This window comes from Flavobacterium ginsengiterrae (assembly GCF_039539785.1).
GTDB lineage: Bacteria > Bacteroidota > Bacteroidia > Flavobacteriales > Flavobacteriaceae > Flavobacterium > Flavobacterium ginsengiterrae.
Genome location: NZ_BAABDU010000004.1, coordinates 749004 through 1210376, shown reverse-complemented (window position 1 = coordinate 1210376; position 461373 = coordinate 749004). Strand labels below are relative to the sequence as shown.

379 protein-coding genes, 2 tRNA genes and 2 pseudogenes (2 of these 383 running past the window's edge) are annotated in these 461373 nt (G+C 33.7%); 190 read left to right on the top strand and 193 right to left on the bottom strand.

The features are described from left to right. From ABD859_RS15690 to ABD859_RS15655, 8 genes are all read left to right on the top strand, one after another. On the top strand, positions 1-707 hold the 3' end of the coding sequence (locus ABD859_RS15690; protein ID WP_345145530.1) for a xylulokinase. The gene continues 775 nt to the left of window position 1, outside the view; only the last 707 of its 1482 coding nucleotides appear in the window; its start codon lies beyond the left edge, outside the window; its stop codon occupies positions 705-707. A gap of 9 nt (positions 708-716) precedes the next feature. Next, positions 717-2042, top strand: a complete 1326-nt coding sequence (xylA, locus tag ABD859_RS15685) for a xylose isomerase (RefSeq protein ID WP_345145529.1) — start codon at positions 717-719, stop codon at positions 2040-2042. Positions 2043-2475: 433 nt separating this feature from the next. Further along, positions 2476-3132, top strand: coding sequence for a fructose-6-phosphate aldolase (fsa, locus tag ABD859_RS15680; RefSeq protein ID WP_345145528.1), 657 nt, complete (start codon positions 2476-2478; stop codon positions 3130-3132). Positions 3133-3684: 552 nt separating this feature from the next. Continuing rightward, positions 3685-6852 (top strand): SusC/RagA family TonB-linked outer membrane protein, encoded by a 3168-nt coding sequence (locus ABD859_RS15675; protein ID WP_345145527.1) that lies wholly within the window; start codon positions 3685-3687, stop codon positions 6850-6852. A gap of 12 nt (positions 6853-6864) precedes the next feature. Then, positions 6865-8496: a RagB/SusD family nutrient uptake outer membrane protein gene (locus ABD859_RS15670; RefSeq protein WP_345145526.1), complete on the top strand. Its 1632-nt coding sequence runs from the start codon at positions 6865-6867 to the stop codon at positions 8494-8496. A 37-nt stretch (positions 8497-8533) separates the two neighbouring features. Beyond that, the gene (locus ABD859_RS15665) at positions 8534-9907 is read left to right on the top strand and encodes a glycan-binding surface protein (RefSeq protein ID WP_345145525.1); all 1374 of its coding nucleotides are present in this window, start codon (positions 8534-8536) and stop codon (positions 9905-9907) included. Positions 9908-9919: 12 nt separating this feature from the next. Continuing rightward, positions 9920-12127 (top strand): endo-1,4-beta-xylanase, encoded by a 2208-nt coding sequence (locus ABD859_RS15660; RefSeq protein WP_345145524.1) that lies wholly within the window; start codon positions 9920-9922, stop codon positions 12125-12127. Positions 12128-12214: 87 nt separating this feature from the next. Continuing rightward, positions 12215-13840: a GH35 family beta-galactosidase gene (locus ABD859_RS15655; protein WP_345145523.1), complete on the top strand. Its 1626-nt coding sequence runs from the start codon at positions 12215-12217 to the stop codon at positions 13838-13840. 55 nt (positions 13841-13895) lie between these two features. Here the strand turns inward: ABD859_RS15655 and ABD859_RS15650 are convergent, their stop codons facing one another. Continuing rightward, positions 13896-14771: a LysR substrate-binding domain-containing protein gene (locus ABD859_RS15650; protein ID WP_345145522.1), complete on the bottom strand. Its 876-nt coding sequence runs from the start codon at positions 14769-14771 to the stop codon at positions 13896-13898. A gap of 102 nt (positions 14772-14873) precedes the next feature. Between ABD859_RS15650 and ABD859_RS15645 the strand changes: the two genes are divergently transcribed. Next, positions 14874-15617 (top strand): MBL fold metallo-hydrolase, encoded by a 744-nt coding sequence (locus ABD859_RS15645; RefSeq protein WP_345145521.1) that lies wholly within the window; start codon positions 14874-14876, stop codon positions 15615-15617. Positions 15618-15626: 9 nt separating this feature from the next. Next, on the top strand, positions 15627-15977 hold the full coding sequence (locus tag ABD859_RS15640; RefSeq protein WP_345145520.1) for a gamma-glutamylcyclotransferase family protein: 351 nt from the start codon (positions 15627-15629) through the stop codon (positions 15975-15977). A 9-nt stretch (positions 15978-15986) separates the two neighbouring features. Here ABD859_RS15640 and ABD859_RS15635 read toward each other — a convergent pair whose 3' ends face one another. After that, complete coding sequence (locus tag ABD859_RS15635; RefSeq protein ID WP_345145519.1) at positions 15987-16598, bottom strand: RNA polymerase sigma factor; 612 nt, start codon at positions 16596-16598, stop codon at positions 15987-15989. A gap of 279 nt (positions 16599-16877) precedes the next feature. On the opposite strand from ABD859_RS15635, the gene ABD859_RS15630 reads away from it, so the two are divergent. The 9 genes from ABD859_RS15630 (at position 16878) to ABD859_RS15590 (ending at position 34313) form a co-directional block, all read left to right on the top strand. After that, positions 16878-18026 carry a FecR family protein gene (locus ABD859_RS15630; protein WP_345145518.1) on the top strand — a complete coding sequence of 383 codons (1149 nt, stop codon included), beginning with the start codon at positions 16878-16880 and terminating at the stop codon, positions 18024-18026. Positions 18027-18183: 157 nt separating this feature from the next. Continuing rightward, complete coding sequence (locus ABD859_RS15625; protein ID WP_345145517.1) at positions 18184-21777, top strand: SusC/RagA family TonB-linked outer membrane protein; 3594 nt, start codon at positions 18184-18186, stop codon at positions 21775-21777. 17 nt (positions 21778-21794) lie between these two features. Then, positions 21795-23198 carry a RagB/SusD family nutrient uptake outer membrane protein gene (locus ABD859_RS15620; RefSeq protein ID WP_345145516.1) on the top strand — a complete coding sequence of 468 codons (1404 nt, stop codon included), beginning with the start codon at positions 21795-21797 and terminating at the stop codon, positions 23196-23198. Positions 23199-23266: 68 nt separating this feature from the next. Beyond that, entirely contained in the window at positions 23267-24457 is a 1191-nt protein-coding gene (locus ABD859_RS15615) for a redoxin domain-containing protein (protein WP_345145515.1), read from the top strand. 104 nt (positions 24458-24561) lie between these two features. Next, the gene (locus ABD859_RS15610; protein ID WP_345145514.1) at positions 24562-25713 is read left to right on the top strand and encodes a redoxin domain-containing protein; all 1152 of its coding nucleotides are present in this window, start codon (positions 24562-24564) and stop codon (positions 25711-25713) included. Between the two features lie 208 nt (positions 25714-25921). Further along, complete coding sequence (locus tag ABD859_RS15605; protein ID WP_345145513.1) at positions 25922-28693, top strand: M16 family metallopeptidase; 2772 nt, start codon at positions 25922-25924, stop codon at positions 28691-28693. 255 nt (positions 28694-28948) lie between these two features. Further along, positions 28949-30955, top strand: a complete 2007-nt coding sequence (locus ABD859_RS15600; RefSeq protein ID WP_345145512.1) for a protein-disulfide reductase DsbD family protein — start codon at positions 28949-28951, stop codon at positions 30953-30955. Between the two features lie 12 nt (positions 30956-30967). Further along, on the top strand, positions 30968-32467 hold the full coding sequence (locus ABD859_RS15595; RefSeq protein ID WP_345145511.1) for an aminotransferase class V-fold PLP-dependent enzyme: 1500 nt from the start codon (positions 30968-30970) through the stop codon (positions 32465-32467). Positions 32468-32705: 238 nt separating this feature from the next. Further along, positions 32706-34313 carry an arylsulfatase gene (locus ABD859_RS15590; protein WP_345145510.1) on the top strand — a complete coding sequence of 536 codons (1608 nt, stop codon included), beginning with the start codon at positions 32706-32708 and terminating at the stop codon, positions 34311-34313. Between the two features lie 228 nt (positions 34314-34541). Here ABD859_RS15590 and ABD859_RS15585 read toward each other — a convergent pair whose 3' ends face one another. Then, positions 34542-35465 (bottom strand): bifunctional helix-turn-helix transcriptional regulator/GNAT family N-acetyltransferase, encoded by a 924-nt coding sequence (locus ABD859_RS15585; RefSeq protein ID WP_345145509.1) that lies wholly within the window; start codon positions 35463-35465, stop codon positions 34542-34544. Positions 35466-35704: 239 nt separating this feature from the next. On the opposite strand from ABD859_RS15585, the gene ABD859_RS15580 reads away from it, so the two are divergent. Beyond that, entirely contained in the window at positions 35705-37408 is a 1704-nt protein-coding gene (locus ABD859_RS15580) for a hypothetical protein (protein WP_345145508.1), read from the top strand. An 18-nt stretch (positions 37409-37426) separates the two neighbouring features. Next, positions 37427-38041 (top strand): DapH/DapD/GlmU-related protein, encoded by a 615-nt coding sequence (locus ABD859_RS15575; RefSeq protein ID WP_345145507.1) that lies wholly within the window; start codon positions 37427-37429, stop codon positions 38039-38041. An 85-nt stretch (positions 38042-38126) separates the two neighbouring features. Here the strand turns inward: ABD859_RS15575 and ABD859_RS15570 are convergent, their stop codons facing one another. The 3 genes from ABD859_RS15570 to ABD859_RS15560 form a co-directional block, all read right to left on the bottom strand. Next, complete coding sequence (locus tag ABD859_RS15570; RefSeq protein WP_345145506.1) at positions 38127-39731, bottom strand: class I SAM-dependent methyltransferase; 1605 nt, start codon at positions 39729-39731, stop codon at positions 38127-38129. A 214-nt stretch (positions 39732-39945) separates the two neighbouring features. Beyond that, a complete protein-coding gene (locus ABD859_RS15565; protein ID WP_345145505.1) occupies positions 39946-40665 on the bottom strand; it encodes a type 1 glutamine amidotransferase in 720 nt (239 codons plus the stop codon). Between the two features lie 272 nt (positions 40666-40937). After that, entirely contained in the window at positions 40938-44885 is a 3948-nt protein-coding gene (locus tag ABD859_RS15560; RefSeq protein WP_345145504.1) for a hybrid sensor histidine kinase/response regulator transcription factor, read from the bottom strand. Between the two features lie 390 nt (positions 44886-45275). Here ABD859_RS15560 and ABD859_RS15555 point away from each other — a divergent pair, with 390 nt between their 5' ends. From ABD859_RS15555 to ABD859_RS15520, 8 genes are all read left to right on the top strand, one after another. Beyond that, the gene (locus ABD859_RS15555) at positions 45276-48293 is read left to right on the top strand and encodes a SusC/RagA family TonB-linked outer membrane protein (RefSeq protein WP_345145503.1); all 3018 of its coding nucleotides are present in this window, start codon (positions 45276-45278) and stop codon (positions 48291-48293) included. Positions 48294-48310: 17 nt separating this feature from the next. Then, the gene (locus ABD859_RS15550; protein WP_345145502.1) at positions 48311-49834 is read left to right on the top strand and encodes a RagB/SusD family nutrient uptake outer membrane protein; all 1524 of its coding nucleotides are present in this window, start codon (positions 48311-48313) and stop codon (positions 49832-49834) included. Between the two features lie 86 nt (positions 49835-49920). Then, a complete protein-coding gene (locus ABD859_RS15545) occupies positions 49921-51096 on the top strand; it encodes a glycoside hydrolase 5 family protein (protein ID WP_345145501.1) in 1176 nt (391 codons plus the stop codon). 194 nt (positions 51097-51290) lie between these two features. Next, complete coding sequence (locus tag ABD859_RS15540) at positions 51291-52340, top strand: glycoside hydrolase family 43 protein (RefSeq protein WP_345145500.1); 1050 nt, start codon at positions 51291-51293, stop codon at positions 52338-52340. Between the two features lie 383 nt (positions 52341-52723). After that, positions 52724-54538, top strand: a complete 1815-nt coding sequence (locus ABD859_RS15535; RefSeq protein WP_345145499.1) for a glycoside hydrolase family 2 protein — start codon at positions 52724-52726, stop codon at positions 54536-54538. An 82-nt stretch (positions 54539-54620) separates the two neighbouring features. Further along, positions 54621-55643, top strand: a complete 1023-nt coding sequence (locus tag ABD859_RS15530) for a glycoside hydrolase family 43 protein (RefSeq protein WP_345145498.1) — start codon at positions 54621-54623, stop codon at positions 55641-55643. A gap of 57 nt (positions 55644-55700) precedes the next feature. Beyond that, the gene (locus ABD859_RS15525) at positions 55701-56879 is read left to right on the top strand and encodes an aldose epimerase family protein (RefSeq protein WP_345145497.1); all 1179 of its coding nucleotides are present in this window, start codon (positions 55701-55703) and stop codon (positions 56877-56879) included. A gap of 113 nt (positions 56880-56992) precedes the next feature. Beyond that, positions 56993-57970: a glycoside hydrolase family 43 protein gene (locus ABD859_RS15520; RefSeq protein ID WP_345145496.1), complete on the top strand. Its 978-nt coding sequence runs from the start codon at positions 56993-56995 to the stop codon at positions 57968-57970. Positions 57971-58536: 566 nt separating this feature from the next. On the opposite strand, the gene hmpA is transcribed toward ABD859_RS15520, so the two are convergent. Next, positions 58537-59748, bottom strand: a complete 1212-nt coding sequence (gene hmpA / locus ABD859_RS15515; protein ID WP_345145495.1) for an NO-inducible flavohemoprotein — start codon at positions 59746-59748, stop codon at positions 58537-58539. A gap of 407 nt (positions 59749-60155) precedes the next feature. Between hmpA and ABD859_RS15510 the strand changes: the two genes are divergently transcribed. Together ABD859_RS15510 and nagB are read left to right on the top strand one after the other, a co-directional pair. Continuing rightward, positions 60156-62255 (top strand): alpha-L-fucosidase, encoded by a 2100-nt coding sequence (locus ABD859_RS15510; RefSeq protein ID WP_345145494.1) that lies wholly within the window; start codon positions 60156-60158, stop codon positions 62253-62255. Between the two features lie 140 nt (positions 62256-62395). Then, positions 62396-64309: a glucosamine-6-phosphate deaminase gene (nagB, locus tag ABD859_RS15505; protein WP_345145493.1), complete on the top strand. Its 1914-nt coding sequence runs from the start codon at positions 62396-62398 to the stop codon at positions 64307-64309. A 299-nt stretch (positions 64310-64608) separates the two neighbouring features. Here nagB and ABD859_RS15500 read toward each other — a convergent pair whose 3' ends face one another. Together ABD859_RS15500 and ABD859_RS15495 are read right to left on the bottom strand one after the other, a co-directional pair. After that, complete coding sequence (locus ABD859_RS15500; protein ID WP_345145492.1) at positions 64609-65322, bottom strand: LytR/AlgR family response regulator transcription factor; 714 nt, start codon at positions 65320-65322, stop codon at positions 64609-64611. Positions 65323-65391: 69 nt separating this feature from the next. Next, complete coding sequence (locus tag ABD859_RS15495; protein WP_345145491.1) at positions 65392-66450, bottom strand: sensor histidine kinase; 1059 nt, start codon at positions 66448-66450, stop codon at positions 65392-65394. A gap of 121 nt (positions 66451-66571) precedes the next feature. Here ABD859_RS15495 and ABD859_RS15490 point away from each other — a divergent pair, with 121 nt between their 5' ends. The 16 genes from ABD859_RS15490 (at position 66572) to ABD859_RS15415 (ending at position 94759) form a co-directional block, all read left to right on the top strand. Beyond that, positions 66572-68815: a GH92 family glycosyl hydrolase gene (locus ABD859_RS15490; RefSeq protein WP_345145490.1), complete on the top strand. Its 2244-nt coding sequence runs from the start codon at positions 66572-66574 to the stop codon at positions 68813-68815. A gap of 72 nt (positions 68816-68887) precedes the next feature. Then, positions 68888-70765, top strand: coding sequence for a sodium:solute symporter family protein (locus tag ABD859_RS15485; protein WP_345145489.1), 1878 nt, complete (start codon positions 68888-68890; stop codon positions 70763-70765). A 156-nt stretch (positions 70766-70921) separates the two neighbouring features. Further along, entirely contained in the window at positions 70922-71887 is a 966-nt protein-coding gene (locus ABD859_RS15480; RefSeq protein ID WP_345145488.1) for a glycoside hydrolase family 130 protein, read from the top strand. 9 nt (positions 71888-71896) lie between these two features. Next, positions 71897-72967 carry a carbohydrate-binding family 9-like protein gene (locus ABD859_RS15475; protein WP_345145487.1) on the top strand — a complete coding sequence of 357 codons (1071 nt, stop codon included), beginning with the start codon at positions 71897-71899 and terminating at the stop codon, positions 72965-72967. A gap of 5 nt (positions 72968-72972) precedes the next feature. Next, positions 72973-74052: a putative glycoside hydrolase gene (locus ABD859_RS15470; RefSeq protein WP_345145486.1), complete on the top strand. Its 1080-nt coding sequence runs from the start codon at positions 72973-72975 to the stop codon at positions 74050-74052. Positions 74053-74086: 34 nt separating this feature from the next. After that, positions 74087-75109 carry an isoaspartyl peptidase/L-asparaginase family protein gene (locus ABD859_RS15465; protein WP_345145485.1) on the top strand — a complete coding sequence of 341 codons (1023 nt, stop codon included), beginning with the start codon at positions 74087-74089 and terminating at the stop codon, positions 75107-75109. 85 nt (positions 75110-75194) lie between these two features. Next, the gene (lacZ, locus tag ABD859_RS15460) at positions 75195-78341 is read left to right on the top strand and encodes a beta-galactosidase, LacZ type (protein WP_345145484.1); all 3147 of its coding nucleotides are present in this window, start codon (positions 75195-75197) and stop codon (positions 78339-78341) included. Positions 78342-78347: 6 nt separating this feature from the next. After that, positions 78348-80663 carry a glycoside hydrolase family 20 protein gene (locus tag ABD859_RS15455; protein WP_345145483.1) on the top strand — a complete coding sequence of 772 codons (2316 nt, stop codon included), beginning with the start codon at positions 78348-78350 and terminating at the stop codon, positions 80661-80663. Positions 80664-80906: 243 nt separating this feature from the next. Next, positions 80907-82391 carry an alpha-L-fucosidase gene (locus tag ABD859_RS15450; RefSeq protein ID WP_345145482.1) on the top strand — a complete coding sequence of 495 codons (1485 nt, stop codon included), beginning with the start codon at positions 80907-80909 and terminating at the stop codon, positions 82389-82391. 9 nt (positions 82392-82400) lie between these two features. Beyond that, the gene (locus ABD859_RS15445; RefSeq protein ID WP_345145481.1) at positions 82401-84644 is read left to right on the top strand and encodes a GH92 family glycosyl hydrolase; all 2244 of its coding nucleotides are present in this window, start codon (positions 82401-82403) and stop codon (positions 84642-84644) included. Positions 84645-84656: 12 nt separating this feature from the next. After that, a complete protein-coding gene (locus ABD859_RS15440; RefSeq protein ID WP_345145480.1) occupies positions 84657-87317 on the top strand; it encodes a glycoside hydrolase family 3 N-terminal domain-containing protein in 2661 nt (886 codons plus the stop codon). 263 nt (positions 87318-87580) lie between these two features. After that, positions 87581-90673 (top strand): SusC/RagA family TonB-linked outer membrane protein, encoded by a 3093-nt coding sequence (locus ABD859_RS15435; protein WP_345145479.1) that lies wholly within the window; start codon positions 87581-87583, stop codon positions 90671-90673. A 17-nt stretch (positions 90674-90690) separates the two neighbouring features. Then, complete coding sequence (locus tag ABD859_RS15430) at positions 90691-92295, top strand: SusD/RagB family nutrient-binding outer membrane lipoprotein (protein ID WP_345145478.1); 1605 nt, start codon at positions 90691-90693, stop codon at positions 92293-92295. Positions 92296-92386: 91 nt separating this feature from the next. Next, on the top strand, positions 92387-93436 hold the full coding sequence (locus ABD859_RS15425; protein ID WP_345145477.1) for a sialidase family protein: 1050 nt from the start codon (positions 92387-92389) through the stop codon (positions 93434-93436). A gap of 15 nt (positions 93437-93451) precedes the next feature. Further along, the gene (locus tag ABD859_RS15420; RefSeq protein WP_345145476.1) at positions 93452-93784 is read left to right on the top strand and encodes an L-rhamnose mutarotase; all 333 of its coding nucleotides are present in this window, start codon (positions 93452-93454) and stop codon (positions 93782-93784) included. A 3-nt stretch (positions 93785-93787) separates the two neighbouring features. Then, positions 93788-94759, top strand: coding sequence for a M28 family metallopeptidase (locus tag ABD859_RS15415; protein WP_345145475.1), 972 nt, complete (start codon positions 93788-93790; stop codon positions 94757-94759). 66 nt (positions 94760-94825) lie between these two features. On the opposite strand, the gene ABD859_RS15410 is transcribed toward ABD859_RS15415, so the two are convergent. The 22 genes from ABD859_RS15410 to ABD859_RS15305 all read right to left on the bottom strand — a co-directional run bounded on the left by ABD859_RS15410 (position 94826) and on the right by ABD859_RS15305 (position 113524). Beyond that, positions 94826-97171 carry a mechanosensitive ion channel family protein gene (locus ABD859_RS15410; RefSeq protein ID WP_345145474.1) on the bottom strand — a complete coding sequence of 782 codons (2346 nt, stop codon included), beginning with the start codon at positions 97169-97171 and terminating at the stop codon, positions 94826-94828. A gap of 78 nt (positions 97172-97249) precedes the next feature. Then, positions 97250-97720: a phage holin family protein gene (locus ABD859_RS15405; RefSeq protein WP_345145473.1), complete on the bottom strand. Its 471-nt coding sequence runs from the start codon at positions 97718-97720 to the stop codon at positions 97250-97252. Positions 97721-98358: 638 nt separating this feature from the next. After that, complete coding sequence (locus ABD859_RS15400; protein ID WP_345145472.1) at positions 98359-99546, bottom strand: hypothetical protein; 1188 nt, start codon at positions 99544-99546, stop codon at positions 98359-98361. A gap of 39 nt (positions 99547-99585) precedes the next feature. Then, positions 99586-100245: a hypothetical protein gene (locus ABD859_RS15395; RefSeq protein WP_345145471.1), complete on the bottom strand. Its 660-nt coding sequence runs from the start codon at positions 100243-100245 to the stop codon at positions 99586-99588. Between the two features lie 15 nt (positions 100246-100260). Further along, entirely contained in the window at positions 100261-101340 is a 1080-nt protein-coding gene (locus ABD859_RS15390; protein ID WP_345145470.1) for a hypothetical protein, read from the bottom strand. A 142-nt stretch (positions 101341-101482) separates the two neighbouring features. Further along, positions 101483-101785 (bottom strand): hypothetical protein, encoded by a 303-nt coding sequence (locus ABD859_RS15385; RefSeq protein WP_345145469.1) that lies wholly within the window; start codon positions 101783-101785, stop codon positions 101483-101485. Continuing rightward, positions 101772-102059 (bottom strand): hypothetical protein, encoded by a 288-nt coding sequence (locus ABD859_RS15380; protein WP_345145468.1) that lies wholly within the window; start codon positions 102057-102059, stop codon positions 101772-101774. Before ABD859_RS15380 ends, ABD859_RS15385 begins: the two co-directional genes overlap by 14 nt. A gap of 180 nt (positions 102060-102239) precedes the next feature. After that, the gene (locus tag ABD859_RS15375) at positions 102240-102572 is read right to left on the bottom strand and encodes a hypothetical protein (RefSeq protein ID WP_345145467.1); all 333 of its coding nucleotides are present in this window, start codon (positions 102570-102572) and stop codon (positions 102240-102242) included. Continuing rightward, on the bottom strand, positions 102572-103042 hold the full coding sequence (locus tag ABD859_RS15370; protein WP_345145466.1) for a hypothetical protein: 471 nt from the start codon (positions 103040-103042) through the stop codon (positions 102572-102574). Before ABD859_RS15370 ends, ABD859_RS15375 begins: the two co-directional genes overlap by 1 nt. Positions 103043-103046: 4 nt before the next feature. Beyond that, complete coding sequence (locus ABD859_RS15365) at positions 103047-103529, bottom strand: M15 family metallopeptidase (RefSeq protein WP_345145465.1); 483 nt, start codon at positions 103527-103529, stop codon at positions 103047-103049. Between the two features lie 369 nt (positions 103530-103898). Next, positions 103899-104513: a hypothetical protein gene (locus ABD859_RS15360; protein WP_345145464.1), complete on the bottom strand. Its 615-nt coding sequence runs from the start codon at positions 104511-104513 to the stop codon at positions 103899-103901. Between the two features lie 143 nt (positions 104514-104656). Further along, positions 104657-105274, bottom strand: a complete 618-nt coding sequence (locus tag ABD859_RS15355; RefSeq protein WP_345145463.1) for a hypothetical protein — start codon at positions 105272-105274, stop codon at positions 104657-104659. 38 nt (positions 105275-105312) lie between these two features. Beyond that, the gene (locus ABD859_RS15350; RefSeq protein WP_345145462.1) at positions 105313-105927 is read right to left on the bottom strand and encodes a hypothetical protein; all 615 of its coding nucleotides are present in this window, start codon (positions 105925-105927) and stop codon (positions 105313-105315) included. A 52-nt stretch (positions 105928-105979) separates the two neighbouring features. Beyond that, the gene (locus tag ABD859_RS15345) at positions 105980-106597 is read right to left on the bottom strand and encodes a hypothetical protein (protein ID WP_345145461.1); all 618 of its coding nucleotides are present in this window, start codon (positions 106595-106597) and stop codon (positions 105980-105982) included. Between the two features lie 616 nt (positions 106598-107213). After that, entirely contained in the window at positions 107214-107759 is a 546-nt protein-coding gene (locus ABD859_RS15340) for a hypothetical protein (RefSeq protein ID WP_345145460.1), read from the bottom strand. 611 nt (positions 107760-108370) lie between these two features. Further along, the gene (locus ABD859_RS15335; RefSeq protein ID WP_345145459.1) at positions 108371-108898 is read right to left on the bottom strand and encodes a hypothetical protein; all 528 of its coding nucleotides are present in this window, start codon (positions 108896-108898) and stop codon (positions 108371-108373) included. After that, positions 108895-109917: a hypothetical protein gene (locus ABD859_RS15330; RefSeq protein WP_345145458.1), complete on the bottom strand. Its 1023-nt coding sequence runs from the start codon at positions 109915-109917 to the stop codon at positions 108895-108897. The genes ABD859_RS15335 and ABD859_RS15330 overlap by 4 nt, the downstream gene beginning before the upstream one ends. Before the next feature lie 36 nt (positions 109918-109953). Then, complete coding sequence (locus ABD859_RS15325; RefSeq protein ID WP_345145457.1) at positions 109954-110298, bottom strand: hypothetical protein; 345 nt, start codon at positions 110296-110298, stop codon at positions 109954-109956. A gap of 245 nt (positions 110299-110543) precedes the next feature. Continuing rightward, positions 110544-110969 (bottom strand): hypothetical protein, encoded by a 426-nt coding sequence (locus ABD859_RS15320; protein ID WP_008461938.1) that lies wholly within the window; start codon positions 110967-110969, stop codon positions 110544-110546. Positions 110970-111073: 104 nt separating this feature from the next. Then, positions 111074-112402 (bottom strand): DUF2586 domain-containing protein, encoded by a 1329-nt coding sequence (locus ABD859_RS15315; protein WP_345145456.1) that lies wholly within the window; start codon positions 112400-112402, stop codon positions 111074-111076. Between the two features lie 304 nt (positions 112403-112706). Further along, the gene (locus tag ABD859_RS15310; protein ID WP_035690512.1) at positions 112707-112886 is read right to left on the bottom strand and encodes a hypothetical protein; all 180 of its coding nucleotides are present in this window, start codon (positions 112884-112886) and stop codon (positions 112707-112709) included. A 62-nt stretch (positions 112887-112948) separates the two neighbouring features. Then, the gene (locus ABD859_RS15305) at positions 112949-113524 is read right to left on the bottom strand and encodes a hypothetical protein (protein ID WP_345145455.1); all 576 of its coding nucleotides are present in this window, start codon (positions 113522-113524) and stop codon (positions 112949-112951) included. Between the two features lie 283 nt (positions 113525-113807). Here ABD859_RS15305 and ABD859_RS15300 point away from each other — a divergent pair, with 283 nt between their 5' ends. Continuing rightward, positions 113808-114608: an XRE family transcriptional regulator gene (locus ABD859_RS15300; protein ID WP_345145454.1), complete on the top strand. Its 801-nt coding sequence runs from the start codon at positions 113808-113810 to the stop codon at positions 114606-114608. 99 nt (positions 114609-114707) lie between these two features. On the opposite strand, the gene ABD859_RS15295 is transcribed toward ABD859_RS15300, so the two are convergent. The 16 genes from ABD859_RS15295 to ABD859_RS15220 form a co-directional block, all read right to left on the bottom strand. Continuing rightward, positions 114708-115490, bottom strand: coding sequence for a hypothetical protein (locus ABD859_RS15295; RefSeq protein WP_345145453.1), 783 nt, complete (start codon positions 115488-115490; stop codon positions 114708-114710). 146 nt (positions 115491-115636) lie between these two features. Continuing rightward, positions 115637-116281: a hypothetical protein gene (locus tag ABD859_RS15290; RefSeq protein WP_345145452.1), complete on the bottom strand. Its 645-nt coding sequence runs from the start codon at positions 116279-116281 to the stop codon at positions 115637-115639. A gap of 45 nt (positions 116282-116326) precedes the next feature. Next, a complete protein-coding gene (locus ABD859_RS15285) occupies positions 116327-117028 on the bottom strand; it encodes a hypothetical protein (RefSeq protein WP_345145451.1) in 702 nt (233 codons plus the stop codon). Positions 117029-117039: 11 nt separating this feature from the next. Then, positions 117040-117993 carry a hypothetical protein gene (locus ABD859_RS15280; protein WP_345145450.1) on the bottom strand — a complete coding sequence of 318 codons (954 nt, stop codon included), beginning with the start codon at positions 117991-117993 and terminating at the stop codon, positions 117040-117042. A gap of 9 nt (positions 117994-118002) precedes the next feature. After that, positions 118003-118632, bottom strand: coding sequence for a DUF4280 domain-containing protein (locus ABD859_RS15275; protein ID WP_345145449.1), 630 nt, complete (start codon positions 118630-118632; stop codon positions 118003-118005). A gap of 2 nt (positions 118633-118634) precedes the next feature. Continuing rightward, complete coding sequence (locus ABD859_RS15270; RefSeq protein WP_345145448.1) at positions 118635-119633, bottom strand: hypothetical protein; 999 nt, start codon at positions 119631-119633, stop codon at positions 118635-118637. Positions 119634-119643: 10 nt separating this feature from the next. Continuing rightward, positions 119644-120945, bottom strand: a complete 1302-nt coding sequence (locus tag ABD859_RS15265) for a hypothetical protein (RefSeq protein ID WP_345145447.1) — start codon at positions 120943-120945, stop codon at positions 119644-119646. Then, the gene (locus ABD859_RS15260; RefSeq protein WP_345145446.1) at positions 120938-121495 is read right to left on the bottom strand and encodes a DUF6046 domain-containing protein; all 558 of its coding nucleotides are present in this window, start codon (positions 121493-121495) and stop codon (positions 120938-120940) included. Before ABD859_RS15260 ends, ABD859_RS15265 begins: the two co-directional genes overlap by 8 nt. Before the next feature lie 15 nt (positions 121496-121510). Then, a complete protein-coding gene (locus ABD859_RS15255) occupies positions 121511-121981 on the bottom strand; it encodes a hypothetical protein (RefSeq protein WP_345145445.1) in 471 nt (156 codons plus the stop codon). Positions 121982-122005: 24 nt separating this feature from the next. Next, a complete protein-coding gene (locus tag ABD859_RS15250; protein ID WP_345145444.1) occupies positions 122006-122200 on the bottom strand; it encodes a hypothetical protein in 195 nt (64 codons plus the stop codon). A gap of 408 nt (positions 122201-122608) precedes the next feature. After that, on the bottom strand, positions 122609-122800 hold the full coding sequence (locus tag ABD859_RS15245; RefSeq protein ID WP_345145443.1) for a hypothetical protein: 192 nt from the start codon (positions 122798-122800) through the stop codon (positions 122609-122611). 48 nt (positions 122801-122848) lie between these two features. Further along, complete coding sequence (locus tag ABD859_RS15240) at positions 122849-124810, bottom strand: hypothetical protein (RefSeq protein ID WP_345145442.1); 1962 nt, start codon at positions 124808-124810, stop codon at positions 122849-122851. Between the two features lie 82 nt (positions 124811-124892). Further along, entirely contained in the window at positions 124893-125339 is a 447-nt protein-coding gene (locus tag ABD859_RS15235; RefSeq protein WP_345145441.1) for a hypothetical protein, read from the bottom strand. Positions 125340-125709: 370 nt separating this feature from the next. Further along, positions 125710-126081, bottom strand: coding sequence for a hypothetical protein (locus ABD859_RS15230; protein WP_345145440.1), 372 nt, complete (start codon positions 126079-126081; stop codon positions 125710-125712). Between the two features lie 3 nt (positions 126082-126084). Next, positions 126085-126510, bottom strand: coding sequence for a hypothetical protein (locus ABD859_RS15225; protein WP_345145439.1), 426 nt, complete (start codon positions 126508-126510; stop codon positions 126085-126087). Positions 126511-126513: 3 nt separating this feature from the next. Beyond that, positions 126514-128580, bottom strand: coding sequence for a hypothetical protein (locus tag ABD859_RS15220; RefSeq protein ID WP_345145438.1), 2067 nt, complete (start codon positions 128578-128580; stop codon positions 126514-126516). 246 nt (positions 128581-128826) lie between these two features. On the opposite strand from ABD859_RS15220, the gene ABD859_RS15215 reads away from it, so the two are divergent. Next, positions 128827-129009 carry a hypothetical protein gene (locus tag ABD859_RS15215; RefSeq protein ID WP_345145437.1) on the top strand — a complete coding sequence of 61 codons (183 nt, stop codon included), beginning with the start codon at positions 128827-128829 and terminating at the stop codon, positions 129007-129009. A 155-nt stretch (positions 129010-129164) separates the two neighbouring features. Here the strand turns inward: ABD859_RS15215 and ABD859_RS15210 are convergent, their stop codons facing one another. After that, a complete protein-coding gene (locus ABD859_RS15210; protein WP_345145436.1) occupies positions 129165-129470 on the bottom strand; it encodes a hypothetical protein in 306 nt (101 codons plus the stop codon). A 1-nt stretch (position 129471) separates the two neighbouring features. Here ABD859_RS15210 and ABD859_RS15205 point away from each other — a divergent pair, with 1 nt between their 5' ends. The 3 genes from ABD859_RS15205 to ABD859_RS15195 all read left to right on the top strand — a co-directional run bounded on the left by ABD859_RS15205 (position 129472) and on the right by ABD859_RS15195 (position 135212). Then, positions 129472-132897, top strand: a complete 3426-nt coding sequence (locus ABD859_RS15205; RefSeq protein WP_345145435.1) for a glycoside hydrolase family 24 protein — start codon at positions 129472-129474, stop codon at positions 132895-132897. Positions 132898-132922: 25 nt separating this feature from the next. After that, a complete protein-coding gene (locus tag ABD859_RS15200) occupies positions 132923-133543 on the top strand; it encodes a hypothetical protein (RefSeq protein WP_345145434.1) in 621 nt (206 codons plus the stop codon). A 739-nt stretch (positions 133544-134282) separates the two neighbouring features. Then, positions 134283-135212: a hypothetical protein gene (locus tag ABD859_RS15195; protein WP_345145433.1), complete on the top strand. Its 930-nt coding sequence runs from the start codon at positions 134283-134285 to the stop codon at positions 135210-135212. 90 nt (positions 135213-135302) lie between these two features. Here the strand turns inward: ABD859_RS15195 and ABD859_RS15190 are convergent, their stop codons facing one another. Continuing rightward, on the bottom strand, positions 135303-135437 hold the full coding sequence (locus ABD859_RS15190; RefSeq protein WP_425554258.1) for an IS3 family transposase: 135 nt from the start codon (positions 135435-135437) through the stop codon (positions 135303-135305). A 212-nt stretch (positions 135438-135649) separates the two neighbouring features. On the opposite strand from ABD859_RS15190, the gene ABD859_RS15185 reads away from it, so the two are divergent. The 9 genes from ABD859_RS15185 (at position 135650) to ABD859_RS15145 (ending at position 153875) form a co-directional block, all read left to right on the top strand. Then, the gene (locus ABD859_RS15185; protein WP_345145432.1) at positions 135650-136216 is read left to right on the top strand and encodes a DUF4738 domain-containing protein; all 567 of its coding nucleotides are present in this window, start codon (positions 135650-135652) and stop codon (positions 136214-136216) included. A gap of 236 nt (positions 136217-136452) precedes the next feature. Further along, positions 136453-140580, top strand: a complete 4128-nt coding sequence (locus tag ABD859_RS15180) for a two-component regulator propeller domain-containing protein (RefSeq protein ID WP_345145431.1) — start codon at positions 136453-136455, stop codon at positions 140578-140580. Between the two features lie 432 nt (positions 140581-141012). Next, entirely contained in the window at positions 141013-144039 is a 3027-nt protein-coding gene (locus ABD859_RS15175; RefSeq protein WP_345145430.1) for a SusC/RagA family TonB-linked outer membrane protein, read from the top strand. Positions 144040-144084: 45 nt separating this feature from the next. Further along, positions 144085-145677, top strand: coding sequence for a RagB/SusD family nutrient uptake outer membrane protein (locus tag ABD859_RS15170; protein ID WP_345145429.1), 1593 nt, complete (start codon positions 144085-144087; stop codon positions 145675-145677). Between the two features lie 190 nt (positions 145678-145867). After that, positions 145868-146962, top strand: coding sequence for an endo-1,4-beta-xylanase (locus ABD859_RS15165; RefSeq protein WP_345145428.1), 1095 nt, complete (start codon positions 145868-145870; stop codon positions 146960-146962). A gap of 176 nt (positions 146963-147138) precedes the next feature. Then, entirely contained in the window at positions 147139-149385 is a 2247-nt protein-coding gene (locus tag ABD859_RS15160; RefSeq protein ID WP_345145427.1) for a glycoside hydrolase family 3 N-terminal domain-containing protein, read from the top strand. Between the two features lie 77 nt (positions 149386-149462). Then, positions 149463-150362, top strand: coding sequence for a PKD domain-containing protein (locus ABD859_RS15155; protein WP_345145426.1), 900 nt, complete (start codon positions 149463-149465; stop codon positions 150360-150362). Between the two features lie 112 nt (positions 150363-150474). Further along, positions 150475-151887, top strand: a complete 1413-nt coding sequence (locus tag ABD859_RS15150; RefSeq protein WP_345145425.1) for a hypothetical protein — start codon at positions 150475-150477, stop codon at positions 151885-151887. A 185-nt stretch (positions 151888-152072) separates the two neighbouring features. After that, positions 152073-153875 carry a glycoside hydrolase family 2 protein gene (locus tag ABD859_RS15145; RefSeq protein WP_345145424.1) on the top strand — a complete coding sequence of 601 codons (1803 nt, stop codon included), beginning with the start codon at positions 152073-152075 and terminating at the stop codon, positions 153873-153875. 84 nt (positions 153876-153959) lie between these two features. On the opposite strand, the gene ABD859_RS15140 is transcribed toward ABD859_RS15145, so the two are convergent. After that, positions 153960-154172 (bottom strand): helix-turn-helix domain-containing protein, encoded by a 213-nt coding sequence (locus ABD859_RS15140; protein ID WP_345145423.1) that lies wholly within the window; start codon positions 154170-154172, stop codon positions 153960-153962. A gap of 97 nt (positions 154173-154269) precedes the next feature. Here ABD859_RS15140 and ABD859_RS15135 point away from each other — a divergent pair, with 97 nt between their 5' ends. Next, positions 154270-154575, top strand: a complete 306-nt coding sequence (locus ABD859_RS15135) for a hypothetical protein (protein ID WP_345145422.1) — start codon at positions 154270-154272, stop codon at positions 154573-154575. A 718-nt stretch (positions 154576-155293) separates the two neighbouring features. Further along, on the top strand, positions 155294-155467 hold the full coding sequence (locus tag ABD859_RS15130; RefSeq protein WP_345145421.1) for a hypothetical protein: 174 nt from the start codon (positions 155294-155296) through the stop codon (positions 155465-155467). A 149-nt stretch (positions 155468-155616) separates the two neighbouring features. On the opposite strand, the gene ABD859_RS15125 is transcribed toward ABD859_RS15130, so the two are convergent. Both ABD859_RS15125 and ABD859_RS15120 read right to left on the bottom strand, forming a co-directional pair. Continuing rightward, positions 155617-156453 carry a putative phage abortive infection protein gene (locus ABD859_RS15125; RefSeq protein ID WP_345145420.1) on the bottom strand — a complete coding sequence of 279 codons (837 nt, stop codon included), beginning with the start codon at positions 156451-156453 and terminating at the stop codon, positions 155617-155619. After that, positions 156437-156739: a hypothetical protein gene (locus ABD859_RS15120; RefSeq protein ID WP_345145419.1), complete on the bottom strand. Its 303-nt coding sequence runs from the start codon at positions 156737-156739 to the stop codon at positions 156437-156439. Before ABD859_RS15120 ends, ABD859_RS15125 begins: the two co-directional genes overlap by 17 nt. 544 nt (positions 156740-157283) lie before the next feature. Here ABD859_RS15120 and ABD859_RS15115 point away from each other — a divergent pair. Both ABD859_RS15115 and ABD859_RS15110 read left to right on the top strand, forming a co-directional pair. Next, the gene (locus tag ABD859_RS15115) at positions 157284-159920 is read left to right on the top strand and encodes a PD-(D/E)XK nuclease domain-containing protein (protein WP_345145418.1); all 2637 of its coding nucleotides are present in this window, start codon (positions 157284-157286) and stop codon (positions 159918-159920) included. After that, positions 159917-160957 carry a nucleoid-associated protein gene (locus ABD859_RS15110; protein ID WP_345145417.1) on the top strand — a complete coding sequence of 347 codons (1041 nt, stop codon included), beginning with the start codon at positions 159917-159919 and terminating at the stop codon, positions 160955-160957. The genes ABD859_RS15115 and ABD859_RS15110 overlap by 4 nt, the downstream gene beginning before the upstream one ends. 485 nt (positions 160958-161442) lie before the next feature. On the opposite strand, the gene ABD859_RS15105 is transcribed toward ABD859_RS15110, so the two are convergent. Then, positions 161443-162243 (bottom strand): AraC family transcriptional regulator, encoded by an 801-nt coding sequence (locus tag ABD859_RS15105; RefSeq protein WP_345145416.1) that lies wholly within the window; start codon positions 162241-162243, stop codon positions 161443-161445. A gap of 67 nt (positions 162244-162310) precedes the next feature. On the opposite strand from ABD859_RS15105, the gene ABD859_RS15100 reads away from it, so the two are divergent. Then, positions 162311-163453 (top strand): Atu1372/SO_1960 family protein, encoded by a 1143-nt coding sequence (locus ABD859_RS15100; protein ID WP_345145415.1) that lies wholly within the window; start codon positions 162311-162313, stop codon positions 163451-163453. 566 nt (positions 163454-164019) lie between these two features. Here ABD859_RS15100 and ABD859_RS15095 read toward each other — a convergent pair. Then, on the bottom strand, positions 164020-168861 hold the full coding sequence (locus ABD859_RS15095; RefSeq protein WP_345145555.1) for a RecQ family ATP-dependent DNA helicase: 4842 nt from the start codon (positions 168859-168861) through the stop codon (positions 164020-164022). Between the two features lie 1172 nt (positions 168862-170033). On the opposite strand from ABD859_RS15095, the gene ABD859_RS15090 reads away from it, so the two are divergent. From ABD859_RS15090 to ABD859_RS15030, 13 genes are all read left to right on the top strand, one after another. After that, on the top strand, positions 170034-170282 hold the full coding sequence (locus ABD859_RS15090) for a hypothetical protein (RefSeq protein ID WP_345145414.1): 249 nt from the start codon (positions 170034-170036) through the stop codon (positions 170280-170282). A gap of 365 nt (positions 170283-170647) precedes the next feature. Continuing rightward, the gene (locus ABD859_RS15085; RefSeq protein ID WP_345145413.1) at positions 170648-171790 is read left to right on the top strand and encodes a hypothetical protein; all 1143 of its coding nucleotides are present in this window, start codon (positions 170648-170650) and stop codon (positions 171788-171790) included. Next, on the top strand, positions 171787-172803 hold the full coding sequence (locus tag ABD859_RS15080; RefSeq protein ID WP_345145412.1) for a hypothetical protein: 1017 nt from the start codon (positions 171787-171789) through the stop codon (positions 172801-172803). Before ABD859_RS15085 ends, ABD859_RS15080 begins: the two co-directional genes overlap by 4 nt. After that, a complete protein-coding gene (locus ABD859_RS15075; RefSeq protein WP_345145411.1) occupies positions 172800-173753 on the top strand; it encodes a hypothetical protein in 954 nt (317 codons plus the stop codon). Before ABD859_RS15080 ends, ABD859_RS15075 begins: the two co-directional genes overlap by 4 nt. A gap of 6 nt (positions 173754-173759) precedes the next feature. Beyond that, positions 173760-174650 (top strand): hypothetical protein, encoded by an 891-nt coding sequence (locus ABD859_RS15070; RefSeq protein ID WP_345145410.1) that lies wholly within the window; start codon positions 173760-173762, stop codon positions 174648-174650. 133 nt (positions 174651-174783) lie between these two features. Continuing rightward, the gene (locus tag ABD859_RS15065) at positions 174784-175179 is read left to right on the top strand and encodes a hypothetical protein (protein ID WP_345145409.1); all 396 of its coding nucleotides are present in this window, start codon (positions 174784-174786) and stop codon (positions 175177-175179) included. 123 nt (positions 175180-175302) lie between these two features. Continuing rightward, positions 175303-175434, top strand: coding sequence for a hypothetical protein (locus ABD859_RS15060; protein ID WP_345145408.1), 132 nt, complete (start codon positions 175303-175305; stop codon positions 175432-175434). A gap of 18 nt (positions 175435-175452) precedes the next feature. Then, positions 175453-175995 carry a protein kinase family protein gene (locus ABD859_RS15055; protein WP_345145407.1) on the top strand — a complete coding sequence of 181 codons (543 nt, stop codon included), beginning with the start codon at positions 175453-175455 and terminating at the stop codon, positions 175993-175995. Between the two features lie 963 nt (positions 175996-176958). Further along, positions 176959-180189 (top strand): RHS repeat domain-containing protein, encoded by a 3231-nt coding sequence (locus ABD859_RS15050; protein WP_345145406.1) that lies wholly within the window; start codon positions 176959-176961, stop codon positions 180187-180189. 84 nt (positions 180190-180273) lie between these two features. Next, the gene (locus ABD859_RS15045; protein ID WP_345145405.1) at positions 180274-185124 is read left to right on the top strand and encodes a DUF6443 domain-containing protein; all 4851 of its coding nucleotides are present in this window, start codon (positions 180274-180276) and stop codon (positions 185122-185124) included. Continuing rightward, a complete protein-coding gene (locus tag ABD859_RS15040; RefSeq protein ID WP_345145404.1) occupies positions 185121-185765 on the top strand; it encodes a hypothetical protein in 645 nt (214 codons plus the stop codon). The genes ABD859_RS15045 and ABD859_RS15040 overlap by 4 nt, the downstream gene beginning before the upstream one ends. 403 nt (positions 185766-186168) lie before the next feature. Beyond that, the gene (locus ABD859_RS15035) at positions 186169-186657 is read left to right on the top strand and encodes a hypothetical protein (protein ID WP_345145403.1); all 489 of its coding nucleotides are present in this window, start codon (positions 186169-186171) and stop codon (positions 186655-186657) included. An 825-nt stretch (positions 186658-187482) separates the two neighbouring features. After that, entirely contained in the window at positions 187483-187962 is a 480-nt protein-coding gene (locus tag ABD859_RS15030; RefSeq protein ID WP_345145402.1) for a hypothetical protein, read from the top strand. Between the two features lie 175 nt (positions 187963-188137). Here ABD859_RS15030 and ABD859_RS15025 read toward each other — a convergent pair whose 3' ends face one another. Both ABD859_RS15025 and ABD859_RS15020 read right to left on the bottom strand, forming a co-directional pair. Then, entirely contained in the window at positions 188138-188545 is a 408-nt protein-coding gene (locus ABD859_RS15025) for a hypothetical protein (protein ID WP_345145401.1), read from the bottom strand. A gap of 8 nt (positions 188546-188553) precedes the next feature. Then, on the bottom strand, positions 188554-188796 hold the full coding sequence (locus ABD859_RS15020; RefSeq protein ID WP_345145400.1) for a hypothetical protein: 243 nt from the start codon (positions 188794-188796) through the stop codon (positions 188554-188556). Positions 188797-189190: 394 nt separating this feature from the next. On the opposite strand from ABD859_RS15020, the gene ABD859_RS15015 reads away from it, so the two are divergent. From ABD859_RS15015 to ABD859_RS14995, 5 genes are all read left to right on the top strand, one after another. Then, positions 189191-189637, top strand: coding sequence for a hypothetical protein (locus tag ABD859_RS15015; protein ID WP_345145399.1), 447 nt, complete (start codon positions 189191-189193; stop codon positions 189635-189637). Positions 189638-189663: 26 nt separating this feature from the next. Further along, positions 189664-189807 (top strand): hypothetical protein, encoded by a 144-nt coding sequence (locus ABD859_RS15010; RefSeq protein ID WP_345145398.1) that lies wholly within the window; start codon positions 189664-189666, stop codon positions 189805-189807. Between the two features lie 1258 nt (positions 189808-191065). Then, positions 191066-191482 carry a hypothetical protein gene (locus ABD859_RS15005; RefSeq protein ID WP_281234873.1) on the top strand — a complete coding sequence of 139 codons (417 nt, stop codon included), beginning with the start codon at positions 191066-191068 and terminating at the stop codon, positions 191480-191482. A 42-nt stretch (positions 191483-191524) separates the two neighbouring features. Next, positions 191525-191806, top strand: a complete 282-nt coding sequence (locus tag ABD859_RS15000) for a helix-turn-helix domain-containing protein (protein ID WP_281234872.1) — start codon at positions 191525-191527, stop codon at positions 191804-191806. Between the two features lie 78 nt (positions 191807-191884). Then, positions 191885-192652: a metallophosphoesterase gene (locus ABD859_RS14995; protein ID WP_281234871.1), complete on the top strand. Its 768-nt coding sequence runs from the start codon at positions 191885-191887 to the stop codon at positions 192650-192652. 62 nt (positions 192653-192714) lie between these two features. On the opposite strand, the gene ABD859_RS14990 is transcribed toward ABD859_RS14995, so the two are convergent. From ABD859_RS14990 to ABD859_RS14970, 5 genes are all read right to left on the bottom strand, one after another. Beyond that, positions 192715-193791 carry a nucleotidyl transferase AbiEii/AbiGii toxin family protein gene (locus ABD859_RS14990; RefSeq protein WP_281234870.1) on the bottom strand — a complete coding sequence of 359 codons (1077 nt, stop codon included), beginning with the start codon at positions 193789-193791 and terminating at the stop codon, positions 192715-192717. Continuing rightward, entirely contained in the window at positions 193740-194357 is a 618-nt protein-coding gene (locus ABD859_RS14985) for a DUF6088 family protein (protein WP_281234869.1), read from the bottom strand. The genes ABD859_RS14990 and ABD859_RS14985 overlap by 52 nt, the downstream gene beginning before the upstream one ends. Before the next feature lie 1507 nt (positions 194358-195864). Then, positions 195865-197712, bottom strand: a complete 1848-nt coding sequence (locus ABD859_RS14980; RefSeq protein WP_281234868.1) for a DUF262 domain-containing protein — start codon at positions 197710-197712, stop codon at positions 195865-195867. Continuing rightward, positions 197712-199007 (bottom strand): DUF262 domain-containing protein, encoded by a 1296-nt coding sequence (locus ABD859_RS14975; protein ID WP_281234867.1) that lies wholly within the window; start codon positions 199005-199007, stop codon positions 197712-197714. Before ABD859_RS14975 ends, ABD859_RS14980 begins: the two co-directional genes overlap by 1 nt. 94 nt (positions 199008-199101) lie before the next feature. Then, positions 199102-199186 (bottom strand) — tRNA-Ser (locus ABD859_RS14970). Between the two features lie 1014 nt (positions 199187-200200). Here ABD859_RS14970 and ABD859_RS14965 point away from each other — a divergent pair. The 4 genes from ABD859_RS14965 to ABD859_RS14950 all read left to right on the top strand — a co-directional run bounded on the left by ABD859_RS14965 (position 200201) and on the right by ABD859_RS14950 (position 203732). Then, on the top strand, positions 200201-201313 hold the full coding sequence (locus ABD859_RS14965) for an IS3 family transposase (RefSeq protein ID WP_281234866.1): 1113 nt from the start codon (positions 200201-200203) through the stop codon (positions 201311-201313). Positions 201314-201331: 18 nt separating this feature from the next. Further along, positions 201332-202447 carry an IS3 family transposase gene (locus ABD859_RS14960; protein WP_281234865.1) on the top strand — a complete coding sequence of 372 codons (1116 nt, stop codon included), beginning with the start codon at positions 201332-201334 and terminating at the stop codon, positions 202445-202447. An 80-nt stretch (positions 202448-202527) separates the two neighbouring features. Beyond that, positions 202528-202761: a hypothetical protein gene (locus tag ABD859_RS14955; RefSeq protein ID WP_345145397.1), complete on the top strand. Its 234-nt coding sequence runs from the start codon at positions 202528-202530 to the stop codon at positions 202759-202761. An 800-nt stretch (positions 202762-203561) separates the two neighbouring features. Further along, on the top strand, positions 203562-203732 hold the full coding sequence (locus ABD859_RS14950; protein ID WP_281234863.1) for a hypothetical protein: 171 nt from the start codon (positions 203562-203564) through the stop codon (positions 203730-203732). Between the two features lie 57 nt (positions 203733-203789). Here ABD859_RS14950 and ABD859_RS14945 read toward each other — a convergent pair whose 3' ends face one another. The 5 genes and pseudogenes from ABD859_RS14945 to ABD859_RS14925 all read right to left on the bottom strand — a co-directional run. Further along, entirely contained in the window at positions 203790-204245 is a 456-nt protein-coding gene (locus ABD859_RS14945; RefSeq protein ID WP_281234862.1) for a hypothetical protein, read from the bottom strand. A 227-nt stretch (positions 204246-204472) separates the two neighbouring features. After that, the gene (locus ABD859_RS14940) at positions 204473-204649 is read right to left on the bottom strand and encodes a hypothetical protein (protein WP_281234861.1); all 177 of its coding nucleotides are present in this window, start codon (positions 204647-204649) and stop codon (positions 204473-204475) included. A gap of 33 nt (positions 204650-204682) precedes the next feature. Next, positions 204683-205588, bottom strand: coding sequence for a hypothetical protein (locus ABD859_RS14935; RefSeq protein WP_281234860.1), 906 nt, complete (start codon positions 205586-205588; stop codon positions 204683-204685). A gap of 118 nt (positions 205589-205706) precedes the next feature. Continuing rightward, complete coding sequence (locus ABD859_RS14930; protein WP_281234859.1) at positions 205707-208049, bottom strand: hypothetical protein; 2343 nt, start codon at positions 208047-208049, stop codon at positions 205707-205709. Between the two features lie 432 nt (positions 208050-208481). After that, a pseudogene (locus ABD859_RS14925) lies at positions 208482-208661 on the bottom strand (hypothetical protein); the annotation flags it as partial. A 370-nt stretch (positions 208662-209031) separates the two neighbouring features. Here ABD859_RS14925 and ABD859_RS14920 point away from each other — a divergent pair. Both ABD859_RS14920 and ABD859_RS14915 read left to right on the top strand, forming a co-directional pair. After that, positions 209032-209931: a caspase family protein gene (locus ABD859_RS14920; RefSeq protein WP_281234858.1), complete on the top strand. Its 900-nt coding sequence runs from the start codon at positions 209032-209034 to the stop codon at positions 209929-209931. 2 nt (positions 209932-209933) lie between these two features. Further along, positions 209934-211319, top strand: a complete 1386-nt coding sequence (locus ABD859_RS14915) for a hypothetical protein (protein WP_345145396.1) — start codon at positions 209934-209936, stop codon at positions 211317-211319. Positions 211320-211421: 102 nt separating this feature from the next. Here the strand turns inward: ABD859_RS14915 and ABD859_RS14910 are convergent, their stop codons facing one another. From ABD859_RS14910 to ABD859_RS14890, 5 genes are read right to left on the bottom strand one after another with little or no spacing between them, the layout of a single operon-like run. Beyond that, positions 211422-211808, bottom strand: a complete 387-nt coding sequence (locus tag ABD859_RS14910) for a PcfJ domain-containing protein (protein ID WP_486320590.1) — start codon at positions 211806-211808, stop codon at positions 211422-211424. A gap of 39 nt (positions 211809-211847) precedes the next feature. Next, a complete protein-coding gene (locus tag ABD859_RS14905; protein WP_281234856.1) occupies positions 211848-212696 on the bottom strand; it encodes a hypothetical protein in 849 nt (282 codons plus the stop codon). Between the two features lie 8 nt (positions 212697-212704). Then, a complete protein-coding gene (locus ABD859_RS14900; RefSeq protein ID WP_281234855.1) occupies positions 212705-213112 on the bottom strand; it encodes a PcfK-like family protein in 408 nt (135 codons plus the stop codon). A gap of 26 nt (positions 213113-213138) precedes the next feature. After that, positions 213139-213498, bottom strand: coding sequence for a DUF7222 domain-containing protein (locus ABD859_RS14895; protein WP_281234854.1), 360 nt, complete (start codon positions 213496-213498; stop codon positions 213139-213141). Positions 213499-213542: 44 nt separating this feature from the next. Next, positions 213543-213929, bottom strand: coding sequence for a single-stranded DNA-binding protein (locus ABD859_RS14890; RefSeq protein ID WP_281234853.1), 387 nt, complete (start codon positions 213927-213929; stop codon positions 213543-213545). 438 nt (positions 213930-214367) lie between these two features. Between ABD859_RS14890 and ABD859_RS14885 the strand changes: the two genes are divergently transcribed. From ABD859_RS14885 to ABD859_RS14870, 4 genes are all read left to right on the top strand, one after another. Beyond that, positions 214368-215480 carry an AbiJ-related protein gene (locus tag ABD859_RS14885; RefSeq protein WP_281234852.1) on the top strand — a complete coding sequence of 371 codons (1113 nt, stop codon included), beginning with the start codon at positions 214368-214370 and terminating at the stop codon, positions 215478-215480. Between the two features lie 26 nt (positions 215481-215506). Beyond that, the gene (locus ABD859_RS14880; RefSeq protein ID WP_281234851.1) at positions 215507-216292 is read left to right on the top strand and encodes an AAA family ATPase; all 786 of its coding nucleotides are present in this window, start codon (positions 215507-215509) and stop codon (positions 216290-216292) included. Then, positions 216279-217115 carry an HNH endonuclease gene (locus ABD859_RS14875; protein ID WP_281234850.1) on the top strand — a complete coding sequence of 279 codons (837 nt, stop codon included), beginning with the start codon at positions 216279-216281 and terminating at the stop codon, positions 217113-217115. Before ABD859_RS14880 ends, ABD859_RS14875 begins: the two co-directional genes overlap by 14 nt. A 768-nt stretch (positions 217116-217883) precedes the next feature. Then, the gene (locus ABD859_RS14870; protein ID WP_281234849.1) at positions 217884-218561 is read left to right on the top strand and encodes an SLATT domain-containing protein; all 678 of its coding nucleotides are present in this window, start codon (positions 217884-217886) and stop codon (positions 218559-218561) included. 300 nt (positions 218562-218861) lie between these two features. On the opposite strand, the gene ABD859_RS14865 is transcribed toward ABD859_RS14870, so the two are convergent. Further along, positions 218862-222260, bottom strand: a complete 3399-nt coding sequence (locus ABD859_RS14865) for a tetratricopeptide repeat protein (protein ID WP_345145395.1) — start codon at positions 222258-222260, stop codon at positions 218862-218864. Next, positions 222250-222738 (bottom strand): hypothetical protein, encoded by a 489-nt coding sequence (locus ABD859_RS14860; RefSeq protein WP_345145394.1) that lies wholly within the window; start codon positions 222736-222738, stop codon positions 222250-222252. The genes ABD859_RS14865 and ABD859_RS14860 overlap by 11 nt, the downstream gene beginning before the upstream one ends. A gap of 76 nt (positions 222739-222814) precedes the next feature. Between ABD859_RS14860 and ABD859_RS14855 the strand changes: the two genes are divergently transcribed. After that, positions 222815-225079: an nSTAND3 domain-containing NTPase gene (locus ABD859_RS14855; RefSeq protein ID WP_345145393.1), complete on the top strand. Its 2265-nt coding sequence runs from the start codon at positions 222815-222817 to the stop codon at positions 225077-225079. A gap of 92 nt (positions 225080-225171) precedes the next feature. Here the strand turns inward: ABD859_RS14855 and ABD859_RS14850 are convergent. Then, positions 225172-225534, bottom strand: a pseudogene (locus tag ABD859_RS14850) (JAB domain-containing protein); the annotation flags it as partial. 448 nt (positions 225535-225982) lie between these two features. Here ABD859_RS14850 and ABD859_RS14845 point away from each other — a divergent pair. The 5 genes from ABD859_RS14845 to ABD859_RS14825 are packed head-to-tail and all read left to right on the top strand — an operon-like array spanning position 225983 to position 232779. After that, positions 225983-227299 (top strand): metallophosphoesterase, encoded by a 1317-nt coding sequence (locus ABD859_RS14845; RefSeq protein WP_345145392.1) that lies wholly within the window; start codon positions 225983-225985, stop codon positions 227297-227299. Between the two features lie 2 nt (positions 227300-227301). Further along, positions 227302-228327 carry a GTPase-associated system all-helical protein GASH gene (locus tag ABD859_RS14840; RefSeq protein WP_345145391.1) on the top strand — a complete coding sequence of 342 codons (1026 nt, stop codon included), beginning with the start codon at positions 227302-227304 and terminating at the stop codon, positions 228325-228327. Continuing rightward, positions 228327-229325: a TRAFAC clade GTPase domain-containing protein gene (locus ABD859_RS14835; RefSeq protein WP_345145390.1), complete on the top strand. Its 999-nt coding sequence runs from the start codon at positions 228327-228329 to the stop codon at positions 229323-229325. Before ABD859_RS14840 ends, ABD859_RS14835 begins: the two co-directional genes overlap by 1 nt. Positions 229326-229330: 5 nt before the next feature. Then, positions 229331-230173, top strand: a complete 843-nt coding sequence (locus ABD859_RS14830) for a TRAFAC clade GTPase domain-containing protein (protein ID WP_345145389.1) — start codon at positions 229331-229333, stop codon at positions 230171-230173. A 5-nt stretch (positions 230174-230178) separates the two neighbouring features. After that, positions 230179-232779, top strand: a complete 2601-nt coding sequence (locus ABD859_RS14825; RefSeq protein WP_345145388.1) for a GAP1-N1 domain-containing protein — start codon at positions 230179-230181, stop codon at positions 232777-232779. 7 nt (positions 232780-232786) lie between these two features. Here the strand turns inward: ABD859_RS14825 and ABD859_RS14820 are convergent, their stop codons facing one another. The 5 genes from ABD859_RS14820 to ABD859_RS14800 form a co-directional block, all read right to left on the bottom strand. Further along, positions 232787-233044, bottom strand: coding sequence for a hypothetical protein (locus ABD859_RS14820; RefSeq protein ID WP_345145387.1), 258 nt, complete (start codon positions 233042-233044; stop codon positions 232787-232789). Between the two features lie 13 nt (positions 233045-233057). Next, positions 233058-233252 (bottom strand): hypothetical protein, encoded by a 195-nt coding sequence (locus ABD859_RS14815; protein ID WP_345145386.1) that lies wholly within the window; start codon positions 233250-233252, stop codon positions 233058-233060. 584 nt (positions 233253-233836) lie between these two features. After that, positions 233837-235825 (bottom strand): conjugal transfer protein MobC, encoded by a 1989-nt coding sequence (gene mobC / locus ABD859_RS14810; protein ID WP_345145385.1) that lies wholly within the window; start codon positions 235823-235825, stop codon positions 233837-233839. A 16-nt stretch (positions 235826-235841) separates the two neighbouring features. Further along, positions 235842-237044, bottom strand: a complete 1203-nt coding sequence (locus ABD859_RS14805) for a relaxase/mobilization nuclease domain-containing protein (RefSeq protein ID WP_345145384.1) — start codon at positions 237042-237044, stop codon at positions 235842-235844. Positions 237045-237091: 47 nt separating this feature from the next. Next, entirely contained in the window at positions 237092-237484 is a 393-nt protein-coding gene (locus tag ABD859_RS14800; protein WP_345145383.1) for a plasmid mobilization protein, read from the bottom strand. Between the two features lie 291 nt (positions 237485-237775). Between ABD859_RS14800 and ABD859_RS14795 the strand changes: the two genes are divergently transcribed. From ABD859_RS14795 to ABD859_RS14785, 3 genes are all read left to right on the top strand, one after another. Next, positions 237776-238066 (top strand): hypothetical protein, encoded by a 291-nt coding sequence (locus ABD859_RS14795; RefSeq protein WP_179005301.1) that lies wholly within the window; start codon positions 237776-237778, stop codon positions 238064-238066. 186 nt (positions 238067-238252) lie between these two features. Then, positions 238253-239761, top strand: coding sequence for a MauE/DoxX family redox-associated membrane protein (locus ABD859_RS14790; protein WP_345145382.1), 1509 nt, complete (start codon positions 238253-238255; stop codon positions 239759-239761). Between the two features lie 64 nt (positions 239762-239825). Continuing rightward, a complete protein-coding gene (locus ABD859_RS14785; RefSeq protein ID WP_179005305.1) occupies positions 239826-240107 on the top strand; it encodes a hypothetical protein in 282 nt (93 codons plus the stop codon). A gap of 59 nt (positions 240108-240166) precedes the next feature. On the opposite strand, the gene ABD859_RS14780 is transcribed toward ABD859_RS14785, so the two are convergent. The 3 genes from ABD859_RS14780 to ABD859_RS14770 all read right to left on the bottom strand — a co-directional run bounded on the left by ABD859_RS14780 (position 240167) and on the right by ABD859_RS14770 (position 247192). Further along, the gene (locus tag ABD859_RS14780) at positions 240167-242764 is read right to left on the bottom strand and encodes a S9 family peptidase (RefSeq protein WP_345145381.1); all 2598 of its coding nucleotides are present in this window, start codon (positions 242762-242764) and stop codon (positions 240167-240169) included. Positions 242765-242831: 67 nt separating this feature from the next. Further along, positions 242832-244241, bottom strand: coding sequence for a RagB/SusD family nutrient uptake outer membrane protein (locus ABD859_RS14775; RefSeq protein WP_345145380.1), 1410 nt, complete (start codon positions 244239-244241; stop codon positions 242832-242834). Between the two features lie 11 nt (positions 244242-244252). Then, positions 244253-247192: a SusC/RagA family TonB-linked outer membrane protein gene (locus ABD859_RS14770; protein WP_345145554.1), complete on the bottom strand. Its 2940-nt coding sequence runs from the start codon at positions 247190-247192 to the stop codon at positions 244253-244255. Positions 247193-247782: 590 nt separating this feature from the next. Here ABD859_RS14770 and ABD859_RS14765 point away from each other — a divergent pair. Continuing rightward, positions 247783-248058 (top strand): helix-turn-helix domain-containing protein, encoded by a 276-nt coding sequence (locus ABD859_RS14765; RefSeq protein WP_179005312.1) that lies wholly within the window; start codon positions 247783-247785, stop codon positions 248056-248058. 77 nt (positions 248059-248135) lie between these two features. Here the strand turns inward: ABD859_RS14765 and ABD859_RS14760 are convergent, their stop codons facing one another. Together ABD859_RS14760 and ABD859_RS14755 are read right to left on the bottom strand one after the other, a co-directional pair. Further along, positions 248136-248312, bottom strand: coding sequence for a histone H1 (locus tag ABD859_RS14760; RefSeq protein ID WP_056253890.1), 177 nt, complete (start codon positions 248310-248312; stop codon positions 248136-248138). 69 nt (positions 248313-248381) lie between these two features. Beyond that, positions 248382-250079, bottom strand: a complete 1698-nt coding sequence (locus ABD859_RS14755; RefSeq protein ID WP_345145379.1) for an AraC family transcriptional regulator — start codon at positions 250077-250079, stop codon at positions 248382-248384. Between the two features lie 335 nt (positions 250080-250414). Here ABD859_RS14755 and ABD859_RS14750 point away from each other — a divergent pair, with 335 nt between their 5' ends. The 21 genes from ABD859_RS14750 (at position 250415) to ABD859_RS14650 (ending at position 267720) form a co-directional block, all read left to right on the top strand. Beyond that, positions 250415-251104, top strand: coding sequence for a hypothetical protein (locus tag ABD859_RS14750; protein WP_345145378.1), 690 nt, complete (start codon positions 250415-250417; stop codon positions 251102-251104). 293 nt (positions 251105-251397) lie between these two features. Beyond that, positions 251398-252285 (top strand): helix-turn-helix domain-containing protein, encoded by an 888-nt coding sequence (locus ABD859_RS14745; RefSeq protein ID WP_345145377.1) that lies wholly within the window; start codon positions 251398-251400, stop codon positions 252283-252285. Between the two features lie 33 nt (positions 252286-252318). Beyond that, the gene (locus ABD859_RS14740; protein WP_345145376.1) at positions 252319-253521 is read left to right on the top strand and encodes a hypothetical protein; all 1203 of its coding nucleotides are present in this window, start codon (positions 252319-252321) and stop codon (positions 253519-253521) included. A gap of 16 nt (positions 253522-253537) precedes the next feature. Beyond that, a complete protein-coding gene (locus ABD859_RS14735; protein ID WP_345145375.1) occupies positions 253538-254104 on the top strand; it encodes a hypothetical protein in 567 nt (188 codons plus the stop codon). Positions 254105-254345: 241 nt separating this feature from the next. After that, positions 254346-254831 (top strand): hypothetical protein, encoded by a 486-nt coding sequence (locus ABD859_RS14730; RefSeq protein WP_345145374.1) that lies wholly within the window; start codon positions 254346-254348, stop codon positions 254829-254831. Between the two features lie 203 nt (positions 254832-255034). Next, complete coding sequence (locus ABD859_RS14725; RefSeq protein ID WP_425554257.1) at positions 255035-255298, top strand: DUF4134 domain-containing protein; 264 nt, start codon at positions 255035-255037, stop codon at positions 255296-255298. A gap of 11 nt (positions 255299-255309) precedes the next feature. Beyond that, entirely contained in the window at positions 255310-255618 is a 309-nt protein-coding gene (locus ABD859_RS14720; RefSeq protein ID WP_345145372.1) for a DUF4133 domain-containing protein, read from the top strand. Positions 255619-255652: 34 nt separating this feature from the next. Continuing rightward, a complete protein-coding gene (locus tag ABD859_RS14715; protein WP_345145371.1) occupies positions 255653-256303 on the top strand; it encodes a DNA cytosine methyltransferase in 651 nt (216 codons plus the stop codon). Continuing rightward, positions 256284-258752, top strand: coding sequence for a TraG family conjugative transposon ATPase (locus tag ABD859_RS14710; RefSeq protein ID WP_345145370.1), 2469 nt, complete (start codon positions 256284-256286; stop codon positions 258750-258752). Before ABD859_RS14715 ends, ABD859_RS14710 begins: the two co-directional genes overlap by 20 nt. Positions 258753-258791: 39 nt before the next feature. Continuing rightward, positions 258792-259448, top strand: a complete 657-nt coding sequence (locus ABD859_RS14705; RefSeq protein ID WP_486320593.1) for a conjugal transfer protein TraI — start codon at positions 258792-258794, stop codon at positions 259446-259448. Between the two features lie 15 nt (positions 259449-259463). Continuing rightward, complete coding sequence (locus ABD859_RS14700) at positions 259464-260081, top strand: hypothetical protein (protein WP_345145368.1); 618 nt, start codon at positions 259464-259466, stop codon at positions 260079-260081. A gap of 11 nt (positions 260082-260092) precedes the next feature. Further along, entirely contained in the window at positions 260093-260728 is a 636-nt protein-coding gene (locus tag ABD859_RS14695) for a TerB family tellurite resistance protein (protein WP_345145367.1), read from the top strand. A 45-nt stretch (positions 260729-260773) separates the two neighbouring features. Beyond that, complete coding sequence (traJ, locus tag ABD859_RS14690) at positions 260774-261940, top strand: conjugative transposon protein TraJ (RefSeq protein ID WP_425554256.1); 1167 nt, start codon at positions 260774-260776, stop codon at positions 261938-261940. Positions 261941-261952: 12 nt separating this feature from the next. After that, positions 261953-262576: a conjugative transposon protein TraK gene (gene traK / locus ABD859_RS14685; protein ID WP_345145365.1), complete on the top strand. Its 624-nt coding sequence runs from the start codon at positions 261953-261955 to the stop codon at positions 262574-262576. An 80-nt stretch (positions 262577-262656) separates the two neighbouring features. Next, the gene (locus ABD859_RS14680) at positions 262657-263025 is read left to right on the top strand and encodes a hypothetical protein (protein ID WP_345145364.1); all 369 of its coding nucleotides are present in this window, start codon (positions 262657-262659) and stop codon (positions 263023-263025) included. 4 nt (positions 263026-263029) lie between these two features. Beyond that, on the top strand, positions 263030-264316 hold the full coding sequence (gene traM / locus ABD859_RS14675) for a conjugative transposon protein TraM (RefSeq protein WP_345145363.1): 1287 nt from the start codon (positions 263030-263032) through the stop codon (positions 264314-264316). Positions 264317-264333: 17 nt separating this feature from the next. Continuing rightward, complete coding sequence (gene traN, locus ABD859_RS14670; RefSeq protein ID WP_345145362.1) at positions 264334-265164, top strand: conjugative transposon protein TraN; 831 nt, start codon at positions 264334-264336, stop codon at positions 265162-265164. A 27-nt stretch (positions 265165-265191) separates the two neighbouring features. Further along, the gene (locus ABD859_RS14665) at positions 265192-265995 is read left to right on the top strand and encodes a hypothetical protein (protein WP_345145361.1); all 804 of its coding nucleotides are present in this window, start codon (positions 265192-265194) and stop codon (positions 265993-265995) included. A 27-nt stretch (positions 265996-266022) separates the two neighbouring features. Then, on the top strand, positions 266023-267051 hold the full coding sequence (locus ABD859_RS14660) for a hypothetical protein (protein WP_345145360.1): 1029 nt from the start codon (positions 266023-266025) through the stop codon (positions 267049-267051). 22 nt (positions 267052-267073) lie between these two features. After that, on the top strand, positions 267074-267361 hold the full coding sequence (locus ABD859_RS14655; RefSeq protein ID WP_345145359.1) for a hypothetical protein: 288 nt from the start codon (positions 267074-267076) through the stop codon (positions 267359-267361). A gap of 83 nt (positions 267362-267444) precedes the next feature. Then, on the top strand, positions 267445-267720 hold the full coding sequence (locus tag ABD859_RS14650; RefSeq protein ID WP_345145358.1) for a helix-turn-helix domain-containing protein: 276 nt from the start codon (positions 267445-267447) through the stop codon (positions 267718-267720). A gap of 348 nt (positions 267721-268068) precedes the next feature. Here the strand turns inward: ABD859_RS14650 and ABD859_RS14645 are convergent, their stop codons facing one another. The 23 genes from ABD859_RS14645 to ABD859_RS14535 all read right to left on the bottom strand — a co-directional run bounded on the left by ABD859_RS14645 (position 268069) and on the right by ABD859_RS14535 (position 292101). Continuing rightward, positions 268069-269376: a site-specific integrase gene (locus tag ABD859_RS14645; protein ID WP_345145357.1), complete on the bottom strand. Its 1308-nt coding sequence runs from the start codon at positions 269374-269376 to the stop codon at positions 268069-268071. A gap of 415 nt (positions 269377-269791) precedes the next feature. Continuing rightward, complete coding sequence (locus ABD859_RS14640; RefSeq protein ID WP_345145356.1) at positions 269792-271102, bottom strand: site-specific integrase; 1311 nt, start codon at positions 271100-271102, stop codon at positions 269792-269794. A gap of 281 nt (positions 271103-271383) precedes the next feature. After that, positions 271384-271468, bottom strand: a tRNA-Ser gene (locus ABD859_RS14635). A gap of 140 nt (positions 271469-271608) precedes the next feature. Then, positions 271609-272007, bottom strand: coding sequence for an acyl-CoA thioesterase (locus ABD859_RS14630; protein WP_057119338.1), 399 nt, complete (start codon positions 272005-272007; stop codon positions 271609-271611). 1 nt (position 272008) lies between these two features. Next, positions 272009-273142: a 3,4-dihydroxy-2-butanone-4-phosphate synthase gene (ribB, locus tag ABD859_RS14625; RefSeq protein WP_345145355.1), complete on the bottom strand. Its 1134-nt coding sequence runs from the start codon at positions 273140-273142 to the stop codon at positions 272009-272011. 2 nt (positions 273143-273144) lie between these two features. Continuing rightward, on the bottom strand, positions 273145-274605 hold the full coding sequence (locus ABD859_RS14620; RefSeq protein WP_345145354.1) for an LptF/LptG family permease: 1461 nt from the start codon (positions 274603-274605) through the stop codon (positions 273145-273147). An 8-nt stretch (positions 274606-274613) separates the two neighbouring features. Then, the gene (gene lolA1 / locus ABD859_RS14615) at positions 274614-275240 is read right to left on the bottom strand and encodes an outer membrane lipoprotein periplasmic chaperone LolA1 (protein ID WP_486320592.1); all 627 of its coding nucleotides are present in this window, start codon (positions 275238-275240) and stop codon (positions 274614-274616) included. 73 nt (positions 275241-275313) lie between these two features. Next, positions 275314-277761 carry a DNA translocase FtsK gene (locus ABD859_RS14610; protein WP_345145352.1) on the bottom strand — a complete coding sequence of 816 codons (2448 nt, stop codon included), beginning with the start codon at positions 277759-277761 and terminating at the stop codon, positions 275314-275316. A 14-nt stretch (positions 277762-277775) separates the two neighbouring features. Next, positions 277776-278150 carry a diacylglycerol kinase family protein gene (locus ABD859_RS14605; protein WP_345145351.1) on the bottom strand — a complete coding sequence of 125 codons (375 nt, stop codon included), beginning with the start codon at positions 278148-278150 and terminating at the stop codon, positions 277776-277778. 13 nt (positions 278151-278163) lie between these two features. Then, positions 278164-278661 (bottom strand): thiol peroxidase, encoded by a 498-nt coding sequence (gene tpx, locus ABD859_RS14600; protein ID WP_345145350.1) that lies wholly within the window; start codon positions 278659-278661, stop codon positions 278164-278166. A gap of 323 nt (positions 278662-278984) precedes the next feature. Then, entirely contained in the window at positions 278985-279242 is a 258-nt protein-coding gene (locus tag ABD859_RS14595) for a DUF6952 family protein (RefSeq protein ID WP_008462029.1), read from the bottom strand. A gap of 50 nt (positions 279243-279292) precedes the next feature. Next, on the bottom strand, positions 279293-279601 hold the full coding sequence (locus tag ABD859_RS14590) for a thioredoxin family protein (protein ID WP_007805605.1): 309 nt from the start codon (positions 279599-279601) through the stop codon (positions 279293-279295). 236 nt (positions 279602-279837) lie between these two features. After that, on the bottom strand, positions 279838-280476 hold the full coding sequence (locus tag ABD859_RS14585; protein WP_053471125.1) for a peroxiredoxin: 639 nt from the start codon (positions 280474-280476) through the stop codon (positions 279838-279840). 125 nt (positions 280477-280601) lie between these two features. Beyond that, positions 280602-282215, bottom strand: coding sequence for a glycoside hydrolase family 3 protein (locus tag ABD859_RS14580; RefSeq protein ID WP_345145349.1), 1614 nt, complete (start codon positions 282213-282215; stop codon positions 280602-280604). A 2-nt stretch (positions 282216-282217) separates the two neighbouring features. Continuing rightward, entirely contained in the window at positions 282218-282667 is a 450-nt protein-coding gene (locus ABD859_RS14575) for a GNAT family N-acetyltransferase (protein WP_345145348.1), read from the bottom strand. Between the two features lie 182 nt (positions 282668-282849). Beyond that, positions 282850-283191 (bottom strand): tetratricopeptide repeat protein, encoded by a 342-nt coding sequence (locus ABD859_RS14570; protein WP_345145347.1) that lies wholly within the window; start codon positions 283189-283191, stop codon positions 282850-282852. Between the two features lie 23 nt (positions 283192-283214). Beyond that, positions 283215-284489, bottom strand: coding sequence for an MFS transporter (locus ABD859_RS14565; RefSeq protein WP_345145346.1), 1275 nt, complete (start codon positions 284487-284489; stop codon positions 283215-283217). After that, positions 284476-286047: a glycoside hydrolase family 10-like protein gene (locus ABD859_RS14560; RefSeq protein WP_345145345.1), complete on the bottom strand. Its 1572-nt coding sequence runs from the start codon at positions 286045-286047 to the stop codon at positions 284476-284478. Before ABD859_RS14560 ends, ABD859_RS14565 begins: the two co-directional genes overlap by 14 nt. A 137-nt stretch (positions 286048-286184) precedes the next feature. Further along, positions 286185-287393 carry an anhydro-N-acetylmuramic acid kinase gene (locus tag ABD859_RS14555; protein WP_345145344.1) on the bottom strand — a complete coding sequence of 403 codons (1209 nt, stop codon included), beginning with the start codon at positions 287391-287393 and terminating at the stop codon, positions 286185-286187. A gap of 581 nt (positions 287394-287974) precedes the next feature. Further along, a complete protein-coding gene (locus ABD859_RS14550; RefSeq protein WP_345145343.1) occupies positions 287975-288652 on the bottom strand; it encodes a hypothetical protein in 678 nt (225 codons plus the stop codon). 3 nt (positions 288653-288655) lie between these two features. Next, positions 288656-290467 (bottom strand): glucosaminidase domain-containing protein, encoded by a 1812-nt coding sequence (locus tag ABD859_RS14545; protein ID WP_345145342.1) that lies wholly within the window; start codon positions 290465-290467, stop codon positions 288656-288658. 145 nt (positions 290468-290612) lie between these two features. Then, positions 290613-290846, bottom strand: a complete 234-nt coding sequence (locus tag ABD859_RS14540) for a hypothetical protein (RefSeq protein ID WP_345145341.1) — start codon at positions 290844-290846, stop codon at positions 290613-290615. A 442-nt stretch (positions 290847-291288) separates the two neighbouring features. Continuing rightward, positions 291289-292101 carry a mechanosensitive ion channel family protein gene (locus ABD859_RS14535; protein WP_345145340.1) on the bottom strand — a complete coding sequence of 271 codons (813 nt, stop codon included), beginning with the start codon at positions 292099-292101 and terminating at the stop codon, positions 291289-291291. Between the two features lie 199 nt (positions 292102-292300). Between ABD859_RS14535 and ABD859_RS14530 the strand changes: the two genes are divergently transcribed. Next, the gene (locus ABD859_RS14530; RefSeq protein ID WP_345145339.1) at positions 292301-295207 is read left to right on the top strand and encodes an FAD-binding and (Fe-S)-binding domain-containing protein; all 2907 of its coding nucleotides are present in this window, start codon (positions 292301-292303) and stop codon (positions 295205-295207) included. A 122-nt stretch (positions 295208-295329) separates the two neighbouring features. On the opposite strand, the gene ABD859_RS14525 is transcribed toward ABD859_RS14530, so the two are convergent. Continuing rightward, positions 295330-296490, bottom strand: coding sequence for a Gfo/Idh/MocA family protein (locus ABD859_RS14525; protein ID WP_345145338.1), 1161 nt, complete (start codon positions 296488-296490; stop codon positions 295330-295332). A 330-nt stretch (positions 296491-296820) separates the two neighbouring features. Here ABD859_RS14525 and ABD859_RS14520 point away from each other — a divergent pair, with 330 nt between their 5' ends. Next, positions 296821-298755 carry an amino acid permease gene (locus ABD859_RS14520; RefSeq protein WP_345145337.1) on the top strand — a complete coding sequence of 645 codons (1935 nt, stop codon included), beginning with the start codon at positions 296821-296823 and terminating at the stop codon, positions 298753-298755. A gap of 203 nt (positions 298756-298958) precedes the next feature. On the opposite strand, the gene ABD859_RS14515 is transcribed toward ABD859_RS14520, so the two are convergent. Further along, positions 298959-300161, bottom strand: coding sequence for an aminotransferase class I/II-fold pyridoxal phosphate-dependent enzyme (locus tag ABD859_RS14515; RefSeq protein ID WP_345145336.1), 1203 nt, complete (start codon positions 300159-300161; stop codon positions 298959-298961). A 192-nt stretch (positions 300162-300353) separates the two neighbouring features. On the opposite strand from ABD859_RS14515, the gene ABD859_RS14510 reads away from it, so the two are divergent. From ABD859_RS14510 to lpdA, 4 genes are all read left to right on the top strand, one after another. Next, a complete protein-coding gene (locus ABD859_RS14510) occupies positions 300354-300812 on the top strand; it encodes an Lrp/AsnC family transcriptional regulator (RefSeq protein ID WP_053471104.1) in 459 nt (152 codons plus the stop codon). 146 nt (positions 300813-300958) lie between these two features. Beyond that, positions 300959-301204: a hypothetical protein gene (locus ABD859_RS14505; protein ID WP_345145335.1), complete on the top strand. Its 246-nt coding sequence runs from the start codon at positions 300959-300961 to the stop codon at positions 301202-301204. Beyond that, positions 301194-301484 carry a type II toxin-antitoxin system RelE/ParE family toxin gene (locus tag ABD859_RS14500; protein WP_345145334.1) on the top strand — a complete coding sequence of 97 codons (291 nt, stop codon included), beginning with the start codon at positions 301194-301196 and terminating at the stop codon, positions 301482-301484. The genes ABD859_RS14505 and ABD859_RS14500 overlap by 11 nt, the downstream gene beginning before the upstream one ends. A 195-nt stretch (positions 301485-301679) precedes the next feature. Continuing rightward, positions 301680-303083, top strand: a complete 1404-nt coding sequence (lpdA, locus tag ABD859_RS14495; RefSeq protein WP_345145333.1) for a dihydrolipoyl dehydrogenase — start codon at positions 301680-301682, stop codon at positions 303081-303083. Between the two features lie 59 nt (positions 303084-303142). On the opposite strand, the gene ABD859_RS14490 is transcribed toward lpdA, so the two are convergent. Continuing rightward, complete coding sequence (locus ABD859_RS14490; RefSeq protein ID WP_345145332.1) at positions 303143-303796, bottom strand: hypothetical protein; 654 nt, start codon at positions 303794-303796, stop codon at positions 303143-303145. 179 nt (positions 303797-303975) lie between these two features. Between ABD859_RS14490 and ABD859_RS14485 the strand changes: the two genes are divergently transcribed. Continuing rightward, a complete protein-coding gene (locus ABD859_RS14485) occupies positions 303976-304518 on the top strand; it encodes a lipocalin family protein (protein WP_345145331.1) in 543 nt (180 codons plus the stop codon). A gap of 53 nt (positions 304519-304571) precedes the next feature. Here the strand turns inward: ABD859_RS14485 and ABD859_RS14480 are convergent, their stop codons facing one another. Next, positions 304572-304946 carry a DoxX family membrane protein gene (locus ABD859_RS14480; RefSeq protein ID WP_345145330.1) on the bottom strand — a complete coding sequence of 125 codons (375 nt, stop codon included), beginning with the start codon at positions 304944-304946 and terminating at the stop codon, positions 304572-304574. A gap of 319 nt (positions 304947-305265) precedes the next feature. Here ABD859_RS14480 and ABD859_RS14475 point away from each other — a divergent pair, with 319 nt between their 5' ends. The 3 genes from ABD859_RS14475 to ABD859_RS14465 all read left to right on the top strand — a co-directional run bounded on the left by ABD859_RS14475 (position 305266) and on the right by ABD859_RS14465 (position 310129). After that, positions 305266-306552, top strand: a complete 1287-nt coding sequence (locus ABD859_RS14475) for an anthranilate synthase component I family protein (RefSeq protein ID WP_345145329.1) — start codon at positions 305266-305268, stop codon at positions 306550-306552. 185 nt (positions 306553-306737) lie between these two features. Beyond that, on the top strand, positions 306738-308048 hold the full coding sequence (tilS, locus tag ABD859_RS14470; RefSeq protein ID WP_345145328.1) for a tRNA lysidine(34) synthetase TilS: 1311 nt from the start codon (positions 306738-306740) through the stop codon (positions 308046-308048). Next, positions 308048-310129 (top strand): protein-disulfide reductase DsbD family protein, encoded by a 2082-nt coding sequence (locus ABD859_RS14465; protein WP_345145327.1) that lies wholly within the window; start codon positions 308048-308050, stop codon positions 310127-310129. The genes tilS and ABD859_RS14465 overlap by 1 nt, the downstream gene beginning before the upstream one ends. A gap of 170 nt (positions 310130-310299) precedes the next feature. On the opposite strand, the gene ABD859_RS14460 is transcribed toward ABD859_RS14465, so the two are convergent. Continuing rightward, the gene (locus tag ABD859_RS14460) at positions 310300-311616 is read right to left on the bottom strand and encodes an ammonium transporter (RefSeq protein WP_345145326.1); all 1317 of its coding nucleotides are present in this window, start codon (positions 311614-311616) and stop codon (positions 310300-310302) included. A gap of 316 nt (positions 311617-311932) precedes the next feature. On the opposite strand from ABD859_RS14460, the gene ABD859_RS14455 reads away from it, so the two are divergent. Next, positions 311933-312901, top strand: coding sequence for a Gfo/Idh/MocA family protein (locus ABD859_RS14455; protein WP_345145325.1), 969 nt, complete (start codon positions 311933-311935; stop codon positions 312899-312901). 1 nt (position 312902) lies between these two features. Here the strand turns inward: ABD859_RS14455 and ABD859_RS14450 are convergent, their stop codons facing one another. Together ABD859_RS14450 and ABD859_RS14445 are read right to left on the bottom strand one after the other, a co-directional pair. Continuing rightward, entirely contained in the window at positions 312903-313322 is a 420-nt protein-coding gene (locus tag ABD859_RS14450) for a hypothetical protein (RefSeq protein ID WP_345145324.1), read from the bottom strand. 9 nt (positions 313323-313331) lie between these two features. Beyond that, positions 313332-314030, bottom strand: a complete 699-nt coding sequence (locus ABD859_RS14445; protein WP_345145323.1) for a DUF1963 domain-containing protein — start codon at positions 314028-314030, stop codon at positions 313332-313334. A 138-nt stretch (positions 314031-314168) separates the two neighbouring features. Here ABD859_RS14445 and ABD859_RS14440 point away from each other — a divergent pair, with 138 nt between their 5' ends. Beyond that, positions 314169-315704, top strand: a complete 1536-nt coding sequence (locus ABD859_RS14440; RefSeq protein ID WP_345145322.1) for a YifB family Mg chelatase-like AAA ATPase — start codon at positions 314169-314171, stop codon at positions 315702-315704. A 162-nt stretch (positions 315705-315866) separates the two neighbouring features. Here ABD859_RS14440 and ABD859_RS14435 read toward each other — a convergent pair whose 3' ends face one another. The 19 genes from ABD859_RS14435 to gltB form a co-directional block, all read right to left on the bottom strand. Next, a complete protein-coding gene (locus ABD859_RS14435) occupies positions 315867-317456 on the bottom strand; it encodes an ABC-F family ATP-binding cassette domain-containing protein (protein ID WP_345145321.1) in 1590 nt (529 codons plus the stop codon). Between the two features lie 152 nt (positions 317457-317608). After that, positions 317609-317977, bottom strand: coding sequence for a nuclear transport factor 2 family protein (locus ABD859_RS14430; RefSeq protein ID WP_345145320.1), 369 nt, complete (start codon positions 317975-317977; stop codon positions 317609-317611). 81 nt (positions 317978-318058) lie between these two features. Further along, positions 318059-318928: an alpha/beta hydrolase gene (locus ABD859_RS14425; protein WP_345145319.1), complete on the bottom strand. Its 870-nt coding sequence runs from the start codon at positions 318926-318928 to the stop codon at positions 318059-318061. A gap of 83 nt (positions 318929-319011) precedes the next feature. After that, complete coding sequence (locus ABD859_RS14420; RefSeq protein WP_345145318.1) at positions 319012-319515, bottom strand: SRPBCC family protein; 504 nt, start codon at positions 319513-319515, stop codon at positions 319012-319014. Positions 319516-319566: 51 nt separating this feature from the next. Continuing rightward, positions 319567-320067 (bottom strand): SRPBCC family protein, encoded by a 501-nt coding sequence (locus ABD859_RS14415; RefSeq protein ID WP_345145317.1) that lies wholly within the window; start codon positions 320065-320067, stop codon positions 319567-319569. After that, positions 320057-320383 carry an ArsR/SmtB family transcription factor gene (locus ABD859_RS14410; protein ID WP_345145316.1) on the bottom strand — a complete coding sequence of 109 codons (327 nt, stop codon included), beginning with the start codon at positions 320381-320383 and terminating at the stop codon, positions 320057-320059. Before ABD859_RS14410 ends, ABD859_RS14415 begins: the two co-directional genes overlap by 11 nt. A 143-nt stretch (positions 320384-320526) precedes the next feature. Continuing rightward, the gene (locus tag ABD859_RS14405; RefSeq protein ID WP_345145315.1) at positions 320527-321711 is read right to left on the bottom strand and encodes a hypothetical protein; all 1185 of its coding nucleotides are present in this window, start codon (positions 321709-321711) and stop codon (positions 320527-320529) included. Between the two features lie 493 nt (positions 321712-322204). Continuing rightward, positions 322205-322915, bottom strand: a complete 711-nt coding sequence (locus ABD859_RS14400) for a M949_RS01915 family surface polysaccharide biosynthesis protein (protein ID WP_345145314.1) — start codon at positions 322913-322915, stop codon at positions 322205-322207. Positions 322916-322988: 73 nt separating this feature from the next. Further along, positions 322989-323696, bottom strand: coding sequence for a PA3715 family protein (locus ABD859_RS14395; RefSeq protein WP_345145313.1), 708 nt, complete (start codon positions 323694-323696; stop codon positions 322989-322991). Between the two features lie 53 nt (positions 323697-323749). Beyond that, positions 323750-324214, bottom strand: a complete 465-nt coding sequence (locus tag ABD859_RS14390; RefSeq protein WP_345145312.1) for a DinB family protein — start codon at positions 324212-324214, stop codon at positions 323750-323752. A gap of 32 nt (positions 324215-324246) precedes the next feature. After that, positions 324247-324798, bottom strand: a complete 552-nt coding sequence (locus ABD859_RS14385) for a hypothetical protein (protein WP_345145311.1) — start codon at positions 324796-324798, stop codon at positions 324247-324249. Positions 324799-324966: 168 nt separating this feature from the next. Then, the gene (locus tag ABD859_RS14380; RefSeq protein ID WP_345145310.1) at positions 324967-325329 is read right to left on the bottom strand and encodes a hypothetical protein; all 363 of its coding nucleotides are present in this window, start codon (positions 325327-325329) and stop codon (positions 324967-324969) included. Positions 325330-325388: 59 nt separating this feature from the next. Next, positions 325389-325841: a hypothetical protein gene (locus tag ABD859_RS14375; RefSeq protein WP_345145309.1), complete on the bottom strand. Its 453-nt coding sequence runs from the start codon at positions 325839-325841 to the stop codon at positions 325389-325391. A gap of 300 nt (positions 325842-326141) precedes the next feature. Continuing rightward, positions 326142-326591, bottom strand: a complete 450-nt coding sequence (locus tag ABD859_RS14370) for a hypothetical protein (protein ID WP_345145308.1) — start codon at positions 326589-326591, stop codon at positions 326142-326144. A gap of 65 nt (positions 326592-326656) precedes the next feature. Beyond that, positions 326657-327052 (bottom strand): helix-turn-helix domain-containing protein, encoded by a 396-nt coding sequence (locus ABD859_RS14365; protein WP_345145307.1) that lies wholly within the window; start codon positions 327050-327052, stop codon positions 326657-326659. Positions 327053-327456: 404 nt separating this feature from the next. Next, entirely contained in the window at positions 327457-327771 is a 315-nt protein-coding gene (locus ABD859_RS14360) for a GIY-YIG nuclease family protein (RefSeq protein ID WP_345145306.1), read from the bottom strand. A 254-nt stretch (positions 327772-328025) separates the two neighbouring features. Further along, positions 328026-329249, bottom strand: a complete 1224-nt coding sequence (gene lysA, locus ABD859_RS14355; protein WP_125721574.1) for a diaminopimelate decarboxylase — start codon at positions 329247-329249, stop codon at positions 328026-328028. 415 nt (positions 329250-329664) lie between these two features. Further along, the gene (locus ABD859_RS14350; RefSeq protein WP_345145305.1) at positions 329665-331119 is read right to left on the bottom strand and encodes a glutamate synthase subunit beta; all 1455 of its coding nucleotides are present in this window, start codon (positions 331117-331119) and stop codon (positions 329665-329667) included. A 157-nt stretch (positions 331120-331276) separates the two neighbouring features. Further along, positions 331277-335794, bottom strand: a complete 4518-nt coding sequence (gene gltB / locus ABD859_RS14345) for a glutamate synthase large subunit (protein ID WP_345145304.1) — start codon at positions 335792-335794, stop codon at positions 331277-331279. A 415-nt stretch (positions 335795-336209) separates the two neighbouring features. On the opposite strand from gltB, the gene sucC reads away from it, so the two are divergent. Further along, positions 336210-337403, top strand: coding sequence for an ADP-forming succinate--CoA ligase subunit beta (gene sucC, locus ABD859_RS14340; RefSeq protein WP_345145303.1), 1194 nt, complete (start codon positions 336210-336212; stop codon positions 337401-337403). Positions 337404-337593: 190 nt separating this feature from the next. Here sucC and ABD859_RS14335 read toward each other — a convergent pair whose 3' ends face one another. Further along, entirely contained in the window at positions 337594-338391 is a 798-nt protein-coding gene (locus ABD859_RS14335; protein WP_345145302.1) for a DUF5694 domain-containing protein, read from the bottom strand. A gap of 221 nt (positions 338392-338612) precedes the next feature. Between ABD859_RS14335 and ABD859_RS14330 the strand changes: the two genes are divergently transcribed. Both ABD859_RS14330 and ABD859_RS14325 read left to right on the top strand, forming a co-directional pair. Next, the gene (locus ABD859_RS14330) at positions 338613-339653 is read left to right on the top strand and encodes a sensor histidine kinase (protein WP_345145301.1); all 1041 of its coding nucleotides are present in this window, start codon (positions 338613-338615) and stop codon (positions 339651-339653) included. Positions 339654-339656: 3 nt separating this feature from the next. Then, a complete protein-coding gene (locus ABD859_RS14325) occupies positions 339657-340364 on the top strand; it encodes a LytR/AlgR family response regulator transcription factor (RefSeq protein ID WP_345145300.1) in 708 nt (235 codons plus the stop codon). 156 nt (positions 340365-340520) lie between these two features. Here ABD859_RS14325 and ABD859_RS14320 read toward each other — a convergent pair whose 3' ends face one another. The 17 genes from ABD859_RS14320 to rplS all read right to left on the bottom strand — a co-directional run bounded on the left by ABD859_RS14320 (position 340521) and on the right by rplS (position 360265). Beyond that, on the bottom strand, positions 340521-340988 hold the full coding sequence (locus tag ABD859_RS14320; RefSeq protein ID WP_345145299.1) for a DUF1456 family protein: 468 nt from the start codon (positions 340986-340988) through the stop codon (positions 340521-340523). Positions 340989-341067: 79 nt separating this feature from the next. Then, positions 341068-342102: an aminotransferase class I/II-fold pyridoxal phosphate-dependent enzyme gene (locus ABD859_RS14315; RefSeq protein ID WP_345145298.1), complete on the bottom strand. Its 1035-nt coding sequence runs from the start codon at positions 342100-342102 to the stop codon at positions 341068-341070. A 1-nt stretch (position 342103) separates the two neighbouring features. After that, positions 342104-343114, bottom strand: a complete 1011-nt coding sequence (locus tag ABD859_RS14310; protein ID WP_345145297.1) for a dipeptide epimerase — start codon at positions 343112-343114, stop codon at positions 342104-342106. A gap of 40 nt (positions 343115-343154) precedes the next feature. Then, entirely contained in the window at positions 343155-344384 is a 1230-nt protein-coding gene (locus ABD859_RS14305; RefSeq protein ID WP_345145296.1) for a hypothetical protein, read from the bottom strand. A gap of 112 nt (positions 344385-344496) precedes the next feature. Beyond that, positions 344497-346488 (bottom strand): excinuclease ABC subunit UvrB, encoded by a 1992-nt coding sequence (gene uvrB, locus ABD859_RS14300; protein WP_345145295.1) that lies wholly within the window; start codon positions 346486-346488, stop codon positions 344497-344499. Positions 346489-346534: 46 nt separating this feature from the next. Next, entirely contained in the window at positions 346535-347476 is a 942-nt protein-coding gene (locus ABD859_RS14295) for an alpha/beta fold hydrolase (protein ID WP_345145294.1), read from the bottom strand. A gap of 92 nt (positions 347477-347568) precedes the next feature. Then, positions 347569-347799 (bottom strand): uroporphyrinogen decarboxylase, encoded by a 231-nt coding sequence (locus ABD859_RS14290; RefSeq protein ID WP_345145293.1) that lies wholly within the window; start codon positions 347797-347799, stop codon positions 347569-347571. Positions 347800-347903: 104 nt separating this feature from the next. After that, positions 347904-348992 (bottom strand): 23S rRNA (adenine(1618)-N(6))-methyltransferase RlmF, encoded by a 1089-nt coding sequence (gene rlmF, locus ABD859_RS14285; RefSeq protein ID WP_345145292.1) that lies wholly within the window; start codon positions 348990-348992, stop codon positions 347904-347906. A gap of 89 nt (positions 348993-349081) precedes the next feature. Further along, complete coding sequence (locus tag ABD859_RS14280) at positions 349082-349744, bottom strand: thiamine diphosphokinase (RefSeq protein ID WP_345145291.1); 663 nt, start codon at positions 349742-349744, stop codon at positions 349082-349084. A gap of 64 nt (positions 349745-349808) precedes the next feature. Further along, the gene (locus tag ABD859_RS14275; RefSeq protein WP_345145290.1) at positions 349809-350267 is read right to left on the bottom strand and encodes a RidA family protein; all 459 of its coding nucleotides are present in this window, start codon (positions 350265-350267) and stop codon (positions 349809-349811) included. 124 nt (positions 350268-350391) lie between these two features. Further along, positions 350392-352938: a T9SS type A sorting domain-containing protein gene (locus ABD859_RS14270; protein WP_345145289.1), complete on the bottom strand. Its 2547-nt coding sequence runs from the start codon at positions 352936-352938 to the stop codon at positions 350392-350394. 111 nt (positions 352939-353049) lie between these two features. Then, positions 353050-353490 carry a DinB family protein gene (locus ABD859_RS14265; RefSeq protein ID WP_345145288.1) on the bottom strand — a complete coding sequence of 147 codons (441 nt, stop codon included), beginning with the start codon at positions 353488-353490 and terminating at the stop codon, positions 353050-353052. 45 nt (positions 353491-353535) lie between these two features. After that, positions 353536-354018, bottom strand: a complete 483-nt coding sequence (locus tag ABD859_RS14260) for a GyrI-like domain-containing protein (RefSeq protein ID WP_345145287.1) — start codon at positions 354016-354018, stop codon at positions 353536-353538. 8 nt (positions 354019-354026) lie between these two features. Further along, complete coding sequence (locus tag ABD859_RS14255) at positions 354027-354848, bottom strand: DUF4249 domain-containing protein (protein WP_345145286.1); 822 nt, start codon at positions 354846-354848, stop codon at positions 354027-354029. Positions 354849-354881: 33 nt separating this feature from the next. Next, positions 354882-357263, bottom strand: a complete 2382-nt coding sequence (locus ABD859_RS14250; protein WP_345145285.1) for a TonB-dependent receptor — start codon at positions 357261-357263, stop codon at positions 354882-354884. A gap of 145 nt (positions 357264-357408) precedes the next feature. Next, positions 357409-359631 carry an NADP-dependent isocitrate dehydrogenase gene (locus tag ABD859_RS14245; RefSeq protein WP_345145284.1) on the bottom strand — a complete coding sequence of 741 codons (2223 nt, stop codon included), beginning with the start codon at positions 359629-359631 and terminating at the stop codon, positions 357409-357411. 283 nt (positions 359632-359914) lie between these two features. Continuing rightward, on the bottom strand, positions 359915-360265 hold the full coding sequence (gene rplS, locus ABD859_RS14240) for a 50S ribosomal protein L19 (RefSeq protein ID WP_345145283.1): 351 nt from the start codon (positions 360263-360265) through the stop codon (positions 359915-359917). Positions 360266-360567: 302 nt separating this feature from the next. Here rplS and ABD859_RS14235 point away from each other — a divergent pair, with 302 nt between their 5' ends. Beyond that, positions 360568-361305, top strand: coding sequence for a hypothetical protein (locus ABD859_RS14235; protein ID WP_345145282.1), 738 nt, complete (start codon positions 360568-360570; stop codon positions 361303-361305). Between the two features lie 71 nt (positions 361306-361376). Here the strand turns inward: ABD859_RS14235 and trmD are convergent, their stop codons facing one another. After that, entirely contained in the window at positions 361377-362057 is a 681-nt protein-coding gene (trmD, locus tag ABD859_RS14230; protein ID WP_345145281.1) for a tRNA (guanosine(37)-N1)-methyltransferase TrmD, read from the bottom strand. Between the two features lie 276 nt (positions 362058-362333). Here trmD and ABD859_RS14225 point away from each other — a divergent pair, with 276 nt between their 5' ends. From ABD859_RS14225 to ABD859_RS14210, 4 genes are all read left to right on the top strand, one after another. Beyond that, on the top strand, positions 362334-362699 hold the full coding sequence (locus tag ABD859_RS14225; protein WP_345145280.1) for a hypothetical protein: 366 nt from the start codon (positions 362334-362336) through the stop codon (positions 362697-362699). 100 nt (positions 362700-362799) lie between these two features. Next, positions 362800-363342, top strand: coding sequence for an NADPH-dependent FMN reductase (locus tag ABD859_RS14220; protein WP_345145279.1), 543 nt, complete (start codon positions 362800-362802; stop codon positions 363340-363342). A gap of 24 nt (positions 363343-363366) precedes the next feature. After that, on the top strand, positions 363367-364239 hold the full coding sequence (locus ABD859_RS14215; RefSeq protein ID WP_345145278.1) for a sugar phosphate isomerase/epimerase family protein: 873 nt from the start codon (positions 363367-363369) through the stop codon (positions 364237-364239). 50 nt (positions 364240-364289) lie between these two features. Further along, positions 364290-364634 (top strand): cupin domain-containing protein, encoded by a 345-nt coding sequence (locus tag ABD859_RS14210; protein WP_345145277.1) that lies wholly within the window; start codon positions 364290-364292, stop codon positions 364632-364634. Between the two features lie 49 nt (positions 364635-364683). On the opposite strand, the gene ABD859_RS14205 is transcribed toward ABD859_RS14210, so the two are convergent. After that, entirely contained in the window at positions 364684-365418 is a 735-nt protein-coding gene (locus ABD859_RS14205; protein WP_345145276.1) for an SDR family oxidoreductase, read from the bottom strand. A gap of 112 nt (positions 365419-365530) precedes the next feature. Between ABD859_RS14205 and ABD859_RS14200 the strand changes: the two genes are divergently transcribed. From ABD859_RS14200 to ABD859_RS14185, 4 genes are all read left to right on the top strand, one after another. Beyond that, entirely contained in the window at positions 365531-365860 is a 330-nt protein-coding gene (locus ABD859_RS14200) for a winged helix-turn-helix transcriptional regulator (protein WP_345145275.1), read from the top strand. 100 nt (positions 365861-365960) lie between these two features. Beyond that, positions 365961-367127: an MFS transporter gene (locus tag ABD859_RS14195; RefSeq protein WP_345145274.1), complete on the top strand. Its 1167-nt coding sequence runs from the start codon at positions 365961-365963 to the stop codon at positions 367125-367127. A 43-nt stretch (positions 367128-367170) separates the two neighbouring features. Further along, entirely contained in the window at positions 367171-368103 is a 933-nt protein-coding gene (locus tag ABD859_RS14190; RefSeq protein WP_345145273.1) for a peptidylprolyl isomerase, read from the top strand. A 101-nt stretch (positions 368104-368204) separates the two neighbouring features. Next, positions 368205-368513: a cytochrome c gene (locus ABD859_RS14185; protein ID WP_345145272.1), complete on the top strand. Its 309-nt coding sequence runs from the start codon at positions 368205-368207 to the stop codon at positions 368511-368513. A gap of 104 nt (positions 368514-368617) precedes the next feature. Here the strand turns inward: ABD859_RS14185 and ABD859_RS14180 are convergent, their stop codons facing one another. The 3 genes from ABD859_RS14180 to ABD859_RS14170 form a co-directional block, all read right to left on the bottom strand. Beyond that, positions 368618-369013, bottom strand: a complete 396-nt coding sequence (locus tag ABD859_RS14180; protein WP_345145271.1) for a GreA/GreB family elongation factor — start codon at positions 369011-369013, stop codon at positions 368618-368620. A 390-nt stretch (positions 369014-369403) separates the two neighbouring features. Beyond that, positions 369404-369958 carry a thioredoxin family protein gene (locus ABD859_RS14175; RefSeq protein ID WP_345145270.1) on the bottom strand — a complete coding sequence of 185 codons (555 nt, stop codon included), beginning with the start codon at positions 369956-369958 and terminating at the stop codon, positions 369404-369406. Between the two features lie 138 nt (positions 369959-370096). Further along, entirely contained in the window at positions 370097-370990 is an 894-nt protein-coding gene (locus ABD859_RS14170) for an alpha/beta fold hydrolase (RefSeq protein WP_345145269.1), read from the bottom strand. 127 nt (positions 370991-371117) lie between these two features. Here ABD859_RS14170 and ABD859_RS14165 point away from each other — a divergent pair, with 127 nt between their 5' ends. After that, the gene (locus ABD859_RS14165; protein ID WP_345145268.1) at positions 371118-371453 is read left to right on the top strand and encodes a tRNA-binding protein; all 336 of its coding nucleotides are present in this window, start codon (positions 371118-371120) and stop codon (positions 371451-371453) included. Positions 371454-371519: 66 nt separating this feature from the next. Here the strand turns inward: ABD859_RS14165 and ABD859_RS14160 are convergent, their stop codons facing one another. The 4 genes from ABD859_RS14160 to ABD859_RS14145 all read right to left on the bottom strand — a co-directional run bounded on the left by ABD859_RS14160 (position 371520) and on the right by ABD859_RS14145 (position 375265). Then, entirely contained in the window at positions 371520-372065 is a 546-nt protein-coding gene (locus ABD859_RS14160; RefSeq protein WP_345145267.1) for an RBBP9/YdeN family alpha/beta hydrolase, read from the bottom strand. A 17-nt stretch (positions 372066-372082) separates the two neighbouring features. After that, positions 372083-372913 (bottom strand): alpha/beta hydrolase, encoded by an 831-nt coding sequence (locus ABD859_RS14155; RefSeq protein WP_345145266.1) that lies wholly within the window; start codon positions 372911-372913, stop codon positions 372083-372085. Positions 372914-373049: 136 nt separating this feature from the next. Beyond that, the gene (locus ABD859_RS14150; RefSeq protein ID WP_044047683.1) at positions 373050-373418 is read right to left on the bottom strand and encodes a PUR family DNA/RNA-binding protein; all 369 of its coding nucleotides are present in this window, start codon (positions 373416-373418) and stop codon (positions 373050-373052) included. 68 nt (positions 373419-373486) lie between these two features. After that, positions 373487-375265 carry an ABC transporter ATP-binding protein gene (locus tag ABD859_RS14145; RefSeq protein WP_345145265.1) on the bottom strand — a complete coding sequence of 593 codons (1779 nt, stop codon included), beginning with the start codon at positions 375263-375265 and terminating at the stop codon, positions 373487-373489. A 205-nt stretch (positions 375266-375470) separates the two neighbouring features. On the opposite strand from ABD859_RS14145, the gene ABD859_RS14140 reads away from it, so the two are divergent. The 3 genes from ABD859_RS14140 (at position 375471) to yajC (ending at position 378081) form a co-directional block, all read left to right on the top strand. Next, complete coding sequence (locus ABD859_RS14140; protein ID WP_345145264.1) at positions 375471-376577, top strand: Glu/Leu/Phe/Val family dehydrogenase; 1107 nt, start codon at positions 375471-375473, stop codon at positions 376575-376577. A gap of 240 nt (positions 376578-376817) precedes the next feature. Further along, the gene (nusB, locus tag ABD859_RS14135; RefSeq protein WP_345145263.1) at positions 376818-377729 is read left to right on the top strand and encodes a transcription antitermination factor NusB; all 912 of its coding nucleotides are present in this window, start codon (positions 376818-376820) and stop codon (positions 377727-377729) included. Positions 377730-377805: 76 nt separating this feature from the next. Beyond that, positions 377806-378081, top strand: a complete 276-nt coding sequence (gene yajC / locus ABD859_RS14130; protein ID WP_012024270.1) for a preprotein translocase subunit YajC — start codon at positions 377806-377808, stop codon at positions 378079-378081. A gap of 405 nt (positions 378082-378486) precedes the next feature. Here yajC and ABD859_RS14125 read toward each other — a convergent pair whose 3' ends face one another. From ABD859_RS14125 to ABD859_RS14100, 6 genes are all read right to left on the bottom strand, one after another. Beyond that, on the bottom strand, positions 378487-379071 hold the full coding sequence (locus tag ABD859_RS14125) for a YdeI/OmpD-associated family protein (protein ID WP_345145262.1): 585 nt from the start codon (positions 379069-379071) through the stop codon (positions 378487-378489). Between the two features lies 1 nt (position 379072). Beyond that, complete coding sequence (pepT, locus tag ABD859_RS14120; protein ID WP_345145261.1) at positions 379073-380350, bottom strand: peptidase T; 1278 nt, start codon at positions 380348-380350, stop codon at positions 379073-379075. Positions 380351-380459: 109 nt separating this feature from the next. Further along, positions 380460-381356 carry a hypothetical protein gene (locus tag ABD859_RS14115; protein ID WP_345145260.1) on the bottom strand — a complete coding sequence of 299 codons (897 nt, stop codon included), beginning with the start codon at positions 381354-381356 and terminating at the stop codon, positions 380460-380462. A gap of 188 nt (positions 381357-381544) precedes the next feature. Continuing rightward, a complete protein-coding gene (locus ABD859_RS14110; RefSeq protein WP_345145259.1) occupies positions 381545-382684 on the bottom strand; it encodes a formylglycine-generating enzyme family protein in 1140 nt (379 codons plus the stop codon). A gap of 95 nt (positions 382685-382779) precedes the next feature. Beyond that, the gene (locus tag ABD859_RS14105; RefSeq protein WP_345145258.1) at positions 382780-383724 is read right to left on the bottom strand and encodes a DUF6515 family protein; all 945 of its coding nucleotides are present in this window, start codon (positions 383722-383724) and stop codon (positions 382780-382782) included. A gap of 85 nt (positions 383725-383809) precedes the next feature. Continuing rightward, a complete protein-coding gene (locus ABD859_RS14100) occupies positions 383810-385030 on the bottom strand; it encodes an OprO/OprP family phosphate-selective porin (protein WP_345145257.1) in 1221 nt (406 codons plus the stop codon). A 313-nt stretch (positions 385031-385343) separates the two neighbouring features. Between ABD859_RS14100 and ABD859_RS14095 the strand changes: the two genes are divergently transcribed. Continuing rightward, complete coding sequence (locus tag ABD859_RS14095; protein ID WP_345145256.1) at positions 385344-386378, top strand: quinone-dependent dihydroorotate dehydrogenase; 1035 nt, start codon at positions 385344-385346, stop codon at positions 386376-386378. On the opposite strand, the gene ABD859_RS14090 is transcribed toward ABD859_RS14095, so the two are convergent. Both ABD859_RS14090 and ABD859_RS14085 read right to left on the bottom strand, forming a co-directional pair. Further along, entirely contained in the window at positions 386364-387080 is a 717-nt protein-coding gene (locus ABD859_RS14090; protein WP_345145255.1) for a DUF3307 domain-containing protein, read from the bottom strand. The two genes, ABD859_RS14095 and ABD859_RS14090, sit on opposite strands and share 15 nt — an antisense overlap. Continuing rightward, on the bottom strand, positions 387077-387691 hold the full coding sequence (locus tag ABD859_RS14085; RefSeq protein ID WP_345145254.1) for a SatD family protein: 615 nt from the start codon (positions 387689-387691) through the stop codon (positions 387077-387079). The genes ABD859_RS14090 and ABD859_RS14085 overlap by 4 nt, the downstream gene beginning before the upstream one ends. A gap of 181 nt (positions 387692-387872) precedes the next feature. On the opposite strand from ABD859_RS14085, the gene ABD859_RS14080 reads away from it, so the two are divergent. The 4 genes from ABD859_RS14080 (at position 387873) to guaB (ending at position 392431) form a co-directional block, all read left to right on the top strand. Further along, positions 387873-388739 (top strand): hydroxymethylglutaryl-CoA lyase, encoded by an 867-nt coding sequence (locus tag ABD859_RS14080; protein ID WP_345145253.1) that lies wholly within the window; start codon positions 387873-387875, stop codon positions 388737-388739. 73 nt (positions 388740-388812) lie between these two features. Beyond that, complete coding sequence (locus tag ABD859_RS14075) at positions 388813-389358, top strand: hypothetical protein (RefSeq protein WP_345145252.1); 546 nt, start codon at positions 388813-388815, stop codon at positions 389356-389358. Continuing rightward, positions 389355-390752, top strand: a complete 1398-nt coding sequence (locus tag ABD859_RS14070) for a DUF5723 family protein (protein ID WP_345145251.1) — start codon at positions 389355-389357, stop codon at positions 390750-390752. Before ABD859_RS14075 ends, ABD859_RS14070 begins: the two co-directional genes overlap by 4 nt. A gap of 206 nt (positions 390753-390958) precedes the next feature. Next, positions 390959-392431, top strand: a complete 1473-nt coding sequence (gene guaB, locus ABD859_RS14065; protein WP_345145250.1) for an IMP dehydrogenase — start codon at positions 390959-390961, stop codon at positions 392429-392431. A 68-nt stretch (positions 392432-392499) separates the two neighbouring features. On the opposite strand, the gene ABD859_RS14060 is transcribed toward guaB, so the two are convergent. The 15 genes from ABD859_RS14060 to ABD859_RS13990 all read right to left on the bottom strand — a co-directional run bounded on the left by ABD859_RS14060 (position 392500) and on the right by ABD859_RS13990 (position 409114). Next, a complete protein-coding gene (locus ABD859_RS14060; protein ID WP_345145249.1) occupies positions 392500-393396 on the bottom strand; it encodes a L,D-transpeptidase in 897 nt (298 codons plus the stop codon). A gap of 100 nt (positions 393397-393496) precedes the next feature. Continuing rightward, the gene (locus ABD859_RS14055) at positions 393497-394990 is read right to left on the bottom strand and encodes a S41 family peptidase (protein WP_345145248.1); all 1494 of its coding nucleotides are present in this window, start codon (positions 394988-394990) and stop codon (positions 393497-393499) included. 90 nt (positions 394991-395080) lie between these two features. Beyond that, entirely contained in the window at positions 395081-395878 is a 798-nt protein-coding gene (locus ABD859_RS14050; RefSeq protein ID WP_345145247.1) for a hypothetical protein, read from the bottom strand. A 56-nt stretch (positions 395879-395934) separates the two neighbouring features. Then, positions 395935-396519: an NUDIX domain-containing protein gene (locus ABD859_RS14045; protein ID WP_345145246.1), complete on the bottom strand. Its 585-nt coding sequence runs from the start codon at positions 396517-396519 to the stop codon at positions 395935-395937. Positions 396520-396572: 53 nt separating this feature from the next. Next, positions 396573-397844: an adenylosuccinate synthase gene (locus ABD859_RS14040; RefSeq protein WP_345145245.1), complete on the bottom strand. Its 1272-nt coding sequence runs from the start codon at positions 397842-397844 to the stop codon at positions 396573-396575. Positions 397845-397942: 98 nt separating this feature from the next. Next, a complete protein-coding gene (locus ABD859_RS14035; protein WP_073416844.1) occupies positions 397943-398401 on the bottom strand; it encodes a Fur family transcriptional regulator in 459 nt (152 codons plus the stop codon). Between the two features lie 88 nt (positions 398402-398489). After that, the gene (locus ABD859_RS14030; RefSeq protein WP_345145244.1) at positions 398490-400712 is read right to left on the bottom strand and encodes a RelA/SpoT family protein; all 2223 of its coding nucleotides are present in this window, start codon (positions 400710-400712) and stop codon (positions 398490-398492) included. A 207-nt stretch (positions 400713-400919) separates the two neighbouring features. After that, positions 400920-401708 (bottom strand): TrmH family RNA methyltransferase, encoded by a 789-nt coding sequence (locus tag ABD859_RS14025; protein ID WP_345145243.1) that lies wholly within the window; start codon positions 401706-401708, stop codon positions 400920-400922. Positions 401709-401891: 183 nt separating this feature from the next. Continuing rightward, entirely contained in the window at positions 401892-402977 is a 1086-nt protein-coding gene (locus ABD859_RS14020; protein WP_345145242.1) for a phosphoglyceromutase, read from the bottom strand. A 113-nt stretch (positions 402978-403090) separates the two neighbouring features. After that, positions 403091-404422 (bottom strand): DUF58 domain-containing protein, encoded by a 1332-nt coding sequence (locus tag ABD859_RS14015; protein WP_345145241.1) that lies wholly within the window; start codon positions 404420-404422, stop codon positions 403091-403093. Between the two features lie 26 nt (positions 404423-404448). Then, on the bottom strand, positions 404449-405054 hold the full coding sequence (locus tag ABD859_RS14010) for a hypothetical protein (RefSeq protein WP_345145240.1): 606 nt from the start codon (positions 405052-405054) through the stop codon (positions 404449-404451). 50 nt (positions 405055-405104) lie between these two features. Then, a complete protein-coding gene (locus ABD859_RS14005) occupies positions 405105-406118 on the bottom strand; it encodes an AAA family ATPase (protein WP_345145239.1) in 1014 nt (337 codons plus the stop codon). A 31-nt stretch (positions 406119-406149) separates the two neighbouring features. Further along, positions 406150-407355, bottom strand: a complete 1206-nt coding sequence (locus tag ABD859_RS14000) for a DUF4350 domain-containing protein (protein ID WP_345145238.1) — start codon at positions 407353-407355, stop codon at positions 406150-406152. After that, a complete protein-coding gene (locus ABD859_RS13995; protein WP_345145237.1) occupies positions 407352-408122 on the bottom strand; it encodes a DUF4129 domain-containing protein in 771 nt (256 codons plus the stop codon). The genes ABD859_RS14000 and ABD859_RS13995 overlap by 4 nt, the downstream gene beginning before the upstream one ends. Positions 408123-408133: 11 nt before the next feature. Continuing rightward, complete coding sequence (locus ABD859_RS13990; protein WP_345145236.1) at positions 408134-409114, bottom strand: stage II sporulation protein M; 981 nt, start codon at positions 409112-409114, stop codon at positions 408134-408136. Positions 409115-409134: 20 nt separating this feature from the next. Here ABD859_RS13990 and ABD859_RS13985 point away from each other — a divergent pair, with 20 nt between their 5' ends. From ABD859_RS13985 to ABD859_RS13935, 11 genes are all read left to right on the top strand, one after another. Next, on the top strand, positions 409135-409878 hold the full coding sequence (locus ABD859_RS13985) for an RDD family protein (protein WP_345145235.1): 744 nt from the start codon (positions 409135-409137) through the stop codon (positions 409876-409878). 126 nt (positions 409879-410004) lie between these two features. After that, complete coding sequence (locus tag ABD859_RS13980; protein WP_345145234.1) at positions 410005-410853, top strand: hypothetical protein; 849 nt, start codon at positions 410005-410007, stop codon at positions 410851-410853. Positions 410854-410940: 87 nt separating this feature from the next. After that, positions 410941-411543: a trimeric intracellular cation channel family protein gene (locus ABD859_RS13975; protein ID WP_345145233.1), complete on the top strand. Its 603-nt coding sequence runs from the start codon at positions 410941-410943 to the stop codon at positions 411541-411543. A gap of 111 nt (positions 411544-411654) precedes the next feature. Beyond that, the gene (locus ABD859_RS13970) at positions 411655-412629 is read left to right on the top strand and encodes a GNAT family N-acetyltransferase (protein ID WP_345145232.1); all 975 of its coding nucleotides are present in this window, start codon (positions 411655-411657) and stop codon (positions 412627-412629) included. Positions 412630-412641: 12 nt separating this feature from the next. Continuing rightward, positions 412642-413742: a DegT/DnrJ/EryC1/StrS family aminotransferase gene (locus ABD859_RS13965; protein ID WP_345145231.1), complete on the top strand. Its 1101-nt coding sequence runs from the start codon at positions 412642-412644 to the stop codon at positions 413740-413742. A 17-nt stretch (positions 413743-413759) separates the two neighbouring features. Continuing rightward, the gene (locus tag ABD859_RS13960; protein WP_345145230.1) at positions 413760-415076 is read left to right on the top strand and encodes a CDP-glycerol glycerophosphotransferase family protein; all 1317 of its coding nucleotides are present in this window, start codon (positions 413760-413762) and stop codon (positions 415074-415076) included. A 24-nt stretch (positions 415077-415100) separates the two neighbouring features. Then, entirely contained in the window at positions 415101-416456 is a 1356-nt protein-coding gene (locus tag ABD859_RS13955; protein ID WP_345145229.1) for a bifunctional cytidylyltransferase/SDR family oxidoreductase, read from the top strand. 10 nt (positions 416457-416466) lie between these two features. Further along, a complete protein-coding gene (locus ABD859_RS13950; RefSeq protein ID WP_345145228.1) occupies positions 416467-417915 on the top strand; it encodes a lipopolysaccharide biosynthesis protein in 1449 nt (482 codons plus the stop codon). Positions 417916-418228: 313 nt separating this feature from the next. Further along, positions 418229-419287, top strand: a complete 1059-nt coding sequence (locus ABD859_RS13945; RefSeq protein WP_345145227.1) for a hypothetical protein — start codon at positions 418229-418231, stop codon at positions 419285-419287. Positions 419288-419307: 20 nt separating this feature from the next. Next, a complete protein-coding gene (locus ABD859_RS13940; RefSeq protein WP_345145226.1) occupies positions 419308-421065 on the top strand; it encodes a T9SS type A sorting domain-containing protein in 1758 nt (585 codons plus the stop codon). A 10-nt stretch (positions 421066-421075) separates the two neighbouring features. Then, on the top strand, positions 421076-421372 hold the full coding sequence (locus ABD859_RS13935; protein WP_345145225.1) for a hypothetical protein: 297 nt from the start codon (positions 421076-421078) through the stop codon (positions 421370-421372). A 60-nt stretch (positions 421373-421432) separates the two neighbouring features. Here ABD859_RS13935 and ABD859_RS13930 read toward each other — a convergent pair whose 3' ends face one another. Then, positions 421433-422566: a glycosyltransferase family protein gene (locus ABD859_RS13930; protein ID WP_345145224.1), complete on the bottom strand. Its 1134-nt coding sequence runs from the start codon at positions 422564-422566 to the stop codon at positions 421433-421435. Positions 422567-422674: 108 nt separating this feature from the next. Here ABD859_RS13930 and ABD859_RS13925 point away from each other — a divergent pair, with 108 nt between their 5' ends. After that, the gene (locus ABD859_RS13925; protein ID WP_345145223.1) at positions 422675-423490 is read left to right on the top strand and encodes a glycosyltransferase family 2 protein; all 816 of its coding nucleotides are present in this window, start codon (positions 422675-422677) and stop codon (positions 423488-423490) included. Continuing rightward, positions 423490-423909 carry a sugar 3,4-ketoisomerase gene (locus tag ABD859_RS13920; protein ID WP_345145222.1) on the top strand — a complete coding sequence of 140 codons (420 nt, stop codon included), beginning with the start codon at positions 423490-423492 and terminating at the stop codon, positions 423907-423909. Before ABD859_RS13925 ends, ABD859_RS13920 begins: the two co-directional genes overlap by 1 nt. On the opposite strand, the gene ABD859_RS13915 is transcribed toward ABD859_RS13920, so the two are convergent. From ABD859_RS13915 to ABD859_RS13905, 3 genes are read right to left on the bottom strand one after another with little or no spacing between them, the layout of a single operon-like run. Next, on the bottom strand, positions 423896-424831 hold the full coding sequence (locus ABD859_RS13915) for a glycosyltransferase family 2 protein (protein WP_345145221.1): 936 nt from the start codon (positions 424829-424831) through the stop codon (positions 423896-423898). The two genes, ABD859_RS13920 and ABD859_RS13915, sit on opposite strands and share 14 nt — an antisense overlap. 6 nt (positions 424832-424837) lie before the next feature. Beyond that, the gene (locus tag ABD859_RS13910; protein WP_345145220.1) at positions 424838-425722 is read right to left on the bottom strand and encodes a glycosyltransferase; all 885 of its coding nucleotides are present in this window, start codon (positions 425720-425722) and stop codon (positions 424838-424840) included. After that, positions 425722-426405 (bottom strand): cell division ATP-binding protein FtsE, encoded by a 684-nt coding sequence (locus ABD859_RS13905; protein ID WP_345145219.1) that lies wholly within the window; start codon positions 426403-426405, stop codon positions 425722-425724. The genes ABD859_RS13910 and ABD859_RS13905 overlap by 1 nt, the downstream gene beginning before the upstream one ends. 238 nt (positions 426406-426643) lie before the next feature. Here ABD859_RS13905 and ABD859_RS13900 point away from each other — a divergent pair, with 238 nt between their 5' ends. The 5 genes from ABD859_RS13900 (at position 426644) to ABD859_RS13880 (ending at position 433665) form a co-directional block, all read left to right on the top strand. After that, positions 426644-429661, top strand: coding sequence for a tetratricopeptide repeat protein (locus tag ABD859_RS13900; RefSeq protein ID WP_345145218.1), 3018 nt, complete (start codon positions 426644-426646; stop codon positions 429659-429661). 76 nt (positions 429662-429737) lie between these two features. Further along, the gene (locus ABD859_RS13895) at positions 429738-430601 is read left to right on the top strand and encodes a PhzF family phenazine biosynthesis protein (protein ID WP_345145217.1); all 864 of its coding nucleotides are present in this window, start codon (positions 429738-429740) and stop codon (positions 430599-430601) included. Positions 430602-430749: 148 nt separating this feature from the next. Beyond that, entirely contained in the window at positions 430750-432504 is a 1755-nt protein-coding gene (locus tag ABD859_RS13890) for a TonB-dependent receptor (protein ID WP_345145216.1), read from the top strand. A 121-nt stretch (positions 432505-432625) separates the two neighbouring features. Next, positions 432626-433162, top strand: coding sequence for a GNAT family N-acetyltransferase (locus ABD859_RS13885; protein WP_345145215.1), 537 nt, complete (start codon positions 432626-432628; stop codon positions 433160-433162). A gap of 53 nt (positions 433163-433215) precedes the next feature. Then, complete coding sequence (locus ABD859_RS13880) at positions 433216-433665, top strand: hypothetical protein (RefSeq protein ID WP_345145214.1); 450 nt, start codon at positions 433216-433218, stop codon at positions 433663-433665. A gap of 47 nt (positions 433666-433712) precedes the next feature. Here the strand turns inward: ABD859_RS13880 and ABD859_RS13875 are convergent, their stop codons facing one another. The 3 genes from ABD859_RS13875 to ABD859_RS13865 are packed head-to-tail and all read right to left on the bottom strand — an operon-like array spanning position 433713 to position 435048. Beyond that, complete coding sequence (locus tag ABD859_RS13875) at positions 433713-434171, bottom strand: MarR family winged helix-turn-helix transcriptional regulator (protein ID WP_345145213.1); 459 nt, start codon at positions 434169-434171, stop codon at positions 433713-433715. A 30-nt stretch (positions 434172-434201) separates the two neighbouring features. Further along, complete coding sequence (locus tag ABD859_RS13870; RefSeq protein WP_345145212.1) at positions 434202-434627, bottom strand: EVE domain-containing protein; 426 nt, start codon at positions 434625-434627, stop codon at positions 434202-434204. Next, complete coding sequence (locus tag ABD859_RS13865; protein WP_345145211.1) at positions 434620-435048, bottom strand: SRPBCC family protein; 429 nt, start codon at positions 435046-435048, stop codon at positions 434620-434622. The genes ABD859_RS13870 and ABD859_RS13865 overlap by 8 nt, the downstream gene beginning before the upstream one ends. A 446-nt stretch (positions 435049-435494) precedes the next feature. Here ABD859_RS13865 and asnB (ABD859_RS13860) point away from each other — a divergent pair, with 446 nt between their 5' ends. The 14 genes from asnB (ABD859_RS13860) (at position 435495) to ABD859_RS13795 (ending at position 458874) form a co-directional block, all read left to right on the top strand. Then, positions 435495-437171 carry an asparagine synthase B gene (gene asnB, locus ABD859_RS13860; RefSeq protein WP_345145210.1) on the top strand — a complete coding sequence of 559 codons (1677 nt, stop codon included), beginning with the start codon at positions 435495-435497 and terminating at the stop codon, positions 437169-437171. A gap of 311 nt (positions 437172-437482) precedes the next feature. Continuing rightward, on the top strand, positions 437483-439096 hold the full coding sequence (gene asnB, locus ABD859_RS13855; RefSeq protein WP_345145209.1) for an asparagine synthase B: 1614 nt from the start codon (positions 437483-437485) through the stop codon (positions 439094-439096). Positions 439097-439311: 215 nt separating this feature from the next. Then, entirely contained in the window at positions 439312-442062 is a 2751-nt protein-coding gene (locus ABD859_RS13850) for a M16 family metallopeptidase (RefSeq protein WP_345145208.1), read from the top strand. A gap of 351 nt (positions 442063-442413) precedes the next feature. Further along, on the top strand, positions 442414-444354 hold the full coding sequence (gene gyrB, locus ABD859_RS13845; protein ID WP_345145207.1) for a DNA topoisomerase (ATP-hydrolyzing) subunit B: 1941 nt from the start codon (positions 442414-442416) through the stop codon (positions 444352-444354). Between the two features lie 109 nt (positions 444355-444463). Then, positions 444464-445399: a malate dehydrogenase gene (gene mdh, locus ABD859_RS13840; protein ID WP_345145206.1), complete on the top strand. Its 936-nt coding sequence runs from the start codon at positions 444464-444466 to the stop codon at positions 445397-445399. A 228-nt stretch (positions 445400-445627) separates the two neighbouring features. Next, entirely contained in the window at positions 445628-448603 is a 2976-nt protein-coding gene (secDF, locus tag ABD859_RS13835) for a protein translocase subunit SecDF (RefSeq protein WP_345145205.1), read from the top strand. Between the two features lie 85 nt (positions 448604-448688). Continuing rightward, a complete protein-coding gene (locus ABD859_RS13830; RefSeq protein WP_345145204.1) occupies positions 448689-449300 on the top strand; it encodes an acyloxyacyl hydrolase in 612 nt (203 codons plus the stop codon). A 187-nt stretch (positions 449301-449487) separates the two neighbouring features. Further along, a complete protein-coding gene (locus ABD859_RS13825; RefSeq protein WP_345145203.1) occupies positions 449488-450486 on the top strand; it encodes a TssN family type VI secretion system protein in 999 nt (332 codons plus the stop codon). Between the two features lie 5 nt (positions 450487-450491). Continuing rightward, positions 450492-451376, top strand: coding sequence for a hypothetical protein (locus tag ABD859_RS13820; protein ID WP_345145202.1), 885 nt, complete (start codon positions 450492-450494; stop codon positions 451374-451376). A 17-nt stretch (positions 451377-451393) separates the two neighbouring features. Further along, complete coding sequence (locus ABD859_RS13815; protein WP_345145201.1) at positions 451394-451879, top strand: DUF4280 domain-containing protein; 486 nt, start codon at positions 451394-451396, stop codon at positions 451877-451879. Positions 451880-451884: 5 nt separating this feature from the next. Beyond that, a complete protein-coding gene (locus ABD859_RS13810; protein WP_345145200.1) occupies positions 451885-454335 on the top strand; it encodes a hypothetical protein in 2451 nt (816 codons plus the stop codon). Continuing rightward, positions 454332-455582, top strand: coding sequence for a hypothetical protein (locus tag ABD859_RS13805; protein WP_345145199.1), 1251 nt, complete (start codon positions 454332-454334; stop codon positions 455580-455582). Before ABD859_RS13810 ends, ABD859_RS13805 begins: the two co-directional genes overlap by 4 nt. Before the next feature lie 630 nt (positions 455583-456212). Continuing rightward, a complete protein-coding gene (locus ABD859_RS13800) occupies positions 456213-457697 on the top strand; it encodes a peptidoglycan DD-metalloendopeptidase family protein (RefSeq protein ID WP_345145198.1) in 1485 nt (494 codons plus the stop codon). Next, positions 457684-458874 carry a hypothetical protein gene (locus tag ABD859_RS13795; RefSeq protein WP_345145197.1) on the top strand — a complete coding sequence of 397 codons (1191 nt, stop codon included), beginning with the start codon at positions 457684-457686 and terminating at the stop codon, positions 458872-458874. Before ABD859_RS13800 ends, ABD859_RS13795 begins: the two co-directional genes overlap by 14 nt. Positions 458875-459051: 177 nt before the next feature. Here ABD859_RS13795 and lgt read toward each other — a convergent pair whose 3' ends face one another. The 3 genes from lgt to cysS form a co-directional block, all read right to left on the bottom strand. Further along, positions 459052-459984 (bottom strand): prolipoprotein diacylglyceryl transferase, encoded by a 933-nt coding sequence (gene lgt / locus ABD859_RS13790; protein WP_345145196.1) that lies wholly within the window; start codon positions 459982-459984, stop codon positions 459052-459054. Positions 459985-460052: 68 nt separating this feature from the next. Beyond that, entirely contained in the window at positions 460053-460292 is a 240-nt protein-coding gene (yidD, locus tag ABD859_RS13785; RefSeq protein WP_345145195.1) for a membrane protein insertion efficiency factor YidD, read from the bottom strand. Between the two features lie 20 nt (positions 460293-460312). Further along, positions 460313-461373, bottom strand: the 3' portion of a protein-coding gene (gene cysS / locus ABD859_RS13780) for a cysteine--tRNA ligase (protein WP_345145194.1). Its footprint extends 418 nt past the window's final position; only the last 1061 of its 1479 coding nucleotides appear in the window; the start codon falls outside the window, past its right edge — the gene reads right to left on this strand; it ends in the stop codon at positions 460313-460315.

The window sequence follows — 461373 nt, the reverse complement described above, 5'->3', positions numbered from 1 at the left end:
CTGCTACAGGCGGAACTTCTGGAGTATTTTATGCAGTAAGCGATGCGACTTCGGGAAAAAGTACAAGAGTGAACAATTTCGTGCATGTAAACTACGAATTAGAAACGCCGAGAGTGGGTAAGTTATTGAATATTAACGGAGCGGGAATCCAATACAGATGGCTTCGTAATAATATGGGCAATGAATCTTACGAAGCAATGAACGAAAAAGCTTCTGAAATCGAAATTGGTTCTGAAGGTGTTGTGGTTATTCCGTTTGGGAATGGTGCTGAACGTATGTTCAACAACAAAAACATCGGAACACATTTCTTGAATTTAAACCTAAACATTCACAATAGTGCCCATTTATTCAGAGCTTCTTTAGAAGGAATTGCATTTTCGTTTGTGTACGGAATGGAATGTTTAAAAGACGATAATGCGGTAATAAATGTCATTAGAGCAGGAAATGATAACCTTTTCCGTTCTGAGATTTTCTCCAATACCGTTGCGACTTTAATCGGTCACGAAATCGAGATTTACAATACAACTGGAGCGGTTGGTGCAGCAAGAGCAGTTGGTTTAAAAGATGGTGATTATGATAAATTCAGTTCGGGAATTACGACTAACGATCACGTTATGACATTTTTACCATTAAAAAACAAAGAGCCTTACGAACAGGCATACCAGAAATGGAAACAAGGATTAGAATTAGTATTAACAAATAAATAAAAGAATAAAATGATAACTCTAGGAGATAAAGAATACTACAAAGGTATTGGTCAAATTAAATTTGAAGGAAAAGAGTCTGACAATCCGTTAGCGTTTAAATATTACAATCCAGACCAAATTGTAGCTGGAAAAACAATGCGTGAGCACTTTAAATTTGCAATCGCTTACTGGCACACTTTCTGCGGACAAGGAAGCGATCCATTCGGACCAGGAACTCAAAACTTTGCTTGGGATGCATCATCAGATCCGTATCAAGCTGCAAAAGATAAGGCAGATGCTGCTTTTGAATTCATCAGCAAAATGGGATTCGATTATTTCTGTTTCCACGATTACGATTTGATTGCTGAAGGAGCAACTTTCGCAGAATCAGAAAAACGTTTGGCTTTCATTACAGATTACTTAAAACAAAAGAAAGCAGAATCTGGAATTAAATTACTTTGGGGAACTTCAAACTGTTTCTCAAACCCAAGATTTATGAACGGAGCCGCTACAAATCCTGATTTTAATGTTGTTGCAAGAGCTGGAGGACAAGTAAAATTAGCTCTAGATGCAACAATCGCTTTAGGTGGAGAAAACTACGTATTCTGGGGAGGGAGAGAAGGATATATGTCTCTTTTGAATACAGATATGGGAAGAGAATTAGACCATATGGCGCAGTTCTTAGCAATGTCTAGAGATTATGCAAGAGCACAAGGTTTTAAAGGAACGTTCTTTATCGAACCAAAACCAATGGAACCATCTAAACACCAATACGATTTTGACTCTGCAACTGCAATTGGCTTCTTAAAAGAGTACGGTTTAGACAAAGATTTCAAAATTAATATTGAGGTAAACCACGCTACTTTGGCACAGCACACTTTCCAACACGAATTAGAAGTTGCTGCAAAAGCAGGAATGTTAGGAAGTATCGATGCAAACAGAGGAGATTACCAAAATGGCTGGGATACAGATCAGTTCCCAAATAACATTCAGGAAACTACAGAAGCAATGTTAGTTTTCTTAAAAGCTGGTGGATTACAAGGCGGAGGGGTTAACTTCGATGCTAAAATCAGAAGAAATTCTACAGACTTAGAAGATGTTTTCTTAGCACACATTGGCGGAGCAGATACTTTTGCAAGAGCTTTATTGACTGCTGATAAAATTATTTCTTCTTCTCCATACGAGAAATTAAGAACAGAAAGATACAGCTCATTCGATTCTGGAAAAGGAAAAGATTTCGAAAACGGAAAATTAAGTTTGAAAGATCTTTATTCTATCGCTCACGAAAACGGAGAATTAAATCTTCAAAGCGGTAAACAAGAATTGTTTGAAAACATCATCAACCAATATATTTAATTGGTTAGAAACCTAACAGGTTTTTAAAACCCGTTAGGTTTTCTTCAAAATATTTAGTGAGAAAGAATATCTAAAAAAACATTTCAATTTTAATGTGATAGTCTTAGAACGTTAAAAATGATTTTTAGATAAAAATTGAAAAATGTGTATTAAGATTATGACTTGTTTTTGAAGTTTTAATTTGACGAAAATAGATTGAAGGTTTAGTTACTGTTTTTGAATAATTCGAAAAGAAAAAAACGAGTCAATTTGATAAAAATTAGTAGTGAGTTAAATTTTTATTGAAGGTTTTTTGAAGAGCAGAATCAAATCGAAATGCACATTTTTTCCTCGCTAGAACTTGATAGGAACTTTGTCAAAGTTTTAAACTTTGACAAAGTTTTTTTTACGCACGATTTGTTTCAATTATTAACTAAAATAAAACCAAAAAACCATGAAATTTTTTATTGATACAGCCAATTTACAAGACATTGCAGAAGCGCAATCAGTGGGTGTTTTAGATGGTGTAACTACCAATCCGTCATTAATGGCAAAAGAAGGAATTACCGGAAAAGAAAATATTTTAAAACACTATCTAGATATCTGCAACATCGTAGACGGCGATGTTTCGGCTGAGGTTATTTCTACTGATTTCGACGGAATGGTGAGAGAAGGCGAGGAACTTGCAGCTTTACATCCGCAGATTGTGGTAAAATTACCAATGATTGGTGACGGTGTAAAAGCCTGTAAATATTTTTCTTCTAAAGGAATTAAAACCAATGTTACATTAGTGTTTTCGGCGGGTCAGGCTTTATTAGCGGCAAAGGCTGGAGCAACTTATGTTTCACCATTTTTAGGAAGATTAGATGATGTTTCGACAGACGGAATGCATTTAATTCAGGAAATCAGAGAAATCTACGATAACTACAATTATCAAACACAAATACTTTCGGCTTCCGTTAGACATACTATGCATATTGTAAATTGTGCAAAAGTAGGATCTGATGTTATGACAGGGCCACTTTCGGCAATAAAAGGGTTGTTGAAACATCCTTTAACAGATATTGGTTTAAAGCAATTTGTTGAAGATGCTAAAAAGATGAATTTATAGTTTTTCGACTCCATTATTTTTAAAATTTGAACTCCCTCCAGAAGCCTCTGAAGGGAGTTTTTTATAAAATAAAAACAACCGATTGTTCCTAAAAATGTTTTTTGTAAGAATTATATTGTTTTAAAATCTTCCTGTTGGCTTTATGTAAAACCACTTGTTTTTCATAGTATAGCAAAAGATGTCTTTTGCGGCTTTTTACTTCTTTTTATTATAGCGCTTCTATAGTCTCTCAAAATTTAATTTTTTATATTTTTTTTAAGATTTGAGGCAAAATGATTTATTTTCTACAACGTTTTCGTTGCTACAAAGTGTTATTTTGAATAATATTCAGTTTTTTGTAATTTGGAATAAAAAATATGTTTTTTTATTCTGAATTTTTTTTGAATTTGCTAAAAAAAACAAACACAACCGATTGCGTATTATTGTTTTTTACATATATTTGTTTTGACTATATGCATTTCTAATTTCATTTTAATCAAGGAGATAAGCATAAAGTACAACTCAAAATAAAACTAACTAAACCATACTATTAACTAACTAAATTAATTATTTATGACTAACCTTTTAATTACTAAAAGCAGATCAAAATACTTTAAGAACTTAGGATATTTATTCCTAATGCTGGTATTTTCTGCTGCAGTAAATGCACAAACCACTGTGTCAGGAATTGTTTCTGATAGTAACGGACCAATACCAGGAGTAAATATTTTTGTAAAAGGAACCAAAATAAGTTCGGTTTCAAATTTTGACGGTGCTTACACGATTGGCCCGGTTCCGGCAAATGCCGTTTTATCTTTCAGTTTTATTGGTTATCAGACAAAAGAAGTAGCTGTGACTAATAAAACCACTTTAGACGTTGTTCTTGAAGAAGATGTAAGCAGTTTAAAAGAAGTTGTTGTTGTGGGTTACGGAACTATGAAAAGATCTGATTTAACAGGTTCTATTTCATCTGTAACCAGTCAGGCGGTTGCGCAGTCTGTAACGACATCTATCGAACAGGTTTTGCAAGGACGTACAGCCGGTGTAAACGTGCAGGCTAATAACGGAGCACCGGGTTCAAGTTCTTCAATTCGTATTCGTGGTATTAGTTCGCTTACAGGATCAAACGAGCCTATATTTGTAATCGACGGTGTTATTATAGACAATACTACGAGTTCTGTAAACAGTAATCCGCTTTCGATGATTAATCCGGCAGATATTGTTTCGATGGATGTTTTAAAAGATGCATCGGCAACTGCAATTTACGGTTCAAGAGCAGCAAACGGAGTCATTATCGTAACAACAAAGAGAGGTAAAAAAGGAGATCTTACCTTAAACTTTGATAGTTATGTAGGATGGCAGGAAATCCCGAAACATTTAGATTTATTAAATCTTAGAGAATACGGAACGTTAAAAAATACCCGTGCCGATCTTGGAATAGTACAACGCGACAATACCTTTATTCGTCCGGATTTATTAGGTGAAGGAACAGACTGGCAGAAGGAACTTTTTACAACAGCCTTAATGCAGAGTTACAACTTATCGGCTTCGGGAGGGTCAGAAAGCACCACGTATTCATTAGGGATTGGTTATCTGGATCAGGAAGGTATTGCTATAGGTTCTTCATTTGATCGTTTTAATTTAAGAGGAGTTGTAGACTCTCAGGTAAAAAGCTTTTTAAAACTAGGCGTAAATTTTGCTTTGAGCCAGACGGATCAGACCACAACTGTTACCGATGACTCTTTAATTTTAACGGCTTTAAAACAGACTCCAAACGTTGCGGTTCGCAATGCAGACGGAACTTTTGATGGTCCGGATACGACAGAATTTGTTCAGAACAATCCAATAGGATTAGCTTCTATAAAAGATAATCACAACAAAAATTACGGAATCAGGGCAAATACTTATGCCGAAATAGGTTTTACAAAAGATCTTAAATTCAAAACACAATACTCTCTTGATTATGGTTTTGTAAACAATTATACTTTTAATCCGGCATATACTTTTGGTGCATTGGTAAACGATGTACGCGAAGGCACAAGAACAAAATCAAACAGCGCATTCTGGAGCTGGAATAATTTACTGACCTATAATAAAACTTTTGGTTCTCATACCATTAATGCGATGTTAGGACAGGAAATGCAGGAATCAAGCTGGGAAAATCTTTACGGATACCGTTCTGGTTATATCACAAACGGAGCAACAGATTTAAATGCCGGAGATGCCACAACAGCAAGAAACTCAAATGCGAGCAGTATAAGTTCTATCAGCTCTTATTTTGGAAGATTATTTTATTCTTTCAATGATAAATACTTATTAACTGCAACTTTAAGAAGAGACGGATCTTCAAAATTTAATGAAGATAATCGCTGGGGATGGTTTCCTTCTGCTGCATTGGCCTGGAAAATTTCAAATGAAAATTTCTTAAAAGAAAATAAAACCATCAACAATTTAAAATTGCGTTTAGGATGGGGAGCTGTTGGTAACCAAAGTGCGCCAAACTACGCTTATACGTCAATTTACTCAGCTTCGGCAACCAATTGGGGAACGGGGCAATTGGCGAGCAATACGGCAAATCCTGATATTAAATGGGAAACCACATATTCAAGCAACGTAGGTTTAGATTTAGGTCTTTTTAATAACAGAATCGAATTAACAGCCGATGTTTATTACAAAAAAACAAACGATTTATTGTTAGAATTACCGCTTCCGGCTTATGTAGGAACAACAGGTCAGGGCTCTACAAGACCACCTACAGTAAACATTGGATCTCTTGAAAACAAAGGATTTGAGTTTAGTTTAAACACAATCAACATGGAAAGAAGAGATTTCAGCTGGAAATCAAGCATTGTTTTCTCGATGAACAGAAGTAAAGTTTTAGGACTTAATACAGAATCTGGAGTTTTAAACAAAAACATTCAGCAGGGATCTGATATAACAACCGTTACCAGAACAGCGGTAGGACAGCCAATAGGACAGTTTTATGGCTATAAAGTAATTGGCCGATTTGAAAAAGCAACGGATTTCTATTATAAAAACAGCGAAGGAGTTGTAACACCAACAGCTTTGCCAGAAGGAATGGCAATTGGAGAAAACGGTGTATGGATTGGCGATTATATTTTTGAAGATATAAATAAAGACGGTGTAATCAACGAAAAAGACCGTGATTATATTGGTAATCCGGCACCGGATTTCACCTTTGGTATTGGTAACACATTCTCGTTTCAGGGATTTGATATTAATATTTTATTGACAGGTTCTTACGGAAATGATATTGTTAATTACCAAAGACGCTGGTTAGAAAATCCGCGCGAAAATACCAATTTATTAAAAAGCGCTTTAGGTTATGCACAATTAGAGCTTATTGATCCAAACGGACCAAATGATTATCGTAATGTGCAAATTGTAGGAGGAGATCCTTATATGCCTAGAATTGGAGCTTCATCTGCATCATCAGCTTCAAACTACCGTTTCAGCAACCGATTTGTAGAAGATGGTTCTTATGTACGGGTTAAGAATATTTCAATTGGCTATAATCTTCCAAAGAAATTATATTCTAAATATGGAATCTCAAACATTAAGATATATTCTAACGCGCAGAATGTTTTAACATTTACCAAGTACAAAGGTTACGATCCGGAAGTAGGATCAATTAATCAGGATGCTCTTTTAAGCGGTATCGACAATGGCCGTTATCCTTCGCCAATTATTACAACGCTTGGATTAAACGTTAATTTCTAAAACTTGCAGACTATGAAAACAAAAAAAATATTTTACACGGTTCTTATGATCGCATTGCCATTTGTTTGGACTAGCTGTAGTGATCTTTTAGACGTTGAACCAGAAGATCAAATCACAAAAGAAAATTTCTATCAGTCCGAATCTGATTTTCAGTCGGCAACAGGACCGCTTTACAACAGAGTCTGGTTTGATTTTAATGATAAATTCTATTACGGTTTAGGCGACGGACGTTCAGATAACCTTTATGCACCTTATTCTGATTATGTTTATCCTTTTACAGATTTGTCTGAAACAGGATTAACAGGACCATTAGTTTCGGCTTGGGGATCATTGTATAATGTTGTACAACAGTCAAATAATGTTATTATTGGTATTTCCGGAAGCAAAGTAAACGAAACCACTAAAAACAAATACATAGCCGAAGCCCGTTTTATGCGTGGCACCGCTTATTGGTATCTGGCTTCATTATGGGGCGATGTCATTATTTCTACAGATCCAAGCGAATTGGTTAAAAATCCAATTGTAAACAAAAGCCCGCTGAAAGACGTTTACGAATTTGCTATCCGCGATTTAGAATTCGCAGCAAAATACCTTCCGGAAACAGCAGGACAAGCCGGACGTTTAACAAAATACAGTGCTTTTGGAATGTTATCCCGCGTTTACCTTTCATTTTCGGGAGTAAGCGATAACGCGAACAGCGGTACAAGAAACCAGCAGTATTTAGATTTGGCAAAAAAAGCGGCAGAAAAAGTAATCAATTCAGGGCCATACACTTTAATGACCAATTATGCTGATTTGTTTATGGTAGATAACAATAACAATTCAGAATCAATGTTTGCCTTGCAATGGGTTCCAAATGGAGATTACGGAGTAAACAACACGCATCAGGCTTATTTCGCATTAGGATCTGATATTACAGGCGATGATGCAGCGTGGGGATATTGGACAAGAGCTTCTTATGATGTTTTAAAAGAATACGAATCTAAAGATGTACGTCGTAAAGCAACCTGGATGGGCGATGACGATTTCTATGCAGAAATCAATAAATCAAACGGAGGTTATACAGTAGATCACAGTAAAGAATTCTTAAATGTGAAAAAAGGAGTTGTAGGTTCTACAAAAGACAACTCAAAAATTACCCGTATGAATTCGGCTTTAAATACCTACATGCTTCGTTTAGGAGAAGTATATTTAAATTATGCCGAAGCCGTTTTAGGAAACAACGCTTCTACTGCCGATGCTGCTGCTTTGGCAGGCGTAAACAAACTTCGCACACGCGCAGGACTTGACCCAAAAACAACTTTAACCTATGCTGATATTATTCACGAAAGACGAGTAGAACTAGCTATGGAAGGACAATACTGGTACGATTTAGTACGAAGAGCATATTACAAACAACAGGAAGTAATAAACTACATAACATCTCAGGACAGAGGCACAATACAGCCTATTTTGTATGATACAGCAACTAATACCGTTTCTATAGATCCGGCAAGAAGCAGCAGTCCGCGTTCAATTGGTGTTATCGACGCTACAATTTTTCTTCTTCCATATCCGGAATCAGAATTGGTACAAAATCCATTATTAAGAGAAAATCCGGTTCCGTATCAGTTTACAGAAGATAAAATAACAGACTTGTTCTAATATTTTGAAAAACAATAAATCTAAAAAGAAAGATTATATGAAATCTATTTTAAATAAAAAGTATTGGGCACCCATCGCACTGCTGGGAATAATGTTCTTTAGTGTGTTATTTACTTCTTGCGACAATAACGATTCTCAAGGCGGGAACATAACCATAACAAAAGTATTTCTGGAAGATGTAAATTCTACTGTTCCGGACAGAGAAGTCAGTTTTGCCCGTTTAGGACAAACAATACGTATTGAAGGTTCAGGATTTACAGGCTTAAAAAGAGTATACATTAACGGATATTCAACGTATTTCAACATAGTTTTTGTGTCAGATAATTCGATGCTGATCAACGTTTCTGCCGATACGCCAATTTTAGAAGCCGATCCTGCGGTAAGAAACACCATTAGATTTGCAAATGACAATAGCGAAACCACTTTTAAATTTGAAATTCGTTCAGGAAAACCGGCAATCACAAATGTTTCTAATACAATGCCAAATGCAGGCGAAACCATTACCGTTACAGGAACAGGTTTAACAGAAGTAAGCAAAGTAGTTTTTCCGGGAAATATTGAAGTAACAACCGGAATTACTTCAGATGAAGACGGTGAATTCTTTACAGTAGCCGTACCAAACGGCATTTCAGACAATGGAGGTTCATTATTTGTGCAGACTTCAAACGGAGGCGTTTATTCTCCGGCTTATTTTAACTGCAAAAGAGGAATCATTTTAGATTTTGACGGCAGAGGTACTCAGGGATCCTGGAGCACAGATACAACTCCGGGGATGATTGCTCCGGCAGATCTTGAATCGGCACCAATTGGCGTAAATAATATTTCGCATGGCAAATATGTACCGCATCGTCCGTCACGATTAGCTTCAATAGCGGCAGCAACAGGCAGAGCAACAGAAACATGGACAGCAGGAACAGGAACAGATAACTGGAGAACACAGTTAACTCCTTTTATTCCAGCAAATACACCGCTGGATAAAGTAGCATTTCAATTTGATATTTATGTGCCGGATGCATGGAAAGACTCAGGTTATTTAAAAATATGCACCATCAATAACTTTAATGCCGGAACATGGTCAGGCGGCGTTTACAATTACATTCCGTGGCTGGTAGACGGTAAATCAGTTGCATTTCAAACTACAGGCTGGACAACCATAACCATTCCGTTAAACAAATTTTATCAATGGTCTAAAGAGTCCTTTACATTCGAAGCTGTTTTAGCGTATCGCGAAGCGGCAACCTATCAAAATTTTGGTATTTGGTTCGAAAATGCCGATGTAAAAATGAAAGATGTTCTGGGAACAGAAAGCGAAGTTGAATTTCCATCAAAAGCAACATCTGTAAAAGTTTACACAGACAATTGGAGAATAGTATCCTTAGATACGCCGGTTTACAATGATTTTGCTAACTAAAAAAACATCAAAATGAAATATAAATATATATTACCTGTAATTGCTTCATCATTAATGATCTTGTCATCGTGCGATGATAATTTGATGGAGTGGCAGAAAGATCCGGAACATGGAGAAGTAACCGGAGCCGAACTTCCGCTGGCTTTAGTAGAAAAAATAAGCCGTTACGAAGCGCTTAAAACCTACACTGATTTTGTTTTAGGAAACGGAATTGGAGCCGATTTATACATGAGCGACGAAGCTTATCGTAAAATCGTCAACGAAAACTTTGATGAGGTTACGCCGGGTTACGCCATGAAACACGGTGCCATGGTAAATTCTAAAGGAGAAATTAATTTTGCAACCATTGATGCCTTTATCGCCGAAACCAAAAAAGCAGGCTTAAAAGTTTTTGGACACACTTTGGTTTGGCATTCCAACCAAAATGCGAGTTATTTAAATGGAATTATCGCGCCAACCGTAATTCCAGGTTCAAGCGGTACCAATATTTTAGATGTTGCCGGCTTAAAAAGTGGTACGTTTACAAATTGGTCAAGAGGTAATCCCGGAAAAGGAATTACGATTCTTGCCAATCAAGGTTTAGCACCAAATACACAAGCTATTCAATTGGCATCGAGTGCAACATCTTCTTTGGCATACAATTTACAAATAACATCTCCAACGACGACAATAGTTACAGGTCACAATTATGAAATTTCTTTTTATATCAAATCAGATGTAGCAGGAAAAGGACGTCTTTCTTTTGACGCAGATGCATCACTAAAGTCTAAATATCCTTTTAAAGATTGGATGAATACAGGCTCAGAAACAGAAGCTTTTGCAACGACATCATCGTGGAAACAAGTTAAAATTAAATTAGCTCCAAGTGAGTTTCAAACAACAGCGACAGGTTTTAAATTTAATATCGATTTAGGATATTTACCAAATGTTACCTACTTAATAGATGTCAATACACTTGCAGTTGTAGATCTTGATGCTGCAACAGGACCGGTAAATTTAATTTCTAATGGAACATTTAATTCAGGAATAACAGGATGGTCCAAAGCCAATGGAGCTAATGATGCTTTAAGCGATGCACCTGCTGCAAACGCCTATGAAGGAAGTGGCGCAATGAAAGTAGTAAACGCAGTAAGTACTCCAACAGAGCAATGGAGAACTCAAATTCAGACTACTTTTACTTCTCCACTAACTGCAGGAAAAAATTACACAATTTCTTATATGATTCGTTCTGAAGCTACCGGTTCTGTAAGATGTTCATCGACACCATCATCATTAGCAAGTTATCAGGGAGATCAGACAACTACGACCACTTGGAAACAAATTGAATGGAAGATTACCGCAAAAGGCGGAGAGACTGGTTTTGGTTTTGATTTAGGAGGAGCTGCAGGAACTTACTACATTGATAATGTTTTAGTAACAGACGGATCTTCATCTGGAAGCGGGCCGACAGCACCAATCACAATCGAAAAAACAGATGCTGAGAAAGCCAAAATTATCGGTGATGCAATGGCAGATTGGATTTCTAAAATGATGACACATTATAAAACAAGTGTTTTTGCTTGGGATGTTGTAAATGAACCAATGAAAGAAGACGGAACATTAAGAGCCGGAAACGAAGGAGAAACAGCAACAGATCATTTCTCCTGGGTAAAATATCTGGGGAAAGATTATGCAGTAACAGCGTTTAAATTAGCACGTCAGTACGGAAATGAATCAGACAAACTTTTCATAAACGATTACAACTTAGAATCTAGATTAGACAAATGCGAAGGTTTAATTAAGTATGTAGAATATATCGAAAGCCAGGGAGGAAAAGTAGACGGAATTGGAACACAAATGCATATTGGTTTAACGACAGATAAAGATAAAATTGTTCAAATGTTTCAAAAACTGGCCGCTTCAGGAAAACTAATAAAGATTTCTGAGCTCGATATACGATTAGGAACAAATGCTCCAACAGTGGCGCAGCAGGCTTCGCAGGCAGAAATGTATCAGTTTGTAATAGATTCATACAAAAAATACATTCCAACGGCACAACAGTACGGCGTAACCATTTGGGGCGTTTCAGATAATTCAAAAGAACATGAATTCTGGCTTCCGGACGAATCACCAAATCTTTGGGATGCAAATTACGTTCGTAAACATGCCTATAAAGGAACAGCTGATGGTCTTGCAGGAAAAGATGTAAGCAAAGACTTTTCAGGAGAATTGGTTAAGTAAGTTTTTATTGTAATTTAATCCATAATATGAACCTGAAAATGGTTTGTATTATGGATTATTTATTTTTTAATTTTTAAAAGAATTAGAATGTTTAAATCTTCAAAAAATACGATTGTAATGCTGCTTTTAATTGTAATGCAGTTTGGATATTCTCAGCAAAAAATCCCGCATCTTCAAAAAAAAGGAAACAAAACCCAGCTTATTGTTAACGATACACCCTTTCTTATAAGAGGAGGCGAACTAGGAAATTCTTCAGCAACCAGTATGGAAAGCATGGAACTTATTTGGCAGAAATTGACAGATATGAACCTCAACACTGTTTTAACGCCCGTTTATTGGGAATTAATAGAAGCAGAACAGGGAAAATTTGATTTCTCATTAGTTGATGATTTAATTGTAAGAGCCAGAAAAGAAAATCTAAAACTCATTTTCCTTTGGTTCGGATCATGGAAAAACAGCATGTCGAGCCACGCGCCAGCTTGGGTAAAACTCAACCAGAAAAAATATCCCAGAGTTAAAGATGATAAAAACAAAAGTCATGAAATCCTGACACCTTTCAGCGAAGAAAATCTGCAGGCTGATTTAAAAGCCTTTCAAAAATTGATGACTCATATTAAAGATTTCGATCAAAAAGAACAAACCGTAATTATGGTTCAGGTTGAAAATGAAATCGGAATGCTGCCAACTGCCCGTGATTATCATCCTTTAGCGAATACTGCCTTTCAAAAATCAGTTCCAGATGAATTGATGCAATATTTGCAAAAGAATAAACAAAAACTAGTTCCGGAATTTTTGGAAATCTGGAAGAAAAACGGATTTAAAACCAAAGGAAACTGGGAAGAAATTTTTGGAAAAGGTCTGCATACAGACGAAATTTTCATGGCTTGGTATTTTTCAAAATTCACCAATATTATTGCTAAAGCGGGAAAAGACACTTATCCAATTCCGATGTTTGTAAACGCCGCTTTAAACGCGCCCGAAAAGAAACCCGGACAATATCCAAGCGCCGGACCATTACCGCATATTATGGACATTTGGAAAGCAGCCGGAAATGCAATTGACTTTTTAGCGCCGGATTTTTACAATCCGTCATTCAAACAATGGAATGATTTATTTACACGTCAGGGCGATCCGCTTTTTATTCCGGAACATCGTTTTGATGAAACTGCTCCGTTTAAAGGTTTATACGCGATTGGACATTATGAAGCCATTGGTTTTTCGCCGTTTTCGATAGAATCTGTTTCCGATGCTAAAAAAGAACCGCTTGGAAAAATTTATGATTTAGTACAGCAATTAACGCCAACAATTGAAAAATACAAAGGGCAGGGAAAAATAGACGGCGTTTTATTAGACAAAGAAAATAATACGCACATTATAAAAATGGGCGATTACGAATTCACTTTTAAACACGATTACACGCTAAATTGGTCTGACGGAGCAAAAGCAGAAACCTGGCCCATGTCGAGTGCCATTATTATTGAAATTGCTAAAGATGAATTTTACATTTCAGGCTCAGGAATTGTAGTTACTTTTAAATCTTTAAAAGAAAACCGAAACGCAGGAATTTTAAAAACAGATCAGGGAAAATTCGAAAACGAAGTCTGGAAAACAATCAGACATTTTAATGGAGATCAAACCCATCAAGGCAGACATTTGCGAATTTCTGTTGGCGATTTCGAAATCCAGAAAATAAAGTTATATAGTTATGAATAGTTTTTTGTCGCGAATTAAAATTAGTGCCAATTTGTAAAATTCGTGGTGAAAAACATCATTTCAAATTCTCGACTAGTATTTTTAAAAAAGCCGTAACCGCTTTTTTCTCATAAACTTCTTTCAAAGAAATAAGCATGGCAGTTCGCGTCATGTTTTCGCCTTTTATAGGAATGGCGTGTAAATCGTTTTCATTTTCGATAGTCGTTTTCGTTAAGATTGTATGCCATTTTCCCGTTTTAATCAATTCGAGCAAAGTGGGAATATCGTTTATTTCAATAGTAACTTTTGGATTCAGATTATTTTTTTTAAAAGCCCTGCTGATAAATTGCGTGGTGCTGAAACCGCCCGCAGGCATCGCAAGCGGTAATGTGCTGATTTCTTCCAGAGAAATTGTCTTTTTATTTTTTAGAGAAGTTTCAGATGAGGTTACCAAAGCCATTGGCGAAGTAAATAATTCCAAATATTTAAAATGCGCTTCCGAAGCAATTTCTTCAAAAGTCAAAATAACATCAAGCTGAAAATGATTAAGTTTTTGCATTAATTCCTGTGAAGTTCCAAACACAATTTCGAATTGAATTTTCGGAAATTCAGAGCTGAATAAAATCAAAGCCTTTGTGACCACATGGCGTAAAGCATACGTAACACCAATGGCTACTTTTCCCGTTTCCAGATTATTTAAATCCTTTAATAATTCACGTCCGTCCAAAGCTTTGTTTACAGATTGCTGTGCATAAACGGCAAATAAATCTCCGGCTTCAGTCAGCGTTATACGTTTGCCAATTCTGTTAAACAGAGGCACTTGTAATTCATCTTCCAATTGTTTAATTTGCTGTGATAAAGTGCTTTGGCTGATATGTAATGCCGAAGCCGCTTCGGTAAAATTCAGTAATTCTTTTGCCTTTAGAAAATATTTAAGCTGACGAAGTTCCATTTCTAAATCGGTTTTATCGATTGATTATATCGAAAAATAAGGTTTTACAAATATAGAAATTCTTAAGAACTTTGCTGTATTGCAAAACAAGAGCACGACAAAATGAAAATTATAGCTTTACAAGAAGGAAATTATATTGCTAATTCTCAAAAAGAATTTCAGCTTTTAACAGATGATACAACCGAATCTGGTTTAAAAATGGCCATTCAGCCCTTCGTGATAATTACAGATCACGATGTTCTTTTATTAGATTTTGGGTTAGGATTTGTCAATAATGGCGTTCCTTTCATTCATGAAGTTTTAAGAAAAAATAATATAGAACCGGAACAAATCACAAAAGTTTTGGTTTCACATCTTCATAAAGATCACATCGAAGGAATTGGTTATTTTGAAAACGGAAAACTTGTTCAAAATTTTCCAAAGGCTAAAATTTATATTCAAAAACGAGAAATAGATTTTGCTTTAGAACAAATCGATAATCCGTCGTATGTTCCCGAAATATTAAATGAACTTGAAAATTTACCAAATGTAGAATTAATGAATTCTGACAGCGGTAATATTACCAGTGAAATTTCTTTTGAAGTTTCGGCAGGACACACAGCTTTTCATCAGGTATTTTGGATTAAGGATCAGGACGAAATTGTATTTTACGGAGCAGATGATCTTCCGCAGAAAAGATATTTAAAAATTCCTGTTGCCTACAAAACAGATTTTGACGGAAAACGTGCCATGGAATCCCGAAAAAAATGGGAGCATCTGGCTAAAGAAGAGAATTGGAAAGTACTTTTATACCACGATATGAAAACGCCGGTTTTAGAATTTTTAGAGCTGGCAGCAGAAATATAATACAATAAGATGAGAGATTTAGAATCAATTCCTGCCCTGATTATTTACGGATCTTTGGCACCCGGAGAATCCAACCATGCGGTTATGGACCCAATTAAAGGCGAATGGAAAAAAGCTTTTATAAAAGGCAGACTTGAAGAAGGAGGCTGGGGCTCGTCTTTAGGATATCATGGTTTTATTCCTGTGAATACTGCAGAAGCCAAAACCATAAACTGTTATGTTCTTTTTTCAGCAGATTTAACTTTACATTGGGACTATCTCGATGAATTTGAAGGCGATGGTTATATTCGTATTCAAACCGAATATCAGTTAGAAAACGGCGAAAAAGGAAAAGGTTACATTTATGCTTTAAAACAATAAAAGGAAAATTCAGATTAAATTACTTAGTCTGAATTTTTTTTTAGCCGAAAACAATAAAAACAACACACTCTTAATTTTTTCTTCCAGAGAAGTACGCAGAATCGAGAATGCTTTTGTAATTTGAGCTTCAACCGTTTTTATAGAAACATCAAGGTGTTCTGCAATTTCAATATTAGTTAAACCCTCTTTTTTACTCAAAATAAAAACCTCTTTACATTTTGGAGGTAAATTTTGAATTTCCTTATTTACTGCATTCAAAACTCTTTGAAAAGCCTCAGAATCATCTTCCTGAACAATTCCGTTTAAGGCATCATAATACGATTTTTCCAGAGAAAACAGCGATTGATTTTTTCGGTACAAATCAATAAACTCATTATAAGTCAGTTTATAAAGAAAACTTTTTAAAGAATGATCTGTTTTTAATCGCGTGCGCTGTTCCCAAACTTTAATAAAAACATTTTGAACGATATCTTCGGCGCTGTAAACATTTTTAACCAGACTGTTAGCGTAAACGCATAGTTTATGATGATACGTATCGATTAAATAAGTATATGCTATTTCATCTCCGCTTTTTAGAGATTCAATTAGGACAGTATTATCGTTGTAATCATCGGTTTTCATAGAAACAAATATATAAATTAAAAATTTTGGCGCTTAAAATACGGTCTGTATTTGATAAAAATCACTCCTTTTTTCAGTTTCTATTCGAAAATTATTACAAATAAAAAAGACAGAAAATGCAAAGATAAAAACATTTACTCTTTTATTTCTATCAAATTAGTAGAATTTATTGAAAGAAAAAACTTGTGAAAAATAAAAAAATCAGCAAAATGAAAAAAACTTTATCAAATTGTTAGGGTTTTTATTTTTTGCTTCGTAATAATATTAAAAACAACTAAAATGACCGTGAAAAAATCAGAACGATTAATCGTCAAATTTATCACAAATCAGGCAAGTCAGGAAGAAATTGAAACGCTGACCCAATGGTTAAAAGAAGACGAAAATCAAATTGTGTTTAAGGATTTTGTTAAAACCAATTACGCAATAGATACTGTTTTGAACAATTTTGATTCTGCCGAAGTTAGAAAACAGCTTTCAGAAAGAATTAAAAAAGAAAACAGCGTTTTTTATAAAAGAAGATTTTCATCGTATTATAAATATGCAGCCATTTTGATTGTGGCTTTAGGAGGATTTTATTTTTATAAAAATACTTTGGCAGTACAATCAAAACAAAATGTTGTCATTCCGCGCGAAGATGAAATTGTATTGCAATTGGGGAGCGAATCACAAAATCTTGATCTTGACGATGACAAAAACATTGTTGACGAAAACGGAAATGTAATTGGAAAACAGGAAAAAAACAGACTGGTTTACAACAAAACATATTCAAGCGGAAAATTGGTTTTCAATACGATCAAAATTCCGTATGGTAAAAAGTTTGAAATAGAATTATCAGACGGAACCATTGTGCATTTAAACTCAGGAACGTCATTACGATATCCGGTTCAGTTTATAAAAAACAAAAACCGACAAGTGTTCTTGCTTGGAGAAGCTTTTTTTGAGGTTAAAAAAGACCAGGCACATCCATTTAACGTAAATACTCAAGATATAAATGTTGAGGTATTGGGAACCAAATTTAATGTCGATACATATTCTGAAAGCACTACAGCAAATGTAGTTTTGGTAGAAGGAAAAGTTTCGCTGTATAAAGATAATTCGGCAAAAGAAAATCCCGTGTATTTAAAACCCGGAATGAAAGGTTCTACTATAATGGGGCAATCTGAAATAAAAACAGAAGAAGTCAACACAGATTATTATACAGCATGGTTAAAAGGCAGTCTGGTGTTTAAAAATGCCTCGTTTGATGAGATTATCAAAAAGCTGGAACGTCATTATAATGTGACTTTCATAAACCGAAATAAAATGCTTGGAAAAGAAATCTTTAACGCCCGTTTTGATAACGAACCTATTGAAGTGGTTTTAAAATATTTCAGCGACAGTTATGCCATCGATTATAATATTGACCGTGACCGAATTACGATTAAATAAATATAAAAACTAAAATAAACAAAGCTGCCTATGTAACAAAAATCCAGAAAAAGGATCGGCATTGAATAAAAAAAACCGGAAAATGCGCCAACACTTCCCGGTAGAATAAATGCGATCAGTTAATTAACCAACCAACATTAAAAAACATTTTAAAAGTATGAAAAAACTATTGAACAGAATTAGGTTCGACAAACCTTTTTTGAAATTCGATTTGAAGATGAAATTGACCACATTATTCTTAATAACCACTCTCACGGTTATGCAGGCGGGTGTAACCTACTCGCAAAAAGCAAAAATGTCTTTCAGTGCCAATAACATGACGGTTGCAAAAGCAATAGAAAAACTGGAATACACGACCAGCTACAGATTTGTTTACAATGTGAGATCTGTAGATTTAAACAGAACCATTGATGTTAATGTAAACAATGCTTCTATCGAAACCATTTTGAATACGATTTTTAAAGATACCAGTACAGATTACAAAGTGTCTGGAAATCATATTGTTTTAATGGCAAAGAAAATCGAAGCAGAAAAAACTGAAGCTAAAAAAGAAGTTGCAGATTTTATTGTAAAAGGACGTGTTACAGATGAAAAAGGAATGCCTTTAGTTGGAGCAGCAGTTTCTGATAATGGTTCCGGACGAGGCGTAAATACAGATTTTAATGGCGAATATCAGATTATTGCGGTAAGCAGCGAAACGACTCTGGCTTTTGCTTATTTAGGATTTGTAAGACAGGAAATAAAAGTAGAAGGCAGAAGCGTTATAAATGTTGTTTTAAAAGAAGATGTATTAGAACTTGAAGGTGTGGTTTTAAAAACTGGATATCAGGATATTAGTGCAGAAAAAGCAACAGGTTCTTTTTCCAGCTTAAAGGCAAAAGATTTTCAGGAACAGCGTTTAAGCGGTTTAGATAAAATTTTAGAAGGACGTATTGTTGGATATCAAGACGGAAAAATTCGTGGTACAACATCTATGAATACTAATGCGATGGCTCCGTTATATGTTATTGACGGTTTTCCTGTTGAAAATACTAGATTAACACCTTATGCAACTATAGAAGAAAATCTTCCTAACTTAAACTTAGAAGACATCGAAACGATTACAGTTTTAAAAGATGCGGCAGCTTCTTCTATTTATGGTGCTCGTGCGGCAAATGGAGTTATAGTAATTACAACAAAAAAAGCAAAACAAGGTAAAACAAACATTTCGTTTTCAAGTAATTTAACCATTACACCTTACCGAAATTATACAGGCAATCTTACTAGTTCTGCTGATATTATTGGTTTAGAAAGAGGATGGGCAGATGGAAATCCTAATTTAAAAACTGCTAACGCCAATACATACGCACAATCTTTATTGAATAATGCAGCATTTACCAGTTTGGGAATGCAGACTATTTTAAACGGTTACGCAGGAAATATTTCTCAGGCAGAAATGAATAATCGTTTAAACCAGCTTGGCTCTCAGGGATATAAATACTATGATGATGTGGCAAAATACGCAAAACGCGATCAGTATTTTATGCAGCACAATCTTAGTTTAGGTAAAGCGAGTCAAAACAATACTTTTAATGCTTCGATTACGTACAAAGACAATCAGTTGGAAGATATGTATTCTGAAAATCAGTCGGTTGGTATTAATTTGAAAAATTCGACTCAGATTAACGACTGGCTTTCTTTAGATTTGGGAACTTATTTAAACTACGGAATAGGAGATACTCAGTATTATAAGCCTATTAATCCGGCAGCTGTTTCTGATAATCCTGGATTTAAATGGCAGCCATACAATCAATTAGTAAATAACGACGGAACTAATTTTGTTTCAACTGCTGCTTCTCGCTACAATAATTTTACGCTTAATTCTATGCAGACTTATGGTCTTTACAACATGGATATTACGCCGATGGACGAGTTAGGAAGAAATTTAACTGAAAACAAAAATTTCTTAAACAGAACATTTGCCAAGTTTAATGTAAAATTCAGCAGCGCTTTTACTTACAATGCAATGTTCCAATACGAGTTTGCCTCAGATCGTGCAAGTCAATTGTTTGCAAAAGAATCATTTTATGTTAGAAATAAAGTAAATGGTTTGGTAACACTTGCTAATAACAAAGCAGTTTACAATTTACCTTATGGAGATATCATAAAAGAAACCAACCAATTTTCTAACGCTTATAATTTCCGTCAGCAATTAAATTTCAATCAGACTTTTGCAGAAAAGCATGATTTTTCTGCTATCGCAGGTATGGAAATCCGTCATTCCAAACAAGAATATAACGATAACACACGCTATGGTTACGATTCACAAGCCTTAACTTTTACAGCAATAAATCAAGCCGATTTATTAAAAGTATACGGCGCTGTTTTTGGCGGTTATATGTCACAAAATGATTTTGGATTACAAAAAGAATTACAGAACCGTTATGTTTCTGTTTATTCTACAGGAGGTTATACGTATGATAAAAGATATTCTCTTTCTGGAAGTATTCGTTGGGATCGTTCAAACCTTTGGGGAACAGATAGCAAATACCAAAACAAACCAATCTGGTCTGTAGGTGCGGGCTGGAATATTAACAATGAATCATTTTTTGATGTTGCTTGGGTTGATGCTCTTAAACTGCGAGGTTCTTATGGTATTGCAGGAAACATTGCTAAAGATTCTGCTCCTTATTTAACCGCTTTTTATTATGCCAATGCCAATGTTGGAGGAACTTATGGAAGTGTAGGTAAGCGACCAAATCCTGAGTTGTCTTGGGAAAAAACAACAACAACCAATATTGGTTTAGACTTTTCATTCTTTAAAAGCAGATTAAGCGGAACTCTGGATTTATACAACAAAAAAGGTCAGGATTTGTTAGCAAGCAGCCAGGGAATTCCAACAGAAGGGTTTGGATATTCTACGTACTATCTTAATAATGGAGAAATGACCAACAAAGGTATCGAAGCCACTTTAAGAGGCACAATCGTAAAAATGCCTTCTTTCTCTTGGGATGCCGCTGTTTTGTATGCCTACAATAAAAATACAGTAGATTATGTAAATGTAAAAGCTCCTGTTTATTATTTACAATTAGATTACCCGCAGGCTTATCCTAGAATTGGAACCAGTTTTAACGCTATTTATGGCTATCAATGGGCTGGTTTAAGTAATACAGGAATGCCTCAGGTTTATGATGCTTCAGGAACTGCAGTTAAATATAATCCAGGACAGTTAGACGCAATTAAAGATTACGGTTCAACAGTTCCTACACACAGTGGTTCTTTCCACACATCTGCTAATTATAAAAACTTCTCGCTTTCGGCTCTTTTTATTTACGAGTTAGGACATAAAGTAAAAAACACATTTTTGCCAATGTTGAATAACAGTTACAATGGTGCGCTTGGAGGTTATGTAACAGATATTTCGGTGGTAAACAATCGTATTGCAGATCGTTGGATGCAGCCAGGAGATGAAGCTTTTACCAATGTTCCTAGAGCGGTTTACGAATATGAAGCTGATTTTAATTCAGAATCCCGCACTATTTATTCTTATGCAGATATTAATATTTTGGACGCTTCAAATGTAAGATTGAGCAACATTTCGTTAGCGTATCAAATGCCAAAAGATATTATTAAAAGAGTAAAACTAGACGGAGTACGATTCAATTTGAATGCAGAAAACGTATACACTTTTGCCAAAAGCAGAGATGCCAAATACATGCTAGGCGGCTTTATATCTCCAAGTTTTGTCATGGGAGTAAATGTTAATTTCTAATTTTTAAAGACTAGACGATGAAAAATATATATAAAAAAGTAGCGTGCGTATTGGCTTTAGGATTGACTTTAGCATCTTGCGAAGACTATTTGAACGATGTGCCAAAAGGAGCAAAATCACCGGAAACATTAGCAGATTATGAAGCTTTTTTGCGCGATGAATACAACACAAGATTAGATATTCTGGGAGCAAATCATGTACTAAACGATCAATTTGTAACAGCCGCTTCATTAACAAGCAATAGATTGTATAATGCAAATTATATGTGGGATGAAAATGCAGATCGTATCGCATTGAAAGTATCAGACGAATCGTACTATTATACGGCTTACAGCGGAATTTCAGCTTTTAATTTAATTATTGAAAATGCGCTTTCGACAACCAAAGCGACTGAGCAAGAACAAAGAGTGGTTTGGGCACAAGCAAAAATAATGCGTGCCATGAACTTCTTTTATGTAACTAATTTTTATGCAGATACTTATGCAGCTTCTACAGCAGCAACAAAATTATCAGTTCCGTTAATTACAAGTGCCAATATCAATGCGCCAAGCAAACAAGTAACCATTCAGGAAATGTATGATTTTATTCTGAATGATATTAAAGAAGCATTGCCTTATTTGCCTAAAGTCTCTCAAACCGCTTTGCATCCAAATTTAGGAGCTGGTTATGCTTTTTATTCAAGAGTCTATCTACAAATGAGTAACTACACAGAAGCTTTAAAATATGCAGATTTAGCATTAGCAGAAAATAATAAATTGTTTGACTGGGTAGCTTTTTACGAAGCAAATAAGGCAATTATTGATGTGCCCAATTCATATACTACTGCTGTATCGCCAATGGGTTATAACAATGTCGAAAATTATATGTTTAGACACGGATCAAGTCGTTCATTAGGAAGAGAACCAAGTATTCCAGTAGAAAGAGCGGCGCGTTTTGAAACGGGAGATTTACGTTTAAAATCACGTTGGAAAATAAGAACCGTAGGCGCTGACACTTATTACTATTCAATATTATCAGGAATGTACAATTTTGGAGGCCTTACAACTGTTGAGGTTTATTTAATAAAAGCGGAGTGTTTGGCACGTGATAATAAAATCAGCGAAGCATTGGCAATTTTAAATGCAATTCGTAAAACACGCATTCTTCCAGCATCTTATCAGGATATTGCAACAACAGACAAAACAACAGCTTTGAATGCTATTTTCAAAACAAAAAATAATGAATTTGTACAGGCTCTTATTCCTTATGCAGATGCAAGACGTTTAAATGCAGAAGGCGTTTATAAAGTTAGTTTTAACAAAGTTGTAAATGGAACTACTTACACATTAAAATCAGATTCTCATTTATGGACATCGCCTTTCCCACAAGGAGCAACTCAAAATCCAGGAAATGGAACACTTACTCAAAACGTAGCTAAATAATCAAAAAAACGAAAGCTTCCTGATTAGGAAAACTTCTGAAAAGGAAGCTTTATAAAAAAATAACACCCATGAAAAATCTAAAAAACAACATTTATGCTCTTTGCGTGTGCTTACTGCTTACAGGTTACGCAGACGCTCAGGCAAAAAAAACGCCCGCAGCGGGATATACTGTAGAAGCACAAATTACAGGACTTGAAGACGGAACAATCGTAAAATTAATTCCGGGAGCCACACACTCAAGTGAAACAGCAGTTGCTGAAACCAAAGTAAAAGACGGAAAATTTTCATTTACAGGAAAATTAAATGAACCAAGATATTTCTACTTAGCTTTTGGAGACAACAAAGGTTTTATTCCGGTTATGGTTGAAAATTCAAAAATAAAAGTAACCGCATCAGCAGAAAATCCAAAACAAGAAGGCGGCAGAATCAGTTTTAAAAACCAAACCATTACAGGTTCAAAAGCAAACGATTATTTTGTAAAACAAACTGCTTTTAAAGATGAATTAAACAAAGATTACGAAGCGTATCATGTTGGAATCGAAGAATTAAGCAACGTTGTAGGTAAAGCCAGAAAAGAAAATAACAAAAAACTTATGGACTCTGTTTCTAATCTTCCTCAATGGAAAAAATTTGAAGCAGATGAAAAAGCATTCTTTACCAAAGTAGAAAAACTGACAACAGACGTTATTACAAGACATAAAACAAACTGGTGGGGACCATTTTTTATGATGACTCAGTTTTCATACCTAACGCCAGACCAAAAACCTTTGTATGAACAATTCTCCGATGCAGCTAAAAAAAGCTATTACGGACAATTGGTTGACAAAGAAATAAATCCAAAATCTCTTGTAGGAACAAGCGTTGCCAATTTTCAATTAAACGATAAAGACGGAAATGCTAAAAGCGTAAAAGACATCGTTTCTGGTAAAAAATACATTCTAATTGATTTTTGGGCTTCATGGTGCGCGCCATGCCGTAAAGAAATTCCAAACCTGAAAAATGCTTATGCAGCTTATGCAGAAAAAGGATTTGAAGTTTTGAGTATTTCGATTGATAAAGACCAAAAAGCATGGTTAAAAGCTTTAGGACAGGAAAACATGCAATGGCCAAATTTATATGATGATGATAAAGTAAGCAAAGCATTCAATGTAAAAACAATTCCGGCCACTTATTTAGTAGACAGTAAAGGCGTTATCGTTTCAGATAATTTACGCGGAGAAGCTCTTGAAGCAAAATTGAAAGAACTTTTAAAATCTTAAATTTTAGTCTCAGTTTTCAGTCTGGTAAACTTAGATCACACACACATAGCATAAAACTATTTTTCTATGTGTTTAAAAAAACATCGCAATAAAAAAATAACAATATGAAAAGTACAATCTTAAAAACAGGTTTCGCTGCATTGGTAATTGCAGCTTCTATAACGTCCTGTTCTAAAAAAGCAGACAGCTACACGATTAACGGAACTATCGACGGTGTAAAAGACGGATTAGTATATTTAGAAACTTTTGGCGACAGTACAAAAGTGGTAGATTCTGCAAAAGTTGTAGACGGTAAATTTACCTTAACAGGATCAGTAACAGAGCCATTACTGCATACAATCAAACTAAAAGGAGTAGAATACGGAAGATCATTTTTATTAGAAAATGGAACAATTGCATTTAAAGCCTTAAAAGATTCTATTTTTAAAGGAAAAATTGAAGGCGCAAAACAAGATTCTATTTATCAGTCATTCTACAAAAACGAATTTGCTAAAATTCAGAAAATTGCATTTCCATTATATCAATTATCTGATTCATTGTACAAAGTTGATGCCGCAGATAAAAACATTCCAAAAGGAAAACTTTCAGAAGAACACCGCGTTTTTATGGATAAAAAATGGGCAGATCTTCAAACCATTGCCGACAAAACAACATCAGAATATATCGAAAAAAATAAATCAAGTATTGGTGCTGCTCTGGTTTTAGACGACAGATTAATTAAATATCCAAATCCGGCTTTAGCAAAAAAAATGTACGATGTTTTATCGCCGGAAGTAAAAGAATCTTTCTACGGAAAAAAAGTAAAAGCTTCTGTTGAGCTTTTCGAAAAAACTGCCGTTGGAGCTGTTGCACCAGAGTTTTCGCAGACTGATGTAAGCGGAAAAGTCGTAAAATTATCAGATTACAAAGGAAAATATGTTTTAGTAGATTTCTGGGCAAGCTGGTGCGGACCATGCCGTAAAGAAAATCCAAATGTAGTTTTGGCTTACAAAACGTATCACGACAAAGGATTTGAAGTTTTAGGCGTTTCGCTTGACGACAAAAAAGAAGCGTGGACAAAAGCAATCGAAAAAGACGGCTTAACCTGGACTCATGTTTCTGATCTAAAAGGATGGAAAAACGAAGCGGCTAAAATCTACGGCGTTTCTGTAGTGCCAACCAATTACTTAATTGGTCCTGACGGAAAAATTGCAGCTTCAAACTTAAGAGAAGAAGAACTTCAGAAAAAACTAAAAGAAATTTTCAGCAAATCTTAAAATATATTGTTCAGTTTTAGCGTACTCAAAAAGCTTTGTCAAAGTTTCAAACTTTGACAAAGTTTACGATTACGACTGACCGCAAAAAAAAAAAACCGCGTAAATCCGCGTTTTCGCGATAGCGAATCCGTTTTATCCGCGTTAAAAATTATACACAGCTATTGGGTAAAATTTTGTAAACGTTAGAAAAAAAATCAATCAAACAAAAATGAAAAAAACTATCTTTCTGGGCTATTGCTCACTAGCATTCTGCACGCTTATTTCAGCGCAGAGTAAATCAGTTAACTTCAAGAAAATAAAAGAATTAGGCGGAATAGAAGAATATTTATACCAACCAAACGGCATGAATGTTTTGCTTTTGCAGGACAATGCTTCTCCGGTGGCAACCGTGCAGATTGTATATCGTGTAGGTTCTAAACATGAAGTTTTAGGAAACACCGGATCAACACACCTTTTAGAGCATTTAATGTTTAAAGGAACACCAAGTTTCAACAAGAAAAACGGAAACACGATTACTGATGTTCTGCAAAATACAGGAGCGCAGTTAAATGCTACAACATGGTACGACAGAACCAATTATTTTGAAACACTGCCAAGTGATAAAATCGAACTTGCAATTCAAATTGAAGCCGACAGAATGCGTAATTCTTTATTATTAAAAGAAGATAAAGAAGCAGAAATGACCGTTGTACGCAACGAATTTGAACGCGGCGAAAACAATCCAAACAGTTTATTAGACAAAGAAATCTGGGCTTCGGCTTATATTGCGCATCCATATCATCATTCAACAATTGGATGGAAATCAGATATAGAAAATGCACCAATCGAAGTACTGAAGAATTTCTACAATACCTATTATTGGCCAGATAATGCGACTTTAACCATTATTGGCGATTTTAAAAAAGACAATGTTTTTGAACTAATCGAAAAATACTTCGGTAAAATTACAAAAGCGCCAAACGCAATGCCACAGCCGTATACGCAGGAACCTCAGCAATACGGTGCGCGCAAAATTGTAGTAAGAAAACCGGGCGAATTAGGTGTTGTAAACAAAGCCTATAAAATTCCGGGTGCTTTACACGAAGATCTTCCGGCCTTAAATATTTTAGGAGAAATTATAGGCGCGGGACCATCGGCGATTTTAAATAAAACCTTTGTAGATACACGTTTAGGAATTTACGCTTATGCAAATGCGACTAATTTTAAAGAAGTTGGGCTTTTTACCATTGGCGTAGGTTTCCCAACCACATCAAAACACGAAGATATTGATGCTAAAATCAGCGAAGTCGTAGCAAAAATCCAAAAAGAAGGTGTAACCCAAGATGAGGTAAACCGAGTTGTGGCAAAAATCAGCGCGCAGACTATTTTGGCAAGAGACGGTTCCGGCGTTATTGCATCAGAATTAAACGAAGCTATTGCATCTGGCGACTGGACAGATTATATTACTGGTGTCGACCGATTGAAAAAAGTAACTCCGGCTGATGTTTTGCGTGTGGCTCAAAAATATTTAGTCGAAGACCAAAGCACAACAGGTTATTTTATTCCAAAACAGACAGGATCTCAAAATCAGGATTCGGCGAAAGCAAGTAATTATATGCCGGAAAATGGCCCGTTTTATTACAGACATTCAGAAGACGGACATGTACACGAAGAACCAGCTTCGGTTCTTTCTTCGGAACAAAAAAATACTGCAGCAATTGCTTTTGATGATACTCAAATCGAAAAAACAGCTTCGGCTTATAAACGAGAAAAAGCAGCAGGAATCGACGTAATTTCGGTAAAAACTTCAGCAAAAGATTTCGTAACCGTTGCGGCCAGTATTTCATTAGGAAACTATGCAAACGAAGGAAAAAATAATATCATTCCGTCACTAACTGCTTCAATGTTATCAAAAGGAACTACGTTGAATGACAAATTCAAATTTTCAGAAAAACTACAGAAATTAGGTGTAAACTTAAACGTAAATGCTTCTACTTTTAAAATCAATATTGGCTTTAAATGTTTGAAAAAAGACTTAGATCAGGTAATTGCTTTATTAGCAGAAGAACTAAGAAATCCATTATTTGATGCCAAAGAATTCGAAAACCTAAAACAGCAGTTTATTGGCAATACACAACAGGATTTAAACGATCCGGGCGAGAGAGGAAGCATTGCATTATCGCAGGCGATTTATCCAAAAGCAAATCCAAACTACAGTTTAAGCGTTGAAGATAATATTACTAATATTAAAAATGCATCTCTAGATGAAGTAAAAGCATTCCACAAAAAATATTTTGGACCTGCTTCAATGCACCTTGTAATTGTGGGAGATACAGAAGGTGCTAATTTACCCGCTTCGCTAAAAAAATCATTCAAAAACTGGAATGGTGGGGTTGTAGAAAACATGAAATTTGAAGAAGCCGTAAAAGCCAATTCAAAAACAGAAATAGTTACAATTCCAGAAAAACCAAGCGCTGAGTTGTTTATAGGACAATATACAGGTTTAAAAAGAACCGATGCCGATTATATTCCGTTTTACATAGGAAACTACACATTAGGCGCAGGATTTGCCGGACGTTTAATGCAGACAGTCCGCGACAACGACGGATTAACCTATAATATTTCATCTGGATTAGGCGGAAATATTGCAACCGGCGGATATTGGTTTGTAAACGCATCTTTTAATCCGGCATTATTTCAAAAAGGACTTGACGCCACAAAAGTTCAGGTAGATAAATGGGTAAAAGACGGAATTACAGCAACAGAACTTGAAAATAAGAAAACCAATTTAATTGGAAGTTTTAAAGTAGGAATGTCAACCACAAACGGAATGGCGAGAACTATTTTAAGCTTTGTAGAAAGAGGTTTAGAGCCAAATTATATCGAGCAGTATCCAAAAGATATCGAAAAAGCCACTTTACAGCAGGTAAACGACGCGATTAAGAAATACATTCAGCTGGATAAAATGATCATTATTAAAGCTGGTTCGCTCGATAAGTAGTTTTCAGTGATCAGTAGTCAGTTTTTAGTGATCAGATTAGATTGGGCAGTTCAACTTTGTTAAAGTTTCAAACTTTGACAAAGTAACCACGACTGAACACTAAAAACTGAACACTCAATACTAAAAATAAATTTTAATAGTAGTCTTTCATCATTTTTAATTAGAATCTGAATTAGTAAGCCATTTTCTTTGAAAGACCCAAAAGAGCTGTTTTTGCCGACAGCTCTTTTTTTCAAACAATCAAATCAAAAAACAATGAAAAACACCATAATTGCATTTCTGTTATTGATTTCCGCATCTATGTCCGCACAAATGTACAATCCTGTAAAATGGTCGGCATCTGTAGAAAAAATATCAGATAAAGAATATATCTTAAAAGCACAGGCCGTAATACAATCCGGCTGGCATTTATACGGACAATATATCGAAGAAGGCGGTCCTTCGCCAACAGCATTCCGATTTAAAACCGACAAGAAAAACTTCGAATTAATTGGAAAAACAACTGAAGGAAAAGGGCACGAAACTGTCGATAAAATCTTCGACATGAAAATTAAATATTTTGAAGATAAAGCCGTTTTTACCCAAAAAATCAAATTTACTTCAGATAATATTTCGAATGTTTCAGCAGATGTCGATTTTATGGTCTGCGACGACAGTAACTGTTTACCGCCTTCTACTGAAGAACTGACCTTTAAAATTTCAAGTGAAAAGAAATTGGCAGCTGCCGAAGAAACTCCAATCGTAAAAAAAGATTCTTCAATTGCAGAACAAAAATCAGTTGTTGAAACCAAAGAAACAACACCAAAAACAGAAGCAGCGTCAAACAAGAAAACCGAATCAAGAGGTTTGTTAAGCATTTTTATAATTGCCTTTTTATCAGGTTTTGCGGCTTTGCTTACGCCATGCGTTTTCCCAATGATTCCTATGACTGTAAGTTATTTTACAAAACAAAGTAAAACCAAAGTGGCAGGAATTAGAAACGCCATGATTTACGGAATTTCAATCGTAATTATTTACGTTTTATTAGGCTCGATTGTAACCGCCGTTTTTGGTGCCGATTCGTTAAACGCACTTTCAACAAACGTTTGGTTTAATTTAATATTCTTTATTTTACTTGTCGTTTTTGCGTGTTCATTTTTGGGTGCTTTCGAAATTGTTCTTCCAAGTTCTTTAGCCAATAAAGTAGATTCTCAGGCCGATAGAGGCGGACTTATTGGAATTTTCTTTATGGCTTTGGCTTTAGCTATTGTCTCTTTTTCATGCACAGGACCAATCGTAGGAACACTTTTGGTTGAAGCAGCTTCAAAAGGCGGCATCGCGCCAATTGTGGGAATGCTGGGATTTTCGATTGCAATCGCACTTCCATTTTCATTATTTGCTGCTTTTCCGGGCTGGTTAAACGCACTTCCAAAATCTGGCGGATGGCTGAATACCGTAAAAGTAGTTTTAGGATTTCTGGAACTGGCTTTGGCTTTCAAATTTTTATCAAATGCTGATTTAGTATTACAGTTACATTGGTTAGAAAGAGAAATCTTTTTAGCCATTTGGATTGCCGTTTTCGGAATGCTGGCTTTTTATTTATTCGGAAAAATTACACTGCCGCACGATTCGCCGTTAAACCATATTTCGGTAGGAAGATTAAGTTTAGGACTGCTTGTTTTAACTTTTACCATTTATTTAATTCCCGGACTTTGGGGCGCTCCATTAAAATTAATCAGCGGATTCCCGCCGCCAATGCATTACAGCGAATCTCCTGACGGATTGGGCGGTTCTAAAATCTCTGGTGAAAGTTCTAAATCAAATCTGCCGGAAGGCGCAGAACACGGTCCGCAGAACATTATCACTTTCCATGATTACAACAAAGGAATGGAATATGCTAAAAAAGCAGGAAAACCGGTTTTATTGGATTTTACAGGATACGCCTGTGTAAACTGCAGAAAAATGGAAGAATTGGTTTGGTCAGATTCTAAAGTTTTAGGCGTTTTAAATAATGATGTCGTTTTAATTTCGTTGTATGTAGACGATAAAAAAGAACTGCCGGAAAGCGAGCAGTATGTTTCTGAAACGACTGGAAAAAAAATCAAAACCATTGGAAACAAATGGAGCGATTTACAGATTAAAACTTACAAAGCAAATGCACAGCCGTTTTATGTAATTGTAGATCACAAAAATGCAAGTTTAGCGGAACCATCAGCTTATAATCCAAATATCGAAGAATATTATAACTGGCTGCAAAGCGGTATTAAAAACTTTAAAAAGTAAAATGTTTTTTAAATGATAAATGAAATGGAAGTTACTTTAAAAACAAGCGCGTTAGAAAACTATTTTTCAGAATTTAGAGAAAATACAATTGGCGTAAATCACAGTTTCGAATCGATTTACGGAACTCAAAACCTGTTATACGCCGACTGGATTGCCAGCGGAAGATTGTATTTTCCTATTGAAGATATTATGCTTCGAAAAATTGGTCCTATGATTGCCAATACACATTCTTTTTCAAGCCAGACAGGAAAAGCGTCAACCTATGCTTATCAATACGCGAGAAAGCTTATTAAAGATCATGTAAACGCTTCTGAAACAGATTGTCTCGTGGCAACTGGAAGCGGCATGACAGCTGCTTTAAACAAACTGCAGCGCATTATGGGACTGCGTTCTGAAGATAATATTTACAACATAAAATTGAATTTAGACGACGAAAGACCTGTGGTTTTTATCACACATATGGAACATCATTCCAATCAGGTTCCGTGGTACGAAACTATTGCCGATGTTGTGGTTTTACCCTGCGGAAAAAATAATCTGGTTGACCCGAAAATACTTTCAGAAGAATTAAAAAAATACTCGAATAGAAGGTTAAAAATAGGCTCTTTTACGGCTTGTTCTAACGTAACCGGAATTATTACGCCTTATCATGAACTAGCGAAAATAATGCACCAAAACGGCGGTTATTGTTTTGTTGATTTTGCCGCTTCGGCACCGTATGTTAAAATCGATATGCATCCTAAAAATCCGGAAGAACAACTAGATGCAATTTTCTTTTCACCTCATAAATTTTTGGGCGGACCCGGAACCTGCGGTATTTTGGTTTTTAATGAAAAGCTGTATAAATCTAATTTTCCCGATAATCCGGGCGGAGGAAATGTAAAATGCACCAATCCGTGGGGCGGTTATCATTACAGCGATGCCATTGAAGTAAAAGAAGACGGCGGAACTCCGGGATTTCTGCAGGTTATGAGAACCGCTTTATGTTTACAGCTCAAAGACAAAATGGGCACAGAAAACATGAAAAACCGCGAAACAGAATTATTAAATCTGTGTTTTTCTGAATTGCAAAAAATTGAAGGTTTAACCATTTTAGGCGATTTGGAAACCGAAAGAATTGGCTGTGTTTCTTTTACTGTAGAAAATATTCACTACAATCTTTTGGTTCGATTATTAAATGACCGTTTTGGTATTCAGGTTCGCGGCGGCTGGTCGTGTGCCAGTACATATGCGCATTTTCTGCTTGATATTAATGAAGAAAAATCAAATAAAATCACAAACGGAATTCTTCAGAAAAACCTAACCGAAAAACCGGGCTGGGTAAGGGTTTCACTTCATCCAACCATGACAAATAACGAACTTTTAAGTATTTGTAATGCTGTTAAAGAAATTGTTCTAAATATTGAACAATGGCAGAAGGCGTATCAATACAATCCAATTTCAAATGAGTTTGATAATCTTTTAATAAAAGAAACGATTGAAGAAGATGTAAAAGAATGGTTTACATTGTAATAAGGAAAAGTTTTATTTTCAAAAGCCTTTAAATAGAAATATTTAAAGGCTTTTCTATTTAAACAGCAGGTGTTTATTCATTTATCTTGAATTAAAAAGGTTTCATTTTACATTTTGAAACGTAAATGTTTAAAAATGAGGTGTTTTAATTTTTAAGTTTGACCTAATTCTGTAAAATCTACTTAATCAATTACAGAATCAAAACTCGTACAAACAATAAAAATTTAAACCTAAGATTATGAACAAAAAAAACTTTTTAGCAATAGTATTTAGTTTGTTGTTTTTATCATTTTCATTTTTAAATGCACAAACTAAGAAAAAGCCCAATATCATTATGTTAATTTCTGATGATACCGGCTGGGGAGATTTAGGGGTTTATGGAGGTGGTGTAGGAAGAGGAATGCCGACTCCAAATCTGGATAAAATGGCCAAAGAAGGAATGCAGTTTTGGGATTTCTACGGACAGCCCAGTTGTACACCAGGAAGAGCTGCAATGCTTACAGGGCGTATTCCAAACCGAAGCGGTATGACTACAGTAGCTTTTCAAGGACAAGGCGGCGGATTACCAAAAGAAGAATGGACATTGGCTTCGGTACTTAAGAAAGGCAATTACAAAACCTATTTTTCCGGAAAATGGCACTTAGGAGAAGCCGATTATGCTATGCCGATTGCTCATGGTTTTGATAAAATGCAAAATGTGGTTTTGTATCACTTAAATGCTTACACGTATTGTTTTCCATCATGGAATCCTGAGATGCCGGCAGAAATGCTGACTTTTCTTCAAAAAGCAACTATTGGAGTTCTTGAAGGTGAAGCAGGAGGAAAAGCACGTGAAATAAGCAAAGTTACAGAAGAAAATATTGCTGAGCTGGATATGATGATGGTAGAAAACAACCTTAAACAGCTTGATGAATATGGTAAAAGCAAAGATCCGTTTTTTATGTGTATTAACTTTGCAAAAAATCACCAGCCTAATCTGCCGTCCAAACAGTTTGTAAACAGATCTCCGGGAAAGAGCAAATACTCTGATGCTGTAGTCGAAATGGACTATAATGTAGGTCGTATTATGGATAAAATTCGTTCTTTGGGAATCAGCGATAACACTATTGTGATTTATACCGTTGATAATGGAGCCTGGCAGGATGTTCATCCAGATTCTGGCTATACACCTTTTAGAGGTACCAAAGGAACAGACAGAGAAGGAGGAAGCCGTGTACCTGCAATTGCCTGGTGGCCGGGACAAATTGAAGCTGGCAGCGAAAGCCATGATATTGTAGGCGGACTTGATCTTATGGCAACATTTGCCAGTCTTGCTGGTGTTGAACTTCCTAAAAAAGACCGAGCTGGTGTAGATATGGTTTTTGACAGCTATGACATGTCGAATGTATTATTTAAAAAAGATAAACCACTTCGTGACAGATGGTTTTATTTTACAGAAGCAGAACTATCACCAGGAGCTGTGCGTATAGGAAAATTTAAAGCTGTATTTAATACCCGCGGAGATAATGGTGCTATTGCAGGAAGTGATGCGCCGGGTCAGCAATTGGGTTGGAGAGGAGACGAAACTTATGTAGCAACAGTTCCCGCTATTTATAATTTGTGGCAGGATCCGCAGGAACGTTATGATCTTTTCATGAACAGCTGGACAGAAAAAACATGGACGGCAATTATCTTTAATCAAGCTATTGCAGATTTAATGAAAACCTATGCTAAAATACCTCCAAGAGCACCTCAGAGTGAAACTTTTACTGGAGAAATGCAAATTCAACAATACAGAACAATTGAGCAGGTGAAAAAAATGATGAGTGAAAAAAAATCAACACTTCCTCCTTTAAGCGTAGATTAGAAATAGAATAATGAATTCTCAAGGTTTTTATTTGAAGCTCAAACCATTTGGGAGTAATAGTAATAAGCTTTAGAAAAAAGATGAAACAAGTTAAAGCCATTAGTATTTTCTAATGGCTTTTTTTGTAATTGTTTATAATGATAAATCTGCAATGTTGTAAAATCCAAATTTGAATTGTTTTTAGAAATTAGTGCGTATGAGTTCCAATAATCACGAATCAAAATCTCATTAATAGCTGATTTTAAGATCATAACGTTCCTCATTAAACGTTTTTCCCCATTCCTGAACTTCTTCAGATTGAGTAAGTTCAAATCCGGCCATTTTATACATTTGAAGTGCCTTTTCCTGTAAATTTGTGGTAAGCAGAAACACATTTTTAAATTTCTTTTCTCTGCAAAAATGAACAGCATCGGTTAATAATCTTTTACCAATTCCAAGACCCCTAAAAGCAGGATCCAGAAGAAACCATCGCAGCTGCGCTTCTTCATTTGACTGATGCACAATCGCCACACAGCCTACAATTTTATTATTGTATTCCGCCATCCAGATACGGTCATTTTCGGGAGAATATTTTTCTAAGAAATCATAAAAAGTCTTGATAACATACTTTTCAAAATCAGTCGAAAAATTATATTCTTTTCCATAAATCGTTCCATGCAGATGAATGATATAGCCCACATCTCCCGGCGTAATTTCATGTCGGTAGGTTATATCTTTTCGGGCTATTTTATTTTCCGTCAGCAGGTTTCTTACAGTATGCATCGAACTAACCAAAATCTCTTTTTCAGAAGAATTTAGTTTTTCAATCTTACCTTCAATTTTATTTTCAGATTTGGTATTTAAAACAGAAAGAAGCTCATTTCCTGTATCACTCAGTTTAATATCAAAAGCACGTTTATCTTCTGCCGAAGCAACTTTTACAATTAAATTTTCCTTTAAAAAACGTTTTAAAATCCGGCTTAAATATCCTTTGTCAAGATTTAAAATTTCGGTGATTTTCTGTGCCGTTATCAGTTTGCCTTCGCTTATTTCATAAAGAATTCGTATTTCGGTTAAAGAATATTCACTGTCTAAATAATGCTGGCTTAAAATATCTAAATGTGCTGTGTAGAATCTGTTAAAACTCCTGATTTTTGAAGTTGTGGTATTCATAATTATTTAAAATTGTATTGCAGATACAAATATATAAAATTAGTTGCTTTTGTCAACTAATTTAAAAATTTATTCTAAAACTTTTGCAAAACGAATAGGGAAGATGAAAATTCCTATATTTAGAAAAAAATCTAAAAGTTATCTGAAAAACTAAATTATTGAAACCAGCTAAACCTAACCTTTCTATTTTGAACCGAAAAATTACTCAATCACTATTTATTTTAATAAATCTTGTCTTTATGAATATCTCATTTGGACAAAAAACAACAAATTTTAAAACGTACACCCAAACTGATTTCGAAAAAAATAAAGTATTTAATGAAGTATACAGTTTTTGGGATAAGGATCGAAAGAATTGGTTTTCTCCATCAAAAGATACTTTAAAAACATCCTATTTTGTAGATGCCAGAAAATATAAAGGAATTGTTAATTACGGCGTAACTTTTCGAAGTAAAACCTTTAAAAATTTTCACTTTGTTGAACATCTTTCTATGTGCTTTTTAAAAGTAGAGATTACAAAGTGCACCTATAATTTAAAAGACAGTATCGCTGATATTGAGGGTTTTGTAACCGGAAATGACGATTGGGGAGTAAATGTGATGATAAAGAGAAAAAAAGAAAAAAGTTATATAGACATCTTTTTAGGTCAAAAAACAGATACAGCAAAAGTTTGTTATCTGGGCAAAATTTTTAATAAAGATTCTGTAGATGTAAGATTTAAAAACAAAGAAGCGACTGAATTTACTGTTTTGGATACTTTTCCGGCGTTTTATTTTAAAAAGTATGCGTATTCTAAAATTTTAAAAGGAGAAAAACAGCCCTTTAAAATAAGCGGAAAAGTTTCTAAAAACACGTTACTTACCTTTGGTTCAAGTTATTCGGAAATATTCGACATAGGAACCATGATTTATGATTCTGAAAAGAATAAAGGAAATAAAATAATACGCAGAGAAAATTACGACTGCATTCCTTTAATTACAGCTAATAAACTAATTACAGACATTAAAAAAGAAGTCGCAGAAAAAAATGAAATAACATATTATACTTACACTAAAAATGCTGAAAATTATATTCTGAGCAGGCAGTTTGCCAAAGCAAAAGAAGAATACAATGTTTTAGCTCAAAATTACCCTGTTCTTTTTGCAAGAGATATTCATAATGCTGTTCGCTGTGCTGTTTTGTCAAGAGATGTAAAAGCCGCTTTTTTGTGGGGCGAAAAACTGGCTTATAAAGGCATCGATCTTCCGTATTTTAATGCTAAGATTTTTAATGGACTGAGAAAAAATCCGGATTGGAAAAACTTCAGTATTAAATATGATTCAATTGCTAAAGAAGCAAAAGCAAAATGGAATCTTCCCTTAAAAAAAGAATTAGATAATCTGCTCAATGAAGACCAGGCCGATTATGGTCTGGAAAACCGAAAAAGTGCCAAAGTATTATACGAAACAACAGAAAGAGTAACAGGAAAACTAATTGATCTGCTAAAAAAAGAAGGTTTTCCTTCTGAAGAAAAAATAGGCTGTCTTGTAGTAAAAGATACAGCTATAATATCGTTTCCTGATTTTAATGTTTTAATTCTGCATGCGATACAAAAAACACCAGAAAATTTGAAAGCTTTAAACGAACTTTTGGATAAAAGCGGTGATAATTTGGAATACGATCAAAAAAGGAACTTTAATAATACAATTGGTTATGGATCCTGTTTTCGCATTTATAAAGGCAATTTATACAGTTCAAAATCATGTTCACAAAATAACAGCGTAGAGATTAGAAAAATAAGTTTCAAATTCAATAATCCTAATGGTTTTATTATGGATTATGGTAATTTTGTAGTTGAAGCGAATGACTCTAAAGATCCAAAAGCAGTAGAAAAGGACTATAGAGATAATTATAATTTCGTCATGAAACTTACAGACGATTGGGAGTTTTATGATAAATACTAAAAAAGCACAACTTACATCATGATAAAAACGATCGAATTTATAGAGAACTTTGACTGTTATTTTCCGGATAATATTTCGAATACAGAACCGTGGAATATTGTTAATGATCTCGATACGATACTATTAAATAAAATAAAACAGCTTTCATCTGATTATAAAATTGAAGGAAACACTGCCATTCATAAAACGGCTGTTATTGAACAAGGCGTAATCTTAAAAGGAACAATTATTATTTCAGAAAACGTTTATATTGGCGCGCATGCGTATTTAAGAGGTCCAATTTTGTTGGGAAAATCAGTAAAAATTGGTCCAGGATCTGAAATTAAACAAGCTTTTATTTCTGATAATACAACAGTGGCACATTTTAATTATATTGGAAACAGCCTCATTGGTCAGAATATTAATTTTGAAGCAGGTTCAATATGTGCGAATCATTATAACGAGCGAAAAATTAAAAACATTTCTGTTGTTTATAAAGACAATATCATCAATACACATTCAGATAAATTTGGGTCATTATTGGGAGATAATTCCAGAGTAGGCGCCAATGCTGTTTTATCTCCGGGTACAATTTTGGAAAAAAACACCATTGTAAAACGTTTACAATTAATTGAGCAATTGCCTGAAAAATAAGATAGAGCGAACAGTCCAAATAATATTCCATACAAAGTGTATTCGTAGAGACGCACAGCTGTGCGTCTGCGTAAAGTATACAAACTTATTTTCCCTTCAATAAATTAATACTTACTGTTGCAGTATCAGCATCTGGAAAACGTTTAAAAACAGCTTTATCCGGAAATAATCCTGCTTCTGCAGCAATGGTATTAAAAACATCAATTTCTACAATATACTGGTCAGAAAATCCGTGAGTAGCATCATAAGCTGTAGCGGGAGTTTTACCTAAATTTTGATCCGTAAGTTTTGGATTTATGGTATGAAGCTCAATTAAAAGCAAGCCGAATTTACGCACATAAGGCGACCATTTTTGTAAATGTTCCAAAAGATTGTCTTCAACAAGATTGTTGCTGATTCTTTTTCCTTTGTAAGCAAATGCACCTGTCGAACTGCTGACTCTGCTTGCATTTATGTATTTAGGTTCCTGCCAGATTCTGTTATGATCCAGAAAAGTCCTTACATTTAAAAGGTCTTTTAAATCGATATTATAGTTTTCTTTTAGATCATTTGCCAATAAATCCGGACGTCCAATATCACCCCAGATTACTTTTGCCCAAATATCGGCTTTTATAAGATTGGCTCTTGTAACTTTTAAAGCCGTTTGGTTATAATCAGCGCCAACGAGAAATAACGGATATTCATCGAGCATTTTGCCGCGTAAAGTCTGCCTGTCGATAACTTCAAAAATATGCTGCAGGAAAGCACCGTTTCCGCATCCCATATCCAGAATTCCTTTGGGCTGTTCTTCAATAGGAAGATTAAAAAGTTTAATAAGAATTTCATCGACGACTTTAAAATACGTATCGTGAGCGCCTCCGCTTCCCCAAACGTTCATTTCGCGGTCAACATGAATTTCATTTTCACCTTCGGCGGTTTGCAGTACATTCGGATTGCCAAAAATCAGTTCTTCAATTTTGGCAAATGTGGGCAGATAAGAAACTGTAACGCCGTAAGCGCTGGCTCTTTTAGCAAAAAACAAACCCGATTCTGTAAATTGATAATTGCCGTTTTTTTCGAGAAACCAGCCCAGATGTACAAAAAAGTCTAATATTTTTTTGAAATTTTCCGGTGATTTATGAAATTCTTCGGGTCTGAAAGAAGTTTCCATAAAGTATTTATGAAACATGCCGTTCATCGCCAGACGCACAATTGTCGGACCGATTAAATAACCTTCAATATGTTTTAAAATCTGCTGCTGAATACTGTTTGTTAAAGGATCGGCAGAAGGTTCAATTCCGTATCTCGTTTTATATTTTTCAAAAATGACATTCAGTTTTTCAAAAGGCACATCTTCAAACAATCTCGGATGATATTGAATGGACAATTGAAGCAGTGCCGTAACATCTTCATAAAAATGAAACAGAGAAAAAGCTGTTTTAGTTTTTTCGTTTACAGAAATCGTAATTTCCTGTGTTTTGTTATCGACTTCATAATCCAGAAAACCCTGAGAAGCCAAAACTCTTAAACCGACATTGAGATAGCCTTCATTGGCATTAAAAACTGTAGTAAGTTCAGATAAATTGGTTTTTCCCTTATTTAAAATAAAATCTAAAACAGATTTGTTTTTAAATGCAATTGCGACCGGAGCAGTAACTAAACCGTCCAAATGCCTGAAAATAGAACTTAAAAGCTGTGATTTATCGGTCATAGTACAAAAATGAAGGTTAGTTTAAAAATAATGAATTTTTTCTTACTTAACACATGTCATTTTTGGCAGATTTCGTTTTAGGGTTTGGTTTTAAAAAATTGAGCAGAAGACGCACAGCAGTGCTTTTATACGATATATTTTGTGTTGAAATCGATTTTTAATTAGCACATTTTTTACCGTAGAGACGCACTGCTGTGCGTCTACACAACTTTTTTTACAATGCTTTATATGCAGAAACAAGCTTATCCAGAAACTCAAAAAGTTTCGTATTCATTTCGCTGAAATCATAAGAAAGAATCGTTTCAGGGTTTTGGACAAACTTGTATTTTTTGCTTTTTGAAACCAAATCATCTTCACTTTCAATTAGAAGCGAAACGACTTCTGTTGTTAATTCCATGTGACATTGAAAACCGTATACAAGATTAGAATACGAAACAATCTGAGCTGGACAGCCTTCGCTAAAAGCTAAAACTTTACTTTCCGGAGTCAGTCCCGGCATATCGTTGTGCCAGTGTCCCACATTTAAAAGAGAACCAAAATGATTTATTTTTTCATCTTTTTTGCCTTCTTCCGTTAATGTAATTGGAAAAACACCAATTTCTTTTTCTGGACTGTGATTAAATTTTGCGCCAAGTGCCTGGCCAATTAACTGCGAACCCAAACATACACCTACAACTGCTTTTTTTGCAGAAATACATTTTTGAATTAAAGCCATTTCGGCATCAGCATTAAAATGAGGGCATTCTTCGAGTGTTGTATCCGGGCTCTGCGGTCCGCCCATAACAATCAGCAGATCTATAAAATCTGCCGAATCCGGAAGCGGATCGTTTTGGTAAACTTTAGAAAATGATATTGTATAATTTCTGTCTTTGGCCCAGTTTAGATATGCTCCCGGAGCTTCAAATGTTTCGTGCTGTATGAAATGTATGTTCATCGTCTAAAGTTTACTGCAAATTTAATTTAATTAGAGATTTTTGAATAGTCCACTTTTTTATTTTGTAGATATACCAGCAAACATTTTTGCCCATTTTTGTTTTGTAGAGACGCACTGCAGTGCGTCTTATGCGCAAAGCATATTCGTTATCGACATTCGTTGTGTAGACGCACTGCAGTGCGCCTCTACAGATATTCTTTGTGTTTTTTTTACCATTTTACAACAAACATCCACGTGACTGAAAACTGAAAACTGCGACTGTAAACCGAATATTACCTGTTCATCGCAATGTATTCAGAAGGCGTCATTGTAAAATGTTTCTGAAAATTACGTCCAAAACTCGTCTGCGATTTGTAACCCACCATTTCTGCGATTTCATACATTTTGTAATTTTCATTGAGAAGCAGTTCGGCGGCACGTTTTAGACGTACAATATTTATGAGTTCATTCGGACTTAAATTCGAAATATCTTTAATTTTTCGGTACAAAGTCGAACGGCTCATGTTCATAATTTCGGCGAGCGATTCTACGCTTAAATCCGGATCGGTTATATTTTTCAGGATTTCTTCGTCTAATTTTTTCAGGAATTTTTCGTCGGTTTTATTATGGGCAATGCTTTTAATATGCGAAAGCGGCGAACTCGCATAATAATTCATAATCTGTTTTCGGTTCTCGATCAAATTATTCGCCTGAACTTTTAAATAATCCATTGAAAAAGGTTTTGCGATATAGGCATCGGCACCTACTTCAAGACCGTCGATCTGCGATTTCAGCGAGTTTTTGGCTGTAAGCAGAATCACCGGAATATGACTCGTTTCGAGATTCGTTTTGATTTCTTTACACAACGTGATTCCGTCCATAACCGGCATCGAAACATCGCTTATTACAAGCTGGATATTTTCGTTATGAATAATTTTTAAAGCATTTTCGCCGTTATCTGCCTTAAAAATGGTGTAATGTGAAGAAAGTTCGGTGGTAATAAAATGCAGTAAATCTTCATTGTCTTCTACAACCAAAACCTGCGTTTTTTCATCTTTATTTTCAATAGAAGCAATCGTTTCGGTTTCGATTTCTTCTTTTTCAGGTTCGTTGTAAAACATAAATTCTTCTTCCTGACGAAGCGGTACAATAAGTTCGAAAATATTCATTTTTACATCCGGCACTAATTGCAGGTTTCCATTATGCAATTGTGCCAGCGAATACGCCAGCGAAAGCCCGATTCCGGTTCCCGAAGTCGTATCATTATTATCAACCCTGAAAAACGGTTCGAATATCTTATCTTTTAAATGAAATGGGATAAGATTTCCGTCATTTTTCACAGTTAAGGTCAGTTTTTTTTCATCTCTAAAAAGCGTTATCGAAACCTTATCTTTTGAGTATTTAATAGCGTTATTCATTAAATTGCTCAGAATTTTTTTGAACGCTTCTTTATCTACAAAAGCAAAAATGTCTTTTTCGCCCAGTTCGAGTTCAAACTCAATGCCGCGTTCTTCAATTAACTGGCTGAAACGCAAATGTAAATTGCGGACCATTGACGAAATATTGGCTTCCACGAAAGTAAGTTTCAAACCGCCGATTTCTGATTTACGGAAATCCAGTAATTCATTTACGAGTTTTAATAATCGCGAAGTATTTTTCTTCATGATCGAAAGATTCTGCGGTACCTCAGCCGACTGATATTCCATTGCCAGAAGTTTTTCCAAAGGACCTTTTATAAGTGTAAGCGGCGTTCTGATTTCGTGTGCGACATTGGTAAAAAAGTCAATTTTTGCCTGATAGATTTCTTTTTCTTTTTCGTCGTTAAGGTGTTTTATTTTTCGGTTATTTTTAATTTCCGTCAGATTATTAGAATAGCGGATTATATAATACAACGAACCGCAGATAAGCAGAAAATAGAAAAAATACGCATAATTGCTCGCCCAAAACGGAGGCAGGATTCTGATTTTTAATTCGACTTCTTTGCTCCAAACGCCAAAACTGTTCAGCGATTTTACTTTAAAAACATAATCGCCCGGTGCGAGTTCAGTAAAAAATACTTTGTTATTTCTTTCCAGATAAACCCAGTCGTTGTTTACATTTTCGAGTTTATACCAATATTCCGTCAGTTCCGGCGCGGTGTAATTTAAAGAAGCAAATTCTAAATTAAACGAAGCCTGATTATTATCGAGTTCAAGTTCATCAATATGCGAAATTGAATTTTGAAGCGGCGAGTCATTTTCGTTTACATCAATATCTTTATTATTAATCTGAAGATTGGTAATAAAAATAGAAGGCGTGTATTTGTTTTTCGTGAAATTTTTTGGATTGAAGCTGATCATTCCGTTTAGATTTCCAAAATACATATCGCCGTTTGCATCCTTAAATGCCGATGCATAATTAAACTGATCGCTTAATAAACCATTTGCCGTTGTATAGATTTTTACACCTTTATGATCTGGACTAAACTGCACGAGACCTTTTGAAGTTGTAAGCCATAAATTCTTGCTGTTATCTTCTAAAATAGAATATACAACATTGCTTGGAAGTCCGTTTTTGGTTGTGAATTTTTTAAAAGTTCGTGTTTTTTTATCGAATAAATTCAGTCCGTTTTCAGTCGCAAACCAAAGATTTTTCGAACTGTCTTCAAAAATATAATTGATCGAATTGTTGCTTATTCCTTTTGCGTTTTTATAATCATAAATAAAAACTTCTCTTTTATCTGATTTCGGATTGTAATAAAACAAACCGTCGCGGTAACTTCCTGCCCAGAGATTTCCGTCGCTGTCTTCTTTATAAGTCGTGTAATGTGTTGTTTCTGGAAAAGTTTTCAAAATGTCAAAAACATCTTTCTGCTCGTTGTAGCGGTACAATCCCATTGTGGTAATAACAATTAATTCATCTTTTTTGGTTTCATAAAAAGAAAAAATAAAATTGCTGTGCAGTCCCGTTGACGGATTATTGGCGCTGTAATGCTTAATTACATTTCCGGAATTTCGGTCTAAAACATCCAGACCATGCTCAAAAGTTCCAATCCAGATTTTATCTTTTCTGGGCATTAAAGCATGAATATTATAATAAGAAACACTGTTTTTACTTCCGTTTGGTAAATACGAAGTAAAAGTCTGCGTTTTTGGATTAAAACGGTTTAAGCCCGAATCTTCGGTTCCAATCCAGAGATCGCCGTGATCGTCTTTATGAATTTCTCGCACGGCGCTGCCGCTGATGGAGTTTTGACCCTTTTGCGGAAAATATTTTTTAAACTGCGTATATTGTTTTTGATGATAGTTTATACCGCCAAAATAAGTTCCAATCCAGACTCCGTTTTCTTTGTCAATCGTAATGCAATACGCGGCATTATCTGAAACGGCATACGGATCGTTGTAATTTTTTCTAAGATTAACGCTTGTTTTGGTTATGAGATTATAAACATAAATTCCGGATTCGCTTGCAATCCAGAGTTCGCAGTTGTCTTTCTTTTTAAACTGGCGCACATAAACCGGATTTTTGCCCGAAAAATTGAGACTTACAGTTGTTTTGTTTTTTATGTTGTACATTAAAACTCCGTCGTCCTGAGTTCCAATTACAATATTATTTTTATCCAAAGCATAAATGGTCGTAATTCTAAAATTAGATGAACCGGCCGGAGGCGTAACCGGAATATTTTCAAACGAAAGACTTTCTTCAGAATAGCGGAATACTTTATTTAAAGAAGAAGCCCAGATTTCGCCATTGGCATCGCGTGAAATCGAAGTGGCAATAAAGTATTTATTTGGGTTAAAAGTTTTGGTTTCTTTTTTAATGGTCGAATACTTATATAGAATGTTTCCCGAAACAAACCATATATTGCCGTATTTATCGTGATTAATATCGTTTATACGATCGTTAATAGCTTCATTTAAAACCGTAAACTGATCGGTTTTTTTATTGTATTGATATAAACCTTTATCTGTTCCTACCCAAATTGTTCCTTTATATTCATGCAGCGACTGTATATAATTGCTCCCCAGCGAGTGAATAGGATCGAGATTGCTTCTGTAGGTTTTAAAACGATATCCGTCGAAACGGTTTAAACCATCTTTTGTTCCAAACCACATAAAACCATCTTCGTCCTGTAAAGAGGTCAAAACGGTGTTGTTAGAAAGTCCCTCTTCAACCTGAAAATGTTTAAAATAATATTCCTGCGCGTGAATAATATTTATTGAAAAAATCGAAAAAAATACAAAAAGAAAGAATTTACGCATAGTTGTGTTTTTTATGATAAAACGAAGGCTTCTTCAAATCGTGTCAAAATTCTACAAAATGTTGCAAGCCTTTATTTATTTGACCTTTTTTATACAATTTGAATCATTTGAGATAGAAATTGACACAAATGAAGCATTTTATTTTGAATTAAAATCACCTATTTTGAGTTTTCAAATAAATGATATTGATAATTTTTAAGCCAAAAAAATATACAATCAATAAAAGTGAGTTTGAAAAAATACACCATTAATAATTTTGAATTAAAATGAACACATTATTATTAGGGAGCAATATAAATTCTTTATTTGCCCGCATCAGAGACGACTAGAATTCGCAAAAAAACAAATGTAACACCAACCAAAAAAGAAAACTATCTAAATGACAAATCAATGAAAACAAAGTTCACTCAAATGTTAAAGCAGAGATACTACCTCTTGTTTTTCTTTAGTTTATTATTACAACAATCGTATGCACAACAGCAAATAACCATAACGGGAAAAGTTGCTTCTGCCACAGGAGAATCGATTCCGTTTGCTAACGTTGTGATTAAAGGAACAAAAAACGGCGCAGTTACAGATTTTGACGGAACGTACAAAATCGCTGCAGCTTCAAACCAAACACTTGTTTTTAGTTCGCAGGGCTATAAAACAACAGAAATCGCTATTAACAGCAAAACTTCTATAAATGTAACTTTAGAAGAAGATGCCATGAAACTCGACGAAATTGTAGTCGTAGGTTATGGTTCTCAACAGAAAAAAGACCTTACGGGGGCAGTTTCTTTAGTAAAACCAGAAGAAATCCAGAAACGTCAGGTTACTACAATTGCCGACGGATTACAAGGTTTAGTTACCGGAGTTAAAGTTCGCGGAGGCGGGCGTCCGGGACAAGAAGCCAATGTGGAAATCCGTGGTTTAAAGAACCTTCAAAATACAAATCCATTATATGTAATCGATGGTTTGGTAACTTCTGCAAATCGTGATTTTAACCCAAATGATATCGAAAGCATTCAGGTTTTAAAAGATGCATCGGCAGCAGCTATTTACGGTTCGAGAGCAGCAAATGGTGTCATTATTATTACGACTAAAAAAGGAAAAAAAGGACCGCTTAAAGTTGAACTTTCTGCAAAAAGCAGTTTTATGGTTATGCCTCGTTACGACTTAATGGGAACCGAAGAATTTGCAAAATATAACAACATGGCGTATGATAATGCCGGACTTCCAAGACAAAACCTGAATATGGCGGTCGATACAGACTGGCAGGATGCAGTTTTTAAAACAGGAATGATGCAGGATTACAATGCAAGTTTTTCTGGTGGAAGTGATAATTCGTCTTTCTTTATGTCAGGAAATTATTTTGGAAATGAAGGAACGGTTGTGGGAACTGATTTTGACAGAATTTCATTCCGTGTAAATTCAAGCGGTACAAAAGGAATTTTCAGTATTGGAGAAAACATCGCAATCAGTAATTCTAAAACAGATGAAATGTCTGGAAACCCAATTATTGATGTGTATAGAATGACGCCTACAATTCCGCTTTACGATCCGTCTAACCCAGGCGGTTATGGTTACGGAAAACAAGGTGTTGCAGATACTTTTGGAACAAATCCTCTGGCACTTGCTGATTTTTCTAACACAACAAATGAAAATTTCAGAATTAGAGGAAACATCTGGTCAGAATTAAAATTCGTTCCGTGGTTAAAATACCGTTTCAATTTTGGATACGAGACTAGTTTTGATTCGTATAAATACATGAGAAAAAAAGGAAGCTGGACATTAAATCAACCGATAGATCCTTCTCAGACAGATCAAAATAAAGGAAGATCACAAACCATGTTGTTTGAAAATACGCTGACTTTCAAAAAAGAATTTGGTAAACATGACATTTCTATTTTAGTAGGGCAGACCTATCAGGAAGATACTTACGACCAGATTTACGGAACAAAAAGAAATCTTCCTATGAATTCAGGAACAGGTCAGTATTATGAAGTTTTAAATCAGGGAGATTCGCCGGTAGTAGGCGGTTTTATAAACGAAGCGGCTTTAACTTCATATTTAGGAAGATTAGAATACAATTATGATAATCGCTATTTATTTAATGCGGTAATCAGACGCGACGGATCATCAAAATTCAGCGATGGCAATAAATGGGGTAATTTCCCTTCGCTTTCTGCAGGATGGAGAATCAGCAACGAATCATTCTTTAAATCAGAATTTATTAAAGATTTAAAATTAAGAGCAAGTTACGGAGAGTTAGGTTCTGGAAATATTAGAGAATATGAATCCAGAAGTTTCGTAAACAATTTTGGTCAGATTGTATTAGGTAAAGATCAAAATTTATATCCGTCAGCAACTCAGGTAAAATTATCAAACTCGCAATTACGCTGGGAAAAATTAAAACAAACCAACGTTGGATTAGACTTAGGAGTTTTAAATAATGATCTGCGTTTAACGGCTGATTATTTCATTGCCCGTACCGAAGATGTATTATTTGGTTTCCCAATTTTATTAACGACTGGTAACGACGGCGGAAATCCAATCTCAAACGCTGCGACTGTAGAAAATAAAGGTTTTGAATTAGAATTGGCTTACAGCAAAAAAATCAACGAATTTTCATTTAATGCTTCTGTAAACTTCACAAAAGTAAACAACAAACTGGTTTCTTTAGGTAACGGCCAAAACGAAAACATTATTGGAAACACCATGACACGAAGCGGAAAACCAGTGGGAATGTGGTATGTACTGCAGACAGATGGATTATTCCAGTCTCAGGACGAAATTAATAACTACAAAAATGCAAATGGAAAAGTAATTATGCCAAATGCTGTTCCGGGAGATATTCGTTTTAAAGATGTTAACGGTGACGGACAAATTACAAACGAAGACAAATCAGTTGTGGGAAGTCCGTGGCCGGAATTTGAAATGGGATTAAACGCCGGAGCAGAATACAAAGGTTTTGATTTTTCTATGAACTGGATTGCTTCTCACGGAGCGACTGTTTATAACGGATTTAGAAGTGTTGTAGATCGTTTTGACGATAACAGTAACTACAGAAAAGGTATTCAGCCCTGGACACCGGAAAACCCAAATACTGATTTTCCTAGAGTTACAAAAGGTTCAACTTTAAACTCAAGAGGAGACAGCGACCGTTTCTTAGAAAGCGGTGATTTTATCAGACTGAAATACATTGGTTTTGGATATAATCTGCCGGATAGTGTTCTTAAAAACTCGGGTATTTCAAGAGCAAGATTAACCTTGTCAGCACAAAATATTATCACGATTACTAAATACAAAGGTTTAGATCCTGAGTTTAGCAATACAGGCGATAATAGAATTTTTGAACGAGGTGTAGATAACGGTTCTTTCCCAAATCTTAAGACATATTCTTTTGGTGTAGAGTTTAGCTTTTAATTAAAAAAAACAGCGTAATGAAAAAAATAATAATAATAACAGCAGCTTTTTTAGGTCTTGTTTTTACAGCTTGTGAAAACGAATTAGATCTAAACAGTCCAAATGATATAACAGTAGATCAATATTGGAAAACAGAAAGTGATGCACAAGCCGGTGTAAACTCAATTTATGCCATGTTTTATAAAGATGGATTGTGGGCAAGATGGATTTATTTCCGTTTAGACCTTACATCTGACGAAGGTTACAGCGTAAGTCCGTGGACGGAATTAGCAGACTGGACGAGATTTAATTACATCAATTATAATTTTTGGGAAGGAAATGCCGTAACATGGAGAGATACTTACAAAGCCATTTTTAGATGTAATCAGGTTTTAGCAAATGTGCCGAATATTGCATTTCAAAATGAAGATGATAAAAAGAAAATTATTGCACAGGCTAAATTTTTTAGAGCATTACATTACTATTATGCAGCTGTAATTTGGGAAGATATTCCGTTGGTTTTAGAACCTTCTACACCTGCCGATTTACCTCAGCAAAAAAAGGTTGACGAAATCTGGGCTCAAATCGAAAAAGATTTAAATGAAGCTTACGAAGATCTGCCAAGAGACTGGTCATCAGATCAGTTAGGAAGACCGGATAAAGGAGCAGCAAAAGCATTTCTTGCTAAAACATACATGCAGCAGCACAAATGGCCAGAAGCAAAAGCAGCGCTGGAATATTTAATTACCGGAGCAGGAGCAAAGTACAGCTTAGTTGCTAATTACAGAGATAACTTTACAGATGTAAACGAAAACAACAGCGAATCTGTTTTTGAAATTCAGTTTGGAGATCAAAGAAAAGGAGGAACTGATGAAGCACAAAATGCAGCAGTTTCCAGCAACCGTTCTCAATTTTTTGCCCCAAGAGGAATTGGATGGTCAGACGGACAAGCTCGTTTATGGTTAGTAAATGCTTTTAAAGAAGAAAAAAATAAAGACGGCAACTTAGATACCCGTTTAAGATGGACTTTATATTATCCGCAGTTACTAGCTGATTTTGGAGACAAAACATACGATAGAAATTGGGAATGGAATAACGATGAAGCATGGTTTAGAAAAGGAAGCCGTGACTATTACAGAAATAATGAAGATTATTACAATCAGGTTAATTACAGATTAGTTCGTTATGGTGATATTTTATTACGCTACGCCGAAGTTTTAAATGAATTAGGAAATACTTCAGATGCTTACCAGTATGTTGACCAGGTAAGAGCTCGTGTTAATATGAACAATCTTGCTGTTGCGCATCCTGAAATTGGAAACGATCACGATAAATTCTTAGAGCGTTTAAAAATGGAAAGAGTTTTAGAATTATGCGGAGAAAGTGTTCGATGGGAAGATTTAAAACGCTGGGGAGACTTAAATTCTCAGACTGCTGTTGATAAAATTGCACTTCGCGATCCTGATTTTAAAAACTTCACAGTTGGTAAAAATCACAGAATGCCAATTCCGCAGAGTGACGTAGATAATAACCCAAATCTGGAGCAGAACTCCGGATACTAAAAACTGAATTTTTGAGGGAATCAGAAACAAAAAATCTGATTCCCTTATCATAAAGAACGATTGTTCATAACATAACAACATTTATAATGAGAAAGGTAAAATTGTGTCTGACATTTATGTTAGCAGGGCTTCTATTGCTTAGCTGTAACAACAAAAAAAATAATCCTGAAGAAAATAAAAACGAAACCGTTTCCGTAGAAAAAAGAGAAATCTGGACTAAAGATCAGGCCAATAAATGGTATGCAGAACAGCCTTGGTTAGTGGGCGCAAATTATTCTCCCGCCACAGCGATAAATCAGTTAGAAATGTGGCAGGAAGATACTTTTGATCCTAAAAGAATTGACCTTGAATTAGGCTGGGCAGAAGATTTAGGCATGAACGTTATGCGTGTTTATCTGCACGATTTACTGCACGAACAAGATGCGGAAGGACTTTACAAACGCATGGATACTTTTTTAGGAATTGCTGATAAACACCATATTAAAACACTTTTTGTTTTGTTTGATTCCTGCTGGGATCCGTTTCCAGCTTTAGGAAAACAACGCGCTCCAAAACCGCACACACACAACTCAGGCTGGGTGCAGAGTCCGGGACAAAAAGTATTGCAGGATAAAACGCAATATCCTCGTTTAGAGAAATATGTGAAAGAAACGGTAGCCAAATTTAAAGATGACAATCGTATTTTAGGATGGGACGTTTGGAACGAACCGGATAACATGACAGGACCATCTTACGAAAAAGTAGAAATTAAAAATAAAGTCGATTTGATTCTGCCTCTTTTAAAAGATGTTTTTGTTTGGGCAAGAGAGAGCAATCCGTCACAGCCATTAACTTCAGGAGTTTGGACTGGCGACTGGAGCGACGAAGCTAAAATGAAACCAATGCACAAAATGCAGATCGAACAGTCTGATATTGTTTCTTTCCATAATTATGATAAACCGCAGGATTTCGAAAGAGTGGTAAAACAATTACAACGTTACGGAAAACCATTAATCTGTACAGAATATATGGCAAGACCAAACGGAAGTACTTTTGAAGGATTTTTACCATTGGCAAAAAAATACAATGTAGGAATGATTAACTGGGGATTTGTTGATGGAAAAACACAAACCAAATATGCCTGGGACAGCTGGACAAAAACATATACTGCCGAACCAAAATTATGGTTTCACGAAGTACTTCATACAGACGGAACACCATACATAAAAGCTGAAACCGATTTGATTAAAAAAATGACTTCGGAAGCAAATAAGAAGAATTAAAATAGTTTTTGCCACAGATTTCACAGATTAGAAGGATTTAAATTTTTTGCAGCGAAAAATATATCCCAAGGTTTCAATCTTGAAATCTTAGGTTATGTTAAAAAATCATTTTAATCTGTGAAATCTGTGGCAAAAAAAACAGTAAAAATTAGTGGAATTCGTGGCGAAAAAAAACTTCTAAACCTTTTAGCATCATGAAAAAAATCACCATAAAAAAACTCCTTTTAGCAACAATTTTGGTTTGTTTTTCTGCGAAAGCACAACAGCCAGATCCGCCGGGGCAGGTAAAAGGAAACGAAAAACCCAAAAATGAAGCCTATCTTTTTGCACACATGACGCATAATGATTACGGCAGATTATATTATTCAGTAAGTTTAGACGGACTGCATTGGGAAAACCTCAACAGCGGTAAACGCGTTTTTGAAGAATACAAAGGACATCCGGATATCTGCAAAGGCCCAGACGGAAAATATTACATCGCAGGAAACACAGGCGACGATGCAAAAGCCATTAATATCTGGGTTTCAGATGATTTAATCACCTGGAAAAAACATTCAGATTATACACCAGATTTAAAAAGCACACCAGATTATTCAAACGCTTTACAGCGAATTGGTGCGCCAAAATTGTATTATGATGAACCTTCGGGAAAATTCATCATGACATGGCACACGCCGCATCTTGAAGGAACAAAAGAAGATGGAGAACGTTACTGGGCAAGCCAGCGTACGTTGTATGTTTTATCTAAAGATTTAAAAACTTTCGAAGGAACTCCAAAACGTTTATTCGATTGGGACATGGGAACCATTGATGTTTTTATTCGCAAAGTAGGCGATTCTTACTATGCCGTAATTAAAGACGAAACCTACCCAACATTGTACTGGACAACCGGAAAAACCATCCGAATTGCCAAATCGAAATCGCTTTTAGGGCCTTATTCTTTGCCTCAGCAATCTATCAGTCCCAACTTTAGAGAAGCTCCAATGTTGATTCCTTCTCCAGATGATAAAATTTGGTACATGTATTACGAACAATATCCGGGAGTTTCATACGGATTATCGATTGCAGATAACCTAAACGGACCTTGGTTTCAAGCCTCAGGTTACACTTTTTTCTCAGACTGGGATAAATACAGTCTTCCTGAAAAAGTACGCCACGGCTGTATGATTACAATCTCTAAAAAAGAATATGACAATCTCGTAAAGAAATTCGGGATTGTAAAAGATGTTAGAAATAAAAAGTAAAAACAGGAAGCTAAAGGTTAGATGTTAGAAGTTTTGTTTTTTGAGTTAATAGGCAATTGGATATCTAATCGGAAAAAATAGTATCCCTCTAACATCTAACCTTTATCATCTCGCATTTTACTATAAAAATATGGTTAGTTAAGTTAGTTTAAGTGTTTGCAATTACCAGATTTATGTGGAAATAAGTCTGGTAATTCATTTTGATTAAAAAGAAGCATTGCAATAAATATTTTCAACATATAAGTCATATAAGTTCATATTAAGTTTTAGATAAATAAATTAAAACTTGCTCTTATTTATGATTAAAAGCGGTTGATTAAATGAATTTATATGACTTATATGGTTTAAAAAAAATGAGTGGAAAATCTCAAAATATATAGAAAATGAAAAGAAAAAGCATCCTTTTATTTGCCTTGTTTTCATTGTTTGCAGCAAATGCACAATGGAAACCGCAGGGCGATAAAATCAAAACAAAATGGGCAGAACAGGTCGATGCAAAGAAACCTTTACCTGAATATCCGCGTCCGATTATGGAGCGAAGCCAATGGAAAAACCTGAACGGATTATGGAATTATTCTATTCAGGAATTTGGAAAAACAGCGCCTTCAAAATACGACGGGCAGATTCTGGTTCCGTTTGCAGCAGAATCCAGTTTGTCTGGCGTTATGAAAGAAGTAGGTTCTAAAAATGAACTTTGGTACGAAACCTCTTTTTCTGTTGAATCCGGCTGGAACGGTAAAAATATCCTGCTGCACTTTGGAGCTGTCGACTGGAAAACAGAAGTTTTTATTAATGACATAAAAGTCGGTTCGCACACAGGAGGTTATACACCATTTTCGTTTGATATTACACCGTTTCTTAAAAAAGGCAGTGCTCAAAAGCTTGTTGTAAAAGTTTGGGATCCATCAAACGACGGACCTCAGCCAAGAGGAAAACAAGTTAAAAATCCGGAAGGAATCTGGTATACACCCGTTACCGGAATCTGGCAGACGGTTTGGATTGAACCGGTTAATGCTAAAAATATCACTTCATTACACACAACTCCCAATATCGATCAAAATACCATCAGCATAAACGCCGATATAAATGGAGCAGAAAAAGGCGATTTAATAGAAATTTCAGTTTACGATAACGGAAAAGAAATTGCCAAAGAAAAAGCAGTTGTTGGCGAAAGCAATGATATCGTTTTAAATTCTCCAAAATTGTGGAGTCCGGAAAATCCATTTTTGTATCAGACAAAAGTTCGCTTAATCAGCAAAAATAAAATCGTTGATGAGGTAAAAAGTTATTTTGCCATGCGTAAAATCTCATCAAAAAGAGACGAAAACGGCATAATGAGAATGCAGTTAAATAACAAAGATTATTTTCAGTTTGGACCTCTTGACCAAGGCTGGTGGCCGGACGGTTTATACACGGCACCAACAGACGAAGCTTTAAAATACGATATTATTAAAACCAAAGAATTAGGGTTTAATATGATTCGTAAACACGTAAAAGTTGAACCAGAACGCTGGTACACACATTGCGATCAGTTAGGGATTTTAGTTTGGCAGGATATGCCAAGCGGAGATGACCAGCCGATCTGGCAGAACAAAAAATACTTCGACGGAACAGAATTACAGCGTTCGCCAAAATCAGAAGAAATCTACAGAAAAGAATGGAAAGAAATCATGGATCATTTATATTCCTATCCAAGTATTGTAGTCTGGGTTCCGTTTAACGAAGCCTGGGGACAATTTAAAACGGTAGAAATTACAGAATGGACCAAAAATCACGATCCAAGCCGATTAACGAATTCATCAAGCGGCGGAAATCATTTCCAAACCGGAGATATTTTAGATTTACATAATTATCCAGGGCCGGAAATGTATTTGTACGATGCCAGAAGAGTTACTGTCTTAGGTGAATACGGCGGAATTGGTCTTCCGTTAGAAGGCCATTTATGGAGAACAAATGATAACTGGGGTTACGTTAAATTTAAAAATTCTGATGAGGTAACTGCAGAATATACTAAATACGCTCAAATCCTTAAAAATTACGTTAAAACTGGATTTTCGGCAGCAGTTTATACTCAGACAACCGATGTTGAAGGCGAAGTAAACGGTTTTATGACTTACGACAGAAAAATAGATAAAATGGATTTCAAAGCTGTAAATAAAATCAATACAGAAGTTATAAATGCTTTAAATCAAAAGTGATTTTTTCTCTCGCAGATTTAGCAGATTGTGCAGATTTTTTATACGCTGATCGGCGGGAGGAAATTCAAATAAAAACAATAAAATGAAAAAATACCTAATCCTTTTTCTGTTTACGGCAATAAGCTTCGCACAGCAGAAAACCTTTACCAATCCAATCCTGCCTTCGGGAGCAGATCCTTACAGCACGTATTACAAAGGATATTACTATTACACAAATACACTGGGTAATAAATTGACTTTATGGAAAACAAAAGACTTATCTGATATTAAAAATGCAGAAAGTAAAGTAATCTGGACACCGCCAAAAGGAACTGATTATTCTGCCGAAATCTGGGCGCCGGAATTTCATATCATCAATGGAAAATGGTACTGCTATTTTGCGGCCGATAATGGCGATAACAACAATCACAGAATGTATGTTTTAGAAAATAAATCGTCAGATCCGTTTAAAGGAAGTTTTGAATTCAAGGGAAAAATTGCTGCGGAAACCGACAAATGGGCGATTGACGGAAATGTTTTTGAACATAAAAAACAACTGTACATGATTTGGGCAGGCTGGGAAGGCGACACCAACGGACAGCAGAATATTTACATTGCTAAAATGAAAAATCCGCTGGAAATTGAAGGAGATCGTGTCATGATTTCTGCGCCAACAAATGACTGGGAAACACACGGCGCTCTGCATGATGATGTAAATCCGCCACAGGTAAATGTAAACGAAGGGCCACAGTTTTTAGAAAGAAACGGAAAAATCTTTATAGTGTTTTCGGCAAGCGGATGCTGGACAGATTTCTATTCTTTAGGATTGTTAACCTTTACAGGAAGTGATAATTTACTTGATGCTTCGGCTTGGAAAAAATCTTCTGAACCTATTTTCAAACAATCTGAAAAAAACAAAGTATATGCGCCGGGACATAATTCGTTCTTTAAATCTCCTGACGGAAAAGAAGACTGGATTTTGTATCACGCCAATTCAAATCCGGGAGAAGGATGCGGCAATAAAAGATCACCAAGAATGCAGAAAATCGAATGGGATGCCAGCGGATTTCCAGTTTTAGGAGAACCGGTAAGCGAAGGAGTAAAACTAGCAATTCCGTCGAAATAAAATAGAAAAAGAGTTAATCAGAGGATGATTGCTTCGTTCCTCGCAATGACATAAAAAATGAAAAATATTCAAATCGCCGCAGTTGCTGCACTGGCACTTTTTCAGTTCAATTGTAAAGACGCTAAAAAAGAAAATACTGTTTCAAAAGAAACCACAGAAAATGTTTCAGATTCTGTACAAACAGTTTTAGAAGCTAAAAATTTCGACACCATAATCGACGGTAAAAAAGTTAGTTTGTACTGGATTGAAAACAAAGGCATAAAAGCCGCTTTTACCAATTACGGCGGACGTTTAGTGGGACTTTGGGTTAACGATAAAAACGGAAAACAAACCGATGTTGTAGTAGGAATGAACAGTGCAAAAGGCTTTAAAACTTCAACAGAACCTTATTTTGGAGCTACAATTGGAAGAGTTGGAAACCGAATCGGGAAAGGTAAATTTACTTTAGAAGGAAAGCAATATCAGGTCCCGCTGAATAACGGAAAAAATGCTTTGCACGGCGGTGTAAAAGGTTTTCAGGATGTAGTTTGGAATGCTGAAAAAACAAAGGAAAATACTTTAGTTTTTACCTATGTTTCAGCAGACGGCGAGCAAGGTTTTCCCGGAAATTTATCAGTAAAAGTAACCTACACGCTTACCGATGATAATTCGGTAAAAATGGAATATGAAGCCACTACTGATAAAACTACGATTGTCAATTTAACCAATCACGCCTTTTTTAATTTAAACGGAGAAGGAAGCGGCACAATCTTAAACCACGAATTACAAATTTATGCCAATGAATTTACTCCGGTTGATGAAGGTTTGATCCCGAGCGGCGAATTAAAACCGGTAAAAAATACCGTATTTGATTTTACTTCAAAACATACTATTGGCGAAAGAATCGAAACGAAAGATGAACAGTTAAGATTCGGAAAAGGTTACGATCACAATTATGCTTTAAACGGAACGAAGAAAAATGGACTAAATCATGCCGCAACGATTTCGGGAGATAAATCCGGAATCACGATGGATATTTACACGCAGGAACCGGGATTACAGTTTTACAGCGGCAATTTTATGCAGTCGAAAAATACTTTTAAATCTGGTGCAAAAGACGATTTTAGAACCGCATTTGCTCTAGAAACACAGCATTTTCCTGATGCAGTTAATCAGCCAAAATTTGCGCCGATTGTTTTAAAAGCGGGAGAAAAGTATCATACAGTTTCGTATTATCAGTTTTCTGTGAAAAAGTAATAGCTTAACCGCAAAGTTCGCAAAGAATTACGCAAGGAAAGAAAAGAATTTATCCTTTGTGTTCTTTGCGTAAACCATAGCGTCTTTGCGGTTAAATTTAAAACCAATAAAAAATGAAAAAAGTACTATCCCTAATAACATCGCTTTGTGTTTTCGCCGCCTGCTCTCAGGAAAAAAGCACAGATAAACCAAAAGAAGCAAAAGCAAGTACAATTCTGTTGGCAGATCCAACAATCTTCTACAACAACGGAGTGTATTATTTATACGGAACAACAAGCGGTGATTTTCCAAATGGAGAAGGATTTCAGGTGTATACCTCATCTGATTTAAAAGACTGGAAAGGCCCTGTTGGAGCGCAAAGCGGACTGGCTCTGAAAAAAGGAGATGCTTTTGGAGACAAAGGATTTTGGGCGCCGCAGATTCTTGAGTATCAAAACAAATTTTATATGTTTTATACAGCCAATGAAAACATTGCATTTGCGACAAGCAGCAGTCCGTTAGGGCCGTTTAAAAACGAATCAAAAGAACCGATTATTAAAACCGGAAATCAGATCGATCCTTTTATTTTTATCGATGAAGATGGCAAAAAATACCTGTATCATGTTCGTTTAACAAACGGAAACCGAATTTTTGCAGCAGAAATAAACGATGATTTTCAAAGTATAAAACCAGAAACATTAACAGAATGTATTTCGGGAACTCTGCCGTGGGAAAACACACAAAACGTAAGCTGGCCGGTTACAGAAGGACCAACTGTAATAAAACACAATGGATTGTATTACATGATTTATTCGGCAAATGATTTCAGAAATATCGATTATGCTGTAGGTTATGCGACTAGTAAAAGTCCGCTTGGACCTTGGGAAAAAGCAGAAGACAGCCCAATCATCAGCAGAAAAAATACCAAACAAAACGGAATTGGACACGGCGATGTTTTTTGGGATAAAAACAACAAAATGCATTATGTCTTACACACACATTACAGCGAGAGCGGTGTTTCTCCAAGAAAAGCCGGAATGATTTCAATAGAATTCAAAGACGGTAAAATTGTCGCAGATCCGGCAAGTTTTCAATTTTTGAAAATTAATTAGTAATATTTGATGATCATTCCGCTAGGAATGTTTCGTTGGTAGAAAAAAAAATATCAACGGTATTTACGTTCCATAGGAACGTTTGAAATGTTGAATTATTAAAAAACATGTAAAGATCAAACGTTCCTACGGAACGTGAACGATCATAACAATATCAATTTTCTACCTACGAAATGTTCCTATGGAACAAAGACAATGAGTAAAATAAAACGGGCTGCCTCGATTTTGAGACAGCCCGTTTTTTATTTCCTGCAGGGTTTTCAAAACCTTGTAGGTATTTCAAAGTAATGCTTGACCGTAAAATTTTAAAACTGCCAAGTTTTTTAAGCCTTACAGTAATTTAAACCTGATTTTATTAATCTATTTTTTTATTTGAAAATATAAAAACTGAAAACAAGTTCGAAATAAAAGCGGCAACGAGCCAGGAACGCATCCAAAAAAATAAAAAAATGGATTTATCAGAGCAGTTAATACTGGCAAGTGTTAAGGTTATAAAAAACGTTGTGGTCAGATTTTGAAATATTTGAATTAATAATTTTCTATTATAAAACCGGACGATTCTCATTTTAATTTAAATTAATTAACTGCGGACCAAATTCTTCGTAAAAAATATTTTCCTGATTTACGTTTAAATTAATAAGTGCTTCATATTGGGTTTTAATAAACATTTCAGGACCGCAGATATAATATCGGGCTTCTTCCAATAAAATAGAATCTTTACATTTATGAAGATCAACACGACCCTGAATTACTTCATTTGAAATTATATTTTCAGGAGTTACAGCATCATAAAAAGTAAAAGTTTCTAAGCCATTTGCTTCTTCTTTTAATGCTGAAATCTGGTTTTTGAACGCGTGAACAGATTCGTTTCTGCAGCCGTGAATCCAGATTGTTTTTTTATTCTGAATTGAATTTAAATTGGTTTCCAGCATGCTAAACATCGGCGTAAGCCCAACTCCGCCGCTTATTAAAACTAAAGGATTTTCAGAATCTTTTTCCAAATGAAATAATCCTGCAGGAGAAGAAATAGAAATAATATCACCTTCAGATTTAGAATGCATTGTATTAGAAACCCATCCGTTTGGATTTGGTGCAATTCCGGTTTCTTTTTTTACCGAAATCCTGTAATATTCCGCATTAAAAGTGCTCGATAAACTATATTGTCTTGGCTGTAAAAGATTCAGTTCGGGTACAAAAACCTGAACGCTTATAAATTGGCCTGCATGAAAATCTGCAATTTCTTTTCCGTCTTCGGGATAGAGATAAAAGGATTTAATTTCAGCCGATTCTTCAACAATTTTTTTAATAACAAATTTTCTCCAGCCATTCCAGCTTCCTGATTTTTTGATATTTTCCTGGTATAAATCTTTTTCAAGATTAATCATAATATCGGCAAGTTCATAAAAAGCGGTAGTCCAGGCTTCCAAGATTGGCAGTGTGGCGGCTTCACCAACAACTTCACCAATAGAAGCGATGAGGTGTGTGCCCACAATTTTATATTGTTCCGGCTGAATATTAAGACTTCGGTGTTTGGTCCCGATTCCTTTTAAAACACCAATTAAAACTGACGGATCGTCTATATTTTCGGCGTAAGCCAAAACTGCATTTGCTAAAGCAGATTTTTGTCTTCCATTTGCCTGATTTCCCATATTAAACATGTTTCGCAATTCAGGATGATGCTTAAACATTCTGGCATAAAAATAATTGGTCAGGTCTTCGCCGCTCGCTCGTAAAATAGGAATAGTAGCTTTTATAAGCTCTTTTTGATGTGGATTCATTGTAAATAATTGATTAGGATTTAAATTTGAAATTCTAAGAAATAAAGTATCTCAGAACTTATATTGGCAAATTTAATTCCGCGTCAAACCTTCATTTTATGATCCAAATCATAAAGAGTGAAGTTTTTGTTTTTTATAATTTAAATATTCTCATTTTATTCTGTAGAGGCGCACTGCAGTGCGTCTTATGCGTAATCTCATATACGTTCGTGTTACGTTATGTAGACGCACTGCCGTGCGTCTCTACGATATGCGTTGTGTTGATTTCATTGTTTGTTAATGCAAAAGACTATTCTCATCTAAAATTTCACTAAAAAACATTCGTAAACCGTTGTTGGTCGAAATAATGATAATTAGAATAGTAATTTAAATTAATATTGTGTTCTTACTATTTAATAATCTGCACGATGAAAAATGTTTTCCTTATTTTGTGTGTTATCGGCATCACATTTTCGGCGAAAAGTCAAAATACTGTAAAAGCCCCGGAACCTTTTGGACCGCTTCCAACGCAAAAACAACTGGATTGGCAGGAAATGGAATTTTATGCTTTTGTGCATTTTTCATTAAACACATTTACCAATAAAGAATGGGGCTACGGCGATGAATCTCCGGCTTTATTTAACCCGACGAATTTAGATGTCCGTCAATGGGCACGCATTGTAAAGGCTTCGGGAATGAAAGGAATTATTCTGGTTGCCAAACATCACGACGGATTCTGCCTGTGGCCTTCGGCATATACAGAACGTTCTGTGAAAAATTCTCCGTGGAAAAAAGGAAAAGGCGATTTGGTAAAAGAGCTTGCAGAAGCCTGTAAAGAATATGATTTAAAACTCGGTTTGTATCTTTCTCCGTGGGACAGAAACCATGCGCAATACGGCAAACCTGAATATATTACCTATTTTAGAAATCAACTGAAAGAATTATTAACGAATTACGGCGATGTTTTTGAAATGTGGTTTGACGGTGCCAATGGCGGAGACGGGTATTACGGCGGTGCCAACGAAACCCGAAAAATTAATACGCTTGAATACTACAATTGGGACGAAACCTATAAATTGATTTACAATCTTGCTCCAAAAACTTTAGTTTGGGGAGTTGGGCCATCTGAAGCAAGATGGATTGGAAATGAAGAAGGACGCGCCGGAAAAACAAACTGGTCGCTTTTACGTCAAAAAGATGAATTGGCAGGAAAAGTACATTATACCGAATTTATGTCGGGACATGAAGACGGTGAAAAATGGGTTCCGGGCGAAGCCGATGTTTCGATAAGGCCGGGATGGTTTTACCATGCGACAGAAGATGATAAAGTACGTCCGCTGGATGAAATGGTCGATATTTATTACGAATCAATTGGGCGTAATGCGACTTTATTGTTGAATCTTCCGGTTGACCGCAGAGGTTTGGTTCACGAAAATGACGAAGCCCGATTAAAAGAATTGGTTTCAACAATAAAAAATGATTTCAAAACCGAATTATTAGCCGGAACTAAAATTTCTGCCGATAATGTAAGAGGAAACAGTACCGAATTTGCAGCGCAAAATGTTACCGATGGAAATAAAAAAACATACTGGGCAACAGACGATAATGTTAAAACAGCTTCCATTACTTTCGAATTTAATAAACCAACAGCAATTGACCGTATTCTGCTTCAGGAAAATATCGCACTCGGACAGCGTGTAAAAGCTTTTAATGTTGAGGTTAAAGTTGATGGAAAATGGAAAACTGCTGCAGCAGAAACTACAATTGGTTACAAAAGAATTCTCAGAATTGACAGAGTAGAAGCATCTGCAGTCAGAATTAATATTACTGATTCTAAAGCGAGTATTGTAATTTCAAACATTCAGGCTTACAACGCACCGACATTTGTGCGTATGCCGGAAATAAGCCGTGACCGAAATGGTGATGTTACCATAAAATCTGAAGAAGGAAATCCTGTTTATTATACCGTTGACGGAACAAATCCAACTGAAAAAAGCACTTTATATAAAGGTGTATTTCGATACAATAAAGCGGTTCAGATAAAAGCAATTTGTTTTAACGAATCTGAGAAAATTAAAAGTGCTGTAAAAACGGCGAAATACGGCGCTTCAAAAGAAAACTGGAAAATTATTCAGGTATCAAGCGGTGATTTAAAATCAGCTGACCGAATTATCGACGGAAATCCTAATACGGAATGGGCTTTTGGCAACGATGAAAATAAATTGCCGCAACAAATCACAATTGATTTAGGAGCTAATTTAAATATAAATGGTTTTACCTATTTGCCGCAGCAAGTTGGTCATAATCTTAATTTAATCTCTAACTATGAATTTTACACCAGTACCGATAATGTAAACTGGAAACTGCAGTCGAAGGGAGAATTTTCGAATATTAAACACAATCCAATCGAACAGGTTAAAACTTTCAAAAAAACAAAAGCAAGATATATTCGATTTACGGCGACAGCAGCAGTGGCAAAGGGCTCGACTGTTTCTATTGCAGAAATAAATGTGATCGAAACATTATAAACCACTTTTAATTTGTAAAGTTTTTGCTTAAAGTTACAAATTTTGTCTTATAGCGAAGCTTACAGGTTATTAGTCGAATTTTTGATTATTTACATTATGTAATATTTAATTTTATACTAAATAATTACAACAACAGGCAAATGATTAAAGAAAGTATAAATTTCAAAGAAGCAGGAAAGTTTGAAGAAACGCGTTTTGAAAAGATACATAATGTAATTTTCGAATCATCAAAAGAAGCTTCTATTTTAGTAGCTCAGGAAATAGCCAATATCATTCAGAGAAAAGAAGAACTAAACGAACCTTGTGTTTTAGGTTTGGCAACAGGATCTTCTCCTATAAAAGTATACGAAGAATTAGTACGCCTTCATAAAGAAGAAGGATTGAGTTTTGCAAACGTAGTAACTTTCAACTTAGATGAGTATTATCCAATGGATAAAAACAACATTCAAAGTTATTGGTATTTTATGCATGAGCACCTTTTTAATCATGTTGACATTCTGCCTCAAAATATTAATATTCCTGACGGAAACATCAGCAATGAAGACCTTCAGCAATATTGTATTGATTATGAAATGAAAATTAAAGCTTACGGCGGATTGGATTTTCAGCTTCTTGGAATTGGAAGAACAGGACATATTGGTTTTAATGAGCCGGGATCTCACGTTAACTCAGGAACCAGAAGCATTACATTAGATCATTTAACGCGTGTTGATGCGGCATCATCTTTCTTAGGAATTGATAATGTGCCTAGAAAAGCAATTACAATGGGAATTGGTACTGTAAAAAATGCCAAAAGAATTGTACTTCTTGGATGGGGAATCAGCAAAGCGTCTATAATAAAGAAAACAATCGAAGGTGAAATTTCATCTCGAGTTCCGGCGACGTATTTACAACAGCACAACAACACAACTTTTGTTTTAGATACAGAAGCTTCGTCAGAATTAACGAGAGTAAAAACACCTTGGTTGGTAAAATCAGTAATCTGGACAGAAGAATTAAAACTGAAAGCAGTGGTTTGGTTAAGCGAATTAACTAAAAAACCTTTCTTGAAATTAACTGACAAAGATTACAACGATAACGGAATGTCGAGCGTACTTTCTGAAGAAGGAACTGCATACGATTTGAATATTAAAATGTTCAACAAAATGCAGCAGACTATTACAGGATGGCCGGGCGGAAAACCAAATGCTGATGATACGTACAGACCAGAGCGTGCAACGCCGGAGAAAAAGAGAATCATCATTTTCAGTCCGCACCCTGATGATGACGTTATTTCGATGGGAGGAACTTTTGACCGTTTGGTAGAGCAGGGGCATGATGTGCATATTGCGTATCAAACTTCGGGAAATATTGCGGTTTCAAATGAAGAAGCCTTGAAATTTGCTGAAATCACAAAAGCTTTAAATCCTGAATCTACAGAGGCTGATACGATTATCAACTTCCTGAGAAACAAAAACAGCAACGATATTGATTTAGTCGAAGTAAGAAAACTGAAAGGTTTAATTAGAAGAAGCGAATCATTAGGAGCAACACGATATTTAAGCGTACCGGATTCTAATGTAAATTTCCTTGATCTTCCGTTTTACGAAACAGGAACGGTTAAGAAAAATAATCTTGGTGAAGCTGATATTCAGATTATGTGCGATATTATCGAAAGAATCAAACCTCATCAAATTTATGCGGCAGGAGATTTAGCAGATCCGCACGGAACACACAAAGTTTGTCTTGACAGTTTGTTTGAAGCTTTAAAAAGATTAAAACATAAATCGTTTATGGATGACTGCTGGGTTTGGTTATACAGAGGTGCTTGGCACGAATGGGAATCTTACCAAATTGAAATGGCAGTTCCAATGAGTCCGGATCAGGTATTGAAAAAACGTCATGCAATTTTCTTCCACCAGTCTCAAAAAGATGGTGTGATGTTTCAGGGCGATGACAGCCGAGAATTCTGGATTAGAGCAGAAGACAGAAACAGATTAACTGCAGAAAAATATCACGCTTTAGGTTTAGCTGATTATTCAGCAATTGAAGCTTTCAAGAGATATTTCTTCTAAGAAAATCTATACAATATAATAAACTATTTCATGTGGTTTATTTGGTTAGTTACCAAGTTTTGAAATGCAGCCGTGGTTGGCTGCATTTTTTTTATGTTTTTTTGTGAGTTTTTAACCGCAAAGTTCATAAAGTGATTTAACCGCAAAGAGCGCTAAGGTTTGCGCAAAGAGCGCTAGGTTTTTTTCTTGGTTTAAAAAAAGAAAAGATATAAAAAAAGTTCGCAAAGCTTTGTAAATAAACTTTGCGAACATTTTCGTTCCCGATAGCTATCGGGATAGCGCTCTTTGCGATTAAATCTTTATATAGAAGAATTCAAAATGCGTTGTTTTACATGATCGATATATGATCTTCCAATCACGTATCGAAGTCCTTCAATTTCAATACTGTTTCCTTCAACAGCGTCGATTTTGTCGATTGCAATTGTGTAGGATCTGTGAATTCTTAAAAAGTTTTTTTCCGGAAGTAAATCTGTAAAATCAGATAGTGTGCTGTGTATAATGTATTTACCGGTTGTGGTGTTGATTTTTAAATAATCTTTTAAACTTTCGATAACCAAGATTTCGTTGAAGAAAATCTTTTTCATTCTCTTTTTATCAATCTTAACGAAAATAAAAGGGCTGTCGGGATTGCTTTCCTGAACAGAAGTTCCTTTGCTTTCAAGTCTTTTGCTGATTTTATTCAGCGTTTTCATCAATCTTGGAAACTCAATTGGTTTTACCAGATAATCTAAAACGTCAAGTTCGTAAGTTTCAAGGGCAAACTGACTGTAAGCACTTGTAATAACCAATAATGGCGGATTATCGAGACTTTTAATGAAATTAATACCATCCAGAACGGGCATATTAATATCCAGAAAAATCACATCGACCGTATTATTTTTTAAAAAATTCAATCCCTCGATAGGATTGCTGAAAGTATTTATTACCTCAAAATTTTCAAGCGGTTCTAAGTAATTTTTAATAACGTTGATTGCCAATGGCTCATCATCTATAATCAAACATTTTATTTTCATTTCTTTAATCTTAATTATTTGAGCGAAAAAATAATTCAGGGTAAACTTATATACGAGGAAAAGCTGTTTTTAGGTTACTTTAATAACAAGTTTCACGACAAAAATATTCTTTTTATTTTTAAAAGAAAGCTTATAGTCATCTTTATTATATCCTAATTCAAGTCTTTTTTTGACATTTTCAATTCCTATACCACTTGACTTGTTAAAATTGTCTGTGTGCAGCGTAATTTCTGGCGTTGGGTTCGAAATTGTGAAATGAAGAAAGTCATCTTTGACTTTAAAACTAATATCTATTTTTACTTTTCCGGTGTTTTTGTTTACACCGTGTTTAAATGCATTTTCGATAAAAGTCAGTAAGATTACCGGAGAAATTTCTTTGTCATGAATATCTCCAGAAACTTCCATGTTTACTTCCAGTCTTTCGTCATTTCTAATTCTTTCCAGATCCAGATAGTTCTGAATGCATAAAATTTCGTTTTCCAGACTCTGCTTTTTTCCGCTTGTATCATAAAGCATATATCGCATTAGCTCTGATAGTTTTAAAACGATTTTGGGTGTTTTATTCGATTTTTCTACAGAAAGCGAATAGATATTGTTTAAGGTATTAAAGAAAAAATGAGGCGAGATTTGTGATTTCAGGAAAAGAAGTTCCGTTTCTAATTGTGACTTTTCAAGATCAGTAACACGTTTTTGTTCTTTCAGGAAATCCAAAGTTATTTTAATTGCCGTAACAAAAGTCATAACATACAATTCTCCCATCATCATATCGATCGTATAATTTAAGGTAAGCTTGTCTATGGTTTCAGGACCTTCCGGCCAGACTTCGTGCGTAATTAATAAATAAGTAAGATTGAATTTTATAAGCACCATTATAAAAATGGCAGACAAAACGGCAAGCATATATAAAACATACTTTTTTCGATACACCAAATAGGGCATAAATATCAGAATATTCAAATAACATAAAGTCATGTGAATTGGGAAACCTAGCAGGTTCGTTTTTATAGAATACCAGTAATCGTTAAAATAGCTTCCCCACCTAAAAGTATTAAATAAGAAATAAGTGAGCCAAAATACCACATGATAATACAATGGTATGCGATATAATTTATTAGAATTGAAATTCATAATATGAGTATGTTTTGTGACTTTTTTTGATGTTTATCTAAGTTTATATGTTGTCCGTCTAAATAAGTTTTAATAAAAAGTCAGTTTATTTAAATTTAAAGTTAAATTAAGGTTGTTTTATATGAAGAATTTTATTCTGCCGCTTTTATTTGTAATTCTGGTTACAAGTTGTAAAATAAAAGTAAACAAAAATACGAATCACAAAAATAATTTTGTGAGCCATGTAGATCCTTTTATCGGGACAGGCGGACATGGTCATACGTATCCTGGTGCGACAGTTCCTTTTGGGATGCTTCAGGTAAGTCCGGATAACGGAATTTCGAGCTGGGACTGGTGTTCCGGATATCATTATTCTGATTCTATTGTGTCTGGTTTCAGTCATTTACACTTAAGCGGAACAGGAATTGGAGATTTGGCAGATATTCTTTTCATGCCAATTAATAAAAAAGTTGACTTAACAACCAAAACAACATCACGCGATCAATTACCTTATAAATCAAAATACAGTCATGCTAACGAAAAAGCAACACCGGGCTCTTACCAGGTTTTTCTTGAAGATTCTAAAATCAATGTAGAATTAACTTCTTCACAAAGAACGGCTTATCATAAATACACATTTGCTAAAAACGATAAACAATCTGTTGTTGTCGATTTAGGATTTGCCATAAATTGGGACAAAGCCTTAAAAACAGGCATTACAATCGAAGACGAATATACGATAAGCGGTTACCGTTACAGTAAAGGCTGGGCGCCAAATCAAAAGGTATATTTTGTTGCGAAATTCTCAAAACCTATTTCAGAATCGGTTTTAACAGCTGATAAACAAATTGTTAATGCTAAAAAAGCAGATGCAGAAAATACGTCGGCACAATTATTTTTCGATTCAAAAAACTCAAACGAATTATTTGTAAAAGTGGCCCTTTCATCTGTAAGTATTGCCAATGCAAAAGACAATTTAGACGATCCAAAAATCAATTTTGAAGAAACGAAAACAAATGCTTCTTCAATCTGGAATAATGCATTAAGTAAAATACAAGTTGAAACACCAGTAGATTCGTTAAAAACGATTTTTTATACTGCGATGTATCACGCACAAGTTGCCCCTGTAACCTATAGTGATAAAAACGGTCAATTTAGGCAAGAGGATGATCAAATTGTTACAGCAAAAGATTATACCGCTTATTCGACCTTATCACTATGGGATACTTTTAGAGCCGAAAATCCTTTGCTTACTTTATTAGCTCCAGATAAAGCTTCAGACATTGTAAATTCAATGCTGGCGTATTATGATGTTAAAAAAATACTTCCGGTTTGGACACTTTATGCCAATGAAACCAATACCATGACAGGATATCATTCCATTCCGGTAATTGTTGATGCGTATTTAAAAGGCATAAAAGGTTTTGATGCCGAAAAAGCATATCAGGCCATGAAAACTACAATGATGCAGGACGAACGTGGTTTAAACTTCTACAAAAAATACGGTTACATTCCGTATAATTTATTAGACGAATCAGTTACGATTACTTTAGAATATGCCTACGACGACTGGTGCGTGGCGCAAATGGCAAAAGCATTAGGAAAAACCGAAGATTACCAGTTTTTCCTAAAACGTTCTCAGGCATATCAATATTTATTTGATTCGAAAACCGGATTCATGAGAGGAAAATCAGAAGACGGAAAATCATGGAACGAGCCTTTCGATCCAAAACACTCTAACCACAGAGAACACACAGATTATACTGAAGGAAATGCATGGCAGCACAGCTGGTTTGTACCTCATAATGTAAACGATTTTATTAAACTTCACGGAAGTAACGAAGTATTTACGAAACGTTTAGAACAGTTGTTTACAGAAAGTTCTGAGATTACAGGAAACAATGTTTCAGCAGATATTTCGGGATTAATAGGGCAGTACGCTCATGGAAACGAACCAAGCCACCACATTGCTTATATGTTTAATCATGCAGGTCAGCCTTGGAGAACACAATACTGGGTTCGTCATATTTTAGACACACAATACAACACAACACCAAACGGATTAAGCGGAAACGAAGACTGCGGACAAATGTCGGCATGGTATGTTTTCAGTTCAATGGGATTATATCCAATGAATCCGGCTTCAGGCGAATATGAAATTGGAAGCCCGATTTTTGAAAAAGCCACAATTAATCTTGAAGGAGGCAAAACATTTGTAATCGAAGCCGAAAATGTTTCAGATAAAAATTATTACATCCAGTCGGCAACATTAAACGGTGTCGAATTTAATCAAACAGCAATCACACACCACCAGATTTTACAGGGAGGAAAATTACATTTTGTAATGGGACCTCAGCCAAATAAAAACTGGGGGATTAAGAAATAAATCAAAACAAAACAAAACAAAACAAAACAAAACAAAACAAAAACAAAACTAACCTACTAACAAATAAATTTAATGGATATTATTGACGTATCGATAATCGTAGCTTACATTGTGCTCACAGTGAGTATAGGGATTTGGATTTCCAGAAAAGCAAAACAAGGACTGGATGATTATTTTCTTGGAGGAAAAACAATCAAATGGTATTTTCTTGGTCTTAGTAACGGATCTGGAATGTTCGATGTTTCGGGAACTTCCTGGATGATTGGCGTTTTATTTCTATACGGAGTAAAAAGTTTCATGTTTATGTGGCTGTGGCCGATATGGAACCAGATTTTCGTTATGATGTTCCTTGCAGTCTGGATTAGAAGATCTAAAGTTATGACCGGTTCTGAGTGGATTTTAACCCGTTTCGGGAGCGACAAAGCCGGAAAAGCATCTCATATTATTGTAGCAGTTTTTGCCATTATTTCTACAATTGGTTTTATAGCGTATTTCTTTGAAGGAATCGGGAAATTCGTAACCATTATTCTTCCTTGGGATTTAACGCTTCATTACGGCGATATGATTTTGTTAACGTCAGAACGTTCTTATGCCTTGTTAATTATTTTCTTAACTACAATTTACACCGTAAAAGGCGGAATGTTTTCTGTAGTGGCAACAGAAGTTGTTCAATATTTAATTATGATTGTAGCCGGAGTTTTAATTGCGGGTTACGCTTTTATCAATTATACAGATATTCAAATTAATTCGGTTATTACCGAAGAATGGAAAAATGTTTTCTTCGGCTGGCAGTTTGAAACCCAGTGGAGTGATAAATTCCAAACCTTCAATAATTTAATTGATTCTGAAGGTTATAAAATGTTTGGCGCTTTCATTGGTATGACTTTATTCAAAGGTTTCTTTGCGAGTGTCGCAGGACCAACGCCAAGTTACGATTTACAAAGAGTTCTTTCTACAAAATCAGTAAAAGAAGCGGCTTATATGAGTGGTTTTACAAACTTGATTTTATTCATTCCAAGATATTTATTAATTACCGGAATCGTGGTAATTGCATTGGTAAACTTAGCGCCGGAATTAAACGCAAACATTGGTTTAACAGGAGCTGATTTAGAATTATTAATGCCAAAAGTGGTAAACCTTTACATTCCTGTTGGAATAAAAGGAATTCTTTTAGCAGGTTTATTAGCGGCTTTTATGTCGGGATTTTCAGCATTCGTAAACGCGGGGCCGGCATATATTGTAAATGATATTTATAAAAAATATTTCAAACCCGTTGCTTCAAATGCACATTATATAAAAGTAAGCCAGATATCATCTTTCCTTGTCGTTGGTTTAGGAGTTTTCATGGGATTCTTCGCAGATTCTATCAACTCGCTGACTCTTTGGATTACAAGTGCTTTATACGGTGGTTACGTAGCTGCCAATTTCCTTAAATGGATTTGGTGGCGTTTTAACGGCTGGGGTTATTTCTGGGGAATGTTTGCCGGATTAATCATTGCTTCTCTGCAATTCATTTTAGGAATGAACAAAGCCAATTTAACCGAAGGTTCTTTCTTATATGATTTAGCTCAGGTTCAGGCAATTTACCTTTTCCCATTAATTTTCGGATTCTCGATTTTGGGATGTCTTTTAGGAACGTATTTAAGCCAGCCGACAGATATGGAAGTTTTAAAATCGTTCTATTCAAACGTAAGACCTTGGGGATTCTGGAATCCGGTTTATAAACAATTAAAAACCGAAGATCAGGCTTTCGAAAAAAATAATGATTTCTGGTTAGATATGATGAACTGCGCTATTGGAATTGTATGGCAGTCAAGTATGATTTTATTACCGATATTTTTCATTATCAGAGATTATCCAAAAGCAATAACAGCCTTAATCGTGTTTTTAGTAACCACAACAATACTAAAATTCACTTGGTTAGACAGAGTTAGAAAAATAGAAGAGTAAACAGCAATTTGTCATTTCGACTGAAAGGAGAAATCTCTACGAGAAACTCTACAAAGATTGGCGACTTTTAGAATGGAATTTCTAACGAAGATTTCTCCTTTTCAGTCGAAATGACAAAATTGAAAGAAAAAAAATAATAAACAAAAAATAAAAAAAATGAGCAGTATTCCTTGGCAAGACAGACCCGAAAACAGTAAAGATGTAATGTGGAGATATTCTGAAAATCCAATTATCAACAGATATGCGATTCCATCTTCAAATAGTATTTTTAACAGTGCAGTTGTTCCTTTTGGCGACGGATATGCAGGTGTTTTCAGATGTGATAATAAAGCGGTTCAAATGAATATTTTTGCCGGTTTTAGTAAAGACGGAATCAATTGGGATATTAACCACGAACCAATTGAAATGAAATCCGGAAATACAGAAATGATCGAATCTGCTTATAAATATGATCCGCGTGTGGTTTGGATCGAAGATCGTTACTGGATTACATGGTGTAACGGTTACAACGGACCAACTATCGGAATTGGATATACTTTCGATTTTAAAGAATTTTTTCAATGTGAAAATGCCTTTTTACCATTCAACAGAAACGGAGTTTTATTTCCACAAAAAATAAACGGAAAATACGCAATGTTAAGCCGTCCGAGTGATAATGGACACACGCCTTTTGGAGACATCTGGATCAGCTACAGCCCGGATATGAAATACTGGGGAGAGCACAGATTAGTAATGAAACCATCTCCGTTTGAACAAAGCGCATGGCAGTGTACAAAAGTTGGAGCAGGACCAATTCCTATTTTAACTAACGAAGGATGGTTGATGATCTACCACGGAGTTATCAATACTTGCAATGGTTTCCGTTATGCAATGGGTTCAGCACTTTTAGATGTCGATTCACCAGATAAAGTAAAATACAGAACACAACCGTATTTATTAGGACCAGCAGAAATTTACGAAATGGTAGGAGATGTGCCAAATGTAGTTTTCCCTTGCGCCGCTTTACATGATACAGAAGAAGATAAACTGGCCGTATATTACGGAGCTGCAGATACAGCCGTAGCAATTGCTTTCGGAAAATTAAGTGAAGTAATTCAGTTTACAAAAGATAACAGTTTATAATAATTACGCATGGTTTTAAAAAATCAATGGTTAACAATTGTTTTAGTTTTTTCTTCGATTGCTGTTTTTTCACAATCGAAGAAAAATACTATTGTGCCTAAAACGTATACAGCGACTAAAACTACAAATCCAATCGAAATTGATGGAGATGAATCAGATGATGCATGGAAAAAAGCAGAATGGACTGATCTTTTTGAAGATATAGAAAATGATGTTAAGCCAAAATATGCAACAAAAGTTAAAATGCTGTGGGATGAAACCAATTTTTATATTTTAGCAAAGATTGACGAACCGCACATTTGGGCCAATTTAAAGCAGCGTGATACCATTATTTTTTATAACAATGACTTTGAAGTTTTTATAGATCCCGACAGCGATACTTTTAACTATTACGAATTAGAGATAAACGCCTTGAACACTGCTTGGGATCTATTTTTATCTAAACCTTACAGAGAAAATGATCTCGTGGTTTTAAACGACTGGAATCTTACCGGTTTAAAATCAGCAGTTAAAGTTCATGGAACGCTTAATAATCCAAATGATATTGATCAGGGATGGGTTTTAGAAATGGCAATTCCGTGGGCAGCGTACAAAACATCTTATTTCGATCAAAATGTGCCTGCAGATAAATTCTGGAGAGTTAATTTTTCAAGGGTAAACTGGCAGCATTCACTAGTTGACGGCAAATATGAACGCAAAAAAGACGCCGATGGAAAATTCCTGCCGGAGTACAACTGGGTTTGGTCGCCAATGGGTGTAATCAACATGCATGAACCGGAAAAATGGGGCTATGTTTATTTTTCTTCAAAAGAAGGAAAAGATACCTTTACCATTCCGCAGGAAGAAAAAGTAAAATGGGAACTTTACAATTTATACAGAGCCCAAAAAGAATATTTTCAAAAGAATAAAACCTGGGCAAAATCGCTGGCGAATCTAACAAAAGAAACCATCAGTGTTGATAATAAAATTTTAAAACCTGTTTTAGAAAATCATTCTGCAGGATACAATATTTCTATAAAAAGTCCTTTTTCAAATCAAACATTGATTATAAGGCAGGACGGAAAAATAATAACAAAATAACCACTATGAAACTACCAAAAACATTACTCCTTTTATTGGCGATTACTATTTTTTCTTGTGCCAAAAAAGAAGAGAAAACCACCTTTAAATTCGGAGTCTGGACGACAGCTGATGCTAAAAAATCAGACGCCGATTACACAGCAGAATTCAAAAAATATAAAAGCGGCGGTATCGACGAAGTATTAATCAATACCACAACCGATCCAAAACTTTTAACAAGATTAGTGCCTCTTGCCACAAAAGAAGGCTTAAAAGTTCACGCCTGGATTATGGCCATGAACAGACCAGGAGATTCTGTTGCATTGCAGCATCCGGAATGGTATCAGGTTAGTAAAGAAGGAAAATCATGTTTTGATAACCGTCCTTATGTAGATTACTACCAATGGTTATGCCCAACCAGAAAAGCTTCAAGAGAACACGTTTTACATTTAGTTGAAGAACTGGCAAAAGTACAAGGAATCGAAAGCGTACATTTAGATTATATTCGTTTCCCGGATATCTTTTTACCAATCAGTCTTCTTCCTAAATATAATTTGGTTCAGGACGTAGAATTACCGCAGTTTGACTTTTGTTACTGCGATGAATGTGTAAAAGCATTCGAAAAAATCCACCATAAAAATCCAAAAGACAGCCACAACACTTCTATCGATATGGAGTGGAAAAACTTCCGTTTAAATGCAATTCAAGCCGTTGTAAACGATGCTTACGCCATCGCACACAAACACAACAAACAATTAACAGCCGCTGTATTTCCTTATCCTGAAATGGCAGACCACATGGTTCGTCAGCGTTGGGACAAATGGAATATCGACGAAGTATACCCAATGATTTACCACAGTTTTTATAATGAAGAAATTGACTGGGTTGGATATGCTACTAAGCAAGGCGTTGCTGATTTAGAAGATAAAAAGACAAAAATCAATACAGGAATTTACATTCCGGGATTGAAAAATGATAAAGAATTGAAAGAAGCGATTTTACTGGCAAAAGAAAATGGAGCTGTAGGCGTTTCTTTCTTCGATGGAAATGCTTTAACAGAAAGCAATTTAAAAACGATCAAAGAAACAAAAGAAAGTTTAAAATAAGCTATTTTCGGGATTCATTAAAAAAGTAAACGGCATGTCAAATAGAAGAGATTTTATCAAAAAAACAGCTTTGGGCGCAGCAGCCTTAAGTTCAGTTGGTTTTAGCGGATTTGCGAAAGAAAAAGATGAAAACGAAGGCGCATTAGAATTTCCTTCAAAAAAAGTAAAAAAGCCAGTTGTTATTTCGACATGGAATCATGGTCTGCCTGCCAATCAGGAAACCTGGAAACAATTAAAAGCCGGAAAATCGCCATTAGAAGCGATTGAAGCCGGCATGAAAATTCCTGAAGCAGATCCGAATGTCCGCAGTGTTGGTTATGGAGGATATCCGGATCGCGAAGGAAAAGTAACACTCGACGCCTGTATTATGGATCACAACAGCAACTGCGGTTCTGTTTGTTTTCTTCAGGGAATAAAGCACCCAATTTCGGTTGCGAAAAGAGTTTTAGAAAACACACCGCACGTTATGCTGGCCGGACAAGGCGCATTACAGTTTGCATTATCAGAAGGATTTAAAGAAGAAAACCTATTGACACCAGAATCTGAAAAAGACTGGAAAAAATGGTTGGAAGATTCTAAATACAAGCCGGTTATCAATATTGAAAACCACGATACCATAAGCATGCTAATGTTAGATCAAGACGGAAACCTTTCGGGAGGGTGCACCACTAGTGGTGCTGCCTGGAAGATGCACGGCCGCGTCGGTGACTCCCCAATAATCGGCGCGGGTCTTTTTCTTGATAACGAAGTTGGCGCTGCTGCTGCCACAGGTTTAGGCGAAGCTGTAATCAGAACAGCGGGAAGTGCCATGGTAGTTGAATTAATGCGTCAGGGAAAATCACCTTACGATGCCTGTAAAGAAATCACAGAACGTATTTACAATAAACACAAAAACCACAAAGACATGGAATATCTTCAGGTTGGTTTTATTGCTTTAAATAAAAACGGTGAACATGCAGGTTACAGTTTGCGATCTGGTTTTAATTTCGCCGTTTCGGATGATGAAAAAGGACACCGAATGGAAGACGCCAAATATAAAATGTCCTGGGATAAATAAAATTTTAAACACATAGAAATAGATTTTTTCTCTCACAATCTATCCCGATTAATCATCGGGCTATGTGTTCAAACAAAAACAAAGAATGAAAAAAACAATATCCATATTAACCTTACTAATTATCTCAGTTTTATCCGTTAATGCGCAGGAAAAAGTTCCGTTCTGGCAGAATGAAAAAATCAACGAAGAGAATAGAGAACCCATGCATGCTGCTTATTATGTTTTTGAAAATGAAGCTGCAGCGCAAAAATACAATTGGAGAGAATCTAAAAATTATTTGGACATAAACGGAGCCTGGAAATTCAAATATGTTGAAAAGCCGGCAGATCTTCCAAAAGAATTTGAGAAAACCAATTTTAATGATAAAGCATGGGATAATTTCAAAATTCCGGCAAGCTGGGATGTAAACGGATATGGGTATCCAATTTATGTAAACACATCTTACGATTTTGATTATTTAATGGCGCCAAATCCGCCTTTTGTACCCACAAATTATAATCCAACCGGAGTTTACAGAAGAGAAATTACAATTGACAAATCGTGGGAAGGAAAAGATATTTTTCTTCATATTGGAACCGCAAAATCAAACTTAACCGTTTGGGTAAACGGAGTTTATGTAGGTTATGGAGAAGACGGAAAATTACCTTCTGAATTCAAATTAAACAAATACGTAAAAACAGGTAAAAACCTCATCGTTTTACAGGTAATGAAATGGAATGACGGTTCGTATTTAGAATGTCAGGACATGTGGAGAATGAGCGGTATTACACGTGATTCTTACTTAGTTGCCAGAAATAAAGCGCATTTAAATGATTTCGAAGTAATTCCTGATCTTGATGCGAATTATGTAGACGGAAGTTTGAAAATCACGACTCAGTTTTCTGATTTAGATAAAAAAGACGCTTATACTTTAGAAGTACAACTAAAAGACGATTCAAAAGTTGTGGCTTCAAAAAATATTGCTGTAAATGGAAATTCGGCTAAAGAAACTTTTTCATTCGACGTAAAAAATCCAAAGAAATGGAGTGCCGAGATTCCGAATTTATATCAGTTAAACTTCATTTTAAAAGATAAAAAAGGAACTGTAATTGAAGTTATTCCGCATAAAATTGGATTTAGAAAAGTAGAAATCAAAGGCGGACAGCTTTTAGTAAACGGAAAAGCAGTTTACATAAAAGGAGTAAATCGTCATGAAGTAGATCCAATTACAGGACAAACCATTTCAAGAGAAAGAATGGAAGAAGATATTAAATTAATGAAACAATTTAATATCAATGCCGTGAGAATGTCGCATTATCCAAACGACGAATATTTCTACGAATTATGTGATAAATACGGAATTTATGTAGTTGATGAAGCCAACATAGAATCACACGGAATGGGTTATGACATTACTAAAACTTTAGGTAATAAACCAGACTGGGAATTGGCACATATTCAGCGTATGCAGAGAATGATTGAAAGAGACAAAAATCACACTTCGATCATTATTTGGAGTATGGGTAACGAAGCCGGAAACGGTTACAATTTCTACAGAGGTTATTTATGGATTAAAAACCGCGATAAATCAAGACCAATTCAGTACGAAAGAGCCACTGCAGGCGCTTGGGACGGAAAAGATTTAAAATTTGAATGGGATTCTGATATTATCGATCCAATGTATAGTTCGCCAAACAAAATGGAAGAATATATTCTGGCAAATCCAAATCCGTCAAGACCTTACATTCAATGCGAATATGCGCACGCGATGGGGAATTCGATGGGGAATTTTAAAGATTATTGGGATGTAATTCGTAAGTATCCAAACTTTCAGGGAGGTTTTATTTGGGATATGATTGATCAATCGGTTTATAAAAAACTGGATAACGGAATCACGATTTTAGCTTACGGAGGAGATTTTGGACCAAAAGACGTGAAAAGCGATAATAACTTCGTAAATAATGGTGTTTTTACAGTTGACAGAAAACCAAATCCGCACGCATTTGAGGTAAAAAATGTACATCAGGACATACACACTTCTTGGGAAAACCAGGAAAATGCAACGATTAAAGTGTATAATGAATTTTCGTTTAAAAACTTAGAAAATGTCATTTTAAACTGGAAACTGGTTTTAGATGGTGTTGTGCACAGTTCAGGTACAATCGATTATTTGGCTATTGATCCAACTCAATCTAAAACGTATACTTTACCAGTAAAATTAGGCGATGCAAAATTTCAGGAAGCTTTTATCAATATTAGTTATACGTTGAAAAATGAAGAGCCGTTTTTGCCAAAAGGTTTCGAAATTGCTATGGAACAATTAGCGTATAAAGGAACTTGGAAAAATGATATTTCAATTGCCGGAGCTTCAAAAATTACGGTTGAAAAAAATACAAACAATACCGTTTTCAAAGGAGAAAAAGCAACGATTACTTTCGACAAGAAAACAGGATTTATCAGCGGTTATTCATTCGATAATAATCCAATTATTAAAGACGGATATCAATTGCGTCCAAACTTTTGGAGAGCACCAAATGATAATGATTTTGGGGCAAATTTCCAGAAAAATCTTGTGGCTTGGAAAGAAGCAACAGAAAATCCAACATTAGTAAATTGGAGTTATGTAGTTACAAAAGACAATAAAGTTCAGGTAAAAGCGACTTATAAACTGACTTCGGTTAATTCGACTTTAGATTTAAATTACGAAATCAACGGAAACGGAGAATTAGCGGTAAAAGAAGTTTTAAATATTGATAAAACAAAAGATCAGCCTATTTTACCAAGATTTGGAATGGAAGTAATTCTGCCAAAAGATTTCAGCAATTTGACGTATTTGGGAAGAGGGCCACACGAAAATTATATCGACAGAAATTACAGTTCACAAGTTGGACTTTATAATCAAACGGTTTCAGAACAATATTATCCGTACATCCGTCCGCAGGAAACAGGAAATAAAACAGATGTTCGTTTCTTGGAAGTTTTAAGCGATAAATTAAAACTGACTGTAACTTCAGATAATTTATTAGCCATTACAGCTTTACATTTCTTAAACGAAGATTTAGACGATGGTTTAGAAAAAGATCAGCGTCATGCTGCCGAATTGAAAGAGAGAGATTTAACGAGTTTAAAAATCGATTCGAAACAAATGGGCGTTGGCGGTATCGACAGCTGGCAGGCATGGCCAATGGAAAAATATTTATTGAAAGATAAAACATATCAATATCAATTTAAAATTACACCTTCTTTAAAATAATAGTTTATGAGCATTAAATCCTATTTAGTTATTGGTTTTCTGGTTGCAGCAAGTTTTGTAAATGCACAGAAAGTATATACGGAAAATGATATTCGTATAATTCCAAAACCGACTCAGACTTTAATTAAAACTGGTGTTTTTGAATTTACAAAAGATACGAAGTTTGTTGTAAACGGAGATTTTCAGAAAGATGCGGCAAATGCTTTGATTTCAAAATTTGAACTTGCTGCCGGATTTAAACCAGAAATAGCGGCTAAAGCTCCGGTAAGTAATTTTGTTCAGTTTAAAACAGATCCAAACATCAAAAATGAAGCTTATGTTTTAGATGTAAATCCAACAAATATTACTATTTCGGCTAAAAGTAATGTTGGTTTTATGTATGCGCTGGAAAGTGTTCGACAATTACTTCCGGAAGCTATTGAAAGTAAATTTTCTATTTCTACTGAAAAATGGCAGATTCCAAGTGTAACAATTACAGACGAACCAAGATTTAAATGGAGAGGTTTGATGCTGGATTTATCGCGTCATTTCTTTGATAAAAATTATGTTTTAGCTACTATCGATCGTTTAGCGATGCACAAAATGAACGTTTTGCACATGCACTTAGTTGACGATCAGGGCTGGAGAATTGAAATAAAAAAATATCCAAAATTAACTGAAGTTGGTGCTTGGAGAGTTGATCAGGAAAATACGAGCTGGAATGCGAGATTAACGACTAATCCTGATGAAAAAGGAACATATGGCGGATTTTTTACGCAAGATGAATTAAGAGAAATCGTAAAGTATGCAGCGACAAAAGGAATCGAAGTAATTCCTGAAATTGAAATGCCGGCACACGTAAGCAGTGCGATTGCATCGTATCCGGAATTAGCTTGTTTCAATCAGCGAATTGGTGTTCCGTCTGGCGGGGTTTGGCCTTTAACCGATATTTATTGTGCAGGAAAAGAAACGACTTTTGAATTTTTACAAAATGTAATTGATGAAGTAATCACGATTTTCCCTTCAAAATATATTCATATTGGCGGCGATGAAGCGACGAAAACCAATTGGTCAAAATGTCCGCATTGTCAAAAAAGAATCAAAGACGAACACTTAAAAGATGTTAACGAATTACAAAGTTATTTTGTAAAACGTATGGAAAAATACATCAACTCAAAAGGGAAAAGAGTTATCGGCTGGGATGAAATCTTAGAAGGCGGTTTAGCTCCAGACGCAACCGTTATGAGCTGGAGAGGAACAAAAGGAGGAATCGAAGCGGCAGATCAGGGACACGATGTAATTATGACTCCGGAAACACCTTGTTACTTCAACTTTTATCAAGGTCCGCAAAACGAAGAACCATTAGCTTTTGATGCTTATAATCCGTTAAACGAAGTGTACAAATTTGATCCGGTTGTAGCTACAATGTCACCACAGGAAGCTGCGCACGTATTAGGCGGACAGGCAAATTTATGGGCAGAACATATCGCAGGACCAAAAGATTCTGAATATATGATTTTTCCAAGATTAGCCGCTTTATCTGAAACACTTTGGAGTCCGAAGGAAAAACGTAACTGGAATGATTTTACAACTAGATTATTTTCTTTATTCAAGCGCTACGATTATCTGGGAATCAATTATGCAAAAAGTGCGTATTTGGTAACCGCTTCATCAACAGCAGATATTGCCAATAAACAAGTTAAAGTAGAATTGAAAAACGAATTCCCAAATCCGGATATTCGTTACGTTTTAGGAGATAAAAGCATCGATCATCATGCCGTAAAATATACAAGTCCAATTGAGTTTAAAGAAACTACTATTTTAAAAGCTTCTTTATTTCAGGATGAAAAACCAGTTGGAAAAACCTTTACAGATACCATTATTTTCCATAAAGCCGTAGCACAGAAGGTAAAATACTTAACGCCTTACAACCAGAGTTATAAAGGAGATGCTAATACGATGGTGAATACCATTAGAGGAAGTAAAAATTTCCACGACGGACAATGGCAGGCTTGGTTAGTAAACGACATGGAACTGGTAATTGATTTTCAAAAACAGGAAAGTATAGAGCAGGTAATTGTTGGAGCTTTAGAAAGTCAGGGTGCAGGCGTAAATTTCCCTGTAGAAGTTAAAGTATTGGTTTCTAATGACGGAATTAAATACAAACAAGTAGGGAAAATAACACGTCCGTATGCTGTAAACCCAATTCCGGAATTGAAGGATTTTAAAATCAATTTCCAAAAACAAAATGCACGCTTTGTGAAAGTAATTGCAGGCAACTTAAAGAAAAGCCCAAAAGGCGAAAGTTCGTGGTTGTTTGTTGATGAAATTCTAGTGAATTAATGAACGTATGATATAACATATAATATTGTCATTTCGACGAAAGGAGAAATCTCCGTAAGCTGCTCGCTAAAGATTGGCGAACTGCTATGAGGAGTTTCTTGTAGAGATTTCTCCTTTCGTCGAAATGACAAAAATGAGAAGCTTTGACAAAGTTAGAGAGCAGGGACACTTTGTGTTAATATCTTAAATGTGATTTTAACAATTAAAAAAGAACAAAAACAAAAACTATAAATAGAATAAAAGATGAAAAAAGGAATATTCATAATCGCGATGTTATTTTCGGTTCAGATGTTTTCGCAGGCCATTTATGAAGATGAGCGCTATGTACCAGAGACAGATCCGTTAGTGTTGAAAAACTTAGACGAGTGGCAGGGGAAAAAATTTGGTTTGCTAATGCACTGGGGAACTTACAGCCAATGGGGAATCGTAGAATCGTGGTCTATCTGCCCGGAAGATTACGGCTGGTGTGAGCGTAAAAAAGGAAGCAATCCTGCCAATTACAATCAATATATTGCCGATTATGAAGGATTGAGAAAAACATTTAATCCAGTAAAATTTGATCCTGCAAAATGGGCAAAAGCCGCTAAATATGCAGGAATGAAATACATGGTTTTCACTACAAAACACCATGATGGATTTAACATGTATGATACTAAATATTCGGATTATAAAATTACGAGTAAAGATGTTCCTTTTCATACAAATCCAAAAGCCGATGTTTTAAAAGAGATTTTCAACTCTTTTAGAGGTGAAGGAATTTCAACAGGAGCGTATTTCTCTAAACCAGACTGGCATAACGAAAATTACTGGGATCCGTATTTTCCTCCATTTGACAGAAACGTAAATTACGATCCGTCATTATATCCAGAAAAATGGCAGAAATATGTTGATTTCACTCACAACCAGATTTTAGAAATCCTGACTAACTACGGAAAAGTAGATATCCTTTGGTTAGACGGTGGATGGGTTCGTAAAAGAGACCAAGTGAATATTAAAGAAAACTATGATGAGAAGTTTACAGAAAACGAATCTAAAAACGGTTTCATCAAACACAGAGTTGTAGATCAGGATCCAAAAATGGACGAATTGGTAATTAAAGCACGCCAAAAACAACCAGGATTAATTGTAGTTGACAGAGCGGTTCACGGTAAAAACCAAAACTACTTAACGCCAGAAGGACGTGTTCCTGCAAAAACACTGCCTTATCCTTGGGAATCTTGTATTCCTGCCGGCGGTGGATGGTCTTACTCTCCGGGTGCAGAATATATGACCGGAAGACAAGGTATTCACATGTTAGTTGATATCGTGGCAAAAGGCGGTAACTTATTATTAAACGTTGCGCCAAGCCCTGAAGGAGAATGGGATAAAGGAGCTTACGATTTGTTACAGGCTTACGGAGACTGGATGAAAGTAAACAGCACAGCGATTTACAATACAAAACCAATCGAGCCATACAAAGAAGAAAACATTTGTTTTACACAAAACAAAGCGGGTAATGTATTCGCATTTTATTTAGCTAAAGAAGGAGAAGATAAAATTCCTGCAGAAGTTACAGTAAAATCGATCAGCCCTAAAAAAGGAACAAAAATTACTATGTTAGGTTCTAAAACTTCTTTGAAATGGACAAAAGAAGGAAACGGATTTAAAGTAATTATTCCGGAAAGTTTAAGAAACAACCTTCCTGCAAAAGAAGCTTGGACTTTAAAAATCGAAGCGATTAACAGATAAAGGGAACCTATGGTTTTAAATACAACAAATAAATTGAAGACAGCATGTATTTTGTACATGCTGTTTTTTAGCATAACCATTTTTGCGCAAGAGCCTGCCGATTATGTAAATCCGTTTATTGGAACATCCAATTACGGTGCGGCTTTTCCAGGACCCATTGCACCACGCGGAATGGCAAGTATTAGTCCGTTTAATGTGGCGGGAGTAAAAAATACGCCAATGGAAAAAGACAGCCAGTGGCTTTCTAATCCGTATGTAAATGAAAATACTTTTTTGACCGGATTTAGTCAGGTGAATTTGAGCGGTGTTGGCTGTCCTGAATTAGGTGTTATTTTATTAATGCCCACAACTGGACCAGTTGAAATCGATCATTTAAAATACGGTTCGACGTATTCTAATGAAGTAGCAAAAGCAGCGTATTACAGCGTAGACATCGACAAGTATAAAGTAAAAGGCGAATTTACAACTTCAAAACGAGTTGGGGTAAGCAGATTCACTTTCCCGAAAGGACAGTCTAATATTTTATTAAATCTTGGTTTAGGTTTAACGAATGAAGAAGGTGCGATGGTAAAAGTGGTTTCTTCGACAGAAATTGAAGGAATGCGTTCGGTTGGTTCGTTTTGTTACAACAGTCCAGAAGATGCTTATCCGGTTTATTTTGTGGCTCAATTTTCTAAACCTGCCGATAAATTTGGAGTTTGGAAAAAACCTTCAAAATACAATGGTGTTGAAGCGCAATGGATGGGTTACAACGGAAAAGCGAGAATAATGGAAAATACAATCAAAACCGTCGTGGGAGATAGTATTGGAAGTTATTTTACGTATAAATTCGACAAACAGGAAACGGTCGAAGTAAAGATTGGAATTTCGTACGTAAGTATCGAAAATGCCCGTGAAAACCTAGCAAAAGAAGTGGGTAACAGATCTTTTGACGCCATTTACAAAGAAACCTACAACGAATGGAACCAAGAACTTTCTAAAATTTTGGTTGAAGGCGGTTCAAAAGATGAGAATACGATTTTCTATACGGCTTTGTATCACACGTTAATTCACCCAAATACTTTGAATGATATTAATGGTGAATATCCGGTAATTAAAAGAACTAAAATTGCTAAAACCAAAGATACTCGTTATACCGTATTTTCTTTATGGGATACGTACAGAAACGTGCATCCGTTGATGTCATTGGTTTATCCAAAACAGCAATCGGATATGGTAAAAAGTATGTTGGACATGTTTGATGAAAACGGCTGGTTACCAAAATGGGAATTGAATTCGACTGAAACTTTTACAATGGTTGGAGATCCTGCAAGTATTGTAATTACAGATAGTTACATGAGAGGAATTCGTGATTATGATGTTAATAAAGCGTATTACGCGATGTTGAAAGGCGCAGATCAGGTTGAAAATAATCCGCTTCGTCCGGGATTGAAAGATTACATCAAAAAAGGATATTTGACAACCGATGATAAAGGACCGGTTTCAACTACTCAGGAATACAATATTTCAGATTATGCTATTTCACTTATGGCCAACGAATTTGGCGACAAAGACAATGTAAAACGTTTTAAAAACCGTTCGTTATCGTATAGAAAATTATTTGATAAGAATCTGAATTTACTTCGCCCAAGAATTGCAAACGGAAATTGGTACGAGCCATTTGATCCTGCTTCCGGAGCTAATTTTGAAGAAAATGTTGGTTTTATTGAAGGAAATGCGTGGCAGTATAATTTTATGGTACCGCACGATATCATTGGATTAAAGAAATTAATGGGCGGTGATCAGGCATTTTCAGCTCAATTGCAGAAAATCTTCGACACCAAACAGTTTGATATGGCAAATGAACCAGACATTGCCAATCCTTATTTATTTAATTATGTGAAAGGCGACGAGCACAAAGCTCAGGAACATGTAAAAAGACTGGTTCGAGAATATTTCAAAAATGAACCAAAAGGATTGCCAGGAAATGATGATACAGGAACAATGTCGGCTTGGCTTGTGTACTCGATGATGGGAATTTACCCAATTTCTCCTGGAGATCCAATTTACACGATTACAGCGCCAATGTTCCATAGAGTGACGATTAAATTAGATCCAAGATATTATAAAAAAGAGAGCATCGTAATTGAAAGACAACTCAATAATGGCGGAAAAATCAATTCGATTGAGCTAAACGGAAAAACACTTAACAGCTTTTTTATTTCACATGATGATTTTGTGAATGGAACAAAGCTTAAAGTGATTCAAAATTAAAACAACACAATTATGTTACAATTAAAAATCAAAAAAACAGCCATTATTTGTGTAATGGCTGTAGGTTTTTTTAACCACAGCTATTCGCAGCAAAAATATCCCTATCAGGATGCGAAATTACCGGTAGAAGATAGGGTAAAAGACTTGTTAAGCCGTATGACGCTTGAAGAAAAAGTACGTCAGATGGATATGTACCGAGGAGATTTTTTTAAAGAAAAAGAAGATTTTGCAAAATCTAAATCGGCAGAAAAAATTGGCAAATTAGGAATTGGAGCGATTCATGACCTATATCCTCGTTCGGCGAAAATGATTAACGACCTTCAGACAAACGTAATTAAAGGAAACCGCTGGGGAATTCCTGCCTTGATTATGTGTGAAATGCTTCACGGATATTTAGACGAAGGAAGTACGACTTTCCCAATGAACATTGGACTTGGTGCAACCTGGGATACTTCTGTTTTAGATAAAGTAGGTAAAGTAATTGGTATGGAAGCCAGAGCACATGGAGTTCATTTTGGGTTTGGGCCAAACTTAGATTTAGGACGTGAACCAAGATGGGGAAGAGTCGCTGAAACTTTTGGTGAAGATGCTTTCTTAAACAGCGAAATTGGTTTAGCATTCATTAAAGGACTTCAGGGAGACGATTTAAAATCAGATCGTTCAATTATTGCAGAACCAAAACACTTTGCCGTTCATGGTATTCCGCAAGCGGGAGGAAATTCTTCGCCAATTTTAGTTGGAGAACGTTCAGCTCGTGAAGATCATTTACCTTCATTCGAAAAAGCATTTAGAAAAGGAGGCGCTTTAGGAACCATGTGTGCCTATTCTGAGTTAGACGGAATTCCTTGTGCCGCTAATCATTGGTTATTGACGGATGTTTTGAGAAACGAATGGGGTTTTAAAGGACTTGTAGTTTCTGATTTAGGTGCTATTAAATACATTCAAACAACTCATAAGGTTTCTGATTCTCCAAAAGAAAGTATTAGAGAAGCAGTTTCAGCGGGAGTTGATATGCAGTTTTATGATTTTAGTAATGAATTTTGGCAGAGCACGATTATTGAATTAGTTAATGAGAAAAAACTAACTCAGGAAAATATCGATCGTGCAGCTGGTGCAGTTTTACGTTTGAAATTCTTATTAGGATTATTTGAAAATCCGTTTACAGATAAAAACTTAATTAAAGAGCGTTTTCATACTAAAGAAAATCAGGCTGTTGCTTTAGAAGCGGCTCAGAAATCAATGGTTTTATTGAAGAATGAAAACAATATTCTTCCATTAAAAAAAGACCTTAAAAATATTGCAGTTATCGGACCAAATGCAAATGCTTCGAGACTTGGAGGTTATTCTCCAAAAAATAGTGTTGGAACTACGGTTTTTGAGGGTATTCAGCAAGTAGTTGGTAAAACAGCAAATGTAGTTTATGAAGAAGGTGTGCCGTTGATTATTAAAGGTCAGGCTATTCCATCTAAATATTTATTTACTTCAGACGGATCTCAAAATGGATTAAAAGGAGAATATTTTAATAACAGAAATCTAGAGGGAACTCCTGCATTAACTCGTATTGACAGCCAATTAGAGTTTGACTGGCCTTGGGCTCCTGGTGATGGTGTAAATGTTGACGATTTTTCTATTCGATGGACAGGTTATATTCAATCAGACAGATCATTTGACGGTTGGTTAGGTTTAAGTTCTGATGATGGAATCAGAATGTGGATTGATGATCAATTGGTTATTGATAACTGGACAAAAGGTGCGACAAGTATTGTAACGACTCCAAAAAATATCGAAGCAGGAAAAAAATACAAAGTCCGCATAGAAATGTGGGAAGGAGGCTGGGGAGCGAGAGCTCACCTGCGTTGGAACCTAGAAAAAGTAAACATGCAGCCAGCAATCGATGCTGCTAAAAAAGCCGATGTCGCGATTGTGGTTTTAGGAGAATCTAACGAATTGGTAGAAGAAAACAGAGATGTTGCTGATTTGAATTTACACGGAATGCAGCAGGAATTAATTGAAGCGATTCAAAAAACAGGAACTCCGGTTGTTTGCGTGCTGTTAAACGGTCGTCCACTTTCTACAAACTGGATCAGCGAAAATATTCCTGCCTTAATCGAAGGCTGGTTTCCTGGAGAATTAGGAGGAAGAGCTGTTGCTGATGTTTTATTTGGAGATTACAACCCTGGAGGAAGACTTCCAATTACGGTTCCAAAATCTGTTGGGCAGTTACCTATATATTATAACCAAAAACCATCTGCGATTCATAAATATGTTGCAGAAAGTGAACATCCTTTATATTCATTTGGATATGGACTAAGCTATACAACGTTTGAATATTCAAACCTGAAAATTAGTTCTAAAGAAATTAAACCAAATGTTGAATTAAAAGTTACAGTTGATGTTAAAAACACAGGAAGCAGAGACGGTGATGAAGTTGTCCAGTTGTATATTAATGATGTATACAGCAGTACAACGACTCCAGAAAAGACCTTAAAAGGTTTTAAAAGAGTTAATATTAAAAAAGGAGAAACTAAAAATGTAGAATTTACACTTACACCAGATGAGTTATCTATCTGGAACAGAGAAATGAAGCGTGTTGTAGAGCCGGGAGATTTTGAAGTTATGGTAGGTGGAAATTCAGCTGATTTATTAAAAACGACTTTTAAGGTTTCGAACTAATTTAAGTTTAATTTAAGAATATTTTTAACGTTTTTGGGGTATTAAAATGAATAGTGTTGTATAAAGGATAAATCACTTAGATTAATTCGATGCGAAGCCTTTAAATAAAGAGGATAAAGCTTACAATATAAAACGTTTTCGTACCCCAAAATTATAAATGTATAACCAACACCTTTCCAAATATGTCATTTGTCGAAATTTTATTTTGTTAACAGAATGTATTCTTAAGTTTAACATGTTATTAACTCAAAAAACAACTAAATATGATCAAGGACGTACTAAAATTACTGTTTGTAGTATGCTTATTTGGCTTTCAAAGTCTGCAGGCACAAACAACAGTAAAAGGAACGATAACAGATGCTCAAAGCGGAATTCCGATCCCTGGAGCAAACGTTGTTGTTAAAGGAACAAAAACAAGTACATCATCAGATTTTGATGGTAAGTACACAATCACAGTTCCAAATCAATCAGCAGTTTTGGTTTTCTCTTATGTTGGTTCAGCTTCAAAAGAAGTACCTGTAGGAACTCAAACTACAATTAATGCGGCTTTAGGAGCAGCAACACAACAATTAGGAGAGGTAGTAGTTACGGCTCTTGGTATTAAAAGAGAGAAAAAAGCAATTACGTATTCAGCTCAAAACATTGCTGTTGATGAGCTTTCAGAAGCAAGATCTTTAAACGTTGCCAACTCACTTTCGGGTAAAGTTGCGGGTCTTAACTTCTCTACAACTTCAAATGGTGTTGGTTCTTCTTCTAGAATTACATTACGTGGTAACAGATCTCTTACTGGAAACAACCAACCATTATATGTTGTAGATGGTGTGCCAATTAGTAATGGTACTGGAGCAGATAATCAAAACCTTGATACAGGAGGTACCACACAGCCAGATGGTATTTCAAACATTAACCCGGAAGATATTGCTTCGATGACAGTCTTAAAAGGGCCATCTGCGGCAGCACTTTACGGAACCAGAGCAAGTAATGGTGTTATCGTTATTACTACTAAATCTGGTAAAGCAGGAAAAACTTCAGTTACCTTGTCATCTAACTTTATGGCTTCATCTGCTTATGACTTGGTTAATTTTCAAAATGAATACGGACAGGGAGATTTAGGGAACTACAGTTCATCTTCGACTTCGAGCTGGGGACCAAAATATGACGGAAGACAAGTTCCGGCTTGGCAGTTAGTTCGTAATCCTAATTATGCTGGACCAGCAACAACAGATTACACGGCTCAGCCAAACAACGTTAAAGATTTCTATAAAACAGGTTATAATTTAGCAAATACATTATCTATTACCTCTGGAAATGAAAAATCGCAAGGTTATTTCTCATATACTAACACACGTGCTGAAGGTATTGTTGGCGGAAATGAGCTTGACAGACATAATCTTAATTTAAGATTTACAAGTAAGCTTACAGATAAATTATCATTAGATGCAAAAACAAATTATATTGTTCAGGAAATTGATAATATATTAAAAACAGGAGAAGAGTCTATTGGTACTTCTGCTTACTTACTACCTCGTAGTATTAAATTCAATGATTACAGAGATTTTGAATATACTGACTCTGCAGGTGAATTACAGAAAAATTATTTTGTAGATCAATCAGGAACTCCTGGAGGAAACCCATTCTGGACTGCACTACGTGATAATGATCGTACAGATAAAAGAAACCGATTTATAGGTCTTGCATCTCTTAAATATGATTTTACAAGTGCTTTAAGTTTACAAGTTAGAGCTGGTTTAGATCAGACTACTAATAAAATCGTTTCAAAAAGATACGCTACTGCAGAATTTAACCAAAATGTAGGTAATTATACTGAGTTTTATGAAACTGCAACAGAATTCAATACGGATGCTTTACTTTCATATAATAAGAGGTTTGGAGATTTCTCAGTAGGAATCAATGCGGGTGCGAATATTTTGAAACAAAATAGTTCTTCATTAACTTCGGGAGGACGTTTAGGCAAAAGAAATTATTTTACAATGTCGAACGTAACTGATCCAACTGCACTATCTGCAGCTTCAGATAAACAAATTAATTCTGCTTATGGGTTTTCTCAAATTGGATTTAGAAACTATTTATTCTTAGATTTAACAGCAAGAAACGATTGGTCTTCTGCATTACCAGCAGATAATAGATCATTCTTTTATCCTTCTGTGGGTTTATCTGGTGTTATCTCTGATATGGTTACTCTTCCGGAAGTTATCAGCTTTGCTAAGTTAAGAGCATCTTATGCAAAAGTAGGTAATGATACAAATCCTTATCAAACAAGCTCAAGATTACGATATATTGGTGGAAACGGTGGAGTTTTATTCCCAGATTCAACTGCTGGAAATCCAAATTTAAGACCAGAGATGTCTAACTCTATTGAATTTGGAGCAGATGTTAGATTTTTCAACAGTCGTTTAGGATTAGATGTTACTTACTTCGAAACAAACACAAAAGATCAGATCTTCTACATCAATACTCCGGAAACTTCTGCAAAATCAAGAGCAATTGTTAATGGTGGGGAAATCCAGAATAAAGGTTTTGAAGCTGTACTTACGGCAACTCCAATCCAGACAAACAACTTTACATGGGACATTACAACAAACTTTGCAACTTACAAATCTAAAGTAGTTTCTATTTATGAAGGAAGAGACGAATTGGTTTTGGGTGAAGGAAGATTGGTTAGAAGTAAAGTAGTAGTAGGTGGTGAATACGGTGACTTATATGTTAAAGGTTTCAAAAGAGATCCAAACGGAAACGTTATTGTAAACGATGCAGGTCTGCCAGTAGCAACAAACTCATTTGATGTTAGGGCAGGAAACTTTAATCCAGATTGGACAGCAGGTTTCAGAAATAGTTTTAAATACAAAGATTTTTCTATGAGTTTCCTTGTTGATTTTAGAATTGGCGGTGAAGTGGTTTCTTATACACAAGCTAGAATGGCAGGTTTAGGGGTAAGTGATATTACTCTTGCAGGAAGAGATGGATTTGTTGTTCCTGGTGTAGTAGATAACGGTAACGGAACTTATACTCCAAATACAACAAGTGTTACGTCTGAACAATATTGGACATCAATAGGACAAAGAGATCCTTTAGCAGAACCTTTTATCTATGATGCTACAAACATTAGATTAAGAGAACTTGTATTTGGTTATTCATTGCCAAAACGTTTTTTAGGTGATTCAGGTTTTAAAAGTATTGATTTCTCATTAGTAGGAAGAAATTTATTTTTCTTCATGAATAAGGCTAAATATTTCGATCCGGAAAATGGTGCTGGTACAGGGAACCTTCAAGGTGTAGAGTCTTTCAACATCCCTTCAACGAGAGATTACGGGGTGAATGTTAAATTTGGATTTTAATTAAATAAAGAGATATCATGAAATATAGTTTTAAAATAAAAACATTAGGAGTTGCTTTATTAGCAGGTTCTATTTTATCAAGCTGTACAGGCGATTTTGATGAAATAAACAAAGATCCTAATTCGCTAACGGAAGATCAGTTAGACGCTTCAATGGTTGGGCCAGCATTTGCAACAGCTCTATATGCAGGTATCCATAATGGAGCAGGAGAAACTACTGGATATGCAGATGATCAGGGAACTTGGGGTATTGCTACAGGTATTTTATCTTCTACTTTTATTCATTATTTATCTTCTGACTTTAGTACAGAAAGAAATAGCTTTGGAGGTTATGAGTCAAGAGGATGGGCAAGATTTTATACTATTGCTCTTCCAGGTTTAAATTATGCAATTAAAGGTGCAGAAGGAAATGCTGAAACTTCAGCAGTTCTTAAGATCTGGAAAGTATATATGTTTAATCAAATGGTAGATTTGTACGGACCAATTCCTTATTCTCAAGCAGGTAGTGGTAAAGAAAGTGTTCCTTATGACAGCGTTGAATCTATCTATGAAGACTTTTTTAAATTGTTGAATGAAGCAAATACAGTTTTAAGCTCTACTTCATTAAGTTCTGTTGGACCTCTTCAATCAAATGATAGAGTTTTCCAAGGAAGCGTTGACAAGTGGAGAGTTTTTGGAAACAGCTTAAGATTACGTTTAGCATTAAGAATTTCTGATGTCGAGCCGGCGAAAGCAAAAACTGAAGCAGAAGCAGCAGTAGCAGCGGGAGTTATGCAGAGTAATGATCAAAGTGCTTACTATCAGGTTAGTTCTGTAACACCAAACAACTTAAATATTGTCGTAGGCGGATGGGGTTATAAAATGACCTCTTCTATGGAAAGTCTTCTGTTAGGATACAGTGATCCAAGATTGCAGAAGTGGTTTTCACCTGGAGCGACTGGTATGTACATTGGTAGACCAACTGGATATTTAAGAGGTTTCTTTACAGATAAAGAAAGAGATAATTTTTCTGCATTTAATGAAAATGTTTTGGGATTAGGACCAAACCCAGGTTCAGCTCCATTAAGCAACACAAAAAACATCGAAATCTTCATGGCTTCCGAAAATTATTTTTCAAGAGCTGAAGGTGCTTTAAATGGATGGAATATGGGTGGAAGCGCTCAATCTTTATATGAGCAAGGTATTAGATTGTCTATGGCACAATGGGGAATTACTGATGCTGCAGAGATTAATAGTTATATTGCTGGAACTTCACTGCCGACTGCTCCAAATGTAAATACGTTTCGTCCTGGTTTAGTAACAGAAAGTATTCCTGTGAAATTACCAGTAGCTTGGTCAGCTTCTACTGCAGATCAGCGTACACAAATTGCAGTTCAAAAATATTTAGCAATTTTTCCAGAATCATGGGAAGCTTATGCTGATTTAAGAAGAACAGATGCTAAAATTATTTATCAGCCGCTTAACACAGATAATACTGATGTTGGAGTTGGAAAAAGTTTGATGAAAAGAGTTATTTACGTTACTAACGAATATTCTTCAAATAAACAGGCTGTTGAAGATGCTATTACAAAACTAGGAGGTCCTGATACCGGAGGAACAAAACTTTGGTGGGACACTAAATAATTAATTTGGTTGAGTAAGGACACACACATTCTTTACTTAAAAAAGCAAAAGGAGAGGAAACTCTCCTTTTGTTTTATATAAAAGTTAGATTATGAATTTAAAAAAATATTATTCGGCTTTAGTAGTGGTTATGGTTTTCGTTTCCTGTAATTCAGTAAAAAAAGAACCAAAAGCAATTAACATTACACAAAATTATATTGCCAAAAATCCGGTTACAGCGGCAAGCCACGCATCAACATTAGTTGAATTAGAAAATAAAACTCTTTTGGCCGCATGGTTTGGCGGTAAATACGAAGGAGCAAAAGATGTTGGAATTTATGTTTCATCTTATAAAGATCAAGAATGGTCAACTCCAAAAGAACTTATTAAACCTTTAATAAAAGATGGAGACACACTGCCATGCTGGAATCCAGTGTTGTTTAAAAGCAAAGCTCAAAACTTATATTTGTTTTACAAAGTCGGAAAAAATCCAAGAGAATGGTTTGGCGCTATGATTGTTTCTAAAGATGATGGAAAAACATGGAGCGAATCTAAACTTTTGCCAAAAGGAATTTTAGGTCCAATTCGAAACAAACCTGTGGAAACCACTCCGGGAATTATTTTATGCGGCAGCAGTACCGAAAGTATTGACGATAATAAATGGAGGGTTTTTATAGAAACATACAACGAAAATACCGATAACTGGACAATTACTGATATTAACGACAAGAAAAATTTCGACATTATTCAGCCGACATTTTTAGTGCATTCTGATAAAAAAATACAAATTTTATCCCGAAGCCGACACAATAAATTAATTTCTTCTTGGTCTGAAGATAGCGGCAGAACCTGGCAGAAAACCGACAGCATAAATGTTGTAAATTCGAATTCCGGAGTCGATGCTGTAACTTTATTAGACAAATCATTTTTATTGGTTAATAATCCACTAAAAATGGGGAAAGATTGGTTTAACGGAAGAAATATTCTCGATGTAGAATATTCTAATGACGGTGTAAACTGGGAAAAATTATTTGATCTGGAAAATCAGAAAGAAGGCGAATTCAGTTATCCGGCAATTATTCAGACTTCAGATAAAAAAATACATATCTTGTATACTTACGATCGAAAGTTTATCAAACATACCACATTTGATTTACAATAAAAAAAAACAAAAATTATGCAAAAATACTGTCTTGCCTTAGATTTAAATAACCACCCAGATTTAATTGCAGAATATATCGATTACCATAAAAATGTCTGGCCTGAAATCCAGAAAAGTATTAAAGATTCTGGAATTATCAATTTAGAGATTTATAACGTTGGCGATCGTTTGTTTATGATTATTGAAGCCAATGATGATTTCTCATTTGAAGAAAAAGGAAAAATGGATGCCGAAAACCCAAAAGTGCAGGAATGGGAAACCTTGATGTGGAAATTCCAAAAAGCACTTCCTCAGGCAAAAACCGGAGAAAAATGGATTTTAATGGATAAGATTTTTGAACTTAAATAGATTATGAAATTTTTACAGAACTGCATTCTGTCAGCCGTTTTTATTTTTTTGAGCAACGTTTCAATTGCTCAAAAAAATACTATGGCGCAGACTTTTTACAAACACAATAAATATCTTTCGTCAGATAAATTAGAAGGACGTTTTGTGGGAACAAAAGGTAATAATGAAGCTGCTGCTTACATCAAAAAGCATTTTAAGAAATACAGTTTACAGCAATTTGGCAATAGTTATTACCAGCCTTTTAAAGTGTTTGTAAAAGATGGAATCAACAAAATGAAATCCGACAGTGTTTCGACCCAAAATGTTTTTGGATTTATTGAAGGTTCTGATGAAAAACTCAAAAATGAATTTATCGTAATTGGCGCACATTACGATCACTGGGGCTGGGGCGGAACAGGTTCCGGAAGCAAGAAAAAAGACACCATTGCGATTCATAACGGAGCCGATGATAATGCTTCGGGAGTTTCGGCTTTGTTGTGTATTCTGGAAGAAGTTTCTAAAATGAAAATCAAACCAAAACGCAGTATTATTTTTGTTTCTTTCAGTGGAGAAGAAGAAGGTTTATTTGGATCGAAATATTTTGTAAATCATCTTCCTGTAAAAAAAGAAGATGTAAAAGTAATGCTCAATATGGATATGGTAGGAAGATTAAATGCCGAAAAACAACTTTATATGGGCGGTGCCGGGACTTTTCCAAACGGAGTTGAGCTTATGAAAAATCTAGGACAAAACAGCTCATTAAATCCAGTTGTATTTGCAGGCGACGTAGGCGGTTCTGATCATGTTTCTTTTTACAAAGCCGGAATTTCGGCAGTTGGTTTCCACACCGGCGGACATCCACAATATCACACACCTGAAGACGATATTGATTTAATCAATTTTAAAGGCGGTGCTTTGGTTTCAAAATATATTTATAATGCATTAATAAGTATTGCTAATTATAATGAGGAATTGGTTTTTATAAAACAGGATTAAATAAAAAGCAAAAAAGGCTTAATCAAACATATCGATTAAGCCTTTTTTATTTTTTGTGCATATATTTTAAGTAGAAAAAGTCAATCCTTTAGCTTTAAAATTGCTGAACAAAACCTGTTTAGCAGTGCTGATTGTTTCTTCGGTTCTGTAAATACTGCACCAGAATTTAATTTGTATTTTAAATTTACTGTCAGAAATTGAGTTGTAATAAATCTGCGGTGCTTTGGTATTGTTTACCAAAGGCAGATTTTCGAGTGTGTTTATAATAACAGTATTAATATCTTCTGGAGATGCATCTCCACTGATTTCTATCGAAATATCAACCAGTTTAAAATTATCGGTATAAGTCCAGTTTGTGATATTCTGCGATAATAAATTCCCATTCGGAATAATGATTTCTGCACCATTTGAGGCGTTGATTTTTGTTGTACGCAATCCCATTGATTTGACACGTCCTGATTCTGAGCTGATATCGACAACGTCGCCAATTTGAATTGGTTTATCAAAAATCAAAATAATGCCCGAAACGAAATTATTAACCACATTTTGAAGTCCAAGTCCAACACCAACACCTAAAGCTCCTATAAGGATACTCAATTTATCCAAAGGCATTCCCGAAGCCACAACCGCCAGAAGATACCCAACGATTAGAACTACAAGTCTGCTTATTAGTAATTTAGAATGTTGTCTTTTATTGATGTTTTCTTCGTTTTCGTCTTCGATTTCTCCAAAAAAGTACGCGACATATTTTTGAAGTAAATGGGCAATCCACACGATTATGAAGAATAATACAATGTTACCTAAAGTAAAAGTAATACTTCCAATTGTATTTGGACGGTTTAACAGAGTAGTAAGAGAAGCACGCAGTGATTCCCATATATTTAAATTAGAAGCAATGACAACCAGCCACATATAACTAATTACGATAATGAATGGCTTTTTTAGTGTATCTGATAAACTTTCGTAATCGAATATTTTTTCAATTCCTCGTTTTATTCTCGTGGTATAAATTTGCAAAAGAATGATTTCTAAAATAATTTTTAGCAGAACACTCAACGCAACAATCTGTGTTAAAGAAATAAAGGCCGTTAATGTAAGCATATTGGAAAGTGAAACTCTGCCAAAAATATTATACAAAATCGATAAACCATTTAATCCTATAAAAATGATACTTGCCCATTTAAAGAAAGCTTTAATGTACAATTGATCTTTGAGGCTTTTGATTTGAACTAAACCGTATCGTATTCCAAGAATATTAATGATAATAAATGAACAACGCTGAATTAGCCCAACTCCAATAAATAAATCAAGGAAACAAAGAGCAAAAAACAATGCTGAAAGCAAAATCCAGTTTCGTATTGAAACACCAGACCAGTCCTTTTTAAATAATATTGTCAGAACTCCTAATAAGGCTAATTGCAAAAGTTCTAAAAATAGGGCGGGAGCGTAGAGATTACTTACTACTGCAATATTTAAACCTATTGCGATTACGGGTAAAATAACGCCTCTGTTTAGATATTTGAAATTAAAAAGAGAAAGGTTTTCGGCATGACCGTTAGCTTTTAAATATTTTATATTGCGTGAAATATACCAGGCTAAAAGTCCCATTAAGAAACAAAGCGTGATTAATGCTCCGCCTTTGTAGCTTAAATAATAAGCCGCAACATTTTCTTCAATTATAATTTTTGATTTAATGGTTTGTGCAATGACTTTTTTTGCTGTAGAATCAATGTGCCATAATGAAGGATATTCTTTTTTAAGAATGCTGATTCCTGATTTTTCCAGTTTGGTTTCTACTGTCGAAAGTGCATTTGAAACGGCAATTTTATGTTCGACCGTCAATCTTTTTTTATCGTTTAAGATTCCCTGATTTTTGGTCATCAGGCTGTCGGTTCTTAAATATGTTTTTTTAAGATTCGCTAATTCAGTTTTAAACTGTTTTCTGCGGATTGTATCTTTTATAAGCGTAAATAAAATTTTGTCTTTTCTAAGATCAATTATCCTGTTCTTAATTTTTTCAAGATTCTGATTTCGGGAATTAATAGCATCATTCTGCTCGTTTAATTCCTGTTCAATTTCCTTTAAAACAATGCGGTACATTTGCTGATTGCGCACGTTTGGATTAGCACCTTTAAGGCTTGCGAGAATTAAGTCAAGTTTACTTTCGGTTCTTTTAATTTCTCCGAAAAGATGAAAAGTGCTTCCTTCAAAGTCGATGTCATGTCCGGCAGATTCGAGAACTTCTCCGGCTTTTTCAATAGCAATAAGATAATCGCTGTCGGTTGTAGTATCTTCAAACAGTTTGCCTTTGTTTTCGGTTTTGGCTGTCGAAGTTTGTGAATATGAAACTGATGCAAAAAACAGCATCAGTAACAAGGCAGGTAAATAGAACGAATTTCTTTTTGAATTCATAATTAATTTGGTGATTTAAGGTCTCCAAATTTAATTGTTTTTTCTGTAGTTTTTGATTCTTATTTCATAAGATTTCCTCTATTTTTCGATATGATATTTTGGATCAATTGTTATTAAAAGTCTTTTGAAAAGTTGTATTAAGCGATTTCGTATCGATTTTAAAATCAATGTCATAGCGTCAAAATTTTCGACTTCTTTTTTTGTTTTTATAGCAATGATATTGCTGATTATTGAAATTCCGTCGCTGACAATAAGCAAATCCATAACAATCGTAACAAACCAATCAAAATCATAGTTAAGGCCTTTACTCATCAAAGCTAATGCTGTTGGGATCAATAAAACTGCTAATTTGGATACAAATCCTAATGCTAATTTTTTAAAACTAAAAAGATTATTTAACACAATTGTTTTGGTAACACCTAAAAAAGTATCCATTACCATTAAGTAAAATAAGACTCTTACTATTCCGGTGTCCATTTCTAGATAAATAAAAATGAGGTAGAGCAGTAATTTTAATTCATTTAAATATTCTAAGATTTTCTGTATCATGATTTTCATTTTTGATTAATTTTTATAATAGATTTTTGGGTGTTTTTTTGTGTAATAATCTTTTGGGGTGTTAACCCCAAAAGATTATTATTTATTACCATGCAGGAGTAGTTATTTTAAATTCATTACTATAATTAGAAATAAATCCATTATAAACTATTCGAACTTTGTATGTATATGAAGTAGAAAAATACAATCCGTAATCACTGTAATAAGAATCTGTTTTTTGCGGTAAATTAACAAGTACAAATGGTCCCTGTTCTACTTGACGATACAATTCGTAAGTAAGAGAATCTTCATTAGACCACTCAAGATGTACTGATGTGCTACCAACTGGACCACCTGATAGTTTTGGTACTGCTGGGCTTAAAGTAGTTGCATTTGTTGTTACAGGATCTGATAGATTTCCTGCTGCATCTTTTGCTTTAACGCTAAAATTGTAATTGGTATTCGCTGATAATCCAGTAACATTGTAAGTTCAAATATTTCCTAATTCAGCTAAAAGATTATTATTATCTTTATAAACCAAATAATTAGTAACTCAATCATTATTTGTAGAAGCTGTTCAACTTAAAGTTAATCAAGTGCTGGCTATATTTGAAGCGGTTAGATTTCCTGTAGTTGTTGGTGCTATTGTATCAACTTGTGGAGGTGTTTTTTCCTGTATATTCGATGAAGTGAACTACTCTATAAGGATTAAGAATATTTATATCAAAATCAAGGAATGTTTTATCACGTATTGGCTCTATTGAATTGGGCAATCCATTTAGAGTAAACCCACTACCAACTAATAACCTTCCATATATCGAACCTATAGGATTTCCAGAAAATGCTTTTCCTATATCAGCTGATGCTTTTGATGTTTTGGAGCCTTCAGCTTTATCAATCAGATTAAATTCAGATTGGGTAGTGTCTAAGCCAACAGGCATTCTTCCTCTTAATGGAACATATTCCTCCCAACCTTCAGGAAAAGGTGCTGGTTTCCCCCACATTGCAATCATACCAATAGGTACAGCTGTTGAAATTTTGATTTTACTTTTTAATTCTTCGATATCGCGTACAAGAGAATCAAGTAAAGTATTGTTTTTAACAACTTGGTTTTGGTCGTTTACGGCTAATAAATTGTTTGAATTTGAAGTACTTAAATTGTTTAAATATAAATGATGCGTACCAAGATTTAAATCTCCCTTCATTTCTTTTGAGCCATTTAGAGGAAGGTAATTGTCTTTGATCTCATGAATGTCTGTTTTTGCTTTATTGACATCTCCAGTAATTGAGCTAATATTTCCTTGTATTACAGCAACATCGCCTTTAATTCCAGTAATATTACTTTCAATTATACTAATATTTGCCTTAAGAGTATTAATTTTAGGATCAATAGCATCTAGTATATCTTTAATAGATTTAATATCTATAACTGTTTCAAAATTAGTTAATACATAATATTTTTCGGTTCTTGTTTCAGTATCTACTGGAGTTCCCATAACGCTTACATATTCTGCATCATAATCAGTATAAGCATTTTGCGAGTTACCATCACCATAAATTAAATTGGTGGTGGTTTTGATAGTTTTTAAATAATTAGTTGAAGCACCTATTTTTATAGGATATAAAATTCCTTCTCCTGTATTTTTAGGTTCGTGAATAACTGCCCAGCCTCTCATTTTATCTGTTGCATGGGCTATGATATAATTTTTGTCAGTTTCAATGCTTAAATGTCTTTTTAAAGCTTCGTATAATTCAGATCTGTAAGCTATTTGAAGCCTCTCTAAAGTTTCCTGCTCGAGTGGAAAACCTCCAGGATTATTAAAATTTACTTGTTTCATTTTATGATGTATTGAATGTGTTATTTTTTAGTTTCCGAATTAACTTTCTATTGAGTAACAATAGCTTTGATAACTCTTACCTGCTAGTTTGTAGAAATTAAGCAAATTGTGATATTCTGCAGAAGTAATGTCAATTGCTTCAGTTTGCTTTTTAGGAGAATTTTCGTTTATATTGGCAGTTATGGTTTGATTTGCAATTAAATTTTCGGGTATAAAAACTCTAAAGTTGGCATACGATACTTTTGTATAATCTTCACGATGAGCCAAATAAACTGGTTTGTTGTTTTTGTTTTTATAATCGTTATTTTTAAAAATTGTAAATAACGGAATTCTTAAATCTCCCTGAACTCTGTTTCCATCTGCTAGAATTTTATCTGGATTGTAATATTCTTTATGGAGATATAAATACTGTAATTCGGGCTTAATAGACTCATCAATATAAATTAATCCTTCTTGTCGTTTTTGTTCTATATTTAAATTCGGATCATATTCTTTTGTTACATTAAAAGCCTCGTTAATTACTTTTTCCAGATAAATTACCTGTCCGGTGTGTTGCATTTTATAGAGAATGTCTTCATAAAGAGAATGCAGTGGTGTAAGCAGAACATCCAGCCAGTCAACATGTGTTTTTTTCCTGAGAATAGGAGGAATGAGCCAAAGCAAAAACTTTTCCCATTTTAGAATGGTGTATTTATTCATTGTAAATGTATTTGACTATTGTTTATCTCTGTAAAATGTATACGGAATGTAGTTTACTTCAATTTGAAGAGCATCTATATCAAAGTAACCTGCCTTAGGTATAAAATATTCAATTGGAGTTACATCAAGTAAGGCAGGATCTTGAGAATCATTTGGGTTTCTAGCAATAGAAGTCTGAATTTTATTCAATACAGGAATTTTGATTCCTTCTGCTTTCTGAATAGCGTCAACTAAATAAGTTTTAACAAAAGCTCCATTGAATTCAATGTTTCTTAAATGATCTTTTACAGCGTCAAGGACAGGGAAAAAGCTTCTGTCTAGAATTAAAGAACCATTATCTGTATCTAAAGGATTGTTTTTTAAGTCTAATTCGTATTGAGCTAATTTTTGCAGTTCTTCTGGAGAAGGCTTGCTTAAAGTTTTTAACTTATAATATTCAATATCTTTTGGATTAATGTAAATGCTTAAAGGATCTACGTAAACATTTAGATTTAATTTTAAGATATCACCATCATCAGAAGTTATGTACACCTGATTTCCTGCATCTTTAATTTTTGCGATATATTCCTTAAAAGCAAAAAGTTCATTTAGAACATCAATTCTGGAGATTTTATCACCTTTTTCAGCAGCGACTTTTATAAAAACAACTCCGACTTTATTATGAAAATAATCTGAGAAGATTTCTTCTACATTGTCTTTTTTTGGATTCAGGATTGTCTCAAGATCAACTTCGCTAACAGCGCAGTGTTTTATAATTTTAGATTCTTCAATTTGTGCGTCAGTTAGATTTGTAGTGTCAAATTGATACGAACCATCTTTCCAGACTAAAGACATTCCGTTGCTTGAATTTGGATCTAACGGCGAACCATAGTGAAAATTTAAAGCTTGTTCTCGGTACCAGTTTAAAGTGTGCGGTCTTGAAATTAAAGCATTTTTTTCGACTATTTTTTCGTGCACCCAAATAGCAGTAGCCACAATATTAATCCACAACCTCCAAATGCTGGTTCTTGAAGAATTATTTAATTCATTGAGGGAACTTTGTTTATTTTTTTCGTCCAGAATTTCATTCTGAATTTCAGCAATTGTACGTGCCATATTTTAGTTTTAGGTATAGTTTAACCTGTAAGACATGTAAAATATGCTTATAGGTAATTGTTTATGATTTTTGTAAATACTACAGAGTTGTAGTTTCTTTTTAGAGATTCTAAAAGAGTAGAATTAAGATAAAAATTGATTTTTAGTAAATAATAAAATCATCTTCTATAATCATATAGTCAATTCCGGAGAAATTGTCCATCAAAAATTTTTCTTCTTCAGTAAGAGCTGTTGCAGGTTTTTGATTTCGAGAATTATAATATTCTACAATATCTTTTTTAAAGGCTTCTCTGCCTGTTTTTAAATCTTTATATACAGAAAGGTCTTCTGTAAGATCAAATTGGTCATTGTCTTCTAAAATGTCGAACACTTTTTCAATACTTCCGTATTCTTGCAGGGATAAATCAAAAATGTTTTGATTTTCTTGTGGTTTAGTAGTTTCCATCGATTTTAATGTTTTGTAAATCGTTGACATCTAATATTTTTACATGAAAGTTGTCATACGCTAATTGTTTGTCTATTTCGTTTTCTAGTCTCAGCCTCGAAGTTGCATCTGGGCTGTTAATGTATTTTTTAATTCCTACACCAAGAATTGGAAACTCCTTGTAGCTTCCTTTTTGGCTAAGCAGTAAATGTTCTATATTTTGCTGATCCGAATCTTTAATGGCGAAGTCACCGTTTTCAATTAATAGATCTTCATCTATGATAAAGTCTTTCATATATTGTTACTGTTTTGTGAGATGATTTAATAAAAAGGGAGTATGATTTTCTTTAGATTTGCGCGCGATAATCTTTTAGATTTCATACTGTAAAAATACGCCGTGCTTTTGCTTTAACCAAGATTTTTGAAGCAATGAATCTGTAGTTTCAGTAAGTTAGTTCGTTTGATTATCAGTTGTTTATTTTGGTTTAGAGATAAGGTTGATAATGATTTCAAAAATTAGTTTTATGATATTATTTTTGAGAGTATTTAATTTAATTTTTGATATTCCGGCAGTTTGTAAAGTTTGCAGTGAAACCAAATCAAGCTGACTTTTTAATAGCCATTCTAATTCTTCTTCGTTAATGTCACCATTTGCATAAAGAATAGTCCAGCGCTCTAGTTTTTCTGCAGATGTTTTCAAAAAGTTATTTAAATCTTTTTCCAATTGTGGTTTATAATCTTTATAACTATTGGTTAAAAGTGTTTTTAATTTCTCCTTTAGTTCTTGGGTTAAAGTTTCTATATTCATTAATTTAAAGAGGTTAAGTTGATTAATTCCAAAAGTTGTTCTTTAGATTCTTTGTCTTTGTTTATTTCATATTGAATTAACAAATCAAAAGCATTTAAAATCTGCTTTTTAGATTCGTCCACAAAATATGGAGATAGAGTTTCTTTGGTTTGCCAGTGTTTAAAGAAACCTGCTAATAGATTTTTTTCTTTATCACTAAGTATCTGCCACATAGCAAAAGTGATTTCATTATTAGGTTTATTTTTTTCGTATTCTGTCAATTTTTCCATTTCCAAAATCAAGGCTTCAACTTCCGTTTTATTGTTTTCATAAGGAGTTATTGCCTTATCTATAATTTTAGATGTCTGTACTTTGAGTTCCGTTGTTTTTTGATAAGAATATTGATCGAATAAAGCTGTTTTTGTTGATTCGCAAGACGCTGTCAGAATGAAAACAAAAATTAGAAATGTTATTATTTTTAAATTTTTCATATGATTATTTATATAAGATTACATAATTCTTTTTGTCACGTTTTAGTTTACTAAGCAGTTTCCAGTCGTCGTAACCTTTTTTGTCAAAATGCGGAAGATCTTTAAAAGTTTTCCAGTCTCCACCCCAGTTCCAGCCATGTTTTTTGAAGATATCGACACATTCCTGCCAGTCAGAAATTTGATCGTCGTCCCAATCTTTTGCAGTATCCCAAGAAGCAGTTTTTCCATCGATGATTAAACAAATATCTACTGCAAAACCATAATTATGAATCGATTGTCCGCCTTTGGCATTGGTTACTTTTTTTCCAGGTTTTGTTCTGCCAAACGCATAGAGATCTTCTTGTTGCTGAAAAGTTCTAAGTCCTTGTGTAATGCGTACTTTCGCTCTTCCTGTGAGAGCCAGATCACATTCTTCGATAATTTTGGTAACTTCTTCCCTGACAGAAGGATGAAGCAAATCAATGTGTTTTTTTGTTGTTTGATCCATATTGAAATTTATTAATGATTTAAGAATAAAAAGCCTTTCCAATTGTTTGAAAACAATCAGAGAATGAAAACGCAATCAAATTATTTGTGCGTTTTTTGAGTTCTTTTGGGAGAAAAAAATGAAATAAAATCTAGAAAAAATCTTTTTTTATAATCTCGTTTTGAGATTATAATGTGTTTTTAATTATACTGTAAAAATACGCCGAAGTTGCCTGTTTTAGAAATAATATAGCTTTGTAAATCAGTAGTTTCAGTAGATCTAAAATTCTTTTTTCAGATTTTTTTTGTAGATTGAGATTGGGAGAAAAGGCAAAAAAATACCCGCTTTTCGAGTTTAGAAAAACGGGTTTATTATTAATGATTAGGTTAATTACCAAACGGAAACGTATCGTATTATTTTGTCTTCATTTATATTTAGTTTTATGCTGTTTTTAGTGATTTCTAACGAAGCGATAGGAGAATCATCTACTTCATAAACTAATAAATCATTTTTTTCAGTTTTCGTATATTCTTTTCCTTCAAGAGCTTCGTCTATTATTTCCAAAGGAATTTCTCTATTGAATTCTAAAAAAAGATTTTGCATGTAATATTCGCTTCTCCAATATCTCTCCATAAATTCATCGTCGGAATATTCTTCGTTATGAAATTGAGTTGTCATACCGATAACTTCTTTTCTAAAAAAATTATAATAAATAGATCTGTCTTCACTTATAATTCTTCCATTCCCATTAATAGAAGATAATAAATTGTAGTCATCAGAATCTAAAGAAATGGTACGATAGAATTTATCTCGCGGATATTTATCTATATATATATATATCATTAGAAAAATGAGTTCTTCAAAAGAGCAAGTTTCTACATAATCTTCAAAATGCCTTTCATCCCAATCAACTGCATCATAGTAAAGGCTTCTTCTGTTTAGATAGTTTTCTTCTGTTAGCTCTAAATTAAAATATAGGAAGTCTAGTTTTGGTAAATTGTTCATAATTGGACTTTAAGGAAAACTCTTCTATGATTTGAAGTAAGAGTAGGATTTTTGTATTAATTTAAAGATTGAAAAACAAACTGATTTTAATTTAGAAAAAAGGTATGTTTTAAAAGAGAATAAGTTTTTAAAGACTAAAAAAATTAATAGAGGGAAATATATACTATCACTTTATCTTCGTTAATATTTAGTTTTATACTGTTCTTAGTAATTTCTAAAGAAGCAATAGGGGAATCCTTTACCTCATAAACCAATAAATCTTCTTCTTGGATTTTGGTATATTCCTTGCCTTCAAGAGCTTTGTCAACTATTTTCATAGGGATTTCACTATCAAATTCTAAGAATAGATTTTGCATATGATATTCACCTGTCCAATGTTTTTCAAGCAGTTCTTTGTCAGTGTATTGCTCATTATGATACTGAGCATACATTGTAATAACATTTTTTCTTAAGAAATTGGATGATATATATTTATCTTCGGTTATAGCTCTGCCTATTTTATTGGTGTATGACAGTAAGTTTAGCTTCTCCGAATTTAAAGAAATAGTTGACTCAAATTTATCTCTAGGATATTGATCCCTATAAATATAAATCATTAAAAAAATTAGTTCTTCAAAAGAACAGGACTCAACATATTCTTCAAAATGCCTTTCGTCCCAGTCTGTTTCTGCGTAATAAAGTTCTCTTCTATTTGAATAGTTTTCTTCTGTTAGCTCTAAATTAAAATATAGGAAGTCTAGTTTTGGTAAATTATTTATCATAATTTTTGCTTTTAAATCAAATCTAACCAATTACAGAATTACCAAACGGAAACGTATCGTATTACTTTGTCTTGATTTACATTTAGTTTTATGCTGTTTTTAGTTATTTCTAATGAAGCGATAGGAGAATCGTTTACTTTGTAGATTAATAAATCATCTTTTTCGGTTTTGGTATATTCTTTTCCTTCAAGAGCATTTTCAATTATTTCAAATGGAATTTCCTGATTAAACTCTAAAAAAATATTTTGCATGTAAAATTCTCCATCCCAATATTTTTCCATAATTTCATCATCACTATATCGCTCATGATGGTATTGAGCATTCATTCCAATGACTTCTTTTCTTAAGAAATTATAATTAGTGAATTTATTTTCAGTCACAACTCTTCCTTTTTCATTAGTGAAATTTGATAAAATTTCCTCTTTAGAATCGTGAGATATACTAAGTTCAAATTTACATCTAGGATATTTTTCTCTATGTATATATATCATTAAAAAAATAAGTTCTTCAAAAGAGCAACTTTCAGCATAATCTTCAAAATGTCTTTCATCCCAATTAACCTGATCATAATAAAGTTTCTTTCTATTAATGTAGTTTTCTTCTGTAAGTTCCAGATTAAAATATAAGAAGTCTAGTTTTGGTAAGTTATTCATATTTTTTTTAACGCATTTCAAATCAAATCATTATTATCAAATTTCAAAAGAATTATCTAATTGAAACATATAAAATTACTTTTTCTTCATTGATATTGAGCTGTATGCTGGTTTTAGTAATTCTCAATGTATCAATGGGGCTGTCTTTCACCTTATAAATTAATGTATCAAGATCTTTAGTTTTTGTATATTCTTTTCCATCTAGAGCTTTGTGAATTATATCTATAGGAATATCTCTATTAAATTCTAAAAAAAGATTCTGCATATAATATTCTCCACTCCAATATTTTTCAATAATCTCATCATCTGTATATTGTTCATGATGGTACCAAGAATTCATTCCAATTACTTCTTTTCTTAAGAAATTGTTATAGATAAATTTATTTTCAGTTACAATTCTTCCATTTTGATTGGTATAGCATGATAAAATTTGCTCTTTAGAATCTAGCGATATGATATATTCGAATTCATTTCTTGGATATTTATCTGTATATATATGTATCATCAAAAAAATAAGTTCTTCAAAAGAGCAAGTTTCAGCATAATCTTCAAAATGTCTCTCATCCCAATCAACCTTGTCATAATAAATTTTTATTCTGTTTAGATAATTCTCCTCTGTACGTTCTAGATTAATGTATAAAAAATCCAGTTTTGGCAAATTATTTATCATATCTATTTTTTATTTTGTGAATTTAGTATATTCGATGTAATCTCTAAACTGCTCTAATAATGTTTCTGCATAATATTTTGACTTTCTTTATCAATTGCCTTTTTTGTTATTACATGTCCGTTTACATATTCGTATTTGAAGACATGATAATTTTTTCTCCAAATTTTGAAATTGAATAGACGGGCATTAATTTATCATCTAATAAATAAAGAGAATTGGGACTTTCCTTTCTAATTTTAAAGTCAGGTAAGATACTAACAATTCTAAGTTTAATTTCCGTTTTTTATCTATAAAAATTCGAGTTTTGTACTGATCGGAGATTACTTTATAATTTTTATCACAAAATAAAACTTTGTATTTATTCAATCGATCTTTTCCAAATGTTTTAAAAGAAGCATCACAGATATATTTATTTTGTATAAGTTTATCAATATCTGATAAATATTCTATTTTAATGTTTTTATCGAGACATTCTTTGGTCTGAGAATTACAAAAGGAAGATGCAAGAAAAAAAATAGTACGAAGAAAACTAATTTATTTATTCTTGATTCGATCATCTTTTTTAAATTCTAAAGGAATTGGATTTATTTTGAAAGAGATTTTATGAACATTAACTTTAAAAAGTATCATATAATAATATTACAGTTGGTTTAGAAGTATTTTTTATTAAAAAATAACTAACCACTTCTTTATTCATATAATGAGTGCGATTTAGGGCTTCTAATAAAAAAATACTTTCCTTATTTTTTGGATTTTTGAATAAATAACTTTTTGAAATATAGAAATATGGGTTGAAATATTTTAGCTCTACATTATTTTGTTTTACAATTTCATCGACACTAATCTTAGTTCCTTTAATGGTAAAAAAATCACTATGAAATTTTTTATAATCAGAAGGAGTATATTCATATGTGTTGAAATAAACATTATCAGCTACTTTAATTTTTTGAAGCTGCAGTGAATCTCTACTGTCAGTTATTGTGAAACCTTTTATATAATACTCTATATCTTTGTGATTTATTAAACTATAGTTGTCAATATCAATTTTATTTTCTTTTAAAAGACTTTTAAGATAAAGTTCTTTTTTAGTTGGTTTGCTTTCAGAAGTACAACTTAAAGTCGCATATATTAACGTAATAATAAAAATGTAATATTTTTTCATCTTATTCTATGGTTTTGTATTTTTTTTCAGTACTGGTCTTTTTTAGAGATTTTCCATATTCTCTTTTTTGAAAGAAATGTCTTGAATCAAGTGATTATATAAAATACTCTCCCTCATTAGCTCTGTCGTTATAGCCTAAATAAGAATTTCTTCATCAGGGTTCAAGTTGTATTTTAAAAGAACTATCTGTTAAAACTTCTTGACTGGTCTGTTTATCATAATCAGAAATAAAGATTTTTTGTTCCGCCTCCATTACTATGTAGGGCGAAATAATTTTGAAAATGAATTCCTTCATAATATAGCCGATAATTGGCAGTGAAAGTATCAGCTAATAAAAAGGTTTTATCTTTTTTACCATTAATCAATCTAAAATTAATTACTTCTTTATTTTTATCTATAGCAGGAAAAATAATTAGTTTATAGTTGTTTTTGAGATAAGCGATCTGCGATTTTATTGTATCGTTTTGTTCGTCAAAAAAAAACTATCGATTGATTTTTTTATGTTTTCTTCTTTCTTAAGAGATTCACTCTTATGCTTTTTACAGCTGATAAAGCAAATCAATAAGATGATTAAAAATTTATTTTTCAATTTAAACTTTTGGATATTTTAGTTAGATTGTTGTTAGAAGCTTATCTGTTTTTACTAATGATTTTGATTCTAAAATTTTCTGTTTTATGATTTTTCCTTTCATGTTGATTTTAAAACAAAGATATACATAAACACTTCCTACTGAAGTGTAAGAAAAATTATAAAGTTCAATTGCTAAAATAGTGTAATCTGTTTTATTTATTGAAGATATTTTATTTGGAATTAAATTCTTATAATCAGTTATATTAATTTCGTCAATATGGTGTTTATTTATCTCTATTAAAGGATTTTGAGAAGTATTAACTTTAGTGATCAATTCCTTATTGATGATTTTATTATTACATTCATCAGTAATTGTGTTTTCTGTTTTTAGAATTATTTCAATATCATTTCCATATAAATTTTCATGAATGTTAATTATGCTCACAGAGTCGTTTATAGGTATACGGCATGATTCTATGCTTTTTTGTATATATTGAAATTTTTGATTTTTGTTCTGAGCATTTCCAATATTAAATATAAATAAAAGAAAAATTAGTGTTTTCATCATAGGTTGCCTGTTTTACTTTTTTTAAAACTAAACGCTGTTGATTTGTAAAAAATTGTGGTTCCAAAACTTCCTTTAAATACAGATATTGATTCAAATGTAGATTCTTCCAAAGTTGTAGAGTTTGTCCAGTTTGTAAAAGCATATTTTTTGTGATCAGAATGTATAAATAACCACTTTTTCCAATTTTCATTATTATTTATATCTGCTCCTTGCCAGCCAATTGCTTTGTCAGAGTAATCTATACCAAGATTTCCATTATTAAAGTATTTAACAGCTTTTATGGTATATTCAATAGCAATTTTCATTTTTGAATTTTCGTTCCTTCCAAGTTCATTTTTATTAAAATCAATAGCTTCACCTAGTTTAATATTTAAAAAGTTGCGAAATGCTGGATTTCCTTGAGCTCCATAATGAAATTTATGTGCATACGTTTTGTCATCCCATTTATTTCTCATTTTAATTAAAGTATTATTTAGAGACCAATCTTTTTTGTATACTTTAACTTCAGATTCTATTAATTGTTTATGATGGTTCATAATTATAAATGGAATTCTTTTTATTACATCTGTTGAAAATCCGGATTCTGAATACGCTAAACCTGCTATTCTAAGAAATACTTCATTTTTTATATTTAAAGATTCGATATTGTTATAAGATAAAAAATATTCTCCATTTTTATCTTTTTGCGTGGATTTCCCACTACAAATATAAACATTCTCTACACTTCCCTCATTTTCCAGTTCGTTTATTTTTCCTTCAAAAGTTCCGTCTTCATTATAAAAATGTCCATTTATATATAGAAGACGATCAAAAAAAGTATCAATATTTTTTTTATCAAGTGTTAGAGGTTCTATATGAGATTTTTTAATCTCAATCATTTTAATCAGCTGATTCACTTCTTCAGCATTCCTATCATCCTCAATCTGTTGTCGCCAAATGTTGAGCATAATTTGTCTAAACCTTGCCATTTCTGAAGCGCTGGTATCATTTAGTTCTATGTTATGGTTTTTTGTATTCATGATTTTGGTTTTACAGAAAGAGATAATATGCTTTTTCTAAAGAATTTCTACTTTTACAGGTTTTGGCTGAATATGGTCTGAAAATGCTGTGGTAATATTGAGACGTAAATCATCTTCTTGCTCAATTTTGCCATCACCACCGAGATAGCAATTTTTAAAAAGGACTTCAAGAGCTTTAAATTCGTCCATTTTAGAAGCCTGTAATACAGCGGCACGGATACCCATGTCTGGTTTTTTGAAATAAGCAAAAAGAGATGTGTCATCATCATCTTTAATAGTGAGTTTAACTACTTTTTTATGTTTGTATTTCCATTGATTTAATTGTGCCTGAGTGATATTTCCATCAAGAACATCGACGTTTTTTGATTCGGTTGATTTCATTTGAATATTTTATTTTTATAAAAAAAACTGCTTGAGCTGCATTTCAGGATGAAAAATGCTCAAGCAGCCTGTGAAGTAAATAATTACCTGTCTAAAAACGGACTCATTAAGAGCTGTAGAAATAATTTGCTGACAGAAATCATACTGCTTTTTGAGTTTCTTTTCTGTATAACGCTATAAAATTGGTTTTCTCTTTTGAGTCGGTTTTTTAAACAAGAATTTAAATTAAGGAATGTTTAGAATGATTAGTTCCATTCGATATGAGAGCAGATCAAATCAAAAGAAACCGCAATTTTAGTGTCTCCCTGGCTGATTCCTCTGCTGTTTGAATTGAATTCGCAGTTTCTTACTGTATGTGTAATTACTTCATTGCTGTCGTCTAAATAACTTACAATAATGCTAAAAGGGTTAATATCCTGTAATCTTTGTCCTTTTGGCAGGGCTGCTAAAATAGCTTCAACTTCATAATTGTATAAAGTGATCGAAGCTTTGGCTTCGTATTTTCCTCTACCTCTGTGTACTGGCATATCACCAGCTCCGTAATGGTTTTCTTTAGAAACTGAGTCGCTGTAGTTTACAGCCGTAATACCAGTGACAATATTTCCCGCAATACTTACTTCGATTGATGACCAGCTGTGTTGTTGTCCGTTAATTAATGGCAATTTATTCATAGTGTAGCTTAGATTTTCTTTAATAATATTTATAACGTTTTATGGCTATCATATAACGATATGGTTTTGTTTTTTAATTTTCCTTGAAATGTAATTTCTAAAAATTAGGCCTTATCGATTCCGAAAGGATTTTTGAATCCTAAGTCAACCATAATTTTACGGGCAGTTCCAATAGGAGTGATTTCAGCTTTTACTTTTAATTCAGAAGTTGCCAAAATGTTTTGTTTTGGATCTACATACACATCAAAAGCAGATACTTCCTGATTTGCAACCATGCCTTCAAGAGCGCTTCTGCATAAACCTTCAAAGCTTTTTGAAACAGATTGAGGTAATTTACCATCAATGTCTACTAAAACCGGAGAAGCTAATTTTGGCAATAAAGCAGAACGTAACAAACGAGTAGCTTTGTTAATTGTACGGTTGTTTTCGATATAAGCATAGTCTGAAGTACCAGTTGTACAAGTGTGGCTGTCATTGAAATATACACCAGCAAGACCCGTGTGAGTTTGGCTAAAGATGTATCTTTTTTCGTTTAAAGTTCTTAAATTACCTAAAGATTTAATTTCCTTTCCGCCTACAAAACCTGGTTTTGCAAAACCTTCTCCTGTAAGATTAAATTTTTCAATCCATGCAATGTTTTCAGAAACTTTTGCTTTAGATAAAGCTCCTAATGCTAATCCAACGGCAGCAGTATTTTTGTATGAGTCTTTGAAAAGAGCAAATTCTAGAACATTTCCATTTTCTTTTTTTAATCCATTAGCATCTTTTACGTTATAAACATTTGAAGAATTCTCTACAGGAATTAATTCTTCGTTTGGAGCCAAAGTATAAACTTTGTTGGTGTTTTTTTGGATTAATTTTTGTTCAAATGCTTTTTCAACGTCCATAGCCACTACAACTGATACGTTTGCATTTGCTTCTGCTAATGAAGGAGAATCTTCTTCTGTTGCGACATCAAAACCTTTTCCTTCTAAGATAATTTCAAATGGCATGTAATCAACAAAAGCCAAATCAGCTTGTCCTTGTGCGATAGCGGCGGCGGCTTTTGTTTGTGCAAATGTTGTTTCTTTTGAGCTGATAATTGCCATTTGACGAATGTTTCCATTTGCTTTTTCCTGCATTTCCATTGCTTTTTTTACAGTTTCAGCATAAGAAGCTGTATTAACGGCCATGATATACAAATCGCCAGATGGATTCATTCTAAAAAACTGCTGAATTTGATAATATGCAGATTGTCCATTGATGTCGTAGCTCTCTGTAATACCAAGAGCTTCTGCATCTTCTAATGAAGCCAAACGTTGGATTTTATCAAATTTTAATTCTGATGTTTCGCTGCCATCAAAAAGTAACCCAGAAACCATGTCCTGCTCTGGACTTCTTCTTCCTAATCCGCCTGATAATTTGTTAATTACTACATCGTTTAATGTACTCATAATATAAATTGTTTTAAAATGTTTAAGAATGTATTTGATTTTTGTTTAAAAAAGGGCAAAAGAGTGGCTGTAGCAAGTAGTTAAACTTGTTAGAATGAAATGTGTTTTTTTTGTAATTTGATTGTAATTCTTAATCCAAAATCGAGGATTATTATTTTTGGGGTTTATGTAAGAATTAGGTCTTTTAGTTTGATTTTACCTTTGGTATATGGTAAAATTTATCTTTTGTTAACGATAACAAATTTAAAGCTCATAGATTATTTTTCCAATTTTTTGAAGCCTTAAAGCCAGTAGTTTCAATTCTTTAAGCTTTGGCTTCTGTGGCAAGTCCTTCGTTTATTATGGTGTAAATAGTTCGCTCTGTAAGGAACAAAGTGTCTGAAAGTTCTGCAACTACAACTTTCATTTGTTTAGCTTGATTAGTGTTAATATAATTCATAACATAATCTCTCCTTTTGTCTAATAATGTTCTGCTTCTTTTCATGATTTTGTATGTTTATTTTTTGTTTTGAATGGCTTTGAATAGTTGTGCTGCAGTTCTTATGACTAAATATTGTTGCTTAAATCTACATTTCCTTCAACTTGATTTGGATTTATTTCAAGAATATCTGAGGTTAAGTTGTAGCCAAGGTTTTCTAATTCTTCATTGCTCAATCCGTTATTGAATAAAATATATTTCTTTTTTAAAACATTTTCGATCAATGTTGTTTTGTATGTGATCTCCCAGATAAAGTAATCGTTTTTGTCCCAGTAGTCGTATTCATTGCAATACTGTTTTTCTTTAACTTTAAATGTTGAATTGTTATCAATAAGTGTATTATTATTACTCGTTGATAATATTGCTTTATCAATGCGCTGTGCAATTTCAAAAACCTCTTCATAATTTATTGAAGAAGATGTTTTGGCAGGCATTACAACATAAAGACAAAAAGAAACATCGGCTTTATAGTTTTTTTCTGAAGATGTTTCCCAAAAAATATTTTCGTACTTAAACATCACTATTGGTTTTTCAATAGGAGTTTTAAAAACAGCATCACTATACAAATGAACTGTTAACGCATCAGAATTAAATTCTGTTTCAACAGCGTTTTTCTTTTCGTTATAAAAATCTTTTAAAATCATATGTTGGATTATTTTTAAGCAAATTTAAAACATATGTTTTGTTTTTGCAAACATATTACATATAAAATCGCAATAGTTTCAGTAATATGATTTAACTGTTTGATAGTGAATATGTATGATAATTCAGAGATTTTAATATTTTTAATTACTGATAATCAGTATATTTTTGAATTTTTTACAAAAAATTAGGATTATATGCTGTATATTATGTAGTTTTGCAACATATACTTGAAGTTTTAGTTTAAGTAAAACATATTACATAAAAAATAAAACGAGTTGCAACATGGAAATACATGATAAGATAAAACGAATTATAGATGAAATGAAGTTAAATAATAACTCATTTGCAAAACTTATAGGAGTTACAAGTACTACAATTGACAGTATTACTATTGGGAGATTACAGTCAGATGGCGAGCGAAAAAGAACCAAACCTGGTTTTGATTTGCTTCAAAGTATTATTACTCACTGTAATGTAGATCCAGATTATTTTTTTGGAAATAGTGATGAGATTTTTACAGATAAGTCTAGTAATGCAGTTAGTTTGCATATTCCAAAAATTATTACAGTAAATGAAGAAGGAGATGAAAATATTAATTTTGTTGGAGTAAAAGCGCGAGCAGGTTACTTAGACGGATATGCAGATCCGGAATATATGGAAAGCCTTCCTTCTTTTAGTATGCCAATGCTAAAAAACGGTACTTACAGATGTTTTGAAATTAAAGGGAACTCAATGTCGACTACAATACATGACGGAGATTATCTTTTTGGAAAATATGTAGATAATTTTGATGATATACTCGACGGAAGAATTTATGTAATTGTCAGCAAAAATGATGGAGTAGTGGTAAAGAGGGTTTTAAACAGAATTAGAGAAAGTGGTAAACTCATCCTAAAATCAGATAACCGAGACGGAAACTATCCAATGTATTCTATTTATGCCGAAGATATTCTAGAAGTTTGGTATGCGAGTATGTATGCTTCGAGACAAATGCCTGATCCGGTTAATATTTATGAAAAACTTCATGCTCTGGAAAGTAAATATTATGAATTGGAAGAATCTTTGAAAAAGAAGTTGAATTAAAACAGTAAGAGTTAAATACGCTTTATAAACAAGAAAGAGAAAGTCTTATCGTTTAAGACTTTCTCTTTCTTGTTTAATAGATGTTTTTGTGATGTTTTTCTATTTCGTTTTTCCTTTTAAATAAACTAGTTTCACAGGAACTCTATTAGAATATATTTTCCCATCAAATAAAATATATCCATTTTCTTTGATTTCTTTTTTTTGATCTTCAGTGATTTTAGATTTTGTGAAGATGGAGTCATTCTTTAAGGAAATTGATCCTTGATTTGGTTTTAGCTTGTCTATATTTGAAAACCATCTTTGATCATCTCTATAAGGTAGATTAATTATTGAAGTAAAGTATTTTGTTTGTCGCGGATAGAGAACAAAACTTTGCAATGATTCATCTCGAAAGCCAATTTCTTTAAGAGTATAATTTCTGTTAAGTTTATTCTGTTTAAGAAAGTTTTCAATAAGAGCTTCTCTTTGTTGGATTTCAAAAACAGGAGAAACACAGTTTCCCATTTCTGCTCTTGTAGAACGACCGTCTAATACCGAATTATTTTTATATAAACTAAAATCTAAAGAATTCAACGGAGAAAAGTCTTTTCTTCCTAAAGCTTCGCGATAAAGATCTCTTTCTAATGTTCCAATAGAATTTTCGTTAAACATTATGAAATATTTTTTATCAGAATTGTTAGTTATCTTATATCGCAGTATATTTTTTGATAAACTATCGTATTCTTTGTTTGGTTGGTAACGAGTTTCGATGTAATCAATACCTTTTAAATCATCAACGCAAATTACTTCATTAGTTAACAGTTCTATCTTTAGATCTTTTTTATCCTTGTTACAGGAAAAGAGAATTAAAATGGTAGATATCAAAGAGAGCGATTTTTTCATTTGTTTTAACTTTTAGAAACTGATTACGGTCATTGAATTTAATTTTCTTTATAGGCGTCATTTCGTATGCCATCTTCGTCTCTTTCTATAGTGTCTCCTTCAGTCTTTTCTAGACTTACACCAAACACTTCCATATTTTTAAAATGTTATTTTGAATTGGATATGTATTTTGTTTTTATTCCAATTCCGTTTATAAATTTCTCTAAATCATTATACATATAATCGCTTAAATCTAAATGTTCTATTTTTCCAAATGTTTCCTTTGTTTTGCATTCAAAGCAAATTTCGATATATTCAAATGTTTTATTATTCTCATCAATAAAAAGAATAGCATTTCTAGGAATATAACAGCCTCTTATAATTTTAGAACAATTGGTGTTTAGTCTGGAACATGTATTAAATAAGATATCTGACAATTTTTCTATTTCAGGAATTGTTAATGTTTTTATTTGAGTTACATTTTCTAAGATTAGAGAATCTAGATTCTTTCTTGGTAGTTCAAAGGGAGTTTTAAATTCTAAAGTTGTTATGTTATTAACATCATTGTTTTTACTTAGTGCATCTGCGGATATATTTGTAGTTACATTTCCGTTATCAAAATCTAAATTATAAGAAATAATTCTTATCTGAGAAGATTTATTAAACGGATATGAATTAATTCGTTGTGAAAGATTTACAATATTTTCCTTTTTAGAAATGTTGGTTTTTGGTTGAGGTATTTTGCTTTTTTGCGCATTGCTTACAAATGCTATGAATAAAATTATTCCAATCAATATTATATTTGACTTCATACATCTTATTTTTGATTATTCTAGAGGCTTATAATTTAAACGATTTTATTTGTATTCATCACTTAATATACCATCTTCATCCCTTGGTGGTAATTCTCCTTCAGGTTCTTCTAGATTTACGCCAAACATTTCCATAATCATATTTTCCTTTTGAGCACAAAGATCCAAGCCTTCTAATTCTTTATTGCTAAAACTTGTTCTTCGAAATATTTGACTAGGAAATGCGATGTAATCTTTGGGTTTTCCATTTTTTACAAAAAGGAGAATAATTTTAGGATAGGTGTCTTCAATACCATTACAGCCTGTAATTTTATATTTTAATTCTACGATATTATTGTCTTTAATTTCATAGTAATTAAAAAATATATCAGAAATTTTATCTAATTGTTCTTTCGCAACTAATGTTTTTGAATCATGAAATTTTGGTTTAATATAATTTCGTGGTTCTTTATCTTCATAGTATTTTGGTGTTACAACATATACAGTATCATATTTAGAAAAAGGAAATATTTTTCTTCTTTCATCTAGTGGGATCTTGAAAAATGAGACAAGTGTATCATTATAGGTACTAGAAAAAGGGGTAGGTGGCTTATTTAATAGTGATTTACGGAAATTTAAATTTTCGTGATAGAATTCACAGTTAGTTTCACAATGAATATCGCGTAATTCTATTAATTTCTTTTGTTGTCCAAATATTGGGGATAATAGTAATGAAAAAATTAGAATTGTTATTTTTTTTAATTCCATAATTAATTTTTTTATTTAAAATCTATATAGATCTTCTTTATGACTGACTTCCAATTGTTGAAAGCTGGTTTTCCCCAATTTTTAATATAAAACGCTTCATATGTTTTAGAGAAATATCTTTGAGCATGTTCCTCCTTTTTGGATTGGTCTTCTGTGAGTTCTTTACTTCGTGCCACTAATTCATATATTTTCGTTCCAAGTGAATAAATCCATAAATCTTTATTTGTAACTACTGTTTTTTTATTTTTTGTATCGTAATATATCCAACCTTTTTTATTTTGCCATGCAGATGAAACAAATGAATTTAAAATGCAACGAAAGGCGGCACATTTAAGTCCTTGTTCAATTACAGAGTCGTTATTTTCAATAAATGAGAAATTTGTATTTCCAAATATCTTAATATTTTTGTCTGTAAAATCTCCAAGTTCAATTAAAAAGTCTGGATCGCCTGCTTCTTTACACGCAACAGAGATAAAAGTCCCTTCATCTAGCAAATTGCTTATTAACAATTTTAAACCTAAACAGGTTTTTATTTTTTGTTCATTAGGTGCGTTTTCGGTATACATGCTTTGCGCTTTTTCAACTACTTTAGTTACATATGTATTATCAATCTCTGTTGGAGTTTCTAATCTGGAAAGTACTTGTTTTATTTCACGAATTTTATTTGCAAACAAAATGGCCCAGCTATTTTTGCCTTTTGAAGTGTCAGAAAATATATTTGCGTGATGAACAAGGCAAATGTTTTTATATTCATATTCTGCATTTAATTTATTTATTGCTTCAATATCGGCTATACTGTCTAACTTAACACATTTCCAAATATCATTATAAGTCCTGTTAAATTGTGACATCCCTCCCAATTCCAGAACTATCAGGAGGTTTATCTTTTTCTTATCTACAATTAACGTCTTATCCTGAAAACTAGTATCACTGTTTACTTCTTTTATTCTAAATATTCTTTCCATTTGTAGTAACTAATTTTCATTTTCAATTGAGATTTCTTCTTTTAAAACGGCAAAACCATCTGCATTTACCTCTCCGCTAAATTTTACCACTTTGGTGTTTGGTCTAATGTTCTTGCCGTTTGCTTCATCTATTACAATGATGACTGTTTCTCCTTCATTGTAGTTTTTTGTTTCTACAATTAGACTTACTTTATCGCCAATGTTTGCTGAATCTATCTCATTTTCCAAATCATTATTTTTCCAATTAACACTTACAATTTCTTTTTTTAAAGGTGTTACTACAGGTGGAGAATAATTATCAAATATAACTATTTTAGGTCCGGTTTGAAGTGAATTTGTAATATTAATCTTTCCTCCAACATTACATGTGAGTTTTGAGTTTTCTAAAAGGGCTTTTTTATTTTCTCCAAACATTTTATCAGAAGGATTTTCCCATTTCGTCATTATTAAGGGGCTACATGGATCATTATTTTTTTTTCTACAAGTTCCGAAAGGATTTTTAAAAGTGATATCATTTTCAGTTGCCATCAATTTTTCTTGGATAAAAATTGTATTTTGAGATTTGACATCTAAAGTACTAGGCGCACTACCTTGGTCACACATGCATGATGCGCCATTGCAAACATATTTCACTCCCATAATTAGTTAATTTTCACATTATTTCCTGTAATTGTAGTGTCTCCGGAAGCATTAATATTGATCTTTTCTGTAGATTTCATATTTATATTTTTCGCCTCTATATTAATATCACCTTCAGTTTTTAGGTTAATTGCAGTTTTGCCTTTTAGTTCGAGTAAATTTTGATCGTCTTTTTTTAAGCGTATGCTGTCACTTTCTCCATTTAATTCAAGGGCTAATTTTTTAAGTTCATCTTCTTCAAACAAATAACCAGCAATTTTATTTTTTTCAATAGTTAATGATGCTTGTTTTTTATCATCATCATTTTTTAATAAAAGATTGTATTTCTCTGGTGTTACTTGCGTAGAATTTAATTCTATGCCTTTATCATTTTTGAATTTAAAAGAAACGTCATCTTTAGAAACATTTAGGGTTAAACGTTCTTTAGTTTCTTTATTTTTTATCGAATTAAAAGTCGTTGTTAAGCTATCAGAAGTGAAATGAGTAATTGCTAAAGGTTTTTCATCCTCATCAAAATAACTGATTTTAAAATTTTGGCTCTCATTAAATTCTATTTTGGCAACGTCAATAATTTTTGTTTCATTGATTTCGGACAGATCATCTGTTTTGATGTAACGAATATGAAGTTTGTTTCCATCTGCACTATAATCAAAGAATAATTTTGGATCATTTACCGCCTGAATTCTTCCCATTATCCTGTCTACTTCCGCATATTGCGAAATAAACGCTCTCGTTTCAACACCATCAATAATTGAAGCTAAAACCCAGCTGTCTTTTTTCGGAATCGTAATAATTCCTTGTTCTATATCCTGAATAGAGGCTTTTAGGCGCACATTTTTTATAATGGCGCCATCAGCTCTCATGATGTTTACAGTATAAGCATCTTCAGGATTATGAAGAGATTCTTCTTCTTTATTTATTTCGATAACTTTTGCTGCAAAGGTTTCTATATTTTGATTGTTGCTCGCAACGTTTTTTATTAAATCTGTAATATTTCCCATTTTTCAATTTCTAAACTGATTCGACTCTTCTTCCTAAATAAATTTTTTGACGATATCCGTTTTCGCCAAAACTGCGTTCTACTTTTTCTACCTGAAAAGTTCCGTTTTTCTCTTTGTCTTTTGCGTTTTCAAGAATTACTTTATCTGTAGGACGGACGAAAGGTTCTCCAAAGGTGAGAATATAACCTTCAAATCCATTTGGCTTAGACTGCATTGCTCTGAGAGCTGCATATTGGTATAATTCTGAAGCAATTTGTGTTGTTGTTTTTTCAAATACTGCAGGATCATTAGGCAGATTATCAGTATCGCTATGTAAAATATGAGTTTTTGTAAGCTGTCCGTTTGGATCTCCTAATTCAATGTAAATAGGGGTGTTTGAATTTCTAAAATACTTTTCAACGCGTGTTCGTGTATTTTTGCTTGATTCGTTAACTACTACCAGTTTATCTTCAATAATATTATAACGGAATCTCAAATTTACTCTGCCTGAAAAACCGCCTGCAACAGATTGAACCGCTTTATTTAATTGTGAACTAAGAAGATTTAAACCTTCATTTATCAATTTTTTTACCAATGATCCTGCTAGAGGACTTTTGATAAAATTTCGATCAATAAAACCAGATAATTCATTGGCAGTATGCTGTTGCGGATTGTTGGTAATCGTTAGTACAGGACCTGTTATTTCGGTTTTAAAATAGGTATAAATGCCTTTGTCTTTTAGCATTTCGAAAACCTGAGCTAAACTATGATTTCTGCTAATTACAATGTTACCCAAGTTTTCATCGAGAGCATTTACTTTAAAAGGAAGATTCAGTTCCTTAATTCTTTTTTCGAAGAAAGTTTTAGGATTAAAACTGTCAACATTTGCAGCTGGATTAACAGCAACAAAATTAAGATTGTCCTTTTTATCCTGAACATCATTATTTTTTACCGCTTTTACTTTTTTAAAAGCATACATTGCATCCTGGCAGGTTATTACAGCATTTACATCAGATTGAACTCCGGTAATGTAACCTCTAAAAGCAGGTTTGTAATCATCGTCATATCCTAAAAATATTTCGATAAAGTTTTCTACTTTAAAAAAGTCATGAATTGTTTTTTCTTCTCCGTTTGCTTTCGTAAATAGATTTAAATCAAAGCTTTTAGTATCTGTAAATACTTTTTTAGGCATTACAATAGTAGCAGTGTCAGTTAGAGATTTATACGAACTGCTTATTTCTACATTTTTTACATAAGTAAACTCATAATATTTGGGAGTAGGAATGAGTCTGACTGTTTCGTAAACTCTAATTTTGGCATTTAGTTTAAGCATTGTCTCTAATTATTAGTTCTACCGTTTCATCGGATGTTGCGCTGGCAGTAAATTTTTGAATGTTTTTTGTTCCCGAAATAGAAGGAATCGAATAAGAATCGATAACTAATTCATAAATACCAAATCGGTTTAAAATGGCATGCGTTACTCTTAAAGAATAAGGTGCATTTAGAAATTGTTTCAAAAGGAAAAGCTTTTCTTTTGGGTATTCATCTCCCGTTTCGTTTGCAATAAGCCCTTCAATAGAAATACTGAAATCGCCATTCGTAATATGTTCTTTGATCGTTGCATCTCTTCCTTCAACACTTTCTTTTTTAATGACTTTAGAACGGCTGAGATTTACTGTAACGGCATCGACTCTTAAGCTAGGGAGATTAAGATCTTTTTTGGCAAGAGGTTCAAAAACCAAAGGAGCAAAAACTCTTAGATTAAATTCGCCTCCGGTTTTGTCTATAATAAAATCTTTCGATTCAGATTCGTTATAATTAATACCGCTGTATTCTGTGTCTTTGGTATCTAAAATTTCGTTTACGTTAAAATTGAATTTCATAATGATTTTATTTTTTTAGTTTGAAAATGTTTTAGCAAAAGCTGTTGCCATGGTGTTTTCCATTCTGTTTTCGGTATGTTTTTGCAGCCAAAGAGCTTCTTCCAGCAGTTTATAAAATTCATCCATTGGAAGTTTATATGGATCAACCTGAAAAGCATATCGAATAAGTGCTGCCGATTTTTTGAATTCGTCTCTTTGGGGCGTCGCATCTACTGTAAATTCACTGTCTTTTTTGATCGTTTCTACAATAGAATTTCCTGCAGAAAGCATAAATTCATCATCATAATTCTCGTTTTCGAGTATACATTCTTTAAATAAAAATAAGATCGCTTCATGTGGATTATTTTTATAAAGATTTTGATAGTTTAAATAGATTTCGAAAGTTGGTTTTTTGCAGAAAACGGTAATTGATTGGTCATCAGAAGTAATTTTTAATATTTTACCGTATTTTTCTTTTAGTTTTTGGATTACTGTTTCGTCAAGCATTTTGTATGTTTTTTTGATTGTAGATTAAATACAGCTGTCTTGGCTTTCTTTCTTGACAGCTTCGGTTAAGCTTTCGCTTTTTTCAGATTTACTCATGGAAGTAATTATAAATTTTTCTATAAAAATATTTCCTTCAGAAGTCTGTGTTAAAGGTGTTTTAAAATTACTCATATCTGGTGCCGGAGGGGTTTCTCCTAAATCTTTTGGTGTAAAATCCATGATTAGTTAATGTTTATTGTTAATGTAATATTGAAGATGAAGTATAGCAATTAAAGCTCTTTCCTTTAGAATAAAATCTAAGGGAAAATGGTATAAATGTCTTTGTTTGGAAATTCGATTAAGTGCTTTACGAGGATGTAAAAGTAGAAGATAAGATGCTAAAAGAAGAAAAAATTGACGTCAGCTTTCTGTAGTTTCAGTAGATGTTTTTTTAGATAATTTGTTAGTTTTTATGTTTTTGTGAGGTGGTTTTTTTGTGTTTTTTTTAAATAAGACTAATTAGGAATATTCAAAAAACATCCAAGATTATTGAGAAAAATAATTTCCTAATAATCTTGGATGTTAGTCTTGCGAAAGTTTGTTTTTACTATTTAAAGAGCATTTTTATTTATGCCTCTAAGTATTCTTTTAGATTTTTTCTTCTGAAAAAAAAGAACTAATACTTGATAAAGCGGCTGTTAAAACTAAGCCAGCCAATTTGATTCTATTAATCGCTATCAATGATAATCCTGCATCTTTTAAAAGGTCTAATTTTGTGTCAATTAAGCCTGTTAATACAATTAATAAACTAATGATTACTGTAATTTTTGATTTACTCATATAATTAATTTGAAGTGATTTTTAATTTAAATCAATAGTTTCTTGCTATTACCAAGTTGATAAAGCAGATCGAACCCATGTGTTTGCTGCAGTACATACATATATGTAATCTGCGGTTACTCTTATTTCCCCTAAATTGCCAGCTGCTGTTGAACTGGCTGGTGCTGTATTTAAAGAATCAAGTTTGTATGATTTTGCACTTACGGCACCTCTCAATACAGTCTTAGTAATATTAGTATTCCCTAAAGTAACTGAGTTAGTTCCTGAACCCACTGCAAAATTTCCAATTACGACCTCATTAGAACCTCCAACTTGTAAGGGCATTGTTCCAGACCCTAAAAAAATAGAATTGTCAGAAATAGTATTATTTGCCTCAGAGGTGTTTCTGCCTGCATCTACTCCAAGTGCAACATTCCAAGAGCCAGAAGTAATATTTTTTAATGCTGAAAGTCCAATGGAAGTATTAGATGAACCATCAATATTAAATTCTAAAGAACGTTCACCAATGGCAACATTAGAGTATCCGTTTACAGTATTGCCCATTGCTCTTGTTCCAATAGCAACATTTGAAGATGATTCAGTATTGCTGCTTAGTGCTGAATAGCCAATGGCTATATTTCGACTTCCAGAAGTATTAGAAAGGAGAGTGCCATAACCAAGAGCAACATTTTCATTTCCTAATTTGTTTAAGTATAAGGCACTATGTCCTAAAGCAGTGTTGTCTCTTCCTTCAGTATTATTCAATAGAGAATAACCGCCAACAGCTGTATTGTAATATCCTTCTGTGTTGGCTCTTAAGGATAGATAACCAATAGCAGTATTTCGATTTCCAGATCTGTTATTTAATAAGGTATCTGTTCCGAATGCTGTATTTTCAGTACCAGACGTGATATTCATCATAGAATTAGGACCAAAAGCTATATTGCTTAATTTATTATCACTGCCGACACTAGTAATAGATGAATAGTTAATCCATAATCTAGTTGGATTACCCAAGTTGTCAGTTAAATTTCTGAATGTTCCGTCAAGGGCTAATCCTCCAGCAATTTTAATTGCCCCATCTGGCATATCGCCTGATACTGTGATGTCTCCTTCACCAACTAAAGATTCTCCGTTAATGGTTTTAAAATCTGATGTAGTTGCTAGAACATATGAACCGTTATTGCCTGTAGGAGCGGGAAAAGAAATAGTATTAATTCCTGTAGGAGGTAAAAAGTTTACTGAGGTAATTTTACTTCTGTCTGTCGAATTAGTTTGATTTATTGTTATCAACCCCGACTCCATTTCTATTGAAGCTTCTTTGGCATCTGACCTATTTGTTATAAAGTAATAATTTTTACCAATTTCATGAGAAGAAAAAATATTATAACTTGCAGCACTTCTGATTGTGGTTCTGCTACTCACAAATTCACCTTCTCCTTTTAATATATCTACAGATGAGTTTCCAGAATTTTTTGTTGCTGTAATATTAGCATTTACAATTCCTTGTAGAGAGATATCATCTATAGTAGCTAGAGTTTTGGTTTCGCCTTCTGTTGTAATTGAAGGCATTAAAACATTTGAATGATTCGTCGTAGAAGCAGGATTCATTCTTAAAGTTGTATAATTATTTGAATTACCAAATTCTATACCTTTAGCGGATAAAGCTGTAGTTTCTCCAGTATTTAATTTAGCAGCTTCAATTAAATCACTTTTTAAAGAAATCATTTCATCCTTTTCAGGTTCATTAAGATTTAAATGTTTAAGTTCGATTTGTTTTCCATTTATTGTGTTCTTATAAATATCTTGATCTTCATCTTTCTTAAACAAAATATTATGATATGTTTCATTTCCCGATTCCAAGATTTGTTCTAAATCTGGATTAATGCCGCTAATATCACTTAATAAAGCTATTGTTCCTGATTTATCTTGAAATGTTTGAGTATAGTCTTCATTAACAGGATTTGCAAAGTTTAAAACAAAGAATTTTGAACTAGGACTCTGATAGCGTAGATAATTTTCCCAAAGCATTATTTCTCTTGAATTTGAAGTCGACCTTACAGATAGACCACTAAAAGAGCTTAAAGATGTTTCTCCCGTTATAGATTTAACTCTAAAAAAAACCTGGAGGCATAAAAGAGGAAACTCCTGCTGTAACATCTTCTATGTTTATAGGAGTACGAGACGTATTTCCATTAGTTAAAGTTTGATCTAAATTCTGTAATCCTCCTTCTTTAATAGTTATGTCTCCATCACCTAGAACAGGTTCTCCATTTATCGTTTTAAATTCAGGTTTATTAAGCAGTTGGCTAAATCCAGCTTCGCTGTTCCAATCTGTGTTTACTTGTGGAGCATGTGCATTTATATCAGCAAGGTGATCATTTAAAGCTTTTTTATCTGCCTTGTTATCAAGTAATTCGTCAATATCTGAAATATCTTTTACTGAAATTTTTTCAAGTTTATGTCTAAAAGAATCCCAAGTATCCCAAAATTGCTGTTGTGAAGGTTTTAAGCTGGTTTTAAACCAGTTTTTTATGGTATTTAAGGTTTGTATTGCCATGATTTAATGTCTATTAATTGTTGTTTTTGGAAATTCATTCTTAGGGTTTGATCTAAATAGATCTTCTAAATGGTTTTTGTCTGGGATTTTAGGCATTTTTCTCATACCTTTTGATAGCAAATGGTTCATAGTGGTATTTATATTAATGAATGTTACTAAGTGATGTTTTTCTTGAAATAAGAAATAGATTCAACAGTTAAAAAAATAAGCACTGTTTAATTTTGAGGGTGTAAAAGTAGGTTAGAAGAATACTTAAAAACGAAAAAATAGACCTCGGTTTTCGGTAGTTTCAGTAAAATGAGAAACCGCTGGCAATTAGAGATTTTGTCTCTCTCACTACCAGCGGTTTTTATTTAAAATTTAAGTTTTTTTAGATTATTGAATTAAGACAATGACCGCCTTTTTTCCAATATTGATAATCTACAGCCCAAAGGAAATAAACAAGAATCCAGCCAGCGCCAGATAATGTTTTGGCTTTTTGGTTTTTGCCAAGTGCGCTTGAAATTGTTTCGCCTTTCATACCAAATTTATAACCGTTTTTCTTTCGCAGGAATGTATTCCAAAGTGTACGAAACTCATAATTTGCAAAAATATCCAAACCAATTGCACCGGTATAAAAATATTGATTAAGAGTTCTGAAAAAGCCCTTTGCTTTTGCATTTTTAAAAACAACTACAAGAATGTTTAAGGCTGTCAAAGGCAAAAACAAGGTAACCGCAATGAGATATAATAGTATTCCCATTTTTTAATTGAATCTGCCAGAGTTATCTTCTTCTAAAATATAATTTCTTAGAATTGTTTCTAAAGAAAGAGGACTGTTAATAATTATATCAGCTATATAATCAAATCCAGGTGTCGTAAGATACCTTTCCTTTTCGTTTAAGATTTTTCCGTTTTCATCCTTAATTTCATTAAATTCAGAATTAAGAGTTGGATTAAAATTTTCGTCTCGAACAATAATACTTTGGGTGTTGTCAATATGCCATTCTGGAGTTTCTTTTTTAAATAATTGACTTACATCTTTATCATCTTTAAAATAGCAAATAGTATAGTATAAATCTAATGATTGTAAATCGAAATTAAGTCCTATTCCAGCTATCTGAATTTCTCTTTCAATGTTTTCAAATACAGGATTATTCGAAATTTTTTGTTTAATTTTTTGTGTTTTCATTTGTTATAGTTTTATAATTAAAGTTGAATGATTAGTAAATGAAGAACCAGAAATTGCATTTTTACCAAATTCATTCATTTCATCTTCAAAAGAGAATGAAATACCGGCATTAAAAGTTGTGATCGAATCTTCATTAAATTTTAAATTACCATTTCCATTATAACCTGTATAACTGTAGGTTTGTAAAGGATATGATCTATAAATGGTATCAAGAATATTTCCTTTCATATCATATAAATTTTCTTCATAAGATAAAATAGACCAAGAATTAATTCCATCCGTAGAAGTTGTTATAATAAGAGGTATTTCATAAGATTTTATATTACTTGTTAATGCTCCTGCTCCTGTTCTGTCTATTGTATATAATTTAATTTGGTTTTCACCTCCAAATTTGCAGTTCATTCCTTTTATATAAAATTCATAAATTACCTTTGTAGGAAGATCGGAATTTGCATTAATCGGCATGTATCCGTCAACATACTCATCTAAAGTTTTTAATAGATAAGATCCTGCACTGTTTGAACCAAATGGATTAATTACAGGATCTGGATAAGAATATATTGTTGTGTTAAAAGGTGAATAACTATTTGCTGCCGAACTTGATTTTACACTTCTATAAGTAGTATGTAAAAATTTTACAGCCTCTGCTTCATCTATAATTTTTTTACGCACAGAGCCTGGACAGTGATATAAATTTCCTTGGATGTCTCGTTCAATAGCGCCAAATTGAGGAACAGTGGTTAAAGTTCCGGCAGGGATTGTTAATGGGGCTTTTGTCGTGGTTCCATAGGCTGTGGTAACATAATCATTAGCCAATGCGAGTACTCCACTTTTAGGAGGAAGCACTACAAGACCACCTTGACCATTGGAGTCTTCCAGTATGTAAGTACCGCCAGTGGATTTAAAGTTGAGTTTGATTCCTTGATTATCAATATCAAAAATTGTTTCTCCTTTAGAATTAATCATAGAAAACCTCGAGTTACTAAGCATGCTTTTTGCTTGTCCTAAATAATCTGTTACATAAATTGTATTATTCCAAGTTAACGGCAAACGTTTTAACCAATTCCACCAATTAAATAGTTTTAAACGGCTAACAACTTTATTATCCTCTGTAACTACAGTAGTTATTTGGGCTTCAGCATCGGTTGCAATTGTTGCGGTCAATTTTGTTTCATTTAACAATTTTCCCATTTCAGCAGTCAGTGCTTTTGTAACTCCTCCTGTCGTTAAGTCATTAACTAAAATCGTATCTAATGAAATCTGAACCTGCTCGATAGCATCTACAATTTCCTGAATTGTGTCAAGATCCACATTATCAGATTGCAATAAAGTATTAATATCATTTATTTGATTCTGTAAAACCTTACCCTGTTCAGCAGTTAAAATAGATTCTGACCCTCCAGTAATCAAATCATCTATTAATAATAAATATTCACTGGCAATTTTTGTTACTTCATTTAAAGGAGCATACCCGCCTGCAATACCTTTTTGAGATTTATCTTCTTTATTGTTTTGCAGTATTTTACCCATTTCGGCAGTCAAAGCCTTGGTTGTACCTCCAGCAGTAAGATCATTAACTAAAATAGTATCTAAAGAAAGTTGAATTTCCTCAATCGTGTCTACAATTTTTTGAATTGTATCCATGTCAGGATTATCTGATTTCAATAAAAGATTGATAACATTTAACTGTTTTTGTAAAAGCATTCCTTGCTCTGCAGATAGTAATGAAGTTGTTCCTCCTGATGTTAGATTATCAATTATATTTAAATATTGATGAGCAATTTTTGAAAATTCATCTAAAGGGACATAACCTCCCGGAGTGCCTTTTTCGTTTTTATTTTCTTTGAGGTCAAATAAATCTAAATGAGCGTTTTGATCATTTTTATGATCTTCTAAATCTGTTTTCTCAGCTTTTGTATCTAGAACAGATTCAAGATTCTCAATATCTTCCATAGGAACTTTCTCAAACTTATGTCTAAAAGAATCCCAAGTGTCCCAAAATTGATTTTGTGAAGGTTTTAAACCTTTTCGGAACCAGTTTTTTATAGTATTTAATGCTTGGATTGCCATGTTTTATTAATTATATGATTTATAGATATTGCTGTATTCGATTCTATCTGACATCGAAAAATTGCTCCACCGTGAATTCTCACAATGGCTTTTTTTGAGTGGTGTGGGAAATTCCGTGATAAAAAATCTTTTGACGGAAAAGAATGAGAAATACCCTTATCGGGAATTTTAGGCATTTTATGTATGCCCCTTAGTAGTAAAAAATCCATAACGGCTATTTTAAATTGATTAATAATAAAGAGTCGTATGTGGTATTTTTGGTGGGGAAATAATGGATATATAATAAAACAAGCAGTGTGTTTTATTTTGTTTTTGGTGATCGCAAAAGTAGGAATGGTATTACTTAAAATAGCAAGAAAAAGAGATGGTAATTCGGTAGTTTCAGTAAAAGCAAAACTTACTGAAGCTACTGAATACAAAGGGTTTTAAGTTTTTAAATCATAAACAGGCGAAGTATTTTTGTACCCAGTAAAAAGCTTCATTATGAACAAAAAAGTAATTCACAATTTCAATCTTTTAATAAAAAAGACTAGTTCTTCACAAAATTCTGAAGACTTAACAAAGACTATTATAAAAGAACTGGCTCAGGTTTCAAAAGAAATGAACCAGCATAAAGATATCGTACAAATTTGGCAGGAGCAAAATGCTGTCAATACTGTCTTAAATAATCCTGCAAACTTATCCGAAGAAGGCGTTTTCGGTATCCATGCTGCAGATAAAACAGCTCTATCGATTAACAATACTTCTTCGGTTTCGCAGACTCCTTTGTTTACACAAATATCCACTGCTTCAATCGGGAGAGGCGCATCTGATACTACAGAAAGAATAATGATGAATTCTTTCACATCAGCAGGCAATACTCTTCCGGTTTCAGAAGCAGAAAATGACATTATGAATGATTCAATCAGTCAGATATATCAAAGCATAGACACAAAACAAACACTGAATGTGCCGCAAGATCTTCAATTAAACAATGATGAACCTTCTGTTGAAGTTATCAAAGCCGAAATTGAAAAGAAATTAGCTGAGGCAGCTAAAGCCAATGATACAGAAACAATTCAATATTGGACTCGTATTAGTAACGCTTTTAATGAAGGAGCAACAGTAGCTGATTTTAATGGAAAACCAGGTGAAATGCTTTTTACAGAAATGTATGCAGCTTTGAAACGATCAAGAATATCATCTGTTGAAATTCAGAACTTTAATTGGGAATCCGTTCGCCAAAAAATGATTAAAGCAATTGATGCTAATATACTTAAAGGATCTATTTCTAAAGAGAATAAAACCCGTTGGGAAACAATCAAAAAACAGCTGGCAGATGATAAAACTAATGTTGCGAATCTTTTTGAGCAATATGACGAGTTATTTTTATTACTTAAAGAAGTTGAAGGGCTGGAAACTCTTCCAAATACTATAAGCATTACCACTAAAACAAAAGTATATCCAAATTTAAGTGCAGATAAACTTTATGCAGCTATTGGAAAAGAAGATATTTATGTTAAACAAGTTAGCGAAACAAAGCTAACAGGAAGCGGAGTAAACAAAGGTGCTATAAAAATTAAAAATGCCAATGTTACTTCGTTTATTGCTGGTGAAAGCTTGCAATTTTTTGTTGATGAAGCTTTTATAAATCAGAAAGTAAATCAAAAAGAAAATATTAACTGGATAGTTTACAATACCAATACCAAGAAAGAAAATATCTTTAAAAATGAAGGGACTTCATTTAGTTATAATTTCGACACGCCAGGAATTTATAGAATTGATGCTTATGGACAGAGCCATACAGTAAAACAAAAAAAAGGGGTAAAATCAGCTACTTTTATAGAACTTAAAATTGACGATCAGGACATTGTAATTACACCTCCTGCAACAATTAAAGGAGAATTTACCAGACCGTTTGTAGAAGAAAAAGTATTTAAAGTTTCTCTAAAAAATACTACGGTAAAATCATTAAATCCAATAAAACTTTATTACCAAATTGAAACTACAATATCAGGTAAATCAGCTTTAATTTCTGAAGAGAGAGAATTAGATTCAACTGGAATTATTAAACTTACTATGCCTGATTTGGGAACTTATAAAATTAAAGTTGCAAGTAAAGACCAATATGGATTAACTAAGGAATTTAAAACTTCTGTAATTCAAAATGAAGTTACAAGTATTGGTTTGGCTGAAAACAGTTCAGAAAGTAATATATTCTTGTTAGGAATTCCAAACAGCAAGCTGACTTTAAAAACCAAAACTTTCAAAATAAATCCGCCTACAGTTGATGAAAAAGAAGATGTAAGATGGATGATTTACGATGCTAATAATAAACCTTATTTGGCTTCTGGATTTGATTTATCTGAAAACAAAAAAGATCCTCAAAGGGCGTATATTCATAAATGGAACTCTTTCATTATATCTATTCCTCAAAAAGCAGGAAATTATACTGTAGAAGCTTTTAGTGATCGTCAAAAAGGTGCTAAATCGCAATGTATTTACAAGTTTGAGGTAAAAGAACCACAAATTGCAGAAGCGTATTGGGCATGGAGTGGAGGAACTAAAAAAACAATCTCAGGTCTTTTAGAAAACAATTACATTAATGCCAGTATTCCACATTATAATAATCAAAAAGTTAGAATTTATTTTTATTTAAATGACAAAAAAACAAATCATTTCATTGATGTAGTGACCAATGAAAGTGGAAATATTTTTAAAGAAATTAGTTTCGATTTGAATTTCCAAAAATTAATTGGATTCCAAACCAGAAAAAATGCTAAAATAGGATTTAAGCTAATAGGAATTCAGAATGCAAAACCATACCCATTTAAATCGCCGGCTAATTACGATGCTAATACTCTTATTTCTCTAACAACAGAGAAGAAAGTGTTAGATGTTTATTTTACATATGATGGTAAAAGAGTAAAGCCAGAAGATGAGGTTCCATTTGGTAAAAAAGGCGCAATTGTTACTCTAGTTGCGAAAACCCAAAATATGGTTGGAGAAGAAATTGAACTAAAAGCTCATAAAGTAAGCCAAGGACCATCTTTCATTGGAAAAGCAAAAGTAAACTCAGAAGGAATTGGAACAACAAGTTTTCTTCTAAAAAATCTGGATAAAAAACTCAAAATTGGAACAACAATAAAGTATTATGCAGGTGTTGAAGGTTATTCTACAAGACATTTGGATAATAAGGTCTTGGTTATGATTGTTGGGGAAGGGAAAAAGAAAGTAGGAGTATTAAATAATGATGCAATATTGCAGGAAGCTAGAATTAAGGCATTTTTAAGAATGATTCGAGTAGGAGAAGGTACTATAAAGAATGATGGATATGAAAAATTATTTGGAGGAAGTTCATTTATAGATGACTATAAAAAAACTTGGGAAGATCACCCAGGGATTGTTATACAAGCTAAAGGGAAAGATTCAAAAGGAAAAGAAAAAATATATTATTCAAGTGCTTCTGGTGCTTATCAAATTAAAAAAGATATATGGAATGATTGGGGAAAGAAGTTTAGAGAATTTTATGACATAAAAGACTTTTCTCCAGAATCACAAGATAAATTTGCTTTAATAATTTTAAAGCATAAGAGAGGTAAAGATGTCATAAGGTTAATAAGAGAAGATAAAATTGAAGATGCAGTAAAACTTTGTCAAGGAGAGTGGGCAAGTTTGCCTGATTCGCCTCATGGACAACCAACTGTTACTTGGGACACGGTTATGACAGAATATAAAAAATTCTTGAAAGAAGAATTAGAAGGGAAATCACCTTTATCATTAAAGTCAGGGTTTTTAAAAGATTTAGGATATGGTGATGACCAAAAGAAAGAAATCATTAATGATGTTATTCTTAAATTTGTAGGATCTTCAGCAAATAGGGCTGACTTATCTTTTAAAACAATTAATGTTTTGAAAGAGGTATCTAGTGCTTCTAAAAACTTTGAAATAAAAATTACAAGCACTAAAAGATCTACCTACGATCAAGCAAGAATTATGTATGAGAATTGTGAGAGTACGGGTGGGAAATATCAAAAAGACCAAGTTTATGGTGATATAGGTGATAAAGTTGTAGAAGTTTATATTAAAGAAGCTGAAATAAATAAAAAAGAAAAAGAAGCTGTGATAAAAAAGATGGAAGAAAAAATAATTGCATTAGATCCTGAAAATGTATCTAAACATTTAGGTAATTATATATTTCTAGAAACATTTGATATTCAATATTCAGGCTTACCAAATCCAAAAGATTTTAAAAAAGAGTTCTTGAAAAGAAAAGAATTAGATCATATTTTATACGAGCCAAAAAATAATTGTTATCACATTCAAATTAATCAATAATTAATCTATTTTTGAAAAAAAAGTTATGAAAAAAATCAAAATAGTTTTTTGTTTATTGTTTCTTTTCCTAATTGGTTGTAAAGAGCCTAAAAAAGAACAAAAAGTAGAAACTCCAGTAATTGAAAGTAAAGTTGTTGTTGATCAAAATGATAATTTGAATAACTTCATTGGGAAATATGAGTATAAAAATACTGATACTCCAGATGAGAATCTTCTGTTGATATTGAAAAAAGTAGATATTAAAACTATTCCTAATTTTGAAGGATATTCTTGGGAAGAAAAAAATGAAAAAGGAGAAAATATTGAAGTCGCATTATCTGGAATATTTTACGGGAATACAGATTTATTTGATGAATCTAGAGAAGGTTACAAACCAGGCTTTTTTGTTGGGACAGTGCAAAGTGAGCCTTCAGAAAATAATGCTCTAAAAGTTAATATTAATTTAGCGTCTTCAGATATTTTAGAGAATCCAATTTATCCACCAATTCAATCTACTCAAGAAGCTTTAAAAAGCGGTAATAAAAAGTGGGAAGTAACAGAACTTGAAATTAGCAGAGAATTAATTTTTGAAATAAAAGATTCTACAGAACTTATTTTAAAATCTGATTTAGGTTCAGATGATAAAATTTTCAAAAAAATTAAATAAACAGATATTTAGATATTCTATTTAAAGCGCAAAAGTCATTTTTAGACTTTTGCGCTTTTTTTAATTAAAACTGCCCGTTTGGATGTATTCAAAAATCATATATATTTTGACACGGATTCGTTATCACGAAAACACGGACAAAAATGGATTTACATAAAAAAATTAAAAAAAATCCGTTTTTGTCCGCGTTTTTACAAAGTAAATCTGTTTAATTCGTGTTCTAATTATTCAAAATTGTATTTTAAAATAATTACAACCCGAAAGAGCCTAATAAATTAAAGTTAGGAAGTTTTATGGTCTGGAATGCTTCTGGTAAGAATAGAATAGCTGGCGCATTAATACCAACTAAACATGGGAATAAAGCTAGTGCTATAGATTTTAATTTTAGTACATTTTCTAATGGTAAAATTGATTTTAGTAAAGCTGATGTGGAAAGAATGGTTTTATAGATTATTCAACGTTTGCCTAATGGTGATTACGGTTTTGATTTGCCAAAACAGGGAAATTTCTTTCCTGTAAATAATGCATTAACTGAACATTCAACCTATTATCAAGGTGTTTATAATAAAGTATATATCCAATTAAAAAGAATAGAATTTAAAAAAGAATTAGAAAGGAGAATGAAATATAATAAAATTATTGTTTTCCTGATTTTGAAAATCATCTTTGTATTCAATTAGAGTAATTGATTTTAGTATTAGAAATGTAGTATATTTACTTTAAAATTAATATATTTTATATGCGCTTCTTCATTATAGTTATGCTTTGTTTTATTGTTATTTCATGTGAAAATAAGAAAGCAGATGTTGATAAAATGAAGATTAGAAAAACAATAGAGATTAAAAACAAAACAAAAATAAAAGAGCTTGAAAATCAGGTTTTCCATCGTGTTCTTTATGAAAATGAATATTTCTATTTTTTAGGTAAAAAAGGTGATTTTGTAGATGTAACTCTTAATTTTAATGTTAAGCGTTTAGCTGATGAAGCTACCATTGATAATATTTTTTATTCTGATGATTTTAATAGATATCAGAGTCAACTATACAGAATTAAAAATTACACTATAAAAAATAGTTTCAATTACATTATATCTGTATTTGATGAAGGAGAAGATAAAGATGCTAAGATTTATTTTTCCCTTATAAAACCAAAAGATAATGTTTGGAAGTTCCAGTATGTGCCTTCTTCTCCATGGAAAGATGAGGAATCTAAAAGAACTTACAATCAAAATCTAGATTTGCGCAGTGAGTATCTATTTATTAATAAAAAAAATATAGACTCAATACTTGTATTGACCAAACTAGTATGGTACGAAAATGATAATAGTGACAAAGCAGATACAGTTAGTTGCGAAAAACCATATTATTTTAAATTAAAAGAAAAATATAGGCATTGGAAGAATTACAATCCGATTCGTTTTATTTCTTCTAAAAGCAAGATAAAGATTTATGAATCCCCTGATATTACATCAAAAGTTGTTGCAACTTTAAAATACAACGATTGGATTATTATAAACGATACCCTAAAAAAAAATCAGGAGATTAGTCAAGATTGGCTTGATATTTATGACAGAGAGCATCTTGAAAAAGGCTATATTTTGAATAAGGACTTAGCAGAAAAACCTACTTATAATTTTCCAATAGTGAAAGATGAAAGAGAAGGACTATAAGCTAAAAAAAGGTTAGTGATTATTTAAAAAATACATTTATAAAAAAGCTGCCATGAATGACTGCACACAAAAGTTTAGACGAATTTATAATTAAATTTGATAATGATGAGCTCGGTATTGTATCGGGCTCATTCCTTTTAAATTAAGTTTTATTCTATCATTATTATAGTAATTTATGTATTTGACTATTTCTCGTTCTAATTGATTTATAGAACTGTATTTTATCTGATACTTCCATCCTTAATCAGAATACAGTATTAGATTAGTTTTATTCGGTATTTCTCCAAACTACCTTTTAAACATTAATTGAATTTAATTAAAATCTTAGACTTCTGCGTTTTTTACTTTAACTGTATTTCTTGTTCGCAGTTCAATAATTATGGTATATATTCGTATTAAAAATATACGAAAAGCATATCAAGATTTCAAAATTAAATATGAAAAAAATATTAATTTTTTTGGCCTTATTAATTATAATAAGCTGTAGCAGGAATAAAACTAAAGAAAATGAAATTCAAAAAACATCTCAAGAGGAAGAATTGAGTAAATATGATGTCGTAGAAGAAAAACAAGATAAAGATACAATTAACAACTTTTGGCCAATTGATCTGGATACTATTAAAAGCGCTGAAAAAATAAAATTCAACAACGAAAATTTTGATTTAAAAATAACTAATTACAGTCTTAATGATAGTTCTATTGTAAAGAATATTGATAATGACTTGTATCATATTAATTTTGATGTATATCATAATAGGATATCGGTAATTTATTTGAAAGAAAGAGATAAGGTTGTTTTTACAAAAAAAATTAATAAATCTGATTTTAAGATTAAAGATGCAGAATTTAATAAATACTCAATTATTAAGTATATTGAATTTGTTAATGAAAAAAATGGAGATTTCTTTTTTAAAGCTACATTGAATATTCCTGATACTGACTGGGTTGAAAAAATTAATTTTTTTATACAGAAAGATAATCCAGAAAAAATCAAACTCTTGTAGAATTTGAGTTATGGACACAGTATTAAAAGCGCAAAAGTCTTTTTGACTTTTGCGCTTTTTCATTAATACAAGAAACATTCATCAAAAAACACAAATCCACCCCTTAAAAAGAAAATACAACTCCCTCTTTTTTTTGCAATAGATTTATTTTGCAGTGCGTTCAATTGATTTTTTTCATAGGTTTATTCAAATGAAAATAAATCGTTTTGAAATCCGGACGTTTTTAAAATCTGTTTATGAAAAACATTAAAAATTACATTTTAAGCTGTATTATATTTCTATCAATTTCTTTCGGTGCAAAAGCACAGCGATCCGATTTGTATTTTGATCATATTGATTATGATGTGAGTTTTTCGCAGAGTATGATTTCAAGTATTCATCAAACCAAAAAGGGGTTTATTTGGATTGGAACTGCAAACGGATTAATCAGTTACGACGGTTATGATTTCCTGCGATATGTTTACAACAAAGACATTCTCAACACCATCAGCAACAATCACGTTAATGTAATTTTAGAAGACAACGAAAAACAGCTTTGGATCGGAACCAACAACGGACTAAATCTTTTCAATAAAAACGAAAGAAGCTTTCTGCGTGTCGATGTTCAGAAAATAAAAGGCGGACGAAACTACATTTCCTCTCTAATTCAGGACGATGAAAACCGAATCTGGATTGGAACTTTTGGCGGGATCAAAAGATTAAATAAACAGAAATATGTATTAGAAGAAATCTCCAACGACCATAATTCACCATTTAGAAAAAGCAGGGTTTTGTCTTTGTTTTATGATAAAAATTATGGTGTTTTGGTGGGAACTTCAAAAGGTTTGGAATGTTTTGATCCGAAAAACGGTTCGAAAAAAGCGCTTCCAAAAGCTCTGGCCGAAAACCAAGATTTATTAAAATCGAAAGTATGGAAAGTCATTAAAGAGAAAAATGGCGATTTATGGTTTGCTACCGAAGCCAACGGCGTTTTTAAATTTGATGTAGATAAAAATACCGTAAAAAACTATTTGGTAAGTTCGCCAGGAAAAACCAGTTTATGTTCCAATTGGGTCAACGATATTGCAGCGGTTGACAATAACACGCTTTGGTTTGCCACCAAAAACGGTTTGTGTGTTTACAAAAAAGACCGAAACGAATTTACCAAATACGGACACAATCCGTTGCAGCCTTACAGCCTTTCAGACGACGATGTAAAATGTTTCTTAAAAGACCGTCATAACGATATCTGGGTTGGAACAAACGGAGGCGGTGTCAACTTCTTCCAAAAAACCAATACTAATTTTACCAATATTAGAGAAGTTGTAAGACCTAATTTTGGCTTGAATACAGCTTTTGTAAATGCAATTGCCAGAGAAAACGACGGTTCGGTTTGGGTAGGAACAAATGGCGGCGGTTTAAATTATCTGGATTTCAAAAACAACGCTAATACTTCGTATCAAATTGAGGGTTACGATTTTGACAAAAGCGTGAATATGATCACTGCTTTGGCGAATCAGGACGCACAAAATCTGTTCTGCGGCACTTTCAACGGATTGTTCAAATTCAATAAAAACAGTAAATCGTTTCAGTTTATTTCGCTTTCGCGGAAGGATTCCAAAGAAAGAGAACGTCCGATTACTTCTTTATTAATGGATAACGGCGATTTATGGGTCGGCACCAACGGAAACGGATTAAAAAAAGTAATGCCCGACGGAACGGTAGAAATCTACATGGCCGACGGTTCGACGAATTCACTAAGCGATAACTTTATTACTTTCATTGAAAATAGAAAAGACGGACTTTGGATTGCCACACAATATGGTTTAAACTATTTCGATAAAAAACTAAAACAAGTTACAAGAGTTTTTAAAGCCGGACCAAAAAGCGGACTTTCTAATAACAGCTTAACCGTCATGTTTACCGATTCTAAAGGTAGATTCTGGGTTGGAGCTGAAAGTGGCGGTGTTAATATTTTTGACGAAAAGAAAAGACGTTTTTTTGAGATCAACCGTTCGATGGGTTTTACAGACGAAACGATAAAAAGTATTTCGGAAGATACAGAAGGAAATATCTGGATCAGTGATAACAATCTGCTTTATAAAATCAGAACTAAAAATTTGAAATCGGTTTTAAATATTAAAGATTTTGAAATCACTTCTTTTTCATCTAAAGACGGATTAAAAGTAAAACAGTTTTCGAACAATTGCAGCGTCAGATTAAATACCAAACAACTCGTTTTTGGATCTTCGAACGGTTTGATTGTTTTCAATCCTTCAAAATTGATTAAAACCGAAGACAAATCGCCGATTGTTTTCACGAAACTTATAGTAAACAACGAAGAAATCAGACCTGGAAGTAAAGAGGTTTCGATGGAAAAACGCATCAGCGAAACGACTGAAATTACTTTAAAACATGATCAGGGCTATATCGGACTTGAATTTAGCGCGATGAATTTCATTTCGCCGGAAAAAAATGAATATGCTTATAAGTTAGAAAGTTCCTTCAATAAAGACGAATGGCATATTATCGGTTCGCAGCATTATATCAATTTAACCAATTTAAATTCGGGAACGTATACACTGAAAATCAAAACCTCAAATGGAGGCGGAGAATGGAATCCGAACATTAAAACTTTAAAAATTACAATGTTGCCGCCGTGGTGGAGAACCTGGTGGGCTTATTTGTTTTACATCGCATTATTGGCTGGAGCTGGAGTTTTACTATTCCGTTTTCTGAGAAATAGAGAATTATTAAAACAGGCATATTATCTCGATCAGGTTGAAAAGCAAAGACAGGAAGAATTGTATAAAATGAAACTGGATTTCTTTACCAATGTTTCGCACGAAATCAGAACGCCTTTGACTTTAATAAGCGGGCCAGTTGAGGAACTTTTGAGCAGTGCCGAAAAAAACTCGAATCTGGAACATAAACTCAAAACCATTAAAAATAATTCAGATCGATTATTAAAATTGGTAAACGAATTAATGGATTTCAGAAAAGCCGAAAAAGGAAGTATGAAAATCTATTGCGAACAGCAGGATATTGTTTCGTTTTGTTTTGATATTTACGAGTCGTTCCGCGGTATTGCTGTCGAGAAAAAAATCGATTATAAGTTTGTGCTGAATATTAATACAGCATTAATTTATTTTGATAAAAACCAAATGGAGAAAGTGATTTATAATCTGCTTTCGAATGCTTTTAAGTTTACAAGTAAAGGCGGAAAAATCACTTTGGCAGTCGAACAAAAAGACAATTCTGATTTTATTGAAATCAAAGTAAAAGACAACGGAATTGGAATTCCAGACAACCGCAAAAAGAAAATCTTCAAGAACTTTTTCCAATTGGATGATCGCGGAAGTGCCAATCTTGGAAGTGGCATTGGTTTGGCTTTAAGCAAAAGTATCGTCGAACTGCATCATGGAGAAATTAAGGTTCAGACAGAAGAAGATCCGAACTTTAATACCATTTTTACCATTCAATTAAAGAAAGGAAAAGAGCATTTTAAAAAGTCACAAATCGTTGAAAATTCAGTTATAATTGAAGAAAATGCCAATCCAATTTCGGATGTCAAAACCGAAATTGAGATTTACGAAAGAGAATATCCGGAAGAATTGGACAGCAGTAAAAAAACGGTTTTGGTTATTGATGATAATGAAGAAGTCTTGTCTTTTGTTTACGATATTTTATATACAGATTACAGAGTATTGAAATTTACAAGCGGTAATCTGGCTTTGGAATTTATGGAAAAAGAAATTCCAGATCTTATTGTAACCGATGTTATGATGCCCGAAATGGATGGTTTTGAATTGTGTAACATTCTTAAAACAAATCTCAACACCAATCACATTCCAGTCATTATGCTCACGGCAAAATCTTCGACTATAAATCGTATTGAAGGACTTTCGACAGGTGCTGATGCTTATATTTCGAAGCCTTTCAGCATTGAAGAATTAAAACTGACAATTGCCAATTTATTATCAGCAAAAGAAATCATGCGTCAGAAATACGGCGAAGGTTTCATTGCCGATTCGGAGGAAGAAAATCTAAATACGCCAGAAGGAATCTTCTTGAAAAAACTAACTCAGATCATTGAAGACAATCTTGACAATACTGATTTTGATGTAAACGATCTGGTAAACGAAATCGGAATGAGCCGAACGGTTCTTTATAAAAAAGTCCAAACGCTGACCAATCAATCGGTTGCTGGTTTAATAAAAAATATGCGATTAAAAAAAGCAGCGAGTTTATTGGCTAAAACCAGTTATTCGGTTGCTGAGGTGACGTATATGGTAGGTTTTAATGACAGAAAACATTTTAGTAAAGAATTTAAAAAGTTTTACAGTCTTTCTCCAACGGAATATAAAAGTTCTTTGGAGAAATAATTTAACCGCAAATTTAGGTTTCGATTTCCTGCAAGGTTTTCAAAACCTTGTAGGTATAAGTTTTACGATATAACAAGCTAAAATGAAACCTACAAGGTTTTGAAAACCTTGCAGGAAAACCCAATAAGATTTTTCTTTTTCCACAAAGTCCGCAAAGTTTATTTAAGCTTTGCGGACTTTGCGTTTTTTCCTTTGCGTGCTTTGCGGTTAAACTTCTCAATGGTTAAGTTTAAAAATTAAGTACCTCGTAATTATTTAAGTTTTTTATTACGAATCACGTTTTTTAAGGGTTTAAATAATGTAAAATTCATAAATAAAGACGTTCGAACCCCTAAAAACGAATATCTTCCTCCCTTGATAACCTTGTTTATTAGTCATTTTTGCAACTATAAATTACATGACTTATAAATTAACTAACCAAAAAAATTAACAATGAAAAACAACAAACCCGAAAAGATTCTTTTTCTAGGTGGAAATTATCTAAGATTAATTTTAATGTTTTTTCTGTTGAGTTTCACTCTCCATGTGAATGCGCAGGAAAATACCATTTCAGGAAAAGTAGTCGACAATGCAGGACTCCCATTACCAGGAGTAAATGTACATGTTAAAGGAAGTACAAAAGGAACTCAAACTGATTTCGATGGTAACTTCAGTATTAATACGGCGCCAAAAAGCATTCTTGTTTTTTCGTTCATCGGAATGGATGAGGTTTCTGTGGATACGGAAAACAAGAAAAACTTAAAAGTAGTTTTAAAACAAAGTTCACAGTCTCTAGACGAAATTGTAGTAGTAGGTTACGGTACCAAAAAGAAAAGCGACATAATCAGTTCTGTGGCTTCAGTTAAACCTGGAGACTTAACGAAAGTGGCAACTTCTGACGTTGGCGAAATGCTTCGAGGAAAAGCGGCCGGAGTTCAGGTAAGTTTAAATGATGGAGGGCCGGGAAGTTCGTCTTCAATTCAAATTAGAGGAAAAAAATCCATTAACGGAAGCAACGAACCAATCGTAATCGCCGACGGAATCGTAATCGGAAGTATTAATGATATCAATGCCAATGATATTGCTTCTTTAGAGATTTTGAAAGATGCTGCAGCACAGTCTATTTATGGAGCAAGAGCATCCAACGGAGTTATCTTGATTACTACGAAAAGAGGGAAAACAGGAAAAGCGAAAATATCTTATAATGGTTTTTCTGGAGTACAGACCATCAATAGAAATTTTGATCTATACAGCGGAGAAGAATTTGCCCAGCTAAAACGAGAAGCATACAGAACAAGTAACGGAGGAGTTTACAGACCCGACAATCAGGTTTTTACACCATTGGAATTGGAGTCTGTTCAATCTGGAAAATACATTGATTGGGAAAAAGAAGTTTTAAGAACTGGTGTAACCAACAACCACAGTTTGAGCATTTCTTCGGGAACAGAAAAAACAAGTATTTTTTCGAGTATCAACTACATCAATACATCAGGCGTAATTCCGAATTCAGATTTCGAAAAAGTAGCGATGAGAGTCAATGTCGATCAGCGTATTACAGATTGGCTGAAAATAGGAATGAACGTTTCGCTTCAATATTCAGAAACCAATAGACCTAATGTTGGTAACATTTTAAATAATGCTATTAATACTTCGCCACTTGGACAAATATACAATGAAGATGGTTCGTTCCGTTATCTGCCGGGAGGAATTCAGGAAACACCAAATCCGCTGATTGATGTTTACGAAACTAGGACAAACGAGCTGAACCGAAATGATATCATGAATATCTTTTTGGATATTAATCTGGCAAAAGGTTTTACGTATAAATTAAATGCCAGCCGTAGATCGTGGAATTTTAAAGGAATGTCTTTTAACAGTTCAAAATCACTTTCAGGGATTGCCAATTCTGGGCAGGGAAGTGGTTATATCGAATTTAAAGATAATGTAGAATATCAATTGAGTAATATTTTGCATTACAATCTGAATTTAGCCGAAAAAAATCATTTTAATGTGACAGGAGTTTACGAATTAACTTCATCAGAATATAATGATTTTAAAAACTCAGCAAACAGAATTCCAAGCGATATTTTAGGAATTTATGGTTTAGAAAGTGCTTTCCTGAACACGCCTTTAATTGGCGGAAGCGAAAGATCGCTGATTTCATTTGCAGGAAAATTAGAATACGATTTTGATAACAAATATTATTTTACAGTTTCAGGCAGAGCCGATGGATCTTCTGTATTTGGAGCCAATAATAAATGGGGATTCTTCCCAGCTGTAAACGCGGCGTGGAATGTTACAAACGAAGAATTCATGAAAGAGCATGTTCCTGTTTTGAGTAATTTAAAACTAAGAGCGAGTTACGGTAAAGTGGGGAATCAGCCTAAAGATCCATATCAAAGTATGGCAACCGCTACACAGAGAGATTATATTATCAATGGTGTAAAAGTTTCAGGATATGTTCCGGGAAATCAATTATCGAATCCAGATTTGAAATGGGAAACTTCTACACAGTTAAACCTTGCTGCAGATTTTGGTTTGTTCAAAAACAGATTAACAGGTACAGTTGAGGTTTACAATACTGATACGTCAGATTTATTGATTTATGAAGCCTTAAATGCAAATACAGGTTACACCACCAAACTTTCTAATATTGGTAAAGTAAATAATAAAGGTTTAGAGATTACTTTGAATGGCGATTTGATCAAAAAGAAAGACTTTAGATTAAATGTAGGCGCTACTTTCACTAAAAATAAAAACAGCATTGTAAGTATCTACGGAAAAGACACAAACGGCGACGGGCGTGAAGATGACGCTGTCGGAAACTTATGGTTTATCGGAAAACCGATTGATGTGTATTACCGCTATAAAGCTGTCGGAATTTATCAGGAAGGCGAAAATATTCCGCTGGTAACAGGAACGACTTTATATCCAGGAGATATTAAATTATACGATGCAGATCCGTCAAACGGAGCTAATCCAAATCCAGATCAGGACCGAGTTATTACTTCAAAAATGCCAGATTGGTTCGGTACTTTCTCATTGGCTTTAGAATACAAACAGTTTGATTTTTCTGCTGATATCTATACGGTTCAAGGCGTTACAAGAGACAATTTATTTTTATATGATTATGTACGTGGAGGTTCTTTAAGAGGAGTTAAAAACGGAATCAAACAAGATTATTGGACACCAGAAAACCCAGGAGGAAATTGGCCGAGACCAAGAGACGGAAACGATCCGCCTTACATCAACAGTTTAGGATTACAGGACGCGTCATACATTCGTTTACAAAACGTTTCTGTCGGATTTAAATTCCCACAAAACACATTAAAATCTCTTGGATTAAGCAATATGAGATTGTATGTAACAGGAAGCAATTTGGTAACGATTACAGATTATCAGTCATACAGTCCAGAAAAAGAAATCAGCGATTATCCTGAACCTGTAACTTGTGTTATTGGCTTACAAGTAGGTTTTTAATAACAGCGTTTAAGACATTCAATAAAATAAAAAAATAACAAGATCATGAAAAATATAAATTTTCTATTTCTTTTGGTATTCGGTCTTTCTCTTGGACTTACTTCCTGCGAAGACTTTCTAGAAGAAAACGTAAAAGATCAAGTATCAGTAGATTATATCTACACTACTCCAGCAGGTTTAGAAGTTGGAGTAAATGCACTTTACAATCAAATGCGTTTTTATAATTCGCCATCTGGAGATAACCCCGATTTGTGGGCCAATGTATTCTTTATGGTGGCAACCGATTTAGGACTGCACAGAACTTGGAACACTCCTTACGGAACGGGGCATAATCCGCAGTCTTTTACGGGTTCAAAATGGATTCAGGGTTATAAAATCATCGACAGATGTTCAGCAATTATTACATCAGCACGTTCGATTTCTATGGATGAAAATGCTAAAAAAAGATTAGTGGCACAAGCACGCGTTATTAGAGGTGAATTGTATTTGGATTTAAAACAAATGTACGGAGGGATTTTAATTGACACGATTCCGACAACACCACAAAATATCAATGATCCAGTAGAATATAAAGTAGCCAGTGATGCTGACGTTTACAAATTAATTGACGGCGATTTGGATTACGCGATTGCTAATCTTCCTTTTAAGGTAGATCCAGGACGTTATGGTCAGGGAGTTGCAAGACACATTCGCGGTAAAAGTGCTTTATGGCAGCAAGACTGGGCAGGAGCAGCGGCGCAGTTTGATGCGATTATTAACGATGGAACACATGGTTTAGTAGCACTTATTGATGTTTGGGGACAAAATGCCAATCATAAAGAATCACTTTTTACGTATCAAAGAGACTTTTTATTAGGACCAAGTGATGATCTTGCTGGAGGCGGCGGTTTTTGGTTAGGAAGTGTTTTTACACACAGAACTTATGAATTAAATACCAGCGAACTGATTCAGGATGTTGCTTATGGCGGACAATCTTTAGGATGGTTTTATCCAAACAATTATTTGAAATCACTTTACGATCAGACAAACGATTTACGATTCAAAACCTATTATTATTCCGATAATTATCAGGATTATAAAATCAATGTTCCTGGAAATCCAAAATTTGGACAGCCGATTACCAATCCGGCAATTGCTGCGCCAAACGGAAATTACAGAGCATGGCATTGGAGTTTGAAAAAATACCATGATACCGAAAAACTACCAATGACTTCTAACAGTTACAAAGATTATATGTATTACAGACTGGCAGAAACCTATTTACTGGCATCAGAAGCCTATCATAATTTAGGAAACGACACCAAAGCATTAGCTTATTTAAACAAAGTAAGAAGAAGAGGTTATACAGGAAATCCAGAAAGCGCTGTAACGACTTTTGATTTAACTTCTTGGACTTTAAACAACTATTTAGACGAATCAGCAAGAGAACTGGCTTTTGAAAACAACAGATGGTTCTTGTTGAAACGATTAGGACTTTTAGTAGAAAGACAAAATTTATATTTCCGTTCAAGTCCGTCTGGAACGCTTTCAGGAGAAGTTCAGTTAAAAATGACGCCTGCAATGGTCAATATGCCGATTCCGCAGAGTCAGATTGATTTAATGGGAAAACCAGCAGGATTTAATGTTGGATATAACTAAATTTTTCTAACACATAGACACATACATGGCTTTTACTATGTGAATTTAAACAAGTGAAACGCCTTTATCGAGCTTTCAAAATCTATGTCTCTATGTGTTTAAAAAAAAATAAAAGTTAAGGTTAAAGTTAGTAATAACCAATCCGGAAGTTGAGGTAAATCAAAGCTTCCGGATTCAAAAAAGAAAAATCATGACACGTAAACAATATATTCTAGGAGCATTAACCGCTTTGCTTTTTGCTTCTTGCAGTGACGACGAAAAAGTAGTTTTAAAATATGCAGACGAAGGCGATACAGGCGGTCCAAATCCGATTACGCAGACGCTGAAAGAAAAAGCCAAATTTAAAATCGGCGCTGCAGTAAAAATGAAAGATCTGCAAAACGAAGCCAATTACAAAAATGCCGTTTTAAAACATTACAATCAGATTACAGGAGAATTCGAAATGAAGATGGCGAGTATTTGGACATCAGCGACAGCTTACAATTATACAGCTGCCGATTACTTAGTCAGTTTTGCCAAAGACAATAACATGGAAGTGCACGGACATACTTTGGTTTGGTATGATTCATTTCCAGAATGGTTTAAAAATGCTAAATATGATTCGATTGCTTTTGAAGCTAAAGTCAAAGTTTATATTACCGATGTTGTAGGCCGTTACAAAGGCAGAGTAAAAAGCTGGGATGTTGTGAATGAAGTTTTTGCCGATGGAGGCGCTATGCGAAACGAAACTGTAATTAATTCATTATTTAAAGACCCAATTGGATTTTACGGAAGATGTTTCCGCTACGCAAAAGCAGCAGATCCAGATGCGAAATTATTTTACAACGATTACAGCGTAGTTATCGATGGCGGAAAAAGAGCAGCGATCAAAAAAATGGTAACGAGATTCAAAGCCAACGGAGTACCAATTGACGGTTTGGGAGATCAGTTTCACTATGCAACAGACACCAACAGACAAACCATGAAAACCGGATTTACAGATATGGCTTCAACGGGATTATTAATTCACATTTCAGAATTAGATATCAAGGTAAATACTGGAAAATCAGATTCGTATGTGTTTAACGATACCGAAGCTCAAAAACAAGCCGAAACGTATAAATACATCACAACGATGTACGAAGAATTACCGCAGGCACAGAAATTCGCAATCTCAACCTGGGGTGTAACCGATAAATATACATGGCTGACAAGCTTCTGGCATTACAAAGAATATCCATTGCTTTTAGATGCTGATTACAATAAAAAACCAGCGTATCAGGGATTTTTAGACGGGTTAAAATAGGAGTTTTTAGAGAATAGAATATAGAAAATAGAAAATAGAGAAAAGAGAATAGAAAATAGAGAAAAGAGAATAGAAAATAGAAAATAGAAAAATATAGAGAGTTAATATTATTTAAGATTAAAGAGAAAGTCTTTTTTCTATACTCTATCTTCTATATTCTTCACAAAATATTTCAAATGAAAAGAACAATTACATTACTGTTGCTTACTTTTTACTGTACCATTGGTTCAGCGCAAAATAACGCGACAGATAAAAAAATAGCCGAACTGCTTTCGAAAATGACTTTGGAGGAAAAAATCGGACAGATGACTCAGATTACTTTAGGCACTTTTGAAGAAAAAGGAAAACCGGGACTTAGTCTGGCAAAACTCAACGAAGGCATTCAGAAATATTACATTGGTTCGGTATTAAATACGCCAAATCGTTATTCGCCTGATACAAAAGAATGGAGGCAGATTATGACAACGATTCATAATGCCAACAGTAAAAACCGACTGCCAATTCCTGTTTTGTACGGAATCGATGCCATCCATGGTGCGAGTTATACTATGGGAGCGACTTTGTTTCCGCAGCAGATTGGAATGGCTGCGACTTTCAATACAGAAATTGTTAAAAAAGGAGCGGAAATTTCGGCTTACGAAACCAGAGCATCTTCGATTCCGTGGGTGTTTTCTCCAGACTTAGATTTACCGAGAAACCCAGCTTGGTCAAGAATTTGGGAATCTTTTGGTGAAGATACCTATTTGACATCTCGAATGGGAGAAGCGATGGTAAATGGTTTTGAAGGCGGTAACATCGGTTCAAAATACCATGTGGCGTCTTGTATGAAACATTTTATCGGTTATGGAAGCACGACAACAGGAAAAGACAGAACACCGAGTATTATTCCGGAACGTGTTTTACGACAATTTGATCTTCCAATTTACGAAGCAGCGATCAAAGCCGGAGCAAAAAGTGTTATGATCAGTTCGGGTGAAATCAACGGAACTCCGGTTCACGCCAGTAAATACCTGATTACCGATGTTTTGAAAAAAGAACTAGGTTTTAAAGGAGTTGTTGTAACCGATTGGAAAGACATTATTTACCTGCACACGCGTCATAAAGTGGCTGAAACCAATAGAGAAGCCGTAAAAATCGCTGTTTTAGCAGGAGTTGATATGAGTATGGTTCCAGAAGATTATTCATTTTGTATCGATTTATTAGACTTAGTGAATAAAGGAGAAATTCCGATGTCACGCATTGACGACGCTGTAAGCCGAATCCTGAAAATGAAAATCGAATTGAATTTATTTGAAGGAACGGTTGCAGATCCAAAACAATATCCAAAATTCGGTTCGGCAGAATTTATCAATGAAGCGTACAATGCGGCAGCAGAATCGATCACTTTGTTAAGGAATAAAAATGCGGTTCTTCCATTAAACAAAAACGAAAAAATACTAGTTACTGGTCCAACAGCAAATAGTATGGTGGCGTTAAACGGAGGATGGACGTACACTTGGCAGGGCGATAAAACCGATGAATTAGTTCCAGATAAATTAACGATTCTAGAGGCTATTCAGCAAAAAGCGGGAACATCAAACGTATTGTATACCAAAGGCGCTGATCTAGCATTAGAAAACGAAGACGAGATTAATAAAGCGGTTGCTTTGGCAAAAGATGCTTCGAAAATCATTCTTTGTTTAGGCGAAAAAAATTACACCGAAACGCCCGGAGATATTACCAGTTTATACATCACGGCACCGCAGATTAAGCTGGCATTGGCTTTAGTGAAATTAAACAAACCGATTATTTTGGTTTTGAATGAAGGAAGACCTCGATTAATTAGTGATTTTGAGGACAAAATAGATGCCATTGTTCAGTGTTATTTACCCGGAAATGAAGGAGGAAGAGCATTGGCCGCTATTTTGTACGGTGAAGTAAACCCGAGCGGAAGGCTTCCGTACAATTACCCAAGATTCCCGAATTCATTAGAAAAATACAATCGTAAATACACCGAAAGTTTAGCCGACAGCGAACAAAACGACGATGCGAAATACCAAAGAAGTTACAATCCGCAGTTTGAGTTTGGAACAGGATTATCGTACACGACTTTTGAATATTCGAATCTGAAATTAGATAAAACTGAGGTTAATTCAAACGACGAAATTAAGGTAAGCGTTGACGTAACCAATACAGGAAGAATGGCCGGAAAAGAATCGGTTTTATTGTATTTGAGTGATTTATACGCCAGTATTACGCCAGAAGTAAAAGCCTTAAAACGTTTTGAAAAAATTGTTTTGGCACCAAACGAAACCAAAACAGTTCAATTTACATTAAATCAAAAAGATTTACAGTTCGTTAATAACGACCTAAAATGGATTTCTGAAAAAGGAACTTTCAAAGTTCAAATCGGGAATCAGAACAAACAGTTTGTACTGAAATAAATTTAGGTCACCAAAGTCTTTTGCCCCGGCAATAAAACTTTACAGCTAACCAATTATTAACCAAAAAAAATGAAATCATGACTATAAAACTAAATTATATAGCACAGTTAAAATATTTCGTATTTGTACTTTTTGTGGGTTTGCTTTCCTGCGAAGATGATGTTCGCGAAGTTTATCTTTATAAAAAAGGAGAACTCAACGCGACTTCAACCAATACAGCTATTAAAGGAGGAGAAACGGTAACGTATACGGATTCTTCAACCAAAGTAAGAGCCATAAAATGGACCTTTCAAGGCGGTTCTCCAGGAGCTTCTATCGAGCCGACAGTTGAAGTGAAGTATACCAAAGCAGGAACTTTTACCGCAACGCTTGAAATAACGCATACAGATAATACGATCCAAAAGAAAACTTTTACCGTTGAGGTTGAAGCACCGCCGACACCGCCAATTGTTGTTCCTGCTGATGCCTTGAAAATCTATTCTGAAAATCCTGATTTTACCAAAACGGCTCCAGTTTTAAACTGGGTTTCAAGCAATCAGTTTGTGATTAAAGAAGTGGCTGAAGATGGATATGAAGGCGCATTTAGAAGTTTCTCATTACCTGCAACGCCACCAGCGACAGAAGCCAAATGGGCAATGGCAATTTTACAGTTTGTGAATTTCACTGATATTTCGTCTTACACGTATATCAATATGGCGGTAAGAACGACAAGTACCGGAAAAATCAGATTTAGAATGAAAGACGCTTCAAACACAGGTTATGTAGAATTTGACGCGACAAGCAACCTGTACGGATTAAAAAGAGACGGAAGCTGGAATATGGTTAAAATCCCAATTGCAGATTATAAGAAACAAAATCCGGCATTAGACCTTACGAAAATCAAAGATATTTTAGTATTAAGAAGTGTTGATCCAGAAGATGTAAGAGCTTTAAATAATTACACTTTCGATATTGATCATATCTATTTGTCTAAATAATTTTTTTTACCGCATAGCAAAACGTAAGCAGCTTTGTCAAAGTTTTAAACTTTGACAAAGCTTTACAAACCAACACCCCAAATTTCTCAAAAAAACAATAAAAATGAATTAAATGAAACATTCTATTTATGTCTTACTCTGCTTTATAAGCCTGACTTCCATACAAGCACAGAAGAAAATAGCGTATCAAAAAGTTGAAGCCAGACAAAATGCCTTAGATCCAAAATGGGTAGCGTATGATGCCAAAACAATTGACAAACTGCCTGGATTTAAAACCAAAAAGCCAGAACCAACTTCAGTTTTTGGCAGTTCTAAAATGTGGCAGAAAGAAGCGACAGGATTTTTTAGAACCCAAAAAGTAGACAACAGATGGTGGATTATTGATCCTGAAGGTTATCCGTATATTTTTAAAGGAGTTGCTGTTTTTAATGCTGGACGTTCTGAAAATCAGCAGAAAGCATTTGATGCCAAATACGGGAGCAAAGAAAACTGGGTAAAACAAGAATCAAAATTACTTCGTGATAACGGATTCAATGGCGTAGGAGCGTGGTCGAATGTTGAGTTGGTTCGAAATGCCGAAAATCCGCTGGTGTATACCGTGATTATTTCGCCAATGGGAATGTATCATTCTGATCATATTAAAAAATTTGGAGGCAAATACAAACAAGCCAGCTGGCAGAATTACCGTTTTGATTTGGTGATGGTTTTTGATAAAGAATTTGACCAATACATCGAAAAAGCGATTTCAGAAGTCTCTCAATACAAAAATGATAAGTATTTGATGGGTTATTTTACAGATAATGAATTGCCGTGGTACAACGACGCATTAGATAAACATTTAACTTTATTGGCCAAAGACGAACAAGGATATTTGGCTGCAAAAGAATGGTTTGATCAGCGAAAAGGATTCAATGCATCGGCATCAGACATTACACAGGAAGATAGAGTGGCATTTACGGCATTTTACTTTGAAACGTACATGAAAAAAGTAACGGAAGCTTTGAAAAAAGCAGACCCAAACCATATGTATTTAGGATGCCGTTTTAATCAGGATAAAGAGCAGGAATTAACCAATCCGGAGATTTTTAAAGTAGCCGGAAAGTATATGGATATTATTTCGATTAACCATTACAGAAAATGGGAGCCAAGTCAGGAACTCATGAACAATTGGGGAGAATGGTCGGGAAAACCGTTTTTGATTACCGAATGGTACACCAAAGGAGAAGATTCAGGTTTGCCGAATAATACGGGCGCAGGATGGCTGGTGCGAACACAGAAAGAAAGAGGACTTTTTTACCAGAATTTCACTTTAGAATTATTGAAAAATAAGAACTCGGTCGGCTGGCATTGGTTCAAATACATGGACAACGATCCCGCAGATTTGAGTACTGATTATTCAAACAGGGATTCTAATAAAGGAATCGTAAACAGCAATTTCGAACCGTATCAGCCTTTATTAAAAGAAATGAAAATCATCAATGACAACGCCTACGAATTGACGCGTTATTTTGATAAAAAGAATTAAAAATACATTCAGCATAAAAATAGAACGCTGATAAAACAGATTTGCTTTCGCAAAAGCGCAGAAAAAAACGGATTTTATATTATTAAAAAAATCCGTTTTTATACGCGTCTTCGTGATAACGAATCCGTGTAATCCGCGTCAAAATTAAGCAGCTGATTGAAGTCATATAATTAAAAATAAAAACTATGAAAAAAATTGTAATGCTGTGCTGTACTTTTCTGCTGATGGGGAAAGCAATGGCGCAGGAAATTCCGTTAGTTTCCAACATTTCGTCGAGGAACACTATTACCTTAAACGGAAAATGGAGTTATATCGTAGATCCGCTTGAAAATGGTTATTACGATTACCGTTTAATGCCTTTTAAAAACAACGGATTTTTCGAGAATAAAAAATGGAACACCACAGATTTAACCGAATATAATTTCGCGACTTCTGCCACAATGGACATTCCGTCTGACTGGAATTCGAAAGACGAAAGACTGTTTTTTTATGAAGGAACTGTTTGGTTTCAGAAAGACTTTAATTATAAAAAAGATGCTAAAACCAAAGGGATTCTGCATTTTGGAGCAGTCAATTACGATGCAAAAGTCTACGTAAACGGAAAAATGGCAGGAATACACGTTGGCGGTTATACGCCTTTCAATTTTGATGTAACCGATTTATTGGTTGACGGAAATAATTTCGTAGTAGTAAAAGTTGACAACAAACGCCACAAAGACAATGTTCCAACTGTAAATATGGATTGGTGGAATTACGGCGGCATCACAAGAGACGTAACGCTGGCTTCGGTACCCAATACATATATCGAAGATTATTTGGTTCAATTGGATAAAAAAGAAAAAGGAAAGATTACAGGATTTATAAAACTAAATAGTGAAACCGCCAATCAATCCGTTTCGGTTTCTATTCCCGAATTGAAAATCAAAAAGAACGTTACCACGGATGCTAAAGGAATAGCGTATTTTGAAATAAAAGCCAATCCGGTTTTATGGACGCCTGAAAAACCAAAGTTATACGATGTAACGATTAGCAAAGAAGATGAAAATATTGCCGATCAAATTGGTTTTAGAACTATTGAAGCCAAAGGAAAAGAAATTCTGTTGAACGGAAAAAAAGTCTTTTTACGAGGCATCAGTATTCACGAAGAAGCTCCTTTTAGATCAGGAAGAGCGTGGTCTGAAGACGATGCTAAAACCTTATTAAACTGGGCAAAAGAATTAGGCTGTAATTATGTTCGTCTGGCGCATTATCCGCACAACGAAAACATGGTAAAAGAAGCCGAAAAAATGGGCATCATGATTTGGTCTGAAGTTCCTGTTTATTGGACCATTTCGTGGACAAATCCAGATACGTATGCCAATGCCGAGCGTCAGTTGCACGATATGATTTACCGAGATAAAAACCGCTGTGGAATCGTAATCTGGTCAATTGCCAACGAAACGCCTCATAGCGACGAAAGAGATGTTTTCCTGAGCAAACTCGCAAAATATGCGCGTACGCAGGACAATACCCGTTTGATTAGTATGGCGATGGAAGTAACCAAAAGTCCGAACAACGTGAATACACTTCATGACAATATGAATGAGTTTGTTGATATTGTAAGTTTCAACCAATATTTGGGCTGGTACAGAGGAACCAACGAAACGTGTAAAGACATGCAATGGGTGATTCCGTACAACAAACCCGTTATCATCAGCGAATTTGGAGGCGAGGCTTTACAAGGTCGTCACGGCGATAAAAAAGAACGCTGGAACGAAGAATATCAGGAAGAATTATACATTCAAAACACACAGATGTTTAATAGAATTGAAGGTTTAGCCGGAGTTTCTCCTTGGATTTTAGTCGATTTCAGATCACCAAGAAGACAATTGCCGGACATTCAGGATTTCTTTAACCGTAAAGGTTTAATCTCCGATCAGGGAATTAAAAAGAAAGCTTTTTATGTGATGAAAGATTGGTACAAGCAGAAAGAAGAAGAATATAAATAAGAGTTTTAGATAAAGTGAAAAACCTTCAAAGTCAAGTTTTGATTTTGGAGGTTTTTTGTTTTTTTGTTGAATGCTGAATCATTCCTAAAATTTAAACAATTCAATATATTCTATTTGGAGAGCATCACAAACTTTTTCAAGTGTAGAAAGAGTTGCATTTACATTTCCTTTCTCCAATCTAGACATATTACTTTTTTCAAAATTGCATTTGGATGCTAATTCTTGTTGGGAAATATATTTTTGTGTTCTGATTTCTACAATTCTCTTTCCTACTTTCTGTTGTATGGTTTCGCTCATTTCGAATTATCTTTTATGATAATTCAAAATTTGTTATATATTTGCAATTATAGGTTATCATATATGATAACTGGTAAAAATGACTAAAATTAAACTCATGGAAACACAACAAAAAGCAGTAACAGAATTATTAGAAATAGTGAATAAAGGAAACTATTTTAATAAACTCAAACCTAATAACGATTCTTTTTCCGCAATGCTGAATGTGTCTTGTTATAGTGAATTAAATATTATCGTTACTGCTTTGTTAAAAGCAAGTATTACAATGCTCCAAAGCGAAAGTTCTACCAAACCTTTTTCTGATGCCATGATTTTAGTTGAAATGGCTTTGCAACTTTTGCCTAATGATGAAATGGAGTTGTTGGATGAGTTGCATAGGGTTGGGGTAGATATTGAAAAGTAAGGCTTCAGCATTATTGTTTTTTATTATAGGATTTAATGATACTATACTTAATAATAAAAAAGTCATATCTGTTGAAGCTCTTTTGGCCTATAAAGAGGTTTTGTTTGGTATTATTAAGATCCTAATAGATACTAGGCTTTATATTTTTATTTAAGAGCTGACACGGAAAAAAAAGTTTACTTCAAAATTTTGACCACAATATAGGTTAAAAGTACGAGAAATTTTAAATATGAATATTTATAACTTAGGAGATATGATATTGATGTTTTTATGTTATTTTATACATTTTGAAAATATCTTCCAAAGAATTGTAATGAATACTTTAGAGTAATGTTGTTTTTGATGTCATTCAGTTTAAAGCTTTTGATATAAGGTTTATGTTGTCCTCTTATGGTACTAAGAGTTTGATATGCAAAAACTAGATTACATTTTTGCGAAATTTTATCAATTGTTGTTTTATCTTTTTTGTTAATTCTAATAAGAAAAAGTTTTTTGAAAACTATTTTTACACGCTTTCTAACATTTGTAGCTTATCATTGAAATATTAGAAAAATTAACATTTTTTTTTTCAAGTTAGATATAAATATTGATATTTTTGTTTTACTCAATAGTTTTTAAGAGTTCATACTTCACAATAATTAGTTATCAGTGATAACTTCAAATAATTAGACTTTAAAGTCTTAGATAATCTCCTTCTTTAACTTAAAAACTTTTTATCATGAAAAAATTCATGCTTGGAGATGTTGTACATCTAAATTCTAATCCAGAAGTAAAAATGACTATTTTTAATATTCAAGGAAATACTATTGCTGTAAAGTATTTTTCTCGAATGAATAAACTAGAAATTAAAACTTTTTCGTCAGAGACATTAACATTGGAAAAAAAATGTTAAAAAAAGGGAGTTTTACTCCCTTTTTTTTATGCAAAAAAATTATCTTAAGAAATCTCTACAACCTTATTTCTCATTAGCATGATTTATGAAAAGATTAAAAAAATAAAATAAAAAATAGAACAAGATTCCTTATATCTTAATATTTATTCCTACTTTTTATTGAAAGTAAAATTTAGTTCAAAGCTGAACACAGTATTATGGTGTTCTATTTTTGTTCTCACCTTTTTATCTTCTATAAATGCACTTGCATTATAAAGCTCTCTCAAATCTTGAATACCGTCAGGAAATTTGTAATCGACAAGATCTTTTAAGATGGAATATTTTTCTACTCTTTTCTTAAAATCTGAAAAATCTTCGCTTGAGATTGCGTTATAAAATATAAAGATAAGCTCATCTTTATGAAGTTGCGCTCTTAGTAATGATGAATAAGCTTCTTGTCGCTCTTCAAGACAATGGTTGTCAATTGCTTTTAGGCAATTATGTAGGATTTTCATAAATGGTGATGAGGAACCATTTATATTATCGTAAACTGTCCAGAATGACTTTTTAAATATATCAATATTAGGAATATTAGTATTACTTTTTTTTCTTTTTTCTGCTTGATACACTGCTTCAATATCCTTGTTTATTCGAAACAAGGCTTTTTGTCCTACAAGTGTTACTACTCCTTTCTTTGCTATTCTTTTTTTAGTTTCAATTATATTCTCTTTTTCAGGAATACCATCAAAAAGAATTTGAAATATATTTTTAAATTCTGACTGTTTTGTCTCCTGTGACTGGTTTTTTATTACATCATAAGTAAGAATTATAGAGATTATTCCGATTAGAGGGCTTAAAGTACCTCCAAAGAAGTCTCCAAAAGTTCCCCATTCACCTTTCTCTTTTGAGAATCCTGAATGAAAATTACAGAAGTAAATAGTAAGGCAGATTAAGTAAACCGCAATTACTAATATTAAGGGCCAATATCTTTTACAAATCTTCCTCATCGTTATAATTTACTTCTAACGTAGGCTCAACGACAATAATACAGCCTTCCACATTAAATTCTTGATAATTTAAGACACCTGCAGGGTATTCATATCCTTCAATAAGAATCTTTAGTTCATTGCCGCATTCATCGCAATTGAATTCGTACTCCCATATTGACTGAATCTCATACCCCATATTCCTTTCGTCATAGTTAGTTTCAGCTTCATCAAAATCTTCAGGATTTATTTCGTGAATTTTATTGCATTTTTTGCATTTAACATTTATTCCAGTTTTAATTATCATAATTTAATAGGGTAGGCAGTTCAACCAATTTAGTTTTAAAACGGCTAAGATAAAAGATATTATTTATTGTCTAATATTATTTTTATAAGAAAATAATGTAGCATCCATACTGATTTATGAGTGTTATCATGTGAAAAATTAAAAGTTGAGTTTCTAACCGCCTCGATTTTAAAAATAATTAAAAAACAGTATAAATACGTATTGTGTGTGTTTAGAATTATATTTCTTGTCAAGTAAAGTTGATTGTTTTCTTATGATTTTTTCTTGCATATATTTTATTTTTTTTTTAGGTGCCATAATTGTTTGCAGATAGTCATTATTGTTTGAATTTTTAAGCTCAAAAACTATAAAGCTTTTACTCATTTTAAGTGAAAGTAAACATAAATTGTAGTCAGTTATAATAAGAAAATTTTTATTTTAGCAATCTAACCAAGTAGAATTTTCAGAAGTTGATCTGACTTGATAATTATTAATACAAAACATATAAGTATTTATGGGAGGGAATGCAGGAATACGGGGTTATCTAATACAAACAATTATTTGTGTGTTAGATACACTTGAAAGTGATAATCATTGGACATCAGTTACGCTTGAGCCATTAGATGAGTCAGAAAAAGTAGATATTAGATGGAAATATTCAGATGGTAGTGTAAAATTATGTCAGGTAAAATCTTCTGAGAATATAATCCGTCACTCTGCTGCAAAAAAATGGTGTGAAGAGCTTGAAGCCGAATCGCCAATTGCTTCTAATTATGAATTGATAGTCATTGGAAGTGTAGATCAGAAACTATTCAAAGCAACTGATATTGGCAAAGTCAAAATTGGAGAAATTAAGCCTTTAAACACTCAGGTACTTATTGATCAGGCATCGACAAAAATAGATAGATACTATGAAGGAAAAAACAAACCTAAGATTTCGTCTCAGGTTAGAGAACTTATTGTAAAAGCCTTAACTTTAGAATTTGGAACAAGTTCTATTATTGGTGAAGAAATATCGAGAGCTGATTTTGATAAAAAGCTTTTAGAATGGATTGTCGCAGTTGAAAACCAGTTAGATTCTAACCCTTTTGCTTCATTGGCGCCACCCGTTGAGAATCAAAATATCCCTATTAATCACAGAATAGTAAAAAAAATTTTAGAACTCATCGGATGGCATCAGTTTGGAGAAAATTATTCGGTTGAACTATTCAATGAAAAAACAGAGGAAAATGATTTACATTGTGTGAATTTTGTTGGAGATTTTGAAAGTAAATTAAAAGAAAAATCTGGAGATTTTATAATGATTTCATCTCTTCACTCAGTCAAATATCCCGATTCTTCAAAAACAGAAATCGAAAAATATCTTTATGATGCAGATGTGGTTTATAATGATTTAGAGGAAAAAAATAAAATTCCACTTAAGCGATATGAATCAACCGACGTTTACAGTTTCTTATTTTGGCTTTCAACTGATAACGATGAAGTTTCGAGGGATTTTATTCATTTTAGTAAAGAAAACTACAAAAGAAACCTGCTCAATGAAAAAATGACTTACTTTTTAATTGATAATAATAAAGCAAATTTTTTGATTAGCAGTATAACGACTGCAAAAAATTACAGGCCAGATGTTCCTGTTAAATTTGCATACCCAATTACTGAAGCTAATCAGAGTCCACAGCATATTGGAGAAAGAGGATTAAAACTTCCGCCTCAATTTATTAATTCTTCTGTAATTCCAATTACTAAGGAAAGTAAATCGAAAATTAGCTTTCTTCTGTTCTGCTCTGATCCGTATTCAGCTGAAGCATTAAAGAAACTTATATGGTTAACTATAAGTCTTACTAGCGGTTATGGTAATGAATATCTGCTTTATTTTCCAGATTATAATGAGGTAGAAGATAAAAATGATGCTCTTGAAATTATTCGTTCCTTTAATGAAGAATTATTGGATGAGAAAGTTACTATCCTAAAATACCACAATATTGATTCTGAAGCATTAGATTCATTATCAAATATCAAAACAATTACCAATAAAAATGAAGTTTACGATGAAGATAGTCAAACATCTTTAGTTAATTCTAAGCATTTAAATGAAGCTTTTATCAATATACTTCCTTATGGAGATATTATAAAGCCTTTTCTTAAAACTGATGCAATTACAGCAAACGATATTAAATTTTTCCTTGCAAAAAAAGGGATTTATACAAAAAATGCAGATATCAAAAAGTTGATAGAATTGATGAGCTCTTTGCTTTTCAGTCCAAGAGAGCTTGAAGATTTTAAATCCTATATTGACATAAAAGGAAAAACTATAAACAGCTCGGATGCTTTTTTTAATATTAAGCAAGATGAAACATTAGACTCTGTTTTTAAGAAAGTGAAAATAAATACCGATAATTTGACAGATGGATTAAATGTAAAAATAATAAATCCGGACAACTTAAAATTTGAAGCCAATCCAGCGAAAGATGAATACAAATTAACATTGGTTACCGAAACGAAAGATCCTACAAGTAGTTTATTAGTAAATACCAAACCAGGAAAAGCAGAAGTAGTAATTAAGAAAAAAGACAACCAATTAGTTGTGGTAACTGAAAATACGATCAGTAAAGCAGACAAATATATTGTAAACCGTCTTGTCAAACTTGTTGAAGAAGAATTTAAAAGAATAGATTTTATTGAAGAGGAAAAAATTAAAGTTATGTTCAAAAATTTCAGTTCCAACACAGAACGAGTAAATTTCTTGCTAAGTTTCAGTAATATTGCTTCATCAACGATGTTTCATGAAGCTGATATTCAGTCAATAAAATTTAAGTTTGATGAGCACACTCAAATACCAGAACTTTATCGTGATAAGGTAGATAAGGATCTGGTTATAAATTTTGAAGGGAAAGGACTTCAAACTCTAACGGAGCTAAGCGAGCAGAATGCAAAAGGGTCTATATTTTTAGAGGAAATGCGAGTTCTTTATAAGTTCAGTTTTTTAAACATAAAAAATGGTCTTTATAAAGTGACTTTTAATTTTTCAAATGCTCTGAAAAATAAACCAGAATTTGACGGAGTATTTAAATCTGCTCCATATTTGATTAAAACAGATTCAGTAAAAGCCTTATCAAGTATTGCAAATCTCGAAAAGGAATTAGGAAAGGAAATTGAAAATCTTAAACTTGAAAAACTAAAATTATTTAATATAATAAAATGATAGATTTTACAGGAGTTAAACTAAAGAATATGGCTACTCATTTTGTTGGAAACAAATTGAGAGACGAAGGAATAAAAATTTCAGATGGAGAGGTAAGTTTGCCTGATGGAGATACTAAAAAATATTTATTAAAGTATTTTCTGTCATCTTTTGTTGATAATGAAAAGTTCAATTTTACCAATCCTACAGAACTTTCATTAAATGCTGTGTACACTTTAATCAGCAGAATATTTTCGGATACTGATTCATTTTATGAAAATTCTGTTGAACTTTCTAAACATTTATACTCAAATTCGACTCATCCGAAAGTAAATGGAGGAGAGTTTACGGTATGCCTGTTTGAAAATATTATTTTAGATGGAATTGAAACAAATGCGATAGGTGTGTTTAAAACTGAGGTTAAAGATATATTTTTAAAATTTGATTCAACCAAAGATAATTATGTTATAAGATATGATAACGGAGTTAATGTAGGCAGACTTGATAAAGGATGCTTAGTATTTGAACAGCAGGTTCAAAATGGATTTAAAGTGTGCATTGTCGATTCAAATAAATCTAATGATACACAATATTGGAAAGATGACTTTTTAAGTGTTAAACCACTTTCAGATGAATATCATTTTACTAAAAATTTTCTTTCAATAACAAAAGATTTTGTCACTAAGCAGCTTTCAGAGGAATTTGAGGTAAGTAAAGCAGATAAGATAGATCTATTAAATCGTTCAGTTGAATATTTTAAAACACACGATAGATTTGAGAAGAAAAGTTTTGAAGAAGCTGTGTTTGATGATCCTGAAATGATTCAATCGTTCAGAAGTTATGACAAAGAGTATAGAGGAAATAAAAATGTAGATATCTCTGATAATTTTCAAATTTCATCACAGGCTGTTAAAAAACAATCACGTATATTCAAAAGCGTTCTAAAATTGGACAGGAATTTTGATATTTATATTCACGGAAATAAAGATTTGATAGAAAAAGGTATAGAAAAGGACGGAAGAAAATTCTATAAAATTTATTATGAAGAAGAAAAGTAATTAGTTTTTATTATTAAATCAATGGGAGAAGGTCACAAAGAAGATGGCAACAGCTCAATTGCAGACAAGATAATTAAGGAGACTGCTTAATTTAGAGAAAATTGTACGAAACAATCATATGGACGCTGGGCATAGAAGTTGTTGCAAAATGTTAAAGATAGTCGTGGCCGAAACCAATAGAAAAGTTTCGGTCAGGATTAATTACAGCCATGGTGAAATTGAATTTTTGCACAATGAAATCCACTTTACGGAAAAAGATATCAGGAGGTTAATATAGCAAATTTAGTTTAAGAAAGTTGATGACGAGAAATTAGTGCTCGCAATGGCCAGATTTGGTACCGGCTTTCTAACAATACATCTGCCTTCTAAATTAAAATGTACTTTATTAAAAAAATCTTTTTATACAATCAAAAATTATTAATAGTAAAAAGAAACAAGAAACAAGAAACAAGAAACAAGAATACAACCAAGACTTCCCTTAAACCTCATTTCCTAACCCTCGGCTTCTCCATCAAAACCCCAAAATAAGAAGTACTAAAAGCCGAAAGACTTTTGTATCCAACCAAATGCGCAATCTGGCTCAACGTATATTCTTTGCTGTCTAGAAGTTCGATGCTTTTCAGGATACGAATTAACTGCAGGTATTTTTGAAGGGTGATATTGGTTTTCTGTTTAAAAATACGTTGTAAACTTCGAACGGACATTTGAGCCAGATTGGCCAATTCGTCAATTTCAAAAGCATATTGATAATTTTTATTGATGTAATCGCAAACCGGAATTAAACGGCTGTCGGCAGGAACGGGAATTTGCAAAGAATTGTTTTCCTGACAAAAGTGAGACAGACTCATTAAAAGGGCATTTAAAAAAGCAGCTTGTTCTTCGTTTTCGGTTAGCAGTTTATCCCATTTTTGGGCATACAAAATCATTTCTTTTAAAACATTCGGCGCCGAAAACACATGAACCTTTTGATAAAAATCGTGTTCAGGAACCGTTTTAAACAAAGCAATGATGAGGTTTACGGTTTTAGATTCAGAAGAAATGCGGTGCTCTTTTTGGGTTGGAATCCAGATCACATGATTTTGCGGAACAAGATAAGTTCTTTCTTCAATATGAAAATATTGATAACCTTCTTCTACATAAGTCAGCTGATACCGTTTGTGGGTGTGAACGTAATTGTCATGCTGCCAGTTTTTATCGTACCAGACATAAGCATTTGTTTGTAAGTTGTCTTCAAACTGACCTTCCTTTTTTTCGGATAAGCCACATTTTGTATTGGCGTTCTGCATGTACTTTTTGGCAAAGTTAATAAAAACGTCATCGTTAATTTTGTGAATGAATATAATTTACAAGAACATGAAAAATCTACAGCTCTTTTTGATTGTTATTTTAACGGCATTAACGATGAATACGATGGAAGCACAAAATAAGAAAACCAATATATTAGTTCTGATTCATTCGGATAATGGAGGAACTTATGAATTAGCCCAAGAAATTGCGAAAGGAATCGAAAGCGACCCCAATTCAAAAGCCGTTATAAAACTGGTAAAGGAATCGACAAATTCAAAATTAAAAGATTTGCCCGTTGCAACCGTTGACGAATTAACATCGTATGACGGAATCGCATTTGGTTCGCCTGTTTATTTCGGAAACATCAGTACAGCGATGAGTGAGTTTCTTTCTAAAACGGTGAATTTATGGTCGAATCACGCTTTGGAAGGAATGCCCGCAACGGTCTTTATGTCGGCTGGAAGCGGTGCGGGAAAAGAATTGGCATTACAGTCTTTTTGGAATAGTCTGGCCGTTCACGGAATGGTTTTAGTACCAAACGGAATTAGAGGCGATGAAAAAATAGACAAGAAAGTACCGCAGGGAAATTCGGTTTTAGGAACTACAAGTCTGGCTTCTTTAAAAGATGTCAAAAGACCAACAGAAAGCGAACGTTATCTGGCAGCATTACAAGGGAAAAACTTCGCAAAAGTGGCGTCGGCTTTAAAAGGAACTTTTTCTAAAAAAGAAATCTCGGTAAAAGAAGAACCTTCAATTAATACGATTTTAAAATCTAAGAATATTGTGTTGCCTCAAGTGCCAAAGCCAGCAGGAAATTATCAGCCTTATGTACGAACAGGAAATTTGGTTTTCATTAATCAGGTCGCTTTAAAGGATGGAAAAATCCTGAACCCGGGAAAACTAGGAGTAAATGTAGATGAAAATCAAGTAAAAGAAGCAACGGAATTAACCATGCTAAACGTAATTTCTGTTTTAAATGAAGCCGTTGACGGCGATTTAAATCGTGTAAAACGTTGTGTACAGCTTACAGGAATTTTCAATACAAAAGACGATTACACCAAACATGCCGATTTAATGAACATCGCTTCAAACCTGACAGTGGAAATCTTTGGTGAAAAAGGAAAACATGCCAGAGCTACTTTTGGAGCATCTTCTATTCCTGTAAATTCTTCGGTAGAAATACAAGCTGTTTTTGAAGTTGAGCAATAATAGTACTGATTTTTGAAACATAAAATAAAAAAACTCTAACAATGTTAGAGGTTTTTAAGTTTTTCAGAAAGGCACCGCTGCCAATATTTAGATACCAGAAATTATTGGCTTTTTCATCATTTTTTTTTAAGTTTACCTATAGGTACAGTACAAATTTAACTCTCATAAAGAGTTACAAAAGGCAAAAATTACTAAAAGCTTATAAATAATTATGTAATATAAATAATTAATTAATTGAGACTGATTTGTCTATTCTTTTAAAATCAAAATAAAATTTGAAGGAGTATAAAATTAACAATGTTTTTATATACTCACAGATCAAAAAGAAATTGTTTGAACTAGAAGAATTTTTGACTTCATGTAAACAACAACTGCAATTTGCTTTTTCAGAGAAATTAGAAACTTTTTCTTAGTGGCCTCGGCGTAACAAATATCAAAATTCTTTATGGGAAGATTTGAAAAGAATATTCAATATTTCTGAGGGGTCATCGTTTCTAATTTGATACTTAAAATTAGATTTGGTATTGGAATAATGTGTACTATTTATCCTTGACGCTATAGTTTACTTATACAATAATTTCAAAGTAAAGCTCAGGTAAAATTATTTTGATTTCCTCCGATGCTCCTTCTTTAAGCCAGTATAATATGAAATTCACATTTGCACTTTTTAGTTCATAGTGCTTTGACTTCATTTCTTCAATTTTCTCAATGAATCTCTTTGAGAATTTCAATACGGATTGTCCATTTGAATTTAAACATTCATCTCCTTTTGCAAATAGTTTATCGCCACTCACCAACTGTGAAATTAGATACTGTTTATTAATAGAATAGTCTAACCAGATATCTTTTAAAGTTGCATGTACCGCAATTTTATCAGGTGTAGTGTAAATTTCAAAATCGTCGATTTGTTCAAGATTTTTCGTAGTAATATGATTAAGATAGTTTGCGTTTAGGTGAATATTCAGATTACGCTTCGCCCTGGTTATTGCTACATATAATTGCCGCTTGGCTTCTTCGGTAACGGGATCAAAGTTCTCCAGCAGGAGGAAGACATTATCAAACTCTTTTCCCTTGGCTTTATGAATGGTGGATACAAAAATTGTTTCGCCATTTTCATTATAGAAATCTTCCAGTTTAGATTCCCTGATCAAAACTTCCAAATCAGATTTGTACTTCCTGTAAGGATTAGTAGTTTCAAAATCCTTGATGATATTCAGGCAAATTTCTAATTTATTGCTGTTACGGAAGTTATCCATTAATTCTCGTTTAGCATTGTCCCAAACTTCATCATTGATTGTATAAATATCAGCCCCTAAATTTACTTTATCCAGTAGAAATCGGACTTCAGTAAGATTATATAAACTAAAACCGTCATTAGATTGTATCAGTTTTGCCTTAATACCATTCTTTAAAAGAAGTCCGGCAACTTTGACAGCTTCCTCATTTGTTTTTGTGAGTACACACGTAGTTCCAGAAAGATCTATGTTAGCTGCATCAGTTACAAGAGGTGTAATCAGATTATTGCTTTGATATCTAGTAATCTTGATTTTTCCATTATCGATTTGATTGGCAATGATTGGCGTTTCTTTTAGGCGATGTTGAATTTGCTGTACAAATTGATTCGAAAATGAAACCAGATTACTTTTACTACGGTAATTTTCTACCAATTCATGTTTTACGGCCTTGTTATCGAAAATGAACTGTTCAAGGTATTTAGAACTCGCTCCTCTAAACTCATAGATATTTTGGTCATCGTCTCCTACAGCAATAACCCTCATTTCTTCATTCTGTTCCATCAAAGCATTTATAAGGGCGAACTCATCTGCATTCATATCCTGGGCTTCGTCAATTACTAAAACAGTCTTGGTAATTTTATTAACTTCGACATCCCCACTTTTAACTTTTTCAACAGTAGTGTTCAAAATATCTGACGATTTTTCTAAACTGCCGACTTTACCCAAAAGATCAAAACAATAGGAATGAAAAGTCTTGATCTCTATAAAGTTTGCGGCATTTCCTATCAGCTTTAATAAGCGCCTTTTGAATTCGGTAGCAGCAGCTCTGGAAAATGTCAGCATTAATAACTGTTCATGTTTGACATCTTCCATTAACAGGAGCGAAGCCAGTTTATGGATCAGCACCTTTGTTTTTCCACTGCCCGGACCTGCAGCCACAACTATATGCTGTGTTTCGTTATCATTAATGATCTTCAATTGTGTAGGGGATAGTTCACCGAATAGCTGCCTGAATTTTGCAGGGGTAATATTCCGCTTAATCTCATTTTGCCTGCTTCCTTTAAAATACTTGTTTAAGAAAGAACTATAATTAAGCTGGAAATAATCTTCGACAAACTGAAGTGCATTTCTGTAATCGGCAATCATTCTTTGGGCATATTCGCCCACAATGTGAATTTGCTGGACTTTACTTTCGTAAAACTGGCTGAGCTTTTGATAATCGTCTTTAGTGTATTGCTTTTTATTATTTTGTTCGGTTCGTTCAATGGTTAAGCGATTATACACGACAAGAAAACCGCCTTCTATCTTTATTGCCTCAATTCGTGAAAGATAGAACAATGTATCTTCAATATCATCAATGTTTATTTCTTTTTTGAAAAGGCTGAAACTATTCTCATAAGCTGCCTTTAATTCATGTATTGAAAACTGTACCAAAATCTCGTCTTTATCCTCCTGATCTTTTATGTTTTCAATGATGGTCTTGTCATAAAAGAATTCAACGATAAATTTTGCAAGCTCATGGCGTTTTTCAAGCTTATCGTTCAATTGTTCTTTGTTTTGAAGGCATAGCACGGCAATGTAGTTTTTGGAATAATCTACATTTTTTCTTTTAATCCAGTTTTTAATAGACCAAAAGTTAAGTATCGTTTTTAGCCTACTGGTGTTTATGTTTTCACAGCCGTTTTTTTCAGCTTCCTCATTTAATTCTTTCAGATTAAAGACACTTTCTTCTTCTTTAAAAACCGGCAGCAAAAAGTTTTCAATTTTACTGTATGCTTCTACTATAGCAAGTGAGCGGTTTTTATTGTCTGTTTTTTTTATAAATGCTGTCAAGTCCTTTGCATCTGCCAGAATATTCTCTTGACGTAGCAAATTTATCACATTAATAACCTCTTCTTTCACAATACCCAAATGATCGCTGATATAATCTACCCTTGATTCAGCAGTTTCATTGCTGTTTTCTTTTCTGCTTTTACAGGAAAACAATTTCTTTATAATACGTGCACCTTGTTCTTTTTGCTTTTCTTCAAATTTTTTCGAAGTGTGTATCTTATCAATAGCTTCCTGAGTATTTTTAGATAAAATACTGTTTGCAAACACCCTTGGCATATTCTGTCCCCGCTTAAGATATCCGGCATCTTCAAGAGCGGCAATAGCAGTAGTTACTCGTGTTTCTATTTCTACCACATTATCATCCCAACCTGCTTTGCGGGCAATTTCCAATGCTGAATTGGATACTTTCGACCGGAATCTTGTTATATCCTTCACCGTTTTCCATACCTGCTGGATTTCTTTTATGGAAAGCTTGGTCTGGTTCAGCAGGATAAAGTGCTTGCTGAGATCTTCTTCATTAAACAGTACAAAACAGTCAGCTGAAATATTTTCATCCCTGCCTGCGCGCCCTGCTTCCTGAACATAGTTTTCAAGTGAATCTGAGATTTCGTAATGAATAACCAAGCCTACATCTTTCTTGTCAACTCCCATACCAAAGGCAGAGGTTGCTACCATAATTTGCGTTTCACCATTTAAAAAGGCATCCTGATTTTCGGTCTTTTCCTGTTTATCCATTTTGCCATGGTATGGTTTTGCGCTAAAACCGTCATTTGTTAACCTTTCAGCTAGCAAATAAGCTTTTCGGGTTCGGGATACATAAATAATAGAGGGGCAGTTTTTCTCTTCAATTAAATCCCTTGCGGTCAAATATTTTTCTTCTTCATTTTGCCTTTCAAAGACTTTGTACTGAAGGTTAGTTCTTGACGCTTTTGAAGTAAAAAGTTGAAGATCAAGTGATAATTTTTCTCTAAAATAATCTCGTATGTCCTCAATTACCTTTTGTTTGGCTGTTGCTGTAAAGCAAGACACCGGTATACCGTCCTCAAGGTTTTTCTTTTCCTGAATTAATTTTATAAAATCGCCAATGTATAGATAGTCTACCCTGAAATCTTGTCCCCATGAGGAAAAACAGTGCGCTTCATCAATTACAAAACGGGCAACTTTCCTCCCTAAAATTAGCCTTTCAATAGTTCTTGATCGCAGTGATTCAGGAGAAATATATAAAATAGAAGCAGAACCATCTTCAATCCGTTCAAACGATTTGGCTCTTTCAATAGGGTCTAATAATCCATTAATGGTAACAGCTTCAGTAATGCCATTCTTTTCCAGGTTGTCAACTTGGTCTTTCATTAACGACTGAAGCGGAGAAATTACAATAGTCAATCCTTTTGAATTTTCAGCGCTCATAAGTGCCGGAACCTGGAAGGTAATTGACTTTCCACCCCCAGTTGGGAAAACAGCCAGTACCGACTGGTTATTCACTGCTGCCTTAACGGCTTTTTCCTGGAGCGGTTCACCACCATATGTCCGGTACGAATCGAAACCAAAGAATCTTTTTAATCCTTTGTAAATGTCAAGGACGTTATTACAATAAACACAGCCTGTTATACAAGGTTTACTCCGTAACGATCGCATTATTCGTTCCACCTCGGGATAGTTTTTAAGAACCCATGGAGGTGTTATGGAGTGAACGGTTTTATGGGTTATAAATGAATTGATCAATGCCAGGCAATAGGCCAATTCAATAGGATGTTCAGCTATTATTTCAGTTAGATTTGTATCTTCACAAATTTCGTTACGGAACTTTAATCTAACCAGAGCTTCTGTATCAGTATTGGTGCTACTATAATTCATAAATTTAAAAAATGCTCCAAATTCCTTTGTAGAATTTAAAAGAAGGTAAAAGATTTCTTTAAGCGTTTCATCAATTTGCCAAAAAGCAGCAACTTCACTATTGAATAAATCCCGTGCCTTAATGGAATCGTTTAGTGGGTTGTTTGTATCTTCTATCTGAAGTTTGTCATCCTTCAATAACGCATGGTAGGGTTTTGTCGGAAATAATAAAGGGGATAGATAAAGCGTATCAATTATGTTTGAAGGGCTTATGCCAACATCGTAAATCGCTTTACCTAAATATTTTATATCGTGATTTAATATATTGTGTCCGCACAGATAATCATCGCCTTTTAGGAAGTGAACAAAATCCTCTAAGGATGCTTTATGAAATTGACCACCATTTTGTTTAATTGCCCCTATATCAAGGATTTTACCTTTGTTTGGCTCTATTTCGGTGTCAATAAATGTAATTAAACTGGTAATATTTTGTTCATCAATTAGCATTAAAGTCAATAAATTACGGTTTAGTTTATCTATCGTGCTATAAATTTACAAATATTTAATTGCGAGTAGAATATGATGCTAATTTAATCTTTAATTTGTGAAAATTAAAGATTATATGTAATAACCTGTAAATTACTTCAAATGCTTACATTGAGTTTCGTTGTGGGATTTCCAGGACGTGAAGCAAAGAGACATGGTTTGAACTAAATTTGCTCTGGCTCAGTTGCAATTTTTTATTCTCTTTAATTGTTTTTGATGCCGGGTCCAAAAACATAAGGAATGGTCTAAAAACGTCGAAATCCCCAGCGTCTGCTAGGGGGGTCGTTTTCTGCGGAGAAAGTGGTTTCTCGCTAATGTATTAAAACCCTAGTAAATACTAGGCTTCAGATGCTATTTATGAGCCGGAATAGAAAAAAGTGTACCTCGAATTTCAACTAAGTTCTTGACAAGAATAGGTTAAAAACAGTTTAAATATGCAAATATTACAAAATGTTTTGGTAGCAAATGAAAACTAGATTTCAATTTATAATATTCTTTCTGATTCTCTATTATATGCTTGTATATCCACTTAGTTAAAATATTTATAAAAGGAATGTTTTTCGTATGTAAAAAAAATGTCGAATCCCAAAAAAACCACAAAATTTTTTTGTTAATTTACGCGATTTAATGAAGCATTAACAGTTGTCAGTTTACTGTAATATTCATGTTTTAAAAATAGAAAAAAAATATTCCTATCTATTCACCTTTTCATACATAGCCAGACATTTGAATTGGGCACGAATAGTTTAAAATGGACTAGAGAACAAAAAGATTTTACGAGCCCGCTTAGAGTGTGGGTTGCCGATATGTCATTAAAGCTATGAGACAATTACGCAGGAGCGAATGCCCCTTCCCAATTTGGCGTCTTATTGGAAGTATATGAACAGTATAAGTATGGGTATTTAATTTCCATAGAGAAAAAATCAACTTAATTAAAGTCATATGAAAGTTTCAAATTTTTATTATATTATTTATTGTAATAAAATCATCTTTGGCTTATAGCCAAGGCTTGCCAATGGTGATGGACTGACTTACTTACAGAATTGATACTTATCCGGGTATAGATTCTTCTGGTTTGAATATACATTGGTACTGAGGTATTCTTTTTGGAAATAGAACGAGTAATAATGTAAGTGCAGATTGTAAATGGTAAAATTGGTATTGGAACTAGTTCTCCAGCAGTTGCAGTAGATGTCAATGCAGGGGATGTTGCTGGATTCGTTAGATCTGAGAGTAATTCAGTTTCTGTAGCTGTGATTAGCTTAGGTACAGTGGTTTATGTGATTGTTTTTAAGAAGGATACTTCTTTAAATGAATATAATGTTAGGGTTGGAGTTGATGGAAATTATTTTGTTGCTTATACAAATAATTTGAAGATTTAGAATTAATAATGCTGGAAATGTTGGTATTGGAACAAATAACCCTAAAAATGAACTAGATATAAACGGCACAATCCACTCTAAAGAGCAAAAGTAGATATGAATAGCTGGTCTGATTTTGTATTTAAAAAAGATTATAATCTGCCAACCCTTGATCAGGTTGAAAAGCATATAGCCGAAAAAGGTTATTTAGAAAACATTCCAAGTTAAAAAGAAGTCTTGGAACTGGAATCAATCTAGATGATATGAATGCTAAGCTTTTGCAGAAGATTGAAGAATTGACTTTATATGTCATAGAGCATTATAAATCAATTGAAAATTTAAAACAAGAAATTAAAAATATCAAATCGAAAGATAAATAAGTTATTATGAATAAATTTTACATTGTAAGTTTTCTATTAATCACGATTAGTGCAGTTTCTCAAATTATCTCCCCAAATGGAGATAATATTTTCTATTATAATGGTGCTGCTGATGTAACATTTAGATATTTAGAACGAGGTTCTGGAGGAAGGGCATTTGTTCATGCTCCAAATAATGTTTTAGGATTAAACTATGCTGAAGATTTTAACGGTGGTACTTTAATTGGCAATAATGTATTTTTTAAGGACAATGGCAATTCATACATTTCTTCGGGAAATTTCGGTATTGGAACCTCTGTTCCAGCTGGTACATTAGATCTGAAAAAAGATAATTCGAATTTGGTTTTTGATTTAGATGCAAATAATTTTTGTAAAATAATCAGTAAAGGATGGAATGCTAATATTGATATGCATACATTTCAAATTAATGGCACAGAAAATTTAAATCAGCTTCATTTAAATACAAATGGTAATGTTGGTATTGGAACGCTAAGTCCAAACTCAAAATTGGATGTTTTAGGTCAAGTTAATAGTTATAATACCGCTTTTGGTCAATCAGATAAAGAAACTAGTACCAAAAATTATGTAAATTTTAGTACTAATAATCATGGAAGTGTTCTGGTATCATCTAATCTTTATTTTTCTAATAATGATAATTTTAAAATTGCTAAAACACATCCTAGCATGTCAGGAGGAGCAATATTACTTCCCGGTAACTCCCAGCCAAATCAAGGAAAAATATTGTTCTATACTAGTAATCCTTCTTCGGTTGTGGAAGATCAATTATTCTCTGGATCTATTGCAATGGAAATTACAGGAAATGGAAACGTTGGAATTGGACAAGCAAATCCCACTAATAAATTAGATGTAAAAGGAACTATACATTCAAAAGAAGTAAAGGTTGATATGGCAGGCTGGTCAGATTTTGTATTTAAAAAAGAATACAATCTCGCAACACTTGAAGAGGTAGAAAAACATATTGCAGAAAAAGGGCATTTGGAGAATATTCCAAGTGAACAAGAAGTTTTGAAAAATGGAATTAATTTGGGAGAAATGAATGCTAAACTTTTGCAGAAAATAGAAGAGTTGACTTTGCATATGATTGAAATGAAAAAAGAAATTGAAGCATTAAAAAAAGATAAAAAATGAAAAAAATAAAGTTTACAATATTTGCCCTCTTAATAGGTTTTAGTGTACAAAGTCAAAGTTTGAATCCAACCCAAAAGATTATATCTCCTGGGACGGCTGATTCTTTTACAGGAGGATATACTTTTTCTTACTCGACTGCCGGAACTCCTTGGAACGGAGCCTTAATAAGTTTTGGAGGTTTTGATAATAGATATGATTGTCAGATTAGTGCTGATTATGGTGTAAATGGAGGTAATAGTATTTCTTTTAGAACCAGAAACGGAGATGTAAATAATGGAGTTGGCGTTTGGAATAGCTGGAATGAATTAGCTACTAGAGGAGTGAATAATTTTGTTGGAAATCAAATTATTAGTGGAAATGTTGGTATAGGGACATTAAATCCTAATTCAAGATTAGATTTAGGGCCGGGATATGGAATTAAGGGTGCTAAGCTTCTTATATATAATGATGATACAACATCTGAATTATCAGGAACTAAATGCGGTTTTTATATGGATAATTTTGGGTATAATAATTTGAATTTGGTTTTTCCTGAAGCAGCTTCTCATGCTGGGTTATTTACTATTTCTGCAAAAAATACTTCAGACGTTGTTTTGAAACCTTATTTTTCGATTACCGGACTAACGGGTAATGTTGGTATAGGAACTACAAAACCAGATTCAAAACTGACTGTAGCGGGAAATATCCATGCTCGAGAGGTAAAAGTCACTGTTAATGCAGGAGCAGTTCCTGATTATGTTTTTGCTGATGATTATAAATTGAAAACACTAAATGAAGTAGAAGTTTATATTAAGGAAAATAAACATTTGCCTGAAATCCCTTCTGCCAAAGAAATAGAAAAGAACGGATTAATGATGGCGGAAATGAATATGAATCTGTTAAAAAAAATTGAGGAATTAACGCTTTATATTATACAGATAAAAAAGCAGAATGAAAAAGATAACATGAAACAAAATGAAGAAATTGAAAATCTTAAAATGATGTTAGAACTAAAAAGAAATAAAGAAAAATGAAAAAAACACAGTTGATTTTGTTATACATATTGCTAAGTTTTAATATGTATTCTCAAAGTTTAAATCCTACTTTTAGTATTTCATCTCCAGGGATGGCTGATGCTTTTAAAGGAGGATATACTTTTTCATACTCATCGGCAGGGACCCCATGGACAGGCTCGTTAATTAGTTATGGCGGATTCGAATACAATAATTATGATACACAAATAAGTTCTGACTATGGTAGAAATCGTATTTCTTTCAGGACTAGAAACGGAGATCATAATTACTGGAATCCTTGGAATGAAATAATAACTTCTCTTGGAGATAATTATTTTGCAGGAAATCAAAATGTTGGAGGTACTTTATCAATAGATGCGTATCAATCTACATCTCCTTTTTCAGTGGGTAATAATCATGGGGTTAAGTTATCGATTGGAAACAGTCTTTGGAGTAATACAGCTATAATTCAGACTGGATATACTGCTCAAATAGGTGATTTTACTGATTTGAAAGTAGCCAGTTACGGCTATAGTGATGGCTTGATCCGTATTTTGCAAAATGGAAATGTTGGGATAGGAGCAACTAAGCCAGATTCAAAGCTTACCGTAGCAGGAAATATTCATGCTCAAGAAGTGAAAGTAACTGTTAATGCAGGAATGGTTCCTGACTACGTCTTTGCCAATGATTATAAATTGAAAACGCTAAAAGAAGTGGAGCAGTACATTAAGGAAAATAGCCATTTGCCAGAAATCCCTTCTGCCCATGAAATAGAAAAAAATGGATTAATGATGGCGGAAATGAACATGAATCTGCTAAAAAAAATTGAAGAGCTAACTTTGTATTTAATCAATAAGGATAAGCAGATTAATTTTCTATTAAACGAAAATGCCTTGATAAAGAAAAACAATGATGATCTAAAAAAAACATTATTAGAGCGTCTAGAAAAATTGGAAGCAAAAGCCAACTAAAATGTTATGAGAATTTTAAACAAATTATATTTTTATTTATTGATAACAAGTAATTCTTTACTTGTTGCGCAAACAAACTTTGAGCAGGGAATTAAATTGGAAAATGGTACAGACTTGAATTTTCAAGCATATTCCTTTAGACAAGAGGATGCTGGCGATATTATTTTTTCAAAATATAATAATCAAGAGATGGCACGAATAAGATCTGAATACAATCCAGCTAACGATGCTGCATCAATTGTTTTTTCGACTACATCAGCAATTAAGGATACTTTTATTTTTTCTTCATTGGGAAATCTAGGAATTGGGACAGGTAATCCCTTAGCCAGGTTAGAGGTTAATAATGGAAGTATTTTGGTTAGAAACTCTTCAAATGTTGATAATGAGTCAACAATTATGATTGCACACTCAATAAATATCGCAAACATAGACACATTTGGTACATCAATAAAAACAATTACTCAAAGTGGAGGAAGCAATACATATGGGATGCAGTTTTTTACTCAAGAATCCTATTTAACAGGACAGACAGAAAAATTAAGAATTTTAGGAAATGGAAATGTAGGTATTGGTGTTCTTAATCCAAAGAACAAACTTGATGTCAAAGGTGTCATACATTCCCAAGAAGTAAAAGTGGATATGCTAAACTGGTCAGATTTTGTATTTAAAAAAGAATATAATCTTCCTACACTTGAGCAGGTCGAAAAGCATATCACAGAAAAAGGTTATTTAGAAAATATTCCGAGTGAAGAAGAGGTTTTGAAAAACGGAATCAATTTAGGAGAAATGAATGCCAAGCTTTTGCAGAAAATTGAAGAGCTGACTTTATATATGATTGAACAAAACAAGTCTATTGCGAATTTAAAAAAAGAAGTAGATAATCTTAAAAACAAATGATGAGAAAAATGAAATTTATTTTGCCATGCATACTGTTATTTTTGACTGTAGAGGCACAAACTTTAAATCCGACAGTTAGCATTTCATCTCCAGAAAGTGCTGATAATTTTAAAGGAGGCTACACTTTGCTTATTTGACATCTGGTACGCCTTGGAGCGGCTCGCTAATCAGTTATGGCGGAGCTACTGATAATGGTTACGATACGCAGATTAGCTCTAATTACGGAAAAAACCGTATTTCCTTCAGAACTAGAAATGGGGATCACGGTTATTGGAATCCATGGAATGAAATAGCGACTTCTCTGGGGGATAATCATTGTATTAAATTATCAGTTGGAAATAATCCTTGGAGTAATACGGCAATAATTGAAATAGGTTATACAGCTCAAACAGGAGATTTTACAGATTTAAAAGTAGCCATCTACGGATATAGCAATGGCTTGATCCGTATTCTGCAAAATAGAAATGAGCAGGTCGAAAAGCATATCATAGAAAAAAAACGGAATCAATTTTGGAGAGATGAATGCTAAACTTCTACAAAAAATTGAGGAGCTGACTTTATACGTAATTGAGCAAAATAAGCATCTGAAGAAATTTGAAAAAGAAAATGCAGAATTAAAAAAAGAAATAACATCATTTAAATAACAAAAAAAATGAAAACTACAATTTTACTCTTATTCTTAACTTTTCAAGTTGGTTTTTTACAAAATATTTTTCACTCAAATGGTAATGTAGGAACTGGAACAAGTACGCCTTTGTATAAATTAAATGTATTTGGTTATTAACATGACTCTAGAATTCTATTGCATTCTGTTGGAGGTGGTGATGATGCACGTCAAGCTGATTTGATGCTTTGGGCTAGCGAACCAGAAGTAATTTATTCAGGAGTAGGAATTGGAAATAATGTTTCAGTATCAACTTCGAGAGGACTGCACCTAATAAATCCAATTAGAGGTGGTTCTTATATGAGATTGTTAGATAATGCTATAGCGTTTGGAGTTGTTTCTTCTGAAGGAACCAAAAAAGAAACAGTAAACATGAATTCAGAAGGTAATATTGGCTTTGGAACAAATTCCCCAGTAAGTAGATTATCTTTTTCTGGCTATTCTACTGTGCCAGATATGAATGGAAATATAGTTTTTGGCACGTATGGTTATGAAAGAATATGTATTCATAGAAATGGATATGTTTCAATTGGCACAAAAGCACCAGATGGACTTCTTACAGTAAATGGCACAATCCATTCAAGAGAAGTAAAGGTAGATTTAAATTTTCCAGCTCCAGATTATGTCTTTACAAATGATTATAAATTGAAGAGCTTGCCTGAAGTAGAAAAAAATATATAAAAGAAAATAGCCATTTACCTGAAATTCCGTCTGCAAAAGAATTTGAGAAGAATGGAATAAATGTTTCTGAAATGAATATGGCGCTTCTTAAGAAAATTGAGGAGTTGACTTGTACATTATTGAAATGAAGAAAGAAAATGAAGCGGTAAAAAAGAAAATGTTTTGATGAAAGATTATCAAATAGAATTGGAGAAAAGAATATCTAAAATTGAAAATAGATAGATAAATAAATATCAAAATTTAATTTTCATTAGAAAATTGAGTGGAATAAAAAAATATCTGGATTACAGCAAGAAAATAAAAAGTTTACAGATTTAGAAATAAGATTTCAGAAACTCGAAAAAACAATTAAAAAATGAGAACACAAATAGCATTACTTACTCTAATAGGATCATCTTTTATCTACAAAAGCACAAGGTTTTAAATCCATTCTCTCATATTTCAGCAGCGGGCTCTGCAGATTCTTTTAATGCGGGCTATACTTTTGCCTATGCAACGTCTGTCACACCATGAAATTGCTTACAAATTATTTATGGCGTATTTCCTGTAAATAGTTACGACAGAAAAATAAGCTTTGATTAGGGACCAGGAGGAGGAGAACATATAAGTTTCAGAACTAAGAATCGAAAACTTAACTTTTGAATCCTTGGATTGAATAGTCAACCAAGGGAGAAAACGATTTTGCAAGAAAACAAAATATTTCAGTCAATTTAAGAGTTGGAATAAGTGAGCTTTTGAATAAATTACATGTCCATGAAACTAATTTCGGTTTAAGAATTTTAGTGGATTCTGATGTTGCAGGACAGCGGGAAAATAAACTCTTAAATGTAAAGTCAGCTAAGAGTAATCATAAAGGAAGTCCTATGCCTTCATTATTAAGATCTTAATTCAATTATTTTGTTAAAAAAAAAGAAACATGCATTATAAATACAATTATAAACCAAATAAATTAATTATTAAATTATGACCAAATTTTTACTGATTTTTATCGGCCTATTGTCAATTGAAGGCTTTTCTCAGTCATCAATACCAAATCCTCAAAATGCGGCAGAGGAAAAAATAAAGTCGCCTCAAGTACACCTTTTAAAACAATTTGCCGATTATCCTGTCAATTTATCAAGCGGTTTGGTTGATGTCTCTTTGCCGCTTTATGAAATAAATTTTGGGGATATTAAAATCCCTTTAAATTTAAAATTTCATGCTTCTGGTCTCAAAGCAAATGTTACAGAAAGTGGAGTATTAGGCCTTAAATGGGTGATGAATATTGGTGGGTTTATTAGCCGTGAAGTTAGAGGATATCCTGATGAAAGAAATGATCACAAACAAGGTATCGTTTCAGAATCTTACAGCCCAGACTGGATGACTTTATACGGAGGTACCAATGATGAAAATTATCTGAATAATAATTATATTTTTCAGACTCAAGACCTTACTGCAATAGGCAGGCCTGGTGTTTATGGAAAATATGAAGATACTGAATATGACATATTTACTTTTTCTTTGCCAAATGGTAAAACGGGAAAATTTATATTGAAAGATATTAATGGCAATAAAACTGCTGCTTTTATGCCCTATCAGCCTTATAAAGTGAGTTTCACTTCAGAAGGACTATATAGCAGCCGTCTTTACATAACAGCTTTAGAACTAACAGATGATTTAGGGTATGTATATCAATTTGGAAAAAGTGATTCAAATAAAGCAAATTATGAGGTTGATCAAGAATACTATTCTATTAATTGCTGGGTTTTAAATTCGATTACGGCTCCCAACAAAAAGGATATTATCAGATTTGAATATACCAAAACATCTTTAAACGGAAATAGTCCTTTGCCGCCGCTTATTATACATGACCAATTAACTACGGCAATGAATTATTTTTCAAATGATATGGGTATGTGCTCTAATTCTGTTTTGTACGATCTTATCGGTTGGGACTTACATGCAAATTATTTTGTAAAAAATTATAATATGCCTCCTTATGGTAATCAGGAAGCCTGTATTTTGGACAAAATAACGTATAATGATTTAACTATTAATTTTAATTATTTAAAAACTCCACGTGACCTCAATGGATTTTTACTTAATAATATTGAAATAAAAAATAATGTCGAAACCTTAAAAAAAATAAATTTTGACATTATCAGTCCCGGCAGAGAAAGTATTTATAATTTGCAAAAGGCTAGTTATTTGGACTCTTTTGTGATTAAAGACAAAAATGATCTTGTAATTGAAAAATATAAATTTGACTATTATAACCTGAATAGGGTTCCTCATGCAGAAAAATTAACCAACAGTGGTGATTATTGGGGGTATTATAATTCACAACTTGAAAATTTAATTTCAAAAGATACTGTAAATGTTGCATTTACCAATCCTGTAGGAAGTTGTATACTAGGATCGAATACGTTATACTATAAAAAAGAAATCGGTTCAGATGGCAGCCGGTTTAGTAATCCTGAAGACATGAAAATAGGAATGCTAAAATCAATTACCTATCCAACAGGAGGAAGTAGTGTATTTGAATATGAGGGTAATAAAATTATGGGATTCTATAATGGTATTAACTCAATAAAAGACTGTGGAGGATTAAGAATACAGAGAGTAATTGAAAAAGATAAAGATGGAAAAGAAATAAAGAAAAAAGAATATACTTATGGATCAAATGAAGATGGAATAGGAGAAGTACCGAGTTATCTTTATCCTGATCGATATTTTAAAAATGAAATGGAGGAAACAGCTACAGATTGGAAAGTTATCGACAATTTAATCATTTTTGGTGGTACTAACGGTACACCGTCATTCAGAAATCAATCTGCTAATGTAACCTATAAAACCAGGACTTATAGTGGTTATTTTCCTTCTCGATATTATACTTTTTTAAATAAATTGGTATATTACGATAAAGTGACTGAATATATAGGTGATGCTGTAAACAATATAGGTAAAATTGAAAATTACTACGCTAACAACAATATTCCTAGGATTTATGATTACAACTTTGATACCCGTAATTTCACCTACAAAAGAAACAAATTTGCCATCGATCCGTCTAATTTTTGGTCTGGAAATAATCTAAGTCAAAAAATTGAATATAAAAAGGGAGAAAATAATACGTATGTAAAAGTTAGAAAAACAAACTACGATTATGAAGAGTATATCGTGGATGAAATTTATGATACTTCAATTTTCAAGTATAAGACTTTTTATGGACTTGAAGCAAACCAAGATCAAGACCGAGTAAAATCTAGTTCTTTTGCAATTGCCAAAGAAGAATTGGAACGCGTGCAATATGATACGGGATCATTCTTTGGTTACAAAACAAATAAATATACTATAGGTGTAGAAAATTTGAAAACAACAACAGAAGAATTATTTTTTGATGATGGGACTAGTATCGTTCAGACTATGACAAATAAATACGATACAAACAAACCGTCATTTATGAAAGAGTCTTCTTCTTTGACCTCAAGAGGTGAGAATATTGTGCAAAAATTCCTCTATCCTTTTGACATCAACACAGGAATTTACAGTCAGATGTCTAATGCTAATGTGCTGTCTACTTTAGTGGAAAAAACAACTTTAAAAAATCAAAAAGTAATTAATAGCACGATGCTTACTTATAAAAAAAGCGACAATAATTTTGTTCCTGACCAAAGTTATATTGCTGAATTAAGTACGCCTTTACCGGCATCACAGTTTTCAGTTTTTAATGGAATAACAAAGGATTCACATTATGGTTCAAATCCTGAAATCACATATGATCTTTATGATGATAAAGGAAATCCGAAACAATTAACCCCAAAGGGAAAAGCATCTATATGCTATATTTGGGGATATGATGATAAAAAGCATATTATCGCTAAAATTGAAAATGCAAGTTTTTTAAGCGGCCAGACTAACAGTATATCTCCTACGCAACAGACACTTATCGGCAATGCTGTTGCTGCGTCTTTTGGAGAAATCAATGCAACAACAGAAAGTAACCTTATTACGAAATTAAAATTGCTAAGAGCAGGTTTTCCTGATGCTATGGTAACAACATATACTTATGATTCTTTAATAGGGATTACAAGTATCACTGATCCTAAAGAGTTCACTACTTATTATGAATATGACACCTATGGACGTTTGAAGCAGGTTAAGGATAACGATAAAAAAATCCTTTCTGCCAATAAATATCATTACACTAACTAAATCGTCATAAAAAATCAGGTATATCACTATTAACATCTAATGTTGATAGTTGTATACTGCTATTGTAAAATTTAAACTTTTAAAATGATACATAATAAGATAAAAAATACGTTTGCTTTTATGGTTTTAATGACGATTATTTTCCTTAATTCGTCAAAACTTCAGGCACAGATAACGGGTCAGCTGTATTTAGAAGGTCCAACTACTGTTCATTATGGAGATATAGTATCTTACTCTCTAAAAGATGCCATGGATAATAATGCTCCCTCAACTTACGCATATAATAACTTCAATTGGATGATTAATGATGATGGTACTGTTCTAACTTATGTTAATGAAACGTATCAGCCAGATGCCGAAGTATACTGGGATGGTAATCCAAACCAAGAAAAGGTATATGTTTTATACCAGAGACAAGGAGAAACATATCAATATTATGCAGAACTTAACGTTACAGTTCTCCCAACGCCGGCAACGCCAGATGCCCCAATTGTGGTAAGTTCGGGGTGTAACCAAGTGGTTTTACAAAGAAATGATCCACCAGGAAATCTCAGAGTAGGAGGACAGGATATTACATGGTATTGGCAAACTAGTCCTACTGGGACTAGCACGGCTAATTCGTCTGCTACCATAACCGTAACATCGGGTACAGAGTATTATCTGAGAGCCAGACGTAATAATAATGGAGCATGGAGTGATGAATCAAGCAGTGTACAATATTTTGTTGGAGTTCCAGCTCCAATAGTAAGTAACGTAGTGCAGCCTAATGTCACGACCCCAACAGGAAGTGTAACTTTAACAGGCCTTCCGAGCTCGTGGGTGATTAATCCAGGAAATATTTCAGGATCAGGATGGGCAACGACAATAACAGGATTAAATCCTTCGACCACCTACAACTTTACTGTGACTAATTCTTCCGGATGTACTTCAAACCCATCGGCAAATGTGGTTATTGGCGCACAGGCATCTACTTTAGATGCTCCAGTGCTGTCTGCTATTGCACAACCTAATTGTAATAATAGCAAAGGAGAATTCACAATTGTCAATTATAATTCTACTTATACTTATACAGTAACTCCATCCACAGGTGTAAGTGTATTAGGAGCAAAGGTCTTGGTTTCCCAAGGAAGCTACACTATAAAGGCAACATCTGAATTTAATATTTCATCTCCTTTAACCTCCTTCAATATTAATGCACAACCTGTTACACCTACTGCACCAATTGTTGGTACCGTCACACATCCTACTTTGAGCACTCCAACAGGAAGCGTTACATTGACAGGTCTTACAGGAAGTTGGACAATAAATCCCGGAAATGTTTTTGGTTCTGGCCCCGTTGCATACGTTGGTGGATTAAAAGCTGGTGTTGTGCATAATTTTACTGTCACAAATTACTGGGGATGCATCTCTCCTGCCTCGGCAGATGTCTTTATTAATTTACAGCCTTTTAATTGTGATGGTATTAGCAATGATGAGACTTATGTTCATACTATTACTCCTTTAGTAGAAAGTACAGATGTTGACGCATTAACTAATAACAATAAATTGGAATCTATCACATATTACGACGGCATAGCAAGACCCAAACAAAAAATAGAGATACGTAGTGGAGGTACAAATAATGTGGACCTTATCACGCATATAGATTATGATGATTATGGCAGGCAAACTAAAGAATATCTTCCTTATACTGATGGAAACAGTTGCGGAGCTTTTAGAACGGCTGATATTGATTTAGCAACAAAAACATATTATGCGAATCATTTTCCAGCTGATATTAGTTTGGCAACAGCCAATCCTTACTCCCAAAAGGATTTAGAACCATCACCTCTTAATCGTGTTCTAAAACAAGCTGCGCCTGGTAAAGACTGGATGTTAGGTCAGGGACACGAGATTAAGATGGATTATAAAACGAATACATTAGAAGAAGTACAGCTTTTTACGGTAGATTTTGTTCTTGAAAACAGCGTTTATTTACCTAAATTAAAAAATTCTGGACATTACGCTTTAAACATGCTATATAAAAATATTGTCTTTGATGAAAACACCAAAGTAAATAATACTACTGGCAAATATACCGAACACGAGGGGGCTACTGTAGAATTCAAGACGAAAGAAGGCCAGGTTGTTTTAAAAAGAACTTATGGGGCTGTAGAAGATGGAAACACAAATGAAAGACATGATACGTATTATGTATATGATGATTTTGGAAATCTAAGTTTTGTAATTCCTCCCAAAGCAGTTGATCTTTTAAATAGTAATAATATCGATGCTAATTTGGAATCATCTGTAGTTTTGGAAAACGGCCAACAGTTAAATCTGAAAGCATCTAATTCGATTACATTAAAAGAAGGATTTCACGCTAAAGCTGGTAGTATTTTTTCTGCAGTTATAGACAATGACAATCAAAGCGTTTTAGATAATTTATGTTATCAATATCGATATGATCAAAGAAACAGATTAGTTGAAAAGAAATTACCAGGAAAAGGTTGGGAGTATATCATCTATAACAAACAAGACCAGCCAATTTTAACGCAGGATGCCAATCTAAGAGCTGAAAACAAATGGCTATTTACTAAGTATGATCTTTTTGATAGAATCGTATATACAGGTGAATACAAAAATACAATAAAAACAACTCGTGCTTTGATGCAATCTTTTGCTGATGAAAACAATGTTCTTTTTGAACAAAAACAAACTGCCAATAGCATAAATGGCACTACTGTTTATTATAGTAATAATGCTTTTCCTAATGTTAATGATACCAGTATTAATTTATTTACCATAAATTACTATGACAAATATAACTTTGATACCATACCAACAAATGTTTCTCCTTTAGGAGCTATTACAGATGCAAAAGGACTATCAACAGGGAGTAAAATTCGTATTCTAAATACTAATAGCTGGATTACAAACTGGAATTATTTTGATGTTAAAAGTAAGCCTTTCTACACTTATACTAAAAACGATTACCTAAATACAACAGCAATTGTAAATAGTGAGTTTGACTTTTCCGGTAAAATTAAACAGACCGTTTCAGCACATACTAGAAATAATCTTACAACAACTATAGTAGATAAATTTGAATACGATCATGCTGGCAGACTTACAAAGCAAACACAATCTATAAACGGAGCAACTGATCCAGAGATTATCGCTGCCAACACATATGATGAATTAGGACAGTTGATAAGTAAAGGTGTTGGAAATAAAGCTTCTCAAAATCGATTACAGGTTGTAGATTATAAATATAATATTAGAGGTTGGCTTAAAAATATTAATGATGTCAATGCTATAGGAAATGATTTGTTTGCCTTTCAGATTAATTATAATGATATTGCCGATACCAATAAAAAGTTATTTAATGGAAATATAAGCCAAACTTTCTGGAAAACAGCAAATATTGATTCTAGCCTAAAAAACTATACTTATACTTACGACAAGCTGAACAGACTCAAAAATGCTGATGACAATCTCAGTAAATTTAATGAAAGTCTTACTTATGATAAAAATGGAAATATTATGCGTCTAGTAAGAAATGGAGAATTAGTTGGTGAAAGCACCGTTCCAAATATTAATATTTCTTCTCATTTTGGTTTGATGGATAATCTTACTTATTTTTATGATAAAGGTAATAAGCTCCAAATTGTATCTGATTTAGGAAACAAAACCTATGGGTTTAAAGATGATTATACAGGAGTGGGAGATGATACCTCTGTAGATTATACTTACGATGCCAATGGAAATATGAAAACGGATACTAATAAAGGGATAACTGCTGTTAGTTATAATTATTTGAATTTGCCAGATGAAGTAACTATACAAGGTCAAATTATCAAATATTATTATGATGCAAATGGAATAAAACAGCAAAAGATTGCAAACAGCATCACAACAGATTATGCAGACGAATTTATTTATAAAGAAAATCAACTGCAATTTTTATCTCAACCAGAAGGATATGTTTCTTATAATTCGGGAGCTTTTGATTATATTTACCAATACAAAGATCATTTAGGTAACGTGCGTTTAAGCTATGATAAGGATTTGGTTATTCAAGAAGAAAATAATTACTATCCATTTGGATTAAAGCATAAAGGATATAATTATGTTAACAATATATCGAAAGGGAATAGTCTGGCGCAAAAGTATAAATACAATTCGAAAGAATTGCAAGATGAGCTTGGACTTAACATGTATGACTATGGAGCAAGGAATTATGACCCTGCACTTGGGCGTTGGATGAATATTGACCCGCTAGCAGAGAAAAGTCGTAGATTTAATCCATACACTTATGCTCTTAATAATCCAGTATATTTTATAGACCCAGATGGTATGATGGCTAGTCCTCCTGATTGGTTCGTTAATAGAGAAACTGGTGCTGTAGTTCATGTTGAAGGTCAATCAAAGCTTACTCAAACAACGGCAGATAAAATTGGTGCTGGAGACGCAAAAAAATATGATAGACTTGGAGCTGATAATATGTTTGGTAATAATAATGAAAAAGCTAATAATATTAGGGAGTTAGGAGCTAGTGTTGTTGAGAATCCAGAGATATTTATGGAAAAACAAGGTTATGAAAAAGCAGAGAAAGTAAATATTAAAGAAAGAGAGTTTGTTAGTGGAGGTGCTATGGGCGAAGAAAAAATAAGTTCAACAATTACAGACATGAAACAAATCGGAGATTCTAAAGTTACCTATGCTAAGCCTGAACAAATGAATGAGAAGAAAGTCTTAGCAGAAACAAGTGGACAAAGTTCATGGAGTTCTTCAAGAAGTACGACATACACTTTGACAAAACCAGTAGGACAGGACAACTCAAAAACGGCAGAATATTATGGAAATAAACACACAGATTATGGTACTGGATTAAAAATTTTAGATACTTTTATTCAGCTTGCTCAAGGTGTAATTCAATCTATGAAGAAATGATAAAAATTAATATAGTATTAGTAGCGTTAGTTGTTGCTTTAAACAGTTGCAATGATAGAAAAACTTTTAATAATGTAACAAATCAAAGATATTTGACATTTAAGAGCAAGTTTGATTCTACTTTGGTTAATCATTTTCCAACTGCACTTAATTCGACTGACAACTTTGCAGTCGCTAATACAAATTCCGAAAAAAATGATGTTGGATTATTTTTGTTTGAATATAATTTATCCTCAAAGAGTATAAATGATTTAGAGAGAAAAATTATTCATAATCACAAGAGTGTTTACAATAATAAAGATTTGTGTCTTTTGATAGTAAATAGATTTGAAACTGTAAGAACAAAAGATAGTCTTGAAATGGCAGAAATAAGTGATTCTTCTTTGATTGACAAACCATGTTATAAAAAATTACTGCCAGTTCCAAATTTCATCGATTTTTCGATTGCCAATAATGTAGATTTTTGGAAAGATAAAGGTTTTAAAATTTATGTTATAAATGCGGAATCAGGAAATCATTTTAAACAATTCGAATTACAGCCTAATCCACAAATGCCAAAAGGATGGGAAAACGGATTCTCAAAAGGAGTTGCAATAAACAAAACTAAAAATACTGTTATTTATTGGAGTATAATTTGGTAAATTATAATCACCTATTTTGAAGAGTAAAGCCATTCCATAACGGAATGGCTTTTGCTTTTATAGCACTTGAAAAGTGGTTAATGTATCAGATGTGTTGATAAAAAAGAAATATTAAATTCCATTTATAACAAATAAGCGTTAATCCTGCTCCGCAGGATCGACGCTTATTTCTTTTTATAAGTTCTAATTAAAATCTAGAATTAATGTTTTTGTTTAAACGGCTTAAATTACTGCGGATAATACTTACTATAAGTACTTGTATCTCCTGAACTATTTAACTAATGGTAGAGTTTCTGATTATCGAGATACTGGTGCAGCCTTTTATACATCGGGCAGTTTAAAACCAAGTTTCCAATTAACTACAAGTGCAATTAAAAATGTAATAGGAGGTAAATAGAAAACTATGCTAAAAAAAATTATTTATATCGCAATCGTATTTTCTTATGTAACTAAACTTGATGCACAAGTAAAAGATACTATTTCAAACCTAATAATTTTAATTGATGATAAAGTTCCGACTACAATTTCTAATTTTAGAATAGAATTTTCTGAAAATAATCAGAAAACTAAAATATCTATGATTAATTTTGAACAGGGAAGATTACTGTTAGATAAGTTTTTGCACAGTAAAATATTATCAAACAATATTTCAGATTTGAAATTTTATTTTGATTATTCTGAATTTAGGAATGGTAACACTAAGAATTATAATTATTTTATTGAGGTCAATAAAAATATTTTAAATCAAAGAATAATTATTGTTTATTTATATAATTTAGACGACAAAGAGAAAAGAAAAAAATATAGATATACACAATTAGATAAAGACAGGAAGTATACATTTGAAATAGATGGTGGTTCTGTTTTTATAGGAAGACCCAAAAAGAGGTAATGTATCACTCTATTTTTGTTTGGGATAATGCAGAGTACAAAATTAAAAAATATATTACTCAACAAATCAGGTTATCTTATTATCATTGTAAGAAAAAAAATAAAAAATGCTCAATAACTTTAAATAAGATAAAGTAAAGTAAAGCCATTCCATAATGAACATGCCCCAAATAGTGTCTAACTTTTTGGGGCATGTTCAGTTTGAAGAGGATGCTACATTTACTCAAAACTAAATTTGTGTAGACATTTTTTTTGTTGATTTTTGATTTCACAAAAAACTATGCTCAACGATTCCGCCGCAAAACATATTCGAAAATAAGCAAGGGAAAGACTTTGAGGCCTGAATATTACAGAAATGAGGATCTGAAAAAGATATTTGGGGTCTCCAATAATACAATCATAAAATACAGGCAGACAGGAATCCTTCCTTACACCAAGCTGGGGAATATTTTTCTATATGACAGCGGTAAAATTGATAAATACTCAGAAGTAATGCTTCCTAATATTATCTTCGAATAAAATAGTACTTAAATCCAATGAGCCAATCGGTATTCATTGGATTTACTTATTTTAATACAGTCGCACTAAAAAGAATGTCATCAGTATTTATTAAAAAAATATTGCTGTTATAAATGTTTCAAACAAACTTTATGACTATTTTATGCGATGTGCTATTGTTTAAAAATAGGTGTATATACTTGTTAATTTGTAAAAACAAAAAATTATATTTGGTCACTAATACGTAGGTTGTGTACAGGTTAAAAATGGCTTTAATTAATAATTATTTTTGATAATTCGCAGATTATTAATTGCTTACATGTAAAATATGAGAAGAAAATTATTTTATTTTTTGATTTTGTTAAGCAAGACACTTTCTGTCCAAAATTCCCAAAAAGCGCCGAGCGAAATAACAACTATTGATGTTTATGACGGCATTTACAATAGAATAATAGTCAAACTTGCTGAATATTGTAAGCCAGATAAAAAAGACAAAAAGATTACTACAAGTGTCACAGCCAGTGAAGGAGCATTTGCCAAACAATCAAAAGTTATATTTAATACCGTAGTGACAGGCAATAAGGACGCTGTAAATAATGGTTCTGCCTTTGCTTGTTCGCAGTACAAAGAGAAGCATAAATTCAGCGCAAACATGACTTTTGCAGATAAAGACTGGAAGCGTGATTTGATTGAAGTGGGCACAAATATCACAAGTGCGGACGATAATTTTAAATATTATTCAAAAGGTAAATGGTCTAGTGATATAGGTGTCAAATTAGGATATAATATGCGTTTGTCTACTTCCTAATACTTTATAGATACAACTTGTACAAGAATTAGCGAAGTACGCGAAATGGCTATGCGAGAGAGATTGGCAAAAATAAAAGAGGCAATAAAATTGAATAGGAATAATCTACAATTATGAGAACAGCATTTAAGAGTCTTATTGAGGGATGGGGATGCAAGCTTTCTTCATAATACATTTAATTTTTTATAGCGTCAAATGATAGCATGTACAGTAAAATTCCGAAGCAAAAGAGTTCTGTTATGCTTTCAACTTTTTGATTATCGATGTTTTCTCCGAATATTTTGAAAATGTACTGATGAATATGTGTAGCTGTTGCCAGTTCATCTGCATCCAGTTCGAGCTTATAATTAACAATGGAAAAATGCTCTTGCTGTTGCGGACGTTCATATAAAAAATTATATAACAAATCAGATTTCTGGATTAGATGTGCAAGTTCGTGATAAAAAGTAAAATGTTGAGCTACCTGATAGAGCAGCACATTAGAGGGATTATCTAAATTATTGTAGATGGCTGGATATTTAATTTTAATAATTTCATCAATTTCATTTCGATTATTTAAATTAATTATCAGTGAAATAATCAACCCCGAATTTATGCTATCACACCAAACCCATTAGATACTCCTGCTTTGGCATTTGCAGTGGTATCATTAATAAAGAAAATGTAGATGTTTTGAATTCCCCACTTTACAGACTGGTCTAATGTCTGCCGGTAAAAAGCGAAAGTCTTCTGAAATTCCTCTACATGTGCTGCAAAACTGAAATCAAACACCTGTTTCTTGTTAACAGCAGTATTAAGAAGTAAATTGTTTATTTCGTCTTGATATTTTCCCATCTGTTCAGGATTAATTAAATTAACGATTTCTATTACTTTAAAAGATAAAAATACAATTTAATTGTAATAAAGACACTGCAAAGCCAATATTGTGTACAGTATTTATAGAAAGGATTATGGCTTCGTGAGTTCAAAAAAACTTAACTTCCAATAAAACGACTACTGTTTTTTGATATTTGAAGTGGTATTTGTAAGTGGGAATTTTTCACCAACTTTTTAAATAAAAAATTTTATCAGTCACAAAATAGAACTACGCAGAATTATTTCGTACTACAAGAGTAATTTTAGCAGATAAATATTAGGCAATACCTGCTTAATTTATTTTTTTGACATTTTAATCACCAATTAAATCTAAAAAATTAGAAAATTTTATAAAGGACCTGCTGTAAAAGATATGGAAGCATTTTCAAATTTTAGTCAAAAATACCAGGAGAATATGGACTTTCTTGACCGATTTATTGATTTGAAAATGTTTAGTGCCAGAATTATTAGTTTTATCACAAAACAAAAAAAGGTACTTACCTTTCATTCTCATATTCTGGAAAACTCCTATACAACATTGGAGAATATTAAAACGTGCTGTGCTAATGGAGGTTTTGCTGATGTCAATAGCCTAGTAAGAAGATTCAGGGATGATCTTCTTTTATACGTTTATATTCTTGCTTTTATTAATCGAAGAAAACCATTCTCTGAAAAATCATTGGAGAATTTTAAAATGGATACAATTGAGAATTTTGTAAAAAGTTTTGAATCTCTAGAAATGAATTCGAATATGAGTGATGATGAAACTGCCGTTGAAGGGTGGATAACCAGCACAATAGAAATATACCAAAACAAATAAAATTGATATTAAGCTTTTCAAATTATATGCAGTTTTTAAGAAAGGACGAAAACGTTGAAAATATTCTGGCCAAGTACAATTTGGAAGATTATTGGGAGGCCCTAACGGATAAGCTTAATAATTACATGCATAATAACGGAATCAATTTTACACAGGACAATACCGTTTGATCGGAGGATAAAGATCTTGAAATTTATTTAAATAATATTAATGTCAGGGTATCATACATTGTGAGCTTATTTCTGGTATTAATAACTATGATTGAATCAGCACTTCTTTGTTCAGGAGATATTGAGTACTATTTAAACTTAGGAGAGGATCCGCCCGAGGACTGCCAGTATTAAATCGCGCCATTTATACAAAAATACATTGATGAAAAGGTTACAAGATTGCATCCGGAATTAAAACAATACTTAAAGGATAATAATAATTATAGAATGAGAATCGACTGAATTTAGATTGTAACCTTAATAAAACAATTTTTAAATCAGTTAACCCAGATTTTAAAAAAGAGCTCAAAATAGAGAAGGTAACTAATACGATAACCGTTTTTAAAGTAGGGTTCGACAACATTCCAAATAAAAAATCCTTTAAACACTGATGTTTAAAGGATTTTTGTTTTTGAAAGTCATTTTTTAAAACTTTATCTGGCGGAGAAAGAGGGATTCGAACCTAAGCTCCGCATCCCGCTCTTATACTGCATTTCTAATTTTTTTAATCTCTGTGCCACGATTCTGCCACAAACTTTAAAACGTGCTGATTTTGTATGTAAAACCTTGTTTTTTAACAGGTTATAATTCTGTTTTTTTAATATGACAAAAATACATTTTTTTATAACATAATCAATTTCTGATGTAGTTATTTATATTTGTGATTAATTTGAATGCATAATTTAATGCTGCTTCCGATTTTTTTATTGTATAGCAAATTATATGCTTTTTAATATAAAAAAGTGTATACTTTTAAGAATATATGCTTTTGCATATAAAGAGGCACACTTTTCTTAAAGTCATATATAAAAAAGGCCCTTTTACTGCTAAAGCAGTAAAAGGGCCTTTTTTATATTCATTTTGAATCCTCTGAATTTTCAAAATACATTTTTTACTGCTAAAGCAGTAAAATTATTAATACTTCAAAATTTGGAGATTTTTACCCGTGTCATAATTTTCTTGAATTACATAATTGTATTCCAATACTTCTTTTCTGCTGGAGCTTATATGCTTTAAATTTAATGTAAAAACTTAAAAGTTAAATAAATAAATAAAAAGGTCGAGTGTGACAAATGATACAGATAATTCCATTTTCGACAATTACTTTAGCATTGTTTGTAGTCAGATTTGTTTTACAGCTTAATAGCCCAAAAGCATATGACTAATTGTTCGACAGAAACTTCTGTTGGGGAAAAATCAGAAATAATAATTTCTTTAAATGACAAAAGCCAAGACCTCTGAAATTTTAGATAATTTCTTTAAGCTCGATAAGAGAGTAAAAAAGATTGAAAACTTATTGCTCTTAAATGATTTTCAGAGTAATCAATCATTGTCTGAAAGATGCAAAAGCTCTTATAGTAAAAGTGAGCTTGCAATTCTTTTTTATATCCTAATGGATGAAGGTCTTTTATTTTTTGATCCATCTGATGTGAAAAAAAATCGAATCAGTATTCAGGAATTTCTAAGTAAAAATTTTACATATAAAAATAATGAAGGAGTTCAGAAAAAAATAACTAGAATAAGCAGACAATTTTCTGAGTGTAAAGGTTATACTTATAAAGAGAAACAGATTAAATTTTTAGATGATTTGATTGGGATATTGATGGAGCGAAAAAGAAAACTTGAGAACTGGTAAGCTCGGGATGAAAAAAAATATAACATTAACTAACAATTCAATATGACAAAGAAAGAAAAGAGACAGGCCTTTATAATGGAGATTAAAAATATTATAGATCCTTTAATGGTAAAACTGGAAATGATCGATTCAAAAATCAGTAAAGGAAAAACCTTGAGACCTGCCTATTACAGAAATGAAGATTTAAAAAAGATATTTGGTCTATCTAATAATACTATTATAAAATACAGACAGACTGGGATTCTTCCATATACTAAACTAGGAGATATATTTCTATACGATAGTGTGAAGATTGAGGAAACACTTCGTAAAAATAGTATCTAAATAAATCTTTTTTTTATAACAATATAAAGAGCAACTTTCTTTCTTTTTGGGAGTCTTGGTTCTTTAAAAAATAATAATATGGAGATAAACAGAATTCAATATGCTTCAGATCTGCATCTGGAGTTTATTAAAAATAAAGAATTCATGAGAGATAATCCATTAATTCCAAACGGAGATATCTTAATTCTGGCTGGGGATATTGTACCTTTTTCGCTCATGGATAAACATCAGGATTTTTTTGATTTTTTATCCGATAATTTCCAAATGACGTATTGGATTCCTGGAAATCATGAGTATTATCATTTTGATGCTGTTCTTAAATCAGGAACTTTTTATGAGAAGATTAGAAATAATGTAATCCTTCTAAATAATTATGTTGTAGAATATGATAATTTAACACTGGTCTTCTCGACTCTATGGACCCACATTAGTGAGGTTTCCCGATTGAACATTGAAAGAGGACTTAGTGATTTTCATGTTGTTAAATACGATGGAGACAGGTTTTCAGCAGATAATTACAATAAGCTGTATTTTGAGAATGTAGATTTTATTAGTAATGCCTTGGAAATAATAGATTCTAAAAAAGTTGTCGTTGCAACTCATCATGTTCCAACTTTTAAAAAATATCCGAAAATGTATAAAAAGAGCCTGTTGAATGAAGCTTTTGCTGTTGAACTTTCAGAGCTTATTGAGCGGTTCCAGCCAATGTGCTGGATATATGGACACAGCCATTATAATACTAAGGACTTTAAAATTGGAAATACAAATATGGTAACAAACCAGCTGGGATATATTCAGAGAGGTGAAAATGAAAGATTTGCCGCTGATAAGGTTTTTATTGTTTAAAATTTAAGATAGGAAATTTATTTTTTACTAATGATTTCGAATTTAGATTTGATGTTTTTCTTTTAGTTGTCGTTCTGTGAGTTAAGGCCGTTCTCTTTAAAGCGATCATTAAGAACATTTAATCTTTCTTTTAGCATATCATAGCTAAGTGTTGCGCCATAAAACATATTTTCTCTCATTTCTGTATAGTCCTGTCTCCATGCTTCATCCACTTCTGGAGGTGGAAGGAATGATAAAGTAGAATGGGTGTGTCTTTCATAAGATATACCTCTCACTGTGGTGTATTTTTGCCTAAATTCTACAATGGTAAAAAATAGATTTTTATCCTTGACTGCAGAAATTCCGTATTCATTATCCATGACTTTTTCTAGATCATATAAATGTCTGGTCAGCCTACTAAATCTTATTTTATCAACTGGCTTACTAAATTCTTCATGAAGCAGAAAAACTTTCTCAAGAAAAGTTCTGGATGGTAATACTACATTTGCATTAAAAGCAGGGATATTAAAAGATTGTTCAGGGAATGTTTCATCAAGTATGGATGAAATAGGACGCATTTCAGAGGGCTCTCTTAGTGATCTGGCTCCGATTTCGATCAGAACTCTTTGAGGTAAGTAACCTGATCCATGATTAATTACAGGCTTATATATTAGTTCAATTGAGTGCGGGTCGCTTGTGTCATCGATATTTTCATCAGTTTTGAGGCTGAAGAGAGTACTTGGTATTCCAATTTTTAAAAGTTGCGCTTCAAGTTCATTTTTGAAGTCAGCAATGATGAATTGCCCAGAAGCTTTGCGAAGTTTTTTGATCGCAGTTTTAGAAAGTTCTCCTGGGAATTTAAGGAAACTTCTATCTATAGCAAGATCTATATCCTCAGAGAAGCGTTCAATTAAATTGTAAGCTTTACTTAATGAAGTTCCTCCTTTGAATATGAGGTGATCTGAATATTGGGAGGTAAAAATTGCCAGCAGTGTCACAGTGACCCACCAGTCTTTTTCAACAGCATAAGCAGGAAGTCCTTTTTGTGCTGCTGCTTCTGTAAATAAACCTGCTTTTTCTTCATCTGATAATGAAATCCAATTTTTTATCATAACTGCTGGTTTTCTGGTAATGCCTCTTTCATTATTGTTCGGATCCATTCAGGAGCTAATTTAATATCATGACGCAGGCGTTCTGTCTTTTCTTTTTTTAATATTTCAATTACTTTTAATATCTCGTCCTCATTAAGCTGGTCTTTTCCCAATGCCTTAAGGCCTTGAATTACCAGTCCGCTTATTTCTCCAATTGAGGCCAGATTTTTTGTTGCTGTTTTTTTAAAATGTAGCGATCTTTTTCCTATTGCTATTTTTCTGGCAACACCATCTGTAAGATATATAGCATTCATTGGTATCTGTGTAGAAAGTCCAAGAATGTTTAGAGAATATGCACCAGTAGGAATAATACGTGCCCGATCTCGACGCGCTATTGCCTTTGCGATATTCTCAATTGAAGGAGTTATTGTGATTCCAAGGGTTTTGTTTATTTCGGGCCTTGTATAAATACCTCTAGAAACTCTCATGATTTCTTTTTTTTCAGTGAGTCGTTCTAAGGATTTACTGATTGTTTTTGCACTTCCGAAACGAAGAAAATCGTCAGTAAAAAACACAGACCCCCTCTTGGCTTTTTTTATGCGTTCAATTACTTTATTTTCAGTGCTTTCTGTCATTTTTTAAGTGCTATTTTGTCGCAAATATAGTAAATATTTGCGACAATTATATTGATTTTGTATTCTTATGAATGGAGTGATTTTTTTTGTAGAATGTACCCTGTAATTTACGTTAAGGTGGAAAGTAATAAATGTATTGGATTTTTAAGCTGGATGGTAAAATTTACGATAGTTCTTCATCACAAAGACGAAGTCTTTGTGATGAAGAACTATCAGTCTCTCAATGGGTACATAAGACGCTTATTGCTTACTTAATTTTTGGAAAAAGCCTTATTGTTTAAGCAATAAGCGTCTTATGTACCCATTGAAGCAAAGTTAGTCTTTTTTTTTGAGAAAGTCAAGAGTTTGGAGATGTTTTGTTTGGATTAAATAGTTGATTGTTAGTGTTTTGTTTTTTTTTAATAAACCTTTGAATATTATAAAGGGAAATAGTATTTACTTTAAAATCGAGATCATAAATTTGGTGCTTCTGCATTTTCTTAATTTTAAGATTCTTTTACTATGTGAATTTAAATTAAATAATTCAGAGTGCTAGAAGTGATTAACTAAATGGCATCGAAATTTTGTTTTTCTACCCATGTTTTCTACCCATATAATTGTAAATTTCTTACCAGTTAGTAAGACGGGCTTTAAATTTTCTTTAATTATGATATAGTCGTTAATTATGTTATCTACCTACCTTATCTACCCACCTTTCAAATTTAGAGCGTCTTAATTTAAGAATATCAAAACTGGAAAGTATATTTATTTTTAGCTAACTTATATGAAGTTAAATCATGTTCATTTTTTCGTATTGTTCACGAAACTTGAACTATTAAAAAAAAGTGAACAAATCACAAGATACGAATCTGCTGCCCCCAAATCAGCAAACATATCTGTCTCAATCCGATTCGAACCACGGTTTAGTATCGTTGGCTTTAATTACTTTCAATAAGGGATTTTCAACTGTGCCACGATTCTGCCACAAACTTTTTATCCATAATAAATAAAGGTTAGGATAATGAAAAACTCTGCAAATCAAAAAAAATTGCAGCGTTTACTTTTTTATTTGGCTTTAAATAAAATTTGTTATCCTTTATTTAGGGCCTTTCAGCGGGCTTTCAGGGTTTGCAATCAAACACGTAATCCCAATTTTGACAGTATTGAAGCTATAAAACTGAGTTATTTAATAGCTTAAAAAATATTGTAATTTTAATTACAAGCTTAAGCTAATATGTTTAGATAGTAAAGATATAGGAGAAGAGGTTAAGGTTGAGAAAAGATACCGATTTTTAATATTTAATTTTATAAGACTTCAAAAATTATTCTAGGTAAAAACATGCTACTCAAAGAGTAACCCAAAGCTTTTATTGCTGTATTTTATATCTGTTTTATTATTTCAATGAAATTGTAAGCATGCATTTATTGGGTATTTATTTGATTTTTCTTCTTGGCTACACTGAGAGTATTCTTCTTTGCTGACTCTGATGTAAATGATTAATGTTGTCATGAGTTTTTCATGATAACGTTAAATATAATGATCAATCAACAATTTTAGCATTTCATCCTCATGATTTTTTAAAACTTCTATCAATTTAATGTAGTCATTGTCATCATGTGATTCTTTAATCAGATTATTTTTTTCCAGATCGTCGAATAGCTTTGTCATCTTTAATGGAGGGTTTGACAGTTTTTTTCTGTACTCATTTTTTTCCATTACATTTTTATCAGAAAAACCGGAATTTTCAGAAACCGTTATTAAAATTAGATTACCTAATTTATCAATATCAATTTCTTTTTCTTCATAAAGTGTTTTTTGACTTTGTGGTAAAACATGTTCTACCGATGTTCTGGATATAATTTTTGACGAATTATTATTGTCTTTTTTCCATAAAAGATATTCTAACTTGTAAAACCAATACCTGTTAAACCCTTTAAATATGAAAGGTTGATCAAATAAAACAGGTTTAAGTGATTGATTAAGAAAGTCTTCTGGATTTTTAAAATAACTTTGATATGTTGCTTGTGTATTTCCTTTGATGGAAATAATGTTGTCAATTTTTTCTAATATCTTTATTGAATTAGTCACCTGTGAACTTAATAGTTGATCCAGATAGATGCCCAACCAATAATGTATTGTATCATTATTACTATGATATAACATCCTTTGGAGCTGTTCAATATTTTTATCGTTTTCCTCTTTCTCTTCTTGCTTATTTTGAAGACTACTGAGTAACGCAAAGTCATTGTCCTGTAAATCTGAAAAAATAATAGAATTAATAAGCTGTTCTTTTATCTTCACTAAGCAATCAATAAAATCTTTTGCGTATTTGTTTCTTGGCTCCGTATTAGCATTGATCACTTTGTACCTAAATTCATTAAAGACTTCTAAAAGTTTATCCGTATTGAAAAATTTAGGAAGACTTAATTTTAAATTATCATTTTCATTTTTAATGTATATAAAAAGAGTATGAATTAATAGCGTACTGAAACTAATTATCTGCTGATATGTATCTGTAGGTTTTTTATTTGCATTATTATTTTGCTCCTTATAAAATAATTTTTCTTCATCGGAATCTAAAATATCTACTAATTTCTCCGAAATGGAGAGGGATACTTTTTGCTCATAATTACCTTTGCGATCAAACATTCCCGAACAATTGTCCCACTTAATAGAATATCCATGTCTTTCTTCTTCTTCAATCGCATTTATTAACTCCGATTTCAAAATGTCATAATGCTGCAACTGCGCTCCATTTGTATTTATCTGGATAAACAGTTTGTTTTCGTCCGTTCCTTGTGGAGCAATTAAGAATTCAAATGTTAGTTTTGTTTTTATAAACTCTAAGAAACTTTTTTCTATATTATTCTCATCAATCCATTGATCAATAATCCTAAAATTGTTTGCGATAATTTGATTTTGTGCTAAAGAAGCGTCTTGCACACCTACCACAGGTAATAAATTCTGGAGTTCCCAAAAACTTTTGTTGTCTTGCTTTTGAGCAATCAATAATTGTTGCAAATATTCGTTTGTTTTATCGCGTATGGCAAAAATTAAACGTGACTTTCTATTCAGACAACAAAAATTAATAATATCAGTGTCTGTAAAACTTTTACTTAGATAAAGTGCTAGCATCCATAAAGTCGTAAAACGCTGTTGCCCATCTACCAAATCGAATTTTCCATTATTAGAAAGAGCTATTACATTTCCGATGAAGTATATTTTGTCGTGCTGATTTTCTTTCAGGTCACTCAAGAGCTTCGTGATTTCATTATATCCCCAGCTGTAAGGTCTTTGATATGCTGGTATAACAAATAACTCATTATTAAAATCACTAAGGGTCTTTCTATTTATTGTAAATAATTTGGAGCTCATTACTGATTAAAAAAGGGTTGTTTATAATTCTTATTTTTGTACCCAAAGCTGTCTTTAAACGCTTGAATTCTTCCCGTTGTAATCTTTTCAGAATCCTTAAGAGTTGATTCGTCAAAAAAATCACTACAATAATTTATAATTTCATTTCTGTCAAAAGCATATAGTATTCGTTTCAATAATTGGTTTTCCTCTTCTTTTTTCTGGATTGAAATTTTTGAACAAGGTTTTGTTAGTCTCGTATAAAAACACACTTTAAAAAGTACTTTGGCGATCTCCGTAAAGCACTCGTCTTCAATAGCTTTTTCGCCATACTTACTTGCATAGCATAGCAAAGCCATTTCATAATATTCCTTGTGAAACTCAACTCCTTTAAGTTTATCCAGTTTATCAAATATTTCAGATTTCAATTTCTTTTCAATCTTCATCCACAATTGTCCCCAATAGATAAGATAATGGATGGCATTCTCTCCTTTATATAAAGGTTGATTTATTTGATATGTAAAATCTGGTGTTATGGAAATGCCTTTTTCTTCTACTACTGTTGCATATTTATAATCATGTCCGGATTGCATTTCAATGTTGGCAAATTCTTCAGGAAGAATTTCTTTCCAACTGTCTACATGATTTCTTGGAAAATCACGAAAAGGAAAACCCACCCAATATCGAATCCTTAAACTTATTTTTATTATGTTATCCAAGAGGCTATTTGAGAATTGATACTCTTCAAATAGTCTAGCCTTTTCTTCTTGTTTTTCTTTATCTACAGCTTGTAGATGAAAAGGTTTGACAATATCTAATCCATTTAGCCTTTTCCCAGAAGTATTAAGAGTTGTATAAAATTTGAAAGCCTGATCTTGATTTTCAGCAATAATGTAGGTAATATTGATGTTTTCAAACTTTATTTTCTCTAGATTTCCTGTTATGTAATGCCTGAAATATGACGCATTTACTTTAATGTTATCCTTAGAAATTGTTGAAGTGATCTCAAGGTCCTTATTACAGCCGAATACCTCCTTTTGGTCCAAAAGATTCGCTAGCATTAACAAACTTGTTATTCGTTGTTGCCCATCGATTATATCATATTCTCCGTTATTATTTTTAACCAGAATAATGTTTCCTAAATAGTATAGCGGGGTTGAATCTTCTTGGTTAGTCTTATAATCAATAAGATCTTTATATAGCTTTAAAAACTGTGTGAAATTCCAAATGTAAGGTCGTTGGTAATCCGATATTTTTAGCTGAAATTTTGATAAAAAATCAGTTAAAACAACAGAGTCTTCATTCTTATTGCTCATTTTTTAGGTTATCAATTGTTTTATTGATCTGCTATTAAAAATAAAAGAAAAACCCTGTAAGTCGTTTGATTTACAGGGTTTTTAAGTCTTTCAGCGGAGGAAGAGGGATTCGAACCCCCGGACCTGTTACAGTCAACAGTTTTCAAGACTGCCGCATTCGACCGCTCTGCCATTCCTCCAGTAAGATGCAATTATTTTCTCATTGCGGGTGCAAAGATAAAATGTTTTTTCGATTGGAGAAATTTTTTTGATAGTTTTATAGGTGAAATAATTTTTATCTCAGTCTATAATTTTAATTTAACGTATTAAGTTGTTCTTAAGTAGTATTTTATAATTTTATAAATGGTCGTGCAGAGAATACAATAATTTAGTGTTGGAATTATATTTTTATTAGGTAAGTATACCCATTTTACACTAGAATTTTAAAAATAACAATTATTAACCTTGATCCGCTTTAATTAGGCGGATTTTTAATTTATAGGAATCATGAATAAAAGAGACGGTGAATTTGCAAAAGGTTTTATTATTTTTTGCTTTGTATGTTTTTTAATTGTTGCTACGGGTGTACTTCTTTCTCGCATAGTAGATGCGATAACAAACTAAAACAAGAATCCATATCCCAGTAACTCTAAAATATAATTTTAGGTATTCTGTAATATCCATATCATAATATACTCCTACTAATATGTAAATACTTTTAAGAACAACCAAAGCAGAAAGATAAAACTCAAGTCTAAATCTCGTAATATCTTTTGAAAATTCACGCACTAAAGGTTGTAAAAAAGCTTCTGTATAAAGGAATATTGGAAAATAAAGGACTACAGATAGAAACGAAGGTGCAAATATGATAAAAAATTGAATGTGATAGGGCTCTATAAAAATACAAGGAGTAAAAAGGTAGAAACAAACTGCCCAGAAACAAGAAATAAGACAAGTGTATAAAAGATACCTAACTGTTCCTTTTTCTATTTTATTAATAAGGTTTTCAATCATATGCAGTAGATTATAATATCATAGCCAAATTTATTAAAACACACCTAAACAATAACTAAGTACAAATACCTGATTTTATAAGCCTGAACATCTAAAAACCTTAACATCATTATGTTACAGAAAAATAAACATGTATCCTGACTTGATATACAATTATATTTCTTAAATTGATTTAAATAGAAAATCTTAATTTTAATAAGATGGGAAAGTATAAAATTTATGATCGTGATTTTAGAGTTAACGCGGTCAAACTAGGACATGAAACAAATTTTTTTAAAGTTTCTAAAGAGCTTGACATAGCAACTACAACCATATATAGATGGCGAGATGAACTTCAGAGAGACGAATCAAAAAGTTTTTGTGGCAGGACTCCTGAACAACAAAGACTTGCAGAACTTAAAATCGCACTGAAAAGAAAGCTAAAAAAGACTGAACTTCATGTTGAAATTTTCAAGAGGGCAAGTGAATATATTTCTAAGGGTAAACCAATGATCTTTTATTTTATTGAAAACAATTTAGATAAGTATTCACTTTGGAGAATGTGTGAAGTTTTAGGCATCATACCTAGTACATATCTTAATTGGAAAAACAAAATTCTTACCCCTAGACAACGTCATAGAAATTTTATTGAAAATGAAATTTTGTCCATTTTTTATGAATACAAAGAAAGATATGGGGCTTCTAAAATTGCAGCTGAATTGTGGAGCAAAGGTATTATATTAAGCACAGCAACAGTTGGTTCGTATATGAGAAAACTAGGTATTTTTAGTAAACTCAGCAGCAGACACAGTATCAAATCTAGTTCGAGATTCATACCTAATAATCCTTGCATTTTTCCTAACATTTTAAACAGACAGTTTACAGTAAGTGAACCCTCTCAGGTATGGGTGTCTGGTATAACAAGTTTAGAAACATCTGAGGAGCTGCTATTTCTAACAATTATAATGGACTTATTCGATAGAAAAATTATTGGATGGAATTTGAGTGAATTGCTGACAATAAAGGCAACTTCTTTACCCGCTTGGGAAATGGCTGTTCGAAATCGCAAAATAAAGACGGGTCTTATTTTTCATTCTAATAGATCATTCCAATACGCTAATAAAGTATTCACCTGTAAATTGAGCTCTTATAAGCATATTAAAAGAAGTATGAGCCGACCAGGGAATCATTTAGACAATGCAGTGGTTAGAAGCTTTTTTGCTTCCCTTAAATCTGAATTAGTCGATTTAAATATGCTTTTTACAAAAAAAGATACAGAAGAAAAAGTATCGGAATATATTGAAAATCTAAATTCAAAAGTTATTGCTTTATAAAATATCAAACTTAAAGATATGATTAGAAAATACGAGCTTAGTTTTAAAGAGGAAGCAGTTAGATTAAGTTATGAACGTGCGGAAATTAGAAGTGTTGAAAAGGAGTTTGGAATAGGGCGAGGTTGTATACACAAGTGGCGAAAAAAATTCGAATACCTAAATTTTTCCTCAAAGTATGCTGCAATTGGTGAACTCAACAAAAAAATTAAAGATTCTCAACTTACACTGGAAATTCTAAAGAATGGAAGCGAATATGTAGCACAAGGAAGAATAATGACCAAAAGATTCATTGAAAACAATTTATCAAAATATTCTTTAGTAAGGATGTGTAGAGTTTTACAAATGTCTAAAACTGCATATTATAAAAGAAGAAGGCAGGAAATCTCAGATAAGCAAGCTCGAATAACTTTGCTTAAAGATGAAGTTTTGTCTGTATATTATGAATTTAAAAAAGTATATGGATACAGCAAAATTACAAAGGAACTTCGTAGGCGAGGATTTAAAGTTGGAGAAGGGCAAATAAAAGTTTATATGAGGGCTTTAGGTTTGCGCAAAAAAGCTAAAACAAGATTTAGAGTAACAACTGATTCAATTCACAATCATTATATTTCACCAAATGTTTTAAATAGACAATTTACAGTTAGTGAGCCTGCTAAAGCTTGGGTTTCAGATATTACATTCATTGCAACGATGAAAGGCTTTCTATACCTTACTATTATTTTGGATTTATTTGACAGGAAAATCGTTGGGTGGAGTTTAGCAGAAAGCATGAGTACAAAACATACTACCCTGCCTGCTTGGGAAATGGCAGTTAAGAATAGAAATATCACTGGTGATTTAATTTTTCATTCCGATAGAGGTGTTCAATATGCGAATAAGATTTTCACAAAGACTCTAGATTCATATAAATTTATCAGACGCAGTATGAGCCGTAAACAAAACCATAATGATAATGCTGTTTCAGAAAGCTTCTTTAGTAATTTTAAAAGAGAAATAATCCACGGCAGCAAACTGCTCACAAAGGAACAGATGAGAATAGAAGTTCACGAATACATCGAAAATTGGTACAATAAAAAGAGAAGACATGCACATTTAGGTTATAAAACAATCGAAGAATTTAATAGAGCAACTTAAGAATATTATTACCTGACTAAAAATAATTTTTAACAATAAAGCCACTTCAATTAAGAAGTGGCTTTTTAATTCTTAATATTATGGAAAATTTAAAAATGCTAAGTAAAAATGAGTTGATTGTAAGATACAACATTCAGGAAAGTATATTACAAAAAACAAGAGCACATAATTTAGTTCTCAGCTCTTTTTTAGTGGCTGTAATAGCAGAAGCACGTAATGCACAAAACAATGTTATTTATGACACTCCTATACCTTACAAAATTATTGAAAATGATGAGTTTACAAAATATTTGAGTCCAAAGGCGGAAAAATGATAGGCTTGATTTTATTTTGAAAATTCTCCTGTATTATAGAATCGGTTTTTATTGTGTATAAGTGCAGTATTATAGAACTTTTCGCATATTCCGATTCTTTAACATTATTAATATCTATACCATGTTCTTCAAGGAGTTGGAAAAGTAATCCCCCTCTTTGGACTATAAGACTATCTTTATGTTCATTGCAAAGGTACATAAGCTCATTATAGTGTAAATTTTTCTTATTCTCTATCTCCTCAATTATTGCAGGAAAAAGATCTTCAAACTTTTTTATATAATCATTTATCAATTTGTAATTTACCATAGTAAGAAAATTAGATTATTTTTATTGTAATAAAGATAGTTAATTGCATTCTTTAAAGTTGTCACAAGCTATTTTTAAAACACCTTTAGACAAAAATGATATTAAGTCATCAGTAACTGAGTCATAAGATAAATCATATGTACCATATCTAATTTTATTCACATAATAAACATCAAATTCAGTAACTGATCTTTTAGCTTCTTCATGAGTAAAGCCTTTACTCTTAGAACAAGCATAAATATAAGTTGTAGCTTCTTGTATCTCATTTTAGATTCTTTTCAAGTTAACATCATACTTAGATTGCTTATAACTAAGTGTTTTTTGAACTAAATCTAAATTGACACTTGACTGTGCAGGTTGTATTTGATAACCCTGAGATTGAGTTCTATTATCATAATATTCCCATTGATTTTTGTATGTGTTATACTGCTTATAGCCGGGAGCAATCGGCATATATAAGGATGTCATTAAAACGATAAATGATGATCAGGCTGTGTGTGATACCGATATTGTTCTAAATGTCGATGAACTGGAAGATGCAATCTTAAATTACGGATTTACCATATACAGCTTATCGAGAGATGAATTTGTGCAGAAAGGAGAAGTGAAGAGAATAACAGCCTTTGGAAATGTCTATGTTGAAGGCTACATCCGTGCAGTTTAGAAAAAGACCCACGGAGCATAAGCAGATAATTGTGGTGAGGCCGTTTATCCGACAAGTCTACAGCGACTTAATCTGATCTATTACCTCAATGCCGAGGCAGTTTTTAACACTGAGAAGTTTTGCTGGAAATGTGCCCTGCAGTGCGAGAATTACCATGGTGTTTGGTTCCATATTTTCGACGATTTGTTCTGCCTGTATCAGATATTTATATTTTACGCATTGGAAGAGTCCTCTTAAAATATCTATATCAGCTGATATTGATGATTTGACTTCAACGGCAATAAGCTCTGTTTTGTTTATAAAAACAACGTCTATGCAGTCTGCTGAAAGGAGCCTGTATTCAGTCCGGCCCGGAGGGACATCCAATCCAAGAAGATTTGGATTTTGGGCTACAGCGTTCTTGAAATTTTTGTGGTGTTCACTTTCCCCGCCGCCAAAGCCAGCGCTTCTGGCTTTCTCCATGAGCTGCTGCAGGACACTATTTACTTCGTCGAGTTCAAATGCTGCAAGCACCTTATTCCAATCGGGAAATTATAAATTTTTCTAAGCTGGATATCGAGAACTTCTGTTTTCTTTGTTCTGCTTAATTTTTTAAATTCCTTCTGATCCATAAACCATTCTATACCTTCCCGGGCAGGCCGGTTGCTTTATTAATGACCAGACATTGGATAGGAGGTATGTCAAGTTCGATTTTTTTCCAAGGGAGATTAAAGCATTTCCAATTGCTCCCAGGGGATAGTTCAAATTTCTAGGATTTGGAATCCAATTTCACTGGCGAGATCAGAATAATATATAGGTTTTCCTGCTCTCTCCTGTCTTACTAAATAAGGAAGTGCCGTCCTTGCCCTTTTCAGAAATAATTTATCTCCTGAGATCAAATCGGCATAACTGGTATAAAAGGTTTCATTTTTTGCCATTTGCTATTGTTTTATCACACCAAGCAGTGAAAATCAATTCCCAATTTTTAAAAGTTCCTTTTGAAAGTGATCTGTAAGCTGCTGGTCGATATCATGGATAAATTTGCTCATCGGACGTTTATGAATGCCTTCATTCTGGCTGTAGGTTCCCAATTCTATACGTTCATCTATTGAGGTTTTATGAAATAGATTTGGAAAGGATTGCGTTAATTTACCTTTATAGGTATCAGAATATTTCAGTTTACGGATTATGAGCTCTTCAATCAGGTCAATCTGATTGTTGTATATGCCTTTGATATCAAACCTCTTTGCCAAACTTTCCATACCGATATAGGTGGTTTTATCAATGAAATCTATTTTCATTGCTTTTTGATTTAAAAGGAAGGCTGTAAGTGATTTTTCCAAGATTTTAAAGGTAAACTTATCATCCCAGTCATTTGGGTCTGATGATAAAAAATCGATTCCCAGATCACGTTCCCCTTTTATGGAATTGCAGGGAGAGCAGATTGGGAAAAGATTAAAAAGCGAGATGCTGAGGGCAGGATATTTAGCTTTAGGAAGATAGTGGTCAAACTGAAATTTTGCCTTGTATCTATCCTGAACCGCAACAGTTCCTTTTGCCGGTCTGTTTTCAGGAACTGCGTTTAGCGCATACTGGGCATTGCATACATAACATGTCTTTAAACCAAGTCTGGAATACACTTTTCGCAGCGATGCTTTTCCATTGTTTTCATAATCAAGGGCTTTCAAAATCTTTTCACGGAAGCTTATTTTTTCTGCATTATTCCGGCATGGTATGCAGTTGCCGCAGCCATTGCCAGCAGTGCAGTCCTCAAAGTCAAAACTGATGCCGCAGGAATCAAATTTTTGCTTGAATTCCTTGAGTTTAACGTTATCGGCACCAATGATTTTTTTGAGTTTTTTTTCGGTGTTTATCAAATCTGTGAAATTTTGAAACTTTGGATTTAACTTTTCAAGTGCCTGTATTTTTTTAACTATCTTTTGAATTTTAAAAAAACTGATGTATTTGTATTTTACGGTCTTAAACTTCGAAAAATCAAGTGGTCCCATTGTTTTTTAAATTTTTATTGATGAATTCTCTTTCTTTGTCAACTTCTTCCAATCTTCTCTCCCAATCTATATAATCTTTGAATTTTTTATCCAGGAGGGATTTTAGTGAATTCCTAATAACCGCCTCTCCAATTAAATTTATTTTATCAAGATACGCGTTGTATTTTTTTTTGCTCAGCTGCGCAGTCTGGGTCTTTTCAATTTTTCTGATCAGTTTGGTAATATAGCTTTTTGCAAATTCTCCCATGAAGCCCTTGAGGAAAAAATCGTTCGCCAACAGGTCATGTATGTTTGCTCCAAATGTCGGGTCGAAATTCCTCAGAGAGGGAAAACCATCTTCAAGCCGCAGAATATTTTCATTAGGTATGTCCGATAAGATAAAAGGGGAATGAGTAAGGAACATAATATTGAAACTTTTTAAATCTCCCAAGGAATCAATTTTTTTGATTTCCCTGCGAAGATCTTTAATTAAATTTTTCTGATATTCCGGATGATAATAGAGTTCTATTTCGTCCAGTACTATATTGATATAATTGTAATTTCTAATTTTAGTCCCCTCAATGGGTTTTATAGTTTTTAAGTTGTTGATATGATAGGTTACAGTGTTGATATTAAAGATATACTGCTGTTCACCCGAGCTTAAATCGGAGAGCTTGATTCGAGAGCCGTCTTTTTTTTCGAACTCAATATCAATATCAAAAATAGCTGGGAATAGGTGGTTTATAAGTTCATGAGTCCCTTTGGCTTCAAGCGCAAATTTATTTACAGAAAATTCGATCCATCTGGTGAGCTCTTCTTCATTTATTCTTATATCGTCAAAGAGATTCCAGCTGTTAATAAATTCCAATTCTGAGCCAAGCTGTTCGATGCTTACCAGAAAATTATAAGTCTGGTTAAACTTTCTGGCAACATGTGAGTCGGATGATAGAAGAAATTCTTTGGTTTTTGCAAGCTTCCATTCTCGATTCTTCTCAATCTGTTCAGAAAAGGGCGTCTGCTCTAAATTTTGAGGTTCATAAAAATGATCAATATAGATTGAAGCTATTTTTTGGAATTTTTTAATCAGATATACGATGCACAGATCGCCTATGCCGTTATGCCCGATATTAAAGTCCATGCTTTCAGGCAGTCTGGATAGGAATTCCAGAAATTTTTCCTTGTCAGAATAAGTAACATTCAGCTCCTTTAGGTTGTAAGTGCGTTTATCTTTTAGCCGTAAAATAAATCTCTTGAACCCATATTTATTGAGTATAACAGCCTTAGAGCCTCTGCGATACTGGTCTATGATGTTGTATACCAGTCGGTCTGTGGATAGTGCCAATTCCGAGTTTACGTTTATAATCCCTTCTTCCCTGTATGGATTGATTACATTTGGAGTCTGATAGCCGTCATTTTTGTGAAATAATTTGAATATCCATGCTCCCAAATTTTTTGAATTCATCGAGTGGAGTGAATAATTGAGAAGTATGGTATAGAAAAAGGTCTGATCATCGAATTGAAGACCATTTTTATCTTTTTTAATTTCATGTGTTTCCCCGTCAATCTGGTAGATTAATTGAAAACGTAATTTTTTTTCCAGTTTTTTATCAAACTTTTTTTCATTACTATAATCGGCTATTATTTTTTTGAGTTTAACCGCAAAAGATCTCGTAAGTTCCTTATAGAAAATAGAAGCCTTGCTTGAATTTTTCTGCTGTCTGATTCCATAATTTTTGGCACCTTCTACCGAATACCATTGTAAAGCAGTGAGGAAGTCAAGCTTTTTGCCCAGATCGGCAGTTTCCAAAAAAATCCAGTTGTACCTAAATTCTAGATTCATAATTAATTTTTCTGCTGCCGCTAACAGCTGCAGATCATTTAAGGAAGCGGTATCTGTCATATCAACGGCCGGTTCGGTATCGATAATCTGAAATTCTTTAATTTTCGAATAGTATTCTTTTACAAAATGAAATAAAAAACGCAGCTGATCTATCAACTGTACGCTTGTCGGTTTCATTGTCTCGAATTGATTGCATGCCAGATAATACAGTATAAGATTGTAAAAGTCGATGAGGCTGCTTTTACCGCTGCCATTCTGTCCCACTACGGCACTTATGTTTATGCTGAGACCTTTCGTGGAATAGATGTCCCCCGCATTGTTCTGCGGAGGGAGTACATTGATGAGATCTGTCTGGAGATTTTCGTTGCCTTCTAATATTTCATCGCCATTCTGGTCGACAAATTGATAATTCTGGTAAAACTTATAGATTACCTGATTTTTGAGGTTTTTTCTAAATTTTCTAGAGGTTCCTTTTAAGGGACGAAGAGCCAGAAGGCGGAATCCTTGCATATTTTTTTTAGTTGTATTTATAAATGAAATTTATTCATCAGTATCAAAGATGATCTTATCCCGATATTGAACGCAAAGGAAGATCTTACATCCTTTTCCTGCATTCGCTGCGGAAGTAAAATTGGAAATTATTGGTGTCAATACTGAGACGGAGGCATCTAAGGGAATTGGACCGGAGACTTAATGTTGGTTTTACAGTTTCTTTTAATGGCATATTGAGGGTCTCTATTTGGTTCAGCATCCCAGGAATGTATAATTTAACCTGATTTTTACAGCATTTTCAGCGAATATAGGATTATTTTTATAATTAAAAAGCAGGCTTTACCTAATTTTTTAGTAAAGGATGAGAGCTGTATTAAAAATTAGATACTATTGTAAAATTTAGCTGCACATCTATTGCATTTTCTGCCGGGGCAGATTAATTTCATGTTCCTAGGGATAAGGGGCACGGTGTGTCATGCTTACATCTTCGCGCAGCTGCTGGTGGACTCTGAACTGCCTTTCGGAATCACTGGAATATCTCGGATCTGCGATAAACGGCGTCTTAGCCATCTTAATAAGGGTAATGGTTGGAAAATGATAATCCACTTCCACAGTTCCAAGAAGTAAAAAAGTTTCGAATCTAAAGCCGGTAGGCCTTGATTTTGCTGGGTTTTTAGTTTACAAAAATATAAAGTGCCACGATTCTGCCACAAAACTCAGATTAATGATTTTTATGACATTTTGATGTAGTAATGTTTCGAACTTAAACTTTTAACTTGTTCTTTTTCTGTTTTTTATCTTTTTTAATTCTACATGCACCGATTCTGCACCCATAAACTTAGGGGTAGAGAACAAATGGAAAAACTATTTATCATATAAAATTAAAGTTTTATATTTAAAAATCAGGTAGTTATACTTGTTGTCGATGCTTTTTTGTTTGATACATTTACAGAGCTTTTCCACAACAAAAGACTATTAATTACTGCTAACTTAAGTCCCGATGAAAAAAAATATACATTTCTCCCTTGTTTTGATTTTTTTAAATTTTTCGCATTTGTGGTCTGCTGCCACGTACCATCTTGCTGTCGGACTTGAGTATTTAAATACGATGGCCTATCAAGCAAAATACAATGTCAGTTTTAGTGATTATGCCACAAGTGGTGTGGCAAAAGATTTGGAAAGAATGAAAAGGATTGCACTGCGAAACGGCCACATTTTTGAAAAGATTACCAATGAAGATGCCACGGTTGAAAATATTAAAAAGAAGATTTCAGAAATAGGTGGCATCATAAAGGAAGGAGATACTTTTGTCTTTTATTTCTCAGGGCATGGCGCTGAGCTTCCAGACCAGAATGGGGATGAAGAGTCAAAATTTGATCAAGTGCTTGCTGCTTATGATGATTATTTAGTGGATGACGAAGTTTATAAGCTTCTTAACAGGTATTTCCAAAAGACAAAAAACATAATGATTGTTGACGCATGCCATTCTTCAAGTTCCTATAAGATCAATAAATCTTTTCTTGATTTTAAGATTGATAAAAATAAGCGGCTTAGATTCCAAAATGAAATTATAGCTGACAGGCAGCTAGAGAAGCAAAATAGCTTAATATGTGATTTTGGTAATATTGAGGATATTAATGAAGACTTTAATTTAATCTATATTGGCGCGGCGGAGGATTCGGCTGAGGCAAGCGGGGGAAGCAATGGCGGTCTGCTGACAATCAATCTTGAGAGCATTATTATAAATGCCATGGCGGTGGGAAATTGGAACAGTTATACGTATCCAAGGCTGGCATGTGAGCTTCGCACGCGAATTTCGCTAATGCAGAATGTCCAGTATCATGAAATTGGAAAATCAGTAAATAAATATGCTAATACTATACCATTTAAAACTCTTTAGATATGAAACTACCTTTACCCTTACTAATTTCCTGTTTATTTTTTTGCGAAATAAATGCTCAAGAATATATGAAAGTTAAAGATACAAGCAAGATTAATGGGGAACAGGCTTATATTCTGCCCAAGGCCGCACTTGTGGTGGAAGTGCAGTGCATAGCCACAACTTTTTCTAAAGGCACTCTTTTTGACGACCAAAACTATACAGATTTGGAAATTGCGCAATATGCTATAAGATATGGAGTTGACAAGATAATATATAAAGGTATTAAAAAAGGAGACAGCACTTCTTATAAAATAATTGATGATTCCATAAAAATAAGCATGAAAAGTGTGCCTGATTATTCTAAAATATTTTATGTGAATCCTAATAAAAGGTGGTATAAAGATCAAAGGGTCTCTTTTACCTATAGCACTGACGGTATTTTGTCAGAAGGAGAATCCAGCGCAGAGAATAAGTCTTTTGATCTGGTGGTTAAAGGGCTTTCCGGCGTTGCATCAATTGCCGGGAGTTTTTTTATGGGGAAAAGCATTTTGTCTAAATCAGATCCTGTAGTCTATAAAATCCCCGCTCTAGAGGAGGCCTTGGCAAAGTTTGATTTATTAGGCACTCAGAGCAATTATGAGATTTATAAAGATTTGAAAAACAGATATCAAAAGGCCTATGATGAAGTTTTTGCCAGGTATTTTTATAAAGAAAAGAAGGAAGTGAAAATAATGAAATTTTTGTATGTTCCATCAAGTGTAAAACCTGAAACTATAAAAGATTCTCTTAGGACTGCCCTTTTTGCTTTTGATAAGGGAAAAATAACCTTAAATAAAGAATTAAAAAATGAAATTCTTGCAAAAGATGGACAGTTTGGCGATATGGGACAGTTTGGCTACTTCCTAGTTTTTGAAAGAAACCGAGAGCAGCAATTAAATTATTTTACAGAGAGAGGAGAGGATGAATTGGGATTCGCTTATAACATACCATTAAATGTCCAACTCAAGTTAGTGAAAATAGAGGAAAAGAAAGCGTCAAAAGAAAATAAAAAGACAGAAGAAAACAAAAAAATAGTAGATAAAGAAAAGACGGAAGCTAAAGAAAAAACAGCTGTTCTTTATTATGAGCAAGTTAAAATTCCACAGTATGGAGCAGTGGGATATTCTAAGGCAAAAAATAAAAAGCTATCATTTCAGCTTGACCCGCTTACAGGCGAACTTAAAAGATTAACAATTGAAGGCAAGGCAGTGAGTGCTGATCAGGTCGGTTCCATTGCTCCAGTCGCTGTTGATGCAGTGAAATTAGCAAAAGGCGATAGTGCTGCAACAAAATTGGAGAATGAAGTTAAAGAGCTGGAAAATATGAAGAAGAAAAGAGATTTGATTAAAGAGCTTGAAGTACAATAAAATTGGCAAAGTCCGTTATAACCTCGAGCCCGGCGGCCGTCAGGCTGGCGGGCTTCCGAGACATAAGTTAGCACCATAAAAAAGCCGATGCAGTCATCGGCATTATTTTTTGTCTTTTCTTTTTTTCATGCGCTCCCTAATTTGATAAAGGTTCTCTGAAAGGAGCTGCAGTATCTGTTTATGGTGCTCGGAGAGTTTGTTTTTCATTCCCCTGCATTGCAGGATTTTCATTCTAGAGAGTGAGATTTCGATGGTTTCGACGGATTTGTCCTCGACCTTTGCCGAGAGTATCAGCGAATCCTTTCTTTCATAATACTCGTTGGTAAATGCGCAATGCACCAAGTCGTCGCCCTCTCGCATAAAATCCTTTACTTCTTCAATAACTGAAATGCTCAGTTCTCCTTTTTGGAAAGACAGTCCGAAAAAGCACCTTTTATCGTTTGCATACTTTTTCTGAGCCTTTTCGATTTCAAGGCGCAGGTCCTGCAATTTTTTCTTTCTGAGCAGTTCCCTTTTTTTGCGCACCAATCAGTCGTGAGAATCGTGCAGGTTTTCAGGACAGGCGCAAAGCGGAATTGCGGGATCTTTTTTGAAATACCGCAAGAGCTGCAGATAATCCTCCCAAATGGAAACATCGGAAATCTTATACTTATGTCTGATGACCGTTTTGACCGTCTGCCAGTTTCGGCGGATATCCTGACCTGAAACGCGGAGATAATACTGCAAGAGGCTGAGCTGACGCGCTTTTAAAAGGGTTTCGGTAATGGGGTCGGATAAAAGCGATGAAAACAGCAGGTGGGGCGTTATATCATATACAGAAGCCTTAAAGCCGTTGCGTCTTAAAATAGGCAGTACTTTCATCTGCGGATAGACTTTGTAGGGATTGATAAAGAACTTGGCATTGCGGCTGAAATCCTTGGGTTTGATTTCAAGCGGGAAATAGAATTTCCAGGCATCAGGGGCAGATGAAAACACATTGTTGCTGCGCGAGAGCGTGCGCACTTCGCCATTGGTGGCAATCCAATGCTGCATGACCTCATGATGAAAATAGGTCGGGGCGAAATTCTTTTTCATGTGCTTGTAGGCTATGAACATGCGCACCACCTGAAACCCTGCGCAGTTCTGAACCACGGCAAAGTATTCGGTTTCCTTGAAATGCACCTGATTATAGGGCATCATCTTCAGCCTGCCCCCGCAGGCAGGACAGGCGGTATACTTTGCGCAGGTGCTTGGACAGGAGGTTTTCCACACGTGGGTGCACTGCAAGCAGTAGAATTTGGAGCGTGAGAGCACGCCCCATTTCAGGAAGATATTTTTCTCCGCCCAAGTGGAGACTTCGGGTTTTATCGGAGGAAGGGAAGCGCTGAGCGCAATCAATTGCTTTTCTATGCGGGTTTTGGGTATCGTAGGCCAAAGAGTGTCAGGGCTGTCTGTGCCGCAGGTTTTACATCTTTCTTTACAGGGAGAACAGGTTCTGTCCTGATAGGCACAGCGGGGATTTCAGGCTGCGAGAAAAGGTCGGCAGGGGCAGGTTCCTGTACTACGGCTTTATAGGGCATAGGGGCAGGCGTGCCGATGGAATTATCGGTGTAGTATTTTACAGCCATGTCAAAGATTTCCTGATTGTCAAAGGCACACAAGCCCGTTTTTTTGACCTCACCGCCTATGTAATCCAAACAGCTTTCGAGGTTCTTGGATGCTTTGGCATAGTTTGGCGCAAAGGCGGCATCGCCCTGCGCCAAAGTGCTCAGATAGTTCTCTATGGCGTTTTTAAAATTTTCAGAAGCTTTCATAAGAAAATATTTAAGGTTGAAAATTTTTACTCAAAGAGTCTTGAATAGAGGTCATAACAGTATTCCTCAAAGCAGAGCCAGCATACAAACGTGTAGTGGGGGACTTTAAAACGGTTCTCAATCGGTTCGCCGATAGCTTCTTCCAATTCGGTTCTGATATTTTCGAGGTCATCAATATGCTCGACGTAGAAATCGCAGCAGTCGGCATTGTAGATAAATTCTGAAATCATACCGCTGACGCAGCCACCCTGCTGCAGGTCAAGGAAGAAAGATTTCAGCTGCGCACTGCGTTTACCGTCGTAAGAAGTGATGCTGCGCAGGATAATCTGATTAAAGACATCACTGACACGGAACTCGTTATAATTGGATTTTTGTAAGGCTTTCATAATATTGTATTTAGGCGTGTATAAAAATTATAGGTTTGAAAGGTTTAGAAAGGCAGGTCGTCGGGATCATCCGCTACGTTTTCCTGTTTATCTGCAGCAACAGCTTTTGTATTATCCGCCCGTGCAAATACCAGTATCTTAATATCGGAAGTGTGAAAGGTCAATGCCCCGTGTGCCTGCGCATCATTTCCGATATAGACATTCAGTCCGATGCGCCCAAAGAGCTGCACGAGCGTTCCTTTACGGAGCCACTGCGCCAGTCCTGCGCTGAGCCAGTAGGAACAGTCGATATAGGTTACAATCTTTTTGGTTTCGGTACTTCCTTTGGGTTTATAGCTGTCGTTGACTGCTATGGAGAAGTTTACCACCTCACGGTTTTCCTTTACTTTAAAAACTGAGGCATCTTTTACAATTCGTCCTGTGATTTCCATGACATAAAATTTTTAGTGAATACTTGTTTGAAGTCTTCTTTTCCCATAGTCCCCAAATGAAATTTTTCAAAAGAAAAAACGGGAAAAAAGAAAGCAAAAAATGAGTATCCGGTTTAGGAGCCGGAGTGCTATAAGTCCCGAAGGGCAGCGCAGCTGTTATGCGCATGCAGGTGAGGGCGGATACTACTTTGGCTGCCCTTTTAACCCGTTTTGAATGGAAAAGCCAGTCTAGAGACCTTTATAATCTTCGTTGGGAATAGAAGGAAGTATTCTATTGGAAGCCTACAGGGGAAAGTTTTTAGTTAGAGGTTATTTTGTAAGGAAAAATCACTATTTTGGACATTTCTGCCAGGTGGCGTTTTAGTTGCCGCCTTTGCAGGGAATTGAAAATTATCACAGAAGCAAAAGCAGAATATTAATCTATAAAAAACAATCAGAGTGGATGAAATTGTTTTGAGCAGGAAAGTAAAGCATGATATTTTTGAAACCCTCTCATCAAGGGAAGATTTTATGGGGGTATATACTGATTTTGACGGTATTATAACCTTTCTGAATAAAATCTGGCCACTGCAGGAAATGCCTTCGCAGGATGAAAGGTATATCAACGCAATGGAGGATGCCAAACAGCATCTGATCAACAATGAGGATTGGAGTCTGGAATACACATTCCTCAATCGGTTCGGGCTGGTGGATGGGGATAACAGCTACTACAATAAATTTCTGGAAACTGTTGTAAGCCCTGATGTGAGGCCGTCCAAAGAGGGGATTCAACTTTACGCGCATCTGATTAATAAGCATGTGGAAAAATCAGGGAGCCGAATGGCAATAGTGGACTATTTTGAAGAAATGCCGCTCTATAAGCTAAGGCCGCTGATGAGCGCAGGGGATCTGCCGCTTCAGATAGCGAAAAACAGCATTCCTTTTTTTAAAGGACCGGACAAGATAGATGAGTATCCGTGTTTTGTCCTGTATTATGATAATTGGAATGACTACAGCATACGCACCCTTATGGGGCTGCGGTACCTGCCTGCGTCTAATGCCAGAAGCCAGGACCTTTCTATTAAGATCATGAAGCGCGATTGTGAGAAAACCTGGGATGAGCTGGAAGATAAATTTGTATCGCTGGGAGATGAATTCTGCTCCTGCGGCACCAGCGAGGAGTATTATCTTGATTTAAAGGAATTATTCCCAAGCTCCTATCAGAGCGTGCTTTTAGCCATAAGGGATGTTGGGCTTTTTCCTAGGATAGCCGAACAGTTTGAGAATGATTATATATTCAGGACTTCACTAACTCGCGACAATTCCAATGAAAAGATGCTGCGGACCATCCGATTCCAGCTTAATGATATCGATTATTCGCAAGCCTTTAAGTTTAATTTCAACTACCGTCCGCCTTATGCCGGCAATGATTTGCGCCTTAATTTTGATTTTCAGTCAGAAGGTATCCTGCAGCATAGGGTCTTTGGACTCATTGGAAAAAACGGAACAGGAAAAACGCAGATTCTCAATGCGATTGTGAGAAGCCTTTCCTCGGATTCACCCCAGAGATAACGCCCAGAAAGCCTATTTATGGAAAAGTGTTTACCATATCGTACAGTTTTTTTGATAAATTCAGCGGGCCTCCCTCAAATGCCTCGTTCAATTATGTGTACTGCGGGCTCAAAAAGGCAGGTGGTGGGTGGCTTTCAGAGGAAGAGCTGGTTGACCGTTTTTATACTTCCACTGAAAAGATAACCATTAAGAAGGAAATAGAGAACTGGAAGATATTACTGGAGACCTTCATTCCAAAAGAAACGGTTTCAGTCATGTTTAGCAGAGGATTCATGGGACATGAATTTTTGCCTGAGCAGTTTCCGCAAGTTTATTCCAGAGTAAGTTCTGGGCAGAATATACTGCTGTTTATTGTCACTGAAATAATTGCGCAGATACGCTATAATTCGCTGATCCTATATGACGAGCCAGAAACGCATCTGCATCCCAATGCTATCAGCGAGCTGATGAATATGATATTTGAACTTGTCCAGAGGTATGATTCCTTCTGCATCCTTGCCACGCATTCGCCGATTATTATTCAGGAACTCCAGTCAAGGAACATTTATGTCATTGAAAGGGATGGGAGTTATGCAGGCACCAGACGGCTGGAAAAAGAGCCTTTTGGTGAGAATCTGACAGTGATAACAGATGAGATTTTTGGCAATAGAGAAGTGCCGCGGCATTATTTAAAGCTGCTTCGCAGTTTAGTTACTGCGGGGCATTCCTTTGAGCAGATAGTATCTTTGATAGAACATGATGATGTTCCTTTAAGCCTGAGTGCGAGATTATTTATTAAATCATTATTAGCAGACCGCAATGAAAAATTTTAGAGAGTTTGATGGGGATTCTAAGGAAGTCTACAGGAATGCCGTTGAAAGAAAAGAAGATGCGCTGCTTCGAGCACGGCTTACAGGCATTGCCGCAACGCTAGGAGGCCAGTATGATGTATATGACTATAATTTTAACAGGGGCAGCCTCTCAATGCTTCATGGCAATCCTCTATTCGTTCATCACGGACCGGATATCAGGAGCCTTTACGGATATGATACGCTTGTTTTGAGGGAGTTAAGAAACAGAATCCAGAGAAATATTCCTGCATCGGTGCGCTATACCTGCCAGTACTGCACTGTTACGCCGGTGGAGTCCTTTGACCATTACCTTCCCAAGGAGGAATTTCCCGAATATTCGGTTCATACCAATAATCTTGTTCCCTGCTGCAAGACCTGTAACGGCTATAAATCTTATGTATGGCGCAATAATGCCGGTGAGCGGCTTTTTCTGAATTTCTACAGAGACATACTGCCGGCTGAACGCTTTTTATTTGCCGATGTCATCGATGACGGGCAGGGGGATATTGATTTTAGATATTATCTTGCCAATCCTTCGGGTATACCTTTGAGTACTTTCAATCTAATACAATCGCATTTTACAAGGCTCAGGCTTGAAGAGCGCATGAGAATGAAGGCAGTGGGCATTATTTCCGAACTGGAAAATTCCCTTCTGGTCTCCACCTTAAGCACTGCTGAAAGTACAGCTGAAGTGCTGGCATCAGCTCAGCGTAATTTTGCCTCATACGGGACTAATTACTGGAGGTCGATAGCCGAAATCGCATTGGTTCAGAGCCCTCTTTTTCTGGAAAGGCTGGAGGTTTAGCGATGAAATGCTGCAATTCGGCCGTACTGTCTGTAACCTTATAAACTTTATAAAGCTTCAGTAATCATTAGATTCTGTTATGGCCAGATTTGGAGAAGTACCATGAATTATCGAAATTTTGGAATGCGAAAAGCATTGGAAAAATCGGATTGTAGATAGGTTTCCACCTTTCCAGTTCTGGGTTAAAGCATCTTTTAAACTGCTCTAATGAGGCATTCTGCAGCAAAATCTTAAGCGCTAGCTTTAAAACTATATGTAATACGGTCTTATTCTGATAGAATCAAAACCTATAGGGATTCATCTTTTTCTGTCACTGGGTTAAGTTTGCTTAAAACTTACTGCATTGGAAACAAAGCGCATCAACCTTAAACGGATAGAAAGGTTGGTTCAAGAAAACCATCAGCGAAAAGAAGAGCTCCGTGATAAAAGGAGCAATAGGCTGCTTTACGGGCTTCTTTTTTTTCTGGCTTTATTTCTGCTTTTCTATTGAAATGAATCCATTATAATTGATTTTCAAATAGAAGGGATTAAAATTTCATCCGGTGGCGTGGCAGATTGATTTAATGTTTAGTATGTAGGTCTTTTTTTTGATTTTTATGCATAGCTATTAATATTTCCCAAAGAGACAATCAAAGTTAATAGCCATTTTATAATCTGTGGTTAAAAAACTATATATTTGAAAATAAATATGATGACATTTACCATACATATTGACTCAAGTTTAAATTGCCTTTTGTATTGACATACACATTATAATAAAACATTGGAATGACGGAAAAAGCAAATCAATTCACGGGACCAAAACAATATTTAGAAAAAAGCTTTCTAGAGGAACTGAATTATAAAATTTGGTCTACAAAAGCATCCAGATTTAACGCTGATAAACGTTTAAAAACGAAAGCAAAAATTTCAAATATAAGCTTAGCTTTTCTATCGGCGTATTTAATTATTGCAAGTTTAATTTCTGTCTACAATATTAATACTGGGAATAATGAAAATATCATAAACTATATAATAACTGCATTATCGATTTTATTATTGGTGGTAAGTCAGTTTGAAAATGCACAGGAATATACGTTGAACGCTCGAATATTTCACGATTGTGGACTTGAATTATCTACGTTATATAACGATTTAAGAATGTTTAAAACCCTAAAGCATAGTCCTTCTGAATATGAAATGTATACTTTCGCTAAAAATTTATCTGAAAAATATCAGACAGTATTGAGGAATTATCAAAATCATTCACCTATCGATTATGATATGTTTCAAATTAGTAATATAAATTATTTTGAAAAGGTTGCACCAGAAAAAGTAACGCCAAAAAATATAAAAAAAGTAAAACAGAGATACTTATGGGAGATTTATGGCTGGTATTCAATTATGATTGTTTTACCACCAATATTGATTTTAGGAATTATATTACTAGCTAATTCCATAAACTAATGTGTACTAACAAAATTTTGCAAAACTGGCTTTTAGTTTAAAGAAAGGTTGGTTTTTACATTTGGAGAATTTGTGTTTACTCAAAAAATAGCGCAATTATTTTCGAGTTTCAGCAAGTATCAAAATCTTAATAACAACTGAAAAATAAAAAAAGTATACAGTTTCGAACCTAAACCCCGATAGCTTTGATTTTGCTGAGTTTTTGGTTTTGTAAAACTGCAAGTGCCACGATTTTGCCATAAAACTTGAAGTAGTGGCTTTAGATCGTCACCAGCAAAATTGGCATATAGAAACCATTTTTTAGTTTTTATTAAAAAAACTTGTAAATACAGAGAATACACTATTTGATAGCACCCCCATCAATTTAAAGTCCACATTAAGTTGTCTTGAAAGCTCAATTATTACTTCTTTTGGCATACCATACAGTACCCTGCTCAAAACCGTTCCAGCGTAACTGTTTTTTTTGTCAATTGGAATTGAAGGAATCGTGTAGAGTTCTTTTAGAAATTTACTAACTGTAATTACAATCTTTGGATCTTCATGTGTAGTATAAGTCAGGTTTTCTAGACAAAGGGAGTATCGGTTTTCTGCTCCGCTTAAGTATCGATAAAATTCATCCTTTAAAGTGTCCAGGGTTATATTTATCCCTATATAATTTGAGTCCAGGAGAAACCTGTAAAATTCGGTGCCACATTTCTCAGGATAAAATTCTGTCAGATACTTTTCGGGATTAGTAAGTGTTCCTACATATCTTTCAATGCGGGTGTGCATGAATAAGGTAGTATCGCTGCTTATAATCCTATAATTTTTACGCTGTGCAATGTAGATATAATCCAGCAGGACTTTCATTACCCCTGTAAACCTGTCATCTTCTTTAAGCTTTGGGAGTACATCCAGTTTTTCGGAAACAAGGTCAATGGTGCAGTTTGTATCTATCCAGGTAAGTAGAGAATTTAAGAACTTGATTCTCTTCTCACTGAAATTTTCCGGAGTTTCAAACTTTCTAACAAACTCAGGAGTAATTTGTAAAGTCATAGAAGATGAAGGCGAGTTCTTAAGCTGGTATATTTCTTTTTCTATATCATCCTTTAGATAGAATGAGACCGCAAAATTATGCCTGTATTTGAAATCCAGTTCTTGTTCTGCCGCGTATAAAAGCATAAGTGAACTGAAATCAAGTGCGTATATAACTTTATCATCTTTTATATCCAGCGGTTTTGATAGGGCAGAAGGTACTGTTGTAAATTTTCCACTCTGACCAGATGTAAGATGGATGTAAGCATCAATGTATCTGCCACCGAAAACTGCGCGGGAAATTTCAGTAAAGCCAATACGGTAGTTGTAATAATCATCCAGCGCTTTTTCTTCTATTTTGGCATTCTTTGTTCCTTCTTCGCCAAATTCTGATTTCAGAAAATCCACGAGATCCCTTGGATTAGCTGGTATTTCAATTGATTCGAAACCTAATTCGTTTAATGGATTTGACGCTTCCTCCTGAATTTCCCGGAACAGTTTCAAGCCGTCATTTAAGATTTCGAGAATTTTAATTCTGTAGATCTTATTGGAGATTCCACCGGATGCAGTAAATTCTTCTCCAGGTTTTCTGCCTATAAACTTACTCTGCATCCCCGAATCGCTATCGATTTTCTGTGTCATTTTCTTATCACCGATAAGGTATGTGACCCAGTTGCCAATTTTGACTTCATTAAACGAGGTGAGAAAACCGTCCTGTTTTATAAATGCACTGCTGCCCAGGTAATTTCTTCTGGCAAATGTATTCTGAGGATTTGATGCAAGATTGTACAAGATACTGAACCCCTTTTGAGGATCTGCTTCTGTTCTAAGTAAAATCACAGCTAATGTAACACCTAAATTCTCATTTTCTATTTCCCATGTAATTTTTTCTGCAACTTCTTTAATTCTGATGATATTGCCGCTTCTTTCAAGTCTTGCAACATATTCGAGTATGTAATACTCGTTGTCAGGAAAACATTCATATAGATAACCGTCGATATCTTCAAGTTCTTTAAGGTCATTTATTTCAGTATATAAGTTGTGCTCATACTGCAGCAGAATTTGATCGGGACTTTTTGCCGTCTGCCTCCAGTACTTCAGAAGTTCCATAAGTTCCTTATACCGACCTGTTTCCTGATCATTTCTATCTCGCAGCTGGTCATAAAGAAGAATGATATAAAATCTTAAATGTGCGCTTAGTACATTTTTTTTAACAAACGAATCAAGATATGCTATAGCTTCATTTCTCTTTCCAACAGCATTAAGATTTTCAGCATAAAGGGCTTTCCATTGCTCATCAAAATCTGTATAATCTTTTAACTTCTGCAGATCTTCGTAAATTTTTAATGTGTCTTTTTTCTTTAAATACCGCGTCGAAATTGTACTTATCAAAAGCGTTTTTAAATACTCATTTTTATAATTTTTTACCTTAATTTTTTCCAGTTGGGTCTCTAGGGTAAGCTCGTCTTCAATATTTTGGAGGATATTGGAAAAAGAACTGATAATATTAAGTCCGGCTTTCTCCTCGATATTGTCTATTGTATCAAGATAACTGTTGAAAAGATCAATTATCTCTGAAACCCGGCCAGTTACTTTAAAAAGTGCCGCCTTAAAAAGATAGAATTCGCTGTTCAGGTCCTTTCCGGCTTCTTCATAGTCATCAAGGCATTCTAATGCTTTTTCATACTCTTTATTGTGGTTTAATACCTGACAATAACAGAAACTGTAAGTCCATAATTTTTCAGTGATTTTTGGAAAGACTTTTTTCAGCAATTTTAAGTTCTCTTTGTCATTTGTCAGCAGGTATCGGAAATAAGCAAAGAAGAAATGCTCGTGAAGAATCGAATCTTTCAGCTCGGTATCGTCCAATTTATTTACATATTTCTCAAGTAAAGCAGTCGATTCTAAAATCAGCTTATTGTCAGGATCTTTAAAATTTTCTCCACTGACATATCGCACAAGCTGTTCGCTAAAAACCTTTGTGACGGCGAGATCTGCCGCCAGCCTCCAAGCGTCCAGAGAACTGAAGGTTACTTCTTTGTATCTGCCAAAGTCAATATTAAGCTTTAAGCCGTACTGCTGAAGTTCAGTAAGATGATAAAGTTTATTGGTCAGAACAATATGCTGGATCAATGCCAGGTGAAAATTATATTCCTCCCGGACGATTTTTGGAATTATTGGCAGAACTGCTGTTAGTTCGTCGGCAGTTACGGCCTTCACGTACCAAGCAGCATTATTAAACTCCTCAGTTTTTAAAATTTCATCGGCTATTTCAATAGCTTTTTGCTTCTGATCGATATTCAGGTATTCTACACATGCGCGGTCGCGGACAGCCGTATGGCTGTCGTTTAAGGTGTGTGATTTTACAAAATCCATTGCTACATTTTCATTTGTAAATTCTGGCAGTTCCCTTTTGCAGACCCCTTTCAAATAACTGATTTTGCTTAAAATCTTGTTTTTAGCAGGATGGCTATGCTCCTTAACGCGGTTTTCAAGCTTTTCAAGGAGATCCAATGCGGTTTTAATTTTAAACTGATTAGCCAGGTCTTCGATATCCCGCAGCTGCTCTTGGAATTCAAACAAAAGGCTGGATAAGCCCTGAAAAATGTTTTTTACTTCTATATCTCCAATATGTACATTCCCTCTAGCTGTAATCTCACCTTTATTTATGTTTTTATTTTCCATAAATATCTCCAATCTGAATATTTCCTCCTCCGCTGTTTATGGTTCCGGTATTGACATTTTTACTGTTTGAAATATTTGAAGTCACATTTAGAACTTTATTATAGATTTCCTGCAGGTATTTCTCTGAATCAGGATTATCTTCAAGTTCCCGTTCAATTATCGCTTTAACTACATTCAGCCTTGCCGCGCTTTCAGGTTTTTCCTGTAGTTCTTTAAGTTCGCCATTGGCTTTGGTTCCTTTTTTAAAAAGGTTTTTAACCCACTCAACTGCATTTTTTGACACCTCTTCCACCGATGTGTCAAAAGCTTTTTCAAGACCTTTTTCAGCTAAATGTTTTCCTAATGATGCTATTGCTGCAATAGTTATTGGCTCCATGTTTCTTTTAATTAAGGGTTTAATGGTTTGTTCGTTAAAAATATGAAATTTCCTGTAATAAAGATAATCTCCTAAATAATCTCCGTCTAATTGTTTCAACAAAGCTTACGTCGCCTTTTACTAAAATGCAAAAGTTAGTATATTTGAATTAATTAACTAACCCATTACAAAGACCAACATGGCAGATTACGACTTAACGGTATTTTCTCCAGATGAATTTGAGGAATTCAGCAGAGATCTTCTTCAGGAAAAATTCCAAATTTTTATAGAATCTTTTAAAACAGGCAAGGACGGCGGAATTGATTTAAGGTTTGGCGGCGATAAATCCAAAAAAGTGATTGTCCAGGCCAAACGGTATAAGAATTTTTCCAGTTTGATGACCAATCTTAAAAAAGAAGTTTCAAAAGTTCACAAGTTGAATCCTTCAAGATATATAATTAGCACCACTGCCGGCTTATCTCCTGCCAATAAAGAGGCCGTAAAAAATCTATTTGCTCCGTACATACTTTCCAGTGAAGACATTTTGGGAAGTGATGATCTTTTAAACCTGCTTTCATTAAGCAGAAAAGTGGAGGAGAAGTATTTTAAATTATGGATTACAAGCACCACAATTCTAAACAAGGTTCTGCACAGTAAAATATACAACCAGTCCCGGTTTGAGCTTGATGAAATCAAAAGACAGGCAAGGATCTATGTACAGAATCCAAGTTTCTTCAAAGCGGGAAAGATATTGGACCAGCACCGGTATATAATCATTTCAGGGATTCCGGGAATCGGAAAAACGACACTCTCGCGAATGCTGACTCTCTCGCTGCTTTCGAAGGGATATGAAGAATTCATCTATCTGAGCGATAACATAGACGATGGGTATACGTATTTCAAAGAAGACCGCAAGCAGATATTCCTTTTTGATGATTTTCTTGGAAGAAATTTCTTTGATGCAGTTACGCTCCAGAAAAATGACGATAAGATTGTCAAATTTATAAATACGGTTAAAAATTCGCCTGATAAGGTTCTCATCCTGGCAACCCGCGAATATATCCTCAATCAGGCCAAAGAAGTTTATGAAGCCTTTAAGATTCACGATATAGAGATTGCAAAATGCACGCTCGATTTATCCAGCTATACCAAAGTCAGTAAGGCCAAAATTTTATACAACCACCTGTTTCATGGAGAAATTCCTAATGCACATCTTGAAAATCTTCTGCAGGGTAAGAGCTATCAGAAATTGATCAACCATCAGAATTACAGTCCGAGAATCATTGAAACTTTTATCGCACAGAAAATATGGAACAGCTGTGCCGCTGAAGATTTCTATAAGTCCCTAAAAGGATTATTTGATTTTCCTGACAGTGTGTGGCTGCATAGTTTTGAGAATTCACTTGACAGATTCTCCCAATATGTCCTTTTGGTTCTTGCGACACTTGGCACTCCAGTATTGCTAAGCGATCTTGAAAAGGCAGTAAAGGAATTTTTCAAAAATAACGGGCAGAAACTTTTGACCTATTATGACCCGATAAGATTCTTAAAGTCGATAAGGGAGCTGGAAAATACCTTCATACGAACTGATAGGGACGATAAGGGCGTTATTGCGGTGGAGTACCAAAATCCGTCCATATATGATTTTTTGATCAATTATCTTACGGATAAAGATTTTATAATTGAAGATCTTATCGGCTCATTCAAATTCACCGATCAGTTTCATACCATTTTTTCAGGCACGGCATTTGCGGGACGCATCACACTGAAGGAAGATTTGGTTGAGGCATTGGCCGATAGGCTTGAGCATCTTGAAAGTTCACTGGCCACCTGCAAGATGCACAAATACACCACGAGAGATGAATTTACCTTTACAAGGCGCAAGGCTGCCAGCTATATGTTCCTGAATTACTTATACAGCAATTTTTCAGCAAATCAAAAGATTGAAAACTTTGTTTACAGGCAGTTCGGAAATAGGATTGTCTATGAAATTGAATCCGATTCGCTGGATTACGTGGAGCTGATGGAACAGCTTGATCTCAATAGGTTCACTTTTGATCATGAAAAGGTGATTGATGCATTTTTCTGCTATAGTGAAAATTTGGATGACATAGAAGTTTTTACCCGTTTTCAAGAGATTTTGCCGGAAGCGTATAATGAATTTGTTGTTGACGGACATTTTATCGGTATTGCACAGGAAGCGATTTACAGTGGTCTTGAGCATATCGGCCCGGAGGAAATTTATGAATTTAGAAATCGGCTAGATAATATCATGGCGACCTTTCCTTATCTGGATACTGAACGGCACTATGAAGAACTGACTAGAAGGGAGTCGGAATATGAGGATTACATAGACCATCAGATTGAAATGGCTCAGGAGGACCGATACTTCAACAGACATGATGACAGCCGCTCGGAAGACAATATTATCAGTGATATTTTTGGCAGTCTGAAAGACAGTTAAGAGTTATTCACTGCTTGAGAAAGACTAATTCAGGCGAAGCCTGCTTCCCGTTTAGGCAGTAGACCTTGTACGCCACAATTGGACTTCTACGGTTACTGCATCTCGCCGTTGTCAGTAAAAGAATGATAGGGATTAGGAGTTATTATCAGATGATCCATTACCTGAATATCAAGCAATTTTCCAGCCTGAATAACTCTGGAAGTTATCTGTCTGTCTGCAACAGGGGAGACTGTTGTCCCTGAAGGATGGTTGTGACACAGAATGATTCCTACTGTGGCTTTCAGTGCCGCAGCGAAAAGAACTCTAATGTCCACAACTTTTGAGGAGATTCCTCCCGAGTTTACTTCATATATGCCGAGGGCTTCGTTGGACTGGCTCAAAGGCAGCACTTTGAACTGTTCTATGAACTCAATAGTGTTTTTATACCACTGCTGCAATGCCAGATTATATGCAGATTTGGATGATGTAACAGATGTTCCATCACAATCTGATTTTAATTAAGAATTAGGTATATTTACCTGAAAAAAGGCAATTTATTGGTCATATCTTTGAAGAAAAAATATAATGTTTTCGAATCTATATGTTTGTAGACTGATTAGTAGTAAGTACTTTTTCTGCCTTGAAAAATGTAAGATAGTTGGAAGTTTTTAGATGACGACTCTATTTCTGCTGAATTTATTTAATATACGGAAAACCGTAAAACTACATTAAGTTTTATTAATAAATTTGATTACTACAAGCTTTAGTTTTAAGATCCAGATTCTATTTTTATTCGAAAAGTTTTGTGCTAAAGATTTTAGGTTTATTTAATTGGGGTGTCAATTAAACAAAAAAAATCTAAAACAAATCATGAAAAAAAATATCATTTATTATTAATATATTAGCAAAATAACCATTTAATTTATGTCATTAATATTCGTTCATTTATCAGATATACACTTTGGACAGGAAAAGGGAGGAAGTCTTCATATTAATGACGATGTAAAGGAGAGGCTGCTTGATGATGCCCGCACAGAAGTGATGAAGTTATCTAAGCAAAAAGCAGATGGAGTAATAATTTCAGGAGATATTGCATATGGAGGAAAACTCATCGAGTATGAAATTGCAGGAAAATGGCTTGATCGATTAACAGCGGCGGTTGGATGTGAAATTACAGATGTTCAAGTTGTACCCGGAAACCATGATATTGATTTTGACGAAATTACTCCAATCACCCAAAGTGTAATCGATGAAATTATAGAAAAAGGAGATGAGGCTTTGGATAAATTTCTTGATCGAGAGGCTGATCGAGAACTGATTTATAGAAGATTTCATGGTTATAGGACATTTGCAGAAGGTTATGACTGTCCCTTAGATAGTGAAGGAAGGGTTTCTAAAGATCATATTTTCGAGCTTGCACCAAATCGGAGAATTAAGTTTTTGGGACTAAATACCGCTTTAATTTGCTCAAAAAGTGAGAAAGAAGAAGGAGGACTGATTTTAGGTAAGAGACAGCATGTAATTCCAATCGAACCAGGACTTGAAACTATTGTGATTGCTCATCATCCGCTAAATTGGATACAGGATTCCAACGCTGCAGGGCGATACATAAGAAAGAGAGCAAGAGTGTTCATTTCTGGACATGAACACATGCCTTCGCATAAACTCGAACAAACTAATGAAGATGCGGATCTTGTTAGTTTAGCTTCTGGTGCCGCAGCACCTCCTAAAGCAGACGATCAATACAATTACTGTTATAACATACTGGAGTTTCAATGGCTGGAAGAGGAAGATGCTCTTTTATTAAATATACATGGCAGAATGTGGGATTACGACAATGTAGAGTTTATTAGTGATGGTAACCACTTCAATAACGGCTTAGCAAGTTATAAGATTAGATGTCCTAATTTTAGGAAAGAGGCTGGTACTGAAGTAAATAAAATAAGTTTACAAAACATTCAACACAAGTGTGATGAAGTATCTGTAAATCTAGACGTAAAAGAAACTCCAAAAGAATATTCTATGGGAGAAGAAGCAGAAATAAATTTAGTTTTGTTAAAGTTTTTCCGTGATTTAACCAGTGGGGAAAGACTTTCGCTTTTGATTGAGTTAGGCGCAATTCCCAATACTTGGAATGAGACTTTAACTCATGGAACAGAGAGAAGTGCATTTAATAAGTTATTAGCTGCAGGTAAACTAGAACAAGTACATGATAAAATTAACCAAATACTTCACAAATAATTATGGCAGATGTTGCGAAATATATTAAAATTTTTATAACTACCCCAGATGATGCATACGTAGCAAAAAGAATTGCGGCTGTCAATGCAATCGAAAATGCAATCAAGAAAATCACTGTAAATAAGATTTTAGACTTTGCAAGCGGTATAATTTCTTCTTTAGAAAACCCAGAGGCCTCGAACGAAGCTATAAATAGTATTGCTTCTGCTCCATTAAAAAAGAGCAGTACCTCATTTGTCGCTGATGAAGAGCAGCTTCAGCTTTTGACCTGCACATTACTAGCTGTTTTGCAATATTTGGAAAAGGCAAAAGATTTTAACCATACTGTTTCTCAGGAGTATGTTTTAGCTTTAGCCTTGTGGAGTGGATTATCTTTTCAGAAACCGATTGAAGGAATGGAAAGATTGGAAGCATTAAGGATAGAAATATTGGCATTAGCTGTAAAGATGGTTCACGATGTGTCGATTAATTCACGAACCAGAATACAACTTAAGCCGAGAGTCGCACCTGCGGCACCTACTGAAAATACATTTGTTTCATTTATAAAGAACGCAGAAAATTCATATGGGGAAATGATTGATGCCCTTCGATTTAATTCCAATTTGGACGGTGAGGAGTTGGATATCTTATGGTGGATAATGAGTGATTGGAGCGGAACGTTTCAAAAGCAGGTTTCAGTTCTGAATCCAGTTCAAAAAGTAATTGCAAGCTGCATAGAAATTGGAAGTATGTTAAGAAGATTTCCTGCCCAGGCACATTCATTCTTGGCTTGTAAAGGTGTAAATCAAAAGGAAGAATATACTGGTCCAGAACTTTTAGAACAAATTGGGGAATTGAAATCAATCATTGTAGAGGAATTCAATACAAGTGATCCTATAATAAAGCATAAAGAAATTTTTCCTGTTTTTAGTTTTTTAATTTATGAGCATCAGAATACTGAAATGGAAATTAAAAGAACATTAAACGAATGGTCTTCTAGAATTATGCTGGAATTGTCACTATTGAATGTTAATAATTTTGTGGAATAATGGATGAAGAAACTCTAGCAATTTGTAACCAACCCGATTGTACATTTTCGCAAACTGGAATTTGCGTTCTAAATAATGAACCAGTCAGTTGTCCAGATCGTATTTCCTCACTAGAGGATGTATCTTCAGCAGAGGAAAATAATTCTGGAGATATTTACCTTGAAGCTCCCGTCGATTTCGAAAGATTTTCGTCAAGTTTTTCACTCGCAGTTCAAGACGCGCAAAATTTAATGCGAAACCGCTATTGTAAAGTAGTTGCCATATTAGGCGTTCCAGGAACAGGCAAGACAGCATGTTTGGCAAGTTTGTATCTTTTATTAGCGCATGGTCGCTTGAATGGATTTCAATTTTTAGATTCCAAAAGCATCAGAGCTTTTGAAGAAATAACCGGAGGCACAAGACGCTGGAATTCGGCCAATCTTCCTGAACAATTGACGGTACATACAGAAATGCAGGATGAAAGAATTGCTGGTTATTTGCATTTGAGGCTAAAGCATCGGAGCGATGGAAAAAAAATGGACTTGCTTTTGACTGATTTACCTGGGGAATGGACTTTAACTTTAATGGATCGTAATCGAACGGACCGTTTAGATTTTCTTAAGTCAGCAGAGAGAATTTGGATCACGATTAATGCTGAACACATTATGGATGGTTCGAAAAGAAGGTACACGATTCATAGGGCAGACCTTTTGCTTGGCAGAATCAAGGAATTTCTCGAATATGATGTGCCTGGTATTTGTATTGTATTGACACACTGCGATAAAGCGGAGCCAGTTAGCAAGTATTTTTCTGAGCTAATAAGAACCCACAATGACCTTGACATAAAAATTATAGAAATAGCTTCCTTTTCACAAAATCCAGATATTCCTGCAGGTTTTGGATTAGAAGAGACAGTTAAAGATTTGCTACACATGAGAAGAAAGACTACCTTTGATTTTGCAGCTTCTTTAGTTAGGGATGATTCAGTTCGAAATATATTGAAATTTCAAAATTTTTAAAGCTAATGATTAAAAAGGAAATTATAATTGTCGGAGGTCCCGGTTCAGGAAAATCGAACTATTTAGCGCGTTTTTGGCTTGCAATATATGGTAAAGGAAATGATTTGATATTAACTGCTCCACCTGATGATCTGGCATATATTGAAGATATTACAGCATTTTTATTGCAAAGTAAATTTGTGCCGAGGACTGAACCTCAGGAACGAGCGAGAGACTTTAATGTAGCGATTAAAACTAAAGATGATGCTATTTTAGCTAATTTAACTGTGCCAGATATGTTCGGTGAGATTTGGAAAAAAGCAGTTGAAACTTATGAAATTCCAGAAAAGTGGCTCAGCACTTTACGTAATTCAACTTCAGCTATTTTGTTTTTAAGAATTAGAAATGAAAATAACGTTCAGCCATTAGACTGGGTAAATAGTCAAGACCTTTTAAAAGTTGGTCTTGGAGACGAAAAAAATTCTGATATCCCTACTCAAATTGCACTCTTGGAGCTTTTAAGATTTATAGATGAAAATATTGTAAAATCAAATGGAGGAAAGCCTAAAGTTGCAATAATGGTAACCGCTTGGGATTTATTAGATCCACAGGAATCAAAAGAAAGTCCAATGACCTATTTAGAAAAACAATACCCTCTTTTTGCTGGGAGATTAAGTGATATAAATTCCTTAGATGTAAAAATATTTGGATGCAGTATTGTTGGTGGGGATCTAAATATGGAAGAATTTGGAATAGCATTCCAAGACCAAAATATAAATGATGTAGGTTACGTTGTTTATCAAGATGAAGATGGATATGTAATCAAACAAGATGATGTTACAAAACCAATGAGCTGGTTATTAGAATAAAAAATATGGAATTTTACGATTTATACTTTCAAATTCATAAATACCGAAATGGACATCAGCTTGTAGCAAGCAGTATTGAATTAGAAAGAACTGATCAAGATACTATTGATAGATTATCTGATCTTTCGGGACAGATTAGGCCAGGTGAATTTTTTGAACCTTATCTAACATGTTACCCATTACCTTCCGAAAAACATTTTGTTATTGCGAGAACTTGGCAGGATTTGAACGCTACGAGAGCAGGATGTGTTTTGACCAAAAGCATTCTTATTCCAATGAAAAAATGGGAAGTGCTGACTGATGTTGCATTTATATTTAATGTCCTTTTGGATTCGAAAATGGATCTGGAGTTTCCTCAAGTTAAGCATAAAAATTATTCAAATTTTAATCCAGTTTATTCAGGACCACTTGAAGAATTAGTGGAAGCGTTATTTCTTGAGCAGAGAAAACCGATATTAATTTTTGATGCAAAAGATAAAGAGGACATAATATCACGTCTGTATTCAGTCTTTTTTCCAAGTCTCAGACGCAATTTTGCTTCTTGTACTTTTGCCTTAAATACCAGAACTATTAAAAATAGGACTTTTGATTTACTTTTTACTGAGGGAAATCTGAGAACGCGTTTTTCGGAATGGCAGGGAAGACGTATTGAAGGATCAAATTTTAACAGGAAACTTGCCCGCCATCGCTGGACGGATGATTTGGTGAAGCAAATTTTTGAACTTCAGATGCCTTCACTTCTTAGCCACGAAGAGAATTATCCGTTTGATTTAAAAAAAGACGGAAGTGAAAGCACTCTCAGATTGAGTTTGCTATGGAGAGAATTAGTGCAGAAAGTTGTTTTTGAACAGTCGCCCATGGCATTACTAGGTTTGCTTGATATCATAAATTCTCAAAATGCATATTCAAAATTGCTTTATGAACGTATAGAACCTCAAATACAAACAACAATACTTAATGCATATAAGATTCTTCTACCAATTGATGCATGGAAATTCTACGGTGCACTTTTAGTCAAACATAAAAAGTATTTAATGAGTAGAGCTATGCTTTCTGAGGTGCATTCTGCATGCAGAGAGCTAACATTTATTAGTCCTAATACAGCCATTAAATTCATAACAAATTTTGATTCGTCTATAGAGTCAACTCCTGCGATATTGTTTTCAAGCATTGGTGATGGTCTAGCACTTAATTTGGATAATACTCGTTTTAATGAACTTTCAAATCAATTAGGTTTATTATTATTGGCAACAAGTAAATCGTTTGCTGCTAGATCCATGATTTTAGCATCAAATGATAAAAAAATTGTAAGCAACATCATTGAATATCTAGATGTTAATAACGAAAAATCTTTAAGACGCGCAAAAAATAATTTATTAATTAATGTGTATGATGTAAATCACAATCTAATATTTTGCAAAATTATCAGTGATCAAACTTTTGAAGAATATAAAAAAATTACAAGTTATGCAATTTCGCATTTCGCATTGAAATCTAGTTTTTTTAATACCACAATTCTAGAGGAAACAACAAGACATAATGCAGTTGAATACTTATTTGATTCTTTGTTGAATTTGGGTAAATATGATGAGCTATTGTTTAAAATATTGGATTTAAAACCATATTTGGTTCGAAAAATTATTCTTGATCAAAATATTGGTAATTCAGATAAGGAGTTAATTATCACAAATGCAGTAATAAACATGAGATTTGATTCGGTAACCAAGTTGGCATCAGTACCGGATGTTGCAAATGATATTCTGCAAATTATTCAGAAGGACAGAAAAGTCAAAAAAGAAATAGTTATTGAATTTGCATTAAATGATTCAATACCATTATTGAAAGCAATGAAAGTTATGGAAAGTCTTTCATCTTTAATGATCAATAACATAAGACAAGACCGTTTTTTTAATTTGATTGATAATGCCATTAATGATAAGAGCACTATTTCAAGTGCGATTAAAGTAATTTCCAAGTTTAGTCAATTTAAAGCAGGTTTATTTCTGAACTATATTTTTGATAATATAAGCGAAAGATCAAAGTTTCCGGAAATTTTTGATATCCTTTTCACTCAGGGTCTGCCAACAAAAAAAATGTTAGTGATCAATAGTGATTTGGTTAGCAGTTATTTAGCGGAGTATTCCCCTTCTGATATCAATAAAGTATCTATGGATAATTGGGTAGAGTTACTAGGACTGACAACTTCTAAAGAGAAAAAACAAAAGGTAGCTATGTCAATGTTACAGTTTGCGTATGGAACGACTATTAAAGAAACCGGTGTAATGGTAGAAGAAGCGTTTCCAATTGTCTATCAATCTTTTTTAAAAGGTAAATCTGTCGCCGAGCTGTTAACTTTCTGGATATTTCCCGATTGGGATAAATGCAAGATTTTACGTTACGATCTTGTGGATAGGTATTTAATTTCAAACTGGCCCAGAAGCGGCTTACTAAATATTGGCGAAAAACTTGACATTTTAAAGGAAGTACTCCGAATTTTAAATGACAAGAGAGGAGGTAAAAAATTTATAAAAGAAGCATTCGCTGAAATTGGTGACAATCCGAACTTCAAAGAAAAAACAGTCAGTAGAAAAGTTAAAAAAAAATAACATAAATTTATTTAATGTAACTTTTCAAAAAGCTTTCAATTAAAGAGAATGAAATGAAAAAGGGTTTTTTGCTAAAAATTATGTCGATAGTATTTTTAGTCACTTGATACGATCCTGAAAACCTTCCAATTGGAGACTGAAAATCGAATAAACCAGATGATGTGTTTCCTGAAAATTTACCGTTAAACTGCTTCGATTGTTCTAGGCCAAATTTGTAAATCTGATCAATATTTTCTGTGTATGGTATTTTTATAGTTTTATTCATTATTTTTAGAAGCTTATTTTATTATAGTGTAAAACATATAATCTGTTGTAATGAGATGAGGAGATGAGTTAAGAATAATCTGGATATTGGAATGCGAAAAACCATTAATAAAATCGGACTGCAGATACGTGTCCTTGTTGTCGACTTTGGCGTTGAAAAGTCTTCTTAAGTTCTTTATCGAGGCAGACTGCTGGGTATAATAGCACATAATCGCTGCATTTAAAAATTAGAAATTCTTATCCTATCTTGTCATTTTAAAAACTTTAAAGGAATCTTTTGTCGCAGAGAGCGTCTGCTGGCTCGAAACAGCAGACAGCAGTTTCTTTATACATTTGTTTTCTTGTTCGTTTTGCTGCTTCTCTATCAAATTTAGTTCATTATTAGTAATTTACATAACTTAAAAATCAAAATTTAATTCTGTGCTGCGACAGGTTGATCTCATGCTCATGCTGGTAAGGTTTGCGGTGGATTGTGCTCACATCTTCCTTAATCTGGTCCTGTGTCGCGAACCTTTTATCGGAATCCATGTATCGTGGATTCGGTATGAAGGACATCTTGGCCATTTTCGAAATGGTGATGGTTGGGAAATGGTAATCGATTTCAACAGTGTCCAGAAGCAGCTAGCGGCCACCTCCTTGGAAAGGATGCCGTGCAAGACTGTCGGGAAAATGGACCGTATCGAAATATGCCCCTTTAAAATCGATCCACTTGCCGAAATACATATTGCCCTTTGCTGTAGAATTAAGTAAAAATGACGTTCAGGTCAAGAAAATGTTGAAATCACCAAAAACATTATTTCTTTTTTTTGATTACTAAATGAGAGAGTGCCGGATCATGCAAAAGGCGTTCAAGTTCTGAGTTTACAATCTCTGAAATGTCCTCTTTTATCTGAAGGTAATTTCGTTCAATCATTGTAGTATTTATGACCCGCACTGGGCTTATCTGCTGATATGATTTTTCTTCTTCTTTAAGTTCGTCATGATTATTAATTATTTCGGAATGAAATGTTTTGAGCTCAATTTTACAGTCAGGATTATCGGAAGTTATGCCTACGAATTCACCAGAACTTAAGGAAGAAATCTTGGAAGCAGGGACTGCCGATTCCAATTGTTTTGATCTACTGATTGAAGTATCCGAACTGTTTATGGATAAGCTCTCGCGGTCCTGCATTATTTTACCAAAACGCTCGGAGAGCTGCTTTGCTGTGTCACCATTTACCTGACCGCTAATGATATTGCCGGTAATATTGAGTATAACATCTGCCTGTTCACGTCCGTAATCTTTACGGAGCTGGCTGAAGTCCTGAATACCAATGCAGGTGCTTACTTTATTGCTTCTTGCAGTTGCTATAAGGCTGTCCATGTTATTGAGATAAATGGTGGGAAATTCATCAAATATTAAACTGCTTTTAAGTTTGTCTTTCTGGTTTACCTGTTTGATTAGCCTGCTTACATAAAGTGAAAGCACAGCGCCATAAGTCTGGATTTTCAGCGGGTTGTTTCCCATGCAGACGATCTTGGGATCATCAGGATTATTAATGTCGAGTGTAAAGTCATTTCCAGAGAGTACATAATAAAGCTGGGCGCTTGAGAGCCTTGCCATGGATATCTTAGCGGATGCTATCTGACCCTCGAGCTGCTCCATGACATTATTGAGATAGGCACTGATAAAAGGATCGATTAGGATTTCAATTTCTTTTTCAGTTCTCAACAGCGTAAAAAGGCTGTTGTATTCAACCTGCATGAGTTCAATTATATGAGGCAGGGTGCAGAATTCACCGTTGTTGTATTTACGCAGATACCATATTACAGCAGAAAGAAAATTGATAGGTGATTCGACGAAAAAGTCTCCCTGTTTTTTTATCCATTCACGGTTTAATCCCAGAAGAATGGTGCGTGCTGATTCTGATGCATCCGTTATGTCTTCCATTGACTTTGGATCAAGGGGATTGCATCTGTGCGTGCGGCTCAGGTCATCAAAATTAATCACATAAAATTTCGGTTCAACCTTGTATAGATGCCTGTTTTTAAGCCAAGTATTATAGGCTATTGTGCTGAGGTCATCAAACTTAAAATCATATACAAACATTGAAAAACCCTTACGTATATGCTGGGTTATGATATGACGGATCACAAAATAGGATTTTCCAGAACCAGGCGTTCCTGCAACCAAGATGCCTCGAAAAGGATTGATGATATTAATCCAGCTTTTTCGGACTTTGTTTTTTAAATTATAATGTGCCGGCAGGTTAATGGAATATTCATTTTCAAGGAGCCTTTCTTCCTGCGGAAATGTTTCATTTTCCCTGTTGAAAATGTCCTTGCGACTGAGATTTCTTCTTATGATTCTAGAAAGCAGTGTTCCCCCTGACAGCAGGAGGAGATATCCAGCAGCAGTGCACAGCATGTAGAGAACCAGTTTGTTTTCCACAGTGAACTGCATGAAGAGAAAAAAGTAACTCAAAAAATAAGTCAGAAGCCCTAAAGCAATATAGCAAAAAGCAGTTTTGAAGCCCAGCTTTTCATTTTTTCTGCCCTTTGCCCCAAGCAGGGAAATGCATAAAAATCCCAAAGAAAACAGTTTGGATAAATGAAAATAATCAAAGAGTCCCGTGCGAAAAATATTGGCTAATATTTTATCGGCAAAACTGCCTGCAAGTCCCCATATTTTAAACACATTATATCCGTAATAATAGAAATGAAGACCTAACAATATAATGCTGATAAGCCTTGTCATATCCAAAATTTTTCTAAGCGCCTGTTCATTTTCACCTGTCTGCATAGTCTTAGTTTTTTAGTTAATAATCGGACTGTCCTTTTCCTTTTTTTCGTTTCTTTTTTCTTTTCAGCTGAGAGGGAATAAAATCAGCTGAAAACTCAGGCTGGAGCACCGAATCAATTATCTTCTGCAGCTCGCCAGCAGAAATAAATGAGGACTGAGATGGTTTATTTTTTAATGTATTATTCTCAAGAATTTTAACGGCGATTCTGCCAGTGTTAAAATCTTTGACACCGCAGCGTTCTTTTATGCCGGAAGCTGAGTAAGTTTTTCCTAGAGAGCTTCCGTTAAATACACATTTTGTTTTATGGTCTATATAGGTTAAGCCATAAAGGATCCCCTGTTCATTTCTTCGTTCAGCGGTTTTAATTCCATCTCGAATAAGAATTCTGTCGAGATCAGAAACTGACTTTATCCTGTTCTGTATAAAGGCGAGATCAACCGCATTTTTTACTCTCTTTAAATGGGAATTTCTCCCAATCTTATTTGCCGCAAATTTTATTTCGAGATAAGCAAGGGTAGGTTTCATGTAAAAGCTGCTGGCTTTTAAGGGAACACCCACAGTCTGTCTCTTATCGTTCAGAATCTGGTACGCCAGACCTTTATGGAGAAACATTCTTGAATCTTTACTGCCCTGCACGGCGGTAACATTGTAGAGATTCAAGATTGCATTTAATTCTCCTATTGTGGTATATTTATAATTAGGAATTACTGCGTTTAATACAGCAGCAATTGCTTTTTTAGTTTCAGCTTTTCCATACTTTAAAACACTGCCTTGCAAAGGTTTTATATTTTGTATTTTTTCCTGTTGTCTGCCCTGTGCAGGAACCAGGCTGAATGCCTTTTCAATTTCTTTACGGGCCGTTTCAGACTGGTTCCTGCCTATGTTCTGCATGTCAATTCTCTTTCCGTCGGACTTCACTTTTACAGACACTATATGGATGTGTGGATGTCCCGCATCATGATGCTGGTAGACCAGATACGGCTGGAATCCAAAACCGATTTTTTCCATATACGATTGTGCAATTTCCATCAGCTTACTCTTTGAAATATTGCTTTCAGAGGAATCGAAATTTAGCGATATGTGCACACTTCCCCGCTTGACATTTGTATTTAATTCCAGCTGTTTTAAAAGAAGTTTAAGCCTTGATTCTTTGTGAAGTTTAGAGGCTGCTGCAGGATAATTTCCTTCTCCTATGAGTTCTGCTTTTCCTGCTTCCATCTTATTTTCATTATAATTGAAAATGCTTCTGACTGATGATCCCGTGTTTATGACAGCAACCATTTTTCAGCAAGATTTCGGATAGTCATTCTAATATCTTCAATAGAATTGAACAGCATTTTTTTATCTGTTTCAAAATCCAGAATCCACATTTTGAAATCAGAAGTCTGTGAAAGCGAGTGCAGTTTTTTCACTGCCTGATTAAAATTGTTTCCAATGGGATTCAGCTCTGTTCTGAGCCTTGTTAATTCGGATATTAAATCATCAAGAGACTGGTTTCTGTATTTTAAAACAACAGGTTTTTGGAGCAGATTCTTTCGGGCAAAATCACTCAGTTTTGGGCTGAGCGACTCTGCAAAATATTTCTGAAGGATCTTGTATTCCTGCTCACTGAGCCTGAGATGAAGCCATCTGTTTCTGTTTTTTTTCTCGTCTTTCATCATTTTTCCTTTTCATTCAATATTACAAATCTTCCAGTTTTTACTGCCAGCGAGTTCCGAGCAGAGAGGCAGCAAGATATCGGTTGTGATACAACCGGACATCTTGCAGATTGCAGGAACGTGGCAATCTTTCGGAGTCTGAATAAAAAACTCAGACTTTTTTCAAATACTCAGACGAATTTATGCAGGAAAATCCAATGCATCCCATCATAGGTAAATTTTGCTTATGATGCTTTGATGCATCATTGCTAACTTTAGGCTTTGATTTATTAATTTAAAAATGCTGAAATTATGAGTGCAAAGAATTATGCAGCCAAGGTGTTTGATACTGTATTGAGCATCCCTGGAATGAGTGAGCCGGTGAAGATTGATTTGAAAATTTCACGCAAAAATGTACTGCTTTTATCCCACTTTATAGAAAGGGGATTGCTGCTGGAAAAGGATGAAGGTAGTCTCATGGGAAGCATAGCACAGGACGAAATTACCGAACTAAAAAACATCTCGCAGGAATGCCTTCAAAAGGCTGGCCTTGTCGAACTCAATCAAAAGCTTTTGACTTTTATCGAAGACGGTAAGGTATAAATAGGAGAAACTGAAAAAACTCGAAAATGCTTTATAGATTTTTAATCTGTAGAGCATTTTTTTATTATTTAAGAGTTAAAAATGAAACTGGTATAGTTTTGATGTTTTTTGGTTTGTTTTTGATGTTTTTTCTTTCAATTTGCTGATTTACATTTGTTTTATATTAAAATAAAATTTGCCGAAGACATGGAAAACTCTAGAATTAACAACAATATAGTTTCTATCGTTAGCTTTTTATTTATACTACTATTTGTGTACGCAGCTGTAAATAAATTATTTGAGTTTGAAACTTTTAGGGTGCAGCTAGCACAGTCACCGCTTATAAGTGTTTTTGCGGCATGGGTTTCTATTTTAGTGCCTTTAATAGAGTTACTTATATCGTTGATGCTTTTATTTCCTAAGTCACGCTTTGCAGGACTTTATGCAGCGCTATGCCTGATGACTATGTTTACTGCTTATATTTTTATAGTGCTACATTTCAGCTCCTTTGTGCCATGTTCATGTGGCGGAATCCTAGAAAAGATGTCCTGGAATGTTCACCTTATTTTTAATTTCTTTTTTATCATTCTCGCTTTAACTGGTCTACGGTTTTATGATGATTATCAAACAAGAATAAATTCAAATATTACAAAGGCATCCAAGTTAAAAAGGGCTGGACTAATAATGTTTTTCAGCATAAGTGTTGTAATTGTTTTGTTCCTAAGCTCAGAAGAGATCATTCACAAAAATAATCCATTTATTCGGAGATACATTAAAAAGACTGTTAAAGCGGTTTATAATAAAGATTTAAAATTTAACTCGTATTATTTTGCAGGCGTTAGTGGAAGTAAAATTTATCTGGGGAATTTAACGGATCCTTTTGGAGTACTAAGCATAGACACTCTTCAGAATATGAGTGCAGAAAATAGAATTAAATTTATTGATGATGGAGAGCCTTTTCGTAAGATTTTTGCAAAGGTGAAGCCACCCTATTTTTATCTGATAGATGGTACCGTTCCAATTGTTTACAAAGGGAATATCAAAGATTGGAAAGTAACAGGTAAAATAAAAGATATTCCACGTTTCACAGCTGCCGAACCAATAGACAGTGTAAGCCTGTTATTACGAAATAATACAGGTCCCAATTCAGGCCATCAGCTAGGCATATACAGCGAAAGTTTTAAACCAAATACGAAATACTTTCCTGCACTTTTGCAGAAGCAGATTGACGGTATTTTCGATACAGACGGGATGCTGCTTTATAACAATGATCTCCATGAAATGATATACGTCTATTATTATCGAAACGAGTTTATAATTTCCGATAAGAAAGGAAACTTTAAGAGAAGACATACAATCGATACGATCAGCAGAGCCATGATAAAAGTTTCGGATTTGAAAGAGCATACTGAGCGCCGTTTAAGTTCCCCGCCATTTTTTGTTAATGCACTATCAGCCACTATTAAAAACCTGTTGTTTATACATTCGAAAGTTCCGGGACGCTATGAGGATGATCAGATTTGGAAGAGAGCATCAGTGGTTGATGTATATGATATTAACAAAGGAATTTATCTGCTGAGTTTTCCTCTTTTTACAGAAAATAATCAAAAAATAAAAGATATGCGTGCAACTAATACGCATCTATACATTCTCAGCGGTAACAATCTAGATATCTATTCCTTTAGGGGAATCTTGAAAGAACAGCTGAAAGAATAGTAAATTATAATATACCAGCGCTGGTTGCAGGAAAGAGATCAACACCTGCTAAAAAAGTAGATCGATGTTTAATTTAATATTAACTATTATGAAAAAGACATTTTTAAAATCGACCATGCCTTTTACTGCTGCGGTAGTATTAGGAATTTCAGGTGCGTTCTTCACCACCTCTATGCAAAGTGCATCGAAATTAGCACCTCGTGACGGTTATATCAACAGCCTGTCAGGTGTCTGTGATGTCCAAGTGCAATGTTCTGACAATAGCAATAATCCAATTTGTAAAGCAAATGGACAGACTGCTTTTGGTAAAGCGAATAATTGTGGGGAGACACTTTATATGCCATAATTAATTTAAACAATCATTAAAAGCAATGCAGTTCTAAATGAACTGCATTGTATATTTTATTATCCACGATTTTCAATCCATTCAAACGCCTTTTCATTTTTAAGAAAGTGATTGAACCACTGCAGTATTCTAATTGAAAGATCCTTTTGGTTGTATGGATCCGAAAATGAATGTTCTTCTTCTGGATAAAGGAGCATTATATTGTTTTTCTCAAGACGATGCATTGCAAGATAAAGTTCAATACTTTGATGCCAGTCAACCTGCTGGTCATTTTTTCCACTCCAAAAAAGAAGCGGTTTGTTGATGTTTTCTACATTGTTCAGCGGCGAATTATTTAAATAAGTAAGAGGCATTTCATAAGCAGAAACTCCTAATCTAAACTGTCCAATATTAAACTTTATCATATGGGGTTTTCCGGTACGCCAGTTAATCGCATGGTAGAAACTGTTCAGATCTATCGGGGCAGCGCCAGCAACCGAAGCTGCAAATATATCAGTCTTACCTGAAATGTATGCAGTCTCATAGCCTCCAAAAGAATGTCCCATAAGTCCGATTTTGTCTGGATCGACCAAGCCTTTTTCAATAACTGCGGAAGTAGCTGCTGTAACGCAGTCTAGAGCGCTTTCACCTGTCTTTCCAGTTTCGTATTCAATGTCTGGACACAATACAAAATATCCCTCAAGAGATAGCACAGCTGGATTAAATCCGGCAGCCTCAAACAAAGTAGGTTTGTAGTATTTATGTATTTTTTGCGATTGTTTTTCATATATATGAACAATCATAGGGTATTTCTTTTTTGGATCATAACAAGCAGGATAATACAATCCAGCACGAAGCGAACTCCCTTTCGAGTTTTTGTAGTCAATATGTTCAGAATGCCCCCAATAATATCCTGACTGATGTTTATTGCTCTCAAAAAAAATGTAGGGAGTCCTGTCCACGGCTTTATATACCAAAGAAGGTGACCTGTTAAAGTCTTGTGTCTGATAAATATAAGAATTAGTTTCCTTTATAAAATGGATTTGACTAATAGATGCAGGCTCATATACAATTGGCTGTTCTTTATTGGTTTCATTCCATTCAAAATAGCCGGATTTTAAGTCACTTCCTTCTGCGTCAAGTATAGCTCCTTTACTAATTTTTATGGTGCTGCTTATACACCCGTCATAATTGTCCAAACGAAAATTACCTCCTAAATTATATGCGAAACGGAATTGAATTTGCTTTTTTTGTCCGCTTGTAAGTCTTCTAAATGCCCCATCTGGTTTAACGGCCCAAATGTCATAGCGATCATATAAAAGGATCTCGCTATCGCCATCAGTCCATCCTGGATTACCGAATGGGTAACTTAAATCCATATTTGCTGCCAGACCTGAAAAAACTGTATTAATCTTTTCAGTAATATTTTTATGACTCTTCTTAGATATATTATAAACCCACCAGTTGTCTTCAGAAAAATAGGCAATATATTTACCAGTAGGAGATGGTAGGATACTACGTCTGAAATCCTTTATGTTTTTTACTAAAAATTCCTGTTTTCCAGTTGTCAGATTCTTTAAATAGAAATCTCTAGGGGCATCATATTCTAATCCGGGCTCATGAGCGAGAGGATCTGACAGCAGTGCATAATGCTGGTCTCCCGTAAGTAAAACATCTGAAAAATCTTCTGAGGATATAACCTCGAATTTTCCAGTCAATGGAAACCATACCGCAAGACTGGGCTTGTCACTAAAAGGTTCTGATTTCTGCTGCTGGGAATAGATTTGTTTAGTTTTAGTATACCAAATTTCAGGATCTGTTTTTATTTTAGCTTTTTTGCCATCTGAAAGTGGTTTTATACAGAAAAAAACCCTTTTTAAATCACTGGAGATTGTAATTGGATATCTAAAATCATTCGTAATTAATTTGTTTTTTGGAAACGCATTTTCTAATAGGGGGTTAAAAACAAATAGAGCATTTTCTTCAAAATTGTAGTAAGAAATTGACGCTTGCGAATCTTGATTGTATCTCCTTAAAAATGAAAAAGCTATTGACTGCTTCCATGCAAAATAGTCCCAATTTTCTGGGCTTTTTTCAATTAGTGTTTTTTGAGGAAATCCGGATTTTAGTTCCAAGATCCCCAGCGAAGATAAATTTTCTGATTTAGAAACGTAGACAATTTTTCTGCCGTCAGGACTTAACAGAAAAAAAGAAATCGACTCCATTTTTTTTACAAGATTATCTTTGGAGTCTATAATCCTTAGCGTTGAATTATTCCCGTGCTGTACCAGTATCACTAATTGATCTGTTTCAGCTGAGTAAGAATAGTTTTTAACATCAGATATATTTTTAGAACTTCCATTTTTTAGATTAAGAATATTTAAATCTCCGTTACTCAAGGATACGAAGCGCTCTTTTTCTAGAAATTGATAGTGATTAATTCCTGTAAAATTATATACCTTGTCTGATGTTGTGCTTTTTACAAATAAGGTATCCTTCCCGCTGTCATACGCTAAGAGATAACTGACCCATTTCCCTTCTGGACTTACTCCATTAAGCCTTATATCCGACCACAGAGAATAGTTTTCAATCTCTACCTTTTTTTTTTGCAATGCCTGTCCTCTTAGAGGACAGACTACTAATTGCAAAACTAAAAACAAAAATAAAAAGGGTTTCATTAAAAATGTGTATCGATGACACTTTTGTGTAAATATGAATGGATTATAGAATTTCATTTGACTATTATTAATATCCAGTGTTCTGAGGAAGTAGATTTGAATTTATGTTTATTTCATTCTGAGGTATTGGAAAAAGCCTGTCAGCTGTATTCCAGCCAGGCTTAATTCCCGACAGCTTCTGATCCAAATTACCGGTACGTTTTAAATCAAAGAAACGATGACCATACTCAGAAAACAGTTCCAGTTTTCTTTCTTCTAAAATGGCATCAAGAATCTCCTGTTTTGTGACTGCAGTCGTTTTACTAAGTCCGGCACGCTGGCGGATTTGGTCAAGGTCTTCTTTACTTCCAATGATATCGCCCTGCTGAGCTCTTGCTTCAGCCCTGATTAAATATTGTTCCGAAAGCCTTAACATTATAGGGTATTCTTTTGAAACAGAAGTATTATAGAATTCTTTATATTTAAATGAATAGTACCATGTCGAGGCACCGCTGGACAGTGATCCTGTCCATGAAATTTTTCTCTTATCAACAGAAGTAAAAGAATTGATGATTGCAGAATTCAGTGCTGCAGAAGAAGGCGGGACGGTGAAAAAAATAAAAGAGGCTGCTTCATCGGTATTTTTGCCACTTACAGAAGACTGCAACTGCCATATTGTTTCTTTAGATTCTTTTAGAAAAACCGATTTTAAATCCGTCTGGAGCGCAAAAAGCCCTGAGGCATTTAAAACTGCGGATGATGCATTGGCAGCTTCAGCCCATTTTCCATGATATAAGTAAACTCTTGCCTGCAAGGCAAGAACAGCATATCTGTTTGGTCTTGTTCTCTCATTTTTTATATATTCTGAGCCAAGCATATCCGCTGCAGCGTTCAGATCATTAATAACTAGGTTATATACCTCCTTAGTGCTCACTTTAACAGGCATACTGTTTATTTTATAATCAGTACTTACAATATAGGGAACGTCTCCGTAAAGATTAGTCAGATAAAAGTGTACAAGTGCTCTTATAAAAAAGGCTTCACCAGAAAGCTGTTTTTTCTGTACATCCGTAAGCGACAGTGAAGCTTTTGTCCTTTCTATTACAGAATTAGCTGCATATATCTGGTTATAAGCCACACTCCAATATTCCTGCAAATTAGTGTTGCCCGGCAGTAAAGCGTTTATATAGAAGGAAGAAGCAGATGAACTCGGTGTTCCATAAAAATCTAGTTCATCAGCATAATTTGCAAGAAGATATGAAATGCCAGAACTCTGTCCCGTGAGCATTCCTCTGTCCCTTATTTTTGAATAAATATCGGTAAGTGCTGCACTCGCAGTCAAATAATTTTCGAAAACAGCAGAGCTGGGAAGCTGTGACTGCGGGGAAGCAGTTTCTACAAATGAATCACACGATACTGTTAAAATTCCAGTTGCTGAAAGAACAAAAAAAAGTGCTACATTCAGTGAGAAAATGGTATGGGATAAATAACGTTTCATAATTAGGCTAATTAAAAATTAAATTGGATTCCTCCAGTGATTGTTTTTAAAGGAGAAAGATTTCCAGAAGAAATAAATTCAGGATCCCCGTCTTGATAATTTGTAAATGTCAATAGGTTTTCTGCCTGAACATTTAAACTGCACTGAACGTTTTTTAATTGAAGAGGGATCAGCCAGGATAGTGCAATATTTTTCAGTCTTATAAAAGAAGCATCCGTTACAAAAGCTGTGCTTGAATTATATAGATATCCGTTGTTAACAGCTCCATTATTATAACCTGCAGTATAAATCTGGTAAGGAGTCTGGTCTCCAGGATTTGTCCAGCTGTCCACAAATCTTACAGGCATATTGGACATCTGCCCTGCAGGATCTAGGGACGCAATCGTATTTTTCTGCTTGACAAATTGAAACAGAAAATCTAGTTTCCATGCTTTGTACGACAACTGATTCTGCAGTCCGCCATAATATTTCGGCGTTAGATCCATTGCGATCTGTTTGTCTTCAGGACTGGTGATTTTTCCATCTAAGTTTAAATCACTAAATTTATAAAGACCAGTTTGGGGATCAACTCCTTCAAATTGATAAAGTAAACGTATATTTAGCGGTAAGCCTATTCTATAGGTTTGGCTGTAGGATGAACCCTGTAGGTTGGGAAACTCAAGCAGTTTATTTTTGTTAGTTGAAATATTAAAATTAGTTGTCCAGCTGAAAGTTTTGCCAGTAATGTTTTCTGTACGTAAAGTAAATTCAAGTCCATTATTTTGAACTAAAGCATCAAGATTTGCCTGAAGAGTGGAAAAACCGGTAGTGGATGCCAGCGGGATTCCTACAAGTTGATTTGATGATCTGTTTTGATACCAAGCGGCAGTCAGAAATATTCTATCATGAAGAAAACCTATTTCAAGAGCTGCTTCCAGTTTTTTATTGACCTCCCATCCAAAATCGGGGTTGAAAAGACGTGAAGGCTGAAGTCCTACATTTCCGTCGTACAGTACACCAGTTGTGGTATATGTATCTAGGTATTGATAGTCGCCAATCTTGTCACTTCCTGTCGTACCGTAACTTGCACGTAATTTTCCAAAACTCAGCCACTGATTGTTTATCATGAATTTTTCCTTCGAGAATAACCATGCAGCCCCTATGGCACCAAAATTAGCAAACTGGTTTTCGGGTCCGAATCGGCTTGAGCCATCACGTCTTGCAGTAAGATTTAGAATATATTTTTCTTCTATGGTATAATTGATGCGTCCAAAAAAGGCCTGATATCTGTATTGTGGTTTTTCGCTGAACAAAGTTCTGGATGTTGATGCAGAAGCCATGTTATAAATTAGGCTGTTGGAACTAAATCCTGTTCCGGATTGGGCCAGACTAGTTGTGGTCTGATCCTGAAATGTGCTTCCCAGAATTACAGAAAGCTTGCTTCCAGCGAATTCCCTGTCAAAGTTAATCTGAGGTTCTACGATCCAAGAAGTTCTTTGAGTATTGTTAACGAACAGGGTGGAAGAAGCACTGGTAACATTAGCGACAGGGTTATAGATAGTAGAAGGATTAATTCGCGTCTCCATATGATTAAGATCACTATAGCCTAAATTGGCTTTTAGCTGAAATCCTTTGGATATATCGTATGATACCACTGCCCCTGTAATAAGATCTCTTGTTTTAGACTTGAATTTTGCCTCAAGATTTCTAAGAGGATTTAACCAAGTGTTTCCTGCCCAGTTTAGTTTTCTATTTTCGTCATATAAAGCAGGAGCATTGGGTGCAAGAAACTTTGCAGTATAAGTAAAATCAAAAGCGGGCTGATTGTTGTTTTGCAGGTTGTAGCCAGTGTTGACAGAAAGCCTGAAACGATCATCTGCTGAGGTGTGGGTGACACTTAACTGAACCCCGCTCTTCTTATAGGTAAATTCTCCTGGAAAAACAGTGGACTGTTGGCTTGAACCGCCACTTAATCTGAATTGAGTGCGCTCAGAGCCTCCTTGTACACTTGCATTTAAAATAGTTGTAAGTGCAGTGCGTCCAGTTAGGGTCTTCTGCCAGTCTGTGTAACGATTTTGGTCCCATGTTCCATTTACATCAAAAGCTGATGCTGGATAGGAAGTTATTCCATCATTTGCAAATGCATGTCTACGCATGTTTAGATACTGTTCCGTATCCATTAGTTTTGCAAACCTAGTTACGGATGATGCACCTGTTGACGCATTAACTGAAAAAGTTGTTTTTCCTTTTCTTCCTTTTTTCGTTGTGATAAGTACTACACCATTTGCTCCTCTCGAACCATAGATAGAAGTGGCGTCTGCATCTTTAAGAACTTCTATGCTCTCTATGCTTGCAGGATCAATGCTGTTAAGCGGACTTGTTAGTGAAGGAAAAGGAGTTGAGGTCTGGCTGTAGCCGATTGGATCTGATGAATATGGAACTCCGTCAATAATATAAAGTGGGGCATTAGCATCTGATCTTATGCTGTTCTGGCCCCTTACCTTAATATCAAAAGCGCCGCCCGGCACGCCTGTAGTCTGTGTAATCGAAACTCCTGTCATTCTTCCCTGCATAGCTGCCAGTACATTTGTCACAGGCTGTGTTTCAATATCTTTGGAAGTTATACGGGCAATGCTGCCGGTGCGTTCACTTTCTTTAACCGAATAATATCCTGCATTAACTCTCACTTCCTGAAGTGTGGTCGTATCATATTCTAGGGTAATGTCAATTTTAGATCTGCCTTTTACAGGGATGAGCCTGGTTTTAAATCCTATAAAGGATACTGAAAGTGTATCGGTAGGTGAAACACTGATAGAATACTGTCCATTGTAATCTGTTATTGCAGCATTGCTTGTTCGACCTCTAACTGAGACGGTGACACCAGGCAGGGGAGCAGTTCCGTCGGTGACGGTTCCCTGAACTTGAAGATGTTGCGAAAATGCGCTGAAAAGCCGTTTAGAATTTGCGGCCATTGATGATGAGAAAGACAATATTATGCCCGCAAAAAACAGGCAATAAAGTGCTTTTCCATCCTTGTAGAATGAAGAATAATTCATAATATTGGGATTGGTTAGTTAAATTGATTTTGATTAGCTAAGGTCCTCTACGCTAGTTTGGTCGCTGCCGTTGAGGGCCATTTTTTATGCTTGAAGTAAAAGCAAGTTTGATTTCTTAATTCACAGGCATTATTATTTCAGATTAGTGACTAGTACTGCGAAAGAAACATTAAGAAAGATTTGCAATGAATTAAAGAGGAGTTAAATAAAAAAAGCGTGGAACTCATCTTAAACGCTATCAAGGTACTGGTATACCCACGCACGAATAAGTGAGCCCACGCCATAAGACGTGAGCATCTTACTTATCATCTCGTGCGTTAAAAATTACCAGTTTTTGATAACGAGATTCAAAGCGAATGCTTCAATATTTTTTAATGAAGGATCGCAAAATTACATTTTAATTGCAATTATTTTACAAATATAACAAAAAAAGCTTTTGGTATGATATATCATACCAATATTTTTAAAAATAAGTATGAATTTTAACTATTCATAAAAAGAATGGTGTGACTGAAAAGGAAAAGCTAGGGGAAGAATTTAAAAGACTGCGTGAAAATATTCCTAGCAAAGAATATAAAGGAAAACCTATGTCACAACAAGAACTCGCCGATCATAATACCGGAGTAACAAAACACTTAATTGGTACAATTGAAAGAGGAGAAGCTAATCCAACCTTAGAAAAAATTCTTTATTTAGCAAAATCATTAAATATTAAAACTATTTCAATTTTAAATGTAGATATAAATGTTGAAAAGTTTATCAAGGAGATCGGTAAAGAATAGATTAATATATTTTTTAGAATCTCTCTTCTGCTCCTTAAAAAAAGTCCTTCTGAATTTAGAAGGACTTTGTATAATAATTATTTTTTCGATTCTTCAATAGAAACTTTTCTAAACTCTTTTAAAAGTTTTTCAATTTCCAAAGAAGATTTACGAGCTCGAGCTCCAGCAGCTTTAACTCCTTTTTCCGATAGAGAATCAGATTCAGTTTTGAATGTTTCAATCTCTGCATTAATCTTTGCGATTAGATCTTTCATATTGTCTTTTTTTTTAATTACGGCAGCAAATGTAAAAGTTACAGATTAAAACGAGTTCAAAAAAATGAACTATTTGCTTATTTGCTCGATAAAAAAATTAACTGGCATTTGGGTCTTTTGCCTGAACGCAAGAGCAAATTGCTGCGTACTGCTGAAACCAGCCATTTCTGCTAAAGCTGAATTAGTATATCTTCTTGCCATTCTATCATTCTTTAGTAATTCTATTATATAATCTATTTTTAGGTCATTAATATATTCTACGAAACGTTTTCCTTTGTAATGTGAAATTACTTTGTATAGATATTTTGAGTTGGTATGTAGCATTGAAGCGACCAAATTGAGGCGAAGATCTTTTCCTAGAAACTTTTTAGAATCTTCAAAATTCTGTAATGCATTTAAAATAGAAGTAATCGTCTCGAAGGGTATATCAAGTATTACTCCTTTCTCTTTTGTCGATTCTTTTGTATCTTGAGATTTGGTGTTTAATTCAAGTATAAGTTCATCAAATTTCTTTTTATAAAACTTTTTATTCTTTTGATGCCTGTAGTTAAGATAAAAAGATACAGTAAAAAGTACCAATATAACCCCCGCAAAAATTAAGTCATAATGCTTTTCCTTTGCAAGTTCTTTATGAATCTGCTTATTTTCAGTTTGAATTTTTTCTTTCTCAATTATTAGTTCTTTGGTATCATAGCTCTTATGTATTTTAGTCACAAGATATTTGTACCTATTATTTAATATTGTATCTGCTCGGAGTAGCTGGTCGATGTAGTACAATTGCTTATTGAGATCTTTTTTATTTTTGTAATAACTAATTAAAAGCTCGTATGCCTCACGAAGATCAGGTCTTATATATTTTTTGTCTTGAAAAACCGAATCAACTTTTACTAAATAGGGAAGGGCTCTCTCTTTATTTTTTACTGCCCAAAAACTCTTACCGATATAAAAGTAACCTACTGTTTCATTAGCAAAATCTCTATTGTCTTTTACTTTTCCAATAACTGATTCTATTTTTGACACTGCTAGATGATAATTCTTTTTGAAATATTCATTAATTCCATCCGAATGAATAAAATAGATCTCCATGTCAGGAATTCCCATAGATTTGCCTTCACTAATCCCCTTTCTATTAATATCAGAACACAGTCCGTAATTTCCAATTCTGTTGTAGCACACTCCAATTGAATGAAGTGTGTTGAGATAAGCTGTGGTATTTTCAATTTTGAAGTAGACTAAGCAATCATTAAATAATGAAATGGCTTCGTCATAAAACCCAAGATAGTATTTGATTTGAGCCATATGATATTTTACCTTATTGATAAGATATTTATCATCTGAACCAGAAATATAGCTATTTGCCTTAATGTAATACTGGAAAGCATTCTCATAATCTTTACGACCATAATACACTATTCCTTTTGAGAGAAATGATGAGCCAAGCAAAGTATTGTCAGCTGATCTTTTAGCACTGTAAATCATGCTATCTGCGTAAATTAGGCGTAATTTTTCAGGAGAATGATGAAGAATATTTTGGTATGCATAAATTATCTGTTTCCAGTTTTTTTCTCTTTTAGCTTTATGTAGATAACTGAAGAGATATATAGACGCTTTCGAACTGTCTTCTCGATACTTATACAATTGATCGTCTAGGTAAGTATAAGTTTTATATTTTAATGAATCAGTTGATTTTAATTCTCTTTTCTGTGCAAAACCGAATTCAGAATAAAAAACACAAAACAGCATTACAAATATTAAATTTTGTCTCATACGGGCGATATTTTTTAGAGATATTTCATTTTGATTTAATGTATCCTGAAGAAAATTTGCCACTGCAGGATTATCTTTCTAAAGCCATTTGTAAAAATAGGTTAAATAGTTGAATGTTAAGGAATTGTTATGTTAAAATGAGGTGTGGATTTCCATGAAATCCATAGTGTAATTTCATGGAAATCCATACACCATGGCTTGCGCAAGGCTTTTTTACGAAATAGATTTGCTCCGAATTCAAAGGCAAAATGTTCAGCAAGGTGCTGAATTAAAGTTCTGCCAATCCGGATGAAATGGACTGGGGTAATTCCCGCTCACCGTCAAACTATTGAGAAATGAAAAGTTTTTTATTAATGAGCATGACCGCTTTTTTGGTATTTTCATGTTCAGCTGACCAAGATTATAATTCTGAAATTGTGAATACTGTGGTTCCAAATGCAAATGAAAAAGGAATAAATGCTTTTAATAAGTTTAATCCTTTTGAACAGACAGGTATTAATTTTTACAATGACATTGACTTCTATGTTTCTAAATATGGATATCCAAGCTCTAATGAGCACTTAATTGATCAAGTATTCTTTTTGCTGGCTAAACGCGGAGATAGTAAAATGACAGGTAAAAGCGTCATTACTATAACACCAGAATTGATATCATTGATTTTATCAGATCCTGAAGGAAAACTTGTAGAAATTATTAATGAATCCGATTTGAGTATAGCTGTAAAATCAAATTTAAATGAATTTGTTGCGGATTTAATTAGTAGAGCGCAGGATGATTATGATGAGGTATATGAACACATCGTATCATATGAGGCAGCCGTTGTGGTTGATTCAATTTTGGAAGAAGATGAAAAAGATACAATTTTAAAAGTTTCATCAATTTCGAGATACTCCCTATATGCCGAGGCTAGACAACGTGATCCTGATTGGAAGACATCAGTGACAAACAGGCCGTCAGTTCCCTTCCTGAAAGAGAACCAAATGACATATATTAATCTGGCGGTTCTTTTAAACGCAATCAAATAAAATTGAATAGATTATTAAAATCCTATTAGAATGAAACTGCGAAGCATTTTATTTCCACTCTTGATTTTAGTAAATCTTATAGGTCTCTTTTTCATCATAGGTCTTTTTACCTATGATGAGATGGAAGCCGAAAATCATAATGTATTAAGTTTATGGAACAACCTTAGAATTTCTGCATATGTTCTATATATAATTACTCTTTCCAATCTTTATTTCTTTTTTTTTCTCATAATTAGAAGGAAATTTAAAGATTAAATACTTGAATACATCTTAAAAATGATAAAATTAGGATAATGTTAAAGAATTTAATCAACACGAAACTGCAAAACCTTCCTATTGACGGATTCGATATTCACCTTATTAAAAAGTATGAAAAGGTCACTAATAGTGTAGATGAATTTAAGTCTGAAAATTTAGCCTTTTTGCTAATAAGATCAGGAGGATTTAAATTAAAACTTGAAGACGTTATTCAAGATTTGTCGGCACGCGATTTAATTATAATTCCTAAAGACTCAGATTGTAATATTCTTGAAATTCACGATAAACTGCAGATTTATCTAGTTACATTCTCTTCAGAGTTTACGGTTAAAAACTGTCTCAAAAAAGAGCTAATCGACTCGTTTTACTTTTTTATAAGGAAAGAAACAATGAAAGCATCACTGAATGAAAACGAATATTCAGTTTTGTCTCTTATTTATAGGCTTGTATATTATGTAAATGTGAATGCAAATAGAGAGGGATATGAAAGTGAGCTACACCGCATAAGTTTAAATTTATTCCTTTATGAACTTAAAGTTATTTATACGAAGTATGTTGGGAATTCGATGCCTAAGTTCACTAGAAAGGAAAATATTGTTATGGAGTTTTTGACAATATTGTCAATTCACTATAAAAAACAGCATCACGTTCAATTTTATGCAGGAGCTCTTTTTATCACTCCAATTTATTTAAACAGAGTGGTAAAAGAAATTACCGGCAAAAGCGTCAAAATATTAATTATAGAGGCACTTATAAGCGAGGCTAAGATTCTTCTGGAAGATGGTCAGCTGAGTTTGGTAGAAATATCAGAAGAACTGGGATTCGAAAGTCTGTCAATTTTTAGGATATTTTTTAAAAAGTACACTTCTTTATCGCTTTCTGATTATCGATCTAATTCTTTTGAAAAATTCAAAGGCAGCTAGTGGTTGATGTAATTATCGAAAAAAAACTATGCTATGATGAATAATATATATCCATTAGAATGGTTTGATTCTTTGATACTGCACACTTTTGATCCATTAAGCATGAATATTGACAGTTTGACTGATAATGATATAGCAGTTATTTCTGAGAATATTTCCAAGGAATCTATAAAAATACAGGTGCATATAAAAAATGAAGTTTTTTCATTAAAGAAGAAACGACATATACGCGTCACAGTCAGGCAATATCATTCAACACTAATTTTTCTGCTGGACAGTATTATGGAAAATCGAACGGAAAAGGTCATTCAATCTGACAAAATACGGAAGCTTGCTGATCTTCTCATTTCAAACCTGGATTATCTGATTTCTTTCATCGAGGATAGATTCTCTTATTATTTGAGCCTAGATGAAAGAGTTCCAATTACCTATCTTATGCTTTGCAGAAAGGAACTAGCATTAAAACTGCAAAGAATCAGTAAAAGGAATTTAAGTTCTGAGTCTGACAAAGTAACAATCAAGCGAGTTGTAAAAATAGTACAGAATGCAATTGAAGCAGAAAACGGAAAGAAACTAACTTACCGCCGGATCCTTTATTTCCGGGAGCTTTTAAGGCTGTTAGATGAACATAATGATGATATGGAAAATCTTTCCATTTTCAATCCTCTTGATGAACTTTTAATCGACCATAATTTTAATTCGGTGCAATATATTTCAATTCTAACAGAAAGAATGACCGAACAGATTTACAAAACCGAGAAACTATCTTCCAAATTAAACCTGCTTCTACTATTTTTCAAGGATTTCAAACAGCTTCACTCAAACGTGAAAATTACTTTCGATGCAAGCCATCAGAACATTAAGGATGTTTTAGAGAATTGGTTTGTATCAGAAATTAGTTTCCTTCAAAACCGAGATGAAATTGAAGCACGAGATATTTCATCGTCTAAAAAAAATGGAAATCCCTCGCATCTTGCTGACCAAAATAAAATCCAATGCACCCTTTCTTCTGATCAAATGGGTCTGATTTTGAGAGCAACTGACGAAACAAGAATATTGAAAGCAAGATCAATGAGCCTGATTTTTAAAACGATTGTTCCTTATCTGTCAACACCATTTAAAAGAAATTTATCATATCAATCAGTCAGAAGTAAGTCTTATAATCCTGAGGAAAAGGATAAAGAATTTGTTATTAAAACATTAGAGAAAATTATTAAGCATATAAAAGAATATTAATTTAATTATTGAGATTATGAAAACATTATTAAAAATAATACCAGTGCTTTTGTTTCTTTTTATCTCCTGCCAGAATAAAGAATTGGATTTTAAAACTGCGCAAAACTTGATTATTAAAAAATACAAATATCCATCTGTTATAGATTTTGAAGTTTTTTGCAGTGATCCTATTCATGCAAGAAGAATGCTGGATTCGGGACTGGAGGAAAAAGGTCTTGTCAAGATAAGTAAGACAAGAGAATTTAAAGATCGTGAAAAACCGTTGATCGAATTTACAGCCTTATCAAAAAACTTTCTGTTTGAAAGAACTTTAGAAGAAAAAGAATATAAAATACAGAAGGTGAAGATCGGATCAAAAAGTTTTGATAAAATCATCCATATAACTGCAGAAACAAACGATAAAAGAATGGCTGTTGCCGAGTACATTGTAAAATACCACATGAATGAGTTTGGGGTGTTATGGCCAGACCTTCCTGCTGAAAAAAAAGAAAAAGCATATTTTATATTCTCTGATAATGGTTGGCAGCTAATTGAGAAGAAAGATGCCGAACTTATGATACTTAAGAAAATTATTGAAAAATAAATATCTAAAAACAGCAAAAATCAGCCTCCTATTAAGGAGGTTTTTTATGGATTTAAATTAATGCCCTTTGCTTAGCCCGTAATATCATCGAGAGGTACAGGGGTACAGATGGGGTACAGAAAAAGTTGTACTTGTAGAAGTTTTATTTCCGGAGTTACTTTGGAATGTAAAATAAACCATAATTGTTTTTACTGGTTTATTCATAGTATGAGATAATGTTGAATGATAAATGAAAAATGCTATGTTAAATTCTATTTCATGGAACAGTTACCTAGTGGCTGTTGTTACTCTATTAGTTTTGTGGTATCTGTATACAGGCTTCCGCTATTATTATTCTGAAATAAAGCAGATTCTCTCGGGCAGAAAGAAAATTGGTTTTCCGTCATTAGGAAAAAAAACAAAAAATGATTCCTTGCCTTCTTCTGACCAGGAAGATGGTAAACCTACAAATCTCAATGAAGCATTTCAAGAATCTTTTGCTACGCTTGATGAGGTTAAAGAACTGTCAGCAAGACTGACTGGGGCCGTTTCAGAAAGCGCCGAACTGGGCCGTCCAAAGCAGGAATTCAATAATTACATCAGATTAATACTCTCTGAATATCCATATGTGAAGATCTCTTCTTTACGAAGCAATGTGAATAATTTTCTTGTTTACGAAACGAAAAAGCACCCGGAACTGCTTCTCACTTCTAATGAGGCAGACAAACTATGGGAAGAAAATAATTAAATGACAGCAGAGGAACTTTCCCCGTCCGCTCTAGTGCGGTATGGTAAAATGTGACAAGGAGAATAGATGATGCGACGGCGCTGTTCCTCTGCTTTTTGAATTAGTATTAATCTTTAAAATGATGTAAGATGTTGAGTGAAAGAATAAAGTTAAAGCGTTTTTTTAAAACAAACAAGGTACTAATAAGCACTATTCTTTTGCTTATGGTAATTAATGGAAATGCTTATGCTCAAGACGGTGTTGCCGGAATAAATGAAGCCAACCAAAAGGTGCGAAGCTATTTTGATGCAGGCACAGAACTTATGTATGCTGTAGGAGCAATACTTGGACTCATAGGAGCGGTGAAAGTATATCAGAAGTGGAATGCAGGCGATCCCGATACAGGCAAAGTGGCAGCAGCATGGTTTGGCAGCTGCGTGTTTCTGGTAGTAGTTGCCACTGTGATCAAATCTTTCTTTGGAGTATAAGTAACTTTAAAATGAGCAGTGTTTATCAGATTAACAAAGGAATCAATCAGTCAATTGAATTTAAAGGCCTGAAAGCCCAGTACATATGGTATCTGGGCGGAGGTGTCGTGGGACTGATGATCTTTTTTGCAGTGCTCTTCATAGTCGGCATTCCCTCTCTTGTCTGTGTGGCTTTAATTGGTACTGCAGGAACTGTGATGGTGATTAAGATCTATAAAATGAGCCGGCTGTATGGTGAATTTGGAATGATGAAAGCTTTAGCTGCGAGGCAGATTCCTAAATGTGTTAAGGTGCGCAGCAGGGCAGTTTTTATTAAGTGATAGTTGAAGAACATTAAATAGATAGAGATGGATTATGAAAGTCTTAAACTTATATGCCGGAATCGGCGGGAACAGAAAAAACTGGGATGAAGTATCGGTTACGGCAGTTGAGCTGGATCCTGTACTGGCAGCATTGTACGCACAGAACTTTCCAGATGATAAAGTGATTATAGGGGATGCACACCAGTATCTTTTGGATCATTACAAAGAATTTGATTTTATCTGGTCATCACCGCCATGCCAGTCACATTCCTCTTTTCGGCAGAATATCTGCGTGAGATTCCGAGGCACTCCTGCTGTTTTTCCTGACATGAGGCTGTATCAGGAAATTTTATTTCTGCGGCATAATGCAGAGTGTTTATGGGCCGTTGAAAATGTCAAGCCTTATTACACTGTGCTTATCGAACCTGATGCTGCTTTGCAGCGTCATCTTTTCTGGTCAAATTTTCAGATTCCAGAATCTGAAGGACAAGCAGTGATTAAAATACGTCATGCACAGATTCCTGAACTTGAAGAGTCCTTGGGGTTCTGCTTAAAGGGATCTAATATTCAAAACAAAAGGCAGGTGCTTCGCAATTGTGTGGATCCGCAGCTTGGTCTTCATATTCTTAATACAGCCAAAAGTATTTGGCAGGAAAAATTGAAAATTAGTAAAACCAGAAAAAATGGAAAAGGAGTTAGATGATGTTTTACCTATTATGGATGTGCAGCATGACTGCATTCTATCAAAGCAGGGAGATATAACTGTGGTATTTAAGGCGGATCTGCCTGAAATTTTTACACTATCGGATCAGGAATACGAGGCGTTTCACCAGTCATGGATTAAGGCTGTAAAAATACTGCCAAAGTTCACAGTTTTTCACAAACAGGACTGGTTTCTAGAGAAAAGTTATAAAGCGGATTTTGAAAATGATGACAGCAGTTTTTTGACCAGAAGCAGTGAAAGATTTTTCAATGAAAGGCCATTTCTGGATCATTCATGTTATATAATGATTACCAAGAAACCAGCAGGAAGAAAAAGTTCCAGTTCGTTATTTTCTAATCTTATAAGAAATAACCTTGTACCTGATGAAACACTCAATGTGCAGTTCCTTCAGGATTTCATTGACAGTACAGGCCAGTTCAGAAGGATTATGGAAGACAGCGGGTTCATTAAGCTCACAAGACTTCGAAATGATGAGCTGAAAAGCCAGAGCAGAAAGACAGGTCTTATTGAAAAGTATAGTTTTCTATCAGATAATGAAAATTCGTATATCTATAATGATCTCAAGTTTTCAGACGGGATGCAGATAGGGGACAAGCACACCCAGCTTTTTACGCTTGCAGATGCCGCCGATCTGCCGGCGCTCTGCGGTTCAAGAATCAATTTTGACCGTTACTCAACAGACAAAACAAAGTTCAGTATCGGATTTGCTTCAACACTCGGCCAGCTGCTGTCCTGCAATCACATATACAACCAGTATATTTTCATTGAAGATTCGCAGAAAACAATCCAGAAACTGGAGAGCAAAAGATTAAGACTTCAGTCATTGTCTGCTTACAGCAGAGAAAATATGATTGCAAGGGACGCAACTAACGATTTTTTGAACGAAGCTATCGCACAGCAGCGCCTGCCTGTGAAAGCGCATTTTAATGTTCTTGCGTGGACATCTGAAAAGGAAGAACTTAAAGACATAAAAAACAAAGTGTCATCTGCTCTCGCGCAGATGGATGCGGCGGCTAAACAGGAGACAGTTGGAGCTCCGCAGATTTACTGGGCGGGAATTCCCGGAAACGCAGCAGATTTTCCGATGAATGATGCTTTTGACACTTTTACCGAGCAGGCTGTCTGTTTTCTGAATATGGAGACCGGCTACCGATCCTCACTGAGTCCCTGCGGAATACGTCTTGGAGACCGCCTGACGGGAAAGCCTGTTCACGTGGATATCAGCGATGAGCCGGTGAAAATGGGAATTTGTACTAACCGAAACAAGTTTGTCTTAGGGCCTTCTGGAAGCGGGAAATCCTTCTTTACCAATCATATGGTCAGAAGCTATTACGAACAGGGAACTCATATTGTCTTGGTGGATGTTGGGCACAGCTATAAAGGCTTATGCGATATGGTAAACGGCTATTATTTTACCTATGACGAGAAGAACCCGATTCGTTTCAATCCATTTTATATCGGGGAAGGAGACAGTCTTGATACCGAGAAAAAGGAAAGCATCAAAACGCTTTTGCTTGCTTTGTGGAAGAAAGATGATGAGACGTTTAACAGAAGCGAATATGTGGCTCTTTCCAATGCCCTGCAGCTGTATTTCGAAAAACTGGATAAGGATGAATCCATCTTTCCTTGTTTCAATACTTTTTATGAGTTTTTAAAACAGGAGTTTGTAACAGTTCTTCAGGGTGATAATGTAAAAGATAAGGATTTTGATGTGAATAATTTCCTTTATGTGCTTCGCCCTTATTACAGCGGCGGAGAATTTGACTATCTGCTCAATGCAACTGAAAATCTTGATCTGCTAAAAGAGCGCTTTATTGTATTTGAACTGGATAACATCAAAGACCATCCGATTCTTTTTCCTGTAGTGACCATCATCATCATGGAAGTATTTATCAGTAAGATGAGAAAACTGAAAGGCATACGAAAAATGATTCTAATTGAAGAAGCATGGAAAGCTATTGCAAAGGAAGGAATGTCAGAATATATCAAGTATCTTTTTAAAACTGTGCGTAAGTTCTTTGGCGAGGCAATAGTGGTGACACAGGAGGTTGAAGATATTATCTCTTCACCCGTAGTGAAGCAGGCAATCATCAACAACAGCGACTGCAAAATTCTGCTGGACCAGAGCAAGTATCAGAATAAGTTTGACCAGATTCAGGAATTGCTTGGGCTGACTGACAAGGAAAAAGCTTTGGTGCTTTCGGTGAATAAAGCAAATGATCCTTCCAAGAAATACAAGGAGGTTTTTATTTCTCTCGGAGGAATGCTGTCTAAGGTATACAGGACAGAAGTATCTCTGGAGGAATATCTTGCCTACACTACAGAGCAAAGCGAGAAAGTAAAAATGAATGCCTACGCCCAGAAATTTGGAGGAGACATCAAAAAAGGTATTGCCGCTATGGCGCAGGAATTAAGACACGGAACTTAAATTAGTAGAAAAATGAAAATTAAAACTCTTACATTTTTAATGTGCTTCTTTTTAGTAAGCATGCCTGCAAGACCTGCCGAAAAGACAGCAGCCCTGCCGATATTGGAGATTGTAAAAGCAGTAACTAAGAAAGTAATAAAGGCAATTGATCTGGGGATCCAGAGAATGCAGAATAAGACCATCTGGCTTCAGAATGCACAGAAGCAGATTGAAAACACGCTTTCAAAACTGAAACTCGATGAGATTTCGGACTGGACAAAAAAACAGCGTGATCTTTACAAGGATTATTACGACGAACTGCAGAAAGTAAAATCTATTATAACCTATTATCAGAGAATTAAAGAAATTTCAGAAAAACAGACCCGCCTGATTGCCGAATATGAAAAGGCCTGGAATCTTTTTAAAAGAGACGACCATTTCAAAATCTCTGAACTCGAATACATGGAAAAAGTGTATGAGGGAATTCTTGGAGAAAGCATGAAAAATATCGACCAGATATTTTTAATCATAGAATCTTTCTCCACGCAGATGAGCGATCTGAAAAGACTCGAAATTATAAATACAGCAGCAGATCAGATAGATTCAAATTACAATGATCTGAGACTTTTTAACCAACAGAATGTACTGCTCAGCCTCCAGAGAGCAAAAACAGATGCTGATGTAAATAAAGTGAAACAATTTTACGGAATTCCGTAATCAACTCTAAAACTAATGAAAAAGATAATAATGATTCTTGTGTCTGTATTTTTATCTGCATGCCAGGTTCAGGCTCAGCAGGCAAAACAGAAAAGGATGCTGCTGCTTCAGATAGCAGCCCTGAGAACTTATGTGGATTATGCTGCAAAAGGTTATAAGGCAGTTAAAAGCGGACTTAACTTTATATCAGATGTAAAGAAGGGAGAAGTGAACCTGCACAGCGATTATTTCACATCACTGGTATCGGTTAATCCCAAAGTAAAAAAATATGGCAGGGTGGCTGAAATAATCACTCTTCAGATTGAAATTTTTAAGATATATAAAAATACTTTAACAAGCCTCCCTCAGGATGATCTGTTTCACGGAAATGAACTTGAATACATTGAAAGAACTTTCAGGCGTCTGGTGAACAGCTGTGATGACAATCTTGATTTACTGCTTCTTATCACAACCAGTACTTCACTTGAAATGAAAGATGATGAACGTATTGAACGCATTGATAAGCTTTATGAAGCTGCGCGGGAAGATTATTCTTTCTGTAAAAAATTCAGCGGTGAGATTAAACTTCTGGCATTATCAAAAGCAAGAGAAAAAAAAGATGTCAAACAAGCCGATGTTCTGCTTGGCTTATAAAATAACAAATCATGAAAAAGATACTTATATTTTTTGCAATGCTATTTCTGTTTTTTATGCCTTTTACTGGAAAGGCACAGTCAGCTGAAATCCAGCAGCTTATTTTAAATATCGAAAAGCTGTCGCAGTTTAAAAAGATATTAAGCGACATGAAAAAAGGATATGATATTCTCAGCGGAGGGTATAAGGCCGTCAAAGATATGTCAGAGGGAAATTTTTCACTGCATAAGACTTTCCTGGATGCCCTGATGCAGGTCAGCCCAGTTGTAAAGAATTACAAAAGAGTCGGGGACATTATCGACTATCAGTTTACACTTATGAGGGAAAGCAGAAAAGGGATAGACCTTATCATTAAAAATGAAAAGTTCAGCCGTCAGGAAATCCAGTATTTTGAAAAAGTGTATTCTAATTTAAGCAGGGAAAGCCTCAGAAATTTAGACGAACTGACTTCCATCGTAGCAGCTGATAAACTCCGAATGAGTGATGACGAAAGGCTTGCAGCTATAGATAAGATATATGAAGATATGCAGCAGAAGGTGCTGTTTCTAAATGATTTTAACGGATCAACATCATTGCTTGCGCTGCAGCGTTCTAAGGAAGCTAATGATGTGAATGCGATTCGGAACAGTTATCGGTTTAAAAATTAACTCTGCCTTATGATAAATATTTTCAAATCAGCTGTATTAGTATTAATGCTCTTTATGTTCCCTGAAACAGTTTCTGCACAGGGACTCGGAGATAATATCGGCAGTCTTCATGCAGTTCTGGAACAGCTTTACGATGAGATGATGCCACTTTGCAGCAATCTGATTGGAGTCGGGCAGGGGCTGGCGGGATTTGCTGCAATTTTCTATATCGCTTCAAGAGTCTGGCGTCATATTGCCAATGCGGAACCGATTGATTTTTATCCGCTCTTCAGGCCCTTTGTGATCGGTTTCTGCATTATGATTTTTCCTTCTGTTCTGGCGCTCATAAACGGGGTCATGAAACCAACAGTTAATGCCACAGCTTCTATGGTTGAGGGGTCAAACAAAGCAATCGAAGTGCTGCTGAGAGAAAAAGAAAAAGCAGTCAAAGAAAGCGCACCCTGGAAAATGTATGTTGGAGTACTGGGCACAGGCGACCGCGACAGATGGTATAAATACACCCATGACGGTGCAGATCCTTCAGATGAAGGACTTATGGAAGGAATCGGAAATGATGTAAAATTTGCAATGGAGAAAGCGTCATATAGTTTCAGGAATTCTGTAAAGGAATGGGTTAGCGAAATTCTGAGAATTCTTTTCGAAGCTTCTTCATTGTGTATTGATACGCTCAGAACATTCCAGCTTGTGGTGCTGTCCGTTTTAGGACCTCTGGTGTTCGGTATTGCAGTCTTTGACGGATTCCAGCATACCCTGACGGTCTGGCTTGCCAGGTATATAAACATTTATCTCTGGCTTCCCGTTGCCAACATTTTCGGAAGCATTATCGGGAAGATTCAGGAACAGATGCTGAGGCTGGATATCTCACAGATTAATACTTCGGGAGATACTTTTTTCAGCAGGACCGATATCGGATACTTAATTTTCATGATTATAGGAATTGTGGGGTACTTTACTGTGCCTTCCGTGGCCAATTATATCGTGCATGCATCAGGAGGAAGCGCATTGGGACAGAAAGTGACAAGCCTGTTTGGCGGATCAACTTCTACTGTGATTGGAGGTGCTGCCACTGGAGCAGGAATGGTAATGGATTCAATGGGAAATGCAGCAGGCAGAATGAGCCAGAGCATGTCATCTTCAGCAGCTGCGTCGCCTTATTTTGAAGAAAAAGGAAATTACATGAGCGAGAAGCTCAAGGGAAACTCTAAAAATTAAAAGCACTCGATTATGTTTAGTAAAATGAAAAATATAGATACTGCTTTTCGTCATATAAGAGGATTTACAATGCTGGTTATCCTTTGCTGCGCTGCCATAACCTCTTATTCTATTTATAAAAGTTTCAGTTCCGTCGCTTTGATGCAGGACAAGGTTTATATCCTCGCAAATGGAAAGGCGCTTGAGGCATTTGCATCAGACCGTAGGGATAATGTACCTGTTGAAGCAAGGGATCATGTCAGGACATTCCATCAGTTTTTCTTCAGCCTTGACCCAGATGATAAAGTAATTAAAGCCAATGTTACCAAGGCCTTGTATCTGGCCGATAATTCTGTTAAACGCATATATGATGATTTAAAAGAAAACGGTTATTATTCGGGAATTATATCAGGAAATATAAGCCAGACTGTTATTGTAGACAGCGTCCGCATTGAAATTAATGAATATCCCTACCGCTTTAAGTGCTATGCCCGGCAGAACATCATAAGGACAACAAGCATATTGAACAGAAATCTGATTACAGAAGGAACGCTGCGAAATGTTTCAAGGAGCGATAACAATCCGCATGGTTTTCTGATTGAACGCTTCAATACTCTTGAGAACAAAGATCTTGGAACAGTAAACCGAAAGCCATGAGAAGTCTGATGCGAAAACAAAGACAGAATGTAAAGTCTTCAAGGTCATATATGATAATCAGATTCTGGTGGGTAACAAAAATGAATAGGCTGACTAGAGACCTTTCAAATTCACAGCTTAAGTTTTCAGTAATCATTTTTGCGGCCCTTGGAACGATTTTATGTGTTTATAATGCATTGAGCGGTTTTGTGTCAGAAAGTCAAAAATCGATGAACATTGATGCAGTAAAAATGCTTAAGCCTGCTTATAGTGATGAGGGAGGCCATATGCATTCTCTAGATCTGCCATTTAACAAATATGTTGAGAGATCCAATATCAGCAGATATATTGACAGTTTGATAAATGCAGCAGACTTAACCGATTTGTCTAAAAATCAATATTCCATCGCTGAAGATTTTAGCATCAGTCCGAAGCTCAAGTCAACTAATTCATCTAACTATAAAAAATAAGATTATGGAACATAAAACACTTTCAGCCAGAGAGAAAAAGAATCGCAGTATGATGCTGGTTCTTCCACTGCTTGTTCTTCCATTTATAACCATGCTTTTCTGGGTGCTTGGAGAAGGGAAAGGAACAGAAAATCCAATTTCAGGAACTGAAAAAAAAGGATTTAATATGCTGCTTCCAAATCCAAAACTAAAGGAAGATTCCAGTTTGGATAAAATGAGCTATTATGACCAGGCATCAATTGATTCGATAAAACTGCAGGAACAAAAAAAGAAAGATCCTAATTATTCGGTTGGTGCGGAAGATAATTATAATCTTGAATCAAAACGTTTTTTTGATACGGATGAGGCTGCATGGAATGATAAACAAAACGGACTGAAAACAGACTATCTAAAACCAGAGAATGAAAAGAAGATGTACCAGAAACTTGAAGCGCTCCAGAAAGCTATTGCGGAGCCTCCAAAAGAATATCAGAGCGGTCAGGATATGAGGGAATTTCAATACCAGAAAATGCCTCACGGTGAATCAGCCGAGTTGAAAAATCTTGAACAGCTCATGGCAGCCATGAGTGCGCCTTCTGAGCCTGATCCTGAACTTGCCCAGCTTGGCGGCATGCTGGAAAATATTCTGGATATCCAGCACCCAGAACGTGTACAGGAAAAACTGCGTCAGAGCTCAAAGCTTCAAAAAGGAAAAGTTTTTTCAGTGAACAGAAAAGCTGAAGAGCAAAACCTGAGCTCTCTTCAGACCAACAAAGTAAATTATGAGCAGTCAGCAAATTCATTTTATTCGCTTGATGGTGAAATCAACGATGAACAAAATCAGAACGCAGTTGAGGCAGCTGTTCATGAAACGCAGACGATTGTCAACGGTTCTATTGTAAAAATCAGACTTGCAAGTGACGTTTTTATCAATGGCGTACTAATTCCAAAAAACAGTTTCGTTTTTGGGACAGCGTCACTTAAGGGAGAAAGGCTTGAAATAAAGATCAATACCATAAAATACCAGAATTCCATTTTCCCGGTTGAACTATCCGTCTTTGATATAGACGGCATTAAAGGCATTTACATTCCTGGAACCATAAACAGGGATGTAGCAAAAGCATCCGCTGACAGGTCCATGCAGAGTATTGGACTGGCAGGAGTCAGTGATTCTTGGGGAGCTCAGGCGGCAGGAATGGGAGTGGAGGCAGCCAAATCACTTTTAAGCAGGAAAGTTAAGCTGATAAAAGTAGCAGTCAAGGCAGGTTACAAAGTGCTTCTCTACGATGAAAAAGAAAAGAATGAACAATAACTTTAAACTAAAAGAAAATGAATAATTTAAAGACACTAATTATCACATTTATTTTTCTGGCTGGTTTTTCAGTTTCTGCACAGTATGATGCTAAAGCCGAATTTAATAATATACAGCTTAGCTATTCAAAAACCACCAGTATTTTATTTCCGTATGCGGTAAAAAGCCTGGATATAGGAAGCCGTGATGTACTGGTGCAGAAAGCTAAAGGAGTGGAAAATATACTGCTTCTTAAAGCTGCAAAGCAGAATTTTCCGCAGACTAACCTGACTGTTGTAACATCTGACGGCAATCTTTACAGTTTCATTTTAAATTTTGATGATCTGTGTCCTACATTAAATGTGGATGCACGATTACGAATTGGCGAGGATAAATCGCTGCTGTTTTCCCTTGAGAACGAAAACCAGAAAGAAATAAAAGAATATGCCCTGCTTGCTCTATCAAAGAAAAATAAGGTAAGCGGACTGGGCTCAAAAAATGCAGAAATTGAATTTAAGGTTGACGGCATTTTTATTCATCAGGAAGTGATGTATTTCAGAGTGTTTTTAGGGAATGATTCCAGAATTAATTACGATGTGGACCAGCTTCGTTTTTTTATCCGAGACCAGAAAAAATCCAAAAGAACTGCAGCTCAGGAAATAGAACTGACACCGCTTTTATGCACCGGAGAATTTAGCAGGATTTCCGACAAATCAGAAACTACAGTAGTATTTGCGATATCTAAATTTACGATACCGGAAAAGAAGAAATTCACTATGCAGGTCTTTGAGAAAAATGGAGGCAGGAATCTTGAACTTAATATAAAAAACAGGCACCTGGTAAATCTTGAAATACTGGGTAACTTATAATCAGTACTAATTTTAAATGTGAATATCATGAACGAGAAAAATGTACAGTATCTGAAAGACCAGTTAAAATATACTGGATTCGGAGAAACTTTTGATGCTGAATTAAGAGAGAATATCCAGAAGGGGGATAAGGACTTTAAATTGATGCATACCGGTATTATGAACAATGGTGTCCCTAACAAAGATACAGTCACCGTTGAACTGAATTTTAAAAAGTCCGACCAGAGCGATATGTATTTTTTCAATTCCTATCAGGTTAATCTCCAGAAAGAGGATAATAAGCCGGGATTGGAACAGACTTTTTATATTAATAATGATAATACCAGCATCACTCTCAAAGAGGCGTATAATTTGATGGAGGGCAGATCGGTCAATAAGGATTTAAAGAATAAGGACGGTGAATCCTACAATTGCTGGATTCGTATGGACTTCAAAGAAAGTGACGACCGTGGAAATTTCAAGCTTCAGCATTATCATCAGAACTATGGATATGATCTGGAAGCTTCGCTGGAAAAGCATTCTATAAAAGAACTGCTGACGCCGCAGTACAAGGAAGATCTGATGAACTCTCTGAAAAAAGGCAATCTGCAGTCCGTAACTTTTGTGGTAGGAGGAGAGGAGAGAAAACAGTTTGTGGAAGCTAATCCCCAGTTTAAGACTATTAAGGTTTATGATTCTTCTCTGCAGAGAATAAATGACCGTGAAAGCAAGAACGAGAAGCAGTCGCAGTCCAAAGGAAAGAGCTCAGACCTGGCTGACAATTCCGATGAGACCTCTCAGAAAGAAAAAAAAAGTAATTCCCGTTCAAAAAAAGCGGGCAGATCGGTTTAAGGTTCTTAAATAAATTAAAACTGAATTATGTCTTCTGAAAACAATCGAGTAGAAAATGAGATAAAAGTCTGGCAGTCCAAGGAAGAAAAATTAAAATTTTTATTTCAGAACAGCCCTAATATAGAACGCTCTTTTGGCATAGAGAAACTGAAATTTTTTAAGATGTTGCTTTTTAAATATGAAAAGACGAAAGCTGTAGATGAAAAAATAACTCTCAGGTTTCTTAAGCATGAATATAATAAATTGAAGCATCAAGTTTATCCCAATATCATTGTTAGGCTTGTAAATGAAGCGGTTAGTGCTGTCGCTTTTCAAACGATAGATAAGCGGGATTATCTTAGAGATCTGGAATTAAACAAGAAAACTTTAGAGGAACAGCTGATAAAATGCGGTTTTCATGAGGCTTATGGCAAAGTATTGGCGAATATGCAGGAACAGCTGTTAAATTTTACTGTTCCTGTTTCTTATCACATCTCAGAAAATGAGCGGCTTGAACATTCCCTGCAATTTGTAAAAGATGCGCAAGGAGCCTACCAATTTGATGGATTCAGATCAATTCTTCATACAGATTCATCGCCATCCATTCGCAGCGTCCACTATTTTAAGAATGAAAAATCTGAGGACTTCAGCGCTGCTGAAGCATACGAAATGCTTGCGGGAAGAGCAGTTCTAAAAAGCGGAACTTGGAAACAGTTTAACTTCAACGACAGTGATCTTCATGACAATTATAGAATGCATGAATTTCCAGAATCGTATGGATACAATGTAAGCGATGCTTTAAGGACTGTTCCTCTTAAAAATGATGACTATGAGACATTCGAATCCCTGGCCGATTCTTTGAAAAAGGGGAGGAGGGAAGAAGTTCTTCTTATGATACAAGGGAGAGAAATGAAGGTTTTTTTGGAAGCAAATCCACGCTTTAAAACCTTGAATTTTTATAACGACAGGATGCAGAAACTTAGTCTGGCGGAAATTAAAAACGGCTGTAAAATTAGCCCGTTGAAACCGCAGCAGAATATTGAAGCTCAGACCGCAAAAAAATCTCATCATATGTGATGTTTATTTATCTTATACAGTTATGGAAAATCTTAAACTCTTATCAGGATTTTTTCAGGCAATTGAAAATGACTTCAGGATCAGCACAACTCACATTGCAATTTTTGCAGCCCTGCTTCAATTTCGTGCAAGCAAAGATTTTGTAAATCCTATTCAGGCTTACAGCATAGAAATCCAGAGTATTGCTAAGATCATGTCTCACAAAACCTATCAAAAATGTATGCGTGAATTGGATGACTACGGTTATTTGATTTATGTGCCTACAAAGAATAAGAACAGAAGGAGCAGTATTTATTTTCACTTGGAATAAGTTGTACTGTAAAAATTGAAAGTAGACAGAGTTTTGTTTTAAAGTAGATGATCAAATATTATAATGAGTAAAAGCAGAATTTTATGGAAGAATTTATAACGAAAGATGATTTAAGACAGTTCGGGCTTTTCATGGCCGATACAGTGCGTACTGCTGTTGCGGAAGCATTTCAGCCAAAAAATATTGAGCGGGAATCTGAGTGGCTGAAAAGTAAAGCTGTCCGTAGGCTGCTTGATATTTCTGCAGGCTCGGTGCAGAATCTTAGAACATCGCAAAAAGTACGTTTTAAGAAAGTGCTTGGATCCTATTACTATAATAGAGAAGATCTTGAAAAACTATTTGATAATGATAAAGACTAAGAGATTAAAAGAAAGCCAGATAATGCGCTATATGTCAATGTACAGTGATGATCCTAAACTAACTGTCTGGCATCTATCAATTTTGACAGCGATACTGGGATTGGGGTATAGGCAGGGGCAGAGCAGGAGGATAAAGGTGAGCCGCAGCAAAATTATGGAGCTGTCGCATGTGAACACACTGCCGACTTATCATAAGTATTTTAAACAGCTTCAGGATTTAGGGTATATTGAGTACACTCCATCTTATCATCCCGGCTATAAAAGTGAAGTAAAACTATGTAAAAAGAGGCTATCTCAAAATATTTGAGATAGCCTCTTTTAAGTTTGAATAAGTCTTAAAAATATTTATCAAGAAGAAATGTTGTATTTTTTCTTGATTGCCTGGATTTCTTTTTCCAGTCTGCTGAGAACTGCCAAGTCCGGCTTAGACATTTTAGGCTCAGTTTTATTGAGTTTTTTATTTAGAATTGACATTTCACGGCCGATTGTTGCCTGTTCAGTTATGGCGTATGCTTCAGTCTGTTTTACTGATGCGTGGCCCAGCAGTTCTTTAACTACATTTATAGGAACATTATTGTTTAATGTAACGGTGCTTCCAAAAGTGCGGCGTGCGATGTGAGTATTTAAAGTAAATGGAAATCCGCATAAAACTGCAACTTCTTTCAAGTATTCATTCATTTTCTGATTGGAAGAGACAGGCAGTACCGTTCCGCGCTGAATGCATAGCTTATGTTCTTTATATTTCTCAATGATTTTAAGTGCCTGAGGGAGCAGCGGGACATTGGTTGTTGAGTTTGTTTTCTGTCTTTCTGACATAATCCAAAGATTTCCGTCAATGCCTTCTTTGATATCACTTTTCTTTAATTGGTAAGCATCTATGTAAGCCAGTCCAGTGTAACATTGGAATACAAATACGTCCCTGACAACATTAAGCCTGTCAGTAGTAAAATAATGCCTTTCCAGTTCATACAGTTCCTGAGTGGTAAGCGGTTTCTTTACCAGTTTTGTTTTTCGCCCCTTAAAGTTCTTAAAAGGATCCTTTGTGATTAATTCCTTATCAATCGCGCGGATTACAATCTTTTTGAAATTTGCAATGTATTTTAGTGTAGTGTTATTGCTGCAGTCTCGCACTGTTCTAAGATAAAACTCAAAGTCTTTAACAAATTCGAGATTCAAATCCGCAAATTCAACATCCTCTTTTTTAAACTTGAATTTAATAAAAGCAGTTAAATGGTTTTTAGTAATGGTAAACCTGTCAAGAGTGCCTTTTGCATATCCTTTTCCTAGAAGAGCCTTCATTTCGTCATTATGCTTTTGAAATTCTTCAAGCACCTTGATCTTTGGTGTTACTCTTCCCAATATATGGTCCATTATTTTTTCTGTAGTTAACGGCTTGCCGCTGTACATGATCTCTGTTTTGATTTCATGGACTTTAATAGTCAATGAATCAAGAAAGAAGTTTAAAGATTTTGCATCTTCTTTACTTCCGAGGGCACGTTCTGTCTTTTGATCCCATCGGGTAAAATCCCATTTTCTTTTAGTTGATGTTTCCTTAGTAATACCGTCTACGGTTATTCTAAGATGTACTGCTCTAATTTTACTTCCTTTGTGGGCGGTCTTTAAAAAGAAAGCCATCCCAAAACTGTTCTCTAACATAATTCAGTTTTTTAGATTAATAAATGTAGAATTATAGCGTCAAAAAAACAAGTCGTTAACCTCGTTAACCCCTTTGTTTATAAGGGATCGTTTCAAATTCTGTGGCAAAATTTTCTCGTGGATATTTTTGCCACGATTTTGCCACAGAGATTTTGTGCGGTTTTTAAAAATATGAAAAGCAGCATAAATGAAAAAAGCCTGCGAATCTTACGATTTGCAGGCTTTACCACGTTTTTTGCGGGTTTTTGAAAAGATTGAAAAACTTTCGTTTCGGCTTCTTTTACCCTTTTGGTGGGGAGAGCAGTACTCGAACCCATGAGGTATCTTTTTAAGATACCAAACATGGTGGTGCTCGGATGAGTTTTGAGTTAATAGTTCTTACAAATTAGTATGCTGGTTAAACCTCATTTTGATTTTAAAGTGATGCATTTTTATATTTACTTTTAATTAATTGAATTTCTTTTTCAAGTTTTTCAAGCGTAGTTAAATCTTCTTGAGAAATCTCATTTATATGCTGATTGAGTTTTTGATTTAGTATAGACATTTCTCTTCCTATAGTTGTCTGCTCTGTTATGGCATAAGCTTCTGTCTGTTTAACGGAGGAGTGCCCAAGCAGTTCTTTGACCACGTTAATTGGGACATTATTGTTCAAGGTTACCGTGCTTCCAAATGTACGGCGCGCCATATGCGTATTAAGTGGAAAAGGAAAACCGCATAATACGGCAATTTCTTTAAGGTAGCCATTCATTTTCTGATTGGAATAAACAGGCAGCAGAGTCCCTCGTTTGATGCAGAGAGGATGATCTTTATATTTTTCAAGAATTCTGACAGCATGGGGCAGGAGCGGAATCTTTGCAGTTGAATTAGTTTTCTGCCTTTCAGAGATGATCCAGGGTTTCCCATCCACTCCGTCTTTTATATCAGCACTTGTGAGCTGGTAGGCATCAATGTATGCAAGCCCTGTGTAGCATTGGAATACAAAAATGTCTCGTACTATACTGAGTCTTTCTATTGAAAACTGATGGGCTTCCAATTCAGCCAATTCTTTTGCAGAGATAGGCTTTTTTACAATTTTAGTTTTTTTGCCTTTAAAGCTTTTAAAAGGGTCTTTTTCAATAATTTCTTTATCAAGTGCACGAATAACAATTTTTTTGAAGTTGGCAATGTATTTAAGAGTTGTATTATTACTGCATTTGCGGACAGAACGCAGGTAAAACTCTAAATCTTTTACAAATTCAAGATCTAGATCTGCAAATTCAAAATCATCAACATTATACTTGAATTTTATAAAATTGGATACGTGGTTTTTGGTTATGTTAAACCTTTCCAAGGTTGCTCCCGTATAACCATTGCCAACCAACGCCTCCAATTCATCGTTATGTTTCTGAAATTCTTCCAGCACTTTTACTCTCGGCGTTATTCTTCCCATCACGTGATCCATGATTTTTTGTGCGGTTATCGGTTTTCCGCTGTAGAGTATCTCAGTTTTGATATCGTGGATTTTCGAGGTGAGCGAGTCCAGAAAAAAATTAAGTGATTTTGCGTCTTCTTTTGTTCCGACTGCTCTTTCAGTTTTCTGGTTCCATCGCTCCAGATCCCACTGGCGTCTTGTAGATGCTTCTTTAGGAATGCCGTCAACGGTGATTCTGAAATAAACGGTTCTAATTTTACTCTCATGTCGGGGAACTTTCAAGAAGAAAATTAACCCAAAGCTGTTCTCTAGCATAATTCAATTTATTAGATTAGTAAATGTAGAATTATAACCTTATTTAAACAAGATGTAAACGTGCTTAACCCCTTTGATATAAGGACTTAAGGTGAAATTTTGTGGCACATTTTAAAAATCTTGGCCTGCGCCACGAATGCGCCACGAAGATTTTGTCTGTTTTTGAAAATATTGAAATTCGGTATAAAAGAAGAAACCCTGCAAATCGTTTGATTTGCAGGGTTTTCCGTGAATTTTAGCCTTTTTTGTAAACTTTGAAAAGTCTCTTTTTAAGCTCTCAGCGGAGAAAGAGGGATTCGAACCCCCGGACCTGTTACAGTCAACAGTTTTCAAGACTGCCGCATTCGACCGCTCTGCCATTTCTCCAGTATGTTGCTATCATTTTGTGATTGCGAGTGCAAATATAAGACGCTTTTTCGGTTCTCAAAACTTTTTTAGCTACTTTTTTAAAATAATTTTCAAGTATCTAATTATCAGTATTTCCGAAAACGAGTTTTTTGAAAAACTTAATCTAAATCGTCTAAAATTGGCGTTGGTTTCTTGTTTTCGTCAACAGCAACAAACGAAAAAGTTCCAGAAACTACCGTTTCGCGAAGTTCAGAATACATTTGCTCCATAAAAATATCAACGTGAATTTTACAGCTCGTTCTTCCAACGCTGTCTACTTTTGCTACTAATTCGATTAAAGTTCCCGCCGGAATCGCTTTTTTAAAGTCAATCTGACCGGTCGAAATTGTTACAACTTTTTTTCGGCTGAAACGTGTAGCACAAATAAAAGCTACTTCATCCATTAAGTGAAGCGCAGTTCCTCCGAATAAAGTGTCATAATGATTGGTTGTGCTTGGGAAAACAGCTTTAAAAATACGTGTTTCAGATTTTTGAATTCTTTCTTCTATTGTACCCATACTAGTAGTTTACGTATTCTGTTATTTCAAGTCCGTATCCAATCATACCAACGCGTTTTGTTTGCTCTGTATTTGAAACCAGCCTAATTTTAGAAATATCAATATCGTGAAGGATTTGTGCGCCAATTCCGTAATCTTTACTGTCAATAATCACTTTTGGAGCTTTAAGAGTTCCGTTAGATTGTAAAGCTTTAAGTTCAGAAATTCTATTTAAAAGGTTTACGGCCGTCATATCCTGATTGATAAAGATCACAGCACCTTTTCCGTTTTCATTAATTACTTTAAACATATCGTCTAACTGCTGCTCTGCATTATTAGTCAATGTGCCCAATAAGTCGTTATTAACCTGCGAAGAGTGGATTCTCGTTAAAATAGGTTCGCCAAGATTCCAAGTTCCTTTGGTTAATGCAATATGAATTTGTTTATTTGTAGTCTGTTCGTAAGCTCTTAATCTGAAAGTTCCGAAACGGGTTTCAATATCAAAATCTTCTTTTTTCACAATTAAGCTGTCGTGCTGCATTCTATAAGCTACTAAATCTTCGATCGAAACTAATTTCAAATCAAATTTTTTAGCCACTTTAATCAATTCTGGTAAACGAGACATAGTTCCGTCCTCGTTTAAGATTTCGCAGATCACTCCAGCTGGTTTAAAACCTGCCAGACGAGCAAAATCAATTGCAGCTTCAGTATGTCCGGTTCTTCTTAAAACACCGCCTTGTTTGGCAATAAGAGGGAATATATGTCCCGGACGAGCTAAATCGTGTGGTTTTGTATTTGGATCGATTAACGACTGAACTGTTTTTGATCGGTCTGCTGCAGAAATTCCTGTAGTAACACCATTTCCTTTTAAATCTACAGAAACTGTAAAAGCAGTTTCCATATGATCAGTATTATTGGTTACCATAGCACGAAGATCCAATTCTTTGCAACGGCTTTCGGTAAGTGGTGTGCAGATCAAACCTCTTCCGTGAGTCGCCATGAAGTTGATCATTTCCGGAGTTACTTTTTCGGCAGCAGCCAAAAAATCACCTTCATTTTCGCGATCTTCATCATCGACTACAATGATTATTTTACCTTGACGGATATCTTCAATAGCTTCCTCAATGGTATTTAATTGTATTTTAGTTGTTGACATAGTTATTCTTTGTTTTGAGCTGGGAAAAATCGCTCAGAAATTTTTTGAAAAAATAGTGAAATCGGAGTTGTAATCGCATCAAAATTAATCAATCCATTGTCGTTTGTTGCGCGATAGGTTAACAATACAGCTAACGGCGACAATATAAATGAAGACATCCATGATCCCATAAACGGAGTCATTCCGCCTTCCTGAGATAGTCTTTTTCCAAAAGTATTGATGAAATGGAATGTAATGAAAATTAAAACCGCAAAAACAATTGGTAAACCAAGTCCTCCTTTTCGGATAATAGCCCCCAGCGGAGCACCAATAAAGAACATTAAGAAACAGGCAAAAGCAATTACGAATTTTTCATACAATGCTGTTAAGTGCTTGTTTATTTCGCGCTGTTTGTCTTTTAAATCTTTTTGAGTTGATTCGATAGAGTAGGTGTTGCTCGTAACATTACTGCTTGCCATTTTTAAGACATCAGATTTTTGTTTATTAGTGTATAATGATAAAAGATCGTTTGGCAGAGTTTTCTTCTTTTTGGCTTTATCTACACGAGTTGGATCGATTGACTTTCTGATTCCAACACGCTGGTTTATGTTTTCAGAAAATGAAATGATTTCATTATCTAGATTTTTGTTTAACGAATCTAAGGTGTAACGAAGCTCGTTTACATTTAACATGGCATTCGTTCCCGCAATGCTTTCTTTGCTGTCGTCGACTTTGTTTAATTCAGATAAATCAATGTTGATGATGTGTTTTTTGAAAGCAGCTTTAATAAACGGAAGTTTAGCGCGGTCTTCGTATTTTTTTGGAGTAACATCCTGATAGTAAAAACCATCATTTAAAACGAGTTTTAAAATACTAGATTTTTCGTTGCTGATTAGTTCTCCGTCTTTAGCTTTAATTACGGTTTTGTTTTCGCCAATGTTGTTGGCTTTTTCGTGAATTGTTACACCAGTTAAAATGTTTCCGTTTTCGCCGGATTTTTTATTCACTTTAATGTTGTAAGTTCCAACATCATTAAACTGGCCTTCGGCAATTGCCATCGCTGGTTTTGCCTGTGCGATATTTTTACGGAAGTTCACGAATTTGTATTCGGCATATGGAATAACGTTATTGGCAAACCAGAATGCAACAATACTTAATATGCATATAAAAACTATCAAAACCCTCATGGCTCTCTGTAAAGAGATTCCGGAAGATTTCATAGCGGCAAATTCGTAGTTTTCAGCCAGATTACCAAACGACATAATCGAAGCAAGTAAAACCGATAATGGCAATACGAGCGGTATAATACGAGGCATAGAAAAAAGCAGGAACTTCACGACTAATATTAAGTCGAGATCTTTTCCTGCCAGTTCTGATATAAACAGCCATACTGTTTGCAGTATGAATATAAAAAATAGGATTACAAATACAGTTGTAAATGTAAATAAGAATGTTTTTAATAAGTATTTGTCTAGTATTTTCAACCTTCTGATTAATCTAATTTATTGATGTAGTATTTCGGGTATTTACTTGCTACAAATGTAAATTGATTTTTTGACAATGGCTGATTGGTTTTAAAAGAATTAACGGTTAAAGTTGTTTTTGTTCCGTTTTTTCCGGTTTCAATCAAATTGTAGATGTGTTTTGTCTGAACGTCAATACCTAACAAAATTTCTTTTCTTTGGTCTTTTCCGCTTGTTGGTACTAATTTGATGTATTGAATTTTTCTTCCTTTTACATTTTGTACAATATCCATATTGTATTTGTATCCAGAGTTAAAGAAAGTAAGCATTTTTGAAGGCGTAATGGCGTTATCGTCTTTTTCGTTTACTTTAGAAATAGTAACTTCTTCGTCTTCAGGAACAATAGTGTATGTTTTTTGACCATCAAAAATTTTAGTAACACCCATAAAATTCAACACATATTGGTTTCCTTTCATAGTTACGTTTCCTTTGCTGTCCTGATTGATATTCTCTTTTGCATTGTTTAGAGAATATTTAAAATCGATAACGATATTATCGTAGCTTTTTATTTTAGTAGTTACTTCGTTCAATAAATCTTTAGCTTTTTTATCCTGAGCCTGAATAGAAGTGAAGCTCAAAAGCATAATAACTGCCATTTGAAAACACTTTATAGTCATGTTAAAGATAGAATTGTTGTTGATTTCCTGAATTTTTGTTCTCATGATTGGATTAATTTTGTTCATTATTAAAAAATTGATCAAGAGCACTTAAGTCTGTAATATTCACGCTTCTTGCTTTACTGCCTTCAAATGGGCCAACAATTCCGGCTGCTTCAAGCTGGTCAATTAAACGACCCGCTCTGTTGTAGCCTAATTTTAATTTTCTTTGCAGTAATGAAGCAGAACCTTGCTGTGCATTGACAATGATCTCTGCAGCTTCTCGAAATAAGGTATCTCTTTCGGAAATATCCACATCAAGATTAATGCCATTTTCTTCTCCAACGAACTCTGGAAGCAAATAAGCTGTTGCATATGCCTTTTGCGAACCAATAAAATCTGTAATTTTTTCAACTTCCGGTGTGTCAATAAATGCGCACTGAACACGTATGACATCGTTTCCGTTTGTATATAATAAATCTCCACGTCCAATTAACTGATCAGCGCCCTGAGTGTCAAGAATCGTTCTTGAGTCAATTTTTGAAGTTACTCTAAACGCGATTCTCGCAGGGAAATTGGCTTTAATTAAACCGGTAATAACGTTAACAGAAGGTCTTTGTGTGGCAATAATTAAGTGAATACCAATAGCACGCGCAAGCTGAGCCAGACGCGCAATAGGAACTTCGACTTCTTTTCCTGCAGTCATAATTAAATCAGCAAACTCGTCGACAACCAAAACAATGTATGGTAAAAATCGGTGGCCTGCTTCAGGATTTAATTTTCTTGATTTAAATTTTTCGTTGTATTCTTTAATATTACGAACCATCGCATCTTTTAATAACGAATAACGATTGTCCATTTCAGTACAAAGTGAATTCAGGGTATTGACAACTTTTGCATTATCTGTAATAATAGCATCTTCTGTGTCAGGAAGTTTTGCTAAATAATGTCTTTCAATTTTATTAAAAAGCGTAAGCTCAACTTTTTTCGGATCAACCAAAACAAATTTTACTTCTGCCGGATGTTTTTTGTATAAAAGTGAAGTTAAAACAGCATTTAATCCAACCGATTTACCTTGTCCAGTTGCACCTGCCATCAATAAGTGAGGCATTTTTGCTAAATCGACAACAAAAGTTTCGTTAGAAATTGTTTTTCCTAAAGCAATTGGCAGTTCCATTTCGGCTTCCTGAAATTTGGCTGCACCAATAACGCTTTTCATAGAAACCATAGTTGGAGTCTTGTTTGGAACCTCGATACCAATAGTTCCTTTACCCGGAATTGGCGCAATAATACGAATTCCTAATGCTGATAATGATAAAGCAATATCATCTTCTAAACTTTTAATTTTAGAAATACGAATTCCGGCTTCGGGTACAATTTCATATAAAGTTACCGAAGGACCAACCGTTGCTTTAATCTGTGCAATTTCAATTTTGTAGTTACGAAGTGTATCTACAATTTTGTTTTTATTTTCTTCTAATTCTTCCTGATTAATAGTAATTCCTCCAGTCGAATATTCTTTTAATAAATCGATGGTTGGAAATTTATAATTGGATAAATCCAAAGTTGGGTCGAATAATCCAAAGTCTGCGACTAAACGCGACGCCAGATTTTCTTCGATAATATCTTCTTCTTCCGCTTTTTCTATAACAAACGCCTCGTCTGGAGTGGCAGTAATTGGTGTAACCGGCGGGATAATAGGTTTTAAAATTGGGTTTAATTCAATTTCTGATGAATGCGAAATTGTTGGTTTTAAAGCTTCTTTGTTGATTTCGAATTTAGAATCATCCGTTTTTAGGTGAATGTTATCTATTTCAGGATCTTCTTCAATAGCAAATTCTTCTAAATTATAAGCGCTTTCAGGTTCTTGATCCTGTTGCGGTTTTTTAATAGAATTTAATTCGGATTTAAATTCGTTTTTAGTAGAATCGAAATACGATTGGATTTTTTCCGGTGATACTTTTATTTTAAAAATCAAATAAACAATCAAACCGAAAAGCAGTGTTAGTAAAGTCCCCGTTTTTCCTATATAATCCTGAAGAAAAATATTGAGCTCATAACCAATCGTTCCTCCTAATTCCGGAGCCGAAGTGGCAAAAAATCCAAATAGAATTGAAACAATAATAATGGCAAAAATATCCCAAAACCAAGTGTTTTTTAGTTTTTTGGTCGAAAGTTCCAATGCTAAAAACAATCCGGTAAGGAAAAATAAACGCACCAATATAAAAGAAGCGAGACCAAAACCTCTGTAAACAATTAAATCAGCAAGATAAGCCCCAAATTTTCCAAGCCAGTTTTGTACTTCTTCGGTACGATCTCCAAGGCTGTTAACCGCACTTTGATCAGTCTGCCATTGTCCGTTAACATAAAATGAAATAAATGCCACTAACAATGCAATAGAAAAGAGTACCAAAAGGCACCCCAAAACAAATTTTTGCGGTTTGTTTAATTTCCAGGATCTTAGACCTGCGATTTTTGATTCGGTTTTTTTGTCTACAGTTTCTTTTTTACTTTTTGCCATTCTTACGTTCCTGCCTATATAAATTTTGGAATATAAATAATTAAACCTATTGCAATTGCTGTCATTGCGGCAAAAAATACCGCTCCTGCAGCAATATCTTTAATAAATCCGATTCTTCTGCTGTAATCAGGATGAATAAAATCGGCAATTTTTTCGACTGCCGTATTTAAACCTTCAATGCTTAAAACAAAACCAATGGCTAATGTCTGACATAGCCATTCGGTTTGTGAAATATGAAAATAGAACCCCGCAATAGTCATTATAATTCCCAATGAGAATTGAACCATGATGCTGTGTTCTGTTTTTATTAATTTTACAGCTCCATTAAACGCATATTTCATGCTTTTTAACCGACCTGTAACAAAAGTATTATCTTTTTGAAACTCCATTTAAAGGAAAATATTATAGTGCTGCTAAAGCAGCTTCGTAATTTGGTTCGTTTGCAATTTCTGCAACTTGTTCTGTATGTGTAATTGTTCCGTCAGCATCAACAACAATAATTACTCTTGAGTGTAAACCAGCTAAAGGTCCGTCAACGATTTCTAAACCGTTTGCTTTACCAAAAGCACCATCCTGAAAATCTGATAAGTTTACTACATTCTCTAAACCTTCAGCACCACAAAAACGTTTTTGAGCGAAAGGTAAATCTCTGGAAATACATAAAACAGTAGTATTTTCTAATCCGCTTGCGCTTTGGTTGAATTTTCTAACAGATGCTGCACAAGTTCCTGTATCAACACTTGGGAAAATGTTTAAAACTAATTTTTTACCAGCGAAGTTACTTAATGAAGCAACAGATAAGTCATTTTGTACTAATTTAAAGTCAGCTAGTTTAGAACCAACCGCTGGTAATTCGCCTGATGTATGAACCGGATTTCCTCCTAATGTGATAGATGCCATGTTTTTTGTTTAAAATTAATGAGGCTCAAAAGTAAGGATTAATATTTGAATCTAAAAGTATTTGTTATGGGTTTAAGGAGAGATTAAGAATGGTTTTTGGAGAGCCGTGAATTCACGAATTTGTGGTTTGTTTAGAATATTGTTCTCTTGATTTGGTAATCTTTTTGTATGACTTTGTCAAAGTTTTGAGTTTGACAAAATTGTATGGAAACTGAGACTAAACCCCGAGACTAAAAACTAAAAAAAAGCGTCCCTAAAAATTAGAAACGCTTTCTCAGTCATGTTTTTTTGTTTTTTGTTTTTTCTCTGAAAAAAGAGGCCGATTATTTATCGATAGAACCTAAAACACGTTTCATGAACGTATTTAAAGCTTCTTTTTTGTCGGTTCCCTGAGCTACTAATTTTTGTACTTCAAGAGCGCCATACATATTTGAAATCAATTCGCCGATTACGTCTAATTCTTCATCTTTTAAAGATGGAATCTCTGTCATCGCTTCCAGAACTTCAATAGTTTCTATAATGTAATCCTGATCGTTTTCTTCGATGAATTGTGTTAAATGCTTTATTACTGGTAATTTCATTTTATGGAGTTTTAGAATTTTTTCAAAATTGGAAAAAACTTAATTAAAAATTACGCAATTGCGTTTACAAGATCGATTAAAACTTCTTGTTTGTTAGTCTGCGTTTCGCCAACCAATTGTCCGTTTACAAAAGTAGCAAAAGTAGGCAGATTGCTTACATTAGCTAATTTTCTTGATTCAGGAGAATTTTCTGCATCAACCAAAACAAAAGTGATAGCTTCATTTTCTGTCGCTAATTTTTTGAATTTTGGTTTCATAATACGGCAGTTTCCACACCATGAAGCTGAATATTGTACTACTACTTTTTCGTTTTTAGCAACTAAATCTGCTAACGTATCTTCGTTTAAGTCAATTAACATGTTCTTATTTTTTAAGGTTCAAAGTTACAAAGGTTCAAAGAGGCAAAGTTTTTAGAAGCTTTGCATATAAAATCCTTTACAAAACCAATTTGGTTTGCATTTGAACTTTGTTATTTAATTAGAGAGGATTTTAAGGCAGCAAAGGTTCAGAGAAAAAAGTTTTGGACTTTGTATATTTATGCAGCAAAAAAACTTTGCCACTTTGTAACTCTGAACCTTTGTACCTTTATAAAAAATTAGTTTGCGCTTAAGTATTCAGCAGTACTAACTCTGTCAGCAGACATTGCTTCTTTACCAGCTTCCCAGTTTGCAGGACAAACTTCACCTTTAGTCTGGATGTGCGTGTAAGCGTCAACCATTCTTAAGTATTCGTTTACGTTACGTCCTAATGGCATATCGTTTACACTTTCGTGGAAGATTTTTCCAGTTTCGTCGATTAAGTAAGTAGCTCTGTAAGTTACGTTAGAACCTTCGATGATAACTGAATCAGTATCTTCGCTGTAGCTTGTAGATTCGATATCAAGAATACCTAAAATGTTAGCTAAGTTACGGTTTGTATCAGCTAAGATTGGGTAAGTTACACCTTCGATTCCACCATTGTTTTTTGGAGTATTTAACCAAGCAAAGTGAACTTCGTTAGTGTCACAAGAAGCACCAATTACGATAGTATTTCTTTTTTCAAATTCTGGTAATGCAGCTTGAAAGGCGTGTAATTCAGTTGGACATACAAAAGTAAAATCTTTTGGGTACCAAAATAAAAGTACTTTTTTATTGTTGTTTACTGCTTCTTCAAAAATGTTGATTTTTAAGTTGTCACCCATTTCTGAGATAGCATCTACTGCAATACTTGGGAATTTTTTTCCTACTAAAGACATAATTTTCGTTTTACGTTAAATATTTATTTCTGGTGCAAAAGTAGGGCAGAAGTACATGTTCTTACAATAAGATGTGATTATAAAAATTTATAAGTTGATAAATTTTGACTATTTAAGTGTTTAACTTATTGAATTTCAATGTTTACGGGCAAAACGCCTTTTGAACTATTTTTTTCTAAAAATTGAATTCCTGCTGTTTTTTGAAATTCTTCAAAATCCTGATAGGCCTCAATTAATCCAAAAGCCTTTTTTAGATTTGGAATAAGCGGTAAAACATAAGGGTTTCCAAAAACGTAAACAATGCATTTTTTGGTTTGTAATAAATCAGAAAGCAGTTCTAGAACTTCATCATTAACTTCAAAATTGTTCAATGGTTTTGCTTTTGGAACAAATAATGAAATAATAATAGTGTCGAAGTTTTCTAATTCATTTTTAATAGAAGAAATATCCGAAATTTCTAAATTTTCAAAAGCGAATTCCGGCGAAGGTAGTTTTGAGTTTAAAGTTTTAAAGAAAGTGTTTTCGGTATTTTTATATAAGCTCAGTTTAGCTAATTTGTTGTTTTTTTGAGCTTCAATAACTAAATCTGAAATGCCGTTATTGATGATTTCAGTAATAGCATTTTGAGCAATTTGAAGATTTAATTTTGATGTTTTCTCGAAATTTAATTCACCCGAAGCATCAGTATTTCCAGAAAGAATTCCTGCTTTTTCTTTCGCTTTCATGATTCTGTTATAGCTTTCAAAAATACGGTCTGGCGATGCGTTTTGGTAAATTGCTTCAATTCCTTCCGGAACATTTTCGGCAAAACATAAAACATCATTTCCGGCATTAAAAGCTTCCCATTCTAATTGTCCTTTTACATCGTATAATTTGGAAACGCTGTGCATATTCAAAGCATCAGAAATTACCAAACCATCGTAACCCAATTTATTTCTCAATAAATCCTGAATAACTGCTTTTGATAAAGTTGCCGATGTGTCTTTTCCGTCGTTTAAACTCGGAACCGCCAAATGCCCAATCATAATAGAATCGACATTATTTTCGATTCCTTTTATAAAAGGAACTAATTCGTTTTCTAATAATTCTTCAAGAGTTTCTTTTAAAACCGGTAAACCTAAATGCGAATCGACATTGGTATTTCCGTGTCCGGGAAAGTGTTTTAAACAGCCCAAAACACCAACTTCAGATTGTCCTTTTAAATATTCAATCGCAAAATCGGCTACTTTTTCTTTGTTTTCTCCAAAAGAACGATAGCCAATTACGGGATTATTCGGATTGTTATTGATGTCTGCCAAAGGCGATAAATTATACTGAATTCCGGCTGCTTTTAAATCTAAACCAATTTGTTTTCCAACTTCGTAAACCAAATTAGATTTATTCTCTGGCAAAGCCCCAAGTGTAATGGCATACGGATATTGCGGTGTTTTTTCAATTCGCATTGCTAAACCCCATTCGGCATCAATACTAATTAAAAGCGGAGTAGAAGCGGCTTTTTGATAACGAACAATTAAAGCTTTGATTTTTTCGTAGCTGTCATCGTTGAAAACTACTTTTTTCTTGCTTTCATAATTCGTTGCAGCGCTAGCACGACTGTGAAAAAAGGTGAGTCCGCCAATATTGTGTTCTTTTATTAAACGTTCGGTTTCCTGAATATTTTCTTCGGTATCGTTAATAAAAACGGCAGGAAAGAAAAATTGTCCTATTCTTTGTCGTAATGCTTCGGCTGTAATTTTCATTATTATAAAGTCTTTTTCATGCAGACACTATTATCCATTTCCTCATAAGGCGGATAATTCGGTATTATGGTATAATTTAATTTTTGATATAAGTTGATGGCTTCCGGCTGGTTTTTTCCCGTTTCAAGAATGGTGTAAGTATAACCCACTTCTTTTGCCCAGATTTCGAGTTCTTTTAAAATAGCAGAAGCAATTCCTTTTTTACGATGATCAGGATGAACATACATTCGTTTAATTTCCGTTTTGTCAGTTTCTTTTTCGCGGAAAGCGCCGCAGCCAACAGGAACTCCATTTTCGTAATAAACAATCGTGTGTTTTATTTTATCGGTTTTATTAAACTGATTGTAAAACGCATGATCGTCGCCGTCTCTAATGGCTAAATCCTGATCTAATAAAACTACCAGATTTATAAAATCAATATCGTCAGAATTGGTTCGTTTTATGTTAATCATGATTTACTGTTTTTTATATTCTAAGAGTTTAATTTTAACACATAGATACATAGTTTTTGAAACGTTTAAAGGCGTTTCACTTTATTAAAACAATCATAGCTATGTGTGGAGAAACGAGTTTCTCTTTTAACTCTTTTACACAAAATAAAATTTATGTTTCTATGTGTTTAAAAAAGATTATTTTATTTCAACTTTGCTTTCTTTTGTTTAGCTAATTGCTTTTTGGTTTCAATTGCTTTTTCTAGTCTGTTTTTAAAACGGAAAAGTTTTGGTAATCCTTCTAATCGATCTTCGATCGTGATTTCTTCATAAACTACAATTGCTTTTTCCAAAACGCGGATTTCATTCTCCAGATCGTTTTGGTTTTTATAAATAGTAGCTAAACGGTCGTAAGGATGATTTCCTTTAAAACCTTCTGAAACATTTTGTTCATAAAGCTCAATTGCTTGTTCAAGATTTCCGGCTTTTTCGAACTCAGCTCCTTTCAGATTACGTTCGGCCTGCAAATTTTCATTGATTTCCATAGTTTTAAGAGTTTGATTTGGGGTTAAACTTCTTCTGATTTCTTCCCAAAATCTTTCGGGAAAATTAAAAAACGAGATAAAATAAGACCTGGAATTGTAGCTATGAAAACCCAGATAAAAAAGTTTTGATAGCCTAAATATTTCTGAATATAACCGCTCAACATTCCCGGAAGCATCATTCCTAATGCCATAAAACCAGTTGCCAGTGCATAATGGGCTGTTTTTGATTCTCCTTCGGCAACATGAATTAAATACATCATAAAAGCTGTAAAGCCAAATCCATAACCGAATTGTTCTAAAATAACAACGGCATAAATATAATAAATTGATGAAGGATGAAAGAAAGCCAGTAAAATAAATCCTAAAATAGGAAGGTGCATCGCCAGAAACATTGGAAACATCCATTTTGTAAGACCTTGTTTAGAAATAGCAATACCGCCTAAAATTCCGCCAATTGTTAAAGCAGCAACACCGCAGGTTCCGTAAATAATTCCCACGGCTTCTGTATCTAATCCCATACCGCCGGATGTTTTTGGATCAAGCAGAAACGGACTTAACATTTTAAGCAATTGTGATTCGCCTAATCTAAAAACAAGAATAAAAGCCAAAACCAGCCAGATTTGTTTCTTTTTAAAGAAACTAATAAATATCGTTGCGAAATTTTGATGATGCGTTTCGTTGTTTTTTTCAGCAATATTGATTTCATTTCTTGGAGTAAAAATGAAATTATAAATGGTAATAAATGTCATAAGCAAGCCGACACAAATCATAGTATATGACCAGGCTTTTGTATTATCTCCATATTTATGTTCCAGATAACCGGCAAAAAGAACGATTAATCCGTTTCCTGCCAGCATTGATAATCTGTAAAAAGTACTTCTGATTCCGAGGAAAAAAGACTGCTGATTTTCTGGTAAAACCAATAAATAAAAGCCATCACTTGCAATATCATTTGAAGCCGAAGCAAAAGCAGCAACCCAAAAAATAGCCAGTGTCATCATAAAAAATCCATTTGTGGGAATGGTAAATCCAACGAGCAGAAAAGCAATTGAAATTAACAACTGCATCGATAAAAACCATTTTCTTTTAGTTCCGGTCAATTCAATAAACGGACTCCAAAGCGGTTTTATAACCCAAGGCAGATATAATAAACTGGTATAAACACCAATATCTTCATTTGAAATACCAAGATTTTTATACATAATTACCGAAACCGAAATAATCACGGCATAAGGTAATCCAGAAGCAAAATTAAGAAGCGGAATCCAAAACCACGGTTTAGTATTATCTGTTTTCATTTGGCTGAGCAGGTGAATAGATTTTAAAATTCTTTTTTATATCGGCAGAAGCTGGTGTGCTTTCGTTTGCAAAATAATCAATAAAAGTTACAGCGCAAGCTTTATACTGACGGATTTTTTCTGCCGGAATAGAGAATGTTATTTCGCCGTCTTGTTCAACAGCTCGAACCTTGTCTATTATTTTTGTAGCATCGTTTGTATCTATTTTAGAGATATGTTCACCACCATAAATAACAATGTAACGCACCTTTGTATTCAGCGGACTTTTGATTGTAAAAGTATATTGTATGTTGTCTTTTGTAAACTCGGTAAAAACCGGATTATCGATAATAATGCGTTTTAAATTTGGAACCGCAGCCGGAATTGAAGGATATTTATACTGACTGTCTTCTAAAAGGCGAACAACATCAAAATTTTTTCCCATAAACCATTTGGCACTGAAATAAGCACTTCCGGAAACATTTTTAAAACTTCTTAAAAAATCAACCTGCGTTGGGATTTCCGTTGCAAAATTCCAGCTTCTGTCGCCGTCGCCTCTAATTTTGTATGGCGCATGACCAATATAAATGGCTGTATTATTAGCATTTTCAGACCACCATTTTACTAATTTAGAATACGAAGCTCTTGGATTATTCATACTCCAGTATAATTGCGGCATAATGTAATCGATCCATTTTTGGTCCATCCATAAAACCGGATCAGCATATAAATCGTCGTAGTTAGAAGTCGATTGTGTTTCTGAACCTCTTGGATCCTGAGATTTATTTCGCCATACTCCAAACGGACTAATCCCAAACTGAACCCATGGTTTACTCGCTTTAATTGTAGTTGAAATTGTATGTACAAAGTTGCTCACATTCGCACGACGCCAGTCGGCTAGACTTAAACCAGAACCGTATTTTTTATAAGAAGCCGTATCGTTAAACACTTTTCCGGGAACAGCATACGGATAAAAATAGTCATCAAAATGAATCGCGTCGATATCGTATTTGTCTACCACTTCTTTAACAACTTTGGTTAAATGTGTCTGAACTTCAGGCAATGCAGGATCGTAATAATATTTACCTCCGTATTCGATCATCCATTCCGGATGTTTAAAAAGATCGTGATTTGGACTTAAAAGATTTCTGTTTAAATCGAAAGTCGCGCGATACGGATTAAGCCATGCATGAAACTCAAAACCTCTATTATGTGCTTCTTCGATCATCCAGGCCAGAGCATCATAATACGGATTTGGAGCAACACCTTCTTTTCCGGTTAAGAATCTTGACCAAGGCGCAAATTCTGAAGGGTAAAAAGCATCACCGACACTTCTAATTTGAACAATAACAGCGTTGTAGTTTAATTTTTTATACGTGTTTAAAATCTCCAGATAATCTGCTTTTTCCTTTTCGACGTTGTCAATTGCGGTTTTTGGCCAGTCAATATTTACTACGGTCGCAATCCAGACTCCTCTAAATTCATTTTTAGGATACATTACTTTTTCCTGTGAAACAGATTTCCATCCAAAGAAAAATAAAAATAGGATTGAGTATAGTAAGTACTGATTTTTATGCATTTTAAATGTTTGTTTTAACAAGAATCAAAAATAGTTTGTTTTTGCCACGAATTACACGAATTTTTACGAATTATTTTTTGAAAAAATAATTAAGATTAAAAATTAGTGCAATTAGTGCAATTCGCGGCTGTCTTTCTTTAATCAGGAAACGAAATTTTCCCCATTGTTACAGATGGAATTCCTTTGCTGTTTCCAAAATTATAATCACCGCCGGCCACAGTTTCGTTTGCTAAAAGCGCAAATAAAACAGCTTCTTTCGCATCGCTTAAAATGCCCAGATCGTCGCTGGTATAAAACTGGCAAGGCAGTAATTCTTTTAACCATTTTACCAATAACGGATTATTGGTACCGCCTCCTGACATATAAATATGAAAATCTTCTGCAGGAATGCTTGTATTATTTATGGTGAAAAAAATCGCCTCAGCAATTGTTTCGGCACTTAAACGTGTTAAAGTTGCCAGCAAATCTGATGCCGAAATGTTTTCTAAATTTAATTTGCCCAAAGCCGACTGCACAAAATCAAAATTGAACAATTCCTGACCAATCGATTTTGGAAAGCTTTTCTGGAAGAAATTATCTTTTTTAAGTTCGCTTAAAAGTTCTTTATTTACAGTTCCCTGACTGGCGATTTCAGCGTCTTTGTCGTAGCTTTTTTCAGGGAAATAATGTTTAGTATAAATATCAATTAAGGTATTTGCTGTTCCGGTATCGGTTACAAAAACATCTTCTGCGTTTAAAGAGGCTGGGAGATACGTATAATTTCCAATACCGCCCATGTTAAGCATGATTCTATTTTCGCCTTTTTTGCCAAATAATAAATAATCGCCGTAAACCGCCAGAGGAGCGCCTTCACCGCCGGCAGCAACGTGTTTTTGTCTAAAGTCAGAAAGTGTAATAATTCCCGTTTTTACCGCAATATGATCGCCGTCGCCAATTTGCAGAGTTGCATTTGGAAATTTTTCCTGTTGATGTAAAAACTTAGGCGCGTGTAAAACCGTTTGTCCATGCGAAGCAATTAAATCTACTTCGCTTGACGGAAAATTCCATTTCTTCAAGCAATCGTTAATCATGCCGCTGTGTAATATTCCAATCCATTCGTTTAATAAAGCCAAATGCTGAAAATCGATTGTTTTCTGAGCAAATACTTTTCTAATTCCGTTTTTAGTGTCTTCAGAATAAGAAATCGTTTCAAATTCAAGGATTTTAACAACGGTATTTTCGCCAGATCCAGAAATTGCGCAAAGTGCAATATCAAGTCCGTCGAGAGAAGTTCCAGACATTAAACCGAGTATTTTTCGGGTCTCTTTTTGAGCAATTTGGTAAAGAGCGCTTATATTTTTATTCATTATAAAAAGAGGTTTTATTGAAGTCAGTTTATTAGTAACGCTAAAATGGGATTATTTCGGATATAAATGTATTTAAAGTTTGATTATTTTTTAATGGATATAAATGTAATTATGGTTCTCAGATAAAGACTTACATCAATTTTTTACAATTTTTATAAAACGTTAAATACTAATTTCAATTTTTAATAAAATGTAAAATATATAGCATGCCATTAGAAGAGTTATAAAATAACCAGTCCATAGATTTCTATTATCATATTCTTTGAGAATTGATCCATTAGTTTTCCTTTACAACCTATTATAATCCAAAAGAAGAAACTTTCCAATCCAAACAGAGGAAATTTTTGCTGTAAATGGTTCTTTTGCCATATTTGTTTATTAATAATTATATTACTCTCTCCATTCCTTCCAATGTAGCATTTTGTAAAAGTATTTGTCCTAACTTAGTATGAACAAGGTATTTTTCCATTTTTGAAATTGGCACAAGTATTTGTTGATAAGTTAGTTTAAATATATTTCTACTCTAATCTAATCGTTGGATATAATCTCTGTATTCTTAGGTCTTGATATGATATTTATGGTTAGAATCTTTTAATCAATTCATATTGTTTTTTTAAGTCATCATTTATATTATTTTTTAAAACAATCGTATCAGTTTTTATATCTTCTAGATAATTTGAATTAAGCCTACATTTAATTAGGGTATATTTATAAGTAGAGTCAGTGAGAATAGGATTGTCTGCTCTAATAAATTCAAATCCTTTTTTTGTTCTAATCCACAAAAAAAATAAAGATGTTCTAAAATCATCCATTAGTTTCTTTTCATTTTTTAAATCAATAACATATATAGAAAGCGTATTAGGCATGCTCACAATAGGTAAAACCAATATGCTGTCTTTGTAAATAGAATATTTTTCTAATTTTAATTTTTTTGAATCTAAATGACCAACACCATTTATTGGAAACACAACTTCAGAATAATCAAAGTATTTCATTTTGAAAGAATGTTTTTTTTTCTCGTTTTTTAATTTATAATCCAGTTTTAAAAAACCATTTTCTAACTTATTGATTTTTAAATGAAAATCTTTTTCTTTTCTAAAAATTGTATCTAATGATGCTATTTTAATAGAATTATTGATTCTATTCTGTATCGAATCATTATTTTTTTTCTGCGTTGTTGTTAAGTTTAGATTGTCAATCTTTTTATCACCGCAAGATGTTAATAATAAAATAATTGCAATGTATGTATACACTTTCATAATTTAATTTTTTATATCTTTTTCAATTTCTATTAATCTCTTATTTTCATTTTCCAATATTTCGATTGTTATATCTGTAAAATCTTTTATTGGCTCAATGAATATCAATATGTTCAGATTATTATGATTTGATTCTTTGTTTTTCTTTATTTCAGTAATTTGCTTTCTGTTTTTCTTTATTTGATAATCTATACTGTCAATTAATCTTTTCTTAAAATCAGTCATTTGTTTTACTAAATCTTCTCCGTATTTATTATTATTTGAAATTACAGTTCCTTTTCCGTTTGGTTTTGAGGTTTTTACATTGTCAAAATTATAAGCGCCGTGTCCCGTTTTGTTTCTCGTTTCCTCATCTTCTATATATATTCCTGTGTAAAAAGCTTTATCTATATCATCTGATATAAAATTTTCATTTTTGATTAAATTAGCAATTCCAGTCCATCTTTTTAATTTTTTATCAAAATAGTCTTTGATAGAGGCATCATAACCACCAACATTTGAATAATCTTTAATTTTAATTTGACCATTTTTTACTTTATAATCATTACCAGTAGTTGAAGTACCGAATAAATTGTAATCTCCTCTTCTCATGGCATCTTTACCATACCCAGATTCAATACTTGCTTGAGCCATTATTAGTAAAGCCCCTTTTCCAGTTGCCCCTTTATATTTTGCTGCATCGTAGATTTTAAGAGCCGTCGTAATTAAAAATTGATGATGTAAAGGATCTGTTGCATCTTTTTCAATTAAATCCATCATCAGACTATAGTCTTCGTTAACTTTAGTAAATGGATTATCTGTCTTATTTAGTAATTTTCCAGAAGCCTTAAAATACAAATTATCTACTCCAATAACAGGATACATTTTCTGAGCACCTAAGTCTGGATATATTATTGTTTTTGTCTGAATTGATATCTTTTCTGGTAGAGCGGGAAAAATTGATTTTAGCAATAAAAATAATTCATTGTGTTCCGAAAATAACTCTTGGATATTTACATTAACGCTGGAAATTTTATTTACTAACTTATCATAATATTCCTTCAAATATATGTTTTTTTCTTCTTGCAATAACTCTGATAATTTAAAAATCATTAGCTCGCTTAATTTCTCCCAATTTATATTATTAATCGAAATTTCATTATTGGTTTCTAAATTCCCGTTTTGCGGTTCAAAATTTATTTGTGATATGTAATGTTCTTGCTCTTCGACATTGTCAGCGCTTGTTGTGTTATAGTTTGGCAGACTAGTTTTGTTTGAATCAAGAATATTTCTAAATTTCTTTTGGATTTCAGTTTTAGTTACTTCAAGATATATTTCACTATCAACTATTTTAAGATCTTGAGGAATTACAATGTTTTCTTGTGCTGATATTCCTGTATAAACTTGAGAGGTTATTGTACTATCTGCGATAAAAATGTTATTTTTCTTTTCCACTGTAGAAGAATTTCCAATAATAGAAGCAGAGGAATCTATAATACTATGAGAAGAAGTAAAAAAATCAGATTGAGAAAGTGATGAGATACTTGAATAATTTGGTTCTAAATTTATATGTGTTATATCATCACGAAGCATTACATTTTCAATTTTATCAGAATTACTGATTGTTTCAATTTCTTTAAATGCATTATTGTTCGTATTTAAAATATCAACATAGTTTTGCTGTTCTTGCCAGAGCTGTACTATATCTTTTTGCAAATTCATTTCTTTTGAAACTTTTGCAAGTTCTTTAATAAAAATTCTTTTATATTCTTCGGAACTTTTTTTTATATCGTTCTTTATAACAATATCAAAATTATGAATTACTTTTTTTTTCATATCTTTTTTTGTGTAAATTTAATCTTACTTATAAGAAATGAGAAATTTTAAACATTTGATGTTCGGTAGTTTCAGTATAATTTTTGATTGAATTTAAAAAGAAAAACCTCGATTTCAAAAAATCGAGGTTTTTCTTTTTAAACTTTTACTCCAACTCCAAATAAGGGCTTAAAGTTTCAGCTAATTCATTGAGCCAGTAAACGCCGTCTCTTAATTTGCTGATTTCTCTTTGAAGCGTTTCATGTTCGCTCATAATTCCTAAAGCTAAAGTAAAATTTACCTGCCTTAGTGTTTTAGCCATTTCTTCGGGTTCGATTCTGTAGTTGAAAAAATCCAAAAGTCTGTTTTCGGTTTCTTTTGGAACGTTGTTGAAGCTCATAATTCTAAATTTAAGAATAAAACCCCTTGAAGCAATAATTTTAATAAAGGTTACAGCTTACTTCATCAGGGTAAGTTAATATTAGTTTATTCTTTGTGTTTAGGACTGTAAAGATATCAAAAAAACACTTTAAGCAAGAAAAATATTATAAAAAAAAATAAAGAAGTATTGTTTTAAAGGTAAATATAAAACGTTATTTTGAGAAAAGATAAACTCTGTCCAGTTTTCCGTACAGTTGTCATTTCGAGGAACGAGAAATCTTCGTACGCTGAGCACGCGCTGTTGCGGAGTTTCTTGCGAAGATTTCTCCTTACGTCGAAATGACAAAATTAGGGAGTTGCGTTATGGAAAATGTTGGTTTCAAAAGCCTTCGACTTCGCTCAGGATGACAGTCGTATAGAAAAAAACCTCAGAACCTTAGTATCTCAGCACCTTAGAACCTTTACTTCAACACAAACTCATTTTCCTTCAACTTTTTCAAAACTGCTGCAATAATCTTAGATCGACATTCTGAATTTTCAGTTGTTGATGCCGTTTTAACCCAATAACGAACGTTAAGCTGAATAATACCACCGGCAATAACATCGGTAATTACGGCGGCATTTTCGTGGTCTTTTTTGGTAACTTCTTCACTGTTTCCCAGAATCTCTTTTACGAGTTCGATGGCGCGTGTATAATCAGAACCGTATTCGAGTCCGACGGTGAAAGTCTGCAAAAGAAAACCTTCGCTATTATAATTAATTAAAGTGTTTTTTATAAGAAGAGCGTTTGGAATATAAATGATTTTCGAATCACTTTTGACTTCGGTATCGCGAAGATTGAGGTTGATGACTTCGCCTTTTACGCCGTTACTTTCGATAATATCACCAATAGAAAATGGTCTTTTAAAAGCCAGCAGAATTCCGGCAAGGAAATTTTCGCCAATATCTTTAAGCGCAAAACCAATCACAAAAGCCGAAATTCCCGCACCCGCAAGCATACTTTGCGCAACGCCTTCGAGACCAATAATTCGGAACATAAACAAAATTCCGATAATAATTAGCACAGATTTAATTAAACGGGCAATAAAAACCGCCAAAAGACGATCGTGCATTCTAACTTTGAGTCGGTTTCCGGCAAAAATACCCACACGACTCGCAATAAACCACGAAACGAGAACGACCAAAACGGCCAGAATAAACTTTGGCGTAAGATCGACAATGCTGTTATAGTAACCTTCGAGATGGTTAATGACGTCCTGAAAGAAATTTTCCATAATAATAAGGCGTAAAAAAGTAAAATTTTAAAATTAGCTTTTTAGTAAGTGAAACGCTTTACAGGATTCTCTCAGAATTTTATAAAATCTTTTGAAACGGTTAGATAAATTCTCAAAAGAGCTCATTTTGCCATGCGATATTTTTATCTTTGTAGTCTGAGTTTTTTCAGGAAATATTTTTATAAAAAGCACCATTTACATGTTGACCCAATCTCATTTAGAGCAATTAGCCGCAAGCCTCGAAGGTACACTTTTATTCGATGAGCTTCATAAAACGCTTTATTCTACAGATGCTTCGGTGTACCGAATTAAACCGAATGCGGTGGCAATTCCTAAAACAACTGAAGATATTGCGAAGCTGATAAAATTTGCAGCCGAACATAATATGTCGATTACGCCAAGAACTGCGGGAACTTCGCTGGCAGGACAGGCAGTTGGAGACGGTTTGGTGGTTGATGTGTCGAAAAATTTCACCAAAATTATTTCATACAACGCCGAAAATAAAACCGTTACGGTTCAGCCAGGCGTAATTCGCGATGAACTGAATTTATTTTTAAAACCTTACGGCGTTTTTTTTGCCCCAATTACATCAACGTCAAACCGCGCAATGATTGGCGGAATGGTGGGAAATAACTCTTCCGGAACAACTTCGATTCGATATGGTGTTACAAGAGATAAGATCTCAGAAGTAAAAGCACTTTTGAGCGACGGTTCTGAAGTGGTTTTTAAAGATTTGACTTCTGCCGAATTTATCGAAAAAACAAAAGGAGATTCTTTAGAAAATAAAATATACAAAACGATTTACGATGAACTTTCGGTTAAAACAGCTCAGGAAGAAATCGTAAAAGAGTTTCCAAAACCGGAAATTCACAGGAGAAATACAGGTTATGCCGTTGATATTCTCCTGAAATCAGAATTATTTGGCGGAACTGAACCAACCATAAATCTTGGAAAACTGCTTTGCGGAAGCGAAGGAACTTTGGCTTTTACAACAGAAGTGACGCTGAAAGTTGATGATTTGCCGCCACCTCACAGTATTATGGTTGTCGGGCATTATCACACGATTCAGGAATCTTTAGAATCGGTTGTTGTGGCGATGAAACATCATTTGTACACTTGCGAAATGATCGACGACACGATTTTAGATTGTACTAAAACCAGCCGTGAACACATTAAAAACCGTTTCTTTTTGGTTGGAGAACCCAAAGCAATTATGTTGTTTGAAGTCGCATCGCACACTTTAGAAGATGCCGAAAAACAAGCCGATGCTTTAATTGCCGATTTAGATAAAAACAATTTTGGTTATGCTAAAGTAAAAATCTACGGAAGTGATATTGATAAAGCTAACGAACTAAGAAAAGCAGGTCTTGGGCTTTTGGGAAGTATAGTAGGCGATGATAAAGCGGCAGATTCTATTGAAGATACGGCGGTAGAATTGAGTGATTTGCCAGCTTATATTGCCGAATTTTCAGCAATGATGTTAAGCCACGGACAGGAAGCGATTTATTATGCGCATGCCGGAGCAGGAGAATTGCATCTTCGTCCGGTTTTGAATTTGAAGAAAACATCTGATTTAAAATTATTCAGAACCATTGCGACAGAAGTAGCACATTTGGTAAAAAAATATCGAGGTTCATTAAGCGGGGAACACGGCGACGGAATTGTTCGCGGGGAGTTTATTCCGTTTATGATTGGCGAGAAAAATTACGAATTATTGAAAAGGATTAAAATCGCATTCGATCCGAATTCGGTTTTGAATATCGGGAAGATTGTAAATGCTTTGAAAATGGACGAAAATCATCGTGTAGTTTCGGGCAGAGTTGAACCGGATATTAAAACGTTTCAGGATTTCTCAGATAGTTTAGGAATTTTGCGTGCAGCCGAAAAATGTAATGGTTCTGGTGATTGTCGAAAATTGCCATCAGCGGGAGGAGCAATGTGTCCTAGTTATCGTGCGACTAAAAATGAAAAAGAAACCACCCGCGCCAGAGCAAACGCTTTACGCGAATATTTGACCTATTCTGAAAAAGAAAATAAATTCGACCAGAAAGAATTATACGAAGTTTTTGAGTTGTGCGTAAGCTGTAAAGCCTGCGCAAGCGAATGTCCGAGTAATGTGGATGTTGCAACTCTTAAAGCCGAGTTTTTATACCAATATCAAAAAGCAAACGGATTCTCGACCCGAAATAAGATTTTTGCCAACAACGCTAAACTGAATAAAATGGGAAGTAAATTCCCGTCGATTACGAATTTTATTTCGAATCAGGCTTTGGTGAAAAAAACAATGGGAATTGCGCCGGAAAGGCAAGTACCGCTTTTGGCAAAGAAAACGTTTAGAAAATGGTATGCAAATAATAAACCTTCAAAAACAGATTTTCCAAACGGAAGATTGTATTTGTTTGTAGACGAATTCACGAATTATTATGATGTCAATATCGGAATCGATGCTTTCGAATTATTGACCAAATTAGGTTATCAGGTTTTGGTTGTCGATCACGAAGAAAGCGGAAGAACGTATCTTTCTAAAGGGTTTTTGGAAGAAGCCAAGAAAATTGCTAATCATAATGTGGATATTTTTAAAGATTTAGTTTTAGCCAATGCGCCTTTAATTGGAATAGAACCTTCGGCGATTTTGACTTTCAGAGATGAATATCTTCGTTTAGCTGATGATAAAGAAGCTGTAGAAAAATTATCCAGAAATGCTTTTACGATTGAAGAATTCTTCAAAAAAGAAATCATTGACGGTAAAATCACAGCCGATTCTTTTTCAGAAGAAACCAAGGAAATTAAAATTCACGGACATTGCCATCAGAAATCATTAAGTTCTGTTGAAGCGACTTTCGCAATGTTGAATCTTCCTAAAAACAATACAGTTACGATTTACAATTCGGGTTGCTGCGGAATGGCAGGTTCTTTTGGCTACGAAAAAGAACATTATCAGGTAAGTATGCAAATGGGAGAGGACACGCTTTTTCCAAAAGTTAGAAATACTGCTCAAAATGTAAAAATTGCAGCTGCAGGAACTTCTTGTCGTCACCAAATTTATGACGGAACAAAAAGAGAAGCACAGCATCCTGTTTCGATTTTGAGAAATTGTCTGAAGTAATTTTAGATTTTAGAATGTAGATTTTTTTTCTCTTGCTCCCGATAGCTATCGGGAGCAAGAGAAAATATATTGAAAAGTAAAAGAAAACTTTGCGTCTTAGCGCCTTCGTGGCAAATAAAAAACTATTTCAAACTTACTTTTTTACCTGTTTCAGCAGCTTTGTAAATAGCGTTGATAATTCTAACATCTTTAATTCCTTCTTCACCTGTAATATGATTCGGGAGTTTTTTGTCTGCTAAAATGACTTTACAAATCTCATCCATTTGAGTTTGCTGTTGGTTTATAACCGGAAAATTAAATGGTTTTCCATCAGATCTTTTACCTACAAAAGGTCCGTAACTCACAGCTGGACTCATTTCGAAGAAACCTTCATCGGCAGCAGCGTGAAATCGGTCGATGCCAAAACCATACGAACTGCTGCAATTAGCAACAGCACCGCTTGGAAACTCCATTTGCCAGGTAATATTTTCTTCTACTTCTTTAAATCTGTTTTTATTGTTTATGGTTCCAAATTGAGCTGTAACCGCAATTGGTTCTTCGCCTAAAACATAACGCGAAACCTGAATGCAATAAATTCCTAAATTGATCAAACAACCGCCGCCGGCCCATTTTTTAGTCAGTCTCCATTCTTTGCGGGCATTTAAATCGACTGGTTTATTAATGTCACGAACATCATACGTACTATAACCAAGACCAGTTTCAATGTAACGAACCTGTCCCAGAACTTTTTCCTGTCCGAGACGTTTTATCTCTAAATGATTTGGTTCATAATGCAGACGATAGCCCATTGCCAATTGTACATTATTATCATTGCAGACTTTTATCATTTCTTCACAGTCTTCAACAGTAATTGCCATAGGTTTTTCGACAATAACATGTTTTCCTGCTTTTGCAGCGCGGACAGTAAACTCTTTATGAAGCGAATTTGGAGTTACAACATATACCATGTCGATATTTTTGTTTTTTGCGATCGAATCGAAGTTTTCGTAGTTGTAAATGTTTTTTTCAGGAATATTATATTTCTTTTTCCATGTTTCAGCTTTAGAAGGCGTTCCTGTAACGATTCCGGCAAGCTGGCAGTATTCAGAAACCTGAAGACCTTCTGCTAATAGCGATGCATAGTTTCCTAAACCGCATAAAGCAATATTTAATTTTTTTCCTGTGTAAGGTTTATGAACCTTTTCTGCCTCGGTTATAAAAGAAGGAAGCGTCGTCATAACAACCGAAGCTCCAACGCCAAGTCCAAATTTATTTACAAAAGAACGTCTCGTGATTTTTTCCATAAAATGATTCTTTAAAATTAAATACTACTTGTATTAGTAAGCTCATTTTATGAAATGTTACATTTGTACTTTCAATTTAACCGCAAAGGATTTTTTTGTTTCTCTCTCCCGACAGCTATCGGGAGCGAGAGAAAATTTAAAGACAAAGATTTGAAAAAAATAATTCTTGAATTGCTTCGCCTGTTCGCTATCGCTCGGGTCGCGGTAAAAAAAAAAAATCGTAGAAAAACAAAATCGTTTTATATATTTGAAATCAGGATAATTTTTGCATTATTTGCAAAATAAAACCAGAACAACTGAATTAAATTAATTTATAATAGCAATACATATATGGCATTTTCAAGTTTATTCCGAAAAAAAACAGTGCAGGATATTCTGAAACAGGTTGCAAAGAACGAAGCAGACGGACATGGAGCGCTTGGAAAACACCTTACTACCAAAGATTTAACGGCTTTTGGAATTGCTGCTATTGTTGGAGCGGGAATTTTCAGCACCATTGGAAAAGCAAGTGCAGACGGAGGACCAGCTGTAATATTTTTGTTTCTTTTTACCGCTCTTGCCTGTAGTTTTGCTGCTTTTGCTTACGCTGAATTTGCTTCGATGGTTCCGGTTTCTGGAAGTGCTTATACGTATTCGTACGTGGCTTTTGGAGAAATTATCGCCTGGATTATTGGCTGGGCTTTAATTATGGAATATGCCGTAGGAAACATAACCGTCGCCATATCGTGGAGTGATTATTTTACGGGACTTCTGCAGAGTGGTGGCATTCATTTACCGCAATGGATTCAAATGGATTACTTAACTGCTTCAAACGGTTTTAATGATGCCGAAGCTTTAATGCGAGGCGGAAAATCTTTCGAAAATTTAAGTACTGCTTTACAACAGGCTCACACAGCCTGGACAACGGCGCCTACAATAGGATCTTTTCATTTTGTAACTGATTTGCCAGCTTTATTCATTATTATTTTAATTACTGCTTTGGTATACAGAGGAATGAAAGAATCTCGAAATGCAAGTAACCTTATGGTGGTTGTAAAACTTTGTGTGGTTCTTTTAGTAATTGCTGTGGGGATTTTTTATGTAGATACAGCTAATTGGGATCCGTTTGCGCCAAATGGAGTGAGCGGGGTTTTAAAAGGAGTGTCTGCTGTTTTCTTTGCATATATTGGTTTTGATGCCATTTCTACAACCGCCGAAGAATGTAAAAATCCACAAAGAGATTTACCACGCGGTATGATGTGGGCGATCATTATTTGTACGCTTTTATACATTGCTATTGCTTTGGTTTTAACCGGAATGGTTAAATATTATGAATTAAATGTTGGAGATCCTCTGGCATTTGTTTTCGATAAATTAGACTTAAAATGGATGTCTGGAATTATTGCTGTAAGTGCAGTAGTGGCGATGGCGAGCGTTTTATTGGTTTTCCAAATGGGACAGCCAAGAATCTGGATGAGTATGAGCCGTGACGGATTATTGCCAAAGAAATTCTCAACCGTTCACCCAAGATTTAAAACGCCATCTTTTGCAACAATTGTTACAGGATTTGTAGTAGCAGTTCCTGCATTATTTTTAAACTTGACAATGGTAACTGATTTATGCAGTATTGGAACTTTATTTGCCTTTGTATTGGTTTGTGCGGGAGTTCTAGTACTTCAAAACAAACCAGAAATTCCAAGAGGAAAATTTAAAACACCTTACATCAATTCAAAATACATTTTACCTGTTTTAATTATTGCGGGATTGTATTATGCTTTTGCTTTTAACAGTAAAGCTACAATGGCATTCATTAATAACGATGCACAGACTTTTGATGCAACTTCAATTGTAACATCTTTAGATAAAGAAGATTCTGAAAAAGTTTTCAGCTATTTAAAAAGTATCGATGCGACTAATAAAACTTCTGAAACTTCAGATTTAGAACATTTATTAAGCCAATATCAGGATGATGAGGTTAAATATGCTGAGGTTGTAAAAGGACTTCCAATCAGCGATTCATTAAAATACGAAACAGGATTTCAATTATTCAAACACAAAATTCCAATGTGGATTTTCTTATTTGTTTTGGTTGGATTAACAGTTTGGGCTTTTAGAAAAAATCTTTCTTTAATTCCGCTTTTAGGTTTAATCTGCTGTTTGTATATGATGGCCGAATTAAGCGTTTGGAACTGGATTTATTTCACAGTTTGGTTAATCATCGGACTTGTAATTTATTTTACATATAGTAGAAAAAATAGTAAACTTAATGCTCAGGTTATCAGTTAAGAATTATAAAAATACAAATAGAAAAGCCGTTTTGAAGTTTATTTCAAAACGGCTTTTTTCGTTTTTTTTTTGTGTCATTTCGACGAAGGAGAAATCTCCGCGACAACATTCTACAAAGATTGGAAATGTTTTGGCGAGTTTCTTGCGGAGATTTCTCCTTCGTCGAAATGACAATCATAAATTTTCTGAATTAATCACTTAATCTACAAAACCCCAAGCTCGACCATACAAGCCTTCATCATTTCATAAGTGCGCTGAATATCATTATCCAGACCAATAGAAAAACGAATCAAACCATCTGTCAATCCCATTTCTACTTGTTCTTCTAACGGAATCTCACTCGAAGTTGAAGTTCCCGGTGCGCTAAAAAGTGTTTTATAAAATCCTAAGCTTACTGCTAGATAACCCAGATTTCTTTCCTGCATTAATTCCATTAATTGATTTGCTTTCGCTAAAGTTCCAACATCGATTGTCATCATTCCGCCAAAACCATATTCTGGATTAATCATTGTTTTGTATAATTCATGACTTGGGTGACTTTTCAATCCTGGATAAACCGTTTTTAAACCATCTTTTTCAAATTGATCGGCTAGAAAATGAGCATTATGACTGTGTTGTTTAATTCGGATATGAAGCGTTCTCAAATTTTTCATCACACTAGCAGAGCGCAAACTATCCATCGTTGGTCCTAAAAGCATACTCGCACCAGAATTTACGTTTTTCAACGAATTAATAAATTCTTTAGAAGCACAAGTTACACCACCGACAGTATCACTGCTTCCGTTAATATATTTGGTCAAAGAATGAATTACAATATCGGCTCCCAATTTCGCAGGTGAAACTGACAAAGGCGAAAAAGTATTATCAACAACCAGTTTTAAATTATGCTTTTTAGCAATTTGTGCCAATCCGCGAATGTCAGCCACTTCCAAAAGCGGATTACTTACCGTTTCGCAATACAAAACTTTAGTGTTTTGTGTAATCGCTTTTTCAACAACATCTAATTTTGTGATGTCTACAAATGACGTTTCAATTCCAAAACGAGGAGTGAAGTTTTTTAGAAAAGCATATGTTCCGCCATAAATCGTTCGACTCGAAACAATGTGATCGCCTGCACCGCACAATTGTAATAGAGTAGGAGTAATTGCACCCATTCCCGAAGCCGAAACATTTGCTGTTTCTGTTCCTTCCATTGCTGCCAAAGCCTGATCCAAATACAAATTACTTGGCGAAGAATGACGCGAATACAAATAACAGCCTTCCATATTGCCTTCAAAAGTATCAAACATCGTTTTTGCTGATAAAAATGTATAAGTAGAAGAATCTGAAATCGACGGATTTACACCGCCAAATTCGCCGAAATATTGCAAATCCTGAATTTTATCTGCTGGGTTAAAGTCTTTCATTATAGTTAGTTTTTTGTTTTAAGTCTTAAAAAGAATTTTGTCAAAGAACTACCTAATTAGAAAAAATGTCAACTACTAATTATTTTTATAGATTTTAAAACTATAAAAATAGTTTTGTTATGATTTTTAATCTAAATTTGAATTGTAAAATGCAATTCTGTAGATTTTCTTTCATCTCTTAAAACCATCAAAATGACATTAGACGAAATCGATAAAAAACTTCTTGTTTTACTTCAGACTGATAGTAAAAAGACCAATAAAGAATTGTCTTTAAAACTTAATCTTTCGGTAACAGCAGTTTACGAAAGAATCAAAAAACTCGAACGCGAAGGAATTATAAAAAATTACGCAGCATTAGTAGATAAATCAAAAATCGAAAAAGGATTTGTCGTTTTTTGTCATTTAAAACTCATTCAGCACACCAAAGAATTCTTAACTAAATTCGAAAGCGAAGTCATTAAACTCAATGAAGTTTTAGAATGCCATCACGTAAGTGGTGATTACGATTATATCTTAAAGGTTTTGGTAAAAGATATGGAAGCATACAGAGAATTTTTAGTTACCAAATTAACTTCATTGCAACACATTGGAAGTACGCAAAGTATGTTTATGATTAGCGAAGTGAAAAATTCTACGGTGATTTCTTTCTAAGGTTCTAAGATGCTGAAGTTCTAAGTTTTTAATCGCGCATTTGCTAGCAAAAAATGAATTCCTTAACATAATTCAAAATTTAAAAACCTTAAATTTGATTCCAAATGGAAGTAATTTGATTCTACATAGAAGTAAACACAAGCAAAATGGAAGTAAAGGAATTAAGACGTAAGCTTATAAAAGATTTTGGAAGATTTATAGACGACGATTCTAAACTAGAGATTTTAGAAAGCGTTTTTGATGCTATAAAATATGATGAAAAAGACTCAGTTGTTCCAGATTCACATTATAATTTAGTTGCCGAAGAACGAGAAAAGTATCTTTCAGGAGAAGTTGAGGCTAGTTCTTGGGAAGAAACAGAAAAACGATTGAATGCAAAATATGGTTTTTAAGATTAAAATTTTACCATTAGCAGAAAAAGATATCGACGAATCTATTGAATTTTATGAAAGCAGAAGTAAAGGCTTAGGAAAACAATTTTTAACGTATTTAAATTCATATCTCAAGGTTTTAAAGACAAATCCGGAATTATTCGAAATTAAAAAAGAACCAAGTTATAGAGAAATGACATTGGTAAAGTTTCCATTTGTGATTATTTATGAAATCATTGGAACAGAAATAATTATTTATTCGGTATTTCATACTTCAAGAAATCCTAAAATGAAACCTTAAACTTTGCGCCTTAGCGCCTTTGCGAGCAAAACCCACAATACAGAAAAATAAAATCTTAGCGAACCTCCGTGTAAAACTTCCGCGAATCTCTGCGCTACAAAACCTCAAAATTTCACACAAAAAACATTGAAAATTAAACCTCAAACAGAACTTTATTGCTTAATTTTGTAAGCGCTAAATTAAAATTAACAAACTATGAGTTCATTTGACGTAGTCATTATAGGTTCAGGTCCTGGCGGATATGTATCAGCAATTCGTTGCGCACAATTAGGTTTCAAAACTGCTATTGTAGAAAAATATAATTCATTAGGCGGAACTTGCCTTAACGTAGGTTGTATTCCTTCAAAAGCATTATTATCATCTTCTCATCATTATGCAGAAATTGCTCATTTTGCAGATCACGGAATCGAAGTTTCTGGCGATGTAAAAATCAATTTAGAGAAAATGATCGCGCGTAAACAAGCCGTTGTAGATCAAACCGTAGGTGGAATCAACTACTTAATGGATAAAAATAAAATTACTGTTTTTAATGGTTTAGGTTCATTTGTAGATGCAACTCATATTGCTGTTGCAAAAGCTGACGGAACATCAGAAACTATCGAAGCAAAATATACTGTAATTGCTACAGGATCAAAACCATCTTCTTTACCATTCATCAAAATTGATAAAGAAAGAATCATCACTTCTACTGAAGCTTTGGCTTTAAAAGAAGTTCCAAAACACTTAGTTATTATTGGTGGAGGAGTTATCGGAATCGAGCTTGGACAAGTTTACCTTCGTTTAGGAGCTCAGGTTTCTGTAGTGGAATTCATGGACAGAATTATTCCGGGAATGGACGGTTCATTGTCTAAAGAATTAACTAAAGTGTTGAAAAAACAAGGAATGAAATTCTACGTTTCTCACAAAGTAAAATCTGTTGAAAGAAACGGCGATGCTGTTGTAGTTCAGGCTGAAAATGCAAAAGGAGAAACAATCACTTTAGAGGGAGATTATTCATTAGTTTCTGTTGGTCGTCGTCCTTACACAGACGGATTAAACGCTGACAAAGCTGGAGTTAAAATTTCTGACAGAGGACAAGTTGAGGTAAATGATCATTTACAAACTAGTGTTCCAAATATTTATGCTATTGGTGACGTTGTTCGTGGAGCAATGTTGGCACATAAAGCAGAGGAAGAAGGAGTAATGGTTGCTGAAATCTTAGCAGGTCAAAAACCACATATCGATTATAACTTAATTCCTGGTGTAGTTTACACTTGGCCAGAAGTTGCTGCAGTTGGACAAACTGAAGAGCAATTGAAAGCAGCTGGAGTTGCGTACAAATCTGGAAGTTTTCCTTTCAAAGCGTTAGGACGTGCAAGAGCAAGTGCTGACTTAGACGGATTTGTAAAAATCTTAGCTGACGAGAAAACAGACGAGGTTTTAGGAGTTCACATGATTGGAGCGCGTACAGCAGATTTAATTGCTGAAGCGGTTACTGCAATGGAATTTAAAGCTTCTGCTGAAGATATTTCTAGAATGAGCCACGCACACCCAACTTTCGCGGAAGCGGTTAAAGAAGCAGCATTGGCAGCGACAGAAAACAGAGCTTTACACGTATAATTTTTACGGAAATCATATTTTTAAAAAACCGTCCCGTCAGTTTTGACGGGACGGTTTTTTTATTGCTTTACCATTTTGAAAGTAAAATACATTCCTTTATTTTCAGTATAAAGACTGTATGTTTGATTATCTTCGTCATATAATTTATAGACATATTTTTCTCCTTTTACGCTAAAATTTTTCCTCGATATATTGTCGCTTTCAATAAACTCTAATTCAAATTCACAATTTCCTTTTTTTCTATAAAAAAGTTTTGAAAAAGTGCCGTCAGAGAATTTTTCTGTCCATAAATTACCTTCTAAATTTACTTCAACCTTATTGCCGTCATTTTCTACATAGTAATATTTTGAGATTTTATCAAAATCATCACATTGTTTTCTGGATAGAATTTGCTGTGGTTTTTCTTTTTGCATAACCCAGCTGCTTTCTGATGACTTTTGATTAAAAATCGCTACAAACTCGTTACAGTCTTTTTGTAATCTGTAAAAAATTTGTTCAAATGTTTTTCTCTGTACAATGGTGTCTTTAAATTTTGCCAGATAAGGAGAAATATGCGAATTATTGATCGTGTTAATTCTAATCTCATTGGCTAAATTTATATTTTGAACCAATGATTTACATATTTCAGTATTTAGAGAGTCAATCGCTTTTATAGATTGTGAAGAGGAGTAAGAGTAATAAAATAATAGAAACAGCAACAGGTATTTTTTCATTTCAAGTTAATAGGTTGGTTTGCCAAATGTAGCTTAAAAATAAAACTATTGTAAGGTGTATTTTAAAATTTTTGGACAAGATAATTTTTAATGCCTAAAAATATAAACTTGAAGAAAAATTTTGTAAATTAGATGTATATTTCTCGTGCTATCTTTATGATAATTAAAAAGATAGAATTATGAAAACGAAATATGTAGTTCCAATTCTTATTGGAGCAGGAATTGGTCTCGCGTTATACTCTTGCGGAGGCGGAATTCCGGAAAAAGCACAAGCCGTTACTAATTTTGACGGTGCGAAATATCTCGGGAAGTGGTACGAAATCGCTAGATTAGATTACAAATGGGAAAGAGATTTAGATAATGTTACTGCCGAGTATTCTTTGAATGAAGACAAAACAATAAAAGTTGATAATAAGGGCTATAATGTCAAAAAAGACAAATGGGAACAAAGTGTCGGGAAAGCTAGATATGTCAAAAAAGACAATATTGGTATGCTGAAAGTCTCATTTTTTGGTCCTTTTTATGCTGGTTACAATGTCGTAGCAATTGATAATGATTACAAATATGCACTTGTGGCCGGAGAAAGTTTAAAATACATGTGGATACTTTCCAGAGAAAAAACAATTCCGGAAAGTGTAAAAGCAGATTTTCTTATTAAAGCGCAGGAAATTGGTTATGATGTAACCAAATTAGTCTGGGTAAAACATGATAAGGCAAATTAAAAATAAAAAAGCTGGTACTTAAATACCGGCTTTTTTATTTTTATCTGTGTTCATCAAGGAGTAAATACAGTTTTATAGTTATCCCAATATCTGTAAATTAAAAATAGATTTCCAAGAAAAAGCAACGCTGCGATTGGCAGACCTTCTGGAGCAAGGAAATAATTAATAAACAAAATATTGATTGTAATAGGTAAAATAAGGATATTTGCCAGAGTCACAAAACGACCTGTTACAAACGAAAGACCACAAAGTAATTCAACTGTTTTAGCCAGCGGCAATAAATAAGTTGAAGCAACTAACCCCATATTAAATGCCTTAAAATTACCTGTTGTTTCTGGTTCCGGCGCAAGTTTAAAAAAGAACGAAATAGAAGCAAACAGCAGTAAAAGGCCGATCAAAACGCGGACAATAATAGTAGCAATTTTCATAATACTTAGAATTTAAATAGGTTAAATGATATAATAATTAGTGGGTTGAAAACGCAAAATCTATATTCATCAATTAAATGGAAATTCAAGTAAGTATCCTTTTTCTTGAGAATTTAACAATCAATAATATTCTATTTTGGGATTAGTTTAATGCTATATCAAATATAACGAATTTTTTCTTATGAAATTACTTCCAATATTAACACTTTTGCTTGATTTTTTTGAATTAAAAGTGTTCATTGAGCAGATTTATAATTCTTCTTGTTTATTAGAGCAACAAAATTTTTGTTGTAATTTTGAAATTTAAAATCTATTCTTTTTGAGAGTTTCAATTACCAAGCCTATTTCAAATCCAGAGCAGTTTAAACAACAGCTTTTAAATTGGGCGCAGCAGTTTCGGGAAATCGTTTTTTTAGATAGTAATTCTTATCCGCAGGAATATTCGAGTTTCGACTGTATTTTGGCCGTTGATGCTTTTACATCTTTAAAAACCGATTTTCATAATGCTTTTGAAGATTTAAAACAATATCAGCAGACTACTAAGGACTGGCTTTTTGGTTATTTATCCTATGACCTGAAAAATGATGTTGAAAATTTAAAATCAAACAACTTCGACGGATTAGAGTTTCCGGATTTATTTTTCTTTCAGCCAAAAAAAATATTTGTATTAAAGAATGGTGAGCTTCAAATTCATTATTTGTTACTGTGCGATGATGAGATAGAAGATGATTTTGAGGAAATCTTAAAAAACGAATTTAACTCTTTTGTTACGTTAGATAAAGTTGAAATACAACAGCGTATTTCGAAAGAATTATACGTTGAAAAAGTGAATAAAATGCTCGAACATATTCATAAAGGCGATATGTACGAAGCAAATTTCTGTATGGAATTTTTTGCCGAAAATGCTGTAATTAATCCGTTGGAAAAATTTCAAAAACTAAATAAAATTTCTCAGGCGCCGTTTTCTGTTTTCTTTAAAAACTATAAGCAATATCTGCTTTCGGCTTCGCCCGAACGTTATTTAAAAAAAATAGGCGATACAATTATTTCCCAGCCCATAAAAGGAACTTCTAAACGTTTTTTAGATCCTGTCGAAGATCAAAAATCGAAAGAATATTTAGAATCAGACGCAAAAGAACGGGCAGAAAATATCATGATTACAGATTTAGTTCGAAACGATTTGTCGCATACAGCTCAAAAAGGATCTGTTGAGGTAGCAGAACTTTGTAAAATTTATTCTTTTTTGCAGGTGCATCAAATGATTTCGACTATAACATCAAAATTAGATTCTCAATATAATGCTGTTGATGTTTTAAAAACAACATTTCCTATGGGAAGTATGACTGGCGCGCCTAAAATTTCGGTAATGAAAATTATCGAAAATCTGGAAGAAACCAAACGCGGGCTTTACAGTGGAGCAGTTGGTTATTTTACACCCGATGGAGATTTTGATTTTAATGTCGTAATAAGGAGTATTTTGTATAATCAGGAAAATAAATATGTTTCATTTTCGGTAGGAAGTGCCATAACATCGCTTTCAATTCCTGAAAAAGAATACGAAGAATGTCTGCTGAAAGCAAAAGCAATGCATGAAGTTTTACAGTAAATTTTTGCCACGAATTACACGAATTTTTATCGTATATTTTTTTGCCACAGATTAGAAAGATTTACACAGATTTTTTTAATTATTTTAATCCTGTAATCTGTGGCAAAAAATATATATGACAAAAAAACATCACGGTTAACATTTCATTTGAAAATAGATCAAGTTTAATTTTTTACTTTTATACGATGCTTTCAAAATTTCAAAACCATATCGTTTCCCGATTTCCTTTTCTGGCTCAGAAAAAGCTTTTTCTGGCTGTAAGCGGGGGAATTGACAGTATGGTTTTATTGCATTTGTTTAGACAGTTAAATTATAAAATTGCTGTTTTGCATTGTAATTTTCAGCTTCGCGGATTAGAAAGTTTTGGCGATCAGGAATTTATTCAAAACTATTGTGATCAAAATAACATCAAAATTTTTACAACTCAGTTTGATACCAAAGCTTTTGCCGAAGATTATAAATTGTCGACTCAGATTGCGGCAAGAGAACTTCGTTACAGTTGGTTTTATGAGCTTTTAGAAGAAGAAAACTTCGATTATATCTTAACGGCGCATCATGCCGATGATAATCTGGAAACATTTATTATCAACCTAACACGCGGTACAGGATTAGACGGTTTAACCGGAATTCCGGAAGAGAACGATCGTATAATTCGTCCGCTTCTTCCTTTTTCAAGAGAAGAAATTCTAAAATATGCAGAAGAAAATGCAGTAGAATGGAGAGAAGACAGCAGTAATGCTTCTACTAAATATCTGCGAAATAAAATCCGCCACAATTTAGTTCCGGTTTTAAAAGAAATCAATCCTAATTTTCTCGATGCTTTTCAAAAAACACAGTCATATCTTCAGGAAACAAAAGAAATGGTCGATGATGCTTCGATTATCGTTTATCAGCAGGTGGCAAAAGAAGCTGGAGATGATATTCATTTTGATTTAAATCAGCTTAAAAAACTTCCTAATTATAAATCGTATTTGTACCAATGGCTGAATGAATTTGGGTTTTCTGCCTGGAACGATATTTATGATCTGGTTGAAGGCCAGTCTGGAAAACAAGTTCTTTCGGGTGAATTTAGATTGTTGAAAAACAGAGAAACTTTGATTTTGAGTCCGTTTTCTGGCTCATCTGAAAATGATGAATATGAAATCAATGAAAACGATACAGAAGTTAATTTTCCCTTAAAAATAAAACTTAGTAACGTAAGTCACACAACATATGATTCAAATAGAGTTATATTTGTCGATTCCGAAAAAATCCGCTTTCCTCTTATATTACGTAAATGGAGAGAAGGAGATATTTTTCAGCCTTTTGGAATGAATGGAAAGTCAAAAAAAGTGAGTAAACTTTTTAAAGATGAAAAATTATCATTGATCGAAAAAGAAAAAACATGGATTTTGTGTTCTGATGACCAAATTGTATGGGTTGTTGGAATTAGACAAGACGAACGTTTTAAAATAGAAAATACCACAAATAAAATACTTAAAATAGAATTGCAATAATGAACTTTAATCAAAATCATCAATCGATACTTTCAAGAAGTATCTGGAATAAAATAACCGCCTTTTTACTGTTGTTCTTTTTTACTTTGGCAGGAAATGCACAAATTTTAGAGCCGGTAAAATGGATTTCTAAAATTGAGAAAAAAGGTAATAATGCTGTTTTAATTTTTGATGCTGTAATCGAAAAAGACTGGCACATGTATTCGCAGTTTACACCAGACGGCGGACCTTTGGCTTTAGAAATTAGTTTTAAAAACCAAAAAGGAAATTATGAATTAGTTGGAAAAGCTAAAGAAGGTAAAACCAGAACGGCTTTTAATGATGTTTTTGGCGTAGATGAAACTTTCTTTGAAGGAAAAGCACATATCGAACAGGAAATAAAAATCATTAACCCAAATTTAAAAACGGTTGATGTTGATTTTGATTTTCAGGTTTGTAAAGAAGTTTGTATTAATTCAAGTAAAAAATTCTCGATTGCTGTTCCTTCAACTTTTAAAATGGATGAGGTTCCGTCGATAACAGAAGCTAAACTTGATGAAACGAAAGTAACAGGAATCGCTGTTGATACGGTTAAAAAAGACGAAACTGCATCTTCAAAAATAGAAAAAACAGCTGAAACTGAAAAAGAAGAAATCCCTGCTCCGGCACCGGCCAGAAGTTTATGGTCAATCTTTTTTATTGCCTTTTTATCTGGATTTGCCGCATTGTTAACACCTTGCGTTTTCCCAATGATTCCTATGACGGTAAGTTTCTTTACCAAACAAAGTAAAAGTCGTGCTAAAGGAATTAGAAATGCCATTATTTACGGCCTTTCTATTATTGCAATCTATGTGATTTTAGGTCTTATTGTAACTAAAATATTTGGTGCCGATGCTTTAAACGCCTTATCTACAGATGTTTGGTTTAACCTTATCTTCTTTGTGATATTAATCATTTTTGCAACTTCATTTTTGGGAGCTTTTGAAATTATGCTTCCAAACTCATGGGCAAACAAAGCTGATCAGCAGGCAGATAAAGGAGGATTAATCGGAATTTTGTTTATGGCTTTGGCTTTGGCAATCGTATCTTTCTCTTGTACAGGACCAATTGTTGGAACATTATTAGTTGAAGCTGCTTCAAACGGAGGAATTGCTCCAGTTGTGGGAATGTTAGGGTTTTCATCTGCATTAGCACTTCCGTTTATGTTGTTTGCTATGTTCCCGGGCTGGTTAAATTCACTTCCAAAATCCGGCGGCTGGTTAAACACGGTAAAAGTAGTTTTAGGATTTTTAGAATTGGCTTTAGCATTCAAATTTTTATCAAATGCTGATTTAGTTCTTCAATTGCATTTCTTAGAAAGAGAAGTTTTCATCGCGATCTGGATCGCTATTTTTGGAGCTTTGACTTTATATTTATTCGGAAAAATTACCCTTCCTCACGATAGCCCAACACATCATATTTCGGTAGGACGATTATATTTAGGTTTATTAACTTTAGTTTTTACGATGTATTTAATTCCGGGACTTTGGGGAGCACCGTTAAAATTAATCAGCGCTTTCCCGCCGCCGCCGCAATACAGTGAAAGTCCGTTTGGAGTAGGAGGATCAGGAAATGGTGCTGTTTCTGCAGAATCAATAAAAGGTCTTCCGGAAGGAGCAGAATTAGGTCCGCATGGTATTATGGTTTTTCATGATTACGAAGATGGATTAGCTTACGCAAAAGAAATCAATAAGCCTATTATGCTTGATTTTACAGGATATGCCTGCGTAAACTGCAGAAAAATGGAAAATAATGTATGGTCTGAACCAACGATTCTGCCAATTTTAAAAAATGATGTTGTTTTGATTTCGCTTTATGTTGATGACAAACGTGAACTTCCAAAAGAAGAACAATTTACAACAGAAGCAGGAGATAAAATCATTACTGCCGGAGATAAATGGACAGATTTTATGATCTCAAAATATAAAACAAATACACAGCCTTTGTATGTAATTACAGATTTAGAAGGAAACAATTTAAATACTTCTAAACCAACAATAAGCTATGTAAGCGCCGATGAATATTTGCATTGGTTAAAAGAAGGAATTGCTAATTTTAAATAATAAAGGGTTTGGTTGGTTTGTAGTTCGTAGTTTTAGTTGATTGTTATAAGTTTCTCAATTAATCTACAATCCAAAATCTATAATAAAATAGCAGTAAAAGCAAAAAGCACTCTAAGTCAAATTTAGAGTGCTTTTTTATTTATCAAGTAACGAAAAGTGAAAATTAAATTTTATAAGAATTCTCCGTGTTGAGAAATGTCTAATCCTAGTTCTTCTTTTTCTTCAGTAACTCTTAGCGGAGTAATTTTGTTTACTACAAAGAATAAAATGTAAGAAGCTACGAAAGCAAAGATTGATACAACAACCATTGCAGTTAACTGGTTGATGAATAAAGTTGGAGTTCCGAAGATTAAACCTTGGTTATCTCCAACAGCAGGGTTAATAGCTTTTGAAGCAAAAACTCCGGTTAGCAGCATACCTACCATACCACCAACTCCGTGACATGCAAATACATCAAGAGCATCGTCGATTTTTCCTTTAGGGAATTTACTAACAACAATGTTACTTACAATTGCTGAGAATAAACCAATGAAAATAGCGTGAGAAATACTTACGAAACCAGCAGCAGGTGTAATAGCAACAAGACCTACAACAGCTCCAATACAAGCTCCAAGAGCTGATAATTTGTGGCCTAAAATTTTATCAAGGAAAACCCAAGCCATTGCAGCAGCGGCAGCAGCAACTGTAGTTGTTCCTAAAGCCTGAGCGGCAAGTCCGTTAGCTCCTAATGCAGATCCGGCGTTGAAACCAAACCATCCAAACCAAAGTAAACCTGTTCCTAATAATACATAAGTAATTCTGGCAGGATTTACTTTTTGAACTTTTCTTTTTCCTAAGAAGATAGCTCCTGCTAATGCAGCCCATCCGGCACTCATGTGAACTACAGTTCCACCAGCGAAGTCTAATACTCCCATTTTAAAGAAAACTCCATCAGGATGCCAAGTCATGTGAGCAAGAGGCGTGTATATCAATAATATAAATAAAACCATGAATAGCAAATAAGCCCAGAAACGTACACGTTCTGCAAAAGCACCTGTAATTAATGCAGGAGTAATGATAGCAAATTTTGCCTGAAATAATGCGAATAATATAAACGGAATAGTTGGTGCAAGGCTCCATGCAGTATTTGTTCCAACACCTTCAAAGAATAAATTATAAGATGGGTTTCCAATAATTCCTCCAATAGTTGGTCCAAAAGCCAATCCAAAAGCAACAACAGTCCATAGGATAGTAACAATTACCATTGCCATAAAACTTTGAAGCATAGTACTAATTACGTTTTTCTTACCTACCATACCTCCGTAGAAAAATCCTAATCCCGGTGTCATTAACAATACAAATGCAGTTGCAACGATCATCCAGGCAGTATCTCCTGTATCAAATTTTACAGCTTCTGCGGGAATTGGGTTATCAGCGATGATAAAATTTGATATAAAGGTTAGTACTAAAATAGTGATAAGAATCACACTTAAAATAATTTTTCGCATAGTTATTTAGTTTTAAAATTTTTGATAAAAGTATAAAATGATTTGATACCCCATAAAAAAATAGGGTTGGTTGTTTAATTTTTGTTAAATTTAGAATTTGACCCCTTAAATTTTGCATGAATTTCTTAAAACAAACTTAAAATTTACATTTTGGCAGCAATTTTTTTTCCTTTCATCCCAAATCACGCATTTCGATTAAAATTTTAATAGATTTTTTTGAGTTAAAATTGTGTTTTAGTACTTAAAAAGATTTAAATGTTGTTTTTGTTGAAGTATATTTGATGTTTTTAACAATTTTAGTAATTAAAATTTAAGAATGAAAAAGCAGAAAATAAAGTGGGGAATTATTGGCTTAGGAAACATTGCAAATCAGTTTGCAGGTGATTTACTTTTGATTGAAAATGCAGAATTAACCGCAGTGGCTTCGAGAGATCTTTCTAATGCCAGAGAATTTGCAAAACAATACAAAGCGGCAAAAGCTTATGAATCGTATGATTTGCTTTTTGATGATCCTGAAGTTGATATCGTATACATTGCAACGCCTCATAATTCACACGCTGAGTTATCTATAAAAGCATTAGAAAGCGGTAAACATGTTTTATGCGAAAAACCAATGGCATTATCTTATACTGATGCTCAACGTATGGTTCAAGCTGCTAAAAAGTACAATAAGTTTTTTATGGAAGCATTTTGGACCCGTTTTATTCCATCGATACAAGAGGTTTTACAAAAAATAGAAAATGGAATAATTGGAAACGTAAACTATATAAAAGCTGATTTTGCCTTTCACGGAAGTGAAACAGAAAACAAAAGACTTTTTGAAAAAGAGCTGGGAGGCGGAGCGTTATTTGATATTGGCGTTTATCCATTGTTTCTTTCTTATATATTGTTAGGAAACCCAAAAGAAATTTTAGCAAAAGCCATTAAACATAGAAATGATATTGATTTACAGATTTCTATGATTTTGCAATACGAGTCGGCTCAGTCAGTTTTACATGCTTCGATAGTTTCAGAATCTGATATGAAAGCCGTTATTGCAGGAACTGAAGGAAGAATAGAATTAAATGTGCCTTGGTATGCTGCAAATGGGTATTCGTTATTTAAAAACGACGAAAAAGAAGCAGTTATAACTTTACCAACTCTTGGAAAAGGATATTCTCATGAAATAATTGAGTGTCAAAATTGTATTCTTAACAATCAAATTGAAAGCAAACTTTGGTCGCATCAGAATTGTACGGATTTGAGCAGAATAGTGGAGGAGGTTAAAATTAAATCAGAATATTGAGTTATAAATCATATCCGTAGCCAACATAATTGATTTCTTTTTCTTTAAAAAACTTTTTGAATACTTTTACCTTTTCATCTATTTCCGTGAGAGTCTTTTCAATTAAGTTTTTATCAAATATCCAGGTTTTATTAATAAAACTATCTGTCCATTGTACGGTATCGTCTTTATGAAAAACTTTAATACCTTCTTCTCGTCCTGAACATTCTGGAAAACCACAATTACAGCAAAATATAAAATATTCACCATCTGATTCTAAGCTTTGTAATAAAGCTGAAGTATTAACCATTTCTCCATTAATGTATGGTCTTTCACCATTTATAATGATTTCTATATTTCCATACATCCAAATATTTAAGTTTGGAGCTTGCACAGCGATTACGTTGAGTTCTATTAATATGTTGTCTAATGATTCGTTCATGATATCAATTTAATAAAAATCTATATAATAAAGCCATTCTCCGGTTTTCCTGTTTTTTGCAAAATAGAATTTACCGCTGTCAACGATGTTTAAATGGGCTTTTTCATCAGAAGCAATCTGTATAACAAATTCATAATCTTCTCCAAAGTTAATACCGGACTGGCAATATGCAGCATAACCTCCAATTTTGTGTTCATAGTGATTTTCAACAACATCGTAATAGGATTCAATTATACCTGAATCTTCCATTTCATTGATTCGATCTGTAATATCTTCAGATATTTCTTGATCTTCCCAAACTGGGTAGTCTTTTTCAATTAAATGATGAGATAGGGGAAAAGGTTTTATATATGAATTTTCATTTTTTAAATCTTTAATTACAATTTGACTTATATCGCTATATTCACGCAAAATCCAGTTATTTCCATTTTTATTTAAATCCATTGGAAAATCCTGCGATATGAAAGCAGTAATTAATTCCGTTTCTTTTAAGATTTCGGGAATAAAAGGCAGATTCTTTAAATAAATTTGAAATAAAGGAAACATTTGTCTGCCCTGATTGTCTAAAGGAATCTCTTCATTTTCAAGATATAAATAAACTCTTCCAATCCAACTTTCAGAAATAGAATTGGTTGGTTTAAAACCACCAAATTTGAATCCAGTTGCTTTTTTTACAAGTTCGCTTTTTATTTTTTCTATTTCATCCATTTTTTGAACTAATCTAATAGATTTTTTAAATAAAACTGTACAATTTTATTAGTTTATAAAAGTAATAAAATATTTACAAAATAATTCTGTTTTTATTCAGCTAAAAAACTATTTTTACTTTTTTATAAGAATTTATTTATGTTAGTAAAAGTTTACGGAAGTGCCGTTTTTGGAGTTGAAGCAACGACCATTACTATGGAAGTACATATGGATAAAGGAATTGGTTATCATTTAGTTGGACTTCCGGATAATGCCATAAAAGAAAGCAGTTACAGAATCGCAGCCGCTTTAAAAAACAACGGATTAAGTCTTCCGGGAAAAAAAATCACAATTAATATGGCGCCTGCTGATCTCAGGAAAGAGGGTTCTGCGTACGATCTCCCTCTGGCGATGGGAATATTAATTGGTTCAGACCAAATAAAAGCGCCAGAAATTGAACAATATATTATTATGGGCGAACTTTCTCTGGACGGCAGTCTCCAGCCTATTCGTGGTGCACTGCCAATCGCGATAAAAGCAAAAGAAGAAGGTTATAAAGGATTTTTTCTTCCCATTCAAAATGTAAAAGAAGCAGCCATTGTTACGGGATTAGATGTTTACGGTGTTACTAATCTGCAGGAAATCATCGATTTTTTTGCCGGAAAAGGGACTCTTCAGCCAACTGTTATTGATACCCGAGCCGAATTTTATAAAACTTTAGATTTTCCTGAATTTGATTTTTCAGATGTTCGCGGACAAGAAAGCATAAAACGCTGTATGGAAATTGCGGCAGCGGGTGGACATAATATTATTTTAATTGGCCCGCCGGGAGCCGGAAAAACCATGCTGGCCAAACGTGTTCCGAGTATTTTACCGCCTATGACATTGCGCGAAGCACTTGAAACGACTAAAATTCATAGTGTTGCCGGAAAATTAAAAGAAGTAGGATTGATGAACCAGCGTCCGTTTAGAAGTCCGCATCATACAATTTCAAATGTTGCTTTAGTTGGAGGCGGAAGTTATCCACAGCCGGGAGAAATTTCGATGGCACACAACGGCGTTTTGTTTTTAGACGAACTGCCAGAATTTAAACGTGATGTTCTCGAAGTAATGCGTCAGCCGCTCGAAGATCGTGAAGTAACTATTTCGCGTGCTAAATTTACCGTTACATATCCGTCGTCGTTTATGCTTGTGGCGAGTATGAATCCAAGTCCGAGTGGTTTTTTCAACGATCCAAGTATGCCTAATACTTCTTCACCACATGAAATGCAGCGTTATATGAGTAAAATTTCAGGCCCGCTTTTAGACCGAATCGATATTCATATTGAAGTAACTCCGGTTCCTTTTGAGAAATTAGCTGATGACCGCAAAGCCGAAAGCAGTGTTGAAATCCGCAAACGCGTAACTGCTGCCAGAGAAATTCAAACCAAACGTTTTGAGGGAATTGAAAACATACATTATAATGCGCAAATGAGCAGTAAACTGATTCGTGAATTTTGTGCGCTGGATGAGCAATCAAAAGAGTTATTAAAAAATGCCATGGAACGCTTAAATCTTTCTGCAAGAGCTTATGACAGAATACTGAAAGTCGCCAGAACTATTGCTGATTTAGATCATTCTGAAAATATTATTTCATTTCACATTGCCGAAGCGATTCAATATAGAAGTTTAGATCGCGAAGGATGGCTGGGGTGATTTGATTTTAGATTTATTTCCAGGGATATTTAATTAAAAGTAAACTCAAAGTATTGTCATTTCGACGAAAGGTGAAATCACACACAAAATTCCACAAAGATTAACAATATGCTTTGTTCGATTTCTGTTCGATTTCTCCTTTCGTCTAAATGATAAATAAACTTATTTCAATTCAATAAAATCTTCAATTCTAATATCTTCTAAAAACAAATCGTCATGCGAAACTACAATCAAAGTTCCCTGATATTCGTTAATTGCAGCGGTTAAAATTTCGATGTTTTGAATGTCAAGATTATTGGTAGGTTCATCTAAAATAATAATATCGGGCGCTTTTGTATTAATCGTTAAACAGCAGAGTAATAAACGCATTTTTTCGCCTCCGCTTAAAGCGCTGCACGATTTGTCCCAATCATTTTGAGAAAACAAAAACTTGTTGAGTTTCATTTTTAAGATATGTTCTTCTAAACCTGAATCATTAAATTTCTGAACCTGATTATAAACCGTTAATTGATTTTCGATTAAAGAATAATCCTGATCAATGTAAATTATTTTGGCCTCGGCTTTATGAACTGTCCCAATTTTAGGTTCTAGTTTTCCGGTTATCATTTTAATTAAAGTAGTTTTTCCGGAACCATTTAAACCTTTTATGGCAATTCTGTTACCGCTTTTAATTTGAACATTCAGAGGTTTTTTCCATAATAATCGATCTTCAAAAGCATGATTGATATTTGTGCCTGTAAAAAGAATTTTGCCTTTATGTAAATCTGTTTTTTCAAATCCAAATTTCATTTTGTCAATCTCAGGCAAAGCCGAACGCAGATTTTGTAAATCTTTAGAAATACCTCCAATTTTTTCTGCGTGAACATCTTTTGTTTTCGCAGTACTGTTTTCGGCATTGTTTCGCAAAGTATTCATCATGATGCGTGAAACTCCGGCTTTTTTTTGTTTTTTCTCGCCTCGCGAATCTAATTTGTTCTGGCGTTCGAGAGTTTCGCGTTCTTTTTCTTTTGCTTTGCGAAGCGCTTTTTCTTTACTCTGAATATCCTGACTCAAAGCATTGTTTTCAATTTGCTTTTGTTCAGTATAAAAATCATAATTACCGCCATAAACAGTAATTCCGTGTCTGGTGAGTTCGTAAACAGAATTGAGTAAATTCAAAAGTTTTCGATCGTGGCTTACTATTATTAAAGTTGCTGATGTACTTTTTATAAAGTCGTATAATAATTTCCTACCGGCAAAATCTAGATGATTGCTGGGTTCGTCGAGCAAGACAAGTTCAGGCTGATGAATTGAAATTCCGGCCAGAAAAACTTTTGTTTTTTGTCCGCCGCTCAGTGTTTCGAGTTTTTGGTCGAGTTTTAAATCATTCAGTTCCCAATATTGCAACGCTTCATTGCAACGGTCTTCGATTGTCCAGTCGTCGTTAAGTATGCTGAGGTTTTCTTCAGAAACATTTCCGTCCAGAATTTCCTTAAAGGCATTTAGTTTTTCTTCAACATTTAAAGCCTGAGCTATAGTTAACTGATTAAACTGTCCGAAAATCTGAGGTACATAATAAGGCGATGCGTTTATAGTAAGCGTACCTTGTGAAGCCTGCAGTTCTCCGGCAATAATTTTTAATAAAGTTGATTTTCCAACTCCGTTATTGCCAATTAAGGCAATTTTATCGTGATTGTTAACTGTAAAAGTAACGGCATCAAACAAAAGTTCTTTGTTCGCATGCAGATATGAGATATTCTGTAAAATAACCATAATTTCTTTCTTAAAGGAATAAACAAATATGCAAGCCGATATTTCAGCTTACTTTAAAATTGTCCGAAAGAAATTTTTATTCACATAGAGATTGTGCGGTTATTTAGTGGTGCAAAGATATAAAAATATTTTTTTACGATTTACAACTTCAATTATTCAAACTTTAAATTAGCATTTTTAGACATTAAATAAGAGGTTAGTTTTTTTATTTTTCCGTTTTCCATTTCAAAAACATCGCAAAAAACGGCATCGAGTTTATTACCGTTTTTCATATTTCCCTGTACAGCGCCTTCGGCAATTACGATATCATTTTCTTCAATTAATTTTACAATCTGAATGGTGGGACTTCCTGTAAAATTATCATTTTCAATTTCTTTATCAAAAGCTTCTTTGCCATCATGTCTATAAATTCCGGGCATTTCCCAAATTATATCTTCTGTTAAACAAGCCAGAATCCTTTGATGATCGCTTACCATAAAAGCTGCCATATATTCATTTACAGTTTGTTTATTTGGTGTCATGATAAAAGAATTTTAAAGGGTTAACTTTTGATAATCAACAGTGTGAATTTACAAAATTTTTGAAACACTCCAGAAATTCATTTATTTGTGAGTCTGCGGATAAAAGAATTTAAATGAATTAAAAACTGCTAAATGCAGAATTGTGCCGTGATTTTCATTAGGGAAATAATCAAAATACACTTTTACATTTTTGCTTTTCGACAATTGTATTTTCTCGGAAAGTAAATTCGCATCAACTTCCATTACTCTCGGAATTTCGGTTGGTGTTAAACCTTCTTTACCTACGGCAATGTAGATTTCAGTTGGCTGTTGAAAGTTTTCCTGAAGAATTTGAGAATCTAAATTAAGGATAGAACCATTATCCCACCAAATACTTGGGCTTACAATTACGTATTTATTAAAAAGTGATGGTTTTTTAAGCAGAATTTCAGAGCCTAACAAACCGCCAAGAGACTGCCCGATAATAGTTTTAGAATCTGTTGTTTTGTATTTTTTATCTATAAAAGGCTGTAATTCTTTTTCGATAAAAGCAATAAATTTATCAGAATGTCCGGTAGTTGGAAAACGGGTTTTATCTTTTTCAAGAGTAGTAGGGAAGGTGAAATCCCTTTTTCTGTCAACAGTAGCGATTCCAACCACGATTGATTTTGGAACCTGATTAATCCATTCAAAACTATTAAACTGAACTAATCCAGCAATATGAATAAAATCTTCATTAGCAGAACCGTCTAGTAAATAAATAACAGGATATTTTACAGTGTCAGCCGGATTATAACCTTCTGGAAGATAGATGTTCAGGATTCTGTTTTCGCCTAATTCTTTAGATTGAATTTCATCAATTACGCCTAAAACAAATGGTTTTGAGGTTTCGGTTGTTTTAGATTTTTTGTTTTGACTGAAAAGGAACGAAGTGAAAAAAAGTAAAAATGAGGCGATTAAGAATTTGTTCATTGATTGATGTAAAAATGATTTTTAAAAGACGAAAGTTACAATTTATTTTTGCTGCTTTCGTCTTTTGTATCATTTGTAAGGATTTATTTTGATTTTTCGTCAAAAATTTTATCCAGACCTTCCATGGCAATTGTAAAGCCTTCTTTAAAGCCCATTTGTATAATCATTTCAAGATCAGAAAGTTTTTCGTGTTTAATAATTACATCAACAAAAGTTGAATTATCTTTTTCAGAAAAAGTAACATCCCAGTCAGAACGTGGAAATTCTGTATTTAAATTTCCTTCGCTATCGCAAAAAGCATCCAGCCACTTTATATTTGTTTTAGGATGAATTGATGTATAATCAGCCAGCGCCCAATGTTCTTCGCCTTCTGGTCCAACCATGGCATACAATCTTCGTCCGCCTTCTTTAAAATCCATACTTTTTGTTCTGGATTTCCACGGAGCCGGTGCCCACCATTGGTCAAGAATTTCGACTTCTGTCCATGCAGACCAAACGTTCGATAACGACGCGTTGAATTCGCGCTTTACCTTTACAGTATTATTTTCTTTGTCTACAGTAAAATTCATTAAAAGATTTGATTTCATTTTCTTTCGATTTATTGTTAATAATACGTTCTATTATAGATAACGTTATTTTTACTTTCTTGTTTCAAAAATTTCGTCTAAAGCTTTCATGGCAGAAGTAAATCCTTCTTTGAAACCCATTTCGATAATTTTTTGTAATTCTTCAAAGCTCTCTCGTGTAATAACAATGTCAACAAAGGTTGAATCTCCCTGCTCAGAAAAATTAATATCCCAGTACGAACTTCCAAACTCAGAATTTGGATTTCCATCGGCATCAGAAAATGTAGCTGCGTATTTGAAATTTGTTTTAGGAGAAATCGAAGTATAATCAAAAGTACTCCAGCGTTCCTGTCCGTCCGGACCAACCATGGCATATAATCTGCGTCCGCCTTCTTTAAATTCCATGTTTTTAGTTTTAGATTTAAACGGAGCCGGCGCCCACCACAAATCAAGAATTTCAGGTTCTGTCCAGGCAGACCAGACGTTAGACAATGATGCGTTGAATTCGCGTTTTACATTTACGGTTTTATTTTCCTTGTCTACAGAAAAATTCATTAACAAATCAGCTTTCATTTTCTTTAGATTTTAAATTAAGTAATACTTGATCTAATTGTGTAAATCGGCTTTCCCAAATTGCTTTAAATTGCTCCAGCCATTGATCTATTTCTTTCATTTTATCAATTTTAAGTTGATAATAAATTTCTCTCCCCATTTTTTTTTCTTCCAGTAAATCACATTCATTTAATATTTTAATGTGTTTGGAAACCGCTTGTCTGGTGGTTTGAAATTGTTCCGCAATGGCATTTGGTGTTAATGCACTTGAAGAAACCAAAACCAAAATGGCTCTGCGGGTAGGATCGGCAATGGCCTGAAAAATATCTCGTTTCATTATAATAAAAAATAAGCAACTAATCAGTTGCAAATATAAGCAACTTTTTGGTTGCGCAAATTAAATTTTGATGTTTTTTTGAATTTGATATAAAAAAAGACGCATTCTTAAATGCGTCTTTCGTGTTTTTAAGTCGTTTAGAATTATCTAAACTTATTTTTTACAATAATGTCTTTGAGTTTTGCTTTTAGATCTTCTCCTGTATCAAAAACCATTTGTTCGTTATTAGGAAAGGCAACGGCACGTCTGTCAAAATAAGCAAGATAATTATCATCGCAAGCGCCTCTGTTTCCTTTGTAAGTTGAATAAATGTTTTCAAAAACAAATTCGCTGGTAACCGGAAATGTCTGTACCAATTGATTTGTTTTTAAATCAATGAAATCTATTTTTGCAGTTATCTGGCAAGATTTAAATTGTCTAAACTCGTATACATTGGCACGAAGGGTTTTGTAATTGTCGACTTTTATTTCTTTTCCTAAACTGTCTTTTACAGGTCTTCCTCGGCTGTCTACAAGGGTTCTTACACCATCTTTGACTTGTCTTTCTTTAATAAATTCTTTCTCTTTTATCTGCTCCGGCGAAATTAGAATTTGTCTGAAATTGATAATCAGACTGTAATCATAAGTTACATTTTTTTGTCTTGCATTATGGTAAACCGTCCATTTATCATTAAGTCCGTATGTTTTAAAATCAAGCAGATCTTCCTGAAGCATTTTCGGAATCACCATTTCGGTTTCGTTTTTGGCATAAACATCTACAAAGTCAGTTCCTTTAAACTGAGCATCATCCATTAACTTTCTGGTGTTTTTGTAGTTTGGATTTATACTTTCCAGATAAGCTAAATCATCGTAAGCTTTTCTAAAATCCATTTTGTTTTTTGATTTTAAAAGGGCAGATGCATTTTCGTATAGATATTTTGAAAGTGCATTTTTGCTGTTTACAATTTGGTCAGCATAATTATCAAAAGGGAAATAAGCGTTTTTTCCTTGTTTTAATAATGGAAGCGGAAGTAACGGACGAATTTTTTCCTGACGATTATTCAGTAATAAGTATGTATTGTAAATACGCTCAGAATTGGCTGGATTTGCTTCTTTGATCATCATGTCAAGATCACGTAAATCGCGATCTTTTGCTTTTGCAAATGCTTCTTCGAGCAAATACACATAATCTTGTTTTCCTTTAGAATCTTTTTTTGTGCGAAGTGCTTCAACTGCACGATCAATGGCGCCGTCGTAATTACCGTCGCTTAACATTGACTGTGTAGTCTTAACGCCACAGGAAGAAAAGGCTAAAAAAAGTATAGAGATTAGAAAAGTAATTTTTTGCATAGTATTCTGTTTGAAGGTGTAAATATATCTTTTTTAACATTCAACAACTATGCCTTTCCCTAATTATTTTTTGGAACAGAAATCCTTGTTTTTATAAGAATATTTAGTCCGGCTTTCGCCTTTATCTCTCCTCCTTATAGACTTCGGGAGGAGAGGATTGGCTTTATCTAAACTGGAGCAGACGTTTGTTTTTATATGAAATATTGATTTAAACGAACTGTCGGCTAAATTGCTTTGCTCGTGTTCGAATCATTTTTTAATTAAGCTTTTGACTCATTAAGATATTTTAAATATTTCTCCGCCATCTTTTATATAATCAATTGTTTTGCCCAGGTTTTCCATTTTCTCATCATCATCCATGTCAGTAATCTCATCTACTAATTCATCTCTTTCCATATTTTGTTCGATACTTCCATTTTTATCTTTTTGATTCTTCTTTTTTGCATGAAATGAAGACAAGAATTAGAAGAAAGAGAATGTATTGTTTCATGTTTTATTCTTCCCAATTTTCAATTAAATTATCATTCCATAATTTTTGGGCAAATTCTTTAAAGACTTTCGGACCTTTTTTAAAGTTTTCATCAAACTTAAATTCGCCGCCAATAAAGTCTTTTTCGCCGTTTTCTAAAGTGCCAACCTGTACTTTGTTTTCGCCGCGCATGGCGTATTTGTCTTTTCCTTCATACACAATAATTTTCATGTTTAACGGACTTATATCGCCGTGGCAGGCTGTTTTGTACATTATCCAGATTTCTGCAATTCCGTTATGATTTAAATCTGTTACATTAAATGTATTTTTTACAAACTTAGCTTCAATATCAACCGGACAATCTGAGATATAATCGTAAACTTTCCAGGTTTGTTTTACGTCATTTCCCGAAACTATATAATGATATGCAAATAGTTCAGCATCTGAACTATCATCAGATTCATGTTTAAATTTTTTATTAAAATGGTATCCGGTTTCGGTTGTAATAACAATATTATCACCTTGTTCATCTTTCCAGCGAACGGCATTTTTTACAAAACCTTCGTATTGAATTGACTCAGGAAATTGGGTCGAATCAATTTTTTCTACTTTTAAAACAAATGGTTCTTCTAAAGATGGGTTTGTTTTTGATGAAAGTTGATTTTCATTTTTTTTATCTTCTTTGCAGCTTATGCAGAAAATTATAGATAATAATAAAATAGCAATGTTTTTCATGGATTTGGTAACGGTTGTTTTCTATTTAGTTTTGATATTCTTTTAAAAGTTTTTTGATTATTTCAGAAATACACTATTTGTATTCTTTTCCATTAAAAATTAATTTAGAAGATAGCACTTTAGTAGTTTCTTTATCATCGCAGTCACCATTTTTAAACATATTTTTTGTCTTTACAATTTTGGTTTTTACAATAAGATTATTGAATTTTTTGGTTTGTAATTTATCAATATTGATGGTAGAAGTTTCATTTTCAAATTCTCCTTTACAATGAGTGTCCCAATCACCTATAGATTGTTGAAGGATATAATTTTTAAGTACGGGTTTCAATGAATTATTATTGACAATGTATAATGATAAATTCATTTCGCTGTAAGGATTAGACCGGCTTGTGTTATGGTAACTGGTTCTTACGCCAAAAGCCCTTGTTGTGTTGTTTAAAATATATAATCCGGTGTCAATCGTAATGTTGTTTAGAATTATAGCATCAGAAGTCCATGCATCTGGTTCAATAAATTTGTAAATTATTTTTCCTGTAGCATTATCTATTACTAATATATAAGCATCTAATACAAAATAATCATTAGATACCTCAGAAGTATATTTGGGTACAACCATAACTCTTTTGGATTTGTCATTTGGTAATACTTTTTGAGTAAAAAGGTCTAAATTTATTTCAGTCTTTTTTAACTTAAGCTGTTTTAAAACGGTGTCAAGATGATCCGTATTTTGCGAAAAGATATATTGACTGCAAAATAATAAAGCAACGAAATATTTGATCATTATTTTTAATGTTTTATATGTGTTTTTTTATTGTTACCAGTTAATTTTTGATCTTAGTTTAAAAGTTTTCTAATCAGTACAATTTGTCCTAAATGATAATAACTGTGTTCGATCATACAGTCGATATTTCTTCGGTAAGTACCGTATTTTTCATCTACAAAAGGTTCGTTTAGTTTTTCGTCGGGCATTTGTTCGATAAGAGAAGCAAATTCTTCAGAATCATTCCAGAATTTATCAAGAAAGTTGTCCCATTCTTCCTGAGATTGAAAAGGAGGAAAGTCAAAACTAAATTTATCTTTTATATCAAGCGTTCCGCCTTTAAAAACCTGATTAAGTCCGTTAATGTAATAATCAATATGCTGTGCCAGAACTGCAATTGTGTTTAGATTTTCAATAGGTTTTATGGCAGTTTTCCAATCCAGATTTTCGAGCTGGAGTTTATAATTGGTATTGGCAACCCAGGTTCCGTTAAGGATAATTTCTCTAAAACGACTTGCAATTTCTGATGTACTTTTCATATTCAATGATTTAGAAAGTTAATATGCAATTATTATTCCTGCTGAATCCACTCGTATTTTCCGTTTTTTAAATAAATAACACCGCCGCCACAGCTTTCATCTGCGTGAATAAAGATTCCGTCATTTGGCAGTTTAATTTTGTCTTCTTCCTTTACATCTTTTTCACCAATAATTTCGCCGTCTTCATTTACATTCTCAAAATAAACTTCGTTTTTTGGTGCTTTTTCAAATATACCTGCCCAGTCAATTTCATCAAAACCTTGTTTTAAAATATCATTTCCAAAACCTAAATAATCAGTTCTTTTTCCGTTTCCGAAGGTGATTTTTAAACCGCTTTTATTATTGTTTGTACTTCTGAAAATTTCTACAGTTTCGTTTAAATTATCTCCATCGAGATCGCATAAAATTTTATTGATTTTATGTTTTGTCGAAAGTACAATTGTATCGTTTTTTTTGATTTCTGGTTCTTGTTTTTCCGAAACTTTGATCGTATCAGTGTTTTGTGGTTTTTGAATTTCGGATTTTGTTTCTTTTTTGCATGAAACGGCTAATAAAGAAAGGAAGAGTAGAATTCTAATTTTCATATTAATTTATTTTGGCTTGGAAAATTTTAAAGCACAAATATAAAAAAATACGTACGAAAATTTGTGGTTTTTATTGAAGATAAGTTTTTGTTATTACGAAGTTTTTGATTTTCGAATTGAAATCAAATAAAAAGCCTCCGGTGTAAATGCGGAGGCTGATAAAAAGATTTATTTTTTTCTAATTTTTATTTGATAGACGATTTCCCAAAAGATAATTGAGAAAAGTGCATTCGCAAAAATCGCTGTTTTAACCTGATACGGATCGTAATCTATAAATAAATGCAGATTGGTAAATTTCAGAGCCAGAAATATAGACAAAGCTGCGATTCCAATGGCGCAGATTATATTTAAAACGGGTTTCCATTTTAAGCCAAAAAAAGCATAAATAAGATTTAAAACTGCAAAACCACAGCCTAAGGTGATATATGGATCTGTTTTTAAGATACTGCCCAATGATAATATATACTGAGTCAGGGTTAAGTATAAAAAGAATAAAATTGAATAAAACAGAATTCGTACTTGTGGTTTCATTTTGTAATGTTTTTAATGAACAAAATTACTGATTTAAAATGAAGCTGCGATTAGGATTGTTATTGTAAAATAGATTCTACTTTAGTTTCAGATTTTTCTTTTAGCGGACTATCTGGATGAAGGCTCCAAATAACAAGGAATCTTCCTTTTGCCAGATATTCTTCTGGATGTTCATCGGTTGGCTGGCCGTCTTTTCCCCACAACAAACCTTGCAGAAATCTGTCGCCTTTAAAAACGTGATCAAACTCAAAATACATGATAGAACCTCGGTCGGCTTTGCTTTTAAAGCTTTGAATGGCTTTGCTTTTTACAGTTCCAACAATATTGCTGTAGGTTTCAATATCATTATAAAAGGTACAGGCTTGCGGTGTAATACAAACATTACCGTCGCTTGCTATATAACCGCCTTTTGGAATTTCTTTTGGTTTTAATTTTAAATCAGCAATGGTTTGGCTGAATGAGTTGATTGTAAGTAGTAGGAGTAAGGTTGATAGGGGAATTGTAATTTTCATTGATTTTGGGGTTTGATTTGGTGAAGCTAAAAATAGGATTTTTATTTGAATCTAAAATATTTCAAAAAAAAAGTTGAGTTAAATTATTGTGCTGTGCGAAGTCTTCGACTTCGGACCGACAACTATAATCCACTCCAATTTTCAACTTGAAAGTAGAACTGTTAAAGATATTACTGAGAAATTTACTTTTAATATAAATTTTGTGGAATATTGGGACGGGTACGAAATCGAAGACTTCGCACAGCGATAACAATATTTAAGAAAACTTAGAAAAGCGGGGCGATTATTAGTTTTTTGATTCTAATTCAAACCAATTTTGTCATGAATAAGAATGTTTTTGTTTTCTAAATCTTGTTTTAATCTTTTCCAGGTTTTATCTCTTAAACTGCTTGCCCGTATTAGTTGTTTTTCATTTTGAGTATGAATATATAAAGATTTGGGAGAACGAAAAGGCTGTATAAAAGTAATTTCTTTTATTGTATTTAAATCGAATTCTATAAGTTTTGAATACCAAATAGGGTTTTTTACTATTAATTTTTTATCAGTTAGGATAAAATAATTCATCCTATATGTAAAAAATGCAAAAATAAACGCAAAGCTTAATATGCTCACCCAATATCTATTATTTCCTAGTGAAATAGATTGATGAATGATCAAACAAATAAAAATAAAAAAAACGATAAGTACAATTGTAGTAGAAGTTAAAATATAATTTCCGCTATAAATTCGAGATTCATCTTTATCCATCATATGTTAGTATAAAAAAAGCACAAAGTAAAATCTTGTGCTTTCATGAAATTTACTTTGATGAGTAATTACTTCTCTTTCAGTAATTTTTCTAAATATTCGTTTTTGTCTTTTTCAGCCTGAACCAGACGTTCGTAAAGTTCTACAACTTTATCTAATGGATTGAATGTACAATTATTATTGATTCCTTGAGCACCACTAATAGAACTATTATCATAAAAGTTATTGAAAAAATTGAAAACTGCTTCTTCTGAAAAATTTTCAATTGCTTCTACAGTGACACCGAGAACTTTCGCAATTTTTTCAAGTTTATCTTTTTCAACAGTTTCGCTGTTTTCAATAATAGATATTGCTTGTTGATTTGAACCAATTGCAATCGCAAGTGCTTCCTGCTTCATACCTTTAAGCTCTCTAATTCGGCTGATATTTCTGCCAATGTGTTTTGGTTTTACTGCTGTGCTCATAATTCAAAGGTATTTAATTTTTATGAATTACAAATATATGTTTTTTCGGACAGAGATTTGGTTCGATTATTTTAAGTTTTATTTGTTGCGGCTAGCGCGAGCGTCCCGCTCGTGCCTACACAGATTTTAAAATTATAGGATTTGCTTGCATTGTGTTCACGAGCGGGACGCTCGCGCCAGCGGGAGAAATGACAAACTAGGCGGAAAAACGATAAATTTTAACCTGATTCTAATGATTTTGAGATGGGTTTACAAGTTTAAACCCAATCTTGTCATTTCGACGAAGGAGAAATCTTCGTAAGAAGCTCCGCAATGAATATCCAATCTTTGTAGAATTTCTCACGAAGATTTCTCCTTCGTCGAAATGACAACCCATACTGAATAGTTCGATGTTTACTGCTAAATCACACGAATAAATAATTCAAAAAATCTAGATCAGGATTAATAGTTTTTATCAATTCAATTTTCTTTTCTCTTCTCCAGTCTTTTAATTCTTTTTCACGAGCAATTGCTTCTTGAATCCAAGTGAACTTTTCATAATATAATAGGTATGTAATATTGTATTTTGAAGTAAAGGTTTTGTTTCCAGTTGTATTGTTTTCTTTGTGCTGACTTAAACGGATTTTTAAATTATTTGTAACTCCCGTATAGAAAACTGTTTTGTATTTATTTGTAAGGATGTATATGTAATACGTGTGATAACCTTCTTGTAGTTGCATATTTTTTTGTAAAACTAAAAAAAATAAGGAAATTTCCTGTTTATTTTTTTCGCCGATCTTTGTAGAGTTCCTTGCGAAGATTTCTCCTTCGTCGAAATGACAAGATTGAGGATAAACTTTGGTAGTAGCTTCGACTTCGCTCAGCCAGACAATCGTAATTCAAAAAAATCTAAAATCTAAACTCAGAAATCTAAAATAAAAAATCCCGCTTCAATTAAGAAACGGGACTTCTAGATATTCTCTTTTTTTTTATTTTAAACTGTTGCAGCAATTTCTTGTGGCAACGGAATTTGATTTTTAAGTAAATCTTCGAAAGTTTCGTGAGCACGAATCAAGATTCCTTGTCCGTTCATCCAAAGAACTTCGGCTGGTTTGTATCTTGAATTGTAGTTCGAAGACATTGAGAAACAATATGCTCCAGCGTTACGGAAAGCTAAAATATCACCTTCTGTAATTTCTGGAATTCTACGGTTGTTTGCAAATGTATCGGTTTCGCAAATGTATCCTACAACAGAATAAAAACGCTCTTTTCCTTTCGGATTCGAGATGTTTTCGATATGGTGAGAAGATCCGTATAACATTGGACGAATTAAATGGTTAAAACCACTATCAACTCCAGCAAAAACTGTAGAAGTTGTTTGTTTTACTACGTTTACTTTTACTAAGAAATGACCTGCTTCGCTCACAAGGAATTTTCCTGGTTCGAAAATCAAAGTTAAATCTCTACCATATTCTGCACAGAAAGAGTTGAATCTTTTTGATAATTTTTTACCTAATTCTTCAATATCTGTTTCGATATCGTCTTTTTTGTAAGGAACTTTGAATCCGCTTCCGAAATCTAAGAATTGTAAATCTTTGAAATGTTTTGCAGTATCAAACAATATTTCAGCAGCATACAAGAATACTTCGATATCTAAGATATCAGATCCTGTGTGCATGTGAATACCCACAATGCTCATTTTTGTGTTTTCAACAATTCGCAAAATATGCGGAATCTGGTGTACAGAAATTCCGAATTTACTATCGATGTGTCCAACAGAAATATTAGCATTTCCACCCGCCATTACGTGTGGATTGATACGAATACAAACTGGAATATTAGGATGTTTTGTTCCGAACTGCTCCAGAATAGATAAGTTGTCGATATTGATTTGTACACCCATTGCAGCAACTTCTTCGATTTCTTCTAGAGAAACGCCGTTTGGTGTAAAGAAAATTTTGTCAGGATCATAGCCAGCGTGAAGTCCTAGCTGAACTTCCTGAATTGATACAGTATCTAAGCCAGACCCCATGTTCTTTAATAACTGAAGAATCGCAACGTTAGACAATGCCTTCATGGCGTAATTAACTCTTAAGTTTTCTACCTTAGAGAAAGCTTTAGTTAATCTGTTGTACTGAGATTGGATTTTTTCAGCATCGTAAACATACAATGGACTTCCAAATTGGTCTGCTAACTGCAGTAAATCTTTTGCTTGCATTTTTATAAACTATTTTGAGCAAATGTATTACACTTTTATCTATCAGCAAATAATTTGTAGAAAAATAACAAATTGTAACAAATTGTTTTATTTTAAACAAAAAGTTGTTGTTTTTGGAATTTTATAACCTTTTTTTGAGGTGCTAAGGTTCTGAGGGACTATCCCGATAGCTATCGGGACTGAGTTTTTTAATCTCGCAAAGTCGCGAAGTCGCAAAGAATTAAAAAAACTTTGCGACTTCGCGACTTTGCGAGCAATTTCTCTCCAGTAAAGCGGTATCTAAAAACAAAACCCCTGAATAAAAATTCAAGGGTTTGCTGTAGTAGTTATGTTGTTATCGGAAAAAAGATTTATGTTTTAAGATCTTATGAGAAAACCTTAGAAGCTTAGCAACTTAGCATCTCAGAACCTTAATTTACAAACTTGGTAAATCTCCTTTTCCTTTAGTAGGCAAGTTAGTAGATCCCATAAGGAATAAATCTACTTCTCTTGCTGCTTCGCGACCTTCTGAAATAGCCCACACGATTAATGATTGTCCACGACGCATATCTCCAGCTGTGAAGATATGAGGAACGTTTGTTTGATAATTATGAGCTTTGTAATTGCTTCTCATATCAGTCTCGATTCCTAATTGCTCGCTTAATGTTTTTTCAGGACCTGTAAATCCAAGTGCTAACAATGCTAAATCGCAAGGCCAGATTTTTTCAGAACCTTCTTTTTCGATTAGTTCTGGTCTTTGACCCGGAGTCATTTTCCATTGTACTTCAACTGTTTTTAATCCAGTTAATTCACCTTTATCGTTAGAAATGAATTCTTTAGTATTGATTAACCAGTTTCTGTCGCAGCCTTCTTCGTGAGAAGAAGATGTTTTTAACTGCAGTGGCCAGAAAGGCCATGGAGTTGTTTCGCTTCTTCCAACCGGAGGTTTTGGTAAAATCTCAAAGTTAGTTACCGATTTAGCTCCGTGTCTGTTAGAAGTTCCAATACAGTCAGAACCTGTATCTCCACCACCAATAACGATTACATCTTTACCAGTTGCTTTTACTTGGTCTGGAATAGATTCTCCGAAAAGAACTTTAGTCTGCTGTGTTAAGAAATCCATTGCCTGAACTACACCTTTGCTTTCGATTCCTTTAGTTGGTAAGCTTCTTCTTTCAGTTGCTCCTCCGCATAAAACAATAGAATCGAATTGGTTTAATTCTTCAACGCTGAAATTTACACCTACGTTTACATTGGTTTTGAAAGTGATTCCTTCTGCTTCAAGAACTACTACACGACGGTCGATAATTCCTTTTTCTAATTTGAAATTTGGAATTCCGTAACGTAATAAACCACCAATTGCATTGTCTCTTTCAAAAACAGTAACTGTGTGACCAGCTCTGTTTAATTGCTGCGCTGCAGCAAGACCAGCTGGTCCAGAACCAATAACGGCAACCGTTTTTCCAGTTCTTGTTTTTGGTGGCTGAGGTTTAATCCATCCTTCTGCAAAACCTCTTTCGATGATGCTTTTCTCGATGTTTTCGATAGAAACCGGATCTTTGATGATTCCTAATACACATGATTTTTCACATGGAGCAGGGCATAAGCGACCTGTAAATTCAGGGAAGTTGTTTGTAGACTGCAAAATCTCTAATGCACTCTGCCATTCTTCCTGATGTACCATGTCGTTGAAATCAGGAATTAAATTTCCTAACGGACATCCGCTGTGGCAAAAAGGAATACCACAGTCCATACATCTTGATCCTTGTTCTTTTAATTTATCTTTTGGTACCGGAATAGTAAATTCGTTGTAGTTGGAAACACGTTCTGCAACTGCTAAATTACTTTCGTCGGCTCTATTATATTCTTTAAATCCGCCTATTTTACCCATGACATTTTTATTAAATGTAAATGATGAATTTTAAAGTTCTGTTTTATTAACCGCAAAGAACGCAAGGTCTTTTTTTTGCTTTTTTGAGTGTTTTAAGTTCGCAAAGCTGTGCGTTTAAGTTTTAATCTAAAATCTGAACTCTAAAATCTACAATCATTTATCCCGCTATTAATTCTTCTATTTGTTTTTCTTCTGCAATTCGTTTTAATGCTTTTTTGTAATCTGTCGGCATTACTTTTACGAAGTGCTGTTGTTCATTTTCCCAGTCTGCTAAAATTCTTTTTGCTAATGGACTGCTGGTGTACAATGAATGGTTTTTGATCAGTTTTCTTAGTTTAGTAACGTCCTCTTCTTCCATTGGATCGAATGCAACCATTTCCATGTTACATACTGTCGAATCGAATTTTTTGTTTGGATCGTAAATGTAAGCTACACCACCGCTCATACCAGCAGCGAAGTTTCTTCCAGTTTTTCCTAAAACTACAACTGTACCACCCGTCATGTACTCGCATCCGTGATCTCCAATTCCTTCTACAACTGCTGTTGCTCCAGAGTTTCTCACACAGAAACGCTCTCCTGCGATACCATTAATATAAGCCTCTCCGGTAATAGCTCCGTAAAGGGCAACGTTCCCGATAATGATGTTGTCTTCGGGTTTGAAAGTCGCAGTAGGAGGTACTTTTACAATTAGTTTTCCTCCAGAAAGACCTTTTCCTAAGTAATCATTACAGTTTCCGTGAATTTTAAATGACAATCCGTTTGTTGCAAATGCACCAAAACTTTGTCCGGCAGAACCTTCAAAATCAACTAAAATAGTGTCATCTGGTAATCCTTGTGCGCCATAAATTTTTGAGATTTCGTTACTCAAAATCGCACCTACAGAACGGTCTGTATTTTTAATTTTGAAGGTAACTCTCGTTTTCTCTTTTCTATAAATAGAAGGAATTGCTTCTTTGATGATGTCGAAATCCAATACGTTTTCAAGAGCGTGATCCTGAGTTGTTGTATTGTGATTTGGAACCGTTTTCGCTTTTTCCGGTTTGTATAGAATAGTTGATAAATCTAAACCATTAGCTTTATAATGTTTGATCGCTTTGTCTACGTTTAATTTTTGAGACTGACCTACCATTTCTTTTAATGTTCTGAAACCTAACTGAGCCATGATTTCTCTTAACTCCTCTGCAATAAAATACATGAAGTTGATTACGTGCTCTGGAGTTCCTTTGAAATTTTTTCTCAATTCTGGATCCTGAGTTGCAATACCAACCGGACAAGTATTTAGGTGACAAGCTCTCATCATGATACATCCAGAAGCTACAAGCGGAGCCGTAGCAAATCCGAATTCTTCTGCACCTAATAAAGCTGCTATCGCAACGTCACGTCCTGTTTTTAACTGTCCGTCACACTCTAAAACTACACGGCTTCTTAAGTCGTTCAGGATTAAAGTTTGTTGTGCTTCTGCTAAACCAAGTTCCCATGGAATACCTGTGTGTTGTAATGAAGTTAATGGTGCAGCACCAGTTCCTCCATCATAACCAGAGATTAAGATAACGTCTGCTTTTGCTTTTGCAACACCGGCAGCGATAGTTCCAACTCCAACTTCAGAAACTAGTTTTACGTTGATACGAGCTTCACGGTTTGCATTTTTCAAATCATAAATCAACTGAGATAAATCCTCAATAGAGTAGATATCGTGGTGAGGCGGAGGCGAAATTAAACCTACATAAGGCGTAGAGTTTCTAGTTTCAGCAATCCAAGGCACTACTTTTTCTCCAGGTAACTGACCACCTTCTCCCGGTTTCGCTCCCTGAGCCATTTTGATTTGGATTTCTCTTGCGTTTGTCAAATAGTTTATCGAAACTCCGAAACGTCCAGAAGCAACTTGTTTAATTGCAGAGTTTCTAGAATCTCCGTTAATTTCTTTCTGGAAACGTTTTGGATCTTCTCCACCTTCTCCAGAGTTACTTTTTCCACCAATTCTGTTCATTGCAATCGCTAAGTTCTCGTGCGCTTCTCTCGAAATAGATCCGTAAGACATCGCTCCGGTTTTGAATTTCTTCACGATTTCTGTCCATGGTTCTACTTCGTCAATAGAAATTGGATCTAAATTATTGAATTCAAATAAACCTCTAATTGTCATTAAGTTTGAGCTTTGCTCGTTTACAGCATTTGCATATTCTTTATAGCTTTCTGGGCTGTTTAAACGAACTGCCTGCTGTAATTTAGAAATCGTAGTTGGGTTAAACATGTGTTTTTCACCGCCGCGTCTCCATCTGTAAATACCTCCAATTTCAAGAGAAAGCAAGTTTGCAATTTTTGAATTTGGGAAAGCTTTTTGGAAACGTTTCTTCACTTCTTTTTCTACTTCCATTAAACCAATTCCTTCAATTCTTGATGGAGTGTAAGGGAAATATTTAGATGTAAATGTTTTGTTTAATCCTAAAATCTCGAAAATCTGAGCAGCTCTATATGAATGTAAAGTAGAGATACCAATTTTGTTCATGATTTTTACAATTCCTTTTGCAATCGCTTTGTTATAGTTTACAACAGCATAATCTGCTTTTACTTTTGTAATGAAACCTTTTTCAACCTGATCGTGAATGATTTCGTTTACCATGTAAGGGTTGATCGCACTTGCGCCGTATCCGAACAATAAAGCAAAATGATGCGGTTCGCGTGGTTCAGCAGATTCGATAATGATTCCGAATTTTGAACGAACCTGTAAAATGTTTAATGAATGGTGAATGTAAGAACAAGCCAATAACATTGGGATTGGAGCCATTTGTTCGCTTACACCTCTATCAGATAAGATAATGATGTTGCATCCTTCTTCAACTGCTTTAAAAGTTGCCTGAACACATTTTTCAAGAGCACGCTCTAAACCATTAACTCCTTTTTCTATTTTATATAAAGTAGAAATCGTAGCCGATTTGAAATCTGGGTGATCTATATTTCTAATTTTATCCAAATCCTCATTTGAAACAACCGGATTTTGGATTTTTAATTTTTTACATTGTTTTGATTCAATTTCGAAAATATTGAAATCTCCACCAATTGCTAAACTGATATCGGTAATGATTTCTTCACGAATACCATCCAACGGCGGGTTAGTAACCTGAGCAAATAATTGTTTAAAGTAATTGTACAACAACTGTGGCTGGTCTGATAAAACTGCCAAAGGTGTATCGTTACCCATAGAGCTAATTGCTTCAGCTCCGTCGCTTCCCATTGGGTTGATGATTGTTTTTAAATCTTCAATCGTGTAACCAAATAAACGCTGTCTTGTTAAGAAATCTAATTTTTCAACAGGAGTAGGGTTGTTCGTGTAAGGAACTTTAGCTAAAGGCAATAAATTAGCGTCAACCCATTCTTTATAAGGACGTTTTGTAACTATCGCTTTTTTAACTTCTTCGTCTTCGATGATACGACCTTCATTCATATCAACCAAGAACATTTTTCCTGGCTCTAGACGACCATGCTGGATTACATCTTCCGGATCGATGTCAAGAACACCAATTTCAGATGACATAATTACGAATCCGCTTTTTGTTAAAGTATAACGAGATGGACGAAGACCATTTCTGTCTAGTAAAGCTCCAATTACGTTACCATCTGTAAACGGAATAGAAGCAGGACCATCCCAAGGCTCCATGATACAAGCGTTGTATTCATAGAAAGCTCTTTTTTCTTCAGACATGGTTTGGTGTTTTTCCCAAGCTTCAGGAACAACCATCATCATGGCTTCTGGAAGAGAACGTCCAGTCATTAATAAAAGTTCAACCACCATATCCATAGAAGCAGAATCAGATTTTCCTTCTAAGATAATTGGGAATAATTTTTTGATATCATCGCCAAAAACTTTGCTTTGCATAAGCTCTTCACGAGCACGCATACGGCTCACGTTTCCACGAAGTGTGTTGATCTCACCATTATGACACATATATCTAAATGGCTGAGCTAAGTCCCAAGATGGGAATGTATTTGTAGAGAAACGCTGGTGTACAAGTGCAAGACGAGTTACCAGGTCCGGATCTTTTAAATCTATATAATAACGGCTGATGTCTTCCGGCATCAATAGACCTTTATATATTATAGTAGTTGTCGATAAACTAGTAAAATAAAACATGTGGCTTTCAGAAGTTTTAGATCCTCTTACGGCATGTTCTGCAATTTTTCTAGCTGCAAAAAGTTTTGCATTAAATTCTTGTTCAGTTAAATCCTGTCCGTTTTTAGAAACGAAAACCTGTTTAACAGTTGGTTCTTTTTCTGCGGCGATTTCACCTAAATTTTCAACTTCAACCGGCACATCTCTCCAACCTAAAACTTTTAAGTTCTGATCTTTAATTGTTGCCTCAAATGCATTAATACAAAAAGAAACCTGGTTTTTGCTTTTTGGTAAAAAAACCATTCCTACTGCATACTCACGCGCTTCAGGGATTTCAAAGTCGCAGACTTTCTTAAAAAAATCATGAGGAATGTCGAATAAAATTCCGGCTCCGTCACCAGTTCTTCCATCAGAACTTACGGCACCACGATGTTCCAATTTAATTAAGATGTCTAATGCTTTATGAATAATATCATTTGACTTAATACCATTCAAATTACAAATAAATCCTGCACCACAATTGTCGTGTTCAAATTCAGGCAGATAAAGCCCTTGTTCTTTAACTCTCATTCTTGATATTTTTTTTACAAAAATACGGATTTCGTTAAACATAATGTAGTGAAATTATCTATTCGCTTTCATTTTTATAGTAATATTAGAAAAAGGGTTCTTAAATGATAATATTATTATATAAAGCATTGCGAATTATCAAAATCATAATTGAGAATAAAATATATTAAGAAAAATCGTCGTAAGGCTTATAAAACCTATGAATTATTTGTTAAATATCAAACGTTTTTATCGATTTGTGTTAACATTAACAAATTGTTTCGTTAACGATTTGTTTGCGTTGAAAAATATTCAACGGCTAATACCTATATGTAACATTATTTAATTGAAAAAGATTTTACTATTAAGTTGTATTTTGTTACTTTTGTCGCACTTTTATTCTGAAATAAATTCAGAACCAGACAAATTCTATATTATGAACATACACGAATATCAAGGAAAAGAAATTTTAGCGAGTTACGGAGTACGCGTACAACGCGGAATCGTGGCTAACAATGCAGTTGAAGCTGTGGCTGCTGCAAAACAATTAACTGCCGAAACAGGAACAGGATGGCATGTAATTAAAGCACAAATTCACGCAGGTGGTCGTGGAAAAGGTGGTGGAGTTAAACTGGCAAAAAACTTACAACAAGTTGAAGAGTTAGCAGAACAAATCATCGGAATGCAGTTAATTACACCTCAGACTCCGCCTGAAGGTAAAAAAGTTAACAAAGTATTGGTGGCTGAAGATGTTTACTATCCTGGAGAAAGCGAAACTTCTGAGTTTTATGTTTCTGTTTTATTGAATAGAGGTACAGGACGCAACATGATTATGTATTCTACTGAAGGTGGAATGGATATTGAAGAAGTTGCTGAGCACACACCACACTTAATCTTTACTGAAGAAATTGATCCTGCTGTAGGATTACAAGGTTTCCAGGCTAGAAGAATTGCTTTCAATTTAGGTCTTTCTGGAAATGCTTTCAAAGAAATGATTAAATTCATCGATGCATTATACAATGCTTACATTGGTTCTGATGCTTCTATGTTTGAAATCAACCCAGTTCTTAAAACTTCTGATAACAAAATCTTAGCTGTAGATGCTAAAGTAAATATCGACGATAACGCTTTATACAGACAACCTAAATATGCTGAAATGAGAGATATCCGTGAGGAGAATCCAATCGAAGTTGAAGCTAAAGAAGTTGGTCTTAACTATGTTGACCTTGACGGTACTGTAGGATGTATGGTAAACGGAGCTGGTCTTGCAATGGCAACTATGGACTTAATTAAATACGCTGGTTTTGAGCCTGCTAACTTCCTTGACGTTGGTGGAACTGCTGATGCTAAACGTGTTGAAACAGCTTTCAGAATTATCTTAAAAGATCCAAACGTAAAAGCTATCTTAATTAATATCTTTGGTGGTATCGTTCGTTGTGACCGTGTTGCTCAAGGTGTTGTTGATGCTTACAAAAACATGGGTGACGCTATCAATGTGCCAATCATTGTACGTTTACAAGGAACAAACGCTGAAATTGCAAAAGAATTAATCGATAATTCTGGTATGCCAATCTTATCAGCTGTTCAATTCCAAGAAGCTGCTGACCAAGTTAAAGCTGCTCTTTCTTAATTAAATAAGAAATCAAATTATATAGAAAATCCATTCCGTTACGGAGTGGATTTTTTTTTTTAAACCGCAAAGCACGCAAGGTTTTTTATTTCAGCATATTATAAACGCAAAGTTAGCAAAGCTATGTCTTAAATAGCTTTGCGAACTTTACGTAATTCTTGCGTTCTTTGTGGTTAAATTATTCGCAGCGCTATTTCAAAACAGTCGACAATTCTACAAGTTCAAATGTTGGGTCGTGTGTGATATATTCTCTAATTAATGCAGCATGACCGGCCCCTACTAAGATCATTATTTTATTATCAGTGCTTTCAGTTAGTTTCTGAATAATAGAATACATGTATAAATTTCTTTTGTACCAGTTAGATACTAAAGATGGTCCTGTAAAATCATCTGGATTTCCAGCTCTGTTTGCTACTTCCAAATACCATTGAAGGTTTTCATTTTCGGCTTGTTTTGTATTATAATATAACATCATTTCTTGTAAAGAACTTTTTCTGATTTTTTCGTTATGTTGTTTTTCGAAATTTTCTGTAATCGCCTTATTTTTTGCGATTAAATCCTTTTGGTTTGCTTTTTCCATACTCATCATTAAGCTATCATATGGAAAGCGAGTATAAAGGTTCATTCCGTATAATTTTTTATGATTCAGCTTTTTAGCAGTGCGAAGTGCCAGCTGTGTTATTTCGCTTTTATTATTTTTAAAAAGACTGTCGGTATTTTTATTATAAAATTGATCTAACTCGGCTTGTTTTTTAAATTCCCATTCAACAAATATTTTATCGGGGCCAAATTTTTTGATTTTTTCACTCATTATTTCGAGTTCCTTTTGACTCTTTTCAGACATGATATTGAAATTGTTTAGTTGAGCAACATCAAGACCAGGATTGGCGTAATGAAAAGTTCCAATTAACAGAATTTGCTTTTTCTTAGTTTGAGCTGAAGTAATACTAAAAGTAATAAGAGCTAGTAATAAAATGATTTTTTGCATGATGGTTTGTTTTTAAATTCATGACAAATCTATGCTGTCTTTTTATCTCAAATGTTTGTTTTTGATGAACATAGGTTTTCATTTTATGAACACATTAAATTTATAGTCCAATAATTTTCGTATAACGTTTTTGATAGTTCATCACTAAAAAATCTGTTTTTAAATAAATATCATTTTCTATTTAAGGCTTAATTGTATTTTTGAGTTAATTATCGAAAACTATGAAATCAAGAATCCCTTTTTACTATCATATTGTATTTTTCTTTTTATTATTCCTAACATACATTTTGTGGGATATTGCACTTAATGAGAGAAAAATAGAAATCGGAATGAAGGCAGTATATTACGGGTTTTCATTAACCTATATGTTAGCAGTGTTTAGTGTTTATATTCTTAATTTCTACGTCTTTTGTAAATTGTTTTTTAACAGAAGAAAAATACTTTTTTATATACTTACAATTCCGGTTTCTTTATTGCTTTTTACGGCATCTCGTTATTTTTTAGAAGAAGTTGTTATGTATAATATTACTGGTATGCATAACTATTACGAAGAAGCAAGAGATATTACATATTATATAAAAGATAACTTTTTCTTCGGATTGCCGGCTGTGATTTTAAGCACTTTGACTTTTTTATCTTGGCAGTTTCAAACGACACAACGCCACAATCAGGAATTGCTTTTGGAGAATAAGAAAGCAGAATTTCAGATGCTTAAAGCGCAGGTGAGTCCGCATTTTTTGTTTAATACGTTGAATTCTTTTTACAGCCAGCTGATTTTGAAAGATGATAAAATGGCCGAAGATATTTTGATTCTTTCTGATTTACTTCGTTATGTGATTACAGAAACAGACAAAGATGAAGCGATACTTTCGAAAGAAATTCAGTTCATTCAAAATTATATTCATTTACAGAAGAAGAGATTTGAAAATCAATTGTTTTTAGATTTTACAATTGAAGGAAATTATTCAAATGAAAAAATCATTTCTTCGGCTTTGGTTCATTTTGTTGAAAACGTTTTTAAACATGGAAAATTGAACGATAAAACTAAAAAAGCCGTGATTTCTATTCGTGTAAACGAAAATTTTCTGGAGATTTCGACCTTTAATTATTGTTTGGATGGCGAAAATTATTCTTCGACGGGAATTGGCTTTGATAACCTCACGAAAAGATTAGAATACGCCTATAAAGATCAATTTGTTCTTGAAAAAACAGAAGAAAATAATATCTTTAAAACATACTTAAAAATACCACTAAAGAAATAATGTATGCCTTATAAATGTATCATTGTCGACGACGAACCGCCAGCAACAAGAATACTGGAGAACTATATTGGGAAAGTGAATTTTCTTGAAAAAACGGGTGTTTTTAATGATTCTTTAAAAGCGCTGGAATTTTTAAACACGCAAGCTGTTGATGTTATTTTTCTCGATATTCAAATGCCTCAATTAACTGGTTTACAGCTTTCAAAAATTATTTCGAAAAATATAAAAGTCATTTTTACAACCGCTTATCCAGATTTTGCTTTGGAAGGATTTGAATTAAATGCCGTTGATTATTTATTAAAACCCATTTCGTTTGAACGATTTTATCAGGCAGTTTCAAAATTGAATTCTGAACCAAAGTCTGAAACGGTTACTGCTCAAAATTCACCTGATTTTATTTTTATAAAAACAGACGGAAAGAATAAATTTCAAAAAGTATTTTTAAATGAAATTTTGTATGTAGAAAGTCTGCAGAATTATGTTTGCGTTCACACTTCTAAGCAGCAGATTATAACACATTCGTCATTAAAAAATGTCATAGAATCATTGCCTTCAGCGGATTTTATTCAGACACAAAAATCGTATGTAGTTTCTTTAAAGCATATTGAATCAACGGATAATTTCTCAGTTTTTGTAAATGGAAAAGAACTGCCAATTGGAGCTGCATATAAGGATGCTTTTTTTGATAAGATTGAGGAAAATAAGATTTAGTTTTTTAACCGCAAAGCACGCAAAGATTTTTTACTCAGCATACGCTTATAAACGCAAAGTTCGCAAAGCTATATAGATAAAGCTTTGCGAACTTTGCGTTTATATTCTATCTTACAGATAAAAAATCTTTGCGTGCTTTGCGGTTAAATCACCAAATTAAGATTTTTTCTTATTGCCGTTTTTAAAAACGACTTTTTCAACAACAGATGGTTTTCCGTTTCCTTTTGGGAATGTTTTCTTTTTAGGTTTTCCAGCTGATGATCCTGATTTTGATGGACTTTTATCGCCTCTTGCTCTTTCAGAATCTTTTGGAGCGGCCTTAAATTCTGGTCGATCTTTAGAGTTTTCTTTCTTCGGGATTTCAGCTTTATGTTTTGCTAAAACTTCATTTGGGTTTTTCGGGTTTTCTTTCGTTCCTCTTAAATGAATTACCAATCCATTTAGAAAATTTCTTAAAACCTGATCGCCGCATTCCATATAATTTGGATGATCTTCGGCTCTAAAAAAAGCACCCAATTCTGATTTTGAAATTCTAAAATCTACCAATTCTAAAATTTCAACTATTTGGTCGTCACGGAGCATTAATGCCACGCGAAGTTTTTTAAGTATATCGTTATTTGTCATAGTATTTGTTTCAAGTTTTTTTGTTTCAGGTTTCGAGTTCCTAAAATCTATTCTTCTGCAAAGGTAGTTTTTAAAATGATTAAATCTGCGAATTAAATTCATTAACGACTTTAATCAGTTTATCTAAATCTTCTTTTAGATGATTTGCCGTAATTACAATTCTGTTTAAAGGTTCGGCTTCGGGAGTATATTTAAAGCTGGCAATAATAATCTTTTCAGATTTTAATTTTTCGACTAATTTTTGAGATAATAAATAAATCAGAGGATAGGTTTTGTCAAATTTTACATTGTCATTTTTAATTAAAATAGAATCAATATAACTTAGATTTTCTAAAAGCTTCTTGTGCTGCTTTATATAAATTTCCGAAGCATCAGAAATTGTCTGCACAAAAGCAGGATTCATTCCGGCAGCACTTGTAAATGTTTCGAGTTCTTTTATTTCACTGATAAATTGTGCATCTCCTGCAATAACACCGCCGGTTAAACCAAAAGCTTTTCCTAATGAAGATACCATGATTTTTCTTTTAACTGGAAACGAAATTGAAGAATAAATTCCAGCGCCATTTTCGCCTAATATTCCAAAAGAATGCGATTCATCAACAATTAAAGTGATTTCTTTCGATTTAGAAATTTGTTCTAAAAACGATAAATCAACCAATTTTGTGTGAAATGAAGGAACGCCGTCGGTTAAAATCGTTATTCTTTTAGATTTTGAATCTAGTAAACGATCATTTAATTTGTTATCTACAAAAACAGGAAGACTGTTTTGAGTTGTAATAGCAGAATGGATTTCGTTTAAATGAAAAAAAGAATCTGTATGTGCTTTTATTTTTTCTAAAACCAGTTTTCCAGCCAGCATTCCAGATGAAACCGTAACAGCATTTTCTGCGCCAATATGCGAAGCCAGAAATTTTTCGCCGGCATCATAAGCGCTCAATTTTATGTTGGCAGTCCGCGAACTTCCGTAAGTTGTTCCCCATTTTAAAATATTCTGAACGACCAAATTCTGAAATTCTGTATTTGTTGGCAGTCCAAGATAAGCCGTGCCGCCAAAATACAAAAACTGTTCCTGGTCAATTTCAATACTTCGATCGGGGAATTTATTGACTATCATTTTACAAAAGTGTAACGCCGGTTCCGTTTAAATCAGAATAACTTATCACGCCATCTTTTATCGTTACTCCAGTAGCAATATCATTAGCTAATAACAAAGCTCCGTCCATATCGACATAATCCAGTTGAGGAAGTAAATGCGCAATAGCAGAAATTCCCACCGTAGATTCAGTCATACAGCCTACCATGGTTTTTAAGCCCAGTTTTTTAGCTTCTTCAATCATGCGTTTTCCCGGAGTAAGTCCGCCGCATTTTACCAGTTTTACGTTTACGCCATGAAAATGATTAAAACATTTTGCAACATCTTCTTCTATAATACAGCTTTCATCTGCAATAACAGGAAGAACAGAATGTTTAAAAACTTCTTTATGACCTTCCCAATTATCTGCTTTCATAGGCTGTTCTAAAAATTCTACGCCCAGTTTTTTTAGCTCGACAGCATTATTAATTGTTTCTTCAACTGTCCAGCCACAATTCGCGTCGATTCTAAAAATGGCATCAGTATGTTTTCTAAGTTCTTTTACGATGGCAATATCCTCTTTGGTTCCTAATTTAATTTTATAAATAGGCCATGGAAGTTCCTGCATTTTTGAAACCATTTTTTCTATAGAAGCAATCCCAATTGTGTAATCCGTCATTGGATTTCTTTCGGTAGTATAGTTCCATAATTCATATAATTTTTTGCCTTTTTTGCGAGCATATAAGTCATTGTAAGCCAGGTCTAATGCGCAAAGCGCAAACATATCATCTTTTAAATACGGATGCATTTTTGCCCAGAATATTTCAGGAGTTTCGTTTTCTGTATTTTCAATAATGTTTCTGATTTTTTCTAAATCCTGAATCATCATAGGCACTGTAATATGATAATAGGGGTTTGAAGTTGCTTCTCCAAATCCTGAAAAACCCTCACTTTGAAGTTCGACAATTAGTGAAGGCTGAAAATCTATAGATTCTCTGGAAATCGTAAAAGTATGTTTTAGTTCAAGATTGTATTCTCTTAAAATCAGTTTCATGGTAATTCGCTTATTTTGTATTGTTTGAAAAAATAGAATTCTAACTCTTTTTAATTGACATTTTTACTCCAATGCCGGTTTGTAAATCTGGTGCATTATCTAAATTTAAATCTTCCCGAAGATACACAAAATAAGAAAATCGCTTCGTAGAATAAGTACAAATTGCGCTCCATCCTTCTAAATCTTCATATAAGTGAGATATTGTTTTCTGCCAGTGTGTATTTATCCGTTCTCCGGTTAAAACGATATAATCCATATCTTTTTTCTTATTATAAGAATTCTGGAAATTATAGTTTATGCCGTATGAAATACGATTATGGTTTCTAAGTTTAACTTTGTAATTAATAAGACCTTCAAAACTGCATAAAAAATCCTGATTACTGAGGTTTACCCCGTCGCCGTATTCAAAAATATGCTGACGTAAAACACCTGCACTTAAACCAAAACTTAAAATATTTTTATCCATAATGATCATTTTTTTGAGGATAGAAGATGAAATCCCAAAATCGGCAGCGGGATTGTATTTTGAAGTATTAACGCCAAGCTGAGCTCCAAAATTTAAATAGATATGATGTTTTTCATTCATTTCTAATTTTGGATAAAAAGTATAATTAATATCAATTCCCGGAATGGTAAAATTGTTATTATCCATTTTCAGCACTTTGTCATTTTCATCTTTATATAATATTCCGGCTTTATTAATGCCGTAATGGTATCTTGAAAAAGGATCATTTCCGCCGGCAATGTTGCGATGAAACCATTCGATTGATTCATCTGAAGTGAAAACAGAATATGGATATTTTCCTCTGTCGAGTGAATTAACCCGAAGACTAAAGTTAATTTCATGATTTACGGTTATGGGAAGCGTAAAATCGAAGCGATATGACCTGATAACGCCATCAGCCTCAAATTCTTTTATCTTAGATGGAACTTTGCTTAAATCAAATGAATATTCGCGGGTATGCCAAGGCTGATTTTTAGATCTTTCGCGATCATCTGGATCAGTGAGTTCGTATGATTTTACATAAGGAAGCACAACATTCCCGCTTGAAACTTCAAATGAAAATGAGTATTTATCTGTCGAACGAACGTTAAAATTGTGATTTAATCTTGAAATATAAATTCCAAAAGGATGCGTCGAGAGCGTATGTGGTTTTATAATATCAGATGAATTTTCTATTTCTTCATTCCAAAAATTATTTCTGTCAGTTTGCGCAATTGTAAAACCATTAAATAATAAAAAACCAAAAAACAGTAAATAATATCTCATTTTAGAATTTAAAAATTTTGATAAATCTAATAAATTTTAAAAAGATTAGATTGGTTAATTTTTAAAAAATGAATTTCTTTTTTTGTGTTTTAACTTTTTTAGAATAAGGTTTTTAAGGAAGCTGTTCTTGTAATTTTTTGATATCGTCACGAAGTTTGGCAGCCTGCATAAAATCTAATTCTTTTGCTGCTTTTTCCATAGATTTTCGTTTTTCGCGAATTAGTTTTTCTAAATCGGCTTTAGACATATAAGCCGTTTCCGGTTCTGCAGCGACAGGTAAAGTATGTCCTAATTCGTATTCTACCAAAGGATTTTTGGTAAAGGCACTTTCTATTTTTTTGTTTAATGCCTGAGGTGTTATATTATTTTCTACGTTAAAGTTAATCTGTTTTGTTCTGCGGTAATTGGTTTCGTCAATTGTTCTCTGCATGCTGGCCGTTATTTTATCGGCATACATAATGGCTTTTCCGTTTAAGTTTCTCGCTGCACGCCCAATAGTCTGCGTTAGCGAACGATGATTTCTTAAGAAACCTTCTTTATCAGCATCTAAAATAGCTACAAGAGAAACTTCTGGTAAATCCAGACCTTCACGAAGTAAGTTAACCCCAATTAAAACATCAAAAATACCTTTTCGTAAATCCTGCATAATTTCAATACGTTCTAACGTATCCACTTCAGAATGTATGTAACGGCATCGAATACTGACTTTGGTAAGGTATTTAGCTAATTCTTCGGCCATTCTTTTGGTTAAAGTGGTAACCAAAACTCTTTCGTCTAATTCGCATCGAACCTGAATTTCTTCAATTAAATCATCAATCTGATTTAAACTCGGACGTACTTCAATAACTGGATCTAGTAATCCTGTAGGACGAATAATCTGTTCAACATAAATACCATCTGATTTTTGTAATTCATAATCGGCAGGAGTTGCAGAAACATATATTACCTGATTTTGGAGCGCTTCAAATTCTTCGAATTTTAAAGGGCGGTTATCCATTGCAGCAGGCAGACGGAAACCATATTCAACCAGGTTTTCTTTACGGCTTCTGTCGCCGCCATACATGGCGTGAACCTGAGAAACGGTTACGTGACTTTCGTCTACAACCATTAAATAATCACTTGGAAAATAATCTAAAAGACAGAAAGGTCTTGTTCCGGCTTGTCTTCCGTCAAGATAACGCGAATAATTTTCAATTCCGGAGCAGTATCCTAATTCACGGATCATTTCTAAATCAAAATTGGTTCTTTCTTCCAGACGTTTTGCTTCGAGATGTTTTCCTATTTCTTTAAAATAATCTACTTGTTTTACTAAATCCTGCTGGATTTCCCAAATAGCGCCTTGCAGCACTTCCGGAGAAGTCACGAACATATTGGCAGGATAAATAGTTAGTCTTTTAAATTTTTCAATGACTTGTGAGGTCTTGGCATCAAAAGATTCTATTTCTTCGATTTCGTCGCCAAAAAAGTGTACTCTGTACGCATCATCTGCATAACTTGGATATATTTCAACCGTGTCGCCTTTAATTCTAAAAGTCCCGGGATTAAAATCAGCTTCAGTTCTGGCATATAAACTCTGCACCAGACTATGTAATAGTTTTGTTCTCGAAATAACCTGATCTCTGGTAATTTCGATGACATTCTTTTTAAATTCAACAGGGTTTCCAATACCATACAAGCATGAAACCGATGCCACAACCAAAACGTCGCGACGGCCTGAAAGAAGCGAAGAAGTGGTGCTTAAACGCATTTTTTCGAGCTCTTCATTGATAGATAAATCTTTTTCAATAAAAACGCCTGTTACGGGCATAAAAGCTTCCGGCTGATAATAGTCGTAGTAGGATACGAAGTATTCAACTGCATTGTTAGGGAAAAATTGTTTGAATTCTGAATACAACTGTGCAGCCAAAGTTTTGTTGTGTGCCAAAACTAAAGTCGGACGCTGTACTTCCTGAATAACATTAGCTACAGTAAAAGTTTTACCGGATCCTGTAACTCCTAATAAAGTTTGATATTTTTCTCCGTCGACTACACCTTGAGCCAGTTTTTGTATGGCTTGAGGCTGATCTCCTTTTGGACTATATTCTGAAGTTACTTGAAAACCCATTTGTTGCTGATGAAAATTAGGATTGTAAAGATACAAAGTTTGTATGCTAATCTAAAAAATTAATAACCGCATCATTGGTAATTTTTGACTGATCGATTGTTAAAAAATGACCGGCATCTTTTACGATTTTTGTTTTACTGTTTTTTAAATGTTTTTGCGCCCGTTCTAAACTTTCTTCAGAATTAATAACGTCTTTATCGCCAATTAAAACCAAAACAGGATTTTGAATTGATTGTAATTCTTTGTCTGAAAACGGATGCATTTTAAGCATGCTTGAATTTGATTTTGCATATTTATTGGCTAAATAAAACTGTCTTTTGTACACATGACTTATTTTTTCGGGATGAGTGGAAAATGTCGAAAGTGTTTTGCCAAATTTATGTTCGCTTGGAAAAAGTTTCAGCATTAATGCCGAAGTTGTTTTGCCAACTTTGTCTATAAATTTAAATGTTTGCGCCGGACTCAATAAAACAATTTTATCAATTGAATTTGGCTTTTGTGTGGCTAATAATGTTGCAATCCAGCCGCCTCTTGATGCGCCCACAATATCGAATTTCTTTAATTTATAATAATTGAAAACTTCATTATAAAAAACTAAAATATCTTCTGATGAAAGTGGTTTGGCCGTTAAATTTGATTTGTTAGGTTCCATTATAAAATCGATGGCATAAATACGATGATTTTTTGCCAAAGCTTTTATGTTTGGATACCACATAGTAGAACTGGCATCCATACCGTGGAGCAGTACTAAATTTTTTCCGTTTTTTGGTCCCGCCAAAATTACATGTGCAGTCCCAAAGCTCGTTTTTACATCTTCTTCTGTATAAGGAACATCCCAGAGTTTTAATGCTTTGTTATAAGCACTTTGGTATTTTTGTTCTTCATTTCGGGTTTTAAAAACATAATCTTCAAATTTTGCTTTTTTGGTAGAAGCACAGCTTGTAACTAAAAATAGTACTATTGCCAGACGAGAATAAAGTTTTAACATGGTAATAAAATTCAATTTTGAACTTAAAGTTACCATTATCGTAAGCGAAAAATGTATCAGAATTTTGTTTTAAAGTATCATAATTTTAAGATTTATTCTTTTTTGGATATCAAAAAATAAACCTGAACCAACGCCAGAATTGCATTTGGAATAATGACAGGCCAAAGCCATTGGTTAAAATCGTGATAATTATTTATAAAGATGCCGTAAATAACAAAACAAATACAGCCAAACATATTAATAAACCGAATTGTTCTGAGGTTTTTAAGCATAAAACCTCCAACAATAAAAACAGATGCGAGATAACCAATATATTCTGCCATTTCCTTGATATTTAATTGTTTAAATAAATTTAGCAAAAGCAAATTATAAAATCAAGGTTTTGTATTGGAAATGAGATTTTTAAGTTTTTGTTTTTTGTAAACAATTATTTGTTTTTCCACTGATTAATTTTATTCTTCATTTCTTCATGAGAATAAAAATCGCCATTTTCTATGTCTTTTTCAGCAATTTTTAAATCATTATTATAGCTTTCCAAGTTTTTTTCAGAGGTTTTATTTTGGCTGTCTAAAATCCATTTTTTTTGTAATGCATGATTTAAGAAACTCCACGCCACAATACGGCTGTTTTTTTGTCCCTGCGACATTTCAATTGTTTTTACAGAAACGGCATTTACCTTTTTTAAAGTTTTGTAAATAGCTGAAAGATTTTCTTTTTTAGAAACCAAAGTAGTGAACCATAAACACTGCGAAGCATATTTGGCACTTTCGTAAATCATTTGGGTAATAAAGGCAATTTCTCCGCCTTTGCACCATAATTCGGCATTTTGACCGCCAAAGTTAAGAACAGGATTTGTGTTTCTTTTTTCTCTCGGATTTAAGTTTGATACTTTTCGTGATGCACTTTTGTTTGCTTCTTCTGCCGAAGCATGAAAAGGCGGATTGCACATCGTAAATGTAAAACGATCCTCAGGAGTTATTATGTTTTTGAAAATAAAACGGGGTTCTGTTTGCTGCTGTAAACTAATACCATCAATTAACCGCGGATTTGATTCGATTATTTTACTGCAGTTTTCAATTGCTTTTTTGTCGATATCTGTAGCAACAAAAGCCCATTTGTAAATTGAATTTCCTAAAATTGGATAAATTAAATTTGCACCTGTTCCTATATCTAATCCTAAAACCGAATTTCCGTCAGGAAGCTGATTGTTATTGGTTTCTGTTAATAAATCAGCAATGTAATGAATATAATCTGCTCGCCCCGGAATAGGAGGGCAGAGATAATTTGCAGGGATATTCCAGAAATCAATGTTGTAATATGTTTTTAGTAAAGCTTTGTTTAAAGTTTTTACTGCACCGGGATTACTAAAATCAATGGTTTCGATTTGATGTTTATTGATTGAAACATATTGTTTTAACTCCGGACAATTCGAAATTAGAAGTTCAAAATCGTAACGTGAACGGTGAAGATTTCGTGGATGCAAATTATTTTTTTCGGAATTGTCGTTTGTTGTCATTTTCATTTATTTCGTTTCAAAGATACATATTCCTTTTTTGGGAATAAAAATTCCATAAAAACGACACATATTTTAATTATTACTGTTCTTTAATCAAAACATTCCATTAAAAGCAAATCTCCATTAGAATGAGAAATCGTTACGAGACCGTCTTCTAAAACAGAATTACTGCTTCCGGTTCTGTATCCCATTGTTAAAGTATCATTGTTTAAAGGATATTTTAAGTTCGTCGAAAAAATACCATTTACAACACCAATCGGAATCAATGAAATAGGAGTATTGGCGGTATACCATTTTTCGAATTTGTTTGGCATCAGAAATATTTTTGAGTGGTCGTCCAGAATTACGATTTTAATTAAATTGCGATAACGAACAATATTGGTAAGATTTGTAATGGTATGATCTGCACGTTTTCCGGTTGCCCAGACTACGTTTACGGCTGGAATTTTTCTTTCAATGAGATAATCAAAAGCTTTTTCAAGATCGGTTTTATCCTGATCCGGAGTATGTACAATTTCGATAGGATATTGTGAAGTTTTGTAAATTTCGGGATCAAAACCGCGGTCAAAATCGCCTAAAAGCACATCAACTTTAATTCCTAATTCGATTACTCTTTCAATAGCAGAATCAAGAACAACAACCAGCGGAGACCATTCTAATAACTGTCCTAAAAGTTCCGGATTACAGGCAGCGCCATTTGCAATAATTAAAGCTGGTTCTTGATCATCGCGTACAATATGGTGTGAAGACATTTAGATTTCAATTTTAGAATGTGTCCCAAAGGTACAAAAGTTATGGACTTTGCCCTAAATCTATTTAGTTTAAAGACTTAAAAGCAACGGCATCAACTTCAATTAACATTCCGTCAAGTGCTAATTTTGGAACCGGAATCAGTGTGCTGGCTGGAAATGATTTGTTTTTCCATGTTTTGCTTATTTCTTCTTCCCAGATTTTTAGTTTTTCTGAAGAATGATCGACAATCAGAATCGTAATTTTCATGACGTTTTCTGGTTTTAAAGAATAACTGTCAAGAATTGTGGTTAAGTTTTGCAAAGCAGTTTGAACCTGAATTCTAAAATCAGGATTTAAAGTATGCTCTTTTCCTAAACCGCCGCTTTGGCCGGAAATATAAACCAGTTCGCCGGGTGTTTTTACAGAAGATGCATGGCTGAAACCATACGGAGATGGATCAAACAGCGACTTTGGATTTTTAAAAGTCTGTGCTTTTGTCTGAAATATAAAAAGACATAATGCAAGTGCAATTAAATGTTTCATGTTTTAAAAATTAAAATTAAGAGTACAAAGGTTTCTGAATTCTAATTTTTAAAACATTTACATATGTTGAGAGATCGAAGTTATTCTATAATATAAAAAAAGCCCTCGTTCATGAGGGCATTTTTTAGTTTTTTAAAAATTTATGTGTTGAATTTCCTTTGTTGGAATTTATTCGAATAAAATAAATTCCATTATTTAAGTTTGAAATATCAATAGCAGAAAATGTTTTTTTATTTTTTAAATCTACTAATGATTCACCCAAAATATTATAAATCTGAATTGAAGTTATGGAGGTATTTTCTTTTGATGTGATGTTTAGTTCATTTTTTACTGGATTTGGAAATAATGTAAAATTAGAATCTGCCTTATTTTCTAATGCAAAATCCGGTGTGCTTAGTGTATTGTTATGTCCTATTAAACGAATTGTTCCATTAGACCAGAGGTCTTTATATTTTGAAAAATTTCCTGTCACTAATAGTTTTCCATCTTTTTGCAATTTTATTGAGGTAATATTGCCATTAAATCCTTCTCCGGAATCAAACGAAGTGTCAATTTCTCCATCAACATGAAGGCGCTTAAAATCATTTGCTTGATATTCAGTAGCGCTGTTAAGATTAGTAAACAGTAGAATTTCATTAGTAGACTCTACTAGAAAACCTCTCACTAAATGTCCTACCTTTGTAGAGTAGTATGGAGTAAATGATGTATCTGTTGTTCCATCAATATTTAAACGTTTTAAAACGCAGGACTTATTTATTGTTGAATTAAATTCGAATGATCCTGCAATTATAATTTTTCCGTTAGACTGCAGACCTAATTTATAGATAAATCCACTTAAATTCTCATCAGACTTAAATGTATTATCAAGTGTTCCATCAATATTAAATCTCACAATTCTATTTACATTTTTTCCGTTAAGTGAGGTAAAATTACCAGCAACAAGTATTTTTCCGTCTTCTTGAACAATTGCATCATAGCAGATATTATTAAAGCCTTTAGCCGATATAGAAAATGTAACATCTTTAGATCCGTCACTGTTTAGTCTTATTAATGGGTCATTCTCATTACCTGAAAGAGCTAAAATTTTTCCATCTGGAAGTAACGTTAAATTGTAAATTGCTCCATAAATAGGAACTTGATTAAATGATGTATCCAAAGAAAAATCATCATTGTATCTAACTAAACTATTAGCGCCAGTAGATTCAATTTTAGACACAATAATTTTATTATCTGGCTGAACTATTGCCTTTTTGAATTGACTGTTATCATTAACAGTTGACGTGAAAACATTTTGATATAATTTTTGATTATAGATTAGATTTCCATTTTTGTTTAACAATTTCATTCCATCATGATATTTCATGTTAGATATGTTTTTACTATATCCCAAAACAACAATATCACCATTTGGTTTTTCTACAATATCATTTCCTGGATAAAAAGTACTAGGCTGCTGCTCTAAATTTATTTCAGACGTAGTCAAATCTAGTTTGATAAATTTATTTGTGTAAGTTGAAGTTCCTGATTGGGTTATAGTATTGTCAGTACAAACTATCACTTTATTGTCCGGAATTAATAAAACTTTGCTTGAATTTGTGTTTTTATCTAATTTAGCAATAACAGTGTTGTCAGTAGACCCATCGCTATTGATATAAACTAATTTGTGGGTCAATATTTTGTCATTAGGAAGAAGAACAAAATCTTTTACGGTTGCCATTGGCTGTCCAGGTAAAACATAAGTAAACGAAGTATCTTTAGTCCCATCACTATTAAACCTCATTAATCCTCTTGTATCAAGATTTTTAAAAGATGTGTAACATCCTCCAAATAGTATCTTTCCATCACTCTGTATGGCAAGCTTGCAATCGTACATGTTGTCATAATCAACAGTGTTTGAAGAACAAATTCTACCGAATCCTTCAATTGCCGTAAATCCAGTGTCAATACTTCCATCAGGATTCAATCTGTCAATTTTATAACTTGCTTCTTGATTAAATGTATTTTTATATACTCTTACTATTTTTCCATCATTTTGTAATTCCAATTTGAATGTTTCATAAGAGAAATTTGTTCGAAAAGTTTTATCAACACTTCCATCTGCATTTAGCCGCATAATATTTTGAGCGGTAAAAGTTTGATAAATAGTAATAAAAAAAGTTCCGATAACAATCATTTTACCATCAGGCTGTAATTTTATCGACCGGATATTTGTAACAGAAAACGAATTAAAACCTCCTTCGTTAAGGTTAAAGGTATCGTCAATTGTGCCATCTGAATTTAACCTTATGATTTTTTTTACTGCTTTGTCATTATATGTCGTAAATCCTCCACATGCTAATATCTTACCATTTGGCTGCACAACGATATCACCAGGTGCAGTACTAAATCCAGAACCTACATTAAAAGAATTATCAATTGATAAGTCTTTATTTAACCTCATAATATTTTTCCCACTTACTTCATACTTATTATTAAACAATTTATAAGCACACGAATTTCCTGCTACGATTAATTTTCCATCTGGTTGTAAAGCAAATTGCTTGGTAAACAAAGTGGAAATATTGGGCGAATAGTCTTTGTTGTCGAAACTTGGATCAGAATCTGAAGATATTTGCGCATTACTGCATAGAAAGATAAAACAAAATAATAACAAGAAGTAGTTTTTTTTCATATGTTTTTTTTTGTACCAAATATATTGTTAATGTTTTATTTGTATCAAAAAAAGTTTGTTTTTTTTATTCCTATTTCTTTTGTTAATAAAATCATTTTAAATAAGTGTTTTTTAGAACAGTCTTCTATGATAATTTATCTGTCCTAAATGATAACCCAAATGTGTGGCAAGATGAACTAAGAAAAATCCGGTTGTCATTTCTTTTTCAAAAACAATCTGCGGATATATGGCTGTCAAATCTGCTTCGGTTAAAGAATCCAAAGCATTGTTTACAACCAAAATAGTATCTTCAATTTTCTGGATTAATTCTGCTCTTGGAATGTCTTTTAAAGAAAACTCTAAAGGGCGGTTTCGAATGTAGCCGGTTTTTCCTATTTCGGCTCCAATGTAAGTATTAATATTACCAATTAAATGCAGACAGAGGTTACCGCCGGAATTTGAAATATTTTTTTCTACTGCCCAGATTTGATTTTCGTATTCATACGATTCAATTTCGAATTTAAGTTTATTTAAATCTCTGTTGAAAAGTATTTTTAGTGTTTCGATTAACATGCTTTTTTTGATGAAAGTTAAGAAGAATAATCTACTGCCGGAAAATCAGTCTCTGTTTTTTATAGGAATCCATATTTCTTCTTCAGAATCAGGATCGTCTTTTTTGTATTTATGATCCATTACAGCAAAATGAGGTCTGTCATCAACAGTATATTTTGAATTGGGAAGCCATTCTGCAAAAATGGGATGATAGGTTCTGTGCGCTTCTGAAGCTGGACCACGATGAAGAAAAACAGCGTATAAGCCATCAGGAACAATTAAAGTTTCCATATCTGCCGGAACACTCTCCAGATTTTCTACTTCGACTGCGGCCCATTTTTGAAATGATTTAGAAGGATCAAAATTGTCAAAATGATTGGGTGTGTACACTTCAAGCGAATACAAATTATCATCAACTCTGTTTTTGATGTTTTTTCGATGAGGCATAAAACTGCTCCATAATTGAAATGTTTTGTTTTCTATAAACGACATATCAATGTGTTTTCCTATGAGTTTTTTTTCAGTTAAAGTTTCAATTCTGGCTTCCATGGTTTAAATTATTCTATTGTGAATTTTTTGGTTTGTTTTTCACTAAGCGAAAAATATCCTAACGGATAATTTGCTTTATCGGTTGTATTAATAATATTCCCTTTTACGGTTGCTGGAGGTGATTGAAAAGGGCCGCCAACATTGCTTCCGGCAATGCTTACTAAAATACTCATATAGTTGTAGTATTGTTTTGAAATGCCAAAATGAGTGATTTCAATTTCGTCGCCTGGTTTTAAATCTTCGTCATCTGAAACACTGAAAAACTCGTTACCCTGAAAGAATTTATCTTCATCTACATAAAAATTAGAAGTTATTTTGTTAGAATAAAGGTATTTATATAAGTAGAAATTATTTTCATCTGCCGGGTCATTAAAATAAGATCTGATTTCGATATCTTTTCCTGTAAAACCGCCTTCATTATTCTGTTCGATTCTGGTAATGGGCGCTATAGATTTTAATGTTTCTTCTGCCGTATAAGTATTACCATTGCTAATAACGGTTAAAGTATAAACTTCGTCAATTTTTGGAACAAAATCATTACACACATAACGTCCTGTTTTTTGAATTTCACTAAAATTAAACTGCTGTCCACCGCTGTTTTTAACATAAATTACTGCTCCGGAAACAGTTGGAATTACATTATCAAAATAGCCGGTTGTTGTCGTTAATTTTATAGTCTGCTGCTTTCCGGTTGTACCTTTTTCCCAATTTATAGCAGCTTCTATTACCAATTTTGGAGGTGCAGTATCGAGATCAACATCAACAACATCTTCGCAGCTGTAGAAGAAAATCGATGTGAGTATAACGAATACTAAAATTACTTTTTTCATGAAATTTATGTTTTTACTTAAAAAAGATTCAGCTTAAAATTTAAAATTATAGCTTACCGCAGGAACAATTCCGAAAATTGATAATCGTACTGCTTCGTTGACTCCAGTATCAGAATTTTGCCTAAAATTAATCGAAGCGGCATTACTGCGGTTGTATAAATTGTAAATACTGAAAACCCATTCTGCTTTCCAGTTTCTGTCTTTGTTTTTTCTGGGTGTTAAAGTAGCCGAAATATCTAAATGATGATACGACGGAAGTCGGTTTTCATTTCTAAGGCCATAACTAGGAACTACAATTCCTAAATATTCATATTGCCCGTTTGGATACGTAACCGGCTGTCCGGACTGCAGGGCAAAGTTAGCGCCAAAAGACCATTTTTCGTTTAAATTATAAGCTGAGGTAATTGCCAGATTATGTGTTTTGTCATACGCAGAACTGTACCATTGACCATTATTAATTCCAATTTCTTCAGGAGTTCTTCCCGGAGTCTGCTGTTCTGATTTTGATAAAGTATAAGAAATCCAGCCATTAAATCTGCCTTCATTTTTCTTAACCATAATTTCTAAACCATAAGCACGCATTCTTCCGTTTAAGATTACTTGCTCGATGGCATTGTTTGCAATTAAATCAGCGCCATCTATATAATCTAATCTGTTTTGAATTTTTTTGTAGAAAGTTTCTGCTTCAAGCGAATAGGCACCTTCTTTAATATTTCTAAAATATCCTACCGCAACCTGATCTGCAATTTGGGGTTTAATGTAATTATCACTTGGCATCCAGACATCGAGAGGCGTAGGCGATGAGGTGTTTGAAATCAACTGAAGATATTGCGCCATTCTGTTATAACTGGCTTTTATAGACTGATCGTCATTTAATTGATACGAAACGGCAAGTCTGGGTTCCAGATTATTATAATCCTGAATTACTTTGTTTTTGCCGAAGTATTTTGTTGAAGTTGGAGTTCCTTTTTCATAGATCTGCATATCAGAATTAAAAACAACCGGACTGTTATTGTCGTAGTAATTAACAGTCGATGAGCCTAATCTGTAAAATAAACTGTATCGTAAACCGTAAGCAACCGTAATTTTTTTAGAAAGCTGATTTTCGGCATCTAAATAAACCGAAGGCTCAAAAGCATATTTTCGGTCTAACTGGTCGGGATTAATTCCGGAATTTGTACCGCTTGGCTTAATTGTACCGGGATTAAAGTCATAATAAATTCCGTTTAAGCCGTAATTTAATTTGAATTTATCAGAAATGTAATGTTTGAAATCGTACTTAATATTGTAGTTTTTAATTCCGGAATCCCATTTAAAACCTACATAATCTAAATCGAGTCCATAATAATAATCGCTGTAAATTAAAGACAGGTTTGAGAATAGTTTATTAGAGTATAAATGATTCCAGCGAAGATTTAAAGTTGAATTTCCATACGTATTGGTAAAACTTTTATTTAAACTGAAAACATCGCGCCCAAAATATCCTGATAAATATAAACTGTTGTTATCGTTTAGTTTATAACTCAGTTTTGTGTTTAAATCATAGAAATAAGCAGAATTATCTTTATTATCTTCTGAAAGTTTTAAAAATAAATGGGCATACGAAGCTCTTCCGCCAATTAAAAAAGAACCTTTGTCTTTTACTATCGGGCCTTCTAAAAGAAGCCGGCTTGAAATTAAACCAATACCGCCGTTTACATGAAAATCTTTACTGCTTCCGTCTTTTTGGTAAATTTCCAAAACAGAAGAAGCACGTCCGCCAAATCTGGCCGGAATGCCGCCTTTATATAATTTTAAATCCTTAATAGCATCAGGATTAAAAACAGAAAAGAATCCAAAAACATGTGAAGAATTAAAAATCGTGGCTTCGTCCAGTAAAATTAAATTTTGATCTGCGCCTCCGCCCCGAACATTAAAGCCTGATGCGCCTTCGCCTGCATTTGTAACTCCTGGGAGTAATAAAATTGATTTTAAAACGTCGACTTCACCTAAAACCACAGGCATTTTTTTTATGGTTGAAATAGAGAGTTTATTAACGCTCATTTCTGGTGATTTAATGTTTATTTTGCCTTTGTTGTCTTTAATAATGACTTCCTGAAGTTCTTCGCCGCTTTCGCTGATGGAGAAATTGTTTTTTGTATTTTGATTTAAAGCAATTTGCTGCTGAAGGGTTTGATATCCAACATAACTGATTTCTACTTGATATTCGCCTTTTGGAGCGGTTAAGGAATAAAATCCATATTCGTTTGTCGTAGTTCCAATTTTTAGTGCCGGTATATAGATATTGACGCCAATTAAGGTTTCATTATTTTTTGAGTCTTTTATGGTGCCGCTTAAAGTAAATTTTTCCTGAGAAAAAGAAGTAAAAGCTGTAAGGATAACAATTATGAGAAGGCCGATTTTTTTTGTAATCATTGCACTGGTTTTGATATACATAGATACTAATTCTTACTAAATATTACGGGCGAACTTTTGTTAAACATAAGTTAAGATAATAAAAAAGGACAGCTGTTTAAGCTGTCCTTTAGTTATTATAGAGATGCACATCAGTGCGTCTAAATTATTTAATTTTAGAAATAATAGTATTGAATGTTTCGCTAGGACGCATTGCTTTACTTACTAATTCCGGAGTTGGCTGGTAGTATCCGCCAATATTTTGAGCTTTTCCTTGTGCACCAATTAGCTCAGCGTCGATTTTAGCTTCGTTAGCTTCAAATTCAGCAGCAATTGGAGTAAAGATTGCTTTTAATTCAGCATCTTTTGTTTGAGCAGCTAAAGCCTGAGCCCAATAGAATGCTAAATAGAAGTGAGAACCACGGTTGTCGATTTGTCCCACTTTACGAGCTGGAGATTTATCGTTAGCAAGGAATTTATCGTTTGCCTGATCTAAAGTTTCAGATAAAATAAGAGCTTTTGCATTATCCTGAGTTTGTCCTAAATGCTCTAAAGAAGCACCAAGAGCTAAAAATTCTCCAAGAGAATCCCAACGTAAGTATCCTTCTTCTGTAAATTGCTCAACGTGTTTTGGAGCAGAACCTCCGGCACCAGTTTCGAACAATCCACCACCATTCATTAATGGAACGATAGATAACATTTTTGCAGAAGTTCCTAATTCTAAAATTGGGAATAAATCTGTTAAGTAGTCACGTAAAACGTTTCCTGTTACAGAGATAGTATCTAAACCTTTGATGATTCTGTCTAAAGTAAATTCTGTAGCAGCAATTGGGTTTAAGATTCTAATATCTAAGTTTGTTGTATCGTAATCTTTAAGATATTTTTGAACTTTTACGATTAATTCTCTATCGTGTGCTCTGTTTTCGTCTAACCAGAAAACAGCAGGAGTGCTAGATAAACGAGCTCTGTTTACAGCTAATTTAACCCAGTCCTGAATTGGAGCATCTTTTGCCTGACACATTCTGAAAATATCGTTTGTTTCAACGTTTTGTTCCATTAAAACATTTCCGTTTGCATCAACCACACGAACAACTCCGTCAGCTTTCATTTGGAAAGTTTTATCGTGAGATCCGTATTCTTCTGCTTTTTGAGCCATTAAACCAACGTTTGGAACGCTTCCCATTGTTTTAGGATCAAAAGCACCGTGTTTTTTACAGAAATCAATTGTTGCTGTATAAACTCCGGCATAAGAACGATCCGGAATAAGAGCAAATGTATCTTGTGCTTTTCCTTCTTTGTTCCACATTTGTCCAGAAGTACGAATCATTGCCGGCATAGAAGCGTCAACAATAACGTCAGATGGAACGTGTAAGTTTGTGATTCCTTTATCAGAATTAACCATTGCTAAAGCTGGTCCGTTAGCGATAGCCTGATCAATAGCAGCTTCAACTTCTGCTTGTTCAGGTCTTCCGGCAATTTTAGCGTAGATATCGCCTAAACCGTTTTTAGTGTCAACATTTAATTCAGCGAATAAAGATTCGTATTTTTTGAAAACATCTGCAAAATATACTTCAACGATAGCGCCAAAGATAATTGGATCAGAAACTTTCATCATTGTAGCTTTTAAGTGTACAGAAAGTAAAACTCCTGCCGCTTTAGCTTCGGCAATTGCATCAGCAGCAAATGCTTTTAATTTTTTTACGCTTAAAACAGAGCTGTCAATAATTTCACCCGCTTTTAATGGCGTACTAGCTTTAAGAACGGTTGTAGAACCATCTTTAGCAACGAATTCAATTTTTACATCATTAGCTTCATTTACAGTCAATGATTTTTCACTTCCGTAGAAATCACCATTAGACATTGAAGCCACCTTAGTTTTTGAGTCAGCAGACCATGCACCCATTGAGTGCGGGTTAGCTTTTGCAAAGTTTTTAACGGCTCTTGGCGCTCTACGGTCAGAGTTACCTTCACGTAAAACCGGGTTTACTGCAGAACCTAAAACTTTTGCATACTTAGCTTTAATTTCCTTTTCAGCATCATTTTGCGGATCTTCCGGGAAATTAGGAACATTATAACCATGAGATTGTAATTCAGCAATAGCCGCTTTTAATTGCGGTACAGAAGCCGAAATGTTTGGTAATTTAATAATGTTAGCTTCCGGCTGTGTTGCTAGTTGACCAAGTTCAGCCAAAGCATCGCCTGTTTTTTGAGCATCTGTTAATGATTCAGGAAAATTAGATAAAATTCTTCCTGCCAAAGAGATGTCTCTGGTTTCAATTGCAATACCAGCAGTAGAAGTAAAAGCTTGTACAATAGGTAATAGAGAGTAAGTCGCTAATAATGGCGCCTCGTCAGTTAAGGTGTAAAAGATTTTTGAATTCTGTGTCATTTTTTTTTTTTTTTATAAGCGTGTCGTCACAGAATGACGATTTATGAAAAGTATAGTCGGCTCAAAACGAGCGGAGCAAATATAATAAAAACAGTCCGAAAACGGTGTAGTTTTAGTTAGAAATGCTTGAATTATCAGATTGCTAATTCGCGCTTGATTAATTGCTAAATTGGCGATTTTGATATTAAAAAATTACGGTTTTGATATTGACTATAAAAAAGGCATAAAAAAAACTCGTTTCAATTGGTATGAAACGAGTTTTTTATAACAGATTGATAAATGATTATCTTCTTTTATCTTTAATCTTAGCTTTTTTACCAGTAAGTTCTCTGAAGTAGAAAATTCTAGCTCTACGTACAGCACCTTTCTTATTGATTTCAATTTTTTGTAAAGCTGGTAAGTTTACTGGGAAGATACGCTCAACTCCAATAGCTCCAGACATTTTACGAATAGTAAAAGTTTCTGTAGTTCCAGAACCTCTTCTTTGAATTACAACTCCTTTAAAAAACTGAGTTCTAGTTTTTTCACCCTCTTTAATTTCGTAGAATACTGTGATAGTATCTCCAGCTCCAAATTCAGGGAAATCTTTTTTAGCAACGAATTCGTTTTGAACGAACTTTAATAAATCTGCCATGATAATTTTATAATTATTAAGTTTATTTAAAACAACATTCACGTATTTCGCCAGAGGTTGGTCTAATTCGGGTGCAAATGTAGAAAATAATTATAAATTATGAATTATAAATTGAAAAATATTTTAAGATACTGATAAAACGTGTTTTAGTATCGTTTTTTGGTTTTTTTCAGCCTCAGTTTACAATCTCAGATTTCAGTTAAAACGGGTTGAAAACAGTAAGTGCGGCTAAAGGCGTAATTCTTTTCTGAAACAAAATCTTATATTCGTAGTAACAGACTGCAATTATAGGGTAAAATTATATGGAAAGGAATTATTTAAAAGAATATATTGAGTTTTCTAACGAATTTAGAAAATCCGGCGGTTCAAAAGAAAGTGTTGGAAAACTTTATGACTTGCTTAATGAGTTAGAAAGTCTAAATCGAACAAAAGAAAATAATCAGGTGCTTTCGAACGTGTATATTCTTCTAGGGTTTCACGAGTCGGCGTATGATATTTTTAAAGAGACAGCTGATGTAAATAATCAAAAAGATGTTTCTAAATTATATGTAATGGAGCAAAAGGCAAAAACTCATGGAAACAACTTTATTATTAAGGATATCAGAAAACTGCAGGAAAAGAAAAAACAGGCAAAATTAATTGTATCTGATTTTGTTGTTTCTGAAAATGATTTATATAAGTTTGGAATTCCTCAAAAAGAAATTGTCATATTCAATAAAGCAGTAAAAGATAAAATTGAAGTCTATTTTCCAGATTCAGAAACTGAGAAATATATTGATATTATTTCTGAATATTTATCATGGCTTGCAGATTGTAAAAACGATTTAATCGAATTTTATAATCAAAACAATGAATTTACAGATGAAAAGGCAGATAATGACTGGTATGATACTTTAGATATTTACCGAGTGGTTATAACAATTACGACTTTGGAAGATATAGAAGCTTTTATTGCGGCGGGAGATAGTTTTTCTCAGGATCACATTCTGGATTTCGAAATAACAAATAAAACGATTATTTCAATGAATTATGACGGGTGATTTTTTAGTCTCAGTATTCAGTCTCAGCTTTCAGTTATTAAGTTCTGAAAACTGAGACTGTAAACTGAAAACTATTTCTCGTCCAGCAAATCCGGACGTCTGTTTTTAGTATGTTCGTATGCTGCATCTTCACGCCACTTTTCGATTCTAGCTGCGTGTCCGCTTGTTAAAACTTCTGGAACTTTCCATCCTTTGTAATCGGCAGGTCTTGTATATATAGGTCCAGAAAGTAAATTATCCTGAAAGCTGTCTGTTAATGCCGAAGTTTCGTCACTTAAAACACCCGGAATTAAACGAATTAAAGCATCAGACAGAACTAAAGCTCCTAATTCACCGCCAGATAAAACATAATCGCCAATAGAAATTTCTTTAGTAATAAAATGATCTCTAACGCGCTGATCGACACCTTTATAATGACCGCACAAAATAATGATGTTTTCATACATCGACATTTTATTGGCCATTTTTTGGTTTAACGTTTCACCATCGGGAGACATGTAAATTATTTCATCGTATTCGCGCTGGCTTTTTAAATGCGTTATACAGTCATCAATAGGCTGAACCATCATTACCATTCCGGCGCCTCCGCCAAACTGATAATCATCGACGCTTTTTTGTTTGTTGGTTGTATAATCGCGTAAATTATGAAAATGTACTTCTACTAAACCTTTGTCGATAGCACGTTTCATAATCGAAGCCTCAAACGGACTTTTTAATAATTCCGGCAAAATCGTTATAATGTCAATTCGCATTTTTTTCTGTAATTATTCTAGAATGCAAAGATACAAGTTAATAATTGGCATTCTAAAAAAAATCAAAACGCGAAAAATTCGAAATTAAAACAATAAATTAAAACGATTAATAAGAATAATTGTGTATTGTTCAATGTGTTTGTTTTCAGTGTGTTAAATGATAATTATATAACATTGGAATTAAATTATGTAAATAAATATTTACTATTTTTAAATATCATTACATTATCTAATTACTAACGATTAGAAATTAAGTCAATCCAAAAAACTAATTCTATGAAAAAGATACTACTTATTACCGCTATATTTATTCTTCATGTTTCATGCTCAGGTTCAAAAAATACTATGGAAGTAGCAGCAGGAGAAACAAAATCAAAACTAATTACCACATGGGGCGCTCCAGTAAGAACATTGCCAGATAATCAAGATGGTGAAATTTTGGTTTATGCTGATCAGGTTTTTGTAAATTTAGACCACTCTGATGGACCAAAAATAGCAGGTCAAAATTATTGGAACTACAATTATATATATGTAAATAAAGACGGTAAAGTAACTTCTACACGAAAAGAAAAACAAAATTATCCTCCTCAGGCAGTTGATTCTCAAAAAATCGCAGGGATGAATTTGTTAACCGCAAAATAGATAAAGTCCTTCATGGGACTTTTTTATTAAAAAATTTGAAGTTGATTGTAAGGAAAAGTTTATTTTTAAGGAATTATTTAATACCTTTTGAAATCTGAATATGCCTTCAAAAACAACCAAAATTTTAGCCATAACAGGCAGTACAAGAAAAAATTCCAGCAATTATAAAATTCTAAAATATATTTCAAATCATATTAAAACTGATTTTGAAGTAGAAATATTTGAAGAACTGGATACGATTCCGCATTTTAATCCAGATTTAGATACCGAAAATCCGCCACAGGAAATTACGATTTTAAGAAATAAAATAAACAGTGCCGATGGTGTAATAATATGCACACCGGAATATGTATTCAGCTTACCGGGAAGTTTAAAAAATGCTTTAGAATGGTTTGTTTCTACGACTATTTTTTTGGATAAAAAAACAGGATTAATAACCGCTTCGGCATCTGGAGAAATGGGGCATGAACAGCTTTTATTGATCATGAAAACCCTGGAAGCTGATTTTGATGATACCACACAATTACTGATTCAGGGAATTCGGGGAAAAGTAGATGCTGACGGAAAAATTACAAACAAAGAAACAGAAGAAGCACTTCAAAACTTCATACATAATTTTGAGAATAAATTTTTATTAGATTAGTATTCTGAAATTTATGATGTCAATATGATCACAAGACGAAATTTTTTAATCAATACAAGTCTGGCAGCAACGGCTGTTTTGGCTTTACCATCATTAGCATTTTCTATGGATAAAAAAGAAATTGGTTTGCAGTTATATACTTTAAGAGAAGAACTTCCCAAAAATGTAAAACAGACTTTAGAAAAAGTTGCTGCTTCGGGATATACTGCGGTTGAAACGTATGGTTTTTCAATAAAAGATCAGTTTTGGGGATTGTCGCCAAAAGATTTAAAAAAGATTCTTGATGATAATAATTTAAAAGCGGTAAGCGGACATTATAATCTGGGAAGTTATTTATATGATGGAAATACATCAGAACTTATTGCGGCAATTGAAGCTGCAAAGATTCTTAAAAGCGAATTCCTGACCGTTCCATGGATCGATGAACCTTTTAGAAAAAATATTGATGATTATAAAAAGATTGCCCTACGTTTAAATCAGGCTGCTAAAATGTGTGCCGATGCAGGTTTAAAATTAGCCTATCATAATCATGATTTTGAATTTCAAAAATATAATGGCATCACGGGTTATGAAATTCTATTAAAAGAAACCGATAAAAATCTGGTGTATTTTGAATTAGATTTATATTGGGTTGTGCGTTCAGGAAACGATCCGTTACAATTATTTAAAGAGAATTCAGGACGTTTTAAAATGTGGCATGTTAAAGATATGGATAAAAAAAACCAGGCATTAAATACCGAAGTTGGATCTGGATTAATCGATTTTAAGCCCTTTTTTAAAGAAGCGAAACAATCCGGAATGGTTCATTTTTTTGTAGAACAGGAAAATAATTTTGCTAGAGATTCTTTTCAGTCAATAAAAACAAGCTGCGATTTTATTTCAAAAGAATTGCTGTAAAATCAAATCATCAAAAAGTTTTATTTTTGTAAAAATCAATTTTGAAAGTTATGCAGAATATTGGAACAAGCAAAGAATTTATAAAAGGCGACGAAATAGAGTGGGAAGTTGTAGGAGAAGGTATTAAACGCAAAATCCTGGCTTTTGATGAAAGAGTAATGCTTGTAAATGTACATTTTGAAAAAGGAGGAATCGGCGTTTTGCACGATCATTATCATTCACAGGTTACTTATGTAGCAAGCGGTAAATTTGATGTTACAATCAGCGGTGTAACCCAAACTCTAAAAGAAGGAGACAGTTTTTACATTCCGCCTCATGCAGTTCATGGTGTTGTCTGTTTAGAAACCGGAATGCTTACAGATGTTTTCAGCCCGGCAAGAGAAGATTTTCTCTAATATTTTAAGCAGTTTTGAATAAAGAAAAACTGCTTAAAATTTTTTTAACTTACAATGTACTTCCTCCGTCGACTATAATTTTTTCATTTCTTAAAACTATAGATTTTTCAGAAACTAAAAACTCTAAAATGGGAGCAATATCATCAGGTTTTACAATTCGGCCAAGAGGTGAAGTACTAGAAAAATGATGTAATAAATCTTTTATTGCTTCGTCTGTCATCCCGGATTTCTGCTGAATTGGACTTTCTGTAACTCCGGGGCTTATTATGTTTATTCTAATTCCTTTTGAAGCCAATTCAAGATTCAACACTTTACAAATGCTTTCTAATGCTGCTTTACTGGCAGTATAAATACTTGTATTTAAAAAAGCTTTGTCAACAACAATCGATGTGTTTAAGACAATACTAGCTGGATTGTTAAGTATAGGAATAAACTTCTGGATTGTAAAAAAGGATCCTTTAAAGTTAGTATTTAATGTTTCATCAAATAATTCTTCAGTAGTATTTTCGAAACTTACAGATTTAAAAATACCTGCATTTATAAACACACCATCAATTTTTCCAAACTTCTCTTTAATTGAATTTACGAATTCATCTATTGCTGCTAAATCTGAAATATCGCATAAATATCCTGCAACTTTATTGTCTAATTTTTCAATCGCATTTTTTAAATTTTTTTCTGATTTTCCCGTAATAATTACTTCATAACCATTTTTTAAAAGATACGATGCACAAGCAAAACCAATTCCAGTTGTTCCGCCTGTAATAATAATTTTTTTCTTCATATTGTTTATTTTCTTACAAAATTAATTTATAACTATATTTGTCACAAGTACTTACTAAAAAGTGAGACACTTACCTTTTGGAAATAATTGCTGAAAATCAATTGATTGTAATATGAATAAAATTGAAAAAAAATATGATAACGCTAACGAATGCCCTATAACAACATTCATGGATAAAATTGGCGGTAAATGGAAACCTGTAATTGTGTGGTTGTTATTGAAAAATGGAACAATGCGCTTTAATGAATTAGATAAAGGAATTGCAGGAATAACCCAAAAAATGCTGTCTCAACAATTAAAAAGTTTGGAAGATGAAAATATTCTAAAAAGGGTAACATACCCAGTTGTACCTCCAAAAGTAGAATATAGTCTTACAGAAAAAGGCAAATCGTTGTCTGAAGTTTTAGAACAAATAATGCAATGGAGTATCAATAATTTATAACCTGCTTACTTCTAAAAATAAATACTATTTTATTAAGTTTAGATTGAATATAGATCGGTATTTTTGCAGCATGAATTTATCCAAAACAAATGTACTTTTTATGGCAGTTTGCACTGGACTTATAGTTGCAAATCTTTACTACTGCCAGCCTTTGATTGTCTTAATCGCAAACGAATTTAAAATTCCCGAAGCCAGCGCCGGAACAATAACATACCTTACTCAGGCAGGTTACGCAATTGGTTTGTTTTTTATGGTTCCGTTAGGAGATAAAATAGAACGAAAAAGGCAGATTTTAATGACCACTTTTGCCACCGTAATTGCATTATTAATTGCAGCCACGGCAAAAAGCTTTCTGGTTTTACAAATCGCATCTTTATTAATCGGAATCACATCTATTGTGCCTCAGCTTATTCTGCCGTTAGCGGCTTCGTTAAGTGCGCCGGAACAACGCGGAAAAGTTGTTGGAACGATTATGAGCGGACTTTTGGTTGGAATATTATTATCCAGAACCTTAAGCGGATTTATTGGTCAGGTTTTAGGCTGGAGATCGATGTTTTTTATCGCAGCCGGAATTTGTCTTTTAATCTTTTTTGTTATCCAAAGTAAATTTCCTGTCAATAAACCACAGTTTCAAGGAACTTACGGACAGTTGATTAAGTCTTTATTTACACTGATTAAAACGCAGCCAGTTTTGCGTGAAGCTACGGCAATCAATGTTTTCAGTTTTGCTCAGTTTGGAGCTTTTTGGACTACAATGGTTTTACTGCTTTCAGGAGAACCATTCCATTTTAACAGCGCGACGATTGGATTATTTGGAATTGTGGGAGCTTCAGGAGCTTTAGCAGCGCCTCTGGTTGGGAAAATTGGAGATAAAGGAAATTCTAGAATTGCAGTGGGCTATGGCTGTTTATTAATATTGATAAGCTTTTTAATTTTTTATTTTTCAATAGAAAGTGTAATTGGTGTAGCTATAGGAATTGTATTTATTGATATAGGAATTCAGGGTGTTCATATCTCAAATCAAACAAGAGTTTATTCTCTTTTGCCGGAAGCCAGAAACAGATTAAATACAGTATTTATGTCTTTTAGCTTTTTGGGAACAGCAGCTGGATCGGCATACGGATTATTGTTGTGGAAACTAGGCGGATGGCAGGCTGTAACTATTGGCTGTATGGTTTTGTCACTGCTTTCTTTAACCGTTTACGGACTTACTTACAAATCACCCCGACGCATCGGGACTAAAAAACAGAAAGCGCAAATTGATTAAGAAATTAATTTGTAAATTTGCGTTCAATTAAAAAATAACAACAATGGAAAACGGAATATACGCTAAATTCAATACTAGTAAAGGTGCGATTTTAGTAAAACTTACACATGATTTAACGCCTGGAACTGTAGGGAACTTTGTTGCTCTTGCAGAAGGAAATATGGAAAATAAAATAAAACCTCAAGGACAAAAATTCTATGATGGTTTAAATTTCCACAGAGTTATTGCTGATTTCATGATTCAGGGTGGATGTCCTAAAGGAACAGGAACTGGAGATCCTGGATATAAATTTGATGACGAATTTGTACCAAGTTTAAAACACGATCGTCCTGGAGTTTTATCTATGGCAAATTCTGGGCCTGGAACAAACGGTTCCCAGTTTTTTATTACTCACGTTCCAACTCCTTGGTTAGACGGAAAACACACTGTTTTTGGGCACGTTGTTGAAGGACAGGAAATTGTTGATGCTGTTGCTCAAGGTGATGCTTTAGAATCTGTAGAAATCATCAGAGTTGGTGAAGAAGCTCAAAAATGGAATGCTATTGAATCTTTTATTGGTTTAAAAGGTGCTCGTATGAAAAGAGAAGCTGCTTTAAAAGCTGAATCTGAAGCAAAAATGGAACAACTAGCAGCTGGTTTCGACAGAACGGAAAGCGGTTTACGTTACAAAATGATCCAAAAAGGTGAAGGTAAAAGAGCTGAAGCTGGAAAAACAGTTTCTGTACACTACGAAGGATCTTTAGAAAACGGAAAAGTTTTTGATTCATCTTACCCACGTAAAAAACCAATCGAATTTAAATTAGGAATTGGTCAGGTTATCGAAGGATGGGACGAAGGTATTGCTTTATTGCAAGTTGGAGACAAAGCTCGTTTTGTAATTCCTTCTGATTTAGCTTATGGTCCATCTGGAGCTGGAGGAGTTATTCCTCCACACGCAACTTTGATTTTTGACGTTGAATTAATGGACGTAAAATAAGAATATAGAAGCAATTTAAAGTTGTTTTAAATAAGAATCCCATTCGGCTGCCGAATGGGATTTTTTTTATATTTACTTGAAAAACTAATAAAAAAACAAAGATGAAATTAAGAATATTAAGTATCGCATTTGCAGCTGTACTTTTAGCGGCCTGCGGTTCGACAAAATCAACGGCTGTGGCTTCTGCACCGGCAGCTGTAGAAACTGCACCGGCTGTAGAATTAACACCAGAACTGGCTGAGGGTAAAAATCTATACGAGAATAGTTGTGCTAAATGTCATAAACTATATGAACCAACAAAATTCAGCAAAGAAGAATGGCAGCCAATTTTAGTTCGTATGCAGAAGAAAGCAAAGCTGGATGATGTAAAAATGGCTTCGATAACCAATTATATACATTCGCAGTTATAATTTGTATTTCAAAAAAAAACCTGTTCAAAAACTGAACAGGTTTTTTATTTTCAATTCAAATAGATATAAAAAAAACACCTTCACAAAATGAGGTGTTTAGATAGTTAAGAATGATGTACAGCCGAATTATCTACTGCTATAATTTTTAAAGTTTTGATACCCGCCGGCAGTTCCCAGTCTACTTCATCGTTTTCTTTAAAACCAATTATGGCAACGCTTAAGGGCGCCAGAATCGAGATTTTGCTTTGCTTTACATCTGCAGCCGAAGGTAAAACAATTTGAATTTTCATTTGTTTGTTTGCCTTTACGTCTTCAATAGTAACGAAAGAGTTAATACGTATTACTGAGTTATCTAAATCGCTTTCTTTACTTATTACAGCGCGGTCTAATTCCTGCGAAAGCTGATTGGCTTCTTTTGTATTGGTTGAATTTTTACTTTTTAAAATCAATTCTCTCAGGAACTGATAATCTGTTTTTGAGAATGTGGGTGTTGGTTTCATATCTATATTGAATTTATTGTTGTAAAATTTTGAATGATTTTTCTTCTTTTATGTTTTTTAAAACGAGCTTTTTCTCCCAGCCTGTTAGAAATAGGACTGCAGATGAAAATATGTATTAGGAAAAACAAAAAATATTTGCCCAAAATTGATTTTTGTCAAATACGTAAATGTTTAAACTGATGTAAATCCTCCGCCTGAAAGAAGAAAAGTGAAATAGACGGAGGCCTAATTAATAAAGGCCTTACTATGTGGAATAAATACAGCAGAAAGCGGCCTTCTTGTAAAAGAAAACAGCAAAGCAGAAACTGTAAATATTGTTATAGTGCTCACAATGAGTAATGTTGATTTGTTTTGCAAAGATAGTAAACTTTTTTAAATGCTTACAAATCTTTATTTCCATTTGATATTACAGCCAATACTAGGCTTTTGGATTTCGTTTAAAGTACGATTATAAATTAAAGCATCAATAGCGTTTCTTAAATCGGTACCGCTTAATGGAATTCCGTTTCCGGGTCTGGAATCGTCCAGTTGACCTCTGTAAAATAATCGATCCTGATTATCAAATAAATAAAAATCAGGAGTGCAGGCAGCATCATAAGCTTTGGCAATTTCCTGTGTTTCATCAAATAAATACGGAAAATCGATTTTATACTGTAAGGAAAAATCGGTCATTAATTCTGGAGAATCTTCCGGATATTTTACAATATCATTGCTCGAAATTGCCACAATCCCTAATCCCTGAACACGATAATCGTTTGCAATCATCACGATTTCGTTAATAACATGAAGCACAAAAGGGCAGTGGTTGCACATAAAAATAACCAATGTTCCCTTTGATCCTTTTAAATCGTCAAACGAATAGGTATTGTTTGAATTTGTATCTTTTAGATAAAATTCAGGAGCAATTGTTCCCAGCGGAACCATATTTGAAGGAGTTCTTGCCATTTTTACAGAAATTAATTTTCAAAAATAACTTTAAAATTCTGTAAATAAAAGATCACAAGAAAAATTGTTTTTTAAAACGCAGATTTCACGGATAAGAATTAATTCTAAAAATCAGTAAAATCTGCGGAACAATATGTTTTATGAATTTAAAAATTCAAGTAAGTCTTTGTTTAATCTGTCTTTTTCAGTGTAAAACAGACCGTGAGGTGCGCCTTCATAAACTATAAAAGTGTTGTTTTTAACAGCTTTAGCAGTTTTTTCTGAGCTCACTTCAATAGGTACATTTTTATCATCATCTCCATGAATGATTAAAGTAGGAACATTAATAGTGTGAAGTTCATCTCTAAAATCAGTCGTATTTAATGATTCTGCGCATTGCAATGTTGCTCTTGGCGATGCCACAGAACATAGATTTCTGTAATATTCTAATAATGGTGTACTTAGAGGTTTGTTGATTATATTGACACCAAAAAATATTTTACCAAAGTTATCCAAAAAACCAATTCGGTCCTCATTTATTGAAGCTGCTGTTGCTTCACTTTTTTCTTTTGGACGTCCTTCCGGATTATCTTCGGTTTTTAATAAAAATGGAATTATAGATGAAATTAAAGCTGCTTTTGTAACTCCTTTTCCCTGATGTCTGCTAAAATAACGAACCACTTCGCCGCCACCCATTGAAAATCCTACCAGAGTTACATTTTCTAACTCTAACTGTTCAATAATTTCGCTTAAATCATCAGTTAAGGTATCGTAGTCATATCCGTCCCAAGGCTGAGATGATTTTCCAAAACCACGGCGGTCGTACGCAATTACCCTGTAATTATTTTTAACTAAAAATTCAATTTGATACTCCCACATTTCATTAGAAAGAGGCCATCCGTGAATTAAAATAACAGGTTTTCCTTTTCCGTAATCCTTTACATATAGTTTTACATTTTTTGCTGTTTCGATGTATTTATCGGTGTTTAACTGATGAATATCAAAATCCAGATCTTTTAGAGTTGGATTTGTATTGATTATACTATTTTCCATTTTTATATTTTTTACTAATTAGTTACTAAACCTGTATCATAAAATTAAATGATGTTAGAAAAAACAGGTTATAGAATTAGAGTCATTCATTACAAAATTTATAGGTTTGTAATAAACAATTTTAAAAATGGATTTAACCTGGAATGAATTTGAAAGAACCGATATGCGTGTGGGAACAATTGTTGAAGTAAATGATTTTCCTGAAGCCAGAAAACCTGCATATCAATTAACAATAGATTTTGGTGCTGAAATTGGCATTCGAAAATCATCAGCACAAATTACAAAGCGTTATAAAAAAGAAGATTTAATAAGCCGTCAGATTGTAGCGGTTGTAAATTTTCCTAAAAAACAAATTGGAAAATTTATGAGTGAATGTCTTGTTCTTGGCGCTGTAGGTGAGGAGGGAGATGTAATTTTACTGGCTCCCGATTTTAAAATTGAAAATGGACTTAGGATAGGGTAGGATTTAGTGTTCAGTTTTTTAGTGTTCAGAATAACTGACTACTAAAAAACTGATTACTGACCACTTCTACTGAATCTTATTAATCAATTTTTGTAAAATTAACTGGCCTTCTTCCCAATATTTTAAATCAGAATCAGAATTGATGTGTCCTTGTTTGCCAACGTTTACAAAATCGCTTCCCCATTTTTCGGCAAAAAGCTGTTTTCTTTCAAATAAAGCATAAGGATCATTTTCGCTGGCAACAACTATTGACGGAAAAGGTAATTTATAAAGCGGCATTGGTGCAAAATTTCTAATAATATCCGGAGTATGGTCCGGCGAATCTACATCGGCGGGAGCAACCAGCAGAGCGCCGATAATATTTTTATTTGAATTCGTTTCTGCCCAATGTAAAACCAAAGAAACTGCAAGACTATGCGCTACTAAAATAGTGGGATTTTCAAGTTTTGCGACTTCTTCATTTAAGCGTGCAATCCAATCTTCGCGTACAGGTTCGTCCCAGTTGTCCTGAACGACACGAATTGAATTTTTAAACTTTTCATGCCAAAAGGTCTGCCAGTGTTTTTCACCGGAATTTCCTAATCCCGGTAAAATTAATAGTTGTGTCTCCATTGCCGTGGATATTTTGTTTATTTTTTAGGTTGTTTTTCTTTTAAAATTCGGTTGACTTCATTTACTAGTAAAGGAAAAGCAGGTTCAGTCATTCCGTGATTATAGCCGTCTAATTCATAAAGTTTTGTCTGTGTATGTCCAACGAGTTTCATCATTCTGGCCAAATAAGCATTTTCTTCATATCGACCCAGCATTTCGAATTCACGGTCTCCGGTAATTAATAAAAGAGGCGGTGCGTCGGCACGAACATGATATAAAGGAGCAAAAGAATCGATTGTTGGCTGTTTTTCAGGAATTCCGTTTTCTCGTCTAATTTCAAAATGGGTGATGCATTGGGCGCTGAACGGAATAAGTCCGGCGATTCTATTGGCATCAATTCCTTCTTTTTGGAGCCATTTTTTATCTAAACCAATCATAGCGCCTAAATAACCACCGGCAGAATGCCCTGATACAAAAATAGAAGACGGGTCGCCGCCGTAATTACTTATATTATTAAAAGCCCAGCTTACTGCTGCTGCTGCGTCTTCAATTGCTTTTGCTGCTTTTGCTTTTGGCGATAATCTGTAGTTTACTCCAATTATGGCAAAACCTTTATTTTTTAAAGCTTCCGGAATTTCTTTATTTCCACCGGTTAAGCCACCGCCATGAAACCAAACGATTGTTGCAAAACCTTTTGTATTCTTTGGGTAGTAAATATCAAGAACGCATCTTTCGTTAATATAACTGTCAGACTTATTAACTGCTGCAGCGTAATACTGAATGTTTGATTTTGTTTCGTAATCAGGTTTTTGGGCAGATAGTGTAATTGCAAAAAATAAGAAGCTGAGTATAAAGAGTAATTTTTTCATTTTAAAATAATTTAATGTAGCAAAAGTCTAAGATCCGAAATTTAAATGATCTTCGACTAAAATTATAGAATTTAAAGATAAAAAAAAGTCCAAAATGGGTTACATATTGGACTTGTATATTTTAGATGTATTGAGATTAAATATCGTCAAAATCTATATCAGTAAAGCTTGATCTGTGCGTTTCTGCTTTATCAGAGCTGTATTCTTTTTTAAAATCTTTTTGGTGTCTTTCAGAAATTACTTCTTCGCCTTTGTGGTTCAAAACGTATGAAGTCATTTCTTCTAATATTTCGGCAAAAGCACTAAAATCTTCTTTGTATAAATAAATTTTGTGTTTTTTAAAATGAAAAGAACCATCTTCTTCAGTAAACTTTTTGCTTTCGGTAATGGTAATGTAATAGTCATCAGCTTTAGTAGCTCTCACATCAAAGAAATAAGTTCTTCTTCCTGCTCGTAATACTTTAGAAAAAATCTCTTCTTTTTCTAACATGTCATTTTCTCTCATAATACGTTCTATCATTTTTGGAATTAATAGTACTCAAAAATCATAAAAAATTATCTATTACGCAACATTTAAAGTAATTCTTTTTCCGAAAGTTGTTTTAAATATAACGACGCATAATAGCCTTCCTGATTTATTAATTGATTATGAGAACCTTGTTGAATAATCTTACCATCTTCAAGAATGATAATTTTGTCGGCATTTTTAGCCGAAGAAACTCGATGACTGACAATTATTGTAGTTTTATCTTTACAAAACTCGAATAAATTGTTTAGGATAGTTTCTTCGGTTTCAGTATCAACTGCAGACAAACAATCGTCAAAAAGTAAAATGGCCGGATTTTTAATAATAGCTCTTGCAATCGATACACGCTGTTTTTGTCCTCCTGAAAGCGTTATGCCTCGTTCTCCTAAAATTGTATCGTACTGTTTGTTAAAAGCTATAATATTGTCGTGAACAACAGCATTTTTAGCGGCTTCAATTACCTGCTCGTCTGTAGCATTTTGGTTGCCGAATTTGATGTTGTTTTTAATCGTATCAGAAAATAAAAAAGCGTCCTGAGGAACAATTCCAATACTGTTTCTTAAATCGAATAAGTTTAAACTGCTGATTTCGTTTTTATCAATCGTAATTTTTCCTTCGGTAACATCATACAAACGAGAAATGAGTGATAAAATAGTCGATTTTCCAGACCCGGTTTTTCCCAAAATAGCCAGAGTTTCTCCTTTTTTTACTGTAAAAGAAACATTTTTTAAGGCTTCGATATTTGTATCATTATAAGTATAACTAACGTTTTCAAAAGCAATTTCTCCTTGAATATCTGATGAGCCGGAATTGTTGTTTTTAATTTCGGTTTCAATTTTTAAAAACTCATTTAATCGTTTTTGAGAAGCTTCGGCTTCCTGAACCATAGATGAAACCCATCCAAGAGAAGCAACCGGCCAGGTAAGCATATTAACGTATAAAATAAATTCGGCAATCGTTCCAATATTCTTAATAGAACCGTTTATGTACATCATGCCTCCAAAATAAATTACAACTAAATTACTAATTCCGATAAGAGCAATCATTAAAGGGCCAAACAGGGATTGAACTTTGGCAAGATCTAAACTTTTGCGTTTGCTTTCTTCAGAAAGATCAACCATATTATTTTGATGTTGATTTTCTAAAGAATATGCTTTTATTACTCTGATACCCGAAAATATTTCCTGCGTAAAACTGGAAACTTTTGAAAGATACTGCTGAAAAGTTGTGCTTCGTTTATTGATTTCTGAACTTAGTTTAAAAATACAGTACGATAAAATAGGCAGCGGCAGAATAGTATATAAGGTAAGCAAAGGCGAAACATTATACATATATAGTATAACGATCGCAAAACGTATTACTGTATTTATGGTGTACATTACTGCAGGACCTACATACATGCGGACTTTTGAAACGTCTTCGCTGATTCGGTTCATTAAATCTCCGGTGCGGTTTTGTTTGTAGAAATTTTGCGAAAGCGTTTCGTATTGTTTAAAAACTTCATTTTTTAAATCAAACTCAATATGGCGTGACATTACGATTAATGTCTGTCTCATTAAAAAGGTCAGGAAACCTCCAATAATTGCACTGCCAATGATTAAGAGGATGTTATGAATTAAATCCTGCCCGTAAAAGTTTACTATGATAGAAGATTTTTGATCGGCTTTTGATAATTTTAGAAATTTCTCTATTACATCAAAAGAATGGCTTACCAGTTTTGGAGTAAATAAAAAGAAAATTTGTGCGATTATGGTGATTAAAATACCGAAGGAAAAACTGTATTTATATTTGATGAAATATTTGTTTAAATAGCTTAATTCTTTCATTTTTTTAAGAAATTCGATATTGAATTGATTTAAATTTATGAATTATTATTAATTAAAATTATAATAAATTGCAATTTAATCAAAACAATTATATTGTAAAATTGTTATTTTAAAGATAAAAAATTAGCACATGTGTATTTTTTGTTTATGTTTGGATTGTCTTTTTGACGAATTCATAATTTCTAAACAAATTAAACTTAACACTATGAATGCAGCTTTCGCAACTGGAAAGGAACTTCAAAAAATGGATCCCGTTTTTGGTCAGTTATCTTTTGATGATCACGAACAAATTGTATTTTGCAATGACAAAGATACAGGTTTAAAAGCAATTATTGGTATTCATAATTCGGTTATGGGACCAGCCTTAGGGGGCACAAGAATGTGGAATTATAATACTGAATGGGAAGCGTTGAACGATGTACTGCGTCTTTCCAGAGGTATGACTTATAAATCAGCTATTACCGGTTTAAATATTGGCGGTGGAAAAGCGGTAATTATTGGAGATGCAAAAACACAAAAAACGCCTGAATTAATGCGTAAGTTTGGTGAATTTGTTCACTCTTTAAGCGGAAGATATATTACAGCAGAAGATGTTGGAATGGAAACTAAAGACATGGACACTGTAAGAGATGTTACGCCTTATGTTACAGGAATCTCTGAAGAAAGAGGAGGTTCTGGAAACCCTTCACCTGTTACAGCTTACGGAGTTTATTTAGGAATGAAAGCGGCTGCTAAAAGTCAGTTTGGTTCTGATGTTTTAGAAGGTAAAAAAGTTTTGGTTCAGGGAATTGGACACGTGGGTGAAACTTTAGTTGATTACTTAACTAAAGAAGGAGCAATCGTTACGATTACTGATATTAATGAAGAAAAATTATATCAGGCGGCTTCAAAATACAATGCGACAATTTACACAGGTGAAGATTTATATACTGCCGATGTGGATATTTATGCGCCATGTGCAATGGGAGCAACAATCAACGATAATACAATCGAAAAAATAAAAGCTAAAGTTATTGCCGGAGCAGCAAATAACCAATTGGCAGATGAAAATGTTCACGGTGCAAGATTACAGGAAAGAGGTATTTTATATGCTCCTGATTTCTTAATCAATGCCGGAGGAATTATCAATGTTTATGCTGAATTAGCGCATTATGGTAAAGACGAAATCATGGCAAAAACCGAAAATATCTATAATACAACTTTAGAAATTATCGATTTTGCTGCAAAAAACGGAATTACTACACACAAAGCAGCACTTACAATTGCTCAAAACCGTATCGATCAAAGAAAAATCGAAAACGCGGCTAAGTAATTAGTATTTTTGTGTTCACTTTTTTAGTGTTCAGGTATAATCTCAGTTTTCAGTTAATCTGAAAACTGAGATTTTTTTATGTTTGAACTCAACTGATTATTAAATACTGAATACTGAACACTGAAACAAAGACTTTTTTACGAAATAATTTTAAAATACGTATAAAAGTTATACTTTTGCAGACTAATTTTTAAATGTTCTTACGAGGTGGTAAATAGAAGACACATACGCATTAAAGTAATGCAGTCCATTTATGCAATGCATCAAAGCGGTTCTGATAATATGGAAAAAGAAGAAAAATTTCTTTTCTATAGTATTGATAATATTCAGGATTTATATCTTACAATGCTTTCTTCATTGATTGAAATTTGCAAAAAAGAATCTGTATTCTTGCATCTTTCAAGTAAAAAACATCTTGCAACTCCTGCAGAACGTAATCCGAACGAAAAGTTCATCAAGAACAAAGTCTTTCAGCTTCTTGCCGAAAGTAATTCCCTTAGTATTGCTTTAGAAAATCGTAAGATCAATAACTGGTCTTTAAATGACGATTATATTATTTTGCTTTTAAATGATATTAAAGCGAGCGATATCTACAAAAAATACATGTCGAACAACGTAAATACGTTTGAAGAAGATAAACAGTTTATTGCTGATTTGTTTCAGGAAGTTATTGTACCAAACGAAAAATTATATGAGTATTTAGAGGATGATAAATTAACATGGGTTGATGATATTCCGGTTGTAAATACACATATCATTAAGCAATTAAAAGCAATTAAGAGCGATAATCCAGACGAATTTAGAGTTCCTAAATTGTATAAAGATGTAGAAGATAAGGATTTTGCAAAAGATTTATTTAGAAAAACGATTTTAAATGAAACGGCTTTAGCAAAAGAATACGACGATAAAACGCCAAACTGGGACAGCGAAAGAATTGCGGAAATTGATACAATTATCCTGAAAATGGCAATTTGCGAATTCCTGAAATTTCCTTCAATTCCGGTAAAAGTAACTCTTAACGAATATTTAGAAATTGCAAAAGAGTATTCTACACCTAAAAGTAGTATTTTTATCAACGGAATTTTAGATAATCTTGTAAAAGAGCTTGAAGCCAGCAAAAAAATGGTGAAAGCCGGAAGAGGATTAATGTAATTAAAGCTAAAATTCCAATTAGTAAATTCGAAATTCCAAAAAAGAAATTAATATAAATCAAAAACAGAATTTAATTATGGGACAATTATCTCAATTTGCACCTTTTCTTTTAATGTTTGTGGTAATCTATTTTTTCATGATCAGACCACAGCAAAAAAGAGCTAAAAACGAAAAAGAATTTGAAAGCAGCCTAAAAGTAGGTGATAAAATAGTTACAAAAAGTGGATTTCACGGTAAAATTGCTGAATTAGCAGAAACTACTGTTGTTATTGAAACTATGTCAGGAAAATTAAAATTAGAGCGTTCTGCAATTTCTTTAGAATTAAGCGCTGCTTTGAATAAAAAAGCTTAAGCTTTTTTTAAATTCCAATAAAACAAAAAAATCCCAAATTCCAATTTTGATGTGGAATTTGGGATTTTTTTGTTTAAATAATCGCATTGTATGTCTTTGCGAGGAACGAAGCAATCTCATTCTGGATGTTTTTGACGAACTTGATCAGTGTGGTTGTTTCGTTCCTCGCAATGACAATACTTTGTGTAGAAAAAAACCTTTGTCAAAGTTTTAAACTTTGACAAAGGTTTTTATAGAAAATCGTTAATCTTTGCGTTAGACGTACTGCGGTGCGTCTCTACGACCTAACTTTGCGGACATTGCCTCCTCAAAAAAACTTTGCGATCTCTGCGTTAAAAATTCTTCAACAGCTTGCATAATGGCAGCAGTATTGGAATTTGGAATTTTAAAAATATGGAATTTGATTTATCGATATTTATCATTCAATCCCACATTCCCTAAAATCATCGGAATGACTTTTTCAATTCTCGAAAGTTTAGTTTTTTCCTGTTTGGCACTTTCAATATATTCTAAAAACTCATATTGTTTATAAGGAGAGAATTTTTGAAAAGCTTCTTTTAATGCCGGGTTTTGAATCATTTCTTTTTCTAGAAGTTCAGAAACTATCGCTTCCTTTTTTGCTGGTTTAATGACTTTTCCCTGTTTTTCATTTTCGATAGCTTCTAAGATATATTCTAAAATAAGCTTTTCGTCTATTTCTTCTTTCGATTTAAAACGCCATTGACGAAGTGATTTTGTAACTTCTTCCTGTGCATTTACTAATTTCTTTTTCTCATCTTTCAGGAAAACGCCGTTGAAAAACCAAATGGCAAAATAATCTTTAAAACCTCCTAAACCTATTACGTTTTTCTTTTCATAGACATAAACCGGACCGCCCCATTTTTGGGTTTCAACCAGTTCAGTTTTATCTATGATAGCTTTTAGGAGAAGTAATTCTTCTTCCCATTGGCTGCCGTATTTCCAGATTCCTTTATTTTCGGAGGTTTCCAAATTATCTTTTTCTTTTAGGTTTTTCTTGTACGTCAAAAATTCCCGGAACAGCAGTTAATTCTGCAATTTTTACAATAACATCAGTTGCTTTCTGGATACTTTCTGCGGGAACATATTCGTATTTTCCGTGGAAATTATGTCCTCCGGCAAAAATATTTGGACAAGGCAATCCCATAAACGATAATTGAGAACCGTCTGTACCGCCGCGAATAGGTTTTATGATAGGTTTAATATTCAGTTCGCGCATTGCTTTTTCGGCAATATCTACAATATGTTTTACAGGAAGCACCTTTTCTTTCATATTGTAATATTGGTCTTTTACTTGAGCCGTTACAATGTCTTCGCCAAATTTCTTTGCAAATTTCTTATTGAATTGTTTGGCTATTTTATGAATAAGTTCTTTTCTTTTTTCAAACTTTTTCTTGTTATGATCGCGGATAATCAGTTCCAAAACAGTTTCTTCGATATTTCCTTTAATATGGTGAACATGAAAAAAACCTTCGTAACCTTTTGTTTCCTGAGGTGTTTCTCCTTTTGGAAGTTCGTTTATAAATTCGTTTGCTAAAAGCATAGAATTAATCATTTTTCCTTTGGCATAACCAGGGTGAACGCTTTTTCCTTTAAAGGTGATTTTAGCTCCTGCAGCATTAAAATTTTCATATTCTAATTCGCCAATCTGGCTTCCGTCCATTGTATAAGCCCATTGAGCGCCAAATTTTTCAACATCAAAATGATGCGCGCCGCGTCCGATTTCTTCATCAGGAGTAAAACCAATTCTGATTTTTCCGTGTTTAATTTCCGGATGCTGAATTAAATATTCCATTGCCGAAACAATTTCGGTAATTCCGGCTTTATCATCGGCACCTAAAAGAGTTGTTCCGTCGGTTGTAATAATAGTCTGTCCTTTATATTGTAATAAATCCTTGAAGTAATCAGGAGATAAAATGATGTTTTTTTCGGCATTTAAAACAATGTCTTTTCCATCATAATTTTCAACGATTTGAGGTTTTACATTCGCTCCGCTAAAATCTGGCGAAGTATCAAAATGAGAAACAAAACCAATTGTTGGTACTTCGTGATCGACATTACTTGGGAGAGTTGCCATGATGTAAGCTTTGTCATCTATTGTCACATCTGATAAGCCTATTGTTTTAAGTTCTTCGACTAATTTATTGGCAAGATTCCATTGTTTTTCTGTACTTGGTGTGGTTTGTGAATTTGGATCTGATTCTGTATCAATTGTTACATAACTGATAAAACGATCTATGATATGTTGCATTTCTTTTTATTTTTAGCAAATATAGACATTTTTCCTGCTGAATAATTTAGCTTTTCTATAGAATTAGAATAGCTGTTTTTGCTGTCAACCGTTTTCTGCTATACAAATATTAGAAGGTTGTAAATGTTTTTTGTTGGTTATCTTCTTCATCCTCATAATAAGTTTTCATGATTGGATGTGCTGCATTGTCTTCTTCACCGGGATATTTTAATCCAAAACTTGACCAGCCGGAATTCCAGATTAATATCATCTCCTGTAAGTAAGGAATTTGTTTATTTTCGTTAAATGCACAATCATTTTTAAGAATTAATGATGCTTCTTCTTTTAATTCTGGATAATAATCTTTGTCTTCTTCGTTATAAACTAAAACTTGTATATTTAAATGATCTTTAAGTTCTCTTAAAAGATAAGTTCTTAAATCCCATCCGTATACAATAGTATCTGATCCGCAAATTGAAAGTACAGGTCTGTATTCGAGGTTTGTGTCACTAACCAAATATCTATGATATATTAAGGGGATTAAAGATGGTGTTTTATTGTACCAATCCCTAAAGATGTTTTCTATTTCTTCTGTAGAATTTGGTCTTTTACCCCAAGATTTTAGCCAGACTTTATTTCTGCCTAAAACATCTTCAAGTATTGTTTTATAGGGCCATTTAAATCTTTCGTTTATCTCTTTTTCGTCTTCCAGCCAATTATAGAAAAAAGGAACCTCTTCGGTTTTTATTTCTGGATCTTCATCAGGGGTATCTGTATACTCAATTACTTCTTTTCGGTCAATTGTGTGTAGTGTTTTTAAAAACTCTTTATGTTCTGGTGTGAAATTTATATTGTATTTTTTTTCTACATTTTGAATTTGTTCTTCTGTAAGCCCAATCCATTTCGCATTGTAAGCCCAATCTTCACAGACAAAATCATTGTCTGAAGTTTCTGGGTCAATGCTCCAGAATAATTCTGTTTGTTCTTTTACCCAATATAAAAAATCGGTTAAATTTTCAGGTATCATTTATTGATATTTTTTTTAGTAAAATTAGTAAATTTTTCCTACTTTTTAATTTGATCTTTATACCTGAATTTAAAAAACAGGAAGCTACTTTGTGTATAGTTTCCTGTTTTTTTTAGAAATTAAATGTTTTTTTGTTGATATAATGTTCTGATTTTGTGGTTAAATGCGTTTTTAATGTTTTGAATCTGCTATATACTTTTAACACATCTAAAACCAAGATGATTGGCGGCAGATCTGATTTCGCCTTTTCCTCTTGTTCCAACCATATATCTGGTGCAGTATTGGTCTGTACATAGAAAAGATCCTCCACGGTGCACTCGTTTTATTTGAGTTGGATCTTTTGGATCATTATAAGCATTAGGCCCTTGCGGGTTTTTGGCAACATTTCCACTTTCTTTTAATGATTTATAATAATCTACGCTATACCAATCACTTGTCCATTCCCAAACATTTCCGGCAACATCATACAAACCATAAGCATTTGGTGAATATTGAGCAACGGGAGCAATGCCTTTGTAACCGTCTTCGCCAGTGTCTCCGTCTTTAATAGGGAAGTGCCCCTGATAAATATTAGCCTGAAATTTTCCGTTAGGTTTTAAAACATTTCCCCAGGCATAAATTTCTCCTGTTTTTCCTCCTCTTGCGGCAAATTCCCATTCAGCTTCGGTAGGAAGTCTTTTTCCTGCCCATTTTGCATAAGCTTCGGCATCTTCATAAGTAATATGTACAACAGGATATTTTTCTTTTCCTTTTATAGAACTTTGCGGTCCCAGCGGATGTTTCCAGTCTGCACCGCCTACATAAGACCACCATTGTAAAAAATTATTAAGGTTTACTGCGGTTGGAGTAGGCGTAAATATTACAGAGCCTGTAATTAAATCCTCTTCAGCAGCTGTTGGAAATTCTTCTTTTGTTGGTTTTTGTTCAGCAACGGTAATGTAGCCGGTTGCTTTTACAAATTTTTCAAACTCTTCGTTGGTTACTTCGGTTTTATCCATGTAATATCCATCAACATACACGCGATGAATAGGAGCGGCATCTTTTGTTACGCCAGACAAGCTGCATAAACTTTCGTCTTCTACATTACTTCCCATAGAAAATTCACCTCCGGGAATCCAAACCATATCCTTTGGAGCTTTACCGGCTGGTTTTTTCTTATTTTCTACAGTAGGCAAAAATGCTGATGCTTCACCTGTTTTGGGAACATCGTGACATTCAGCGATTGTTTTTTGTTCTTTATTTGTAAATCGAAATCGAGTATAACTGTAAGCGATTGAAATAATGGATAATGTTAGTAAGGCAAAAATCCAAAAGGTTTTATTTTTCATGGTTATGGTTTTTAACGGCTAATGGTTGTCAATATAAGGGTTAAAAGTATGAAAATTAGTTTTAATACTATAGTAATTTTATAGATTTAATAAAATTAACTATCTTTCTCAACCAGAACAACTTCGTATTTGTTTTTTCCATCTACTTGAATAGGCTGATAATAGGTTTCGCCAAATTTTACATATTTCACATTGCCTATAGTTACTTCTTCACCGCCTTCGGGTAAATTGTCAACAATAGTTCCAGCTGTAGGCGGAACAACTTTGTATGAACTTCCATCTTTTTCATAGTACGTTCCTCCGTAGTAATAATTGTTTACAGTGCCCGTATTTACAGTCTGTGCACCGCTTGGAATATTATTCACCGTGCCGCCTACTGGTGCCGGCACCGCTGTATAACCGCCATTTGAAGGTGCATACCAAACGCCTTGATCGTAATGATACTGAGTACTTTCTACACTAACCACAATTGCTGTAACCGCCAGAGTGGCCACAAAAAATCCCCACGGATGCCATACAGGTCCGTAATAAAATGGAGTATAAGGATGAAAAAAATAAGGATTGTAAGCATGGTATCTATAACCTCCATAAACATAAGGCGGGCGTGCGTATACAACTGTATTTCTTCTTACCACCGTATTGCGATTATTGTTAATGGTAATATCACGGCTTCTGTCAACATTTCTGGTATTGCCGCTGATATTGGTATTTCGGTTTCCGGAATTTATGGTGTTGTTAGAATTTCGTGTTCCGCTATTAGTTCTATTATTAATTCTTGTGTTTGAAGTATTTGCAGGTCTTGTAATCTTTGTTCCGGATCCGTTAGATCCTGGTCTGGTTGTCGCAGGTCTCGTTGCCGGGCGAGTTTGATTAGAAGGTCTGTTTACGGCAGGTCTTTGTGTGCCACCGCTTGGTCTGTGAACACCGCCTCCGCCGCCGCCCACACGGCGTTGTGCTAAGCTGTCAATTGAAATCAAAAAAAACGATCCGACTAAACATACTAGGGCAGCTTTTCTTATTGTTTTGTTTATGTTTTTCATTTTCAGTGTTTTAAGTTGTAATAAAGTTATTAAAAAAAAGAACTTGTATGTAAAAATGAAGTATGTATTTCTGGTTCAGGCGTTTTTATAGCGAAATGTCCCACTGAATTCTAAAGCGCCATCCTTGTTCGAGAGGAAGTGTTTTGTCTTCAAAACTAAAATAACTTACTTCTGAAGTTAATTTGTTTTTATGACCTTTAAAGAACCAGTTAAAAGCCAGAGTAGATTCGTCCTGCCTGTTTTGCCGTATAGAATTATCCGGTCTGTAAGCGGCATGTCTTCCTGCCATTTCAAGATGTTTAGGCCACCAGTCAAAAATGTTATGAAAAAAATACCCAGCCTGAACATAATATCCTTTTAATGTAGTGGTTTGATCATTGTTGAGTTTATCGATAATTTGTTTTGTATGCCATTCGCTCTGCCATGAAAATCCTTTGAACATAAAGGCGGTTTCAAAATTCCATTGATTTACACGGTATTGCCCTGGAGCTCCATTTTCAAAACCATCTAAAGAACCGCCTCCTGCCTGCGAAAACCGAGTGTAAGGGCTTCGGTTTGTGATAGCCGAAAAGGCAATAATGGGAGTTGGTTTTTCGTGAAATTCTAAATCACAGCCTTCAAAATCAAGAAATCTGCCCAAAAAATTCCATTGTGCCCTTCCAAAATACATTAAATTTCCATCGTCGTTGGCGGTGCTGCCACGTCCGGTTCCGGTTAAAGCGGCAAACCAGTAATTAAAATCAGCAATGCCGTTTCCTTTTAAATGCCCGTAAACTTCGACTCCCAGCTGTCGGTCAACGGTAAATGGGCGGTTAATTAAAGACCGCTCCACCATTTGCTGTTCGCCGCTGCTAATGTAACGTTCGCGCGTAAATTCGGTTTTCCATTGACCGACTTTAAAACTCAACCATTCCCATTTTTCAATCATAATTCTAAAATCCAGTAAATTAGATTGGCTTAATTCGTATTCCCAATAATATTTCAACCAAGGTTCAAAGGCATGACCGCCAATTTTTAATCTTGCTCTGTTTATTTTAAAAGTTGTCTGCGCATCCTGACTGTAATCATCATACGTTAAAGGATCTGCATCGTAAGGCGTCGAAAACCGAAACTGCAGACGGCTTTGCAGCTGAAACAAAAACTTATTATCTCTTGTTCGCAGTTCTATTCCTTTTTCTCCATAACGGACATTCATAATTTTTGAGGTATCTTTTTCCTGCTGCGCTAATCCTATAAAACCAATTAGAAGCAATATTACAGTCAGAAGATTTTTTGAAGTATAAATGTATTTATCTGTCTTGTACATATCCGCCGGTTTGTATGAAATTATTTAATGCGAAATAGGATTGGAAACTGAACACTTCAAAATTAGTTTATATGCATTCTAATGAGGTGTTTATAAGGTTTGAATTGGTTTCAAATTATAATTTGCAACCTAAAATCCGACTTTTTCTGTGAAATGAATTTTAATTCTGCAAAAATGCACAGCATGCTGTAATTTTATTTTGATGCTCAAGAATCGAACAAAATGGTAATTATTTGTTTTGGTAAAAAAGCACCTTTTTCAACTATAATATCTAAATTTGCATCCGAAAAAAAACACACACAACACAACTCTTATGTATAAATTGATTATTCGTCCGATACTTTTTTGGTTTGATCCTGAAGAAGTGCATTACTTTACTTTTTCATTTGTTAAATTCATTTCGAAAATTCCCGGAGTTTCGGCCATTATAAGATCAATTTATGAAGTAAAAGACACTCGTTTAGAAAGAGAAGTTTTTGGAATTAAATTTAAAAATCCGGTTGGACTTGCAGCAGGTTTTGATAAAGATGCCAAGCTGTACAAAGAACTGGGAGATTTTGGTTTTGGTTTTATAGAAATTGGAACCGTAACTCCTGTTGGTCAGGAAGGAAATCCTAAAAAACGTTTATTTCGTTTAAAAGAAGATCAGGCTATTATAAACCGAATGGGATTTAATAACGGCGGTGTTCTTGAAGCTGTCGAACGCCTAAAAAAGAATTCTGGAGTTTTAATTGGCGGTAATATTGGAAAAAATAAAGTTACTCCAAACGAGAATGCGGTCAATGATTATATTATTTGTTTTGATGCTTTGTTTGATCATGTTGACTATTTTGTAGTAAATGTGAGTTCGCCAAATACGCCAAATTTAAGAGCTTTACAAGATAAAGAGCCTTTAACAGCTTTATTGCAGACTCTGCAAAACAGAAATGTTGAAAAACAAAAAACAAGTACGCAGAAAATAAAACCAATTTTATTAAAAATTGCTCCGGATCTTACCGATGAGCAGTTATTGGATATTATTGATATTGTAAAAACAACTCAGATTGCGGGTGTTATTGCAACGAATACTACGATTTCAAGAGAAGGACTTCAATCACAAAATCAGTCAGAAATGGGAGGTTTGTCCGGAAAACCATTAACAAAGCGTTCTACAGAAGTAATTCGTTTTCTTTCTGAAAAAAGCAATAAAGCATTCCCAATTATTGGAGTAGGCGGAATTCACTCTGCAGATGATGCTGTCGAAAAATTAAATGCAGGAGCAAGTTTGGTGCAGTTATATACCGGATTTATTTATGAAGGTCCGGCATTGATAAAAGCAATCAACAAAAAAGTTTTAAGACAACTGTAATAAAAGCGCCTGAACAATTAATCCGGCAAGTATTGCAATTCCAAAACTGATTAATGTTCCAATTAAAACATATTCAGTTAATTTTCGGTCTTTGGCTTCTTTTAAATCGCCAAACCTGAAAATAGATTTGGCAGCCAGTAAAAATCCAATCGCTTCAAAATGTCCGGTTAAAATAAACCCGAAAACAAATAAGCGTTCTAAAATACCAATATAATTTCCGGCAGCTATCAGTGAATTATCCTGATGGCTGTTTTGGCTTTCAGGTGCCCAGATTGAAATAATAGTTTTTATGAAAATAGATGTGGGTTTTGTTATCAGTAAAATTCCGGTAATGAGAATCCAGAATGCATTATCCTGCCAGAAATTGACTATTGTATTGTTTTCATAAAGCAGAACCACGCCTATTAAAACAAGAATATGCGCAATTTGGTCAAGTACAAACCATGTTCTTTTGGTTTTCTTTTTCTGAAAACTTAATTTAATTAAATCGATGATTCCGTGTGTAACGGCAATCAAAAAAGCATAAGGAATAAAACGAATTTCTCCTGCAAGAATAGCTGCCAAACCGCCATGAAGTAAAATATGGAGGTACAAATATTTGCTTTTATATTTTTTGTTTTCTTTATCTGTAACCCATGAATTGGGCTGCCAGATAAAATCACCTAATAAATGCGCTAGAAATAGTTTTATAAATAAAATCATGGGGCGTTGAGTTGTTTTATTTGTGTTCTAAAATAACGATCTAAATTCATGACTAAATCAAACTGGGCGCGCTTTTGCCTTCTGCTTACTGCAGCCTGGTTAATGCCTAATTTTTGTCCCAGTTCTTCTTGTGAAAGTGTTGGGTTTTCGATAGCTTTTGCAACAAATTCTGCCGATTGTACGAGCCAGTTATCCATAAAAGTTAACGCCAGCTGAAGCATTAAATTCAATTTTTCATCAAAACTTATATCGCCAGTCCGCATGGCCAGAGTCACTTTTTGTTTTTTTAAAGTTTCAAAAAGTTCACCAGAATTAATAAAGGCAGTTCCGTTGCTTTCAGATATTCTTTCGGCATTATGGGTTTTATTTCCAAAACCAATGCTCATTCTGGCATCTGATTTTTTGGCTCGTAAATGTGCCTTTATTAAAACAGCAGTAAGCAAAGCATCTTCGGGATTTTTAATTTCAATTTGAAATTCATCTCCGCGGTAAACTTCCCATTCACTTGGTGTTTTGCCAAGCGGAGCCAGGATTTTTTTTAAATCCTCAACCCAATGTTCTGATTTTTGCTGTCTTGAACCAATTATGTCACCTGTAATTACACTAGTCATAATCAAATATAATTAAAAAATAATAAACTTTCTATTACAAATATAAGTAATAAATTCAGTTATTACGTTTTTTGGTAATATTTTAAAATATTACTTTTTTGTGTAATAATATTGGTTGGGATAAAAATAACTTTCATTTCATTAAAAAAGAAAGTAACTTAGCTTTACAAAAGAATAAGCTTTGAATAAAGAGATCAAGATTATCGAATGTCCCAGAGATGCCATGCAGGGCATTAAAACTTTTATTCCAACAAAAAATAAAGTTACTTATATACAGGCACTGCTTCGTGTAGGGTTTGATACTATTGATTTTGGAAGTTTTGTTTCTCCCAAAGCTATTCCGCAAATGCAGGATACGGCCGAAGTTTTAGAACAATTAGATTTATCACAGACCAGCAGTAAATTGCTTTCTATAATTGCTAATACGCAGGGTGCTGCTTTGGCTTCAGAATATGAAGCTATTCAATATTTAGGATTTCCTTTTTCGATATCTGAAAACTTTCAGATGCGTAATACACATAAAACCATTGCAGAATCTCTGGTTACTCTAAAAGAGATTCTGGAAATTGCTGATAAAAAAAATAAAGAAGTTGTAACCTATCTTTCAATGGGATTTGGAAATCCGTACGGAGATCCGTGGAATGTTGAAATTGTAGCAGAATGGACTGAAAAACTGGCCGAAATGGGAGTTAGGATTCTTTCGCTTTCAGATACCGTAGGAAGTTCTACTTCGGAAGTTATTACCTATTTATTTTCGAATTTAATTCCAAAATATCCAGAAATCGAGTTTGGTGCGCACCTGCATACAACACCAGATACCTGGTTTGAAAAAATTGATGCTGCTGCAAAAGCCGGTTGTACTCGCTTTGACGGTGCAATTCAGGGATTTGGAGGCTGTCCTATGGCAACCGATAAACTTACAGGAAACATGCCTACAGAAAAACTGGTTTCTTATTTTACAGCTAATAAAAAAATAACCGGACTTAATTCATTAAGTTTTGAAAGCGCTTATAACGAAGCTTCTAAATTGTTTGGAAAATTTCATTAATTAAGGGAATTTTTCGTACATTTAAACAATATCTTTTAAAAAAGATCGTTTAAATTACTCAAAAAATTATCCCATGAAGCCTAATTTCACTCATAGAATTGGCACAATTTTATTCTCTTCCATTTTATTTCTTTCCTGCTCAAGCAATTTAGACTTTGATCAGGTTAATGATTTTAAAATAGAACCTGTTTTTGTTGCAAACGTTGCGCATTTTAATATTAAGGCAAACGAAATTCCAGATGATGGCAGCGGACACCAATTACCGCCCGATGTTGAAGATTTTGATGTGTTTAAAAATAAGTTTTTAAATGATAATCTAACGAAAGCCGAATTAAATTTTGAAATAGAAAATACAATAAACAGGGCTTTTAAAGTTGAAATACAATTTATAGATGCAAACAATCAATCATTAATAACCATTAGTTTAGACGTACCGCAATATACCAGCGGTTCAAATATTGTGAAATATCCCACTGAAGTTTTTGAAGGCGAAAGACTTGCACTGTTAAAACAATCCGTAAAAGTTGGTTTTACAGTAACTATACAACCGGGAACAGGTAATATTTCGGGTAATTTGAAATTAAAATCAGGTGCAACCGCTTATATGAAAATAGAATGAGAAAAGCACTTTTAATTTTAATAGTAGTTGTGCAATTTTCTTGTTTAGCTCAAAATAAACAAATACTGTACAACTTTGCATCTATTCCGCAGTCATCGCTTGTTAATCCGGGTGCCGATGTTTCGTATAAATATTATTTTGGAATTCCGCTTTTGTCCGGAGTATCTGTAAATGCGGGATCGAGCAGTTTTTCGGCTTATGATTTGTTTGCAGATAATAGTGTCGATTTTAATGATAAAGTCCGAAACATTATCAATAAATCAGCAGCAAATGATAAAACGCAGGTAAATCAGCAGTTAGAAATTTTTTCCGGTGGTTTTAGAGTAGGAGGCAGAGAAAGCCAGTCATATATTTCATTTGGAGCCTATCAGGAATTTGATTTTCTGATGTATTTTCCAAAAGATATAGCCATTTTAGCCGTAGACGGAAATCAGAAATATATAGGAAAATCATTCAGCTTAAATGATTTAACTGTTCGTGCCGAAGTACTCTCGGTGTTTCATGTTGGGTTTCACAAAAAACTGAATAAAAAACTTGTTTTAGGCGGACGTGCTAAAATTTATTCAAGCGGCGCCAATGCCACTTCAACCAAAAATTCAGGATACATATATACAGGAGAAGGTGTAGGGCCTAATATGTATACACAAATTATCGAATCGAATTTAGAACTTAAAACGGCTGGGATTGCTAAATTTACTAAAGATGAATATGAAGGAAGTATTCCGGGAGATATTGCTCACAATACTTTTTTTAACGGAAGTCTTGGTTTAGGATTTGATGCCGGATTAACCTATTATTTTAAAGATAATCTGCAGTTTACCGCAAGTATACTCGACGTTGGTTTTATAAAACAGTCAAAAGATGTTGAAACAAGAAGATACAAAGGCAGTTATGAATACAATGGCGTAAATCCTATTTTTAGTGCGGTAAACGAGCCTACAGATATTATTGATGATTTTGAAAAAGCTATTCCAGAAGAAAAACTATATAATAAATACACGACTTGGCGTCCGGTTAAATTTAATTCTTCTATTCAATATTCTTTTGGAGAAACCAGATATGACGGCGAATGTAATTGTAAAGTGCCAAATGAAAGACGATATTTAAATTCTGTAGGCGGACAATTATTTGTTATGACCATGCCTAATGAGCCTTATGTGGCAGTGACAGCTTTTTATCAAAGAAGTATTTTTGAGAAATTGGATGTAAAAGCAACTTATACAGTCGATCCTTATTCGAGTACCAATGTAGGTTTAGGAGTTTCCGGAACCGTTGGGAAATTCAATATCTACGCTTTAGTCGATAATATTTTTGAATATAGAGATGTTTCAAAAGCAAACAGCCTTGCTTTTCAATTCGGTTTTAACTTTGTAATTCAGGATTCAAAAAAATAATTACAGAAATAAATCACAAAAAAATGAATTCTAAATTTCAATAGTAAAAATGACAATACAGCCTCGTTTTTTTTGGGATTTGGAATTTATTTTTTGGAGTTTAAATCATAAGTATTTTCCTGTAAAGTCAAATTTATGAATATGTTAGTATTCAAGTTAGCAATTTATTCACTATATTTGCACGCAATTCAACTAGAAATTGCACCATGATAGCACACAACTCCAAGATTATCGGCGAAGGTTTAACTTACGACGATGTATTATTAGTACCTAACTACTCGAATGTGCTTCCCCGCGAAGTGAGTATCAAATCAAAATTCTCAAAAAACATAACATTAAACGTTCCAATTGTATCTGCTGCTATGGATACAGTGACGGAAAGTGCAATGGCAATTGCTATGGCACAAGAAGGCGGAATTGGAGTTTTACATAAAAATATGACTATCGAGCAGCAAGCTGCGAAAGTTAGAAAAGTGAAGCGTGCTGAGGCAGGAATGATTATCGATCCGGTAACATTACCAATGAATTCAACTATTGCCGATGCAAAAAACGCTATGAAAGAATTTGGAATTGGCGGTATTCCAATCGTTGACGAAAACAAAACCCTTAAAGGAATTGTTACGAACCGCGATTTACGTTTTGAAAAAAACGGAGCAAGACCAATTGCTGAGGTAATGACAAGTACAAATCTTGTTACAGTTGCCGAAGGAACTTCATTAGAACAAGCCGAAGTAGTTTTACAAGGCCATAAAATCGAAAAATTACCCGTTGTAAACGCTAAAAACGAATTAGTAGGTTTAATTACGTTTAGAGATATTACAAAACTGACTCAAAAACCAATTGCTAATAAAGATTCATTTGGACGTTTGAGAGTTGCTGCTGCAATTGGTGTTACAGGCGATGCAGTTGTAAGAGCAGAAGCTTTAGTAAATGCAGGTGTAGACGCTATCATTATCGATACAGCACACGGACATACAGAAGGTGTGGTAAACACATTAAAAGAAGTAAAATCAAAATTTCCTCAAATTGATGTAATTGTTGGAAACATTGCAACTCCAGAAGCTGCTAAATATTTAGTAGAAAATGGTGCCGATGGTGTAAAAGTAGGAATAGGACCTGGTTCTATTTGTACAACTCGTATCGTTGCCGGTGTTGGTTTTCCACAATTCTCAGCAGTTTTAGAAGTTGCTGCCGCAATTAAAGGAACTGGAGTTCCGGTTATTGCTGATGGTGGAATTCGTTATACTGGAGATATTCCTAAAGCAATTGCTGCAGGAGCTGATTGTGTAATGTTAGGCTCATTATTAGCAGGAACTAAAGAATCTCCGGGAGAAACAATTATTTTTGAAGGAAGAAAATTCAAATCATACCGCGGAATGGGTTCTGTTGAAGCCATGCAGACAGGGTCTAAAGATCGTTATTTCCAGGATGTTGAAGATGATGTTAAAAAATTAGTTCCGGAAGGAATCGTTGGACGTGTTCCTTACAAAGGTGAATTAAACGAAAGTATGCTTCAGTTTATTGGAGGTCTTCGTGCCGGAATGGGATATTGTGGTTCAAAAGATATTCCAACTTTACAAGAGTCTGGACGTTTCATTAGAATCACATCAAGCGGTATTACTGAAAGTCACCCGCACAATGTAACTATTACAAAAGAAGCTCCGAATTATTCAAGATAATTTTTAGTTTTCAAAATAGAAAAAGGCATAAGAATCAATTTTCTTATGCCTTTTTTTGATCTATATTTTTAAAGCGCAGCAGTCTGCTGTTCAGTCTCTCTTACTTTTTGATTTTCTAAAATCTTCTGAATAAACGGTTTTACTTCATTTTCAATATCATTTTCAGAAATATTTAAAGCTTTTGGATCTGATGCTAATTGCAGCCATGGTTTTGGTCCGTCAAAATCATAATTTCCAAAAACGATAACCGGAGTTCCTTTTACTTTTACATTTTCTTTATCTTTTAGAACCCATTCGTCTGCAAATTTATAAAGATATTTAGCGTCTTTTTCTAATAATCTCAAACAAGAATGCGACGCAGGATAACCCGGAAGATCATATTGGTGAAAACCAACTCCTAGTTTATTTTCGATATTAAAATTCCATTTTAATTCCCATTCGTCATTAAACGTACTGGTTGTTTTTTCAGCTTTCCAGTTGGTGAAAAATAGACCTGTAGGTGTAGGATCTTTTTTTCTTCCCATATTTGTTGGACCTGTGTAAACTAATTCGCCGTTTTCGTAAGCCGCGAAAGTCTGCGTTGGATAAGAAAAAATAATGATTTTTGATACGTCTTTTAAAGCTGTTACATGCAAAGGAAAAGGCATATAATAAACCAAATCTCCACTGAAATCTGCAGGAATTACAACAGAATCCAGTTTTTTTAGATTTGTTTTATCAGCTCGGTTTAAAGCCGATACTAAATCAATTTTGGTGCTGTCGGCTTCATTAGTTTTCAGCCATTCTTTGGCGTTCGTAAACTGATACGAAACGGCAGTTTCGGGCTTTTTATATTCGATTGTTTTTTTTGGTTTTTCTTTTTCGGCATTATCTGTTAAGGTTATAGTGTCGCTTTTTTTACAAGAAACCAATACAATTAACATCAATATAAATAGGGCGTTTGCTGTGTAATATAACTTTTTCATAGGTCGTATTTTTATGAAAATAAAGTTATGATTATGATAGCTGAAAAGGGTTACATAATTTTTTGAATTGTTTGCTGGATTTTCATTTTACAGATAGCTTCTATTTAGTGTTAATCAATTTCAAAGTATATTCAAACTGTGTGTCCTTATTTTGCATAAAATCTTCTAATGTTTGAGATACGTTATGATCCGGAATAACACCTCTCCCAAAAATCTGATTGGCTTTTTTAGGAACGTCCTGTTCTAAATTTACAATTGAAAATCGTGTTTTGATTTTAGTGTTCGGAAGTTCGTATTCGATAGGAGTGTGGCCGTTGTGCCCAAAATAACCGCCCATGGTTTCTTCGCCAATGACAATTGCATTGGTATTTCCTGCCACAAGCGAAGCGAATAATGAACCTGCAGACGCAATCCGCGGACTGATTAATAAAAAAATCTGTCCTTTAAAACTATTTTTATCAGGCTGTAGTAATGGATTGAACTTTTGATCTTGAATGTATTTTTGATTAATGAGTTTTGGAAATTCTTCTTTTATTTCATCTTCAAAATCCTTACGTTCCTCCTGTTGTTTTTGAGGCTCGGTTTCTTCATAAACTAAATTTTGTGTAAAGGGGATTTTTTGAAAATTTACATAAGCCGATGAATTTTCGCGATACGGTTTTTGTGTTAGATAGGAGAAAGTTACAATATCATTGGGATCGGTTCCACCGCCATTGTTTCGAATATCGACAATTAAGTTTTTTATTTCAGGATGGTTAGAAAGATATTGAAAACAGCTGTCCAGATATTTTTTATACGCCAAATGTAGTTTGTCTTTAGCATTTCTGCCAATTACAAATGTATGTACAGAAAACAGGGCTGTTTTTTCTGAAATTATTTTGAATGAATACTTTTCTTTTGCCTTTTGATATTGTAAGCTGTCAGAGGGAAGTGAAAAACGCTTTTTGAAGTTTTCTTTCCGGATTTCATTAGAAACTGAACTGACTGATTTTATAAGTTTTTGAGCTTGATTTGGAAGTGAATATTCAACTAAAAAGCTTTTTTGCGGGCCGTATTCCATTTCGAAATATTTCGAAAAGGAACTTCCAATTCCAATTGATTTTCCTGTAATATTGTAGCCGTCGGTTGTGTAATATTTGTAAAGAGAAGCTAAGATTTTTTTAGTTTCAATTCCGTTAATGCTGTGGATTTGTGAACCAAGCGGGATTTCAGTATTTTCAAAATTAAGAATCAACTGATTTTGAATAATTTTTACTGGATAAGGAAAGAAAACATTACCCAATGAATATTGCTTTTCAAAATCATCTGGAAGAGTAGTATCATTGTGAAGACTTCCTTCAAAATCTGTTATTTGAAGAAGTATTTTATAGAATTCTATAAGCTGCTGAGGTTCTTTAATCTTCGAAAAAGCCCAGTTGTAAATACTGTCAATCTGTTTTTTGTTTCTGTATTTGTAAAGTCCGGAATTGGCTTTTTCTCTTATTTCTTTAAAAATGGTTAAATCTTGTTTGAGTTTTTTGGCCGGCCATTTTTCGTTTTGCGAAAACATAAACAGCGGTAAAAAGAAAATCAGAACAATTTTAGATTTGAGCATTTTTAGATGATTTAGCAAAACTAAAATACTTAAAAAACTTTAAATCAAATTGCTTATTTTGTCATGCTAAATATTTCTTGCGTAAAAAAATTACTCATTCAGTTTAAATAAATTTTTTATGTCACTCTGCATCCTAAATAAATCAATAACACTATAAAGTCCTACTGATTCTTTAAGATGTTTATTTATTGGTGAAGTGTCTACGCATGATTTTATCAAATGTATTTGATTAGCTGTGTCTGGCTGATGTTTTAATCCGTAAACAGAGTATTTAGAAATCCTTTCGATTCCACTATTATACAATTGTCCTTTTGCAGATAAATTTTTTATGCCTTCCCAACTCGGAATCGTGTCGAAAACACCATCATAAAATTCTATAATAGGACTTTCGTTTCCTCGAGAAATTTCATGGATATAAGCAGCATAAAAATGATCTTCAAGCTGAATCGAAATTACATCTCCTTTTCTATAAAATGTAATGCTTTCTGGTTGAGATGGTTTGCGTTTTAGAGGTGTTGGTGTGGATAAAATAAATTGTTTTATTTCTTCTGATTTTCTCTCAAAGTCATCACTTAAAACTACTTCTTTGTTTAAAAGATCAATCGCATCAATTGCTTTTTTGTTTATGGTTTCGTCTTGAAAACCATATTTGTGCAAAAGAACAGAAAGAGCAAGAATGGTAATCTGCTTGTAATTATTTGAAATTTCGTCTGCATTTAAAACACAGTTCCAGCGATTTAATAATCTAGGCAGTATATATAAAAGATGCGTATCTGCACTGTCTTTATTACCCAGCATTGCTGAAAAAGTTAATCTGGCTAAATCTTCATCGATTGATTTTACTAGATGTTTTGAAGCAAGTTTATCGAGAATTTGTTGATGAGTCATGTTTTTTACTTTGAGCTGCAAATATAATCAAACTAGCTATAAAAATAAGTTTTTTCTTATAATAATTTTTTTATTTTAGCATGCTGTAACAGCATAATCGTCTTAGCATCTGTAATTTCGCCAGATTCAATCATGTTATAAGCTTCATCAAAAGTCAATTCCAAAACTTCAATATTTTCCTGTTCAGCATCGAGTCCGCCGCCTTCGCTGACTTTCATTTTTTCGTCATATTCTCCAATAAAAAGATATAAAATTTCTGTTACAGATCCCGGCGACATATAGGTTTCAATAACTTTCTCAACTTTGCTTAAACGATAGCCGGTTTCTTCTTCAGTTTCGCGAATAATAGCCTGCTCAGCATTATCTTTATCCAAAAGTCCTGCGCAGACCTCGATCATCATTCCGGTTTTATTTCCGTTAAGATAAGTCGGCAGGCGAAATTGTCTTGTTAGTATAACTGTTTTTTTATCAGTATTGTATAATAATATTCCAGCTCCATTTCCACGATCATATACTTCGCGTTTATGCGATTCAACAGGTTGATTTTCTTTTTTATAATTAAAAGTTACTCTGTTTAATATGTACCAATTATCAGATAATAATTTGGTTTCTGTTATTTCTATTTCTGGATTTTTTCTCATTTAAAAAATAGTTTCATAAAAAAAACGCTCTGGTTATCAGAGCGTTTAAGGTATTATTTTGTTATTGTTTGTTTTCTGTCTGGTCCAACTGAAACAATTTTAATTGGAACTTCGATTTCTTTTTCAATAAACTCAATATATTCTTTTAGCTCAATTGGCAATTGATCGTAAGTTGTCAAGCCAGTTAAATCTTGTTTCCATCCTTTGAACTCTTTGTAAACCGGAGTAACGTTTTCCGGCTCGATGTTGTATGGGAAATGAGAAATGTTTTGTCCTTTGTAGTTGTACTCTGTACATACTTTTAAAGTTTCAAAACCAGAAAGAACATCGCCTTTCATCATCATTAACTGAGTAACACCGTTTACTTGTACTGCATATTTCAAAGCTACAAGATCTAACCATCCGCAACGTCTTTGTCTTCCTGTTACAGAACCAAACTCGTTACCTACTCTTGCCATTGTAGCACCCACTTCGTCAAATAATTCAGTTGGGAAAGGTCCGCTTCCTACACGTGTAACATACGCTTTGAAAATTCCGTAAACCTCTTTGATTTTGTTAGGAGCAATTCCTAAACCTGTACAAGCTCCGGCAGCAGTAGTGTTTGATGAAGTTACGAAAGGATAAGTTCCGAAATCAACATCTAATAAAGATCCCTGAGCTCCTTCGCAAAGAATAGATTTTCCAGCTTTTTGAGCCTGGTGCATATATTCTTCACTGTCGATGAAATCTAATTTTTTAAGATCTTCGATTGCTTCGAAGAATTCTTTTTCAAGTTCAGCTAAGTTGTACTGAATGTTTACATCATAAAAAGCAATCATAGCTTCATGTTTGTCGGCTAAAGATCTGTAACGCTCTTTAAAGTCTTCTAATTCAATATCACCTACACGTAAACCGTTTCTACCTGTTTTGTCCATGTAAGTTGGTCCAATACCTTTAAGAGTAGAACCAATTTTTGCTTTTCCTTTTGATGCTTCAGAAGCAGCGTCGAGCAAACGGTGAGTAGGTAAAATTAAGTGCGCTTTTCTTGAAATGATTAATTTGCTTTTGATATCAAGGTTGAATTTTTCTAAACCTTCGATTTCTTTTTGAAAAACTACAGGATCAATTACAACTCCATTTCCGATGATGTTTACTGAATTTTTATGAAAAATTCCAGAAGGAATAGTTCTTAGTACGTGTTTAATTCCGTCAAATTCTAATGTATGTCCTGCGTTCGGTCCTCCTTGGAAACGTGCAATAATATCATAGTTTGAGGTAAGTACGTCAACAATTTTTCCTTTACCTTCATCTCCCCATTGTAATCCTAGTAATAAATCTACGGTCATTCTGTTTTAATTTGCGTTGGGACATTCAAAGTTATCCCACTGATTATGTAGTTAATTTTCTTTTTTTTGTTATTTTTTGAAAAAGTCCTTTTTGCAGACTATGAGTTTTGCTTTTTATTTCCGTAGAAATAAAGCGAATGATTTGTGATTTCAATATCAAAAATTTCTTCGATAGTTTTTTTGATGGTTTGAATTCTTGGATCGCAAAATTCGATTACTTCGCCAGAATCTGTCATGATAATGTGATCGTGCTGTTTATCAAAATACGATTTTTCGTAGTAAGCCTGATTTTGTCCAAATTGATGTTTTCTAACCAAAGCGCAGTCTAACAATAACTCGATCGTGTTATAAAGCGTTGCTCTGCTCACACGATAGTTTTTGTTTTTCATTTTGATATATAGATTTTCTATGTCAAAATGTTCCTCGCTGTCGTAAATTTCCTGAAGTATAGCATAACGCTCAGGAGTTTTGCGATGCCCTTTTTGTTCAAGATACATTGTAAAAACATTTTTTACAATTTCTTGATTCTTAGTGTTGTCAGTTGAAATAAGTGTCATATCCGGCAAAGATAATTTTTTATTTTTAATGAATAAAAGTTTCGGGTTTAAAGTTTCGTTACAAAATTCTTATAGTTTCCCTAAAAAGTTAGGTTCTGTACTCTCTTGTAACCTTGTCAACACCGTCAATTTTTTTAATGGCATTAATCATTTTTTTCAAAATAGTATTGTTTTGAACAATAACGGCGACCTGTCCGTGAAAAATTCCGGCATCGGTACTCAAAGAAATACTCTGAATATTGACGCTCATATTATTCGAAATTACACGTGTTAATTGATTCGTAAGTCCTAAAACATCCATTCCTGTAATATTAATAATGGCTTTAAATTCTTCCTGAGAAGAGTCAATCCATTTGGCACTCATAATTCGGTACGCATAATTAGACTGCATTCCTATGGCATTTGGACAGTCTTTTTTGTGTACTTTGATTCCTTCGTTTATGGTCACAAACCCAAACACATCGTCGCCCGGAATTGGGTTACAGCATTGCGAAAGCTTATAATCTAGTTTGTCATGCTCAGTTCCAAAAACCAGCATGTCATAATTACTGCTGATAACTGGTTTGTGAATATCTTCGGCTGCGGTTGTATCTTTATTTCTTTTGATTTTATTTTTAAAGAAATTGATAAACGTATTGCTTTTCTGCGCCGCATAATCTTTTAACTGTTGATTTTCAATTGCGCCAATACCAACTCGGTAAAATAAATCTAAGCTTGTTTTTAATTTAAAAAAGTTAACTAACTCGTTTGTAACTTGTTCGTTAAGTGTAATTTTTAAATGTTTTAGTTTTCTGGTAAGAAGTTCTTTTCCTTCTTCGCCAATTTTTTTGGTGTTCTCGTTAAGAACGTTTTTGATTTTATTTTTTGCTCTTGAAGTTGTTACGTATTCGAGCCAGTTTACAGTAGGTTTTTGATTTACAGACGTAATCACTTCTACCTGATCACCACTTTTTAATTCGTGATTTAAAGGCACCAAACGTCCGTTTACACGCGTTCCTCTGGTTTTAATTCCAATTTCTGAGTGAATGCTGAATGCAAAATCAAGAGACGTTGCACCTTTTGGCAGCGATTTAATTTCTCCTTTTGGGGTAAAAACAAAGATTTCTTTAGAATATAAATTCATTTTGAAATCTTCAACAAAGTCAACCGCATTGGTTTCTTGGTTTTCTAGTGCTTCCCGAAGCAGATTCAGCCATGTATCTAAGCCGCTTTCTTCGGTTGCTCCGTTTTTATATTTATAGTGCGCTGCGTATCCTTTTTCGGCGATTTCATCCATACGTTCGCTTCGAACCTGAACTTCAACCCAACGCCCTTTTGGTCCCATAACAGTAATGTGAAGCGCTTCATATCCTGTTGATTTAGGAGACGAAATCCAGTCACGTAAACGGCTTGGGCTTGGACGGTAATGGTCAGTTACGATAGAGTATATTTTCCACGCAATAAATTTTTCGTCATGCGGATCTGATTTGTAGACAATTCGAAGCGCAAATTTGTCGTACACTTCATCAAAACTTACGTTTTGTGCACGCATTTTTCTGCGAATTGAATAAATAGATTTCGGACGTCCTTTTATGATATAATCGATGTTTTCTGCATCGAGCGATTTTTTTATAACTTCAGAAATGTCTTTTATATAAGCATCCTGTTGTTCTTTTGTTTCTCTGATTTTGCTTACAATGTCATCGTATACAGCAGGTTCTGTGTATTTTAAGCCTAAATCTTCTAATTTGCTTTTGATGTTGTAAAGTCCTAAACGATGGGCGAGAGGAGCGTAAATATAAAGTGTTTCAGACGCAATTTTAGTCTGTTTATATTCTGCCATCGAATCCATGGTCTGCATGTTATGAAGACGATCTGCGAGTTTAATTAAAATTACACGAACGTCATCGTTGAGCGTTAAGATCATTTTACGGAAATTTTCCGCCTGCATCGATGCATTTAAGTCTTTTTGAACTAATGAAATTTTCGTAAGTCCTTCTACAAGCTGTGCAACTTTTGGGTTAAACAAACGTTCGATATCTTCAACCGTAATTGGAGTATCTTCTACAACGTCATGTAATAGGGCTGCGGCAATAGAAGTCGCTCCCAGACCAATTTCTGAGGCAACAATTTTTGCAACTGCAATAGGATGAAAGATATACGCTTCACCAGATTTACGTCTTTGTTCTTTGTGAGCATCAACCGCAACATCAAAAGCTTTCCGAATTAATTTTTTGTCAGTAGGGCTTAAAGTCTGATAACTTATTCGTAGTAATTCCTTGTATTCCTGCGCAATAGCTTTGTTTTCTTTTTCTATATCTATTTCTGTCATAATGGCATAGTTCAAGTACTAAAAATAAGCATTTGTTACAACATACGCAAGGGTTTGCGATCGTAGATTTTTGATTGAAAATTATAGATTTTTAGTCTAAAAAAGAGACTTATATTTTGCTGAGTTGATGTAAAGAAAGAAGACTTTTTAGTTAATAAAAGCAAGAAAACTCAGAATCTTAGTATCTCGGAAACTTAGAATCTTTGGCTAAAATCCTCTCTGTCTTTTTGCTTCAAAAATTAAAATAGCGGCAGCAACAGATACGTTCATGCTGTCGATCTCACCCTGCATTGGAATAATGATGTTTTGAGTGGCTTCTTCACGCCATTTCTGGGTTAAACCGGTTGCTTCTGTACCTACGACTAATGCAGTTGGAGTTGTAAAATTTTGTGTATGATATGAAGTTGAGTTTTGAAGTGTGGCAGAATAAAAATTGATCTTTTTTTCTTTTAGAAAAGCAATAATTTCGTCGGTTGTTCCGGTGGCAATTTGATTGGTAAACAAACAGCCAACACTTGAACGTACAATATTGGGATTGTATAAATCGCTTTTTGGATTGGCGATTAAAACAGCGTCTAAATTAGCGGCATCGGCGGTGCGTAAAACAGCACCAACATTTCCCGGCTTTTCTAATGATTCTGCAACCAAAATCAGCGGATTATCGGATAATTTTAAATCAGAAAGTTTTAAAGATTTGGTTTTGGCTACAGCCAGAATACCTTCGGTTGTGTCTCTGTAAGCCAGTTTTTGATAAACTTCTTTGTTGATTTCGATGATTTGAAACGGAGAAGGGATTAGTTTGTTAATTTCTGTTTCTGAAACTAATTCCGGTAAAAACAAAACGGTTTCAATTTCATAACCACCTTTTATAGCTAAAGAAATTTCGCGTTGTCCTTCGATCAAAAATGTTCCGGTTTGTTTTCTGGCTTTGGCTTTTTCTTGTAGTAAAGCAAGCGATTTTATTAACGGATTTTGAACAGAAGTAATTTGTTTCATTTTTTTAAGCGACTAAGTTTCTAAGGCGCTAAGGTACTGAGATTTTTTTTAAAGTTGCAAAACGACACAGAAACAAAGGTTCAAAGCTTTTTTTAGTCGCGCATTACACGAATTTTTACGAATTATGATTTAGTAAAATCAAAAAGAAATTTGTGTAATTCGTGTAATGCGGGGCTAAAAAAACTATTTTTCAAAAACTTCTTTTACTTCTTCGGCAACAGGATGGTTTGTTGTGAAATTATAACCTGACAATTTTGCAATAGTTTGAGCAAATTGTTTTTGATAGATTTGTGATTCTGTTTTTATTTCGCCTTTTGAAGTGATTTCAGGACCCATAGCAGCAAACCAAATTTGCGATGCGCCTTCAACATCAGCACCGTGATCTGTCCATTGTGTTTTGATTTTATCCCCGCGACCGTGATCTGTGGTTATGAATATTGTTGTTTTGTTTTTATACTGTGGATCATTTTGCACAAAATCCCAGATTTCTTTTATCCATTTATCAACCTGATTGGCCGCGTCTAGATACGATCTGTAATGTCCGTGATGAGCCCATTCATCTGTTTCTCCGTATGCAATATAAAGGACTTTTGGTTTTTTGTTTTTCAGTTCGTCCATAGCCTGATAATGTGTAAAAACATCCAGACATTCATCTTCATGAAATGGTTTAAAAGAGTTGTTACGCATTTCATTTAGTAATTTTTGAGTGGCAGTTGGTTTGTTTCCACCAACATTATCAAAAGCAGAAATTACAGGAAAACCGCTTCTTTCTTCATTTAAAATTCGGTCGAAAGCATCCCATGCGCCAAAAGCTGCTATTTTTCCTTTTAGTTTAGATTGTTTGTTTAAGAATTCTAAAACATTTACGTTTGGATTGGGTTTGTATCCATTTGAGTTTACCTGAAGGTCAACATTTCCGGTCATAATTTCGCTGTATCCGGGATAACTAAACCAATACGGATTTGAAACGTCGACTTTGCATCCAAGATCACGATTGCCGTAAATTTGTCCTTTTGAAACAATTTCAGACCATAAAAAAGGCATTATTTTTTTGCGGGAATCTGCAAAATCTGAACCAGCATAATTTTTACAAATGTAAGTACTGTCGCCTTGATTGAATTTTTTATCATTCGCAATGGCTGGATCTAATCCTTTAAAAACTTCCTGCCATCTAAAACCGTCGGTTGTGATTATAATGATGTTTTCTGTTTTTTGTGCCTCAGCAGTAAAGCTTATTAAAATGAATAGAATTAAGATTATTTTTTTCATTTTTTATAGTTTGAAATTATAAGTAATGTGATATTTATTATCAAAACTAATTAATAAAACGTGCGGCTTTTTAAAACAGAAAGAATATAACCATAAGTTAACAGAGAGTATTTTTACAAAATCCCTCTCGATTTAATTTCCAGATATTTATTGATAGCGTCTAAAGTTAGATTTTCAGGTTGTGTTAAAACAGAATGAATTCCGTATTTCTTTAGTTCGTTTGCGATTAATCGTTTTTCAAACATGAATTTTTCGGCAATTACTTTGTCGTAAACTTCTTGAATGGTATCGGTTTTTTTGTTGATAATTGCGTTTAATTCAGTATTCTGAAAAAATACGACAACTAATAAATGACTTTTTGCAATTCCTTTTAAATAAGGTAATTGTCGATGTAAACCATCCATAGTTTCAAAATTCGTATACAGTATAATTAAACTTCTTTGATTGATGTTTTTCTTAATATCAACATATAATCTGCTGTAATCGCTTTCGAAGAAATCAGTTTTAATATTGTAAAGTGTTTCAAGAATTTTTTGCATCTGAGAACCTCTTCTTTCTGCAAAAACGCGGTTTTCTACTTTTTTAGAAAAAGAAAAAAGCCCGGCTTTGTCTTGTTTTTTCAAAATTACATTTGATAAAACTAAAGTAGAATTTATAGCATAATCTAATAAACTCAATCCGTCAAAAGGCATTTGCATGACACGTCCTTTATCAATGGCCATGTAAACCGATTGTGATTTTTCGTCCTGAAACTGATTAACCATTAATGCGTTTTTCTTTGCAGTGGCTTTCCAGTTTAAGGTGCGGAGATCATCGCCCTGAACATATTCTTTAATCTGCTCAAATTCCATAGTGTGGCCAATTCGACGGATTTTCTTGATTCCGTATTGGTACAAATTATTTGAAAAAGCCAGTAAATCGTATTTTCTTAGCTGAATATACGAAGGATAAGTTGGCACCATTTGATCTTTGACAAAAGAAAATCTTCTGGAAATTAATCGCAGCGGCGAAGAAACATACACATTTAAATAACCAAAATGATATTCGCCTCGTTCTGTGGGACGCAGATCGTAACTTAATTCTGCCTGATCTGATGCTTTTATTCTTTTTACAATTTTAAAATCACGCACCTGAAACTGAAACGGAATTTCATCAATTATTTTAACCAAAACAGGAAATGTATAATGGTTTTTGATGTGAATATTTATAGCGTTTAAATCTCCATTTGAAAGTTTTTCTGGAGTTGTTCTTTCTGCTTCAATTCCGGTTTTTGTCAGGTATAGAATCAGAATATCCAAACCAAGAAAAGTGGCTAAAACTAATAGAATAAACCAAACGGCATTGTATAAATTAGGAAATATAAAAGCACAGATAAATAATACTATAATGCCTAAAAGCACATAGAAAAAGAAATTATTGAGATATAGACTTTTTAGTAATTTCAAGTTTTCTTAGTTTTTATGTTTTACTACTAAATTTTAGTGAATTCATCAAAATTAAAGCCTTCCAGATAATCAATTTTCCAGACACCATTTTCTTTTACAACTGTGGCTTTGTATTTAAAATCGCCTTTCCAGGACCATGTCCAATAAAAGGAAGTTTTATTGTTTTTAATTTTCAAATCATTGATTGTTAGTGTTTTCCAGTATTCATCAGGAGAATCCTGACAATTGCACCATGGATTTGCATCATTTCCAAAAGGAGGAAGTTCGCCTACAAGCCATTCTGTTTTTTTATTTTTAAGATTAGAATCAATCTTTAAGGCAATTTTATTGTAATTGTCTAAAAACTGCTGCGAAAAGAAATTGGTTTTCCTGAGCGATTCCATTCTTTTTTTATGTGCGGCTAAATCTAAGCCAGTATATTTATCTCCTTTTTTGTTTGTAACCGGATCAAAATCACTGTTGTTGTTTGCTTCAATCCATTGGTAGGCTTTTCTAATTACGCTTTCAATTTCTTGTTTATCAGTTTTGAAATAAAAGTTTTTATCATTTTTTAAATCAAAAGAACCTGCAGGACTAAATCCGGTCAGGAAAAGTCCTGTAATAATTAATGCAAAAAGTTTAGAAAAATTCATCTTTTAAAAATTTCAAATCATTCATAATTTATAATTCACTATTAAATGAATTATCTTGGAATTTCTACCGTTTCAATGATCTGCTTAATGATTTCTGCACTTGTAATTCCTTCCATTTCACGTTCCGGCGTTACAATAACACGGTGTTGCAGCACTGGAATTGCAGCTTCTTTAATATCTTCAGGCGTTACGAAATCACGTCCGCGAATAGCGGCAAAACCTTTTGAAGCATTTAAAATTGCGATTGAGGCACGAGGCGAAGCTCCTAAATATAAAAAGGCGTTTTCGCGCGTGTTTACTACAATTCTGGCAATGTATTCTAAGAGGTTTTGTTCGACTCTGATTTGTTTAATTATGCCTTGATATTGGTTTATTTCAGATGAAGAAAGAATTGTTTTAATAGCTTCTAATTTTCCATGATCCTGCAGCAAATGTTCTCTTTGAATAATCAGGATTTCTTCATCTAATTTTGGATAATCGATGGTAATTTTAAATAAGAAACGGTCTAACTGAGCTTCCGGCAAACGGTATGTTCCTTCCTGTTCAATTGGGTTTTGAGTTGCAATTACCAAAAACGGCGCTTCAAGTTTGTAACCAGAACCGTCTATTGTAATCTGGCGTTCTTCCATAACTTCAAAAAGAGCAGCTTGGGTTTTTGCAGGGGCACGGTTAATCTCATCAATTAAAATTAAATTAGAGAAAATAGGACCTTTTTTAAACTCAAATTCTGAATTTTTAAGATTGAAAATTGAAGTTCCTAAAATATCCGAAGGCATTAAATCCGGCGTAAACTGAATTCGGCTGAAACCAATATTTAATGTTTTAGAAAGCAGTTTTGCGGTAATTGTTTTAGCAACACCCGGAACTCCTTCCAGTAAAACGTGTCCGTTTGATAAAATCGCTACCAAAAGCTGATCGACCATTTTGTGCTGGCCTACAATTACGGTTTCGATTTCTTTTTTGATTGCATTAACGTGGTCTAAAAGAGGGGCTAAGTTTAATCGGGTTTCAAAATTCACATTTTCGTTTGTGATTTCTGTTTGTGATGTATTGATATCGTCCATGTTTGGTATGTTTTTCTGATTGCGTTTTTTATTAATGTAAAATCTTTTCTATGGCATTATTAATTCGGATTAAATCCGCTTCAATATTTGCGTGGTAACTATTTCGGTATTCGTTGATTAAAAATACGAGTTCCTGAATATCTTTTTCATCTTTGCCGGTTTTATGATGCAGTTTTTTTATAAACTCGTCATCTAGTTTTGCGGTATCGATTAAATATTCGGTTCTGATTCTCTCTAAGAAATAAATAATTTTTTTGTCGATTATATTTTTGTGGTCGCCTTCCTGATAATAAAGGTTTCCAATTGTTTTGGTAAAATCAATCGTTAAGTTAGACAAAGGCTGTAAAATAGGTACAATGCGCTGTTTTCTTTTGGCATTGAAAAGCATAAAAATCAGCATTCCAATTAAAAATAAATACCATGCCCATTTTAATGCCGGCTGGCTTAAAATATAACGAAGCGGAGATCCCGAAATATTTTCATCATTTGGCGATTTTGTGTACCAGAAAACATCGCCTTTTGGGATATACGACAATAGGTTTTCGGTATATTGATAACGGTCTTTTTTTAGCAGATTATAATTTGTAAAAGCAACAGGATGTGTATGTAGGAAGAAAAAACCGCCTTTATAAGGTATTTTTATAAAGTTGATATTTTTTTTGATTTTAGGATTTCCTTCGTATCCTAAAACAGTTGTGTTTGCGGTATCGATTTTGGTAAAATAATCAGATATATCGGTGGTGGCTTTGTAAATTTTAGGACTTACTTTTTTGTTTGCCATCCATACCGAAGCATTTTCAGTTTGAAGTAAATTAGATGAATATTCAAATTTTAGACTGTCTGATAAAGTTTTAGGGAAATTAGTCATGCTTAAAAAAGCATTATTTCCATGCGATACAAAGTACATGATTTCTTTTATCGACTGATCGTCGATATTATTTTGCTGCGAAATATTGATAAAAGTTCCTCTTACGGTATAGGTTTCAATCAGAGAATCTTCATTGTATTTTGAATCTAAAAATTCATAAGGCGTAATGTCAGGGATTCTTTCAACTTTTTGATTTTTAAGAATACCATTAATTTCTTTGTCAAAAACATATAATCCAAAAGGAATTTTGTCGTTGACAGAATAGGTTGGACGCCAGTCAATTGGTTTTGGTTTGTTGTAATCTCCAATTAAAATTAAGATTAGAATAAAAACCAAAACAGCTATGTATATTTTTATATTTTTACTCATCTGCTAAAGGTTTTTAAAGCATTCTTAAATCTATTTTCGGTTTTATTGAAAACAGCATCGTCAATTTCAAATTCGCCGTACCAGATATAATTGTACAGATATGATAAATAGGTAAACTCTTCTTTATCTTTTGGATTTTGAATTTCGTACAAATAATCTGAATTGGTTTTTTCAATATCCCATTCAATATAATTATGCTGCGCCATAGTTTTTAAAAGCCATAAATAATAGTATCGCACAGCAGTACGTTTTTCTCCGGCTTCAAGGCTTTCTTTTATTAATTTTTCAAAATCTAAAAGGTGAATATTCTTTTCGATGTCTGAATAATGCAGGGTTCTTTTATTGGCGTTTTTGCCAAAAATCCATTGCCCTTCTTTATTAATAATGGCTTTAACAATTAAATAAATCACTAAAACAACTACAATTACGGCCACTATACGAAGAAAAATAGCGGCGAATTTTAATGAAGTCTGCGGGTCGCTGAATGAAAACAATCTTCTGAATAGACTGGCGATCCAATCTTTAAAGCGGTCCCAAAGGTTTTTTTCTGGTGCTTTTTTCTCGTAATTGAAATCAGAATCAGTGTATTTTTTTTGAAAATTTTTAGTGAAGGTTTTCGCTTCAACGGCCTCTGAATCGATTTGAATATCTTTCTCGGTATATTTAACAGCCGAGATACGAGGAGGTTCTTCAATAAGCAGAGAATCCTGTGCATTTGCAATACCGCAGAAGAAAAGAAAATATAAAATAAAGAAAATTCTATTCATTACTGGTTTTATTAATTCGATTTGGCTGATAGTTTTTGTATTTTCTTATGAACGATAAAAGGATAAACTAAGTAATAAAATGAAATTATTCCAAGTGTTGTTACTATAATTAAACTGCTTAACCAAATAGGCATATCAATAGAATATCTCGTAATAAATCCTTCCAGAAATCCGGCGCTTATGGTAAATGGAAATGTGCTTAAGAATATTTTGAAACTGTTTTTAAAACCAATTTTAAAAGAATTCATTCTCGAAAAAGTTTTAGGAAACAGGATTGAAGCTCCTAAAATAAATCCGGCTGCAGATTCAATTACAATGGCAAAAATTTCCATAGAACCATGAATCCAAATCCCGCGCACACTTTGCCAGAATACATTTTGCTCATAAAAGAAATACTGAAAAGATCCCAGCATTAAGGAGTTTTGAAGAAAAACATAAAAAGTGCCAATACCGGCAAATATTCCGTACAAATAACATCTTGCGCCTACGTAAAGATTGTTCATTGTAATACCTATAAAACTTCCCCAATTTGATCCTGATTCGTAAACCGCCATGGGATTTCCTTTTTTGATATTTTCCAGCGACATATTTACATATTCATCGCCTAATATTAAGCGAACAAAGTTCTGGTCGTAACGCGCCGAAATTACTCCCATTGCAACGGTTGCAAAAAATAATACAAAGGCATAGAGTAAATATCTTTTGTAGTCGTAAAGTAATAGGGGAACTTCAGTTTTAAAAAACTCGATGATTCGGTTCTTTTCAGTTCTTTTGGTTTTATATATTTTTTGGTAAATCTGCGATGCAAGATGATTTAAGTAGACAACTGTCTTACTTTTAGGGTAATAGGTTTGTGCATACGACAAATCATTCATTAATTGAATGTACAAATTAGCTAATTCGTCAGGATTTTTCTTAGCTTTACCAAAAATAGCTAGTTCAAATTCCAGCCATTTTTCTTTATTTTGTTTTATAAATGCAACTTCTCTCATTGAGGGCTAAAATATGAAATATGTCAGAATTATCTATTAATACGACACAAAATGTTAAAATAAATTTTATTGCCGCAACACCAGGTGAGCGTATGGGTGCTTATTTCATTGATTTGGGCATTAAAATCTCATATATTATTGTTGTTTCACTAATTGTTTTTTATTGGCTTAACCTTGGCCAGGCACTTGACGGAATGGATATGTGGTCCAGAGGTGCGATATTTTTAATTCTTTATTTTCCCATTATAATTTACTCTATAACTTTAGAAAGTATTTTTGAAGGACAGTCTTTTGGAAAAAAACTTGTCAAGATAAAAGTCGTAAAAATAGATGGATATCAGGCAGGTTTTGGCGATTATTTAATGCGATGGTTTTTTAGAATAATAGATTTTACTTCTTTCTATGGTCTTGTCGCTCTTATTACTATAATTTCCAGTAAAAAATCACAGCGTTTGGGAGATATGGTCGCAGGAACGGCAGTAATTACGCTGAAAAATAAAATCAATATTAGTCATACCATTTTAGAAGAAATTGGCGATGCTTATGTTCCTACTTATCCTTTGGTAATTAAATTATCTGACAATGATATGCGAATTATTAAGGAAACGTACCATAGAGCAGTTGCAAAAAATGATCACGAAATCATTTACAAACTCGTTGAGAAAATTGAAAGTGTAACGGGAATTAAAAATCAATCCGGAAATAACTCTGATTTTATTCGCGTCGTTTTAAAAGATTACAATTTTTATACACAGCATATGTAATTTTTTAGTTAAAGCATTGTATTTGTATTTATTAGCATAATTCTCGTTTAAATTTTATAATTTTAATATACAGACTTTTGTAAGTATTTTAAATGGACTTAAATGAAAAACTAATTTGTAAATATTATGAGGATTAAAGCTTTAACTGCCGTATTATTAATGTTATTTATTTCTGTTTTGTCTTTTGCTCAGGGAGGAAAAAAACTAGATAAAATTATAAAAAGAGATTATCAGATTATTGAAGGTACAATTTCTAAAATGTCTGATAAAACTGTAGAATATTCTCTTCCCGGAGAAACACTTGTAATTTCTCTGGATGTTTCGCAGATTGCACGAATTGATTTTGCAAGCGGGCGTTCTCAGACTTTTGATATAAGTCAGGGAAATAATTCTTCAACGTCCGGACCTTCAACTATTGCGGCTTCAGAAATAAAACAAAATACAATTGCGGTGCTTCCGGTTCCGTATCTAAATTCAGATAATCAGGAAAGTTCAGAAGATATGGCAAAATTTGCTCAAAATGACCTTTATAATAAGCTGCTAGATAAATCATCAAATATTCTTCCGTTAACGGTTCAGGATTTAAGAACTACAAACAGTCTGCTTCACAAAGCTGGAATTGATCATAACAATATTGATGAAACCCCAATTGAAGATCTCGAAAAAATACTTGGTGTAGATAATATTATCGCGGCCAAAGTTTCTTATACCATGAATTCCGGAACTACTGCAACAACTTACAATTCCGGAGATGCCAAAGTAAGCGACAATAATAAGAAAATTAAAACTAATGATGTTTCGACAACGACATCTAATACGCAGGTTTATTATTATTACACCGTTTATTTTGATATGTATAAAAATACTTCAAAAATTTATTCGCAGACCCGTAAACCACTTTTGGCGGTTAAAGACAGCTGGATGGATTCTATTACTTATTTATTAAAAAGAAGTCCGATTTACGTAAAAAAATAGCCTTCCTATTTATGAAATTTATTTGTTAAGATTATTCCTTACAACTTTGTAACTTTGGCCCTTTGCATATTTGTAACTTAAGAAAAAATGTTTCATTTATTAGATATTATTGGTACCATGGCATTTGCCATGTCTGGCGCTTTAACGGCAATGCATAAAAAACTCGATCCGTTTGGGGTTTTTATTATTGCATTTGTTACAGCAGTTGGGGGCGGAACACTTCGTGATGTTTTAATTGGCAGAACTCCTGTAGGCTGGATGATGAATCTTCAATATGTTTACGTAATTATTTTAGGTTTTTTTCTGGCTATTATTTTTAGAAAAAAGTTTGATAAACTGCGCACTTCCTTGTTTTTATTCGACACGATTGGTTTAGGTGTTTTTACTTTAATTGGTCTTGAAAGAGGACTTTTAACGGGACTTCATCCGGTAATATGCATAGCTTTAGGAACCATGACAGCTTGTTTTGGCGGCGTAACGCGCGATATTTTGTGCAATGAAATTCCAACTATTTTTAGACGAGAAATTTATGCCACAATATGTATTTTTGGAGGCATTGTATTTTTTGCACTTCGTAAATTAAATTTGGAAGATGATATTCTTTATCTCGTAACTTCAATTGTAATTATTTCTATTCGTTTACTCGCAGTAAAATACAAATGGTATCTGCGTGCTTTTGAGCATAAATAAGTTTTTTTCTGCCGCTAAATTATACAAATCAAAACATTTGGAATTTTGAGGTTTTTAAAATTAACAATACAAAAATTAGTGTATATTAGTGAAATTCGAGGCTGAAGAAAAATGACTTACACCATAAAAAAATACGAACAAAACGATTACACATTATGGAATGACTTTGTAAGTCAGGCTAAAAATGCAACGTTTTTATTTCATCGTGATTTTATGGAATATCATAAAGATCGTTTTGAAGATTTTTCGCTTTTAATTTTTGATGAAGATAAACTAAAAGCTATTCTTCCGGCTACTAAACAAGGAAATTATCTGCATTCTCATCAAGGACTTACTTATGGCGGATTGGTTTATAAAGAAGAAACAAAGCAGGTTGCTGTAATTGAAATTTTAAAGACGATTTTATTTTTTTTGAATGAAAATGATTTCGGGAAATTATACATTAAAACGATTCCATCAATTTATCATCTTAAACCTTCTGACGAAATTTTATATAGTTTATTTTTAGCCGAAGCAAAACTGATTCGAAGAGATTCCCTTTCTGTAATTGATTTATCCAATGAAAAATCAATTTCGAAAATCAGAAAAAGAGGCATTAAAAAAGCAATTTCAAACAAACTTGTAATTAAAGAAGAAGCTGATTTTGAATTATTTTGGAATAAAATTCTAATTCCTAATTTAGAATCCAGACACAATGCAAAACCAGTTCATTCTATTGAAGAAATGAATTATTTAAGTTCACTTTTTCCCGAAAATATTCATCAGTTTAATGTTTATTTTGAAGATGAAATTGTGGCTGGAACTACCGTTTTTGAAACCGAAACGACTGCGCATTGTCAATATATTTCAAAAAATCCTGATACAGAAAATTTAGGAAGTTTAGATTTCCTGTTTGACTTTTTAATTAATGAAAGATTTAAGCATAAACGGTTTTTTGATTTCGGAATATCAAATGAAAATCAGGGAAAAAATCTCAATGAAGGTTTAACCTATTGGAAAGAAAGTTTTGGGGCAAGCACCATTATTCATGATTTTTACGAAGTCGAAACCTCAAATTATAGGAAGTTAAATGCTATTTTTGTTTAAAAACTAAAATAGATGATTTCATTTCTGGACTTAAAAAAAATAAATCAGCCTTATGAAACTGCTTTTCAGGAACAACTGAAAACAGTTTTAGATAACGGCTGGTATATTTTAGGAAATGAAGTTGAAACTTTCGAAAAGTCTTTTGCCCAATATTGTCAAACTAAATACTGTATTGGGGTAGGAAACGGTCTGGATGCTTTAGTTTTGATTTTTAAAGGTTATATCGAACTAGGAAAACTCAAAAAAGGCGATGAGGTTATTGTTCCAGCAAACACTTATATTGCTAGTATTCTGGCCATTTTACAAGCTGATTTAGTTCCGGTTTTAGTCGAACCAAAATTAGAAACCTACAATCTAAATCCTGATTTAATTCAGGAAAAAATCACATCAAAAACAAAAGCCATTTTGGCCGTTCATCTATACGGACAATTAGCTGAAATGGATAAAATCTGCCAAATTGCGGAACAAAATAATTTGATTGTAGTAGAAGATGCTGCACAGTGTCATGGTGTAGAGAAAAATCTGCAATCTGCAATCTGCAATCTACAATCAAGTTCTGCTTACAGCTTTTATCCCGGAAAAAATTTAGGTTGTCTTGGTGATGGAGGTGCAATTACAACAAACGATACTGAACTGGCAAATGTGCTTTTTTCGCTTCGTAATTACGGATCTGAGAAAAAATATTATAATGAATTTGCTGGTATAAATTCAAGATTAGATGAATTACAAGCTGGATTTTTAAACTTAAAACTGCCTAATTTAGATGCTGATAATGATAAGCGCAGAGCAATTGCAAAACGCTATTTACACGAAATAAAAAACAATAAAATCGAACTTCCATTTTGGGATTTTTCAAATAATCATGTATTTCACTTATTTGTTATCAGGACAGAAAACAGAAATCAATTACAGGAATATTTAAACCAGAATAATATTCAGACCGTTATTCATTATCCGGTTCCGCCGCACAAACAAAAAGCATTTCCAGAATGGAATAATTTATCTTTTCCTATAACTGAGAAAATTCATAATGAAGTTTTAAGTCTGCCTATGAGTCCGGTTTTGACTGATGAAGAAGTTAGTTTTATAGTTGAGGTTTTAAACAGATATTAATTTTGATTTTATAAAAAATGACAAAATTAAAATTAACTATTAAACGATTTATTCCTGAAGTAATCTGGATTTCACTTATCAGGGTTTATAATTTTACAAAGCTACGATCGGCTTTCGATTTATATAAAATTAAACAAGCATCTAAAAATTATAAAAAAGTATTGCAAGTTGTTAGAAAAAATGAGAAAATAAAAGTTGCTTTTTTTTTAATTCATGAATCAGTTTGGAAATATGATGTTTTGTTTGATTTAATGTTGCAAGATTCGCGTTGTGAGCCTCAAATTTTTGTTTGTCCTGCTGTAAATTTTGGTAAAGAAAACATGCTTTTTGAAATGAATAAGTCATTTGAAGCATTTAAAAAGAAAGGATATGATGTTATTAAAACCTATGATGAAATAACAGGGGAATATCTTGATGTAAAGAAATCTTTTTCGCCGGACATTGTTTTTTTTTCCAATCCGTATGAAGGTTTAGTCGATTATAGATATTATATAAAGGAGTTTTTAGATACTCTAACCTGTTATGTGCCTTATGCTATTATGACAACAAATTATGATACTTTTTATAATACAAAGTTTCATAATCTGGTTTGGAGAATTTTTTCTGAAACGCCAATTCACAAAAATATTGCGGTTCAAAAGCAGAGAAATAAAGGAGAAAACAATGTTGTAACCGGATATCCCGGATTTGATAAACTTTTATTAAATAAAAATCCTGATAACGGCGTTTGGAAAAAACAGAATAGAGCTTTAAAAAAAATAATCTGGGCGCCACATCATTCAATGCATGAGCTCAATAAAGTATCTAATTTTTTAGAATATTTTGACGTTTTTTTAGAATTAGCTGCTATTTACAAAGATCAGTTGCAAATAGCTTTTAAGCCGCATCCCCTGCTAAGAGTTAAATTAGAAAATGAACCAAATTGGGGTAAAGAAAAAACGGATGCTTATTACAGTAAATGGATGAATATTGAAAACGGTCAGTTTGAAAATTCGGATTATACAGATTTATTTTTAACATCAGATGCACTTATCCATGACTGCGGTTCGTTTATGGCAGAATATCTTATAACAGGAAAACCAGCTCTTTTTATGATAAGAAATGAAGTGGTTATGAAAGAATGGAGTGAGTTTGGAGAAAAAGCTGTTAAGGTTCATTATCAATCCAGAACAAAAGAACAAGTAATTGATTTTATTGAAAATGTTGTATTAAATGAAAACGATTGGATGAAACAAAAACGAAATAATTTTGTAGAAGATTATCTAATACAACAGAACAATTTAACCCCATCACAAAACATATTGAATTATTTAAAAATGCAGATTTTTGAATAATTTTAGATTTTAATAAAAGCAAACATGAATATAGCTGTCATTTTAGCGGGAGGAACAGGAGTCAGGCTTGAAAAATCGCTGCCTAAACAATTTTTTAAAGTTGCCGGAAAGATGGTTATAGAACATGCTATAGATGCATTTGAAAAGAATGAATTTATAGACGAAATCGCCGTTGTAATCAATAATCATTACCAGTTTATGATTGAAGATATGATTATAAAAAACGAATGGAAAAAAGTAAAACGAATTTTAATAGGTGGTAAGGAACGATACCAATCTAGTTTTGCAGCGGTTAATGCTTATCAGGATTTAAAAGATGCTAATTTAATTTTTCATGATGCTGCCCGTCCTTTAATAAGCCAAAGAATTATAAATGATGTTGTAAAAGCATTGGATAATTATAAAGCAGTTGATGTTGCTATAAATTCTGCAGATACAATTATTGAAGTTGAAAATAATATTATAACAACTATTCCTGAACGTATAAAAATGCGCAGAGGACAGACTCCGCAGGGTTTTAAGCAGCAAATAATCGCAAAAGCATACGAACAAGCGTTAAAAGACCCAAATTTTAAAGCGACTGATGATTGCGGTGTAGTTAAGGAATATCTGCCTGAAGAAAATATCTATGTAGTAGATGGTGAAGAGGTGAATATGAAATTAACTTATCCCGAAGATACTTATTTGTTGGATAAATTATTTCAGCTTAGATCTGTTGAAATTCAAAATATAGATTTATCTAAAGAAGATTTGACTGGTAAAGTCATGGTTGTTTTTGGCGGTTCTTACGGGATAGGAAAGAGTGTTTTAGATTTGGCAAAAGAGAATGGGATTCACGTTTACAGCTTTTCCCGAAGCGAAAACAATGTTGATGTTTCTAACATAAATTCAGTAAAAGAAGCTTTAAATAAAGTACTTAAGATTGAAAATAAAATTGATTTTGTTGTTAGTACGGCAGGTATATTGCATAAAGAACCATTAGAAACAATGAACTATGAATATATTTTGAATTCAATAAATGTTAATTACACCGGAATGGTAAATGTTGCTCTTGCTTCACTACCGTATTTAAAAGAATCGAAAGGACATATTTTATTTTTTACTTCAAGTTCATATACTCGAGGAAGGGCATTTTATAGCATTTATTCTTCGAGTAAAGCAGCGACAGTTAATTTTGTACAGGCTGTTTCGCAAGAATGGGAAACATTTAATATTAAAGTAAATTGTATAAATCCGGAGAGGACACAAACTCCAATGCGTATCAAAAATTTTGGTAACGAACCTGAAGAAACACTGCTGAAACCGAAAACAGTTGCTTTAAGATGCATTCAGACTCTATTGTCAAATTATTCAGGTCAAGTGATAGATGTACGACTTTAAAGTAAATTAAATGCAGGAGACCCCTCTAAAAACAAAGACAGCAAAAGGCATCTTTTGGTCTGCGGTTGATAAATTTGCCGTTCAGATTGGACAGTTTGTTGTTGGGGTTATACTTGCCCGAATTTTAGTTCCAGAGGATTTTGGATTAATAGGAATGCTGGCTATTTTTATAGCCTTGTCGCAGACTTTTATAGAAAGCGGTTTAGGAACGGGATTAATTCAGCGTCAGGACAGAACAGATATTGATTTTTCAACTGTATTTGTATTTAATCTGGCTGTAAGCAGTTTTTTTTATTTAGTGTTGTTTTTTTCGGCGTCGTTTATATCGGATTTTTTTAATCAGCCTCAACTAATTAATTTAATACGGATTTTAAGTTTGAGTCTTTTTTTGAATGCCGTTTCAATAGTTCAAAAAACAAAACTGACAATTGCTCTCGATTTTAAATCGATTGCAAAAAGTAATGTAATATCTGTATTTGCAGGCGGATTGTGCGGTGTTTTAGCAGCCATAAATAATTACGGAGTCTGGTCATTGGTTATTCAAAGTCTTGTTGGGGCTTTTGCATCATCAGTTTCTTTATGGTTCTTAAGCACTTGGAGTTTTTCGGTTTTGTTCTCAAAAAAATCTTTTCATTCTTTATTCAATTATGGATCAAAACTTTTAGCGGCAGGTTTGTACGCACAGCTGTTAAATAACGTTTATAATATTTGTCTTGGAAAATTTTATCCAACTTCTTCTTTAGGATATTACACAAGAGCAAAGAATTTTGCTGATTTATCAGCGGGAACTATTGTTGGTATTCTGCAGCAAGCCACATTTCCTGTTCTTGCATCACTGCAAAATGACAAAGAAAAATTAGTTTCTGTTTACAGCCGAATGATTAAAATGTCAGCTTTTTTTATTATTCCTTTAATGACTTTAATTGCTTTGCTGGCAAAACCGATAGTTATATTACTGCTTACAGAAAAATGGATTTCCTTGATCCCGCTTTTACAATGGATGGTTTTTGCGCGCATTTTTTATCCTATGAGTGTAATAAATATGAATTTATTAAGTGCAATAGGCCGTTCAGATTTATTTCTAAAAGTAGATTTATCTAAGTTACCGTTAACGATTTTAGCACTTATAATTACAATTCCGATAGGAGTAAAAGCTATTATAATTGGTCATGTTATTACATCGGCTTTGTCATTTATTATAAATGCTTATTTACCCGGAAAGTTTTATGGCTATGGTGCAATGAAACAGTTAAGAGATATGATTCCTTTTTGTTTCGCAGCATTAGTAATGTCGGTTTTGGTATTTACAGTAAATTACTTTATTGATAATTTAGTTTTTCAATTGTTTTTAGGAATTAATGCAGGGGTAATGGCTTATTTGATTATTTGCTGGTTAATGAGGGTAGAAGAATTAAAGGAGGTTTGGGGATTGTTTTTGAAGTTAAAAAAGAGAGTCTGATTTATTTTATATTAAAATCGTTTTTTTTAACGATTAATCATTTTTAGAAGAACAACTTTATTCTATTGTTAAAACAAAATCATTTGTTTTTTCAGTTCTGTTGTGAGATGCAGTCTTGCGTAATTCCTTTGTTTAAATCATTTACTTATTCTAAGAAAAGTCTTATTTATCTGATTGTCAATTGTTTTTTTGTTCATAATTTTTGAAAATTTTTATTGTTAATAAAATTCTTAATAAATAATATTAACGTTAAATAAAAAGATGTTGCATTAGTTAAATTTGAAAGAATAAATTTAATCAAACATCGAATAACATGAGAAAAATTACAAGAAAATCTTATTTGGCCGTTTTATTTTTAATTACAACGGCATTACAAGCCCAAATTAGTACAGGTACAGGAGGCGCCGCTAATGTTTTACCAAATTCTCCAACATCAAATACCAATGTCGGAATTGGTACGACTAATCCATCTGCTAAACTAGAAGTAAATGGTGATATTAAAGGAACAGTAGGAATTTTTACAAACGGTCTTCCAAATGGAACTACATTTTCTTCATTAGGAGAAAGATCTGACAGATCATTAGTTTTGTCAGCTGGAAGTTTGTTAGGAACTGGTTCGGGATATTTAAATACCAGAATGTTTCATGTGTTTGATTTTCCTCAATCAAATTTCAACACAAAGCCTCTTTTATACTTTAGTATAGAGGATAGAGATGATATGAGAAGATTTAGATTTACTGCAGAAACTGGTGGAGCAAGTAATTTTGAAGTAGATGACAGAACGCAGAGAAATGTTTTTAGAGTAGCTGAAGATATTACTTCTGACGGTTGTAGTTTTAGTCATGTTTCTTTACCTCAGGCTAATACAAAATTAATCATTGGTACATCTTATGACAATTTAACTTCAGATGAAAATGTCAAATATAAATTAATTGTTAAAGCTGGAAAATGTGGTTCAACATTCTTAGACGGGTCAGGCAGTGCGTATATAGAAGGTAATACCATAACTATGGGTAATATTGGTATTGGAACTACAAATTTTGCAGATGGAAGCGAAACATACAGACTTTCTGTAAAAGGGAAAGTTCGTGCAGAAGAGATAAAAGTATACAATACTTGGGCAGATTATGTTTTTGATCCGTCATATAAGCTGCCAACTTTAAAAGAAGTTGAAAATTATATAGTTCAAAATGGACATTTACAGAATGTACCATCAGCAAAAGAAATTGTAGAAAATGGACTTGCTTTAGGGGAAATGACAAAAATTCAACAAGAAAAAATTGAAGAGCTTACACTGTATGTAATTCAGCAGAATAAAGAAATTGAAGAGTTAAAAACTCAGATGAAAGCATTATTATCGCAAAAGCAATAATCATAATTATAAATCAAATTATGAAAAAACTATATTTTTATATAATGTTTTTGCTGCTTACGGTGAACATTTTTTTTGCACAAAACATTAATAACCATTGGCAATTAGGCGCATCAGATTTAAATTTTGCCAACAATCCTCCTAGTGTAAGTACTGTTTTTAATTCTGGGCAGTATGGAAATGCATCAATTAGTGATGAATATGGAAATTTGTTATTTTATACTGATGGAATAAAAGTTTTTAATAAAAACCACCAGGCAATGACAATGCTTAATGGAAGCACTATTAGTACAGACATTGGAACTTTGCAGGGATATGATCAATTTCAACCAGTAATAATCGTGCCTCATCCTGGAAACAGTAAACAGTATTTTGTATTTACCACTTGTAATACTGTTTTTATAGGGGCAGGTACAAGTCCCGGATATTCTTATATTTACTATATTGTTGATTTTAGTGACTCCCAATATCCTTTAGGTAAGATTGTAAACCCTGGAAATAATGTTTTAAGTCAGAGCGGATCAGCAATTCAATATGATTTTATGTTCAGACCTATAACGAGCGTAAAAAATAGTACCAATGATGGTTACTTTTTAATTGGCCAACAGGCTTCTGCATCAGGGGTTTGGCTTTTAAGTTACAAAATAACGGCTAGTGGTTTTAATCCTGTTCCTGTGGTAAGTATTATGAATAATAATATTGGTTATGTTAATACTAATGTAACTGATGAATTTCAGGTAAGAACCTCGGGAATAGTTAAATTTTCTCCAAATAATCAAAAATTAGGAGAATTGGTTATTCTGAACAGATACCATAAAGGGCCTGGTACAAGAAGTTCAAGCAGTCGTTTCCAAACTTTTGATTTTAATAATACTACAGGTGTTTTTAGTAATTATACTTTAGTAGATGATAATTCATTAGCTGCAAGTACAGATTTTGAATTTTCTTCAGATTCTCAAAAAGTGTATTTTGTGCATGGAAATATTACTGTAAAAGATCTGACTAATTTATCTTCAGCAGCAAGAAATCTTCCAGAATTTGGTAATTCGTCTTCAGTACCTATTTATTTTAGTAACATACAAAGAGATAAAAACAACAATATTCTTATTAGTTCAAATTCTACTAATTTAAATAGAAATGTTTATCTGCATAAGCTGGATAATCAAAATTCATTTTCACAATCTTCAGTAGTTTTAAATTCAATTTCATTAAATGGAAATGCGATACTTCCAGGAAACTGTTATCTACCGCAGTTAGTTCCTCTTTTAACACCTCCTTGCGTTAATAATGTTACGATTATTACAAACGTTACTTCAGGAACTGATCTTAAGCAGGCTTCAAGTACAATAACTGCTTCAAATGTTATCAGTTCAGGTGCAAATGCATTTTATCATGCCGGCAGTTCAGTAACTCTTAAAAGCGGATTTAATGCTGTATCTGGTTCAACAGCTAAAATTTATCTTGAAGGATGTTCAAATACTTTTGCAAAAAAAGCACTTGCTGAGGAATCAGATTTAAATAAAAACGTAAAAATTGACAGTGATGGTGTAAAACTCTATCCTAACCCGAATAATGGAATTTTTGAAATTAATTTAGGAAGAATAGACGATACGATGGTTCTTGTTCAAATTTATAATATTTTAGGAAAAGAGGTTTATTCTACATCTTCTAAAGAAAATATTGTAAATATCAATCTGCCAAATTTGTCTTCGGGATTATATGTCATAAAACTAAGCGGTGAAAATTATAACGGTGCAGTGAAATTTGTAAAAAAATAATCCAATAACTATGAAAAACATTCTTTTATCATTCTTTTTATTATTAGAAATCACATTTTCATTTGGTCAAACAGGAACAGTTACTTCGGTTGGAGCGTTAAATATTGGTACAGCAGGTACAAACGTGAACTCTACAGTAACAAACAGTACTACAACCCCTGTTATAACTTTAAATATTCCGTATGCCAGCCAGGGAGCTACAGGATTAGTGACTACAGGTAATCAGGTATTTTCAGGGCAAAAAACATTTACAAGCGGTTTTTTTTTAGATCCTGCTGCATTAAATACAAGAACTGAAAGCTGTTAATGAGCAGACAGTAGAAAATAGAGTAAAGAACTAGAAAAAGAGAGCTAAACCTCTCTTTTTTTATTTTATTTTCCATAAATCAATATACTGCTGAGCGATTTTAATATAATTATGTTCTTTTTCAACAAAAACTCTTGCTCGTTTTCCCATTTCAATTATTTCATTCGGATTTTCAATTAAAAAAGATAATTCTTTAACGAGATAGTCAACATCAGCAATAGCATTTACACAAACCTTTTCAGTTATTTGATAATGATTAACAAATTCATCTTCAGCACCAGTAAAAACAACTTTTCCTTTCGCCATTGCTTCAAGTGCATTATAGCCCTGATCTCTGCTGAATGCTTGATCCAAAAGAATATGAGCTTTATTGTATAGATCGATATAAATTGGATAAGGAACCGTATTAGTAATTATAATTTCTACCTTATCTGAATATTTTCCTTCTATAATTTTTAATGCTTTTTCAAAATAAGATATTCCCTTTTGATTATAACTGTATTTGTTAATGCCTAAAAAGATAATTATTTTATCATGAATCAATAATTCCTTAAAAGGCAATTTGGTTAAATCTATCGGATAAGGAATAAAATCAGAAAAAAGAGGATATTTTTTTGCAGCATCAACGTAATCAAAATCGGTAGCAATTAATCCATCGAAATTATTCATCATATATTCATGAATTTTAATATGTCCTTTTTTAAAATAATGAAAAAACCAGTTGAACTCTTTGGATGGATTTTTTATAGATGGCTGATAAATAGATTTATATTCTTTGTTTTCTGTATAGAATTTAAGATTCATATAATCTAATCCGCATGATAATAAAAAAACAGACTTATTATATTTTACTATTTTTTTTATTAGATAAAGTTCAAATTTTCTGGTAGTCTTTATAGATGATTCATTAACAAATTGTACAATTTCAAAATTCTTTAATTTGGGAAGAAACATTAAAAAACGAATACCATACTCAAAACTAACCAAATCAAATTTGAACAATCGATATATAATTTTTCTTGGAATACTAAAGATGTTCTTTTTAAAAAGTTTAGCTTCATAATCGTAATCCACAGGATAGCATCTATAACCATTACTATTTCCTATCAAAATAACGTCATGGCCTAATTCTGTTAATCCTTTTTTTAAAGAATTGTGTAAAAGACTATATTCTCCAATCAGTAGAATTCGCATAAACTTATTTAGTTAAAAAGAAAAAGTAAATGTAAAACAAAAACAGAATTGCAGTTGGTATTTAAGGCAGAAAAAAAATACATTTGTTTCAACAGAAAATATTTGAAAGTGATTTACAATATAAGTGACATCGAAATTCTAATTTCTACAATAAACAGGAGTTCACTGGATTTTTTGGTTCCAATGTTTCCTTTTGCTCACTTTTCAAATTTTCAAATTTTAATTGTAAACCAAACCCAGAACGAGAAAATTTTAAACTCAGATTATCCAAATGTAAGAGTAATTAATTCATTGGAAAAAGGCTTGTCAAAAAGCAGAAATCTGGCTTTAAAAAATGCAGTTGGAAAAATTCTTGTCATTGCAGACGATGATATTATTTATGAGGAAAATTTTACTGCTAAAATTGTAAATGCATATAACCAATTTCAAAATGCAGCTGCAATAAAATTTTGTATCGAAAAATCAAAAGCAAATTCAAAGAAAGAATACCCATCGATTCTTAAAAAGAATTTAGGTATGTTTGATATTCTGCAGACAAGTTCAATAGAAATGACTCTAAACAAAAGAATTATTGATGAAATGAATATTCAATTTGATGAAAATTTTGGCTTAGGATCGGGTTTTGAAATAGGGGAAGAAGCTGTTTTTTTATCTGATCTGAAAAAGAAAAATCAACAAATTGTCTTTATACCTGAAATAATTGTAAAGCATAATGAATTAACATCTTCTGATAAAAAAGATTTTATTGAAAAATATTACAATCAGGGAGCTTTATTTACAAGAATTTTTAAAAATAAATATTGGTTTTGGTTACTTATAAAAATAGTTTTTGATTTAAAACAGAAAAAAATAAAATTGAGTAATATTAGTGCAGTTTTTAAAAGTGCAATAAGTGGACATCATAAATTTAGAAAAATACAGTAATGGAATCAAGAATTAACGGAACTCAAATTATCTCACTGCCTAAAATTGAAGACAGACGTGGAAATCTATCCGTAATAGAAAATGATATAGTTCCTTTTGAGATTAAAAGGGTTTATTATCTCTATGATGTGCCAAGCGGAGCAGAACGAGGAGGCCATGCACATAAAAATCTAAAACAATTTTTGGTTGCCTTAAGCGGTAGTTTTGATGTAGTTCTAAAAGATGGTGAAAAAGAAGAAATAGTTACTTTAAACAAACCTTATGAAGGCTTATTGATTAATCCGGGAATTTGGAGGGAACTTCAAAATTTTTCTTCGGGTTCTGTTTGTTTAGTTGTTGCTTCAGAAGTTTTTATTGAGGAAGATTACATTAGGGATTTTGATGAATTTATACATTTCAAAGACATTACTGATAAATAGAGAAATTGAAACCATTTTTTCGTAACAGTTTTTTTAATTTTAATAAAAAGATTAAAACATATCGGGGTAAAAAATATATAACCTTTGTTTTAAAAGAAATATTCTCTTTTAAAATATTCTGCAGCAATTCTTTTGCTTTTTTACTATCCCCGGCAATTTTGTATTTTAAAGCATATTCTATTCTGTAAACATCAAGATATTTTTTTAAGCTTGGATTACTTTCTTCCTGTAATTTGTAATCATTAAAATCTTTTAATTTTTTGTCTCGTATTGGTGTTTTTGAAAGACTGTTTTCGATATAATGCAAATAAGATGCTGTAATTTTATTGCTAAATACAACAGGATAGTTTAATGCAATTCTTATCCACATATCAACATCCTGTCCGCTTGATATACTGGTTTTAAAATTACCTATTGTTTCAAATACAAATTTTGGAATTGCAATTGATGATGATGTAGCAATAGGATAAGGCAGGCTTTTTTCAAAAAAATCAGGAATAACACCCTCAAAATCTGCCGAAATGCCGTTATATTTAGGAATATATTTTGTCCCGTTTTTAAATATTAATTGATAGCGCGAAGCAAAAATACCAGCATTTGGATAAATTTGAATTAAGCATTTTAAAGTTTCTAAATGATTCGGCATCCATAAGTCATCTGCATCTAAAAATGCAATGTAATTCGATTTTGATTTCTCGATACCCAAATTTCTTGCTGCAGAAGCTCCTTGATTTTCCTGATCGTAAAACAGGATTCTTTCGTCATTATATTCTAATACAATATCTTTACTCTTATCAGTAGAGCCATCATTGATTATAATAATTTCATAATCAGTAAAGGTCTGATTGAGAACACTTTCTATTGTGTTTTTAATATAATCAGCTTTGTTGTATAACGGAATAATAACAGACAAAAATGCCATAACTGATTATTTTTTTAAATCGCAATAATAGCCTAATTTATAAAAATCTAATAAATATAGATTCGGATTTTTTGAAGTCAAATTTTTGATAATCAGATTTTTTGTGCTTTTAAAGAAAACTCTTGTAATGCCGGTTAAATGCAGTTTTTTTAGATGTTCGTAAGTTTTAGTTAATCGAATTTTTTTAGGATCAATTTTATGAAATTGAGTTAAACGGTGTAAGTTTTTAACGGCTCTTTTCGTTTTTTCAATAAATTCGAAACTATTTTCATCATTATAATGCACTAAAAAATTCTCAATATGTATAACCGGAATTGAGTTTGAATGCAGATTTTCTATAAAAATCAAATCTTCATAACCATATTCATGAATAAATTCAGGAAAAGGAAACTGTAAGAGAATTTCTTTATTTAAAAGTAAATTCCATGTAAAAACAAAATCATAATTGTTTTCAAGTCTATAATTTAAGGGTTTCGTTTCTCTTTTTTTACCATATTCCCATCGCAGCATTTTTTCTTTAGCAGGAATAATATCTGGATATGTAACACCTCCAAAAACAACACTTGGTGTCTGCGGTATTAAATCTATATAGTTTTTAAGATAAAATTCATTTTCTGGAAAAGCATCGGCTTCCATAATCAAAACATATTCATATTTTGATTTTAGACATAAAGAATTAATGTTTTTGCCTCTTCCCAGATTTTCGTTATTGATAAAAAAACTACAGTTTTCTAAAAGATTAATCTGGCTGTTTTCTTCAATACAATTTTTGCCGGCATCATCCTGCACTAAGATTTCATATATAATTCCTAAGTTATCTGCCTGACGTATAAGCTCTAAAACAAGTTTTAAAACATCATAATTATAAACCGGAATTAAAATAGAAAGCATTACACGCTTCTTTGCACAACTTCAAAAATCCTCTCATCTTCACATTTTAAAGTTTTAGATGGGAATTTCATTAACAAAGCATAATCGTGAGTCGCCATAATAACGGTTTTACCATTGGCGTTAATGCTTTTTAAAACCTCTAAAACCTCAGAACTTGTCTGCGGATCAAGGTTTCCTGTAGGTTCATCAGCAAGAATAAATTCAGGGTCATTAAGCAGAGCTCTTGCAATAGCAACACGCTGCTGTTCTCCTCCAGAAAGCTGGTGAGGCATTTTGTTTAAGAAATCTTTCATGCCTACTTTATCTAAAACCTCGTCGATTTTGTATTCCATTGCTTCTTTTTCAACCCAGCCGGTAGCTTTAAGAACAAAAAGCATATTGTCTTTAATAGAACGATCCGGAAGAAGTTTAAAATCCTGAAATACAATTCCAATTTTACGTCTCAAATACGGAATATCTTTCTCTTTTAAGGTTGCCAAATCAAAATCAACAATATGAGCTTCACCCTCAGTTAGCGGTAAATCTGCGTACAAAGTTTTTAAAAAGGTACTTTTACCAGAACCCGTTTTTCCAATAATATAGATAAATTCACCATGCTGAACATCTAAATTAATTTGTGATATAATTTTTCTTCCTTCCTGATATATAGTGACATCTTTAAGAGATAGTACGGTTTGTGACATAATAAATTGATTTGAATGTAAAAGTAATAAGTTAGCGATTGGATTCAAAATAAATTTCAATCATTTCTGAATAAAATAGGCAAATGAATAATGGTTTTTGAAACTTTGAGAACCAATCTTTTGACGTTTCATATCCTGTTTTATAACAATGATTAAAACATTTGTTCATAATAAAGTTAGGAAACGTTTCGTTATAAACGGTATAAAATGATAAATTTGAATACTAAATATAACTAAAATGCGTAAACTTTCCTGGTTCTTTTTATTCCAAATTATCCTTGTTTCGACTACGATTTCAGCACAAAAATCAGCTATTTATACATACGAATTAAAGGATTTTGACAAAGCACTGGCTTTATACAACGACAAACAATACGCTTCGGCACAACATATTTTTGAGTACATAAAAAACAATACGGCTCTGACTGATGAGGTTAAGTCAGATTGTGCTTACTATATTGCCAACTGTGCAATTAGAACCAATAAACCAAATGCCGATGCTTTGATGGAAAAATTTGTTGAAGATTATCCAACAAGCACCAAACAAAATCAGGCTTATATTGAAGTAGCGCAGTATTTCTTTGAACAGGGAAATTATCCAAAAGCTTTACAATGGTTTGACAAAGTCGACGAAAGTTACATGAGCAAATCTGATTCTGATAAATTCAATTTCCAAAAAGGATACAGCTATTTTAATGCAAAAAAGAAAAAAGAAGCCACAACATATTTCAACAAAGTAGTAAACTCTCCTGAATACGGTTCGCAAGCCAAATATTACTTAGGTTTTATGGCTTATGAAGGCGATGATTACAAAGAAGCAACCAAATATTTTGATGAGGTTTCGGGCGAAGAAAAGTACAAAGAAAAGCTTTCATATTATCAGGCAGATATGAATTTTAAACTTGGTAATTTCCAAAAAGCAATTGATTTGGGCCAAAAAGCAATGGCAAAATCAAATGAAATGGAAAAATCGGAGTTGAATAAAATTATTGGAGAAAGCTATTTCAATTTAAAACAATACGATAAAGCCATTCCGTATTTAGAGCAGTACGCAGGAAAAAAAGGAAAATGGAATAATACCGATTTTTACCAGTTAGGATATGCATATTATGAGCAAAAAAACTACGAAAAAGCCATTTCTCAGTTCAATAAAATTATTGAAGGAAAAGATTTCGTAGCGCAAAATGCTTATTATCATTTAGGTTTAAGTTACTTAAATACAGGTAAAAAACAGGAAGCATTAAACGCTTTTAAAAATGCTTCAGAAATGGATTTTAACGCTCAGATTCAGGAAGATGCAGCTTTAAATTATGCCAAAGTAAGTTACGATATTGGAAACGCGTACCAAACGGTTCCGGGAATTTTACTTGATTTCTTAAAAAAATACCCAAACAATTCAAACAGGGCAGAAGTAGAAAAACTATTAGTTGACTCTTATATTTCTACAAAAAACTACAAAGAAGCTTTGGTGTTATTAGAAAAAAACAGAACAGCCGAAAATAAAGCGGCGTATCAAAAAGTACTTTTTTACAGAGGTGTAGAATTATTTAACGAATCGAATTATTCTGAAGCAACAAAAATGTTTAAAAGTGCAGCCAGCGAACAAAAAACGCCTGAGTTTACAGCGCGCGCTACTTTTTGGAAAGCAGAAACAGAATACGTTTCTGATGATTTTCAGAATGCTTTGCTGACGTACAAACAGTTTGCTGGACTTTCGGCAGCAAAATCGACAGATGAATATAAAAACATCAATTATAATATTGGTTACACGTATTTTAAATTAAAAGAATACGATCAGGCAGCAAATTCATTTCAGGCACAAATCGACAGCAATAAAGAAGATAAAGTACGTTTAAACGATTCATACCTGCGTTTAGGAGATTCACGTTTTGTGAATTCTAAATATTCTCAGGCAATGGAAGCTTATGGAAAAGCAATGGATGCTAAAAGTGTTGATGCTGATTATGCACAATTCCAAAAAGCACTTTCGTACGGTTTTATGGGGAAAAATGATCAGAAAATCAGCGAGTTGAACAACTTTCTTAAAATGTATAAAAAATCAGAATATCGCGATGATGTTTTATACGAATTAGGAAATACCTATGTTGCTGATAAAAAGAACGATTTAGCAATTAAAACCTACGATCAGTTAATTTCTGAATACAAAAACGGTTCATTTACATCAAAATCAATCTTAAAACAAGGTTTGATTTATTACAATTCAGATCGTGATGATCAGGCTTTGGGTAAATTCAAAAAAGTTGCTGCCGAGTTTCCAAAAACGCCGGAAGCTCTCGAAGCGGTTTCTACAGCCAGATTAATTTATGTTGATTCAGGAAGAGTAGACGAATATGCATCATGGGTTAAAACTCTGGATTTCGTTTCGGTTACAGATGCTGAACTGGATAATGATACTTACGATGCGGCTTTTAAACAATACAGTCAAAATAACAGTAAAGCGGCAATTACCGGATTTGCAGGTTATATAAGCAAATTCCCTTCGGGACTGCATGCTTTAGAAGCTAACTATTATTTAGGACAATTGTATTATGCAGAAGGATCTGAAACAAAATCAACTTCGAATTATCAATACGTAATCGAACAGCCAAGAAATGAGTTTACAGAACAATCGTTAAGCAAATTAGCACAGATTTACTTAAAAGCAAAAGACTGCGATAAAGCAATTCCGGTTTTAGCAAGATTAGAAAACGAAGCAGATTCTCCTCAAAATAAGAGTTTTGCTCAGGCTAATTTGATGAAATGTTATTATGACAAAAAAGATTATGACAAATCTGTTACTGCAGCAGAGAAAGTTTTAGAAAATCCAAAATCAGATTCGGGAGTAAAAGCCGATGCGCAGATTATTGTAGCTCGCGCCGCTATACAGACCGGAAATGAAGATAAAGCAAAAGCAGCTTATGCAAAATTGTCGACAACTTCAAAAGGCGAGTTAGCAGCAGAAGCATTGTATTATGATGCTTACTTTAAAACAAAAGAAGGAAAATTTGAAGCCTCAAACACAGCCGTTCAAAAACTGGCAAAAAGCTATTCTGCTTACAAATATTACGGAGCAAAAGGTTTGGTTTTAATGGCGAAAAACTTCTACGGATTAAAAGACAGCTATCAGGCAACCTACATTCTAGATAATGTAATCAACAACTTTACAGATTATCCGGATGTAGTTGAAGAAGCTAAAAAAGAGTTAAGCGCTATTAAGTTAGAAGAATCAAAAACAAATTCGTCAATTAACAGATAGTTAGAAGTTAAAAGTGAGATGTGAAGTAAATAAAAAACATCTCACATTTCACAAATCACATTTTACAATAAAAACAATGAGTTTACCTTTTTATATAGTTGATGTTTTTGCCGATAAAAAATATGCCGGAAATCAGCTGGCAGTTTTTGAGGATGCCGGAAATTTGAGTTCGGCAGAAATGCAGCAAATTGCACGCGAAATTAATTTTGCAGAAAGCACATTTATTACCAAACTTGACGAAGAAAATAATAAAGCCGAGATACGAATTTTTACTCCGGCTCACGAAATGCAGTTTGCAGGCCACCCAATAATTGGAACCTCATGGGTTTTGATGAATAAAATATTCAAAAATGCTCCTGAAAAAATAACATTAGAAGTTCCTATTGGTCCAATTCAAATTCAAAAAACAGAAGATTTGATTTGGTTAAAAGCGGCGCAGCCAAAATTTTGGGATGTTTTTGCAAAAGAAGATTTTCCATCTTTCAGTAACCTGACAATTGATGATTTTGATAATCAATATTTAATTCAGGAAGTTACCACCGGAAGCGCTTTTGTAATTGTTCCTTTAAACAGTAAAAGAGCCTTAGAAAATTTGGTTTTAGATAAAGATAAAACTGATAAATGGCTGAAAAACCATTGCAAAACAGATCACAGAGGCTTATATTTTTACAGTTTTGAAGACTCAAAACTAGCAAGCAGAATGCTTTGTGTAGAAAATAACCAATTAGTTGAAGATGCTGCAACGGGCAGCGCCAGTACATGTCTGCAGGCATATCTTTTAAAATATCATAAATCAGAAATTGAATTAACAAATCATCAGGGAGATTACATTAGCCGTCCGTCTGAAATTTATTTCAAAGGAAAACTAAACGGAGATTTGTTTGATATTAATATTGGAGGAAAAGCCCAGTTTGTAGCAAAAGGCGAATGGGAAGCTTAGAATTTTAGACTTTAGAATTCAGATTTTAGATTTAATAAAAAGAAAATAGAATATAGAGAATAGAACAAAGAGTTTGAGTAAGAAGATGAAAATATAGCCCATGTCTATATTCTTTAATCTTTTCTCTATGCTCTAAAATAAAAGAAATATGAAATTAAACAGCCGAAATAAAATCATCATTTTACTAGTGTTATTTGTTGTTCAGCTTTCGTTTGCCCAAAAGAAAAATGAAAACATTGGAACAGAAACAGTAAACGTGGTAAAACCTTATTCGCCAACTATATCAGATGCTTCTAAAGTAAAAGAAACACCTTCTCTTGACGATGCAGGAAATCAGCCAAAAGAAACCATTAAATACAGTATTTTATCTGTTCCTGTAGCGTCAACCTTTACGCCGTCAAAAGGAAATGCACAAGCAGTAGACAAATCAAAAAGAGAAAGATTGTTTAATAATTACGCCACTTTAGGAGTTGGAAATTACGGAACCTTAAATGCAGAATTATTCGTAACTCAGGATTTAGGAAACAACGATTATTTGGCAGGAATGCTTCGTCACCATTCTTCGCAGGGCGGTATTAAAGATGTAAACCTTAATGATGAATTTTACGATACAGGTTTAAATATTGGTTACGGAGTTAATAATCGCGATGTGTCTTGGGGAGTTGACCTAGGATATCAAAATCAGGTTTATAACTGGTACGGTCTGCCGGCTGATTTTGGAATGACACTGCCTCTGGGAACGCAGGAAGATTTAATTAGAGGAATTAATCCAAATCATTCATATAATACAATTTCTGTAGGCGGAAATGCTGAATTTACGGATGGAATTTTTAGTAAAATTTCAACCAGATTTACACATTTTTCAGATAGTTTTTCTTCTTCAGAAAATCGTTTTTACCTAAAACCGACTTTCAAAGTTGATATTATGGATCAGGCAATTAATACCAATATTATTGTAGATCACGTAAGCGGTTCTTTCGAACATAATTATGCATGGGATAATACAGAACCTTTAAAATACAGCCTTACTAATTTTGGAATTGAGCCAAGTTTTGTGGTTAATGAAAATGACTGGACTTTAGAACTGGGCGCGGGATTATACTATGCTTTAGATTCTGAAAACAGCGGAAATAAATTTTACATCTATCCAAAAGTAAATGCATCATATAAATTGGTAGGCGATTTAATGATTTTCTACACAGGAGTAAATGGAGGTTTAAATCAAAACTCGTATGCTGATTTTGTAACCGAAAATCCGTTTTTGTCTCCAACTTTAGCTATGAGGCCAAGCAGTACACAATACAATGTTTTTGCAGGTTTAAAAGGAAAACTGGCAAACAATGTAAGTTATAATTTAACTGGTTCTTATTTAAACGAAAAAAACAAAGCGTTGTTTAAAAGCAATGATTATACAGAAGATTTTTCGAACCAAAATTATGGTTTTGGAAACTCATTTGGAGTGGTTTATGAAGATATTAGAACCTTCCGTTTTTATGGAGAGTTAAAAGCTGATTTTTCTCAAAATGTTAGTTTTGGAATCAACGGTACTTTTAACAGCTACAATACAGACAATGTAGTTGAAGCATGGAATTTGCCTTCAATGAAATTAAGTTCTACTCTTGACGTTAATATCACTAAACAATGGTATGCAGGATTAAATGTGTTTTATGTGGGAGAAAGAAAAGATATGCAGCATAATTTAAATTTAACTACAGATCCGGTTGTAACGACATTAAAAAGCTACTTTGATGCCAATGCACATTTAGGATATAAATACAATGAGCGTCTTACTTTTTTCTTAAAACTAAACAATATTGGAAATCAGGCTTACCAAAAATGGCTGAATTATCCTGTACAAGGATTCCAGGTTTTAGTGGGAGGAAACTACAAATTTGATTTTTAAGGTCTAAAACCTTTAAGATAACAGGCACGAGGTTTAAAGCTAAACGTGTCTTAGCCACGAGTTCATGAATTTTTTGGAGTAGATTCGTGAATTTGTGGCTGCTTTTTTTTAAATTTATCCAATGAATATCATACTCAGACAAGAAAATAAAGAAGATTATGAAAGTATTTTTCAGCTAATAGAAAAAGCTTTTGAAAATCTTGAATACAGCGATCACAAAGAACAATTTTTAGTCGAACGCTTACGAAAATCAGATGCTTTTATTCCACAGTTGTCCATCGTTGCCGAAATTGAAGGTAAAATTGTAGGACATATTCTATTTACAAAATTACAGATTGTAAACGAACTTGAGGTTTTTGAATCTCTGGCATTAGCTCCCGTTTCTGTTCTGCCGGAGTTTCAGGGAAAAGGAATTGGCTCCAAGCTTATTCGATACGGTCATGAAATAGCAGAGAAATTTGGTTATGAATCCGTTGTTTTATTGGGACATGAAGATTATTATCCAAAATTTGGCTACGAACGCTGCGACAAGTATAACATTAAAATGCCGTTTGATGTTCCGCCGGAAAACTGCATGGTGATTCCGCTTGTAAAAGACGGATTAAAAAGAGTAAACGGCAACGTAGTTTATCCGGATGTTTTTTGGATTAATCTTTAAATAAACAAAAAACCTTAGCATCTTTGTATCTTAGCACCTCTGTACCTTAAAAAATGACTTTTAAAGAAAAAATATATTCCCACTATACACAAATGGTTCAGGACAGGATTGATGTTTTTAGAGACATGATTTCGAACCTGACAGAAGATTCTAAAAATGATGCAAAAGGTTCTGCCGGCGACAAACACGAAACCGCTTTATCGATGATGCATATCGAGCAGGAAAAGCTCACCAACAAACTTAAAGAAGCGATAGAACAAAAAAGTATTTTAGATAAAATTGATCCGTTTAAAACAACAGAAAATATAGTTTTAGGAAGCCTCGTTAAAGCAAATGGAATCTATTTGTATGTAAGTGTGGCGCTTCCCAAAATTGCCATTGACGGAATTAATGTTATTGCGCTTTCGCCTCAGTCTCCGCTTGGAGCACATTTAATGGGGAATAAAACGGGGTTTCAGTTTGAGATTAATAAAACGCATTATACGATTGAAAGTGTAGAGTAGCAGCGAAAATGTGTTACTGATTTAAAAGTGAATTTATAGTTTTTATTTTACTGCTGTTTTAATAATGTTCTAAGGTTTTGATTTAAAATTGTAGTTTCTGCATCTAAAACTGAGAAGAATTTTTTATCAAAATCTTCTACAGTGACAATTGCTTTTTTTGCAATATCTTTTCCTAAATCTGTAAGTACAACAATTTTCGCTCTGGTATCTTTAGCGTGTTCTTGTCGTTTAATAAAATTTTTTTGTTGTAAAGTTCTCAGTACCGTAGAAGTTGTCATTGGATCTATCTTAGTATGAGATGATAATACAATTTGTGTTGCCTCTTGTTTGTGAATAGTGTGCCAATGTATACTTGCCATAAGTACAAATTGAGAATGTGTAATATTATATTGTTCTAAAGCTTTTTTAATTTCGCGCTGCCAAAGATTGGTTACCTGCCATAACAAAAAACCAGAACTTTCTTCTGGTTTTTCTACACTAAAAATGTTATCTGTTGATTTAGTCATTTTGAGTTTTTTTACTTTTGAATTTGTAAATCATAATTCTTTACAAATCATTTTTGAGGTTATAAATTTAAAATCATTTTCATTGATTTCAAAGAAACCATATCGAAATGGATAACCCCAATGTTTTTTATCTGTAATAAAATCAAGATTTTCAATCATTGAAAGTATAGAAACTTCTTTGCATTTCAGGAATTCAATATTTCTTCTGAAAGGTTTGAATTGTTCTGTCATTTGAAATGAATATACATCGTCATCAATCACTTTTCCTAAACCTGTAAACATTTGGTACTTTTCATTTTCTGCCATTTTTATTTTAGAAGAATATAGTATTACATAATCATCTTTGTACATTCTTTTTAAAGGTGCTTCTTTTCCGTGACATACCTGAATAAAATTACCATTAATTGCCAGTTGCGCATGTTCTTTAGAAACAACAGCTATCCAATATTTACTCATTGCTGATTTTTTTCGCGGTTTCAATTTGATTTGCAATACTTGATGGTAAATCGTCAACAATTTCTTTAGCAACTAATTTTATCCATAAAAAAGATAAAATTCCTTTTACAGTCATAGTAACACAAATTTTAAGTCCGTCCGGAGTGTCTTCATACGTATGTTCTCCATACATTTTGGCTAACGGGAACGTTGTTAAGTCGGTAAATTTTTTGTTTTTGATAATTTCTACCAACTTTATTTTAACTTTTGGGCCTCCTTTTGGTTTTAGAATAAAATAATTTCCAATTTTAAATTCGCCTAAAAGTTTAGAATACTCTACAGAATCATTCCAATTTTTCCAATTATTAATATCTGTTACGAGTTTCCAAATTTGTTCTTTAGTAATTTCTGTAGTAGTTACAGAGTACGATCTTTTCCACATAATCTACGTCTTTTTAATAAGTGCAAATATAATAAGTGTACTTATTATTTTAAAATTTTTTTGTGCTATTTTTTTACGAGAGAAAAATTAAGTGCTTAATGAATATTGTATCAATTTTATTTTAAAAGCAGATCTATAGATGAGATAAAATACAATTCCAAAACAATTTTCCTTCGCGTCTTTACGAATCTTTCATTAATACTGAAATAACTCAAAATTTTATTTAAATATTTGCTGTAAACTTTCAATTTTAAACCAGTTTTCTGTTCAAAATTAAAATTTTCAAGTTTACGCCTTTTTTTAATGCTTAAATTTTACATTTTGTATGTAAATAAGGTTTTTTGATTTTAAATTAAAACTGAAATTATAATTTATGTTTTGTGATTGAAACCAATACCGCATCTTTGCCCTATCAAATTAAAATTTACAAATAAAAATATAAAATTATGTGCGGAATTGTATGTGCCTTTGATCTTAAGCAAAAAGCCGAAGCGTTAAGACCTCAAGTATTAGAAATGTCTAAAATCATTCGTCACCGTGGACCAGACTGGAGCGGAATTTACAGCAATGATAAAGCAATTCTTTCTCATGAGCGTTTGGCTATTGTTGATCCAGCTTCAGGAAAACAACCTTTATTTACAGAAGATAAAAAACTGGTTTTGGCTGCAAATGGTGAGATTTACAACCACAGAGAGCTGCGCAAACAATTTGAAGGAAAATATAACTTTCAGACAGAAAGTGACTGTGAAGTTATTTTAGCTTTATACAGAGAAAAAGGAGTAAGTTTTGTTGATGAATTAAACGGAATCTTCGGTTTTGCAATTTATGATGTTGATAAAGATGAATATTTTGTGGCTCGTGACCATATGGGTATTATTCCATTGTATATAGGTTGGGATCAGCACGGAACTTTCTACGTAGCTTCTGAGTTAAAAGCTCTTGAAGGATATTGTACAAAAATCGAATTATTCCCTCCGGGACATTATTTATCAAGCAAAGACGGAGAATTTGTACAATGGTACAAAAGAGACTGGACTGAATATGATGCAGTTAAAGACAACGAAACAAGTATTCCGGAAATTAGAAAAGCACTTGAAGCCGCAGTTCACAGACAATTAATGAGTGACGTTCCTTACGGAGTTTTACTTTCTGGAGGTTTAGATTCGTCTATTACTTCGGCTGTAGCCAAAAAATTTGCGCAAAAACGTATTGAGTCAGATGATACTACAGATGCTTGGTACCCACAATTACACTCTTTCTCTGTAGGTCTGGAAGGTTCACCAGATTTAGCTGCAGCAAGAAAAGTGGCAGATCATATTGGAACGATTCACCACGAAATTAAATTTACAATACAGGAAGGTTTAGATGCCGTTCGTGATGTAATTTACAACCTTGAAACTTATGATGTAACTACGGTAAGAGCTTCAACTCCAATGTGGTTAATGGCAAGAGTTATTAAATCTATGGGAATAAAAATGGTACTTTCTGGAGAAGGTGCAGATGAGCTTTTTGGAGGATATTTATACTTCCACAAAGCGCCAAATGCTAGAGAATTCCACGAAGAAAACGTTCGTAAATTAGGAAAATTACACATGTATGACTGTTTACGTGCTAACAAAAGTTTAGCGGCTTGGGGAATCGAAGGTCGTGTACCGTTCTTAGATAAAGAATTTATGGATGTTGCCATGCGCATTAACCCACAGGATAAAATGATCAACAAAGAACATCCAATGGAAAAATGGGTTGTTCGTAAAGCTTTTGAAGATATGCTTCCGGAAAGTGTAGCATGGAGACAAAAAGAGCAATTTTCTGATGGAGTAGGATACAGCTGGATTGACACTTTGAAAGAAGTAGTGGCAAGAGAAGTTTCTGATGAGCAGTTAGCAAACGCAAGATTCAAATTCCCATTGCAAACGCCAACTTCAAAAGAAGAATATTACTATCGTTCTATCTTTACAGAACATTTCCCAAGTGATGCAGCAGCTTTATGTGTACCTCAGGAAGCAAGTGTTGCGTGCAGTACAAAAATTGCATTAGAATGGGATGAAGCATTCAAAAACATGAACGATCCTTCTGGAAGAGCAGTTGCAAGTGTTCACGACGATGCTTACATAAAAGCATAAATAAGTTAATTATTAGAATTAGTATATATTATATTGCCGAAAAACGTTCTCTAATGAGGACGTTTTTCTTGTCTTAGATTGTTAAATTCTGTGTTTTCAGTACTTTATAAAATGGAATTGTGAAATAATTAACTTACTTTTTTTATATTTGGCATTCGTCCGAATAAAGTTAAATCGCTTCGATTTTAGTATTTTAAAGCAGGAATCAGAAAAATAATATTTAGATTTGCCTTTAATGGAAAATTTTAATGATTTTTTAATGTTGAGCTTATTTTGAGCCGTACAGAAGAATAAAATAAAAATAGAATAGTATGTCTGGATTATTAGCCGTTATTGGTAAAGGAAAAGACCCGCAGCTTGTAAAAGAACTTTCAAAGAGAATGTCGCACCGCGGCCCTGACGAAAGTGATTTGCATATTATGGAAAATGGAAGTGTGCTTTGTCATGAAAGTTTATCTATTATCGATTTGCAGTCGGGAAAACAGCCTATTCAGGGAACAAACAAAGCATGGATGGTTCATGATGGTGAAATCTATAACTATCAGGAATTAAAAAATACGGTTTTAAAAGATCATACTTTTAGAACCAATTCTGATTCAGAAGTTATCGTGCATTTGTATGAAGAATTTGGATATGATTTTTGCAATAAACTAGACGGTGATTTTGCTTTTGTAATCATCGATGGAGATAAATACATTGCAGGAAGAGACCCAATTGGGGTAAAACCTCTTTATTATGGATTAGACGAGAGAGGAAGAATTTATTTTTCTTCTGAAATGAAATCAATTGCAGATCAATGTAAATCGTTTTCAACTTTCCCTCCGGGACATTATTATACGGCCAAAAGCGGATTTGTAAAATATTACCACCCGGAATACGAAGATCATAAAAATGCAAACCAATCACTTGATTTGGCTTTAATTCGCGAAAGTCTTATTGAGGCAACACGTAAACGTTTAATGAGCGAAGTTCCTGTGGGAGCTGTATTGTCAGGAGGTTTAGATACTTCTTTGATTGCGTCAATTGCATCAAGATTATTAAAAGACACCGGAAAAAAACTTCCAACATTTTCGATTGGTTTAGGAGCAGATTCTCCGGATAATATTGCGGCAAGAAAAGCTGCAGCATTTTTAGGAACAGATCACCATGAAGTACATTTTACAGTTGCAGAAGGTGTTGCTATTTTAGAAAAAGTTATTTCGCATATCGAAACATATGATATTATTTCGGTACGTTCAGGAGTTCCAATGTATTTATTGTCTGAAGTAATCAATAAAAACGGCGTAAAAGTAATTCTTTCAGGAGAAGGAGCCGATGAAATTTTTGGAGGGCATTTATATTTTAGAAATGCACCAACAAGCGAAGAATTTCAGGATGAAACTATTGAAAGGGTTCAAAAATTATTTACCGCAGATTTACTTCGTGCTGATAAAACTACTATGGCTAACGGAATCGAAGCGAGAATTCCGTTTTTAGATAAAGAATTTTTAGATGTTACTATTCGAATTAAAACCGAAGAAAAACAACCTAAAACTTACGACGGAGTTGAAAAATATATTTTAAGAAAAGCATTTGATACTACAGAAGATCCGTATCTGCCGGCAGAAGTTTTATGGAGACAAAAAGAACAATTTTCTGATGGAGTAGGATACAACTGGGTCGATGAATTAATTGAATATTGTGCTTCACAAGTTACAGATGAACAATTGGCAGGCGCTTCTGCAGAGTTTCCGTATAATACGCCAACAACAAAAGAAGCCTATTATTACAGATCAGTTTTTCATAAATACTATCCGCAGGTCAGTGCAGCGCAAACCGTTCGAAAATGGATTCCAAAATGGCAGGAAAACCTTGATCCTAGTGGAAGAGCTAATGCAGCGCACTTACAGGGAAATTTCGAAAGTGTAAAATCTGTAGCAGTTTAATCACAAATTTTTAAAATAGTAAATCATAAATTCCAAATTCAATTGGGATTATAAATCTAAAAGTCCGAAACAACGATTGTTTCGGACTTTTTTTATGGTTTTGTTTTTTTTAGTTTTTTATAATTCCTAAAACTTAGTTAATGTAAGTTTTCTCTTTAAGAAAAATACTATATTTGGTCATCATTAACAAATTTATAACCAATCAAACAAAATCTATGAAAAACACTTTACTAAGTGGCATTTTGTGCTGTGCATTAGTTTCATTAAGTCCTTTGCATGCACAAAAAAAGGCAGTAACAGTAGAAGTACCCAAGTACATTACCAATGTTGAAGGTGTTAAAGAGTATTCTTTAAACAACGGATTAAAAGTTCTTTTAATACCAGATGCTTCCCAAAGCAATATGGTCGTAAATATCGTCTATAACGTAGGTTCCAGAAACGAAGGTTATGGGGAAAAAGGAATGGCGCATTTACTGGAACATATGCTTTTTAAGAGTACTAAAAATTTAGGCGATATTAAAAAGATGCTTTCAGATAAAGGAGGACACGCTAACGGAACCACTTGGTTCGACAGAACAAACTACTATGAAATTTTTCCATCCAGCGATGAAAACTTAAAATGGAGTATTCAGATGGAAGCCGACAGAATGATTCATTCTACTATTTTACAGACAGATCTTGATAAAGAATTTTCGGTAGTAAGAAATGAGTTTGAAATAGGAGAAAATAATCCTGACGGCGTTTTACAGGAAAGAATTCTTTCTACAGCTTATTTATGGCACAATTACGGAAACAGCACCATAGGCAGTAAAGAAGATATTGAAAGAGTAAAAGCAAATACACTTCGTGTTTTTTATGAAAAATATTATCAGCCTGACAATGCAACTGTTGTAATTGCAGGTAAGTTTGATGAGAAAAAAGCCCTGCAGTATATTGGACAGTATTTTGGTGCAATTCCAAAACCAAAAAGAGTTTTAGATAAAACATATACCATCGAGCCGGCTCAGGACGGAGAAAAATATGTAGAACTTAAAAGAGCCGGAGATAGTAAAAATGTTGGTGCTTTATATCATACATCATCGTATGCCGATAAAGATTATGCAGCAATCGATGCTTTAGGCGAAATCTTAACAGCAGATCCATCGGGCTATTTGTATAAATCTTTAGTAGAGACCCAAAAAGTATCCAGTGTTTATTTTTGGCAGCCAACTGTAAGAGATGCCGGTTTTATTTATTTTGGAACTGCTGTGCCAAATGATAAAGATGTAAAAGAAACCAAAGAACTTTTTCGAAATGAACTGGATAAAGTTGCTTCAATAAAGTATACAGATCAGGATGTAAACAGAGCAAAAGCAAAGATTATCAAACAAATTGAAGCTGTAAAAAACAACACAATTTCGTATGCTATAGGTTTAACTGAAATTATTGGAGCCGGAGATTACAGGCTTGGTTTTTTATACAGAGACGCTATTGAAAAACTAACGAAAGAAGATGTTCAAAGAGTTGCTGAAAAATATTTTAAAGCAAATAACAGAACAGTTGGTGTTTTTATTCCGTCTAAAGATGAAGTAAGGGTAAAACCAAATGAATATACTGATGAACAGCTTTTAGCTTTTACTAAAGATTATAAAGGAAAAGCGCTGGAAAAAGAAGCCGCGCCGTTTGAAGCTTCGATTAAAAATCTAAAACAAAATTTTGTTGAAGGTAAACTCTCTAACGGAATGAAATATGGATTAATTAAAAAAGAAATAAAAGGCGGAAAAGTTCAGGCAAGTTTTAAATTTCCTGTTAGTAACCAAAAAGATTTAACTGGCAAAAGCGATGTTGCCGGATTTCTTGCTCAGTTATTAAAAACAGGAACAAAAACACAGACAAAAGAGCAAATTCAGGATCGATTAGATTTATTAAAATCGTCTATTAATTTTAATTTTTCAAAACAAACGTTATCTGTCAGTATCAATACTTATAAAGAAAATTTTAAAGAAGTAATGGATATTTTAGGAGATTTACTGGCTAATTCAACTTTTCCTAAAAACGAACTTGCTAAAACTGTAAGCGAGTATACTACTTATTTAGAATCAAATTTAAACGATCCTCAATCTGTTGCGTTTACAGAAATTTCAAGAGTAACAACAAACTATCCTAAAGGAAGTATTTTTTATACACCAACACTTCAGGAGCAAATCGATGCTTTCAAGAAAATTAAGCAATCAGAAATAGTTGATTTCTATAAAAATATTTTAGGAGGAAATAATGGTGTTGGAAGTATTGTGGGAGATCTAGATGCTAAAACAACCGGAGAAATTCTGGAAAATACATTTGGAAAATGGAATTCGAAATCAAAATACGAACTTGCTTTGCCAACTTATTTTGAAACGCAGAAATTAGATAAAGAGATTATTACTCCAGACAAAGAAAATGCGGTTGCTTTAGGAAGAATCAGCTTTAAAATGGATAAAAAAAATCCGGATTATCCAGCGTTTCTTATGGCAAATGAAATGTTAGGAAGCGGTGGTTTTTTAAGTGCCAGAATTCCTATGAGATTAAGAGAAAAAGAAGGGATAAGTTATGGCGCAGGTTCTTTTACAGATATTCCAATTACAAATGATGCGGCGACGTGGAGTTATTATGCTTTTTTAAATCCAACGAAAAAAAGTGCTGTTGAAAATGCTGCAAAAGAAGAAATTGCAAAAGCTATAAAAGACGGATTTACTGCTGAAGAGTTAAAATCAAATATGGTAAGCTGGCAAAATGAAAGAAAAACAAGATTAGGGGTTGACGGTACGCTTATGGAGCTTTCAAATACCTATTTACAATTCGGTGTGCCATTTGAAGATTATGATGAGCTTGAAACAAAAGTAAAAGCTTTAAAAGTAGATCAGGTAAACAGCGTATTGAAAAAATACCTTTCTCTTGATAAAATGAGTTCAGTTTACGCAGGAGATTTTAATAAAAAACAACCATAAAAGATAAATTTCAAAAAAGAAATTCCAAATTCTAATTTGAAATTAGAGATTATAAAACTATAAAAGCCGAAATGCATTTTAAAATGTATTTCGGTTTTTTAATGCCCAGAGGTATACTGGAATTTAGGAATTTCAAAAATTGGAATTTGATATTTTTTATGTTATTTCCATTTTTGGAAAATAGAATTTAAGAAAATTGGAATTTAAAGTCGGTTTTAGGATTATTTTTTGGTTTTTCAGACAATTGTGTTGATAACTTAAGTGCTTTAAGTCGGAATTTTATGGGTATATAGTCTGCGTTTTTATATATTTGCGTGTTAGACAGTAAATACATTTTTTAGAATAAATTATATGAGCGAAGAAATCAAGAAGAACAATTATTCAGCAGATAGTATTCAGGCATTAGAAGGAATGGAGCACGTAAGAATGCGTCCATCGATGTATATTGGAGATGTAGGAGTTCGAGGGCTTCACCATTTGGTTTACGAGGTTGTTGATAACTCTATTGATGAGGCGATGGGCGGACATTGTGATACCATTGGTGTTACAATAAACGAAGACGGTTCGGTTACAGTTGAAGATAACGGTCGTGGTATTCCAGTTGATTTACATAAAAAAGAAGGAGTTTCGGCACTTGAGGTTGTAATGACTAAAATTGGTGCAGGGGGTAAATTCGATAAAGATTCCTATAAAGTTTCCGGAGGACTTCACGGTGTTGGGGTTTCTGTAGTAAATGCACTTTCGGTTCACATGAAATCGACTGTATTTAGAGAAGGAAAAATCTACGAGCAGGAATATGAAAGAGGAAAATCATTATATCCGGTAAAACAAATCGGAGAAACAGATAAAAGAGGTACACGTCAGACTTTCTTTCCAGACGATACTATTTTCCAGCAGACAACAGAGTTTTCGTATGATACTTTGTCTGCTCGTATGCGTGAACTTTCTTTCTTAAATAAAGGAATCACTATCACGTTTACAGATAAAAGAGAAGTTGATGATAAAGGCGAATTCAGAAGTGAAGTTTTTCATTCAGATGAAGGTCTTAAAGAATATATCCGTTACTTAGACGGAAACCGCGAACCAATTGTTTCTCACGTTATCAGTATGGATAACGATAAAGGAGAAATTCCTGTTGAGGTTGCGTTAATCTACAATACAAGTTATTCTGAGAATATTTTTTCTTATGTAAATAACATTAATACTCACGAAGGAGGTACACACCTGCAAGGTTTTAGAAGTGGTTTAACAAGAACCCTTAAAAAATATGCAGATGCTTCTGGATTGTTAGATAAATTAAAATTTGAAATTTCTGGAGATGACTTCCGTGAAGGTTTAACAGCGATTATTTCGGTAAAAGTTTCTGAACCTCAGTTCGAAGGACAAACAAAAACTAAACTTGGAAACAGAGAAGTAGTTTCTCCTGTATCTCAGGCTGTTGGAGAAATGCTGGAAAATTATCTGGAAGAAAATCCAAATGATGCCCGTGTTATTATTCAAAAAGTAATTTTAGCGGCTCAGGCTCGTCACGCAGCGAAAAAAGCGCGTGAAATGGTACAGCGTAAAACCGTTATGGGCGGCGGCGGATTGCCAGGGAAATTATCTGACTGTTCAGAGCAGGATCCTGCAAGATGCGAGGTTTACTTAGTCGAGGGAGACTCGGCGGGTGGAACTGCCAAACAAGGTCGTGACCGTAACTTTCAGGCGATTCTTCCATTACGAGGTAAGATCCTGAACGTTGAAAAAGCGATGCACCATAAAGTATTTGAAAACGAAGAGATTCGTAACATTTTTACCGCTCTGGGAGTTACCGTAGGTACTGCAGAAGACAGTAAAGCATTAAATATAGAAAAACTAAGATATCATAAGGTAATCATCATGTGTGATGCCGACGTCGATGGTAGTCATATTTCTACCTTAATATTAACGTTCTTCTTCCGTTTCATGAAAGAGCTTATTGAAGAAGGACACGTTTACATTGCGGCTCCCCCTTTATACTTAGTTAAAAAAGGAAACAAAAAAGAATATGCATGGAACGATGTGCAGCGTGATCAGGCAAACGAAAGAATGGGAGGAAGCGCAAACATTCAGCGTTATAAAGGTCTTGGAGAGATGAACGCAGAACAATTGTGGGAAACTACCATGGATCCTGAATTCAGAACATTACGTCAGGTAACAATCGAAAGTCTTGCAGAAGCAGATAGAGTTTTCTCTATGTTAATGGGAGACGAAGTACCGCCTCGTAGAGAATTCATCGAGAAAAATGCGGTTTACGCAAATATCGATGCCTAATTAAAAAAACAACTTTCAATTCGTTTAATTGTTTAAATTTACTTAGACGATTAAACGAATTGTTGATTTATAAAACAAACAATTATTAATAACCGATAAAGTAAAAAATATGAAAGTTACCATTGTAGGAGCAGGAAATGTTGGAGCTACTTGCGCAGATGTTATTTCTTATAGAGGAATTGCAAGCGAAGTTGTATTGTTGGATATTAAAGAAGGTTTTGCCGAAGGAAAAGCGTTGGATATTACTCAATGTGCGACAAATACTGGGTTTAATACAAAAGTGTCTGGCGTTACCAACGACTATTCTAAAACCGCAGGAAGTGATGTAGTGGTTATTACATCAGGAATTCCAAGAAAACCAGGAATGACAAGAGAAGAATTAATTGGTATAAATGCAGGAATTGTAAAAACAGTTGCCGAAAATGTACTAAAATATTCTCCTAATACTATAATAGTTGTAGTTTCTAACCCTATGGATACTATGACATATTTAGCTTTAAAAGCTACAGGACTGCCAAAAAACAGAATTATAGGTATGGGAGGTGCATTAGACAGCTCTCGTTTTAGAACTTATCTTTCACTGGCATTAGATAAACCTGCAAATGATATTTCGGCAATGGTTATTGGAGGTCATGGCGACACAACTATGATTCCGTTAACACGTTTAGCATCTTATAATGGTATTCCGGTTACGCAGTTCCTTTCTGAAGAAGTGCTGCAAAAAGTAGCTGCCGATACTATGGTAGGAGGAGCAACCCTAACAGGACTTTTAGGAACATCTGCTTGGTATGCACCGGGAGCTTCTGTGGCGTATTTGGTTGACAGTATCTTAAATGATCAGAAGAAAATGATTGCCTGCTCTGTTTTTGTAGAAGGCGAGTACGGACAAAACGATATTTGTATAGGAGTACCGTGTATAATTGGTAAAAATGGTGTCGAAGAAATTGTAGATATCAATTTAAACGACCAGGAAAAGGCTTTGTTTGCTAAAAGTGCAGATGCAGTTCGTGGTATGAATGATGCTCTAAAATCGATTTTAGTGTAATAAAAACAGGAAAAAAAGGAAAAGGCTGCACTTTTGCAGTCTTTTTTTTGAGATTAATTAATAAATAAATTGGTTAATCTTTCCGTTAATTATATATTTGCTCGATTTAAAAAAAATGCAGTAATTCGTGATCTCGATTTTTTAGTTTTAAAAACTCATGTCAGGGCTTATTTTTAGTGATTTTAAAACCAAAAACAAACAATAAAACATAATTAATTTTTAGTAATAATGCAGAATAAAGGACTTATTAAATTTTTCGCAATTCTATTTGCATTGGTAAGTATTTACCAACTTTCTTTCACTTTTGTGGCAAATAATGTCAAAGGTGAGGCTAAAGCTTTTGCAGGAGATAACCCTGATAAAGAGCTGAAATATTTAGATTCTATCGGTAAAGAAAAAGTATTCAGTCTTGGTTTTACAGACTTCACTTATAATGAAGTTAAAAACAAACAGCTAAACAAAGGTCTTGACTTAGAAGGAGGAATCAACGTTATTCTTCAAATCTCAGTAAAAGATGTATTAAAAGGTTTAGCGAATAACTCTAAAAATCCGGTATTTAATAAATCATTAGCTGATGCAACTGCGAATTTAGAAGGAAATAAGACCTATTTAAATAAATTCTTTGAAGCTTTTGAAGCAAACTCAAAAGGAACTGTAAAATTAGCTTCTCCAGATATCTTTGCAAACAGAAGTTTACAAGGAGATGGCGGAATTGATTTCCAAATGTCAGATGCTCAAGCTCAAAAAGTAATCAAAAGAAAAGTTGATGAGTCTATCGAAAGTGCTTACAAAGTATTAAGAGAGCGTATCGACAAATTTGGTGTTACACAGCCAAACATCCAAAAATTAGGAGAAACAGGAAGAATCTTAGTAGAGCTTCCAGGTGCAAAGGATGTAGACAGAATTAAAAAATTATTAGGAGGAAAAGCGCAGTTAGAGTTCTGGGAAACTTTTAAAATTGAAGAAGTTGGTAACTTCTTAGTTGCTGCTAACGAAGCTTTAAAAAAGACTGAAGTTAAGAAAACAGAAACTAAAACGGTTACTAAAGATTCATTGAATGCTTTATTAACAGACAATTCTAAAGATTCTCTTGATGCTAAAAAAGGAAATAATCCTTTATTTGACAAAATGATTGTTCAAGGTGGTGGTCCGGTTTTAGGATACTTCGCTACTAAAGATACTGCAGCAATCAACGGTTACTTTAAAAGACCGGAAATCAGAATTTTATTGGGTGCTGACCAACACAATGCAAAATTTGTTTGGAGTAAACCAACTACAATTAAAGATGCTAAAGCAAAAGAAGTTGAAGCTGTAGAATTATATGCTTTAAAAGGAAACAGAGATAACGTACCAGCTATGAGCGGTGGTGTTGTAACTGATGCAAAAGATACTTTTGACCAAATGGGTAAACCAGCTGTTTCTATGCAAATGAACAGTCAGGGAGCTAAAGTTTGGGAAGAATTAACAGGAAGAGCTTTCTCTCAAAAAGGTTATATCGCTATTGTTTTAGATAACATCGTTTATTCTGCGCCAGGTGTTACAAGCGGTCCAATCGCTGGAGGAAGATCTGAAATTACTGGTTCTTTTGATGTTGCTGAAACAAAAGATTTAGCTAACGTATTAAATGCAGGTAAATTACCGGCATCTGCAGATATTATTCAGTCTACAGTTGTGGGACCATCTTTAGGTCAGGCTGCAATTGACGCAGGAACTATTTCATCTGTATTAGGATTCTTATTAGTTTGTGTTTGGATGGTATTCTATTATGGTAAAGCGGGATGGTACGCAAACCTTGCTTTATTATTAAACTTACTATTCTTATTCGGAATTATGGCAAGTTTTGGTTTCGTATTAACATTACCAGGTATTGCAGGTATCGTATTAACATTAGGTACAGCGGTAGATGCGAACATCATTATATATGAAAGAGCAAAAGAAGAATTACGTGAAGGTAAATCATTATCTGAAGCAGTAACAGCTTCTTACGGATGGCATGGTGCAATGCGTTCTATTATTGATGCAAACGTTACTCACGTTTTAACTGGAGCAATCTTATTTATCTTTGGTACAGGACCAATTAAAGGTTTCGCTTTAACATTACTTATTGGTATCGTAACTTCATTGTTTACGTCAATCTTTATTGCTAGAATTTTCATTGACAGAAACATTGCTGGAAAAGCTGATTTAACGTTCTCTACAAACATTACTAAAAACTGGTTTACAAACTTCCACTTTGACTTTATTAAAGTTAAAAAATTCACATACATTTTCTCTTCTATTGTAACAATAGTAAGTTTAACTTCTATTTTCTTTATTAACGGATTAGATGAAGGTGTTGATTTTGTTGGAGGAAGAACATTCCAGGTTAAATTTGAAAAACCAGTTGATGCAAGTGTAGTTTCAGATGAGTTATCTGCAGCTTTTGGAACTCCGGTTGAAGCTAAAATTTTAGGTGATGATGATCAGTTGAAAATCACAACTAAATATAAAATTAAAGAAGATGGTGTTGCTATCGACGAAGAAGTAAACCAAAAATTATACGCAGCATTACAAAAATATTACCCAAATACATCTTACGATAAATTCATCAACTCATTTGATGGTAAAAAAGTTGGAGTATTACAAGCTTCTAAAGTTGGAGCTTCTATCTCAGAAGATATCAAAACAAACTCTTACTGGGCAGTTCTTGGAGCAATGGCAGTTATTTTCTTATACTTAATGGTATCTTTCCGTAAATGGCAGTATTCATTAGGTGCGATTGCTGCAGTTGCACACGACGTAATCTTTGTATTAGGAATCTACTCTTTATGCTACAAATTCATGCCATTCCACATGGAAATGGATCAGCACTTTATCGCAGCGATTCTTACTGTAATTGGTTACTCAATGAACGATACTGTAATTGTATTTGACAGGGTAAGAGAGTTTATCATCGGAAACCGTAAAGGAAGTTTCGAAGATATCGTAAATGCTTCTATCAACACTACATTATCTAGAACATTGAATACTTCATTAATGATGATCATTGTATTATTAACAATGTTTATCTTCGGTGGAGAATCAATCAGAGGATTTATCTTCGCTATGTTGATTGGTATTATTGTAGGTACTTACTCTTCATTATTCATCGCTACACCAGTATTGGTTGACACGATTTCTAGTGACGAAAAACATACAATCGAAGACAAGCATAACAAAGCATAATTACTGCTTTAATTATATAAAAAAGATCCGGCTTATGCCGGATCTTTTTTTTGTGCTATATTTAAATAGAATTTTAAAACGATTTATGATTAGAAAATTACTTTTAACCTTACTGCTGCTTTATGTTGTAAAAATGAATGCACAGCAAGATAATTCACGTTTTGCAGTAGGTTTTAATTATGGATTTGGAAGCGAATTCAATAATAGAAACTATACGTTTACCAATCAATTTTATAAAGTACAGCTCTATTACAAATTAAAAGAAACAAAACACTTTCAATATCAAATTCTGTTACAGCCTGAGATTAATTTTGCAAAACATCAATTACTGAACTTTTATTTTGTAAAACCCGATACTCCGGATTATGAACAGAAAAGAGCAGAATATACTCAGTTAAAAAGTGTTCGCGAATACGTACTCAATTGCGGTTTTTTAGTTCGTAAACCTATTGGTAAGGGTTGTTCCGTTTATGCTTTAGCAAGTATTGGACCTATGATTACTGATACTGAAACCGAAAGAATGTCCAAAGGTTTTGCATTTGCCGATGTTTTTGCAATAGGATTTTCGGTAAAACTGAACAAAGTCCAGATTGACATTCGTCCAGATGTCAGACACGTTTCAAATGGCGGTTTGAGCAGTACAAATTCTGGTTATAATACCAGAAATATAGAATTTGGAGTTTCGTACGGCTTGTAAAAATAGTATAAATTAAAGTCTTATACATCAAACGGGGTTTCCCCGTTTTTTTATTTCCAAAATAAAAAAAGAAAGAAAATATTTACTTTTAAATTTTTTAAATGAAATAAAAATACTACATTGCTATTAAATTATTGTAGTTTATAATCTACAATGTATTTGTGTAGAATATTTTATTTTTTTAGAAATGATCAAAAAGCATTTATTAGGTCTTATTGATATTAGGCTTATTGTATTTTTAGTTGTCGCAATAGTCCTTTGCGGTATACTGACACTCCTGATTAGTGATAAAGCAAAAGACTTTGCCAGTTATAAAAAGAAATTTTACGGATATATTTTATCATTCATATTAATATATGCTCTTATAGCATTTTTAGGTTACAACAAACTTTTTACAGAACTGCGTAATGAGTTTTTGTTTTATCAGGCAGCATCTTTATTATTAGGCAGTCTGCATGTATGGCTTTACCGTAAAATTTTTCAGGAGTTTAATGTAAAAACCATCGGTGCAGAGTTATTGTTTGCTTCACTCGTTCCATTATATTCAAGCATACTATTTGTAATTATTTACACCATTTTAAATGGAATATACTTTGCGTTTTTAATGTCGGCACACTTTATAATGTTTATTGTACCTACTGCGATCTACATGGTATTTTGCTTCATGATGTTAATACCGCCCCGAAAATTTATTACCTGGACACCTTCCCAGTCTTATGAGGCAATTAAAGCAGATGAATTGAAAGATATTTTATTAATAACCCTAATGATTAAAAAGCACCCGGACGATGAAGATTTTACTTCTATTAGAGCACAAACGCCCGTAAGAGTAGATTTTGGACGATTATTTCTTCTTGCCATTTTGGGGTACAATAAACAGAATAGCGATGATCAGATTGAGTTATCCACGCCCGATGGAAATAACTATAACTGGGTCTTTTACTTCCAGCCCAAATGGTATGAAAAAACGAAATATCTGGATGCTGATTATGACGCGTCATTAAATAGAATAACAGAAAACTCCGTGATAGTCTGCCATAGAGAAACCGAAAAAAACGAGGCACCTGTTAAAAAAGAAAAAAAACAAGATCATAACATTTACGGAATCGAATCTCATAACGATGGTGCAGACCAAAAAAAGATTAACGAATTAAAAGAACCGGAACTGGAAGGTCCTATAAAATAAAGGAGATGAACGACAGCAATAATAACAATGAAGCCCAAAAAGATAATAACGAGAAAAAGCAGCAGGTTCGATTTATTAGTCAGGATTATATACTTCCGTTTCGCCCATTTGAACTCAATCATAAGTATGCCGTAACCTATACAATTGAAAAAGGAGATACTATTCAGGTTCTCGAACAAAATTTCAGTATAAGACGATTGAGACCTGATACCAGCCAAAGCGATTATCATTTTATTCAAATTGATAAGATTTCAGATTTATTAATAAACGGAGAACCTGTCGATAAAAGAGCGTATACAGTTGCAGAAAAAACCGCTGCACTTTTATATCCTTTACGAGTAGTCGTGAACGAATACGGAAAATGGATTGATATAAGCAGTTATCACAAATTAAAAGATCGCTGGGAAAAACAGAGAGAAGATATACGGGAAATGTTTAGCGGAAAAACTTTTGACCTCATTACTAAAAACATTGAAAATGCGATAAATGACAATGCCGTATTGGTAAAGTTACTTTCCGGAAACTGGTTTTTAAGAGCCTATTTTAATGGAATACACAGGGCTTACACGCGAAGTTTTGAAACAGAACGGAAATTATTTTTTCCTGCAATAGCCGGAGCTGAAGAACTGGAATTTTCGATTGTTCAAAAAGTCAATCCTTATTTGAATGATGATAATCTAATTGAAGTAACACAAACGGGAGAAACAGAAAATGAAAATTTAGAAGAACAGTATTTCGCCCAATATTGCTTAAATCCAAATAACTACATAATTGAAAATTTGATGTTAGAATGCAATCTGGTTGATATGAACCGAAGAATTAATGTTCAGGTTAGAAATTTAAACGAAAGCCCAATTATTATGGATTCCGGCATTTCGGTATTAGTATAAAATAAAATCATATAACTATGGAAAACTATGTTGCTGTAGACGGCGCAGTCTGCAAATGTAAGTTTAGTGAGGATACGAGTGCTTCGGATATTTTAGTAGTAAAATCTCAGAAAAAACATTTTGCCAACGACAAAGGCGCAAACAAAAAATTAATCGCCACAACCCAGGATATTAATCAAACCCTGAAGAACGGCACTTTTGGTAAATGCACCTTACAGCCCAATTCTAGTGGAAACAAACCCTGTATGGCGTTAATAACCAAGTGGCAGAATTTTTATGAAAAAGTAACGCTGAGTAATGAAGGCAAAATCTTGACAGAAATCAGCAAAGCCGAATGTCCTGTTGGAGGTCCTGACTGCATAGAAATTTTTAAACACGGACAAACAGCCGAAGTTGGAGAACAGCAAATGCAAAAAGCAGATCGCGATGTATTAAATCAGATAAATCCATTATTAGATATTGAGGATATAGATAGTACTAATTCTATTTGTTATCAAAATTAAAGAACATGGCAAAACTAAAAATATACGGTAAATCAGAACCTTCGGTGGGAATAAAAGAATATTATTCTATTTATGATCTTTTTGGCAGTTCAACTCCGGTACAGCTTGCCGGACCTAATTTTCAGAATATACCAGATGATCAGATTAAATGGAGTGTATGGATATTATTGGGTGGCTCATGGATAAAAACAGAAGAAAATAATAAGACGGGAGCAACGGTAGAATATACATTTTCTCCAAAAAGTCTTAAGCGGAAAGGCATTAGAATGCTGGTCGATATCAATGGAGAGAAAGCTGTTTTAGATATTAAAACAAAGCAGGCTGTTGAAAGTAAAATAATGTTTGTAGAACTTCTCGACATCAATAAAAAGAAACCGACTCAATTGTTTAAGTACGGACAGACTATAATTGCCCGTGTTCACTGCGTTAATATGGAGAAATTTCCTATATCGGTTACGTTATGGGAAGATGACGGAGGCAAGGGCAAAGAAAATGCAACGGATATTAAAATAGATGAACAAAAAGGAAATGTTCTGGACGGAATAGTTGATGTTGAATTTTATCTTGATCCTGCACAAGCCTGGCTTGCGAATATAAAACCAGATGCAAATGCTGCAAATGAAGGCGCATTTCATGAATATTATGTAACAGCAGAGTTTTACAAAAAAGTTTCGAAGCCCAGCAAAAATGTTGATGTAATCAATCCAGATTATAAAGATGATCCGTATGCACAAAACTCTAAGCCGGAAACTAAAAAAGAAACCCAAACTCCGGCAGAGAAAAAAGGACCTTCTCAAAAAGAGCAGAAGGGAATCGCAAAATCAGACAGAAAAGCTTACGACTATGCTGAAAAGAAAGTTGCTGTAGAGCCTGTTGTTGGTTTTAACCCTGCTCAGGAATTCATAAATAGCATGATGATGGTTAATGTTGGGGATGCTATTTGGAATAAGGAAAAAGGAGTATGTTTTTGCAACAAGAACTTTGAAGAAAAAGATGTTAGGAAATTAGTTAAACTTTTAAAAGGTTCCGAAACAATTTGGGAGGGTCAAGCCTTAAGACGCGGTGGTCGAGTACCATGCAATATTAATGATAAAAGTTTTGCAACGTTGACAAAATCACTAAATGAGTCATTTAAAAGATATAAAATAAATACATGTATTCAAAAAATACACTTTTTAGCACAAGTTTGTGAAGAAACAGGAACTTTTACTTTATCCGAAGAGATAAGAGGAGAGTTCATTTCAAGCCAAAGTGTTTATAAAGGTCGTGGTTTACTGCAATTAACAGGTGTGAGGATTGATCCTGATGATGCGAGATCTCATTTTGATAAACCGGGTCCTTATCAGGATTATGCAGATTATAGAGGAAATCAGGAAATTGTAACAAAACCAGAAATTGTCGCTAATAATGTTGACTATTGTATAGACAGTGGTGCATGGATTTGGAGCATCAATAAAAAGATGACAAGTAATCCACGGTCTCAGGCTATAACAATATGGGGAAGAGAGACGTTAGGAAAATCTCTCAATGAATTAGCTGTTTTTGGTGAAAAATATTTCGAGTTGATTTCTGTACTATTAAATGGAAGAGGAAGTAATGGTATGCCTAATAATTACGCGAAAAGACAAACTAATTATAATTTATTGAAAACATTTTTTTTCATGTACGATAAGTATCATGGAGCTAGTTCTAGACCTTTTAACGCTAAGGACATTGTTACCTACCATATTTATGAAAATGGGGATATTGAAAAACATATTCCTAAGGAAATTAAAGATGAATATAAAGATAAATACAAATATGTGTATCATGATAAAAGTAATAATGAACATGAGATTTGCACAGTTAAATGGTTTATGGTAGATAAAAGAAATAATGGAACAATAATTTCGAGCATTCCACAAGGGCATATACACACATATAACTATCCATCAGGTGGAAATGCACAGGTAGCTTATGTTTACGCCAATGGAGATGTTTGTGTTTCAGGTACTACCTATGGTTATAGAAAATATCCAAAAGGAGAAGGAAAAGTTCCTTTATTAAGAATGATGGATAATTTAAGTTACGAAAAGGATGATGTTAAAATATTTTATTCATTTAGAAGTTCACAAAGAAGATATTGCAATCCAGATGCATACGCTGGTTTTATTGGTGCTTTAGCAAAATTAGGAAGAGAAGACGTTTTATGTACAGGTATGTGTTTTGATGATGCGACAAGTTATCCAAGTGTTACACATCCAAATGGAGATTGCGCTGATACGGCATATTATTCAACATTATCATTGGAACAAAAGAAAGTGAATGCTTTTAAAGATTTTCATTTTGAAAAAATATATAGAGGGAGTGGAAGTTGGTATTCAAGTTTGGTTGGTACTATTTATTCATCTGGTCATGAAGATCATTTACATTCTGGAGAATTCAATTTAAATGTCGTAAAAATAATAAAAGAATGAAAAAAATAAACTTATTACTTATATCAATATTGTTTTTAAACTTTGTTAATTGTCAAAAAAAAGACAATAATAGCAAAACAATTATAAATGTTGATAAGATAGAACAGAAATCAGTTGGTTTCTCTGATAAATATGAGGCTCTCCCAAAATTAAATATTGAGGAAATTTCTGTGAGTGAATACAAGAGATTATGTGTCACAAAAAAATCTCTTATCGAAATTCCTCTAAATTATGATACAAACTATTATAATTTAGAAACGAATGATAAAATTGTTCAGTTAAGAAGAGAAAAGAAAGTAGAATCAAATGGTAGTGCAGTTAACTGGTATGATTTTTTAGGATTTTATCCAACTTTAAATATGTATGCATTTTCTAGAAATTCGGTTAGTGAAAGTTTAGATTTCAGTGAATTTATGTTAATAAATAAATCAAACGGAGAAATAGTAAATATAATTTCTTCTGGTGACGACAGAATAGAAAACCCAATACCGTCTTCAAAAAAGCAATATTTAGCATATTTTGATAATCAAGTTTATACAGCTAATGATAGCTTTTTAGGAATATTGAAGTTTGATGAAAAGAATAAATTAAAAGAATACAGAAGTCTGATTTCCGAAAATTTCAATATTTATCAAATCGCGTGGGGCGAAAATGATGTTCTTCTAATTAAAACGTCTTCAGATAATGGGGAAAATTTCAAATACTATAAGAGTAATGTTTTGTCTCAAAATACAAACGAAAAATCTTTAGATGATGAATCTGAACAAGTCAATGTTTTTTTTGGAGATTCAACAATAGGTTTGGGTAAGGAAAAATGTTTTAAATCAATTACTAAACAGGATGGATCTTCAATACTAGAAAAGCAAAATAAATTATATAAGAGCCGATTTTCATCTTTTGAAAATTCCAATTTAATTAATGCAAAATATCAGTTTGTAAAACAAATTTTTAAAAATAAAAACGATTATAGAATAATTCTATATACTTTATTAAATGATAAAAAGAAGGATTCCATCGAATTCTATAGAAGTACAGTTGATAAACAAATTCCAAATTACACTTGCCTTTCGTATTTGGATGTAAAAAACAATAAAATTTGGCAATTAAAGTATTTTGCAACGGATAATGAAATCATCTTGTACATGAATAACGATGTGAAAAAAGATGGCAGTATAAAAAGGGATTCTCTTTATTTTCTTGATGAATCAAAAGAAGCTAAAATGGATACATATAAACTATTTTGGTAATAATTTCTCAAAAGTTATTTATGATAAAGGTTCTATGATTGATTAAGAAATAATTAGACAATAAGAGGTTGTCAGTTTTTTTAAATGAGTATTAGGTTCCTTGACATATTCAAAAGAAAAGCCCCAGCTAGCAAAAGTTTTAGGTTTTTGTTAGCTGAGGGAATTATAAATAATAATTGTAGTATGAAAAAAAAATAAACATTGTTTTAATATGTTTTGTCTCCTTTGTTCTTGTACAAAGACTAAAAAAAGTGAAGATATAAATCTAAATAAAAATGGTGAAATTTCAGATAGTCAAAGAATCGAAAAAAAAAGAGATTATAAAGTTTTTATTCGATTCTATAGAAATGCAGACAACGGAGTATAATAACATTAAATTCTATACTAAAAATGAATTAAGAGGAAATGGGGACTTACTCTTTTTATTAATGGAAATGTTGAAATTTTTAATTTCGATAAAACGATGAAACTAAAAAATAAACCCAAACTCCGGCAGAGAAAAAAGGACCTTCTCAAAAAGAGCAGAAGGGAATCGCAAAATCAGACAGAAAAGCTTACGACTATGCTGAAAAGAAAGTTGCTGTAGAAACAACGGTATCTTTTGATCCAACTCAAAATTTTGTAGACAGTATGATGAAGGTAGGAAGTAAGGATTCTATTTGGAATAAAGATCATAAAAAAGACGGCTGTCAAAATTGTATTGATCCGGTTACAGCCGGTCAGTTAAAAAGGATATTTACAAAAACAGATATGGGGGTTTTAGAAACAGTTGCTTCAATATACACAAAGTATATGAAAGAACTCAATATGGATACCTGCTGGAATAAAGCGCATTTTTTTGCGCAGGCTGTTGTTGAAAGTGGCTTGAATATGAAGTTGAAAAATGGAGAAAGTTTTAATTGGTATTATCAAGATTTGATTGACACTTTTGGTAAATTTCAAACAGAAGAAGGCAGAGAAAAAGCAAAAAAATGGGGAAGAAAAATAAAAAATAGGAAAGACCCAAAAGCGGTTGATGTTACTTTAGAAAATGAAATAAATATTGCTAATTGGGCTTATATGCCGGACTATAAAACAGGTAAAAGTTTAGGAAACAAGGGAGGTAATGATGGATGGGATTTTAGAGGTAGGGGATTATTACAATTGACAGGAAGAGGTGGTTATGAGTATGCAAATACTTATACATTAAAATTAGGCTCTGATATTATAAATTATCCAGAATTGGCAGGTACTGATATAAGTACAGCAGTTTTATCTTCAATGGCATTTTGGAGATGGAAAGGTCTGAATAAAATTTCAAATGGAACTACAGATGTAATAGGAAAAATTTGTCCACAAGTAGGTAATAATGTAAAAATGAAAGATAAAAATGGAGATGACTCTTCAAATTATGCCGAAAAACAAGATGTTTTTAAAAATATTACAACGAAAAATTTTTTGATAGATGTATGTAAATGGGGAAAAGAGAATACTGCATCAGGGCAATGGCATGAACCAGTAGATAATCCAATCTCAACTCTTTACATGCAAAGTGGTGGAAGTGGAAAATTAGGTGAGCATTGGGGATTATTTGGTAATACTAGAAATGGAAGTGTTCATCAAGGATTAGATCTGTTTGCTGAACCTGGAAGTAATGTATATTCTTGTGTTGAGGGTGAGGTATTTGAAGTAAAAACTCATTCTGGATATGGAAAAACAGTTACTATTAAAATAACAGATAAGGAAGCATTTTATAATCATAGGAGGGATTATAAAATATTATACTCTTCTGAAGGCGAAATAATTCAAGGGCTACATTTTGATAAGACTAAGGATATCTTTTTGTTTTATGCACATTTAAGAAAAGTATTTGTTACAAAAGGTCAGAAGGTTGAGACAGGAAAAATTATTGCAAGTAGTGGGGTTTCGGGTGTAGAATCAGGGACATGTGCGCCACATTTGCATTTTGAAATATTTACGACTGTTTATGCAGTGGGAAAGGGATTGAATTATAGATGTAATCCTGGATTTTATGTCCACTTTAAAAGAGCATCAGAACAATCTGTACAAGAAAGAAGTTTGCAAAAAGAAATATCGGAAAAAGGAAAAATTGAAGAAGTTAATGGAAAAGATTAGATTGTTTAGAATAGTATTATTATTTATTATTTTAATTACAATGTTAAATTGTAAGGAGAATAAAAATGAAATTTCAAAAATTGAAATAAAAACTACAACAAAATACAATGAAGTTCATTTTGTAAAAGATTCTAAAAGGAATAATGAAATAAGCGAATTGAATATTACTTATAAAGATTATCAACTTAAATTTCGATTTATTGAAGATATTACACTAATGCAATTTGTTGTTAGAAATAAGGTTGTGTCTGGTTGGAAACAAATTTTATTCAATTTTGAATTTCTACCTGACAACTATGATGGTGTTAGATTATTGTTTGATGAAAACAATTTTAAAGGGATATTACTGCTTCCCGGTTATACAGAAGAATTCCCAAATTTAATTGCATATGAATTTGATACAGATAATTTTTCATATTTAACTAATTACAATATAAAAGAAGAGGATTTGCATAAAATACCTTTTGAGAAATTAAATCAAGAGTGGAAAAAAGGTTCTTTTAAAATTAATAGAAATGGTAATAAATACGCATTAACTTTTTTTGATGCTTCAAAAAAGAATATTTTGAATTTTGAAAATTCTGACTTCTATGATCTTTTGTCCGAAAAAGATATAAAAAAATATATTGAAAGAGTCTTAATTTTTGAAAAAGGTAATATGAATAATGCTGAAATTTTTGAAGAATTCAAAAATAAGATTGAAAAGGAGGGATTTAAAAATGTTTTTCAGCAAGATTGTGATCTTAATAATGACAAAATTCAAGATAAAATTCTTGTTTTTTCTACTGAACTAGCTGAAAATTTTAAGCCAAGTGATTACGAAGAATCTATAGTATGTGTTTATGTCTCTGGCAAATTATTTAAAAATGAAAGCATCATTTCAAAACACTACGTTGGAAATACAGCTCTTGGTTTTAGTAATATTAAAGTGAAGGATAATTTTTTTACAATAGAACAAGTAAATGGAGGAGGTTATGAAATAGTTAAAGAATATACCACTTTTAAATTCTCTAGTGAAACGAATGAAATTAATTTGTATAAATATTCTAGAATTGAAGTTTCAAGAAAAGATGGAGATGAAAATGAAAATATATATAATTACGATATCAAAGATTTTGGAAAAATTCCTTTTGAAAATTATAATTCAGAAACAATATTAGACAAATGCAAGGGGTAGTTAAGCATTATAAGAAATAAAAAAGTTTATAAAGATCCAGAAATACAAGTTCCTTAAACATTTTTTGATTATTAATAATTGCCATTTTATTTCAAATAAACTCCAACTCTATGAAAATAAAAAAAGTCCGGTATAAATATACCGGCCTTTTATATTTTGAAAAGTTTGTTTTAAAACTTAAGATTCTGCTAAAGGATTTCTCTGTGCTCTTATAATAAAGAAAAGACCAATGATTATAAAAGGAATACTTAACCATTGTCCCGTTGAGAAATAACCTAATTCTTGTTCGATTCCGCCTTGGCTTTCTTTTACAAATTCTACAATAAAACGAACAACAAATAAAAGAACTAAAAACAACCCGAATAAATAACCTGATTTAAGTCTTGCGTTAGTTTTCCAATACAAGAAAAACAAAATAGCAAAAACAAAAATGTAACAAAATGATTCGTACAATTGAGTTGGGTGTTTTGCAGGAACCTGAGCTAGTAAATCAGCAAATTTAGGATCTGTTGCTATGGCTGTGTAGGCATCTTTTGGGTTTGCAATTTGAGTCGCATTTACAGCTTCGGCTTTACTGAATTGGTCGTGTAAAAAACGAATTCCAAAAGCAGATGTTGTTTCATGTCCAATAATTTCAGAGTTCATAAAGTTTCCTAAACGAACAAAAATAGCACCGCTGGCAACCGGAATTACAACACGGTCTAAAATCCATAGTAACGGACGTTTTAAGATCATTTTGCTGTAGAAATACATCGCAAGGATAATCGCTATTGCCGCACCGTGACTCGCCAGACCCTGGAATCCTGTAAATTCGAATTTTGGTTCAAATTTAAACGGTAAGAAAATTTCAAGTAAATGATTTCTGAAATATTCCCAGTCATAAAATAAAACATGTCCTAAACGAGCTCCAATTAACGTTGCTAAAACAGTCCAAACAAAAAGAGAATCTAATTTGTCTATGGGTTCATGTTCGCGTTCGAAAATCTTTTTCATTAGGTACCATCCTAAACCAAAAGCAATTACGAACATTAAACTGTAATAACGAATCATAAAAAATCCTAAATCTATTCCTTCTGAAGGATTCCAAACGATATTTAAAGGCTGTGTCATATAGTGTAATGTTTTTATTATGTTTTCTAAAAATAGATATTAAATGCCGGTCAAATCTTTATAAAAAGTTAATGTTTGTGTGAACATTTCTTTTCGGGAACCGGATCGTATCCCGTTCTTCCCCAAGGATGACAGCTTAAAATTCTTTTGATTCCCAAATACCCTCCATAAAATAATCCGTGCATTTGCAAGGCCTGGATCATGTATGTCGAACACGTAGGTTCAAATCGGCACGAAGCAGGCGTAAAAGGCGATATAGCAGTTTGATAAAACCGTACTAATAAAACAAAAGGCGTAATTACTTTCATGATTTATTAGAATTTAAGTTTTAAATAGAAAAGCTTGTTCCTTCTTTACCGTCTTTCAGCTGAATTCCAAGCCCAATTAACTGATCTCGGATCTGGTCAGAAAGCGCAAAATTCTTATCGGCTCTTGCCTGATTTCTCATCGCAATAAGCATGTTTACAACACCTTCTAATTTATCGTTATTACCGTCGGCAGCTTTCTCATCACTTAAACCTAAAACGTCAAAAACAAACGCATTTAAAGCTATCGAAAATGTTTTTAAGTCTTCGGCAGAAATGGTTTCTTTTCCTTCTTTAAGTAAGTTAATATAACGAACAGCTTCAAATAATTGAGCAATTAAAATAGGCGTATTAAAATCGTCATTCATGGCATCATAGCAAGCTTGTTTCCATGCTGTAAAATCAATAGAGCTTGAAGCGCCAGCGTTTAACGAAGGCAGAGCATCAAGAGCTTCCATTAATCTTTTATATCCTTTTTCTGCTGCTGTTATGGCATCATCAGAAAAATCTAAAATACTTCTGTAATGTGCCTGTAACATAAAGAATCTCGTTACAGATGCCGAAAAAGCTTTGCTTAAAACCGTATTGTTACCGCTTAGAATTTCTCCCGGTAAAATGTTATTTCCGGTAGATTTTGCCATTTTCTTACCGTTTAAGGTAAGCATATTGGCGTGCATCCAGTAATTTACCGGCGATTGTCCTGTGCAGGCTTCATTTTGTGCGATTTCACATTCGTGGTGCGGGAATTTTAAATCCATTCCACCGCCGTGAATATCAAAATGATTTCCTAAATATTTAGTACTCATTGCAGTACATTCAAGATGCCATCCCGGAAAACCATCGCTCCAAGGTGAAGGCCATCTCATGATATGTTCTGGTTCTGCTCTTTTCCAAAGGGCAAAATCCTGAGGATTTCTCTTGTCAGACTGACCATCAAGATCGCGGGTGTTAGCCAGCATGTCTTCAATGTTTCTGCCGCTTAAAACTCCGTAATTATTAGTTTCGTTATATTTCACAACATCAAAATAAACAGATCCATTGGCAACATAACCAATTCCGGTATCAATTATTTTTTTGATGATTT

Coding starts and splice junctions, on each gene's coding strand:
- ABD859_RS14320 (WP_345145299.1), bottom strand. CDS start 340,988: ATGACAAATAACGATATACTTAAAAAACTTCGCGTGGCATTAATGCTC.
- ABD859_RS13805 (WP_345145199.1), top strand. CDS start 454,332: ATGAAAAAAATAAACTTATTACTTATATCAATATTGTTTTTAAACTTT.
- mobC (WP_345145385.1), bottom strand. CDS start 235,825: ATGCAGACAGGTGAAAATGAACAGGCGCTTAGAAAAATTTTGGATATG.
- ABD859_RS15640 (WP_345145520.1), top strand. CDS start 15,627: ATGAGAGATTTAGAATCAATTCCTGCCCTGATTATTTACGGATCTTTG.
- ABD859_RS15575 (WP_345145507.1), top strand. CDS start 37,427: ATGATAAAAACGATCGAATTTATAGAGAACTTTGACTGTTATTTTCCG.
- ABD859_RS14855 (WP_345145393.1), top strand. CDS start 222,815: ATGGCAGATTACGACTTAACGGTATTTTCTCCAGATGAATTTGAGGAA.
- ABD859_RS14980 (WP_281234868.1), bottom strand. CDS start 197,712: ATGAGCTCCAAATTATTTACAATAAATAGAAAGACCCTTAGTGATTTT.
- ABD859_RS14845 (WP_345145392.1), top strand. CDS start 225,983: ATGTCATTAATATTCGTTCATTTATCAGATATACACTTTGGACAGGAA.
- ABD859_RS14480 (WP_345145330.1), bottom strand. CDS start 304,946: ATGAAAATTGCTACTATTATTGTCCGCGTTTTGATCGGCCTTTTACTG.
- ABD859_RS14515 (WP_345145336.1), bottom strand. CDS start 300,161: ATGAAAGACTTTAACCCAGCAGATAAAATTCAGGATTTGCAATATTTC.
- ABD859_RS14220 (WP_345145279.1), top strand. CDS start 362,800: ATGCCTTCAAAAACAACCAAAATTTTAGCCATAACAGGCAGTACAAGA.
- ABD859_RS14005 (WP_345145239.1), bottom strand. CDS start 406,118: ATGGACGATATCAATACATCACAAACAGAAATCACAAACGAAAATGTG.
- ABD859_RS14975 (WP_281234867.1), bottom strand. CDS start 199,007: ATGAGCAATAAGAATGAAGACTCTGTTGTTTTAACTGATTTTTTATCA.
- ABD859_RS15035 (WP_345145403.1), top strand. CDS start 186,169: ATGCTAAAAAAAATTATTTATATCGCAATCGTATTTTCTTATGTAACT.
- lpdA (WP_345145333.1), top strand. CDS start 301,680: ATGAGTTCATTTGACGTAGTCATTATAGGTTCAGGTCCTGGCGGATAT.
- ABD859_RS14745 (WP_345145377.1), top strand. CDS start 251,398: ATGTTAAAGAATTTAATCAACACGAAACTGCAAAACCTTCCTATTGAC.
- ABD859_RS14305 (WP_345145296.1), bottom strand. CDS start 344,384: ATGAGATATTATTTACTGTTTTTTGGTTTTTTATTATTTAATGGTTTT.
- ABD859_RS15210 (WP_345145436.1), bottom strand. CDS start 129,470: ATGTCATTTTCTGCTTCTGAAACCGGAAGAGTATTGCCTGCTGATGTG.
- ABD859_RS15075 (WP_345145411.1), top strand. CDS start 172,800: ATGAAAAAAACACAGTTGATTTTGTTATACATATTGCTAAGTTTTAAT.
- ABD859_RS14545 (WP_345145342.1), bottom strand. CDS start 290,467: ATGAAAAAAAAAGTAATTCATAATTTTGATATTGTTATAAAGAACGAT.
- traK (WP_345145365.1), top strand. CDS start 261,953: ATGTTTAGTAAAATGAAAAATATAGATACTGCTTTTCGTCATATAAGA.
- nusB (WP_345145263.1), top strand. CDS start 376,818: ATGCAGTCCATTTATGCAATGCATCAAAGCGGTTCTGATAATATGGAA.
- ABD859_RS15440 (WP_345145480.1), top strand. CDS start 84,657: ATGTTACAATTAAAAATCAAAAAAACAGCCATTATTTGTGTAATGGCT.
- ABD859_RS15445 (WP_345145481.1), top strand. CDS start 82,401: ATGGTTTTAAATACAACAAATAAATTGAAGACAGCATGTATTTTGTAC.
- ABD859_RS15135 (WP_345145422.1), top strand. CDS start 154,270: ATGGAAACACAACAAAAAGCAGTAACAGAATTATTAGAAATAGTGAAT.
- ABD859_RS15180 (WP_345145431.1), top strand. CDS start 136,453: ATGAAAAACATTAAAAATTACATTTTAAGCTGTATTATATTTCTATCA.
- ABD859_RS15215 (WP_345145437.1), top strand. CDS start 128,827: ATGTGGTATTTTTGGTGGGGAAATAATGGATATATAATAAAACAAGCA.
- ABD859_RS13820 (WP_345145202.1), top strand. CDS start 450,492: ATGAACGACAGCAATAATAACAATGAAGCCCAAAAAGATAATAACGAG.
- ABD859_RS14445 (WP_345145323.1), bottom strand. CDS start 314,030: ATGGATGAAATAGAAAAAATAAAAAGCGAACTTGTAAAAAAAGCAACT.
- ABD859_RS15545 (WP_345145501.1), top strand. CDS start 49,921: ATGAGAAAGGTAAAATTGTGTCTGACATTTATGTTAGCAGGGCTTCTA.
- ABD859_RS13950 (WP_345145228.1), top strand. CDS start 416,467: ATGCAGGAGACCCCTCTAAAAACAAAGACAGCAAAAGGCATCTTTTGG.
- ABD859_RS15155 (WP_345145426.1), top strand. CDS start 149,463: ATGACTATAAAACTAAATTATATAGCACAGTTAAAATATTTCGTATTT.
- ABD859_RS15060 (WP_345145408.1), top strand. CDS start 175,303: ATGAAAACTACAATTTTACTCTTATTCTTAACTTTTCAAGTTGGTTTT.
- ABD859_RS15500 (WP_345145492.1), bottom strand. CDS start 65,322: ATGAAAATAAAATGTTTGATTATAGATGATGAGCCATTGGCAATCAAC.
- ABD859_RS15245 (WP_345145443.1), bottom strand. CDS start 122,800: ATGAGTAAATCAAAAATTACAGTAATCATTAGTTTATTAATTGTATTA.
- ABD859_RS15170 (WP_345145429.1), top strand. CDS start 144,085: ATGAAAAATATAAATTTTCTATTTCTTTTGGTATTCGGTCTTTCTCTT.
- ABD859_RS15240 (WP_345145442.1), bottom strand. CDS start 124,810: ATGCTTTGGGAAAATTATCTACGCTATCAGAGTCCTAGTTCAAAATTC.
- ABD859_RS14420 (WP_345145318.1), bottom strand. CDS start 319,515: ATGAAATCAAATCTTTTAATGAATTTTACTGTAGACAAAGAAAATAAT.
- rplS (WP_345145283.1), bottom strand. CDS start 360,265: ATGGCAGATTTATTAAAGTTCGTTCAAAACGAATTCGTTGCTAAAAAA.
- ABD859_RS15045 (WP_345145405.1), top strand. CDS start 180,274: ATGATACATAATAAGATAAAAAATACGTTTGCTTTTATGGTTTTAATG.
- ABD859_RS14115 (WP_345145260.1), bottom strand. CDS start 381,356: ATGATACCTGAAAATTTAACCGATTTTTTATATTGGGTAAAAGAACAA.
- ABD859_RS14085 (WP_345145254.1), bottom strand. CDS start 387,691: ATGACTAGTGTAATTACAGGTGACATAATTGGTTCAAGACAGCAAAAA.
- ABD859_RS14310 (WP_345145297.1), bottom strand. CDS start 343,114: ATGAAACTGATTTTAAGAGAATACAATCTTGAACTAAAACATACTTTT.
- ABD859_RS14835 (WP_345145390.1), top strand. CDS start 228,327: ATGGATGAAGAAACTCTAGCAATTTGTAACCAACCCGATTGTACATTT.
- ABD859_RS14900 (WP_281234855.1), bottom strand. CDS start 213,112: ATGAAAGCTTCTGAAAATTTTAAAAACGCCATAGAGAACTATCTGAGC.
- ABD859_RS14245 (WP_345145284.1), bottom strand. CDS start 359,631: ATGACACAGAATTCAAAAATCTTTTACACCTTAACTGACGAGGCGCCA.
- ABD859_RS14270 (WP_345145289.1), bottom strand. CDS start 352,938: ATGAAAAAAAACTACTTCTTGTTATTATTTTGTTTTATCTTTCTATGC.
- ABD859_RS15320 (WP_008461938.1), bottom strand. CDS start 110,969: ATGAATAAATTGCCATTAATTAACGGACAACAACACAGCTGGTCATCA.
- secDF (WP_345145205.1), top strand. CDS start 445,628: ATGCAGAATAAAGGACTTATTAAATTTTTCGCAATTCTATTTGCATTG.
- ABD859_RS14295 (WP_345145294.1), bottom strand. CDS start 347,476: ATGTTAAAACTTTATTCTCGTCTGGCAATAGTACTATTTTTAGTTACA.
- ABD859_RS15455 (WP_345145483.1), top strand. CDS start 78,348: ATGAGCATTAAATCCTATTTAGTTATTGGTTTTCTGGTTGCAGCAAGT.
- ABD859_RS14630 (WP_057119338.1), bottom strand. CDS start 272,007: ATGGGTACAATAGAAGAAAGAATTCAAAAATCTGAAACACGTATTTTT.
- ABD859_RS14385 (WP_345145311.1), bottom strand. CDS start 324,798: ATGAAAATTAGAATTCTACTCTTCCTTTCTTTATTAGCCGTTTCATGC.
- ABD859_RS13940 (WP_345145226.1), top strand. CDS start 419,308: ATGAAAAAACTATATTTTTATATAATGTTTTTGCTGCTTACGGTGAAC.
- ABD859_RS15570 (WP_345145506.1), bottom strand. CDS start 39,731: ATGACCGATAAATCACAGCTTTTAAGTTCTATTTTCAGGCATTTGGAC.
- ABD859_RS15370 (WP_345145466.1), bottom strand. CDS start 103,042: ATGAAAAATTTAAAAATAATAACATTTCTAATTTTTGTTTTCATTCTG.
- ABD859_RS15610 (WP_345145514.1), top strand. CDS start 24,562: ATGAAAAGTACAATCTTAAAAACAGGTTTCGCTGCATTGGTAATTGCA.
- ABD859_RS14940 (WP_281234861.1), bottom strand. CDS start 204,649: ATGGCAAAAAATGAAACCTTTTATACCAGTTATGCCGATTTGATCTCA.
- hmpA (WP_345145495.1), bottom strand. CDS start 59,748: ATGAATCCACATCAAAAAGAGCTTATAAAAGCTACTATTCCTATTTTA.
- guaB (WP_345145250.1), top strand. CDS start 390,959: ATGATAGCACACAACTCCAAGATTATCGGCGAAGGTTTAACTTACGAC.
- ABD859_RS15585 (WP_345145509.1), bottom strand. CDS start 35,465: ATGAATACCACAACTTCAAAAATCAGGAGTTTTAACAGATTCTACACA.
- ABD859_RS14875 (WP_281234850.1), top strand. CDS start 216,279: ATGAAAAATTTTAGAGAGTTTGATGGGGATTCTAAGGAAGTCTACAGG.
- ABD859_RS13910 (WP_345145220.1), bottom strand. CDS start 425,722: ATGCTTTCTATTTTAATTCCGGTTTATAATTATGATGTTTTAAAACTT.
- ABD859_RS15480 (WP_345145488.1), top strand. CDS start 70,922: ATGAGCAGTATTCCTTGGCAAGACAGACCCGAAAACAGTAAAGATGTA.
- ABD859_RS14145 (WP_345145265.1), bottom strand. CDS start 375,265: ATGAAAGAATTAAGCTATTTAAACAAATATTTCATCAAATATAAATAC.
- ABD859_RS15385 (WP_345145469.1), bottom strand. CDS start 101,785: ATGGAAACTACTAAACCACAAGAAAATCAAAACATTTTTGATTTATCC.
- ABD859_RS14865 (WP_345145395.1), bottom strand. CDS start 222,260: ATGGAAAATAAAAACATAAATAAAGGTGAGATTACAGCTAGAGGGAAT.
- ABD859_RS15555 (WP_345145503.1), top strand. CDS start 45,276: ATGAAAACAAAGTTCACTCAAATGTTAAAGCAGAGATACTACCTCTTG.
- ABD859_RS14540 (WP_345145341.1), bottom strand. CDS start 290,846: ATGAGCTTCAACAACGTTCCAAAAGAAACCGAAAACAGACTTTTGGAT.
- ABD859_RS14180 (WP_345145271.1), bottom strand. CDS start 369,013: ATGAAACCAACACCCACATTCTCAAAAACAGATTATCAGTTCCTGAGA.
- ABD859_RS15525 (WP_345145497.1), top strand. CDS start 55,701: ATGAAAAATATTCAAATCGCCGCAGTTGCTGCACTGGCACTTTTTCAG.
- ABD859_RS15375 (WP_345145467.1), bottom strand. CDS start 102,572: ATGAATATAGAAACTTTAACCCAAGAACTAAAGGAGAAATTAAAAACA.
- ABD859_RS14965 (WP_281234866.1), top strand. CDS start 200,201: ATGGGAAAGTATAAAATTTATGATCGTGATTTTAGAGTTAACGCGGTC.
- ABD859_RS14250 (WP_345145285.1), bottom strand. CDS start 357,263: ATGATTACAAAAAAAATCGGCCTTCTCATAATTGTTATCCTTACAGCT.
- ABD859_RS14505 (WP_345145335.1), top strand. CDS start 300,959: ATGGAAGTAAAGGAATTAAGACGTAAGCTTATAAAAGATTTTGGAAGA.
- ABD859_RS14050 (WP_345145247.1), bottom strand. CDS start 395,878: ATGACTCATCAACAAATTCTCGATAAACTTGCTTCAAAACATCTAGTA.
- asnB (WP_345145210.1), top strand. CDS start 435,495: ATGTGCGGAATTGTATGTGCCTTTGATCTTAAGCAAAAAGCCGAAGCG.
- ABD859_RS15560 (WP_345145504.1), bottom strand. CDS start 44,885: ATGCGTAAATTCTTTCTTTTTGTATTTTTTTCGATTTTTTCAATAAAT.
- ABD859_RS14155 (WP_345145266.1), bottom strand. CDS start 372,913: ATGAAAAAATTACTCTTTATACTCAGCTTCTTATTTTTTGCAATTACA.
- ABD859_RS14595 (WP_008462029.1), bottom strand. CDS start 279,242: ATGAAATTACCAGTAATAAAGCATTTAACACAATTCATCGAAGAAAAC.
- ABD859_RS14525 (WP_345145338.1), bottom strand. CDS start 296,490: ATGGAAAAAATCACGAGACGTTCTTTTGTAAATAAATTTGGACTTGGC.
- ABD859_RS15230 (WP_345145440.1), bottom strand. CDS start 126,081: ATGGGAATACTATTATATCTCATTGCGGTTACCTTGTTTTTGCCTTTG.
- ABD859_RS14890 (WP_281234853.1), bottom strand. CDS start 213,929: ATGGAAATCACAGGACGAATTGTAAAAGATGCCTCAGTTTTTAAAGTA.
- ABD859_RS14275 (WP_345145290.1), bottom strand. CDS start 350,267: ATGAAACATTTAATTGCACTTGCATTATGTCTTTTTATATTTCAGACA.
- ABD859_RS14490 (WP_345145332.1), bottom strand. CDS start 303,796: ATGAAAAAATACCTGTTGCTGTTTCTATTATTTTATTACTCTTACTCC.
- ABD859_RS14700 (WP_345145368.1), top strand. CDS start 259,464: ATGAAAAAGATAATAATGATTCTTGTGTCTGTATTTTTATCTGCATGC.
- ABD859_RS15580 (WP_345145508.1), top strand. CDS start 35,705: ATGAATATCTCATTTGGACAAAAAACAACAAATTTTAAAACGTACACC.
- ABD859_RS15645 (WP_345145521.1), top strand. CDS start 14,874: ATGAAAATTATAGCTTTACAAGAAGGAAATTATATTGCTAATTCTCAA.
- ABD859_RS15495 (WP_345145491.1), bottom strand. CDS start 66,450: ATGAATTTCAATTCTAATAAATTATATCGCATACCATTGTATTATCAT.
- ABD859_RS14075 (WP_345145252.1), top strand. CDS start 388,813: ATGAAGCCTAATTTCACTCATAGAATTGGCACAATTTTATTCTCTTCC.
- ABD859_RS15485 (WP_345145489.1), top strand. CDS start 68,888: ATGGATATTATTGACGTATCGATAATCGTAGCTTACATTGTGCTCACA.
- ABD859_RS15360 (WP_345145464.1), bottom strand. CDS start 104,513: ATGAACAATTTACCAAAACTAGACTTCCTATATTTTAATTTAGAGCTA.
- ABD859_RS14190 (WP_345145273.1), top strand. CDS start 367,171: ATGGAAAACGGAATATACGCTAAATTCAATACTAGTAAAGGTGCGATT.
- ABD859_RS14770 (WP_345145554.1), bottom strand. CDS start 247,192: ATGGCCGCAAATTCTAAACGGCTTTTCAGCGCATTTTCGCAACATCTT.
- ABD859_RS14460 (WP_345145326.1), bottom strand. CDS start 311,616: ATGCGAAAAATTATTTTAAGTGTGATTCTTATCACTATTTTAGTACTA.
- ABD859_RS15470 (WP_345145486.1), top strand. CDS start 72,973: ATGAAACTACCAAAAACATTACTCCTTTTATTGGCGATTACTATTTTT.
- ABD859_RS14570 (WP_345145347.1), bottom strand. CDS start 283,191: ATGGAAATCAATGAAAATTTGCAGGCCGAACGTAATCTGAAAGGAGCT.
- ABD859_RS15340 (WP_345145460.1), bottom strand. CDS start 107,759: ATGAAAAAATATTACATTTTTATTATTACGTTAATATATGCGACTTTA.
- ABD859_RS14575 (WP_345145348.1), bottom strand. CDS start 282,667: ATGATTAACATAAAACGAACCAATTCTGACGATATTGATTTTATAAAT.
- ABD859_RS13825 (WP_345145203.1), top strand. CDS start 449,488: ATGATCAAAAAGCATTTATTAGGTCTTATTGATATTAGGCTTATTGTA.
- ABD859_RS15015 (WP_345145399.1), top strand. CDS start 189,191: ATGGAAGCATTTTCAAATTTTAGTCAAAAATACCAGGAGAATATGGAC.
- ABD859_RS13980 (WP_345145234.1), top strand. CDS start 410,005: ATGAGGATTAAAGCTTTAACTGCCGTATTATTAATGTTATTTATTTCT.
- ABD859_RS14555 (WP_345145344.1), bottom strand. CDS start 287,393: ATGAATAAAAATATAAGCGCTCTTTACCAAATTGCTCAAAAAGAGACC.
- ABD859_RS15250 (WP_345145444.1), bottom strand. CDS start 122,200: ATGGATTTTACACCAAAAGATTTAGGAGAAACCCCTCCGGCACCAGAT.
- ABD859_RS14390 (WP_345145312.1), bottom strand. CDS start 324,214: ATGAAAAGTACATCAGAAATTGCAAGTCGTTTTAGAGAAATTATCCTT.
- fsa (WP_345145528.1), top strand. CDS start 2,476: ATGAAATTTTTTATTGATACAGCCAATTTACAAGACATTGCAGAAGCG.
- ABD859_RS14955 (WP_345145397.1), top strand. CDS start 202,528: ATGGAAAATTTAAAAATGCTAAGTAAAAATGAGTTGATTGTAAGATAC.
- lysA (WP_125721574.1), bottom strand. CDS start 329,249: ATGCAAGCAAAAGATTTACTGCAGTTAGCAGACCAATTTGGAAGTCCA.
- ABD859_RS15665 (WP_345145525.1), top strand. CDS start 8,534: ATGAAATCTATTTTAAATAAAAAGTATTGGGCACCCATCGCACTGCTG.
- ABD859_RS15405 (WP_345145473.1), bottom strand. CDS start 97,720: ATGATACAGAAAATCTTAGAATATTTAAATGAATTAAAATTACTGCTC.
- ABD859_RS14360 (WP_345145306.1), bottom strand. CDS start 327,771: ATGCAACTACAAGAAGGTTATCACACGTATTACATATACATCCTTACA.
- ABD859_RS15345 (WP_345145461.1), bottom strand. CDS start 106,597: ATGATAAATAATTTGCCAAAACTGGATTTTTTATACATTAATCTAGAA.
- gyrB (WP_345145207.1), top strand. CDS start 442,414: ATGAGCGAAGAAATCAAGAAGAACAATTATTCAGCAGATAGTATTCAG.
- ABD859_RS15325 (WP_345145457.1), bottom strand. CDS start 110,298: ATGAAATCAACCGAATCAAAAAACGTCGATGTTCTTGATGGAAATATC.
- ABD859_RS14755 (WP_345145379.1), bottom strand. CDS start 250,079: ATGAGACAAAATTTAATATTTGTAATGCTGTTTTGTGTTTTTTATTCT.
- ABD859_RS14795 (WP_179005301.1), top strand. CDS start 237,776: ATGAGTGCAAAGAATTATGCAGCCAAGGTGTTTGATACTGTATTGAGC.
- ABD859_RS14235 (WP_345145282.1), top strand. CDS start 360,568: ATGGAAAGGAATTATTTAAAAGAATATATTGAGTTTTCTAACGAATTT.
- ABD859_RS15255 (WP_345145445.1), bottom strand. CDS start 121,981: ATGCTTGACGAAACAGTAATCCAAAAACTAAAAGAAAAATACGGTAAA.
- ABD859_RS14775 (WP_345145380.1), bottom strand. CDS start 244,241: ATGAAACGTTATTTATCCCATACCATTTTCTCACTGAATGTAGCACTT.
- mdh (WP_345145206.1), top strand. CDS start 444,464: ATGAAAGTTACCATTGTAGGAGCAGGAAATGTTGGAGCTACTTGCGCA.
- ABD859_RS14610 (WP_345145352.1), bottom strand. CDS start 277,761: ATGGCAAAAAGTAAAAAAGAAACTGTAGACAAAAAAACCGAATCAAAA.
- ABD859_RS15650 (WP_345145522.1), bottom strand. CDS start 14,771: ATGGAACTTCGTCAGCTTAAATATTTTCTAAAGGCAAAAGAATTACTG.
- ABD859_RS14760 (WP_056253890.1), bottom strand. CDS start 248,312: ATGAAAGATCTAATCGCAAAGATTAATGCAGAGATTGAAACATTCAAA.
- ABD859_RS14150 (WP_044047683.1), bottom strand. CDS start 373,418: ATGAGAGAAAATGACATGTTAGAAAAAGAAGAGATTTTTTCTAAAGTA.
- ABD859_RS13960 (WP_345145230.1), top strand. CDS start 413,760: ATGACAAAATTAAAATTAACTATTAAACGATTTATTCCTGAAGTAATC.
- ABD859_RS15160 (WP_345145427.1), top strand. CDS start 147,139: ATGAAAAGAACAATTACATTACTGTTGCTTACTTTTTACTGTACCATT.
- pepT (WP_345145261.1), bottom strand. CDS start 380,350: ATGCAACATATCATAGATCGTTTTATCAGTTATGTAACAATTGATACA.
- traJ (WP_425554256.1), top strand. CDS start 260,774: ATGCTCTTTATGTTCCCTGAAACAGTTTCTGCACAGGGACTCGGAGAT.
- ABD859_RS15635 (WP_345145519.1), bottom strand. CDS start 16,598: ATGAAAACCGATGATTACAACGATAATACTGTCCTAATTGAATCTCTA.
- ABD859_RS15080 (WP_345145412.1), top strand. CDS start 171,787: ATGAAAAAAATAAAGTTTACAATATTTGCCCTCTTAATAGGTTTTAGT.
- ABD859_RS14710 (WP_345145370.1), top strand. CDS start 256,284: ATGGAAAAGGAGTTAGATGATGTTTTACCTATTATGGATGTGCAGCAT.
- ABD859_RS14170 (WP_345145269.1), bottom strand. CDS start 370,990: ATGGAAAATAGTATAATCAATACAAATCCAACTCTAAAAGATCTGGAT.
- ABD859_RS15095 (WP_345145555.1), bottom strand. CDS start 168,861: ATGCTAATTGATGAACAAAATATTACCAGTTTAATTACATTTATTGAC.
- ABD859_RS14370 (WP_345145308.1), bottom strand. CDS start 326,591: ATGATGGATAAAGATGAATCTCGAATTTATAGCGGAAATTATATTTTA.
- asnB (WP_345145209.1), top strand. CDS start 437,483: ATGTCTGGATTATTAGCCGTTATTGGTAAAGGAAAAGACCCGCAGCTT.
- ABD859_RS14260 (WP_345145287.1), bottom strand. CDS start 354,018: ATGGAAGCCAGAATTGAAACTTTAACTGAAAAAAAACTCATAGGAAAA.
- ABD859_RS14785 (WP_179005305.1), top strand. CDS start 239,826: ATGTTTAATTTAATATTAACTATTATGAAAAAGACATTTTTAAAATCG.
- ABD859_RS14100 (WP_345145257.1), bottom strand. CDS start 385,030: ATGTACAAGACAGATAAATACATTTATACTTCAAAAAATCTTCTGACT.
- ABD859_RS13935 (WP_345145225.1), top strand. CDS start 421,076: ATGAAAAACATTCTTTTATCATTCTTTTTATTATTAGAAATCACATTT.
- ABD859_RS15605 (WP_345145513.1), top strand. CDS start 25,922: ATGAAAAAAACTATCTTTCTGGGCTATTGCTCACTAGCATTCTGCACG.
- ABD859_RS15350 (WP_345145462.1), bottom strand. CDS start 105,927: ATGAATAACTTACCAAAACTAGACTTCTTATATTTTAATCTGGAACTT.
- ABD859_RS15020 (WP_345145400.1), bottom strand. CDS start 188,796: ATGGGAAAATATCAAGACGAAATAAACAATTTACTTCTTAATACTGCT.
- ABD859_RS14110 (WP_345145259.1), bottom strand. CDS start 382,684: ATGAAAAATAAAACCTTTTGGATTTTTGCCTTACTAACATTATCCATT.
- ABD859_RS14225 (WP_345145280.1), top strand. CDS start 362,334: ATGAAAAAGATACTACTTATTACCGCTATATTTATTCTTCATGTTTCA.
- ABD859_RS14290 (WP_345145293.1), bottom strand. CDS start 347,799: ATGGCAGAATATATTGGTTATCTCGCATCTGTTTTTATTGTTGGAGGT.
- ABD859_RS15225 (WP_345145439.1), bottom strand. CDS start 126,510: ATGAAAACACAAAAAATTAAACAAAAAATTTCGAATAATCCTGTATTT.
- ABD859_RS14695 (WP_345145367.1), top strand. CDS start 260,093: ATGAAAAAGATACTTATATTTTTTGCAATGCTATTTCTGTTTTTTATG.
- ABD859_RS13875 (WP_345145213.1), bottom strand. CDS start 434,171: ATGACTAAATCAACAGATAACATTTTTAGTGTAGAAAAACCAGAAGAA.
- ABD859_RS15400 (WP_345145472.1), bottom strand. CDS start 99,546: ATGAAACAAGTAAATTTTAATAATCCTGGAGGTTTTCCACTCGAGCAG.
- ABD859_RS13990 (WP_345145236.1), bottom strand. CDS start 409,114: ATGAGAGAAGTTGCATTTATAAAACAAAATAAAGAAAAATGGCTGGAA.
- ABD859_RS15540 (WP_345145500.1), top strand. CDS start 51,291: ATGAAAAAAATCACCATAAAAAAACTCCTTTTAGCAACAATTTTGGTT.
- ABD859_RS15490 (WP_345145490.1), top strand. CDS start 66,572: ATGAAGAATTTTATTCTGCCGCTTTTATTTGTAATTCTGGTTACAAGT.
- ABD859_RS14330 (WP_345145301.1), top strand. CDS start 338,613: ATGAAATCAAGAATCCCTTTTTACTATCATATTGTATTTTTCTTTTTA.
- ABD859_RS14870 (WP_281234849.1), top strand. CDS start 217,884: ATGACGGAAAAAGCAAATCAATTCACGGGACCAAAACAATATTTAGAA.
- ABD859_RS13795 (WP_345145197.1), top strand. CDS start 457,684: ATGGAAAAGATTAGATTGTTTAGAATAGTATTATTATTTATTATTTTA.
- ABD859_RS13885 (WP_345145215.1), top strand. CDS start 432,626: ATGAATATCATACTCAGACAAGAAAATAAAGAAGATTATGAAAGTATT.
- ABD859_RS13850 (WP_345145208.1), top strand. CDS start 439,312: ATGAAAAACACTTTACTAAGTGGCATTTTGTGCTGTGCATTAGTTTCA.
- ABD859_RS15465 (WP_345145485.1), top strand. CDS start 74,087: ATGTCAAATAGAAGAGATTTTATCAAAAAAACAGCTTTGGGCGCAGCA.
- ABD859_RS13995 (WP_345145237.1), bottom strand. CDS start 408,122: ATGAATAGAATTTTCTTTATTTTATATTTTCTTTTCTTCTGCGGTATT.
- ABD859_RS13965 (WP_345145231.1), top strand. CDS start 412,642: ATGATTTCATTTCTGGACTTAAAAAAAATAAATCAGCCTTATGAAACT.
- ABD859_RS15425 (WP_345145477.1), top strand. CDS start 92,387: ATGAATTTAAAAAAATATTATTCGGCTTTAGTAGTGGTTATGGTTTTC.
- ABD859_RS14035 (WP_073416844.1), bottom strand. CDS start 398,401: ATGACACTTATTTCAACTGACAACACTAAGAATCAAGAAATTGTAAAA.
- ABD859_RS13800 (WP_345145198.1), top strand. CDS start 456,213: ATGATGAAGGTAGGAAGTAAGGATTCTATTTGGAATAAAGATCATAAA.
- ABD859_RS14720 (WP_345145372.1), top strand. CDS start 255,310: ATGAGCAGTGTTTATCAGATTAACAAAGGAATCAATCAGTCAATTGAA.
- ABD859_RS13830 (WP_345145204.1), top strand. CDS start 448,689: ATGATTAGAAAATTACTTTTAACCTTACTGCTGCTTTATGTTGTAAAA.
- ABD859_RS14415 (WP_345145317.1), bottom strand. CDS start 320,067: ATGAAAGCTGATTTGTTAATGAATTTTTCTGTAGACAAGGAAAATAAA.
- ABD859_RS13920 (WP_345145222.1), top strand. CDS start 423,490: ATGGAATCAAGAATTAACGGAACTCAAATTATCTCACTGCCTAAAATT.
- ABD859_RS15050 (WP_345145406.1), top strand. CDS start 176,959: ATGACCAAATTTTTACTGATTTTTATCGGCCTATTGTCAATTGAAGGC.
- lgt (WP_345145196.1), bottom strand. CDS start 459,984: ATGACACAGCCTTTAAATATCGTTTGGAATCCTTCAGAAGGAATAGAT.
- ABD859_RS14435 (WP_345145321.1), bottom strand. CDS start 317,456: ATGGTTATTTTACAGAATATCTCATATCTGCATGCGAACAAAGAACTT.
- rlmF (WP_345145292.1), bottom strand. CDS start 348,992: ATGACAACAAACGACAATTCCGAAAAAAATAATTTGCATCCACGAAAT.
- ABD859_RS14070 (WP_345145251.1), top strand. CDS start 389,355: ATGAGAAAAGCACTTTTAATTTTAATAGTAGTTGTGCAATTTTCTTGT.
- ABD859_RS13970 (WP_345145232.1), top strand. CDS start 411,655: ATGACTTACACCATAAAAAAATACGAACAAAACGATTACACATTATGG.
- ABD859_RS15085 (WP_345145413.1), top strand. CDS start 170,648: ATGAATAAATTTTACATTGTAAGTTTTCTATTAATCACGATTAGTGCA.
- ABD859_RS15220 (WP_345145438.1), bottom strand. CDS start 128,580: ATGGCAATCCAAGCATTAAATACTATAAAAAACTGGTTCCGAAAAGGT.
- ABD859_RS15295 (WP_345145453.1), bottom strand. CDS start 115,490: ATGAAAAAATCGCTCTCTTTGATATCTACCATTTTAATTCTCTTTTCC.
- ABD859_RS15380 (WP_345145468.1), bottom strand. CDS start 102,059: ATGAAAGACTTTATCATAGATGAAGATCTATTAATTGAAAACGGTGAC.
- tilS (WP_345145328.1), top strand. CDS start 306,738: ATGCTTTCAAAATTTCAAAACCATATCGTTTCCCGATTTCCTTTTCTG.
- ABD859_RS15450 (WP_345145482.1), top strand. CDS start 80,907: ATGAAAAAAGGAATATTCATAATCGCGATGTTATTTTCGGTTCAGATG.
- ABD859_RS13880 (WP_345145214.1), top strand. CDS start 433,216: ATGACTTTTAAAGAAAAAATATATTCCCACTATACACAAATGGTTCAG.
- ABD859_RS14025 (WP_345145243.1), bottom strand. CDS start 401,708: ATGAAACAAATTACTTCTGTTCAAAATCCGTTAATAAAATCGCTTGCT.
- ABD859_RS14735 (WP_345145375.1), top strand. CDS start 253,538: ATGAAAACATTATTAAAAATAATACCAGTGCTTTTGTTTCTTTTTATC.
- traN (WP_345145362.1), top strand. CDS start 264,334: ATGAATAATTTAAAGACACTAATTATCACATTTATTTTTCTGGCTGGT.
- ABD859_RS14990 (WP_281234870.1), bottom strand. CDS start 193,791: ATGGATCCGAACAATAATGAAAGAGGCATTACCAGAAAACCAGCAGTT.
- ABD859_RS15675 (WP_345145527.1), top strand. CDS start 3,685: ATGACTAACCTTTTAATTACTAAAAGCAGATCAAAATACTTTAAGAAC.
- ABD859_RS14590 (WP_007805605.1), bottom strand. CDS start 279,601: ATGTTAATTGACTTAAACGAAGATACGTTAGCAGATTTAGTTGCTAAA.
- ABD859_RS15005 (WP_281234873.1), top strand. CDS start 191,066: ATGACAAAAGCCAAGACCTCTGAAATTTTAGATAATTTCTTTAAGCTC.
- ABD859_RS14815 (WP_345145386.1), bottom strand. CDS start 233,252: ATGTGCTATTATACCCAGCAGTCTGCCTCGATAAAGAACTTAAGAAGA.
- ABD859_RS15175 (WP_345145430.1), top strand. CDS start 141,013: ATGAAAAACAACAAACCCGAAAAGATTCTTTTTCTAGGTGGAAATTAT.
- ABD859_RS15145 (WP_345145424.1), top strand. CDS start 152,073: ATGAAAAAAATTGTAATGCTGTGCTGTACTTTTCTGCTGATGGGGAAA.
- ABD859_RS14410 (WP_345145316.1), bottom strand. CDS start 320,383: ATGAAACGAGATATTTTTCAGGCCATTGCCGATCCTACCCGCAGAGCC.
- ABD859_RS15200 (WP_345145434.1), top strand. CDS start 132,923: ATGAAAAAAATCAAAATAGTTTTTTGTTTATTGTTTCTTTTCCTAATT.
- ABD859_RS14750 (WP_345145378.1), top strand. CDS start 250,415: ATGAAAAGTTTTTTATTAATGAGCATGACCGCTTTTTTGGTATTTTCA.
- ABD859_RS15365 (WP_345145465.1), bottom strand. CDS start 103,529: ATGGATCAAACAACAAAAAAACACATTGATTTGCTTCATCCTTCTGTC.
- ABD859_RS15550 (WP_345145502.1), top strand. CDS start 48,311: ATGAAAAAAATAATAATAATAACAGCAGCTTTTTTAGGTCTTGTTTTT.
- ABD859_RS15000 (WP_281234872.1), top strand. CDS start 191,525: ATGACAAAGAAAGAAAAGAGACAGGCCTTTATAATGGAGATTAAAAAT.
- ABD859_RS14430 (WP_345145320.1), bottom strand. CDS start 317,977: ATGACACCAAATAAACAAACTGTAAATGAATATATGGCAGCTTTTATG.
- ABD859_RS15520 (WP_345145496.1), top strand. CDS start 56,993: ATGAAAAAAGTACTATCCCTAATAACATCGCTTTGTGTTTTCGCCGCC.
- ABD859_RS14255 (WP_345145286.1), bottom strand. CDS start 354,848: ATGAAAAAAGTAATTTTAGTATTCGTTATACTCACATCGATTTTCTTC.
- ABD859_RS15185 (WP_345145432.1), top strand. CDS start 135,650: ATGAAAAAAATATTAATTTTTTTGGCCTTATTAATTATAATAAGCTGT.
- ABD859_RS14650 (WP_345145358.1), top strand. CDS start 267,445: ATGGAAGAATTTATAACGAAAGATGATTTAAGACAGTTCGGGCTTTTC.
- ABD859_RS14565 (WP_345145346.1), bottom strand. CDS start 284,489: ATGAAAACAGATAATACTAAACCGTGGTTTTGGATTCCGCTTCTTAAT.
- ABD859_RS15590 (WP_345145510.1), top strand. CDS start 32,706: ATGAACAAAAAAAACTTTTTAGCAATAGTATTTAGTTTGTTGTTTTTA.
- ABD859_RS15120 (WP_345145419.1), bottom strand. CDS start 156,739: ATGATAATTAAAACTGGAATAAATGTTAAATGCAAAAAATGCAATAAA.
- ABD859_RS14375 (WP_345145309.1), bottom strand. CDS start 325,841: ATGAAAATTACAATTCCCCTATCAACCTTACTCCTACTACTTACAATC.
- ABD859_RS14705 (WP_486320593.1), top strand. CDS start 258,792: ATGTGCTTCTTTTTAGTAAGCATGCCTGCAAGACCTGCCGAAAAGACA.
- ABD859_RS14095 (WP_345145256.1), top strand. CDS start 385,344: ATGTATAAATTGATTATTCGTCCGATACTTTTTTGGTTTGATCCTGAA.
- ABD859_RS14315 (WP_345145298.1), bottom strand. CDS start 342,102: ATGATAGTCAATAAATTCCCCGATCGAAGTATTGAAATTGACCAGGAA.
- uvrB (WP_345145295.1), bottom strand. CDS start 346,488: ATGGGTTTTCAAGTAACTTCAGAATATAGTCCAAAAGGAGATCAGCCT.
- ABD859_RS13890 (WP_345145216.1), top strand. CDS start 430,750: ATGAAATTAAACAGCCGAAATAAAATCATCATTTTACTAGTGTTATTT.
- ABD859_RS14030 (WP_345145244.1), bottom strand. CDS start 400,712: ATGACAGAAATAGATATAGAAAAAGAAAACAAAGCTATTGCGCAGGAA.
- ABD859_RS14205 (WP_345145276.1), bottom strand. CDS start 365,418: ATGAAGAAAAAAATTATTATTACAGGCGGAACAACTGGAATTGGTTTT.
- ABD859_RS13955 (WP_345145229.1), top strand. CDS start 415,101: ATGAATATAGCTGTCATTTTAGCGGGAGGAACAGGAGTCAGGCTTGAA.
- gltB (WP_345145304.1), bottom strand. CDS start 335,794: ATGAGAGTTAAAGAACAAGGGCTTTATCTGCCTGAATTTGAACACGAC.
- ABD859_RS15165 (WP_345145428.1), top strand. CDS start 145,868: ATGACACGTAAACAATATATTCTAGGAGCATTAACCGCTTTGCTTTTT.
- ABD859_RS14840 (WP_345145391.1), top strand. CDS start 227,302: ATGGCAGATGTTGCGAAATATATTAAAATTTTTATAACTACCCCAGAT.
- ABD859_RS15010 (WP_345145398.1), top strand. CDS start 189,664: ATGCAGTTTTTAAGAAAGGACGAAAACGTTGAAAATATTCTGGCCAAG.
- ABD859_RS15595 (WP_345145511.1), top strand. CDS start 30,968: ATGATAAATGAAATGGAAGTTACTTTAAAAACAAGCGCGTTAGAAAAC.
- ABD859_RS14405 (WP_345145315.1), bottom strand. CDS start 321,711: ATGCAAAAAATTACTTTTCTAATCTCTATACTTTTTTTAGCCTTTTCT.
- ABD859_RS15300 (WP_345145454.1), top strand. CDS start 113,808: ATGGAAATACATGATAAGATAAAACGAATTATAGATGAAATGAAGTTA.
- ABD859_RS14960 (WP_281234865.1), top strand. CDS start 201,332: ATGATTAGAAAATACGAGCTTAGTTTTAAAGAGGAAGCAGTTAGATTA.
- ABD859_RS15125 (WP_345145420.1), bottom strand. CDS start 156,453: ATGAGGAAGATTTGTAAAAGATATTGGCCCTTAATATTAGTAATTGCG.
- ABD859_RS15285 (WP_345145451.1), bottom strand. CDS start 117,028: ATGGAATTAAAAAAAATAACAATTCTAATTTTTTCATTACTATTATCC.
- ABD859_RS15290 (WP_345145452.1), bottom strand. CDS start 116,281: ATGAAGTCAAATATAATATTGATTGGAATAATTTTATTCATAGCATTT.
- ABD859_RS15280 (WP_345145450.1), bottom strand. CDS start 117,993: ATGGAAAGAATATTTAGAATAAAAGAAGTAAACAGTGATACTAGTTTT.
- ABD859_RS15410 (WP_345145474.1), bottom strand. CDS start 97,171: ATGAATTCAAAAAGAAATTCGTTCTATTTACCTGCCTTGTTACTGATG.
- ABD859_RS13975 (WP_345145233.1), top strand. CDS start 410,941: ATGTTTCATTTATTAGATATTATTGGTACCATGGCATTTGCCATGTCT.
- tpx (WP_345145350.1), bottom strand. CDS start 278,661: ATGGCATCTATCACATTAGGAGGAAATCCGGTTCATACATCAGGCGAA.
- ABD859_RS15430 (WP_345145478.1), top strand. CDS start 90,691: ATGAAATATAGTTTTAAAATAAAAACATTAGGAGTTGCTTTATTAGCA.
- ABD859_RS14365 (WP_345145307.1), bottom strand. CDS start 327,052: ATGAGCACAGCAGTAAAACCAAAACACATTGGCAGAAATATCAGCCGA.
- ABD859_RS14915 (WP_345145396.1), top strand. CDS start 209,934: ATGAAACTACCTTTACCCTTACTAATTTCCTGTTTATTTTTTTGCGAA.
- ribB (WP_345145355.1), bottom strand. CDS start 273,142: ATGTCAACAACTAAAATACAATTAAATACCATTGAGGAAGCTATTGAA.
- ABD859_RS14725 (WP_425554257.1), top strand. CDS start 255,035: ATGGTAATTAATGGAAATGCTTATGCTCAAGACGGTGTTGCCGGAATA.
- ABD859_RS14790 (WP_345145382.1), top strand. CDS start 238,253: ATGGAAAACTCTAGAATTAACAACAATATAGTTTCTATCGTTAGCTTT.
- ABD859_RS15330 (WP_345145458.1), bottom strand. CDS start 109,917: ATGAATACAAAAAACCATAACATAGAACTAAATGATACCAGCGCTTCA.
- ABD859_RS15100 (WP_345145415.1), top strand. CDS start 162,311: ATGAAAAATCTACAGCTCTTTTTGATTGTTATTTTAACGGCATTAACG.
- ABD859_RS13985 (WP_345145235.1), top strand. CDS start 409,135: ATGTCAGAATTATCTATTAATACGACACAAAATGTTAAAATAAATTTT.
- ABD859_RS13865 (WP_345145211.1), bottom strand. CDS start 435,048: ATGTGGAAAAGATCGTACTCTGTAACTACTACAGAAATTACTAAAGAA.
- ABD859_RS14185 (WP_345145272.1), top strand. CDS start 368,205: ATGAAATTAAGAATATTAAGTATCGCATTTGCAGCTGTACTTTTAGCG.
- ABD859_RS15415 (WP_345145475.1), top strand. CDS start 93,788: ATGAAATTTTTACAGAACTGCATTCTGTCAGCCGTTTTTATTTTTTTG.
- ABD859_RS14200 (WP_345145275.1), top strand. CDS start 365,531: ATGAATAAAATTGAAAAAAAATATGATAACGCTAACGAATGCCCTATA.
- ABD859_RS15335 (WP_345145459.1), bottom strand. CDS start 108,898: ATGATGAAAACACTAATTTTTCTTTTATTTATATTTAATATTGGAAAT.
- ABD859_RS14010 (WP_345145240.1), bottom strand. CDS start 405,054: ATGAATTTTTCTAAACTTTTTGCATTAATTATTACAGGACTTTTCCTG.
- ABD859_RS13815 (WP_345145201.1), top strand. CDS start 451,394: ATGGAAAACTATGTTGCTGTAGACGGCGCAGTCTGCAAATGTAAGTTT.
- ABD859_RS14400 (WP_345145314.1), bottom strand. CDS start 322,915: ATGAAAAACATTGCTATTTTATTATTATCTATAATTTTCTGCATAAGC.
- ABD859_RS15150 (WP_345145425.1), top strand. CDS start 150,475: ATGAAACATTCTATTTATGTCTTACTCTGCTTTATAAGCCTGACTTCC.
- yajC (WP_012024270.1), top strand. CDS start 377,806: ATGGGACAATTATCTCAATTTGCACCTTTTCTTTTAATGTTTGTGGTA.
- ABD859_RS14350 (WP_345145305.1), bottom strand. CDS start 331,119: ATGGGTAAAATAGGCGGATTTAAAGAATATAATAGAGCCGACGAAAGT.
- ABD859_RS14930 (WP_281234859.1), bottom strand. CDS start 208,049: ATGCAAGGATTCCGCCTTCTGGCTCTTCGTCCCTTAAAAGGAACCTCT.
- ABD859_RS15030 (WP_345145402.1), top strand. CDS start 187,483: ATGAGAAGAAAATTATTTTATTTTTTGATTTTGTTAAGCAAGACACTT.
- ABD859_RS14560 (WP_345145345.1), bottom strand. CDS start 286,047: ATGCATAAAAATCAGTACTTACTATACTCAATCCTATTTTTATTTTTC.
- ABD859_RS13915 (WP_345145221.1), bottom strand. CDS start 424,831: ATGGCATTTTTGTCTGTTATTATTCCGTTATACAACAAAGCTGATTAT.
- ABD859_RS15390 (WP_345145470.1), bottom strand. CDS start 101,340: ATGGCACGTACAATTGCTGAAATTCAGAATGAAATTCTGGACGAAAAA.
- ABD859_RS15435 (WP_345145479.1), top strand. CDS start 87,581: ATGATCAAGGACGTACTAAAATTACTGTTTGTAGTATGCTTATTTGGC.
- ABD859_RS14585 (WP_053471125.1), bottom strand. CDS start 280,476: ATGTCTTTAGTAGGAAAAAAATTCCCAAGTATTGCAGTAGATGCTATC.
- ABD859_RS14535 (WP_345145340.1), bottom strand. CDS start 292,101: ATGGAAAATTTCTTTCAGGACGTCATTAACCATCTCGAAGGTTACTAT.
- ABD859_RS14090 (WP_345145255.1), bottom strand. CDS start 387,080: ATGATTTTATTTATAAAACTATTTCTAGCGCATTTATTAGGTGATTTT.
- ABD859_RS14825 (WP_345145388.1), top strand. CDS start 230,179: ATGGAATTTTACGATTTATACTTTCAAATTCATAAATACCGAAATGGA.
- trmD (WP_345145281.1), bottom strand. CDS start 362,057: ATGCGAATTGACATTATAACGATTTTGCCGGAATTATTAAAAAGTCCG.
- ABD859_RS13870 (WP_345145212.1), bottom strand. CDS start 434,627: ATGAGTAAATATTGGATAGCTGTTGTTTCTAAAGAACATGCGCAACTG.
- ABD859_RS15235 (WP_345145441.1), bottom strand. CDS start 125,339: ATGGCAATACAAACCTTAAATACCATAAAAAACTGGTTTAAAACCAGC.
- ABD859_RS14660 (WP_345145360.1), top strand. CDS start 266,023: ATGTCTTCTGAAAACAATCGAGTAGAAAATGAGATAAAAGTCTGGCAG.
- ABD859_RS14665 (WP_345145361.1), top strand. CDS start 265,192: ATGAACGAGAAAAATGTACAGTATCTGAAAGACCAGTTAAAATATACT.
- ABD859_RS14605 (WP_345145351.1), bottom strand. CDS start 278,150: ATGGAGTTTCAAAAAGATAATACTTTTGTTACAGGTCGGTTAAAAAGC.
- ABD859_RS13905 (WP_345145219.1), bottom strand. CDS start 426,405: ATGTCACAAACCGTACTATCTCTTAAAGATGTCACTATATATCAGGAA.
- ABD859_RS15625 (WP_345145517.1), top strand. CDS start 18,184: ATGAAAAAACTATTGAACAGAATTAGGTTCGACAAACCTTTTTTGAAA.
- ABD859_RS14730 (WP_345145374.1), top strand. CDS start 254,346: ATGTTAAATTCTATTTCATGGAACAGTTACCTAGTGGCTGTTGTTACT.
- ABD859_RS14580 (WP_345145349.1), bottom strand. CDS start 282,215: ATGAAAATTACAGCCGAAGCATTACGACAAAGAATAGGACAATTTTTC.
- ABD859_RS14425 (WP_345145319.1), bottom strand. CDS start 318,928: ATGAACAAATTCTTAATCGCCTCATTTTTACTTTTTTTCACTTCGTTC.
- ABD859_RS15535 (WP_345145499.1), top strand. CDS start 52,724: ATGAAAAGAAAAAGCATCCTTTTATTTGCCTTGTTTTCATTGTTTGCA.
- traM (WP_345145363.1), top strand. CDS start 263,030: ATGGAACATAAAACACTTTCAGCCAGAGAGAAAAAGAATCGCAGTATG.
- ABD859_RS15420 (WP_345145476.1), top strand. CDS start 93,452: ATGCAAAAATACTGTCTTGCCTTAGATTTAAATAACCACCCAGATTTA.
- ABD859_RS14165 (WP_345145268.1), top strand. CDS start 371,118: ATGGATTTAACCTGGAATGAATTTGAAAGAACCGATATGCGTGTGGGA.
- ABD859_RS14380 (WP_345145310.1), bottom strand. CDS start 325,329: ATGAAACCACAAGTACGAATTCTGTTTTATTCAATTTTATTCTTTTTA.
- ABD859_RS15310 (WP_035690512.1), bottom strand. CDS start 112,886: ATGAAAAGAAGCAGAACATTATTAGACAAAAGGAGAGATTATGTTATG.
- ABD859_RS15110 (WP_345145417.1), top strand. CDS start 159,917: ATGATAGATTTTACAGGAGTTAAACTAAAGAATATGGCTACTCATTTT.
- ABD859_RS14140 (WP_345145264.1), top strand. CDS start 375,471: ATGAATGCAGCTTTCGCAACTGGAAAGGAACTTCAAAAAATGGATCCC.
- ABD859_RS14820 (WP_345145387.1), bottom strand. CDS start 233,044: ATGAATAAAACTATAAAAATACCATACACAGAAAATATTGATCAGATT.
- ABD859_RS14280 (WP_345145291.1), bottom strand. CDS start 349,744: ATGTCTTCACACCATATTGTACGCGATGATCAAGAACCAGCTTTAATT.
- ABD859_RS15475 (WP_345145487.1), top strand. CDS start 71,897: ATGGTTTTAAAAAATCAATGGTTAACAATTGTTTTAGTTTTTTCTTCG.
- ABD859_RS15630 (WP_345145518.1), top strand. CDS start 16,878: ATGACCGTGAAAAAATCAGAACGATTAATCGTCAAATTTATCACAAAT.
- ABD859_RS14450 (WP_345145324.1), bottom strand. CDS start 313,322: ATGAACGAATCATTAGACAACATATTAATAGAACTCAACGTAATCGCT.
- ABD859_RS13945 (WP_345145227.1), top strand. CDS start 418,229: ATGAGAAAAATTACAAGAAAATCTTATTTGGCCGTTTTATTTTTAATT.
- lolA1 (WP_486320592.1), bottom strand. CDS start 275,240: ATGGCAGTTATTATGCTTTTGAGCTTCACTTCTATTCAGGCTCAGGAT.
- ABD859_RS14000 (WP_345145238.1), bottom strand. CDS start 407,355: ATGAGTAAAAATATAAAAATATACATAGCTGTTTTGGTTTTTATTCTA.
- ABD859_RS15355 (WP_345145463.1), bottom strand. CDS start 105,274: ATGATAAATAATTTACCAAAACTAGACTTCCTATATTTTAATTTAGAG.
- ABD859_RS14780 (WP_345145381.1), bottom strand. CDS start 242,764: ATGAAACCCTTTTTATTTTTGTTTTTAGTTTTGCAATTAGTAGTCTGT.
- ABD859_RS15315 (WP_345145456.1), bottom strand. CDS start 112,402: ATGAGTACATTAAACGATGTAGTAATTAACAAATTATCAGGCGGATTA.
- ABD859_RS14440 (WP_345145322.1), top strand. CDS start 314,169: ATGTTAGTAAAAGTTTACGGAAGTGCCGTTTTTGGAGTTGAAGCAACG.
- ABD859_RS14500 (WP_345145334.1), top strand. CDS start 301,194: ATGGTTTTTAAGATTAAAATTTTACCATTAGCAGAAAAAGATATCGAC.
- ABD859_RS15305 (WP_345145455.1), bottom strand. CDS start 113,524: ATGATTTTAAAAGATTTTTATAACGAAAAGAAAAACGCTGTTGAAACA.
- ABD859_RS15040 (WP_345145404.1), top strand. CDS start 185,121: ATGATAAAAATTAATATAGTATTAGTAGCGTTAGTTGTTGCTTTAAAC.
- ABD859_RS15265 (WP_345145447.1), bottom strand. CDS start 120,945: ATGCTTAAACTAAATGCCAAAATTAGAGTTTACGAAACAGTCAGACTC.
- ABD859_RS14395 (WP_345145313.1), bottom strand. CDS start 323,696: ATGATCAAATATTTCGTTGCTTTATTATTTTGCAGTCAATATATCTTT.
- ABD859_RS14265 (WP_345145288.1), bottom strand. CDS start 353,490: ATGTTAATCGAAACACTAAAAATACTTTTCAACAGAGATTTAAATAAA.
- ABD859_RS15615 (WP_345145515.1), top strand. CDS start 23,267: ATGAAAAATCTAAAAAACAACATTTATGCTCTTTGCGTGTGCTTACTG.
- ABD859_RS13895 (WP_345145217.1), top strand. CDS start 429,738: ATGAGTTTACCTTTTTATATAGTTGATGTTTTTGCCGATAAAAAATAT.
- ABD859_RS15660 (WP_345145524.1), top strand. CDS start 9,920: ATGAAATATAAATATATATTACCTGTAATTGCTTCATCATTAATGATC.
- ABD859_RS14985 (WP_281234869.1), bottom strand. CDS start 194,357: ATGACAGAAAGCACTGAAAATAAAGTAATTGAACGCATAAAAAAAGCC.
- ABD859_RS14195 (WP_345145274.1), top strand. CDS start 365,961: ATGGCAGTTTGCACTGGACTTATAGTTGCAAATCTTTACTACTGCCAG.
- ABD859_RS14105 (WP_345145258.1), bottom strand. CDS start 383,724: ATGAAAAACATAAACAAAACAATAAGAAAAGCTGCCCTAGTATGTTTA.
- ABD859_RS14805 (WP_345145384.1), bottom strand. CDS start 237,044: ATGGAAGCAGGAAAAGCAGAACTCATAGGAGAAGGAAATTATCCTGCA.
- nagB (WP_345145493.1), top strand. CDS start 62,396: ATGATTAAAGAAAGTATAAATTTCAAAGAAGCAGGAAAGTTTGAAGAA.
- ABD859_RS14485 (WP_345145331.1), top strand. CDS start 303,976: ATGAAAACGAAATATGTAGTTCCAATTCTTATTGGAGCAGGAATTGGT.
- ABD859_RS14465 (WP_345145327.1), top strand. CDS start 308,048: ATGAACTTTAATCAAAATCATCAATCGATACTTTCAAGAAGTATCTGG.
- ABD859_RS14455 (WP_345145325.1), top strand. CDS start 311,933: ATGAAAAAGCAGAAAATAAAGTGGGGAATTATTGGCTTAGGAAACATT.
- ABD859_RS14325 (WP_345145300.1), top strand. CDS start 339,657: ATGCCTTATAAATGTATCATTGTCGACGACGAACCGCCAGCAACAAGA.
- sucC (WP_345145303.1), top strand. CDS start 336,210: ATGAACATACACGAATATCAAGGAAAAGAAATTTTAGCGAGTTACGGA.
- ABD859_RS13930 (WP_345145224.1), bottom strand. CDS start 422,566: ATGCGAATTCTACTGATTGGAGAATATAGTCTTTTACACAATTCTTTA.
- ABD859_RS14510 (WP_053471104.1), top strand. CDS start 300,354: ATGACATTAGACGAAATCGATAAAAAACTTCTTGTTTTACTTCAGACT.
- ABD859_RS15670 (WP_345145526.1), top strand. CDS start 6,865: ATGAAAACAAAAAAAATATTTTACACGGTTCTTATGATCGCATTGCCA.
- ABD859_RS15195 (WP_345145433.1), top strand. CDS start 134,283: ATGCGCTTCTTCATTATAGTTATGCTTTGTTTTATTGTTATTTCATGT.
- ABD859_RS14215 (WP_345145278.1), top strand. CDS start 363,367: ATGATCACAAGACGAAATTTTTTAATCAATACAAGTCTGGCAGCAACG.
- lacZ (WP_345145484.1), top strand. CDS start 75,195: ATGAAAAAAACAATATCCATATTAACCTTACTAATTATCTCAGTTTTA.
- ABD859_RS13900 (WP_345145218.1), top strand. CDS start 426,644: ATGCGTAAACTTTCCTGGTTCTTTTTATTCCAAATTATCCTTGTTTCG.
- ABD859_RS15600 (WP_345145512.1), top strand. CDS start 28,949: ATGAAAAACACCATAATTGCATTTCTGTTATTGATTTCCGCATCTATG.
- ABD859_RS15105 (WP_345145416.1), bottom strand. CDS start 162,243: ATGCAGAACGCCAATACAAAATGTGGCTTATCCGAAAAAAAGGAAGGT.
- ABD859_RS14830 (WP_345145389.1), top strand. CDS start 229,331: ATGATTAAAAAGGAAATTATAATTGTCGGAGGTCCCGGTTCAGGAAAA.
- ABD859_RS13810 (WP_345145200.1), top strand. CDS start 451,885: ATGGCAAAACTAAAAATATACGGTAAATCAGAACCTTCGGTGGGAATA.
- ABD859_RS15205 (WP_345145435.1), top strand. CDS start 129,472: ATGAATGATTCAATCAGTCAGATATATCAAAGCATAGACACAAAACAA.
- ABD859_RS15275 (WP_345145449.1), bottom strand. CDS start 118,632: ATGGGAGTGAAATATGTTTGCAATGGCGCATCATGCATGTGTGACCAA.
- ABD859_RS14640 (WP_345145356.1), bottom strand. CDS start 271,102: ATGCTAGAGAACAGCTTTGGGTTAATTTTCTTCTTGAAAGTTCCCCGA.
- ABD859_RS15260 (WP_345145446.1), bottom strand. CDS start 121,495: ATGAAATTCAATTTTAACGTAAACGAAATTTTAGATACCAAAGACACA.
- ABD859_RS14530 (WP_345145339.1), top strand. CDS start 292,301: ATGTTGACCCAATCTCATTTAGAGCAATTAGCCGCAAGCCTCGAAGGT.
- ABD859_RS14055 (WP_345145248.1), bottom strand. CDS start 394,990: ATGCTCAAATCTAAAATTGTTCTGATTTTCTTTTTACCGCTGTTTATG.
- xylA (WP_345145529.1), top strand. CDS start 717: ATGATAACTCTAGGAGATAAAGAATACTACAAAGGTATTGGTCAAATT.
- ABD859_RS14210 (WP_345145277.1), top strand. CDS start 364,290: ATGCAGAATATTGGAACAAGCAAAGAATTTATAAAAGGCGACGAAATA.
- ABD859_RS14550 (WP_345145343.1), bottom strand. CDS start 288,652: ATGAAAGTGTATACATACATTGCAATTATTTTATTATTAACATCTTGC.
- ABD859_RS14160 (WP_345145267.1), bottom strand. CDS start 372,065: ATGGAGACACAACTATTAATTTTACCGGGATTAGGAAATTCCGGTGAA.
- ABD859_RS14645 (WP_345145357.1), bottom strand. CDS start 269,376: ATGTTAGAGAACAGTTTTGGGATGGCTTTCTTTTTAAAGACCGCCCAC.
- ABD859_RS14520 (WP_345145337.1), top strand. CDS start 296,821: ATGGCATTTTCAAGTTTATTCCGAAAAAAAACAGTGCAGGATATTCTG.
- ABD859_RS15395 (WP_345145471.1), bottom strand. CDS start 100,245: ATGAATAAATACACCATTCTAAAATGGGAAAAGTTTTTGCTTTGGCTC.
- ABD859_RS15070 (WP_345145410.1), top strand. CDS start 173,760: ATGAGAATTTTAAACAAATTATATTTTTATTTATTGATAACAAGTAAT.
- ABD859_RS14335 (WP_345145302.1), bottom strand. CDS start 338,391: ATGCAAAAAATCATTTTATTACTAGCTCTTATTACTTTTAGTATTACT.
- ABD859_RS14045 (WP_345145246.1), bottom strand. CDS start 396,519: ATGAGAAAAAATCCAGAAATAGAAATAACAGAAACCAAATTATTATCT.
- ABD859_RS15620 (WP_345145516.1), top strand. CDS start 21,795: ATGAAAAATATATATAAAAAAGTAGCGTGCGTATTGGCTTTAGGATTG.
- ABD859_RS14895 (WP_281234854.1), bottom strand. CDS start 213,498: ATGAAAGCCTTACAAAAATCCAATTATAACGAGTTCCGTGTCAGTGAT.
- yidD (WP_345145195.1), bottom strand. CDS start 460,292: ATGAAAGTAATTACGCCTTTTGTTTTATTAGTACGGTTTTATCAAACT.
- ABD859_RS14995 (WP_281234871.1), top strand. CDS start 191,885: ATGGAGATAAACAGAATTCAATATGCTTCAGATCTGCATCTGGAGTTT.
- ABD859_RS14680 (WP_345145364.1), top strand. CDS start 262,657: ATGAATAGGCTGACTAGAGACCTTTCAAATTCACAGCTTAAGTTTTCA.
- ABD859_RS15270 (WP_345145448.1), bottom strand. CDS start 119,633: ATGGGAAATATTACAGATTTAATAAAAAACGTTGCGAGCAACAATCAA.
- ABD859_RS15130 (WP_345145421.1), top strand. CDS start 155,294: ATGAAAAAATTCATGCTTGGAGATGTTGTACATCTAAATTCTAATCCA.
- ABD859_RS15140 (WP_345145423.1), bottom strand. CDS start 154,172: ATGAGCGAAACCATACAACAGAAAGTAGGAAAGAGAATTGTAGAAATC.
- ABD859_RS14060 (WP_345145249.1), bottom strand. CDS start 393,396: ATGAAAAAGTTATATTACACAGCAAACGCCCTATTTATATTGATGTTA.
- ABD859_RS14020 (WP_345145242.1), bottom strand. CDS start 402,977: ATGAAAAAAATAATCTTAATTCTATTCATTTTAATAAGCTTTACTGCT.
- ABD859_RS15655 (WP_345145523.1), top strand. CDS start 12,215: ATGTTTAAATCTTCAAAAAATACGATTGTAATGCTGCTTTTAATTGTA.
- ABD859_RS14740 (WP_345145376.1), top strand. CDS start 252,319: ATGATGAATAATATATATCCATTAGAATGGTTTGATTCTTTGATACTG.
- ABD859_RS15565 (WP_345145505.1), bottom strand. CDS start 40,665: ATGAACATACATTTCATACAGCACGAAACATTTGAAGCTCCGGGAGCA.
- ABD859_RS14715 (WP_345145371.1), top strand. CDS start 255,653: ATGAAAGTCTTAAACTTATATGCCGGAATCGGCGGGAACAGAAAAAAC.
- ABD859_RS14800 (WP_345145383.1), bottom strand. CDS start 237,484: ATGAAAGACGAGAAAAAAAACAGAAACAGATGGCTTCATCTCAGGCTC.
- ABD859_RS14655 (WP_345145359.1), top strand. CDS start 267,074: ATGGAAAATCTTAAACTCTTATCAGGATTTTTTCAGGCAATTGAAAAT.
- ABD859_RS14040 (WP_345145245.1), bottom strand. CDS start 397,844: ATGACCGTAGATTTATTACTAGGATTACAATGGGGAGATGAAGGTAAA.
- ABD859_RS14920 (WP_281234858.1), top strand. CDS start 209,032: ATGAAAAAAAATATACATTTCTCCCTTGTTTTGATTTTTTTAAATTTT.
- ABD859_RS15530 (WP_345145498.1), top strand. CDS start 54,621: ATGAAAAAATACCTAATCCTTTTTCTGTTTACGGCAATAAGCTTCGCA.
- ABD859_RS14175 (WP_345145270.1), bottom strand. CDS start 369,958: ATGGCAAGAACTCCTTCAAATATGGTTCCGCTGGGAACAATTGCTCCT.
- ABD859_RS15510 (WP_345145494.1), top strand. CDS start 60,156: ATGAAAAATGTTTTCCTTATTTTGTGTGTTATCGGCATCACATTTTCG.